Source organism: Marinobacter sp. NP-4(2019), assembly GCF_003994855.1.
Taxonomy (GTDB): domain Bacteria; phylum Pseudomonadota; class Gammaproteobacteria; order Pseudomonadales; family Oleiphilaceae; genus Marinobacter.
The window spans coordinates 403,701-865,073 of record NZ_CP034142.1 but is presented as its reverse complement, the minus strand read 5'-3'; the positions used below and the strand labels follow the sequence as shown (position 1 = coordinate 865,073).

Below are 461,373 nucleotides of genomic sequence, written 5' to 3'. Positions count from 1 at the left end.
CCATCGCTTCCGATCTCCCCCGGAGCGGGCCGGGGGATCGCGGCCACCTCGACAACAAAGTTACCGGCACCGTCCACATCAAAGAACACAGGCTGCAACTCGTTGCCGATAGCCAGCTCAAGGGCGAAGTCCTTTAGCAATACCCGGGAACCGCATGACTCGCCGCTCTGGTCACAGGCATGGATGGACAGCTCCGGAGAGTAGAAGTTAAGCCTGAATTGCCCCACCATCTGGCGGCGGTCGTTGTCCCCCCACAGGCGGAGGTAGCTTCCGTCAATCACCGCACTCACGGCGTGGATATTGATATTCGCGGAACGGTCATCTCCGACCGCCACATTCATCTGCAGGCCAAGATCCGGACGCTCACCAATGTAATCGGCGGTGGCAGGACGACTGGAGCAGGGTCCTGAGCCCAGCACAGCCGACACGCTGGTGCAGTCGAATCCCTGGCTTTGATCAACCATGACAGGGGCGGCAAACTCCAATACCGCCTTATCGGTCACACCAATCGTATTTCCGTCGACCACATCAATACGGTAAGGGTTAATCAAACGCCCGAGATTAACCGGACCAAGATTCCTGCCATAGTTGCTGCCACTGCCGGATATATAAAGATGATTGACGGTAATATCCACATCCCGGCCATCTGTACTGGTTATGCCGCCAATCTTGAATATACGGGCCTGCCCCCCGTCTGCTTCGGGAACATCGGTGCCGTGGGAGAATTTGAACGCTTCCAGTACAACGCCCAGACCAGCCCCATCCACCTCGGAAAGTTCGGTATCATTCATGCGTTCAAGTTCGGACCAACCCTGGCTGGAATACACCGTCATCCAGGCGCCGGCCACCAGGGCGATCACCCAACGAGGCATCACCGCGCGGCTTGGCGTTTTTGCTCGACAAACCATCAGAACAGCCCCTGCCCACGGTCAATGTACTCCACACGCTGGCGCTCAATTCCGCCTAACGCCTCATTGAGGTTGAACTCGACTGAGCCATTGGGAATATTGAAAAAGCCACCCCTGGTCGCGCGAATGAAGTCCTCTGGCGTGAGCTCTGTCTTGGAAACATCGTCCAGCCAGTCCAGATCCTGTGTCTGAAACGAAAGGAACAACCCGGATTCGGGCCCTATAATCGCTCGTTCACCGTTTATTTCACCAAGCTCACCGACCGGAAGACTTTTGAAGTCTGTTAACGAAAAGCAGGCTTGAATACCCAGCACCTGGCAGTCCTGGGCAATAATATGGACATCACTCCCATGAACTTCTATCTGGGAGCTACTAAAGGCACCCGCTCCCTGGATTAACAGGCGAGTAAAAAAAGGGACGTCTTCAACAACAAACGTTTCGCCGTTGGGAACACCAGCGTATTGAGCCCTGATTGGGTCGAGTTCTCCCAGCCTGGGGTCCCCCTCTGCACCATAAACCAGCTCGGCCCGGCTGGTGATCGCATTGTTGCCAACAAGGTAAGGCGCCAGCGCCACAATGATCGCGTCAAAAAGATTGCCGTCAGTGTTGGCTTCGCTAAGACCCTCCCCCTGATCGACAATATCGATATTGACGTTACCCGTCAGGGATTGAAAATCCCCCGACAACACCCCCATGGCCTCACCGAATCCAAGCCGCACACCGACAACCTCCTCCGTCGCTTCATCGAAAGCAAACTCGAAGAACGGATTTCTCAGGGTAAAGGGAACGATCTCTCCCTCGGCGTAGGCAGAACCATCAGGTTTGTATTGTCTGGCGAATTTCGGGTTGCGATCAAAGTAAGGCTGGTTGTTGATGTAACCCAGGGAAAAGTTGTCGATGAGCACATCTGAGGAACCGGCGTCTTCTCCATCCCGCTCATACCGACCGATTTCAAGAGTATCAATATTGGTTTGAATATCGACATCCATCCCAAGATTTACCCTGGTGTAGGAGGTATTGTCCGTCTCGTCAGGATGGTATTGGCGATCCACAGACACGAAGGCCTGACCGGTGACCTCCGATAACCGATCGTCGGATATTGGGCGCAACTCTGCACCGACACTGGTGGCCGTGGTTGCCAGCAGCAGGAGAAATCCGGCCTGTTTACTCATAGTCACATCTCACTGTAAGCCGCTGTTGTTTTTCTGGCGCGGCAATTAAGCACTACGGATGTTAAATGAGCGTCTCTGAAGCTGGCTCTTTTTATTTTTTGGCCAGTTGGTATACAGAAGCTTACCTTTCTCTACAGAGTGTCACTGTGCGCGACGTCATAGAATGGGGAGATCGTGAACTTTCTTTCGGACAATAAAAAACCCCAACATCGAGGATGCTGGGGTTTTTGGTATTAGGAGCCTGACGATGACCTACTCTCACATGGGCAACGCCACACTACCATCGGCGCAGGTCTGTTTCACTTCTGAGTTCGGGATGGGATCAGGTGGTTCCAGACCGCTATGGTCGTCAGGCAAAACGGTTGATCACTGGGGGACGAGAGAGAACATGTGATGTTGATTTCGTTGTTGCGTTATCCGCAATTGTCTTGGGTGTTATATAGTCAAGCCGCACGAGCAATTAGTATCGGTTAGCTCAACGCCTCGCAGCGCTTACACACCCGACCTATCAACGTCCTGGTCTTGAACGGCTCTTCAGGGACCTCGAGGGTCCAGGGAGATCTCATCTTGGAAGGGGCTTCCCGCTTAGATGCTTTCAGCGGTTATCCTGTCCGAACATAGCTACCGGGCAATGCGTCTGGCGACACAACCCGAACACCAGCGGTTCGTCCACTCCGGTCCTCTCGTACTAGGAGCAGCTTTCCTCAAATCTCCAACGTCCACGGCAGATAGGGACCGAACTGTCTCACGACGTTCTAAACCCAGCTCGCGTACCACTTTAAATGGCGAACAGCCATACCCTTGGGACCGGCTTCAGCCCCAGGATGTGATGAGCCGACATCGAGGTGCCAAACACCGCCGTCGATGTGAACTCTTGGGCGGTATCAGCCTGTTATCCCCGGAGTACCTTTTATCCGTTGAGCGATGGCCCTTCCATACAGAACCACCGGATCACTATGACCTGCTTTCGCACCTGCTCGACGTGTCTGTCTCGCAGTCAAGCGGGCTTGTGCCATTACACTAACCGCACGATGTCCGACCGTGCTTAGCCCACCTTTGTGCTCCTCCGTTACGCTTTGGGAGGAGACCGCCCCAGTCAAACTACCCACCACACAGTGTCCTCATCCCCGATCAGGGGACCAAGTTAGAACCTCAAACATGTCAGGCTGGTATTTCAAGGTTGGCTCCACGACGACTGGCGTCGCCGCTTCAAAGCCTCCCAGCTATCCTACACAAACATGCTCAAAGTTCACTGTGAAGCTATAGTAAAGGTTCACGGGGTCTTTCCGTCTAGCCGCGGATACACCGCATCTTCACGGCGATTTCAATTTCACTGAGTCTCGGGTAGAGACAGCGCCCCCATCGTTACGCCATTCGTGCAGGTCGGAACTTACCCGACAAGGAATTTCGCTACCTTAGGACCGTTATAGTTACGGCCGCCGTTTACCGGGGCTTCGATCAAGAGCTTCGCACGAATGCTAACCCCATCAATTAACCTTCCGGCACCGGGCAGGCGTCACACCGTATACGTCCACTTTCGTGTTAGCACAGTGCTGTGTTTTTAATAAACAGTCGCAGGGGCCTGGTATCTTCGACCGGCTTCCGCTCCACCCGCAGGGGCTTCACGTACACACCGGCGTGCCTTCTCCCGAAGTTACGGCACCATTTTGCCTAGTTCCTTTACCCGAGTTCTCTCAAGCGCCTTGGTATTCTCTACCTGACCACCTGTGTCGGTTTGGGGTACGGTCTCGAATCACCTGAAGCTTAGAAGATTTTCCTGGAAGCAGGGCATCAATGACTTCCCGCCCAATGGGCAGTCGTCGTCGCGTCTCAGGATTGAGGACCCGGATTTGCCTAAGTCCTCTCCCTACTCGCTTAAACCGGGACAACCGTCGCCCGGCTCACCTAGCCTTCTCCGTCTCTCCATCGCAGTGATCCATGGTACGGGAATATTAACCCGTTTCCCATCGACTACACCTTTCGGTCTCGCCTTAGGGGCCGACTCACCCTGCGCCGATTAGCGTTGCGCAGGAACCCTTGGTCTTCCGGCGTGGGGGTTTTTCACCCCCATTGTCGTTACTCATGTCAGCATTCGCACTTCTGATACCTCCAGCATGCTTCTCAACACACCTTCGCAGGCTTACAGAACGCTCCCCTACCCCGCATACAAAGTATGCAGCCGCAGCTTCGGTGACCAGTTTGAGCCCCGTTACATCTTCCGCGCAGGCCGACTCGACTAGTGAGCTATTACGCTTTCTTTAAAGGATGGCTGCTTCTAAGCCAACCTCCTAGCTGTCTGAGCCTTCCCACATCGTTTCCCACTTAACTGGTACTTGGGGACCTTAGCTGGCGGTCTGGGTTGTTTCCCTCTTCACGACGGACGTTAGCACCCGCCGTGTGTCTCCCGGATAGTACTCACAGGTATTCGGAGTTTGCATCGGGTTGGTAAGTCGGGATGACCCCCTAGCCGAAACAGTGCTCTACCCCCTGTGGTATTCGTCCGAGGCGCTACCTAAATAGCTTTCGGGGAGAACCAGCTATCTCCGGGCTTGATTAGCCTTTCACTCCGATCCACAAGTCATCCCCTGGCTTTTCAACGACAGTGGGTTCGGTCCTCCAGTTGATGTTACTCAACCTTCAACCTGCTCATGGATAGATCGCCCGGTTTCGGGTCTATGCCCAGCGACTAAATCGCCCTATTCAGACTCGGTTTCCCTACGGCTCCCCTATACGGTTAACCTCGCCACTGAACATAAGTCGCTGACCCATTATACAAAAGGTACGCCGTCACGGAACAAGTCCGCTCCGACTGCTTGTACGCATACGGTTTCAGGATCTATTTCACTCCCCTCACAGGGGTTCTTTTCGCCTTTCCCTCACGGTACTGGTTCACTATCGGTCAGTCAGGAGTATTTAGCCTTGGAGGATGGTCCCCCCATGTTCAGACAGGATATCACGTGTCCCGTCCTACTCGATTTCACTGGACTCAGGTTTCGGATACGGGGCTATCACCCACTATGGCGGCACTTTCCAGAGCCTTCTCCTACCAGTTGTCCAGCTTAAGGGCTGGTCCCCGTTCGCTCGCCGCTACTGAGGGAATCTCGGTTGATTTCTTTTCCTTCGGGTACTTAGATGTTTCAGTTCCCCGAGTTCGCCCCTTACACCTATGGATTCAGTGCAAGGTACCGACCCGAAAGTCGGTGGGTTTCCCCATTCAGAGATGTCCGGATCACAGCTCGTTTGCCAGCTCCCCGAACCTTATCGCAGGCTTCCACGTCTTTCATCGCCTCTGACTGCCAAGGCATCCACCGTATGCGCTTAGTTGCTTGACTATATAACCCCAAGACAACTGATCACGAATCCACACCCTTCACCAGGTAACCCTGATGCGGACGCTTATTCGAGACAGCCGACTGAAGTCATACAACAACCACTTCAACGACAACACCGGATAACGCTTGAAATCGCTATCACATTGAACATTGTTCCTCGGAGATAATGAGAAACAATATTCGTGTTCTATCTCGTCCAATTTGTTAAAGAGCAAATCTGACCCAGTGATCAGAAAGAAGAACTTCGCTTAACAACCTCTGTCATTAAAACGAAACGCTTGTTTCTGCACACTGCTAACCGGAGTTAGTCAGTTATGTAAGCATCGATCGTTCAGGCTTTTGGTGGAGCCAGGCGGGATCGAACCGCCGACCTCCTGCGTGCAAGGCAGGCGCTCTCCCAGCTGAGCTATGGCCCCTCGATCTTCCACACAAGCCAGGCCAATTTAACCTTAGCCATAGAATTGTGTGGATCTAGGCGTGTTCGGGCGCCGCATAGCCTGCTATGCAAGTCCGGACACAACGACGAGCCACGCAATTCTGGTGGGTCTGGGTGGACTTGAACCACCGACCTCACCCTTATCAGGGGTGCGCTCTAACCACCTGAGCTACAGACCCGGTTTCGCTTGTCTTCGAATCGCCTGGACTGCGTTGCAGCTTTCGCTCAATTGGTCACGTACGTGTGTACGCTCCCGCTTTCACTCAACCTGCGCCTTGCCAGCCGATCCGAATCCGGCGCCAAACCCTAGGGTCTGGTCAAACCGACATCGGGCCTGCATAGACCCTTTTGCTCTCTTTATTAGCCAACCAAGTAATTCGTGTGGACTCTGACCGAAGCGTTCGGCTTCGTTTAAGGAGGTGATCCAGCCGCAGGTTCCCCTACGGCTACCTTGTTACGACTTCACCCCAGTCATGAACCACACCGTGGTGATCGTCCTCCCGAAGGTTAGACTAACCACTTCTGGTGCAATCCACTCCCATGGTGTGACGGGCGGTGTGTACAAGGCCCGGGAACGTATTCACCGTGACATTCTGATTCACGATTACTAGCGATTCCGACTTCACGGAGTCGAGTTGCAGACTCCGATCCGGACTACGACGCGTTTTGTGAGATTGGCTCCCCCTCGCAGGTTTGCAGCCCTCTGTGCGCGCCATTGTAGCACGTGTGTAGCCCTGGCCGTAAGGGCCATGATGACCTGACGTCATCCCCACCTTCCTCCGGTTTGTCACCGGCAGTCTCCCTAGAGTTCTCAGCCGAACTGCTAGCAACTAGGGATAGGGGTTGCGCTCGTTACGGGACTTAACCCAACATCTCACGACACGAGCTGACGACGGCCATGCAGCACCTGTGTCAGAGTTCCCGAAGGCACCAATCCATCTCTGGAAAGTTCTCTGCATGTCAAGGCCAGGTAAGGTTCTTCGCGTTGCGTCGAATTAAACCACATGCTCCACCGCTTGTGCGGGCCCCCGTCAATTCATTTGAGTTTTAACCTTGCGGCCGTACTCCCCAGGCGGTCAACTTAGTGCGTTAGCTGCGCCACTAAGACTTCAAGAGTCCCAACGGCTAGTTGACATCGTTTACGGCGTGGACTACCAGGGTATCTAATCCTGTTTGCTCCCCACGCTTTCGCACCTCAGTGTCAGTGTTGGTCCAGGTAGCCGCCTTCGCCACTGGTGTTCCTTCCTATATCTACGCATTTCACCGCTACACAGGAAATTCCACTACCCTCTACCACACTCTAGCCTGACAGTTCGAAATGCCGTTCCCAGGTTAAGCCCGGGGCTTTCACATCTCGCTTATCAAACCACCTACGCGCGCTTTACGCCCAGTAATTCCGATTAACGCTTGCACCCTCCGTATTACCGCGGCTGCTGGCACGGAGTTAGCCGGTGCTTCTTCTGTGAGTAACGTCAATCTGCAAGGGTATTAACCTTACAGCCTTCCTCCTCACTGAAAGTGCTTTACAACCCGAAAGCCTTCTTCACACACGCGGCATGGCTGGATCAGGGTTGCCCCCATTGTCCAATATTCCCCACTGCTGCCTCCCGTAGGAGTTCGGGCCGTGTCTCAGTCCCGATGTGGCTGATCATCCTCTCAGACCAGCTACGGATCGTCGCCTTGGTAGGCCTTTACCCCACCAACTAGCTAATCCGACTTAGGCACATCCAATAGCGCAAGGTCCGAAGAGCCCCTGCTTTCCCCCGAAGGGCGTACGCGGTATTAATCCGGGTTTCCCCGGGCTATCCCCCACTACTGGGCAGTTTCCTAAGCATTACTCACCCGTCCGCCGCTCGTCAGCGGGGAGCAAGCTCCCCCTGTTACCGCTCGACTTGCATGTGTTAAGCCTGCCGCCAGCGTTCAATCTGAGCCATGATCAAACTCTTCAGTTTAAATCATACAAGAATCCGAAGATTCTCTATTCTTGCTCAAGACAAAACTCAATTTCGACGAGTCACTGTCCTGATATTTCGTATCCGAAATACCTCGGCCAGCGCCCACACGAATTACTTGGTTAACTTTTTAAAGAGCGTTGAGCGTCTGCTCAATCAAGGTGGCGTATTCTACATCGCTTCGCCGCCTTGTCAACCGTTTATTTTTCGCTGCTTCCCGTCTCCGGAAACCGCCGAAAAACTCACCGGCTTACTGCTTGTTTCGAGGGGCGCATTCTACAGTGAACCGCCACCTTGTCAACCGCTTTCTGAAGAAATTTGAAACTCATTTTCTTCAACACTTTCAAACAGTTGCCTTTCGATTCCGGAGCCGCCTCAGTGGCCTGCCCCTTGAAAGAGATGCGCATTCTACAGAGCTCAGGCGAAGTGTCAACGGCGATTCTGAAAAAACTTTAAAATCGACCGAAATCGGTTACGCAACAACCAGAACCCGGGCAATCTTCTTCTTACCCGCCTGGATGACACAATCGTCACCCTCCACAAACGCACGATCACCCTCAAACTGCTGGCCGTCAACAAAGACCGCGCCCCGCCCGAGAACATCCCTCGCCGCCGCGCCATTTTTTACCAGGCCAGCCAGACGCAGAACAGCGGCCATCGGCATTTCCGCTTTCCCCTCAAGGGAGACCTCGACCGTCGGCACATTTTCCGGAATCTCACCGAGGGCGACCCGGTTACCAGCCGACTTGTGAGCGGTCTTCGCCGCCTCCTCGTCATGGAAGCGGGCAATGATCTCTTCCGCCAGCAGCTTCTTATAGTCCTGCGGATTGGCCCCTGCCTCCACTTCCTTGCGGAATCCCTCGACCTCCGCAAGCGGACGAAAACTCAGCAGTTCGAAGTAACGCCACAACAAATCGTCCGGCATGGACAGCAATTTGGTGTACATCTCGCCCGGCGCATCATTAACCCCAACATAATTCCCCAGGGATTTGGACATCTTCTGGACGCCATCCAGACCTTCCAGAATGGGCATGGTGAGGATAACCTGGGGTTCCTGGCCGTAGCGACTCTGAATCGTGCGCCCCATCCCCAGGTTAAAACGCTGATCAGTACCGCCAAGCTCGACATCTGCCTTCAGAGCGACCGAGTCGTAACCCTGCACCAGCGGGTAGAGGAATTCGTGAATCGCAATTGGCTGATTCGACTCATAGCGCTTTGAAAAGTCGTCGCGCTCAAGCATTCGGGCAACCGTACTCTGGCCAGCCAATCGGATCATATCCGCCGCAGTCATCTTTCCCATCCAGTCGGAGTTGAAAACCACTCGGGTTTTTTCCGGGTCCAGAATCTTGAATACCTGCTCTTTATAGGTAACGGCATTGTCCGCCACCTGCTGATCGGTCAACGGGGGGCGCGTTGCACTCTTGCCAGTCGGATCACCAATCTTGCCGGTGAAGTCACCAATCAGGAAGATGACTTCGTGACCCAGATCCTGAAACTGTCGCAGCTTGTTAATAAGGACAGTATGCCCAAGATGGAGATCGGGCGCGGTGGGGTCAAAACCCGCTTTGATGCGCAGAGGCCGACCTTCCTTTAACTTGGCAACCAGATCGTCTTCCGGAACCAGTTCGTCAATGCCACGCTTTATTATGGCTAACGCTTCATCGATAGATGCCATGAACTACACGTCCCCAGTTTTATCTAGAAAGATTCTGTCAGTTACAGACCTCTACAAAAGAAATCTGTGAGTTACCCGATCCCCTGATACATTAGAATGCTCAGTTTTTAAGCAGATCCGAATGGTCAGGGCGGAGCATTATAGCAATGACGCCACCAGAAATCTGGCGGGTAGAGTAGTAACTGTAATGTTACACGCTGTCCCACATGCATTTTATACGGTAATCTGTTGGACTATACTTGAACAACAGCTTTAATTAGGTAGTTCAACCTACCGGAATACCGATTAAAACGGGTGTCGCACGTGCTGAAAACGTTTCCCAAAACACATATTACCATTGCTGCTGCAGCCACTGTGGTAGTGACGGCCGCCATTCTGATGAGCCCCAGCTCCGACGTTGAGGCCAAGAGAATGTCCTACTCCCTGGATCTGAATGGCAATCCTGTCACCAATTCTGCACCCCCAAAAGAAGGCACGCCGGTTTCAAGTGGCAACACTTCAGGCTCGGGTGACAAACCAGCTCCCGCGAACGTTGAGCTTGAGCTGGCAAACACGTCTCCGACAGCAGACCAGGCGCCCAAGCTGGACTGGCAGGAACACAAAATCAAATCCGGGGACACCTTGTCTTCCCTGTTTCGTGATGCCGGATTCAACGATGGCATTATGCTGAAGGTCATCCATGGCGAGGGCGACGCAGGCAAGCTGCAGCGCCTGTATGCGGGTGAAACCATCGCCTTCGCAACCGATGCCAATGGGGATCTGGCCGCCATTGACCTGAAACGCAGCTTGCTGGAAACACTTCACATATCCCGGGTTGAAGATGGCTTCAAGGGTGAGACCATTGTCCGTGAACCCGAGGCCCGTCCGGCCTTCGTTTCCGGTGTTATTGATGGCTCCCTTTATGTTGCAGCCCGGGAAGCCGGCATGAGCGACCGGCTTGCCATGGAGATGGCCGGCATCTTCGGCTGGGATATCGACTTCGTATACGATGTTCGCAAGGGTGACCGGTTTGAGGTGGTTTACGAAGAACTCTACCTGGATGGCGAAAAGTTTGACACCGGCCGAATCCTTTCTGCCCGCTTCGTTAACAGAGGCGAAGAGAACATAGCGCTGTTGTATACCGATAGCAAGGGTGACAGCGATTATTATGCCCCCGATGGCTCCAGCATGCGCAAGGCGTTCCTGAGGACTCCGATCAATGCACGGGTATCCTCGCCGTTTAATATGCAGCGCCGTCACCCGGTTCTCGATGTCGTCCGCCCTCACGAAGGTACTGACTACGCTGCTCCTCCAGGGACCCCCATTAAAGCCGCCGGAAATGGTCGGGTGCATTTCGCTGGCTGGAAAGGCGGTTATGGTCGCACCGTGATTCTCTCCCATGGCGACAACATAACCACCCTGTATGCTCACATGAGCCGCCTGGGCAAAGGCATCAGGAATGGCGCCCGAGTGAAACAGGGGGAAACCATCGGCTATGTGGGCTCCTCCGGGATGGTCACCGGTCCACATCTGCACTACGAGTTCCGCATGAATGGTGCGCCACGAAATTCCCGTACGGTGGATCTGCCGGATGCCAAACCGGTACCCAAATCTGAAATGGCGCGCTTCAGCAAGTTTGCGGAACAGCAGGTTGCCCAGCTGGATGTATACCGTGACGGCCACCAGCAGCTCGCGCTGGCCCGAGACGAGTAAGCTCATGAGCAAGTGGCTGGGACTGATGTCCGGCACCAGCATGGACGGTATCGACGCCGTGCTGGTGTCATTCCCCGGTGATCGGGTCCAGATTCATGCCACTCACAGCATTTCCTACCCCGAAGATATTCGCCACCGCCTGACTCAGCTTAGCCAGAATCAGGGAACACCCGACGAACTCGGAGAACTCGATCACATCGTGGGCAGCCTGTTTGCCGAGGCGGCAACACTGACCATCGACAAGGCCGGCATAACCAGCAGTGAAGTTTCTGCCATCGGTAGCCACGGCCAGACCCTTCGCCATCAGCCCCGAGGCAATACGCCCTTCTCCCTTCAGATTGGCGACCCCAACCTGATCGCGGAGAGAACGGGTATTACCACTGTTGCCGACTTCCGCCGGCGGGATATGTCAGCAGGCGGACAAGGCGCACCGCTCGTTCCTGCGTTCCATAAAACCTTCTTTGGCTCTGCGACTGAAGACCGCTGCATCCTCAATCTTGGCGGCATCGCCAATATCAGCTGGCTGCCAGCCGGCAGGCATCGGCCGGTTACCGGTTTTGACACTGGCCCCGCTAACGCCCTGATGGACGCTTGGTGCCAATATCAGACTGGACGCCCTTACGATAAAGACGGGAGGTGGGCCGCTGAAGGCATGGTCCATCAGGAATTACTCGAAGATATGCTTTCAGACGCTTACTTTATGAGGCCGCCCCCGAAAAGCACCGGGAAAGAGAAGTTCAACCTGGAATGGGTAAAAACCCTTTCGCGCAGGCACCCGGCCGTATCCGACGTTGATATGCAGCGGACACTGTTGGAACTCACCGTCGCCTCCGTTGCACGCCAACTGCCACCCTCTCCGGATATGACTATTTTTACCTGTGGAGGCGGGACGCGGAATACGCTTCTGATGCAGGAGCTGAAGAGGGCCTGTAGCCCACTGACGATAACTTCCACAGCAGATCTGGGACTGGACCCTCAGTGGGTAGAACCAGTTGCTTTCGGCTGGCTCGCCAAACAGACTATGGAGAAACACCCCGGGAACCTGCCTGAGGTCACCGGAGCATCCGGGGAAAGAATTCTCGGGGCGGTCTATTTCGCCTGATCAGATGGAAAAGGAACTGCCACACCCACAGGTGGAGCTGGCGTTCGGGTTACTCACTACGAACTGCGATCCCTGTAGGCCTTCCGTGTACTCTACCGTCGCTCCCACCAGGTACTGATAGCTCATCGGATCCACCAGCAGCGTTACCCCATCTTTTTCAATCGCCGTGTCTTCCTCGTCCTGATTGTCATCAAACGAGAAACCGTATTGAAATCCGGAACAACCACCACCCGTCACAAAAACCCGCAATTTGAGTTGAGGGTTCCCTTCCTCCTCTACTAATTCGCGTACTTTTGCTACGGCACTGTCACTGAGAAACAGCGGTGTGGCCATTTGTTGCTGAACTACACTCAAGTCCGCCTCCGGATTACTGTACGTTTGGTCAACACGATTATCATATTCCTGACTAAAACAATCAACTATTCGGCTTCCGCCCGATTTTCCAACTCTTCCGACTGCTCGAGAGTTTCTTTGGCTGGCTGCGTAGGGCTGTCACTGTTCAGCAGCCCGACCGGCTCACGCTGATGGACCAGATTACCATTCACCGCAGCGCCCATGGCCATCTCGATCAGATTGTAATAGACGTTACCATTAATGGAGGCTCTCTCAGCCAGTTCAAGGTGGGCAGACGCATACACATCACCATGAACCTGCCCATTGATAATTACGTGAGGTGCCACAATATCACCGGTGATTTCTCCAACCTCGGATACTCTGAGCACCGCGTCACTACCCTCTTCCGCGACAACCTTGCCGCGAACCCGGCCATCAACATGCAGCCCACCTGAAAAATGCACATCGCCTTCCACGGTGGTGCGGGATGACACCAGCGTGTCAAAATGCCCAGTCGGACGACGGGGTTTCTGTTTTTTCTTGCCGAGCATGTATCAGTTCTCCGTTAGTTCAACCCAATCAAATGTACGTTCGGCCTGCGCAGATTTTTTACCCTCGGATTGGGCCACCACCTGCACCTCCACCGGCTCAAAGTCCGATGGCAGCGTCAGCAACCCTTCAATATCCTGGAAATAGCGGAAGCGGAACTTTACGCCAAGATCGTCAATATCGGCAGAAAGATCGCGAAGTGCGATCACTTCTTTCTCATCATTGCGCACGCCAATCACATTGACGGCCACAACGCCGGATATATAGCTCTTGTTGTTGCCAACCTGTGTAAGCACCAGTTTGAAGCTGTAATCATCCTGCTGCCGCCCCTGTTGCAAGGTCAACCGGTCCACCTGGAGCCCTTTGCTGGTTTCCGAGGGTGCCATGATATTCTGATAGAAAGTCAGGTCCGCTTTCAGTGAAGCAATCTGCGTTTCCAGATCGACAATGGTCTTGCGAGCCTGGTTCAGCGCCTGCTGATCAATCGTGCGCCCTCGCTCCAGATTCACCAATTGCTGGGATGCATCACGGTACTTTTCCTGAAGCTCCTCAGCTACCTGCTCCAGGCGATCGCGGGAATCCTCAACCGAGGAGAACCGGAAGCCACCCTGGGCAAGCCCGGCAGTGTATCCGACAATGGCGGCAACCACGGAAAATATCAGCAGTATCAGTGTGCGACGCAGCCGGTATCCCGGTCGGTGACGGATGACAACATACTCTTCCGCCAGCTTTCTGGGTTCACTCACCGGCACGTCCTACGGCAGCAGGGCGGGCGCTTCGAGCCCTAGAGTTTCTTTCAGGCCAAACATGATATTCATGTTCTGCACTGCCTGGCCCGCTGCCCCTTTCACCAGATTATCGATGACCGAGGACACGATGACCACATTACTGTTTTCCTGGCGATGCAGCGCAATCCGGCAGTGGTTGGCCCCTCGCACACTCCGGGTTTCCGGGTGGCTGCCGAACGGCATGACGTCCACAAACGGTTCATCGCGGAAGCGGTTCTCATAGAGTGACTGCAACTGGTCGAAATCCCCAGGATTCGTCAATTCGGCGTACAGAGTCGCTTCGATACCGCGAACCATGGGAATCAGGTGAGGCACGAAGGTAATCCCGACGTCCCTCCCCGCAGCATGGCTGAGCCCCTGCCGGATCTCCGGCAAATGTCGATGCCCGGACGCCCCGTAGGCCTTGAAGCTTTCACCAACTTCACCATGAAGCATACCGATCTTACCCTGGCGACCTGCGCCGCTGGCGCCGGACTTGGCATCGGCAATCAGCCGGGACGGATCGACAAGGTTATTTTCCAGAAGGGGCAGAAAGCCCAACTGAACAGCTGTCGGGTAACAGCCAGGGTTAGCCACCAGTTGCGCACTGCGTACTTCCTCCCGCACCACTTCCGGGAGACCGTAAACGGCCTTTGCAGCCCACTCCGGACTCTCATGAGCCATACCATACCAAGTGGCCCAGACATCCAGGTCACGCAGGCGAAAGTCTGCCGACAGGTCCACGACCCGGGTCCCGGCAGCCATCAGCTCAGGCATCATGCGCATGGCAACTCCGTGAGGTGTGGCAAAGAACACCAGATCGCAAGCGGCAAGGGTATCCAGATCCGGCTCGGAAAAGGCCAGATCATAGTGGCCACGAAGGTTTGGATACATATCCGCGACTGGCATACCGGCCTCCGAGCGGGAGGTAATACAGCTCACCGTTGCTTCCGGATGCACCGCCAGAATTCTCAGAAGCTCGACACCGGTATAACCGGTTCCGCCTACAATGCCTACGTTTATCACCTGTTACTCCAGCTCCAGTCAGTTTCGTAAAATGCGAGTCATGTTTTTTCCACTAGTCTAACATGATAAGCCAACGACTTATTGCAGCCCGACAGGCGACCGTTACAATAACCTCACAATTCACCTACAACCGGAACTCCGGCGTTCATGCGAAAGATCTGGCACCAGATTACCGAGAACCTGATTCCGGGCTTCCGTCGCAGGCTCTCCGGCGTGGATGCCCTACCGCAGCTTGCGGTACTTGGCCTGCTTTCCGGATTGATCACCGGTGGTGTCATCCTGGTGTTCCGCCTTGCCATTGAATGGCCCCTCGAATATTTCCTGCCCGGTGACGGATCGGAATCCTTTGAGGAACTGGACCTCCTGACCCGGGGGCTCCTGCCACTGGCCGGCGCCCTGGCCCTTGGCCTGTTTCTTCATCGCCTGGCCACACATGACCGCAAGGTCGGCATCGTCCACATCATGGAGCGCCTCAACTACCACCAGGGCTATATTTCGGGTCGTAGCGCCGCTGTCCAGTTTATCACCGGGGTCACCACGGTGGTCACCGGACAGTCCGCCGGTCGGGAGGGGCCCGCCGTACATCTTGGCGCTGCATTCTCCAGCCTGATGGGACAGTGGATGAGGCTCCCCAACAACAGCATCCGAACCCTAGTGGCCTGCGGTTGCGCAGCCGCAATCTCTGCTTCCTTCAACACCCCGATTTCCGGCGTCATTTTCGCCATGGAAGTGGTGATGATGGAGTACACCATTGCTGGCTTTACTCCCATCATTCTCGCTGCAGTCAGTGCGGCCATTGTGACCCAGGCCATCTATGGTTCGGAACCGGCATTCAGCGTTCCCGCGCTGACCATGAATTCGCTTATAGAGATTCCCTGGATTCTGGCCATCGCCGTGATTATCGGAGTGGCCGCCGCGCTCTTCATCCACCTTGTCGACACCATGGGCCGCTACCACCACCGACCGGTACTGCTCCGCGTCACGGTTTGCGGACTGCTGATGGTACCGTTTGCACTGCTGATACCGGAAGTGATGGGCATTGGCTATGACACCGTGGACCTGGCCATCCACGGCCACCTGGCATTCTGGTTGCTGCTCGGGGCCGGCATCGCCAAACTGGTCATTACGTCGCTGACCATCGGGCTGGGCATGCCCAGCGGAGTCATCGGCCCCACCATCTTCATGGGCGCAACCCTGGGTGGCGCCATGGGGCTGATTGGCGCACAAATCGCGCCGGACATAGCATCGTCCGTCGGCTTCTACGCCATGCTGGGCATGGGTGCAATGATGGGCGCGGTTCTTCAGGCGCCGCTGGCAGCACTGATGGCATTGATGGAGCTGACCCGGAACCCACACATCATGCTGCCAGGAATGCTGATCATCACGACCGCCAGCCTGGTCACCAGCGAACTCTTTGGCAAAAAGTCGCTGTTTCTCACCATTCTGAAAAGCCAGGGATTGAGTTACCAGAATTCCCCCGTCATTCAGGCCCTGCGTCGGGTCTCGGTGGGTGCCATCATGGACCGCAACATTTTGCGCACAGAAAGGCACCTGACGGCTGAAGCTGCCCGCAAGATACTCAAGTCAGAGCCCAAGTGGCTGGTGGTGGAGGGCAGCAACGGTCCCACGGCACTGCTACCGGCCGTGGACCTTGCCCGCTACCTTGAAGACGCGGAAGAACTGGCCGCGGAAAAAGGAACCGAGCCCACAGACACCGTGGACCTGATGGAAATCCCGGCCAACCGCCGGGACGTTGCTCCGGTGCAGTACCAGGCCACTCTCGAGGAGGCTTTGGAAGTCTTTGACGACACCAGCGTGGAAGCCCTGTATGTTCAACGCCACGTGGCTCCGATGATCCAGCGGGTGTACGGCATCGTGCTGAAATCCGACATAGAAAGTTACTACCAATACCGACGGAGTTAAACGATGCTCTGGGTTAAAGCCCTCCATATCATATCCATGGTCTGCTGGTTCGCCGGCATTTTTTACCTGCCGAGACTGTTTGTGTATCACGCCGCCTGCGAGGACCAACCCGGGCGTGAACGCTTCAAGATCATGGAGCGCAAGCTATACCGGGGCATAACGACCCCGTCGATGGTTGCCACCCTCATTTTTGGTATCTGGCTGATCAGTTACAATGTTTCCGGTTATTTCAGCCAGGGCTGGATGCATGCCAAACTGGCACTGGTGGCGCTTTTAATTGCCTACCATTTTTACTGCGGCCACCTGGTGAAAGTTTTCCGGGATGACCGGAACACTCGTGGCCACGTGTTCTACCGCTGGCTCAACGAGTTACCAGTGCTGGTACTGGTGGCTGTCGTGATCCTGGCCGTTGTCAAACCATTCTGAGGAGCTGAGCCATAATACGTCACACCCGCCCCCAAGTATTGATCCTGTCCGGCCTTGACCCCTCCGGTGGTGCCGGAATACAAGCCGATATCCAGGCCGTCACGGCGCTGGGCTGCCATCCCCTGCCCGTCCTGAGCTGCCTGACAGTCCAGGATACGCGCAACGTCTATGACGCCAGCGCGGTGGATGCGGAATTGATTCGCAGACAACTGGACTGCGTCGCAGCCGACGCCCCCATTCATGCCATTAAAACCGGCGCCCTGGGCAATGCCGAGGTGGTGGAGGTTCTGGTGGAATTCCTCGGTAAACACCCGGATATTCCCGTGATCACCGACCCGGTTATCAAGGCCGCCGGCGGCGGCGACCTGGCCGACGAAGCCCTGATCCGGGCGATGAAGGAACACCTCTTCAGCCGCGCCGAAATGATCACCCCCAACGGGGTCGAACTGGCCCTGCTCGGCGACAGCGATGAGCCCGCCGAGGCCGCGCAGCTGCTGATGGCAGCGGGCTGTCAGTCGGTGCTGGCCACCGGCGGTCATGGAGAGGGGCCGCAGATCATTAATACACTTTACACACAGGAAGCGGAGCCCCTTTACTGGCATATCGAGCGGGTCGGCGGGGAATATCACGGCACCGGCTGCACACTGGCGGCCGCCATCGCAGCCGGGCGCGCCCAGGGGCTGTCACCACGGGCCGCGATTTCCCAGGCTCAGAACTTTGTTAACCACGCCATTCTCCATGCCCTGGAGGTTGGTCACGGCCAACCGGTACCGGATCGCGGCATTCCGTGGGAACGGTGACCTCATGACTGCAACACCTTTTCCCAAAGGCCTGGCACCAGGCCTTTACGCTATCACCGACAGCAAGCTGCTGCCTGACGACAAACTGCTGCCGGCGGTGGAGGCAGCGCTAAGAGGGGGCGCGGTGCTGGTCCAGTACCGTGACAAATCCAGTTCAGCTTCTACACGGCTGAGTCAGGCCCGCAACCTTGTCGCTGCCTGCCGTAACGCGGGCGTTCCCCTTATCATCAATGACGATCCCGAACTGGCCCAGCGTGTGGGCGCAAATGGCGTTCACCTGGGCCAGGGCGATAGCTCACTTGTCGAGGCCAGGCAACGGCTGGGTGACGGCGCAATCATTGGCGCGACTTGCCATGGCAATCTGGCATTGGCCGCAATAGCAACCGGGGAAGGGGCGGACTATCTCGCCTTCGGGCGCTTTTTCGGGTCCACCACCAAACCCGATGCACCGCCCGCGGAACTGTCTGTCCTGGCGAAAGCCCGCCAGTATCAGCGGCCATTAACCGCCATTGGCGGTATTACAACCCGAAACGGTGGCACTCTTATCCAGGCAGGGGCGGATATGCTGGCCGTGGTCGGCGATCTGTTCGGCGGCAATCCAGAGTATACCGAACGACAAGCGCGAGAGTTTGCGCGACTGTTTGCCGCTCATCACCCGCTGTTCCAGCCCCGGAAGAACATTCACGATACGCTTTCAAGTAATCAGGAGCCTTGAACATGACTCACTCCGAAACCCTCTTTGCCGAGGCCCAGAAGTATATTCCCGGCGGCGTTAATTCCCCTGTCCGGGCGTTCAGGGGCGTAGGCGGCACGCCCATCTTTTTCAAGCATGCCGAAGGTGCCTACCTGTTCGATGAGGATGACCGCCGCTACATCGACTATATCGGCTCCTGGGGACCGATGATCCTTGGCCACTCCAGCCAGTTGATCAAGGATGCGTTGCACGCTCAGGTGGACCTTGGTGTCGGTTACGGTGCTCCAACCGCCATCGAAACCGAAATGGCAAAGAAAGTGTGCGAACTGGTCCCCTCCATAGATCTGGTCCGCATGGTGAACTCGGGCACCGAGGCAACCATGAGCGCCATCCGGCTTGCTCGCGGTTACACCGGCCGGGACAAGATCGTCAAATTCGAGGGCTGCTACCACGGCCACGTGGATTCCCTGCTGGTCAAGGCCGGCTCAGGAGCCCTGACCCTTGGCGTACCCAATTCACCGGGCATCCCCGCCAGCCTGGCCGAACACACCCTGACGCTGACCTACAACGACATCGACAATGTGCGGGACACCTTTGCCCGGATGGGCGATGACATAGCCGCCATCATCGTGGAACCGGTTGCCGGTAACATGAACTGCATCCCTCCGGTTCCAGGATTCCTGGAAGCACTGCGGGAGGTTTGCGACGAGCACGGTACCGTACTGATTTTTGATGAAGTGATGACCGGCTTCCGTGTCTCTCTCGGGGGCGCCCAGGGCTACTACGGTGTCAAGCCGGACCTGACGGCCCTCGGCAAAGTTATTGGTGGCGGCCTGCCGGTTGGCGCCTTTGGCGGCAAACGGGAAATCATGGAACATATTTCCCCACTCGGACCGGTCTACCAGGCAGGCACCCTGAGCGGGAACCCACTGGCCATGTGCGCGGGATTGACTACTCTGAATGCCATTTCCGAGCCGGGCTTCCACGACCGGCTCACAGAAAAAACCGTCGCGGTGCGGGACGGCCTGAAGGAAGCAGCGGATGAAGCCGGCATTCCTCTTGCGGTTCAGAGCGCGGGGGCCATGTTTGGATTCTTCTTCACTGACGCCCCCGCCGTCACCCGCTTTGACGAAGTCATGGCGTGTGATGTCGAGCGCTTCAAGGCCTTTTTCCAGGGCATGCTACAGGAAGGCGTCTATCTGGCCCCGTCCGCATTTGAAGCCGGGTTTACCAGCGCCGCCCTGTCCCAGGACGATATTGAACACACCATCGCGGCAGCCAGACGCGTCATGAAGACACTGTAACCCCACCTCCTGGATGGCAAGCCCTGCCGCTTGTCATCCAGGGCCACACCCGTGACCTCCTTCACAAATCCAGCCCTTTCCCGCCACAACACCAGCCCCAACATTGACTTGACACCTACATGATCAAATTATGTGCAGATCTCATACGAGATGCTCAATCAAACAACAACAAATGTAGGTACAACAATGAAACAATGGCTCAAAGCAGTAACCATGCTGTGCATTCTGGCATGGTCCGCTCCCACCCTGGCGTGGTGGAACTCCACCCCATCCGACTATACCGATACACGCTACCCCGTTGTTCTGGTACACGGTATGTTTGGCTTCGACTCCGTAGCCGGCGTTGACTACTGGTACGGCGTGGCGGAAGACTTGCGCCGATACGGTGCTGACGTCTACACCACCCAGGTGCCGGCCCTGGACAGCACTATCGCCCGGGGCGAGGCGCTACTGCCCCAGGTTGAGGCGATTGCAGCAGTCCATGGCAAGGTCAATCTGATTGGCCACAGCCACGGCGGTCCGACAGCCCGCTACGTAGCCCGAGTACGACCGGACCTGGTGGCTTCCGTCACCTCCGTGGGCTCTCCCCACAAAGGGTCTCCGGTTGCAGACCTGATTCATGGTTCTCCGGGCGAGGGACTGGCGGCAACGCTGGGCAACGCGCTGGGTGGATTGATTGATTTGCTGTCAGGCGGAGGCTACGACCAGGATATGAGCGCCAGCCTGTATTCACTGACAACCCAGGGAAGTGCCGAGTTCAACAACTTTGCACCAGCCGGCATTCCCTCAACCGCTTGTGGTGAGGGCGCGTATTCCGCCAATGGGGTGCGTTTCTATTCCTGGGGGGGTACGGGCGTCCTGACCAATGCCCTGGACCTGTCCGATGCTCTGCTTGGCACCACCAGCCTCGCGTTCGGGTTCAGTGCCAATGATGGCCTGGTGGGCCGCTGCAGCAACCACTTCGGCAAAGTCATCCGGGACAACTACTTCATGAACCATCTGGATGAGGTGAACCAGACACTGGGACTGCACAGCCTGTTCGAGACAGACCCGAAGGCCGTATTTCAACAACACGCCAACCGGTTGAAGAACGCCGGTCTCTGACTGATTCCGCTAACAGCTCCTGGTGGCCCAATTGCCACCGGGAGCTCAGAATACCCCCTCGATCCCGACCAAAGCCGTCTGGCGACGGTAATCATAGCGGGCAAGGTTGCTCTGATTATCCCTGAACATCCACTCACCACGCACAGACCAGCGCGCACTCAAAGCGTATTCCGTCAACAGGGTGCCCTGCGAACGCTTGTCGACCCTGCGCTCGCTCTCCAGAACGCCTTGTGAGGTGAACAGACGATGGGGATCTCTGTATCGGCTGTACCGATAGCTACCCTCCACGCCGACGTTCCAGCGCTGCGAAACCTTATAACGGACCGTCAATTCAAACAGGTTGCGTTCTGGCGACACACTGACAAACTGCTCACCAACCTCCATATCATCCCGTGCGTTCAGGTCCCAACGGTACTGGGCATCGACACGCCAGCGGGTATAGTCCTTGCGCCCCTTCAGACGAGCCTGATACCACTGCCCATCATAGGCCTCGAAACCATCGCCGCCTTCGACGACTCCGGTGGACACTGACGCCCGACAGCGCGAGCCTGAACCACCCACTGGACACTCTTCAAGCCGGTAAGAAAGATCCACGCGATAGGTACGCTCTAGCGCTTCGGAATTAAACCAGGACTGGCTAACGCCGAGCATGACACCTGCCCGACCCGGTCCCAGGCTCTCCAACCAACTGGTGCCCACCTGAAGAAAGTCAGTATCGAAATCGGATTCCGAGGGGTACTGACGAGAATAAGCGGCGCCTTCCAGCCGGACAGTGGAACCTTTGGTCCGGTAAACGTCCGCCGATCCCGCGGCCAACAACTCACCGAAGCCACCTTCCCGCCCTGAACTGCCGGACCCGGGAACACTCGCGATGTTGTTATCATAACCACCGGCCAGCGACACATAGGCCATCCAGGGGCGCGGCGAAGGTTCCGGGGAGGGTTGCTTTCCTTCCTGAAGCTGAAGAGCAGCCAGGGCCCGTATTTTTTCGGGAGCAGAGTCAGCCGCGGCACGATTAAACCAGAATGCGGCCTTATCCAGGTCACCGGCAGCCTTGGCGACCAGGCCCAGATTGTACTCTGCCAGCGCCTGGCTGGAGGTACCGAGCAAAGCAGAGAAAGCGTTGGTGGCAAGCTCGTATTCACCGAGCCGGTAATAGACAACCCCCAGGTTGTACATCAGCGAGTTACTCTCCAGCCCCGCCGCCCGAGCAGCCTCAAAAGCCCTTCTGGCGGACTCAAGTTCACCGCTCTGGAAATGTTCTATGCCTGCAGCCATCTGCGATCGGGGATCATCAGACGCAACCGCCGGAAGGGAGGCGGTTGCTATCAGCAACAAACAAGACGTGGTGAATAGCCGAACTGCAGCCTGCAAACAGATCTCTCCGGAGCCTGAGGAAAAAACGTTCACCGGCAGGGTGACTACAACGTCAGTATCGCCAGCGTTACTCAGGAGAGTATAACAAGGAGAGGCGGGAGAAAAGTCCACCCACACGAAGTACGCACTGTACCGCGCCCGCCAGGATAAGATCTTCTCAGATCAGGAGTTACAACTGGGTGCTGTCACCGTCAAGCTGATCAGTGGTGTTGTCCAGCAATTCGTCGGCATCGTCGAGCAGATCATCCGTGCCCGGCAAATCCGTTACATCATCTTCGCCGGGCAAAGAATCCAGAATGTCATCACTGCCGGGACGCTCCGAATCAATCACCTCCCTTGCCTCTCTCGCACGCTCAGAAGCCGACTCACCGATTTCCTGCCCTCGCTCCATGGCCTCGAGTGCGGTCTCAATATCCGGACGCTCTGGGCGACCGGGTGTTTCAGGGATCATGGGCTCAGGCAGTTCGATTTCCCGAACCACCGAGTTGGTCAATTCTTCGTCATCCACGACCATTCTCATGGTCACATCAAGGTCGTCCCTGGCCTGAGCCATTACTGGCCACGCCAGTAGCGCCACCAAGCACATCAGTGCCGGCTTTAACCACTGCCTGTCGTGCATTGTCATGATGCTGGCTCCGTATTGTCTGCCTTAGTCTGACCGGGAATAGCTGCCCTGAAGGTTTTCTGGCGCTGGCCGTCATCAATATGTGCCACCAGATCACCCGCGCCTGGGAACAACACTCTGAGCGGCAACGCCAACACGTTTTCACCTTGTTCCAGATCGACTTTCCAGCTCAGTTGCTGTCGCCCCGGGAACGTTGCCAGTTCAACATTGGCCGGTAGTTCAAGTGTTAAAGTGACGTCTTCAAGAGGTTGGCCAGAGCTGAAAGCCAGGCGCACGGTCTGGATCACCGGTTCATTCACCGCCGGCGACGAGCTCACCAGGGCGTCGTCAGTCTCCGCCGGATTCGTCGCAATTGCAGGTTGCGACTGCTCTGAACCGGTTTTCAATCCCACACCCAAGGCAATACCAAGCGCCATTGCCGCCGCAATCGCACCACCAACCATCGGCGTACTCCAGCCACGATGACCGGATTTGCCTGAAGCGCTTGAGCGCGCGGCAGCCAGTACCCGAGTTTCGAAGTCCGGTGACGGATCCGGAATGGCATAACGATCAGTAAAGGTCGACTGCAGCACCTTTTCATTGGTCAGCCTTGTCGCACAGTGAGCACAGTCCGCCACATGCTGCTCTACAAAGGCAGCCTGTTCCGCAGACAACTCATTCAACAAGTAGGGAACCATAAGTTCCCGGCATTCACGACAAGACATATCCATCACCTCATTCTTTCACACGTCCAGTGTCTGAAAAAGGTTCCAGTTCCCTTTGCAGTTTTTCCCGCAGTGCCGCCCGGCATCGGTGTAACCGGGATTTTACTGTTCCCAGGGGAATATCCAGAACCTCCGCGATATCTTCCTGCCGCCAGCCATCTACGTCATGGAGCATGATCAGGGCACGCTGATCCGGGGCCAGGGTCGCCATAACCTGATCCAGAGCCGGCCCGATGCGACTGATATCCACCTGGTCCTCCGGCCCCACATCTTCCGAAGCGAAGCTATCGAGGTAGGCAGACTGGCTCTCGGAGTCCACCACTTCACTCAGGGGGCGATCGGACTGGCGCCCCTTGCGACGCACCTGGTCAATAAAGTGTCGATACAGCACACGATTCAGCCACGGCCGCAACTGGTCTACCGATTCCAGTTCGTCCAGGCGGGGGTACAGTTTGACGATCACATCCTGCACCAGGTCCTCCGCATCCTGTTGTTGTCCTGCCAGACGAAAGGCAAACCGATACATCGCCTGCAGATGCGGCTGAACCAGCGTCTCGAATCGTTTAGACCGGGAAGGTCGGAAAGGAAGTAATGCCAAAACCGGTGCTCGCCCTTGCTGTGAATCGTTATCTGGCTCAAACAGGCCACCAAGTCTATACCAGATCAAGGATACGTTATACTTGGCCAGCGCTTGCTCCCCGAAATCTTTATTAACAAAAAATGAGAATACGTTCACAAAAGCGCAGGAACCCGGCAACCACTCCTATCGTTTAATAAATGACAAGTGCGCAATTCCTGCGTCCTGCACTTTCAAAACAATAGACCACGGAGGTTTATATGAATCGCTCTCTGAAATTCTTTACGGTTGCTGCCCTGGCTGCCGGGGTTGCCGCCTGTGGTAGCGGAAGTTCCGATTCCGATGACACTGGCACCGTATCCTTCGGCCTCACGGATGCGCCGGCGACCGAGTTCAGCAATGTCACCGTTGCGTTTACAGAGATCCAGCTAAAGCCTGCCGATGGTGATTGGATTACTTTCCCGCTGGACGGCTTTGAAACCGTCAACATGCTGGACCTGCAAGGCGGCGTCACCGAACCCCTGATTACCGATGAGGAGGTGCCGGCAGGCAACTACACACAACTGCGCCTGATCGTTGATACTGATAATTCTTTCGTGACCCTTGTCGACAATCCTGACGCGCCACTTACGCTGGCCGTACCCTCTGGTGAACAGAGCGGTCTCAAGCTACAAGGCGAGTTTATTGTGGCAGCCGACACCAGCACTGACTTCACCATCGACTTTGATGTCCAGAAAGCCATCGTCAACCCTGCAGGACAAGCGCTGGCCGACTATATGCTGAGACCCGCCCTGCGTTTGGTGAACAACCTGGAGGTTGGTTCAATTGCGGGCACGGTGGACGCATCTACGATCATCCAGACCGCATGTGCGGATGCAGCAACATACTCTGGCATGGTCTATGTGTACGAAGGATCCGGTGCCACCCCGGATGACCTGGGCAGTGAAAACGAACCTCTCGTCGCGGTTCCTGTCTCTGACGATGACAACGATGGCACCTACACCTACAAGGCAGCGTTCCTGACCGAGGGCAACTATACCGTCAGTTATTCCTGCTCAGCCGACGATAACGAGATTGATGAAGATCTGGCGTTCGCTGGCACACAGGATGTAACGGTTGAAGTGGACACCGAAAAGACCGTCAATTTCGAATAAGACAATTTGCTAGCCACAAAAAACCCCGCAAGTGCGGGGTTTTTTGTGGACGACTGGCCTTCTAAAGTCTATAGAGCTCCAGCCCTCTCCTCGGCCTGATTCGCCCCGGCCACGTTCCCCCTGGCCCGACGAATATCCGCCAGCAACAGCCAGCCGGTCCGCTGCAACCTGACATCATTACCAGCCAGGGACAGCCCCTTAAGAGTGAACTGTTCCGCCGAGCCCAGTTGGCCTTTCGTCACATAAGCTTCGGAGAGCTTGAAATAGACCTCTGCCGACCGTGGCGCAATTCGTTGCGCGCGCTCCAACTGGGCAACCGCCGCGCCCGCATCCCCTTGGGCCAGATAGGCGTCCGCCTGGCGGATCAGGCTTTTTGCCGCTGGAGACAACTGGTCACCGGAGTCCTGGTAACTCGTTGAACCGGAGCGACGGTCCGGCTCCGGTTCAGGCTCCGGTGGCTGCTCACTCTTGCGTTCGGTACGGGATTCTTCCTCCCGAGGGTAGGTTCTTGGTGGTTCGGGAGCCCTTTCTCTCTCCACATCGCGAGAGGAACCGCCCACCGGCACATAAATAGAGCCGCCCGGCGAGGCGCAGCCCACAACGGTCAGCGTCAATGCCAGCAAACCGGCATACTTGAGTGTTGTCACTTTCATTGGAAAAGCCCCTCGAACCAGCCTCGAATCCGTCGTTCCAGCCTGCCCGAGCAGGACACCCGCTGCTCGGGCTCGCTACCGGCCATAAACGGAACCAGGCGTGCATTGTCACAGTACTCATCGGTAAGAGCCTGCCGTTGTGCATTGACCCAGTGGTAATCCACTCCATCAGGCACCACCGGGGAAAATCCGTGCTGGGGCACCTGCGCCATGAACCGCGCCCATACTGGCAAGGCGCCGGTTGCCCCGGTCAGGCTGGTCGGGCCGTTGTCGTCTCGCCCGACCCAGGTCACCGCCAGCAGGTCACCGCTGAAGCCGGCGAACCAGGAATCACGACCATCGTCGGTGGTGCCCGTTTTTCCGGCCAGGGTCAGCTGCTGTGGCACAAACCGATAAGCGGAACGGCCCGTCCCCTCCTGCATGGTTTCTTGCATCGCATACTGCACGAGATGGACAGCTGCAGGGTCCGCCACCTGATCCACTTCCAGACTGTAACGCGACAGGGCTTCACCATCAGGCCCTGTCACCTGACGAATGGTCCTCAGCGGCGTGTTAAAGCCGGAGGTTGCCAGCCCCTGATACATTTGCGCCACGGTAACCGGCGTCATCGACACGGAACCCAGCAGCATCGAAGGATACCGCGATATCGGGCTGGTCACACCAAACGCCTGCAGCGTCTCGGCAACCGCGTCCACGCCAACGTCCAGGCCGACTCTGACTGTCGGCAGGTTATAGGACCGCGACAGCGCCTCATGCAAAGGCACCTCGCCACGCTCCTTGCGGTCATAGTTCTCCGGCTCCCAGCGACGATCATCCTCGAATACCAGAGAGAAGCGTTTATCCTCAACTGGCGTGATCAGGGTGTAACGCTCCGGATTCTGCATCGCCGTCAGATAGATGAACGGCTTTATCAGTGAGCCAATCGGTCGCTGCGCATCCACGGCGCGATTAAAACCGGCAAACCGGGGATCCCGGCCACCGACCATAGCCAATACTTCTCCGCTATCGCGGGAGGTGACGACCATGGCGGACTCCAGGGAGGTATCGTCCGACCCTGAATCCATACGGGAAAGCATGTCTTTCACGGCAAACTCGGCGGCATTCTGGATACCGGGATTCAGGGTGGTAAAGATCCTCAACCCTTCACTTTGCAAATCCTCTTCCTTGTAATCCCGCGCCAGGTGACGACGGACCAGATCAATGTATGCCGGATAGCGGTTTTCGGAATAGGACGGCCGTTCACTGACCCCCAACGGCAATGCTTTTGCCTGGCTCGCCTCGGACTGACTGACAATACCCGCCTCTGCCATCACGTCAATGACCAGGTTTCGTCGACCCGTCGCACGCTCAGGATGGCGGCGGGGATTGTAATAGCTTGGCCCCTTGACCATGGCCACCAGCAATGCCACCTGGTGCAACCGAAGGTCCCGCATCGACTCTCCGAAATAGAACTGACTGGCCAGGCCGAACCCGTGGATACTGCGGGTACCAGCCTGCCCCAGGTAAACCTCGTTGAGGTAGGTCTCAAGGATATCGTCCTTCTCGTAGTGCAATTCCAGAAGTATCGACATCAGCGCTTCATTTCCCTTGCGGACCAGGGTCTGCTCGCGGGTCAGGAAAAAATTCTTGACCAGTTGCTGGGTCAGCGTGCTTCCTCCCTGAACCACCTCTCCGGCCTGGATATTCACCAGCATGGCCCGGGCAATGGACAACGGCGCAACCCCGAAGTGATCATAAAACCCGCGGTCCTCAATCGTCAGTAGCGCCTCTTTCAACAGCTCGGGAACCTGGTCCAGCTGCACCAGCACCCGGTCTTCCTTGTGGGCGGGGTAAATTCCGCCAATCTGAGCGGGTTCGAGACGCACGATGGGGGAATTGTCGCCGGACAGCACCCGAAAATCCTGGACCTGATCGCCATAGATCGTCAGAGCCAGGCGACGCCGAGGCTCAGGACCATCGGCAAACAGGAATCCACGGGAGCTGATGACAAAATGTCCACCGTTACGGCTGTAGGTTCCCGGTTTGGTACCGTCGCCCTGGCGGAAACCGGACAGTTCCAGTTCACGCTGAAGGTCACCAGAGCTGAGGCTGGCGCCGTTGTATAGCTCCAGAGGACGGGCATATACCCGTGAGGGCACCTCGAATCGCCGCCCCTCGAAACGGGAAGTGACTACGGCGTCCAGGTACACCATCCAGCCGGCAAGCAAGACCAGGCCAATCAGTGACACGCGCCAGAACAGGCGCCAGAACCAGGGCCGCTTTGCAGAACCGCCTTTACCGGGTTTTTTCTTCGCAGACTTTTTTGGGGGTGATGTTTTTTTCATGGCGCGATTATAACGAAAGCATCCGCCCGGAAGGCAGGTCATCTATGTGTTATTTCTGTAATCTGCCCGTTATGATAGGCCCCAGAAAATCAACAAGTTCAGGGAATGCGAGGAGAGAGCCGTGAGCGACACCACCAATGATTTGATTCTGGCTTTACAGAATCCGGCGCTATACGACCACCCGGTCAAGGATTTTCAGGTTTTTGAGACTCATATCTCCCAGGTCATCCTGACGGGCGACTACGCCTACAAGATCAAGAAACCGATGGATTTTGGCTTTCTCGATTTCTCCACCCTGGAGCGCCGCAAACATTTTTGCGAAGAAGAACTGCGACTGAACTCCCGTCTCGCAAAGAGCCTCTACCTGGATGTGCTGCCGATCACCGGCACTCCCCAGGAACCGCAACTGGGTGGTGAAGGTGAAGCATTCGAGTATGCCATTCGCATGCACCAGTTCAATCAGGCAGATCTGTTTGATGTTCGCCAGGAGAACGGCACCCTGACGCCAGAGCTACTCACCAGTGTCGCCCGACAGGCAGCCGAGTTCCATGACCGCTTGCCACCGGTCCCGGAGGATAAGCCCCTGGGCACACCAGAAGCGGTCTATGCCGCCATGCAGGAAAACTTTGACCAGATCCGTCCCCTGCTGGAGGACAAGTCACTGTTGCTACAGCTGGACAACCTGGAAGAGTGGACACGCACCACGTTTGAGCGCCAGCGGGATCTGATTGCCAGTCGGCGGGAGAACGGATTTGTCCGTGAATGTCACGGCGATCTCCACCTCGCCAACATCACCGTGTTCAAAGGCGAAGTCACCGTCTTCGACTGTATTGAATTCAATGAGCCATTCCGCTGGATCGACGTCATCAACGACCTGGCATTCCTGCTGATGGACCTTGAGTCCCGTCGCGAGCATAAGCTGGCGAACCTGGTATTGAACACCTATCTCGAGTATCGGGACGACTTTGAGGCCCTGCCACTGCTGCCGCTGTACAAGGCTTACCGCGCCCTGGTACGGGCCAAGATTGCGCTGTTTACCATGGGCAACCCGGCGCTATCAGAAGCAGAAAAAACCGGGCTAATGCAGCGCTACCAGGACTATGCCCTACTTGCTGAGAGCTATAGCACCATTCCCAACCCCTATTTGCTGGCCACCACCGGCCTGTCCGCCAGCGGCAAAACCTGTGTCAGTGCCGCCATGGCCGAGGAGCTGGGCCTGATCCGGCTGCGCTCCGATGTGGAGCGCAAGCGCTTGTTTGGTATGGGGCCACTGGCGCAAAGTCATTCTCCCACCGGCGGCAACATCTACACCCCGGAAGCCACCGCGCGGACCTACCAGCGCCTGGCCACCACCGCCAGCGAGCTCCTCAGCGCCGGCCTGCCGGTCATTGTCGATGCGGCTTCCCTGAAGCAGGGAGAACGCACACTGATGGCGGACGTGGCAGAAGCCCAGGGAGTCCCTTTCGCACTGATCCATTGCGAAGCGCCGGAAGAGTTGCGCAGAGCGTGGATTCGCAAACGCACCGGAGACGCGTCGGAGGCGACGGAAGAACTTCTGGACGCCCAGATGACCTGGTTTGAGCCACTGACAGCCGAGGAAAAGACTCACACCATTCACCTGCATACCGACCAGGAGCATGTCGCCGAGGCAGTTGCTGACCGGATACGTCAGCACTTCGGATTGCAGGAATAATAAACGTCTACAATACCAGGTACCTGCCCCGCAAAGGCAGGTACCTATACCAGACGCAGGGGCCAGAACGATGGATACGGACGCAGTACGCCATATCGACGATCCACTCTATGAAAAACTCAGAAGTGAGAACATGGAGGCATTCAACGCCGCCAAGGCAAAGCAAAGCCCGTTGCCAAGTTTTGCACACGGCGATTTCCGGGGGCTGGACCTCCGTGGCATGGACGCACAGGGACTGGACCTGAGCCACGCCTATTTCCGGGGCGCAGACCTGCGTGGCATTGATTTCAGCGATACTCGGATGGAAGGCGCCAGCATTGCCGGCGCCAAGATTTCGGGCTGCTTCTTCCCCCGCCAGTTGCACGCGGATGAGATCGTCATGTCACTCAATCACGGCACCCGAATGCGGTACGACACCCACAAATGAACAGACACTCCCCATGGCTAAAGGTGTGCTCCCCAGACGACCTGACGAACGGGAGCTTCACCGAGTTCACGCTGACCAAAGGCAAACCCGAAGATCAGACAACGGATCAACGGGGCTTTGTCTTTCGCCGCAGCGGCAAAGTCTACGGTTACCTTAACCGCTGCCCACACCTGGGCATCGAACTGAACTGGATGCCAGGGCGGTTCATGGACAGTGATAACTGTTTTATCCAGTGCTCCACCCATGGCGCCCTGTTCCTGCCGGACAGCGGCGAGTGCATCGTCGGCCCCTGCCAGGGAGAGGCGCTAACGCCCCTGGAGGTGAGCGAGTCCCGGGATTCCATCGAGATCAGGCTTCCAGAATGACCGGCACCGTGCTGGTCAGCGCCAGATTGCCGGAGGGTCCTTCCCCACCCCCCAGATCCGCACGGTAAGCAAGTACTTCCACACCTGCGCTGACTGCGTCCCTGAGCAATGCACCGTAAGTGGCATCGATATGGTCCGCCGGTCGCACCGAGGTGATCCCGGTATGATTGACCACAAACATCAACACCGCCCGATCCCCCTTGGCGACCTGGGCCATCAATTCCCGCAGGTGCTTCTGCCCCCGAGTGGTGACCGCGTCCGGAAAAAAGCCGCGGCCATCCTCACAGAGGGTGACGTTCTTGACTTCCACCCAGGCATCGGCAAGCGTCGCGTGTCCCGACAGATGGAGATCAATACGACTTTTCTCCTCTCCGTAGCGAACCTCCGATCGACACTCTCCATAGCCGGTCAGTTCCTTCACCCGCCCCGCCTCGACAGCCTCCCTCGCCTGCGCATTGGGTCGGGCGGTATTAATGCACGCCAGCTCACCAGGCGAAGTCTCCACCAGCTCCCAGGTATAGCGAAGTTTACGCTTGGGGTTATCACTTTCACTCAGCCACACCCTAGCGTTGTCCGGCTGACAACCGAGCATGGAGCCAGTATTGGGGCAATGGGCCACCACTTCCGAGCCGTCTTCCAGCAACACGTCGGCCAGAAAACGCTTGTAACGTCGAACCAGTTTGCCTTTAATCAAAGGTTGGGAGAAGTTCATGGTGGTCTCCGTATGAAAGTCTGAACACAAGGCTGGCACCCCTGCAACTTATCTGCTATTTTCCGCAAATTCCCGTTTCAGGACGAATGCTTCATCCAGGGTCAATCCGCGTAGTCAAGGCTGGCGCGGCGGAAAGCAAAGCGTTCTTGTGAAGTACAAACAAGAGGCCGGGTTCAATGGCAAACACTGCAGAACAACCACGCGAACGTTTTACCAACTTCACCCCTTATGAAATGAAGAAGGGTGAAGAGTACATGAGTGCTGACATGCTGGAGCACTTCAAGAATCTGCTGCTGCAATGGAAGCAGGAGCTGATGGAAGAAGTGGACCGCACCATGCACCACATGCAGGAAGACGCAGCAAATTACGCGGATCCGAGCGACCGCGCAACCCAGGAAGAGGAGTTCAGCCTGGAATTGCGCACCCGTGACCGCGAAAGAAAACTGATCAAGAAAATCGACCAGACCATCGATCGCATCGACAAGGACGACTATGGCTTTTGCGATCAATGTGGCGTGGAAATCGGCATTCGTCGCCTGGAAGCCCGCCCGACGGCCACCCTGTGCATCGACTGCAAAACCCTGGCGGAAATCCGCGAGCGCCAGACCGGCATCTGAGCCGGACCATCGTCAGGCCAACCGGCCCCCGACAGGGCCGGTCAGCTGATTGCTATGGCTGATACTCTTTACCGAGGCCGCTTCGCCCCTTCCCCTACAGGCCCATTGCATTTCGGCTCCCTGGTGACGGCGCTGGCCAGTTACCTCGAAGCCAGGATCCACCAGGGCCAGTGGCTGGTTCGTATCGAAGACCTTGACCCCCTGCGGGAAAGCCCGGAAGCCACCGACAGCATTCTCCACAGCCTGACCTGCCACGGACTTATTCCGGACGCTCCCGTTCGCTTCCAGTCCGCACGCCACGACGCCTACAAGACAGCCATAGAACAATTACTGTCAGACGGACTCGCCTATCGCTGCGCCTGTTCCAGAAAACAGCTACAGCAGCAACAGGGCAAGCACCCGGAACACTGCCGTGAGGGCCACACCGAGCCTGGCAACCGTCCTTTCGCCATCCGCTTCGCCCTTCGGGATGAAACCAGCCACTGGCCGGATGATCTCCTCGGGCCGCAGACCCAACGGGTCACCGCCGAAGTGGATGACCCCGTCATTCTTCGCAAGGAGGGTTTCTACGCCTATCAGCTGGCCGTCGTGGTCGACGATATCGATCAGGGTATTACGGACGTGGTGAGAGGATCAGACCTGCTGGATATGACCGCCCAGCAACAACAGATTTATCGTGCACTGGGTGCCACGCCTCCCAACTGGCTCCACATCCCGGTGATCCTCAACGAAGAAGGACAGAAACTCAGCAAACAGAACCGCGCCCCTGCACTGGACGACCGGCAACCGGCCGCCAACCTGATCGCAGCACTGGAAGCACTGGGCCAGCGCCCACCGGCTGACCTGAACCAACAACCCGTGGTCAATATCCTCACCTGGGCGACCAGACACTGGCAACGGGAAGCAATCCCCCTGACATCCCGGTGAGCTACGTGGTATAAGGAGCCTCTGAATAACTCCTGAATCGCCTCTGGCTTTCGGGAGTTATTCAGAGGCTCCAAGCCCTTCACAAACTTCAGTGCGGATACCAAGCCTGATGTACATCTATCGTCTGGTCTTCCTGTTGGTTCTGGCCATCTATATTTTTTCACCGAACATTCTCGACTGGTGGACCTCTCCGGGTAACGCCTGGTACACCCCCTACATTATCTGGGCCGGGCTAATCGCCATCGGTTTCTGGCTTGAGTGGCGGCGGGACCCCAATGAGTTTTAGCGCACCGGGCCTGTTACTGGCCAGCCTGCTGTATCTGATGATCCTATTCGGCGTTGCCTGGGTGACCGAGCGTGGCGTCATACCACAACACTGGGTCCGACATCCCCTGGTCTACACCCTGAGTCTGGGGGTCTACGCCGGCATTTGGGCCGTCTATGCCGCCGTGGGTGTGGCCGCGGAATCCGGCTTTGGCTTCCTGGCTTACTATCTGGGCATCAGTGGCGCCTTCCTCCTGGCCCCGGTGTTGCTGAACCCGGTCATGCGTATCGGACGGGCCTATCAGCTGACATCACTGGCCGATCTCTTTGCCTACCGCTACCGCAGCCAATGGGCCGGCACACTGGTCACCCTCTGCTCCGGCGCGGCCATACTGTCGTTGCTCAGCATGCAGATACAGGCCGTTTCCACTTCCGCCAGCCTGCTGGCTCCGGAGACCTCCCGCAACCTGATCAGCGTTATGTTCAGCATTACCGTGGTGCTGTTCGCGATGCTGTTTGGCACTCGCCGAAATCAGGGCACCGAAACCCATCAGGGACTGGTACTGGCCATTGCCTTCGACTCCGTGGTCAAGCTGACCGCATTGCTGACTCTGGGCGGGGTTATCCTGTTCAGTGTTTTCGGCGGCATGGGCGGCCTTGAAGCCTGGCTGGAGAGCCAGAGCTCACCGGCCAGCACCATGGCCATGAGCATAGACGACGGCAGCTGGCGAGCATTAATGCTGATGTCCTTTGCCGGCGCCCTGGTACTGCCCCACATGTACCACATGACCTTCAGTGAAAATCCGTCGCCCAAGGCACTGGCAAAGGCCAGTTGGGGGCTACCCCTGTACCTGTTGTTACTGGGGTTGCCAGTACCCTTGATTCTCTGGGGCGGTCAGGAATTGGCGGCAACCACCGGGCCCAACTTTTACGCTATCGGCACCGCCCAGGCCCTGGGCAGTCCGGCGCTGACCCTGTTGATGTACATCGCCGGCCTGTCGGCGGCCAGCGGCCTGATGATCGTCAGCACCCTGGCGCTGGCCGGCATGGTACTGAACCACATTGTCCTGCCCCTGCGCACGCCGAGGGACCACGGCGACATCTACCACTGGCTGAAGTGGATCAAGCGCCTGCTGATTGCTGTTATCATTTTCGCAGCCTTGCTGTTCCATGAAACCATCGGCACCAACCTGGATCTGTCTATTCTGGGCGCCATCTCCCTATCCGGCATGTTGCAGCTACTGCCAGGAGCCCTCGGCGTCATTTACTGGCCGGAGGGCAACAGACGAGGGTTGATCGCCGGACTGGTGTCGGGGATGGCGATCTGGATTGTCACCCTGGTGCTTCCGTTCTCCCATACGGCCAACCTGCTGGAATGGCTGGGCGCTCCGCTGGTGCCGGATTACAGCAACTGGCACATATTTACCTTTATCAGTCTAACCGTGAACGTTACCGTATTTTCGCTGATCTCCATCCTCAGCGGCAGCTCCTCCGAGGAAACCAGCGCTGCCCAGGCCTGCTCCCTTGGAGCCCTGTCACGTCCCCATCGCCGGGAATTGGTGGCCACATCATCTTCGGACTTCGTCCACCAGCTGGCCGACCCTCTTGGCTACGGCGTCGCCAAACGCGAGGTCGAGCGAGCCCTGGGGCAACTTAAATTACCCAACATTGAATATCGTCCCTATCAACTGAGGCGCCTTCGCGACCAGGTGGAAATTAACCTCTCGGGACTTCTGGGCCCCGCCGTGGCGAGGGACCTGGTCAAGCGGCACTTGGGCTACAAGCCCATGGCCAGCAGTGGCACCGCGCAGGATATCCGCTATGTGGAGCGAGCCCTGGGGGATTACCAGAACCAACTGACAGGCCTGGCCGGGGAGCTGGACAACCTGCGCCGACATTACCGGCAGACCCTCCAGAATCTACCGATTCCGGCCTGTTCGGTGGGTGAAGATGGCGAGATACTGATGTGGAATCACACCATGGAGCAGTTGACCGGCATTACAGCTGACGATGTTGTCGGTGCCCGCCTGATGGCTCTGCCGGAACACTGGCACCTGCTGCTGGATGATTTCAACTGCGGTGAAGAACTGCACCGCTACAAACACCGGATGGATCTGAATGGCAAACCCCACTGGCTGAACCTGCACAAGGCGGCCCTGAGCGGTCCCGATCACCCGGAAGGTGGCAGCATCATCCTGGTGGAAGACCAGACCGAAACCCGGTTACTCGAGGACGAGTTGATGCACAGTGAACGCCTCGCCTCTGTTGGTCGCCTGGCAGCGGGTGTGGCCCACGAAATCGGCAACCCGGTCACCGGCATTTCCTCACTCGCGCAAAATCTGAAGCTGGAAACAGACGACCCGGAAATCCTCTCGACCGCCGAACAGATTCAACAACAAACCCGGCGCATCTCCGCCATCCTGCAATCGCTGATGAATTTTGCCCGTACCGGCAACCATTCCCAGGCCAACCGCTACGAGCCGGTCGTCATTCAACGCTGTGTGGACGAATCCATCAACCTGCTATCCCTCAGTGGTCGTGGCCTCGGTATCACATACATCAACGATTGCCCGGACCAGCTGATGATACTGGGTGACGAACAACGACTGGTCCAAGTCTTCGTGAACCTGCTGGCCAATGCCCGGGACGCCTCTCCCGAGGGCGGGACTATACGGGTCAGTGGAAACCGCGACGGCTACTCCGCTATTATCGAAGTCACCGATGAAGGATCGGGCATTCCCCGAGACCAGCTCGACCACATATTCGAACCCTTTTACACCACCAAGGCGCCTAACAAGGGCACCGGCCTTGGTTTATCGCTGGTGTACAGCATTGTTGAAGAACACTACGGCAACATACACGTGGACAGCCCGGCAGACCCGGCAACCGGCCGGGGTACCTGTGTACAGTTGAAGCTGCCAGCTTACGAGCCGGAACCCGAGAATGCTGCCACCAGCCAGAACGAAAGGTTGTAAACCCCTATGCCTCGCATTCTGATCGTAGAAGACGAAGAGATTATCCGCTCCGCAGTAAGGAAGTTACTGCAGCATGCCGGTTACGACGTCACCGATGCAGGCTCCGTTGAGGAAGCGGAACAGAGCCAGGATCCCGACGAATTTGATCTGATCATTTCCGACCTGCGGCTGCCCGGCGCCCCAGGCACCGAACTGATCAACCGCGCCCCCAATACGCCGGTGCTGATTATGACCAGCTACGCCAGCCTTCGGTCTGCCGTGGATTCCATGAAAATGGGGGCCGTTGAGTACATCGCCAAGCCGTTCGATCATGATGAAATGCTGGCGGCCGTCGACAACATCCTGACCCGCAAACAGCGCGCATCGACGGATGCACCGGCACCCGACACCGCCACGCCCGGCGACGAAGCCACAAGTGGAGACCCGGCCAGCATCATGTACGGCAAGTGCGAGGCGATGCAAAAAGTCTTCACTCTGATCCGCAAGGTGGCACCGACAGAAACCACGGTGTTGATTCAGGGCGAGTCCGGCACAGGTAAGGAGCTGGCCGCACGGGCATTGCACCTGCTCAGCCCACGGGCAACCAAACCGCTCATTTCCGTGAACTGTGCAGCGATACCGGAAAGCCTGATTGAATCGGAACTGTTCGGCCATGAGAAAGGTTCATTCACCGGCGCTGTCTCCGCCCGAACCGGCTTGATAGAGGCCGCCGATGGCGGCAGCCTGTTCCTGGACGAGATCGGTGAACTGCCACCGGAAGCCCAGGCACGACTGTTGCGCGTGCTGCAGGAGGGCGAGATCCGCAAAGTCGGGTCGACTCAGAGCCGCAAGGTCAGTGTGCGCATGATTGCCGCGACACATCGCAACCTGAAGGCGATGACCCGAACCGGCGAATTCCGCGAAGATCTCTACTACCGCCTCAACGTCATGCAGGTACGCATTCCGCCACTGCGAGAGCGACAGGGAGACGTTCTGGGTCTTGCCCAGCGGTTCCTGCGGCGGCAGGGCGAGAAGATGGGCAAGCCCAACCTGAATCTCAGCCCCGAAGCCATGCGTTCCATGGAGCGACACCGCTGGCCAGGTAACGTGCGGGAGCTGGAAAACGCCATCGAGCGAGCCACTATCCTGTGCGACACCGACCTGATCACCCCGTCCCTGCTGGACCTGGAATATGACGGTAGCGACGAATACATTCCGGAAACCCTGGTGGAAGGCAACAACGAACAGGTACGTAATCGTGAGCCGGAATCCTCCAACGATCTGTCCCTGGAAGATTACTTCCAGCATTTCGTGCTGGAGAACCAGGACAAAATGAGCGAAACCGAGTTGGCACAAAAACTGGGAATCAGCCGCAAGTCCCTGTGGGAGCGTCGTCAGCGCCTGGGCATCCCACGCAAGAAAAGCTCGGGCAACTGAGACAGCAGCGGGTAGTTGGCCTCTGTTGCATACATAGCTACCTACAAAATGTGAACTCTAGCTCATTTGTTACCCCATGTTCCGTACGGTAACACTCACGGAAATAATAACGAGGCATCAGTAACACTTAGGTCTCATACGGGGTAACACTTACGAACCGATTTTTATTAAGTGATTGTTAACTAAGAATTTATAAAAACTGGCACACGCCCTGCACTCTAATAAGCGCACAACAACAAAAACAAGAGTGACAACGCAGCGCCAAAACAAAAACAAAAAGCTGCAGGAAGACGTTCGGTAACAAAAACAAATACAGAACGTGAGCGAACTGAGTGTTTTGGGTACTGTGCTTTTTAGTGGTCCCTTGGCACGTGCGAGTTGTAGATGTAGAGAAGAATCGTCTTCCAGGCGGCACTGCATTTACCCCTGACTCGCCCGATGCTTCTGACCGCTCTGTGTATTCAAAGCCTTCCGTTTGCACTACTGAGATCCCTGGATTTGGGGATGAACAGTGGGGTAAAAAAACGAAGAAAAATCCCGGCAACAACAAAAACAATGCAGATCGTCAACGCTTTCAGGGCGGATTCGTGAGAACGGATCCGCCTTTTGATTATCTGGCTGATGGGAAACCCGCATTTCACTCGGGAATGAACATTTATTGCCCGCTTTTCCCGGCCATTCGGCCGCAAACGTGTGCAAATCCTGTCCAAACCGTTAAACTCTCGTTTTTTGCTCACGCAATAACGGAATTCAATGCCTAACTCAAATACCTCGCCCTTCGAGAAGTTTGTCGAAAAAATCCAGTCCTTTATGCCCGGCAGCGGAAGGAAGAAGCACCGCACCTATCAGCGGCAGGAAATCCCGAGGGAGCAACACAACGTCTCTCGCTCCGCGATCAGCGAACCGGCCAAAAAAGTGCTTCACCGGCTGAACAAGTCCGGCTATGAGGCCTACCTCGTAGGTGGCGGTGTCCGCGATATTCTCCTGGGCGGCCAACCCAAGGACTTTGATATCGCAACCAATGCCACGCCAGAAGAAGTCCATGACCTGTTCCGGAACTCCCGACTGATCGGCCGCCGCTTCCGGATTGTGCACGTTGTGTTTGGCCGCGAAATCATTGAGGTCACCACCTTCCGCGGCAATGCCGTAGAAGCGGACGACGATGCCGACGACGATGACCGTCGTACCAGTGAGCACGGCCTGTTGTTGCGGGATAACGTCTATGGCTCCCAGGAAGAAGATGCCCTGCGCCGGGACTTTACCGTCAACGCCCTTTACTACTGTATCCGCGACTTCACCGTTATCGACTTCGCCGGCGGCGTGGAAGACCTGAAGAATCGCCAGTTGCGACTAATAGGCGATCCCGAAACCCGGTACCGCGAAGATCCGGTGCGGATGCTCCGGGCAATACGATTCGCCGCCAAGCTGGGCTTCGATATCGAGCCGGGCACCGAAGAGCCGATTCGTGAGCTCGCTCCGCTGCTGACCCACATTCCGCCAGCACGCTTGTTCGACGAGGTCCTCAAACTTTTCTCCGCAGGCTATGGCGAAGCCACCTACGACATGCTGAGAGACTACAATTTGCTGGCCCCACTGTTTCCAGAAACCGTCAGGGCTCTGGATAACGGTGAACCTGACGAACTGATTCGTCAGGCCCTGCGTAACACCGACGCCCGCATTGCCGAGGGCAAATCCGTCACGCCCTACTTCCTGTTTGCGGCGATGCTCTGGCCCGCACTTCAGGCAGAGTGGCGCCACCGTCAGGACAACGGCGATCCGGTTCAGCCGGCCCTTCATGGGGCGATTGCCAAGGTTATCGGCCGCCAGGTTCAGGCCACCTCAATCCCGAAGCGATTTTCTGGCCCGATGAAGGAAATCTGGGAAATGCAGATGCGTCTGCCACGCCGCCAGGGCAAACGGGCTTTTATGGCCATGTCGCACCCCCGCTTCCGCGCCGCCTATGACTTCCTGCTGGTGCGCGAATCCGCAGGTGAGATCGAGCCTGGACTGGGACAGTGGTGGACGGACTTCCAGGCAACGGACGAACGAGGCCAGGAACGCATGCTCAGCGAACTGACCGCGGACGCGCCCAAAAAGCGCCGGCGCAAGCGCAAACCGGCCAATCGGACCTGATCATGCCGATGACGGACGCCTTTATCGGACTGGGCAGCAACCTCGCGGATCCAACCGCCCAACTTGCCCGGGCCGTGACAGAACTGGCGACCTTGCCGGATACCACACTGGTGGCTCAGTCGGCATTTTACAGCAGCCACCCCGTTGGCCCCCAGGATCAGCCTGATTTCGTCAACGGTGCGGTATGGTTGCGGACCCGACTCCGCCCCTTGCAGTTGCTTGACCACCTACAAGCGATCGAGCGGCACCATGGCCGGGAAAGGAAGCAGCACTGGGGACCAAGAACACTGGACCTGGACCTGTTGATATTCGGCGATCACACCATTAATGACGAGCGCCTGACGGTTCCCCATCCGGAACTCCCCAATCGCGACTTTGTGCTGCAACCCCTGCTTGACCTGAACGCGGATCTGACATTGCCCGACGGACGGACCATTGCCCGCCTGAGACAGCAGTGCCCCGACAACAACCTGCGGCCACTGCCTCCGCTCCCCCGGGAACCGTTTCCCCCCGGTTGATTGTGGAGTTCGTGGTACTATTGCCTCAGCCACACCCCCGGATTACCCTTAACACCTGAATGCCGGTTGACCCCGGCGCAGTCTTGGCCCATCCACCCACAAGGCAAGGATTTTATGGCTGTTACCATTAATACCCTGCGGGAATACAAACAAAAGGGCGAAGCCTTCTCCGCCCTCACCTCCTACGATGCCACCTTCGCACAGGTCGTCAGTGAAGCCGGTGTGGATGTGATCCTGATTGGCGATTCGCTCGGTATGGTTCTTCAGGGCCACGACAGTACTCTCCCCGTCACCATGGATCAGATGATCTATCACGTCAGCTCGGTCGCCAAAGGCAACCGTGGCTCACTGATCATGGCGGACATGCCCTTCATGACTTACGGCACCATGGAAGCGGCCCTCGAAAACGCGGCTGAGTTGATGCGCGCCGGTGCCCACATGGTCAAACTGGAGGGCACCGATTGGATGACCGATACCATTGCCGCCCTCAGCGAACGCGGCGTTCCCGTATGCGCCCACCTTGGCCTGACGCCCCAGTTCGTCAACAAGTTCGGCGGCTACAAGGTACAAGGCCGCGACGAACACGCAGCAGAAATGATGATTGAGCACGCCTGCGAACTGGAAGCCGCCGGGGCTGACGTTCTCCTCCTGGAATGCGTACCGGCTCCCCTGGCCGCGCGCATCACTCAGGCCGTCAAGGCACCGGTTATTGGCATCGGCGCGGGTGCAGACACCGATGGCCAGGTACTGGTCGTGCATGACATGCTGGGCATCACCACCGGCCGCAAGCCCCGTTTTGTCAAAGATTTTCTGGCCGACACCGGTTCCGTACAGAAGGCCGTTGAGGCCTATGTCAAAGCAGTACGTGACCGCTCATTCCCCGCCGAGGAGCACACGTTCAAGGCATGAGAACCATCAACTCCCTGAAAGAATTACGCACCATCCTTCGCGGCTATCGCCGGGAAGGCAAAACCATTGGACTTGTTCCTACCATGGGCAACCTTCACGAGGGGCACATTTCACTGGTTCGCAAGGCCAGTGAGGCAGCCGACGTGGTGGTGACCAGCATCTTCGTCAACCCGATGCAGTTCGGCGCCAGCGAAGACCTGGACACCTACCCCCGCACCCTCGAAGAGGACCAGAGGCAGCTTGAGGCGGCCGGTAACACCCTGGTCTTTGCCCCCGGCGTTGAGGAAATCTATCCCCAAGGCCTGGTTCAGCAAACCAAGGTGATTGTTCCGGAAGTCAGCGATGGCCACTGCGGCGCCAGCCGCCCGGGACACTTCGAGGGGGTCGCAACGGTCGTGACCATGCTGTTTAACATGGTCCAGCCAGACATCGCGGTATTTGGCGAGAAAGACTTCCAGCAACTGGCCGTTATCCGCAAGCTGGTACGTGACCTGATGATTCCAGTGGAAGTGATCGGCGCCCCGACCATTCGTGAAGACGACGGACTGGCAAAGAGTTCCCGCAACGGTTACCTGACAGACACCGAACGAACCATCGCACCGGTGATCTACCAAACCCTGCAGGAGTGTGCCCGCAAGCTGAACGAAGGCCGTACCGATTTCGAAACTCTGGAGCAGGAAGCCAATAAAGCGCTGTCTGCCGCCGGATTGCGCCCGGACTATTTCAACATCGTTAACAGCCTGACCCTGAAGCCGGCGACACCGGAAGACAATGAACTGACTGTGTTGGTCGCCGCCTTCCTTGGCACCACGCGACTGATCGACAACCTGTCGGTCACCCGATCATAACTGAGACTCTGAACGCCAAAAGGAATCCATCATGCCCCAGGCTCCCGTGCCACTCACGTCTCGTCCCGAATGGCGGGCCCTTGCCAGCCTCCAGCAAGCCCTGAAGAACACGCCCATGCGGGCGCTGTTTGAACAGGACCCGGACCGTGCGCGACGTTATTTCACGGAAGCGGCCGGGCTGTCCCTGGACTACTCCAAAAACCGCATGACCGACGACGTCCTTGCCGGCCTGATGGCCCTGGCACGGCAATGCGGCGTGCCGGAACGGACGGAAGCCATGTTCCGCGGTGACCGTATCAACGTCACTGAGGGTCGCCCGGCGCTGCACACCGCCCTGCGAAATCCAGGCGGGGATGCAATCATGGTCGATGGCATCGATATCATCCCCGAAGTGGAGCAGACACTGGCCCGTATGGCGTCGTTTACTGACGACATTCTTTCAGGCCAGCGCACGGGCTTTACCGGGAAAGCCTTTACGGACGTTGTGAGCATTGGCATTGGCGGTTCCTTCCTGGGACCGAAGCTGATCAGCGAAGCGCTTCAGCCATACCAGAACGGTCAGCTCAGCGGGTACTTCGTAGCCAACATCGACGGCTCCGACATTTCAGAAGTGCTGCGTCAGGTCAATCCGGAAACCACCCTGTTCCTCGTTCAGTCCAAGTCCTTCCGCACCCAGGAAACCCTGGAGAACAGCCAGATCGCCAGGGACTGGTTTCTGGAAAACGGCGGCTCGGAGGCGACAATTGCCAAGCATTTTGTTGCTGTTACCGCCAACCCCAAAGTGGCCGAAACCTTTGGCATAGCTGGCGAGAACATTTTCCCGATGTGGGACTGGGTAGGCGGGCGCTATTCCCTCTGGTCAGCCATCGGATTGCCGATCGCGCTGCTGGTAGGCATGACCAACTTCCGCGCCTTGCTGACCGGTGCCCACGCCATGGATCAGCACTTTCGCCATACCCCACTGGAGAAAAACCTACCGGTGATCATGGCCATGCTGGGCATCTGGTACAGCAACTTCTGGGGTGCCGAGACCCACGCCATCCTGCCCTATGACCATTACCTGGAAAGCCTGCCCGCACACTTGCAGCAACTGGACATGGAAAGCAATGGCAAATGCGTCACTCAGGACGGCCAGCCGGTATCCTACCCCACCGGCCCCATCATCTGGGGTGGTGTCGGTGCCAATGGCCAGCACGCCTACCATCAGTTGCTGCATCAGGGTACGCGATTGATTCCCGCAGATTTCATTATTCCGCTACAGAGTCACAACCCGGTGGGTGAGCATCACGCCATACTGTTTGCCAACTGCCTCAGTCAGTCACGGGCCCTGATGGCCGGTAAAACCGAGGAAGAAGCCCGCCAGGAGCTGGCCCGGGACGGGCTGTCACAGAACGACATCGCAACCCTGGCACCGCACAAGGTGATCCCCGGCAACAAACCGAGCAATACCCTGCTGATGGACAAGCTCACCCCGGAAACGCTCGGAGCACTGATTGCCCTTTATGAGCATCGAACTTTCGTTCAGGGCGTGATCTGGGACGTGGATTCATTCGATCAGTGGGGGGTGGAACTGGGCAAGCAGATGGGCAAAGGCATTCTGGATCAGATTATGGGTGACGCGGCACCGAAAGCCACCAGCGACAGCTCGACTGAGCAACTGATCCGGTTGTTCCGGTCAAAGCGCCCGTGAAATCCGCTTGCCCTGCCAGGTGAAGTCTATGGGCCAGAGCTTCTGGTCACCGGAGTACGACCGCCACAACTCCCGATAAGTCTTGCCGCAGACCGGGTGGCGGTCGTCCGGCGCAATATCGGACAGGGGCCAGAGTACGAACGCGTTCCTGAGGATTTCACCACGTGGCAGTTCCACACCATCGGTTTCACCCACGACACCGTTATAGGTGAGAATATCCAGGTCCAGTGTCTGCGCCCTGAACCTGGGCTCATCCCGGCGGCGACCATTGTCAGCTTCCAGTTGCTTGAAACGACGCGAAAGCTCACCAACGCTCCAGTCGGTATCCACACCGACCACCAGGTTGTAGAAAGGTGAGCCATCAAACCCGACGGCCTCACTTTCGTAGACGGGTGATATCGTCAGCACACCGAACCATTCCGACAGGGCATCCAGCGCCACCGTGACATAATGCGACCGGTTGGTATTGCTGCCGATGCTGATATAAACCCGCGCCCTGGCGGACATCACTCCTGCCCCCGCTCGATACGGACACCAACCGCTCTGGCAGTCGGCACCGCACCCGGTTTACGCAACGTCAGTTTCAGCCATGGTACTCCAAAATCCGCCTGTATCATGGCTGCCAGCCCCTCGGCCGCCGTTTCCAGAAGCTGCGGCCTGGCCTGCTGCAACCAGCGGGCCACCCGCTCGCTGACCGTGGCGTAATCCAGCGCATCCATCACATCATCGGACGCTCCGGGAATGCGGTTATCCCAGCCCATTTCCAGGTCCACCACCAGCCGCTGGGTGACTTCCCGCTCCCAGTCGTACACGCCAATCACCGCCTCAACGGCCAGGCCCTCAATCAGAACACTGTCTGCCACCGGATTATTACACTCTTTGCTGATTGAATAACGTACAGGCTACGGATACTGTGTAAATCTCGGCCTGCGGCGTTTGTGGGGCCGGCATTTTCGCATAAATCCACCGGACGCGTCTTTGCTCCGGAACAATTGCCCGTGAATTCAATGAGCGACCCGTTACTGATAGTCCTGCTGTGCACCCTGGCCTACGTGGCCGGCTCCATACTGTTTGCCCTTGAGATCTGCAAACTATGGAAGCTGCCGGACCCCCGCGCCCTGGGTTCCGGTAACCCCGGAGCAACCAACGTCTATCGCAACGGTGGCTGGGCGCCGGCGGTCCTGACCCTGGTACTGGATGCCGCCAAGGGCTTTGTGCCGGTGTGGCTGGCCCACGCCGCAGGCCTGTCGATCCTGGCACAGGCCATGGTTGCGCTGTGCGCCGTCACCGGCCACATGGTGCCACTCTTCTACCGTTTCAAAGGGGGCAAGGGTGTGGCAACCGCACTGGGCTCTGGTCTGGCGCTGGCACCACTGACCACCCTGCTGATGGCCGGGATCTGGCTGCTGGTCATTTGGCGCTGGCGCATTTCGGCGCTGGCATCGATCATAGCTATCGTTAGCGGCCCGCTGATCAGCGCACTCATCGAACCCAAAACCCTGCCCCTGTTTGGCCTGCTCGCCATCCTGATCGTCGTGCGTCACCGCAACAACCTGATTCGCCTGGCCCAGGGGCGGGAAACCAGGTTCTAATCCACCAGCCCGGTAGAGCGGGGCTGAGACACTGGTGGCAAGGTGTTCATCGGCCACCGCGGAACCGCCACAATGCGGTCACCATCCCGCTGCCCCGCTTGCAGACGCTGGCAACCAGCGTAAGCGATCATGGCACCGTTATCCGTACAGAATTCGGGGCGGGCATAGAACACACCGGCCCTGAGTTTTTCCGTCATCTTCTCCAACCCTGCCCTCAGGCGCTTGTTGGCGCTTACCCCGCCAGCAATCACCAGCCGTTTGCAGCCTGTCTGTTCCAGCGCCCGCCGACACTTGATGGTTAATGTATCCACCACTGCCGCTTCAAATGCCAGAGCAATATCCGCCCGGGTCTGGTCATCCAGAGCACCGGCCTCTTCCGCCGCCGTGACGGTATTGAGCGTAAACGTTTTCAGGCCGCTGAAGCTGAAGTCCAGCCCCGGGCGATCCGTCATCGGTCGCGGGAACCGATAGCGGCCAGGGGTGCCCTTCTCGGCCAGCGCCGCCACCCTCGGACCGCCAGGATAGTCCAGCCCAAGCATCTTCGCGGTCTTGTCGAAGGCCTCCCCGGCGGCATCGTCAACGGACTCGCCCAGCATTTCGTATTCGCCGATGCCATCCACACGAACCAGCTGTGTGTGACCACCGGACACCAACAGCGCCACAAACGGAAATGCCGGAGGCTGCGGTTCCAGCATCGGCGCCAGCAGGTGACCTTCCATGTGATGCACACCCAGCACCGGGATACTCAGGGCAAAACCCAGGGCGTGGGCGACGGAGCCACCCACCATCAAAGCGCCAACCAGACCCGGGCCGGCAGTGTAGGCGATCCCGTCAAGGTCTTTGCGGCTGCACCCCGCTTCCGCCAGCACCTGATCGCACAGGGGCAGTAACTTACGGACATGATCACGCGATGCCAGTTCAGGCACCACACCACCATAGTCCGCGTGCATATCGATCTGACTGAACAGGGCATGGGCCAACAGGCCCCGCTCACTGTGGTATAGGGCGACACCGGTCTCGTCGCAGGAGGTTTCAATTCCGAGAATCAGCATAGATAATGGATCACAACGGGTGGCATGAATGGTCAGGAGCGGTATTTTAGCAGAAAGCCGAAACCCACTGGCAGTTTCATCGAACAAACATTGACCTTACCCCGGAGCAGGGGCTATCATTGCCGCCCTTAAATACGCACTGGTCGAGTTTTAGCCAATCTGACCAGGTATCGAGTCGATTCGACGCACGAGTCGATCAGACAAAACAGAAACCGAATACATCAGGTAGGTGATTTTCGAATGCCAGCTGTTAAAGTGAAAGAGAATGAACCGTTTGACGTAGCCCTGCGTCGCTTCAAGCGTTCCTGCGAAAAAGCAGGTGTACTGTCGGAAGTACGTCGTCGTGAGCACTACGAGAAGCCGACAGCCGTTCGCAAGCGTAAGGCAGCCGCTGCCGTTAAGCGTCATCTCAAGAAGCTTCAGCGGGAACAGCGCAAGTTCGAGCGTCTGTACTAAGTTTCAGCTGACGCCGCTTGACTGCATACCAATGATCGCCTGTTAAGCCGCAGGCTGCACAGAGCGATTCCTAAATGCCGCCGAGGCCTGGCTTCGGCGGCATTTTTGGCTATTGGCGGCACTCAGCCGGCACCCTCTGCGCAACCGGAGTCATCATGAGCGGACTGATCCCTCAACGCTTTGTTGAAGATCTACTGGATCGGGTAGACCTCGCGGAGCTTATCGGATCACGCATTACGCTGAAAAAGGCCGGCGCCAACTACAAAGCCTGCTGCCCGTTTCATGATGAGAAGACACCGTCCTTCAACGTACGTCCGGACAAGGGTTTTTACCACTGTTTCGGCTGTGGCGCCCACGGCGACGCCATCAGCTTTGTACGGGAGTTTGAAGGACTGGGCTTTACCGAAGCGGTCGAGGAGCTGGCAAAACGTGCCGGCCTGGAAGTGCCCTACGACCAGAGCGCGCGACAGGAAATCCAGCAGGCCCGCACACTGACGGACGCGCTGGATTACGCCAGCCGCTTCTACCAGTCTGCGTTACGCAGTCCACAGGGCGAGTTTGCCAGGGACTACCTCAGACAACGGGGACTGGATGACAACATCATCCAGCTTTACCAACTGGGTTATGCGCCAGGCACAGGCACCGCTCTGTTCGATGCATGCGACAAAGACTTGCAGAGGCCACTGATTGAAACCGGCACCGTGTCCGACAAATACGGTCGGCCGAGGGACCTGTTCCGCAATCGGGTAATGTTCCCGATCCGCAACAGCCGGGGCAAGACCATCGCCTTCGGGGGGCGCACCCTCGGCGACGATAAGGCCAAGTACATCAACTCTCCGGAGTCCGATGTCTTTCACAAGAGCCGCGAGATTTACGGCCTGTACGAAGCCAAACAGGCCATCCGGCAGCTGGACAAGCTGCTGGTCGTGGAAGGTTATATGGATGTTATTGCTCTGGCGCAGCACGACATCCATTTTGCCGTCGCCACTCTCGGCACAGCGACAAACCAGGACAGCCTGACCGCCCTGTTGCGGCAGGCAAGACACATCGTGTTCTGCTTTGATGGCGACCAGGCCGGTTTCCGCGCCGCGGATCGGGCCCTGGAGAACGCGCTGGAACTGATGGCGGACGGTCTTCACCTGCAGTTTCTGATGCTGCCGGACGGCGAAGATCCGGACACGCTGGTCCGCAAGGAAGGCCCGGACGCCTTCAAAAAACGAATAGAAGGCGCCACGCCTCTGTCCCGGTACCTGTTTGACCGCCAGAGCGAGGGGCTGGACCTGCAGCTGCCGGAGCACCGGGGAGAACTCCGGGCCCGGGCGGAACCACTGCTGAGCAAGATGCCCAGAAGCACCCTGCGGGATGCCATGTGGCATGAAATGCTGCGCCTGTGCGGTGGCCGCAACGACTGGCAAAACCGCCGCCCACAAAACGGGCAGAAACGGTTCGGTGAACGCCGTGACAGAATCCAGGAAGAACGGATTGACGTCAGGCTCAGCAAGGACAGCACACTGTGCCTGGCCCTGCTGGAAGCCCCGGACATGGCCAGTGATGTCGTCGAACTGGCCCGCCAGTCGCGACAGTTTGGCCAGGCAAGGAGCTTCGCAGACTGGATACTGGAACGCCAGATCCGCGACCGTCACAACCTGGTGCGCACACTGGCCACGGACAAGCAGGCGAGGGAACGGTTTTATCGCCTGTTCGACGGCATTGAACATATACCGTCAAGGGAAAGCACCCTGGCCGGCGCCAGGGAACTGCTGACCCCGAATCAGGAAGCCGCCCGTAAGCAGCGCCTGATGTCATTACTGTCTGCCAAGCGAAGCCTTGCAGACCTTACGCCGGAAGAACGCCAGGAACTGAAAGCCCTGAGCGAGCGAGCCGAAGATTGAGCGGTCAGCCATGGCCGTCTTGGCAAAACAGGAAAATACAGGGTCAAACCTGTATTGCACTTGAAACTTGAAGCGTTGATCACCATCTAACCATCCGGTGGCAGAGCAACCGAGCGACAGCTATAATGGCTGTTTAACTTTTTTTCCTTTTACCAGCGAGTTCACAGGGTGTCTATGTCAGGCAATTCGCAGAAATCACGTTTGAAAGACCTCATTGCACGAGGCAAGGAACAAGGTTACCTGACTTACGCCGAGGTAAACGACCACCTCCCGGAAGACATTGCCGACCCGGATCAGGTCGAAGATATCATTCGCATGATCAATGACATGGGCATTCAGGTGTGCGAGGAAACCCCCGACGCCGACACCCTGCTCATGACTGAAGGTGACTCCACCGCCGACGAAGCCGCCGCCGCTGAAGCCGCTGCCGCCCTTGCCGCGGTGGAGACCGACGCCGGTCGCACCACCGACCCGGTTCGCATGTACATGCGGGAAATGGGCACGGTTGAGCTGCTGACCCGCGAAGGCGAAATCGTCATTGCCAAGCGCATTGAGGAAGGCATCCGCGATGTGATGGCCGCCGTGGCCCACTTCCCGGGCACCGCCGGCACCGTACTGCAGGCATATGAACGTATCATCGAGAACGAGGGCCGCATTAATGACATCGTTACCGGTTTTCTGGATCCGGATGATGCCGAACCGTTCATGGGTGAGGAAACCCCGGCGGAGAGCGCTAGCGACAGCGACTCTTCCGACGACGATGACGATTCCGAAGAAGAAACCGAAAGCGGCCCGGATCCCGAAGAGACCCGCCTGCGTTTCGAGTTGCTGAAAGAAAAACTCGATGCCGCTCACGAAGCGCTGGAAAAGCACGGTCGAGGCGACAAGAAAACCCAGGAAGCCCTGAACGAGCTGGGCCAGGTGTTTGCCCCCTTCAAGCTCGCCAACAAGGCCTTTGAAGAGCTGGTTAACGTTGTTCGCTCCACCAACGATCTGGTGCGTGAAAACGAGCGCGCGATCATGCAGATCTGCGTCCGTGAATGCAAAATGCCCCGCAAGGATTTCATCAAGTCTTTCCCGGGCAACGAAGTCAGCCTGGACTGGGCGGAGAAGATTAGCAAGAGCAAGAAACCCTATGCTTCTGCCGTCGGCGAGCGCATTGACGAAATCGTGCGGCTGCAAAAGCGCATCCACAACATCCAGACCGAAGTGGACCTGGACGTTTCTGACATCAAGGAAATCAACCGTCGCGTTTCAATCGGCGAAGCCAAGGCCCGCCGCGCCAAGAAGGAAATGGTTGAAGCCAACCTGCGTCTGGTTATTTCCATCGCCAAGAAATACACCAACCGCGGCCTGCAGTTCCTGGACCTGATCCAGGAAGGCAATATCGGCCTGATGAAGGCTGTCGACAAGTTCGAATACCGTCGTGGCTACAAGTTCTCCACCTACGCCACCTGGTGGATTCGTCAAGCCATCACCCGCTCCATCGCGGACCAGGCCCGCACCATCCGTATTCCGGTGCACATGATCGAAACCATCAACAAGCTCAACCGCATCTCCCGCCAGATGCTGCAGGAAATGGGTCGCGAGCCCACGCCGGAAGAGCTTGGCGAACGCATGGAAATGCCCGAGGACAAGATCCGCAAGGTACTGAAGATTGCCAAGGAACCGATCTCCATGGAGACCCCGATCGGTGATGACGAAGACAGTCATCTGGGGGATTTCATCGAGGACATCCAGGCACTCTCGCCGGTGGATTCGGCAACCGCCGAAGGCCTGCGGGAAGCCACACGCTCAGTACTGGCCGGCCTTACTGCCCGCGAATCCAAGGTACTGCGCATGCGTTTCGGGATCGAGATGAACACCGATCACACCCTGGAAGAAGTCGGCAAACAGTTCGACGTCACCCGGGAACGTATCCGTCAGATCGAAGCCAAGGCCCTGCGCAAACTGCGCCACCCTTCCCGTTCCGATCACCTGCGCGGCTTCATTGACGATCAGGGCAACGGATAACGCGGCAACAACAGTAGCGGGCGCCACCCCTCCCCGGTATAATGGCGCCCGCTTTGTTTCCCCTCCGGGGCAACTTCGTAAAGCAAACCTTAAAACAGCATTCGCTGCATAAGGGCCTATAGCTCAGTTGGTTAGAGCAGAGGACTCATAATCCTTTGGTCCCTGGTTCGAGTCCAGGTGGGCCCACCATTTTCCCGTCCCCATAAAAAACGCCCCTCATGGAGGAGCGTTTAAAACCGACCTAGTCAGCGTGTCACAAAGGCAAGCCGCTGTTTTATGACCGCTTTCCGGTCCAGCGACCCTTCAGCCCCATGGCAAATAAGCCGAGGCCCAGTAACGCCAGGGTTCCTGGTTCTGGCACAGTGACGGTGTCGCCAATCGGAGCGACGTGGCTGATGAGAAACTCCTCCCCGTCCGGCAAGTTGAATCCGGCACTCAACAAAGCAGTATCGATGACAGCCCAATCCAAGTTGACATTGTTTTCGAACAGTCCCCACCAGGTGGCATTCTTGATCAGAAAATACCCCGTCGGACTACCCAACTCGAAGCCGATCAAGGAGCTACTGCCATCCACGAACTGGTAGGAGACATCCTCTTCCTTCACACCATAGGTGGTGTCAGTTCCCAGGACACTATTGATCCAGCACGACTCTGCCGACGGACTACTACCCGGACCACATGAGCCCAGGTCATTGGTTTCTTCTACCAAGGGGTCGACTTCCCCAACTTCAACGCCCCCGATCATGAGCCCCCAAGCGGTACTGGCAAATGACACGGAAGCCAGCAACACCAGGGATTTTGAGAACGTTCCCATAGTATTTCTCCGTTAAACATTGTCTGTTAATGTTCACCGTTCAAACAGACATCTCCCTTATTTGGACGCGTTATGCCTAATAGTCAGGGTCCACAACTGGATAGTCCTCCGTAATCCGGATCTGACCTCATCCGAATCAGAAGCACAAGCCGCGCCAATGAATGAATCCTTCACCAGTACAATCACTTGGATCAGGCATAAGAAACCCTTTCCTGCCAGGCATCCTCACAACTGTAAATTTCATCGACATTTATGGAGAGAAAACCAAAACCCAGACCGATGGAACCAGGCCTCACGCCCCCAGACATCGGGCCGAAACTTCTCGGCGTCAGCTTTATTTACAAACGCAGAGCACACCAATTGCTAACCAGATCACAAAAACGCAACAAAACCCAATTTCCGGCGTCCATCAAAACCCACCGCAAATGCCATAACCGTGCCGGTTATACTCAGGATTGACCTGCCCCCAACACCACGGACGTCGCCAAAGCCAAACCTTTAGCCGGATCAATAGGCCTACTATCCCTCTCAATGATAAAGCGGTCACAAGAACCGCGAACGACTCACAATAACAACGGAGTACTCGAATGAATGGCTCTCCCATCTACAACAGGGGACTGCGGCCTGCCGCAGTTCCGGCTATGACGTTCCCCAGGAAAGCCCTCCTCGCCATGATGGCCGCCAGCATTGGCCTGGCGGGTTGTGGCGGAGAAGAACAAGCCATCCAGGACATAGATAACAGTCCTGGCGAACTTTATTTCAGCTACCCGGCCGCTGACCAGGCGGCGGTTCCGGTGACTACCCCGGTGTTCATGCGCTTTACCCGGGCATTATCTCTGGAGGAAAACGAGCTCTCCCCGGACATGCTGCATCTCGAAAGCGGCCAGGGTGAGGCGGTCGCGCTGACCGATCTGACCATGACGAGCGGCCAGCAAGGCATTGCCGCCCGGCCACAGCAACCCCTACAGCCGGGCACCCGCTATACGCTGGTCAACAATGGTCTGGCCACCAGCATGGGCGAGATCACACTGCCCGGTGGCGGTATTTCCTTTACCACAGCGCCCGCAACCCGGGGGCCGCTGCTCGGCCGCACCGAGGGCAATGGCTTTCGTGTTGCCCGCCTGATCCCAAAAGGGGACGACGCCTACCCGGCCACCGACATCTCGGTACTCCGTATCCAGTTTACCGAGCCAGTGAATGAACAGTCCCTGCGTTACGGTGAAACCATCAGCCTGCTGGATGCCAGCAACAACCCGGTACCTGCTGAAATGTACGTTCAGGGCCACCGGGTCACCGTGGACCCGGAAGGCGACCTGGACCCGTCCCAGACTTACACCATCAGCCTGACCGAGGGAATCCGCAGCACCATTGCCGATACGCCCCTTTCATTGCCAGCAGAAGCGCCGTGGACGTTCACACCACTGGATTCAGCCTCACCGAAGGGTGTCCGCGAACGCATGGCCCAGACGGCCACAACCGATACCGGAAAGCTGGCGCTGTCCGGCAAAGACTATAACTCGGTAAAGCTAAGCTCCCTGCTGCTGGGCGACAGCAACACCACCACGGCGACCGGCACTGTATTCGCCGAACTGGGCTTTATTCCGAAGTTCGAAAACGCCGGGCAGAGCGTGCCGCTCCGGATTGAGCGTGGCGCGCTGATGACGGGCTCTGACGTGGCCGTAAATGTGGCTGGAGCGCTGCCCGCCGGATTCTCGTCAGAAGCCGTGGAGGTTCGCTTCCTGTCCGATGCCAATGGCTTCCTGATGAAGAACCCGTACACAGATAACGAGAATGCTCCCCGGCTCGTCGAGCTCTATATCGACATGGCACTGAATACCGGTAATACCGTCGCCAATGCGGCCCTTGGCCAGGAACTGCTTCATGTACACCTGGTCGGCACCGCCATGGTCGAAGACGGTGCCCTGAACATTGAAGCAGTGGGTGTCATAGAACCCGACGTCATGGGAGTGGATGTCGCCTCGGGACTGATCTCCTTCCGCTTGGAAAGCTACCGCAATCCGGATGATGCCCCTGCCGAGTCAAGCTTCGCAGACAATGAAGCACCAACCATCAAAAGCTGGGTGCCGGGCGACGACAATCAAGACAAGTTTCGGCCGGGTGATCCTGTCATCGTCTATTTTTCTGAGCCGGTGCTGCCGGGGTCTGTTAGCCGCGAAAGCATTTCCCTGATTAAGGATGGCGTTGAACAACCAATCACCCACTCACTCAATGGTTCGGTGCTCTCCGTTCGGCCAGCATCGCCGCTGGAACACGGAGCGCACTACAGCCTGCTGTTGAACGGCATTCAGGACCTCGCCGGACATAGCCTGGCAGCGCCCCAGCTTGATTTCGAGCTGCCTCCCACTCTGGATGGCACTCCTGCCGACCAGTCTCCCATTGCCCTGACGACATTGCCGGGATTCCCCTGCGCCAAGGGTTCGGTCGATACCACCCACGGTCACCAGGGACAATGTTCCGGAGGCAAGGTATCGGATGATTTACTGCCGATTCCCTCACATCCGGGAAACCAGCCTATTACCGTGCGCTTTTCCCAGGACATTGACCCTACAACAATCGTCACGGGTGACTCGCTGACCATTGAATCCCTTGAGGATGGCGAATGGGCACCGGTAGCAACCACCGAATACATTCTCCAGACCGGACCACGACATATGGTGGTTACCCCGATGGTGGGGTGGGATGAAGGCACGCTGTATCGCTACACTCTTAACGCCAACAGTCCGATACGCTCAGTAGCCAACCTGCCACTGCAAACGGAAATCCTGACCCAAAGCACACGGGATCAGGACAACCGGACGTTTGGTGGTCAGCCATTGGTGAATTACTTTACCGCCACCAAACCGCTGAACGATCGTGTCGCCCTGCCACTGAGGAACCTGCCAGCGGCAGACGCCAATGCAGATCTCGCCTATCAGCCCGACCTTGAGGCAGGCTCCGTTTCCGGAGAAAGCATTCCCAACGCCGCTGGCATGAGAGCGACGGGGGTCAGCGCCATCAACGAAGAAACCCTGGTGCAAGGTGCCAACATTGGCTGTGCGGTTGCGCTCAACTGCGAGGAAGACCAGTACATCTACCTGAGCGCCATGCTGGACACCATCGTGGCAGGTGATACCGATGATAATGGTGACATCCCCGTTGATATATTGCCCTCGATACTCGCGACCACCTCAAGCAGCGTGTGGGCCTTTATCGATACCAGCTTTGTTGACGCCTTCCCTGATTTCGTACTGAGCGTGGATCTCAGTGAGAACGAGGAAATACCCACCGGGCCAATGCTCATGCGCATCCGGTATGACGAGAACGACGAGGGCCATCCGGTTCCGCCAAAAGGCAGGATCTATTCCGATGAAAACGGTGACCTCACGTTTGAAACGACCCTGAACGTCTACCTTGATGCACCCTACCTGAACCCCAGCATCGGACCTGCCGATCTCGGGCACAACCTGCGCAGTTACCCGATTGATCAGTTGGTTCTGAGGGGCCCCATCACATTCCTGGAGGACGGTAGAATGCAGATTGCGCTCGAAAACGTGGAAGCGCTCCCGATCGACGTTGAGGTCAGGGGGCAGATCGACATCACTGCCGAAAACACCGACGGTATCTGCGGGAACATCCTGTTTCAGTGGCTGTGTGAAGGCATTGCGAACGAAGCGATTGATGCCAACACCCGCATCCACCTGGAAATTCCGGCAGGAAAGCTACGCCTCAATTACATATCCCCCTACACCCAGTACTAGGCGATCCCCCACCCGAAAACACAGAGAGGCCGGCACTCGCTGGCCTCTTCTGCATTGATCGGAAACAAAATCTCGCAGTCACTCACACATTCCCAACAAAATCGGTTGGTTATAAGCTCGCTTTACTTCCTTTAGTCGTCAATGATGAGAAAAACGCAGAAGTGTTCTTTTCGACGAAGATTCATGTCATTGAAGCCAACGTCCCAAAAAGACAAGGTCGTTACACTCTGAAACAGTTATACCAGTATCCATCAATGTGACCAGGCTCATCACCTCAGTCACATGAACATGACAGACAAAAATAACAGGAGTCACATTCATGTCCGGTTCCCACCGTTTTGCAGTACGGGCACTTACGCTTGCCGTTACCACTACCACAGCAGGCTTTGCGGGCATCGCATCCGCCAGCATGGGCAACCTCGGCACATCCTATGGCGTTATGCCCGTGGACGTCGCCACCGCCCAGTCCCTGTCCATGTTTAACGACCAGGTCTCCGCTACCTACTACAACCCGTCATACCTGACCACTGACGAGCGTGGCGAACTGACCGGCGGCATTCTCCACGCCGAGCAGGAACTTCGCTCCGCCCGCTCAGACGCGGACGGAGACATTATTTCCGACTCCCCCAGTCAACATGTGTTGATTGGCATGAAAACCAACCTGGGCTCGCTCACCCGCTTCGACCACCCGATTTACCTGGGGTTTATTGCCGGCGTTGAAAAATACGGTAAGGAAATGCTCGCATTTTCTTCCGAAACCTCCGAAACCGGCCAATACCTCCAGTACGGCAAAGAGCCCCTGTTCCTGAACATCGGCGGCGCCACCCCACTCTGGCGCGGCATTTCCGGTGGCTTCTCGGTTCGCGTGACTCTTGAATCCACCGCCGAGCTGGACGCAGTATCCACCCTGGGTGGTGAAACCAGCCGTGAACGGCTGGCAGTAAATGCCGAGCCGTCCATGAAATCCATCCTCGGCACAACCATCAAGTGGGGCGACACGCTTTGTCCGGACAGCGACTGCTTCCTGGATGGCTGGGAGAGCGCGTTCACCTATCGCACCAAATCATCTGCCTCAACGTCCGTAAACTCCAATATCATCGTTACCCAGACCATCCCGGACCCGGGCCTGAGCCTGGCAGTGGCAACCATCGATTCCTTCCAGCCGGAAACACTCGGCTTTGGCACCCAGTACAAGGGTGATGGCTGGCGTATTGGCGGCAGCGTCGAGCAACAGAACTGGTCAGAACTGGAAGACGAGTTTGCCGGCGACACCATCCGCGATCAGGAGAATGTCAGTTCCGGGGACCGCATCCGCTTTGACGACATCCTGGTTCCCCGTATTGGTGCGGAATACGAGCTTGGCCAGCACTTTGCCATTCGCGGCGGCCTGGCTTATGAGGAGTCACCCCTGAAGACCACTCGTAATCCGGAACTGAATTACCTGGATACCGACAAAATCGTAGCCGGCCTTGGCATCAGCGCGACCTACAACCGTACCCGCCTGCTCGCCTACCCTGTACGTCTGGACATCGGTTACCAATACCAGCAATTACAGGAAAGGGATTTCACCATCGTCGATTTTGACGGCAACGAGCAGGAGGCCACTGCCGATGGTGATATCCATGTAATCAGCGGCTCCATCACCCTGAAGTTCTGATAAGAGGTCTGCCATGAACTACAAAAATACACTGGCATTGTTACCCGCTGCCATCCTCGCCGCCTGTGGCGGTGGGGATGGACAATCAATCAACGAACCGCGGACATCGGGCTCAGTCGTTTACTCCTACCCATCCGACGGTCAGGGTGAAGTCAGTCCGAAATCCGATCTGGTATTGCGCTTTTCCCATGCCCTCTCCGACGACAATGTTGCCAGCAAAATCCGCATTACCGGGGGTGGCAGCGAAGTCGCATTTTCAACCGAAGGAGTGGACGGCAACCGCAGCCTGAAAATCTCGCCGCAGGGAGAACTGGAACCCGGTACCGAGTACACCATTGAGTTCGCCGAAGGCCTGCTGGCAGAGGGTCACCGCATCATCCATACGCCGAACGCCGTTGGCGCGGCCGGCGTGCAATTCTCTACCCGCGGTGGATTAACCGGCATTGCGGGACTGGATAATACCGATGCCAGCTTCAAGGTAGCGGAAATGATTCCGGCTCCTGGCACAGTGTTCAGGCCCATGGACATTTCCACATTCCGTCTTCGCCTTACCCAGCCGGTTCATCCCGAGTGGAAAGAGATGGGCGGCGTGATTGAGATGACAGACAGTAACGGTGACAAGGTGCCCACTACCGTTCTGGTCAAGGGCCGCCTGGTCACCATCGATCCCTGCGTACCTGACACACCAGAGCTGTGCGGTCGCGATGATGACTTCCTGACGCCAGGTGAAACCTACACCGTATCCATCAAAAATCTGCCTGGTATCAATGGCGACGTGCTGGCGAATTTCAGTGAAGAGATTACGCCACGTGATACTGGCCCGAGAGTCGTTCTGTTCCAGGAGGTCATCGATTCAGGCCTGAATGCGGGCAGCACAGAAATCGACGCCCGCCGCTCGAAACTGAACGGTCAAATCATCAACGGCGTCACCCTGAACTCCGTTCTACAGGGTACCGCCGGCCCTTCACAGGAGACCGGAGGCCTGTTTGCCGAACTGGCATTTGCCCCTGCCTTTGAGGCTGACGAGCCCTTGCCCCTGCGCGTGCCCAAAGGCAGCCTGTTGAACAGCAGCAGTCTCGACGTGAGAATTAATGGCACGGTACCGATCATTGACCCGGACACCGGCGACATTCAGCAGACCGGCAACATCAAGGTCACCATGCTGTCTGATGCCACCGGCTACCTGATGCCCAACCCCTACACCGACGACCTGAGCGCGCCCCGCCACGTCAAACTGTTCATGGACGTATCCATGAACACAGAGGAAGCACAACCCAATGCCTCCCTGTCTCAGGACCTGCTGGGGGTTGAGCTGACCGGTATCGCACTTGTCGAGGACGGCGTACTGACGATTGACGCGATCGGTATGGTCGAGCCCAACCTGCTTGGCCAGGAATTTACCGACTCCACCATCGCGTTCAGAATCGAAGCAGCCACCGACTCCACATCGCAACTGGATGCTGCAGATCAACGTGACGAAGAACTGGAAGACCTGACCGGACCACAACTGGTCAGCTGGATGCCCGGCCCCGTGGATGCGGTTCCTGCTACCCGACAGGATATGCAGCGTCCGGGTGACCCGGTGGTGCTGAACTTTGACGAGCCACTGGACCACGACTCGGTTCCGGGGAATGTCACGCTCTCCAGTAGCGAAGGCGATGTCGCCAACCTGAAAACCAAAGTTGACGGCACTGTGCTGGTGATCAACCCGGAAGGTGGCCTCAAGCATGGGGTGGAGTACACCGTGAGTGTTAACGGTGTGACCGACATCTCAGGCAACCCTGCTAATGTTCCGGCGCTTAACTTTAGCTTGCCGAAAATTAGCGACGGCACCGAAGCCGCTCCTGTTTCTCCCTTGGCCTTAACAACCTATCCCGGCTATCCATGTGTGACAGAGAACCTCGATGTTGCAAATGGCAGCCACGGTACCTGCGTCGACTCTCCAGACGCACCCGCCGATATTGAGCGGGATCAGCTACCAGTCACCACCTTGCCAAAGGACCGCCCGATTGTCGTGAAGTTCTCCCAGTCGATGGATTTGGAAACGATCAATGACACTTCATTCGTGGTAGAGAAAGTCGCGGACCCTTCCGCTCCAGCAGCAGTTGGCGATGAGGAAGTTGTATCGGGGCGACTGGAGAAAAACCATCAGCAGATTCGCTTCTATCCGGATGAGGCTTGGGAAGTCAACGCCACCTACCGCTATACGATGAAGTCTGCAGTGGATGGCAACTGCGGCAGCGGTGAGATCGTCTGCTCCTCTGAGCAGATGCCGCTACAGACAGACTTGCTGGTAGACCCGTCAGACACAGGGGGACCAAACCTCACGATCTATTTCACTGGTGCTGAGTCCATATCCAGCGTATTTACTCCCCTGCGCAATCTTCCGATTCGGGACACCAATTCAAACTACGTGATTGACTGCGACTCTCCAGAAGGCACTGACTGCCTCGAGCCTTTTGCGCATGTAGAGGACGGCAACGGAGGATTCCTTCCTTCTGCTAATGCCAGCAAACTTCTTGTAATTGATGAAGATGGCGACGGCGTGGGTGATAGCAGTGCTGGCAACGCGCGGGTCGGCTGCTCCCCGGATGGTGGACCAGAAACAGATTGCCCAGAAAACAAGTTCATATACCAGACCTATGCGCTGGATACCGAGGTCGTCGGTCCAGAACTAGACGAGAACGGCAACCAGATAGGTGTTCGCATACTGCTCTACCCGACTCAGTTAGCCACAACTTCGGCTACGGTATTCGTCAGCGCGAACCTGCTGCTGGGATCAGACATTGAATCCAGCACAGGCACTCAGATCCTCCGAATGACTTATGGTGAACCAAGCGAAGATAACCCGCTCGGCTTGGTGGAAGGAGTAATATCGGAAGGTCCAGACGGCAGACCCACATTCAGTACGACGGCAGACCTTACCCTGGATGCACCCAACCTGAGCGGTGTTGACAGTCACGATGTCTACAGCAAACCTGTTCAGTTGAAGCTTTCAGGTCCCATCACATTCTTCGATGATGGTCGCATGCAGATAGAGCAAAGGACTATTGAAGCAGAGGACATTACTGTCAATGCAGTATCCTTTGGCCTCGTAGCTGTAGAAATTCCCCTGCAAATCCCGGAAAACGGGGTTTATCTGAACTTCCTCTCCAACCCAATCAAGGAGATCCCGGAAGAGTATTAACCGGCAAGGCTCACCCGCACTCCAGGCCAGCCTTCGGGCTGGCCTTTTTAATGGCCGTTTCTGCCAAATCAGGCTTTTCCCCTTACCTGCATTTCCTGCTAATCTGGTTGCCTGTTGAAACCAACTCCATTGTTCCTATCGGCAGGCGGGCAGGGTGTTCCGGAACCGTGCGGAGCCATGGATGGCGGAGCCCGAGCGTTACAGGGATGTATTCAAAGCGTGTTCCGGAACACCCTGCCCGCCTGCCGATGCACCCAATTCAATAATAAGACCACGAACAGAGAGAGAGAACCCATGGAAAACGGCACCCACTACCGTACCTGCCACCTGTGTGAAGCCATGTGTGGCGTCGCCATAGAGGTCAAGGATGGACACATTACCTCCATCAAAGGTGATCAGGACGACCCGTTAAGCCATGGCCACATCTGCCCCAAGGCCGTCGCCCTGCAGGATCTTCACGAAGACCCCGAGCGCCTGAAAAAGCCGATCCGTAAAACAGCCAATGGCTGGCAGGAAATGGATTGGGATGAAGCCTTCGATCTGGTGGCCGACCGCCTGCACCGGGTGCGCAAGGAACAGGGCCGCAACAGCATCGGGGTGTACCTGGGAAACCCGAACGTCCATAACCACGGGTCACTGGTCGCCACCATGCCTTTTTTGCGGGCCATAGGCAGCCAGAATAGATTCTCCGCCACCTCCAACGATCAACTGCCCCACATGCTGGCCAGCCTGGAAATGTTCGGGCACCAGATCCTGTTTCCGATTCCCGATATCGACCGTACTGACTTGTTCATCTGCATCGGCGCCAACCCCATGGCCTCCAATGGCAGCCTGATGACAGTTCCGGACGTCCGCGGGCGACTGAAAGCCCTGAAAAACCGCGGCGGCAAGATGATCGTGGTGGATCCCCGGCGCACGGAAACCGGCAAACTGGCCGACGAATTCCATTTCATTCGTCCCGGCACCGACGCACTGTTGCTGATGGCGATGGTACACACCCTGTTCGATGAAAGTCTGGTCAACCTTGGCCATGCGGAGAGCTGGACAAAGGATGTCGACCTGCTGCGCCTGGCGTCTCTGGGTTTTACCCCGGAGGCTGTCGCCCCACACACCGGACTTGATGCCGAAGCCATTCGCCAACTGGCACGGCAACTGGCCTCGACGCAGAAAGCCGCACTGTATACCCGTATGGGCACCAGCACCCAGGCCTTTGGAGGCGTAGCAACCTGGCTGGCCTACTGTCTGAACATTTTGACTGGCAAGCTCGACGCCACCGGTGGAGTCATGTTCACCCAGCCCGCTATTGACCTGATCGCTTTGGGCGGTATGTCCGGCCAACAGGGACATTTCGGCAACCGTTTCAGTCGGGTGAAAAAACTGCCCGAGTTCGCAGGAGAATACCCCGCCAGCACCATGGCGGATGAAATGCTGACGCCGGGGGAAGGCCAGATCAGGGCATTTGTCACCGTTGCCGGCAACCCGGTGCTGTCCAACCCCAATGGCGGCCGACTGGAGAAGGCTCTGGAAGGGCTCGACTTCATGGTATCAGTGGATTACTACCTGAATGAGACCACCCGCCACGCGGACATCATCCTGCCCCCCACAGCGGCCCTTGAACGCAGCCATTATGACCTGATTTTCAGCATGTTTGCGGTGCGCAACTACGCCAAATACAGTGAGGCCCTGTTCGAGGCCGGTGAGGATTCCCGCCACGACTGGCAGATCCTGCTGGAGTTGGCACACCGCCTGGAAAAAAAACGCAAGGGTGGCCGCCTGCCCCTGCGCGCAGAACTGGGCTGGCGTGCTTTCAAACAGGTCGGACCAGATCCCATCCTGGACCTGCTGCTGCGCTCCGGGCCCTACGGCGCTGACATCGGACCTGCACGAGGGCTGGTCCAGCCGGCTATTGATCTGGTCATGGACATCCTGCCCAGCCGCCATCCACTTCAGGGCATCGCCAGGCTCAGCCCCCTCAACCGTCATTGGCAGGATCTTCCCAAAGGGCTGTCCCTGACGACCTTGCGAGACAACCCTAACGGCGTCGACCTGGGCCCTCTCAGACCCTGTATGCCGGAGCGATTGTTCACCCGCGACGGTAAGGTGAACCTCGCACCCAGACGCTACCTGCAGGATCTGGCCCGGCTTCACGACCTGTTGGCGAGCCCTGTCACGGATGGTCTTCTGATGATTGGTCGCCGCCATGTTCGCAGCAACAATTCCTGGATGCATAACAGCGAAAGACTGGTCAAGGGCAAGGATCGCTGCACCCTGATCATCAACCCCAGGGATGCAGCGCGTTGCGGACTTCAGCCAGGCGATTCAGCGGAAATCACCTCGGACTCAGGCGATGTATCCGGTAACATCGTGCTACCCGTTGAGATTACCGAAGATATTATGCCCGGTGTCGTGTCCGTTCCCCATGGCTGGGGCCACCATCGTCCCGGCACCAGTCAGTCGGTGGCATCGGCCCACGCCGGGGCCAGCATCAACGACGTGCTGAGTGACCAGCAGGTAGACCCTTTGGTGGGTACATCGGTCCTCAACGGCCAGAAGGTCAAAGTGAAGGTCTGGCGAGCGGAACGCCAGCGTAAACGCGCGTAATAAAACGAGGATGAATTTATGCCCCTGTGGCTCCAGTGGACACTGATTATTGCTGGACTGATCGCCATTGCCGTGCTGTCAGCGTTTATTGTGCGCCAGGCCAGGTTACTGAAGACAAACCGCAAACGGGCAGACAAGAACCGGGCGTTCCAGTCGGAGCGCCGGCAATCCATGGTGGAAAGCATTCAGGTGATTGCCCTGGCGGTTGAAGAAGACCAGGTCGAATACTCGGAGGCCTGTCTGCGGCTGAAAGGGCTGCTGGATCATGTAGCACCAGAACTGCTTGAACAGTCGCCATTTCGGGTCTTCCAGGAAGTCTACGACCAGATCCAGCATATGCCGACACACAGGGCACGTCAGGCTACCGACACCCGCTTCATCGAAAAGATGGACAAAGAACGTCTTGCCATAGAAGAAAAACACGCGGATGCTATCCGCCGTGCGGCAACCGCCCTGCGGCATCACACTTTCTGACACCCGCCCCAACCATCGCCGCACTTAATTTGTAACATTTTGTAACTGAGGCGTCAGAAAACCCAAGCTATTTAACTTTGGAAATCAACACATTCCAATGTTTCAAAAACGTAACAGTCAGCTTTCTCACAATTTGATACCAAGGTTGACTTTTAATTTCAACCTCATCGTCTAAATTGAAAGACAAGGTAGTCCTAACCAATCTCTGCGGACACCTTACGTTGTTTTCTCCTGATAAGTTTGGACGACTCTGCAACAAGCGGGTGAGCTTGCCGGCCTTTAGGCCGGCTTTTTTATAGTAAAATCAAGCTGTCATCATGCCTGCCATGGCCATGACACTGGCTTTGTTACCAACCAGCTTGTCGAACTGTTCTTCCACAGCGGTCTGCTCAAGTCCCAGTGATTGGTAAAAGGACCGTGGCACTTCCTCACTTCCCCCCAGCACCACACCACGCTTTGTGAGCAACTGACGCCCCAGCCAAAGCAATCTGGCGTATACACTATGAGCCCCTTCGTAGTCCGGCTTTTTCTGGTAACGAATCGCCCGGACTACCTCATCAGGCATTCCCCAGTTCTGCATTAACTCGGCAGCTATCTGCTCTCGGGTTATCCCCAGCAAATAATGTTCGGTCACCGCCGGGTCCATGGTGGCATTCACCTCCAGTGAGCGGCACACCAGTTTGAAGTGGGGTGGAAAAACCTGGGCCAGGACCAGATAACCAAAATTGTGTAGCAGCCCGGCCAGATACGCCAGACCGGATACGGGGCGCTCCCCACGGGGCATCATGGCACTCAGCAGACTCGCGGCCTGAGCCTGCCAGATGGCCTGCTGCCAGTAATCCACGAAACCTTCCGGATGATCCTTGGGCTTGCCAAGAGCCCGGCCAAGGGCCAGCCCCATTGACAGATTCATCACCAGATCGAATCCCAGCACGCGCGAGACGGCGTCATGCACCGATCGGACCTGCCCTGCCGCGGCGTAGAATGAGGACGAAGCCCAGCTCACGATTTGTGCCGCCAGACTGGGATCGCTTTCGACAATATCGACCAGATCCCCCATCTCCGCATTGGGGTTCACACGCAGGCGAATAATACGTTGGGCGGTTTCGGGAAGTGGCGGCAATTCGAGCGTGTCTTCCAGGCGCTGCTGGATTCTCAGTCCGGTGAATTTCTTGATAGCAGAATGAAGCTGATCCCGGTCCTTCTCCGGGTGATCCAGGTTGACCCGGATACTTTCCGGAGCCACAGCAAAATCCGCCCTGTCAGCTTGGGCGGTTATCGCACGAAAATCCTCATTCGGCATCACCATGGCCAGGTCTTGCGACCCAAAAACAATGGCGATGGACTCGAGGCTGTCCACTCGATTGTCCACGACGGTTGGCCACCCGGTCAGCGACGGCAACGCTGGCAACTCGGCCAACCCCGCACGCTCTCTGACCCTCAGCTGCTCACGACGTTTCATCACCCGCAAATCCCGCCCAAGTTGCCGGTTGAGCGAGTTGATATCCAGAAGGTCCTCATGCCGGCAAATGGCCTGCACATTCCCCTGATCGTCACTGAGCAACACCATTCTCAGCAACTGGTCACTGTCTGCCTGAGCGATCGCCCGCAGGGCCACTCCCCCTGCGTTGTCCCCCAGGGCTTCCCGGACCGAAACCGGTAATTCCATGGTTATTCCCCAATTTCTGGCGTGCCACCTTGTGGCACCATGACTTTAGACGTCGCCGTAACGAATTCTCTCACCCAGCCAACGACGAATCAGGCCACCGACTACTTCGGGCTGCTTCATCAACCCCGGGGCCATTTCCCGGATTGGCTCAATCCAGCCCTTGTCGCGCTCGAAATCAGCCAATCGAAACTGCATCATGCCGGTTTGACGCGTCCCCAGCACTTCACCCGGCCCACGAATTTCCAGATCCTTCTCTGCGATCACAAAACCGTCCTGGCTGTCCCTCAATGCGTGCAACCTGGCTTTCCCATTCAGGGACAGGGGCGGGTGATACATCAATACGCAGAAACTGGCCTGCTCGCCCCGCCCCACCCGACCACGAAGCTGATGTAGCTGTGCAAGCCCCAGCCGTTCCGGGTTTTCAATGATAATCAGCGAGGCGTTGGGCACATCCACCCCGACCTCGATGACGGTCGTTGCCACCAACAGGTCCAGCTCGCCATGCTTGAACCGGGTCATGACATCGGCCTTTTCTGTCGCTTTCAGGCGCCCGTGGACCAGCCCGACATGCAGATCCGGCAGGCGCTCCGACAGTTCCCGGGCGGTCACTTCCGCGGCCTGACACTGGAGCGCCTCGGACTCTTCAACCAGTGTACAGACCCAATAGGCCTGGCGCCCTTCCCGGCAGGCCTTGCGTACCCGCTCTATCACATCATCCCGGCGGCTATCCGGAATGGCGATGGTTTCAATGGGTTTTCTCCCGGGCGGTAGTTCATCGATCATCGAGGTATCCAGGTCGGCATAGGCGCTCATCGCCAGGGTTCTGGGAATTGGCGTCGCCGTCATGATCAGTTGATGGGGGGCCAGGGAGCCACCCACCCCTTTCTCCCGCAACGCCAGGCGCTGATGGACACCAAAGCGGTGTTGCTCATCGACGATCACCAGAGCCAGACGGTTGAACACCACATCGTCCTGGAACAGCGCGTGGGTACCAATGGCCACCGTTGCCTCACCGCTGCTGACCTGCTCCAGCGCCTCCCGGCGGGCCTTGCCCTTGACCTTGCCGGACAGCCACGCCAGACGGATACCTAAAGGCTCCAGCCATTCGCGGAAGTTGTGATAGTGCTGTTCCGCGAGAATTTCGGTAGGTGCCATTAACGCGACCTGGGCCCCCGCGCCAATGGTTTGCAGCGCCGCCAATGCGGCCACCACGGTTTTGCCCGAGCCAACATCCCCCTGGACCAGGCGCAACATCGGCAACGGCTGGCTGAGATCCTGACGTATCTCACTTACAACGTACTGCTGGGCGACGGTCAGACGAAAGGGCAAGGCATCCAGAAAGCGCTCCACCAGGTCGCCGGTGGGTAACAGCGGCAAGGCTTCCCGCGCCTGGATCTGCTCCCTGACCTGCAACAGGCTGAGCTGGTGGGCCAGCAACTCTTCCATCACCAGCCGTTGTTGGGCCGGGTGCTTGCCTTCCATCAACAGGTTAACCGGTGCGCTGGCGGGCGGTGAATGCACCAGCTCCACGGCTTCAGTGATACCTGGCAGCTGATAATCCGACAGCAGGGCTGTGGGTAGCCAGTCACGAATCGGATAGCGCTTCAGGTAGGACAAGGCCTGCTGACACAGGGAACGAACCCGCGGCTGCTGGATACCTTCGGTGAGGGGGTAGACGGGGGTCAGGGTGGCCTCACCTTCCGCAGGCATCGGGGGCGGATTGATCTGATACTCGGGGTGGTAAAACTCGTAGCCGGCCCGGCCAGGGCGAACCTCGCCAAAGCAGCGTACCCGGGTGCCCTCAGTCAGCTGGTTTTTCTGGGCCGCATTGAAATGAAAAAATCGCATGACCAGAAAGCCGCTATGGTCTTTCAGGGTGACCTGCAGGCTGCGGCGCCGGCCCATGACCAGATCGGTTTTCATCACCTCGCCTTCCACCACACCGACATCGCCAATACGCAGACTCCCCATGGGGATCACCCGTGTCCGGTCTTCATACCTGTGGGGCAGATGAAACAGCAGGTCCTGCAGGGAATGTATACCCAGTTTGGCCAGCCGATCTGCCAGCGCGCTTCCTACGCCCTTGAGTGTGGTAACCGGAATATCATCCAGTGCGGTCATGGCCGGCCTCAGGCGCTGGCAGCAATGGCCGGGGTGTCGGATTTGGCCTTTTCAATGACGCGACACTGGCTCGCCGCCAGCGACAACACATCAATGGCTTTCGGGCGCGGGAACGTCACCCTCCACGCCAGTGCCACCGTACGGAACGGCACCGGGGGGGCGAACGGTCGAACCGCCAGGATATCCTCGTGATACTGCATCGCGGTCGCCGCGGAAAGCGGCAGCACGGTAATACCGAGCCCGGAAGCCACCATGTGGCGAATGGTCTCAAGGGAACTGCCTTCCGTGACCAATGCCGGGGATGTCGCACCGGCATGTCGGGTAACCGCCTCCACCAATGGCGGGCAGGACTCCAGCACCTGGTCCCGGAAACAATGGCCCGGGCCAAGCAACAGCAGCTGTTCCTTTGCCAGCTCTTCCGCCGTCAGGCTTTCTTTCTCCGCCAGCGGGTGACCTGCCGGCAGCAGAACCACAAAAGGCTCGTCATAAAGTGGCAGGGTGACGACTTCCGGCTCTTCAAACGGCAGCGCAATAATGATGGCGTCCAGCTCGGAGTGCCGGAGTTTCTGGCGCAGGCTGGCAGTGTAGTTCTCTTCGATGAACAACGGCATATCCGGCGCGGCACGCCGCAATTCAGGCAAAAGGTGGGGAAACAGGTAGGGGCCAATGGTATAAATGGCGCCGACTTTCAGCGGAGAGTTCAGCTGGTTCTTGCCATCCTGGGCCATGTCCTTGATGACACCGACCTGATCCAGAACCCGTTGGGCCTGTTCGATAATGCGCAGGCCGGTTTCGGTCACACGGATGCTGCTCTTGCTGCGTTCAAACAGGGGAATGCCGAGCTCGTCTTCCAGCTTTTTCACCGCCACGCTGAGGGTGGGCTGGCTGACATGGCAACGCTCAGCGGCGCGGCCAAAATGTCTTTCCCGTGCCAGGGTAACAACGTATCGTAACTCGGTGAGAGTCATGGTGAGCTCCGGTCAGAGTTCTGTATGTTTGAATGTCCCTTGGTTGATACGCCAAAGCATAAGGATTGAAATTGTCTATGGCAATCACTGAAAGCAATAAACTGCCACGAATTCTTGTCGCCGGCTGCGGCAAACTGGGCGGCAACATCGCCTCGTTACTGGCCGACCAGGCCGAGGTGTTCGGACTCAGGCGCACCCCGGAGCGGATACCCGCCGGCATACATCCGCTGGGCGCCGATCTGATGCAGACGGACCAGCTTCATGCCGTTATACCCGACCGGCTTGATGCCGTGATCTATTGCCTGACGCCCTCCAGCTATGATGAGCAGGGCTATCAGGATGCCTATGTGAACGGCCTGAACAACCTTCTGGGTTCACTGGCAGGGCAGACACTCCAGCGCCTGATCTTTATCAGCAGCACCAGTGTCTACGCTCAGGATGATGATAGCTGGGTTAATGAATCGAGCCCGACAGAACCGTCGCGCTTTAGCGGTCAGGCCATTCTGGCGGGTGAACAGACGGCCTTGAACAGCGGTTTGCCCACCACCATCGTTCGTTTCAGCGGGATCTACGGCCCCTCGCGCCGACGCTTCCTGGACGCCGTGGTTGCCGGCAACATGGATCCGGTCAGTCCCGGCCCGTTCAGTAACCGCATTCACGAAGCCGACGCCGCATCGGTCGTCGCACACCTGCTCCGCAAGTCACTCGCTGGAGAAACCATCGATGACTGCTATATCGCCAGTGATTGTGAACCGGTCAGGCTGGATGAGGTGGTCTATTGGGTGCAGGCGCAACTGCCGTGCGCCACTCCGAAAGCCGATGCCCGAACAGGCGGCCGGGCCGGCAGCAAGCGATGCAGTAACCAGCGGTTGCTGGACAGCGGTTACCACTTTCTCTACCCGGATTTCCGGGCAGGCTATCGGGAAATGATTGTCGAGCGCCCATAAAAAAAGCGGCCAGGAAGTGGCCGCCTTCTTAACGCCGATGGCTGCAGGCCATCAGCTCAGAACCATCACCGCTTCCATCTCGATGGGCACGCCCTTTGGAAGCGCCGCAACACCGACAGCAGCACGAGCCGGGTATGGCTCCTGAAAGTATGTCGCCATGATTTCGTTGACCGTGGCGAAGTTGGCCAGGTCCGTCATGTAAATGTTGAGTTTGACGATGTCTTTCAGCTCACCGCCACTGGCTTCGCAGACCGCTTTCAGGTTCTCGAACACCTGACGGGTCTTGGCGGCGAAATCACCGGCAACCACTTCCATGGTTTCCGGAACCAGAGGAATCTGGCCCGACAGGTACACAGTATCGCCGGCCTTTACCGCCTGGGAATAGGTACCGATTGCCTGGGGTGCATTCTCGGTCTGGATAACTGATTTATTGGTCATGACCTTGGGGTTCCTCTCTTCCAAAACGCCAATCGTCGCCCTTCGAAGCGCACCCTGTCAACCAGCCGTTGGTCGGCATTCCGGGTCAGTGACGGACCCGATTGATATGGGTCACGGCGCGAATATTACGAATCCGCCGCATGACTCTCGCCAGGTGGCGACGCCCGTTGACATGCACCACCAGACTGACAACGCCCAGTCGTGCATTCTGTTCTTCCACGTTGATTCGCTCGATGTTGCCGTCAGCCATGGCGACAGCATTGGCCACCTCGGCAATCACACCACGCTGGCGCTCCAGCTCCACCCGCAACTCAACGGAAAACTCGTCAGTAATATCCTTGGCCCATTTCAGATGGGTCAGTTGCGCCCGGCCCTCGTCGTCCTCGGGCAAACGGGAGCAGGTGTCAGAATGAATCATCATGCCCTTGCCCGAGTCCATAATCCCGACCACCGGATCTCCGGGAATCGGCTTGCAGCAGCTGGCAAAACGAACCAGCAGGCCCTCGGTACCGCGAATCGTCACCGGGCTACCCCGGGACTGGGTTTCAGCTCCGGTATCGGCGGTCTCCGCCTCGCCACTGACCAGCTGCCGGGCCACCAGGTAGGCCATACGATTGCCCAGGCCAATTTCACTAACCAGGTCATCCATGCTATTGACCTGATTATGCTTGACCACCGCGTCGATCTGACTGTCACTGATTTTGGACAGACTGGTACCAAAACCCTTGAGGGATTTCTTCAACAGTGCCTTGCCAAGCTCCAGGGACTCCGCCCGTTTCTGGTGCTTCAGCACGTGGCGGATGCTGCTGCGGGCCTTACCAGTGACCACAAAACTCAACCATGCCGGGTTCGGGCGTGCCCCGGGGGCAGTAATGATTTCCACGGTCTGACCACTCTGCAACGGCTGGCTCAGTGAGCCCAGGTTGCGGTTTATACGACAAGCGACCGTGGCGTTACCAATATCAGTGTGGATGGCGTATGCGAAATCCACCGGTGTCGCGCCGCTGGGCAACTCCATGATCTTGCCCTTGGGCGTGAACACATAGATTTCATCCGGGAACAGATCAACCTTGACGTGCTCAATGAATTCCAGGGAGTCGTCCGCCCGCTCCCGCATTTCCATCAGGCCCTGCACCCAGCGATCAACCCTGGACTGATTCACACTGGTCACGCTGGTGGGTTCGTTCTTGTACATCCAATGGGCGGCGATGCCATTGTTGGCAATGTGCTCCATTTCCTCGGTACGGATCTGGATCTCGATATTCACATGCATGCCGAACAGCGTGGTATGCAGGGACTGGTAGCCATTGGCCTTGGGCATCGCGATGTAATCCTTGAAGCGTCCCGGCAGTGGCTTGTACAGGCTGTGAACGGCACCGAGAATGCGGTAGCAGTCGTCCTCAGTATCCGTAATGATGCGGAAGGCGTATACGTCCATGATCTCGTGGAACGACTTCTGCTTGAACTTCATCTTGTTGTAGATGCTGTTCAGGTGTTTCTCACGCCCCAGGATGCGGCCCGGCAACCCTCGCTCTTCCAGCTTTTCCTGCAGTTTGCCACGAATTTCGTCAATGATTTCCCGGTGGCTGCCCCTGAGTTTTTCCACCGCCTTGGAAATGTACCGCGAACGCATCGGATACAAGGATGAGAACCCCAGGTCCTCCAACTCGGTGCAGATTGAGTGCATACCCAGGCGATTGGCAATAGGGGCATAGATATCGAGGGTTTCGGTGGCAATGCGCAGGCGCTTTTCATAAGGCATGGGACCGAGGGTGCGCATGTTGTGCAGGCGGTCCGCCAGCTTCACCAGAATGACGCGGATATCCCGGGCCATGGCCAGCGTCATCTTCTGGAAGTTTTCGGCCTGAGCCTCGGCACGGGAACGGAATTCGATCTGGGTCAGTTTGCTAACCCCGTCCACCAGCTCAGCCACATCCTCGCCAAACTGGTCCGACAGGGCGTCCTTGGGGATACCGGTGTCTTCTATGACGTCGTGAAGCATGGCCGCCATCAGGCTCTGATGATCCAGCTTCAGGTCGGCAAGAATATGGGCAACCGCAAGAGGATGAGTGATGTAACGGTCGCCACTGCGGCGCATCTGGCCTTCGTGGGCTTGTTCGGCATAATAGTAGGCCCGTCGCACCTGATTGATGCGATTAGTATCCAGATAGGAGCTGAGCTCTTTCGCCAGCCCTTCAACCGTTGCCTCTGCCGACACCGCGCCTCCACTTACAGATCAAAAATCAGGGACAAAAAAACCCGAATGCAAGCATCCGGGTCCTTCCACTGTCCTGCCAGTCATGCCTTATAGATACACTATAAAACTGCAGGGACAGATTTCAATGCTTAAGGCGGGTTGCCAGGAATTTCTCCCGGCCCCGAGACTTACTCGGGATCTTCTTCCGTCAGAAGACTGCGAGTCACCTTGCCTTCGGCAATTTCGCGCAGGGCAATGACGGTAGGCTTGTCATTCTCTTCCGCTACCATCGGCTCAAAGCCCTTGGTGGCAATCTGGCGGGCGCGCTTGGTAGCCAGCATAACCAGCTGAAAACGGTTATCAACGTTTTCCAGACAATCTTCAACGGTAACTCGTGCCATAACTTCCCCGACAAAGTAAAAAAATTAGCATTTCAGCAGACCGCATAGTTTACTGCGGCCGGCTCAATTTGTATACAGTGGAAACGTGCCGTCAGTCCCTGGCCGACAACCGCGCCAGCAGGTCCCGATGGCGAACCTGCTGGGCCGCCATCCGCAGGCGCTGGCCACGGACAATCGCCAGCAGATCCTGAAGGGCAACGTCAAAATCGTCGTTCACCACCAGGTAATCGAATTCGACGGCGTGGCTGCATTCTTCAGCGGCCTCCTGCAACCTGCGCTCAACCACCTCCGGCGCGTCCGTACCGCGCCCGGTCAATCGTTCGCGCAGTACATCCGGGGATGGCGGCACAATGAAAATGCCAACGCACTCCGGAATAAGCCTCCGCACCTGTTCGGCGCCCTGCCAGTCGATTTCCAGAATCACGTCCCGGCCCTGCGCCAGCGTTTCACGCACCCAGACCTGGGAAGTGCCGTAATAGTTACCGAACACATCGGCATGTTCGAGAAAATCGCCACGACCAATCATCGCTTCAAACTCGTCACGGCTGACGAAATGGTAGTTCACTCCGTTCTGCTCACCCTCACGCATCGGGCGGGTGGTGTGGGAAATCGAAACCCCAAGTTTTTCATCATTGCGCAGCATTTCCGCCACAAGGCTGGTTTTCCCGGCTCCGGAAGGGGCCGAAATCACATAAAGGGTACCTTGCTCAACTACCTGACTCATGGTGCACAACACTCCGGATCCTGACTGAATTCCGCGACATCCCAGCAGCCACAACCTGCCGCTGTGATTAACAAGGGGCGAAATTATACACGATGCGGGAATTCCTTACTCCAGGTTCTGCACCTGTTCCCGCATTTGCTCGATCAGCACCTTGAGATCCACCGCCACGCGGGTCACCCGTGCGTCGATGCTTTTGCTGCTCAGGGTATTGGCTTCGCGATTCAGTTCCTGCATCAGAAAATCCAGGCGACGACCGATGGCATCATCCGACTGCAGGGTTTCCGACACCTCAGTGACATGCGCCTCCAGGCGGTCCAACTCCTCTGCCACATCGCTTTTCTGGGCCAGCATCACCATTTCCTGGGCGATGCGCTCCGGATCCAGCTCCACCCTCGCCTTCTCGAAACGCTCCTTCAGATTTCTCTCCTGCGACTTCAGCAGCTCCGGCATCAGGCTTCGCACCTCGCTGACGAATTCGCCCATGGTCTTCAGACGATCCTCGAACAACGGCCGCAAACGCTCACCTTCACGTTCACGAACCGTCACCAGCTCTGCAACCGTTCGCTCAAACAACTCGCCGGCGGCTTCCCTCGCCGGACCATAGTCCAGCTCTTTGACCGACAACACCCCCGGCCAACGCAGGATATCCAGCGCATTAATGTGCGCAGGGTTATCCAGCATCCGATTGATGTGATTGGCAGCCTCATTCACCGCATGAGCCATCTCCTCACAGACCTCAAACCCCTGGCCCGCGCTCTCCGCCGTTTGCAGGCGCATGGACACATCCACCTTTCCACGCTTGAGCTGCTGGCGTAATTGTTCACGGAACGCGTTCTCCAGCTCGCGGAGCGCCTCAGGCAACCGAAAGGAAGGCTCCAGGTATCGATGGTTCACTGTACGAATCTCACACGTCAGTGTTCCCCACTCTCCCTGGGCATCCTGTCGGGCAAAGGCAGTCATACTTCTTATCATGGCGGCTCCGCTTGTCATCAAATGCAATCGTCCAAGTTTAGCAGGCCACCGCGCAAAACGGCGAACCCGGCCGAAACCGTGACCTTCCACAGCAGAGACCGGGAATTCCCCGTGTTATACTCCGCAGTCTTCCATATCCCTAACAACCGGGCATCACGCCCGGACATCCACTACCAATATCAGGAAACACTATGCGACCAAGCGGAAGAACTCCGGAACAACCGAGAGACATCCGAATCACCCGCAACTACACCCGTCACGCCGAAGGCTCCGTACTGATCGAGTTCGGCGACACCAAGGTGATCTGCACCGCGTCTGTCGAAAACAAGGTGCCGCCGTTCCTGCGCGGCGAAGGCAAGGGCTGGATCACCGCCGAATACGGCATGCTGCCCCGCTCCACCGGCAGCCGCATGGGCCGCGAAGCCGCCCGCGGCAAACAGGGCGGTCGCACCGTCGAAATCCAGCGCCTGATCGGCCGCTCCCTGCGCGCGGCAGTCGACCTCAGCGCCCTGGGCGAGCACACCATCACCGTTGACTGCGACGTCATCCAGGCCGACGGCGGCACCCGCACCGCTGCCATCACCGGCGGCTGTGTGGCCCTGGTCGATGCACTGAACTACCTGGTTGCCGAGAAGCGTCTGAAGGAATCACCGCTGAAGCAGATGGTAGCGGCCCTCTCCGTTGGCGTTTACAAAGGCACACCGGTGGTCGACCTCGACTACCCGGAAGATTCCGAAGCCGAAACCGACATGAACGTCATCATGACCGATCAGGGTGGCTTTATCGAGATTCAGGGAACCGCGGAAGGTGCGCCGTTTGTTCAGGAAGAGCTGGACAGCATGCTGGTGCTGGCGAAGCAGGGCATCGATCAGCTGTTCGAGATTCAGAAGGCGGCTCTGGAGGGGTAATTTCCGGGACTCGTGGGTGTCGGATTACGGTTTTCGCCTAATCCGACCTACGCCCCCCAAGGTCTGGGCGTCGGCGTTGGGCCTTCTGCCCAGACTGTTGGAGGCCATGGATGGCCGGAAACAAGCGTACAGGGATGTACTTGCAGCGTGTCTGGGCAGAAGGCCCAACGCCGACGCTTCCCCCCAGACTCAAAAACCGATTTCGATATCGTAGTCCATGATCACCGGTGCGTGATCGGAAAAGCGGGTGCCGGTGTCTATCCAGCCATCCTGAATGGTCTTGCGAATACCCGGCGTCATCAACTGGTAGTCCACCCGGATACCCGCATTTTTGCGCGAGCCTTCGATCTGCTCCGGCCACCAGGTGTACTGATTGCTCTGCTTGTTGATCTCGCGGAACGCATCGATACAGCCCATCTCATCAAACAGGCGGTCCAGCCACGCCCGCTCGTGGGGCATGAAACCGGACACATCCAGCTTGTGATAAAGAGGGCTCGCGTCCGTCACGTGGTGGGCCGTCTGCAGGTTGGCGCAGAAAATGAACTGGCGACGCTTACGCAACGTCTTCTGCATATGCAGACCAAAGGCGTCCATGAAGTCGTCCTTGTGGTCCAGCACGGTCAGGTCATCGTCACCAATCAGCTCATCTTCCCGGCCCAGAGCACAGGGAGCAAGGACACAGGCCACCGACACCTTGTCGAAATCGGCCTGAATAAAGCGCCCTTCACGGTCTGCCTGTTCATTGGCGAATCCGTACATGATGGCCTTCGGGAAATGACGGGTGTAGATGCCAACGCCGCCATCCTCGTTGTTCTCGCCATCAATGAAGTAGGCCTCATAACCTTCCGGTATCAGGTTGAAGTCCTCGACCTCATAGGCCCGCATGCGGTGATCCTGAACGCACACCACGTCAGCGTCCTGCTCGGCCAGCCACTCGAAGAAACCTTTTTCAACAGCCTGGGCCAGGCCATTGACGCTGATTGATACTACCCGCATACGTGTTCCCTGATTCGGTTTGTGTGTATGATACCGGTTTTACGCTTTAATTAAAGATCCACACCCGCCAGAAGCCTTGTCATGCACGACTATCAGCAACATTTCATTGAATTTGCCATTCGCCGTAACGTTCTGCGTTTTGGCGAGTTTCAGCTCAAGTCCGGCCGTACCAGCCCGTACTTCTTCAATGCCGGCCTGTTTAACACCGGTGAGGACCTGCTCGAACTAAGCAAGGCCTATGCCGCAGCCCTGCAGCGCAGCGGCCTGGATTATGACATCATTTTCGGTCCTGCCTATAAGGGCATACCGTTGGCCACTGTAACGGCCATGGCACTGGCCTCTGAAGGCCAGAACAAACCGTTCGCCTTCAACCGCAAGGAAAAGAAGGATCACGGAGAGGGCGGCAACATCGTCGGCGCCCCACTTGAGGGCAAGGTGCTGATTGTCGATGACGTCATTACCGCCGGCACCGCCATCCGCGAATCCATTGACCTGATCCGTGCGGCTGGCGCCGAGCCCGCCGGCGTGCTGATTGCCCTCGACCGGCAGGAACGCGGCACCGGCGAGCTGTCCGCCATTCAGGAGGTGGAACAGGATTATGGCTTGCCAGTAGCCAGCATCATTCAACTGGACCAGATTCTCGATTACCTGAGCACCCGGCCCGACTTTGCCGAACACGCCAGTAACGTTGCACAATATCGGAGTCGTTACGGAGTCTGAATACCCATGAAGCATCTGACCAGGTTTTCGCTCATCGTTTTCGCCCTGCTTCTTACGGTGGCTGTAGCAGAAGCGAGAATGTACCGTTATACGGATGAAAACGGTCAAATGGTCATTAGCAATACCATCCCTCAGGAAGCTTCCAGACGTGGGTACGACATTCTCAACTCCAAGGGCCGCGTTATCGACACCGTCGATCCCGCTCCCACCCCCGAGGAAATTGCCGCCCGGGAGGCCGAAGAGCGACGCCAGGAAGCCGAGCGGTTACAACTGGAGCATGACCAGGCACTGCTAAAACGCTACAGCCACCCCGACGAGGCGGTCAGGGCCATGCACCGGAAGATCCGTGAGCTGGAGAGTCTCAACCAGCTGAAACGGGGCAATATTTCGGTGATCGTCAACCAGCTCGACAGCGAAGAAAACCGCGCCGCCAACATGGAACGCGCCGGGCGTGAGGTACCTGAGTCTACACTGGAAAAGATTCGGCGCCTGGAAGCACAGATCCGTGACATTGAACAGGAAATTGCCACCCAGCATTCCGAGATCGAGTCCCTTCGCGACGAATTCGAAGCTGACATCCGGCGCCTGGAAGAAATTACGGATGAGGAGCGGACACTGCCCCTTGAGCTCCCGGAAGACCCTCGATAATGCGGGACCAGGCCGGTTGCCCCGGACATAAAAAAGGCCACCCCATTGGGGCAGCCCCTTTGTACTCCTGACCGCTAAACCGATCAGGCAGAAGCAGTGCTCTTCTTGGCAGTGCTCTTGCGTGCGGTGGTTTTACGCGCCGCAGGCTTCTTGGCTTCAACAGACTTCTTGGCAGTCTCGGCTGCTTCAGAAACTTCCTCTGCAGCGTCGGACACAGCTTCCGCACCTTCGGCAGCTTCTTTTTCCAGCTTGGCAACCAGGTCAGCGGCAAAGCTGTTGAAGCGGCTGTTGAGGCTACGCAGCTGCTCGAACAGGCTTTCGCTGTAGCCGTCGTAACGGGTACGCAGAGTCTTCACGCTGTATTCACGAACTTCAGACTCCAGTTTCTCAGCATAGTCGAACGGCTTGGACGCGAGCTTCTTCTGCTGCTCTTCCGCGGCGTTGATACCCTTCTCTACGATGTCCTGAAGCTGTTCCTGATATGACTTGAGTTTACCCATAATATTCTCTCCTGAGATTGTCGAGGTTGCGGATTCGTTACGGATCCTTATGACACTCGCTCAGGCTACGGCTAAAAATTAGAATGTTCATACTAAAAGCCGCCGAGAAACCAATCCGGGTATAATCGGCTCTTACCAGCGAAAAATGACCCAGCTGGGCACCAGCATGTCGGTTTCATCTTCGCGAATCCAGCCACCACCATCGGCCGGCACAAGGTAATATTCCGGCCCCACTTCCGGAACCACCTTGATCTCCACCAACTGACCATTCACCCGGTATTCGTAAAACACTTCCTCCTCGCCGGGCCGAATCACAATCTGCGGTCCCTCGGAGGACGGCTGGTAATCCGACACCACAACTGGCTCTTTCGGGGTCTCAACAACCTCCTCATCAAGCCCACCGCTTTGCTGCGCAACAACCGGTGCGCACAGCATTGCGAATACAGCACCCAGGCAGGTGATTCGCTTCATTTTCGTGATACCCTTTCGTCCATTCATGGCTACAGAGTTGCACAACGCAACCCCTGCTTCAATCAGAATTCGGACCTGCTTGATATGACACAGCAACAGACCCCACCGGTCGTTCTTGTAGACGGCTCATCCTATCTGTTCCGGGCATACCACGCCCTGCCGCCCCTGGCGACCAGCAAGAACCAGCCCACCGGCGCCATCAAGGGCGTTATCAGCATGCTGCGCCGGCTGGAGCAGGACTTTCCAGGCTCGAAGATGGTGGTGGTCTTTGATGCCAAGGGCAAAACCTTTCGTCATGACATGTACGAAGACTATAAGGCCAATCGTCCCCCCATGCCGGACGACCTCGCCACTCAGATTGAACCGATTCACCAGATTGTGAAGGCCATGGGCCTGCCCCTTCTGATTGTGCCGGAAGTGGAAGCGGACGATGTGATCGGCACCCTCGCCCATGAAGCCACCAGCAAGGGCATCGACGTGGTCATTTCCACCGGCGACAAGGACATGGCGCAACTGGTCAGCGACCACGTCACCCTGATCAACACCATGACCGAAACCCGCATGGACCGGGACGGCGTGGTGGAGAAGTTTGGCGTCAAACCGGAACAGATCATCGATTATCTTGCCCTGGTGGGCGACAAGGTGGACAACATCCCCGGAGTCAATAAATGCGGCCCTAAAACCGCCGTGAAATGGCTACAGGAACATCAGAATCTGGACCAGATCATCGCCAATGCGGACAAGGTCAAGGGCAAAATTGGCGAGTACCTGCGAGAGGCTGTGGACACGCTGCCACTGAGCCGGGAACTGGCCACTATTCGCACCGATGTGGATCTGGACTTCGGGCTGGAAGACCTGCAACTGCGCGACCAGGACGACAGCACTCTGCTCGAGCTGTTCAAGGAGTATGAGTTCCGCGCATGGATTGCCGAACTGGAAAATGCCGAAGACGCTCAGACCCAACCCACCAGCGAAGACAGCAAAACGCTGGAGAAACGCTACAGCGTCATCACCGAACAGGCGGAACTGGACACCTGGATTGACCGCCTGAAGAAGGCTCCTCTGTTCGCCTTCGACACTGAAACCACCAGCCTGCGTTACATGGACGCGGAGATAGTCGGGGTGTCGTTTGCTATAGAACCCAGAGAAGCCGCCTATGTGCCCGTGGCCCACGATTACATGGGCGCGCCGGAACAACTGGACCGTGAAAAGGTGCTGTCGCAACTGAAACCCCTGCTGGAAGACCCGGACGCCAAAAAACTGGGGCAGAACCTGAAATACGACAAGAACGTGCTGGCGAACCATGGCATTACCCTGGAAGGCATTGCCGAAGACACCATGCTGGAATCTTATGTCCTCAACTCGGTGGCTTCACGGCACGACATGGACACCCTGGCCAGGCAGTACCTGGATGAACAGACCATCACCTTTGAATCCATTGCCGGCAAAGGTGCCAAGCAACTGACGTTTAACCAGATCGACCTGGAAAAAGCAGGCCCCTACGCCGCCGAAGACGCTGACATCACCCTCAGACTGCATCAGGTGCTGCGCCCGAAACTGGCCGAAACCGGCAAACTGCAGTCCGTGTACGAGGATATTGACCTGCCCCTGGTGCCGGTACTTTCCCGCATGGAACAGCGCGGCGCCATGGTCAGCGCCAGCACCCTCCGACAGCACAGCCAGGAACTGGCGGAGCGGATGGCGGAGCTGGAAAAAGAGGCTCACGAAGAAGCGGGGGAACGCTTCAACCTGGGCTCCACCAAGCAGCTACAGGCTATCTTCTACGACAAAATGGGGCTGCCGGTGATCAAGAAAACACCGAAAGGCGCCCCGTCCACGGCCGAACCGGTGCTGCAGGAACTGGCCCACGAGCACGCCCTGCCCCGGCTAATCCTGGAACACCGCAGCCTGAGCAAGCTCAAGTCGACCTACACTGACACCCTACCGGAGCTGATAAATCACCGTACCGGTCGCATCCATACCTCCTATCACCAAGCCGTAGCCGCCACCGGACGGCTGTCGTCGTCTGAACCCAACCTGCAGAACATCCCCATCCGCACCGAGCAGGGCCGCCGCATACGTCAGGCTTTTGTCGCGCCCAGGGGTTACAAGCTGGTAGCAGCGGATTATTCCCAGATTGAACTGCGGATCATGGCCCACCTGTCCGGTGACAAGGGGCTTCTGAACGCATTCGAACACGGCGAAGACATCCATAAGGCCACCGCCGCCGAAGTCTTTGGTGTCTCACTGGGTGATGTCACCGGCGATCAGCGCCGCAGCGCCAAAGCCATCAACTTTGGATTGATCTACGGTATGTCCGCCTTTGGCCTGGGCCGGCAACTGGACGTCGGCCGAAACGTCGCCCAGGAATACATTGATCGCTATTTCGAGCGCTACCCGGGTGTTCTGAAGTACATGGACAGCATCCGCAAACAGGCCCACGACGACGGTTACGTGGAAACCCTGTTCGGCCGCCGCCTGTACCTGCCTGAAATCAACGCTCGCAACAAGCAGATGCAGCAGGCCGCTGAACGTACCGCCATCAACGCTCCGATGCAGGGAACCGCCGCCGACATTATCAAGCGAGCGATGATCGACGTGGAAAACTGGCTACTCAATAACCACGCAGACGACGCGCGAATGATCATGCAGGTACACGATGAGCTGATACTGGAGGTCAAAGAGGACATGGTGGACAAGATCTGTAAAGGCCTTGAAGAGCGGATGTCCGCTGCCGCCAGCCTGAACGTTCCCCTACTGGTAGAAGCCGGCGTTGGCAACAACTGGGACGAGGCACACTGATAACAGGCAGGCCGGACACCCCTCCGGCCTGCCCCATCGACACCGGTACCATTTTGGGGCGCGATTCCATCAAAACGCCCCGTTTCGGCACACACCTTTTTTCCCTCTCCAGTAACTGCGGGCCTTCACGGTACGGCACGAAATTCGCAAGCTATTTTCCTGTCGGCTCCGATATCTACAAAGGAGCCAGGTTGTGACAACTCTTTTCCGAGGCCGTTACCATGACATCTCTGGCATCTGAACGAAGCTGGCTACTGAACCCGGGCCTGCTGAAACTCGTCCACCAGTGTCGCCGACTGATCCACACCGAATTCGGGGTAAAACTGCACCTCACGGAGGAGCATCTGGAACAGCAACTGGCCGACTACGCCCGCAAAACCCGATCCAGCCAGTTGATACGCACCTGGGAAACCCTGAAAGAACAGGTGCCGCAGCTAGACCTTCCCGAACCGGGGGATGACAGTGCCGAGGGGGCAAAGCGAACCTACCGCGGGCAGGTTATTCCGGAAGACACAAGCAGTGACGGGGAGAGTCGCCAGGAGGAGGAACCCCGGCCACGACGCACCAAGGTGATCTATCGTGGCCAGGTGGTTGGTTGACCGGATCCGGTCAACCCTTTAGCAGAATCCGCTTAGAAAGACTTGCTGACCTGAACACCCGCACTCCAAGCGTCAAGTTCGTATTCGCCCCGGTAGTTACTCGGATCTTCCGTGCCCGTGGGCAGTTGGGCGACCTGCGACGGGTTCTCATGCTGGTAGTTTCGCTCGTCTACCCGACCATTACCGTCAAAGATCAGGGTGCCGGCCGCTACATCAACGGTCCAGCCACTGCTCGGGTCCGCCCACTGAGCGCCAAGGGTCAGCCAGTGGCGGTCATTGGAGGGAATCCTCGCTGTCACGAACTCTTCATCAACCGGTGACTCATCAAAGGCATAACCTGCCTTGAGGGCCCACTCCGGCGACACCTGCCAGATACCGCCGAGGTTGAACTGCCAGGTGTTCTGCCACTTTTCCGTCACATGGCTCAGAACCGCACCTTCCTGAGGCGCCTGAGTTATCTCGCCTCCGGTTTCACGACTGACGATATCCAGTTCCTCAAAACGGCTCCACTTGGCATAAGTCGCGCCTGCCAGGACCGTCACGGTATCCGTCAGTTGATGGCGTGCGCCTACCATAATGCTCTCAGGAATCGCCAGCGGCACTTTCACCTTCTCGGAAACACTGGTCGGAGAGACCACGCCCGCAGCCGGATTCACATAGCCAGTCAGATCCGCATCGCCCTCAAGGTTCAGTTCGGTGCCTGTCTGGGCAGACAAGCCAAACTGGGTTCTCTCAGACAATTCATACAGGAAACCCATACGGAAAGTGACTCCGACATCATCTCCTTCAATATCTGCATGGCCCTGACCATAAAATCCGGGATCAGGAGTGCCACTCGGAGCCGTCACCGCAACACTGGCCAACGAGTTATCCAGAAACCGCGTCAACTTGCCTTCGGCATAAATAATATTGATACCAGCGCCCATGGACAGGCCGTTGCCGTTGTTGACGGCAATGGAGGGACTGAAAGAAATCGCGGTCAATTCCGTTTCATCGGCGAAGTAGCGCCCGGCGAAATCGTCATCATAATCGGCGGCAAGACCAAACGGCGCATGGATACCAAAGCCAACATCGATGGCATCACTGACCTCATGGGTCATGTACAGGTTGGGCAGTACCGCCGGATCCGCAATATCTCCACCGCGCGAGCCCTGTACCGGGAGCCCCAACTGGTTGGTTGCTTCCACGCCCTCTTTCGCTTCCGCATCAATATCCAGTACCGCCGCACCAAAGGACAGATTGGTACCAGACAGTTGGCTCATGCCCGCCGGGTTGAACAGTACGGTGGTCGCATTCTCCGGGTTGGCGGCAGTGCCGGCATTGGCAACACCCATGGCGCTGGCGCTTTGCTCGTTCAGGGCAAAACCACCGGCCATGACACTGGTAGGGGCCGCAGCGGCGGCCACGGTGACCAAGCGGATGGCAGAACGAAGAGTGGATTTGTTACGGCGCATACTTCCTCCTTTAATTTTGCGGCGGAGTATACGCAGCGCGGGCCAATGGCCTCAAATGCCATCCCTACTGGTTCGAAACGCTAATAATTTCAGACTAAAGTCTAACTAGATAACCGCTGATCAATCGTCCTGAATCGACAGCTTGTCCACGGACGAGGACAACTGGTCGGCGCCCTGGGCATCGGTACCCAGCTTGATCATCAGGCGCAGGTCGTTGGCGGAATCCGCGTGGGCCAGCGCATCCTCGTAGGTAATCGAGCCTTCCGCATAAAGCTTGTATAGTGCCTGATCAAAGGTTTGCATACCTGATTCATTGGACTTGGCCATCAGTTCCTTGAGCTTGTGCACTTCAGCTTTACGAATCAGGTCCGCCACCAGCGGAGTATTGATCAGCACCTCGATGACCGCCTTACGGCCCTGGCCATCCGGCGTGGGAACCAATTGCTGGGCCACAATGGCCTTGAGATTAAGCGAGAGATCCATCCAGATCTGGTTATGCTGTTCCGGCGGGAAGAACTGGATGATGCGATCCAGTGCCTGGTTGGCGTTGTTGGCGTGCAGCGTGGCCAGGCACAGGTGGCCGGTTTCCGCAAACTGCACCGAGTACTCCATGGTCTGACGGGTTCGCACCTCACCAATGAGGATAACGTCCGGCGCCTGACGCAACGTGTTCTTCAGGGCCACTTCAAAGCTTTCGGTATCAATCCCCACTTCCCGCTGGGTCACGATGCAGCCCTGGTGCTGGTGGACGAATTCGATGGGATCCTCTATCGAGATGATGTGACCACGGCTGTTGCGGTTGCGGTGCCCCAGCATGGCCGCCAGCGAGGTGGACTTACCGGTACCGGTGGCGCCTACGAACATGATCAGGCCGCGCTTGGTCATCGCCAGGTCCTTGACCACTTCCGGCAGTGACAGGTCATCGATCTGTGGGATCTTCACTTCGATACGCCGCAGCACCATGCCACACAGGTTACGCTGGAAGAACGCACTCACCCGGAAACGGCCAATACCGCGGGCGCTGATGGCAAAGTTACACTCGTGGCTTTCCTCGAACTCGGCCCGCTGCTTGTCATTCATGGAGCCGTAGACAAACTCCCGGGTCTGTTCCGGCGTCAGGGCGTTCTTGGTGACCGGGAGAACCTTGCCGTTCACTTTCATGCTTGGTGGCACGCCAGCGGTAATAAACAGGTCCGAACCGCCCTTTTCCACCATCAGCCGTAACAGTTTTTCGAATTCCATGATTTCTCACCCACTCTTTCAACGTTTGGTGCCGGGGCAGGCCGGATAAAACTGTCCGGAACACGCTGTGAATACGTCCATGTACGCTTGACAAAAACATCCCTGTTTTTGACAGTCCCGGACAGTTTTATCCGGCCCGCCCGCAAACATCAGTCGTGCCTGCCAGATCAGAAATTGTCCGGCATTTTTGCTTTGGCCCGGGCCGCTTCGCGGGAAATAAGGCCTTTCTGCAACAGGCGCTCCAGGCACTGATCCAGGGTCTGCATACCGATGGAGCCACCGGTCTGGATCGCCGAGTACATCTGGGCGATCTTGTCTTCCCGGATCAGGTTACGGATCGCCGCCGTGCCGATCATGATTTCGTGGGCTGCAATCCGGCCGCCGCCCATTTTCTTCATCAGGGTCTGGGAAATAACCGCCTGCAGGGATTCCGACAGCATGGAACGGACCATGGACTTTTCTTCCGCCGGGAACACGTCAACAACCCGGTCAATAGTCTTGGCCGCGGAGGTGGTGTGCAGGGTGCCGAATACCAGGTGACCGGTTTCCGCCGCGGTCAGCGCCAGGCGAATGGTTTCCAGGTCCCGCAATTCGCCCACCAGGATGATGTCAGGATCTTCCCGCAAGGCCGAGCGCAGCGCTTCGTTAAAACCCAGGGTATCCCGATGCACTTCCCGCTGGTTGACCAGGCACTTCTTGGATTCGTGCACAAATTCGATGGGGTCTTCGATAGTGAGCACGTGCTCGTAGCGGCTATCATTGATGTAGTCGATCATTGCTGCCAGGGTCGTGGACTTACCGGAACCCGTCGGGCCCGTCACCAGCACCAGTCCCCTCGGAACCGAGGACACATCCTTGAAGACCTGCCCCATACCCAGATCTTCCATGGTCAGGACCTTGGACGGAATCGTCCGGAATACCGCACCGGCACCCCGGTTCTGGTTGAAGGCGTTGACACGGAAACGGGCGACACCGGGAACTTCAAAGGAAAAGTCGGTTTCGAAAAATTCTTCGTAGTCCTTGCGCTGCTTGTCGTTCATGATGTCGTAGATCAGCCCGTGCACCTCTTTGTGCTCCATGGGCGGAAGGTTGATCCGGCGCACATCGCCGTCAACACGAATCATCGGGGGCAATCCGGCGGACAGATGCAAGTCGGACGCACCCTGTTTAGCCGAGAAGGCAAGCAGTTCAGTAATATCCATAGATTTCCTCGGAAGGCGTTTTTCTTTTATCCCGGTCTGGAGCCGGCTCCGGTGAGATCCCCGCATTCAGTATCACTTGGCATTTCAGTAACCTGCGGGTAACGTGTCAGCAGGACAGTGGCAGACCGGACTCGACGGATTCACACTATGAGCAGCATAGCAGACAACATCGGGAGCGTAACCCGACGCATACAAAAAGCAACATTGAAGGCCGGCCGGTCTCCCGGTTCTGTGCACCTGTTGGCAGTCAGCAAGACCCGTTCAGCGGAGGACCTCCAGGAAGCCATCGCCGCGGGCCAGATGGCCTTTGGCGAAAACTATCTGCAGGAGGCTCTGGACAAGATGAAAGCGCTGGAGGATGAGCCTGGCATCGACTGGCACTTCATCGGTCCCATCCAGTCCAACAAGACCCGTCAGATTGCCAATGCCTTTTCCTGGGTACACAGTGTCGACCGCCTGAAAATTGCCCGCCGCTTGAGTGAGCAACGGGATGCCAGTCTGCCGCCCTTGAATATTTGCCTGCAGGTCAATATCAATGAAGAAGAGAGCAAATCCGGCTGTTCACTTGAAGAACTGGACGAGCTGGCCAGTGCCATGGGTGAGCTCTCCAACCTCCGTCTCCGCGGATTGATGGCCATCCCCGATCCCGATCAGCCGGAGGCGCAGCTACGGACCAGCTTCCGCAAGCTGGCCAATGCACTGAAAACCCTGCGCCAGAATCAACCCGAAGCCGGCCCCCTGGACACGCTTTCGATGGGCATGTCCGGGGATATGGAAACAGCCATCGAGGAAGGGGCTACCTGGGTTCGTGTTGGTACCGCCCTCTTTGGCTCACGGCCACCAAAGAGCTGAATCGGCCAGTTCCTGTTATCATCGGGGCCGGATCAACGACAGATCAACTTGTGGAGTGAACATTGAGCACATCACCAACCATTTCGTTTATCGGGGCAGGCAACATGGCCAGCGCCATCATTGGCGGCATGCTGGACAGCGGCTTCAAAGGAGCCGATATCTGGGTCAGCGCTCCCGACGACAGTCACCTGCAATCCATTCGCAAGCGTTTCGGTGTCAGTGTGACCACGGATAACCGCTACTGCGCCCAGCAGGCCGACATGGTGATTCTGGCGGTGAAACCCCAGGTTATGGCAGATGTCTGTCGCGACATCGCTCCGGTTGTACAAAACACCCGCCCGCTGATGGTCTCCATTGCCGCTGGCCTGGAGGCCGGCACACTGGATCAGTGGCTCGGCGGTGGCCTGCCGCTGGTCCGGGTTATGCCCAACACGCCCTCCCTGGTTGGCAAGGGCGCCGCCGGACTGTTTGCCAACGACCAGGTCAGCGACAAACAGAAGCAGATGGTCGAAACCGTCTTTAATAGCATTGGTTCCGCACTCTGGGTAGACGAGGAACCCCTGCTACACGCCGTCACCGCCCTGTCGGGTAGCGGCCCCGCCTACTTTTTCCTGATACTCGAAGCGCTGGAAGAGGCCGCCACCGAGGCTGGCATTGCCCCCGAGACCGCCCGTCAGCTGGCAATCCAGACCATGGCCGGCGCTGCCGAAATGGCCGGTCGCAGCGAGCATGACCCCGCTCAACTGAAACGTAACGTCATGTCCCCCGGGGGCACCACCGAGCGCGCGATCCAAACATTTGAAGATGGCGGCCTGCGGGATCTGGTCAAGAAAGCCTATTCCGCCGCTTTCTCCCGCTCTGAAGAAATGGCCAAAGAACTGGCTGGCAAACCGTAAAACAGTAACCGATAACGGAGACAAGGCTTCATGCTGGCTGACATTCTGATCACGATCCTGCTCATCGCGTCGACGTTCTATATGACCATTGTCCTGCTGCGTTTTTTGCTGCAGTTGGCGAGAGCGGATTTCTACAATCCCATTTCCCAGTTCGTGGTAAAAGCCACCAACCCCCCGCTACGACCACTGCGGCGGATCATTCCGGGTTGGGGAGGTATCGATGGCGCCGCACTGGTGCTGGCGATTGTCATTCAGGCCATCGCATTCCTGCTGATCCTGGTCGCTATGAACGGCGGCATGCCGAGCATCAACCCGCTCACTCTGTTGGTGTGGGCGGCCCTGAACGTGCTCGACCTTGTGGTCAAGATCTACTTCTGGTCCGTGATTGCCGTGGTCGTTATCAGCTGGATTGCTCCTGGCAGCCACCATCCGGCCATTCAACTGGTGGCTCAGATTACCGAACCGGTCATGCGTCCGGTGCGCAATATCATACCCTCCATGGGTGGCCTGGACCTGTCGCCCATTATTGTGTTCCTGATCCTGAACGTGATATCGGTGGTCATTAACCACCTGAAGATCGGTGCCGGTATGGGCGCCCTGGCCGGAATGTAGATCAGATCGCGAAAATACAATCCGTTACAGTAATCAACGCAAAGCATTATATCGCGGCCGCCATATCATCCCTTTGATTTGGCGGCTTTTTTTGACCAACACCTGCCGCCCTGCTATACACACCCTGCCCCAGTGCCAAAGAAAACGACGAAAATTGGGATACTATTACCTTTAATTAATCCAATAACACCGTTACCCGGAAGTCGCGCAGAAGGAAATTCCGATGAACCAACAAGGAACTCTGTCGCAGCAGGTAGAGGCCTACCACAACTGGAAAAAGGAACTGATCCGCCAGATAGGTCGATATCGATTGTGGTTGCAGGACAACAACCTGTTCTCAGAGGACGTGAGCCGCCGCATCCGGCACGGCCTGGAATTATTGATCGAAGACGAACTGACCATTGCCTTTGTCGGAGAGTACTCCCGTGGCAAAACAGAACTGATCAATGCCCTGTTTTTCTCCGAGTATGGCCAACGCATGCTGCCGTCCCAGGCTGGACGCACCACCATGTGCCCCACGGAGCTGTTCTTTGATCGCACTGAAAACGCCAATTACCTGCTACTCCTTCCCATCGAGACCCGCACCGGGGAGCTGTCCCTGCACCAGCTTCGAAAGCAGCCCGAACGCTGGGTCAAACATGACCTGGACGAGCGCAACCCCGACATCATGCGGGAAGTACTGGCCGAAGTCGCGCGGGTCAAAAGCGTTACTCCCGCTGAGGCCCGGGACCTGGGCTTTGACGAAAACATGCTGGAACACGACCGCAACAACCCGGGCAACGTACTGGTACCGGCCTGGCGCAACGCCCAGATCAGCATCCGCCATCCCCTGTTCGAGCGCGGCCTGCGCATTCTCGATACACCGGGTCTGAACGCCCTGGGATCGGAACCGGAACTGACCATCAGCATGCTGCCACGGGCTCATGCCATCATTTTCCTGCTCAGTGCCGACACCGGCGTCACCGCCAGTGACATGGCCATCTGGAAGGACCACATCGATACCGAGCATGCCGACCACCGCGCCGGACGGTTCGCCGTACTCAACAAGATTGACGTACTCTGGGATGATCTTCAGGGCGAGCAACACACCCGCAGCGCCATAGACCGGGTGTGTGGTTACACGGCAGATCACCTGGGCATCCGCAACGGTGACGTCATCCCGCTGTCCGCCAAGCAGGGCCTCATGGCCCGCATCAAACAGAACCATGATCTGTTTGATCGCTCCAACCTGGGCCAGCTGGAACAGTTGATCATCAAGCGCATCCTGATGCACAAGGAAGAGCTGATCACCCAGAGCCTGATCAATGATCTGCTGGGCATGCTCCAGAACAGTCAGGCCGCCATGCAAACCCGCCTGGATGCCCTGGAAGAGGAACTGCAGGCCTGCTCCGGCACCACCATGGACAAGGAGGCTCTGCGCCGCCTGGCGGACCGGGCCCAGAAGGACTACGAGTTCTACTACAAGAAACTGATCACCCTGCGTTCCAGCCGCCGCCTGATGGAGTCCCAGGGCGAGATGCTGAAAAAGCTGGTCAACGAGCAGCGCTTCCAGGACCATGCCGATAAAGTCCGCACCACCATGGCCAAAAGCTGGACAACGGCCGGCATGAACCGTGGCATGGAACACTTTTTCGAGCTGCTGGAAAGCGACCTCAACAACCTGATGAGCGAAGGTCTGTTGGCGGAAAAAATGGTCGGCGCCATCTACCGTCGCTATAACGAAGACACCCGCGCCCGCCACCTGGAGCCCATTCCCCTGCGCTCTGGCCGTCACATCATTGCGGTGAGAGAACTGCGTAAGAAAGCCAGGCGTTTCCGGGCCAACCCGAAAAACCTGCTGACCGAACAATCCATGCTGATCAAGCGCTTCTTCAACGTCATGGTCAACGAAGCCCACACCCTGCACCAACGAGTCCGGAACGATGTGGAACGCTGGCCGTCGGAAGCCTTGCTGCCGATCATGCAGTACTCGATGGAACAGAAGCAGCTTCTGGAACACCAGATCCGACGCCTGAAAGACATGGTGCGCAGCGACCGAGACAGTCGTGCCGAGCGTGAACGCCTGCAGAACACCATCACCGACCTGCGTCGACAACTGGAGCTGGCGGACGCCATGCACCGGCAGATTCGCAAGCCCGCCCCCACCCAGATTCAACAGAAAGTCGTCAATATATCCGGCGCCGTCTGAGGCGCCCGGTCATCCTGCGGTTGCAGGCACGGAGAGCGGCCTTTAAACTGCTGGGCTGGCAACCGCTCTCCCTGCGTTGTTCCAGACTTTCACAGACTGAACCAGGAACCTGTCGCGCCGATGCCCGATTCCCTGCCAACGGATTCTGTCGGGATTGTCACCCCGCAGACGCTACATTTTGACGCGCCCATCACCCTGGCGTGTGGGCAAACGCTGGATAGTTACGATCTGGTGATCGAGACCTACGGCACACTGAATGCCGATGCCAGCAATGCCGTGCTGATCTGCCACGCCCTCAGCGGCCATCACCACGCCGCCGGCTACCACTCCATGGAAGAACGCAAGCCGGGATGGTGGGACAGCTGCATTGGCCCGGGCAAACCGATCGATACCAACCGCTTCTTTGTGGTCAGCTTGAACAACCTCGGCGGCTGCCATGGCAGTACCGGGCCAAACTGCATCAACCCGAAGACAAACCAGCCCTACGGACCGGACTTCCCGGTGATTACCGTCAGCGACTGGGTGCAGAGCCAGGCTCTGCTGGCGGACCGGCTCGGTATTGAGTGCTGGGCCGCCGTGGTCGGTGGCTCGCTGGGCGGCATGCAGGCACTGCAGTGGAGTCTGGATTACCCGGATCGCCTGCGCCATTCGGTGATCATTGCCTCCACCCCACGCCTGACAGCCCAGAACATTGCCTTCAACGAAGTGGCACGGCAGGCCATCACCTCGGACCGGGAGTTTCACGAGGGCCGCTACCAGGATTTCGATACCGTCCCTCGCCGTGGCCTGATGCTGGCTCGAATGGTAGGGCACATCACCTACCTGTCCGATGCCTCCATGGGCGAAAAATTTGGCCGCGAATTACGGGACCAGGCCTACAAATTCGGGTATGACGCCGAGTTCCAGGTCGAGAGTTACCTGCGCTATCAGGGCGAGCGTTTCTCCGAGATGTTCGATGCCAATACCTATCTGCTGATGACCAAGGCCCTTGATTACTTCGACCCCGCGTATGACTACGGTGGCGACCTGTCCCGGGCCCTGGCGCCATCCCGGTGCGAGTACCTGGTGTTGTCATTCAGCACCGACTGGCGTTTTACACCCGCCCGCTCCGAAGAAATGGTCAATGCCATGATTGCGGCAAGGAAGCGGGTCAGTTACGCGGAAATCGACGCGCCCTGGGGGCACGATGCTTTCCTGATTCCCACCCCCAGGTATACCGATATCTTTACCGCCTATATGGATCGTGTCGCACGGGAGGTGGGTGCATGAGACCGGACCTGGAAATCATTCAGCAATGGGTCAAACCCGGCAACCGGGTACTCGACCTGGGCTGTGGTGACGGCACGCTGCTGGACTTCCTGCAGCGTGAGCGCGGCGCGACCGGCTTTGGTCTGGAGATCAATCCTGACCACATCACCACCTGTATGGGTCGTGGCGTTTCGGTGATTGAACAGAACCTGGATACCCAGGGGCTGGGCAACTTCGACGACCGGACCTTCGATACCGTACTGATGACCCAGGCCCTGCAAGCCGTGAGGCGACCGGACATGGTGCTGGATGAAATGCTCCGGGTAGGCCGTGAAGGCATTGTGACCTTCCCCAACTTTGCCCACTGGCGCCTGCGATGGGGGCTGACCCTGAAAGGACGCATGCCGGAGTCCGAAGCACTGCCGTACAAGTGGTACAACACACCCAACATCCGATTGTGCACGTTCAAGGATTTCGAAGCCCTGTGCCGCCAGAAAAACATCCGCATCAAGAGTCGTCGGGTGGTGGACGGACAACACCAGAATAGCTGGCTTGCCCGGCTATGGCCTAATATGCTGGGAGAGATCGCCATATACCGTATTACACGGGAGGAAACGTAATGCAGAATGCCCGACAATGGCTGACAGCCGCCCTGCTCTGCCTGGCCTTCGCCAGCATCCAGACCCATGCCGCCGATTCGAAGGATTTTGGCGAGTATCAGGTACACTACAGCGTCTTTCCAAGCACCTTCCTCGATCCTGACGTGGCCAAGGCCAACAACCTTACTCGCAGCCGGAGTATCGGCATCGTCAACATCGCGATTATGCGTGAAGGAGAAGACGGCGGCCTGACCACCGTGTCCGGGCAGGTGGAAGGCAAGGCCCTGAACGATATCCAGCAACCCAGCTTCCTGGCGTTCCGTCGCATTCAGGAAGGTGAGGCCGTGTACTTCATCGCAGAGTACCAGTACCGCGATGCTGAACTGATGACCTTCCAGATCACCGCCCGCCCCAACGGTGCTGGCCGGGACCTGCCCATCCGATTCGCCCATAAGCTGTTCAACGACTGATGACCGAAACTCGTACCAGGCTGGTTATTGCCAGCAACAACAAAGGCAAGATCGCGGAACTGACCGACTTGTTGAGCCCGCTCGGCATTCAGCCGTTGGCACAGGGCGAGCTTGGTGTCAGCGAAGCAGAGGAACCGGCGGTGACCTTTGTCGAGAACGCCATTCTCAAGGCCCGCCATGCCGCCCGCGAAACCGGTCTGCCAGCACTGGCGGACGATTCCGGGCTCGCGGTTGATGCCCTCGGCGGTGCACCCGGCGTCCGCTCCGCCCGTTACGCAGGCGAAAGCGCGAGCGATGACGACAACGTCCAGGCATTACTCGACGCCATGGCGTCCGTTGCCGACGGAGAACGAGGCGCCCAGTTCCACTGCGTACTGGTGTACCTGCGCCACGCCGACGACCCAACGCCTGTTATCTGCCATGGCCGCTGGCCCGGACGCATTCTGCGAAACCGCCGTGGTGAGGGGGGCTTTGGCTACGACCCCGTGTTCCTGGTTCCGGAAACAGACTGCAGCGCCGCCGAATTGAGCCGGGAGCAGAAAGGCCGGATCAGCCATCGTGGTCGCGCACTGGCGCAACTGCTGGACCAACTGAAGGCCAGGACGGAAACGCCGTGACCTCCCCCCCCACCGGGACGAATGCAACACTGCCGCCCCTGAGCCTTTATATCCATGTGCCCTGGTGCGTTCGCAAGTGTCCCTATTGCGACTTCAATTCCCACGCCCTCAATGGCGATATTCCGGAAGACGCCTATCTGCGGGCACTGCTGGAGGATCTGGATCAGGACCTTGCCCTGACCGGAGGCCGCTGCATCCAGACCGTCTTTATTGGCGGTGGCACACCATCGCTGATGTCTCCCGGATTCTACCAGCAACTTTTCCGGGCCCTGAGACAGCGCCTGGAATTCAGCCGCGACGTCGAGATCACTCTGGAGGCCAACCCCGGAGCCGTGGAACAGGCAAGGTTTGAGGGGTTTCGTGAGGCCGGCATCAACCGCCTCTCCCTGGGCATCCAGAGCTTCAATCCGCAGCACCTGGAAGTCCTCGGTCGCATCCACGATGACAAGGCGGCCCATCAGGCGATCCAGGCTGCCAGAAAGGCCGGCTTTGACAATTTCAACCTGGACCTGATGCACGGTCTGCCGGGGCAGACACCGGACAACGCCATCGCCGACCTTGAAGCGGCACTGGCATGGCAACCACCTCACCTCTCCTGGTACCAGCTGACCCTGGAGCCCAACACCGAGTTCTACAGCCGGCCTCCAGTATTGCCGGACGACGATCGCCTGTGGGAAATCCACGAGCTGGGGGGCGACTTCCTGAGACGACATGGCTACAGCGATTACGAGGTGTCCGCCTGGTCCCGCCCCGGGATGGCTTCCCGGCATAACCTGAATTACTGGACCTTCGGTGACTACCTGGCACTCGGTGCCGGCGCCCATGGCAAGATTACCGGAGCCGGGAACGTATCGAGATACTGGAAAACCCGGCAACCCTCAGCTTACCTGAATCGTATCGGCAGTCGCACCGCCGGCAGCGAGATCATCGAGCCAGACGACCTGCCCCTGGAATTCCTGATGAACGCGCTACGCCTGTCCGAGGGGGTGGACGAGCAATTATTCAGTACACGAACAGGTTTACCCCTGAGCACGGTTGCGGTAAAACTTGAACAGCTAAGAAAGGAAAATCTATTGGCCCCGGACCGGCTCAAAGCCACCGAACTTGGCCACAGATATCTGAACAGTCTGCTGGAGCGTTTTCTGTAATGGACATGCCGAGCATCATCCGATCACTGCCCAAACGCGTGACGCTGGGCGTGATCCTGAGCGCCATCCTGCTGGTGGCTTTGCTGGCCATCAACCAGCCCCTGCAAACCGGCTCGGCTCCCCAGGGCATCATCAGTTACCAGTTGGCCGCCACGGCAGATCAATCCATGGCCATTCTGCGCAGCTGGCGCGGCGACGTCATGATCTGGGCGCACATCTCCCTATGGCTGGATTTCCTGTTTATTCCCGTCTACGCCGTTACCCTGCTGATGGTGACCAACCTGCTTATGCGGGATCGCCCGGGAGTGCGAGAGCGCAATGTGGCGCGCTGGGTCAAAGCGTTGTTTGTGTGTGCTGGCGCCAGTGACGTGCTGGAGAACATCCTGCTGCTGAACAACCTCAACCCGCCAACCGACACCCTCAGCCTGTCCGCCACGATTTGCGCACTGGTCAAATACACCGGACTGATGCTGGGGCTGGCAGGGCTGGTTATTATTCGGGCGGCGAGGCGTCACCCGCTCGCTCACGGGTAACGCCACCAAAGACGTCAGTTGGTACGGTGGAACAGCAGATCCCAGACACCGTGGCCAAGTTGCTCACCGCGCTTCTCGAACTTGGTCATCGGACGATCGTCAGGGCGGGGCGAAAACTGGCCCGGCTCGGAAGCGTTGGCAAAGCCTTCTGCCTCATTCATCACTTCCATCATGTGCTCAGCGTAGTTTTCCCAGTCCGTTGCCAGGTGCAGAATGCCGCCTACCCGGAGCTTGTGGCGAATTCGCTGAACAAAGTCATGCTGGATCAGGCGGCGCTTATGATGCCGCTTCTTGTGCCAGGGGTCCGGGAAGAAAACCATGACGCGATCAAGACAGGCATCAGGCAGACACAGGTCGATGACATCATTGGCATCGATGGCGTAGACCCGCACATTCTCAAGCCCACGATCCTCAACTTCCTTCAACAATGCCCCCACCCCGGGCAGGTGCACCTCGACGCCGATAAAATCCTGTTCCGGGGCCGCTTCGGCCATATCCGCAAGGGATTTGCCCATACCAAAGCCGATTTCCAGGTTGAGCATGGCATCACGCCCGAACACCTGGCGTGGATCAATCATGCCCTGTTCACGGGTTAACCCATAGATCGGCCAGCTACGCTCGTACGCCTTCTTCTGGCCCTCGGTCATGCGCCCCTGGCGCAGAACAAAACTGCGAATGCCACGGCGCGTGGTTACCGGGGAATCGTTGGACAGATCTTTTTCGTCGGTCATCTGGGTTCCTCAACCGCAGTGAAGCGGAGTCTGGTTCTGGAGAAATTACCGCACAGTTTACCAGAGTGGACCGATTCAGGCCGACACAACCGAATTAGCCGATTGCTGCCGGTCCAGCTTGCGATAGCCCAACGCCTCCACCAGGTGGTCATTGCCGATGCCATCGGATTCATCAAGGTCCGCCAGGGTTCTCGCTACACGGAGGATGCGGTGCAGGGCGCGGGCGGAGAGTCCAAGCTTCTCCATCGCACCGGATAACAACGCCTCTCCCTGACGGTCCAGCCGACAGTAACGGTGCAGCTCACTGCCACCCAGGCCGGCATTGATGGTTCCCCGCTGCAACTGGCGATTGCGGGCCCGGGCCACCCTGGCCCTGACCACATCACTCGATTCACCGTCCGCCTGTTTCTGCATCAACACGTCCCCGCCCTGCACCGGCACCTCCACGTGCAGGTCAAAGCGGTCCAGCAACGGCCCGGACACCTTGCCCCGGTAGCGCATGACCTGCTGCGGCGTACACTGGCACTCGATTGTCGGGTGGCCATTGTATCCGCACGGACACGGATTCATCGCGCCCACCACTTGGAACATGGCAGGAAACGTTACCTGTCGGGCGGCACGACTGATGGATATCTCCCCGCTCTCCATGGGTTCGCGGAGCACTTCGAGCACCCGTCGTTCAAACTCTGGCAACTCATCGAGAAACAATACGCCACGATGGGCGAGGGAGATTTCTCCCGGTCGGGGGCTGCTACCACCGCCCACCATGGCCACGGCAGACGCGGTGTGATGGGGAGAACGAAACGGCGGTTGTCGCCAGTAGCCCTCGCGCACTGGCAACCCGGCCACCGAATGGACACTGGCCACTTCCAGGGCCGCGTTAGTGGTGAGCGACGGCAGGATACCGGGCAGCCGGCTGGCCAGCATGCTTTTCCCGGTCCCCGGCGGGCCATAAAACAGCAGGTTGTGGGCTCCGGCAGCCGCCACCTCCAGCGCCCGCCTTGGTACACTCTGGCCGCGGACATCCGCCAGGTCCGGTCCGGCAACCGCCCCTTCATCCAGCGAGGCTGGTGGAAGGGGCACCAGCGTTGCCCGACCGCACAGATGCTCACACACGGTCAGCAGATGGGCGGCGGAGAGCACATCGTCCTGGCTCGCCAGGGCAGCCTCTGACGCATTCGCCTGGGGCACCAGCAACCTCCGGCCTTCCCCACGCGCCGCCAGTACTGCCGGCAATATGCCTTTGAGGGGACGCAACGCCCCATCCAGGGACAGTTCCCCGACGAACTCACAGGCTGCCAGGCTTTCCGGGGGTATCTGGCCAGAGGCCGCGAGGATGCCCAGGGCAATGGGCAGGTCAAACCGCCCGCCTTCTTTTGGTAGGTCGGCGGGGGCCAGATTGATGGTTATACGACGGGCAGGAAATTCAAAACCGGCATTCAGCAGGGCACTACGGACCCGCTCTTTGCTTTCCCGGACCCCGGTCTCCGGAAGCCCGACAATGGAAAGGGCCGGCAACCCACCGGACAGGTGCACCTCAACCGTTACAGCCGGTGCGGACACGCCAATACTGGCGCGGGAATGGACAATGGCTAACATACGCGACCTTCCATGGTCAGATTTTTTCAGTGTTCAACTTATGGGCACGCCGGCCCAACTCGGTGCAGGCTCAGTTATCCTGCAGCTTGCTTTCCAGTGCGGCAACGCGCTTCTCCAGCGCCTCCACCTTTTCACGGGTCTTCATCAACACCGCCTGCTGGGCGTCAAACTCTTCACGGGTTACCAGCTCAAGTCGGGACAGCACTGACATCACCGTTGCCCGTGCCTGGGTTTCGAAATCTTCCCGGGCCGCACGGGCCATATCGGGCACAAACTGGCCGAACTGGCCCTGGAGCTGGGCCAAAAAATCCTGCGGACCTTTCACAACATCACCTCTCTGGCATCGACGGGTTCCGGCGCCAACCAACGATCAGACGCCCGGAATGGACTTGCGGGAGTGTAACACATCGCTGGCCCTGCCATACTGTGCCCTGTCCGCAGTATAATAACGCCGCAGGACGGTTTGCACGGTGCGCCAATTTGGCTCGTCGCGTAAATCAGAGCCCCATTTTGGTGCGCCACAATGTTCCAAACTGGAGCGGTATATTTTTAACCATATGAAATAACGAAACTTTTTTGCGTTGGCACACCCGATGCTACAGGCCTCGTACGCAATCCGCACAATTGGTGTGCGAGGTGGCAGCATCCCGACCTCAACACAAACGGCCAATGGGCCCTCACTGTTGGGACGGCTTTACCAAGGAGAAAGCAATGAAACTTGTGACAGCGATCATCAAGCCTTTCAAATTGGATGATGTCCGTGAGGCACTATCCGAGATTGGCGTGCAAGGCGTAACCGTCACCGAAGTGAAAGGCTTCGGGCGGCAAAAGGGCCACACAGAACTCTATCGTGGCGCGGAATACGTGGTGGATTTCCTGCCCAAGGTCAAGGTTGAAGTCGCCATCGGTGACAACCTGCTGGATCAGGTGATCGAGTCCATCACCAAGGCGGCCAACACCGGCAAAATCGGTGACGGCAAGATCTTCGTGACTGAGCTCGAACAGGCGATCCGTATCCGGACCGGGGAAACCGGCGAGGAAGCGGTCTGATAACCGCCTGAATTCCCGATAGCCAACGCAAAAAACTTATAACCTGAAAAGCCTCGTGCGGAGGGCTTCATATGGAAAGCAATATCTTTCACCTGCAGTATGCTATAGATACTTTTTATTTCCTGGTGTGCGGTGCATTAGTCATGTGGATGGCCGCTGGCTTTGCCATGCTGGAAGCTGGCCTGGTGCGCGCCAAGAACACTACGGAAATCCTGACCAAGAACGTGGCCCTGTTTGCAGTGGCCTGCACCATGTACCTGGTTTGCGGTTACGCGATCATGTACGGCGGCAATATCTTCCTCACTGGCATGGGCAACGTGGACGTAGCCGGTGTCCTTGGTGACTATGCTGGCCGTGAAGACGGCTTCGAAGGCGGCTCCATCTACTCTGGCGCGTCTGACTTCTTCTTCCAGGTTGTGTTCGTTGCAACCGCCATGTCCATCGTATCCGGCGCCGTGGCCGAGCGTATGAAGCTCTGGGCCTTCCTGTTCTTCGCCGTTGTAATGACCGGCTTCATCTACCCGATGGAAGGCGCCTGGACCTGGGGCGGGGCTTCCGTACTCGGCATGTACAGCCTCAGCGATCTGGGCTTCAGTGACTTCGCCGGTTCCGGCATCGTTCACATGGCTGGTGCAGCCGCCGCTCTGGCAGGTGTTCTGCTGCTGGGTGCCCGTAAAGGCAAGTACGGCCGCAATGGCGAGATCCATGCCATTCCGGGTGCCAACATGCCGCTGGCAACCCTCGGTACCTTCATCCTGTGGATGGGCTGGTTCGGCTTTAACGGTGGCTCGGTCCTGAAGCTGGGCGATATCTCCAGCGCCCACGCCGTTGCCATGGTGTTCCTGAACACCAACGCTGCCGCCGCCGGCGGCGCCATCGCCGCGCTGATCACCGCACGACTGATGTTCGGCAAGGCCGACCTGACCATGCTGCTGAACGGCGCCCTGGCCGGCCTGGTGGTTATCACTGCCGAGCCTTCCACACCCAGCGCCCTGACCGCAGCCATCTTTGGCGGCCTCGGCGGCGTGCTGGTGGTACTGAGCATCGTCACCATGGACAAGTTGCGGATTGACGATCCCGTCGGTGCCATCTCGGTACACGGTGTGTGTGGCCTGCTCGGCCTGCTGCTGGTACCGATTACCAATGACGGCTCCAGCTTCATCGGCCAGATCGTCGGTGCCCTCACCATCTTCGTCTGGGTGTTCGTCACCAGCCTGATCGTCTGGGGCATCATCAAGGCAGTGGTTGGCCTGCGGGTCAGCGAGGAAGACGAGTACGAAGGCGTCGACCTGTCCGAGTGTGGTATGGAAGCCTATCCGGAGTTTGTCAGCAGCAAATAAGGACTGCCGACAGTGCAACGCAAAAGGGGCGCTCCGTGGAGCGCCCCTTTTGTTTCTCGACCAATCAGACGTTAGATCGCATTACGGAAGATGTCGCCTTCCGAGTGGCGTAAAAAAAGCAACAGTTCCATCTGCGCCTCATTCACACTGTCGAAAGGCCCTTCAAATGTTCCCTCCCGAGTCTGGAAGAACCACTGGCCATTGATTGTGGTAAACCGATCACTGCGGAACCAGTTCCGTTCCTGCTCACCTTTTCTAACATCCATATCCTACTCTCCAGCTACAACCGAACGGTTATCGTCGATCAATTAATGATCACCCTTGCAGTTTAGCCAAGATTCTCAGGAATGCGAAAACCGTCAGCCTTCGCCGGGAATCACCCGGTCCTCCAGCGCATCCACCATAAACTGCGGCATTTCCAGAGCCCCCCGATGCGTGCCGGCGTTGTAATAGCGGGTCACAAATGGCCTCTGCTCGGCGTCTTCCTCACGGAAATATTGCACCGGCTTTTCCTTTCCGGCCATGGTGCAACTCCACCAACCTGTCGGATAAACCGGCTGCGGAAACGGCAGCGTCTGGATATGATCAAAACCGGCCTTGCGCATGTCTTCGTGCATGGTTTTGATGATGGTATCGGTATGCAGCAACGGCGATTCACTTTGCTGGACCAGAATGCCACCGTCCCGCAGCGCCAGCATGGCGTCCCGGTAAAAGTCGAGGGCAAACAGGCCCTCCGCCGGCCCCACGGGATCGGTACTGTCGATAATGATCACGTCGATGCTGTTGGGCTCCACATCCCGCATCCACTGGACACCGTCACCAAAGAAGAAGTTGGCGCGCGGGTCGTCATTGGAATCACAGAGTTCCGGGAAGTACTTTTCCGACAATCGGGTTACCCGCTCATCGATCTCTACCTGCCAGGCCTCTTCAATATCCGGATGCTTGAGAACTTCCTTCAATGTACCGCAGTCTCCCCCACCGACAATCACCACCTTCCTGGGATCCCGGTGGGTAAACAGCGCCGGATGCGTCATCATTTCGTGATACAGGAAATTGTCCCGGCTGGTCAGCATTACGCAGCCATCGAGCACCATGAGGTTACCGAACGTTTCGGTCTCGTAGATTTCCAGTTTCTGGAATTCGCTCTGCTCTTCGTGCAGCTTGTTCCTGACCTGCAGGGAAAACGCGGTTCCGTGATTCTGGAATACCTCTGTAAACCAGTTTTCGTTCAATGCCGTCATGATGTGTTCCTCGTGTTGCTCAGCGAGCCAGTGTCATATAGCAGGTATTGTAGGTCTGACAGCTCCTCAGCTAAAGCACTATAGGCTATGGCCATCCACGTATTTTCCGTAAGCGGTTCTTTTAGCGGGACGGAGTAATCCATACAATGACCGCCAGACGCCGGCATTCGTCCGGCACAGATTCAGTACAGGAAGACCACAATGACCCAGGCCTCCGTAAACACCGCCCACAAGGTGTACAACATCGCCCACTGGAGCGATGGCTATATCGACGTGAATGAACGTGGCGAGGTGCTCATACGGCCAGATCGAGGCCGTGGTGATGCCACCGGAGATGGCATCAACCTGCCGGAACTGACCCGCACGCTGACCGCCCGGGGCATCCAGCTCCCGGTGCTGATCCGTTTTACCGACATCCTTCACGACCGGGTCAACAAACTGTGTGGTGCTTTCAACAAGGTGGCTCTGGAGCAGGGCTACCAGGGACAATACACTGCGGTTTATCCAATCAAGGTCAACCAGCAACGTCGCGTGGTCGAGGAGTTACTGCGGGCGGAGCCAGCCGCAAGCAACAACCAGATCGGCCTGGAAGCAGGCAGCAAACCGGAATTGATGGCGGTATTGGCAATGTCCGGCCAACCGGGATCGGTGATTGTCTGCAACGGCTACAAGGACCGCGAATACGTCCGCCTTGCGCTGATCGGACAGAAACTGGGACACCGGGTGTTCATAGTGGTGGAGAAACAGTCCGAGCTGCCACTGATTCTGGAAGAGTCCCGCAACCTCGGCGTTTCGCCGTTGCTTGGCGTACGGGCGCGGCTGGCCACCATTGGCAAGGGCAACTGGCAGAATACCGGGGGCGAAAAGTCCAAGTTCGGTCTCTCCGCCAGCCAGGTCCTGGACGTCGTGGCAACGCTCCGCGACGCGGAGGCACTGGACACTCTCCAATTACTGCACTTTCACCTGGGATCCCAGATAGCCAACATCCGCGATATCCAGACCGGGCTGAAGGAATGCGCACGATTCTACAGCGAGCTGCGCAAGATGGGCGCCCCCGTTGGCACCGTGGACATAGGCGGTGGTCTGGGCGTGGATTACGAAGGCACGCGTTCTCGCAGCAGTTGCTCGATGAATTACAGCGTCCATGAATACGCCTACAACGTTGTCCATGTCCTGCAGGCCGAATGTGATCGTGCCGGCATCCCCCACCCTGACCTGATCAGTGAATCCGGCCGCGCACTGACGGCCCATCACTCAGTACTGGTTACCAACGTCATTGACCAGGAAACGCCCGATGTCCGTGCGGCCATTCAACCCGCTTCAGACGCTGCAGCCCCCTTGCAGGATCTGTGGCGTGACTTGCAAAGTCTGAAAGACGACGACACCCCCCGCTCACTGGCGGAAATCTACCATGACGTACTCCACGCCATGGCCGATGTTCACGCCCAGTTTGCTCACGGCCTGCTGTCCCTCAGCGAGCGGGCGGATGCGGAAACGCTGTACACCAGCTGTTGCCGGTTGCTGAGAACCCAGTTGGACAGTGCCAATCGGGCACACCGGGAGATTATCGATGAGCTCAACGAAAAGCTCGCCGAGAAGCTGTTTGTGAATTTCTCCCTGTTCCAGTCCCTCCCGGATGTCTGGGGCATCGACCAGATCTTCCCGGTCATGCCCATCAACGGGCTCGACCGCCCCTTGTCCCGCCGCGCAGTGATCCAGGACATCACCTGCGACTCCGACGGCCGGATTGACCGGTATGTGGATGGCCAGGGGGTGGAAACCACCTTGCCCCTGCCGGAAGGAAAGCCTGGCAAGCCATTGCTAATGGGATTCTTCATGACCGGCGCCTACCAGGAAATCCTCGGCGACATGCACAACCTGTTCGGTGACACCCACTCCGTTGATGTGCATGGTAATGGCGCCGGAGGATACACCGTCAGTGACGCGACCACCGGCGATACCGTTGCGAAAGTGCTGCGCTATGTCAATTTCGAACCGGCGGCACTGCTGGAGTCCTACCAGAGCCAGTTCGAGGCAAGCCACCTGTCCCCAGAGGAGCAGCACGAATTACTCAACGAGCTCAGGAGCGGGCTCGAAGGGTACACCTACCTGGAAGAATAGCGTCCCTGGTCACATTCGAAAGCACCCAAGGTTTGTGCGACCGGAACTGATCTACGATCACAGTCCCGTCGTATATCAACTAACTGACAAACCCTCGACGAGTGCATAGAATAATGATCAGGACCTGTTCAAACCATGCAACAGTCAAGGAGCGTCCGGTGACGACACTGGATCAAAAGCCCACTCGCCCCGAGGGCCGCAAGGACCCGTGGAGCCAGTTGCTGGAAAAAGTGGGCAAAAACCAGGATCGCCAGGCGTATCACGCGCTGTTTGAGCATTTTGGCCCACAGATAAAGTATTACGCGATGGCGAATGGCATGGCCAGCCACGCGGAAGAGCTGGTTCAGGAAGTATTTGTCTCCATCTGGCGGCGATCCAGCCTTTATGACTGGCGCAAGGCCGCAGCTTCGACCTGGATCTTCACCATCGCCCGTAACCAGCGCATCGACATGCTGCGCAAGATGAAACGTCTCAGCGTGGAAATGCCGGTGGAAACGGAAGACCTGTGGCAGATTCCGGGCGAAAATGAGGACGAACCGGTGACGTCCCTGCACCGTCTTATGTCCGAGCGACGGATACGGGAATCCCTGAGCCATTTGCCGGAAGAACAGATCACCGTTATTGCCAAGGTGTATATGGAGAACAAATCCCACCAGATGGTGGCAGATGAACTGAACATTCCCCTTGGCACGGTGAAAAGCAGGGTGCGTCTGGCGTTGAACAAATTGAAAGTGATTTTGCAGGACCAGAACGTATGACACGGCACCATCCCGACAGCCTGACGCTGATGGAATACAGCGCCGGCAACCTGACCGAGCCCCATGCCCTGTGCATACGGCTGCATCTGGATCAGTGCCCGCACTGCCAAAGCCGGGTCGACACCCTGGACAGCCTGGGCGCTGTCATGATGGAGCACCACCCCCGGGCCGATGTGAGCGACAGCATGTTCGACAGTATCCTGGCTCGCATCGACAGTGACAGCGATGAAAACGAAGTCATGACCCGGGTCAGTGTCAGGACAAATCCGCTACAGAAACTGCTGGGAGACGATCTCAACAACCTGCCCTGGAAACGTCAACTGGGTGACGTCAGTGTACTGGACATCTCTGAACGCTTCCCGGGCCAGCACGAGCAGGTCGTCCTGCAGAAACTGGCGGCGGGAGGCAAAGCACCCGCTCACACCCACAGGGGTGAAGAAACCACCATCGTCCTGCAGGGTGCGTTCGCCGACCAGAAAGGGGTCTTCAACCAGTGGGATTTTGTGGTCCTCAATGAACAGGACGAACACAAGCCGGTGGCCGTCGGCTGCGAGGACTGCATTACCCTGTCGATTCTGAGCGCTCCGGTAAAACTGACCGGTACCTTCACACGACTGCTAAACCCCTTCATTCGATAGCCCCCCGGCATCGATAAACCACGAAACCGACCCGACCAGCCTGCAATGGCCGGAAATGACCGACAGTTGTCAGCATGTGACCTTCAGAAAAACTGCCCCAGGATGGATACTAAGCGGGTTGATTAGTGTCTCTGAACTAGTCCGATTCAACTCCCCGTTGAGTTGAATACTTGCTTGTAAGCCACGCCCCGCGTGGCTTTTTTTTATGCCTCCCGCTGCTTGCGTTACAATCTCCGTCCCTGATATCACCGGAGACTTCTTCCCATGACCCCTGACGACTACGGTTTCCGCTTTGGCGGGATTGAACGCCTGTATGGCCGTCGCGCCCTGGAAGCGTTTCGCCAATCGCATATCGCCATCGTCGGTCTGGGCGGCGTGGGCTCATGGGCGGCGGAAGCCCTGGCTCGTTCAGGCGTCGGCGCCATTACCCTGATCGACATGGACGATATCTGCGTGTCCAACACCAATCGACAGCTTCATGCCCTGGAGGGCCAATACGGCTACACCAAGACCGATGCCATGGCCGCAAGGCTGAGAGCGATCAACCCCCAGGCAGACATTCGCGTACATTTCGGTTTCCTGACCCTCAAGAATGTCGGTGATCTGATCACCCCGGAGATTACCGGCGTGGTGGATGCCATCGACAGCGTCAAGGCCAAGGCGGCACTGATTGCTTTCTGTCAGCGGCGCAAGGTTCCTGTGGTCTGTGCCGGTGGTGCCGGCGGCCAGATGGACCCGACCCAGATCCGGGTTGCCGACCTCAGCAAGACCACCCAGGATCCATTGCTGGCCAAGGTTCGTAACATGTTGCGCCGGGAATACGGTTTTTCCCGCAACCCCAAGCGCCGCTTCGGCATCGAAGCCGTGTACTCACTGGAGCAGCTGACGTATCCTGCCGGTGATGGTGAGGTTTGCCTGCAGAAGCCCGCGAACGAGGGACCGGTCCGACTGGACTGTGCTTCGGGCTTCGGGGCAGCCAGCCCGGTCACTGCCAGCTTTGGCTTTTTTGCGGCCTCGCGGCTGCTGAACCGGATCGCACGACGCGCCAACCCATAACTCAACGGACCTGAAGTCATTATGCCCGTAAGCACTGTTCTGCTTCTCGCAAGTATCGGCGTTCTTTCCCTGTTTTGTCAGTGGCTCGCCTGGCGCGTCCGAATGCCCGCCATTCTGTTCCTGTTGGCCGGCGGTATTGCTGCTGGTCCAGGGCTGGGATTCCTGGCACCGGAAGTGGTGTTTGGCGACCTGCTGTTCCCACTCATTTCCCTGTCGGTTGCCATTATTCTCTTCGAGGGCAGCCTGACCCTGCGTTACGAAGAAATCCGCGGCCACGGCAAAATGGTGCGCAACCTGATTCCGGTGGGCTCCATTGTCACCTGTATCATTGGCACCCTGTCAGCACGCTGGCTACTGGAGGTGTCCTGGGAGGTCGCCCTGCTCTTCGGTGCCATCTCCATCGTCACCGGCCCCACGGTGATCGCCCCACTCCTGAGATCCGTGCGACCGGATGCCAAGCTGGCCAACATCCTGCGCTGGGAAGGCATCATTATTGACCCGGTGGGCGCACTGCTAGCGGTTCTGGTGTTCGAGGGCATTGTGTCCTGGGGCCAGGGCAATGTGTTCGGGCACTCTCTGTACATCTTTGGCAAGACCCTGGCGGTGGGCTTCCTGATTGGCGCGGTCGCGGGCTACCTGAACGGTCTGGCGCTGAGAAAGCACCTGATCCCCCAGTACCTGCATAACGCCGGCACGCTGACCTTCATGCTTGGCGTGTACGCCCTTTCCAACGAGATGGCCCATGAGTCAGGGCTACTGACGGTCACCATCATGGGTATCTGGATGGCGAACATGAAGCAGGTGCCTATCGACAGCATCCTCGAGTTCAAGGAATCCCTCAGTGTGCTGCTGATCTCGGCCCTGTTTATCATCCTGGCGGCGCGGGTGGAATTCTCCGCCATTGCCGAACTGGGCTGGGGGCTGGTCGCAGTGTTGGCGGTGCTGATGCTGGTGGCACGACCGGTGAGCATCTTTCTGTCAGCGATTGGTACCAGCCTCAACTGGCGGGACAAGTTGTTCCTGAGCTGGATTGCCCCCCGGGGCATTGTCGCGGCGGCGGTTTCCGCGCTGTTTGCTTTCCAGTTGCAGAAACTCGGTTACGAGAGTGCCGGCACCCTGGTACCGTTGATCTTCATGCTGATCATCGCCACCGTTACACTCCAGAGCCTGACTGCCCGGCCGCTGGCAAAACTGCTGAAGGTCGCCGAGCCGGCCGAGTTCGGCTTCCTGATTCTGGGGGCCAACCCGGTTGCCCGGATGATCGCAGTTGCCCTGAAGAAGTACGAAGTACCGGTGACACTGGCCGACACCAACTGGGAAAACATCCGGCAGGCGCGCATGGATAACCTCCCGGTGTATTTCGGCAATCCGGTCTCCGAGCATGCCGCCACCCACCTGGATCTGACCGGCATTGGCAACCTGCTGGTCATTTCTCCCTACAAGCACATGAACTCATTGGCCACCTACCATTTCCTGGACTGGTTCGGAAAAGACTCCGTGTTCACCCTGGCAGAAGGCGATCCCGAGCAGAAAGCCCGGCACCAGACCGCCGAAAAGATCCAGATGACCCGGGGCCTGTTTGATGGCGTCAGCTACGCCAAGCTCGCGAGCCTGGCCAGTCAGGGTTACACCGTCAAAACCACCCAGCTCAGTGATGAGTTCAGCTACGAGGACTTCCGGGAGAAGTATCATCACCAGGCGCTGGTGCTGTTCACTTTTGACAGCAGGGGCCGCGTGTCGCCAGTACTGGATATGGAGCTTCTCAAGCCGGAAAATGACTGGATTCTGGTCAGCCTGGTGCCGCCCCAGGCTCCGAAAGAGCGCAAGGAAAGGGAAGAACGGGCAGAGCAAGCTGAGGGTGAGCTACCGGACGGAGTCACCGCCCGGGATTAAACATCAGCGGCAATCAAGCACCAGCTTGCCACGCACGTGGCCGCCCTCGAGCAGTTCGTGGGCGTCGGCCACCTGCGCCAGCGGAAAAGCCTGATCGATATGGACCTTGACGTCACCGTCCTCGATCAGTTCCGCAATTTCATCCAGGTGAAACACATCCGGGCGCACGGTCATGCCATGGGCTTTCAGCCCCAGCTCTTCAGCAGCGCTGATGATCTCGTCCGCGGTGACCGTGGGAATGGTCACCAGCACGCCGTGCTCACCCAGGGTGTGCAGGGAACGCTTGCCGGCCTCACCGCCGACCAGGTCCAGCACCACATCCAGGCCGTAACATTCCTCGGCAACATCCGTGGTGCGATAATCAATCACCTCGTGCACACCCAGTTCCGCCAGGAAATCACGGTTTCCGGCCGAGGCGGTGGCCACCACATGGGCACCCCGTTCCAGGGCAAACTGGACGGCGAAATGTCCGACACCCCCGGCACCGGCATGAATCAGGATCTTCTGGCCGGATTCCAGCTTGGCCACTTCGAACAAGGCCTGCCATGCTGTCAGTGCTGCCAACGGCAAAGCACCGGCGGTCACCAGGTCAAGCTCTTCCGGGACAATGGCCAACTCGTCTGCCGCGGCCAGGGCATATTCCGCATAACCGCCCCCTGTTGCCGGGAAACCGATCATGCCCATAACCCGGTCCCCCGGTGCCAGGGTCGTCACGTCGTCCGCCACAGCAACCACTTCACCGGCTACGTCGTAGCCCGGCGTCCAGGGCAACGAATCTTCAATCTGGCGGGCAGCGAACCCCAGGCCCTTGCGGGTTTTCCAGTCAATAGGATTAAGGCCGGCGCCATGGACACGGATCAGCACCTGCCCCCGGTCGGGGGCGGGAACCTTTGAGGTGACCACCTGCAACACATCACGCTCACCAAAGCGATCGTAGATCACATGGCACATGGAGGATTCAGCATTCTGATCAACGGCGTTTTCCATGAGGCTCTCCGAACAACAGTGGTAACGGTAAACGGGCTTTCGTTCAGACTAGCAGAAGTTGGCGCGCAAGGTGACTCAATCCAGCATCAGACCCTTGCCGCCAGCCACCACGGCACTGCCAAGTATCTCGGCAAACTCTTTCGGAGCCCGGGAGGGACGCTGGGATTTCATGTCTACGCAGGCATGGGTGGACATCGCCCGCACCAGAGTCTTGCCGTCGGCAACACGCACCAACTGGAACTGGCGAGAGGACCGAAAACGGCCATCGTATCCCGTCAGCCAGGTTCCCAGAACCAGGCGATCCCCGGCATTGGCCGACGCCAGGTAATCGATCTCGGTACGGGTAATGGCCATGGCTTTTCCGGTGGCCTCATGCAGCTCCCAGGTCATGCCCAGACTTTCAATGTGCGCCCAACTGACGTCTTCCAGCCAGCGGATATAAACCACGTTATTAGCATGACCGAGGCGATCGGTGTCTTCATCCTTTACCAGGATGTCCATGGTGAAGGGGGACGGCAGATCCCACTCAATCAGTTGGTCATTGTCGGTCATTGCTCCCGTTCTCCCAAACCTGGAATGGCCCGCAACGGTAGTCGGCCAATGCGGTCGTTGTGAAGTGAACCAAAGTATAGGTTGCCGCCGTGAGGGTTAACCGAAGTGATTTCCTGCAGATGGGTTCCCCGTGTATCGTGCAGACTGACAATCACCTCACCGTCGGCGTCGAAGGCCAGCGCCAGCCCATACTCCTGAGGTTTGGGGTGGAAGCTTTCCGGCAGTTTGGCCACCAGGTCTTTCAGCCAGGGCTGACGATGCATGGAATCCACCTGGGGATTGCGGAGTGTCGGAAATGCCACCCAGTATCGCCCGGCGTGATCCACGGCAAGATTGTCGGGGAAGCCCGGCAGGTTATCTGCAAAAACCTCGGCCTGACCTACCTTGGGACCACTGATCCAGTATTTCAGGATACGGTATTTCCAGGTTTCGTTGACCAGCACATAATCCCCTTTGGGGGACACCGCCACGCCGTTAGCGAAGTACAGGTTTCCCAACAGGGTTTCCGTTTTCCCGGTATGAGGGTCATAACGAAGCAGACGACCATGGGGACGCATCTCCAGCAAATCCAGTACATAGTCCGGTTGCTCGAAACGGGAACTGGCGTCGGTGAAATAGATGCGGCCATCCGGAGCGATATCCACATCATCGGTAAACCGGAACGGTAGCCCCTCCGATTCCCGTGACAGCAGGGTGATAGACTTGTCAGGGGCGATCGACAACAGGCCTTCCCAGGCATCCGCCACGATCAGGTTTCCTTTGTCATCGAACACCAGTCCGAGGGGGCGACCACCAGTTTCCAGCCACGCCTCGACCCGACCATCCGGCCAGACCCGGACAATCTTGCCGTCCTGGGTACCGGTGTACAACACACCGTTGGCGTCCACAGTGGTATCTTCCGGTCCGTATACCTGGCCTCGGGCGAGCAGATCGGACAGTCGCAACAGCTCATTGGGAGCGAGCTTGCCAGTCATGGCCGGTGGTGCGGGCGCTTTCCAGGCCTTGCTGTCAACGGGAGACGGCGACAGCAAAAAGCCCCCCAGCAACACAAACACGACCAGCAACAGCCCCAATAGCCACTTCATAACAGACATCCGTCCCATTCAGAAACAATGACGTAACCTTAGCAGAGACGCGGGCACGGCTACACCGCTGCCCGGGCCGGACTCACTGTTTCAGGAAGCGGCGACACATAGCCTCGAATGCGTCCGTTTTCTCCGCATGCAACCAGTGCCCGGCGCCTTCGATGATTTGAAGTTCCGCGGCAGGAAACAAACGACGGATCTCGTCCCAGTGCTTGTCCTGGATATAGGCAGAATCCTCTCCCTTGAGGAACAGAACCGGTCCGTTAAAGGGGCCGTCGCCTTCAGGAGCCAGCGCCAGATTCGGATAACAGGCTTCAATAACCGTCAGGTTCAGGCGCCAGCGATACAGGCCACCTCCCGCTTCCGGCTCCCCTTCGGGCACCCGCACCAGATTCTTCAGCAGGAACTGCCGTACCTGGGGCATCTCAACATACTCCGCCAGCTGACTGTCTGCATCCTGGCGGGTTTTGACGGCGGTCAGGTCAAGGGAGGTAAGTCCCTCCAGAATGGCATCGTGGCGGGGCTTATAGGCCACAGGAGCGATGTCCGCCACGATCACCCTGTCCACCCGCTCCGGCGCCGACAGCGCCACCTGCATGGCGGTTTTGCCACCCATGGAGTGGCCAAGGATGGCGGCCTTCTCCAACCCCTGGGCGTCCATATAGGCAATCACGTCCTCCGCCATTGCCGGGTAATCCATGGTGTCGGTATGAGGGGAGTTGCCATGGTTACGCTGATCCAGGGCATGTACCTGCCACTCGTCCTGCAGGCGCCGGGCAATACCGCCCAGATTATCCATGGACCCGAACAGCCCATGCAAAATGATCAGGGGGGCGCCTTCGCCGGTAATACGATGGTTCAGCTCAACACTCATGAACGTTGCTCTCCGGATCGGTTCGTTTCTGAAGTCAGCGGGATACATTACCACCACCGGGAAATGGAGCAAGGCCGGTGACCCTGCCCAGGTTTCTGCAGGCATAAAAAAACCGGGGAATTCCCCGGCTAAAAGGTCAATAGCGTACGGTGTGCCTGTTCAGCAATAGAAGATGCTGTTCAGGTATTCAGCGAGCGCCTCGCAGTTCTGGCGTTCACGTTCGGTATGGGGCACGAAGATTTCGCGTTCCATAGTACACTCCTCCTCAGTAATGGCTGTTCCATTGCTCCAACCTGATGACTTAATGCTATCGTTGTTGGTATGACAAATCGTTGACAGGCTGTCCCATCCGCTTGACATTTTGTATCAGCGGACATGAAAAGCTGTTAAGGAATGAACTACAGTGAACGCAGTTCCGGCTGAAACAACAGCGACACCGCTGGTCGCCGCCTCCAGCACCCTGGCCCTGGTACACTACCTCGATTGTCGGGGGGTATTGGACCGGGCGCGGATTGAAGCGATCACGGGCATGACCCTGGAGGCTCTGCAGGACCCGGACCTGAGAGTACCCGCCGATAACCACTATCAGCTCTGGGAGTATGCCGAACAGGTGACCGGAGACCCGGCCGTCGGCCTCCATGCCGGGCAGGTGGTCGATCCGGAGCGCATGGGTCTGGTCGGCCACGTCTTTTTCAACTGTGACACCCTGGGGGAGGCCGTTACCCAGTATGTGCGACTGCACCGGTTGATCAACGAGTCCGTCACCCTCAGTTTCGAGCAGACCGATGAACTGGCGATTCTCACCTGGCAGCCAGACAGTCCCGACCATTACTGCCGGCAGGATATGGATCGCACCCTGGCTGCCGCACTCTGCCGTACCCGCCATTTCATCCATCCCGACATTACGGCGGAATGGGCGGAGATTGCTCACCCCAGCCCCAGTTATGCCAGCGAATACGAGCAGTTGCTGGGTGGCCCCGTCGCCTTTGGTTTCGCCACCACACGGCTGGCCTTCAGCAGCCGCCATCTGAGCCATCCAATCCCCCACCGCAACCCCTATGTGTATTCAGCGGTGTTGCAGCAGGTCAACTCCCTGCTGGCACGACTACAGACCCGTCGCACGTTCAGTCGCAAGGTACGGCGCCTGATTTCACGCCAGATGTCGACCGAGAAGATCGACGCCGACACCCTCGCCAGGCAATGTCACATGAGCCGGCAAACCCTCTACCGCCGACTCAAAAAAGAAGGCCTGAGCTTTCATGACCTGGTAGAACAGGTCCGCAAGGACAAAGCCTTGCGGTACGTGGCTGCAGATCAATACGCCCTGGGGGAAATTGCCTTCCTGCTGGGCTTTTCTGAACTCAGTGCCTTCAGCCGTGCGTTCAAACGCTGGACGGGTATGGCTCCGGCGCAATACCGGGCCCGTCACCTTGCCGGTGAGTCCGGCCAGATACAGGAATAACGATGCCCGAAACGTCCCTGATTGCCTTTGCTGTCGGCCTGCTCTATCTGGCCGCGCTGTCCTGCGTCTATCGGATACTGCTAACCTACCGCACGACCCAGGGCGCCATTGCCTGGATCATTTCACTCATCGGTCTGCCTTACGTAGCCGTCCCCCTGTTCCTGCTGTTCGGTCGCAACCGTTTTGGGGGCTATGTCCGGGCCCGCCGCATGGGAGATGCGGCGCTGACCGACTTACTCAACCGCTTCGAACAACAAACCACCTCCCTGTCACATCCGGCCAGCGAACATTTCGGCGATGAACTGCAGGTACTGTGCAAACTGGGCCGGCAACCGTTCACCAGCAATAACCACTGCACCCTGCTGAAAGACGGCGAGGCCACCTTCGAAGCGCTCTTCGACGCCATGGAAAACGCCCGCCATTACATCCTGCTGGAGTTTTACATCATCCGTTCCGACAAAGTCGGTCAGCGGATCAAGTCCATCCTGAAACGCAAGCTGGCGGAAGGCGTGCAGGTGTGGTTCCTGTACGACGATATCGGCAGCGTCTGGCTGCCCCGAACCTACCTGAAAGAGCTGGAGAGCGCCGGTGCCCGCGTCGCGTCCTTTGGCAAAGGCAACATCCGGCGGCGGCGTTTTCAGATCAACTTCCGCAATCACCGCAAGTTGCTGGTCTGTGACGGCCACACCGGTTTCGTTGGCGGCATCAACCTCGGCGACGAATACCTCGGCACCGCGATGGATCAGGAGCCATGGCGGGATACCCACTGCCGCATTACCGGGCCGGCGGTCACCGGCCTGCAACTGGCCTGGCTGGAAGACTGGAACTGGGCCAGTAGCGATTTCCCCGAACTCAACTGGCAACCCACCCTGGCACCAGCCGGCGATCACGAGGTGTTGGTCCTGCCCACCGGACCCGCGGACACCTACGAGACCTGCGCGCTGCTGTTTCTCAACTGCATCAACAACGCTCGGACCCGCATCTGGATTGCATCGCCGTATTTTGTGCCCGACTTCCAGATTATGAACGCCCTGCAGCTGGCGGCCCTGCGAGGGGTGGATGTGCGCATTATCATTCCGGAGAAATCCGACAACCGGTTAATCCGGATCGCGGCCTACTCCTACCTTGTCCAGGCCTGCCAGGCGGGAGTCGGCATATATCGTTACCAGCCGGGATTCATGCACCAGAAAGTCATTCTGGTGGACGATCGCTATGCCGCAGTGGGCACAGCCAATCTGGACAATCGCTCCATGCGCCTGAACTTTGAAATTACCGCCATCACCACCTCCCGGACGTTCGTGTCCGAAGTAACCAGCATGCTGGAAGACGACCTGGCACACTGCCGGTTGATGACCAGAAGCGACTATCAGGACCGCTCCGTTGCTTTTCGTCTGGGCTGTCGAGCCGTACGATTACTTGCGCCCTTGCTCTGAACCCGGCGGGAACGGGCATTTTCCCCGGCACGAAGAATGTGAGAGTATTCCGGATATCCCGTGCCCGGCATGCAGTAACGAAGCAGGATCATGACAACATTCAAGCCCCGAGAAACCCTCACCGAACAGGTGGCCCGCCACATTGAGAACCTGATTGCCTTTGGCCAGCTACGCTCCGGCGAACGGATCTACGAGAGTGCGATGGCCAAACAGATGGATGTCAGCCATGGCTCTATCCGGGAAGGGTTGTTGCTGCTGGAAAAGCGCCACCTGGTCCGCAACGTTCCCCGCAAGGGCGCATTTGTTACGGAGCTGGACGAATACTTTGTTCGCAGCCTGTACGAGATCCTGGAGCTGTACCTGACCCATACCGGTCGCAAGCTGGTACGCCAGTGGCAACCGGCGGACATGGACAAACTGGAATCGCTGTACACACAAATGAAGGCGAGCTTCGAGCGCAACGATCTGATGCGCTTCCTGGAACTGGGCATCGAATACACCCAGGCCTCCCTCGCCTACGCAGACAACTACTTTATTGTCTCCGCCATTGACGATCTCTGGCCTTCCGCCAAACGCTGCGCCTTCGTGGCCTTCCAGAGCGGTGGCAACAAGGTGCTGGAGGATAACCTGACCCACATGGAAGCCTCCATCCGCGCCATCAAGGACCGGGACGAAGACCGGCTGGCCACGATCCTCAGACACTTTGCCGAACAGCAATGTCACCAGGTCCTGGAGGCCCTGACCAGCCACCAGGCGCGTCGCGGAGCCTGACTGGAGCAAAGATTCAGTAAAACAACTGGGTAAATGAAAAGCCGATATTCAGGTACGCGGTCCAGTCATCTTCGTTATTGTAAGCGGTCGCAAACTGAACCGGCCCCAGAAAGGTATCGACACCGGCGAACACACTCCAGGACCTGACCGTGTTGTTCCAACTGGCGTCATCGAACGACTCCCAGGCATTCCCTGTCTCGAAGCCCATGCCGGCAAACCAGGGCAGCAGGGGCCCACCAAACTCCTGGCTGGCATACAACGACACCATCGCTGCATTTTCACCGGTAATTTCACCCGGGGCATAGGCGGACAGCCGCCGGAAACCGCCGAGGCGAACCGTATTCTCGATTCCGGGCTCGCCCCGGGTGACAGCATGGGTGTACAGCAGTCCAGTCATAGTAAAGCCCCGCCAACTGCCGGTACCCAATCCCAACCCGGTCAGCGAATCAAAATGCCGGTCCGATCCCAGGTCTTCCCGCTCCAGTCGACCACGGATACCGGCAAAACCACCGGACTGGGGATAGAAAATATCGTTCAGGGAGTCATGGACCAGCTGAAGACTGAGGCCACCCTGATGGATGGACCCGGAAGGCGCCACCGGTTCGCCAATCTGCTCATCCACAGTGGCATAGCCCCGCGAATAACCAAGCCGGACGTCGCCATTACCTCCCAGCTCCATGCCCAATGCCAGGTCGAGCTGACGAAAGGTGACGTCCACTTCTGCGATACGATCACCGTCATCACCAAACACACTGAAACTGTTCCGGGCGTATTGCGCACCGCTGATCAGGTATCGCTCGTAACCGTAATCCAGGGGCTGGAACCATTCCGTGCGCACATAAGGCTCGGTCCCCAACTGCAGACCCGTTCGCCACTCGCCACCGAGGGCATTCAGTTCTGTCATGCGCAGGGCAGACCCGACATTAAAGCGGGTGTCACCGTCGAAGTTGTCCTCGTAGTTCAGGCCGAAAGCCAGGTAATTGGGTCCCCAGGATTTTTCCTGCACCCGAATGGTCAGCACTGTTCCCTCGTCGGAAGGGGACAGGGAATAGGAAACCGTTTCGTAATAGCCCAGGCCATAGATCCGCTTGAGATCGTTCTCAAGGGCATCAACATCCAGGGGGCGACCGGGTTTCTGCCGAATCCTGGAACGCAGGAACTCTCCTGCCAGCCGGGAATCGTGATCGACTTCAATGCGGGCAATGTTCCCCGGCGACCACCCACTCTCGTTCATCCGCGTCCTGAAACGGGTCCAGCGCTCCCGGGGCACACTCAGGTGTCGCAACTCGGTGGCATGTGAACGGGCGCTGGTCGCCCCCAGTTCAAACAGGATCGGTGCATCATAGAAATCAGCGGACGTCCGACCTTCCAGGTCCGGGCGAATCAGCACATCCTGCTCTCTCAGTTGTGCCAATTGATTGTCGGTATTCATTCGCGTCATCATCGTGGTCAACTGCCCGACCACCGAGAAGGCTTCCTGCAGATCCTCGGCTTTCAGCAAAGGGTCGGTAATATCCACCGCAATCACAATGTCCGCCCCCATCTCTCGGGCGACCGTAACCGGCAGGTTGTTGGCAATACCGCCATCCACCAGCAACCGGCCATCCAGCTTAACCGGCGCGTATACCCCGGGGATGCTCATACTGGCACGGATCGCCTCGGACAGATTGCCACTGCCAATCACCACCTGTTCGCCGGTTTCGAGGTCCGTGGCCACCGCACGAAAGGGAATTGCCAACTGATCAAAGTCTTCCACCAACGCGGCGTTACGGGTCAGTTCGTTGAGAATAAAACCCAGGTTCTGGCCGGCAATGATGCCGCCCCCCAGGTGAAGACCATCCAGCCGCACACCAATCCCCGGGACAACGGGAAAACGCCAGTCTTCCTGCTTGCGGCGTACGGGCTTGTAGGCGCGGCCCGGATCATCCCGGAAACTGGATACCCAGTCGAGATCGATAAAGCGTTGCTCGATTTCGTCCACCGGCATACCGGAAGCATAGAGTGCTCCTACTGCGGACCCCGCACTGGTGCCCACCACCAGGTCCACCGGAATCCTCATTTCCTCCAGAACCCTCAGCACACCAACATGGGCCATGCCCTTGGCCCCACCGCCACTGAGCACCAACCCCACCCTGGGTTGGTCCCCGGCCGGATTCGCTGTCACGGTGGGCGCAAAAGAAGCGACGCAGGCTGCGAGCAGCAGGATAACGATCCGTGGCAAGGGAGGGGTCCTGTTATTTATTTATTGGTTGTTGGTGGTTTCATCATCGGCCAGCGACAGGTGTGACACATCGGGCACCACCGGTGGTGGCAGGTCACGCTCAACGCCCAGGTCCGTGCCGGCGGGCGCCAGCGTCCACTCTTCCAGGTGCTGAAACATGGGTGCTTCCACCTCCTGATGCTCCGCCAGGGTGACGCCCACCGGGTCCAGGGAGAGCCCCGATCCCGCCAGGATGGCATCCACTTTGTCCCCGGCAACCGATAGCCGATCACCGGGCTCAACAGCCGGAGTCTCACCACCGGTCCTGGCCGGCTGGTTCTGTGGGGTGGGTTCAGCAGGCGCAGGTTTTGGTGCCGGCCCGGGAGAAGGTGATTCACTTCGCGCCGGCTCGGCTCCCGGCATGGCTTGCACATAGGCAACCATGCCATGCTTCGCCAGTACGGCGCGGTATTTCTCCGCCTGTTCCGCTTCCAGCTTATTGCGGATTACCACCGGCTGACCACTGAACATGCGCTCAATCTGTTCAGCACTGGCCTTGAACAGTGTCCGTGCGTTATTGCGAGCGGTAGCAACTTCGATACCCGGCGCGCATTCACCCTTGAAGACGAGCTGAAACATCCATCTGCCTCTTGCTAAGCCTGTTTACCAACATAATAGTTGATCGGTGATCCCCGGGGAAACCTGAAGCTACGCGAACAGTGATTGATCAAACCGCAAACAATTGAAAAATATACATGGCACAGTACGCAAACGCTTCCAGACTCTGCGATAATCCCGTTACCAAATCTTACAATCGGTAACAGAACATCCAGACTGGCACCAATATGAACAGAGCCTTCACTCTTTTCACTTTTTTACTGCTATCTATCCTCTCTATCCGCCCCGCCCTGGCGGAGAATCTGGACGTGCTGATGAGCAATGTCTTTATCAATGGACAGCCCGCCTATATCGGTTACGAGAGCGTCGAGCGGGAAGATATTCCGGTCTCGGCCGCTGTCGATCGCAAATACCTGATCGTGGATTTTCGTTTTCACTCCGCCCCCGCCGACGAACAACTCCAGGCCAGTGTCCATAAAGTGTGCATGACACTACTGAAGAACCGGGAGCTGATCCGGACATTGTCTGACTCCGGCTACGACATGGTTGCCGTTGCCTTTGACCGCCGCTCGCAGTTTGACTGCCTGTAAATCGGGGCTACTCCCGCCCCAAGAGCCGAGGGAATGCCTCCAGAGCGCCGTTTACGGCGTCAAGATTGAAAGCTTCGACATCGGCCAGTAATTTTTCACCGTAACGGGTTACCGACGGCGAACGGAATCGCTCGCCCCAGGCCAGTACACGTTTTGCGAAGTCCCGCATCTGCTCCGGATCGCCACTTTCCCTGACGGTTTCCCATTCATCACCAAAATCACGGGCCAACTGCTCCCGCAGCCAGCCGCGCTCCTGCATACTCAGGGTCTGGGCGAGCAACCGCTCGGATTCTTCCGGCGCGCCTTCTTCTTCCGCCTGCTCAACCGTCGCTTCAACACGGGGCAATGTCACGGTGAATGTGGAACCCTTTTCCGGCTCGCTTTTCACGGCGAGTTCCCCACCCATCATCCGAGCCAGTTTTCGGCTGATGGCCAGCCCGAGGCCAGTACCGCCGTAGCGGCGACTGTTCTGCCCCTCCTGCTGTTCGAATGCATCAAAAATCCGTTCCAACTGGTCCGCCGGAATACCGATCCCGGTGTCCCGGACTGTGACCTCCAGCCGGTACATTTTCCTGCCATCATCACCCGCTGCTGACTTTTGCCTGGCAGCGGAGATCGGGATCGCTGTGGCGCGCACAGTCACTCCGCCTTCGTGAGTAAATTTGATGGCATTGCCCACCAGGTTAAACAACACCTGGCGCAGACGGGTTTCGTCCAGCATCATGGCGGCGGGCATCTTGGAATCCACACTGACTTCCAGGGTAATGCCCTGTTCCCGCGCCCGGAGATCGAAGATGTGACGGACATCGCCCAATAGCCGGCGCACGGATACCGCGGAATAATCCAGCCGCATTTTCCCGGCCTCGATTCTCGACAGATCCAGAATGTCATTGATCAGCATCAGCAGGCTTCTGCTGCCCGCACGGATGGCGTCCAGATAATTCCGTTGCTGCGGGTCTGTCACGCTGTCACTCAGAAGATCGCTGTATCCGATCACCGCATTCATTGGGGTGCGAATCTCATGGGACATATTCGCCAGAAACTCACTCTTGGCCAGACTGGCAGTCTCGGCTTCCCGCGCCAGCCGCTCCGCCTCAAGCTTGGCCGCTCGTAGTTCATCCTCACTGCGGCGCAACGCATTCTCGGAACGGATACGCTCATCCACCTCCCGCGAGAGTTTTCGGTTCCAGTAGAGGAAAATCAACACGACGACCAGGGCGATACCAACCACCCGGCGTACCACGGTGTAATCGGTTTCCTGTTCAATATCCAGATGGATCCAGCGGTTGTAGATGGCTTCGGTTTCTGCCGCGTCCAGGCTGCCCAAGGCCTTGTTCAGAATGCGCTGGAGTTCCGGGCGGTCCTTGCTGACCGCCAGACTCAGTTCATATTGGTAAGGTGTGATGCTGGTAATCCGCAGGTTCGACAATCCCAGCCGCGCCACGGTATAGCTCACAGCCGGAATATGGGTCACCATGACATCCAGATCGCCGTTGGACAACGACAGCAGCCCTTCTTCCACGTTATCCACCGGATACAGATCCAGATCGGGATGGTTGATCAGCAGGTAGTCGTGGGCAGCGTGGCGGTTCACCACCCCCACCCTCTCGGAACGGAGTTCCCGAAGATCACCGATAAATCGGCCATCGTCACGAATGACCAGGGCAACCGGTACAGTAAGATAAGTACGGGTAAACAGGAAGTCGTTACTACGGCGAGGGGTCCTGTTAAAAGCCGGCAGTATGTCAACCTCGCCTTCCTGAAGTCGTGTTTCCGCCTCGACAATATCCGACGTTTCCTCGCGCTGAAAACGGACATTCAACTGGCTCTCCAGTCGTGAGACCAGATCCGGCACCAGGCCTGAAGAGCGACCATCCTGGGTAAATTCGAACGGTGGCCAATCGTCCCGGAATGCGACCCGCAAGTTGGGATTGCGTTTCAGCCAGTCTTTCTCATTACTGGAGAGCGCAATACCGTTTTCGATTGCGGTGGGCGGATCTGTCTGCAGCCATGACTGCCGTATGGTGCGGTGCTCATTGTGACTGATTGCCTCCACAGCCTGATCGAGAACCCGCAGCAGCTGTTCGTTGTCGGAGTGAACCTCCAGTACGACATCAACCGGTTGCTGATCCAGCAACAGGGCCAGTCCGATGCCGTTAATCATTGCCGACTGCAGATAGTCGGAAACTACGGGAAGCGGGCCGAGAAAGGCGTCGGCCTGGCCAGACAGCACCATACTGACCGCCTCACCGATACTCGCCACGGGAACCGGCGTGAAGCTGTCCACCGGGTCCAACAACAGGTACTGGTTACTGTCTTCCGCGATCAGGGCTATCCGGTTGCCCTCCAGATCCGACAGTTTCCGGATGCCGGCGTCCCCGGCGCTGACGAACAAGCCGTAGGTCAGGCTCATCAGCGGTTCGGTCACTGACCGCCCCTCGGGGTCAGGCTGCCGCGGACTCCGGGCCACCAGCCGGGCATCCAGTTCACCGGCATCAAACTGCGCCGCTATCGCTGTCGTACTGCCGGAAACCGGTACTATCTCCACCCCGACCTTGTCAGACAGACGTTCCAGATAATCAATATAGATACCGGCCAACACCCCATCTCCGGTATCAAATACCAGAGGAATCTGGCTGCCGGACAGCCCCACCTGAAACTCGTCCTGTGTCGATAGCCAATCCAGGTCCTTTGCCCCGAGAACGGGAGCCGGTGACAACTGCGGAGGGTCCGCCAATAATGGCGTCGCCACCCATACACACACTAAAAACAACAAACCCTGCAAGGCGGCCTTCACTGGATATCCTCAACGGTTCCGCTAAAGTTTAAGGAGCTTCTGAACAATACCTGCAAATCTCCCGGATTTCATTCAGGCGAAAGCAATACAAGGAGACGAAAACGATGGACACCAGCAAGCACACATTCAGCACACTGTTTCAGCAGCTTGGACTGGCCTCCGACAGCGCCAGCATCGAGGACTTCATCTCCAGGCACTCTCCCCTGCCAAACGAAGTTGCACTGCAGGATGCACCGTTCTGGTCAGAGAGCCAGGCCCAGTTTCTGGAGGAAGGGCTGGAAGACGATTCGGACTGGGCCGAAATCATTGACGAGCTGGATGCGCGGATGCGGCATTGAGTTTCTCACTGCCGTCCGAAAGGCGGACCTGGTTTCTGCCTGCGTCCTTGGCTGCATACAGCGCTTTGTCCGCACGATCGAATAACGTATCTTCAGTATCACCGTCCTCAAGCGTGGCAAGACCAGCCGAGAAGGTAATGGTTACCGGTTCGCCCTGGAAATGAAATGGCAGAGCCGCAATGTTTTCCCGCAAGGCATCGAGCACCCCCCTGGCATCTTCCGCTGACGTTTCAGGTAGCAACAAAACAAACTCTTCACCTCCAAAGCGGGAAATAAAATCCGTGGTTCTGAGCCGCGCCCGGAACTCCCGCGCCACCATCTGAAGGACTCGATCACCGGCCTTATGGCCGTATGAATCGTTGACCCGCTTGAACAGATCGATATCCAGCACCGCAATCGTCACCGGGTGACGGTATCGCTGCCAGCGGCTGTATTCGAAAGCCAGGCGCTCTTGCCAGGCTTCGCGATTGGGCAACTGTGTCAACAGATCGGTGAGTGCCTTGGTGCGTTCCTCCCGAATCCGTTTCTTCATCTGCTCCGAGTTGGCCTCCACGGCTGCCAGCTTCTCCTGCATCGTTTCCAGTTGCCAGGAATACTTCCTATCCCGCTCCGACTCCTGCTCGCGGAAACGCTGCACAGCCCCCCCGATCGTCTCCAGATGCATGGTCACGGAGCGCTTGAGCTCCATCAGTCCACCGCCTGCCTCAATCTGACGGCCAAACGTTTCCAGCTCCTTCCGGATTTCGCGGTCCAGCGCCCTGGACGCGTCCAGACGGCCGGCCTGGGTCGAGGACTGAGCCTGCAAATGCTGACGAAGGGAGGCCAGTCGCTCGTCCAGTTCCTTGAGGAACGATTCAAACTCCTTCTGGCTGCGGGTAATGGCGGCAATGACCAGATCTGCAACACTGTTCAGCCCCTTCTTCAACACCTCCCAGTTGTCACTTTCCAGGAGGGATTTCTGTAGCTGACGGGCCCGGGTTTCCGCCGCCGGCTCCAGGGTCACCTGGGATAACATCTGGCCCAATAACTGCCCGACCCGGCGGGCAATCCGCAGTCGTTGGGAGTGATTGTCTGCCAGATCATTCTCGTCACCCACAGTGGCATTCGGGGAAGAGCCGGTTTGGGGAAGTGCCTCGACCGACGTCCCGGACTGGGAGGATCGGCCATTTCCAGCCCTGGTGTTCGGTGAGCGGTCATCCAGAAGAGCCACCTGACGGTCTATCTGGTCCTGGAGGACCCGCCATTTTTCGATATTAACCGTGCCTTTGCGAAGGTCCTTGCGGACCCGTATCAGCAAGCGGTCCAGTTCCGAGGTCTGACCTTCCGAGGCGAGACAGGTACGCACCAGCATCCGCTCGAGGGAGTTCCTCTCGGCTTTCCACTGCTGCTCCCGCTGTTCTGACGATTCAAGCTCCTGCAGATACTTGTCCTTCCAGGACCGTTCCGATGCCATTGGGCTCTCCTGATAGTGAGCTTCAGAACCTTTCAAGGGTCTTCGTGAATTGTCTGGGTATCATCCCTGCCTCGCCCGTCGCGACGACGGGCCCGAGGGTGACTCCGGTCATACACGCTGGCCAGATGCTGGAAGTCAAGATGAGTATAGACCTGAGTGGTGGATATGTCCGCATGCCCCAGCAACTCCTGAACCGCCCGCAGGTCGCCACTGGATTCCAGCAGATGACTGGCAAACGAATGGCGCAACATGTGTGGATTCAGCCGCTGCTCCGCGCCCTTGACCAGACCCCAGCGACTCAGGCGGGACTGAATACTGCGGTTGCTGAGGCGCCCGCCCCGCTGACTGACAAACAGCGCCTGCTCCGACTCCGCCGCCAGCCCGGGACGGACTGCCAGCCATGCCCCCAGGGCCTTCAGGGCCTTGCGTCCCACCGGCAGCACGCGCTCCTTGCTGCCTTTCCCCAATACGCGGATTTCCCCACCCCGGTGATCCACGGAGTCCAGGTTCAGTCCGGCCAACTCCGACAGCCGCAGGCCCGAGGAATACATCAACTCGAACATGCTCAGATCACGGACTTCCAGTGGGTCGTCGGGGGCAGCGTCCAGCAGATGGTTCAGTTGGTCCACATCGGCCACCTTGGGCAGCCGACGGCCGGATTTTGGCGCACGGATAGCCACGGCGGGATTATCCCGTACCTTCTTTTCCCGCAATAGATACTGATAGCAGCGACGGATGGCGGACAGATGCCTGGCAATACTGCGACCACTCAGTCCCCCACGACCAAGCCATGCCACATAGCGGCGAATATCGTGGCTGGTAACCTCGCCCCAGTCATCGATCTGCCGTGTCATTAACCAGGCACCAAACCGGGTCAGGTCCTGCTGGTAGCTGTCACAGGTGCGGGGAGAGTGTCGCTTTTCCGAGGAAAGATGGCGCAGGAAATCCGCAAGCGGGGCGGACAGGGTATCCGCTAGCTCCGTCAGCTCCCCGGCAACGCTCACCGTCAGCGTGACTCCGCAATCACACCGGCCACCGGGGCCGCACTGGTATGACGCTGCACGATTGGCGGTAACAGGCGACTCAGGGTATCGCTGATGTATGTCAGAAACAACGACCCCATGCTTTGATCAAAGTAACCCTGTTCACAACTGCCGACCGCAAAGACACCCAGCAGTTCATCGTGGCGCAGCGGTACCAGGGCCACCGACGCAATCGGCTCTTCCCGGTCCGGGAACAGGAAATTCCGCTCGGATTCGCGGAACTGACCACAAACCGCCCGCTCACCGTCCAGCAGACTGCCCAGACGCTCCTTGGCCTGCGCCGGCGGGACCACGTGCAGGGCACCCTGGGAAGCAAGCGGTAATTCAGCATCGGTAAACAGGATCACCGACGCCGCATCAAGCCCGAAGTCACCCCGAATGCTGTCATCGATGGCGGACGCCATGTCATTGAGGTTGCGGGCCTCAATCACCTGCATCAGCAGACGTTTGCTCTTCTCAAACAGACGGTCATTGTGGCGGGCGATGGAAACCAGCTCCACCAGTTCCCGCCGCAGTGTATCCCGCTGCTCACGGAACAGGTGTACCTGGCGCTCCACCAGTGAAATGGCGCGACCACTGTCATGGGGCAGGGTCAGACTGCGCAGGAGCTCATCCTGTTCAACAAAAAAATCGGGATGGGCTCGCAGGTACTCCGCGACCTGTTCCCCGGTGAGCTCCTCGGCCTTCTGCTGGGCCGTTGATTCTGTCATGCTGATCTCCTGATCGTCAGGACCTTGGTTTTGCCGGTCGACTACCTTTGCGACGCCGCCCCGGGCTGTCTCCGGGCAGGCGAATCTGGCCTTCAAACACACTGGCCGCAGGGCCTTCCATCATAACAGGGGTCCCCTCCCCCTGCCATTCGATGATCAGCTTGCCGCCACGCAGTTCCACTTCAACCCGGGAATCCAGCAACCCCCGCAGGCAGCCTGCCACCACCGCGGCACAAGCGCCGCTACCGCACGCCAGGGTTTCACCGGAACCACGTTCAAATACCCGCAAGCGGGCGTGGCTGCGATCAACAATCTGCAAAAAGCCGATATTGGCCCGGGCCGGGAAGCGGGGATGATTCTCAAGTTTCGGCCCCAGGTGTTCCACCGGTGCGCTGTCGACATCGTCCACCACCAGCACACCGTGGGGATTGCCCATGGATACTGCGCTGAGTTCGACGACCTGGTCATCCACCTCAACCGTGTAGACGTCCTTGCGGCGATCCGCGGCGAACGGAATAGCCGGCGGGTTCAACTCGGGCACTCCCATGTTGACCATCACCAGACCGTCACGCCCCACCCTCAGCTCAATCACCCCCTTGGCAGTCTGCACCCGGATCACCCGCTTGTTGGTGAGGCGCTGGTCGCGAACAAAGCGGGCAAAACAGCGGGCGCCGTTGCCACACTGCTCGACTTCCGAGCCATCGCTATTGAAGATCCGGTAGCGAAAATCCACGTCCGGCAACCCCGGCGGTTCGACCACCAGCAACTGATCAAAACCAATGCCGAAATTGCGGTCCGCCAGCTCGCGGATCATCTCCGGGCGCAGACGGAACGGCTGGCTGATGGCGTCCACCACCATAAAGTCGTTGCCCAGACCGTGCATCTTGGTAAACCGCATCGCCGGTCCCCGGCGCGAATGGTTCATATCGTCACGCTTGCCCATCGCCGCGTTCATCCTGGCAAACAGCTTTCTGGACCGAGCTGGTCTTCCAGGGTTTCGCGGCGACGAACCACGTGCACCTGGTCCCCATCCACCATGATTTCCGGTGGCCGGTTGCGACTGTTGTAGTTGGAGCTCATCACAAAGCCGTAGGCGCCCGCGGACCGCACCGCCAGCAAATCACCCGCCTGCAGGCGCAGTTTGCGGTCCTTGCCCAGGAAATCACCAGTCTCACAGACCGGGCCAACCAGGTCCCAGGCTTTTTCTTCACCATCTTGGCGAGGTACCGCCGGGATGATGGCCTGCCAGGCGCTGTACAGGGCCGGACGAATCAGATCGTTCATCGCCGCATCGATAATGGCGAAATTACGATGTTCGGTACATTTCAGGAATTCCACCCGGGTCAGCATGATGCCGGCGTTGGCAGCAATCGAGCGCCCCGGTTCCAGCACCAGTTCGAGTTCCCGGTCGCCCAGGCGCTCGGCCAGCGCCTTGACGTAATCCGACGGCTGCGGTGGCTGCTCGCGGTCGTAGGTCACGCCCAGACCGCCCCCCATATCGAGATGGCGAATGGTGATGCCCTGCTCCGCCAGCGCATCGATCAGTGACAGCACCCGGTCCAGCGCATCCAGAAACGGTGACACCGTCGTCAGCTGCGAACCAATGTGGCAATCCACGCCAATCACCTGCAGGTTGGGCATGGCCGCAGCGCGGGCATAAACCTCGGGCGCCTCGGTAATATCAATACCGAACTTGTTTTCCTTCAGGCCGGTGGAAATGTACGGATGCGTACCGGCGTCAACGTCCGGGTTTACCCGCAGGGACACCGGTGCCTGCTGGCCCAGCTCACCCGCGACCTTGTTGAGGCGGTCCAGCTCGGTATCCGACTCGACATTGAAACAGCGCACGCCGGCTTCCAGCGCCCGTTTCATTTCCCATTCCTGCTTACCAACGCCGGAAAATACCACATTGGCAGGGTCGCCACCGGCGCGAATCACCCGCTCCAGCTCGCCAGCCGAGACTATGTCAAAACCGGCACCGAGCCGGGCCAGTACATTCAGCACAGCGAGGTTGCTGTTGGCCTTTACCGCATAGCACACCAGATGCGGGCGCCCCTTGAGAGCATCGTCGTAGGCCCGGTAATGGCGCTCAAGGGTCGCGCGGGAATACACATACGCCGGGGTCCCGAAACGCTCTGCAATCTCGCTCACCGGTACGTCTTCGGCGTATAACTCGCCATTGCGATAGTTAAAATGGTCCATGAAAGTCCTGATTCTGTTGACGGGGCAATGGATCAGCGGGCCGACGGATCTTCATCCCGACGGCGTTCCGGGTCACTCGTCCGGTCTTCACTGACGGCTTCAGCCGCCACTTTACCCGGCACTTCCCGGTACAACGGTCCCTTCTGGCCGCAACCGGCCATCACGCTGACCAGCAACAGCCCGACACTCACTGTTTTCCATGCCTGCATGGAATCTGCCCCTGTTTGAGATATGCGCGCAGTATACCTGACTCAGCCACCGGCGGGCGAGACTGGCCAATGAGTCTCAGTCAAGCCCTACGCCATTAAATGGCGATTGAGCGAGGCTTCCAGTGTCGACCGGTAATACAGGTACTGCGTGGTCTGAATATCCTGCTGGTACACCTGGGGGTCCAGATCGTGGGGCAGGTGCACATCCGTCAGGTACACCGGGTAGGTTTCGCCGGTCTGGCGCAACGAGCGGATATAGTGAGCAACAGCGGGAATCAGCTGGTCACCGTATTCCTGCACCGTGAACTCCTGATCGCCACAGAAGATATCAAACCGCAGGTGACGGTCGCCCTCCTGCACCCCAACCGCCTGTACCTCCAGTCCCGGCAAGGTCATACTGGTGTCTTCGTCGAATCGACGTTCCACTTTCCAGCCCCCGTCCCGACGCACCACCTCATAACACTGGATGCCGGCGATATCCACCGGGCTGTCCAGTTGGCGCAACTGACGCCGCTCGACAAGATTGTCCAGAAACCGCAACAAGGGCACCAGCAGGTAGCGCCGACTGCTATGGTCCTGCTCCCAGGCGAAAACCGAACCCAGCTCGTCCACCACCCAGAGCTTGGCACGGCTGCCACTGACCCGGAAAAAAACCTGGATGTTAGCCGGCTCACTGGCCTGACACACCGCACGCAGGGGCTGGTCATCCAGCATTGCACTGCGGTCAAACACCACCGGCAGGTATCGCTCCTGTGGCCGGGCAAGCTGCTCCATCAATGACTCCGGGCTGTCCAGCGCCACAAATCCGGGTTCGGTACCGTTGAACTGCAACAGGAAATAGCGCCGATCCATCTCAATGACGTATCGCAAGGGGTGTGGCCCAATACCTCCCGCAAAGAAATGGCGCAGAACGTCGCTGAAGAGCTCCTGAACCCGGCGGGCAATCGCCGCTCCGTGCCCGCGGTTATGACTGTGCACCTGGATCTCTGGCAAGTGCGCCGGCGCGGATGCCACCGACGCCAGTACGTTCTTGAGACACTGGATCAGGGTGTCACCAGCGGCATAGTGCTGCAGGCTGACTTCGTGCCAGCTGTTCAGGGTGACCTGGTCGATGGTCACCACAAGGTTGTCACGACCGCCACTGAACCCAAGGGAATCGTGACGGGCACTGAGTTTGTGCAACCCCCGGTCGGTCAAGTGGGCCTGGGGATCCACGCCCACGTTGACAAACAGCAGGTTCCGCAGGGGTTTGACACGACTGGACAACGCCTCACGACCAGCCGGGGCAAGAGGAAACGCAACGAAGGCTGACAGCGCATCCAGCATCTCCCGCAATTCCGCCACCGAAGCGGTGCTTGAGCCTGAGCGGACATTCAGACGGGTCGTCCGCGTCAACAGGCCATTGCAGTAACACCACACCATCAGCTCAGTGAGATTGCCGCTGCGACGAATTACCGGTTGCCAGAAGGCATCGGAGGGATCCTCCAGATCCCGGTAGAGAAGCCAGCCTTCCTGCCCTGGCGCACCACCCTGCTCGGACTGGTGGTGAAACGCCAGATTTTCCTCAGCCAGCGATGGTGCCAACCCCGGGTTGATCTGTTCGATCTTGCCGGCCTTGCGCTGGAACGCGGCGTAGAGTTTGCGGCCAAGCAGGTTCATGTCATTGCTGCTTATCGACGCCCGCGCCCCATGATCCCGGGCCAGTCGCGACAGCAAGCGGTAACTGTGGGTCAGTTCCGCCACAATGGTGCGCCGCAACCTCATGACCTCCTCGGCACGCCAGCGCTGGCGGTTATCCAGGTCTTTCAGTATGGCCGGAGACCAGCCCCAGTCATCCACCAGTTGCTGAAGCAGCTTTACCCGCCAGTTATCGACACCCAACTCGGTACGTGACAGCGGCAGACCGGCTTTCAGATAAAGACTACGGCGCACCAGATCCAGTCGCTCGGACGCTTCCCTGGATAACAGCCAGGATTCCAGCCGCTGATACAGCATGACGTAGGGGTCCAGACGATCGGCACGGGTTTCACCGTTATACACAGCGGCTTTGAACACCTGAGACAACAGGGGTTGCTCACTGTCCCGGGCATAGCACTCGGTCAGCAACAGCTTCAGTATCGACTTCCAGGGTGCATCCATCCCCTTGTACAACTGCCAGACCCCGGCGCCCAGAAACTCTTCCTGGGGAACCGATGGCACTGACCCGAAATCGATGTACTCACTCCCCTTGATAAAGCGGCAGTCAACCAGTTGTCGGGCACAGGCCTCGTAGTTTTCCTCTTCGCTGGCCGGAATCAGCCACCACAACGGGTAGCAACCACCAAGGTGGATGCTGGTGCGATAAAACTCATCCAGCAACAGATAATGCTGCGCGCTGCCGCAGTTTTCGCCTGTGACTTCCGCGCGCTGTCGCCCGGCCCGCCAGTCCTCCGCCGAGAACACGAATACGTGCAGCTCCACACCGAGGGTAGCGGCCCAGGCGGCCAGCTTGTCCGCCTTGCGCTCCAGGCACCGGACCTCGCCTTCGGACAGCTCACGGCGATGACACAACCAGACATCAAGATCACTGGCCACCGAATGCCCGAGGGTTCCCGGGCTACCCATGAGAAACAGGGCCTCCAGGTCCGCCTGTCTTTTTCCCTCGTCTTTCAGGGAAAAGGAGCGGGCCAGGCGGCGAGCAGCGTTCAGGGTCGGCGCAGAGGGCTTATAATGGCTGAGGCCGTATGGGCAGCCCTTGTCCACGTATCCGGGCAGGGACGGATGATTAAGGTGAAACACCAGCGGCAGGACGTCCAGCACCGCCTGTTGTCGATAGGTCAGCGCTGAGTGCGCACGCTCCCAGCGCTGCTGATTGAGTGCAATAAATCGATCCCGCAGCCGACGCAGAGTTTTTCGGTCGATACCCTCGTCAAAATCGAGGGCGATAGGCGTGTTGTGGATGGTCAAGGCGGCTCCGCGAGAGAGGTTCTTTCCGGTGTCATTATCAGTATGATGGACGCATCGTGGCAAAACCGGCAAAAAAATAAAAGCGGGACATTCTGTACACTCCCGCGGCGAAACAGGCTGAGGCTCACCCGTCGTGAAAGAATTCTTTATCCGTCGTTATCGCTCAGACAACCCTCTGGCAGCGGATCGCCGCACCCTGGTCCGCATAGACGATGAGGGCGTGGTGACGTCCGCGGATCACCACGCCGAAGCAGTACTCGGTTACGACGCCAGCGAACTTGAAGGCCAGCCGGTGCATCGTATTCTCGCGGCACGACAGGACGACCCCTTCGCCCCGGCCAACCGACATCGCATGGAAAGCGGTGAAACGGTGCTGATCACCTTCCGTCACAAGGACGGTTTCTTCTTCACTGCCAGCCTCAGCCTCCGGGTCGATGTAAAGGACTCCGACCAGGCCGCCAGCGCTTACATAGCCCTGCGCGACACTTCCCCCATGGACCATCAGCTGGTGCGCATGGCTGAGTCCGCTGCCGGTTTTGGCATCTGGGAACTGAACATCCGCAACAACAAACTGACCTGGACCGACGGCCTCTACACCCTGCTGGAGCTCCGACCTGGCACAGACATTACCCCGGAGCAGGCCCTGTTCTACTGTCAGACCGGCCAGAACCGAATACGTGCGCTGTTCCGGCGCTGCGTACGCGACGGGCAGCCGTTTTCCATCCGCTTCGACCTGCAGACCGCGAAACAGCAGCACCGCAGGGTGGAGATCACCGGCAAGGCCATTACGAGGGAAAGCGGGCGCATCCACAAGATCGGTGGAACACTGATTGATCACACCCGTGAAATGCACCAAGAGCAGGCGCATCGACAGTCACAGCAACTGTTGACGGCCACCGCCAATGCCACCAACGATCTGGTCGCCAGTGTCGACCAACAGCTCAACCTCGTTTATTTCAACCAGACCTTCAGCCGCCAGTTTGCACACACCTTCGGCCAACTGCCTCGCCCCGGCGGAAACCTGACCGACATGTTGCAGGACTTCCCCAACGAACGTCGGTTGATAGAACGGCTGTGGAAGCGGGCCCTGGAGCGGGACAGCTTTGTAGTGGAAATGCCCCTGGCCCAGCAGAATCGCGACCTTCCGGTTTACGAATTTCATTATCAGAGAGTGGTCAACGAACACGGCGAAGTCACCGGTGCGGTGCACGTGGGCAAGGACATCAGCGCAAGGCTCAACAATGCGTCCAGCAGGGAATACCGCATTCACCACGACCCGGTCACGGGCCTGATGAATCGAAAGGCCTTTGCTGATCGGCTCGGGCGCCTTATCAGGCCACCCCGACGCAAGAATACCACCGATGGACTGTTGTACCTCGACCTGGACGACTTCGATCATATCAACGACGTCTCGGGCAGCGGCACCTGTGACCGCTACCTGCGAGAGCTCGCCAGCAACCTTGGGGTGAGAGTGCGCCAACGTGATGCACTGGCACGTCTGTCCGGCGACACCTTTGCGCTGCTGATCGAGAACTGCCCCGAAGTCCAGACCCGAAAGATTGCCGACAGTATTCTCGAACTGATCGGCGGCTTCGTCTTCGAATGGCAGGGTCAACAATTGCAAACCACCGCCAGCGGCGGACTGCTGATCCTGGACGAAGACTCACCCGATGATCCGGACAAGCTGCTGAGCCAGGCTGCCGACCTGTGTCACACAGCCAAGGCTTCTGGTCGCAATCGTATACACGTGGCCCAGGCCGTCGCCTCTGGCCAGGATGAAGGGGTTGCCGGCAAACTCGTGGAGCAGATCCGTAACGCCCTGGACAACAATCACCTGCTTCTTGAGTACCAGGCCCTGCGACCGGTGGCCAGCGTGACCTGGGGTGACCATATCGAAATCCTGTCGCGGATTCCGGGGGAAACAGCGGAACAGCCCTCGCTGCAACCGGCGGAGTTCCTGCCCGTTGCCGAACGCTTTGATCTCGCCAAGCGACTGGACCGCCAGGTGATTCGTCAGACCATGCAATGGCTTGCCGGCCAGCGGCTGCTGGAGCCGAGGCTGAAATACTGTGGCTTCAACCTGTCCCTGGCCAGCGTGCTGGACGACACGTTCGCCGATTTCATGGCATCGCTCCTGACCGACTCCCCCTTCTCCGCCGAGTGTTTCTGCCTGGAGATCCGCGAATCCCATGCCACCCAATACCCGGACGATGTGGCGGTGTTGTGCGACGCCCTGCATCGGATCGGCTGCCGAGTGGCACTGGATGGCGCTGGCGCTTCGGTAGAAAGTTATAGCCTGGCCGCCAGGCTGCCGGTGGATATCATCAAGCTGGACCGGCGAATGATGCAGCACCTTCACGATGATCCGGTGCAGCAGGTGATGGTCGAGGCACTGCACAAGATTGCCGAGGCTTCTGGCAAAACAACGGTGGCCACCTTTATCGAAAACGATGACACCCTGAGGAAGGTCAGGACGCTGGGCATCCATTATGGGCAGGGCTACCGGCTGTACCGGCCCCGCCCGCTAAAAGAGCTGAAACCGGCCGCCGTGGATCTGACTACCGGGCGAATCGGCGGCTAACCCACCGATTCATCCCGATGTCGGGCTAAAGTTGCTTGCGAGCCCTCGCAACGGCCGCACGGACCTGATCCGGCGCAGTACCACCCAGATGATCCCGGGCCTGAACCGAGCCTTCCAGGGTCAGCACATCGAATACATCCTCGCCGATCACGTCGGAGAAACGGGCCAGCTCGTCCAGGGTCATATCCGACAGGTCGCGATTTTCGGCGACACCAAAGGCGACCGCCTTGCCAACGATTTCATGGGCATCGCGGAACGCCACGCCTTTCTTGACCAGATAATCCGCCAGATCGGTGGCCGTGGAGAAACCGCGCTTGGCCGCCACCCGCATGTTGTCGGCCTTGGCGCGAATGGCCGGGATCATGTCGGCGTAGGCCTTGAGACAGCCCTTGATGGTATCGACGGTGTCGAACAGCGGTTCCTTGTCTTCCTGATTGTCCTTGTTGTAGGCCAGCGGCTGGCTCTTCATCAGGGTCAGCAGGCTGATCAGGTGACCATTGACCCGACCGGTCTTGCCACGGACCAGTTCCGGCACATCCGGATTCTTCTTCTGCGGCATGATGGAAGAGCCGGTGCAGAAACGGTCCGGCAGGTCGATGAAGTCGAACTGGGCGGAGGTCCACAGCACCAGCTCCTCGCTGAAACGGGACAGGTGGGTCATCAGCAGCGCCGCGAAGCTGCAGAACTCGATGGCGAAATCCCGGTCACTGACCGAATCCAGGGAATTCTCGGTAGGGCGGTCAAAGCCGAGCAAACGCGCGGTCATGGCACGGTCGATGGGATAGGTGGTGCCGGCCAGCGCGGCGGCGCCCAGCGGCATGACATTGACCCGTTTGCGGCAGTCCTGCAAACGCTCGCCATCCCGCACCAGCATTTCGTACCAGGCCAGCAGGTGGTGGCCGAAGGTGACTGGCTGAGCGGTTTGCAGGTGGGTGAAACCGGGCATGATGGTGTCCGCCTCACGCTCGGCCAGATCCAGCAGACCGGTTTTCAGCCGCGTCAGTTCCTCGGCGATCACGTCGATCTCGTCGCGCAGGTAGAGGCGGATATCGGTGGCCACCTGGTCGTTACGGCTGCGGCCGGTGTGAAGCTTCTTGCCAGTAATACCAATCCGGTCGGTCAGGCGCGCCTCGATGTTCATGTGCACGTCTTCCAGGCTGACGGACCATTCGAAGGCGCCGGCCTCGATGTCGGCCTTGACGCCCTTCAGCCCCTCGATGATGCTGTCTCGCTCGTCGACGGTCAGCACGCCGACTTCCGCCAGCATGGTCGCGTGGGCAATGGAACCGGTGATGTCGTGATGGTAAAGGCGCTGGTCAAAGCCAACGGACGCGGTGAAGCGTTCCACAAAGGCATCGGTCGGTTCACTGAAGCGACCGCCCCAGGGTTTTTCGGAGCTTGTGCTCTGGTCAGAGTTTTTCTGATCCGTCATGGTCTATCTTTCCTGCTGACAGCCCGGCATTATTTGCGGGGTGAATTAAGGGGTGAATAAGATGATCGCGGGATTATAACATTCCGGCGCGCTCTATTGCGCTCCCTGTTCAGGAAAGAGGTTGGATGACGGCACCACGCAAAAGCAGCGAATTCTATGTACCGGACCTGTGTCGCGTGCGGGCGGTATTCATGCTGCTCATTACCAGCGAACTGATCGTGCTGGTGCTTTCCATCGTTCAGGCCAAAGCAGACTGGATTGACTGGAACTACTTCGGCCTGTTGTCCCTGTTTGTGCAGTGGACAGTACTGACCAGCGCCGCCCTCATTTGCCTGATGCGCAGCTGGCTGGCACAACTGACCGTCACCCGCGCCACCCTCGCGATGGTCACCATCGTACTGCTGGACGTGCTTGCGTTCGGACTGTTCGCCGACAGTGTCCTCTACCCGCAACCAGGCGTCAGCGGCTGGCAGGGAATCGCCAAGAAGCTGTTGCTGGCGCTGTTGATTACGCTGATGGTACTGCGTTATTTCTATCTTCAGCATCAGTGGCAGCAGCAGCGGGAGGCTGAAATGCAGGCTCGCCTGGCCGCCCTGCAGGCGCGAATTCATCCCCACTTCCTGTTCAACAGCATGAACACCATAGCCAGTCTTATCGCCATCAATCCGGAGCGGGCCGAGGATGCGGTGCTGGACCTGTCGGAACTGTTTCGCGCCAGCCTGCGGGCCGAAGACCGCCTGATTCCACTGAAAGATGAGCTGGAGCTGTGCCGGCGCTACCTGGATATCGAGGCCCTGCGACTTGGCGACCGGCTGACCCTGCAATGGGATATTGCAGCGGACCTGGAAAAACAGGCGATCCCGCCTCTGACCTTGCAACCGTTGCTGGAAAACGCCATCTACCATGGCATCCAGCCACGTCCGGAGGGCGGCACCGTCAAGCTGGAAGCCTCCCGGCGCGGGAATTTTGTCTATATCATGGTGCAGAATCCGCGACCGGATTCCACCATCAGCAAACACGATGGCAATCGCATGGCCCTTGCCAATATTCAGTCAAGATTGCAGGCTCTGTTTGGTGACGAGGCCGTTCTCAAGCACAGCCATCAGAACGACGTATACACGGTTACCCTGAGGTTACCCCGCAGGACCGCCAACCACTCTGCCGGACCAGACATCGAAGGATCACGAAACGGAGAATGACAGCCACAGCCCCCACCATCCGCAAGGTACTCATCGCCGATGACGAACCCCTGGCCCGGGACCGGCTACGGCGCCTGATCCGGGACATACCCGGCTACAGCGTATGTGGCGAGGCTGCAGACGGCGACAGCGCCCTGCGCCAGGTCGCGGAACTGGATCCGGATATCCTGTTACTGGATATCCGTATGCCGGGTACCGATGGCATGGATGCAGCCACCGCCATCAACCAGTTGGACCACCCGCCCGCGATCATTTTCTGCACCGCTTACGACCACTACGCGATCCAGGCATTTGATGTCAGTGCTGCGGCGTACCTGCTCAAACCCGTACGCCGCGAAGCTCTGAGCGAGGCGCTCGCCCGCTCCGGCCAGGTCAATCGCGTCCAGCAGCAAACCCTGGCTGCCCGTGAGACCCAGGGCGCCGGTCAGCTCGCGATCAAGACCCATCGCGGGACCGAGTTGATCGACATCGGGGCAATCCTCTACTGCGAGGCTGACCAGAAATACGTCACCATTCATCATACCCGGGGCGAAACCGTCTCCGATTACACTTTGAAAGAACTGGAGCAAAGCCACCCGAGATCATTGCTGCGCATTCATCGTCATACTCTTGTCGGGGTGGGCTTCATCCAGGCCCTCACGCGTGACGGTCAGGGCCACAGCTCGGTTGTTTTACGGGACGAGCTGGGCGAATTGCCAGTCAGCCGCCGCCATACCAGCGCGGTCCGGCAATGGCTGCAGGAGCATCAGCCGGGTTGATGCTCGCCATGAACACAGGGCAGGGTTACACGGTGCAGTGGCGGGACTTTTTCGCCACTTCGAGGTAACCTTGACGGACAATTTTCCAAACCGGCAACGTTCACCATGTCAAAACGAACTCTGCGTATCGCGACCCGCAGCAGTGCCCTGGCGCTGTGGCAGGCCGAATTCATCAAATCCGAACTGGAGCGGCTCCACGACAACATCACCGTGGAGCTGGTCAAGATCAAGACCCAGGGCGACAAGATTCTCGACGTCCCGCTTGCCAAGATTGGCGGCAAGGGTCTGTTCGTGAAGGAACTGGAAGAGGCCATGCTCGATGGCCGTGCAGACCTGGCGGTGCATTCCATGAAGGATGTTCCCATGGAGTTTCCCGAAGGCCTGGATCTGGTCGCCATCTGCGAACGGGAAGACCCCACCGACGCCTTTGTCAGCAACCATCACGACACCGTCGACGCCCTGCCTCAGGGTGCCGTGGTGGGTACCGCCAGCCTGCGCCGGGAAGCCCAGTTACGAGCCTACCGACCAGACCTGCAAATCCGCGTATTGCGGGGCAACGTCAATACCCGCTTGGCGAAACTGGACGCCGGCGAGTACGACGCCATTGTGCTGGCCAGCTCGGGCCTGAAGCGCCTGGGCTTCCACGACCGCATTCGCTACTGCCTGCCGGATTCCATCTCCCTGCCTGCCGTCGGACAAGGCGCCCTGGGCATCGAATGCCGGGTGAATGATTCCGAACTGCTGGCCATGCTGGCGCCACTGAACCACCAGGACACCTCAGACCGCGTCAGGGCGGAACGTGCCCTGAACCGCCGTCTGCAAGGCGGCTGCCAGGTGCCCATTGCCGCCTACGCCCTGCTCGAAGACAAGGACACGATCTGGCTCAGAGGATTGGTCGGTGCGGTCGACGGCACGCAGATTTTCCGCGTGGAAGGCCGCGCACCCAGGGCGGAGGGTGAGCGCCTTGGCCGCGAGCTGGCCGAAGATCTCCTGGCCATGGGCGCCGACAAGGTACTGGCTGAAATCTATGGCCACACCCCAACCTGATCCCCATTCCCTGGCCGGCCGGCGAATCCTTATCTGCCGGCCGGAACCGGAAGCCTCCCGGCTGGCCCGCTGCTTTCGCGAAGCTGGTGCCGACGCCCGGGTACTGCCGTTAATCGAGCGCGAACCGTTACCGGAGACACCGGAAACCCGTACCCTGATCCAGGATCTCGATCACTACTCCCACGTCATCGCCGTGAGCCCCTACGCCGCCTCCCTGTTTATGGTCCTGGCCGACAACTGGTGGCCCCAGCTGCCAACGGGGATCCGCTGGTACGGTGTCGGCCGGGGCACCGCAGCGGTACTGGCCCGCCACGGCCTCAGCCCGCGCGTGCCAACCAACGGCTGGACCAGCGAGGCCCTGCTGGCGCTGCCGTCCCTGCAACGGTTCAGCGGCGAGAAGGTCCTGCTGGTAAGGGGCGAGGACGGGCGTGAGCTGATCCACCAGACACTCAGTGATCGCGGGGCCAGGGTCAGCGTATTACCACTGTACCGGCGGTATCAGCCACACCATGATGCCGCCACGCTGGACAAAGCCCTGCTATGCTTCCTACCGGAGGCCGTGATCACACTGTCGGGGGAAACATTGAACAATCTCATCGCACTGAGTGAGAATACCGGCCATAATCTCGAAAAAACATTGCTGGTGGTGCCTGCCAGCCGGGTCGCTGATCAGGCCCGTCAGGCGGGGCTGGATAGAATTTGTATACCGGAAAGCCTTGCCGACAACGACATCGTGGCGACCGTCGCACAAGAACTGGACGGCTGATGGTTGCCCCGTAAATACCAAGTAAGGATGCCTGTGACTGAATCAAACACACAACTGCCCGCCGCCATCCCCCAGGATAAGCCCGCTCAGAAGAAGCTCTGGCCCCTGTGGCTGATCTCACTACTTGCTCTCGCCCTGATCATCGCTCTCGCCCTCTGGAGCTGGCAACAATGGAATGACCGCCAGGCGTTGCAGCAGGCCCTGGACAATATCCGTGGTGACGTATCCAGACTGGACAGCCAATACGGCACACGGGGCAGCGAGCAGGGCGAAAGGATCCGCGCACTGGAAGACAAACTGGCGGACCAGCGGGAACTGATTGCCACCCAGCAACGCCAGATCGACCATAACGCCCGGGAACTGCTGGAAGCCGGCAATCGCACCCGTACCGACTGGCTGCTGGCCGAAGCCGAATACCTGCTGCGGGTCGCCAATCAGCGCCTGCTGATCGAGAAGGACATCGGCGGTGCCCTGGCGGCGCTGCAAGCCGGCGACGAAGTGCTGGCCGAATCCGACGACATTGGCGTATACCCGGTACGACAGCAACTGGCCAAAGAAATCCTTTCCCTCAAGGGCATTGCCGATGTCGATCGCACCGGCCTCTATCTCACCCTGGAAGCCGCCATCGACAGCGTTAACCGACTGACAGACGATGCACTGGTCAATGAGCGGGCGCCTGGATTTGTCGCCACTGCGGACGCAGCCCTGGGCGACAACCCCGAAGGCGAACCCGGACTGTTCAGCCAGGGCTGGACCAAGGTCAAGAACACGCTGGCAAACGTGGTGGTGGTTCGCCGCCTGGACGAACCGGTCAAACCCCTGCTTTCTCCCGATCAGAGCGCGTACGCCCGCCTTAACCTGCAACTGATGCTGGAAGAAGCGGAAATGGCCGTCCTTCGCGGTCACCAGGAGCTCTATGACCGCGCACTGACCAAGGCCGGCAACGCCATTGCCGACTGGTATGACAACACCAACCCACAGGTCGCTGCACTCACCCAGACCCTGGACGAGCTCCGGGGCAGAAACATCGACCCGCAACTGCCGGACATCAGCCGCTCCCTGGAACTGTTGAAAGCCCGACTGGAAGGCCGCCGGGGCACGACCACCAACAGCGATAATGGGGAAGAGGAGAGCGAATCATGATTCGCCTCCTGCTGATCATTCTCGTTGCCCTGCTGATTGGTACCGGGCTGTCCATGGGGCTCGAATACGACCTCGGCTATATCCGCATCAGCCTGGGTCATTATTTGATCGAGACTAACTTCTGGGTCGGACTGGCACTGTTGGTGGCGGTGGTGGTGCTGTCGATACTCACCATCAACCTGATACGCCGTTTTCGTCACGGCACTGGCCTGATGGCTGGCTGGCTCGCCCGCAGCAACCAACGACGCGCCCGCCGCCGCACAACCCAGGGACTGTTGGCCCTGGCCGAAGGCAACTGGCCCCGCGCCCGCAAGCTGCTGACATCCTCCGCCAATCATGCCGACACCCCGCTGATCAATTACCTGGCGGCGGCACAGGCCGCATTCGAGTCGGGCGACCATGATTCGGTCGATGAACTGCTGCGGGCAGCGTTCGAAAGCACTCCGGGATCAGACATGGCCGTCGGCATCACCCAGGCCCAACTGCAACTGGCAGGCAACCGCCTGGAACAGGCCTTGGCCACCCTGATCCGTCTGCGCAAACAGGCACCCAACCACCCTTTCGTACTGAAGTTGCTGAAGAATACCTACCTGCGACTGGAAGACTGGCGCGAACTGTCCAAACTGTTGCCGGAAATGCGCAAGCGCAACCTCCTCGCCCCGGACGAAGTGGAAACCCTGGAACGCACCGTCTGGCAAAACCTGCTGCAACAGGCCGCGGAAGACTGCCGCCGCCAGACCGGGACGGATTCGGCGTCACTTGAACCGCTGACGCGCCTGTGGGACGAGTTGCCCGGCGTACTTCGCCGGGACGAGCATACCATTCGCGAATACGCCCGCCTGCTCGCCGCCCTGGGTGACGAAGCGCAATCGGAAACCCTGTTGAGGAAGGTGCTGCGCAACCACTGGAGCGACGAGCTGATCAATCTCTATGGCCGGATCAAAGGCCACAAACCGGATGAACAACTGCTCGTCGCCGAACAATGGCTGAAGGACCGCCCCAATAACGCCGAGCTGTTGCTGGCTCTGGGACGCCTGAGCCTGAGAAACGAACTGTGGGGCAAGGCCAGAGAATATTTCGAGACCAGTCTGCATTTGCGCCGCAGCCGCGAGACCCTGGCGGAACTGAGCCGGCTGAATGCCCATATGGGCGAAGAGGACACCAGCGTGAAGTTGCTGATGCAGGGGCTGCTGAAGGACAGCGAACTGCCCGATCTGCCGATGCCTAAGGCCTAACTATCGTTCGATCTCTGTAGCCCGCTTTTACGCAGGTTGGCCCCGAGGTGGGGTGCCGTTTCTTATGGGAAAAGAACTCGCTGCGCTCAGACACCTTTGTCCCGCCAGAAAAGGCACCCCACCCCGAGACCAGTTTGACATTAGTGATATCGCCTTTGTCGGATTACGCTTTGCTAATCCGACAAACCAAAGATCAGCCCCTCGGCGCGTACTCCAGAACGTCGGAGAAAAACGCCGCCTCCGGCAAGCCTGCCTCAATCAGGGCATCCATCAGCGTATACACCATGGTCGGCGATCCGCTGGCATGCACTTCCACGTTCTTCCAGTCCATGCCTGACGCCAGCACCGCCCGCACCAACTGGTCGTGGTGGCCAGCCCAGTCGTTGTCCTCGTCATCACCAACCACGGGCAGGAACGTAAACGGCGGCCAGTCCTGCTCCCATTGCTGGGCCAGGGAGCGCAGGTACATGTCTTCATGGCGGCGCACGCCCCAGTAGAGTTTGACCGGCTGCTGGTAGCTGGTCGTCCTCAGGTAATCCACCAGGCTTTTCATCTGGGCAAAGCCGGTGCCGGCCGCCACCAGCAGCAGCGGTCTTTCCGGTGCTGCGGCCAGACAGGCCTTGCCGTGGGGAAGCTCAACGGTGACATCATTCCCCGAGGTCAGCGCTTCGATCACCTTCTGCGCCGAGATCCAGTCCGGCGAGGCCTGGATATGCAGCTCAATGTTCGCCTCGGATGGACTGCTGGCGATGGAGAAGTAGCAGGGATCGGCATCCGGCAGATTGACCGACAGATACTGACCGGCATGAAACGACAGATCACGCCGACGGGGCAGTTGAAGCTCGACCCGGTATACGTCGTGGCTGATGGAGCGGACGTCCACCACTTTTGCCTGATACTTGCGAGGCTGATTGGTTCCTGCTGCCATAACGGCGGTTATCTCCAGTTCCAGGTCCCCGAGCGCGAGGGTTCGGCACATCATCAAAGGCTCGTTGACCATGATCGTCTGTTGGTTGCGGGTGTTCAATGCGTTGCCGGCCAGTAGTCGCGCTTCGCAGATTTCGCACACCCCATTGCGGCAGGCGGCGGGCACGGCTATGCCCGCATCGGCTGCGGCATCGAGCAAGTCGGTTTCCGGGTCGACGGTGCAAGTCAATCCGGACGGTTTCAGGACAACCCGATACACGTTGCTGTTCCTATCACTCGGGGCGATCCGGCGAAGTTTCAATCCCCAGGCTATCCCAGAGCTCATCCACCCGCTGTTTGACCTCGTCGGTCATAGTGATCGGAGTACCCCACTCCCGATCGGTCTCACCGGGCCATTTGTTGGTGGCGTCCATCCCCATCTTCGAGCCAAGACCAGATACCGGCGAGGCAAAGTCCAGATAATCAATCGGCGTACTCTCTACCATCGTGGTGTCACGGGCCGGGTCCATCCGGGTGGTCATCGCCCAGATCACGTCTTTCCAGTCCCGGGCGTTCACATCGTCATCCGTGACAATCACGAACTTGGTGTACATGAACTGCCGCAAAAAAGACCATACCCCCATCATCACCCGTTTGGCATGGCCTGGGTACTGTTTCTTCATGGTCACCACTGCAAGGCGGTAGGAGCAACCTTCCGGGGGCAGATAGAAGTCCACAATCTCCGGAAACTGCTTCTGCAGAATCGGGATAAAGACTTCGTTCAGCGCCACTCCGAGAATCGCCGGCTCATCGGGCGGACGGCCGGTGTAGGTGCTGTGATAAATCGGGTCCTTGCGATGGGTAATCCGCTCCACGGTGAACACCGGGAACCGGTCCACTTCGTTGTAGTAACCGGTGTGGTCCCCAAACGGCCCTTCCGGGGCGATGTCGTCCGGATAGATAAACCCTTCCAGCACAATCTCCGCACTCGCCGGCACCTGCAGGTCGCTGAGACCACACTGGACCAGTTCCGTACGCCCGCCCCGCAACAGACCTGCAAAGGCGTACTCGGACAGGGTATCCGGCACCGGAGTCACAGCACCCAGGATAGTGGCCGGATCGGCGCCCAGGGCAACCGCCACCGGATAGGGTTTGCCCGGGTTGGCTTTCTGGAACTCCTGAAAATCCAGCGCACCGCCGCGATGACTGAGCCAACGCATAATCAGCCGATTACGACCAATCACCTGCTGACGGTAGATCCCCAGATTCTGGCGTTCCTTATGGGGGCCACGGGTGATCACCAGCGGCCAGGTCACCAGCGGACCGGCATCGCCGGGCCAGCAGTGCTGAACCGGAATCTGGTACAGGTCCACCTGATCTTTTTCAATCACCACGTCCTGACAAGGCGCGGAACGCAACACCTTCGGACTCATACGCATGACCTGCCGGAACAGCGGCAGTTTTTCGATGGCGTCCTTGAAGCCCTTGGGGGGATCCGGCTCCTTCAGAAAGGCCAGCAGCTTGCCAATCTCCCGAAGCGCAGTGACGTTGTCCTGCCCCATACCCAACGCCACCCGTTTCGGCGTACCAAACAGGTTGGCCAGCACTGGCATGTCGTAACCTTTCGGATTTTCGAACAACAACGCAGGACCACCCGCCCGCAGGGTGCGGTCGCAGATTTCGGTCATTTCCAGATGGGGGTCAACTTCGACGGAAATACGCTTGAGCTCGCCCAGCTTTTCCAGCTGACCGATAAAATCTCGCAGGTCGTTATATTTCATTGGGTGCTCCGTTTGCTGTCCGGGTTACTACGGAGGTTGACCGTTTGTGGACCTTTGGCTGTTGGGGCATGTGGTTGGTGTCTGTTGGTTTTGGGGGTGGAACGGTGTATGGGGCAATGCTCCAAAACGGGAACCGTGGCTTCCCTGACTGTTTTGGAGCATTGCCCCATACCCCGTTCTTCAAACCTAAGAGTTAACTGCACTGGACCTTGGAGCGCGCAGGGCGCCTGGTCGGTGTTGTCGGGGGCTTCCTCCGGAGACCGTGTCTTGCCAGGGATGGCAAGACCGAGCCCCCAGGGATGGGTTTACGGCGTGTCTCCGGAGGAAGCCCCCGACAACGCCCGCCCCCCACGATCCGGTGCGCTTTATGACTCCGATCAACGACGTTTCATGGACTGGAAGAATTCGTCGTTGGTCTTGGTGTCTTTCAGCTTGTCCAGCAGGAACTCGATGGCGGCGGTGTCGTCATCCATGGAGTGCAGCAGCTTGCGCAGGATCCAGACGCGCTGGATATCGGCCTCGGACATCAGCAGATCCTCACGACGGGTGCCGGAGCTGCGGATGTTGATCGCCGGATAGGTACGCTTCTCGGCAATTTTGCGGTCCAGGTGCACCTCCATGTTACCGGTGCCCTTGAACTCCTCGTAGATGACCTCGTCCATCTTGGAACCGGTGTTCACCAGCGCCGTGGCAAGGATGGTCAGACTGCCGCCTTCTTCCACGTTACGGGCCGCACCGAAGAAACGCTTGGGCTTCTCAAGGGCATGGGCGTCCACACCACCGGTCAGCACCTTGCCCGAGGAGGGAATCACGGTGTTGTAGGCGCGGGCCAGACGGGTGATGGAATCCAGCAGGATCACCACGTCTTTCTTGTGCTCGACCAGGCGCTTGGCCTTTTCGATCACCATTTCCGCCACCTGGACGTGACGAGCTGGCGGCTCGTCAAAGGTGGAGGCGATGACCTCACCACGAACGGTGCGCTGCATCTCCGTCACTTCTTCCGGGCGCTCGTCGATGAGCAGCACCATGACATGGCACTCCGGGTTGTTGCGGGTGATGGACTGGGCAATGCTCTGCATCAACAGCGTTTTACCAGCCTTGGGCGGGGAGACGATCAGGCCACGCTGCCCCTTGCCGATGGGCGCCACCAGATCCAGAACCCGGGAGGAGAGATCCTCGGTGCTGCCGTTGCCGGCTTCGAGCATAAGACGCTCGTCCGGAAACAGCGGCGTGAGGTTCTCGAACAGAATCTTGTTTCGGGCATTGTCCGGCTTGTCGAAGTTAATCTCGTTAACTTTCAGCAGGGCAAAGTAACGCTCGCCGTCTTTCGGCGGGCGTATCTTGCCGGCCACGGTGTCACCGGTTCGCAGGTTGAAACGGCGAATCTGGCTTGGCGATACGTAGATATCGTCGGGTCCGGCAAGGTATGAGGCATCGGCGGAACGGAGGAAGCCGAAACCATCCTGCAGAATTTCCAGTACGCCATCACCATAGATGTCTTCGCCGCTTTTGGCATGCTTCTTCAGGATCGTGAAGATGACATCCTGTTTGCGCGAACGAGCCAGGTTATCAAGGCCCATCTCTTGCGCAATATCGAGCAATTCGGGCACGGACTTCTGCTTGAGTTCAGTAAGGTTCATAGGTTGTTAGATTTTCGGAATGGAAGTAAACGAATATTGGAATGACAGGAATGCCCCTGAACGAGTTGGTCGGGTGCTAGTTGAACTTGGTGCTGGCCAGATGGAGCAACCGGTAAAGATGAAAGCCGGAAAAGTACTGAAGCCAGAGACAGGAAGAACAACCGTTCGCCGGGCAACACGGATAATCGGCCACCTGACCCGTGAATGTCAAGTGATGCTGCGCAAATTTACACCAATTGCCATGCGCAGAGTGGAAAATACCACCTCAATCGCCCTCCTCCCTCTGATGGAATACTCCTCTTCCATTCATCCTCCGCTATGGGGATACTGACCCCAATCAGTGATTTAATCTGCGGAGTGACACCATGAGCAGCGAGAAAAGCAGCGAACTCAAGCCCCTGAACATCGCCATCCTGACGGTATCCGACACCCGTGGAGCCGATGAGGACACATCCGGCCAGTTCCTTGAGGACAACGTTGTTGAGGCTGGTCACCACCTGATCGCACGCCGCATTCTCCCGGACGACGTGTATCTGGTTCGTGCGTTGATGTCGGGGTGGATCGCCGATCCGGACATTCACGCGATTATCATTACCGGCGGAACAGGGTTCCATGAGCGCGACAGCACTCCGGAAGCCGTCGCTCCACTACTGGATAAAACCATTGACGGCTTTGGCGAGGAATTCCGCCGACTGTCCGCAGCGGAAATTGGCACTTCCACGATTCAGTCCCGTGCGTTCGGTGGCCTCGCCAACCATACGGTCATTTTCTGCCTGCCCGGATCGACCGGCGCGTGCCGTACCGGTTGGAATGGCATTCTCAGTACGCAGTTGGACAGTCGCTATGGCCCCTGTAACTTTTCGGCACTGGCCCTGCGTAAACCGGATCGCCCCCATCATCGCCTGCATGAAAAGATTGGTAACCGGGGGCAACGGTAGCCATGGCGGGTCAACACTTAACACCCGTCGAAGATGCGGTCTCGCACATACTGGCGCAGGCGACGGCACTGGCCGGGTCGGAGACCGTACCGCTGGCTGACAGTCTTGGCAGGGTGCTGGCAGAGGATCTCCTCGTACCGGCGGATGTGCCGCCGGCGGACAACAGCGCGGTGGATGGTTACGCCCTGAGAACAGAGGATTTCGTTGCCAATCAGCCTTTGCCAGTGTCAGCCCGGGTACCGGCAGGGCAGGCCCCGGCAGCGATTAAGCCCGGAACAGCCGTACGCATCTTTACCGGTTCGGAGATTCCAGAGGGCGCAAACGCAGTGGTCATGCAGGAACGGGCGGACGTGTCGGATGCCGGCGTTGTTATCCGTGCCGATGTCAGCGATGGACAGAACATCCGCCGCCGCGGACAGGATCTGACCCGGGGCGACCTGGCGCTGGCCCGGGGCACCCGCATACGTCCCCAGGAAATGGGGCTGCTGGCCTCCATGGGCACAGCCCGGGTGCCAGTGCGCCCCCGCCTGAAAGTGGCTGTCCTGAGCACGGGCGATGAACTGGTTGAGCCAGGGGTGGCCCTGAAGCCCGGACAGATCTATAACACCAACCGGTTTACGTTGCTCGGCCTGCTGGCCGAAACCGGCTGTGACGTGGTGCTGTGTGAAACGCTCCGGGACAACCGCGAAGCGACCCAGGCAACCCTCAAGCGTGCTGCCAGTGAGGCGGATCTGGTGATCACCAGCGGCGGCGTTTCCGTGGGCGAAGAGGATCACGTACGGGCGGTGCTGGAATCCTCTGGTGAACTGTCACTGTGGCGCATGGCAATCAAGCCGGGCAAACCGCTGGCCTTTGGCTCCTTCGAAGGCACGCCGGTTCTGGGCTTGCCGGGCAATCCGGCGGCGGTATTGGTCACCTTCCTGGTGGTGGGAATCCCATACATCCGCAAGCGTCAGGGCGTCACTGATTACCGTGTTTACGGTGAACAGTTGCCCGCAGCTTTCAGTGTCGATTCAGCCTCTGTTCGCAAGGAGTTTGTCCGGGCGCGGAAGGAGATCCATGATCAGCAAGTCATGGTGGCAGCTTACCCGAACCAGAGTTCCGGGATGTTGAGTTCCGCCTGCTGGGCCGACGGTTTGGCGGTGGTACCGGAACACACAGCCATCATCCCCGGTGATATAATTACATATTATTCCTTTGCGGAACTTCTGGGGTAACCATGGGTAACGAAAACACCGTGATCGTTCGCTTCTTTGCCCGCCTGCGGGAAGAGCTGGAGACCGACAGCCTCACACTGCCGGCACGGCCTGACACCACCGCCGGCCAGGTGCTGTCCGAGCTGGCAGCGAAAGGCGGTCCGTGGGCGCAGCTGGATGGCGATCAGCCGGTGATGATTGCGGTCAACCAGGCCATGGCCAGGCCGGAAACACGGCTCAAGGCGGGGGATGAGGTGGCGTTTTTCCCGCCGGTGACGGGAGGCTGACATGGACTATTCCGTTTCTGTGCAGCAAGAAGATTTCGATGTCGCTGCAGAGTACCAGACACTGAGGGGCAGTGGCGCCGGCACCGGCGCGATTGCGACGTTTACCGGCCTGGTGCGGGACAGCGGCGATCTGCAGGGCGTGACAGGGTTGTTTCTGGAACATTATCCGGGGATGACGGAGCAGGTCATCGAAGATCTGATTGAGCAGGCGGCCGAGCGCTGGGATGTGCGCAAGGCGCGGGTGGTTCACCGGGTGGGTGAGCTGGCGCTTTCTGACCAGATCGTGTTTGTGGGGGTGTGCAGTGCCCACCGTGGCGATGCCTTTGCGGCCTGCGCGTTCATTATGGACGCTCTGAAGACGTCGGCGCCGTTCTGGAAGAAGGAGATTACGGAATCCGGGGAGCACTGGGTAGAGCAGAAAGATGCTGATTTGGCTCGTAGTCAGGGATGGGAGTTGTAGGCTTTCTGCTGGCCTTTTACTGTGAGCATGGCGACCAGTCAGCAGGCAGGATGCTTGCCGGAGTATGGCGGTCGGCCATCAAGTCGGAACGGCTTCCCGAAAAACGCTTTGAATACGTCCGTGTACGCTTGGGCTCCGCCATCCATGGCTCCGCACATTTTCGGGAAGCCGTTCCGACTTGATGGCCTAGTTTTCAGTTGTCTACGACATTCCCTCAGATATCCGTTAAGTCTTCCGGGCGGTTCCTGTTATTGAACGCCTGAGCTGCATCTTCGCAATTTACTTTTATCGCTCCAGCCGCCTCCGCGAAAACCATCACCCGGCGATTGCCTTCCTGTAACTGCCTTCCCAGAAACGGTGCCAACGACACCGGAAAGACACCGTGTAGCGGATGCGCCCTGCCCCCGCACTCGGCGATGACGGGGTTTTCCGGGATTTCCCGCCAAGCATCCACCAGATGAGACAGTACCTCAGGCGTTATTTCCGGGGTGTCGCAGGGGCAGACCAGTACCGCATCGGCGCCGAGGGCTTCGGCTTGTTTCAGGCCGGTTAGCAGGCCTACCAGGGGGCCTTGTCCACGGAGGGTGTCGGGGTCTTCGAAGACCTGCCCTGGTGCCAGCTGTCGGTAGTCTTCCAGGGAACGGTTGGCGCTGATCAGGACGGGGGTGGTGACGGATTTGAGGGCGTCGTACACCCAGGCGGCCATGGGGCGGCCGTTCCAGGGGACCATGCCTTTGTCGCGGCCTCCGAGGCGGCGGCCTTCGCCTCCGGCCAGCAGCAGGCCGGCGATGTGTTTGCGATCACTGTGTTTTGTCATGGCCATAAAAAACCGCCCGTGAACGTGGGTTCAGGGGCGGCTTCGGGCGTCCGGTCAGCAATCAGAGGTTGCTGTCCAGGAAGGCCGCCAGTTGGGACTTGGACAGTGCACCCACTTTGGTGGCGTCCACGTTGCCGTTCTTGAACAGCATCAGGGTGGGAATGCCGCGGATGTTGAACTTGGGCGGAGTCTGTTCGTTTTCGTCGATGTTCAGCTTGCAGATTTTCAGCTTGCCGTCGTATTCATCGGCGATCTCTTCCAGTACCGGGGCGATCATCTTGCAGGGGCCGCACCACTCTGCCCAGTAGTCCACCAGTACGGGTACGTCAGACTGCAGGACGTCCTGCTCAAAAGATGCGTCAGTTACGTTTACGATATTTCCGCTCATTACCATTTCCTGATTCAGGCACTTCTCACTCTCGATACCAGATGGCTACCACCTGGTATTCTACGGCCCATGCCGCGGCGATCGGTGCTGTTGAACGTTGCTGAAGGCTGCGTTCTGTTCAAAAAGCAGCCGTTCACCCTCATCTCAATACGCCATACTTTACGCGATTGATCAGCTGTCTGTGAAGCGGTTCCGCCCGTCTCTCGGTTTCCCGCTATACTGACGATGACAAAAATCCGATGGCGTCCCTTACTGACAGGTCCGCCGGAATTCGCTTATAGTACCGGCACCGGTAACGCCTAGAGGAATTCTTCACACGTGACGGCCACTCCCTCTGCCGAATCCAACACCACGTCGCCCGAGTTGCTCGCGGCGATCGACATGGGCTCCAACAGTTTCCACATGGTGGTCGCCCGGCTGGTCCACGGGGAAATACGTACCCTGGAAAAAATGGGCGAGAAGGTTCAGCTCGGCGCCGGCCTCGATGACCAGAACCGCTTGACCGAGGAAGCCCAGCAACGCGCCCTGGCCTGCCTGGGCCGGTTTGCCCAGCGTCTTCGGGGGATGCCGCCCGAGGCGGTGCAGATTGTCGGCACCAATGCCCTCCGGGTTGCCCGTAATGCCCATCAATTCATGACCCGCGCGGAAGAGGTTCTGGGCTACCCGGTGGAAATCATTGCCGGACGTGAAGAGGCGCGTCTGATTTATCTTGGCGTGTCCCACACCCTGTCTGACGACGAGGGCCGGCGGCTGGTGATCGATATTGGCGGCGGCAGCACCGAGTTTATTATTGGCGAGCGGTTTGAACCCCAGGAACTGGAAAGCCTGCACATGGGGTGCGTCTCGTTCCGCAATCGTTACTTCGCAGACGGCAAGATTACCCGGCGCCAGATGGACAAGGCCATCACCCATGCGGAGCAGGAACTGCTGAACATTCGCCAGCATTTTCGCAATGTGGGCTGGCAGAGTTCCGTTGGCTCCTCCGGTTCGATCAAGGCCATTGCCAGCGTGCTGGCAACCCTGAAGATCACCAATGGCACCATTACCCTGGAAGCCATGAACGAACTGCGTCAACGCCTGGTCGGCATGGGGAAGGTCGAGAAGCTGGCGGACCTGGGTGTGCGCAGCGACCGGCAGAGTATCTTCCCGGCCGGCTTTGCGATTCTGATGGGGGCATTCCAGTCGCTGAAGATCGAGGAAATGACCTTTGCCGAAGGCGCCCTCCGGGAGGGGCTGCTCTACGACATTGTCGGGCGCATCCAACATGAAGATGTCCGCGAGCGAACCATTGCCGCATTGCAGGAACGCTACCACGTGGACCAGGCCCATGGCCGTGCCGTGGAGGACACCACCATCGCGGCCTGGGACCAGGTGGCGGATACCTGGGCGCTCCGCAGCGCCCCGGACGAGGAAGTACTGCGATGGGCCTGTCGCCTGCATGAGATCGGCCTGACCATATCCCACAGCCAGTACCACAAGCACGGTGCCTACCTGTTGCGCTACTCCGATCTGCCCGGGTTCAGCCAGCAATTCCAGCGGGAACTGGCCACACTGGTCAGGGGCCATCGCCGTAAGTTCTCCGCCACCATTTTCGAGGGACTCGACCCCGAGGACATTCCGCGACTGCGTTATCTGTGTGTGCTTGTACGCCTTGGGGTGTTACTCCAGCATCCGAGGAATATGGAAGCCCCTCCGGCTTTTCAGCTCCAGGCTGGTGAGAATCGGTTAACGATCGAGTTTCCGGATGACTGGTTCAATGAACGCCCACTCACGCTGGCCGATCTGGAGAACGAGCGGGACTACCTGTCCAGGCAGGGGTTCAAGCTGGAACTGGTATCCTCTCCTTAGGCCACCAATTCCGCTTCCAGGTTCTCCACGGCTTCACTGATTTCCAGCCATTGGGCTTCCACATCTTCCAGGCGCCCCTTGAGCTGTGCCTGCTGCCCCAGCAACTCCTTCAGCTTCTGCTTGCCCCCATCCTGATACAGGTCCGGGACTGACAGCTCCTCCTCCAGGGTTGTGAGATTCTGCTGAAGTTGCTCCATTTCCTGTTCCAGCCTGGATTGCTGCTTGCGGTACGGGCTCAGTTTCTGCCGTATCGCGGCCTCGGCTCGCTTCCGCGCCTTGCGGTCCTCGGCACTCTCACCGGCCACTCCGGCCACGCTCTCACCAACTGACCCCACCCCGGACAATTGTGCCGGGGCCCCGCTCTCTTGCTGTTCCCGTCGGGGTGGCTCGGATTCGTCCTTGCGACGGTCCGCCAGCCAGCGCTCGTAGTCTTCCAGATCGCCATCGTATTCCGTCACCCGGCCATCATTAACCAGCCAGAATTCATCCACGGTGTTTCGCAGCAGGTGACGATCGTGGGAGACCACCACAATGGCACCAGCAAAATTCTGTAGCGCCATGGTCAGGGCCTGGCGCATTTCCAGATCCAGGTGGTTGGTGGGCTCATCCAACAGCAATAGGTTCGGCTTCTGCCACGCAATGACCGCCAGGGCAACACGGGCCTTTTCGCCCCCGGAGAAGGAGCGAATGGCACTCAGTGCTTCGTCCCCATGGAAATCAAAACCGCCGAGAAAGTTGCGAATACTCTGCTCGGAGGCTTTCGGTGACAACCGCTGCAGATGCAGGAATGGGCTGGCGTCCAGATCAAGGGATTCCAGCTGATGCTGGGCGAAATACCCGACAGACAGGTTCTCACCACTGGTACGCTCACCCGCCAAGAGAGTGGCCTGTCCCCGCAGTGCATCCATCAGGGTTGATTTGCCGGCGCCGTTGGGGCCAAGCAGACCGATCCGGCTCCCGGATAACAGTGACAGGTTAATACCCTTGAGAATCACCGTATCGCCATACCCGGCAGCACCGTGACGAATCGACAGCAACGGATTGGACACCTTGTCCGCCACCGGAAACTCGAAACTGAACGGTGAATCTATGTGCGCCGGCGCAATTTTCTCCATGCGCTCCAGGGCCTTGACCCGACTCTGGGCCTGACGGGCCTTGGTGGCCTTGGCCTTGAAGCGGTCGATAAAACGCTGAATCTCGGCAATCCGTGCCTGTTGACGTTCAAAGCCGGCCTGCTGCTGAGCAAGCCGCTCACTTCGCTGACCTTCAAACGCTGAGTAATTACCCGTATACAGGTCCAGTTTACGGCGGTCAAAATGAACCACATGAGTGGCCACCCGGTCCATGAAATCCCGGTCGTGAGAGATAAACAGCAAGGTTCCGCTGTACCGGCGCAGCCAGTTCTCAAGCCATAGACAGGCATCCAGGTCCAGGTGGTTGGTGGGCTCGTCCAGCAGCAACAGGTCGGATGGCCTCATAAGCGCCTGCGCCAGGTTCAGACGGATTCGCCAGCCACCGGAAAACGCCGATACGGGCCGTTCGGTATCGGCATCGGAAAACCCCAGCCCCCGCAGCAGGGCCTCGGCGCGGCGCGGTGCGGACCAGGCTTCATGCACGTCAAGCTCGCCGTGGATGCGGGCCTGGGCATGGTCATCTCCACGTTGTTCCGCCTCGGCGAGCTCCCGCTCCATCCGGCGCAGGTCGTGGTCACCATCCAGCACAAAATCACGGGCGCTTCGCCTGGATGCCTCAACTTCCTGGGCCATATGGGCAATGCGACACCCACCAGGGAGTGACACACTACCCTGCTCGGGGGAGAGCTGCCCCAGCAACAGCTGGAACAGACTGGACTTGCCGGCGCCATTGGCGCCTACGATGGCAACCCGTTGACCCGGCTGAATAGTGAGGCTGACGGTGTCTAGCAACCAGACACCGCCCCGTTGTAAACTGAGATCGGTTATCGTTAGCATGGTGTCATTTTATCAGGGTACGCTTTACAAGGAAGATGCAGGGCCAAAATGCAGGACAACCGGAAGCAGCTTCCTCCACCAGAAATGGAACCGGATACCCCGCTCTGGCGTTTTGCCTTGGTATTCTGGAAATATCCGGGCATTGAATCGACCTGCCTGGCCTTACAAGGCAAAGGTTGGAACGTGACACAGATTCTGGGCGCCTGCTGGCTTACCATTACGGGCCAGAAATACAGTGGCCATGAGAGCGATACGGTAACAGAGTGGCGCACCCATGTAACCGAGCCGTTGCGCTCGGCGCGGCAATTTTTGCCCCGGCATAACCCGGTGACAGATCGCTTACGCGCCAGCATCGCCGCAAACGAGCTGGAAGCAGAACGGATTGAGCTCGCTTTGACTTATCAAAGCCTTGCCAACACCCAACAAGAGAGCGCCGGCATGTACGGATTTGAACAACTGGCCCGCATCAACCTTCAAGCGGCAGCACCGGAGACGGTTATGGACGCGAAAACCGGACAATTGCTGGACGCCCTGACCCACGGCTTGATGGCGTTCTCCGCTGGAGCACAAGGAGAATGATGATGAAGTGGCTGATCCGTCTCGCATTTCCGGCACTCGGCGTGCTGCTCGTACTCATGTTTTTCGGGCTCAATGAGCCCAGCCCGGAGGCAGTCGAGGGCACCCCCGAAGAAGAGAGCCGCACGGAAATTCCTGCTTTTGAGGGACTGGTACCGTCTCCGATACCTGTTGAAGGCCCGGATATTGTCTTTAAGTGGCAGGACAGTGATGGCAACTGGCACTATGCCGATCAGCCCCCCGAGGACGGTCCGTGGAATGCCCTGGCGATTGAACGTCAAAATAGCGGTGGCGCACCCCACTCGACCGCGCCAGATCCGGAAACTGACTGGCAATCCCCCTACAGTGCCCCCTTCTCCCTGGCACCGTCTTCTCCAACCAATAGCGGCAGTTGAGTTCCTGACCACTTTCTTAACACATGTTCAGTGGCATCTGGCGACAGAACCCGTTACCTTTTCCCAGTCTCAGATAAACACAATACGGGGTCCCGGGACCCCGCCCACAACATAGGACTCTGCAATGAAGAAAATGCTGCTCGCACTGGCAGTATCCGGCATCGTCGCCGGCTGCTCCACGCAAACCGAATCAGAGAAAGACCCAAGCCTGGATTCCACCGACCAGAAAGTCAGTTACGGCATGGGCCTGGTCCTCGGTGAGCGCATGAAGAATGACCTGCCGGACCTGCAAATGGAACAATTCCTCCAGGGGATTGAGCACGGCCATAAAGGTGACGAAGAAGTAAGTCGGATGAGCCGTGAGGAAATCCAGGAAGCGCTGATGGCTTACCAACAGCAACTCCAGGAGCGGCAAAACGAGCAGCAGGAAGAACTGGCTCAGAAGAACAGTGAAGCCGGCGAAGCGTTTCTTGCTGAGAACGCCGAACGGGAAGGTGTAGAGACCACGGACTCCGGCCTACAGTACGAAATCCTGGAAGAGGGTGATGGCGATAAGCCCGGTGAAAACGACAAGGTTAAAGTCCACTACACCGGAGAACTGCTGTCTGGTGAGGTCTTTGACAGCTCCCGCGAACGTGGCGAGCCGGTCACCTTTGGTCTCAACCAGGTGATCCCGGGCTGGACCGAGGGCCTCCAGCTCATGAACGAAGGCAGCCGCGCGAAGCTGTACATTCCTTCCGAGCTTGCCTACGGACCAGGCGGCAATCACAGCATCGGGCCGAACGAAACCCTGGTGTTTGATGTGGAGCTGATTGAGGTGAACCCGGAGTAATCCGGCCTCTCTATAAGATACAGACTGCAGCCTCCACTCACCCTTCCGGAGGCTGCACCTCTCACGCTTTCCTGACAGCCTCAGGCAGAGGACATGACCTTGTCCGCGTGAACGTTATGCAGGTGTTCGATCAGGTAGTCTTCCATCTCGAACCGGCTTTCCAGGATTTCTCCCAGCTCAGACAGTTGATCGAACAACGCCCGGACATCACTCTCACTGAGCGTATTGCCATCCAGGCGGTCATTGAAGTTCAACGCCGTCTCGGTGGTCTCTGCAATCCGCGGGTATAATTTGGCAGCCAGCTCCAGCCCGCCGTCATTGAATTCCCTGGCTTCCTGAATAAGCTGCTCATAGATTTCAAAATGACCGGCGGATACATAATCCACCAACACCTCGCAGAGCCGGACAAACTTTTCCCGCAGGGCTTCTGTCTGAGAAAAATCGCTTTCTCCGGACAACTCACAGTAGTGCACCAATAACTCCTGGCGCTCCTTCAGCCAGCGATCAATCAGCTCGCTGACGCCACCCCAACGCTCCCTGGCATTACGGCAATTTTCCAACATGACGCCTTTCTCCAGTTACCTGACATATACCCGGTGTCGGTTTCAATTTTTGTTGTGTCGTGACTCAAGGTACCCCATGCCCATAGCTGGCCGCAACCGTTTCAGCCCTTACTCCACTCAGACCTTTTGCCAGTGCGGAACAGCATCACGAGTCCGGTAATGACCAACAGCGAGAAAAACACAGCGGTCCATCCCGGAATACTCAAACCGAGGAATCGCCAGACCACTTCCGCACAGTCACCCGTGCCCCGGAAAGCGGTGGTCAGCACCTCGGTCAGGGGCAGAACCTCCAGCATGTAATCCACGGACGGTCCACACGCCGGCACCTGGTCCTCGGGCAGACTCTGCAGCCACAACTGCCGCCCGGCCACGGCCAGTCCGGCACCGGCAGTGACGGCCAACAGCAACCCGTAGAGGCGCACACCAACGCCTTTCGGGTTATGCAATGCCGCCAACAGACTCACCACACCTGCCCCGATAAACCCGAACCGCTGAAGCCAGCACAAGGGACAGGGCTCCAGCCCCATGACATGCTCCATGTAAAAAGCCACGCCCAGCAGCGCGACACACACCACAAAAATTACTGAAAACACCAGTCTGGAAGTCAAATGCACACCTCGGGAATGACATTCAGGCCTCTTACCCGCAACCGCAATGGGTCCGGGTATCAGCGATTGCTGCAAGAGGCCACCGGGCCTGTTATTCTGCGAAAACCAGGCAGTTATCGCCGTTGCTTCGTCACTAAACCCTAAACCATCGTGAACTTCAAGCCTATGACACTCCAGCTAAAACGTTTTTTCCTGATCCTGCTGTGCCTGTTACCAGCGATTCCTACCGCCACCACCGCGCAAGAGGACGAAGATGAAACGGAGGCGGCTCAGGAGGAAGCCACAATCACCGACTACATCGAAATGGACCCGTCGTTTGTCACCCATGTGGGGGAACCTGGCGACAAGCTCACCTACCTGAAAGCCTCGGTGACTATCCGTGCGTCGAAGGAAACCACCCGCCCGGCCGTGGAGGCTCATATGCCCAGGCTAAGGCACAAACTGGTGATGTTATTCGGGGAACAGACCGACGCGGACAGACTGGCAACCAGTGAGGGACAGGCCGCGCTCAGGGATGAGGCCAAACAACGGATAAACGCGGTGCTGGCCGAACAGCAGACCGGCGAAACCATCACCGGCGTTCTGTTTACGGAATTTGTCGTACAGAGATAGGTGGACGGCCAGAGCAAACGGCTCAGGCAATCCAGGAAAACAGGTCGTCACTGGCGGGCAACTGCTCACGGGCGTCCTCCGTTGCATCTTCCCAACCTGCCTCCCAGGCAGCGACAACCACCTCACTCCGGTAGGGGCAACGGCCAAGCTCCATGCCCATTGACGCCGCCATATACCCATGGCGGTAGGCCTTGTTCAGCGACTGAACATCCCAACCCAGTTTGGTCTCTCTGGTCATGCCGGCTCTCCCTGATGCCTGACAGCCACACCTTCAACACACTCATAATCAGTGGTGACGCTGCCACATAAACTTAACAGCGGTCGCCAGAACCCGACAACTATTTGTGCAGATTCTGTGCGACAGGTCCGGCTCCGGCGTGACCCGGGTCCCCGGTGCCGTTAATCAGGAACGCAGGTATTCTTCCAGGAACTCGGCAAATGGCAGGGTATCAGCTGCCTCCATCCTCGCCTGCTCGCCCAGGGATTCCGCGCTCATGCGCTCGAAGCCCGCCCGTGTGTCCTCGCCAATCGATTCTTCACGGAGTGTCTGCTGATGCTGACGGGATATTTCCTGAACCCATTCCCGGTGGCCGAGACCGGATTGCGACATGGCCTCCATCACCCTGGCGGATGGAACCTGACCGGGTGATGACAGCTTACTGCGCTGAGCCTGGAGCGCGCGTCGATATGCGTCACCACCGGTCCAGCTGTCGAGCCGTTCCGCCAGCGGCTCCAGCTCCGACAGCAGACTGTCAGCCGCTTCACCCACCGGGGTTCTACGCCCCTTACGGCACAACGTGAGCTCAACGTTCCGACCATGGGCCACCACGTCCTTGTAATTGTCATCGAGCCGCTCACATTCGCTGTCGTCAATGCGGGGACTGTCCGCCAGCAGGCAGTCGAGCAGGAACAGATCAAGGAAATCGATCTGGCTTTCCGTGACCCCTACCGGGGAGAACGGGTCCAGGTCGAGGCAGCGAACCTCGATGTACTCCACCCCCCGGGCTTCGAGAGCCTGGATCGGCTTTTCCTCGCGTTCGGTGGTGCGCTTGGGGCGCACCGCGCTGTAGTACTCATTCTCAATCTGCAACACGCTGGTGTTGATCTGGATAAACTCGTCACCTCGGCGAGTACCAATGGCTTCGTATTCCGGCCATGGCGTGTGGATCGCCCGGTCCAGCGTGCGGGTGTAGGTACTGAGTTCGTTAAAGCAGATATTCAGGGAGGACTGGGCATTATTATGGTAGCCCAGGTCGCCCATCCGCAAAGACGTAGCGTCCGGACCATGCCAGGTATTGTCATTGAAACGGACCAGATCGTGTTTCACTCCGGCCACGAAGCTGGCATCCAGAGCCGGGGATGCCCCGAACAACAGCATCAGCAACCAGCTGCGGCGGCGGAAGTTGCGGATCAGCCAGAAATACTGGTCCGATTTAAAGTCCTTCAGGCTCTGCTGGTTACCCAGGGCTTGCTGCCACAGTGACCAGAACCGGTCCGGCAGTGACAGGTTGTAGTGGGCACCGGCGATGCTCTGCATCATCCGGCCATAACGCACGGCGAGTCCCTGGCGGTAGACGTGCTTGAGGCGACCAATATTGGACGTGCCGTATTCCGCAATGGGGATGCTGGCGTCGCCATCCAGTTCGCAGGGCATGCTCGCCGCCCAGAACACTTCATCTTCCAGGTTCTGCTGCACAAACCGGTGCACATCCCGCAACGACGACAGCAGGCTCCCGGTGCTGTCGCATACCGGCGTGATCAACTCCAGCAAGGCTTCAGAATAGTCCGTGGTGATCCGTGGGTGGGTCAGCGCAGACCCCAGGGCCCTGGGGTGCGGGGTCTGGGCGATAAAGCCGTTGCGGTCAACCCGCAGACCTTCCTTTTCCACCCCTTTCAGGAAACCGCTCCAATCGCCGGCCGCAAATTGATGGAAGATGTGATGGCGGGATTCAGCCATGAATGACTCCTGCTGAAGCGGGTACCGGCCTCGTGAGCGGTACCCGCCTGTGGAATGGGTATCGGCGCCGCCGGTTAACGACCGCCTTTCCGGGCCGAGGCCAGCGCCTGCGCCAATGCGCCGGCCATGGCGCCCTGCTGCGGTTGCTGCCCACCCTGGGCACGGCCACTGCGACCACCAGAGCGGTTCTCACCCCGGCCCCGGCTCGCCGAGCCAGCCGACTTGCTGTCCGTTTTCTCACCCGGCTGGTCGTCCATGCGCATGGACAGGGCAATCCGCTTACGGGGAATGTCCACATCCATCACTTTGACCTTGACGATGTCCCCGGCTTTCACCACCTCACGCGGGTCCTTCACAAAGGTGTTGGACAGCGCAGAGATGTGAACCAGACCATCCTGGTGCACCCCGATATCGACAAACGCCCCGAAATTGGTGACGTTGGTGACCGAACCTTCCAGCACCATGCCCGGCTTGAGATCACTCAGGGTTTCCACCCCCTCCTCAAAACTGGCAAAACGGAATTCCGGGCGAGGATCGCGACCGGGCTTTTCCAGTTCGGAAATAATATCCTTAATCGTCGGCAGACCAAACTGCTCGGTAACATAGTCCTGGGGATTCAGTGACCGCAGGAACGTTGCATCACCAATGATGTTCTCGACCTTGCGGTTGTTTTTAGCCGCGATAGCTTCCACCACACCGTAGGCTTCCGGGTGTACCGAGGACCGGTCCAACGGATTCTCACCGCTGGCAATTCTCAGGAAACCCGCGGCCTGCTCGAAGGTACGCTCGCCAAGGCGGGAGACTTTCAGCAACTGCTTGCGGTTGCGGAACACACCGTTCTGATTGCGGAAGTCGACGATGTTCTGGGCAATGCTCTGGTTAAGCCCGGATACCCTCGCCAACAGGGGTACCGACGCCGTGTTCAGATCGACGCCAACCCCGTTTACACAGTCTTCCACCACCGCATCCAGGCTACGTGCCAATTGCACCTGGGAGACATCGTGCTGGTACTGCCCCACCCCAATGGACTTGGGCTCGATCTTCACCAACTCAGCCAGCGGGTCCTGCAGGCGACGGGCGATAGACACCGCGCCCCGGACCGTCACATCCAGATCCGGCAACTCCTTCGATGCAAACTCGGATGCTGAGTATATGGACGCACCGGATTCGCTCACCACAATCCTGGCCAGCTTCAGCTCGGGGTATTTCTTGCACAGATCCGCCACCAGCTTCTCGGTTTCCCGGGAGGCAGTGCCATTGCCGATCGCAATCAGCTCGATCTTGTACTCACGGCACCAGGCTGCCAGCTGTTCGATGGAACGCTCCCACTGGTTCTTGGGCGCATGAGGGAAAATAGCACCGTGACCAACCACCTGACTGGTACCATCGATGACCGCCACCTTGACGCCGGTACGCAGCCCCGGATCCAGACCCAGCGTCGGACGTGGCCCGGCGGGCGCCAGCAGCAACAGGTCCTTGAGGTTGTTGGCAAACACATTGATGGCTTCGGTCTCAGCCGCTTCCCGCACCTGGGCCATCAGGTCCGTCTCAATTTGGGTGGACAATTTCACCCGCCAGGTCCAGCGGACCACGTCCGACAACCACTTGTCAGCGGCACGGCCGTTATCACGGATGTTCCAGCGTGCGGCAATACGCTGTTCCGCTGGATGAGGGTGCCGGCGGTCATCGTCAGCGTCCCCCACCACAATGGAATACCCCAGGATTCCCTCGTTACGACCGCGCAGAATCGCCAGCGCCCGGTGAGACGGCACTTTTTTCAGGGGCTCGATATGATCAAAATAATCACGGAACTTGGCGCCCTCGCTTTCCTTGCCCTCAATCACCGTGACCTTGAGCTGACCGTCCTGCCAGATGAAATCCCGCAGGTCGCCCAGCAGTTCGGCATCCTCGGCAAAGCGCTCCATCAGAATGTAGCGGGCGCCATCCAGGGCAGCCTTGGTATCCGCCACACCGGCTTCGGCACTGACGTAGCTGCCCGCGGTGGTTTCCGGGTCCAGGGTCGGGTCGTCGTAGAGGGCGTCCGCCAGAGGTTCAAGGCCCGCTTCTTTCGCGATCTGGGCCTTGGTGCGGCGCTTGGGCTTGTAGGGAAGGTACAGATCTTCCAGGCGGTTTTTAGTGTCCGCCTCGTTGATGCTGGTGCGCAACTCGTCGGTCAGCTTGCCCTGCTCTTCGATGCTGTTGAGAATCGTGGACCGGCGATCTTCCAGTTCCCGCAGATAACGCAGGCGCTCTTCCAGATTACGCAACTGACTGTCATCCAGCGAGCCGGTGACTTCTTTCCGGTAGCGGGCAATGAATGGAACCGTGGCACCCTCATCCAACAGGGCGACAGTGGCATTAACCTGTTGCTCGCGTACACCGAGCTCTTCGGCGATGCGCCTGGAGATACTGTTCATGCGACCTCTGTGATGCTTTCTGGATCAAAGCGCAAAGGTACAGCGGCTTACCGCTGCAGGCAAGCGGCCTGGCCACGGTTGTTCAGGAATTGCACAAGATCCTGCCAGGGCATGGGGCGCGCGTAGTAATAACCCTGAATCTCATCGCAATGTTGTTGGCGTAAAAATTCCAGCTGTCCCTCGGTCTCCACCCCCTCGGCCACCACGCTGATCTGAAGACTGTGGGAAAGACTGATGATGGCACGGATGATGTGTTCTGCATCGGCGGAATGCCCCAGTTCCTGCACAAAGGACTTGTCGATCTTGACCAGGGAAATGGGCAGATGCTGGAGGTTGCTGAGGGAGGAAAAGCCGGTACCAAAGTCGTCGAGGGCGAAGCTGATGCCCAACTGATTGAGTTCTCGCAGGCAGCGCTGGGCGTATTCGGGATCGTGCATCATCGCGCTTTCTGTCAGCTCCAGCTCCAGCAGGCTGGTATCCACGTTGGCGTTGAAAATAATACGGAAGATAGTCTCCGTCATTTTGCGATCATGAAACTGTCGGAACGACAGATTGACTGCAAACACCAGCCCCGGGAAACCCAGATCCGACGATTCCTGCAGGCGCTTGCAGGCCTGCTCGATCACCCAGTAGCCGATGGGTACAATCAGTCCACTGCGCTCCGCCACCGGAATAAATTCATCCGGAGACACCAATCCGCGTTCGGGATGGTTCCAGCGCAGGAGACATTCCACGCCCCGGACCTCCTCGGTCGCCAGATCGATACGCGGCTGGTAATACAGTTCCAGTTCCTTGCCCCTCAGTGCGTTGCGCAAATCCGCTTCCAGACGCAGTTGGTAACCGGCAGTGATATGCAAATGCTGGTCATAGAAGCGGTAACTGGTGCCCGGATCACGCTTGGCCTCAAACATCGCGCGGTTGGCCCGGCGCATCAGATTTTCCGGGCTATCCCCTGCTTCCGGGTACGTCGCCACTCCCAGGCTGGCACTGACAACCATGTTCTGCCCATCCACCGTGATCGGGTCATTCAGGGCATTCACCACCTTCCGAATGATCTGGGTAATATCGAGGGAGTCTTCCACCTTTTCCACGATGACTGCCAGCTCATCGCCACCAATCCGCATTAGCGAATCCACACGGCGGAGACTGTGACGCAACCGCTCCGCCAGCTTTAGCACCAGCAGGTCGCTTTTCTGGTACCCGAACGATTCGTTGAAGCTGCGGAAGTCATCCAGATTGAGATGCAGCAGGGCCAGCCGGTGGCCACCGCGCTCAGCCCGCAACAAGGCCTGCTGGAGCCGGTCAAAAAACAGGTCCCGGTTGATCACGCCGCTGGCCACCTCGCGACCAAGGTGACCGTGTGCGGATGCTGACAGCTGCTCCCGGTACCACAGGCATTTCACGGCCCTCGCCAGACTCCAGGCATCCAGAGTCTGGCGGCACAGGTAGTCAGCCGCGCCATTGGCAATTAACTCGGCAGCGCACTCGGCACTGGGGTCAGCACTGAGAGCCAGTACGGATTTGTCGTTGCTGGCCGCGCTAAGGTATTGCAGGAATGAGACTTCGGAATCCCCATGGAACACACAATCCCAGAGAATGACATCGAAATGCGTGTTGCGGATCAGGTCATCACAGTCGATCAGGTCAGGACACCACACCATGTCCGGCACCAGCTCCCGGTCACGGCAAAGCAGTGACTCCAGCCACAGAAAATCCGTGTATTCCGGCGTCAATACCAGCAAGCGTACCTGGCCGGAACTCATTGTTTCCACTGGCAGTGTCATTAAGGGCGCCCGATTTCCATGATGAACCACATCCTTCCTCCCTAGAATAGCCGATAGATCGTCAAGGTACAGCAACTCTCGCTGGTGTAGAATGCGCGGATGAACAAACTCAACCCCAGACAGAATGAAGCAGTGCGCTACGCCGACGGCCCCCTGCTGGTTCTGGCCGGTGCCGGCAGCGGCAAGACCAGCGTCATTACCCGCAAAATTGCCTACCTGATTGAACAGCTGGGCATTCCGGGGCGCCACATCGCCGCTGTGACCTTCACCAACAAGGCCGCCCGCGAAATGAAAGAGCGGGTGGGTCGCATTGTGGACCGCAAACAGACCCGCGGGCTGATCGTGTCCACCTTTCATAATCTCGGTCTGAACATGATCCGCGAGGAGCACCCGCACCTGGGCTACCACCCCGGCTTCTCCATCTTTGACGCCGAGGATGCCAAAGCTTTGTTACAGGATTTGATGATGCGGGAGGACAGCGCCGACGCCGGTGATGAACTCTCCGATATCCAGATGACCATCTCTTCCTGGAAAAACGCCATGCGTGGACCGGAGGAAGCCTGGAGCAAGGCGGCGGACGAGCGGGAGCAGCGCATTGCCCTGATCTACAAACGCTACAACGAATACCTCAAGGCCTACAACGCCGTCGATTTCGACGACCTGATCCTGCTGCCGGTGCAACTGTTCCGCAGCCACCCGGACGTGCTGGCCAAATGGCGCCGCAAGATCCGCTATATGCTGGTGGACGAGTACCAGGACACCAACGTGTGCCAGTACGAGCTGGTCAAACTGCTGGTGGCAGAACGGGCCGCCTTCACGGTGGTGGGCGACGACGATCAGTCCATCTACGCCTGGCGTGGCGCCCGCCCGGAAAACCTGGCGCAGCTCAAGGAAGACTTCCCCAGCCTGAAAATCGTCAAACTGGAGCAGAACTACCGCTCCACCGGGCGGATTCTGCGCAGCGCCAATACGGTGATCGCCAACAACCCCCACGTGTTCGAGAAGGCCCTGTGGAGCGACCATACCATTGGTGAAGAGATCCGCATTGTCCGTTGTCGCAGCGAAGACACTGAGGCCGACCGCGTGGCCACCGAAATCCTTGACCAAAAACTGAAAAAGGGTCTGGCCTTCAAGGACTTCGCCGTACTTTACCGGGGCAATCACCAGGCACGGCTGCTGGAGATGAAACTGCAGGCCTACCAGATCCCCTATCGTATCTCTGGCGGGCAGTCGTTCTTCTCGAAAAACGAGATCAAGGATGCCATGTCCTACCTGCGACTGCTGATCAATCCGGACGACGATGCGGCGTTCCTGCGTGTCGTCAACGTACCTCGCCGGGAAATCGGTCCACGCACGCTGGAGCAACTGAGCCACTATGCCCGCGCCCGCAATGTCAGCCTGTTCAAAGCGCTGGGCGATATGGGCGCGGAGACCCATGTCACCGAGAAAGGCCTGGACCGGCTACGACGCTTTGCCCACTGGGTCGACTACATCTGCGAACGCCTGCACCGGGAGGATCCGGTACCGGTGATCAAACAGCTGTTTACCGACATTGAGTACGAGGAATGGCTGCACCAGCACTCCGGCACCCCCAAACAGGCGGAACGCCGAATGCAGAACATCTGGTACCTGGTGGAATCGATCCAGCGCATGCTCGATGACGGCAAGGGCACTGCCGATGAACTGGGCATCGAGGATGCCATCAGCAAGCTGATCCTGCGGGACATGATGGAACAGCGGGAAGAAGAGGACGACAGCGACAAGGTTCAGCTCCTCACCCTGCACGCGTCGAAAGGGCTGGAATTCCCCCACGTATTCATCATGGGACTAGAGGAGGAGATCTTACCCCACCGCGCCAGCATCGAGGAGGGCAATATAGAGGAAGAGCGGCGGCTGATGTACGTGGGCATCACCCGCGCCCGCGAAACCCTGACCCTCACCTACGCCGCCCAGCGCAAGCAGTACGGCGAGAAAATCGAAACCATTCCCAGCCGGTTCCTTGATGAACTGCCGGAGGAGGACCTGAAATGGGAAGGTCTGGGGGATCTGGATGTCGAGGCCAACCAGAAAAAAGGCAAAGCCACCCTGAGCGCGTTACTGGGGGATCTGGGCGCTTAGCCCACAACTCTGTCCTACAATACTTCAAAAAACTGACAGACAGTTGAAACTTTTCTTGCTTCTCGAACGTAAGGTTTAAGGGGCGGCAGCAAAGGCCGCCCCCCCTTACCGATAAAAACAACATCGAGGAGCACAGGATGAACTGGAACAAGCATCTACTTTACCGTCACATGGCTCTCGCCATTGGTACCCTGGCCCTGTCCGCCTGCGGCGGCGGTTCCTCCGAGGATGACAGCGCATCGTCGGAACCCGCCCAGAATCAACAGGAACCGGCGGTTGCCGGGGACCAGGCCACGGCGTCAGCCAAGCCCACCTTCAAGGATAATTATTCCCCCCTGGGCGCCTTCAGTGACCCGTTCGCGGAGCCAACCATTGTTGTTGACGGCAACACCGTAGAAACCGATGAAAAATGCGTGACCAATGCCGAGGGCCTGCAGGAATGCAAGCCGGCAGCTGGCACCATGGCGCTGCTGGAAGACGGCCGGATCCTTTACCTGAACGCCCTGGAAGGGACCGAGAACGTTGAATTGTCCATAGTCGCCGAATTCGGCGAGGCCTCCATCAATGACCAGAGCCGGGTCCTGTCGCTGGGCAACAACGATCAACCCACCTGGCTGAAACCAACCCCGTTACGAGCCGGCGCCAACCCTGACGGCAATGACAGTGAAACAATTTTCAATGACTCTCCGCTGGACGGAGCCCTGGATACCGCCGACAACACCAGCAAAAACGACGGCGCGCTGTTCTGCTCCGATGTCATCGGCCTGGCCGACGGCAGTGTTATGGCCGTCGGTGGTACCGACTACTATTCCGAGCCGGGTGTTGATGGCCTGCCCCTGGGCGTAGCGGAACTGGAGGGCATCAAGAACTCTCGTATCTTTGACGCGGAAACCAACACCTGGACCCAAAGCGGCGATATGAATTACGGTCGCTGGTATCCCTCCCTGGTCACCCTGCCGGACAGCAAGATCTTTGTCGCCAGCGGCGTCACCAAGCTGTTGAAACCGGTGTATCCGGAAGATCCGCTGAATTCCGGTCGCAACGTCGTGCAAACCGAAACCTACGATCCCTGTACTGGCACCTGGACCCAGAACCCGTCCACAGCTGACCGCTCCCTGCCGCTGTATCCACGACTGCACCTGCTGCCAAACGGGCATGTGCTCTACAATGCCGGCGGCCAGGCCTTCAACCCATTTGGCCAGGGTTATGACCAGGCCCTGTGGAACATCGTGGCCACCTTCGATCCGGATAACCAGAGCTGGACCGACATCGGCTACGCTGGCTTGCCATTAAGACTGGATGACATCGGTCTGGGAGAACTGAGTAGCACTCTGAACATCACCAATCTGTCCGGGGAGCAAAGCTCTTCACTGCTGGGAGCTGTTCTGAACTCGGCCGAAGACCTGCTGACCACCGCCAGCGAACTGAATGTGGATGAAGAAACCCTGAAGACCGCCATTGCCGGCGGTATGCGAGGTTCAACCTCTTCCACCATGCTGCCGTTGAAGCCCAATGAAGATGGCGAGTACACAGACGTCGAACTGCTGACCGCAGGCGGTGTGCCGAGCTATGCGTTGCTCACCAACCCCGGTGGCTACCTGCCGACTGACCAGAGCCGCATCGACACCGTGCGCACTCATGGCGATGATATCGAATACGAGTCCCGCCTCACCGGCCCACTGAATCAGCCACGCTGGTATGGCACCAATGTGGTCCTGCCGGATGGCACGGTAATGGTATTCAGCGGCGGCACCCGAGATGGCGTGGTAGCGCCGGGGCTGGAAGGTCCGATCATGACCGCCGAGAGGTTTGATCCGGACACCGGCACCTGGACCGAGATGGCTATGGGCAAACGCCCACGGACCTACCACAACACCGCGGTATTGCTGCCGGATGGCCGGGTTCTGATTGGTGGCCACGCCCCGATCAACACCGCCTATCTCTCCCACATCAATCTGGAGGATTTTGGTCTGTCACCCAACGATGGCCGCGACCCCAGTTTCGAGATCTATACGCCACCTTACGCCATGCGCAATGATCGCCCGGAGATCCTCAGTGCACCGGAAAACCTCAGTCCAGGCGATGAGTTCACCATCCAGGTGGATCAGGCCGGCGCCATAGACAAGGTGCTGCTGATCCGCCGCACCGTGATGACCCACCTGATTGATGGTGACCAACGGGCCGTCGAGCTGCCGGTGCAATCCCGTAATGGCCGTAACCTTCGACTGACCATGCCGGCGACCAGTAGCGTGGTACCTGCCGGTAAATACATGCTGTTTGCCAGCAAAAATACCGATGAAGGTCGCGTGCCATCCGTTGCCGCGCCCGTCACGGTGGTTACCAATGCACTGGAGTGCAGCGGTGACACTCAAATGGCCGACGGCACCGACGATGACGGCAACCTGATCGACAGTGTCGTTGGGCAACTCTAGGAGGGGAACGATGAAGCGTATGAACGTTCGCCAGGCCCGCTCTGCCATTAAGGCTATGCTGATGACGAGCGCGATGTTAACAACCATGGTGGCCGGGCAAAGCAGCGCACATCAACCACCGGGGGCCGAAGGTGCCCCGGAAGGCTTTGTACGGGCCAATGTCCTCCACGGAGGGGATACTGAAGCCATCCGGGCGGTGATACTCGACGCGCCCAGGCCGGCCATTATGGTCAACTATCAGGGAGAGGAAATGCTGACGGTGTTCGACAGCGATAACCAGCCTTTCCTTCGTTTCCATCATGATCGGGTTGAGGCCAACCCCCAAAGCCGCTACTGGACGTCTTTGCCACAAAGCAAGGGTTCTGCCCCCGATGCCGGTCAGGCCTGGGTTCGGGTATCCGGCTCCGGTAGCTTTGGCTGGGTCGACCCCAGACTGTCTGAGGAACGGATCAAGACTCCGGACTCGACGGTCGAATGGCGAATCCCGGTCAGGCAAGAGCAGAAGCCGATGGCCGCCATTACGGGCCAGCTTTCCTGGCGACCTCTGCCAACCACCGCCGATTCAACTCACCCCTAAATAGAAAAGCCCCGCTTGTGCGGGGCTTTTCAACGATCCTGTCGTGCCAATGAAATTACTGGCTTTCCGACACCATGAATTCTACCGCTGCCTGAATTTCCTCATCAGAACAGTTGCTGCAGGCGCCTCTGGCGGGCATGGCATTAAAGCCGTTAATGGCATGATCGACCAGGGTTTCCAGCCCCTTGTCGATACGGGGACTCCAGGCGGCGGCATCGCCTTTTTTCGGCGCACCGGCAGCACCAGTACCATGACAGGCGACACAGGCGGCGTTGTAGACCTCATCACCAGAGCGAGGCCCTGAGCTGGCTTCTTCAGCAGGCGCTGCCGCGGATCCGCAATCGTCGCCCTGCACACAAACCTCGCCCACCGGGGCGATGCGTGCACGGATTTCGTCTTCAACACTTGCCATTACGGCACCCGCTGTCAGGCCAAAGCCAAGCAATACAGCAGCCAGGACTCTCTTCATCTTCACAATGCACCTCGCATTTGAGCGTTATAATAATCAGTCGCCGCATTATAGCGACTGCGGCCAGGCAAAAAAACCAAAGTGCAAAATCGGCGGTTGATTTCAAGCATTTTAATTGCCGTTTCGTAAGCTTCTGCGCCAGGGAAACTCATTCCGGGTACCATAGGCAACAACCACCCATCGCGGAACACTGAATTATGCGACCAACAGACAAAGCCCCCCACCCGCTCCGCAAGCCTCTGCTGATACTGGAGTTTGCCGCGCTTGCACTCTTGCTGATTTCCATGGCCTGGTTTTCGGGACGCGCGGAGGAAGGTGCGCCCCTTAGCCCCGGATGGCTGCTGATCCCGGCACTTGCCAGCCTGGCGGTTTTCTGCAGCTTCATCGGACTGATGTACCTGCGCTGGGTTGCCGCAGCCCAAGCCGATCAAAAAACCCGTCACAAGATTGTTTTTTCGCTGCTTGCCGTCACGCTAATCGGTGTCTGGTTATACGGCATTATTAATACCTGGATCAGCCTTAACGCCTAATGAGGAATAGCGGATATGGATACAGCCCGTGGCGTTTTGTCCCGATTTACCTCTACGCTCATCCCGCTGGTTGCAGCCTGCCTGCTCCCTGCCCAAGGGCATGGTCAGCCTGGTGAAGAGGTCACGACGGATGAGCCGACCCTGGAAGACTGCACCCTGATCGACGACGGCACTCAGCGTCTGGCTTGCTACGACAGCCTCAACGCTCCCGGGAAAGCACAGGAAGCCGAGACTCTCGAGCATAACGAGTCAGCCGACGCCGCAGAGGGTGAGGCGGCTGCCCAAGCTGTATCCGCCGACAACGGTGACGAAGACAGCGGCGTTATGGCCGAGTTGGTGAGGCGCTACACTGCGACAGAAAAGGCAATTTTTTCCTTCTCTGGCAGCTTTGTGGGCCACCGCCCGACCTATATCCTGCCCTTCACCTGGGTGGACACACCGAACAAGGTTCCCGTCAGTCCGCGACTGGGAGAAAGCCACTACGATCATTCCATCAACAATCAGGAAGCCAAGTACCAGATCAGTTTCAAGGTTCCCTTGTTAACAGGCATCCTGGATGATCGTACGACGCTCTGGTTTGGCTACACTCAGAAATCCTTCTGGCAGGTGTACAACACCGATGATTCCGCGCCTTTCCGGGAAACCAATTATGAGCCGGAGGTCTTTCTGCGCTACCAGGCAGACTACGATATCGGCCCTGGAACTTTCAGTGGCGTTACTCTGGGCATTAACCATCAGTCCAACGGGCAATCGGAGCCCCGTTCCCGCAGTTGGAATCGCATCATGACGTCCATCGGTTACAGTTACGACCGGTGGTTGTTTCTGGTGCAGCCCTGGTACCGGCTGCCGGAGGATGAGAGCGAGGACGACAACCCGGACATTGAACGCTTTACGGGGCACGCGGATTACCTGGCGGTCTATAAGCTGACTGAGGATCGGACGTTGTCCCTGAAATTTCGTAACAATCTGCGTTCCCATGACAACAAGACGTCGGTGGAGTTTGGCTACAGTTTTCCCATGGGTGACACCCTCAGGGGTTCTTCCAGTACTACAACGGGTATGGGGAGAGTCTGATAGATTACAACGAGAGGATTCAGCGGATCGGCATTGGCATTATGCTGAATGACTGGCTTTGAGCTTTGGGGGAAGGCCAGTCAGGCGGGTATGGATTTCAGAAACACGCTCAAGCACATCCATGTGGCGCATGGGCATTGGTGCAAGGCCAGTCAGGCAGGAACCCCTTTCAGAAACACGCTGTAAATACATCCGTGTACGCTTGAGCTCTGCCATCCATGGCTCCGCACAGTTTCTGAAAGGGGTTCCTGCCTGACTGCCCCCAAGCTTTTGCGATAGGCCTTACTGGTTCAACCGTTCCATTTCCGCGAGAAGCTCATCGGTTTTCGCTTTCATCAACGCAATATCACCGCGAGATTCCACGTTCAGGCGAACGACCGGCTCGGTGTTGGACATCCGCAGGTTGAAGCGCCAGTCGTCGAACTCCACGCTCACGCCGTCCACGTGGCTGACGTTTTTGGCGTCAGCGCCGTAGGCGGCTTCGATGGCGGAGATGACTTTGGGGGGATTGGCGATGGTGCGGTTGATTTCGCCGCTGGCCGGGTAGGCTTCGATTCTGGCATCGATCAGTGATGATAATGGCTGGCCGGACTGGCACAGGCGTTCTGCTACCAGTAACCAGGGGATCATACCGCTGTCGCAGTAGGCGAAGTCCCGGAAGTAGTGATGGGCGCTCATTTCGCCGCCGTATACCGCATCTTCATCGCGCATGCGCTGCTTGATGAAGGCGTGGCCGGTTTTGCTTTCAATGGCTTCGCCGCCGGCGGCCTCGACCAGGTCGAGGGTATTCCAGGTCAGGCGTGGGTCGTGGATGACTTTGCCGCCGCCGGTCTTGCGGAGGAACTGGTCCGCCAGCAGGCCAACGATGTAATAACCCTCGATGAAACGGCCGTTCTCGTCAAAGAAGAAGCAGCGGTCGTAGTCGCCATCCCAGGCGATGCCCATGGCCGCTCCGTTGGCCTTGACCACCTCTGCCGTGGCCGCGCGGTTTTCTTCCAGGATGGGATTGGGCACGCCATTCGGGAAGTGGCCGTCAGGCTGGTGGTGTACCTTGATGAACTCGAATGGCAGGTGCTGTTCGAGCTGGTCAATCACCAGACCAGCTCCGCCGTTACCAGCGTTGACCACGATTTTCAGTGGCCTTAACACAGCGGCATCGATGTAGCCGAGAAGGTGGTCGATGTAGGCCCCCATGACTTCCAAAGGCTCGTAGCGGCCCTGGACCGGCGCATCACCAAACGGCTCGGGGACGCGGTCACGGATGTCATTGAGGCCGTTATCGGAGCTGATGGGCCGGGATTCCGGACCCACCATTTTCATACCGTTGTGGTCTCTCGGGTTGTGGCTGGCGGTCACCATGATGCCGCCATCCATCTTGTAATGGCTGGTGGCAAAATAGACCTGCTCCGTTCCGCACAAACCGATGCCAAACACATCAGCACCGGCAGCCATCAGGCCGGAACTGAGCGCTTCCGCTATTTCCGGGCTCGACAGGCGGATGTCATAACCGACAATCACTTTCTTGGCGCCCGTCACTTCCACATAAGCCCTGCCAATTCGCTCGGCCAGTGTCGGGTTGAGTTGATCCGGCACTCGGCCGCGCAGGTCATAAGCTTTAAAACAGGACAAATCCATTGTCTGGAGTTACTCCGCAGCAGACGATTGCAATTGAATGTAATTCTGAATTCCCATCTGGCCAACCATTTCCAGCTGAGTTTCCAGCCAGTCGATGTGCTCCTCTTCGCTGTCCAGAATACTGCGGAATAGCTCTCGACTGGTGTAGTCCTTGATATCCTCACAGTAGAGGATGGCTTCCTTCAGATCCGCATGAGCTGCGAGTTCCAGTTTGAGATCGCAGGACAGCATCTCTTCGACATTCTCACCGACCAACAGCTTGTTCAGGTCCTGCAGGTTGGGAAGGCCTTCCAAGAACAGGATACGCTCAATCAGCACATCGGCGTGCTTCATTTCATCAATGGATTCTTCGTATTCCTTGGCAGCCAGCTTGGTGATACCCCAATCTTTATACATCTTGGCATGCAGGTAATACTGATTGATGGCCGTCAGTTCGTTGGTGAGTACTTTATTCAGGAACTGGATGACTTTCTTGTCGCCTTTCATGACGTTTCTCCTTACTTGGATGGGCAATCCTTACAGGATAGCCCTTCCTTCAGGGAGAAAAAATCACAAATGGGAAAGGGTCGCAGTAACAACCTGATCAAGCAGGCTGGGCCAGCATGTTTGCCATGGCCAGATAATCCGGAGTACGGCTTTCGCGCAGAATTTCCCGTGCGGTACAGGCACAGCGGCCACACTGGGTTCCAACGCCCAGTTCCTTGCCAAGCTGGCGCATGGAGCTGACGCCGTTATCGGCCGCTTTCCGAATTTCGCGGTCTGTTACACCATGACAGAGGCATACGTACATATTGGTCACTCAAAGTCCCGATGAAAGGTACTGATAATTATTGTCATTTGCATGCGGCTTTGCAACCCCCTCGAGTGATTTTTGTGCAAACAGGCACACCCAAGCCTCTCAGAGAGGACTCATTTGCTTTACACTGGCCCTAAATCACAAGCAAACCAACGCAGGAAGCCCCATGGCGCTCAAGGCAACCATCTTCAAGGCCACACTCAACATCGCCGACATGGACCGACACTACTATGGTGACCACCACCTCACTATTGCCCGGCACCCGTCGGAAACCGATGAGCGCATGATGATTCGCCTGTTGGCATTCGTCCTGAACGCAAGCGACCGCCTGGAGTTCACCAAGGGCATCAGCACCGACGACGAACCGGACCTGTGGCAAAAAAGTCTGAGCGATGAAATCGAACTGTGGATAGAACTCGGCCTGCCCGACGAAAGCCGCCTGCGCAAAGCCTGTAACCGGGCCGATCAGGTTATCCTATACACTTACGGCGGCCGCGCCGTGCCGCTGTGGTGGGAAAAGCATCACGGCAAGCTGACCCGCTTCAACAACCTGACCATCATTGACCTGCCGCAGGACGACACCGAAGCACTCGCCAGCCTCGCCGAACGCGGAATGCATCTGCAGTGCACCATCCAGGACGGCGAAGTGAGCATCGGTAACGAGGAAACCCTGGTCAGCATCACACCCACCCCTCTCTACCCGAAATAATCATCGACCTGCCAAGCGGAGAGCCACCGCAGGCACATGCAAAGATCAAAATCTGCACACCAGGTCTACCCGAAAGATGCAGTTTACGTTAAGGTAAACACTGTGTAGCGCTGACAGGGTCACACCAGATCCCGCCAGATTGGCTACAATGACATCATCGGCACCCCCACAAGGGGTGCTTTGTTCCTCAGGCCACCACCCCAGGAAGAGGATTATGACAACAACAAAGTCCAAAGTTGTGTATTCCCCGGTCTTTACCGACGGTGCGGAATTCCGTATTCCCACCTTCAAGTTACTGAAGCAGGACGGCTCGCTCTACAAGGGCGCCAAAGCGCCGAAGCTCGATAAAGAGAAAGCCCTGCGCATCTACCGGTCGATGGTCATCACCCGGATTCTCGATGAACGCATGCTCGCTGCCCAGCGCCAGGGGCGTCTGAGTTTCTACATGCAGTGTACCGGCGAGGAAGCCGCCGTGATCGGCAGCACTGCCGCCTTGGACGACGGCGACATGATCATGGCGCAGTACCGGGAACAGGGTTCCCTGGTCTATCGCGGCTTCACCATCGATGAGTTCATGAACCAGCTGTTCGGCAACGAACTGGACTATGGCAAGGGGCGCCAGATGCCCGTGCACTATGGCTCCAAGAAGCTGAACTACATGACCATCTCCTCACCGCTGGCCACCCAGATTCCCCAGGCGACCGGGTACGCCTACGGCCAAAAAATGGCGGGCGACGGCCACTGCACCATTACCTACTTCGGCGAAGGCGCCGCTTCCGAGGGCGACTTCCACGCCGCCCTGAACATGGCCGCCGTCCATCGTGTGCCGGTGATTTTCCTGTGCCGCAACAATGGCTACGCCATTTCCACCCCGGCCGCCGAGCAGTTTGCCGCCGATGGCGTTGCGCCCCGGGCCTACGGCTACAAGATGGATGTCATCCGGGTGGATGGTAACGACATCCTGGCCATGCACGAGGCCACCCGGGCCGCACGCAGCCTGGCGGTGGAACACAATCGCCCGGTGCTGATCGAGGCCATGAGCTATCGCCTGGCCGCCCATTCCTCTTCCGATGACCCCTCCGGCTATCGCAGCAAGGACGAGGAAGCCGTGTGGCGCGAGAAAGACCCGATCCTGCGGATGCGCCTGTGGCTCGAAGGCAAGAAGTGGTGGAGCGAGGACGACGAGAAACAATTGCAGGAGACCATGCGTCGCGAGGTGCTCGAAACCATGAAGAGGGCGCAGAAGCGGCCACCACCTCCGCTTGATTCGCTGGTCAGCGATGTCTACGACGAGGTGCCGCCTGCCCTCGCCCAACAGCTCGACAAGCTCAAGGCACATATCCGCCGACATCCGGATGCCTATCCCAAGAGCGCAGAACACGCCAAAGGAGGGGCCTGAGATGACACAGATGAATATGCTCCAGGCCATCAACAACGCCCTCGATACCGCCATGGCCGCCGACGAGCGGGTGCTGTGTTTTGGTGAGGACGTGGGCGTCTTCGGCGGCGTTTTCCGGGCTACCAGTCACCTGCAGGAAAAGTACGGCAAGGCCCGCTGCTTCAACACACCGCTGGTGGAACAAGGCATCATCGGCTTTGCCAATGGCCTCGCGGCCCAGGGCTCCGTACCCGTGGCCGAGATCCAGTTTGCCGACTACATCTTTCCGGCCTTCGACCAGATCGTCAACGAATCGGCCAAGTTCCGTTACCGTTCGGGCAACCTGTTCAATGTAGGCGGGCTGACCATACGTGCCCCCTACGGTGGCGGTATCGCCGGCGGGCTTTACCACTCGCAATCGCCGGAAGCCTATTTCGCCCACACACCGGGGCTGAAAATTGTGGTGCCGCGCAACCCTCACCAGGCCAAGGGCCTGTTGTTGGGCGCCATCCACGACCCCAACCCGACCCTGTTCTTTGAACCCAAACGGCTCTACCGCGCCTCCGTGGGCGAAGTGCCGGATGAAGACTACCGGCTACCACTGGGCGAAGCCGAAGTGCTCAAGGAAGGCACGGACGTAACCGTGCTGGGCTGGGGCGCGCAGATGGAAGTGATCGAACACGCCGTCGAAATGGCGGAGAAAGAAGGCATTTCCTGTGAAGTCATCGACCTGAGAACCATCCTGCCGTGGGATGTGGAAACCGTGGCCAATTCGGTCCTGAGGACCGGGCGCCTGGTGGTGACCCATGAAGCCCCGCTGACCGGCGGTTTCGCCGGCGAGATTGCGGCGACGATTCAGGAACGTTGCTTCCTGTACCTGGAGTCCCCGATCGCTCGGGTCACCGGGATGGACACCCCCTTCCCGCTGGTGCTGGAAAAAGAGCACCTGCCCAATCACCTGAAGGTCTACGAGGCCATCAGGTCGAGCGTGGAATTCTAGGTTGATATCAGGACAGGAGAGCAATCATGAGTGATTTTATACTGCCCGATATCGGCGAAGGTATCGTGGAGTGCGAACTGGTCAAATGGCTGGTGAGCGAAGGGGACATTATCGAAGAAGACCAGCCGGTGGCCGAGGTAATGACCGACAAGGCGCTGGTGGAAATTCCGGCGCCGTACAAGGGCAAGGTGACACGCCTGTATCATAAGGAAGGCGACATCGCGAAGGTCCACGCACCGCTGTTCGAGCTGGTGGAAGAAGGTGGCGACAGCGAACAGGCCTCCCCTCAAAGCCAGCCCTCTGAAACCGTCAGTGAGACGCCGGCATCACCGGAACCCTCGGGTGCCAACAGCGCAGAGACTGATGACATCACCGAAGACTTTATCCTGCCGGACATCGGCGAGGGCATCGTCGAGTGCGAAGTGGTGGAATGGCGCGTGGCTGAAGGTGACGAGATCGAGGAAGACCAGCCGGTGGTGGATGTCATGACCGACAAGGCCATGGTCGAGATCACCGCGCCCAAGGCCGGACGTGTGACCAAACTCTACCACCAGCAGCAGGAGATGGCCCGGGTGCATTCGCCGCTGTTCGCGTTTGTTCCCCGAGATCGTGACGAGCCCGCCGAGACCAAAGTCGAATCAAAACCGGCACCGGCGCCGACGCCTTCACCGGCAACCGGGAAACCCGCCGCAACCGGCAACCGGCAACGGATACCCGCCAGTCCCGCCGTGCGCCGCCTGGTACGGGAACACAATCTGGCCCTGGCGGACATCGCCGGTTCCGGTAAGGATGGCCGGGTGCTGAAGGCCGATGTGCTGGCCCATCTCGACAAGCCCACAGCGCCCGCGCAAGACCAGGCACTCGCCGGCGAATCACAGCCAGCGATTGGCGGCAGCGCACGCATACAACCCGAAGGTGAACAGGAAGTACGGGTCGAGCCAATCCGGGGCATCAAGGCCGCGATGGCCCGCAGCATGGTGGCGTCGGCGACCACCATTCCGCATTTTATCTACAGTGAGGAAATCGATGTCACCGACCTGTTGAGCCTGCGGGAACAGCTCAAACCGGAGGCGGAGGCCAGAGGTTCCAGGCTCACGCTGATGCCCTTCTTCATGAAGGCCATGGCCCTGGCGGTTCAGGAATTCCCGGTCCTTAACAGCCGACTTAACGACGACGTCACGGAGATTCACTACCTGTCCCGGTGCAATATCGGTATGGCAGTGGACAGCAAGGCGGGCCTGATCGTTCCCAACGTCAAGGGCGTTGAGAGCCGGACCCTGCTGGGCGTGGCCGATGAAGTCGCACGGCTGACCGAAGCAGCCCGCTCGGGCCGTGTCAGCCAGGAAGACCTGAAAGGCGGCACCATCACCATCTCCAACATCGGCGCACTGGGCGGCACCTATGCCTCACCTATAATCAACGCGCCGGAAGTGGCGATTGTCGCCCTCGGCCGGACCCAGAAACTGCCACGCTTCGACGCCAACGGCCAGGTGGTGGAACGATCTATCCTGACGGTGAGCTGGGCGGGCGACCATCGCATCATCGATGGCGGCACCATTGCGCGCTTCTGCAATCGCTGGAAAGGCTACCTGGAATCGCCGCAAACGATGCTATTGCATCTGGGCTGACGGAACATCATGGTGCAGAAGACGCAACTGCAACAGTTCTACATTCCCGAAGAGCAGTCGATCTATCTGCTCAGCCATGACGATGCCAAGAAGCTCAAGGACTGGGTGGCGCTCTGCACCACCCAGCTCCGCCAACTGGGTTACCGGGACATTGAGCTGATCGGCAAGGGCGCCTACGGCTTTGTGTTTGCAGGTCGCCTGCCAAGCCAGGACGGCGCCGGCCCTGAACACGTCTTCAAGTTCACCCGCATCAACCTGCCACAACATCTGCAGGACCGCCTCGAGGACGAAGCCTTCATTCTCGAGCAAGTCCGGCATCCACGGGTGCCCCGACTGATCGCCTATCAGCGGGCTCGCAACCAGCCGATCCTGGTGATGGAACGGGCAGCCGGCCTCAACCTGGAAGAAGTGTCGCTGCGCGAGGGCCGCCTGAAACCGAGGCTGATTATACGAATCGCCGACCAACTTGCGGACATCCTGCGCAACCTGCGCCGGGAGAACGGCCCCGCCGGACGCCCCATCGTGCACGGTGACATCAAACCGTCGAACCTGGTCTTTGACGCCAGTACCGAAAACATCGCCCTGATCGACTGGGGCTCGTCGGTGTTTGCGCAACTCGATGCCAACCAGCAGTTCATCACCAGCAATGTCATGGAGCTGATGTCCGACAACCTGCAACAGACCAACGCCCGGTTGGGGGATGTTTACTTCATCGGCGAGGAGCAGTTGAACGGCGGCCTGTCGTCGCCCCGCTTCGACGAACAGGGCGCTGCCGGGACCCTCTATGCGCTGGCCTCCGGCCAGTCGTGCCGGTTCGGGCATCAGGCCATTCCCGCCAGTTCCCTCGGCCTGCCCATGGAATTCGCACGCATGCTCGACGGCATGCTGTCTCCAGACCCGGAGACACAGCGACGCGCTGGCGACTACTACCTGAAAGAAATGCCAAGAATGGCGCACACGGTGATGATCGATCTTCCGGAACCACCCGTTGCCCCTCTGGTACCGGTCTGGACACGACCCTCAGACCACGAGATCGACACCGTGGTGTACAGTTCCCGCAAGTCCTTCCTGCGACAGGAGGGTGCCCCGGAAACCCTCAACGATGTCAACGACGTTCAGTTGGACCGTTACTACAAGAACTTCATGCAGGGCATGGGCGAAACGGAAAAGGCCTTCCTGGCCGCCGTCAGCCGACTGGGACGATACCCCGTCGAAGGCGGCCTGGCTGTGCGTTGGGAGACCGATGGCGTCTACATCGACACCTCGCTGAACCTGCACGACCCCAGCCTGAAGGCCGCCTTCGTCCGGGCGGTCAACAACATGGTCTACCTGGCCCAGGCTATCTACCGCCAGGGCATCTTCAAGAGCTGCCTGTTCAACGCTCGCAACACCCTGCACATCGACCGCGACGAACCGGACCAGCCCTTCCTGATCGAGCCGGGCATGCAATTGAAATACGAGGTCAGTGCGGCACCGGAAGTGGAAGACGAATCCCGGGTACATTCCTACTTCGAGGACGGTCCCGACCCGGAAGAATTTCTGGTTCTGCCGCAGACCATCATCACCGCCCTGGAGTCCCTGAACGACATCCACCACACCGGCATGATCATCTTCGAAGCTCTGCCTCACCACCTCAAGATCCATAGCCACTACCGGCTGCTGGACCCGGAGCGGGAAGGCGAGTTCAGCCAGCTTCTGGACGAGATCCTGTCGGCCGTGGACCAGATCACCGGCCTCGGCGTCTCCGGCTTCATGAAAATGCCTTACAAGGACACCCGCTTCTTCCCCCACATCGAACGGCTGCCCGAACGTTACTACCCCAGAAATCCCAGGGCCGAAGCCGACTCAGCGTGAATCCACACTATCATGGCAAAGATGCCAGGAGGGCTGGACAGAACACCTCTTCACACGTAAGATTGCGCACTCGAAATTAACGCACCAAGCGATTGATTTCTTCCGCCCGTAGCTCAGCTGGATAGAGCGTTGCCCTCCGGAGGCAAGGGTCATAGAAAAAATCCGGAACCGAAGGCAACGGTCAAACATGCCAAACTTGTTGAAATCCGCCCGTAGCTCAGCTGGATAGAGCGTCGCCCTCCGGAGGCGAAGGTCTCAGGTTCGAATCCTGACGGGCGGGCCATTAACATTGCAAATCAATGAGTTATCACCAAGGCAACACCCTCACCTGTATCGCTCGCGCTTGAGCAGTCCGAACACCTCCGATTCGATCAGTGACCTTTGCACGGTAAGATTAAAAGCAGGAATTTTTCTCGATTATTGCGCCTGTGCCCAAATGGTGCCCTGGCAGTGCCCAGTTAATTTAGGTGAATGCATCGCAACCTACCGACGTGACCTTTGCACTGTTTTCACCTGACTCTCTTCATGGCACAGCCGCGCTGCGCCATCCAAGCAGACATTTTCATTTGGCACCCTCAGCTTTGGTCGCATAGCGGACATTCGAGTGAAGCAGTCAATGCAAACGGAAAGGCCTTCGTTTGAGGCTATGGGAGATAGGGTGTTGCGCGATAAGTCCAACCAGCGCTTTCGGGATTTGACGAAGCATACCAACCACTCAGAGGGACCTGAGTTTGTAGCATACCTTCAGAATGACAAGTAGAGTGGCTCCGGCAGATTCACAGGTTTGGAAGGGTTATGTCATGGGTGACCAACACTGGTTGATGTATCTCGTAAGCGGAGTCATGGTCTACTTTGTTCTGCGAGATAACTTGAAGCTCAGCTATCAGAAACGCGGCGCCAAAGGCCCGATCATTTGCATAGCATTGATCCTCATCGGTTTTCTGAGCGCTGCAAAATCATTTCATTGGGGCGCCATCATGATATTGCCCGTCGTGGTGATTATCACCAGCGTTTGGTGGCTTCCGGGTGTTCTGGACAAGCTGTTTCCCAATGACGTGATAAAAGAGAAAAAATTAAGGGCCGAAAATCCCGACTGGGGCAGGTGAATATGTAACCATTCCTAAAATCGGTGCATGCTCAGTTAGAGTTCTCCGGCCTACAATGAGACAGTCTACACACGTGGCTTTACCCCATCCCGCAGAACCTGGCGTGCCTCCTTGGTGGCCTCCATCATTTCTTGGAGAATTTCGAGGGCAGGCCGGAGGAAGTCAACATCTGCAAGCACCGTCTCAACAGGGACGTCTAGTTCTTTTTCAAGCACGTTAGAGACTGGAATCTTTGCTTTCCTCCGTTGCGTCCAAGTCATAGGCTGCACTCTCCAGCCTACATCTCGGTAGTTATTGCCAAAACTACAGTCGACGATACCCGAAGGAAAATCTGGCACCTGTTTCTGAATCATAGCACTCGTGATCTTGGTGAAGTTGCCGGTAGGTATCAGCAGCTTGTGTTTGTCCATCACATCTAAGTCATGAATTAAACAAAGGTTCCGATTGCCACCATCTCGGTATGGCTGAAGCTCTTCAAGTGCTAAAGCAAATGACTCTGAGACCCTCGAAGGCAGCCCTGGTATCACGGATTCTTTGAGAGCTCTTTCAGTTGAAGTAATCGGGAACTGGATATTTCTCTTTTCACCGTCAGATTTGGCGAATTGCTCTGTACAGTCCCAGTAGGTGTGGTCTAGAGAGGAGCGAAGGTTGTGTACTAGATCACCGATTATGATCGCGGCATGATTAGCAACCTCTTCATCCTTTTTCGCGAACGTTGCTTTTTCGCCAGTCTTGAAATTGGTTTCCACGAAATATCTAAAAGGCCGATGTTTGCGGAGAAGAGCTGATAGCTCAGCGTAATGCTTCTCTGCACGTTGTATTTTTAGGTTTGCGCTATCCATCGCTTCCCTCTAACACTATGCATGCGACGACCTTGGAGTGGCGGCAAAGCAGCCATGAAAAGGGCGTCCGGCGGCCATCAGCCGGGTGCTGCTGCGACTTGTTATTTGGACGTATTTTCGTAAACCAAGCATCTGAGTTCTTGGTCAATCTGACTTACAAAGTCAGCTGAGCTGCGGGCTAAATCCATGATCTGCGTTTTCGTGATTTCGTGTCGGTTGCCATCTTTATCTAGACCATTTCGGTGAACGCAGTCATGTCTTATCAGAACTGCCTGAAATAGCCAGGGAATATCCGGGAACTCGATGCCTAACACATCTTTAAACATTGGCTTAATTTTACGCAAATCATGAAAAATCAAAGCCCTCAGGTATTTGCCTACCGTTATTCGGAGGCCTTCCCATTGCGTGAAAATCTCTTTCAGTGAGAATTTCTGCTTGGCCAACTCTGGATCAGACTCAACTAGCCTTTGAATCAACTCTTCAGAGTTGAGAACGGCATGAATGAAAGCGCTGGATAAATATGCTTCGGCAGCAGTTACTGTTTGAATATAAAGCATATTTCTCAATGTCCGATCCGCGTGCGCTGGCACAGAAGTTTCCGCCAACGCCACGATCCCCTGAATGACCTCAGTAAACTCTTCAAATTGCTGGGTAGATTGAATGATCCACGAGACATCATCCTCTTCAGGCAGGTCTCGCACATCAAACGAAAGATCAACAGCCCCGGCGACACTCACATCGACGGCGAAATAGGTATTCGAGACTTCTACATCAAAGTCCTTGCCACACCCATCGCAGATTGCCGAATCAAAATACTCTGTTCTGCTATCGCTGTGTTGCTCCGCCATCAGGTCTGGAGGCGGTACGGGTAGCGTTTCTTCGATGACTGCGCCGCAGGGACAGTAGAAATGGATATCAACTTCCATGATTACTCACCACGAGTGAAAAATGACGCCGCATTCAGCGGCTTGTCCGCTTCAATGTTTTGTTAGCCAGCCCGTTATTTATTTGACGGAATATCATAAAGTTGCGTGGTAACGATTATTTCCTTTCCTGGCTCCGAGTCTTTTACGAGAATGTAACGGGAATCGCCTTCTGCTTCATGGAAGACCGTTTTTCGATGCGCCGGCAAAGATTCCATGGTCTCATGCATCTTGCTCCTGACGGCGTTAGAGTCTTTAGTCCTGTTGAAAATCATAAGTGCACATTTAGAGTCTCGCCAGGTAAGGTAAGAGAGAAGCTGGCCAATAGCCTCAACGAAAACCTTGTTCCCCCTCCAGAACTTGCACTCAGCAATGAATACGTTCTTGTTGCCTTCTCTAATTAAGATATCTGTTTTGCCTGCCGCGTTGAATGTTTCGCCAGTAGCCCCACCTTCATAGTGTCCGTTCAGTTGCAGCAGGAAATGATCACGGATTGACTCTTCATCAAGCGATGCGAACGATGAGGGGTTACGCTCTATAACCAGCGACATACTACGCATGATTTCCAGAATGTGCTGATATTCCTTTTCATCCAAAACCGGCTCAGGTTGATACGCGCCAGTTTCGACCGAAGGTCTATTCGTTGGCTTAGTACGTCGTCTTGCAGGAATCGTGAATGTTGGTGACGAATCCACTCTTTTAACGGGGATACCCAAAGCCGCAACAGCTCCAGTGGTCGCTTGAGCCAGCTCTCTTTTCCTCTTTAAAGCCTGTTTTACTGCATTGGGGACAGAATTATTGTGATTGGTAACGTCGTTCTTAAGATATCCAATAGCATCTTCTAATGAGCCGATGCTCCGGTTTATATCTGACTTGAGCTGGTCCGGATTGACCGAATCATCTGGAAAGCTGACGCTCAAGATTATTTCATCGTTCTTAATGTCAATCTCTGGATACCCGCCTGAACTCCATGTGGAAGCACGGATTCTCCACAACATTGGATCCCCGTCAAACGGAATGGCAATGTCTATTCTTGTACCAGTAACAACTGCACGCTCTCCAGGAAAGACCGCTCTACGGAAATCATTGCTAACATCAATCTGCGTACCCGATTGGTTCTTAATGTATTGTTGATCTGAGTGCAGAACCAGAGGATCGATTAGCGCCTTTTCAGTATAAAACTCTTCTAGCTCCGCCTCTGACGCCTTCAGTACATAACCGTTTTCCAATGACTTAATTTCATTCACTACTGAGTCGAGAATATTTCGAAAAGTAGAAAAAGTATCTCCTTCCCTAAACGGATACATCGCTATCCTCTTGAATGGCTGTCAGAAATTAGGCGGCGCGTTTTACCATTTTCAGTTAGTTAACTGAGTTATTATTACTGACTTTGGACCATAAATCGCACTGCGCATGCATTGACAAAACAATACCTTAGCCGAGAACTGGCATCTCTGCCATTTGATCATTCAGCATCTGCAATTTGCTCCGCCAATCACACTGGATATCATGGCTGTGATCAGCGCGGAGCCTCTGGAAGGAAGCCCTGACTCGAATGTTCGCTTAGGTTTAGGAGTTCGAAGAGTTGGACCCGGTCGCAAAGCGACCGTTCACATCTAAGCCAAGTTTGGGGAAATGTAAGTGCCCATGCGCCGGGTTTAAGGGATGCTTATGTTAGATTCAGCCTGCCGAGTGCCCTTACCTCGCTGGTAGAGTCACGGTCCTGAGAAACTACACGCCCAGAGTATAGGATTTTCATGAAATATTTCATACGGACAAATTTCGGAGAAACAGGATTCGATGGCATCTCTGAAAACCATTATGAGGCGCTTAAGAGAAGCTTTGGCTGCCTTCTCAACGCGTACCAACTGGAGGTTAAATACGACCTCATCGTCTCGAACTTCATAGAGCTTGAGCTTGAATTTAACTCTGTTTTGGTCAATCACTTAGTAGGAAGATATCCTGGCTGGATCAATCATCTTGAGGTACAACTTGGCATTAATAGACGACTTGCCAACTTTTTGAGCAGTTGCAGGACCTATGTTGATCAGCGAGATAGTCATCTCGTTCTCTGCTTCGCGGGAGATAAATGTGCCGCAAACAAAGTCAAGGAATTCGCAAGCGCAGTCTACGACGAAAGCAGTGATTTTCGTTTGATGGAAGCGCTCAGAAATCATGTCCAACATCATTCGCTCGCTGTCCATGAATCTAAGATTGGAGGAAGCCGTCAAACTAATGAGCTGGGTTCAGATTTCGAGTACAAGGCGGCCTTTTACTTGCACAAGGAGGAAATAATCAAAAATAGGAAATTCAAAGCGCGGATTAGAGATGAAATGCCGGAAAAAGTTGAGATAATTTCAGCTGCGAGGTCCTATATGAGGGGGCTCAATAAGATCCATATCAAATTGAGGAAAGAACTGCACCCTGCAACAGAGAGTGCATATATCACTTTACTCGACGGCATTGGTTCGGACGATCCTGAGAAAGATCAGCTCGTCAAATATGCAGTTTGTATAGGGGAAGACGAGAAGGAAATCGAGCGAATTCCACTTCTTTTAACCCATCATAAAGAAATCGAAAAACTTAAAAAGAAGAACCCAGAACTATACAAAATAGAGCGAGGACACTTTTCTACGGATACGTACGACTGAGGGCCAAACCACCAATCGTCAACGGCGTCTGATGTTGAAACTGTATTGAGGCCGTTTTCGAACCTATTTCAGCGTGATTTAATCGCTCAATATATTCGAGAGAAGTTGTTCGAGGCTGTATCCAGGACGCACCTCAATCAATCGAACGCCGTGCTTGCTGCACTTGCGCTTCTTCTCCGCGTCGCGCTTTTGAGTTTGCTCAAAGGCCTCTTGCCCACCGAAAAACGCTACCGGCTGATCGTGCTGCAAACCCTGATATTCAAATGCGACGGCGTGGGCTGGAATAAAGACATCGAGGTGCTGACGACCCAACCACTTTGGACGGGCGTGCTGAACCACGTCGGTATCCGGAAGTGCACCGCGTAAGGCGTAAAACAATTCGGTTTCTCCAATCCAACCCTCTCCGACACGAGGAATGTTCATTTCTTCACGCACGCTGTTCTCCGCTTCCCGAGTTTGGGCACGCACGAATTCAGCGACATCAGAACGAAGACTGATCGAAAAAAGGGGAATTCCTACTTCCAGCAGCGAGGACGTACCAACAAATGCATGGTATGGAGATTGATGGCATTCATGTGCCCATTCGTTCAAGAGGTTGCGCCCTTCATTCTGTTCGAGAGCTGCCAGCTGTATATCAAGAAATTGAGCGACTTGGTCAATGTGGTCCTTACCCCATTTCGTTACCTTGGGGCCGGTTAAGGCAAGAATATCTCGGCCGGAGACGCGATCTCCCGTCTGGAGTTTGAGGCTAAGGAGGCGATCTGACTGTGCCGTGGAACGGGCGTCAACTTCGATAGTCGGGAAAGCGGCCAGCGCCGAGGTAAAATCTCCAAGCAGAGCATAGCAGTCTGACTGCCAGCGTTTAATGATTTCCAAAAACTGCGGCTCATCAGGATAAGCGCGGATCAGCTTACCAAGTTCGGCAGCGACGGCCCTCGGGTCGCCGTTCAATCGCTCCCTGACATAGCAGAACAGGTAACTGACCTGTCCGCGAACAGGCACCGCATTGCCCTTCCTCCACTGCTCACACCAGCTGTCGTAGAAGTTAAGTTGGTTGCGATCGAGATCGTTTCTGGTGGCGAAATAGGATTTGAACGGTGGTGGATCTAAGTCTTGGTCTTTCATCCTTTCGACAGTAAAGACATCAGCAATGACCAGCAACCGGTTACTAATGTCGAGCTTCACCAGATCGGCCGAATTCCATGCCCTCAATGTTCGCTTTTGTTTAAAAGCAAAAAATTCATGAGGCCTTGAGCCAAAGAAACCATCACTAAATTTTTCGGCTGGGGAGATGCGAGGCGATAAATGGAGCTCGCACCACCTATGGAAAATGGAGGACAGGAAGCCACGAGGCCTCCGCACAATGCTAAGGGGTTAATTCTCTCCCTCAGGATCCTCAACAAACTGCGCCACTTTTTGCAGTTCCACATCGAAGTACATGCAAAGCTTGTCCAAAATTTCGGTCGTTGTGTTGTAGCCTCGCTGGTTCGCTATCTTGGATAGTGTCGTTCTGTGGATCCCCGTCTCCCTGGAAACCTCGTCCAGCGTAACCCTGCGATTTTCTTGAAATCCTTTCTCTGCGATTAGCTCTTTCAGGCGAAATCTGATCATTGGGCATGTCCTTTGTCGATGAGCAGATTCTACTCAAATTGCCTCCTCTTTTCATCTAACGATGCCTACACGCTACAAAAGATGTTTGACTGCGTCGCCGATAGTCGTAAAATGTAGGTTATACGCTACATTTGACGAATAGGAGGTGCGTATGAATGGTACTGAATACCTAACCACTGAAGAACTGTCCAAGCGAATTCACTATGACGTGCGAACGATTCGTGAACGTCTGAAAGACTCTGTTCTTATCGAAGGGACCCACTACATACGGCCGTTCGGAGGGCGGAAAATCCTTTACCTCTGGGAGGCTATCGAAAGGGATATGACTCTGCACTCAAGTAACCACAGCGTTGCAATTCCAATGGCCAATGGAGGACGCATGCATGGGTAGTGTGAGAGTGCGTGAAAGCACGCAAAAACTGTTTATCGACTTCCAATACTGCGGACAACGCTGTCGTGAACAAACTGCTTTAGATAACACTTCGGCTAATCGCAAAAAGCTCGAAAGCATACTCAAGAAAATCGAAGCCGAGATCACGCTGGGTACCTTCGAGTATCACCGCTATTTCCCGAATAGTTCCAAGGCCCAGGAGTTCACGAAGCAAGCGGAAGTGCAGCGCGCCAGGGAGACTCACGACACGCCCCTCTTCGAGACCTTCTCAAAGGATTGGCTGGATGAAATGAGAATCCAATGGCGTCGGTCTTACATCAGCACAATGGAGGGTACATTGAAGAACTACCTCAACCCCCAGTTCGGGGAAAAAGAGGTTGGCCACATCACCAAAAAAGACATTCTCGAATTCCGGGCCTCACTCGCCAAAGTTACAACCCGGAGCGGAAAGCGTCTTTCAGCCAGTCGTATCAACCGAATCATGACGCCTTTGCGCATGATCCTTAGTGAAGCAGCCAACCGCTATGAGTTTAGCTCACCCTATCACGGGATTAAATCACTGAAGGTTCCGAGGACGGACGTGGAACCGTTCGGCATTGATGAAGTGAAGCAAATCATCGATACGGTCCGGCCCGACTTCAGGAACTACTACATCGTTCGCTTTTTCACCGGCATGCGCACCGGTGAGATCGACGGTCTGCAATGGGATCACGTGGATTTCCAGCGCAGGCAGATTCTTGTGCGACAAGCGCTGGTCAACGGGCAGTTGGAATACACCAAGAACGATGGTTCCTTCCGCACCATCGAGATGTCGCAAATGGTCATTGACGCACTGAACGATCAGAAACGAGCGACTGGCAACATGGACTTCGTTTTCTGTAGCCGGAACGGTGGCCCTCTCAGCCACAACAACGTCACCAAGCGTGTCTGGTACCCGTTACTGCGGCACCTGGGGCTGCGAGAGCGGCGCCCTTACCAGACCCGCCACACAGCCGCGACGCTTTGGCTGGCATCGGGAGAAAGCCCGGAGTGGATTGCACGGCAGATGGGGCACACAACCACGGAGATGCTTTTCCGGGTGTACTCCCGTTTCGTGCCAAACCTCACTCGCCAGGATGGATCGGCCTTCGAACGTTTGATTCGACAGAACTTCGACAGCCCTTCAATCCCAGAGACAAAAGTATCCAATAAAGACCAGGAGACCGTTGATGAGCAGTAACGTTATCCCGATTAGGCCTAATCATGATGCTGAAAACGATGTCGCGTACAGCATGCCTGCAGTTCAGGACGTTCGAAGGTTGGCTCGTGCGCTTTTCATCTCTCTGAACATAGCGCCCGGTGATTCTCTGGTATGCCTTTTAGGCAGCGGGGCCGAAGCGTCCAACTTTGAAGCAGTCGTTTCCTGGGTAAAAGACACCTTGATTCGCGAGCAACTCCCTCCTGGCCGGCTTGCCCTCCAGGTATTGCTCCCTGCGCTGGAAGCACGCCTGCATACCATCACGGAAACCGTACCTCGCTTCTAAGAAAACCGCCCCTCTCCAAAAAACGCCGACACCGTAAGAGAGGGGCGCCCCTTAAAGGAATTCAATAATGACTCTTGATCCGATCGTCCTTGTTCTTCTGTTCATTGGCGCCATTGCCATCGGCTCTCTGCTTATCTACGTGAAGATCATCTTCGATCACCGCGTGCCCACATCTACTTCCTCAACAAAGACTGCCGGGCCTCGAGACCATCAGCCAGTCCTGATTAGCAAAGGTCTCAAGGTATACCGCGTGGAAGCCAAAGTCGCTGGAGCGCCGGCTGAATATTACCTGGATATTGATGACCGAATCATCGTCGGGATCCATCAACCCTCCAAGCATCAATATGCCGGCATCCGATGTGTGGTTTCCGAAGAGGTACTCAACGACCTCGCAGGCTCTTTGGAGTCAGTTGCAGCGGCACAGACTGGTGGAACGGAATAAGTGCAATCTGCCGCTAAGAAACGATTAGGCCTAATCAGCCACTAAGGAGACCATATGATTCACCCAATGGCACTCGTATTCGCAATCATTGTGATCATGGCGGGTCTATTTGCCCTTCTGTATCTCGCTATCCATATATACACACGGTCGGAGGAGCGGCGTCTGCAGCTCGAGCACAACCAATATGACGCCTCAGTTGAAGTGAAAGCGGGTACTGACTATTCGGTTCGGTTTCGGCCGGGCGTGAATAGTGCCACGCCCGGCAGCGCCTACCTCTCTGCCTGCAACCCGCTCTCTCATAGCGTTCAAGTTGCCACCATGAACTCACCGGCCAGAGTGATATTGGAATTGGATGCCCAGGCTTTTGATGACATAGCGATTGCCTGGATCAAATACCGCGATCTGGCCGGTGCGGTGGGCGGGCCTGTTGGTAATGAACTAGGCAGCCGGGATAACCCCTGGCTCTGAGGGTTTATCAGAGGATGCCCACATCGGCTGCTCGTGGGCATCATCAATAGCCTGCTCAGACCGCAACACGGGCGCGGCCATTGCCAGCATCACCATACAATAACGAAACCCGAACGAACGGCTTTGATCACGTTCACTGTCATTTCCAAATTCCAGACCAATAAACAACCATCGGGCTTCCACTTTCCTGTGTTTGTTTGCGGGAGCTCTGGTTTCGATCGTATCTCGGTAAGTAAGTCCCAGCTGCTTTTTCCAGAGCGCACGGTAGGGCGACCGATCCCGAACATCACGATTGGTGAAGCTCAGACTGCGCCGGGGAAAACCAAGAGCCTCAAGAAACTGAAGAAATTTTCTTGCCATCTCTGGTTTCTGAGGGTCCCGAAATATAAGTGAGGTTGCCGTCTTCCACTGATTGTGGATGTAGTACTCGACGACTTCCCAAACCAGGTCGGAATTGTCATGAAGCAACTCTTCGACACGATCCAGTAAGCTCTCAAACAGCGCCTTGCTACTCCGGGTCCTTGGCTCAGTATGCAAACGGATTGAATCATCTCTCGCCTCTTCCTCGTTGACGCTGGGAAACCGATGCCTTGAGCTTTGTGTTCGCAGCGTATTGCTTCTAAGACCTGCAAGGTATGCTGAGCGCTCTTCCAATAATTGACATGCTTCAACGCTTAGGCCTAATCGTTCCGCCAGAACCTCCTGCTCAATCGAAGTCCGTTGGCGAAACTTCAGGTATTTCTCGATCGACATCAGCCGATCCCGTAACGTCTGTTGCTCGGGCTTAACTTTCGCAGATGGTTTTTCCGTCGGCCACAGCACATTCGCCCGGTCTGGGTATGAATTCCTGAACCTACCCAACAGGCCCTGAACACCGGCCTTATTCAATAGCCGATAGACTGATGAGATTGAAACGCCGGAAGTCGCAGCCAGTGTTTTTTCGCTAAACATATCCCTGCGCTCATCCAGGGCAAGCGCGGCCAGGTCCATCGTGTGAATGTAGTGTTCAAGGCTCATGTCCGGACCGGAGTGTCCAAGCAGCCGAGCGACCGCATACAAGTCCGGGCGATGCCGTGTCTTCAGCAACTGCTCGGCAAATTCGGACGATTGATCCAGCCATCGCTCTGTCATTGGCTGATCAGGAAAGAGCGTCGTCCTCTTCCCGTGATGCGCAAGAATCAGTCTAAGAAACGTCCAGCTGGCAAAACTGTGGCGTAGGTGGTGGTATCGGAGGGACTGATCACCTGTCACCTCACGCATCAGCTGGTGCAGAATCGGCATGACCTTTTCCTGTCTGACCGGTATCCATCCCCTGCTCGGAACGGCAAATAATGCAGCAGTAGAAGGTCGTTCTTGCTCCTCGCTGCGACGATATTCCACCCATGCCTTGAGGAGACTAAGCTCACCGTCATCCAGAAGCGCATGGATGGGTATCTGCCGCTTGGCATTTGCGGTCTTCAATCGATGCCCGGCGTATCGACGAACGATAATGGCGGATCGCCCCATCAGGTGGATGTCTTCAAGTCGCAGCATCAATGTTTCCATCCGCCGCAACCCACACCGGAAGCCCAACACAAAGATCAGTTCCACAATCGTTGGAAGGTCGGGCGCGACTAGCTCCAGTTCGGCATCCCTTATACGCCGTCGGATCTCGTGATAGTCATCCAGAGTGATCAGGTTTGCATCGACCGGATGTAAGATCGAGCCTCCTCCCAGGTTCATCACTTCTGAAAGCTTTGGAACACCATAGTCGTGTGCCAAAAAGTGATGAAATTCGCGCAACCCAACGCACAGCTGATTTCGAAATCCTGCGCTCTGGGCGTCCGCAAGCACTTCCGTATAAAGCTCTTCGAATTCTGCGATGTCGTAGTTCGAGATATCACCATCACCCGCCAGAGCGGCCAGGCGGGTTCCCGTCTGCCTCACGTACTGTCGAATAGTCGAAAGCGCAAGCCGTTTTCCTGATGCCGCGGGCCGTGTGCACAAATGAAGGGCCCAGGCCGCTAGCATGCGCTCACTTCGGCTAACAACATGCTGGCTGTCGTCGAGCTGATTTCTGAGCTTCTGCGCAACGAGCTCCCGGTCACTGCCTTTCAAGATTTCCCAGAGAGCCTGCGCCCATTCAAAGGTTTCCACCTCCTCCTGGGAGGCACCTGTCTCCGGCAAGGTCTGCTCATCGCACGGGTCCTCTACAGAGTCGACAGTTAGCGAGGCTGTCGAGTAAACACCGTGCAGGCGCTGCCAAACCTCTGGTCGCAGCGAGTGACTAACGTGCTCCCGCGCCATATAGGCGCCGATGTTCACCGGTAGCTCGTGATAGGTCAGTGCTTTACTGGCCGTCATGAAGTCTGAGAAGTTTTTAGGCGGGCTCTCTACACCCTTGCAGCGCTCGAACCATCGGCGTAGAAACGGCCACAACGCTTTCGCCGGCGTTTGATGCCGAAGCGGTTCATTTTCCTCCGGTTTAAGCCGAAGAAAAATCATCTCCGACATAGGGTCGGGAAACCACCGCCGCCGCTCCAGACTCTCTGAGCCGCGCCAAGGCAATTCAAGATCCAGATAGGCTCGCCCCGCGAGAACGGTCAGTTTCTCGGGGATGCTCTGCAGAAGCTTATGCAACGCTCCTGAATCAACCAGACCGCTGTTGAGGGCAGCACTGACGATGAGCGCTCCGATGCCCAGACGTGGTTCTAGCTTGCTGACGGAAACGGTTTCAATCCAGTCGATCAAAGACAAACGCCATCGCTCTGCACGCTCGGCTTCAACGGGACGAAAAGTCTGAAACACGCTGCGATGAGGCTCGAGCCGGATCGGCACAGCTGGCAACGGAAAGTCACGTCCGCCAACGCGGTTGGCGAATTCAACGAAGGCGCGAAGAAGCTTGCCAAAACGCACATCGGAGCTCTTACCCAAGGTTTCGTGAATACTCTTCTCCAATGGCCACATGAATCCGGCCTCGAAGGCTTTTTCAGATCGTCCGGACAAGATTTCAGCCCCGGCCAACTCACTACCAGAGAGGAATGCCCTGAGCTCTTCAGCAACCTGCCGCGTACCCGGTTTCAGCTCTAGAGCCAAAAATTCATTCCAGATAGATTCCATCGGTGTCATCGTGAAACACCTCCCGCGAGACGGCTGGCAACGGGCGTGAACCCCAGTTCCTCCATGATCGGCTCCAGGTACCGAGTCATCATGTCGCGATATTGTCTGGAAGATAGAGACGAGTAACGACTCCAGGGCTCTTCGCCAAAACTGGCGTGCCCCATAAAGGCGTTGACGTAATCGGGCGGACAATCCGCCTCTCTCAATTCAGTGCGCATAAACCGACGGTGGGCATTAGCCGGCAATCCCAGGAATTCATCCAGGTGACGCAACATGGTCTTGGGACTAACCACGAGTTTTCCGTCGCGGCCATCGGCTGACCGCAAGAAAAAGCAGGTTTCCTTTTCGGTTTCGGCTTGAGACTTGAGCCGGAAATCGTTACTTGCTTCGAGCACCTTGAGATGCAGCTCGTAATGCTCGAGTTGCCGCAACACCATGTCCGGCAAATAGCTGAGGCGAGTTTTTCGCTTTTGCTCATTGTCTTTATCCGACAGAGCCGTAAGCCGGAGCTGGCCATTGATTTCTTCAAGAGAGAATAACGGTGTTTTCACTGCACGGTAACCTGTCGCAAACGCCAACATCTGAACCGTGTAGAAGGTGAAGACGTTGTGGTATTCCGCGAAATCGGACCACTGGTCATAGGTGCGTGCAGCTCCTAACCGCGCCTTTAAATTCGAAACCGCGTTCATGACCGCAAGCTTGGAGGCGCAGGCTCGGCTGCCGACATGGCCTTTACGATATTCCGCTCCGATGAAGTGACTCCCTCCATCAACTTCCAACGGAAGTTCCGCCTGTTTTGCCAATTGAGTGGCCACTGTGACGTAACGATCGGTCAGATCGCCTGCGTTTGGGCTGTAGTAAAAGCACTTGGTTTGCGCGAGGGCATGAGGTTCACCGGTGATCGCGACTGCATCAACGACGTCGCCGGTTTCAGCTGTAATCGCATCGAACATCACCTTTTCCCACCGCCCCCAAGTGACCCGTTCCGACTCTCCAGCATCGTGGACAAGTTTTTTGAACGCCTTTCTGTAAAGCTTTGCGGAGTGGGTGAACACCTTCGCTTTTGGGGACGGCTTCTTACCACGCAGTTTCAACAGATCTAAAACCCGATCAGTCAGCCCATAGAGATCCGGTAACAGGACATAATCGAATATTGGCCTTGTGGTTTCGACAGGAACTTTGAGTTGGGTTTTGTATTCCGGGTAAGTTGACTCTATGCACCAGAGATTTCTTCCTGGCGACATCGATAATCGAAGATATTGTTCTTCGAGGTCTTCAGATTCCTCGCATCGTTTGCGCCGTTTGAAGCGTCCTCTCTGAATACGCAGCCTGATTGCTTTCCCCCACGAAACGCCTGTCCATAAGACGATTAAAGTCAACAAAGCCAGCTCATAGAATGCTTTTTCTTGTTTGGACCCGCTGATAAGCGCCGGACGATTAAGGTAACTCGAAGCGGCCATAGCGATGTTGTGGATCTCCTGATCGGTCAGAGACTCATACCGCCAAGGAAGATATTGGTTCGCCATCGCGATATGGCGAGCTTGATTCCTTGCACGCAGAAAGCTGGCTGTAGGATTAGAAGCCTTGGCACCATCCGATGTTCCGGATTCCTCCTCGTCCGAGAAAAAGTAGGAGCCCTCGCCATCGTCGAACGGTGATTCGTCGACCTTTAGCCGGCCAGCTATGGAACCTTTCGGAGGAAGCGCCGGCACGAACCTATCGGAAACGCCCGTTCCCAAATTTACTTCCAAGCCACTTGCCATGGTTTGAAAGTCGACATGGCCGGGCTCCGCAATTCCACCTCCACTGCCTTCTTTAAGCCCATAGCTTTCTCGGAAAGCCCAAGACTTGTTGCCATGAGCCCGCTCAACGAAGTAAACCAGATCTCGTAACCCGTTTTGTCGCTTCTCCTTCGCCTTATCAACTTGGAGAATCTCCGCGGATTCCCCCGCAAAGTCCATGGACCAAAGGCAAGCTCGGACTTCACTCCCAAAGGTTTTGGGGGAGACAAAAGGCTGGAGCACTAGCAATTCATCTTCGGCAACCGCGTAGCTCAATGCCCTGACGGTATACCCCATAGCCGAAGCGCTTCTCGGTGAGTCGAGCAATGGATTATCGCCGTCATAACTCTCGTAAGCCTCGGCGGTATGCGCTTCCTGAATCGCCAAAGCGTGCGCATAAAGGGCTTGTGCCTGGACTGCTGCGTAATGAGATCTCAGCTCAGGATTCTCTTGGACATTCCACAATGCCGAATAGAGTGGGTGCCTTGTCACCCCTTTTCGCAACAATGGATTATGTCGGTGACGCTTTGGCCGCTCATCAAATGATGGGCCAATAGCGTCTGTCAGAGACTGGGCGTTTTCAGTCGCCCACTGGCAAAGTGACTGCCAAGCCCTGAAATCTATGCCAGCCTCGTTGTCCTGCCATTCATCACAAGGTAATTGCAGGATATCGATTAGATTGCGGCTAATCTGAACAAATGAGATTAGCTCTGGATGGGCGTTAATCTGATAGAAAAAGTCCCGGACTACCGTTGCCGAGAATCCGGCTTCGACGGCTTTAACGATGAATATTTGATGGGCTTTACTGTCTTTGGGAGGGACCCACGTAAGTGCACTCTTAGCCACGAGCCATCCTCCCTTTGCCAATTCGCATAGCACGACCGTAGGCCGCTTTTGACGGGAAGATCGGGTGCAACTCCATATCACTGGCCCATTCCTTTGAAAGATGATAGAGGCTGGCACCGTCATCAGCGTTGAGGCCGAACAGTACGTTGGCGTAGTAGGTTTCCAGCAAATAATTGCGTGCCCAAAAATCGGCTTTGAATCGGCCGGACACCAGATTCACCGGCACCATTTGGTCGGGATCAAGCCATGCTCGACAAAGCTCCCAGAAGCGTACATTGCCGACACAGCGGAGTTTATTGCGGGAGCGGTGAGCAAAAATCGGGAAGACTTCCATCAAAGTTCGAACGTGAGCCAGATGAATGTCGGCCTGGTTCGGCTGTGCTAAAGGCGGCAGCTGATACTTTTTCCTGGCGTTCTGAAGTGTCTCGTGAAGCTCTGAGATTTCTCCCAACGGGAGGAGTTGTGTTTGGGAGTGAAACTGGGGTGTTGTAGAAGCCATTGGCCCTCCTTCTGTGAAAAGTGCAAAAGTCGTTTTTCACAGAACTTACGGCGAGCCTATTTTTTGCAGGAAATTTTAGATTCCTGTTTTAATTGAATTATTTTTACACTTACAAAATGTTACGTTGTTTTCTTCGATCATTGCACCTTATTTTTGACCTCTGCCCTCCAGGCATTGAGGGATAATTCAGGCCATCTCGCCTGATACCGAGAGGCTGGATTTCCGTCCGAATTTATTCACCCTTTGATTGATCGCGGTCTTTCAGAAAGTCGTCCGTGTCTAACTCCGAAGAATCGAAATCGTCATCCCAGACCGAATCAAACGGTCGATCATACCGCTTAACTGAGCCTTTCAAACGCTGCAGCGGTTCAAGCTCTTCAGGGGTCACATTGGCCAACTCATCTGCGTGGGCGTTGTCAGTGTCGACGCCCTTGAGTAGGTCTTTTTCTTGAATTCGTTTGATAGTCATCCAAACCTCCGGAACTCGATTCCCATTGCCCATATTTTAAGTAGCTTGGGAATTTCGCACAAACGGCTGGAACTGAGCAGCAGATCACCCAAGCTGCTCTTCTATTGCTCCTGATTCCCAGTACGAGCTGGCCGGAGGTCACGTTGTCCAAGAACATCCTCTTGGCGTTCCTCGAATTCTTATCGAAGTCTTAAGTTTCAATGGAGCTCTCACTCCTTCTGAACTCAGAAGAGAAGAAACGTCAATTTCTGAGTATTCGATACCTCGTTTATAGTGGCGAAATTGCCATCAATATTGCTCTCCAGAATCGTTGCGCCAATAAACGTGAATATCTCTGATATCTTGCCCATCCGGACATCGATTGATTCTCTATTATCGTGACCGGTTTAACAGGGGCAACTATATCCACCAGGTAGAGTTCAATCCCGGAGAGACTTGAGAATCTCCTCTGCGACATCCATACGAACCGTACCCAAAGACACTAGCTCCTTGGCAACCTTATCTACCTCTTCCCCCGTGGCACCAACCATTACTGCAATATTTTTCGCATGCAGGGCCATGTGTCCTTTTTGGATTCCTGTGGTCGCAAGTGCCTTGAGTGCGGCAAAGTTCTGAGCCAAGCCAACCGCGGCAATAATTCGGGCCAAACGGTCAGCGGTCTCAACACCCATAATGTCGAGAGCAATGCGCGCTGTCGGGTGGGAGCGGGTAGCCCCACCAATGAGTCCCACCGCCATCGGCATTTCGATAGTGCCTGTCAGGTTTCCATCAGCATCAACCTCCCATCGGGTCAAAGAACCATACTGTCCCGAACGGGCCGCATAGGCGTGAGCGCCGGCTTCAACAGCTCGCGTGTCATTACCAGTAGCCAAGACCACAGCGCTGACACCGTTCATAACCCCCTTATTATGGGTCGCGGCACGATAAGGATCGATATCGGCGAAATCGTAAGCTGACAGGATGCCATCACGCACCTCAGCTCCGCCAATAGCCTCAAGTGACCAGGTAGCCCGTGCCCGGGCCAATCGTCGGTCAGCCAAGTTAGACAGAATACGAAGGTACGTTCGGCCGCCGGTCCAGTCTGCAATCTTCGGCGCAACCGCCTCCGCCATAGAGTTAACGGCATTCGCACCCATAGCATCCCTAGTGTCTACGACCAAATGAGTCACAACCATAGGTCCGGTTCGACCCTCAAGGATACGGACTTCAATATCTCTGAAGCCGCCGCCATGCTTGAGTAGCACTGGATCCGTTTCGTCGCAGATAACTTTTATATCCGCCTTGTGCTCCAGAATCTGCAGACGGGCGTACTCCGGATTACTAATACCCACCAGCTGCACTTGAGCAATCATCAGCGAACCAGACGTAGCCGTAGTAAATCCCCCGGTATCCCGGCATTGGCGAGCTGCATTACAAACTGCCGCGACAACGGAAGACTCTTCTGTTGCCATGGGTACCAAGATCTCTTCTCCGTCAATGACCAAGTTGGTCGCGATTCCTAGCGGAATGTTCAGTGTGCCAATGACATTCTCTATCATCGAATCCGCAGTAGCGGCATCCAGATTGCCGGTATTACCCAAGTGGGTGAGAACTTTTTGATTCAGTCCGGCGGTTTCCACAACCTTTTTAAGGCGTTCTTTGGGAGCCAGATTGTGAAGTCCAGGAATTCGTGATGTTTTGGTTTTCATGGTCAGTGATCTCCTGTGCTCAAGAATGTGATGGCTGGGCTATCCGTTCTGGCAGCCAGGTCACAATCTCAGGGAATAACATAAACAGCGTCAGGGCGATGAGCTGCAGAATCAGGAAGGGCACAATAGCTCGGTAAACCGTCTCCATACCGATACCATCCGGCAACACACCTTTGATATAGAAGAGCGTGTAACCAAAGGGGGGCGTAATGTAGGCCATCTGTGCGGTAATCAAGAACAGCACACCGAACCACAATGGGTCGAAACCGAAGGTATCAATGATCGGCAGGAATACCGGAACACACAGCAAAATTATGCCAATCTCATCGAGGAATAAGCCCAGGAAGATCAGCACCAACATCATGGTCAGCAGGACTAGCCAACGATTCACTTCCAGGTCCTGAATGAATTGCAGCAGGGAATCGGCGCCACCCGTCCCGGTAAAGATTGAGACAAAAATCTTCGCGCCAATGGTGATCCACATGATCATGGTGGTCACCCTCAGCGTATCCATTGCGGCAGCCTTTAAGTTGGCGAAATGCAGCTCTCGCTGAAACGCAGATGATATTAATGCGCCCACAACGCCAACTGCGGCAGCCTCGGTCGGAGTAGCGATACCCGCATAAATGCTACCCAGCACAGCGAACACGATCAGCGTCGGCAAGATCAACGATTTCAGGGAAGCAAACATTTCTCGCAGGTTGAATTCACCCTCGGTTTGTCGCGGCGCCTTTTCTGGGTCGAGGACTGCCCGAAGGACAATGTAGGCAATATAAAGACCTGCGAGCACCAGGCCCGGAATAATTCCGGCGGCAAACATCTTACCCACGGAGATTTGTGCGGTAGCGGCGTATACGATTGTGATAATCGAAGGCGGAATCAGAATGCCTAGCGTGCCGCCAGCACAAATGGTGCCCAGCGCTAAGCGTTGGTCGTAACCGCGCTGAAGCATCGACGGCAATGCCAGAATGCCCATTGCGGCTACTGCCGCGCCAACTATCCCAGTCATGGCGGCCATCACTGTGCAAATAGCAATGGTGCCCACTGCCAGCCCGCCGGGTAGACGACGAAACCAGAGCTCCATGGCCCGATACAGCGACTCGATGATTCCGGAACGTTGCAAAACACTGGCCATCAGCACATACAGCGGTATTGCCAGCAGAATATCAGAGGTCATGGCGTCAAAAGTCTGGAGCACGGTCAGCACCAGGGCATCCACACCCCAAAGCACAATCGTGAAAAGTACCGCGAGCGACGCCAGGACAAATGCTAGCGGCATACCGCTGAGCAACAACACCAGCAGGCCAATAAACATCACGGACAGAACCAGTGTTGAACTCATGCCGAGACCTCCCTGGAAAACCCGCGACAAGCCGCCTGGATCGCCTCAGCCAAAGCCTGGAGAAGGAGCAGGGAAAACGCCACTGGAATCAAGGCCTTCACAGGCCAGATAGCAGGATTCCAAGCTGTGAAAGAGGTTTCGCCACTGTCATAGGCATTCATTGCGACTGGCAAGCTGTAGTAGATGAAGACTCCAGCCACTACGGCAATGAGCGTGTGGGTGAAGCAATCCAGGATATCTGCAACCCTCCCGGGGAGTCGGCTGTAAAGAATATCAACATTCACATGTCCAGCTGTGTGGAGGAGGTAGGGCCCTGCCAATAAGAAGTAAGGACCAAACAGAAGAGTCGATAACTCCATCGCCCATACCGTTGGCGCATCGAAAAAGTAGCGAGCGACAACTTCATAAGTGATGACAGCCACCATCACAAAGACAAGTAAGGACACTGCAACGGCTATCCAGCGGTTAACCGCGGTGATAGACCGGCAATAGGCGAACAAGACAGCCATAGATAAACCTCGGTGGGAGTCGCAGCCCGCCCAAAGGGGCGAACTGCGGTCTTACGATAAGTCGATGGATGTCAGTCCATTAATCCGAGTTCTTTCATGAAGGCGATTTGGCTTTCGAGGATCTGGTTGGCCAGCTCGTCCTCGCCAGCCGCCTTTTCCCAGGCCTTCATGGCGACAGGACGGCCTTCCGCGATAATGCTGGCATCCAAATGAATTACCTCCACGCCCTGCTCTTTGAACTTTTGTAGCGCAACAGCATCCTGAGCCAGGATATGCTGTCGCAGGGAGGAGGATACTTCCCGGGCGGCTACTTCGAGAGCTGCCTTATAGGACTCTGGTAATTTGTCGTAGGCACCTTGGTTTGCTACGTAACTCGTAGCCGTGGTGGGCTGATGGAACCCGGGGACAATCACGTAGCCCGCAACCTCGCCCAGACCAGCTTCCAGGTTTGCAGTCAAGTCACCGCGATCCGCGAGATCGATCACCCCCTTTTCAAGAGCCTGGTATACCTCGGCGGTCGGCAGCCCGGTCGTGGCTACACCGAACTCGCCCATGACGGTACTTGCAAGGCCCACAAAGCGCCCCTTTTTGCCCTTGAGGTCATCGAGAGATTTCAACGGGAATTTCGCATGGATGGGTTCTTGGCCGTAAACGGTTGGCGCAATGTAGAAGAGACCAGCCTTGGCATAGGCTTCCCGAGCAAACTCAAGCCCACCTTTTTCATAGAACCAGGCCTCGTATTGATCCGATTCGGGGAAACCAAACGGGATGGTACTGGTGAAGGCAAACGCGGGGATGGAACCAGCTTCATACCCGTCAAAGGTTTTCATCATCTGGAAGGCGCCGCCCCGGACAGCTTCGAATGCCTGAGCCGACGGTGCAAGCTGGCCGCCGGCAAACAGCCGGATTTGGAATTTGCCATCGGTAAGCTCGGCAACTCGTTCAACGAACTTCTTCTCGTACTCATAAGGTGTGGTTCCTGCATCCCACAATGCCTGCATACGCCAGCTTACTTCAGGCATTTCCTCAGCAGTGGCAAAGGAAGGAGTGGCAACAGCTGCGGTCACCATAACGGCAGCAGCAATTGATTTTAGAAAACCACGACGATTATTGTTGGTCTTTGCTTTCATAACGCTCTCCATTGTGAGTGACCACAAGCTTCGATATTAAAAGCCAATGCGCCACAGTTTGTTATTAGACGTCATTCCTGCTCTGGAAAACCCGGCACCATGAGGCACAGTAGCTGCTATCGGACTTCCCTTTAAGAATTTGAGGCATCTGGACTTTTGTTCAGAGCCTAGGCCAAACTTAGGGCAGTGTTATGAATTGGACAAGGTACAATTCTTGTAATTGACCCACATACTGTGCCCATAAAAATACAAGTACAATTCGGGGAGAGCCATGACTCAAGAGCCAGCTAAGGCCCAACAGATCGCCGACAAGTTAGTCAGCCAGATCGAGCAGGGAGACCTGGCGGCAGGCTCTCGATTGCCTTCCATTCGCAGTGCGGCAGATACCTTTAGAGTTTCGAAGAACACCATCATCGATGCTTACGACCGCTTGGTAGCTACTGGCTATGTCCGGCCACGGCGGGGCTCTGGCTTCTATGTTGAAATTGCCCGACCAGCTCATCCTGACATCAAACCCGAGCACTTCACCGAAGCGGTTGATCTGATATCCCTCCTCAGGGAGCAGTTGAACCAGCATTACGAAGTAAGAGCCGGGGATGGGCGCCTTCCAGCCAGCTGGATGGAAAATGCGGATATCCGTCGTCAGTTCAAGCGAATGGGGGTGGGAAACGATGGCGATGCATTTGAGTATGGAAACCCTCAAGGCTTAATGGAGCTTCGAGAAGATATATCACGCGTACTGCTGGACCGTGCGATCAGCGCGCATCCCGATCAGGTTCTCATGACATTTGGCGCCAACCATGCCTTTGATCTGATTATTCGACATTATGTTGAAGCACATGACCCCGTCCTTGTAGAAACGCCTGGCTATTACCCGATGTTCGGGAAACTGAGACTCCAGCGTGCCCGCACCATTGGCGTTCCCCGAGGTCCAGACGGACTTGATATTGAAAAGCTGGAGCAGGCCATCCAGACATACCGGCCGCGGCTATTATTCGTGCAACCCATGGCACATAATCCGACAGGCACCTCGATGTCTCTGCAGAACATGCATGCCGTTTTGCGCATTGCTGAACAACACGATTTGACCATTATTGAAGACGACCCATTCGGAGACATCCTGCCCCGTTCCACACCCCATCTAGCGTCACTGGACGCTCTGAACCGCGTAATATATGTCGGCACCTTTTCGAAGACCCTATCGGCCAGCCTACGTTGCGGTTATATAGCCGCCAGCAGAAAACTGATCCACTCTCTGACGGACATTAAAATGTTGACGGTGGTGAATGGTTCAACTGCGATCGAGGGCATGATTCACGAGATGATCATAAAGGGCCGTTACCGGCGCCACATGAGTCGCCTCCGGGACAGGGTTGCGAAGGCGGGAGCCGAGGCAGTGACGGCTTTGGGTAGTATTGGATTGAATCAGATCCATCCTCCCACCGGAGGATACTATGTTTGGTGTCCGCTACCCGATAAGGTCAACATTATGGACCTTAATCACAAGGCTTCCAGTCAAGGCATTTTCCTGGCTCCCGGTCACCTGTTCACTTTAACGGATGGTGACGCCAGCCACGCTCTGCGCATTAACATTGCCCACGCCCGTGACACCCGCCTCCTCGAATTCCTTCGGAAGGAGGTGGTAACTTCAAAAAGCTGAAAGCAATAGCCCAAAGCTCCCACCATCCACACAATACGCGGGTCAGCCCGTGATGGTTATGCACCAAAATGTGAGTTAAGAAGTGCTGAGTAGTAGTTAGAATCTGCGCTAAACTCCACCCACCTGGCGCATAACATCCAACGCTGTTTGCTTCAGCTCCGCAAGTAACGTTTCCATCACTCCTTCGGCATTCATTACCGGATCCGGTCCAGAAATGTTGATGGCAGCAATCACCTGCCCAGTAAAGTTCCGGATGGGCACCGCCAGCGCGGTTGAATGATCAGAATAATGCCGAGTCCAGCCCTGTCCGCGTTCTTTCTCACAAAGCGCAGTTAGCTCCGGCATTGTCTGGGGGGCTGGCTTTGGGTAACCATCCAACCGTTGGCCCTGAAATAGGCTTTGCAACTCCGTAGGATCCATCCCCATCAAGAGCGCCCTTCCCATCGCGGTCGTATGCAGGGGGAAACGGGTACCCACAGGTACGTTCACTGAGACCCGCTGCAAAGCCAGTGCTCGAAACACATAAAGCACTTCAGTGCCATCTCGAACTCCAACATGGCTAGACAACGAAGTACTGTCCCGAAGCCGGGTAATAAATGGAGCAGCCACCTCGACAATCTCACGACTGGCGAGATAACTAAAACCGCGGGAAACCACTTGAGTGCCGAGCGCATAGGTGTTGGTCCCGATTTTATTCAGGTACCCCATGGAGGTCAGGGTCTGCACGATCCGGTAAATCGAGTTTGTGCTAACCCCCAGGCGTTCAGCCATTTCCACCTGGCTCAATGCTCGACAATTACTGTCAAACATCTCCAAGATGCGCAGCCCCTTGTATAAGGCTGGAACGGTGTAGTCCTTCTCACTCAAGTGGTTTACTCCCTAACCCGTCTGAGTCGACAGTTGATAGTTTCCGATTCTATAGTTTCTGGCAAGAATGGCGAAAACCAAGCCACCAGAGATTACTAGTAGCCATGGGCTATGTGCCACCAACGACAACCCGGCAAGGCTCAGCACGATCTTCTCAAGTTTCGATAGCGGCGCGCTGAAGAATCCGATGTAGGCAGCTGACAGCGCCACAATACAAAGGATGCCACTGATCATGGCAATCGAGAATTCATACCAGGTGAAGTCGAGGAACAGCAGGCTCGGCGCGTAGATGAACATTAGTGGCACCAGTGCCTTGCCCATGGATAGCCTAAACGCTGTAACACCTGTCCGCATTGGATCAGAACCGGAAATGCCCGCCCCAGCATACGCAGCCAACGCGACCGGTGGCGTCACATCCGCCAACACACCGTAATAGAAGATAAAGAAGTGGGAAGCCAACAATGCGATCCCAAACTCATCCAGCGCTGGCGCCACAATAGAAGCCAAGATGATATAAGTCGGTGTAGTCGGGATCCCCGCGCCCATCAAGATACAAGCGAGAGCCACCAATAACAGTGCGATGAACAAGGTCAGGCTATTTTCGGTGACGAGATCGAAAGGCACGAACGCCGCCAGCGTGCTGCCAAAGTCATGAGCCAGGCCAACAATGGCACCGGAGAACTTGAAGCCCAGCCCGGTCAGCGTGGTGACACCCAACAGGAAACCAACACAGGCGCAGGCGGCGGTAATGGCGATGGACTGCTTAGCACCCTCTTCGAGACCATCGATCAACCTACGCGGCGTAAGTACACTCTCATGATCCAGCTTCCTGAAACCTAAAGGCCGCAGCACCAAAGGAATGTAGGAACAGGCAATGGTCAGAATAATGCCCCAGAACGCAGCGAGAAACGGAGTGAACTGCATTAACAACAGAGTCACCATAACAACGAGCGGAATTACTTGGTGCCAATGTTTGGCGAGTACGGCTCCTAGACGGGGAATCTGGTCAGCAGGCATGCCCTTAAGGTTCAGCCGACGGGACTCGAAATGAACCATGCAAAGCGTAGCCAGGTAGTGGAAAGCGGCTGGGATGATGGCGATGAGTATTAGTTCATTATAGGGCACGCCAAGCATTTCAGACATGACAAACGCAGAGGCGCCCATAATCGGCGGGGTGACTTGTCCACCACAAGAGGATGCGGCCTCCGTGGCAGCGGCAAAACGGCCACTGAACCCGTACCTTTTCATCATCGGGATCGTGAATGCCCCGGTAGTGACGGTATTAGCGACTGGGGACCCCGAGATCATACCGAAAAAGCCCGACGAAACGACAGACACCTTTGCCGGACCTCCCGAGTAGCGACCAGCAACCAGAGTTGCCAGCTCAATGAACAATTGGCCAAGACCGGAGGCCTGAGCCAGTACGCCAAATAAGACGAAGTGGTAAACATAGGTCGCAACCACACCAATGGCGATGCCATAGATACCTTCGGTGCCCAAATACAAGTGCTCTACCAGACGGATAATGTCGTACCCACGATGAGCCATTACACCCGGCAGATAGGGCCCAAACATGGCGTACAACAATGCCAGAACACCAATGATGGACAGGGATTCACCCATGGTCCGACGGGCACCCTCAACCACCAGCATCACGGCGATGCCGCCCATTATGTAATCGAACGCTTTTGGGAAACCAACGTTGATGATGAAGATCTCTTCGAAGAAGACGATCAGATAAGCGGAGAACCCTGCCCCCGCCAACATCAACGGCCAGTCGATCCAACTGGGCTTGTTGCGGCCGCCCAGGGCAGCTACGGGCAGTGCAGACAGCGCCATCAGTCCAGCAAAGCCGTAGATTCCCCAGCCCCACCAAGCTGGAATGTCTCCCGCCAGCGCCTGGACAAGCTGGTTGGCAATCAACAGGTAAAACGCGCCGTATAGAAGGCTCAACCCCATGTTGATCTTGAAATGCTTTGGCGGCCGCCTGGGAAATACGATAAACAGCAGGCCCATTATAAAGGCCATATGCACGTTGCGATGGGTCACCTCATTAAGAAGACCAAAACCTGCTGTGTAAATATGGAAGATACTGAGAACAACGCAGGTGACCGTCACCAGCGTTTTGAGAACTCCTTTCAGATCACGAAAATTCGATTCGTTATCGAACTTTTTTATCAAGTTATCCAGATCAGCCTGATGCATCTCAGGTCCGCTGGATGACGAACGGTTGGCAGTCTGGCTGTTCGAATTGCTCATACCCGTTGACTCTGCGTTATTGTTGGCAGTTGGAGACCGGCGCAATCAGCAGCCCGCTGTCCGGCCATTGGTTCAAATTGATAGTGCTGTTGCCTGTATGCAGCCTGTTTTTAAACCGCTCGTCGGTGCGCACAATCAGGCGACCGATCTTACGATCCATTTCCAGGATGAACTGACCATTCCTTCGCTCAAATGACGTGGCATCTGGCTCATTCACCAGTGAGGGCAAACCCTGCCCGTGAGCAACAAAAATTTCTGCCGTCTGCTTGATCGCGAGATCGCCACCTGGGGATTTGATCAGGCGATAGTAGTCAGTCACTGGTGTCAGCGACACCGAGTGGATGAACGAGAGTTCAAACTCCCCATCAATCACGGGAACGCAAGTGAGCAACCTGCCCTCCCGATAATGACTGACCTCAAGGCCATCAGCCGAAAGATTACCGGCCGAGGTAAGGACCCCAGCCAGCAGCAGACGCAGAGCAGTCTTATTCAATGATGCCCTTTTCACGGAAATACTTTTTCGCACCGGGGTGAAGCGGAATGGAAACTGACTGAAGCGCAGTCTCGACCGAAATTTCCTTGCCCTTCACGTGGACCTTGCCAAGGGTGTCAGTGTTTTCATAAAGCGCTTTGGTCACAGCGTAGGCGATGTCTTCTGGAAGATCCGCGTGAGTTGCCCAAATCGCGCGGACAGCGATCGTTTCGATATCCTTATCGACGCCTTTGTATGTTCCGCCTGGCAATACCGTGGATGTGTAGTATGGCTGGGTTTCCTGCAACTTCTTGATGGGATCGCCGGTCAGCGGAATGATACTAATGTCGTGACCGTTGGCCAGTTCCACGATAGAAGCAGTAGGAGCTCCAGCGGTAATCAAAGACGCATCTAGGTTACCGTCCTTGATCTTCTCTGCAGACTGGGAGAAGGACGAGTAGTCCTCGTTCACGTCGTCGCGGCTCATACCATGAGCCTCTAGCAGGTCGCCAAGCAGCTGCCATTGACCGGAGCCGGGGGAACCCGAGCTGATGGATTTGTCTTCCAGATCACTAAACGAATCCAGACCGGGCTGAGCCACTAACTGAACCGCTTCTGGATAAAGGGCGCCCAACGCGCGCAGATTCTTCTGGGCCTTACCTTCAAACTGGTTCTTTCCTTTATAAGCGGAATCGAGGATGTCGGCGGCAACGAAGGCAGATTCGATATCGCCACGTCCGAGCAGACCCGCATTGGCTACCGACGCGTTGCCGGTTTCAGCGGTTGCCGACAGCTTCTTCCCATCGAGATCAGCATTGTTGGAAATAACTTGCGCCAGCATGCCACCGAGCGGGTAGTAAGTACCGCCAGTTCCACCGGTCGCAATGCCGAAAAACACTCGCTCCTGCGCCTGAGCAGCACCAGCGGCGAGGCCGACTCCCAAGGCAGCAGACACAAGAATCGTCTTCAGTTTTCTCATTGTTGTACCTTCCTTTTCTGTTTGAGCTTAGGGGTGCCGCCTCACGGACGGCGGTTAGGACACAAAAGTGTGTCCGCCAGCAGAGCCGCTGTTTTAGCGGTCACGCCAGATTCGTCGAATTCAGGATTCAATTCGGATATTTCTACCAGAGGCATACCTCTAGGGAGCGACGCGGCAAGATGCTCCACCTCATCAATCACAGCCTCAACCACTTCCAGGGCAACACCTCGTGCAGCTGGGGCACTGACGCCCGGCGCCTGATAATGGGGAAGCACATCAAGATCAATGGTGAGATAGAGCATGTCCATGCCCAGGCAAAACGCACGGACTTGTTCCAGCACCTCGGGAATATCGGAGACACGCATATCCCGATCCTCCCGGTAACTGACGCCCAGTTCATCAGCACGCTTGAAAAGAGAGTGAGTGTTACTGGTCCTTGCCAAGCCAAGACAACAATAATGAAATGCCTCTCGACCAAATTGCTTAGCGATTTGCGCAAATGGGGTGCCGGAAGATGGTCCCTGCTCGCCCGTCATACGAAGGTCGAAATGGGCATCGAGGTTAATAATACCGATTCGAGTAGTAGCCGGGTTGAACACACGGGCGAGGCCGGAAAAGCTACCCCACGCAGTTTCATGCCCTCCACCCATCACCAACAGACGACGAACCGCAGGTAGTGCCTTGGCAATCCTTGACGCCAGCTCCTCCTGCCCTTGCTCTAGGGCATCGCCATCGACCTCTACAGTGCCAAAGTCCTTCACCGAAAGGTTTTCGTCACTATGCCACGCCAAGTTTGCCAACTGACGGCGTAAAGCAAAGGGGCCGGCGGCGGCGCCTAGCCGCCCCTTATTTCTCCGGACTCCGGCATCAGAGGCAAACCCAAGCAAGCCAACGGTCGAACCGGAACTGGCCATCTCCGAAGGCGACACCTTCTGGTACCAACGGATTGCATCCGGACCTTCCTCTGTATCTTTCCGGCCTTCCCATTTTGGTGCTGGTTTGAACGTCACGATATGCTCTCATAAAAATTCAATATATGATCATATAAGCATACAAAAATGGCGCATGGAACACTTTACTGGCACAACTTATTCTCTAGTAAATTTTGATTTTATATATAAATATTTTTCGCTTAAAGCGAAGCAACTTCTCACTTCGCGATAAGCCAAGACTCACAGCAATGGGTACAGTGAAAAGCACACAACGAAACGAGCCGAAGGGAATGCAAAGAAGCGGAATTCAGACCCTGGATAGAAGCTACTCACTGCTTCAGCAGGTAGTTAAGTCAGGCTACCGAGGTCGGTCGATATCTGAACTCGGAGACGCTTCAGGACTGAGCACTCCGACTGTGTATCGACTGGTCCGGGCCTTGAAGGACTTAGGGCTTCTTAGACAACCACTGAGCCGCGGCCCGGTCTATCCCGGTCCGGAACTCTTGAGCTGGGGTGAACTCATCCGTGAAGCCCTTGATAACATCGCGCATATGCACCTTCTGGACATGGCAGAAACACTGAAAGACAGCTTTTTCTTGATGGTGCCAGACGGTTTTCAAGTGCTGTGCCTAGATATAGTCGATGGTCAAAATCCGGCACGGAGCTATACACGTCGAAAGGGCGACCGTATTCCCTTCGGAATAGGTCAAGCCTCCATTGCGATACTGAGCTTCATGAGCGAGCACGAACAAGCGCACATCCTCGACCACAATGAACCAGCCTTCTTGCGAGCTCGGGGAATTACGCGCCGTCGTGTAAGAGAAGCCATTGCTAACTGCCAGCACTTAGAGATTACCTGCGGTGTCGAAGAGTCAGATCCGCCGGAATTCACCGGCTTAGCTGTCCCGGTCTTTGGAAAAGAGCGAAAACCAGTTGCCGCGTTGAGCTGTTGCCTCAGGCGCTCCCGTTTATCTGATGATCACTACGACAAGCTGACAAAAGCTCTCCTGACAAGTGCCAGAGCGATCAGCCATAACCTTTTCGACTCGGTGGAACCCACCCGATAAAAGAGTGAAAGCACGATGAGTACAAGCGGTTCTCCTTACCCTGTTTATCAACGTTCCTGTGGTTGGACAGAGGCCCCAAAGCCATGCCGAACGTATCCAGGACTCACAGACACCCAATCGTGTGATGCGGTCATTATCGGCGCCGGCTACACGGGAATCGCCATAGCAAAACAGCTGGCAACGCAAAACCCGGACATGGACATCAGGATTCTTGAGGCAGAGACGGTAGGCTCAGGCTCTCCAGGGCGCAACTCAGGCTTCGTGCTTGAACACGCCTTTAGCGCTGTCAACACAACGGCCGCGGGTGAACTTTATAAACAATACCAAGCCACGCAAAATGAGATGCGCGCAACCGCGTACCAAGGCGCCCACACGCCAAAGACCCAAATTTTCAAAGGTGCTGCGACACAAAGGGGTGAGAAGAAGCTGGCAGTCCTAGCCAAGTTCCTGGAGAAAAGTAGCCAGGCCTTCGAGTGGCTGAGCTCCGACCATATGAAGTCGATCACAGGGAGCAACTACTATCGGGCTGGACTGAATCTACCAGGCAACAGCCTCGTTAACCCATACACCCTGATCTCAAACCTGGCCCACAGCCTGCCTCCTTCAATAACGCTCTACGAAGAAAGCCCAGCTATCCGTCTGTCACCGGACTCTTCGGGCGACTGGGTGATAACAACCCCGGAAGGCTCGCTCAAGACACCGATGGTCTTTCTGGCCAACAACGCGTTTGCTACCTCTTTAGGCTTTGCTAATGCTTACAGCGTAAAAATCTTTACCTATGCCGGCGTCACTCCTTCACTTCCGCCAGATCTGTTTGCATCCCTCGCACCCGAGGGCCATTGGGGTCTGCTGCCAGCTCATCGACTTGGCTCCACCCTCAGGACTACCGATGACCGTCGACTCCTGATACGCGGCTTCTATGGCTACGAACACGAGGGCAATGATTCAACCCGCGGCTACCTGGAACAAAGCCTCTTCAGCCGTTTTCCGGAATTACGCGATTACGGCCTGGAGAAATGGTGGGGCGGTACCACCTCATTGACAGCAAATGGCGCTCCCTTCTGGGGCCAACTCAAGAAAGGCTTGTTCGCCTCCATAGGCTGCAACGGTGTCGGCATCCTAAAGGGGACCCTTCTCGGTCAACAGTTAGCCAACCTGGCGACAGGGCACCCCTCCATGGACGTTCAGGGTCTCATGGGTAAGCCGGGTTGGATGCCACCAGAGCCGCTCCGGCACATCGGATTCAATATGGTCAGCGCCGTAGAAAGGCGACTGGCAGGTGCTGAACGTTAACCACATACCATCAAAGGAAACTTGACGATATGATCAAAACGGTAAAAACCGATCTCTACCAATCGCCTTCTCCGCTTGAGTGGGCAACCGTTGGCAACGGAATACTTTTCACCGCCCAGATTCCAATCGATGACGGCGGTAAGGTGATTCCAGGTGGCATCGAAGCCCAGACGCACCAAACTATGAAGAATCTTTGCCATACACTCAAATGTGCCAATGCCAACCTATCGGATGTCACTCAGGTTATTATTTACGTTACTGACAGGGCGTACCTGCCAGCCGTTAACAAAATTTACGCGGAGTATTTCAAAGAACCTTATCCCAATCGAGCCGCTCTGGTAGTGGCTGGCCTCGCGCGAGAGGAGATGCTTGTGGAGCTGGTTGTTTATGCGGCTGTGACAGACTGAGAATACACCTCAAGGCTGGACTTACCCCAATACACATTACACGCCCAAGCCTCAAGCGGAGGCCAAAATGTCTAATGGACTGGGGTAAGTCCATATGCAGCTGTCAGGCGTCTAGGACATCGAGGACTTGCCAGTTGGACGTACGAACTCCATTTTTAGAGCTGCCGTAACGTATCTTTTTAGTTGACTGTTTTCTCCAAGACTTATGCCTTTTAATCGAATGCTGCGGCAGATGCCGCCCCGTGACAATCGAAAAGGGACGCAATGAGTCCTCCATAAGCATGCTCAGGCACGCCCCCAGTTTTCTCCGGCGTGGGCACTTCCACAGGAGGTAAGCCGAGAGCTGCTGCAGCTGAGAGGCTCATGGCTGGCATTGACAAACGGAGGGAGCGGGGAGATCATTTCAGTCAAGGCGTCGGTAGCCCCCCTGCTGCGATGGGAAATACCTTACTCAACAGTGAACATTTAACGTTTATATAGCGAAGCAAGCAGCATGCTGTCGAGAGCGTCCTCTCGTGCTATAGGAGCAAAAATGTTTACTTTTGAAGAGCTAACCGAAAGCATCAAAGACCTCGCCAAAAACTCTGACCTCCCTAGCTTTACACATTGCCAAAAACTATGTGCTCTGAGCCGAGAACTAGGTTTCGATCACTACAATCACTTGACGAGTACCCTGGCAGGATTGCCAACTGACCGCTTCAAAGTAATGTCCCAAGAGCTTGTTAGGCAGTGCTGCTTGAGGACCAAGCCTGATAGTGAAGGACCCTATAACCAGCTCAGTGTAGATAAAGATTGGCTGGAAACAGGAATCAGCTTTCAAGGAGACTGGATTGGTTTTGACTCGGAGGGCAATGATATTCGCATACCCAGATCATTTAATGGCCAGCGACGCTTTGATCTGTTAGAGAAATTTTTCGACTCGCCCTTCTATGTTTTGAAGACGGAAAAACACTTCATGTGCTGGCTTCATATCTGGAGCGGAACCGCCTTAATTCCACGAGACCTTGTGCGAGCCAATTTTCCCGAATTCTTCGACCGCAGCTTCCTGCTTTCGCAGGTGTAGTATCTAAGCTTTCTGGAAATAAAAGATGAAGAAGTAGTTTCCCGCAGGGGGCTAAGCAAACAGCCCTCGCCGAACCTGCTCGAACCAGGTGTTAAACTTGACCTTGACCCCGTATTAGGTCCCCGGCCAGAGCTTCATCAGGACAAATGGGGTCGATCTTTACGTTGTTTTAGAGGAACAACTATTCTCCGAATCAGGTTCGGTCGCCTCATCCTTAAATTGGCCAACCCTGTGCATCCAGCCCCTGGCCATTAGCGAATTTCAAATACCTGGTATTTAACACCCTTTATCTGGATGATCTTCGTACTACTCGACTACGACGTTTGTTGTTTGAGTTGAATCGCCAACATTTCGGCCTTCGCGCAGACATCTCCACCCACAGAGATTTCCATATCGACCCAAACTTTCCGACCATCAATACTTCGACATTTCCCCCGGATCATAATTTCCTCGCCCATGGGGGTTGGACGTAAGAACTCCACTTTTAGAGATGCCGTGACGTATCTTTTTAGTTGGCTGTTTTCTCCAAGACTTCCTGTTGTTGCCTCGTAATCGAATGCTGCGGCAGATGCCGCTCCGTGACAATCGAAAAGGGAAGCAATGAGCCCTCCATAGGCATGCTCAGGCACGCCCCCAGTTTGCTCGGGCTTAGGCAGAAACCTTGCTAAGGTTTCGCCATTACCTACATAGCTCTTTAACTGATTGCCTTCAGGATTACTCTTCCCGCAACCATAGCAATGGCTGAACTTTTCATCGTACAAATCTTGGATTGCCACCATACGCAGGTACACCGCTCTTTGTTTTTTCGGGTATTTCGACGTGTCCGGACTCTGTGACTTACAAATGCGCGACGGGATCGAAGAACAAAGCTAAGGCTGTCTCGAAAAATCGACTCAATACAACGTCAAGATACAGGACTTATTTGGAAAGGGGAGGAGACAACTAATAAACGCGGAATGCAGCTAAACATCGGATTCACCCAGTCGTGCTCCGGCCTTCCCATTACTGGTCAATACTGCGGACAAGCCCCAAACCGATAGCCACCTGTACCAGCTCGGCAAAGGAATCCACCTTCATTTTGGCCATCATATGAGCGCGGTGGCCCTCGACCGTTTTCCGGTTGATTGCCAATTCATCCGCAGCTTCCTGATTCGAGAAACCCTTTACGATAAGTTCCAGAACCTGTCGCTCTCTTCGCGTCAGACTGTCGTAGTGCTCGCGAATACGAGCCTGAGAATTACGCTTAGAGAATCTCAGACGATCCTTCTCAAGCGCATTGTGGACATGGTCAATCAACACTTGATCGTCAAAGGGCTTCTCTATAAAGGTCATCGCACCTTGGGTTAGAGCCCTCACTGCCATATCCACATTGCCGTGAGCAGAGATCATAATCACAGGTAGCTCAACATTGTACTCAGGGAGCTTTTTCTGCGCGTTGATTCCGCTTAAGCCAGGCATTCGAACATCCATCACGATGCAACCACTCTCGTTTTCATCGAAAGCCTCGAAAAAGTCCAGGGCGTTCTCAAACGTCTGCACCTTGAGTCCAACGGACTCAAGCAGCCACTTCAGAGAATCGCGAACATCAGCATCATCATCGATAACGAAAACGGTTTGTTCTTCGCGTGTGGAGTTCATGTGTGATTAATCAGCAATATTCAGGGTAAATGAAAAACGGGCGCCGCCACTCGGGAGGTTCTCGGCCCAAAGCTCGCCACCGAGATTCTCCACCAATGAGCGACTGATGGCCAGCCCCATTCCCAGACCACTCTGCTTCGTCGAAAAGAAACGGTCGAAAAGGCGAGGCATGTCACTTTCTTTGATACCGGCTCCCTCATCGTCAATCGTTACACGTAACTGTCGGCTTTCATATTGCGTCACACCAATATGCACTTTGGCCGAAGTCTCAGCAGCCGTTTGGCTTGCCTCGATCGCATTGACGAGAAGATTCATAAGCACCTGCTCCAATTGGATACGATCACCCGTCACGTGAGGCAAGTCAGATTCGGCTTCTAAAGTTAACTGGACGCCGCTGCGGTCAGCCATCGCGTCGCACAAGTCCATCACATCGCGAATTAGCTCTGGCAAATTGAGTGAAGCGACTTCTGGTTCCTGTTTCCGCGTAAAATCCATCATCCGGTGGACAATCTCTCCAGCTCTCAACGCGGTTCGAATACTTCGACTGATGGGAACCTCGACATCAGCCCACGAAATGCTTTTTGCTCCTGAAAAACGTCGCTCTATTCCTCTCAGGTAGTTCACTATCGCCGAAAGTGGTTGATTGAGCTCGTGCGCAAGACTAGATGCCAGCTCCCCCATCGTGACCAGCCGACTGGCATGGTCTATGTCGGCTTGATACTCTTTTAATTGCTTCTCTGCGGCTTTCTTTTCAGTCAAATCATGCGCAACGAGTGAAAAATACTCGATATCTCCATGAAGAGAACGGTGCACCAACAATTCCAGCATGACCGGAATACGTTTCCTTCTGACACCCGACATGATCAGCTCTCCGCGCCAGTGACCTGTCGCTTTTGCCAGCGGAATCCCTTCGTCAACCAGTTTCCGCATACCTTTGTCGTTCACAAATTGCGACAAAGCCAAGGCTGTATAATCAGTTTCCTCAAGCTGCAACGCCTTTCTGGCAGCGTCATTAAGGTGGGAAACCGTCAGGTCCAGATTTACAAAAATCACGAGATCCTGGGTGCTTTCTAAAACTCTCGCGAGCCGCCGATTTGCCTTGTCTGCCTTTATTCTGTGTGTTGCGTCCCTCGAAACCACCAAAATTTCTTGTATTTCATTAGTGGCTGGATCACGAATCGTCCGGCTCGTGCTTTCAAGCCATGTATAGTGGCCATCCTTACAACGAAACCTATAGGTGTGGGTGTAAAGTCCGCGATCGTAATTCACCGTGGGTGCGCGCAACCGAAAATCTTCCACGTCATCGGGATGGTAAAGATCATAAGCCGACATCCCGACAATCTCTTCTACGCTGTAGCCCAGCAGATGAGTGACGGCGGGAGATGCGTAGATGAAGAGCCAATCCTCGGGAGTATGCCTCGAAATCATGTCCGTGGACTGCTCTGCCATCTCTGCCAAAAGACGATTCCGCTCTGCATCGTCTGTCAACGCGGATAATCCCTCTTCTGGAGTACGGCTCTTCATATATTCATTTACATCCAAATCTAGAGTTTGTCTAAGCCAAACCAGTTATAAAATGTGGCCCCCGACCAAAAACGGCTGAGGGCCGATCCTCATTATTGCAGGAATTCCTTGCTGAAAGCCTTGAATTGGGATGCGTCGGAACGGCGCAGCCATTCGAAACCAACCATTTCTCGCGTCACCAGTCTGATCCCGGCCTGTTCCATACGGCGCAACGAAATCTCAGTATCGAAAGGATCTCGAGCAGAAATGGCATCTGCAACAACGAACACCTCCAAACCTTCCTCGTGCATTCTCATGGCAGATTGCATTACGCAGGCTTGGGATTCCATGCCGCAGACCACCACTTGTTCGCGATCGTAAGCCTTGAGAGATTGATAGAATCCAGGGTCATCTATACTCGAAAAACAGGTCTTGCCATGAATATTGGCTTCGCCCACAAGCTCACGCAGCCCCTCTTCTGTATGCCCAAGACCATCAGGATATTGTTCAGAACCAATTGCAGGCACATCCATAAGATGCGCTAGACGTACCAGCCAATTACAGTTTTTGACCAGTCGTTCGTGCTCATGAACTCCGGGCAAAAGCCGAGCCTGAACATCAATGAGCGCCAAAAAGGACTTTTCTTTTTCCAGTAGCATAACTAACTCTCCGCATTAGGCTGGGCGGCGGTCGACCATGTTTGTTGCGACCCCCTCGGCGACAACCGTATCGCCAACCTTACAAGTGGTCTCCAGCTTCACCCGTCGGCGCTCTTGATTGATTTCAACAATTTTTGCCTTTGCAACGACCGTGTCTCCTATGTGCACAGGAGCTTTGAAGCTGATCTGTTGATCAATGTAGATAGCTCCAGGTCCAGGTAGTCGGGTGCCGAGTACGGCAGAAATTAGCGCTGCGCTGAACATGCCGTGGACGATCCTCTCCTTGAAGACAGTCGTTTTGGCATATTCATCGTTGATATGGACTGGATTGTCGTCGCCGCTGATTCCAGCAAACAAGGTCACGTCCGCGTCCGTGATCGTTTTGGCGTAGAACGCCTCCATGCCAACTTCCAGATCCTCCAGATAGTACCCATGTAGTTCTTGCATATCTATACTCCTAAACTTGATCCATGAGTTTTATACACTAATGGTTTCCATCCTCTAAACCAAGTATTTTTACTTGGTTTTTCGAGATTGCTCTGATAGCCTTCCTTCAAACAACAAAGACGAAACCGCCTAAATCAAGGGGAAACGCGGCATGCAAACTCAACCAATCAATATCTTTGAGAGGGCTTTTAAGAAACTTGTGCCTGGAGGCATGGATGCTGTCGGTCGGCGCGGGGCGGACATCATGAACATTGCCGAAGATATGCCCGACGCCGACTTGGCGACAGTGAAAGAGTGGATTGATAACTGCCTGGCCGAAAACGGCGGCCAAGTAGAGGCTCGTCATCGCGCAGCGCTTCTCGGCCGCGCCTACTTAAAACTTTCTCAGACCGGCAAAGTCAGATTTCTCGGGCTGTTAGCAGAGCAATACGGTGTAAACGAGAGCGATGTTGAAGAAGGCATCAAACAATGGCAGGTGGCCAATCCTAACGAAAAAACTCGCGCAGCCCAGCGACTGAGAAAATCTCTTGAGCCAAGTCGCACGACACTTCTAAAGCAATTTAACGGCGTGCCTTCGGGCGTAAAATTTCTCGTCGACATGCGAAGCGAACTACTCACATTCTGCAAAGACTATCCCGCACTCAAACCGCTCGAAACGGATTTGAAAGAGCTCCTCGGAGCTTGGTTCGATGTTGGCTTACTGCAACTGGAAGAAATCAATTGGAACTCCAGCGCTGCCATTTTGGAAAAGCTGATCGCCTACGAGGCGGTTCATGCGATTCAAAGCTGGAGCGACTTGAAAAATCGACTGGATTCGGACAGGCGCTGCTTCGCATTCATCCACCCGAATATGCCGGAAGAGCCTCTGATATTTGTGGAAGTTGCACTGGTTAACGGCCTTGCCGGCAATGTCCAGAAGCTGCTGGATGAGGATGCTCCGACGCAGGATATTGAGACCGCTGACACAGCCATTTTTTACTCAATCTCTAACGCCCAAAAAGGTCTCTCAGGCATCAGCTTTGGCAACTTTCTCATTAAGGAGGTTGTTAAAAGACTCAGTGAAGAATTCTCCCAGCTAAAACAGTTCGCAACGCTATCCCCTATCCCCGGGTTCGTAAAGTGGCTGGAAAACTGCACTCCCGCCGAGCTGTGTGATCTCCCCGGCGGAGAACAGTGGCTGAGTCTTGCTCCTCCACGTGTGCCTTCCATCATTGAAGCAAATGAATCTCTTCAAACAAAACAGGACGCACTGCAAAAACTGGCCGCATCCTATCTCTGCCTTTGCAGGAAGGATAAAGAGCGCGCAATGGATCCTGTCGCACATTTTCACCTGAGCAACGGCGCTCAGGTTGCTCGGCTGAACTGGATGGCTGACACCTCTCAAAAAGGCCTCGAGCAATCTGGTGGCTTGATGGTGAACTACCTGTACGAGCTTCCAAAAATCGAATACCGCAGCCAGCAATACACCTCAGAGGGCGTAATTTCCAAATCGCCGGCTGTGAAGAAATTACTTAAGTAACCAAAAGACAGAAAAAGGAGAAACCTATGAGTACTCGTGTAGCTGTTGTAACTGGCGCTATTGGCGGACTTGGAAGCAGCATGTGTAAAGCCCTGATCAGCCAGGGGCGTGCTGTCATCGCATCTCACCTGCCAGACACACGCTCGACCGAAGAGGGGCAAAAATGGCAAGCAACCATGCTGGAAGAAGGCTATGAGACAGCCATTTACCCGTTGGATGTCACAAGTTTCGAAAGCTGCGAGTCTTTCATAACAAAAGTCACAGAAAATCACGGCCCCGTCGACATTCTCGTCAACAACGCCGGCATCACTAACGATGCCCCACTCAAAAAGATGCAACCTGAACAATGGAACCAGGTTGTAAACGTCAATCTGACTTCGATGTTCAACATGTGTCATCAGGTATTCGAGGGAATGTGCCAACGAGGGTTCGGCCGAATCGTAAACATTTCCTCGCTGAACGGTGAGAAAGGCCAGTTTGGACAGTCGAACTATGCCGCGACAAAAGCAGGTATTTATGGATTCACTAAATCAATAGCTCTTGAAGGCGCGCGGAAGGGCGTAACTGCGAATGCAGTATCTCCCGGATATATCGACACTCCCATGGTCCGCAAAGTCCCGGAAAAGGTTCTCGACAGTATTGTCGAAGGTATTCCCGTCGGCCGGCTTGGGCAACCAGAAGATATTGCCAGAGCTGTTGCATTCTTGACTGCCGATGAAGCAGGTTTCGTGACCGGCACCAACCTGTCTGTAAACGGCGGACAGTACATGAGCTAAGGGGACAGATCATGACAGATTACAGAGCACCTACCCGTGAAATGGCCTTTACACTCAAACATGTCGCCGGATTCTCCGAGATGACAAAGGCCTGTGGCTATGAAGACGCGTCAGATGATCTTGTGTCGGCGATTCTTGAAGAGGCAGCCAAGTTCTCCTCTTCAGCCATTGCTCCCACGAATGCTATTGGGGACCGAACCGGCGTTCGCCTCGACGGTGACTATAACGTTGCCACACCTAGCGGGTTTCGTGAGGCCTATCAGCAATACGCAGAGGGTGGCTGGGCAAGCCTTCAGTTTGAAACGGAATTTGGTGGTCAAGGCCTGCCTTTTTCCCTGGCTATTCCTGTTCAGGAAATGTGGCATGCCGCGAACATGGCGTGGGGGCTCTGTCCTTTGTTATCACAAGGAGCCGTTGAAGCACTGTCGGAGAACGCGTCCGATACCCTCAAGGAGCTGCTGTTACCCAAAATGATCTCAGGGCAGTGGACTGGGACCATGAATCTTACCGAGCCTCAATCGGGTTCTGACTTATCCGGCATACGGACTCAGGCTCGGCCAGAAGGCGATGCTTACAGGATAAAAGGGCAAAAGATTTACATCACGTGGGGTGAGCACGACATGGCGGAGAATATCATCCATCTTGTGCTAGCCCGACTACCGGATGCGCCACCGGGCGTAAAAGGAATATCCCTCTTTGCGGTTCCCAAATACCTAATAACTTCTTCGGGTGATATCGGCTCCAGAAACGACTGCCGTGCTGTGTCTCTTGAGCACAAGCTAGGTATTCATGCGAGTCCGACTTGTGTCATGAGTTTCGGAGATGAGGAAGGCGCTATTGGATACCTGGTAGGAGAGGAAAACCGCGGACTGGCGTGCATGTTCACCATGATGAATAACGCTCGCCTCACGGTTGGCCTGCAAGGTGTCTCGATATCTGAGCGAACCTATCAACAAACCCGCGACTATGTTTTTGAGCGTACCCAAGGTACAGCTCCTGGTGAAAGCGGCCCCTCCAAGCTCATCAGACACCCGGATGTGCGCAGGATGCTCATGACTATGAGGACGCTTACGGAAGCAGCTCGAGCATTGGCCTATACAGGCTGTGTCGCCGTAGACTTCGCCTCAGCCAAGGATTTGCCAGAGGAGATTCGAGCCCGCTACCAGCGACGTGCAGACCTGTTTACTCCACTAGTAAAAGGCTGGTGTACTGAGATCGCCCAGGAAGTAACGTCTCTGGGTATTCAATGCCATGGCGGAATGGGTTTCATTGAAGAAACCGGTGTCGCGCAACACTATCGAGACGCTCGAATTCTGCCGATTTACGAGGGCACCAACGGCATACAGGCCCTTGATCTTATCGGCCGAAAAACCGTTCGCAGTAAGGGCCAAGCTATGGCGGAGCTAATTGAAGATATGCACATGCTCACGACGTCGGCTAACGCTCATTCTGTGTTGAGTGCTGAACGCCAAGCACGCTTTGATCAAGCTGTAGCTTGTTTGGAGGAAGCGACACAAGTTGTCCTCGAGCGTGGCGAGGAAGATCAATTCGTCGGCGCAGTTGCATTCGATTATCTTATGTTGAGCTCGATCGTTACGGCAGGTTGGTTGATGGTTAAATCAGCAATCGCCGCCGAAGAGCATTGCGGCGAGCAGGATTCGTTCGCTGAAAATAAACGGGCTATTACCAACTTCTTTATGGATCACATTTTACCTCGCTGCTCCGGCCACCTCATCGCATTACGTTCTGGCGAAGAGGCTGTGATGGCTCTACCGGAAAGTGAATTCTAATAAAGACCGAAGGTAAACCCTCATGTATATCGATGGAAAATGGAAGGCAGGAAATTCCGACTTCGCTGTAACAAACCCTGCGACGGGCGAAGTTATAGGAAGAGTTCCAGACGCCAATGAACATGATATCGAAGCGGCCGTTGCGGCCGCTGACATCGCTTTTGCCGACTGGAAAAAAACGACCGCGTACCAACGATCTGAGCTACTTTATCGAGCTTGGGAGTTAATGGTTCGTCAAAAAAGCCAGCTAGCTGAGCTGATGACTCGAGAACAAGGAAAGCCTCTTAAGGCCTCTCTCAATGAAGTGCAATACGGGGCTGATTTTCTACTTTGGTTCGCTGAGGAGGCGAAGCGAATGTATGGCCAGATCATCCCATCTGCCCGAGAAAATCAGCGCTTTTTGGTACACAAGTCTCCCGTGGGAGTCGTTGGAGCTATTACCCCCTGGAATTATCCAATTTCGATGATCACGCGCAAGCTTGCTCCGGCCTTGGCGGCAGGCTGCACGGTCATTCTTAAGCCCGCCGAAAGCACACCTCTTTGCGCTAGGGCTATGATGGAGATCTTCGACGAAGCGGGGTTCCCCCCGGGAGTAATTAACCTGCTCACCGTGCAAAACCCATCTCGTGTGGGTGAAGTTTTTTGCACTGACCCAAGAGTACGCAAACTGACCTTTACCGGCTCCACGCAGGTTGGTAAAGAGTTGAATGGGCTAGCGGCAACGAACATGAAGCGGGTTTCCATGGAGCTAGGTGGCCACGCTCCGGCTATCGTATTTCCAGATGCCGACCCGGTTCATGCGGCAAAAGGCTTATCTCTCGTAAAGTTCTTAAATACTGGCCAGGCATGCATAAGCCCCAACCGGATTTTTGTGCATGAGGATCATGCCGAGCCCTTTATCCAAGAGCTAACCAGCCGTGCCAGCCGGCTCAAGGCCGGCAATGGATTGGAAAACGGCATAGGAATCGGACCTTTAATCAACGAACTGGCGGTTGGGAAGGTCGATGGCCAAGTAAAAGACGCCATTTCTCGCGGTGCGAAAGTTCATACTGGCGGCCAGCGCCTGACTGAAAAAGGGCTATCGGGCGGCTATTTCTACGCGCCGACGGTCCTTTCTGGCGTCACAGAGCCTATGAGAATTTACAGGGAGGAGACTTTTGGCCCAATCGCTCCCGTCATCACCTACCGCTCCGAGAAAGATGTCATTGCTATGGCTAATGACACTGAGTACGGATTGGCGGCCTATATTTACAGTAACGATATAGGAACCGCAATGCGGGCTTTTGAGGCATTGGATTTCGGCATCATTGGCATCAATGACATTAACCCGACTAGCGCAGCCGCACCTTTCGGTGGGTTGAAAAACAGCGGCTTGGGTCGTGAAGGTGCACAAGAAGGAATTGAAGAGTATCTCGAAACAAAACTCGGAGGTTTCGCTATTTGATCTATACCCTCCCCTTTTTGCCTGGCAAATGCCGGGCTTTTTTATACCCATAACACGGGAGCCGCTTCCTCATAAGGAATCGAATAGCCCTTCTGACATCGCACAACATCAATCCCTCTAAGCAAAAAAGCGGGCATAAAAAACCCCGACATAAGCCGGGGAAACTGTCACAAGTCAGATCGCATTTAGTCTATGCTGTCAGCTGTCCTCTCAGAATGTGCTTTTGCAGCTTGCCCGTCGAGGTCTTCGGTAGTTCATCTGCAAAAATTACCCTTTTCGGTACCTTGAAGCCGGCGAGATTGGCTCTGCAATGAGTCACGATGTCATCTTCAGTCAAACCGTTGCTGTCGGCTTTGAGGGTGATAAAAGCACATGGTATTTCTCCCCAATGGTCGTCAGGCGCAGCCACAACCGCCGCCTCCAGTACCGCCGGGTGATCATATAGAGTGCTCTCTACCTCAAGCGTTGAAATGTTTTCACCGCCGGAAATAATAATATCCTTCGAACGATCCTTGATTTCTGCGTAACCGTCCGAATGCCACACACCCAAATCGCCCGTGTGGAACCATCCGCCTTTAAGAGCCTTCGAGGTCTCCTCCGGATTATTGAGGTAACCTTTCATCACCGAATTGCCTCTGATGAAGAGCTCGCCAATCGATACCCCGTCACGCGGGACCGGCTCCATCGTATTGGGGTCTGCCACCATCATATCGGCCATGGAAAGAGAGAGAATGCCCTGCCTTGCCATTTTGACCGCTTTTTCCTTGCTATTAAGAGAGGCCCATTCATCCTGGAATTCGCAGATCAGACTGGGACCGTAGGTCTCCGTGAGCCCATACAAGTGAACGACATTGATTCCGAGAGCTTCCATCGCTTCAATAGTGGCAGCAGGAGGCGCTGCGCCGCCTGTCGCCGCAGTTACTTTTTGGCTGAACGGTTTTCTGCAGTCTTCAGGCGCATTAATCAACATATTGAGCACTACTGGCGCAGCACAAAAGTGCGTCACTCCATGCGCTGCAATAGCATCGAAAACAGGTTCAGGTTGCGGGGAGCGCAAACAAACATGAGTTCCCGCAGCAGCCGTCACGGCCCAGGGATAACACCAGCCATTGCAATGGAACATCGGCAACGTCCAAAGATAGGTTGCTCCCGACGTTAGGCCAAAACCAATCACATTACTCAGTGCGTTCAGGTGTGCACCGCGATGATGGTATACAACACCTTTAGGGTTACCCGTGGTTCCCGAGGTATAATTTAAAGCGATCGCTTGCCATTCATCGTCAGGCATCTCCCAGGCAAAATCATCATCGCCTGAGGCGAGCAGCTCTTCATAAGTTAACCTGCCTATCAGTTCCCCACCCTCGAAGTTAGGATCATCAACGTCGACAACGATGGGCTTTGCGTCGCAGCCAGCAAGAGCTTCACTGGAGCGATCACTATATTCCTTGTCCGTGAAAAACACCTTCGCCCGGCCATGATTAAGCATGAATGTCATAGTCTTTGAGTCAAGACGAGTATTCTGGGCGTTAAGCACGGCGCCGATCATCGGCACCGCAAAGTGAAGTTCGAGCATTTCAGGAATATTTGGCAAAAGCGCTGCCACTGTATCTCCTTTCCTAACCCCCAGTTTCCTTAGCGCAGAAGCCATTTTGAGACAGCGCAGGTATGTTTCTGACCAGGATCTCCGAATATCGCCGTGAATCACGGCGGTTCTCATAGGATGCGCCAACGCTGTTCTTTCGATGAACGTTATTGGTGTCAGCGGAGTATGATTCGCCTCTACTTTGTCGAGCCCAAGCTCAAACATATTATCCATTCTTGTTAACCTCTTTTTGTTCTCTGTGATTTGCCGACTTAACTTCGTTCAGCCACGGCATCATCGGAAGAATTATCTTCATCGTGATGTGTCGCCTCATAGGCTTCAGCAAACCAGTTCTTTTCCAGGAAGAACCACAAGACAAGGCCAACACCTAGCCCCCAGGCTGCGCCCTTGACTGCCAAAACAGACCCGACGATAACGGCAACGCCCCGCTCGAGATTCGTCTGGCGATCCAACATTTCAATCGCCAGGTAACCGCACAGGTAGCCCTGGATCAGGAGAGTAAGTGCCATGCCAATATTGAGTCCGGGCTTAAACAGCGTGACCACAGGCACAAACACAATCGCGATCGTCATGCCCCAGTACAGACTGGTGGCGCCGCCCCAATAACTGTCCATCGCGGAGCGAGGATTGTTCATGTAACGGTTGATAACCAGAGCCTGACCGCCAGTCCAGGCAGGGCCGGAGAGGCTGATAAAGGGCGCAAAGATAGCGTGCAAAAAGTTGCGTATTCCCACGATAATGCTGTTGCGTCTTGGGCTGAATACGAGCTTTTCGTCCTTTCGCACGCCGTCTGCGTTTTTGAACAGAGAATCCACTACGAGGATATCTCCGAAGGCAATAATGTAAGCAGCCAGCGCCAACGGGATGGCGTCAATGAAGTACTGCAGCGGAGGCATGCCAAGACCAAAAATGCTGTAGTCCTGAAGAATGGTACCGAATGGAATAGTAGTGAAGCCCCACTCGATGACAGGCGCGTCAACCTCGCCGATGATGATGCCAAACACATAGGAAATCAGGAATGGAACGGCGATTCCGTACTGCGCGACAAACCTGAAGACACCATAACGGGCCCGCAGGGGGCTTGCAGTTTCAGAAAACAACATAAAGAAGCCAAGAACTGCGCCAGTCAAGATGGTGATAGGCATAGTCCAGACGCGTCCATCGGCAGCAAACTCGCCCATCACGGCAGAAATGCCAGCGCCAATCAAAATGCCGGCTTTGAGTGACATGGGCATCTTTCGCACCAACGCATCGGCACCTTTGAAGACCCCCAATCCGAGGAAAATGACGGCCACAGTTAACTGCAATGCAATTAACGCCAATATTCTGGCTTCCCCCTCTGGATAGGCACTCAAAAAGGCGATGTATAGAGGTATGCCCGCAGTAATCCAACCTGCCACTGACGGGTCACCAAAATGCGAATGGACCAAATAAAGCATGTTATTGAGCAGTACAAAGGCAACCGCAATCTCGAACGGAATACCAAGAACTGAAGTCATCAACGCAGTGATACTCAAAGGTACAACGCATAAAATCGCACCTTGCAGAATATCCGGTATCTCCACTTTGTAGTGCACGAAGGGTATGCGGAGCTTCAAGGCACCAAGCGTGGACGGTTGCTCACCGCCCGTTGGCCTTTTATGTAAGGACATTGTTTTTGTTCTCCATCCGACTGAATTTAGAAAACGAGTTGAGGTAAAACCTCCGAAACTGATACTAAGCACAAGCACTCATAGGATCAATGGTTTTTACTTGGTTTTTAGAGCATTTTTACTTGCATTTCTAAGGATTTCGCAAAGGCAATTAAAATAACCTATGAATTTCAACAAGATAGAGGTCACCGTTTTTCTTGAGTTTTTTACGGCATGAGTTCCAGAAACCAGAAATTGGCGTAGCTATATTTTGTCGGCTGGTGGCGGTGGAAGGTTCGCTCGTATGACACTTCGTTAAGCGCACTTAAAGCTCAACTGACAATGCTTATTCTTCGGTCAGATTATGAGGCGGTAGACTTGGTAGGCAGCAGGATCAAGGATTGGGTGTAGATCAGACCTTTTTGACCGAAGTCTCAAAGATGCCTCCAAGGGAATGGGGAAAGTCTGATATGGACTGCCGCGTTGGTAGGTGCACCTAGGAGTTCTCCCCGCTCCATGTAAGTCCCACACCTTCTGAGAGTGTCCTGCAGCTCGCCCATGGCAGGATGTCTCAAACCAGAGGGGTAGTTAGGTACACGTAGAAATTCCCAAGCCTTGTCGAAGCCCGGAGATCCAGGGATTGCCAACTAGTTGCCAAATACTGGGTTGCTCTGTTAGGCCAAAATGAGAAGTTGCTGCTACAGACAACTACTATTAAAGAACTGAGCTAGGTCGGTATTCCATGCTGAAGCCTACCTATCAATGTTCTCAGCTTCGAAATGCCTTCCTCACTCTGCAAGGCTTCTTTCGGGGTCATGTAGTTCAGGCCACGGACCCTTTCTAAAAGCCACTTATCGACTTCGTTGGCATCATATGAAAACAACTCCAGTACCTCCGCATATGCTTGGGCCTGGAGCTTTTCAAAGTCCTCTGTGTTCATTTCCGCTCCTCGCAGGGCACTGGGCAAATTGTGGATTCTGGGCTGTAAGGTGCGAGGCATCTTACGACTCGTGGGTTTTCTCTGCGGGCCCCTTCAGTAATGTTTGGGCCCAACTCAGTCTTCCTGAGAAGCGACTCAAAAGATGCTCCTGCCCGCATAATGACAAGGTACCGAATGCTCTTCTGAAAGCGGTAGCCTGCCGCTCTGCATCCTTTCGCCCCGCGTAAACAAAGGCGCCCCATAAACCGGCAACCATACGTCTTTCTGCTTCCGGCAAGCTGGTTAGGCCAATGCATGCTGAAGCGAAAGCTGTGCTGTATTCGAACTCGATGTTTATTTTTCCCAGCTTAATGGCCCGAATTGGCCTGGTCGACAGAAACCGATACTTCATCGGCACTTGGGTTGATGCTCCAATTTCATTCAGGATTTTCGCCCCACAAGGAACAATGAAAACATCTCGGTTCCTCTCTATCGCTGCAACAACTTTCTCCGGAGAGGCCGACACGGGACCAAATCTAGTGAGCTTTGGCCGTTGCCATAAGCCATGACTGATGTAATGTACTTCCCCTTTTTTCGCCAAACGCTGAAGGGCTCGAGACACTCGATTCTCGTCCACCCCAAGATGATGGGCGATATCATTTCGTGTGAACACGCTGGCATCTGGGATAGCGTGCAGGTAGTTCTCTATGGAGTTGGAGATCGTCATACCTTCTAGTCAGCAAATCAGCGAGTCTAATGGTATTAGAGTATGGCATTTCTCAAGCGGCTGAACTCGCATGACCACCGACAAATCCGACATTCTATTGGACCAGCATTTCAAGGTGAGATTAATGGTATTATTTGGGGCCGGCCGACCACTGTGCTCCCCATCTATTGGGGCTAACCAATGGTCATTTTCAAGGAATCTGAAATTCTCACTTTGTGCCCAAACTTTTTGGCATTATGTGGGCTTATTCGTTCTAAGCCGCATTGCGCCACCCAAAACACTTCCCTATAAATCAACGAGTTAAACCGATTTAGACCGTGGCCGGCCAGTTGGTGCCGTTTAACTACCTGCCCTCCGGAGGGGTCTCAGGTTCGAATCCTGACGGGCGGGCCATCTTTCACAAAGGAGCCCCGACATGTGCGGGGCTTTTTTGTGAAAGACGGTTTGACCGTTAGCTTTGATGAGAACCTGGGTTCGACAAACGGCGCCAGCCGTTTGGGCGTCGGAGCATAGCGACGACGGGGCGAAGCCCCGAAGATCGCCCACAAGGCGATCTGAGTCTATCCTGACGGGCGGGCCATATTTTATAAAAAGCCCACTTCATGTGGGCTTTTTGCTTTCCGAACAGGGGACAATCAACCAACCCTATGTTCACATATAGGACTGCCGCAATAGCGCATCCACTGTCGCAGTATACGGCGCCTCGCCCCCCAGAAGCTCACAACGCCGCAGCACCGCACCGGAAATACTATCCAGCTCAAGCGGGCGGTCCTTCTCCTTATCCACCAACATCGACGTCTTGATGGCGTTAAAGTTGCTGATCAACTCGAACATCCCGGTACCTCATCAGGGCCCGGATGCGACGGTCCGAAAACCTATGTGGGAGGTGGACAGAAACACCGGCTGAGGCTGCCGTGCCGACGGCCGGTAGCGGAAACAGAAATCCTCCGAACACAGGTGAGAGCCGCCCTTGATGACGGTAACAGGAACACCGGGATCCCTTGGGTCGTAGCCTTGGTCCGGTCCGTCAGGATTGTCGACTGAAGTGTCGTCGTGGCCCGGCCGATAAGGCGTACTGGTAAGCTCCCATACGTTCCCCCCCATATCAAACAAGTCAAAGCCGTTTGCTGGAAAACAACCCACCGGCGAAGTGCCGTAGAACCCGTCCAAGGCCAGGTTCATTACCGGAAACTTTCCCTGCCAGACATTCGCCATGTTCTCCGGCTTGCCGTCCTCCAGATTACCCCACGCAAAGGTGGCGCCAAGGCGGCCTCCTCGGGCCGCGTACTCCCATTGCGCCTCCGAGGGTAAAGAGCGCCCTGCCCACTCTGCGTAGGCCTTACTATCGGCGAGGGTGACGTGCACTACCGGGTGGTGCATGCGATCCCGGATGTCTGAGCCGGGTCCTTCCGGAGCGCGCCAACTGGCCCCTTCTACAAAACGCCAGCCTGGGTCGTCCGGGGAGTGACTGAACACGAGTGACCCGGGCTTGACGAGGGCTGCTGGAAAGTCCCCCAGTTCCACTTCGGTCAACCCCCTCTCGGCTTGGGTTCGATAGCCAGTTGCATCAACAAATCTGGCGAACTGAGCATTAGTTACCGGATGACGGTCCATCCAGAAAGCATCTACCTGAGCCAGATAAGCGGGCGCTTCTTCGGGATAGCCCTGATCGGACCCAAAGGTAAACTCACCACCGTCGAGCCGGACCATGCCATGGCCTGACAATCCGCTGATCGATGTCGGCAACCCGGCGTAGCCTTCACACAGGGTGGACGGCAGCGGCACCTCACGGTCGCTGGCGACGGTGAAGTACAAGGCTGCCGACACTGCCAACGTCGCTACCAGGGCAACGGGAACTACGATCCTCATTGCCCTGTCCCGGCCTTGGATGTGGTTTCAATCAACGGCAAGGCCGGTGTGAGATCGTCATTGAGGGCGATGTTGTTCACCTGGGCGTAATGCTGCCATTCCGTCAGCAGGCGACTCAGTTCCGCAGGGCGTTCCTCCGCCAGATTGTTGCGCTCACCCGGATCCTGCGCCAGGTCGTATAGCTGCCACCCCGTATCGGCTTCCTTCACCGTGTAAACCAGTTTGAGGGGCCCCTTGCGCAGCGCCGCACTACCATCGACTTCCCAACCCAGCACTCCTGCCTCCTGATCCTGGACAGATGCATCATGCAGGGCAGACCAGCGCGAACGCCCCTGAACCGGGTACACGGAGCGACCCTGGTACTCGATGCCCGGAGGATTGACGGAAGCCAGTTCCAATAGGGTGGGCATGACATCCCGGACACTCATGAACACTTCATTCGGACCTCCCGGCGCCAGCTTGGCCGGATAATGGATGATCGCTGGTACCCGAATACCACCTTCCTGAATGGTCTGTTTGTAACCACGGAAGGGCTGCGCACTGACTTGGGCCCAGGCCTTTGGGTAAGTGACGAACGAGTTCTTCCGCCCAAGATTGTCGAGGCTGTTATCAAAGTTTTCGGCGATCCAGTCACCCACCCGCCGATCATAATCCTTTGACTCAGGACCATTGTCGGACATGAACATGATGAAGGTATCTTCGTACTGACCGGTACGCTTCAGATGCTCCACGAGACGCCCTATCTCGGTATCCAGCTGGGTCACCATCGCGGCATAGACTTCCATCTCGCGGGCGGAGCGCTGTTGCTCCGCCGCACTCAGGGTTTCCCAGGCCGGTGACTCGTCGAGAACCGCCCGTTCCGGAAAATCCTCCGGCAACAGCCCTAGCTCCCTCATCCGGCCAATCCGAGCATCGGCTATAGCCTGGTAGCCCTCGTCGTACTTGCCACGATACATTTCCAGGTAGCGGTCAGGCGCCTGCAGCGGCCAATGTGGGGCTGTATAGGCCGCCAGGGCAAAGAACGGACGCCCCTCATTGCGGGCCTCTTCCGTCGAGGCGATCAGCTTGTCCGTATAATATTCTGTGGCGTTGAAGTCCTCCGGCAATTCCAGCGGTTCTCCATTGTGCAGGAAGGTTGCCGGGTAATTGGGGAAAAGCCCCATTTCATCCTGTTTAAAGTTCGCAGAGCCACCTTCCTGCACGGTCCAGGATTGCTCAAATCCCTGGTTCTGGGGTTGCAGGTCTTCACTCTTGCCCAAATGCCATTTTCCCGAGAGTATGGTCTTGTAGCCTGCGTCATTGAGTAGCTGGGCCAGGGTAACAACCTGATGTCGAAGCACCCCCTCATAGCCCGGCAGAACAGGAACGTTACCCGGAAAACGTCGTTTACGGACCTCCGCCATCAAACCGAGGCCGGCCAAGTGCTGGTCGTTTCCAGTCAGCAGCATTGCCCGGGTCGGCGAGCAGCTTGGCGCACTGTAGAAGTCCGTGATCATGCGCCCCTGCGACACCAGGGAATCAATATGAGGAGTCGCGATTTCGCTTCCGAAGGCGCCGATGTCGGAATAGCCCAAATCGTCCGCAACCAGCAGCAGAATATTAGGAGAAGCATTGGCACCGCTTGCGGGTATCGAAAGTGCGGAAAATACCACCAAAGCGGCGGTGGACAATAACTGTCGAAAAGTAGTTTTCATTGTTTTAATCCTCTTACCATCGTTGTGAAGGTACAGGGGTTCAGAAGCTGAACTTCGCCATGCCCTGCAAGCGGATTGCATCACCATTAGCACCACTCCAGAGCTCTCGCTCGTGGTATGCAGCCTCTACACCAAAGGTGATGTTCTTCATCGAAGACCAGATGTAGTTCAGGTGGGTAGAGCGAAACTCTTCATTGGCATTTTCAGCGCCCGTCAGGCCATCCTTTACAGCTTCGTCCCAGTCCGCTTTGGCAATAGCCGTACCCAAAGTGATTGCGCCGGGACCGACTTTCAGAGTGGCCCCCAGGGTGCCGCCCGTGGCTTCGATTGTCTCGACGTCACCGCCCACGACATAGGCTGGCGCGCCCGGGTTGCGGTTCAGGTATCCACCCAAACCATCACCATGCACAACACTCGCCCGGACAGTCAGCGTGTCGGTCAAAGCCTGAGCAATACCGAAAGACGCCCCCCATCCAAACGCCGAGTCATCATCAGTTCCGGTGTCTACTGCGAGCTGACGCAACACAACAGACGCATGATAGCTGGTCGGTCCTCGGGACCCGTAGCGAATCGTAACGTCCGGAAGAGAGTCTTTGGCACTGGCAGCGGTCGTCGGCGTGCCATTAGCAACATTAACTTCGCTGGCGACACTGCCGCCAAGGTTACCCCCATCTTCCAGAGCCATTGAGAGATTGCCGGTGGTATAGCGTAGCTGCGCCTGGCGAGCGGTGGACGAACCGACCGGTACGCGGAAATCAACAGTGGGGTAGATACCGGTAAAACCCGGGAAATTGGTGAAGGTCTGACCGGCCAGAATGCCGTTCCATTCACCGTAGGCTTTACGCAACCGCAAATTACCTGTACCAAAGAAGTCGCCTTCAACCACGACTTTCAGATCACCCCCGTGTTCCATCGGGGTCACAGTAGACAGCCCAATGCGGGATTCACTGGCATCTGCCTGGAAATGCCCTTCGGCCACCGCCTGAGTGTCCAGACCTACGTTTTGCGGAACCAGCAACGGCCCAAGGTTGGCATCCACATCGTAGATCATGTTGAGCTCGGCATAACCGTAAAGGCTTGCCTTGGTGCCAGCTGCCTCAAAATCCAGTGCAGTGGAATTCATACTAACGGCCATCAGAGACAAACTAATGGCGCCACGGAACATAGCTTTGGACTGAAAATACTGTTTCATAGGATTTCATCCATTTTATTTATCATGACTGAGTGTTTGATTTGTTTTTATAATCAAGAGTGGTAAAGGCTACCCTGGAGCAATCCCTCCTCTTTTTAAGTGCATCATGTGAGTTGGTATGACGGGCAGACAGCCGGCTAGCGGAGGCCCGGAAGGTTAGCCACTGAGGATCATCACGAACTCCGGCGCAAGTACCATCAGCGCAACAATAAACAGGTCCGCCACCAGAAACAGGGTGACACCCCGGAAGATATCGACCAGTGACGCATATTTCGCAGCAACGCCACGAATCACGAAAATGTTCATACCCACCGGTGGAGTGATCATGCCGATTTCCAGAAGCTTGACCACCAGGACGCCAAACCAGATCAGCGATACCTGAAAGCTGTCCAGAATTGGCAGAAAGATAGGCAGGGTAATAAGCATGGCGCCGAACGGTTCCATGAAAAGCCCCAATACCAGGTAGACCACGACAATCATCAGCATCAGCTGCAGGAAACTCAGCTCCCAGTCGGCCAGCAAATCCCCAACGGCGCCTGACACGCCGCTGAGACTGAGGAACACGGTAAACATGCTGGCACCGATACCGATGATCAGCAGCGACGATGTGGTGGCCAGCGTCTCCAGCAGCGCTGTTTTGAAGATACCCAGGTCCAGCCGGCGCAACAGCAGGGAAATGATGATGGCGCCGCCCGCGCCGATGGCCCCGGCTTCGGTTGCGGTGAAGACACCGGAGAACATTCCGCCAAAGATAATCGCGCCAAGCACAAGCACCGGCCAGATTTCACGGATAGCCTGGGCAGCCGTGTAGTCCAGTGCACCTTTTTCATGCCGGGGCACGATATCCGGTCGGAAAAAACTCACCAGCAGAATAACCAGGCTGTAAGCCACGGCGGTGACCAGCCCGATCACAATACCACCCAGGAAGACATTGGTAATCGAGGTCTGGGTGAAGGTACCGTAGATAATCATCAGAATGCTGGGAGGAATCAGCGCACCGATGGTGCCGCCGGCCGCGATAGTGCCGCAGGCAAAACTGGGCTTATAGCCGGAACGCACCATTTCAGGAATGGCGATCTTGCCCATGGCCGCAGCACACGCCACGCTAGAACCGGAAACCGCGGCGAAACCGGAACTGGCGAAAACACTGGATATAGCCAGACCGCCCGGCAGCCAACGGAACACCACTTTGGCGGCGTTAAACAGTCCCGCTGTCAGCCCGGTGTGATAACTGATGAAGCCCATCAGCAGGAACATGGGCACCGCGCTGAGCGTCCACTTGGACAGGAAGTCATAAGGTTTGGACGCCAGCATACTGACCGCCACGTCCACCCCCATCATGGCTCCGATACCACCAAGCGATACACCAATAAGGGCAATCGCCACCGGAACCCGTAAAATCAGCAGGGCCAGCAGAATGCCAAGACCGATCAGACCTGTTTCGAGAGACATAGCGAAATACCTACGCGGCGTCAGGAGCCGATTGCGGGAACAACAGAAGCGGTATACGTGCCAGGCAGACCAGCGCAGCCAACCCGAATCCGAAAGGCAAAGCGAAATAACCCGGCCAAACAATGATCTGGGTATCCAGCGCTACGATGTAGGCACCCACATCGAACTGCTCCATGGCCTTGTCCCAGGTGCTAACCGCCAGCACCGAGTAAACACCAATGCAGGCAATAGCCACCAGCACATCCACCACGCGCAAACCAAGCTTGCCGAACACGCTGGAAAATGCCTCAACAACAATCATCAAACGCTTACTTTCGACCCACGCCAGCGGTAACAGAACCAGCATGAGCATGTAATAGCGGGTGACCATCTCCAGGGTGGCCGGCACCGATACTTCGAACACCGTGCGGGCAATCACGTCGGCACAGATATGGACCATCATGGCCAGAATGCCGATCATGCCGAAGTACGACAGGAACCCTGTGAGCTTTTCCACTAATCGGAATAGAGTGTTCATAACGCTCTTAACCTCACTTTGGAATCAAGGCCACCGCGATGATGGCCGCCCGGGAGTGGTTTACAGGCCGTATGTTGTCGGGTCGACCTTGGAGAGGATTTCCGATTCGTACAGCGCCACAATGGCCTCTTCACTGCCTTCGGACTCCGCGATCAGCCGTTCCCACTTATTAAGCAGAGCGTCGAAACGGGCAATCTTTTCTTCCGCTCCGACAATATCGAAACGCTCTTCCGAGCTGGCGGCCGCAGTCACGAGATCCTGCGTCTTGAACTCATCGGTACTGGCAATCAGCGTTTCGGAAGGCTCAATAATTTTCAGGCCATTCTCACGGGCAACAGACTTACCTTCTTCAACCATTTCCACCCAGCGAGCAGTGGTCCTCACGTTGGCTACGATTGACGCTTTCATCAAAGCCTCGCGATCATCCACTGACAGACCTTGCCAGACGTTGTTCTTGACGGAATGATTGGCCAGAGAATGGAAAGTACCCATGTCCAACAGGGTGATGTGCGAGATGACTTCGCCCAGATTGAAGGAAATCACATCAGAGATAGACGTCACCGTGCCGTCAATGACACGCTGGGACAACGCCTCGAACGCCTCACCGGTGGTCATGGTGACCGCTTTGCCACCCATGGCCTCGACCCAACGCGCATGTTGCGGTGTTGCGGTACGCAGGCGCAGTCCTTCCAGGTCTTCCGGCTTGGTCACGGGAGCTGTCGTCAGGAGGCTGTAGGGGTTGGCGTGGGAGTTGGTGTAGACCACACCCAGTTTCTTGAATTCGCTTTGGCAATCATCACAGGTAACAACGTATTCCGTCATCGCGGCCGCGGTCACCTGGGGATTGCGGTGTCCCATCATGGACAAATCACCCACCAGATTGAAATTCGGCAGGTCTGCCGGGAAATAAGATGGCAAGAAAAGACCGACTTCCACCATACCGCTAAGAATTGCAGCCCGCATATTGCCCAGAGTGGTAATTTCTGTGCCGAACAGACGACCACTCAGGTTGCCGTTCGAGTACTCCGGCAACAGCTCCTGGAAATCGGTATACAGAGGATCATGGGCAGGATGAAGGGGCGGCAAACCGGAAGCTAAACGAAGCTCCCTGGCTGATACGCCTGAAACGAGGGTTGCTGCAAGTACGACTCCGCACAGTATGTTGGCGGCGGTTTTTATGGAAGGTAATGTTATTGTCATAATGTTCACCGAGTATAGAAATTCAGTATTGATTGTCTTTTCAGGCCAGCATGGCGCTCCCAATTTGACCTTCATCAAGGCAACGGAAATTCTTTTTCCGTAACCTGCTAAATACGTGTATATCCCTATCCTTTGCTGTCTGCAGTATAGGAACTGACAAAAGTCAGGCTCAATAAAAATCACTTGCTATGTGCACCTGATGCACAACCTTTCCTGTGGACAAAAAAAGGGCCAGTTGGACATGTCCAACTGGCCAAACGAGGAGTCACAACAACGCCTCTTACCTACTTCTCGATCTGCTTCAGCAGGTCCAACGCAACATCCACAATCATGTCTTCCTGGCCACCCACCATGCGGCGTCGGCCAAGCTCCACCAGAATATCCACGGTTTTCAGGCCGTATTTCTGTGCGGCCACCTCGGAGTGGCGCAGGAAGCTGGAGTAAACACCGGCGTAGCCCAAGGCCAGGGTTTCACGATCCACACGCACCGGGCGATCCTGCAGCGGTCGTACGATGTCATCAGCAGCATCCATCAGCTTGTACAGGTCAGTGCCGTGCTCCCAGCCCAGCTTGTCAAAGGCCGCAACGCACACCTCCAACGGAGCGTTACCGGCGCCAGCGCCCTGGCCTGCCAGGGACGCGTCAACACGGTCACACCCTTCTTCTACCGCGACGATGGAATTGGCCACACCCAACGCCAGGTTGTGGTGGGCATGGATACCGGTTTCGGTTCTAGGATCCAGCACGTCTTTCACCGCCCGGAAACGATCACGGATATCATTCATGTTCATCGCGCCACCGGAGTCCACCACGTAGATACAGGTGGCGCCATAGCTTTCCATCAGCTTCGCCTGCTCAGCCAGACCTTGCGGAGTCTGCATGTGGCTCATCATCAGGAAGCCCACGGTGTCCATGCCCAGTTTGCGGGCGTGTTCAATGTGCTGTCTGGAGACGTCCGCTTCGGTGCAGTGGGTTGCCACGCGCACGATGCGTGCACCGGCGTTGTAGGCGTTGTCCAAGTCCTGGACAGTGCCGATACCGGGCAGCAGCAAGGTTGCGATCCGCGCGTGCTCGATGACTTCCGCGACCGCCTCGATCCACTCCAGGTCGGTGTGGGCACCAAAACCGTAGTTGAAGCTGGAGCCCTGCAGGCCATCGCCATGGGCCACTTCGATGCTGTCGACTTTGGCCTGATCCAGCGCCCGCGCGATGTCCTGCACGTTCTTGATGGAGTACTGATGGCGAACGGCATGGCTGCCGTCTCGCAAAGTCACATCGGAGATGGTGAGTTTCTTGCCAGGGTTAAAGGTCATTTGTCAGACTCCTCAGTTGATCAGTGACTCGGCGATGCGCTCGGCAGTACCAAGAGCTGCGGAGGTCATGATGTCGAGGTTGCCGGCATAGGCCGGAAGGTAATGGGCTGCGCCTTCCACTTCCAGGAACACGGAGGTTTTCAGTCCGCTGAAATGACCAAGCCCCGGTACGTTGATGGGCCGATCTTCCGGGATCTCGTCAAACTGCACCTTCTGCTTCAGGCGGTAACCCGGAACGTAACTCTGTACAGCAGCGGCCATCTCCTCTACAGACTTTTCAACTTCGGCCTTGTCGGCAGCGTCGGACAGCACGTAGACGGTGTCCCGCATCAGCAGTGGCGGCTCAGCCGGGTTGAGAATGATGATAGCCTTGCCCTTGCGGGCACCACCGACCACCTCGATGGCTTTGGAGGTGGTTTCGGTGAACTCGTCGATGTTGGCACGGGTACCCGGGCCAGCGGATTTGCTGGAAATCGAGGCGACGATTTCGGCGTAATGTACCTTCGCGATTCGTGACACCGCTGCCACCATTGGAATGGTGGCCTGGCCACCGCAGGTGACCATGTTCACGTTGCCTTCCTGCAGGTTCTGCTCCAGGTTGACCACCGGCACACAATACGGGCCAATCGCAGCAGGCGTCAGATCAACGATCTTGATGCTTTCCTTGTGGCCCCGCAGGAACACTTCGTTGTGCCTGTGAGCGCCAGCGGAGGTGGCGTCAAACACAACATCAATGTCGGCAAACTCCGGCATCTTCACCAGGCCATCCACACCCTCGTGGGTGGTGGCCACGCCCATGCGTCTGGCACGGGCCAGGCCGTCGGATTCCGGGTCGATACCTACCATGGCGCCCATCTCAATGTTCTGGCCATTGCGCAGGATCTTGATCATCAGGTCGGTACCGATGTTGCCAGAGCCGATGATCGCGGCTTTGATTTTCTTGCTCATAACTCGTTTCCTCAGAATATCCAGTGGGCTTTATTCAACACTGAACGACACGCCCACCTGGCCAATGCCTTCAATCACGGCCTCAAACCGGTCACCGGCAGCCACGGGCGACATAGGCCCCAGCGCGCCGGTCAAAATGATGTCGCCTTTACGCAATGGCTCGCCCAGGGTGGCCATTTTGCGCGCCAGCCAGACGGCAGCGTTGAGCGGGTTGCCCAGACACTCAGAACCGTCGCCGGCAGACACTTCGTCGCCATTACGGGTCATGCTCATGGCTGCCTTACGCAAATCCACGCCGTCAATACGGCGCGCCGGGCCACCCAATACAAAGCAACCACTGGAGGCGTTATCCGCCACGGTGTCCACAAAACGGATGTTCCAGTTCTCTACCCGACTGCCGACAATTTCCAGGGCGGGCATGACCCAGTCCACCGCAGCTACCAGGTCAGCCAGCCCGGTGTCTTCCCGGGGGAGATCATCAGCTAGCACCAGGGCGATCTCCGCCTCCACTTTCGGCTGCAGCACCCGGTCAATCGGGACTTCTTCGTTATCGCCGTAGGCCATATCGGCATACAGGGTGCCAAAATCCGGCTGATTCACACCCAACTGAGCCTGAACTTTAGGATTGGTCAGGCCGATCTTGCGCCCAACCACGCGTGCCCCGTTGGCGCAGGCGTGGGCCACGTTTAGCCGCTGGATCTGATAGGCTGCTTCGGCGTTGTCTTCGCCAATGCGCTCACGCATTGGGGCGATCGGCTCGCCGGTCTGCTCGGCCATTCGAAGAGACTCGGCCATTACCTCCAGACCTTTGCTATCAATAGTCATAGTGTTCCCCGGTGGACAATACCTTCAGTGAATGGAATTCCGGCACCTCAGATACCGTGCTTGAGGAAATCCAGAACCATACGATTGAACTTGTCGGCGTATTCCCACTGCACCCAGTGGCCGCATCGGTTGAAGATGTGGAGTTCGGCACGCTGAAGTCCGTTGACCAGACGAATTCCGGTGTCCATGGGTACGAAGCGATCATCGCGGCCCCAGACGATCAGGGTCTCATTGGCGATCTCGCCCAGTCGGTGTCCCACATCCGGGAATTGCTTGGGGTTGGCCTGAGAGCTCTTCACAAAGTTCTCCAGGTGATCCCTGCGGGCCAGGATGTTGTCCAGGCGCGCCTGGAACAGCTCTTCGGTCAGATTGCTGGTATCGAACACGAAGATGTCCATCATCTCCTTGAGGTTTTCCATGGTCGGATCACGGTACAGCTTGCCGATACGCTTGATGCCCTCTGCCGGCATGGGCGTGAACAGACTGCCACCACCGGTACCGCCCCCCATTAGGATCAGCTTGTCCACGTGCTCCGGGTACTCCAGTGCAAACGCCACCGCACTGTGACCACCCATGGAGTTACCGATGATGTGAATCCTGTTCAGATCCAGAGCATCTACCAGCCCCTTCAGAACGCGGGCATTGAGATGTGAACGGGAGCCGTCGTTGACGATGGTGTCACTCTTGCTCCAGCCCGGGCTGTCCATCAGGATCACCCGATAGCCGGCCTCGGTCAGTGGCTGGATATTGCGGTTGAAGTTGGCCCAACCACTGGCGCCCGGCCCGGAGCCGTGCAGCATCACCACAACTTCTTCACCTGATTCGGTGTCGTTGTAGTGGATGTTCAGGTCGGCATCGCCTTCCCTGATGGATACAAATTTACTGGTGCCTTCTTCGGTCCATTGCTGAGTCATGTTTACTCACCTCGTATCTGGTATGTGTCGCCGCTTGACCGTGCCTTACACCGTCGTGGCGCTAAGCGCTCCGAATCCTGCAATCCACTCGGGAATCGGGCGGTAGTAACGTGCGCTTTCACGGTAAGGACCAATAGCGGCCATGGCGGCGGCTGCCGCTACCCAGGCCTTGACCTCGTGGGTGGACTTGCCGGCCTTCTCGGAAACCTCCTGATTGCTCACCGAATCCAGTTCGGACGTGCGATTCGCCCCCAGAAGGTTGAGGAACCACTGATCCCACTCCGGATTCAGCGGATGAAGTGTGTTCTGATCTTCAGTAAAACGACGGGCAGCCTCGATGACCCGTTTGGTACGGGCTTCCCGCTCATCCGCCGGAAGATCCCGGCCACTGCCCAGCAGGCGGTCTTTCATGTGGTCATTGGCCGTTGCCAACTCCGGTACTGGCGGCTGGTGGGACAGACCACCGGAACCAATGATCAGCACCCGTTTGTTCAATGACGCTGCGTAGCGACCCAGGGCATCACCCAGCAGGCGTGCGCGCTCGAACGGCGGCAACGGCACGGCCACCGAGTTGATAAACACCGGAATCACCGGAACCCTGTCCAGGCCGCCCAGAAGAAACTCAAGAGGCTGCGCAAACCCATGGTCCACCTGCATCTTGTGAGACAGGGCCACATCCACCCCGGCATCCATCACAAACTGTATAGCAGCCTCTGCCAGATCACCCGGCACCGACAGTTCTCCCGCGGCAGAGCCGAAGTCACCGATGGCGTAGGCACGGGTGCCAATACAGAACGGCGGCATGATGTCGTAGAAGAATCCGTTGTAATGATCCGGAGCGAACAGAATCACCAGTTCAGGATCGAATTCTGCAATCTGTTCCCGCGCCGTTGCCACCACACCGCTGACCTCGTCGAGTACGGACTGTTCCGGATCAACAAAGCCCACCAGGGGAGTGTGAGACAAGCACTGCAAAAGTGCCGACATATCAGGCCACCTCGCTATTGGGAGCCTGATCGGTGCTTTTCGCATGTTGCGGCAATGCCTTGAGCACACTCAGGTATTCGTCGGTCACATCGCCCAGTGTCTGGGGGATCGCTACCGCGCCTACGAAACGATCCGGCCGCAATACGGCCACCGAAGCGGGGAACCGGCCAAACCATTCCTTGAGTCGACCCTGGGTGTCACCGATACGAATCACCTCGTCAGAGACATCACTGGGGCAACGCAGCTGAACATCGGGCACTACCTGGATAAAGCGGGTTCCCAGGGCCTTCCAGGCTTCCACCTGCTCCCGGGTCAGCCCCCAGGTAGGGTCAGCACCCCAGGCAATAACCGCAAAACCATCGCCGATAACATCATCCAACAAGCCTTCCTCGCCGGACTCACGCAAAACCCGGGGCTGGATAAACATCTTGCCCACCGGGGAATCCTTGACACCCTTCTTAACTTCCACCTGGGCGCCGTTCTCATACTTGGGCATCGGCTTGAATCGCATTTCAAGGAAATATCGCTTTACCGGAGGGATATACCCCATCATCCAGGACAACCCGTCACGCAGTGCCCCCTGCCAACGCTTCGGAGGAGCCAGCACATGACCCGCCATGACTGACAGATCAATCATCGCCTTGGCATGATCCCTACGCTCGATCTCATACGTGTCGAGCAGCTCGGGGCCGGCCTTGCCCTGGACCACCAGCGACAGCTTCCACGCCAGGTTGAAGGCATCCCGCATACCACTGTTGTAACCCTGGCCCTGCCAGACCGGCATGATATGGGCCGCATCACCTGCCAGCAGAATTCTGTCCTTACGGAACTGCCCGGCAAGGCGAGCGTTATGGGTGTATACGCGGCTTCTGATCAGCTCAACGTTGTCGGGGTTCGGGATGACCTTGCGCAACAGTTCACGCATGTTTTCCGGTTTACTGAGCTGCTCTTCCGTTTCACCCGGCATCACCATAAATTCAAAGCGACGGGTAGCGTGGGGCAACGCTGCAGATACATAGGGCCGCTCCGGATCGGCGCACAGATAAACGTTTGGCGTTGACAGGGGATCGTTTGCGATATCCACCACGATCCACTGGTTCGGAGCGGTTTTGCCGTCGAAACTGATGCCCAGGGTGCGGCGCACATAACTATTACCGCCATCACAGGCAATCAGGTAATCGGCTCGAATCGATTCTTTCTTGCCTTCGGGACCGTCAGCGACAAGCGTTACGCCGTCGGCATCCTGCTCAAACTCCTGGACATCCCGCGAGAACAGGACCTGCACATTTTCAAACCGACTCAGGCCGCGATGCAGTACCGCATCCACCTGCGGCTGGATAAACGCATTCCTTCGGGACCAACCGAACTCGTCGGTCATCGGCTGAATATCCGCGAAACAGCGCCCCTTCGGCGTCAGGAACCTCATGGCATGGTAAGGTGTGGTATGAGGCAGCACGTCATCAATCAGCCCGATGGACTGAATAGTGCGCAGTGACTCATCGTCGATACCAATGGCCCGGGGGTAATCGATCAGCTCGTCGAGCTTTTCAATCACCACGACCTCCACCCCGGCCTGGCCGAGATAGTTGGCGATGGTCAGACCAACGGGACCGGCACCCAGAATGGCCACTTTGCCGGTATAATCGGGAGAAACCTTGCTTGTTTTTTGGAAACTATTCATAAGAACACCTTGCTAAGCAGAAGCCCGAGAGCTCTGGATTTGGCGACCCAGCCCGAGGTCCGGGTTTGCTCGCTGAGTTAGGCTAAAATTGTCATTTGTCATTGTCGCAAGCAGTATAAAAATCAGTCTGAACTGCCCTCAACGAAAACCAGAGGCTTAGTGCACATAGTGCACCGGCCCATCAGGTCAAATTCGAATGGAACCGAGATCAACTGCCAGCTACAAAACGGTCCGCGGTCTAACCCGGGGACTGGCCTTGCTCAACGCCCTGAACCGAGAACCGGTGGGTGCTACACCGGCGCGACTGTCAGAAATGACAGGCATACACCGGACAACCGTGCGGCGACTGCTGGAGACATTACAAAGCGAGGGTTATGTTCGCCGTAGCCCGTCCGATGACACCTATCGACTGACCATGCGGGTGCGGGAACTGAGCGAGGGCTTCAGGGATGAACACTGGATATCCGCCGTTGCGGCTCCGTTACTGGGGAAACTGCTCAATGAAGTGCTGTGGCCTACCGATCTTGGCACATTGGATGTGGATGCGATGATCATCCGGGAAACCACACACCGGTTCAGCCGGCTTTCATTTCACCGTTCAATGGTTGGTCGACGACTTCCCATTCTGGAGACAGCCCTGGGGCTGGCTTATATCGCCTTCTGTCCAGAGAAGGAACAAAAGGAACTCATCGCCTTGTTAGCCAGCCGTGATGACCGGGAAGGAGAGATCGCAAGAGATCCCCAGACCGTGGATAACCTGATCCGTCGCACCCGACGCAAGGGCTTCGGTGAAAACTTTATGAACTGGACCGAGGAGGAAAGAATTGCCTCCATAGCCATCCCTATCCGATCTGGAGAAGAGGTGCTGGCCTGCCTGAACCTTGTTTACATTGCAGAGGCGATGTCTATTGACGAGGCCGCCAAAAAATACCTTCCTGCGATGGAGAAAATCAGGGACCAGATTGAAAGCCAGTTATCCAGCCAGGCTGAGTAAGATCACTGACGCTGCCGTCACCTGGCTGAAACACCAACTATAACCGTAGACTTTGTTCCTATATCTGGTGAGCAGTAGGCCAAACTGTCCGATTTAAGTCACCCTAAACCAAACAAAATTTCGTGTGTTGCCTGTCAAGGATTGGTCACATAGGGTACATGAATATGGGCACAGGGCAGCGGTAAAATTGGTAGATTCCGGACAACGTTTACCAGACAACCCTGTGCCCACAATAGGCGTAAATAGTGCAACTGATGGTTTAAAAAGGTTCTTCTTGAAGGGCTAACAAATGACCTAACTGCCTGAACCATCCCAGCCCTGGTGAGAACCTGCGTTCGACCCGGAGCCTGCAACTCAGGCGGAGGGAACGTCGGAACGTAGTGACGACGGCCCCATAGGGGTGAGGTTGCTAAGCGACCGAATACAAATCGCGAAAGCGATTTGGGCGCCGCAGCAAAGCGAAGGCGGGGCGAAGCCCCGAAGATCGCTCACAAGGCGATCTGAGTCCAGGCCCGGTTTTCCAGGCCAAATGGAAGAACAGGCGCTGAGACTGAATAAAAAATTCCCTGCTAACCCTGACATGGTGTCTTCTCAAGTCAGGGCGACTCCGGTGTTTCCGAAGTCGCCTATGAGGTCATTTTCCGCGCAATAGGTCTTGCCTTAGCTTGGCAGGTACTCCTTACCCCAGCCGGTGCCTGCTATCTCTCGCTCGATCAAGCCGTCTATTTCATTGTCGCTGTAACCTACACTCGCCAATACCTCCCGCGTTGAATGGCCAAACCGCTCGGCAGGCCGGAAGGCCCGGATCATCGCTTCGGAGGGTCGGATCGAATAATGATCTACTTGCGTAATGCAGTGGCCACTCGGATGATCCCGGAAGATCGAGAAAGCATAGCTGCCGAGAGTTGTGCCCGGTGTGCCATCAGCCTCGCGACTGTATTGTGCTCGCAGGCTCTCGATAGACATGGGAACCGCAGCTGCAATATCCGCAGCCTGAAGCTGATCTGCCCAGTAACTGGCCGGTGCCTTGGCAAAGGCAGCCGTCAGAAATGCTGGAATGTCCACTGCCTGTGAAATGCCACAGAGTCCCTCAACCTCCTCCAGTTTCGACAACTCCTCCCGGCTCGAATCCAGGAAGATCCAGCCTTCGCGCGTTGGGTAGAAGTGCGACAGCTCATGGTTGCCCAACACCTGACGGCCGGAGGGTTCGTTAAACGGTGCCCGTCCCTCGTAGTCGAACGCAAAGGGTGCTTGCGCGAAGTTAGTAACAGCGGACAGGGAAGTCCGTGCCCTGGAGACCTCGCCGGTTTTGTGTTTGCGATACAACGCCACTGACATGGCCAGCCCGGCTGCAAAACCACAGTTCACGTCGAGCGTGCCAAGGTGCGCATGCTCCTCCGGCGTGGCTGGTCCGCCAAAGCGGCTCATGATGCCACTGTTGGCCTGGACGATGTCATCGTATCCGATGTAATCGGTTTTGGGACCACGAACGGGGCCTCCCAGGCAGTCCAAGCGGCAGAATAGAACGCCGGGATTAACGCTTTGAAGGGTTTCATGATCCAGGCCCAGTGTTTTGATCTGACGTTCTGGCGCGTTGATCACAACCATATCCACGGTTCGGACCAGACGATTGAAAGCCTCCCGGCCTTCTTCACTCATGATGTCGATCAACGCACTTTGTTTGTTGACACCGGTCTGGAAAGTGAAAAGGGTTCCGATAAGCGGATCATACAACGGCGTAATGGGATCGACCTTGATCACTTCGGCACCGAAGCGGCTGAGGAATGCTGTTGAATGAGGGCCGGCAATGACGTTGGTCAGGTCCAGAATTCGTACCCCTTCCAGCCAACCTTTGTTACTGACCGGCCCAATGTTTGTGCCCGTTGGACGGGTAACGTTTTCTGCCGCCGCAACAGTTTTCAGCTCAGCAAGGGCTTCATCGTAGCTAACGTTTCTTCGCGGACGCGGACTCAGCATATCGGCGCCGATATCCTCCAGCCAGGCGATCGGTCCGGGTTGCTTCATTCGACCGAACTCCGGATCCTCCACTTCGATAATCAGGCCTGCGGTGTTGGTATGTTCACTGTTCACCCATTCCTGGGTGGTACGGTGGGGCGCACCGGGGATCTGCCCCTCACCAAATAATTGACCCCACTCCTCGGAGGTGCGCGTCAGGAATGCTTTTTTCATCTTAGTTGAGATGATGTCAGCCCACTTCCTGGGCAACGGATAGACTCCGATGGAAGTCTCGCCATCCCACTCGGAGATGGGCATATGCAAGTCTTTTACATCGGGCAGGCCTTCGGCAAGCAGCTCATCGTATATCCCGAGCAGTTGCAGACAGCGCTTGGCATGATTCCGGTGGGATGGACACACACAGTAGAACATTCGGCCGTCGGAACATTCGTAGGTACGGAAAAACGGATCGAGATATTCCTGAAGGTCATCATAGCTCAGATCCATCGGAATGTTGTTGGCCTTGCGGTGCTCGATTTCGTGCTCCCGCATCGTTTTGTAACGTTCGGGAAGACCCTCAACGACGTAGGAGTTATAAGACAGTCCCTCCATAAGTGCAGCGGCCACAGGAACCTCAATGCTGTCTCCGCGGCCAGTCTTTTCACGCTCGAACAAAGCGAGTGCTATGGAACTTGCCGCCAGGGAAATGGCATAGGACGATCCCAGAGGCAGGGGCGAAAAGCTGGGATTGATGCCCATCAGGACCCGGTTGAACCCCATGTCGGTAAAGGCACCGCAGGAAGCTGCGACAACCGCCTCTGTGGCTTTCCATTCCCGGCGCAGTGAGTCGTTGCTGGCGAAGCCCGGCACAGACAGCGTGATCAGATCAGGACGCTCCTCCCGTAGCTGCTGGAAGTCGACGCCAAGCTTTTTCATGACACCCGGCCGGAAACTCTCTACAACGATGTCTGCCTCGGCAATCAGTGCCAATGCCTTTGACAGATCGTCCTGCTGTTTCAGGTCAAGCCGGATGCAGCTTTTATTACGGTTAAGAACAGCATTTGCGGGATTATCCCACTGCGGGCCTTCCAGCGGATCTACGTGAACGACGGTGGCGCCAAAATCGGCCAACACCATAGCGACGGCCGGGCCTGCGATCTGCTGGCCAAAATCGACGACGCGAACACCTTCAAGGGGTAATTGGGTCTCGTTATTCATTGCAGTCTTTCCCTCTGATTCTTGTTCCAACGTTTTGCTATCGAAGGCACCGCGTTGGGCGTGATCTTGTTGGTATAGGTAAACGTCACCGAAACCACTGACCAGCCAGCGTTGCGACCGGTTGTTTCGATTGCCCAGATATTAGAGACAAAGACTGACTGCGAACCAGCAATAAAAAATGGGCCTCAGACCCCATTTTTTTTATGGCTGTTCGCTCCCCGCCTACCCATAAAAAAACTTTGGTCTGAGGGGCGGTTTTTATTGATTCAAAACCTCAGGTGTTTCGGCTAACAATAGCCCCACTTCGAGTTGACGCCGCTCGATGGCGCGACTTCCTGTTGCCTTACAGATAACAACAAAACATCGAGGACGAAGCATGACAAACAAGTTCAAAACGATTCTGGTGCCGCTGGACCCAGCACTTGAGAGTACCTGGCGCTCGGCTCTGCCAGCGGCGATAGACCTAGCCAGCAACGATCAGGCGACCCTTTGCCTGATGACCGTGGTGCCGGAGGCTGAAATCCCCGCAATTGCGGTGCACTTGCCCGATGGTCTTGACGAGAAGCTGCGGGATAAAGGTTTGGATGCGCTGGAGACATTGCGAGCAAGGGAAGTGCCGGAGTCGATTCACTCCCGCTCACTTGTCGGTCAGGGGCGAATAGACAAGCAGATCCTGCGCATGGCAGCGAAGATCGATGCTGATCTGATTGTCATGGCGTCACACCGCCCGAAAGCAACCGATTATCTTATCAGCGCAATTGCCGCCTACGTCACACGGCATGCCAAGAGCTCTGTCATGGTCGTGCGTGAAAGAAATGAGGATCGTTAAGATGGATAACAAAAAATTGATGCTCCGTGGTTCTGGTTTACTGGCCCGAACCAACCCTGTAATGGCAATCGGCTCCGGGCTTCTGGTGTTGGCGTTCGTGTTGTTCACCGTGGTTGTTCCAGAGTATGCCAATTCGTTGTACGGCAATATCAAGGCTTTTATAGCGACCGACCTGGCCTGGTATTACGTCGCGTTCATGAGCCTGGCGCTGATGCTTTCGATCTGGTTGGTTTTCAGCCGGTACGGTGATATTCGTCTGGGCAAGGATGACGACAGGCCGGAGTTCAGTAACTTCTCCTGGTTCTCGATGTTGTTCGGAGCCGGGATTGGTATTGGCATCCTGTTCTGGAGCATTGCAGAACCGATTTACCATTTCCAGGGCACGCCTTTGATTGAGGCCGGCCAGGAAAAAACCGTGGCAGCGGCACAGGTGGCCATGCGTGTTGCCATCTTCCATTGGGGGCTGCACGGTTGGGCACTGTTCTCTCTGGCCGGTCTGACGTTAGCGTATTTCGCCTACCGTAAAGGGTTGCCGCTGTCGATTCGTTCGAGCCTGTATCCGATCTTTGGTGATCGGATTTATGGTCCGATCGGGCACGTCGCCGACCTGCTGGCCGTATTCGGCACCGTGTTCGGCATCGCTACCTCGCTTGGCCTGGGCGCTCAGCAAATTAACGCAGGGCTTAATTACCTGGTCGGCATTGAAGTGTCGGTCTCCACTCAGGTTCTTCTGATCGCAATTATTTCAGTGTTGTCAACGATTTCCGTTATGTCCGGTTTGCACAAAGGCATCCGGTTGCTGAGCGAGATCAACATGAAACTCACCATGGTGATTCTCGGTCTGTTTGTTGTGGTTGGGCCGACCGCCTATATTCTTGGCGCTCTGGTGACCAACCTTGGCGATTATCTGGTGCACACGGTTGAACTCGGCTTCTGGGTCGACCCGGATCCGAAGAGCGAGTGGCAGGGCTGGTGGACCGTGTTTTATTGGGGCTGGTGGATTGCCTGGGCTCCCTTCTGCGGCATCTTCATTGCTCGCATCTCCAAGGGCCGCACTATCCGTGAGTTTGTCCTGGGCGTACTGGTCGCACCGACCCTGCTGGCGGCAGTCTGGATTACCATCTTTGGCAACACGGCAATGTACCTGGAGCTGTTTGGCAACGGCGGCGTGGTGGAAGCCGTCAACAAGGATACTACGATGGCACTGTTCGCCACCATTGAGCTGATGACGGAGAGCCAGGCAATGGTGATCCTGATGGCGTGCATCTGCGCCATCCTGTTGGTGACCTACTTCGTGACTTCATCAGATTCTGCAACGCTGGTGATCTGCACCCTGATCTCCATGGGAGAGACCAACCCTCTGCCCCGCTATCGGGTGTTCTGGGGAGCGGCAATTGGCGCGGTAGCAGCGGTGCTGCTTCTGGCTGGAGGCCTCAAGGCGCTTCAGACTGCCTCGATCGTGGCAGCACTGCCTTTCTCATTCATCCTGATTATGGCGATATATGGCCTGCTCGCCTCCCTGAGGGCGGAGGTTCTACCGCAGCGGTCGGCATCCCGCTTCGCGCGATTCTCTGGCAGGAGCAGTGATCCCGAGCCTGAGGTGCCAGCGGTGACACCCGTCCCCGGAAACATCTGATCAAAAGCGGCTCTGCTTTTTTCCAAAGCAGAGCCTCCCTGAGCACTTGATTTTCAATCTGGGCAGCAGGGCCAGACGGCCCCGTGCACCCCAAAATTGGCCACACGAGTGTCTACCCGGACAGAATTGATGGCAAGAGGAGCCAGTATGTCAACACAAGTGATCCTTCCACGTGTAATGCAAATCGGTGCCGGTGCCTCTGAACAGGTTCCGGCTGTGCTTGAAAGCCTCGGTTGCAGCCGCCCGCTGATCATCACCGACAAGATGATGGTTGAGCTGGGATATGCCGGAATCATCCAGTCCAGACTGGCGGAGCATAACCTGAGCGCTGAGGTCCTTGACGATACCGTGCCGGAGCCGACAGTCGGTTCTATCCAGGCGGGTGTTGAGCGTGTTCGTAGCGGCAGTTACGACTGCATTATTGCACTGGGTGGAGGCAGTCCTATCGACAGCGCCAAGGCCATCGGCATTCTGGGCAAGTTTGGTGGCGAAATGCGGGATTACAAGTTCCCCCGGATCGTTAATCAGGCCGGACTGCCGATCATAGCGATTCCGACCACAGCAGGCACCGGTTCTGAAGTTACCCGATTCACCATCATCACGGATGAGACCAACGACGAGAAGATGCTCTGTGTCGGCATCGGCTTTATGCCGATTGCAGCCCTGGTGGACTTCAATCTGACACTGTCACTGCCGCCGCGAATCACTGCGGATACGGGTATCGATGCGCTGACTCATGCCATGGAGGCCTATGTCAGCCGCAAGGCAAGCCCCTACAGCGACAGCCAGGCGCTGTCCGCCATGCGTCTGATTGGTCCGAATCTCCGCCGGGCCTATAAGAACGGCGCAGATCAGGAGGCCCGAGAAGCCATGATGCTGGGATCCACTTTGGCCGGTGTGGCGTTCTCGAACGCGTCCGTTGCCCTGGTTCATGGTATGAGCCGGCCCATCGGCGCCGCTTTTCACGTTCCCCACGGTCTCTCTAATGCCATGCTGCTTCCGGCCGTGACGGAGTTCTCGATTCCGGCAGCGGAAGAGCGTTACGCCGATTGTGCTCGCGCAATGGGTGTCGCTCAACAATCCGATAGTACGGAGCGTGCGAACCAAAAGTTGCTGGATGAACTGCATGCACTCAACGATGAACTGCAGGTACCCACTCCGGAGATGTTTGGCATTGACCGAAACGAATTCTTTGATCTGATGCCAACGATGGCAGAGCAGGCGCTGCAATCAGGCTCGCCGGGAAATAATCCAAAGGTGCCGACGGCTGAAGAGATCGTCCAGCTTTACGAAAAACTCTGGTAACCCCCCCCCCCCAACATTTACGACCACACCGCGCTCATGGGCGCGAATGAACAGAGGACATTGCAATGAACACAGTCGGACACCTGATCAACGGTGAAATCAATAACGAGAGCGAGCGTCGCCAGCCTGTCTTCAACCCCTCGACTGGTGAGGTATCCCGCGAGGTGCTGCTGGCATCGCGCAACACCGTTGAAGAAGCCATCGCTGCCGCTCAGGCAGCTTTCCCGGAGTGGCGCGCGATTCCGCCGATCAAGCGTGCTCGCATTATGTTCCGGTTCAAGGAGCTGCTTGAGCGCAATGCTGACCGTATATGCAAAATGATCGGCGAAGAGCACGGCAAGATCAGTCATGATGCCATGGGAGAGTTGCAGCGTGGCATCGAGAACGTCGAATACGCCTGTGGCGCGCCTGAACTTCTGAAAGGCGAGCACAGCCGTAACGTTGGCCCGAATATCGACGCCTGGAGCGAATTCCAGCCCCTGGGCGTGGTGGCGGGTATTACACCGTTCAACTTCCCCGCCATGGTTCCGCTGTGGATGTACCCGATGGCATTGGTCTGTGGTAACTGCTTTATTCTCAAGCCATCCGAGCGTGACCCCAGCTCCACGCTGTTTATTGCACAGCTGTTGCAGGAGGCGGGACTTCCGAATGGCGTCATGAACGTGGTTAATGGCGACAAAGAAGCAGTCGACACGCTTCTGGAGGACAAACGAGTTCAGGCCATCAGCTTTGTCGGCTCCACCCCGATCGCGGAGTACATTTACAGTAAGGCAAGTGCCCACGGCAAGCGTTGCCAGGCCCTCGGTGGCGCCAAGAACCATGCCATCGTGATGCCCGATGCCGATATGGACAATGCTGTGAATCAGTTGGTCGGTGCGGCCTTTGGCTCATCCGGCGAACGTTGCATGGCATTGTCGGTTGCAGTGGCCGTGGGTGATGACGCTGCCGATACACTTGTGGCGAAAATGACAGAGGCCATGAAATCGCTGAAGGTAGGCGTCTACTCAGAAGCCAGTAACGATTTTGGTCCGTTGATTTCCCGCGAACACCAGCAGAAGGTGGTTGGCTATATCAACAGTGCTGAAGAACAGGGTGCCACTGTTGTTGTTGATGGTCGTAACCCACAAGTCGCTGGCTACGAAGAGGGTTTCTTTGTTGACGGCACGCTGATCGATAATGTGACGCCAGATATGGTCAGTTATCGCGAGGAGATTTTCGGGCCGGTCCTGCAGGTGATGCGGGTGCAGAGCATGGAAGCGGCCATGCAGTTGATCAACGATCATGAGTATGGCAACGGAACCTGTATCTTCACCCGCGACGGTGAAGCCGCCCGCTACTTCACGGATCACATCCAGGTCGGCATGGTGGGTATCAACGTACCGCTGCCAGTGCCGGTGGCCTATCACAGTTTTGGTGGCTGGAAACGGTCCCTGTTTGGTGACCTCCACGCCTATGGTCCCGATGGTGTGCGCTTCTACACCCGGCGGAAATCGATTACCCAGCGCTGGCCGTCTGCCGGTGTGCGTGAGGGTATCGAATTCTCTATGCCAACCATGAAATAAAGGCCCTCCTTCCCTTCGTTACTGAGGGGGGGGGGGGGCAGTGTCCCGACTTCCGGGACGCTGCCTTTTTTAAGCCTCAGATATTTGATTAATATCGAGTCTCATACACAATGAGGATACACTCGATAAAAAGATTCAGCCCGCCATGAAAAAGAAGCTACCCCCGCTCAATTGGCTAAGGTCATTCGAAGCGACGGCGCGCCACTTGAATATTACTCAGGCTGCTGCTGAATTGAATCAGACTCAGGCGGCCATCAGCCAGCAGATCAAGGGACTGGAGAGCCAGCTGGGTACGCCTTTGTTCAATCGGTTGCCCAGGGGGTTATCGATGACCGAGGCCGGAAAGGCATACCTTCCAGTCGTCCACGAGTGCATTCGTAGGCTCAGGACTGCCACGGATGAGATCTTTGGCCAGGACAAGACCCGTTTGTTGACTATCCGCTCCAACCTCGTCTTCTTTACCTTATGGCTTGCTCCACGCTTTGCCCGGTTCCGGGAACGTTATCCGCATGTCGGTCTCCGCTTCAGTAGCCATATCTGGGCCGACAATTTCAATCGCGAGTCAGATATGGAAATATGCTACGGTCAGGGTGCATGGCCCGGCATGGCAGCGGATCGTCTGACCTGGGACGAGTTGATCCCGGTATGCAGCCCGGCCATGTCGAACGGGCTCCAGGTGCCCCGGACTCCTCAGGATCTTGCCGAACACACCCTTCTCCATGTGATCGGGTACGAGGACGGCTGGGGGCACTGGCTGGATCACTCGGGATACCCGGACCTCCAATTTAGGAACCAGCTTCAGTTCGATACGCTGATTTCCGCGCTCCAAGTGGCTCGCTATGGAGACGGTATAGCGTTGGGCAGGAGCAGCCTCGTATCAGAAATGATTTCGAAAGGCGAACTCATTGCACCGTTCAACCAAGGGGTAAAAACGTCAGAAGCGTTTTATCTTGTGCGTCCTGCTAATCAATATATTCATCCACACGCCGAAATTTTCCGAACTTGGATAGTAGAGGAAGCAACCAAAGGTAATTAATCGCAGAGTTGCGACAATGGATTCTTCTAAAAAGAAGACGATTTACAACCGCCCATAGAAACGGGGCAGAATCCCACCTACTATTGTTCGATTTCCGGACAGCCAGATCCTGTCAGTGCTACGTCAAAAATCGGCTTTAACCAGTCACGATACTGATATATAAGTATTTTCATATCCCGACATTTTGAGACAAGTAATTGGTCGCGGGGATTTTTGATCGACTTGGACCGCTTACTATCGGGCGGGCCATGTTTAGAAAGGACTTGCGTGAGAGCGCAAGTCCTTTCTGTTTTCTGCCACCCCGGAAAGCCCATAACTCAATTGGCGCCGATTGCACTTGCCCCCACATCTCCCCAGACGGTAATTTCTCCAGACAGGGTCTCAGGTAAGCTCCAGCCTGAGGCGACGGTCTGACGCCCGAACAACAAGACAAAAACACCATGCTTGAAGCGACTTCTGAATCATCGGTCTCCCGCGAACATTTCCTGACGACGGTCAAGGGATTGAGGCACGTTGTTGAGCCGGCAAAGCTGGAAAAATCCCTGAGTACTGTGATTGGCAGGCACTCGCACCTGGCTTCCGCCCGCATCCCCCTGGAACGCCTGTTGGAACTTCAAGCAGCTGTCACCGGTGATCGCGAAGACCCGCTCCTGATGGCGAAGGCCTACAGCCACCTGAACTACGATCCCGGGTTTATGGGTAGGACATTCCTGGCGGGTGCCCTGAGTCTGGACGAAGCCATCTCACTGCTCTGTCGTTACATGAAAGTGAACTCCGATCTTTGCACTCTCAAACTGCAAACATACCCTGAGTCAGCCACTCTTCGGATAACGCCGGCAGCCGGCTACCCGGGGGCGTACGAACAGCTTGATGCAATGGTTTATAGCTTTTCCCGAATTCTGGTGGCCCTGGGCATCGAGTCCATTGATCTTATCAGGCTTAACCATGTGCCTCCCCCCGCCATTCAGGATCAGTACCATCGTCTGTTTTCCGTACCTGTACACTTTGGCAGTGACGAGCTGACGATTGAGTTTGCTCTGGAACAGCTTGATCGACAGCTGGACTGGGAAGCGTGCCCTGTGGAAAAACTGGCCAGACGCGAACGGCGGCTCAAACAATTACAGGGACAACCCAATTGGCAGGAATCTGTCGAAATTCTGATACCGCCCCTGTCCCGCCGGGGAGAAGCACACATCGACCGGTGCGCGAACCTGCTAGCTGTGAGCCCGCGCTCTTTGCAACGTCATATTCGCGCGGAAGGATCGACCTTCCGGGACATCCTGGACCAGAGTCGCCGCAAACTTGCCAGAAACTACCTTGCACGAGGTTACTCCAACGAAGTAACGGCCTCGCTTATTGGGTACCGACAGACGGCCCAATTCTATCGGGCATTCCGGGAATGGTTTGGCTGCTCACCCTCTGAGTACCAACACTCCCCTCCTCCCTAGTCCACGTCGACACATCTAAAGCATAAACAACAATCGCAAGGAGATAAGCATGCGTAAAGCACTGCTACGGGCAACGCTTGCCTGTACGACCGTCACGGCCCCAACCGTTATGGCAGACCAATCACTGACAGACCAAGTCATTCAGGGAGCCGAAGCCGTTCACCAGCAAGCCATCGAATGGCGCCATGACGTCCACCAACACCCCGAACTCGGCAATCAGGAACACCGAACCGCCAAACTGGTCGCCGACCATCTCCGCAAGCTGGGAATGGAGGTGCAAACCGAGGTTGGAACGACCGGTGTCGTCGGCATTCTCAAAGGAGGCCTTCCCGGGCCGGTGGTAGGTCTCAGGGCGGACATGGATGCGTTACCCGTCAAGGAGCGCACGGGGCTGCCCTATGCGTCTGAAGTTATCCAGAAATACCAGGGCGAGAACACTCACGTCATGCACGCCTGTGGGCACGACGCCCACGTGGCCATCCTGATGTCGGTTGCCCAGAACCTCGCCAACGTCCGCGATCAGCTCCCGGGTACCGTGAAGTTTATTTTCCAGCCGGCTGAAGAAGGGCCCAGCGACTATGTCTATCAGGGCGAACAACATTTTGGTGCTCGCCTGATGGTGGAGGAAGGGGTTCTCAAGAACCCGGGTGTGGACGCAATCTTCGGGCTTCATGTGACGTCAAAAGCCCCCACCGGCATCATCAGTTACCGTAGCGGCCCCACCATGGCCAGCAGCTCGGACCTCTATATCACCGTGAAAGGTGAGCAAACCCACGGCGCCCAACCCTGGGATGGCGTTGATCCCATCGTGACGAGTGCCCAGATCATCAACGGACTGCAAACAGTGGTCAGCCGCAAGACAAATATCATGCCCGCTCCGGCGGTTGTCACGATCGGCACCATTGACGGCGGCTCCCGCCACAACATCATCCCGGACTCCGTCAAAATGAGCGGGACCATCCGCACCTTTGACGATGACGTGCAGCGGCAGGTAAATGAACATGTGACCACGACGACAGAACATATTGCCCAGGCTTCCGGCGCCGAAGCAGCGGTTTCCATCGTTAACAATTACGCCACAACGGTGAACGATCCGGCGCTCACCCAACAGATGCTCCCCACCCTGAAGCGGGTAGCTCCCCAACGGGTGTTCGAAGCGCCACTGGTGACCGGTTCCGAGGACTTTTCCTATTATGCGAAGGAAGTGCCCGGGCTGTTCTTTTTCCTTGGTGTGACGCCCATGGAAGACATGAAAAGTGCGGCCCCCAATCATTCACCGAAGTTCTATGTGGATGACAAGGCGCTGGTCACCGGCATCAAGGCATTGTCTGCCTTGACGAGCGATTACCTGCAAAGCCACAGGAGCCAACGTCAATGACATTCCACCATACAAAAGGCGCTTCAAGCCCTCATAAGAGGCTGACTGATGTGTCAGGCTGGGGATAGAATTCACAGCACAACACGGGGCCGCCATTTCATCTGCGAAGTCGGCGGCACCATGCATACACCCCGATGCCGTGATCGAAAAACTGGCCCAGAATCACCTTCAGAATTATCTCCGCTTCCCACACTCTCCATACTTACAGTAGATCTGTACCCTCCCCTTCCAAAACAAGAATTTCAAAGGTGACCGGCAATGCAAACAGTGGATTACGTGATTGTGGGCGGCGGCTCCAGCGGCTGTGCACTGGCAGGTCGGCTGAGCGAGGACGCCAATACGACCGTTGCACTGATCGAGGCCGGATCACGCAAGGGCGCCAGCTGGCTGATTAAGACACCCGCAGCCGTGGTCGCGATGGTGCCGAAGAATATCAACAACTGGGCATTTGAGACGGTACCGCAGCCGGGCCTGAACGGCAGGTGTGGTTACCAGCCACGAGGCAAAGTATTGGGCGGTTCGTCAGCCATCAATGCCATGGCGTACATTCGTGGCCACGCCAGTGACTACGATGCCTGGGCGGCACAGGGCAATGACGGCTGGGCCTTCAAGGACGTACTGCCGTACTTCAGGAAGTCCGAAGGTAATCAAACGCTCAACGACGAGTGGCACGGTACCGAGGGGCCGTTGAAAGTCAGCAACTTACAAAGTGACAACCCTTTCCAGCAACATTATCTGAAGGCTGCCGAACAGGTGGGCTATCCCCTGACCAACGATTTCAACGGGCCTCAGCAGGAAGGCATTGGCCTGTATCAAGTGACCCAGCTCAACGGCGAACGCTGGAGCACCTATCGGGGCTATCTTCTGCCCCACCTCAACAGTCGCCCTAACCTGACGATCGAGACCGATGCGCTGACACAACGTGTTCTGTTCGAAGGCAAACGCGCGGTAGGTGTCGAGGTCCTGAAAAACGGCCAGTTACAACAGATTCGTGCACGGAAGGAAGTGGTGCTGAGCGCCGGCGCATTCCAGTCACCGCAACTGTTGATGCTGTCCGGAGTAGGGGACGCCGATGAGCTCCGAACAGTCGGCGTTCCTGTGGTGCATCACCTTCCTGGCGTGGGCAAGAACCTACAGGACCACCCGGATTTCATCTTTGGCTATAAATCCAAAGATGCCAACCTGCTGGGGTTGTCACTGAAAGGCGGTCTGCACGGAATCCGTCAGTTTATGCGTTATCGCAAAGAGCGTCGCGGCCTGCTGGCTTCCAACTTTGCAGAAGGCGGTGGCTTCCTCAAAACCGACGCTCAGCTGGACGCTCCCGATATCCAGCTGCACTTCGTAATTGCACTGGTGGATGATCACGCCAGAACCCTGCATGGCGGGCACGGTTTTTCCTGTCACGTCTGCCTGCTGCGCCCCAAGAGTCGCGGTACCGTTTCGCTGAAAGATCGTTCGGCGCAAACACCCCCGATAATCGACCCGAAATTCTTTGACCATCCGGATGATATCGAAACGATGGTCAAGGGCTATAAAATGACGGATCGACTGATGAAAGCGCCGGCACTCGCCCGCTTCATCACTAAAGACCCCTTTACCGCGAATGTCACCACGGACGATGACATCCGCGAAGTGCTCCGATCACGCACCGACACTGTCTATCACCCGGTGGGCACCTGCAAAATGGGGGGCGACAATATGGCTGTTGTCGATCCCCAACTACGGGTTCATGGGTTGGAAGGGCTACGGGTGGTGGATGCGTCCATTATGCCAAGCATCATCGGCGGCAATACCAATGCGCCGGCGGTGATGATCGCAGAGAAAGCGGCAGATCTTATGCGGGCCTCGTGAGAATACTGTCACAGGGGCGAATAAAAGGACCGGAGTGACGGCCACGACGATCCCGTTCTGCATCGTGATGATATGCTATACGATTATCAAAGCCCTCAACGGAGAGCTCCGCGGATACACGTGTGACAGTGACACGTTGCCACTCGGAGCTGCTATGCAGATGTCCCCAAGCGAAATGATCTTCAGGCTCTTTCCCTTCCTGAGGTGGGCCAGGCCCACGAAACAGCAGACCCGGGCGGATGCCATCGCGGGCATTACGGTTGGGTTGGTGCTGATTCCCCAGGCCCTGGCTTACGCCCAACTCGCGGGGATGCCTCCCGTCACCGGCCTTTATGCAGCCCTGTTGCCGGGCATCGTCGGGGCGTTGTTCGGCTCATCGTCATTGCTTGCGGTAGGTCCTGTTGCCTTGACCAGCCTGTTGACCTTTGCGGCGCTGCAACCCCTGGCCGAGGCAGGATCACCGGAATGGGTGGCGATGGCGATATGGCTTGCCTTCTATTCCGGTCTCATGCAGTTCTTTATGGGCGCGTTCCGCATGGGCATTCTCGCTAACCTCATCTCGAATGCCGTTGTTCAGGGGTTCGTGAATGCGGCTGCGGTCATCATAATAGTTTCGCAGTTACCCTCCCTGCTGGGCTTTGGTACGGGCACCGAAGGGAACTGGCTATCCACGATCTGGCATGAGTGGCAACACGCCCCCTTGCGGCTGATGGTCACCGCCGGATTCGGCCTCGGTGGCGTTGCGGTTTTGCTCTTGCTCGGGAAATTTACGGCGCGCCTGCCTGCGGTCATGGTCGTCACATTGATTGGCATTGCCTGCAGCTACCTGCTGGGATTCGCAGAACTCGGCGGTTCCGTCATCGGGCCTGTGGGTAGCGGACTCCCGCAGCCTTCGCTACCATTGACGCTTTCGGTCGATCAGCACTTGGCGCTGCTCTTGCCCGCTGCCATCATCGCCCTGATCAGCTTTACTGAGGCGATGTCGAGTTGTCGCACCATGTCGCGAATAACCGGAGAACCCTGGGACCGAAATCAGGAGTTAATCGGTCAGGGACTGGCCAAAGTGACCAGTGGCTTTAGCGGCGCCTTCCCCGTCAGCGGCTCCTTCTCCCGCACGGCGCTGAATGCCTACAGCGGGGCAAAAACCGCACGGGCTTCCCTGATCGCCTCGCTGGTGGTACTGATCTCCCTGTTCGGCTTTACCCAGGTTCTGTATTACCTGCCGACCGCGATTCTCGCCGCTATCATCATCGTGCCAGTCACCCGGCTGATTGATGTCCGCTCGCTCACCCGATTAAGTCGTGAAAATCCCAAGGATGGCGTTGTAGCCCTCGTCACCCTGGTTGTGACGCTGGTCACCGTGCCCAACCTTTACTGGGGAATACTGGCGGGAATGGCCGCCTCCCTGCTCGCTTTTCTTCATCACCATGCGATGCCGCGAATCATTGAACTGGGGGTCCATGAAACCGGTGGGTTTCGTGACAGAAATCTCTACCAACTGCCGCCCATTGCCGAGGGGGTCCTCGGTGTGCGCATGGACGCCTCCCTGACCTATCTGACCGCACCGATGCTGGAGCGCTATATTCGCAAGAGAGTGGATGCCGACCCAAGCCTGAAAGCGGTATTGATTTCCGCCTCTTCACTGAATCAGATCGACTCCACCGGCCTGGACACCCTGCAGGATATCTGGTCCTTTCTGGATACAAAGGGCATTACACTCTACCTGTCCGGCCCCAAGCTTCCGTTGCGAGAAGCTCTTTCAAGAACCGGACTGGCACAACTGATCAAAGAGGAAAACATTCTTGCGACCGACGCGAAGGCCATCGAGACACTGAAGTAGCTGCCGGACAGCGAATGAGGTTGCCGGAACACTATATTAAGCGTCAGCATTCAGCCACTCATGCCCCTGCGTTACGAATCATCTGCTTCGCGATCACCAACTGCTGGATCTGCGATGTTCCTTCGTAAAGACGGAACAGGCGAACATCGCGATAGAAGCGTTCGACGCAGTATTCACTGACATAGCCGGCGCCGCCGTGAACCTGCACGGCGCGATCCGCAACCCGGCCAACCATCTCGGTGCAATAGAGCTTGCAACTCGCCGCATTCATGGACGCCGGCTCCCCGGCATCGTAGGAGCGCGCGGTCTCTTCAACCATGCATTTGCCGGCATAATATTCCGTCTGGCTATCGGCAAGCATGGCCTGCACCAGCTGAAAGTTGGCGATCTCGGTTCCGAACTGCTTGCGCTGCGAGGCGTATGTCACGCTTTCATCGATCAGACGCTTGGCGGTTCCGACGCTCAGGGCGCTGATATGCAGACGGCCGCGATCCAGCACTTTCATCGCGGTCTTGAATCCCTGCCCTTCCACGCCGCCAATCAGCGCCTCGGCCGGCACCCGGACGTTCTCGAAAATCACGTCACAGGTGTGGGCCCCTTTCTGGCCCATCTTCTTGTCAGGCTTGCCAAGGGAGATACCCGGAAGGTTGGCGTCCACCAGAAATGCCGACACCCCGCGGCCGCCTTCTTCACGGGTGCCCGTGCGGGCCATCACCGTGAACACGCCGGCACGGGGCGCATTGGTGATATAGCGCTTGCTACCATTGATGATGTAATGATCACCATCACGACGAGCGGTGGTCGCCACCGAGCCGGCATCAGACCCGGCATCCGGTTCCGTCAGGGCAAATGACCCTATCAGTTCACCGCTGGCCATTAATGGCAGGTACTTCGCTTTTTGCTCCGGGGTGCCGTCAATCACAATGCCCTGGGAACCAATGCCGACATTGGTACCGAACATCGAGCGGAACGCCGGCGACGTGTAACCCATTTCCTGAATCACCGCGACTTCTTCGCTCATGGTCAGCCCGAGGCCGCCAAACTCCTCTGGAATAGACAGACCGAACAGGCCCATGTCCTTCATTTCGTCAATGACGTCGTCGGGAATGCGGTCTTCTTCTGCCACCTGCATTTCCAGGGGAATCAGGCGATCACGCACGTACCGCCGCACGGTGTCGACAAACTGATTGAGAGTATCGCGATCAAGTGCCATAGCGGCCTCCGTATAAATTAGTGTATGCGGTGTGGCCTGTTTTACCAGACCAGCTATCTATTCGACCCGGTACCAGCACACGCCCTGAGCATCAACGGAGCAGGCCAGTTCGCCGGACTCCCAGAGGTAGTTCAAACACGCCTGAGCTTCTCCCGTGGCCAGACTGAAGATCAACGGATCGTCTTCGGTTATCGGCCTGGAAAATAACAGTCCGAACAGATCCACCACCCGCTTGGGACTTTCCCTGAGTGACTCACGGAGCACTGTAAAGGAACGCTCCTGCTCGGCAATCAGGGCATCAATGCGTTCGTGTAACCCGACAAAACATTCCTGGTGAGCGGGCAACACCAGAACATCATTGGGAATTTCCTCTTTCAACCAACGAAGAGACTCCAGCCAATCGGCCATGGGGTTGGCAAGTGGTTCCATCGGCGTCACGGACACATTGGAAGAAATCCTGGGCAGTACCTGATCACCGGAAATCAGCAGCTTCAATTCCTCACAATAGAAGCAGGCGTGTTCCGGTGAGTGCCCGCTGCCTACCACAACCCGCCAATTGTGCCCGCCGATCTCATGGCTCTGCCCGTGTTCCAGGCGATGGTATGCCCGGGGCAGTGGAAAGACCCGTTTTCCGAAATTGCCGTAATGCCCCCTATAACTCCGGATCGCGGCAGCAGGCCACCCGGCGCTGCGATGAAAACTGATGAAGTCCTCCGGCACCTTGTCATCATGGGACTGCGCTTCCAGGATCCGGCAAGTCATGTATTCCATGCGGGTCATCCAGAATTGTGCACAGTGGAGCTCTGTCAGCCAGCCCGCCAGGCCAACATGATCAGGGTGCATGTGGGTGACAAATACCCTCTGGATCCTCCCGTACTCCTCAATCCGTCTGATCATCGACATCCAGGTATCTTCCGCGTCCGGGGTACGCATGCCGGTATCTATCACCGACACGCCGTCTTCATCGGCCAGCAACCAGACATTAATGTGATCCAGTTTTCCGGGCATGGGAATCCGGCTCCAGAAAACCCCGGGGGCGACTTCCGCCAGCTCGCCGGCATCGGGCACCCGGTCCAGTGGATGGGATATTCCGCCACCGCCAGCGACACACACGGACTCACCCTCATAAACCCCGGCCACCTCAGGACACCTCTTTCCGCGCCGCTTCCTGAAGCTGACGCCAGTTGATTTTCCCAGTTCCGGACTTGGGCAGTTCGTCGATAATCTCAACAGCTGTGGGCACCTTGTAAGCCGCCATATGCTGTTTGCACCAGGCAATAATGTCATCACCGGTCAGCGCGGTGCTGGCACTCGGCTTCAGGACCACCAGGGCCTTGGCGGTCTCTCCCCTCTTGGTGTCCAGCACGCCGATGACGCAGGCCTCATGGATATCGGGATGGCCATACATGATGCTTTCCACCTCGGCCGGCCAGACCTTGAAGCCGGAGGCGTTGATCATCCGCTTGAGGCGATCCACCATGAAGAAATAACCTTCCTCGTCCATGTAGCCCAGGTCGCCGGTACGCAGGAAGCGTTTGCCATCCCGCTCAAGGAAGGTTTTTTCCGTGGCTTCGGGGTTGCGCCAGTACTCCCGCATAACCTGGGGACCGTGCAGAACAATCTCTCCTGTCTCGCCCTGGGGTAGCTCTTCCAGCGTGCCCGGATTGACGATGCGGGCATCGACGCCAAAACTGGCGATGCCCAGACACTGCCGCTTGCCTCGCTCGATCGGGTTGCCGAGGATGAACGCGGCGGTTTCCGTCAGGCCATAAGCCTCGTTGTAACTGATGCCGAACTCGTCCTTCAGGCGCTTGGAAATGGCCTCAGGCATGGCCGCACCGCCGCCCATCAGCCGGAACAGACTGGAAATATCATGGTTGGCCAGGTCCGGGTTGGAGAAGAAATCCACAATCATGGAAGGCGGGGCACTCCACATATTCACCCGGTGACGCTCGATCAGTTTCAGTGCCGTATCACGGTCCCAACGCTGCATGATCACCGCCGTAGAGCCGTTATAGATGGGGCCATTCATACCCCCCTGCATACCGAGGAAGTGGAACAGCGGCGCGATTGCCAGGCACGAAAACGCCGGAGATCCGCCACGCCATACCGCCGACCCGGCCACCGCGGCCAGCACGGAACCATGGGTATGGACACAGCCCTTGGGCTTGCCGGTGGTGCCGGAGGTATACCCGATCACACACAGGTCGTCGTGCTTACCCGCAAAAGACGCCGGGTTTATCTCAGCAGCCAGGGCATCCCGCCAAAGGGTCATGCCCGGACCTGTCAGCTCCTGCCTCGGCGCTGTCACGGCGTCCGGAACAGACACATCGGTCGGCTCCGTCAGATAGTCCGAGTAGGCATGGATGATCAGGTGTTCAATGTCGCCCGAGCCCAACAGGGGGCGGGCCTGCTCACACAGTTCCTGGGCCGCCAGTACGACTTTCGCACCACTGTTGGTCACGCAATAGTGCAGCTCTTCCGCCAGGTTCATCGGGTTGACTGGCACCACCACCGCCTGCGCACGCAGAATCGCGTAATAGGCCACCACATACTGGGGGCAATTCTGTGAGTACAGGGCCACCCGGTCACCCGGTCCGACCCCACACTCACGCTGAAGATACCCGGCCAGATGTTCCACCTGCGTCAACAGCTCACCGTATGAAAGCGTCGAGTCATAAAATACGGTGGCCGGCTTTTCCGGGTAGCGCGTCGCCGCGACTTCCAGGTTGTAATAGAGGCTGGTTTTCGGTACATCCAGCAAGCGTGGCAGGCCCTTGGGCCAGTATCGATTCTGTTCCGGTGTCATGTGATTCCTCTCATACCTGCCGGTTATCGGATTAGTGCGACGGGCTGCCGATCTTTATTGCGCCCGGTCCAGGATGGTTTTCGCCATGGCGATCACAGGTGCATCCACCATCTGCCCGTCCACCTTGAACGCCCCGCTTCCGGATTGCGCCGCTTCCATGACCTTGTTTGCCCACTCCACCTGATGGGCATCCGGCGCAAAGCCGGCCTGAACTGCGGCGATCTGTCTGGGATGAATACACAGCATCCCGGCAAATCCCATGTTGCGAGCCCGGCGTGCCCGGGCTGTCACCGCCTGTTCATCGTCGAATACCGGGAATACCGTATCAATCGGGGGCAGCAGTCCAGCGGCCCGGGAGCACACCAGTATCTGATAACGGCACTGATCCAGGATTCTCTCCGCGCCCTCGGTGTTGCCTTCAATGCCCAGATCATCACTCAGGTCCAATCCGCCGTAGCTCAAACGCTCAACGGCCGGCGTGGCAGCAATGGCACTCAATGCCAACAGCCCTCTGGCGGATTCAATCAGCGGGATGACCGGCTTACCGGCGTGTGACACAGCCTCAATATCTTCCGGCGATTCCGCTTTCGGCAGCATGATGCCAGCGACCTGTTTATGGCGGGCACACAGGGCAACGTCACTATCAAATCCGTCGGTCCCCCTGCCATTGATTCGGACGTAAATCCCCGGGCCGTCGTGATGCATGAGGAAGTTCTCGAGAGACTCCCTTGCCACCGCCTTGGCATCGGGAGGAACGGCGTCCTCCAGATCCACAATCACCGCGCCGGCACCACTGACCAGCGCTTTATCAATCCGCTCAGGCCTGGTTGCCGGCACAAAAAGCATGGTTTTTAATTTACGGTCTGTCATTGTCAGATACCTGTTATCGTGTTCCCGCCAGCACTCAGATCACGCCACGCTGTTCCAGCTGACCAATCTGTTCCTCGCTGTATCCCAGTTCCGACAGAATGGAACGGCTGTGCTCACCTACCGCAGGCACCGCGGATACCGCACCTTCAAACCAGACACCCGGCGGTTTCAGCGCCGGCACGTCACCCACAGGGGTTGCCACACTGATCCAGCGATCCCGCGCCTGCAGTTGCGGATGTTTCCAGACCCGCTGCATATCATTCACCGACGCATTGGCGATGCCGGCGGTATCCAGACGCTTCACCACTTCCGCTAGTGACAGCTCTGAAAACACCTCCCGTATCAAGTCACCCAGCTCATCGCGATGGACAGACCTTTTGGGGTTAGTAGCGAACCGGGGGTGCTCCGCCAGCTCTGGCTTTTGCAGGACCTGGCGACAGAACTCCCGCCATTCCCGATCATTCTGTAACCCCAGCATCACGGTCTCACCATCACCGACCGGAAAGGGGCCATAGGGAAATATGGTGGAATGGGATGCGCCCGCCCGGGGTGGCGGCATTGCGTTATCAAAACTGTAGTACATGGGATATCCCATCCACTCCACCAGGCTTTCCAGCATCGACACATCAATGTGACTGCCTTTCCCGGTCCTGCCCCGCAACAACAGGGCAGACAGGATGTTGCTCTGGGCATACATGCCTGCGGCGATATCAGCCACCGAGCATCCGGCCTTTACCATGCCCTCCGGGTCCGGTGTGCCGGTGACCGACAGAAATCCACTCTCGCTCTGTATCAGCAGATCGTAGGCTTTCTTGTCCTGCAGGGGACCACCGTGACCGTAGCCGGAGATATCGCAGACGATCAGCCGGGGATACCGGTGGTGCAGCGCCTCGAAAGAGAGCCCCATTCTGGCCGCCGCCCCCGGCGCCAGGTTCTGCACCAGTACATCCGCATCCGCCAGCAACTGGAGCAGGACTTCCAGCCCCTCGGACGATTTCAGGTCCAGGCTCAGGCTCTCCTTGGAACGGTTGACCCACACAAAGTGCGACGACATCCCATTGACCCGGTCATCGTACTGGCGCGCGAAATCACCGGTTCCCGGGCGCTCCACCTTGATCACCCGTGCCCCCTGCTCGGCAAGGTGTCGGGTACACAAAGGCGCAGCGACTGCCTGCTCCAGAGATACGACGTTGATTCCTTCCAGGGGAAGAACACCACTGTTGTTTTGGTTCACGTACACTTCCCGATTTTCAGGTGTATCACTGTGGGGATCAGAACGATCGCGGCAGTCCCAACAGATGCTCGGCCACGTAGGAAAAAATCATGTTGGTGGATATCGGCGCGACCTGATACAGGCGCGTCTCGCGGAACTTGCGCTCTACATCGTATTCGTTGGCAAAGCCAAAGCCGCCATGGGTCTGCAGACAAACATTGGCCGCCTCCCAGGAGGCTTCCGCGGCCAGGTATTTGGCCATATTGGCGCTGGCGCCGGCGGGACGACCGCTGTCATATTCCTCACAGGCACGCCAGCGCATCAGGTCCGCTGCTTCCACATTGATATGGGCCTTGGCAATCGGGAACTGCACGCCCTGATTCTGCCCGATGGGACGGCCGAACACTTCGCGGTCACTGGCATATTGCCTGGCCTTTTCGATGAACCAGCGACCATCGCCGATACATTCCGCGGCGATCAGGGTGCGCTCGGCGTTGAGGCCATCCAGGATGTAACGGAAACCCTTGCCCTCTTCCCCAATCAGGTTCTCGGCGGGAATTTCCAGGTTGTCGAAAAAAAGCTCATTGGTTTCGTGATTCACCATATTGGCGATCGGCTGTACCGTTAGACCATTGCCGATGGCGTGATGCAGGTCCACGATAAAGATCGACATACCCTCGGATTTGCGACGAACCTGGTCCAGCGGCGTGGTGCGGGCCAGCAGGATCATCAGGTCGGAATGCTGAACCCGGGAGATCCATACCTTCTGACCGTTCACCACATACTTGTCCCCCTGACGAACAGCGGTTGTCTTGATCTTGGTGGTGTCGGTACCGGTTGTGGGCTCGGTCACCCCCATGGACTGCAGCCGCAACTCACCCGCGGCAATCTTCGGCAGGTATTTCTGTTTTTGCGCTTCGCTGCCATTACGCAACAGGGTGAACATGTTGTACATCTGGCCATGCACGGTACCTGAGTTGCCACCGGCCCGGTTCACCTCTTCCAGGATCACCGAGGCTTCCGCCAGGCCCAGGCCCGAACCGCCATATTCCTCGGGAATCATTGCCGCCAGCCAGCCGGCGTCGGTCATGGCATTCACGAATTCCTCGGGGAACGCTTTGCGCTCGTCGATGCCTCGCCAATAGGCCGCATCAAAGTTCCCGCACAGTCCGCGCACGCCTTCCCGGATATCTTCGTACGTCTGCAGGGCAGGGTTGATCATTGGTGTTTCTCCTTGAATTCAATTTCACCTTGATGGGCTGGTCCGTCCTCATTCGCGGCCCACAGTTGAGCCTTACCCTGACCGACAATCCGCCCTTCCACATTGAAAGATTTGTTCACGGTCAGAGGACGCAGGCCACGGTACGACAGCCGCACCGGTGTCAGACCGGGATTGGCGTCGGTAAACGCCTGCACCATCAGCGTGGCAATCAGCGGCCCCTGGACCACCAGGTCGGGATAGCCCTCTTCCTGCGTGGCATAGGGCTTGTCGTAATGGATCCGGTGGCCGTTAAAGGTCACCGCCGAATAGCGGAACAGCAATAAAGGAGAGGGATCCACCCGATTGCTCCATTGAGCATCGGGAACGGGCTGGTCCAGGGACAGTCTCGGGGTGGCCGGGGCCTTGTAGACGATGTCCTGCTCTTCGCTCAGACACAGCTCGCCGTTCTGGTGGTAGTCATGTCGAACCGTGACAAAAAGCAGCTTCCCTGAACGCCCTTCCTTCTCATTAACAGAGTGGATGGTCGACGAACGTTCAGCGGTTTGACCAATCATCAGGGGTTTGTGGAATTCAACACGACCACCGGCCCACATGCGGGTGTTGCCTGCGGATTTCGGCAGGAACCCACCCGGCGCTATGTGGCCATCATGGCCGGTCCCTGAGGGCGGAACGGGAATCTGGAAGAACGCCCAATGCCATAGCGGTGACAATTCATCTCCGCACCCCGGCGTGGGTCGGTCCAGCATCGCGGCTATACGCGCGGCCAGGGATGCATCCAGGGCATCCACACAGGTTTCCCGCTTGCCAATCCAGTCTTCCGGAGCGTCTGACATCACACTTCCTCTATCAATACGTCTTCTAGTTTTTGGATATTGGTAATAATGCCGATATATGACAGAGGAGAGAATTCGATTTTGCACAAGGGTGCGTTTGGTTTCCATGAACACCCCGGTGGTTTAGACTGACAATCCCTTTGTTAGCTTGCTGCCGAAATCTCATTATGCATTTTGATATTCCCGATTTACGTCTGTTTATCCACGTTGCAGAAGCCAACAGCCTGACCGGTGGGGCCAAGCGTGCCAGCCTGTCGACGGCAGCAGCCAGCATGCGTATCAAATCCCTTGAGGGGCAGTTGGGAAGCCGGCTGTTCTATCGCGACAGCCAGGGTGTGGAACTGACGCCTGCCGGCCATGACCTGCTGGTTCATGCACGAGCCATCATGCGGCAGGTTGACTATATAAAAGATGAGTTCTCCCAATACGCGGAAGGCGAGTCGGGGCATTTGCGGATTTTTGCCAACACCACGGCGGTGAGCGACTTCATGCCCGACGTCCTGGCGCGTTTTCTGGCGACCCGTCCGGGAGTGACCGTGGATCTCCAGGAGCGGCTGACCCACGATATCATTCGGGGGGTGATCGACGGCTCGACGGACATGGGGGTGGTTGCCGGTCCGGTGAAGTCAAACAAAAAGCTGGAGATCATCCCCTTCAGCGTCGACCGGCTGGTGGTGGTCACCCCAAAAGATCACGAACTGGCAGCACGCCGGACCATTTCGTTCCGGGAAACCCTCGACTATCCCCACATTGGTTTGCGTGAAGGCAGCACTCTGTTCAATTTCCTCAAAGAGCAGGCCAGCGAGGCCGGCTCGCCGCTTCAGATGCGCATCCAGGTCTTCGGCTTTGAGTCCGCCTGCAGGATGGTCAGCCGCGGCGTGGGCATTGGCATCCTGCCCCGCTCCATTGCCCATCGCTATGCCGATTTCCTCGAGATCTCCACCATTGATCTGGAAGATGATTGGGCCGAGCGGGAGCGCAGCCTGATTGTGCGCGAACTGGATGCGCTGCCAAGGTGCGGCAAGGAACTGGTGGAGGAAATACGTTCGCAGATCGACCTCACGACGACACCCTGACAATCGTCGCGGACTTTATCGCCTTTAACGTCCGGCTTTCTTCAGAATCAGCATGTCGGAAACGCCGTCCTGAACCACCTCGTCCTGCTCATTCACCAGTTGCAGCCGCCGATTCACCCGGCCGACGCGCTGACTGGTTCCTTCCTCAAAATCGAGGATGGTCAGCCGAAGTCTCAGCGTCATACCGACCGTGATCGGCTTGACGAACTTCCAGTCACTGATGGACATCATCGCCACCGCCGACTTCTCGAAGATCCCCAGGGTGTGCATCATGCCCGTCGCTATCGCGATGCCATAGGCGCCATGGACCAGGCGCTCGCCAAAACGGGTTTTACTGGCGAAGTGCTGATCACAATGTATCGGATTCCAGTCGCCGGAAAGCATCGAGAAGAACGTCATATCCGTTTCGGTGACTGTTCTGCCAGTACTTTCAAAGACTTCTCCCTGTTTGAGATCTTCAAAATAAAGACTGTGATCCATTCTCAGCTCCCTGAAGCCTGTCGTTCATTATGTTCCTGTGAAATCCTGAATTTTGCGATTTCCCTCAACTTTCCCCGCTGAATCTTGGTGCCGTTGGCGCTCTCGGTAACCGGAAACGCATCCAGAAACCAGACGCGTGCCGGCACCTTGAAAGCGGCGGTCATATCCTTGAGCCAGGCACGGACACCCTCAGCGTCAACGGTGGCATCGGGTTCGGCAATGACAAACGCCACGCAAGCAGGTTTACCATCCACATCGGCGCCAATGACCTGAGCTTCGGCAATCCCCGGGCAATCCCTCAGAACGTCCTCAATCTCTGACGGGTTTACCAGAAAGCCACTGAGGCGGATCGCATCTCCGGCTCGGGTCTGATAGATAAAAGCGCCGTCCCCTCGCAGGTATCCGATATCTCCGGTGGAGAAGAAGCCATCGCGATCAACGGCTTCGGAGGTTGCTTCGGGGTTGTTAAAGTAACCTGCAAAGTTACCCCCGGCACAGATTTCAAGAACACCGCTCTGCTCCGGCTCCAGTATCTCCCCCGACTCGGTATCGCGAACCCTGATCTTTGCTTCCGGGTCAGCAGGAATACCGCCACCCTGGCATCGCTCCTGCACTTTTCCCTGGCCGGGATGGATCGAAAAAAGTGCCTGCACTTCACTTGAACCGTAAACCCCTGCCAACGGTATACCCCGGGCGTCCGCCAACCGGACTAGATCCTCGGCGCCTGTCTGGAACGCCGCAAAGCCACACACCCTGAGACTATCCAGCCTCGTGTTATCGGGCATCGCATCAAGGATGCGCCGATACATTTCGTCACTGCCAAACAGATGGGTCAACCGGTGTTCCCTGATCAGTTCAACGGCAGGCTCCGCATCAAAGGTCTCCATGACCGCGATGGGTATGCCTGCAGCCAACGCGGTCATGACCGGCACCAGACCAAAGGTTCCGCAGAACGGCAGGGGAGCAAGCAGGCCGGCGCCAGGCTGATCGAAGCGGAATGCCCGGGCCACGCAGTCTGCGTGGCTGGCCAGTGAGTGCTGGGTGTGCATCACCAGTTTGGGCAGTTTCGTGGTGCCCGAGGTAGTGAAGAGCATGGCCAGGTCGTTCTCGCTGGATCGGTCAGCCACATCGGGCGCATCGGTGGTATCCAGATCCGGAAACGGCAGCGTTGAACACCCCGTCAACTGAGGCAAATCCGCTGCCGGATCGAGGACCGCAATGGTTTCCAGGTCCGGCACTGTGCTCGACTCAAGATCCCCCAGCAGGGCCTGGAAATCGATCTTCCGGAAGCGGGGCTGCATGATCAGCATGCGGGCTCCGGAAGCGGACAGGATATGCTGCAGTTCCGCCGTGCGGTAACGGGTGTTCACGGCCACCAGCACGGCACCGATACGGGATAACCCCAACATCAGCGCCAGCCACTCGGGGCGGTTGACCAGCCAGACTGCCACCCGGTCACCGTGTCCAATACCCTGATCGCGCAGCCAGGCGGCTGCTGAGCTCGCCATCTGATCCAGTTCAGCATAGCTGATGTGGCGATCACCTCCGATCAGAGCACAAGAGTCCGGTGCCTGTTCCAGATGCCTTGCCACCAACGAGGTCAGAGTCAACTGCTTTGACATCAATAGAGCTCCATCAATTTCTTATTGTCACTCAGCTCTGCTGGCTGGCCTTCCCACGTCATCTGCCCGGATTTCATCACCACGACCCGGTCGGAGATCTTCAGGGCTTCCCTGACGTTTTGTTCCACCAGCAGGATCGACATCCCGGTTTTTTGCTGCAGCTCGCGGATCGGGCCACAGAGATCCTGGAACAGCTTTGGCGCCAGCCCGATAGACGGCTCGTCCATTAGCAGGCAACGAGGGCGACTGAGCAGCGCCCGGCCAATGGAGACCATCTGCTGCTGACCACCCGACAGATTGCCGGCTCGGGTCCGATAGAACTTTTTCATTACCGGTAAAATCGACAGCACCCAATCGATTCTGTCTCCCCGCTCTTTTTCCGGAACCCCGGCTGCCCACATGCCCAGACTCATGATTTCCTCCACGGTCATGCCGGGGAACACACCACGGCCTTCCGGCACCAGAGACATCCCGGCCACGGTCATGGCCCGGGGCTCCGTGACTGCCGCCTTACCATTGAACAGAATGCGGCCGCCTTCATGGGGCACCAGACCAAAAATGGATTTGAGCAGGGTGGATTTTCCCGCACCGTTGTGACCGATCAGGCACAGCACTTCGTTGTCGTTGACGTGAACATTGATGTCCGTCAGCACGGGTCGGCCACCATAACCGACCACCAGGTTCTCAACCGTGAGTAATTTATCTGTCATGGTCATCTCTCCCCGAAGTAAATGGCAGCCAGAGCCGGGTCGTTCAGGATGGTTTCCGGCTCGTCATCAGCCAGCAATTTGCCCTGGTCGAGGAAAGCTATGCGGTCCGAAATGTTCACCACAATATCCAGATTGTGCTCAATAATGCAGACGGTTATTCCCTCTTTGACTTCTTCGCGGAGCAACCTCAGGAACAGGTTATAGGAGTTGGGATCAAGCCCGGACGCCGGCTCGTCCAGCAGCCACAGGCGGGAATCCGTCGCCATGATACGGGCAAGGCTCAGGAACTTGCGCTCCGCATAGGCCAGATCAAGCGCGCGGGTGTGGCGCTTGTCGGTCAGGCCGGTTCTTTCGAGAATCCGGCTCACTTTGTCGTATCGCTCGGCCTTGCGGGATTTTCCGCCCGGTTGCCAGAGCCAGGAACCAGGCTCCATCACGGTAAGGATGTTTTCTTCCACCGTCATGTGGGTAAACAATCGAAGATCCTGAAAGGTCCTGGCAATCCCTTGTCTGGCAATTTCCCAGGGCGCCTTGCCAATGACCGACTCACCCTGCCAGCGCACTTCGCCTTTGGTAGGCTGAATGTGCCCGGTAATCATGTTGAACAGGGTGGTTTTACCAGCTCCGTTCGGACCAACCAGGGTGGTGATGAGGCCCGCCCGCAGCAACAGGGAAACATCATCAATGGCTTGCAGTCCGCCAAAATTCTTGCTGAGGTTACTGATCTCGAGTAACACCTTCTGGTTTCCCCCAGGTTCTACAGCGTCGGAACCTGGAACAGGGCTTGCGGTCTCCAGAGCTATATTCTGCTGCTCGCTCATTTGCTACCTCCCGGTTGCGAACTCACAATCCCGCCAGGGCGGAAAATCATCAGCAACACCATGGCCAGTCCGTACACAATCTGCTGAATGGACCCGATTTCGGTCTGCGGCAGGAATGACAAGTAAGTCAGGGCACTGGGAATGAGCATCAGTAACGCCGCACCCAACAGCGGACCCCAGATAGTGGCGGTGCCTCCAATAATGACCATCGCCATCACCAACACCGAGGTATCCAGCATGAAGCTCTCGACATTGATAAAGCTCATGTAAAAGGCATAGAGCGCACCGGCAGCCGCTGCCAGCGACGAAGACAGCACAACGGAGAGGGTTTTGATCACCGTTATGTTCTTGCCCGACGCTAATGCCGCCGATTCGCTGTCCCGCAATGCTTTGAGGCTGCGGCCGAAGCTGGTGTGCACCAGGGTTCGGGTAATTGCGATAATCACAACCAGGCAAGTCAGGGACATCAGCAGGAACTGCCAGGGTTTGTATACCGGATAACCAAACAGCTCCACAGCGGGAATCCCGATGACACCACCAATTCCCCCGGTAAAACTCTTCCATTCAGAGAACAGGGTGACGGCCAGCACCTGCAGTCCCAGGGAGGCCGCCACAAAGTATTCACCCCGTACCCGCAGAGCAGGTAGCGCCAGCAGCAGGGACGTTACCGCAGCAGCAACCATGGCAATGGGTACTGCCACAAAAAACTCCGGAGTCACATTCATGGCCACCAATGCTGCGGTATAGCCACCAATTCCGAAGAACACCGCATGCGCCAGAGAGAAGATACCGGCGTAACCGATAATGAAATTCAGTGTGGTCGAGAGGATCGCGTAAACCGAGATCAGGACCAGCAGGTTCAATATATAAGCCGTCATGTCAGCGCCTCACGAAACCGCAGCCCGCCCAAAGAAACCGGACGGTTTGAAGATGATGAAAAAGAACAGGATCGCGAAGGTCATGGCCTCGCTCCATTGGGTGCCCAACTTCCACAACGCCAGGTTCTCCGCCACACCAATCAGCAGGCCGGCACAGGCAGCACCCCTCAAGCTGCCGATACCGCCGACGATGGTCGCGGCCAGACTGATCAACATGACGTGGTGGCCAACAGCCGGATTGATACCGGTACCTGCGGCCGTAAAGATGGCACCAGGCACCACCAGCAGGGAACCAAGGGCAAAGGCGTAAGTGGACAGCCGACGGGGGCTGAGCCCGAACATACGCACCAGTTCCGGATTCTCGCTCAGTGCTCGCAACCCCTTGCCCACAAAGGTACGGGTCAGGAAGAAGTGCAGCGCGACGAAGCAGACAATGGCACACACAATGGCCAGCCCGTTCAGCGGTGAAAGGTAAAGGCCCGGCATCACCTCCACGGAGTTGCTCAGGGGTGTGGCAACAGACATGAAGCCCCGCCCGAACACACTACCGAGCAGGTTCTGCACCACAATACCGATACCAAATGAGGCCACGAACACGGTGAAGAATGAGCCTTCGTGGCGCTGAATCGGTGCGTACATCAAGCGATCCAGCAGCACACCAAACAGCACCGCACTGATGGCTGCCACCGCGACCGCGAGGGTCCAGTGCAAACCCAGTCCGGCCAACGCAAAGTGGAACAGGTAGGCGGCAATCGCGAAGGTAGCACCGTGGGCAAAATGGAAGATCTTGGTGGAACCAAAGATCAGTGAAAAGCCGGCTGCCGTGAGGGCGTAGATCGCCCCCACCTGCAAACCATTGGCAAGGAGTTGCAGAAACAGCATATTGCCCCCTTACTCCGCAGTCTTGACAGAAACCACTCTGCCACTGCCGGAGCCGTCCACCTCGAGTACCTGGATGGGGGCCAACAGGGTGCCATTTTCCTGGAAGGAAACCTCACCACCGACCAGTTTAAAAGTGTCCGTTGACTTACGCTGGGCCAGCAGATTGGCGCCCGTAATCTCTTTGCCTTGCTCCTCCAGAGACTGAGCAAGAAGAGCAAATACCCTGACGGCGTTGTAGTAGTTGGCAATGTAGGAAGTCGGGTTCTTGTCATGCTCCGCCCGGTAATCGTCCACAAAGCGTTTGGTAACCGGGTCTTCAGAATCCCAGTCAATGCTCTGGGTCGTAAACAACGCCCCCTGGGCTTCTTTCTGCTCTTGCAGTTCTGGAACCGAGAACGCGGAGTAACTGGCAATCTGAGCCCTTACACCGTTATCCCGCAACTGTTTAACGATCTGCAGTTGCTGGGATCCGTAGGAAGCCACATAGACCACATCCGGATTGTTGCTGCGAACCCGTGCAGCCACCCCGCTAAATTGCTGCGCCGATGCAGCAATGGAATGAGACTCCACCAGCTCGGCCCCCAGCGTTGGCAACGTCTTCTCCAGCTCGTGGAGAATTGACTCCCCAAGCGGATCATCGACATACACCAGAGTGAACCGTTTATGACCCAGGTCATTCACGGCATACCGGGCCAACGCCCCCACCTCATTGTTCGCCAGGGGGATAACGTTCCAGAAATACTCGCCCAACTCCGCCAGATCAGGGCCAACACCACCGCCGTTTACCGCCACTGTCTGGCTGCGCTGAGCCAGCGTGGAAATAGCCTTTGAGACTCCGGTGAAGGCCGACAGTGCATAGGGAACGCCCTCAACATTGACCAACTTGTTCATCGCGACGACGCCCTGCTGGGGCAAGGCCTGGCTGTCCTCGTACAGAACATTCAGATTGCCTGCGAGCATTCCATCTTCGTTGACATGCCTGGCCGCCAGCTCTGCGCCAGACATGAAAATGTCACCGTAGGTCGCGTTAGGGCCACTGAGTGGAAATACCGCACCAATTTCGATGTCATCCGCCTGTACTGACACGGCGGAAGCAATCCCGATGGCGAAAGCGAAGGAAGAAAGTGTCTTACGTAACATAAACTGTCCTCAATATTGTTGTTGTCCTGATTCAACCTACCACCGATTCAGCAACGCACAATTCGCCATTTATTAAGACCCCGTTAAGGCAATACAAATATGGGACAGCCCCCCGTATCGGCACTTTCAGCTACTCTTTCCGGATCAGCTATAAAGGAGCCAAACCATGAACTACCATCGCCTTGGAACCACCGGCATGAAAGTCTCCGCACTGTGTCTCGGCACCATGACCTATGGCTCGCCGAAGTGGCGGGACTGGGTGCTGGACGAACAGGCCAGCCGGCCGTTCATCAAGCAGGCACTGGACGCCGGCATCAACTTTTTTGATACCGCAGACATGTACTCGCTGGGGGAATCGGAGCGTGTTGTCGGTAAAGCGTTACTGGATTACGCGCCGCGCGAGGATGTGGTTATCGCCACCAAAGTTTTCAATCCCATGGGGGAAGGTCCGAACAACCGGGGCCTGTCGAGAAAACACATCATGGCAGCCATTGATAATTCCCTGCAGCGGCTGGGGACCGACCATGTTGACCTTTATCAGATCCACCGCTGGGACTACCACACCCCCATCGAGGAAACCATGGAGGCGCTCCACGATATTGTGAAGGCTGGCAAGGCACGTTACATCGGCGCATCGTCCATGTTTGCCTGGCAATTTGCCAAGGCGCAGTTCACTGCCGAGCAGCATGGCTGGACCCGCTTTGTAACCATGCAGCCGATGTACAACCTAATCTATCGGGAAGAAGAGCGGGAAATGTTGCCGCAATGTGCCGACCAGGGCATCGGAGTGATTCCCTGGAGTCCGCTGGCCCGAGGTGTCCTGGCCGGAAAAACCGTCCAGGGCAAGGACGGTGAAACCGCACGGGCGCGCACGGATGAGAATACTCGCAAATGGCACCTTGGCAGTGATATTGACCAGCCTGTGATCGCCGCCCTCCGTGAAGTGGCCGACAACCGCGGCACGTCCATGGCGCAGGTTGCGTTGGCGTGGGTACTATCCAATCCCGTGGTCACTGCCCCCATCATCGGAGCCAGCAAGCCCGGCCATATTGAAGAGGCACTTGCCGCTCTGGAACTGAAACTGAGTGAGGAAGAAAAAGCCTCCCTGGAGGCCCATTATGTGCCCCACAAGGTGGCCGGGCACGTCTGAAATAACGGCAAAGACGGGGAAACCTGACTTGCCGTCGTCAGGCCATCACAACGGCAGCGTCAAAACCGCGCATACCAGACTGCTGGTCACCAGCGCCACCAGCGAGAACCTCAGGCTCCAGCCGTAGGACACAGTGTGAGCGTTGTATCCCGTACAACGCTCCAACAGCAGGGAGTTGGCAGAATACGGGGTGCCGGCAATGGTAATTCCCCAGCCGGTGACCATGCCCAGACCTAACCCCAACAACCCGTACACAGGCCAGATAGGACCGAGAATACTTCCTGACAGTGTTCCGGAAATAATAGGATTAACGCCGATCGCACCACCGATGAAAAACAGCCAGGGTACGGCCATGGCCACCAGTGGATAGGCCCAGACGGGCAGGCTGAAATCCACACCCAACCAGCTCAGGGCAAACGTACCGATGACCCCACCCAGAAAAGACGAGCCCCCCATAATCACCAGCTCGTTATTCATACCCGCAAGTGATGGCATTGACACCGCTCCATCGGCAACCCGGCGATAAAGCAGACCAATGATAACCGCTGCCAGACAACTCAGAGTGACTGACTGAGAGTAGACCAGCCCCACCTTCGCGCTGAGTACAAACGCGCCCACGCAGATCAGAGCAATGATGGCTACGAACCTGAGCCAGGGAAACAGAGCCGATGGCTCGGCCGCCGGGACTATCGTAACGTCCGCCCGGGGTGGCTCGTCTTCCCTTGCCAGAGCACCGCTCACCAGGAACAACAGGGCGAATGGCAACCCCGCAGCGATCAGCTTCCAGCTCGACAGGTCCGGTAAAAAGGTCACTGCCATAACAATGGATATCGACAGCGGCGAGGCCATAGGCGACGCACCGAAACCACGTACCACCCCACGAGCAGCATTGCGGGCCAGGGCACTGTCGCCCTGTTCCTTGACCTGAACGCCAATCATCGTCGCCACTACCCCAACCGCCCCGAAGTTAAGTGGAACCGACAATAATGCCGTACCGACGGTCATGCCCAGATAGCGAAACAACGATTGACCGGCGAACAGGCTGCGGGAAATAGCTTTCAGATCACTGGACTGCCCCAGAACGGCAGACAACAGCATCACCGTAATAATCAGGGCGCCGATTCGTGCCATGTTGCCAGTAGCCTTGGGCAAGGCATCTGGCTCATAGGCCAACGCCACCAGGGTAAAAAGAATGATCAGAGTGAAAAGCACCCGCCCTACCGACCTGAGATTGCCCCAACCCAGCGCAATGGCAAGGCAGGCAAAAATGGTTGCAGCAACCGTATTGCCGGGAACAAATGTGGCTATCCCGGAAAACAGGGCCAGGTAGGCTAAAATAGAACGGGACCGGGTATAACCGTCCGGACGATTTAGCACGGGGTTTCAGACCGGAGGCAACAAACGGGTACCGGTGAGAGCCTGCACATCCGCAAAGGAGTTGTCGCCAAACAGCTCAACCACCTGCAGTCCGTCCGTTGTCACATCGATAACCGCCAGGTCCGTGAAAATCCTGCGCACGACGCCTGCCCCGGTCAACGGGTAGGTACACTCCTCCAGTATCTTTGGCTGGTTGTCACGGGTGGTATGGCGCATCACGACAAACAGCTTTCTGGCCCCAACCGCGAGATCCATGGCACCACCAACCGCAGGCGGAAACTTGTCATTGTCCGTTGCCCAGTTAGCGATATCGCCACGCGAGGAGACCTGAAACGCACCCAATACGGCAATATCCAGGTGGCCGCCGCGCATCATGCCAAACGATTCCGCGTTATCGAAATAGCAGCCGCCGGGCAACAGCGTGACATATTGCTTGCCCGCGTTAATCAGGTTGGGATTCTCCTCACCCGGGACCGGCGCCGGTCCGACACCAAGAATACCGTTCTCGCTGTGATATATGACCTGCTTATCCGCAGAAACATAGTTTGCGACCTTTGTCGGCATCCCGATTCCGAGATTAACGTAGGCACCGTCCGGGATATCCTGAGCGACACGCTGGGCCATTTCGTCGGGATTAAGCCGCAACATCACATTCCTCCTCTGCCACTACCCGGTCCACGAAGATGCCGGGCGTCACTACATGTTCGGGGTCCAGGCTTCCAACGCTCACGATTTGCCCTACCTCGGCAATGGTTGTCTTCGCGGCTGCCGCCATCATCGGGTTAAAGTTCCTGCCCGCCGTGTTATAGGTCAGGTTCCCCCACGGATCCGCGCATTCCGCGCGCACCAGTGCAAAGTCGGCGTGCAACGGCATCTCAAGCACATAGCCCTTGCCATCAATCACCCGGGTTTCCTTTCCTTCCGCCAGCCTGGTGCCGTAACCGGTCGGTGTGAGGAAACCACCAATCCCGGCGCCCGCGATCCGGATTCGCTCGCTGAGAGTGCCCTGGGGCACTAATTCCAACTCCACTGAACCTTCCTCAAAACGTTTCTCGAACCAGATCGAACCGGCGGAGCGGGGGAACGAACAGACGATCTTCTTGACCAGCCCGTCCCGAAGCAGTGAAGCAATCCCCTCCTCCGCCACGCCGGCGTTGTTGGAGATCACGGTCAGTTCCCTTGCTCCGTGACGGCGCAGTGCCTCAATTAATTGCAGCGGGATCCCCGAACTGCCAAAACCACCGATCATTACCCTGGCACCGTCGGGGATATCAGCAACAGCGTCTTCAGCTGTCTTCACTTGCTTGTCAATCACAGTGCACCACCTTTCAACTCAGTTATTGACCACCACCATGGAGGACGGATTAAGAAACCGCTTGCCGGCATACATCAGAACGATCACTGCCAGTCCCACACCGTCGGACACCAGATCCGGATAGATCATCAGTCCACCGGCAATCAGGGCGAGTGCCCGTAATGGAATACCAATGACACCGATACGATACAGGTACCCTTCCATCGCCGAGGCCATCAGCCAGATAGCGGTAATGGCCGTCACTGCGGACAACAGGATGCCGGAAAGCTCGCCCTGAAGGATCAGGGACGGGTTCAACACAAACAGGAACGGCAAGATAAACAGGATGCCACCCAGTCGCATGGCGTAGACGCCGGTTTTTGTGGCATTGGAGCCGGCGACACCCGCAGCCGTTATAGCCGCCAGCGAAACCGGAGGCGTGATGTAGGACAACATCCCCCAGTAGAGAATAAACAGGTGACTGGCCAAGGGGTTCAGGCCGGCATTCACCAGAGCCGGAGCCAGCAGGATGGACAGGAAGATGTAGCAGGCACTGACCGTCATGCCCATGCCGAGGATAAAGCTGGTCACCGCACCGGCTGCCAGCATCAGCGGGATACTGCCATCGGCATAAAGCAACAACTCGCGGGAAAAGGCACCGGCCACACCGGTGTAGGACAACCCGCCGACCACCAGACCGATACCCGCCAGGATCGCCACCAGATTCGACACGTTGGTCGTCAGGTCCGCGATAAATGCCCGCGCCCGTCGCAGGTTCAGACGGTACTCGCGCTTGAACAATGCCACTACGAGCAATACGACCGACGCATAGTAAGGCGCATAGGCTTCCAGTCGCATGAACAGCAACATATAGATCAGCATGACCAGGGACAGCAGGTATGGCCAGCCCTCTTTCAGGGTTTCCTTGAGTGAGGGAATCTCAGAGTCTGGCAACCCTTTCAGGCCCCGGCGGGCGGCATAGTTATCAACCTGAAACAGCAGGGCCAGGTAGAACAACAGGGCCGGCAGGAAAGCGGCAATCATGATCTCTGCGTAGGGCACCCCCAGGAACGAAGCCATGATAAACGCCACGGCCCCCATCACCGGTGGCATCAGGGTGCCGCCGGTTGAGGCACAAGCCTCGACAGCACCGGCATAGTGCGCCGGATAGCCGGTCTTTTTCATGGTCGGGATCGTAATCGGACCAGTGGTCAGGATGTTGGAAATAACACTGCCCGAGAGGCTGCCCAGAATTCCGCTGGACATCACCGACACTTTGGCCGGACCACCCCGGCTGCGGCCCATCAGGGCTGTGGCAAACTTCATAAAGAAGTCACCACCGCCGGTGATCGTCAGGGCCGCACCAAACACCACAAAACCGATAACCAGTTGGGCTACCACCTGCATGGGGATACCAATGATACTCTCGACACCAATAACGTGGGCCCGGATCAACTCCGGCAGCTCGTATTGGTTACCCCAAAGAAACCCGGGCATGCTGTCCGCATAAAGCGGGTAGCTGCCAAAGAACAGCGAAACAAACAGCAGCGGCCAGCCACCACAACGACGCACGCCCTCCAGCACCAGAACCAGCAGAATTCCGGAGAAAACCGTGGCTTCGGTGGGCGCCTCGTACTCCCACCCCATATTGATCATGACCAGGCCGTAATACCCCAGATAGCCACAGGAAATCAGTGCCAGCGATGCCAGCACCCAGTCATACCAGGAAATCCGGTCCCTGGCGCCCGACCAGGCAGGAAAGCACAAAAAAGCAGCGGCCAGGAAAATACCGATAAGGTAATACAGGTACGAGTTCCCCAACGGTTCAAAGCCCAGGATTTTCAGGTTAAACGTCTGATTGATGGCCATCAGCAAGCCCAGCCCGCCAAGGGTCAGGGCGACCCAGTAACCCACTCCCGTGAGCCGGCCCTTACCGGATGCTGCTGTTTTTTCGGACGGAGTTTGGGCATCAGAGCCCTGATGGGAAGTCATGGTACGGAACTCTCCGGAGATAATCGTAAGGGCGACGGCCGGTCAACGACACGCCGCCCGCATCAACATTGGGAGTCAATGCAATCAGAGGGATTCAAGTGCCTGCTGGCGATGGCTTTCCCAGATCTCGGCAAACGCCTCATCGCCCTTGCCCTCACCTTCAGCCACGGCTTTCGGCCAGGCTTCCAGAAGCGCATTCAGGCGAGCAGTACGGGCCTCGTTCCAGGACTGATGCTCCTCCGTCCAGATGCCCTTCTCCTTCAGGTAACGAATCGCCCCCTCATGGAAAGGCACATCGATGGAAGGCACGCCCGACAGATCGATATCCCAGCGAGGCATTGCTGCTGTCGCGTCTTTGTACATCGGATAGGTCTCATCCACTGCCGTGAGCAGGTTGTAGACCTCGTCCGCACTGGCATCGGACCGCACTGCCAGTACCGGGTAGCGGTAGGCCACGATGTTCACCGGGTTCTCCTCGCTGATGCCCGCACCGATGGTCTCGGTATAGGAGGCCATAAAGGGTGCCACTTCGCTGATTTTTTCCCAGGCGTCCTTGTCGTTCGGGTCCATGTTCAGCCAGCGAATGCCCCGGGGCGACTCGGCCAGCTCATAGACATGGCTCGGCGTGGTGGTGGTGCAGGAGGCGTCGGCCTCGTTGCGCGCCAGGGAGCTCATGGCGCTGGCATAGGTGGGGAACATCACCGCGTCCACGTCCTCGCGGGTCAGCCCGGCAAATGACAGAATGGCATCGCACTTCACGTTGATGGAGGGGTTACCCGCTACATAGGCGAAGCGGTGGCCCTTCAGTTCTTCCAGGGAATGGATGTTGGCATCCGCTGCGGTAAAGATACCGATGGACGATGGCCGCCCGGCGATGGCTCGAAGATCCTGGGGTCCCCAGCGACGAGTCGAGAAATCGTGCACCCCTTCCGCCGCAAAGAACGTTTCAGTTGCAAGGAAGCCAACGTCCGCGCGACCACTGAGCAAGGGTTGCAGACGCCCTATCGCCGAACCGGAGGGCTGGATGCGAATACGGGTGCCGTACTTTTTGCCAAACGCATCCGCAATGGCAGAGGCTTCGGCGTAACCGGCGGACCCGACATCGTACGAGGACCAGGTCATGGTATCCGGAAGCTGGGGATCAGCCGCGTGAACAGAGGCGCTTGCCCCCAGGGTAAGGGCTGCGGAACACAGCGAAACCGTCAGTGGCCGCATAAGACTTGCTGAACGAAAAATCATAGTGTCTCCCGATGTTATTGTTGTTTCGACATTGCCCTGCCAACACAAAAAAGCATCGACAGATGAACTGCTATAAAAAAAGTACATGCAGTTCGCAACAACCTAAACCTTCATCCAGAACAGGTCAACGATTTACCTATTCGCTAGTAAACCATTATTTTATTGGTGGTATGTTTATTTTTTATATCGGCGAAACGCCAGTGATAGCAAGGCCTTCGGTGACTGCTGCACACCTTTTAAAATGGATCGTGCGAATACATCAGACACTCTCAAGTCGCGCCCACCCTCCATAAGGCATAAAATTCGAGCATAGATACAATAAAAAATATGCTTTTCCATATGAGGGACAAACTTGTTAACGTGAGCCATCTACCGATCAAACGTTTTCCGGAGAACACGATGGTCCCTCTCAAACCAACCATGCCGTTGCTCGACGCCGTAACCACGCGACGCTCTATCAGAGGCTTTCTTCCCGAACCAGTACCCCGGGAGGTGCTCGCACACGTATTCGAGATAGCCCAACAGGCCCCCTCGAACTGCAACACTCAACCCTGGAAGGCGTTTGTGGCTTCCGGCGAAACGAAAGAGAAACTTCGCCAGAAATTTCTTGAGCGCCAGAAAGACGCCGTTCCCGGCAACCCCGATTTTAATTACGTATCCCGTTTCGAAGGTGAGTACCGTACACGCCAGGTCGAATGCGCCGTGGCCCTGTACAACGAAATGGGCATCGCCAGGGACGACAAGGAGGGCCGGTTGCGTGCCGTCAGACGCAACTTCGAGTTCTTTGACGCGCCTCATATTGTCTTTCTCGGCATGGACCGACGGTTCGGATCGACCATTGCCCTCGATGTTGGCATCTACGCCCAGACCCTGATGCTGACCATGCAGGCATTCGGGATCAGTTCCTGCGCCATGGGCAGCATGCGTGCCTATCCTGACCTGGTGCGCGAAGCCTTTGAACTTGATGATCAGACGGGCATTCTGCTTGGCATCAGCTTCGGCTACGAAGACCCGGACATTGACGCCAACCGGACACGGACCACGCGGGAACCGGTGGAAAATACCGTCGCTTTTCGCGAATAATCCGGAAGGATAATGTGAGCACGATCGCACTGAGTCGACCCGGGACCATTGATACGGTCCTGATGAGCCGGAACCTGGCGACCATCAGCCTGCTTACCATTTCGGCGTGTGCGATCATCAGAGAGCTGTCTCCGGTTCCATGGTCCAGTCCGGTGGCGGGTGCCGCCCTGGTGTTGTTCGTGGTACTGCAATGGCCCCGTATCAACCTGACCTACCGGGTATTCGCCGTTCTCGCCCCGACGCTCGCCACCAGCCTCTGGCTTGCGGGGATGATTGATGGCACAACCGTAGCGGCAGGTCTGGATCGTGCCGCCTTTTTTACGTTCTTCCTGACCTCCCTGGCGGTGTTGCGGGAATCCGCCAAGTCGTCGTCTCTGGTTCGCCGTTGTGGCAAGGTGCTGGTCAACCAGCCCCCTGGACGCCGCTATTTTCTGATGGCATTCGGGTCCCACCTGTTCAGTGTGATGCTGAACATTGGCGCCCTGAATGTACTGGGCACCATGATCCGCCGGGCCATCCGTCCCTCATCCGACCCGGAAACCCAGCGTATCGGTGCCATCCGTAGCCGGCGGATGCTGACCGCCACTCTGCGAGGGTTCTGTGGTGTTCCCCTGTGGGCACCCACATCGGTGACCATGTTGCTGGTCTTGTCCGGCATCCCCGATCTGAGCTGGGAACAATATGCCCCGCTGGGGTTACTCTGGACCCTGTTGTTTATCCTCTGGGGAGCCGTTCTTGACCGTTTTTCTTACCCCAAACCCAGAACTCACAGGGTGAGTGGTGGGGGGCTGAGGCAATTGATCCCCCTGGTATTCCTGGTGGCGTTGGTTCCCGGACTGGCCTATGCGCTGGCACAAGTGACCGGCCTGCAACTCTTCTCGGCCCTGCTCATGTGCGCTCCGCTCATCGGTCTGATCTGGATATGGGTTCAGTATCGAGGGCTCAGGACAGGCGTGAAAGCCGGCTTACTCTTACGGCGAATGCGACGGTCTTTCCCTGAAACGTTTACCAACCAGCGCAATGAAGTCGTATTGTTTACCTCCTCCGGCTTTATCGGGGTCATTCTGATTCCGTTGATTGATCCGGAGGCGGCCAGCGCGTTCCTCGTTCAGGCAGACATTGGCAACGCCACGCTGATGGTCTGCATCTCCCTGATCATGCTTACGTTCTCGTTTATCGGCATCAACGCCATCATTACCGTGACCCTGATGCTGGGCGCCCTCCAACAGATACCCAACCTTGGCATCTCCCCGCTGGTCCAGGCTTCGGTTATCGCCATCACCTGGGCCGTTTTTGCGGGGGCGTCGCCCTTTACCGCGTCACTGCGCTTTATCTCCAATTTCTCCGGTGTCTCACCATTACGCTTTGGCATCGAGTGGAATGGATGGTTCAGCGGAAGCGTACTGGCCATAATGTATATCACGCTTTATGTGATGCTTTAATTCACTACAAACACAGATCAGGAGCAGTCTCCCATGAGCCTTCCAGCTAACATCAAAGATCAGTTGACACTCCCTGTCCTCTGCTCCCCGATGTTCATCATTTCCAATCCCAAAATGGTGATCGAACAGTGTAAAAGCGGCGTTATAGGATCTTTCCCGGCCTTGAACGCCCGCCCGGCGGAAAAACTGGACGAGTGGCTAACGCAGATCGATGAGGAACTGGCTGCGTACAAGGCCGCCAATCCCGATGCCAAGGTGGCCCCCTATGCGGTCAACCAGATTGCTCACCCCACCAATGATCGCCTGGAACACGACACTCAGGTCTGCGTGAAACACAAGGTACCCATCATTATCACCAGCCTGCAGGCCAACCCGATGGTAATCGAAGCCGTTCACAGCTATGGCGGCCAGGTTTTCCATGACGTCACCAACATCCGCCACGCGAAAAAGGCCCTGAGCCTGGGCGTTGATGGTCTGATCCTGGTCACTGCCGGTGCCGGCGGGCACGCCGGCACCCTCAGTCCGTTCGCACTGCTCTCGGAAATCCGCACCTTCTTCGACGGTCCGGTCATCCTTGGCGGCGCCATTACCAAAGGCAACCATGTCCTCAGTGCCGAGGTCATGGGAGCGGATATGGCCTATATGGGGACTCGTTTCATCGCCACCGAAGAAGCCAATGCCGAGCCCTCCTACAAGGACATGATCCTCGAGTCATCCGCTTCCGACATCGTCTACACCAATCTCTTCACCGGGGTTCATGGCAACTACCTTCGCGGCAGCATAAAAAAGGCGGGGCTGGACCCTGACAACCTGCCCTCCTCAGACAAAAGCAAGATGAGCTTCGGTTCGGGAGGCGGCAGCAAGAGCAAGGCCTGGAAGGATATCTGGGGCGCGGGTCAGGGTGTTGGCGGGATTACCCAGTTGCTGTCCGTGGCGGACACGGTGGCCAAACTGCGCGACGAGTATGAGTCCGCCAAGGCACGGGTGTCTGGAGAACAGTAAGTTGTTGGTTTGTCGGATTACGCCTGCGGCTAATCCGACACCTAAAACAAAAGGAGACCATCCGCAGCCCCCTTTTGCCATGACTCAGGACCGCGTGAAGTTGCCCTCGCGGCGCTCAGTAACCGCCGCCATCCCCTCTTTATGATCGTCGGTCTTGGCCAACCAGACCTGCTCGGCAAACTCGTGCTCCAGCCGGCTCTTGAGTTCCTCCTCCAGTCCCTGTCGCAGTGTTGCCCGGGTGGATTCCACCGCAAGGGGAGCACACTGTGCGATTTCCGTGGCCAGGGCGATGGCCTCCTCCCGCACCTGGTCCGCCGGTACCAGACTATCGGCCAGGCCGTACTCCAGCGCCTCGTCACCTTTGATCCGGCGACCGGTCAGCAGCATCAAATTGGCCCGTTGCTGGCCAATCAACCGGGGCAACACCAGGCTGATGCCAAAGCCCGGGTGAATACCGAGTTTGACGAAATTGGCCGCGAACCGTGTCTCCGGGCAGACCACACGAAAATCCGGCACCAGTGAAAGCCCCAAACCACCGCCGATCGCGGCACCATGGATGGCACCCACTACCGGCTTTTTACATGCGTACAGCCGCGCTGCAGCCTTATACAAAGTGATCGCACTGTTGTCCGAATCCGCCTTGAACAGATCGCTGCCGTTTGACGAAAAATCAGCGCCTGCGCAGAACGCTTTCCCCTGGGCCGCCAGCACGATCGCCCGGCATTGACTGTCCTGCTCCAGGGACTCGAAGCATTCCGCAATGTGCTCTATCAGGCGGACATCAAAGAAGTTCAACGGCGGCCGGCGAATTTCCACCACGGCGACGTGGTCGTGCCACTCAATCGCAACATCATCAAATGATTTCATCGGTTCTCCCTGTTGTTTCTAACGGGACACAATATCCCAGACCTGGCCACCTTCCGCACGGCCATGACAGATGTCGTTGGCCACACTCTTGCCAATGCGTTCGGACCAGTAGAACTCCGACCCGTATTCCTCCCGCCAGCTCCAGATGCGACGGCTGTATTGCTGCAGCGGGTATTCAAAGCTGAAGCCCATGGCACCGTGGGACTGATGCGCCAATCGGGATACCGTCGCAGCGCCCTCAGAGGTCACCACCTTGGCGGTCGCCACTGGCAGGAAAGCCACGTTATCACCACTGAACGGTTCGGGGTGTTCCGACAGCATCCGGATCGCCTGCTCAACGGCGGCATTGGCCAGCGCACTTTCACCGGCGATGTCCGCCACCTTGTGCTGAATCGCCTGGAACTTGCCCAGGGGGCGACCAAACTGTTGCCGCTCCTTGACATAACCCACCGTCAATTCGGTGATCTTTTCAAAAGCGCCGGCGATCTGACTGGCTCGCACCAGGGCACAGAATTGCCTGAGTCCGTCTTCGGTCATGTTATCAACGACCGGGGAAAGCTGTACCGGCACCGCATTTTCCAATATGACCCTGGCCCGGGATTCGCCTGCAAGGCTCTCACACTCTTCAATGGCCAGACTATCGAAAGCAAACGTGGCAACCCTGATCAGCCCCCGGTCGGAAACGGGAACCACCAGCAGTGACCCGCTGACCACTCCCGGCGCATTGTTGACCACACCGGTGACCGTTCCGTTATCAACAACCGGCAGTTGACCACCGTCAAACACCAGGGCAGCCCAACTGTCCGCCACCTCAAGGCCACTTTCGGCAAGCACGAGGTTGGCAACCATGGTTTCCACCAGTGGTACCGGCATAGCAAAGCTGGCAGCCTCGCGAATCAGGTTAAAGCCCAGGGCGAGAGAGCCGCCCACACCGCCCGCGTTCTCCGATACCCAGGCCAACGGAAGGCCGGCGGCCATCACCGCATCACACAAGGCTTCCGGGGGCTGACCAATCTCTGCCCGGTTGACCACCTCGGCCCCGGAGTGATCAGAAAACAGCCTGCGGGCCGTATCGAGAATTAACTGGTCTGTTTGTTCCATATCACATCCTCTGATGAGTCATCCGCCATTCGGGTTATTCAATGCAGGGTGACTTACCTCAACCCCAGTCCTCTGGCGACAATGCCCTTGAGTACCTCATTGGTTCCCCCGCGCAGGGTGAATGACGGTTGGCGCAACAGGCTATCGGAGAGGAGATAGTGCAGCTCGTCACCGAAGTTCTGTTTTAGCTGGATTGGCCAGAATTCGCGTAAGCGCTCGATAATATCCTGCTCCAGACGTGTCCCCAGGTCCTTCACCAGGGCCGCCTCCACATCGGGGGATTGCCCCTGCCCTAACAAGGCCGCGACGCCCAATGACATAGCCCGCAGCGCACGGATACGGGCCAGTATGCTGCCAATAACCCTGGCCTGATGCCCCTCCATCGACGCGGCACCCTGCTGAATCGCCTTTTCAAGGGCAATAAAGGTACTCAGGAACCGTTCAGGCCCCGACCGCTCCAGTGCCAGTTCACTGGTGATCTGCTTCCAGCCCTCACCCACCGCACCGAGTACCGCGTCGTCCGCCACGAACACCTTCTCGAAATGACTTTCATTGAAGTGCTCCACGCCACTCATGTCGCGGATGCCACGAACCGTTACCCCGGGGGAATCCAGCGGCACCAGGAATTGCGTCAGCCCCTCGTGACGCTTTTTTTCGTTCCGCTCGCCGGTGCGCGCCAATACCGTCATGTACTGGCAGCTCTGGGCACCGGAGGACCAGAGTTTGGTTCCGGTGATTTCCCAACCGCCTTCAACACGATGCGCGCGGGTTCTTACCGAGGCCAGATCCGAGCCGGATTCCGGCTCGCTGAGACCCAGGGCCACAAAACACTCACCGGCGGCAATACGAGGCAGTATGCTCTGTTTCATCTCCTCGCTACCCGTCGCCAGAATCAGCGGACCGCTCTGGCGATCCGCGATCCAGTGCGCATGGACCGGGGCGCCAGCAACCAGTAGCTCCTCGGTAATTACATAACGGTGCAGTGCACTGAGTTCACGGCCACCGTATTGCTTCGGCCATGTCACACCGATCCAGCCATGTTGTCCCAGCTTACGGCTGAACTCAGGATCAATACCGGCGCACCAACAATCCGTACCGGGGCGAAAACTGCCATTGCGACTCTCTTCCTGCAGAAAAGAGCGGACGTCTTTACGGAGGCGATCAACACTTTCATCGATGACCGGGGCGGGGAAATTGAAACGGATACTGTCCATAATCACCACACAGTTGAGGGGAAACATAACAACGATACAACCAAGGCATCACTCAGAATTGCCAGCAATCATTCTCTTGAGTTCCGATTTCAGAATCTTGTTCACCGTTGATACCGGTAGCGGTTGCTCCATAAAGGTAACGCCAGTGGGGCACTTGTAATGGGCAATGCGCTCGCGACAGTAGCCGATGATCTCGCTTTCGCTCGCGATGGCATCCTCTTTCAGCCTTACCACGGCATGAACAGATTCCCCCCACTTTTCATGGGGCACACCGATAACGGCACATTCCCGGACATCAGGATGACGGGACAAGACATTCTCGATTTCTATCGGATAGACATTTTCCCCACCGCTGACAATCATGTCCTTGATACGGCCCACAAGGAACAAATAGCCGTCCTCATCCAGGTAGCCACTGTCCCCGGTGTAGTACCAGCCATCCTGTAACACCACCGCCGTCAACTCCGGCGCTCGCCAGTACCCTTTCATGATATTGGCGCCTTTTACGGCTATTTCTCCGACTTCACCCACGCCGAGAGTCTGACGTTCCGCGTTTACGATCCGGACGTGGTTATGGAAAACAGAGCGCCCGACGGACTCCAGCCTTGGCAAGCGGGCGGCCTCCAGGGAATGGTCATCACCGTTGAGCACCGTGACCACCGGAGACGCTTCCGTCATGCCGTAGGACTGCGCAAACGACACCCCGGGCAACTGTTTGAGCGCGCGCTCCAGTAACGCTACCGGCATCGGCGCCGCACCGTAGGTAATCATTCGCAGGCTGGACAGATCGAACTCCCCAAATTGCGGGTGATCAACCATGAGTTGCAGGGTGGTGGGCACCAACTGCATGGTATTGATGCGGTATTGCTCCACCAACCCCATCATCCCCAGCACATCGAATCTGGAGAGGATGACGGTATGGGTCCCCATCATGGTTGCGGTATAAACCCGTGAGCCAGCGGCAGTATGGAACATGGGTCCCGCGAGCAGATGCGTCTCCCTTTCAACCGACTCATAAAGGGGAAGACCGCCAAGCGCATTGGTGAACAGATTAATATGCGTCAGCATGACCCCTTTGGAACGCCCGGTAGTGCCACCGGTATAGAAGAGAATCAGCGTATCGTCATTGCCGCTCGGCTGCAGATCCGTCTTTTCCGCACCTGTCAGCAGGTCTTCGCAGGACAGAAAACCATCCGGTGCATTGCCCTCTCCCGCATAGACAACGGCTTTCAACCAGGGACATTCCCGGCTGATGGTTCTGGCCTGCTCAATGTGGTCACGGTCTGCCAACAACACTGTTGGTTCCGCATCCCGGATACAGTCGACCATCTCACCCGGGGACAGGCGAAAATTCACCGGTACCGTAATCGCCCCCGCCATCGGAGAGGCGAAAAACAGCTCAAAACACCAGTGGGAGTTGAAACCAAGATAGGCCACCCGGTGCCCCACACCAACACCCAGGTTTGCCAATGCCCAGGCCAGACGCCGACAACGTTTGTCGGTTTGTTCCCAGGTAAAGGTCCGCCCTCCGTCGGTCACCGATGGGCTGTCGGGCCACCGCCCCGACGCCTTCTCCAGCAGGTTTACCACGGACACCGCGTGGGCACTCTCAGACATCATACTTTCAACTTCCATTCATTCGTTGAAGACGAACCCCGTCACCCCTCATTACCCCATGCTGTTGGGAATCAGCAGGGAAATGATGGGGAACGAAACAAGCAGTCCCAGCACAATGAGATCCGCCACCAGGAACTTCATCACGCCGAAGAAAATGGTGTGAACCTTGATCTCCCTCGTTACCACGCTATTGATCACGAAAACATTCATGCCCAAAGGCGGTGTCACCAGACCAATTTCCAGCAGCTTGACCACAACCACGCCAAACCAGATCAGGTCCATTCCCATGCCTTCCACCAGGGGAATCACAAAGGGCAGGGTCAGCAGCATGGTGCCAATGGAATCCAGGAACATACCCAACACCACATACAGCAGCACGATGAAAAAGAGCACCATCCAGTTTTCCAGCCCAAGGCTCGCAACAAAGCCCACAAAGGCCCCGGTCACACCGGTAAGGGAGACAAAGGAGACAAAGATTTTGGCGCCAATGGCGATGAAGAACAGTGACGCGGACTGGAACGCCGTTTCCTTCATTGAGTTCAGGAAATCAGACCAGGTCAGGCGACGTGACAGCACGCCAAACGTCAGAGCAAACACCAGGCAAACCGCGGCTGCCTCAGTAGCGGTGAAAAATCCGCCGTAGATACCACCGATGATAATGGTCATCAGCATCAGCGCCGGCCAGCCCTTGATCGCAGCTTTCAGCCGGTCACGACCGGTAAAGTTCAGGTCTTTCGGGGCCGGAGCATCACCCGGTTTCAGCATGGCCCAGATAACGACGACAACAATAAAGCCCGTAATCGTCAGGATGCCCGGCAAGACACCGGCCAGGAACAGCTTGTTTACCGACTGCTCCGTAAACATGCCATACAGAATAAACAGGACGCTCGGAGGAATCAGGGAACCCAATGTGCCGCCCATAGCAACAGTGGAGGTCGCCAGTTGCTTGTTGTACCCGAAGCGCAACATTTCAGGCACACAGATACGACCCATGGAGGATGCACAGGCCAGACTGGAACCGGTGATTGCGGAGAACCCCCCACAGCCAAACAGTGACGCTATCGCCAACCCTCCAGGCATTTTCGCCAGCCACACCCGGACCGCCTCATAGATATCGGTGGTAATTCGAGAGTGATAGGCAATGTGGCCGGCCGCAATAAAGAGCGGGATCATGCTCAGGGAATAGGAGTGGATGAAATCAAAGGCGTTGGACTCGATCAATGCCATGGCCGGGCGCAAACCGCGCTCCAGCATAAACTCACCACCGGGCCGCCAGGCATAGGCAATCAGCGAACACACGGAGGCCACACCCACCAGCACGTAGGCGATCGGCACCCGCATGATCATCAGACACAGTGCGGCGGCAAACCCCCAGCCACCGATTACGGATGCTTCCATCAGTCAGATACCTCATCAGTCGTTACGACACGCCGGCTTTTGATCACCCCCAGGGCCTCGAGGGAATCGTAGATCGCCAGGTCAATCAGCCGGATAAAAAACAGGAAGTACCCCAGGAAAAACATCGTGTGTCCCGGCCATTTAGGCAGCTCCATCAAGCCGAAGAAATAGGCCCCGGATTCGAAAGCATCCACCATCGACAGATAGCCGGCATAGGTGATCGGGGCGACGGCCACCAGGCCAACCACCGCGGTCAGAACATTCAGGAACTGCTGGAACTTGGGACCAAGCCTCTGGGTAAAAATCTCCACCGAGATGAATCCACGACTGGCGGCGACAAACGCCAATGGCAGGATCAGTGCGCCTATCATCATTTCACCGACGATCACCACCTCATCCGGGATACCGGAAGTGGAGAACGTGCGTAACAGGACACTCGTGGTGATGATTGCGCACAGACCAAGAATGCAGATCACGCCGAACAGCAGGAATGCGTTTTCCAGCCAGGCCAGCGAACCTCTCGCGTAGCCCAGTGCCTTCCAGGAAACAGAAGACGGGGCGTGAAGCGGCGTTCGTACAGTGCGCTCAGTGACGACCATGTACACCTCCGATAGGATTCCACCCGTATCCGGGACAAATCCGTCTGATCAATGGGTTATTGTTGTTATCAGTTAAAGTCAGGGGCAGGCACCTGCCGGCAGGCATGCTGACGGCAGGTTGCTCACGGCAAATGTTGTGACATCAGCCCTTTTGCCAGGGATAACCTTCCTCGTTGACTCTGGCTTGATATTTCTCCAGCAATCCCTGATATTCGTCCCAGATAGCCTGGCCATCAAAGCCGGCCTTGTTCATATCCTCAATCCAGGCCTGAATGTGCTTATCCGACTGTTCGAAGAGCTTCGCTCTCTCCTCATCAGACCACTCGATCACTTCCACCTTGTTTCCCAGTTCCCCGGTAGGCAGCTTTTCAATCACTTCCTGACTTTCATCAATCACCGCCTGGGCATAGAAGTCGATCATGTCCGACCCGACCTGCCGGATCATGCTCTGTTGGTCAGCAGAAAGGTCATCCCACGTCCATTTATTCATGACCATCGCAAAGCCAGAAATCTGCCCCCAGTTCATCAGGGCGACACTGCTGGTGACCTCGGGGGTCTTGAATGCCTTCATGGCGTACAGATATCCGCCAGAGCAACTCACCAACCCGGTATCCAGCGCCTGATAAACCTCCGAGTAGGTGAAATTCACCAGATTGGCGCCAACATCATCGAGAATCTTCGCGTAGATCGCCGAAGCACGAACTCTTTCTCCCTCGAAATCTTCCAGGGTCTCAAGGCGCACGTCTTCGGTACACTCGAACTGCATCGGCGTGGTCGTGTAGTTTGTGATATACACGACGTCATTGTCTGAGAACGCCTGTTGCAGCTGCTGGTTGGTGGTCATCAACTCGTACATGGCTCGCATGCCCACCCAGGGATCGGATTCGGGCACCGGGATGTCACCAACGCTCAACGCCCGCATTTTCTGTGGTGCATAGGCCGCAAGCACGGTCCCCATATCCGCCGTACCGGAGGACACGCCGCCAAGAATGGCACTGTATTTCAGAAGCGCCCCACCCCAGTGGATATCCAGTGACATATCACCACCGGATGTCTCTTTCAGCTGATCGGCAAAATATTGCAACGCCTCGGCACGGGAACCACGGTTAGGCGTTGCCTCCGCGTACCGCAATGACATCTCGGCCACTGCCTGGCCAGCGGTCGCCAGCGAGAGCAGAGACCCAAAAGCGAAAGACTTCAGCATCTTGTTTGCAAACATTATATGTATCCTCTTTGCCTGCACCGGGGTGACGGAAATACCCCGGTGCTATCTTCTGCAGCTGGGCACCGGAAGGTTTGACCAGATGCATCCCCATATCCGGATCCGGTCAGCCCTCCCAGGGATAACCGCCTGTTTTGAGTTCATCCTGGTACTGGCCCAGCAATTCAATATATCTGGACCAGATCCTCTCACCGGAAAGCCCCATTTCATTTGCCTCGGCAATCCAGCTGTCGCGATACTTGAGCGTTGCATCCAGAATCTTCTGTCGCTCTCCTTCAGCCATACGGGTCACCGGGACCGTTTTGCCAAAGCTACCGTCGTTCAGTTTTCCCGCGACGTCATCGGATTCGGCAATCATGAGACGGGCGAAGTGATTGATCATATTGGAGCCGGCCTGCAGCATGATGTCCTGCTGCTCCTCATTCAGGTCAGACCACATGTATTCGTTCATCACAATGGCAAAACCCAGCAGCTGCCCCCAGTCGACACGGGTGACCGTCTCAACCACTTCATAGGTCTTGTAGGCGCGCATGGTGTAGAAATAGCTGCCAAGACAATCCAGCAGACCGGTATCCAGCCCCTGGTAGACCTCGCCAAAGGTCATTCCCACCATGTTGCCCCCCAGGTCCGCCAGCACATTGCTGTAGGTACCAGTGGCCCGAAGACGCTTGCCCTCAATGTCGGCAACGGTACGGATCTGATTGCCCTCAGTGCATTCAAACTGAACGCCGGTGGTGCTGAAGTTGCTCAGATAGACCAGGGATTTATCGGCGAGGGATTGCTTGAGTTCCGGTTCGGTGGTCATCAGGTCGTACATGGCCCGCATGCCAACCCAGGGGTCGGAGTATTCGAGGGGAATATCACCGATACCGAGTGCCTTGAGTTCCTGTGGTTCATAGGAAGACAGCACGGTGCCCAGATCGGCGCTGCCGGCGGACACGCCATCCATCACGCCGCTCCATTTCAGCAGGGCGCCGCCCCAGTGGATATCCACCTTGATATCGCCATCGGACAGCCGGTCGACTTCGTCGGCAAAGAACTGAACCGCGGCCGCACGGGTGCCGCGATTCGGCCCTCCCTCGGCGTACCGGAGCGTGATATCCGCGGAGACTTGGGCGACACCAGCAAAGGTAAGGACTGAGGCCGCCAGAAGTGACTTGATTGTAGATCTCATTGCATTGCTTCCCTATCGGGTACTTGTTTTTGTTGAGTGCAGCAACATCGAGCTGACTACCACAGCTCCAAAACTAGCACCGGAAAGCAATATCAACAACGACCCATATTATATAGAACCTATATATCTACAGCATATCTTGTGGTTGTCACGCAGCGGGCACACCCTCTTCCTGTTCACCGCCCAGCACATAGCGAAGAGCGCCCTGACCGGTTGCCACCAGCCCCTCATCCGAGCTGATTCTGGCCTCGACAAAAAACATCTTCCGGCCGCGACTGACCAGGTTGGCCTCAACCCTCAGCCGGCCCTCTTTCACCGGGCTGATAAAGTGCGTGTTCATGGAAACCGTGATGCAGCGTCGGACGTTGCCGGGAACCGCACAGTAGGTCCCGCACAGTCCCGCAGCGCTGTCCATCAAGGACATGAAAACACCACCGTGGACAAAACCGTTACGGTTGAGGTGTTTCTCGTTCATATCCACGTAAAGCACAGCCTTACCGGGGGTCCATTCCGTCACGGTAAAGCCAAGCACCTCACGGAAGCCGTTTATGCTTTCTGCTTCAAGTTCCAGATTCTGGTTATTGTTCGTCATCAGCGCACCTGATCAGTCAAAGACACCTTTGGGCGGTATATTTCACCCTTTTATATACATTTGTTAATTTTGATAGTGACGGAGAATAGCGAACTAACCATCAGCCTACCGTGAACCATCAAACTAACACCACGCATCTTTTGTAGCCTTTACATTTTGTCGATAGGCCCCATGCCAATCCGATATAAGGCATTTATGCCGTCCATGGATATCCTGACAGTACCGCAGGCCAGCTTTCAGCCAGGGCTGCTTCTCTCAAGCCACCATTGTCAATAACGGGAATATCCATGCCGGATTTACTGAGCGAAATAACAAACCATGTGCTGATCATCACCCTGAACCGGCCAGACAGGCTGAACGCACTCAGCCCGGACATGCGTGAAGGCCTTATCGGATTACTTCAGGAACAGACGGACAATCCGTCCTGCCGGGCCGTTCTTATTCGCGGTAACGGTCGGGGCTTTTGCACCGGAGCCGACGTACAGCCGGAACAGATCCTCAAACGTCGCGAGCACATTGGTGCGGAGGTAGAAGCAGGGATTAACCGGATCATTCGTTTGATCACCCATCTTCCGGTACCGGTCATTGCGGCAGTGAACGGGCCAGCAGCGGGGGCCGGTGTCAGCCTTGCCCTGGCGGCAGACCTGATGCTGGTTAACCGGGACGCACGCTTTCATCTGTCGTTCGCCCGGATTGGCGCCGTCATGGACGGAGGCAGCTCCTGGTTTCTGACCCGCACCATCGGCGCCCGGCGAACAGCCTCCCTTGCCCTCACAGGAGGTAACTTCAATGCTGAACAGGCACTGGACTGGGGGCTGGCCCATCAGATGGTGGAGAATGACGAGCTATCCGATACCGCCACCACCCTGGCCGGGGAACTGGCGGCCGGCCCGACCACGGCACTTGGTCTGATCAAACGTGAAATCGCCCTGGCCCAGGCCCAGGATCTGGACACCACACTGACCTTTGAGGCGCGTTGTCAGCAGACCGCGTTCAACACGGATGACTTTGCCGAGGGCATTGACGCGCACCACGAGAAACGAAAGCCGGCATTCTCAGGACAATGACCTCGACAGCGGAACAGTCCGCATGGGGCTGTTCCGATGCTAGATCTTCCGGCCAGCCTGCTGCCAGTATTTATCACGCAGGCGGCGTTTGAATATCTTGCCGGAATCTTCCCTTGGCAGGTCGGAGCCGATCTCGATGGTTTTGGGCACCTTGAACCCCGCCAGATGCTCGCGGAGGTAGACCTTGACTTCGTCTACACAGATACCGTCAGCGCCTTCCGCTTCAACCACCGCCATCACCGATTCGCCAAATTCCTCATCGGGAATCCCGAAGACCGCACAATCCTTGATCCCCGGGTAGTTGTGCAGCACCGACTCGATTTCCGCCGGATAGATATTCACACCACCGGAGATCACCATATCCTTGACCCGGTCGGCGATATACAGGAAACCATCCTCATCCAGATAGCCCATGTCGCCCGAGGTGATGAAGCCATCCCGGTCGATTTCCGCCCGGGCTTCGGGTTTGCCGTGATAGGTGAAATCCAGCAACGGAAACCGGGAGTAGATTTCCCCGACGGTATTGGGAGGCAGGCAGTTGCCCTGTTCATCCAGTATGCGAATTTCCGCCTCCGGGACCGTCTTGCCCACGCTGCCCGGTTTCGCAAGCGCCTGCTCGGAATTGCAGGCAACCACCGCGCTGGATTCGGTAGAGCCATAGAACTCGTTGATCACCGGCCCGAACCACTCGATCATCCTGCGCTTCACATCCGCCGGACAGGGCGCCGCCGCGTGAATAATGAACTCCAGCGACGACAGGTCATACCGGTTGCGCACCGCTTCCGGCAGTTTCAACATGCGAATGAACATGATGGGAACCATGATACCCGCCGTCAGCTTGTACTCCTCTATCAACTGCAGCACACCCTCGGCATCGAAGCGGGGAACAATCACCAACAGGTCACTGATCTTTGAAGCCTGCATGCTGTAGCCGTTCGGGGCGCTGTGATAGAGCGGACCGGGCACCATGCAGCGAGCCCCGGGCGCACAGCCGTAGACCCTGGAACGAAAATCACGCATCTGTGCCGCGCCTTCCTGGTCGAGGGTAACGCGGCGCACGCCCTTGGGATGCCCGGTTGTGCCCGAGGTATACAGCATGGATGACGGTCCGGCCTGCGCCGGCTCCGCGATGGGCTCCTCGGCAGCCAGCCAGGTCTGCCAGTTGGTCTGTCCCTCCGGCACGGCGCACGCATCCGGATCCAGATCAAATGCGGCCCGGATGTCTTCCGGTGTTTCCACCACCAGGCACTGGACATCGCCGGGAATAGCCTGATGAATCCGGCGCCACAGGTCGGCATGGATCACCATCACCCTGGCACCGCAATCCTTGAGGATATATTCCAGCTCTTCCCCGGCCAGATGCCAGTTGATAGGAACGCCATAGGCCCCGACATAATTCGCAGCATGGTTGGCGGTCAGGAAAGGAATATCATTGCGCATGAAAATGCCGACACAATCGCCCGGCTGCACGCCCATACGCTTGAACCCGTTGGCGGCCTGACGGATGTTGTACTGGAATTCTTCATGGGTCAGGTGCCTGCTGCCGCAGACGATGCCTTTGAACGACGCCTTATCGATTGTTGTATTTGTCACTGCGTGTCTCCTGTGAACTTCCTCACCCCCCTTACCAGACTCAGCGGCCGGTAAACTTCGGGGGTCTCTTTTCGTTGAATGCCCTGACACCCTCGACCCAGTCCTCGGCCATGGCGCTGTCGCCGAAGGTTTCGGCCTCCGACTGCAGCTGTTCTTCCAGGGAATTGTCCGACGACTCCAGGATCAGCTTTTTGATGTTGCCATAGGCCTTGGTGGGACCCTTGGCCAGACGTTCCGCCAGGGTCCGGGTTTCGGAGTGCAACTCTTCAGTCGCAACCACCCGGTTGATCAATCCCATGCCCAGGGCCTGCCCGGCGCTAAACCGATCGCCAAGCAGTGCGATTTCCATAGCTCTCTTGGTGCCGACCAGACGTGGCAGGTAATAGGAGGCGCCACCGTCCGGGCTACTGGCGATGTGGGAATAAGCCAGGGTAAAAAACGCATCCTCGGCCGCTACCACCAGATCACAACACAGCGCCAGACTGACCCCCGCGCCGGCCGCCGCCCCGCGAACGCTGGCAATGATGGGTTTGCGCAACCGCCGCATGGTGACCATGATCGTGTTGAGACCGTGAATGCGATTGACAAAGGTCAGTCGACGCTGTTGCGGCGTGAGCTCGGTGAACTCCATGAACGACTTCACATCGCCACCGGCCAGGAAGTGTTCACCCGCTCCCCGGAGAACCACGCAGCGTACGCTGTCATCCGATTCCAGGGCCTGAAGCGTCTCAAGCAGTTTCTGCCGCATCTCGATCGAAAGCGCATTGCGGGCTTCCGGGCGATTCATGGTCAGATAGGCAACGTTGTTTTCTACTTCGTAGAGTAAATGGCTCATTCTGTTATCGTCCTCCTGAACAGGCCCTGCCGGCACGACCGGTCATCAACCGCACGCCGACTGTGCCCGCATCTTGTCGAGTTGTTCAGCGCTGTACCCTACCTCGGTCAGTACCGCATCGGTATCGGCGCCGTAAGGCCGGGCTTCATGCCGGACAGAAGGCTCCGTGCGACTGAACCGGGGCGCGGGTGCCGGCTGTTTGATCCCGCCCACATCCACGTAGGTCTGCCGCGCCAGGTTGTGGGGATGGTGCTGTGCTTCCTTCAGGTCGAGGACCGGCGCGAAGCAGATATCCGTCCCTTCCATCAGCTCACACCATTCATCCCGGGTTTTCCGCAGGAACACCTCCGCAATCGCCTGCTTGAGTTCGGGCCAGCGCGACTGGTCCATCTGTTGCCCGAACTGCTCGCGCGACAGGTTGGCCACCTCAAGCAACTGATTATAGAACTGGGGTTCGATGGAGCCGATGGAGATGTATTTACCGTCGCGAGTTTCATAGGTGTCGTAGAAGTGGGCGCCGCCATCAAGACGATTGGTGCCCCGCTCCAGGGAATGGCGCCCCATCTCATAGGCCGTGTTGAACATCGACATCAGCACGGCGGAACCGTCGGTCATGGCGGCGTCGATGACCTGGCCCTTGCCCGAGGTCCTGGCCTCGAGTATGCCAGAGACGATGCCCAGCGCGAGGAACATGCCGCCTCCACCAAAGTCGCCAACCAGGTTAAGTGGCGGTACCGGCTTCTCTCCCGGACGGCCTATGGCATGAAGCGCCCCGGTGAGAGAGATGTAGTTGATATCATGCCCGGCGGCCTGAGCCATCGGACCATACTGCCCCCACCCGGTCATGCGCCCGTAGATCAGCTTCGGATTACGCTCAAGGCACTGTTCGGGACCGATACCCAGTTTCTCGACCACCCCGGGGCGGAATCCCTCAAACAGGGCATCGGCACCTTCCACCAGTTTAAACAAGGCCTCGACACCGGCCTCGTTCTTGAGATTCAGGGAAATGGATCGTTTGCCCCTGCGACTGCAGTCCAGTGCGGGCTTCTCTGTCTGGACGCCGACACGTTCCACACTGATGACTTCTGCCCCCAGGTCCGCCAACACCATGCCGCAGAACGGACCGGGGCCGATACCGGCCAATTCGATAATACGGACGCCATGTAGCGGTCCCATACAACGTCTCCCATGCCATCCCACGGCAACTGTGCCGGCGGATGCTATTGTTATGTTTAGTCAGACCCCGCCACAACCTTCTGGTCAAACAGCCTGGCGATCTCCGGCGCAGACAGGCCCAGGGTGTCGGCGAGAATTTCCTCGGTATGCTCCCCCAGCTTCGGGGCCCGACGTACCGGCTCCCGCTCCAGCGAGGTGAAATTCAGCGGGTGATCCGGCATCAGGTACTCCCCGATGCCTGGCTGCTCCACCATCTGGAACAAGGGGTTGTCCGTCGAACAGTCACTATCCGATTCCACGGTTTCCTTGATGGTCTGGTACTTCCCCCAGCACACGCCCGCCTTGTCCAGTTCACTTGCCACCTGGCTGAACGGCCGTTGTGCGAACCAGGGCTGGAATATCTCGGTAATCTGTTCCCGGCCCTGATAGCGATCCCCTTCCTTGCCGAAATCCAGTCCCATCCGGGTTTGCAGTTCGTTGATTTCATTCGCGGTGCCGGTTACCTCGACCAGCGCCCGCCACTGATTCGGGCTCACCCCGACCACCATCACCCGTTCGCCATCCTGACAGGCAAAATCGTGACCATAGGTACCGTAGATATCGTTGCCGATCGCGTCACGCTCGGTGCCATTGATCATCGCCTCGGCGATGTAGCCAAGGTTACCGAGGGTGGCCAGGGCAACGTCCGCCAGGGCAATCTTCACCAGTTGGCCGTCACCGGTTTTCAGGCGATGACGCTCCGCAGCCAACAGACCGAGGGCAATCTGCTGGCCGGTGATCACGTCCCAGGCCGGCATGGGGTTGTTCAACGGTGGAATCGATTTGCTCTTGCCCACACCGGTGATGGACGGGAAACCCACCTTGCAGTTGACGGTATAATCGAGCGCGCTTCCGCCGTTGCGGTCACCGGTCAGGTTCAGGTAGATCAGGTCATCCCGATAGGCTTTCAGACGGTCATAGGACAGCCAGCCCTTGGCCGGGAAGTTGGTCAGGAACATGCCGGCATCTTCGCCGGGCGCGGCAATCAGCCGGGTCAGAAGCTCCTGACCTTCCGGGCGTCGAAAGTCCACGGCAATGGAACGTTTGCCCTTGTTCAGACTGTGCCAGTAAAGACTTTTCTGGTCTGCGGTCACCGGCCAGCGGTTGTAATCAATGCCGCCACCGATCGGGTCGAAGCGGATAACATCGGCCCCCAGTTGTGCCAACGTCATCCCGCCCGATGGGGCCGCAACAAACGCGCTGCCTTCAACAACGCGGAATCCTGAAAGTATGCTCTGCATCAGCTGACCTCGGCATAGCCGTTGTTGATCACCACCACATCACGCTCAACGACGCGACAGCGGAACGCCACCTCCTGACCGTTACGCCAGATTTCCGTGCGAATGGTTTCGCCGGGGTAGACCGGGGATGAAAACCGCAGGCGAATGCGGTGGAACCGGGCAGGATCGTAATCGCACAACGTCTTGAGGATCGCGTGGGTTGCCACACCGAAGGTACACAGACCATGCAGGATCGGCGCCTTGAAGCCGGCAGCCCTGGCCACCTCCGGTGACGCATGCAGCGGGTTATAGTCGCCGGACAAACGGTAGATCAGTGCGGCCTGGGCGAGCGTGGGCAGGTCACACACGTGATCCGGCTCCCGCTCGGGAATCGGGTCCGGCCTGGGAGAGGCAACCGCAGGGCCGCCAAAACCGCCATCGCCACGGGCGAGGGTCGTGCTCACCAGGGTGCAAAGGTCCTCTCCGGTGGCACTGTCGCGCACGGTACGCTCGGAAACAATCAGCGCTCCCTTGCCTTCACCCTTGTCGATAATGTCGGTGATTTTGGTGGTTGCCTCTACCTGCCCGGAGGCTGGCAGCGGCTTGTGCATGATCATTTCCTGACCAGCGTGAAGGATCTTGACCCAGTCAATGCCGGTATCCGGTTCTTTCGCCCAGAACCCCGGGTAGGCCAACACATTGGCCTGGCTGGGAAGTGCCTTGAGGCCATCTTCATAAACAAATTTCAGGCAGTCCTCATCCAGGGGATCAATACCCAGCCCCACACCCAGTGCATAGAGGATCGTGTCCTTCTCGGTGTACTGATGCTTGAGGCATTCAAACTCACGATTCATCAGCTTGTCGTAATCGATGGCCACCGTTGCTCTCCTTTCCTGTTGCTATCGTTCCGCCCCTGCTCCAATCCGCAGATCAGAACAGGGTCTCTGGCAAGTTCAGCCGGATCAGAACGGATCCCAGCTGAACACATCAGCGGAACGGCTCAATGGGTAGAAATCCGCCTCAAAGGCCGGCAGCACACGATTCAGAACGGTTTCCGGCGTCCAGCCCTCGGCGGTGTGGGCGGAACGGAACGGGCGCGGCTGACTGAACAGGAAGATCTCGTTGTTGCGCACACCGAAGATCTGGCCGGTAACGTTCTTCGCCTGGTCGCTGCACAGGGACACTGCCAGGGTGGCGATCTTGTCCGGGGTCATCTGCTGAATCTTGGCAACCCGCGCCTTCTGCTCTTCGCTGTCAGTCGGGATACTGCCGATCAGACGGCTCCAGGCGAAAGGTGCGATACAGTTGGAGGTCACACCAAAACGCTGCATGTCCAGCGCCATGGACTTGGACAGTCCCACAATGCCTATCTTGGCAGCGGCGTAGTTGGCCTGGCCGAAGTTACCAATCAGACCGGAAGTGGAGGTCATGTTGACGAAGGTACCGCTGCCCTGCTCACGGAAGATCGGCGCGGCGGCGCGGCTGACGTTGAAGGTGCCCTTCAGGTGCACGGCCAGGACTGCGTCGAAATCTTCCTCGGTCATCTTGTGGAAGATCACGTCGCGGAGGTTACCGGCGTTGTTGATCACACCGTCGATGCGGCCAAAGGTATCGAGTGCGGACTGGATGATTTTCTGACCACCTTCCCACTCGGTCACGCTGTCAAAGTTGGCGACGGCTTCGCCGCCAGCGGCCTTGATTTCGTCAACCACTTCCTGGGCCGGGGTGGCGTCGTTACCGGATCCATCGGCGCTGCCACCGATGTCGTTTACCACAACCTTCGCACCGCTTTGCGCCAGCATCAGCGACGTTGCGCGCCCGATACCGCGGCCCGCGCCGGTAACGACGATGACTTTTCCTTCCAGAAGTTTACTGTTGCTCATGACACCCTCCTACAGGTCTCTTGTTTGATTCATCACTGTTGTTAAGTTCAATGGCCGGCGATCAGGCGTTACCCACCAGGTTTCTGGCGATGACTTTCAGGGCCAGGGTTTCCTCCGCGCCCTCGAAAATCGACAGCACCCGGGCATCCACGAAATAGCGGCTAACGGCCGATTCTTCCGCGTACCCCATGCCGCCGTGAATCTGCATGGCTTCCCGGGTTACCCATTCCGCAGCACGGCAGGTGAACAGCTTCACCAGGCTGGCCTCCATCTGGCCCGCCCCTTCATCCATCATCCGTGCTACCGAATAACTGAACTGGCGGGAGGCGGTAAGCGTGGCCATCATTCGCCCCAGTTTTACGCGGGTCAGTTGGTAGTCCCCCACCGCACTGCCAAACACCTTACGCTCCCGGGAGTATCCCAGCGCCTTTTCGAATGCGGCTTGCATCACCCCCGTAGCCCGGGCGGCGGTCTGGATGCGACCGCCAGCGAAACCGGCCATGGTGAAATAGAAGCCCTTGCCCCGGCCCGCTTCCTCACCAATCAGGTGGTCCGCCGGCACGAAGTAGTCCTCGAAGAACACATCGTAGGAATGCATGCCGCGGTAGCCGAGCGTGGCAATGGCTTTGCCGGAAATGGTGCCGCCGCCGGGCTGGCGATGGTCAAAGCGGTGGCCGGGCGTTGCCGGCTTCTCCACCAGGAACAGGCTCAGCCCCTTGTGCCCCAGCGCCGGGTCCGGTTCTGTGCGGGCCATGGCGACCAGCAGGCTGGCTTTACCGGCGAAGGTGCACCAGGTCTTGCTGCCATTCAGTACCCAGCCGCCCTCGACCGGCGTTGCTTTCAGGCCCAGCGAGGCCACATCGGAGCCGTAGTTGGGCTCGGTAATGGCAATGGCACACAGTGTCTCGCCGGAGGCAATACGGGGCAGCCAGGTTTCCTGCTGGGCCTGGGTACCACCCTGCAGCAGGGCCTTGGCGGCAATTTCCGGGCGGGTAATGAGGGAACCGGCACCACCCAGAGAGGCCTTGGACAACTCTTCTGTCACCACGATCATGCCGAGGCTGTCATCCCGGTCGTCCGGCTGCAGGCCGCCAAAACGCTCCGGAATACTGATTCCGAAACATCCCAGTTCAGCCGCCTGCCGAAGGATTTCGTCAGGAATATCCAGGTCTTCCCGATGGATTTGCTCGGCCAGGGGTGCAACCACGTCCGCACCGAAGCGTGCGAACATGTCCCGCACCATTTCCTTGTCTTCATTGAGCAGGGTCGGCAAGCGGGTGCTGCCACGCTCGCTGACCATGGCGCCGACCGATGCCAGGAACTCACCACTGCCATACACAGAGCGCAGTTCACGGATGTCGCCGTCAGCGTAGAGCCCCGACAGCTCCGCGATGTCCAGCCCCATATCGCCGGCACGGGCGATCAACCGCTGGATCACCGAACTGACCGCTTCGGAGGAAAACGCCAGCGCCGTGCTGGCGGCAAGCTCGTCTTCAGTCACCGCGTCCGCTGCATAGCGGCACACGGCGTCGGAAGCGGCAAGCTCGGCGGTACAGAAAGCCAGCTCGTAGCAGCTAAACTGGTGCTTATCCAGCAGGTCGGAATCCAGCTTGCCGTTCACCGTGGAAAACGACTTGAGATTCTTCAGGCCCTGCTGAACATAGGCCCGGACCTGACTGACGCATCGGCCGGCCTGCTCCAGAGCTGCAACCTGTTCACTGACACTCATCACGACACCTTTCCGAATCTGGTTATTGAGGGACTGATCAACGGCGCTCACCGGTGTGACCGGATGCCCGGCCACACACCGGCACTCGCTTATTCGTAGCGACCTATAATCGAAATGCTGCAAATGTTCTGGTGGGGAAAACCACCCAGGTTATGGTTCAGGGCAATGCGGGGATCCTTGAGCTGACGCTCTCCGGCCCGGCCCTGGAACTGCAGGTAGTTCTCATAGATCATTCGCATGCCCGAGGCGCCGATGGGGTGACCGAAACATTTCAGGCCGCCGTCGATCTGGCAGGGAATGCGGCCGTCGGCATCGAAGTCGCCGTTAAGCACGTCCCGCACTGCCTGCCCCTCATCAGACAGTTGCAGGTCTTCCATGGTGACCAGTTCGGTGATCGAGAAGCAGTCATGCACTTCGGTCATGCTGATCTCTTCCCGGGGTTTGCGGATACCCGCCTCGTCATAGGCACGCTGGGCAGCAATGCGTGTGGTCTTGATGTACGAGCCATCCCAGGTCTTGAACCCGGCTTCCTCGCCATTGGATACCGCCAGTTGCAGGGCCTTGACCGACACCAGGTCTGCCTTGCCCAGGCTGCGGGCGATCTCCGGCGTGGTGACGATGGCGCAGGCGGCGCCGTCACTGACACCACAGCAGTCAAACAGACCGATGGGCTCGGCAATATACGGCGCATTAATGGCCTGTTCTTCGGTGATTTCGCGCTGCAGGTGGGCCTTGGGGTTCTTGGCGCCATTGGCATGACTTTTCACCGACACATGGGCCATGGCGCGTTTCAGATCGGCCTTGTCGACACCGTGCTTGGCACGGTAACCGCTGGCCAGTTGGGCGAATGCCCCGGGTGCCGACAGATTCGGCCAGTACATGTCGTTCTCAACACCGCGAGTCCGCTGCGGCAAGCCGCCGTAGCCCACGTCCTTGAGCTTCTCGACGCCCAGTGCCAACGCAATGTCACAGGCACCGGAAGCAACCGCATACACCGCGCCACGGAAGGCCTCGGTACCGGTGGCACACATATTCTCCACTTTGGTGGCCGGGATATTCGGCAACCGCAGCGCCATCGACAGCGGCATGGCACTGGAGCCGACGTTGAAGGCGTCAATACCGGCACCAAACCAGGCCATCTGGATCTGGTTCTTATCGATGCCCGCATCTGCCAGACCTTCCTCAAACGCCTCAACCATCAGATCCGCGGGGCTTGCGTCCCAGCGCTCGCCGAACTTGCTGCAGCCCATTCCGAGGATCGCTACTTTATCTTTGATTCCACTAGCCATTGTCATTCACCTGTCTTAGCTGCGTAAGTTATTGCTGGACCGGAGTGGCTTTCCAGAAGTACTTCCGGAAGCCGCGCTGGTTATCGAACTGACGGATGCGGAAATGCACCGACACCGGCACACCGGTCTCGATGGCACCCGGCTCCACCTCGGTGAAGTCCATCATCAGACGACCACCGCCTTCGAACTCGACCATTCCGAAGTACGCAGGCGGGTTCCAGTCAAAGGTCAGACGGTCAGCAGTCCAGGTCTTGACGCGGCCCTGTACGGCAGACATCGGGTAGTCGTCCTGGCTGTCCAGCTCGCCGCATTCGGGATTCACGCAGTAGTTTTCCCGGGGGATCTGAATGGTGCCGCAGCTACGACATTTGCCACCCACAAAGCCAGTCAGCAAATCCTTACGGCGGTACATGGCAGCCAGATAGCTCTGCTTGTCCATCTCACCACGCTTGCCAACTTCGCGTTCAACCAGGTTGTTGAAGCTCAGGAAGCGGTTGTAGTTGGCATCCTCACGACGACGCGCCAGGGCACCGGCAAAGCCGGCTTTTGGCTGCTTGTCCCTGATCTTGTCGGTGGCACGGAACAACACTGCGTCGGTGCCCTGACCAAACCCGGTCACCAAGATCAGATCACCGGCAGCCGCTCTCTCCAGCGCGGCGGTCAGTAACAGGATCGGGTGAGCCACGCCGGAGACACCCACGCTACCGATATGGTTGTCCACCAGCGCTTCGGCAGAGATCCCCATCTTTTTGGCAACAGCCGCCGGTGTTCTGGCCTGATCCGACGCCAGCACGAAGTGAGCGATATCGGCGGCTTTCACACCCGTTTTTTCCAGCAGGCGGGACACCGCCTGGGGTACGCTCTTCATGTAGCCTTCGTCACGGATCCAACGCTCTTCCCATTCATAATCGAGGGTCGAGTCCTCACCACGGTAGTGGTCGACAAAGTCGGTCACGTAGGTTTCACTGCCCAGGTATTCGGCGATCACCCCGTCAGTGCCGACACCGAGCGCAGCCGCGCTATCCCCCCAAAGCATTTCGGCACGCGAACCGCATTTGCTACGCCGATGCTCGGACGCCACCAACAGCGCATTGCCGCTGCCGCCAGCACCAGACTCCAGCATCGAGATCAACGCCGAGGTTCCCGCCCGCTGGGAGGCGGCGACGTCCATGGTGCGGAGGCTGTCGCCCAGGTTCAGGGCCTGGCTGACCACCACCGAGTTCTGACGATCCAGGAACGGCAGTGTGGTAGACGCCAGGTACAGTGAATTGACGGATCCGGCATCGAGAACCGACAGGCAGTCCTGACCGGCCTCGACAGCCATGGTGATGGTGTCTTCATCCCAGTTACAGACACTGCGCTCGCCCTTGGCTAGGCCGCGCAGGCTGGGGTCGAACCAGTCATTGGCATCGGCGATAGCCGCCTTGGACAAGCGGGTTCTGGGAATGTAGGCACCGTAGGCGGTTATACCAAACATGTGAATTCCTTCCTTTAGTTGTGCTATCTCAACAATCGGTGGTGGTCATTCAGAAACTCTGCCGGCTGTTACAACGAGCGCCCGATCACCAGCTTCATGATTTCGGAGGTGCCGCCGTAGATCCGACGCACGCGGGCATCCACATACATGCGGGAGATCGGGTATTCGCGCATGTAGCCGTAGCCCCCGAACAACTGCAGGCATTTATCGACGACTACCCCTTCGTTCTCGGTGGTCCACAGCTTCGCCATGGCGCCCTCTTCCGGGGTCAACACACCTTCATCACACTTCTTGATGCACTGATCGAGGTAGGCCCAACCCACTTCCAGGTTGGTTTTCATGTCGGCGAGCGTGAACTGGGTGTTCTGGAACTCGAAAATCGCCTTTCCGAACGCCTTGCGTTCCTTGACGTAATCCGTGGTGATGTCGAATGCACGCTGGGCTTCAGCCTGGGCACGACAGGCAATGGTGATGCGCTCACGGGGCAATTCCCGCATCATGATCCGGAAGCCTTCGCCTTCCTCGCCCACCAGGTTGCTGATGGGCACACGCACATCCTGGAAGAACATTTCAGAGGTATCGGCCGCCTTCTGACCGATCTTGTCGAGGTTGCGACCGCGGGAGAACCCGGCACGGTCCGTTTCGACAATGATCAGGCTGATGCCACGACCACCAACGCTGGGATCGGTAGTACAGGCTACCAGGACAAAATCGCAGTTCTGACCATTGGTGATAAAGGTCTTCTGGCCGTTGATGACGTATTCGTCGCCGTCCCTGACCGCCGTGGTACGGAGATTCTTCAGGTCGCTGCCGACGCCGGGCTCGGTCATACCAATGGCTGCGATTTTCTCCGCTGTTACCATCTTCGGCAGCCAGTATTTCTTCTGCTCCTCCGTACCGGCACTCAGCAGGTAGTAGGCAACAATGTCGGCCTGAACGGAGAAACCCACGCTGGCACCGCCAATGGCGTAACCGGTTTCCTCGGAGAGCACCATGTTGTAGAGGAAATCCGCCCCCGGACCGCCGTACTCCTCCGGCACGCCGCAACACAGAAAGCCATTCTCCGCAGCCTTCTCCCAAAGACTGCGCGGCACCACACTGTCCTCTTCCCATTGCTCGATCTTGGGTTCGAGCTCAGCACGGAAAAAGCGGCGCACATTCTCACGAAACAGCTCATGGTCACTGTTGTAGATTGACCGGTTCTGCATATTGTTATCCCCTTGAAGCGACAGAAAACCCTTGATGTGATTTACCGTATCAGCAAGGAAAAACTACAACAATTATATACTTTTTATATGTGCTATCTTTTTTTGGTATATTATTGGTTAAAGAACGGCCACCAAGACTAGTCCATAAATGTGGTATAGAGTACGAACAAAAGATACTTAATTGTTATAGAAGAGGGATGGCATGCCTTTCAATCTGAACATCGACCTGCGCCAGCTGAACACCTTTCTGACGGTCGCCGACACCGGCAGTTTCAGTCGCGCATCCGAAAAGTTGTTTGTGGCGCAACCCGCACTGAGCCGACAGATCCGAATGCTGGAGGAATCCCTGAACGTCGAGGTGTTTGTCCGACACGGCCGGGGGGTGGTGTTGACCGCAGCGGGCGAACTTCTTTATGAGCGAGCCCGCACGCTACTTCAGAGCCTGGAGCGCACCCAGGCCGATGTGACCGCCGTTGCCGGCGAGGTGACCGGCCAGGTGACACTGGGGCTTCTGCCTACTGTAGCCCATACATTCTCCGGAGCCACGATCGAGGAATATCGCAAACGCTTCCCTCAGGTCACCCTTGCGGTGAAATCCGCGATGAGCGGCACGCTGCAACAGATGGTATTGCAACACCGGCTGAACCTTGCCATTACCTACAGCCACCACGGCAGCCAGAAAAATCTGCGTTACCGGCCCTTGATCGAAGAGCGTTTTTACCTGATATCGCCCCCCGACACCAAGGTCTCCAAACTCTCCGAGATTACCCTGGATGAAGTAATGGATCTGCCGCTCGTGTTGCCGGAAGAAAAACATGGTTTGCGCGTGCGAATGGAAAAAGAAGCGGCGGAACGCAATAAATCCCTGAACCTGGCTCTGGAAGTCAGCGCCTGGCCGATGCTGACGGATATGGTCAGGCGGGGACTGGGCTACACCATCCTTTCTTCAGCTGCCGTACACGACATGACCACAAGATCCGAAGTCGTCGCTATCCCCATCACCTCCCCGGAGATCAGCAGAACCCTGGCCATTGTCACACCCATGGACCTCCCCTCTTCCGTGGCCACCCTCAAGCTGGCGGAGATCATCATGCAGCAGGTGGCCATACAGGTGCAGGCCGGAATCTGGAACGGAAAGCTGTTATTCGATCCAAAGGAGATTGCCGACACCCATAAAAGCCCGATATTGCATGAGGATGCATAGAAAAACTGGATAGATAGGCTCTACCAATATCGGAATCAGGAGGCCGGCATACAAAAAAGGCATAGGCAGTATCAAATATAGATAATTGTTGAAGTAGATATCTACTGTTACTTTTCAGGCGCTACCTGACATACAAGGATAATTTCTATAAGGCGTCAGTCAGGGTACGCCTATGTAAATTGTCGATATTCCAACAATAATCTTTGGAGATGAAGCCCCTATGCCCAATAATAAATTATTCACAGCCATCAAACTGACTACAGCCACAGTCGCACTGGGCGTGGCCGGACAGGCAGCTGCCATCGGATTTACCGCTGGCGATGCAACGGTCGATATTTATGGCTATGCTCGGCTCAACGCCTCCTACGATATTGATGAAGATATCAGCCGCTCCAGTGGCACCCGTTCAGGTGATTTCAGTAAAGTGAACACCGGTGCAGCAGAAGATAACGAAGTCTCCGGCCATTTCGGCGCCGATGCCGTTCAGTCGCGTCTCGGTGTTCGTACCACCCTCCCGAACGATTTGAAAATAACTGTCGAAGGTGATTTCCGGACCACCACCAGTACCGTTCGCCTGCGGCATGCGTTTGGCCAGTACAAGAACTGGCTGGCGGGTCAGACCTGGTCAAACCACACATCATTCACCGGTGCCACCTCCGTGCTGGAATTTGACGGCGTAGCGGGTAACGCCGGCCTTTACAGCCGCTCTACCCAGGTACGTTACACCACGGGTGGTTTGTCAGTGTCAGCTGAAGACTCCAAGGCCAGCATTACTGACGGTACCGCCGCAGTATCGACCAAACAAACCATCCCGACCTTTACCGCACGCTATACCGGCAAGTCCGGACCTTTGGCCTACACCACATCGGCACTGGTACAGCAGGTTGGTTATGACACGGGAACCGAAGACGATGCGGCATTGGGCTTTGCTGTCTTCGGTTCGGCCAAGTTCAACGTCACCGATACGGTCAGCATTCAGGGCAACGTCAACTACACCGACGGCGCCAACGGCTACCTGTGGCGCTCAGGCACCAACTACTATGGTGAAGATGCCTATGTGGACGCCAACGGCGACGTAGAGACCATTACCGGCTACAGCGCCAACCTGGGCACCAGCATCAAGGCCGGCCCGGGTGCGTTCAACGTTGTTTATGGTTTCACCACCATGGACTGGGACGACGCTGTCGATGATGGCCTGGCCGTGGGTGACAAACACGAAACCAACACCAACGCTTTCGTTAACTACCAGTGGAGTCCGGTGAAAAGCGTCAATCTTGGCGTTCAGTATGGCTACTTCGAGGTGGAGAAAGTAAACGGTGACGAAGGCGATGCAAGCCGCGTTATGTTTGCTGCGCAGTATAACTTCTGATCAGATCCGGTCTGACGAAAACCCCGGATAGCCCTGCTGTCCGGGTATGAGTTGTGCTCAGGGGTTTTCAGTCGTTGTTGTACCCCTATCTTGCCCCCTCCCGGGGGGCTTTTTTGTTCAGAATCTTCCCGCGAGCTGATTTATTGTATGGTGGGTCGTGTCACGGAGCGTTCTTCAGCTCATAAGCGTTGGTGGCCTGCATTTCGCTCATCAACCACTCCTTGAAGGCCTTCATACCTGAAGTTAACGGGCGGTGCTTCTGATAGACCAGATAAAAAGCCCTGTGGGTATCAAGCGGAATATTGAACGGCACCACCAGATCCCCCGAACTGATTTCCCTGGACGTCAGCGTGGGGTCCGCCAGAGCCACCCCCAAATTTTCCTGCGCGGCCGCGGTGGCTAGCTGACCACTGGACAACTGAAGGCTGTCCCTGGGAGTAATAAACTCTGCGCCTGCCAATTGTAACCAGTTCTCCCACTCCCACTTGCGTTTGCTGACATAAATCAACGTGTGATGGCGCAGGTCTTCCGGAACCTCCAAAGGAAACTTTCCATTTAAGAGCTTCGGACTACACACAGGCACCAGCATCACTTTCTGCAGAAAGTGAACCTCAATGTCATCCCATTCACCGTTCCCATAGTAGACCGCCATATCGGTGCTCGACCGGTTGAAATCGAGCAAGCCCATAGACGCGTTTATCTGGAGTTCGACATCCGGATACAGCTCCCGAAAGCGAGACATGCGCGGCATCAGCCACCGGGTCAGGAAATTGGGTGCCACGCTAATCTGAACGACATTGGTTTCCTGATTCGTTGCCAATCGGTGAGTCGCCATCTCAATCTCGTCCAGCGCGTGCTTGACGGACATCAGATACTGCTCCCCAGACGGCGTCAGCTCAACCTTCCGCTTGCTCCGGCTAAACAGCGCCACCCCTAAATATTCTTCAAGCGTTTTAATCTGATGACTGACGGCGGAAGCGGTCACGGATAACTCCTCTGCCGCCGCCGCAAAACTGCTTTTCCTGGCCGAGGCCTCAAACATTCTTAACGCATTGAGAGGAGGAAGACGACGCATAGGGGTTACCACTTATGATGAATTTTTCTCATCATTATGCTTAGAAAGGATCGCTTTTCCAATCGCCGTGACCTCCGTAGCATAACCAACATAGAAACTGATCGACGCCACCCGGAGGATCACACCATGGCTCAACAACATTTTACTGCGCCGAGCAGAACCGAAATTGATTACTATGTAAAACTGGCTAAAGCAGAGCGCAACCAATACATCGCTGACAAAGCCACTGCCCTGGCAGCAAAGGTCAAAGTTGCTCTTCGTTCTCTGTTTCAGGTTACGGTTTCCAAATTTCAGGTTACGGTTTCCAAACAGTCTCCGAGCCACTGATTGATCCGGTCTCCCGTGGCGCAAGGCTGGCACAGGTTCAACCTGGCCAGCCTTCCAGCTCCGCGGACTCGGACCAGGGTCAACAATCGGGCTGCAGCAGTGCGTAGATTGTCGCTGTATACGGCGCCTCAACGCCCAACGCCTCACAACGCCGCAACACAGCACCAGCAATGCTATCCAGCTCCAGGGGGCGCCCCTTCTCCTTATCCACCAACATCGACGTTTTGATAGCATTAAAGTTACTGATCAGCTCGAACATCTCGTCCAGATCCTTCTTTTCAAGGTTCACGCCGTCTGCCTTTGAGGCTTCCACGGTTTCCGCCATCATGCCATACACGATTTTGCTGAACTGCGGATGGTGGGTGAGGCTGCGGGTATCCAGACCGGTAAGGGCGGACAGCGGGTTCACACCGTTGTTGATGACCAGCTTACGCCAGAGTTCGTAACGAATGTTCTCGGAGAGCGTGGTGGGGATATCAGCATCATTAAAAGCGGCAGTCAGTGTATCGAGTAACGGCTTTCGGGTATCGGACGTACCGTTGGCTTTGGGCCACGCCCCCATCACAATTTGTGCGACGCCTTCGGCTTCGATAACACCCGGCCTGGCAATGTGGCCACCGATACGAACGGCCAGCCCACCGACAACCCTGTCAGCACCGATGGCTTCCGCCAGGAGTGGTTCATTATCGACGCCGTTTTGCAGGGAGAGGACAGGCACCCGCCCCTGCTTTAACCAAGCACCCAAATCCTCCACAACCGAAGCAGTCGCTGTAGCCTTGAGGGCGATGACGATAAGGTCAAAATTGTCAGGCTTATACTGATTAACCAGCTGCTGATGATCATACGCATCCGGTCGATGGAACAGTTCCCGGCCTTCGTAATGGACCTTCAGGCCGTTTTCCCTGAGGGCTTCGAGATGTTTACCACGAGCAGTCAGTACTACCTGGTGTCCTACGCTCAATAACCGTGCCGCGTAATACCCGCCTATACCACCAGTGCCGATCATCAATAATCTGAGCATTTACGGAACCCCTCTTTTTTTCCGTAGCTTAATGCATCCAGCCATAGCCAGCGAGGGACCGGCTGTTCTCATTCATTGAGAAGCCAAACAGGCGTTGGGGCGCCTTCATTCCGCCCAGGCTGAAGGCGGTATTGAGCACGCATAATGTTGGCTCGGCAACGGGGCTGTTGTCGCCGGAGGGTGAACGAGTACCGGTCAAACCCGACTTTGCCATTGCCTTCACCCACCGCTGCTCATCTTCCCACTGTCGGATCAGGCTACGTATGTAGGTGGCGTGTGGCTGGTGGTGGTTTGCACTACTGTCGTCTGTTTCCAGCCTGTCCAGGCAGATCAGCAGTACGCCCTGATCTCGCAACGATTCCAGACAATGGCCGATGTCACGATAATGCTCACAGGTCATGCCAGTATTGAGGCGTAGCTCAATCACTTCCTCAGGCACCAGTTGCACTACGCTCTCTGCCAGCAGTTTCAAACCGAGTCCCTGAGAGCCCTTGACGACCAAATCAAAGCCACGCGCCTGCATGTCGGATCGCAGACGTCTGGCCAGAACGCTCTCACCACATTGGTGAAAGATTTCCGGCTGGACACCGCCTTTCTCCGAAGTGATAAATACCACCCTGTCCACAACAAGATCCTGCCGTATCAGACGGCATACGCTGGCCTGGCCTTTGGGGCCAGCCAGCGCTTCCGTTTCACAGGACAGGTACAGCACTGGCAGTTTGGTCACGCCTCTACCGTCCCAGTTTTTTAGCCGATTGACCACCGATGCCGAAATGTTGCTTCGGCATTTCAGTGATCATCACCCGAATACGATCCATGGGTGCATCCAGTGAACGAGCCATAGCCTCGCTCACTTCCTGGATCAGGGTTTCTTTTTGGTCGTCCGTTCTGCCTTCAATGATGTAGAGCTGAGCGATGGGCATAGTGCCTCCTTATCAAATGAATCGTCCGGAAACGGTTCCCAGACCCTGATAACGAACGGTGATGTTGTCCCCGGGCTCCACCGTAATGGCCGCGGTAATACCACCGGTCATAATGAAGGTACCTGCCGGAATGTGTTCGCCCCGCTCGGCCAGCAGGTTGGCCAGCATGGCGACACTGGAGGCCGGATGGCCAAGCACGGCTGCGCCAGCCCCCACATCCACCACTTCACCGTTCTTCTCAACCACAACCCCCAGGGTTTTGAGGTCAACGTCCGCCACATCGGCCATCTGGCCACCGGTGATAAAGCGGGTGGACGAGGCGTTATCGGCGACCACGCTCACCAGATCAAACTTGAAGTTCTCGTAGCGGGAATCGATGATCTCCACGGCGGGAATGACAAAGTCCGTCGCAGCCAGCACCTGGCCGATATGGCAGCCCGGTCCTTTTAACGGTGCCTTGGTAACGAAGGCAATCTCTGCTTCGATTTTCGGGTGGATCAGCTCCTTGGTGTTGACCACACCACCATCCGGCACGCTGAAATAGTCCGCCAGGAAGCCATAGATGGGCGTTTCCACGCCCATCTGGGCCATCTTGGCCCAGGACGTCAGGCCCATTTTCATACCGACGATCTTGTTGCCCCGCTCTTCCTTGCGACGGCGAATTTCCCACTGCACGTCGTAGGCATCCTCAAAGGTCATGTCCGGGTAGTCGTTGGTGACCTTGGTGATATCGTGAGCCTGCAGTTCCGCGTTTTCCACGTGCTCGGCCAGCGCCAGCACCTGCTCTTGGCTGAATGTCTTGCTCATGCGTTTTGCTCCTTTTGTGCCGCCAGCAGATCCAGCGCCACATCCACAATCATGTCTTCCTGGCCACCCACCATGCGGCGTTTGCCCAGCTCCACCAGAATGTCCACGGTCTTCAGACCGTACTTCTGCGCCGCCACTTCGGAATGGCGCAGGAAACTTGAGTAAACACCTGCATAGCCCAACGCCAGGGTTTCACGGTCCACCCGCACCGGCCGGTCCTGCAGCGGACGGACAATGTCGTCGGCCGCATCCATCAGGGCATACACATCCGTGCCGTGCTCCCAGCCCATCTTGTCGAAGGCGGCAATGCACACTTCCAGCGGCGCATTGCCAGCGCCTGCGCCCATGCCGGCCAGGGAGGCATCCACACGGTCACAGCCCTCTTCCACCGCAACGATGGAGTTGGCCACACCGAGGGCCAGGTTGTGATGGGCGTGGATACCGGTTTCGGTTTCAGGCTTGAGCACGTCTTTGAGGGCCCGGAAGCGGTCGCGGATGTCGTTCATGTTCATCGCGCCGCCGGAGTCGACGACGTACAGACAGGTGGCGCCGTAGTCTTCCATCAGCTTGGCCTGCTCGGCCAGGCCTTGCGGGGTCTGCATGTGGCTCATCATCAGGAAGCCGACGGTGTCCATACCCAGCTTGCGGGCATGCTCGATGTGTTGCTTCGAGACATCCGCCTCGGTGCAGTGGGTGGCTACTCGTACGATTCGTGCGCCGGCGCTGTAGGCGTTGTCCAGATCGTGGACGGTGCCGATGCCGGGCAGCAGCAGGGTGGCGATTTTCGAGTGGGTGACCACTTCCGCCACCGCTTCGATCCACTCCAGGTCGGTGTGGGCACCGAAGCCGTAGTTGAAGCTGGAGCCCTGCAGGCCGTCGCCGTGGGCCACTTCGATGGAGTCCACCTTGGCCTTGTCCAGGGCACGGGCGATGTCCTGCACGTTCTTGATGGAGTACTGGTGACGAATGGCGTGGCTGCCGTCGCGCAGGGTCACGTCGGAGATATAGAGTTTCTTGCCGGGATTGAAGGTCATAATGGGTTCCTCCTCAGTTGACCAGCGATTCGGCGATGCGCTCGGCAGTACCCAGCGCGGCGGAGGTCATGATGTCCAGGTTGCCGGCGTAGGCCGGCAGGTAATGGGCCGCACCTTCCACTTCCAGGAAGATGGAGGTCTTCAGGCCGCTGAAGCGGCCCAGGCCCGGGACGTTCATGGGCTGGTCTTCCGGTATCACGTCAAACTGCACTTTCTGCTTGAGGCGATAGCCGGGCACGTAGCTGTTGACGGCCTTGACCATTTCTTCCACCGAGGCTTCCACTTCCGCCTGGTCGGCGGCATCGGACAGCACGTAGACGGTGTCCCGCATCAGCAGCGGTGGCTCGGCCGGATTGAGGATGATGATGGCCTTGCCCTTCTGGGCGCCGCCCACCACTTCGATGGCCTTGGAGGTGGTCTCGGTGAACTCGTCGATGTTGGCGCGAGTGCCCGGGCCAGCGGATTTGCTGGAAATCGACGCGACGATTTCGGCGTAGTGGGCCTTGGCCACACGGGACACCGCCGCGACCATCGGGATCGTCGCCTGGCCACCGCAGGTGACCATGTTGACGTTGCCTTCCTGAAGATTCTGCTCCAGGTTGACCACCGGCACGCAGTAGGGACCGATGGCCGCCGGGGTCAGATCGACGATCTTGATACTTTCCTTATGGCCACGCAGGAATACTTCGTTGTGAAGGTGGGCTTTGGCAGAGGTCGCATCGAAGACAATATCGATGTCGGCGAATTCCGACATTTTCACCAGGCCGTCGACACCTTCATGGGTGGTGGCCACGCCCATGCGTCTGGCACGGGCCAGGCCGTCGGATTCCGGGTCGATACCTACCATGGCGCCCATCTCAATGTTCTGACCATTGCGCAGGATCTTGATCATCAGGTCGGTACCGATGTTGCCAGAGCCGATGATCGCGGCTTTGATTTTCTTGCTCATAACGTTGTCCTCTTTGATCCGGGTCAGGCGAAGCGCACGGAGGCGCTGCCGATGCCACCGATATCAACGCGCATGTAATCACCGGCCTTGACCGGCTCCAGTGGCACCAAAGAGCCGGACAGGATGACTTCGCCGGCCTTAAGGGTGATTCCGAACTCGCCCAAAGTGTTGGCCAGCCATGTCACGCAGTTCACCGGCGAACCCAGTGCCGCAGCACCAGCGCCGGCGCTGATCACACTGCCGTTCTTTTCCACCACCATGCCGCAGGTCACCAGGTCCACCTTGCGTGGAGACACGGCCTGATCGCCCAGTACAAACAGGCCACAGGAGGCGTTGTCGGCCACGGTGTCCTGAATGGCGATCTTCCAGTCACGAATGCGGGAATCGACGATCTCGAAGCACGGCATCACACATTCGGTGGCGGCCAGCACATCCGCATTGGTGATGCCCGGACCGGCCAGGTCTTTTTTCAGGATGAAGGCAATCTCGCCCTCGGCACGGGGAGCGATCAGCCGGTCGCTGATGGGCATGACTTCGCCACTGTTGAACACCATGTCGTCGGTCAAATACCCGAAGTCTGGCTGGTGCACATTGAGCATGTTCTGCACGGCCTTGCTGGTAACACCGATCTTCTTGCCGATGATGGAGGCACCATCCGCCAGGCGGCGTTCCAGCATGCGCAGGGAAATGTGGTAGGCGTCGTCGATGGTGATGTCTTCACCACGGCTGGTCAGCGGGGCGACTGCTTCCCGGCTGAGCATGGCCTGGTAGAGCTCATCACCCAGTGTCTGAATGCGTGTCTGTTCCATTATTGTGCTCCTGCAGCCGCTTGATCGGCCTCGGTCAGAAAATCATTCACCAGCCGTGCAAACCGGCTGGCATGTTCGATCTGGGTCCAGTGGCCGCAACGGCCAAAGACGTGAAGCTGAGCCCGGTCAATCCAGTCCGCCAGGGTCAGCGACGTTTGCAGGGGAATCACTTCGTCTTCCCGGCCATGGATCACCAGGGTCTCGTGAGTCAGTGCCCGGATGTCCTCTTCGCGGCTGGCAAGGTTGTCTACCCAGCGCTGACGCGGAGCCGGGAACATGGCCGCAAAGGATTCCTGGAAACCGGGGCGAATACTGGCCTGGTAACGCATCTCTGCCAGTTCGTCGGTGAGCAGGCCCTTGTTGAAGGCGAACACGTCCATCAGGCGGCGCATGTTTTCAAGGGAAGGCTGATATCCCCAGACCTCATCCAGCCCTTCGGTGATCGGAAAGCTGACACCCACCGAGCCCATCAGCACCAGGCGGCGAACCCGTTCCGGGTACTCGATCGCCAGGGCCAGAGCCAGGCCGCCACCGAAGGAGTTGCCCACCAGATCCACCTGTCGCAGATCCAGCGCATCCATAACGCCGATGGCATGGGTCACCCAGCGCTCGCGGTTGTAGGTGTTGTCTTCCGGGCGTTCGGTGTACCCGAAGCCGAGCATGTCCGGAGCCACCACACGGCGGTTTTTCGCCAGCTCCGGAATCACCAGGCGCCAGTTGGCCCAGGCGGTCACGCCGGGGCCGGAACCGTGGATCATCATCACCGGTACATCGCCCTCACCATGATCATGCACGTTGGTGCGGTAGCCGGCGGCGGTTATCTCACGCCCGATTTCCGGGCTGTTCTCAGGTGCAGTCATGATCGGCTCACAATTTCACGCAGATGTTTTTCATCTCGGTGTAGAACTCCAGGGAGTGCACACCGCCCTCGCGGCCAATACCGGACTGCTTGCTGCCACCGAACGGCGTGCGCAAATCCCGCAAGAACCAGCTGTTGACCCAGATAATGCCTGCTTCGATCTGGCCCGCTACCCGATGGGCGCGGGAGATGTTCTCGCTCCAGATCGCCGACGCCAGCCCGTACGGGAGACTATTGGCCAGCTCGACAGCTTCTTCCTCACTGTCGAACGGGCACAGATGGACACAGGGGCCAAAGATCTCATCGGTAATCACCGCAGAATCTTCCGGCAAACCGGTCCAGATGGTGGGCTGAACCCAGGCACCGCCGGCCAGTTCTTCCGGCATTTCCGGAACCCCACCACCGGTAACCACAGTGGCACCGTCATCAACAGCTTTCTGATAGTAGGAAAGAACTTTCTCGCGATGCTTGAGACTGACAAGCGGCCCCAGGTTAGCTTCGGCATCGTCCGGCGGACCGATCTTCAAACCTTCTGCCGCTTCTTTCAGCCGGCCCACAAACTCGTCGAAGATGGGGCGCTCCACATACACCCGCTCGGTGCCCAGGCATACCTGTCCACAGTTGGCGAAGGCAGAGCGCATGGTGCCCTCGATGGCCTTGTCCATGTCGCAGTCGGCAAACACCAGGCCGGCGTTCTTGCCGCCCAGTTCCAGGGAGATGTCCCGGATGCCTTTGGCGGCCGCCTTCATGATGACTTCGCCGGTACCGGTTTCGCCGGTGAAAGTAAAACCGTCCACCAGCGGATGCTCGGTGAGGAACGCACCTGCTGAATTACCGCCAAAGCCATGAATGACATTGAACACCCCATCCGGCACGCCGGCGTCTTTCATCACCTCGCCCAGCAGGGCGGTGGTAGTGGGGGTTTCCTCGGAAGGCTTGACCACCACAGTGTTCCCACAAGCCAAAGCGGGGCCAACCTTCCAGGTCATCAGGAGCAGGGGCAGGTTCCAGGGACTGATAACGCCAATCACACCTTTGGGCCGACGCACGGCATAGTTCAGTGCACCGGTACCGTCCGGTGTGGGCATTTCAAAGGATTCCGTGGGCACGTTCTTGATCATGTCCGCGAACACCTTGAAGTTAGCCGCGCCCCGGGGAATGTCGATATGGCTGGCCATGGATTTCGGCTTGCCGGTATCGAGACATTCCGCCTCCAGGAACTCGTCAAATCGGGCGTTGATGCCATCCGCTACTTTGTGCAGGATGCTGGTGCGTTCTTCCAGCGTCATCTTGCCCCAGGGGCCACGCAGTGCAGCTTTCGCTGCCCTGACAGCGGCATCCACCTCTTCCCGACCGGCCTCGTGAACCTTGCTGATCACTTTGCCGTCTGCCGGGTTAACGTTGTCGAACAGCTTTCCGCTGGCGGAACCAACATACTGCCCGTTGATGTAGTGTTTGATATCTTTCATTGCTGCTTAATCCTGTTCTGGATGGTCCTGTCGAACGGTAGTAAAGTCAGGTCAAAACCGTCAGGAACCGTTCATTCAGTACCCGGTCGTGGTAGAAGATGGCCTTACCCAACTGCTCGGCCTGCCAGGTCACCGGCTTGTGATCCGGGTAGGTGTAGTCACCACCACAGAACACCTCGTTGCGGTTGCCGGACGGGTCGAAGAAGTAAATGGTTTTGCCGTGGGTCAGGCCATGACGGGTCGGGCCGATATCGATGGAGGTATCGGTCATGGAGATCAGGTCCGCGGCACGCAGTACGTCTTCCCAGGTTTCCAGGAAAAATGACGCGTGGTGGAACTTGCCCGGCTCTTCATGGTGGATGAAGGCAATGTCGTGCTCTTTCATCGACACAGTCAGGAACTGGGCAATGCGCGTACCGTCGCCGTCAAGAACCTGTTCGGCCAGATGGAAGCCCAATACATTGACAAAAATGTCGTAGGTGGCCGCAAGTTCAGGGCCATAAAACAGGCAGTGGTCAAACCGAACCGCTTTCATGCCATCCAGGCCGCGGGGCCAGGCTTCCGGGTTAACCTCCGTGACACCCCATTTTCCGGTGTACAGCTTGTCGGCGAATAGCTCAAAGGTATGGCCGGAGGGCACGGTGAAACGGACCCGGCGGCCACAGTCCTTCAACTCGCCTTCCGGGACCTGTTCGACATCCACGCCGAACTCCATCAGGTCCTTCTCCAGTTGCACCAGAGCTGCTTCATCGACGACTTTGAAGCCCATGAAGTCACAACCTGGCTCGTCCGCCTCGCGCAGAACCACGGAGAACTTGTCCACCTCGGTCCAGGCCTTCAGGTACACACGGCCCTGTTCATCACGGTCGGTTTCGATCAGACCTAGCAGGTCCGAATAGTGTTTAACGGCTTCATCCATATCGAGAACACGGATCTGTACGTGGCCGGGACGCATTACACCTTTTTTCATGACAATTACCTCAACGCTGTTGTTTTTGTTTGCCTGTTTGGAAGACCGGCCACCGTTGGCGGCAGGCACTCAATGATCAGATCAGTCAGGGGGTAGATCCGGCAGGCCAGTACCTCCCCCTGTTCAATGGCTTCAGGCGGAACATGGGCCTTGCTCATCTTTCCGCACTCGAATTCACCGTCCACTACCCGGATTTTGCAGTAACCACATCCACCGCCCCTGCAACCAACGGGTACACACTTGAGGCCTCGCTGTTCCATGGCTTTGAGTACGCTTTGCCCCTCACAGCAGGTAAAGCTCTGCCCGGTTGTCCGATTGGTAATCTGGAAGCCATTAGCCACAGCACACCTCCGTTCAGATCTTCTTGAACAGTGCCGAGCGCTGGGTTTCTTCCGCACCGTCAGCCGCTGTCAGGAATTTCTCCATGAAGATGTCCCGCTCAAACAACCGGCCCCGCATCAATGTCGTAATGGCGGCATCAATCATCGGCGGCGGTCCGCACAGATAGGCCTTGTGCTCGGAGAAACGGCCATCGAAATGTTCCTTTGCAGCGTCGTGTACGTAGCCCCGGAAGCCCTGCCAGTCACTATCTTCATCTGCCTGGCTCAACGCCGGCACATAGCTGAAGTTATCGTTGTCACGGGCCAGGCCCTCGAACAGCTCATGGTTATAGAGCTCGTCCAGATTACGGGCCCCCTGGAAAAGGGTGATCTGGCGATCATCGTTCTGCTCCAGAAGATCAAGAATCATGGATTGGGGGCTTGAGAGTCCCGACCCCCCGGCGATGAAAATCAGGTTTCCCGGCTGCGAGCTGCGCACGAAAAACTGGCCATATGGGCCTGACAGATGCAGCTTCTCACCTACTTTCAGGTCCTGATGGATGTAGGTGGTCGCGGCCCCGCCGTCTACCAGACGCACATGAAGTTCCACTTCATCAGCCTTGCTGGGCGGATTGGCCAGGGAGAAGGCTCTTGGGCCATCAACACCCGGCAGCTCAATGTTGATGTACTGGCCGGCCTGGAAAGTCATCGGGCGGTCGAGTTTCAGGTGGACACCCTTGATGGTCGGGGACAGCTCAACGATATCGGTGACCGTTGCCGCATAGTCTTCAACCGGGTAACCCTCAAAGTCCTCGTCCACATCAATGTCTGCTTCGATGGTGACATCGCTTTCTACGGTGGCGCAGCAGGCCAGCACCTTACCCTCGTCCCGCTCGACATCCATCAGGGCAAAGGGGGAGGCATCGCCAATTTCGACATCGCCTTCGACAACCTGAACCTTGCAGGTGGCACAAGTGCCATGACCGCAAGCAAAAGGAAGCCAGACACCCTGTCGCAGGGCGGCCTGGAGGATAGTCTGGCCATCCTCCACTTCAATCTGTTCGCCGATTGGCTCTACGGTGACTGTATAACTCATGACGTTTACCTCAGGATCCGGAACCGCTGATGCCATCCAGGCCAGGTGTGGTCACTGTCAGCATGCTCTTGTGGTCAATCCCGCTGTCCTTCATGGTGGCGGACATAACGGGCGTGAACGGTTCGTCGTTCAGCTTCCATTCGGCTTTCACAAAGTCCGCTTTGGCACTGTCGGGATGGCTGGCAAACGCAGGCTTTAGCACCTGCTCCAGGAAGTCGCCGAATGTCATGTCCGGTGAAACCATCACGGCAACCGGTGAACAGAACATCAAATGGTGCGGCCAGTAGATGTAGAGCACCTGCATACCATGGAAGTTTTCTACTTTGTCCCTGGATTCAAATTTGTAGTCATATAAGGCATTTACACTCATGATCATCACCTTGTTGTTTTATAGGTAGAACGCCCGGCACTGCCTGATCCCGGGCGCATCCCGGATCAGGCAGCGTCCTGATCGGCACTCTCTCCCTTCGCATCCTTGGCATCGGATGATTTGCCCTTGATAGACAGCCAGCGCTTGTGGTCCGGGGACCCGATGTACTCGAAATTGTCCTCGCCGATGTTGATGTGGTAGTACTTCGACACCACCGTCTCGACATCACTACCCTCGCAGTTGCCCTGGTAAATCTGATGCACCGGCAACCAGGCCTGCACGTACTTCTCCGGCTCGTTCTTGAAGATGTCGCAGCAGCCATCCGAGCAGAAGTGGAAACGTTCACCCTCATGCACAATCTGCCGGTGGCTGAGCATCGTTGGGTCATCTTTCTCGGTGAAAATGGTCGGAATCTGGCACACCTGGCACAGCTGCGGCAGGGTGTTGTTGTAGAAGCGACGGCCCTCCGCATGCTCTTTCGCCCAATGCTCGAAACGCGGGCGGTAGTACCTGTCGAAGGTGTCCGGATACTTCTGAGACAACCAATCCATCTCTTCCTTCTCCGGCATCCAGGTGTGGAAGTTGGTGGCGTGGCTGTACTGGTAGAAGGTGCTCCAGGCCTGATGACTTACATGGTGCTTGGCATCATTGGCAATGTCCTGATACTTGGGCGGGCGAATGCCATAACGCTCAAGGTCCTTGAACAGCGCACCACCGTTCTGCTCGTAATACACCTCCCAGGCTTCGGCCCAGGACATGACCTTGTTCGGCAGCATGTAGTCCATCATCATTCCCACCAGGCTCAGCAGGCGGAAACCACGCCAGAACCACTTGTCGATCCAGCGCTGGACGATAGGTACGTTGTCTTCATGCTGCTCAAGGATGAACTTGATCACCTCAAGGCCCAGAGTCATATGCCGTGCCTCGTCGGACTGGGCCGAGAAACCGAAAGTGACGGTGGCCATATCGCCGTTGTAGGCGGCGCCGGACATGAACGGCACGAACAGCAGGTTGGTCAGCACATACTCGAATGAGAACGAGATCGCTGTCAGGAACTCGAATGGTCCTGCCGAACGGGCGTCGTCAAAGAATGACTTGGGCACCGACAGGAACCACACCCGGTCGTGCATGTGCGCGGCATCATGCAGACCATTGAAGTGTTTGTTGTAGTGGCTCATGGCGTGCTGCTGGGTCTGGGAATGACGCAGCTCGTCGATGGCCTGCATCTGGCAGGCAACCCGCGCCCCGGCACCACTGAACTGGCGGCCAACTCGGGCGTACCCTTGGAATGCCGCGTGTTCAAGCGGAGACACACCGGTCAGGAACAGCTTCAATGCGTTGACGTAACGAGCATCAGAAATGTTCTGGTGACCGTTGTTCTGGGCAAAGGCATCGAAAATGGCGTACAGCTTTTTCTCTTTCTCCGCCTGGTACTTCCAGTAGGCGTCCATGGTCAGACGGAACGGGTCTTCCCACTGAGACCAGTCAGTAATCTTGATGCCTTCAAAGTCCTCATCCGGAAAAATATCTTTCTTTTTCTGGTAAGTCGGTTCCCAGGCCATATCCCGGGTCAGGTACTGGTATTTGTCTTTCAGATTGAGCTTTTTATTTTTAATAGCCATGGTGTTTCTCCTGATCAGGTCCACTGAAGAATGAAGTGGTCGTCGTCTTCGTCGACATTGCCGCCGATACTAATCACGTCGATCAGCATCTCCTGCACGTCCCAGTCACGACCAAGCTTTTCTTCCATGGTTTCGCGGTTGATTACCAGGCGCTTTTCCGCCTGGATCCGGATCATTGCCGGCTGGTGCTGAACCTCTGCTTCCGGGTTGTCTTCAGCAATGGCTTCCACCAGATAGCGGGCGTTGTCGTTGTCCTGGAAGGCGATAAATACGAGCTGGCTCATGCGGATACTCCCTGGCTATGCAGTCCGAACTTTTTGAGGCGTGTGGCAAGTTGTGCCCGGATTTCATCCAGGGCTTCAATTCCGGCAGTGGCTTCCGCCAGCGGCTTGAGTGCGTTGTATACCTGTGGCTCCCATTGGTCGATCCAGACCTGAAGCTGGTCGCGGTTAGCGTCACTTTCACCGACCACCGCCTTGATCATGGCGTTGGTCCAGCGCAGCGATTCCTTGAACCAGTCACGCATGAATTCAGTCAGCATGGAGACGTCTTCCGCACCCTGTTCGCCGAGCCACTCATCCATTTTTTCGTAAATCAGTGGGTACAGCTGGCCGTCGATCAGCAGGTTCTGAACCAGTGTCAGTTCAAACCAGTCGTCCACCACCAGGGTGTCTTCCACCAGCTTGCGCATGGGCTGCCATAGCTCGTCATCCATCCAGTAACCCTTGGACTCATCCAGGCCGGCACCTGTACTGCCATCAAGCATCAGCGCGATGCGGGACAGATACTGACCGATGCCCAGGCGATCCATAGCCTGGTAGATGTGGATCTGAGAGACAGTCGTGGCGTTGACATCGCCGGCGATCTTGCTGTTGTTCATGTTGGCGCCGAGCTCTACGTGGCGCAGAGGTACCAGCAACCTGAGCAACTGCTTCTGGGTAGCTTCCGGCAGGCGGGTCAGCAGATTCCGCTTTTCACAGAACCCAAAACTGGTCTCCGCTGCTTCCTGCATCTTGGCGCGGTTGCCGACGTAGGCTCCGTAGTAAAACTGACGGGGGTCAGTGATCGCGTACCAGTCTTCCATGCGGATCGCCGTGCGGGTCGGGTCATTCAGCGTGTACCTGGAATCCCACAATGGGCGATAGTGAAAATTGGTCTTGGCTTCGAGATCATAGCTGGCCTCCTGATAGCGGGACGCCGGCTTGTCACCGAAACGACGAGCGATATGCCCGAATGTCTGGCGGATGGGTTCCACCGAGTTGGTTTTGATTTCAATGCTCATATCAACTTACCGTCTTGTTGTTGTGAGTGAAAAATCGATTGAAGGTTGGTTAACGGTGGCCTTTCTCTCCGAAACGCCACTTGATCATGTCGGCATCGATCTCGCGGATCATGTCGGAATCCATGTGGATCACCTTGTTATGCCGGCAGAAAATCTCGAAGGCATTCCGTGGAAGCACGAGCTCAACAAACAGTTCGGGGTAGCCGATGGCAAAGTCGAACTCCACGAACCTGTCTTCCGGCCCACTGCGCACCCGGATATACCGGGGCATGTCGTCGAAGCTTTTCGCTTGGTTGGTCATTGTTGGCACCGTTGTGTTTGTTATCGGTTACCAGGACCAGAGCAACGGGTGTGCCAAGCAACTGGCGAGAAGCCGAAATCTACCATCATGACATTGTTTTATATGGACTTTTACTTGATGGCAGGCAACAATACGGGCAGGGATTTATTGAACGAGAGGGACGAAATACCTGGAAGGAATTTTACTATTTGATCAAAACAGAACCCCGAACTGAGCAAATGCTCAGCTCATACGACGCACATGACTTTTGACTGAAATTTCATCATTTGATTGATTTTCGACAAGGATAGGGTGTTAGATAAAAGAGAGTAGCGATCCGCTGCTTTCGCACTGGAAAACCTCTCCCGGATGCGACCCCAAACAATTACAAACGGGGCTCCCGAGTATGGCTATTACCTACAAACCACAACTGCAGTATGTGGACTTTCAGGATCTTACGGAACAGATCCGATTCCAGAGCACGGAGGGAAAAATCTGGTTTGGCGAGCAGCGCATGCTGCTCATGCAGGTCAGCGCCATGGCGGCCTTTCGCCGTGAAATGGTGAATACCATGGGCATTGAGCGAGCCAAGGGGTTGTTCCTGCGCCTGGGATACCAGTCGGGGCTGAAAGATGCCGAACTCGCCCGCAAACTTCGGCCCCATTGCAGTGAACTGGATATTTTTCTCGCCGGGCCACAACTGCACTCTCTTAAGGGCATGGTCAAGGCCGTTCCCATTGAGATCGATATCAATCAGGAAACCGGTGGCTTCTATTGCGAACTGGAATGGATCGACTCCTTTGAAGTTGATATTTGCCAGACGGAACTGGGCCAGATGGACGAACCGGCCTGCTGGTCCCTGCTCGGATACGCCTGCGCCTATACCTCCTCCTTCATGGGCAGGGAAATCATATTCCGTGAAGTCAGCTGCCGTGGCTGTGGCGATGACAAATGCATGATTGTCGGCAAACCAGCAGAGGAATGGGAAGACACCGAAGAATTCACCAAATACTTCAAAGCAGACCCCATTATTGAGGAGCTGTACGATCTTCAGAGTCAGGTCAGCTCATTACGCAGTAGCCTGGAGAAACAGCAAGGGCAGTATTATGGCATTGGTCAGTCAGCCTCCTACAACAAGGTCTGCAAGATGATCGACAAGGCCGCCCAGGGTAAAGTGTCGGTGCTTTTGCTGGGTGAAACGGGCGTGGGCAAGGAAGTTATTGCCCGCAGCGTTCACCTTCGCAGCGAACGCGCTGAACAGCCGTTTATCGCAGTGAACTGCGCAGCTATCCCTCCAGACCTTATCGAAGCCGAGCTTTTCGGTGTTGAAAAGGGGGCTTATACCGGCGCAAATCAGTCAAGGCCGGGTCGTTTTGAGCGGGCAAACAGCGGCACCATATTTCTCGACGAAGTGGTGGAACTCACCCCCCGAGCCCAAGCCACATTGTTGCGAGTGTTGCAGGAAGGAGAACTGGAGCGCGTCGGTGACAATCGAACACGGGCTGTGGATGTAAGGGTTATTGCAGCAACGAATGAAAGCCTGGAAAAAGCCGTGGAAGAAGGCCGCTTCCGCTCCGACTTGTTTTACCGCCTCAATGTGTTTCCGGTAAAAATTCCCCCGCTACGGGAACGACTGGAAGACCTGCCATTGCTGGCTGAACACTTCCTGAATAAATTTCATTCAGAATACAACAAACGCACGCTTGGCCTTTCAGACAAGGCCCTTGAACTCTGCCTGCATTATCACTGGCCCGGTAACATCCGGGAACTGGAAAATGTGATGGAGCGTGGCGTGATCCTGACCGATAACAACGAGTCCATCAGTCGGGAATCGCTTTTTGCAGGCGTTCCGGAACCGCAATCAAGTCAGCCTCAGGGCGTGGTCGACAGCCGCGGCCAGCTCGTCGAAGAATCGTGTAAAGCGTCCGGAGGTGATTGGGCCAGTCAGATACTGGAAAATGGCATCGGCCTGGACGATGTCGAAGAAACGCTGATGCGCCGCGCCATGGAAGAAGCAAACCAGAATGTTTCAGGGGCTGCCCGCATACTGGGCCTGACCCGTCCCGCACTCGCCTACAGACTCAAAAAATCGGGTGTTCTGGCGGAACACTAATTACTGAAAGACTCTCACCGACAAGGACGTCATCCCCCTTCGACTCTCACTTCACGAAATCGGAAAGTGCCTTTTTCACTTGATCATTTGATAAAAATCAACCATCCAGACTTTCCGTATAATCCGCATCAAGCACGCACAAAACTCTTTATTTTCTAAATTCTATCAATACCTTAACGCAATTTTTCCGCGCATGGCATAAGCGTTGCTATCTCACCCTCAGTCGCTTTATCCACAAAAACAAAGACGGTGACATAAAATGCGAAATGCCCAATTGCGCACATGGCGCACCGCCGGCAAGGCCGTATCGCTGGCCGGACTATCCGCACTGCTGCTTACGGGCTGCGAAGCTCCCCTGAACCTGGAGGCTGTTCGCGAGCAGTCGCAACAGGCGGTCAAGCGGACAGACTTCTATCAGGCCATGGCCCGCAACAATGACGTTATTGTTCTCTCCGGCAACAACGGTGTTGTACTGGTCAGCTCCGACAATGGCGAGACCTGGAGCCGGCAGACCCCCACCTCCGACAGCTTTCTTGCCCTGGATGTCTGCCCGGACCAGAGCTTTATTGCACTGACCTTCGACAACAAAATCTGGCACGGCGATGCCAGCGCTGAAAACTGGACAGCGCACGCCCTGCCCAGCCAGGAACAGATGATGACTGCGGCTTGTGCCCCCGACGGAGGCTGGTGGGCAGCAGGTAGCTTCACCACTATCCAGGGCAGCGCCGATCAGGGTGAGACCTGGACCGAAACCTCCCTCAACGAGGACGCCATCCTCAACAACCTGCAGTTCGTCGATTCCAGCAAGGCCTTCGCCACGGGCGAATACGGCCTGGTGCTCACCACCGGCGACGGTGGCGACAACTGGGATTATGCCGGCTACCTGCCAGAGGAGTTTTATGCCCACGCCAGCTATTTCCGCTCAGCGGAGGAGGGTTGGGTCGGTGGCCTGAACGGTTTTATTTACCACACCACTGACGGTGGCGAGAGCTGGGAAAAATCCCCCACCGGAATCAATGCGCCCGTCTTCGGTTTCGTTTCCGGAGCCTCCGGGCTGTATGCCCTGGCGGATAACGCCACAGTGCTGAAGTACGTGGGCCAGTCCTGGCAGAAGATTTCCACCTCTGACCAGCCCCTGTATCTGCGCAGCGGCCTTCTACTTCCCAACCACCAACTGCTCGCTGCCGGTGGTCGTGGCCTTCTGCTGAATCTTGATATTCCCGTGGCCTACTCGGCCAGCACTGACTGAGGAACTCCACCATGGCTGGATTGCATCGTTTTACCCATCTCCTGCATCTACTGGAGTTATGGATTTTCAACAACCCGCGCAAGGTGTTGAGCGTTATAGCCATTCTCACACTGGCATTCGCACTGCGCATTCCCGGACTGAAAATCTATACCGATTTCGCCGACCTTCTGCCGCAGCAGCACCCGTACATCGAGCTGCATAACAGCATCAAGGACAGCTTCGGCGGCGCCAATGTTCTCACGGTCGGTATCGAGTTCGAGGGAGGCGACATCTTCACCAATGAGAACCTCGCCAGGATCGACCGGATCACCCAGGCGGTAGACAACCTGCCGGGGGTTAACCACAACCTGGTTTCCAGCGTGACTCACCGCAACTCCCGCAAGATCTGGCTGACGGAAGTTGGCAGCATCAATTCCGAGCCCTATTACGACTCTACATCCGGGGAATACTCCGAGGCGGCCCTCAAAGCCATGAAGGCGGATGTGTCCGCCAACCCAAGGGTTTACGGCCCGCTGGTGTCACCGGATATGAAAATGGCCCTGGTCAAGGCACAGCTCATTGAAGGCAAGCTGGACTACGAAAAAACCTTTGCCCAACTCCAGCAGTTGCGGGCCGAGGAAGAGCAGGCCGGCGTCAGGATCTATGCCACGGGACAGCCGGTACTTGTTGGCTGGGCGTACACCTACATGGAACAGATTCTCCAGATCTTCATCTTCACCGTGGTGACCATGCTGGCGCTGCTTATCTTCCACTTCCGCAAGGCCTACGGTGTTCTGATTCCCCTGGGCGGTGTGCTTGTCTCCACGATCTGGGGCCTTGGGATTATCAGCCTGCTTGGCTACAACCTGGACCCACTTGGGCTGGTTATCCCCTTTTTGATTGCAGCAAGGGCCATGAGCCACGGCGTACAGCTGGTGGAACGCTATTACGCCGAAACCCTGGAGCGTGGAAATGGGCCTGAGGCGGCGAAAGCCACCTTTGACAGCCTGTTCCGCCCCGGATCCCTCGGGGTGGTTTCCGATGCCATCGGTCTGTCACTGATTGCCATTGGCTCCATACCCCTGAATACACATCTGGGTATCTATGCCTCTCTGTGGGCGATCACCGTGGTATTCACCGTGCTGATTGGCGTGCCCCTGTTGTTGTCCATTCTGCCAACGCCCAAAAATCCGGAAATTCGTGAGACTGCCCTGCGCCACATTGGCGCCAGCTGTTCCCGCATTGTTACCCGCCCCGGTGCGGCAAAGCTCATTCTGGGCACAGCGGCCCTCGCGATGATAGCCGGACTGCTGGCGTCGTCCAATGTACAGATCGGTGATTCCGAACCAGGCTCGCCCATCCTTTACCCGGATCACGACTACAACATCTCGTCACGTGTGGTGAATGACCGCTTCCCCGGTTCCGAAGAGCTTTACATCGTTGCTGAAGCCGAGGAGAACGGCGGGCTGAAACGGCCGGAAGTGCTGGCAGCCCTGTCAGATCTGCAATCCCACATGCTGCAGGATCCGGAAGTGGGCGGCAGCAAGGGCCTTCCCGATCTGGTCAAGCAGGTCAATCGCCTGATGCACAATGATGACCCCCGCTGGTACCAGATTCCTCACGATGCCGGCTATGTCGGCGGCCTGATGTTCACCTACATGGCGTCCAGCCCGATTCCCGGGGCACTGGACGAATTCAACGATACCGACGACCGCGTCGCCAACCTGGTGTTCTATTACAAGGACCGTCAGGGCGAGACCATTCGCCGTGCCATCCACATGGCCAAGCAGTGGATCGCGGAAAACGGCGACAGCGTTGAGGGCCTGACCATTCGCCTTGCCGGCGGCACCCTCGGCGTTGCCGCTGCAATGAACGAATCAGCCTTTGAAACCAATGTGATCGTGCTTCCGCTGGTCTTCCTGCTGATTTTCATCTTCGTGATGCTGTTCTACACCTCCTGGCATGCCGGACTGATGATGCTGCTGGCGATGCTGTTTGCCACCACACTCACCTACGCCTACATGGGACTCAACGGACTGAGCATCGATATCAATACCGTGCCGGTGATAGCCGTGGGCATTGGCGTTGGCATCGATTATTCCATCTACATGATGGACCGCATCCGGGAGGAAATGGCCCGGTTCGGTAACCTGCGGGACGCCGTCAGACGCGCTATTTCCACCACCGGTATGGCCATCAGCTTCACGGCTCTGACGCTAATGGCCGGGATCATCATGTGGGTCATCTTCTCGGACCTGCGATTCCAGTCCGACGCCGCATTGCTGCTGTGCGTCATGATCGTGATCAATGGCCTGGCTGCAATGCTGCTGGTGCCCTCCTGGGTACTGGTGTTCAAGCCACGCTTTGTCACCGATGTTTACGCCGACGAAGACGGCATTCTGCATGCCGACCGTCACACACCTACACCATCTCCATCGTCTGGCCCCTCGCGGGAACAGGAAGATGGGTTTGTGCCGGGAGAGCCATACCGGGCCTGAGCCCGGTAGGACGCTCCAATAAAACCTGTAACGAGGACATGCCATGCAAACAACAATAAGAGGCCTGAGGTTCTGGTGCTGCACCCTTGCGGGTAGTGCCACCCTGGCGCTGTTTCCACTCAGTTCGGCCGTGGCCCAGGAGGATACCCGGGTTAACGGATTCTACGAGAATGCCACCTACGGCCGAGATGGCGTGGGGCTTTCGAAATTCCGCAACACCCTGCAACTGGAAGCGGAGAAAAGAGCAGGCGACGTTGGCATCTTCAGCAACGTTTCCTTCAACGCCACCCTGCGAGGCAGTTACGACGGTGTCTACGATCTCAATGACGATGAATACGGCCGACATGCCGGTGGTCCGGTGCAACTGGAGAATCGGGTAGCCGGTCCCGACGCCACGGTTCCCCACGGGGGCGGCCTGAAACTGCCCAACTCCTTCGACGAATCCAACAACCCCAATGAAGGCATGATCGTGCTGGGTGAAAACCTTCACAGCACGGACGGCGGTGTCAGCTTCGGCGTACCAGTTCGCCCCTGTGACAAGGACGAGCGGGGCTGTATCGATGGCTATCTGGACAAGGATTCCAACGATATGCGGTTTCAGGAATTTAACGACCGCGCTGACTTCATTCGGGAACTCTATGCCGACTTTGATGTGAGATTTTCCAACGGGGACATCCTGAGCACCCGCCTGGGCAAGCAACAGGTTATCTGGGGCCGCACTGACCTCTTCCGCGTACTGGACGTCATCAACCCCGTGGACTTTTCCCGCAACAACATCTACGACGAACTGGAAGACATCCGCATTCCCATGTGGATCCTCCGTACCGATTACCGTATGGGGCCCACCGAGGTTTTCGACGGCTTTGCCTTTGACGATCTCAACTTCCAGTTGGTGTGGAACTTCGACAAGTTCCGCCCCCATGACATCGGCCAGTGTGGTCAGCCCAACGTTATCCTTGATGCCGGCTGCTTCTTCCGGGGCATGAACAGCCTGTGGGAAAACGGCGGCACCGTTTCCAATTTTGCCAATGGCGAGGTGGCCACTGACTTCGGCCCCAGGCAAATCGGTATCCGCAAGGCCCATATGCCCAGCTGGAGCCTGTCCAATACCCAGCTGGGTCTTAAGATGGAAGGTGTCTATGGCGACCTCGGTTTCTCGCTGAACGCCCTGACCTACCGTTCCCAGTTACCGTCACTCCGTGGGGGTATCCTGGCACAGAACGCGTTCACCGGCGAGACTGCCGTGTGGCCAAGCCTGATCGCCTTCGACATCCACTTTCCCCGGGTCAATCTGATCGGCGGTTCGCTGGATTATTACTCTCAGGGAATTGATACCGTGTTCCGCCTGGAGACCGCTTATACCTCCGGCGAGGAGTTCGCCAACACCCTGCGCGAAGACCTCTACTCTGAATCCGATGTGGTTCGTTACGTTGTCGGTGCCGACAAAAACATCTTCATTCCCTTCCTCAACGAACGCCAGGCTTTCCTCTTCTCTGGCCAGATTTTCGGACAGCATATTCTCGACCATGAGCGCGAGCAGCGGCTGCTGGGAGAGGCCGGCATGCCGGACTGGGAAGAGAACTGGATTGGTACGCTACTGATCAAGGGCTTCTATATGAACGGCCGTCTTAGCCCGCAACTCATTACCGCCCATGATTTCCGTGCCGGTGCCACCGCGATTGCTCCATCTATCGAATGGTTGGTCACCGACAACTTCCGCGTGACGGCTGGTGCAAACGTCAAGGTTGGCACTGGTGCCCGCAAGTTCGACGACTGCCGCACCTGCAATCCGTGGGATCCATTCACCGCTGCCTATCCGGGGCATCCTGAAGGCGAATCCGCCGGTCTCGGCGGCTACGAGCCACTGGGCCGCTTCCAGTCTGGCCCTATCGGGATGGCGCAGGAAGAAGACGAACTCCAGCTGACCATGCGTTACAGCTTCTGATAAAGAGGACACAACATGAAAACAAGATTCCAAAAATCCGTGTTCAGCGGCCTAGCTATCGGCCTTGCCGCAGGGCTATTTTCTGCCGGCGTTTACGCCAGCGAAGCCGTGATCAACGAGTCCTTCCATCCTTATAACGATGAGACGCCAAGCCATGATGGCCTGAGCGCCGGCATGACCATTGACCAGTCCAACGTGGGACAGTTCAAGGACATCATCGACCCGGCCTTCTATAACTTCATCGAGAACGGTTGGACCTCGATTACCGTTGGAGAAACCACCTCGTTTGACCTTCATCCCGCCTATGTGGATGCAACCCGCAACTCCCTTGGCAACGTTTCCCTGGGCGACCAGGTCGGTGAAATCAACGGCTGGAAGGCTGGCCGACCGTTCCCGCAGGAACCGGATGCGAATGACCCGCGTGCCGGGGAAAAGCTGGCCTGGAACTACAAGTACGGCTACAACTGGGGCGACAGCGCCGCCATTTATCCATTCTACTGGAAATACCGGGATATGGATTCCGGCAAGGTGGAGCGAACCATCAAGTTCAACTTCCACTTCCTGAATTACAAGGGCCGGGTTATTCAGGAGCCAACGCCTGAAATCACACCCAATCCCTCTGACCTGTTCCGCGCCATCTATGTCCAGGTGCTAGACCCGGCCGACGTGCGTAATACCCAACTGCTGATCCACCGCGCCGCGGATGATCTCAAGCGGGACAACTCCTGGCTTTATCTGGGATTCCAGCGCCGGGTGCGCCGCCTGGCGACCGGGCAGGTCACCGATGCCTTCCTGGGCTCGGATCTGATGATCGAAGACTTCGAGGGCTACAACGGCCGCATCTCTGACATGGACTGGACCTACAAGGGTACCCGCTACATGTTGATGCCATTCTACAACCACAACGAGCTGGAGCTCGATCAGGAAACTCACAGTGACAGTGACGGATACCAGGTGGTGGCGTTCGGCGGCCAGGGCGGCTGCTTTCCGAATATTACCTGGCAGCTGCGCAAGGTTTATGAAGTTGAATCGGTGCCCGTCGACGAAAGTCATCCGCTTTCCAAGCGGGTTCACTACATGGATGCCCAAACCTTCACTATTCCCCGTACGGTGTCTTATGACCGCAAGGGCAGCCTGTGGAAGACTTTCACTATTGGCCAGGCCCATCCTGACCATCACTTGCCGAAGAACAAGGGAACTGGTGTATCCATCGACGACAGCTTCAGCATGATCGACGTGCAGGCGAGCCACTGCACCACCGGCCAGTTCAAGGGACAGGTGGATCCTGAGCTGTCACGTCCCAGTATGTTCAACGTTCAGCATCTCCGCGCAACCGGCAGCTAAGGCTGGAGCTACCCCTTGGGCCCGCTTTTGCGGGCCCCTTTTTGGTCTTGGAGGATAAGAATTATGTCCCGATACGAGCCCTTGCCAGATTCCCCACACGAATGTGACCAACTACTGGTGCTCACTGACAGCAAGGGTGCGATCACCTACGCCAGCAACGCCTTTTGCAGAACCTGTGGCTTCTCGGAACAAGAACTGAAAGCCATGTCTTTCAGCAAACTGCGGCACCCGGACATGCCGAAAGGACCGCTGAACGACCTGTGGGAAACCATTGTCCGTGGAGAATCCTGGATGGGCATGATCCGCAACCGTAAAGCGGACGGAACTGACTGGTGGCTGGATGCCTTCGTCAGCCCCATTACCGACACGGACGGAACGCTGCTGGAATACCAGGCGATTTACCGGTTACCCGATTCAGCTACCATTCGAAGAACCGAACAGGTTTACCGTGCCCGCAGCCAGGGCCGTCAGCCCCTTGCTCTCAGGGTTCCCCGGCTGCCTACTGCTACCCTGCAGTGGCTGGTAGCCAGCCTTTGTTTTGCCCCTGCCACCATAGCTGGAATGTTCGGCACACCAGCGCTGACGGCCCTCCTGTTCGCCGTTGGCAGCGCAGTCTCTCTCGGCTTCTTCTACCAACTCAACCGGCCGTTAGCCCGGCTTTTCATGCGTTGTCGTTCTCTTGTCAGCCACCCCATCAAGCAACTGGTCTACACCGGAAACGCCGGCGTGGCGGGCCAGATCGAGTTGGCCATGCGGCTGGTGGAAGTCCGGCTACAGGTCATGGTGGCGCGTATTCGAGATAGCGGGGAACACATCGAAGACAATGTCCTTCGGGCCAACTCGCTGCTACAAGGCGGTTCTGAGGCCTGCGGCCAGCAGCAATCAGCACTCTCCTCCGTGGCGACCTCCATCGAGGAATTCACCGCTACCATTCGCGAAGTTTCAGAAAATACCCAACAGGCCGCTAGTCTCAGTACGCGAAACCGGGAGTCCGGAGAAAACAGCGCCCGTTCAGCGGCCGCCGCCCGGGACAGCATTCTCGCTCTGGCCAGTGAGCTTGAGGAAACCAGCCAGACCGTGGAGGAACTCGATCACAACAGCCAGTCGATTGGCCGGATACTGGATGTAATCATTGCCATTGCCGAACAGACCAACCTGCTGGCCCTGAATGCCGCCATAGAGGCAGCCCGTGCCGGAGAAAGCGGGCGCGGTTTCGCCGTAGTTGCCGATGAAGTTCGTTCTCTGGCAAAACGTACCCAGGAATCCACCAATGAGATCCAGCAAATGATCACTGCTCTGCAGGAAGGCTCCCGCCGAGTGGTCGAATCCATTGCGAAGGGAAAGCAGCAGTCCGGGAAGAGCGTGGAGCAGGTATCCGCCAGCACCGAGTCAATCCGGAACATTGTGGAGGGTATTGCCGAAAGCGACGGTCTGAACCAGCAGATTGCCGCCGCCAGCGAGCAGCAGAGCCAGACGGTTTCCCAACTGAACGAGGAAGTTCACGATATCCATCAACTCGCCATCACGACAAGCGAACAGCTTCAGGATACTGTCGAGGCAGGCCAGGCAGTTGGCTACCATGTCGGGCGACAGCAACTGTTGGTCAAACACCTGATGCCGAACGAGTCAGGGCGAGGACGGCGGGTTCACATCACAGAGGCAGTATCATGACTGGCAGTTGGGAATCATATAAGGATGTAACCCCATCCCCCCTGACTGTGGTGGTTTCCAGACGCGTCAAAAAGGGCAATGAGACAGCCTTCGAACAGCTCAGTAGCCGAATGACGGAAAGGGCCGCCAACTTCCCCGGATACCTGGGCGCCACTCTGTTCCGCCCTTCCTCTCCGGACGATCCAGAATACCGGATCGTTTTCAAGTTCCGTGACAGGGAAACCCTGAACACCTGGGAGGCCTCTGAAGAACGGGCGGAATTACTGGAACAGATCGAGAGCCTGCTAGTACAACCCAGCGAGCGGGAAGTCACCTCCGGTATTGTGACCTGGTTTACCCTGCCCGGTCAGAATCCGGTGGCGCCACCACCAAAATGGAAGATGACCATAGTCAGCTGGCTGGCTCTCTACCCGGCGGTTACCCTGGTGTTTGTCCTGTTCGGAGACCTTCTGGCCAGTTTACCCCTGCTATTCAGAACATTGATCGTCACCGTTGTGGTCATGCTGTTGATGACCTACGTGCTGATGCCGCGAATGACCCGGTGGTTTTCGTTCTGGTTGTTTCCAGAGCGCAACAAACAGAGCCGCTGACCGGCCACGACAGTCACTCCCTACAAGTGATTCATCAGGGCCCGGATACGACGGTTGTCGGGAAAACGCTTGAGCAGTGATTCGGTCACTTCCCGAGCCTTTACCTTATGCCCCAGTTGATACAGAGCTACGGCGTAACGATATCCGAATAGCCATTGCCCGGGCTCAAGCATCGTGGCCTGTTCAAGGTTCGCGAGGGCGGCAGCATAGTCTTCCAGCTTCAGATTGATCAGCCCCCGCAGATGAATTAATGGGGCCTCATCAGGCGACTTCGCCAACGTCTCATCAATCACCCGGATGGCCTCGAGGTTACGGTTTCCCGATCGGAGTATATCTGTTAACTGAATGGCGGCCGGCACGTAGCCACGATCTTTCTCCAGCGCAATATTCAGTTCCTTTTCAGCCTTGTAGACTCTATCGTTTGCCATTAGGTACTGAGCCTTCAAGACACGCCCCGAAGGCAAGTCCGACTGGATATCGAGAAAGTGTTCGTACTCGCTACGGGTACTTTCCCAGGCGCCGGAATCGAGCTCTACTCCCAGCCTCACCAATGTCTCAAACGCAGCAATACGTACGGCCAGTTTCGGATCATCGAGACCGTTTTCTGCCAGCTTACGAACCGAATCCACAGCTCCGTACCGCAGCACCCGGTAGCCGCTTTCGCGAATCACGGCGTGCTCGCTTTGTAGCAGCTCTGCTATCAGCGACAGACTGTTTCTGGCCAGTGTATCGCCCCGCTGCTCCAGTAGTGTTGCGCGGCGGAGTGCCGGCTGGTCGCCGTCTATGAGGTAGTCCACCACCTCAGCCATACTCTGCTGCTGCACATGATGCCAGGTGTCTGATTCATAAAGCTCCGGAGCCCAGTCTTCCAGTGTGTCAATGGACCAGTCACGGGGCTCGTCCGTGTGGCAACCCAGACACACATCGGGGCTGCCACTGGCTGCAGAGACATCCGGCCGGGGCACCATAAAGCTGTGCTCGCGGCGACCGTCGATTCTCATGAAGGTGCTTTCCGGCATATGACAGTTGACGCACTCGGCCCCTTCACTGCCTTCGGGATGATGGTGGTGCTCCGGAGTATCAAAGTCTCCGGCGTTGTGGCACTGGGCGCACACGGCATTGCCTGTGGCTTTGAGTTTGCCACTATGTGGGTTGTGACAGTCGCTGCACACCACGCCAGCCTGGAACATCTTGCTCTGCTCGAATGAGCCGAGCACGAACACTTCCTCCCTCACGCGACCATCGGAATAGTACAGCGGTTGTTCAAGCCGGCTTAGGCTAAACTGGTCATGAACCTGGCCGCCGCCAGCGTCCACCAGGCTGGTGCGTAGTGAGTGACAGCGTCCGCAGGTCGGCACCTGGGCATCACTGGAAGGCTTACCCTGATGCTTCGGCGGGCTCTCCCCTTCGCTGACCAGCCATGCACCCATTGCCGCCAAGTCCAGGCCGGCACTGTGGGATTCATCCTGTCGTTTGGCTTTGGCATGGTCATGGGCCGTTTCATGACAGGCGGCACAGCTGACCGCAACGTGATCCCAACTGGTTTCGTAGGTATCGGTCTCAGCATTGTAATTGCGCTTCAGCCCCGTGGAGTGACAATCCGCGCACTGGTTGTTCCAGTTCTGGTAGATACCGGTCCAGTGGAAGGCATTGCCTGGATGAGCGTCTCCTGGCTCATCCAGGCGGAACCAGCGCTGGCCACCATGGGAGGCAGCCCTGGAATCCCACGCAACGTTGAAGGCCTGGAGCCTGCCGTCACCAATATCGATCAGATACTGCTGTAACGGGTATACCCCGAAGGTGTAGCGCACTTCCCACTGCTGTGTGTTTCCATCTTCGGTTGTGCGGATAACGTAAGCATCATCTTCCCGTCTGAACCGGACCTTTATTTCGTCATCGCTGTAGGTGGCACCGGAGAAGTCACCGGATACGGTGTCCGGGCTGGCAGGAGCCATGGCGGCCGCATGTTGCGACAGGCTCCATTCTTTCACTGCCTCCGCATGGCACCCGGCACAATCGGCGGGTTCAGCCACGGCATGCACGCTGGCCAATGCCAGAAAAACGAATACTGGCAAGCTCCGGACAGGACTGATCATATCGTTCAATCTCTCGCTACGAACGCTTAAATTTCACCAGAAGGTGAATCGATCACATCCTCCATCACCGCCTGGGATACCACATTTATTTCCATTGCCTTTATCTTGCAAGGCCCGGCCCAAACCCTGCGACGACTGGCCTGTCACTTGCTTGTAATACTCAACTAAGTGGATGAAAATTCCTGAACAGTACATACAAAAACAACGATATTGCCTTATGAAAAGAGACGACGTTCCTTTTTCCCACAACATCGGCGTTCAATCTTCCGATTTCGAGGAAGCCCGTTGCTTTATCAACTCCCGCATTGATGACCGGGAGGTGTCACCGCTTTCAGCCAGTGGAAATGCAGAAAACCTGTTGACCTGGCAGCCGCTTGGCGGCACTACTCTCTTTGGTGCGAAATGGTCCGAGAAAGTCCATATCCAGTCGGATGCGCAGTCAACCTTCCATGCGGTAATGGTGTTGTCCGGCAACATTCACTGCAACACCCTGAACCAGGAAGTTACCCCCAACAGCCTGCTGCTGATAGCGCCGGGCAAGCTGGCTGATCTGGTCTGGGAAAAATCCACCAAAGCAATAGTCATAAGCCTCTCCGGACAGACGTTGATTGACCACCTGGGCGTTCCAGGCCTGGAGTTCCTGCGTGACACCACAACCCTTGTGCCCGACAACCATCAGGACGCCCAGTTGCTGAAAAATGGCATCGAATGCCTCTCGCAGCAACATCAGATTTGCCGGGGAAACATTAACATTTCACTTCAAAAACAATGGGAAAGCCTTTTAGTTACGCAACTCTCGGACCAGCTCCACCGATCCGGGACGGAGAACACTACCATTCTGCCGGGTCGTATCCGGCTTGCCACCGAATGGATACTGACTCATATCAGAGAACCCATGTCAGTGTGTGACCTGCTTCGCATTACCGGTGCCAGCAGACGTTCGCTGGAATCCGGATTCCGCACCTACCTGAACACCACCCCAGCAAAGTTCATTCTTTGCCATAAACTCAAGGGCGTACGGGAATTGCTCCAGTCAGATCCGGACATCAGCATCGGCGATGCTGCCTTCTCCTACGGCTTTAATCATCTTAGCCATTTTACGCACCAGTATCAGGAAGCCTTCGGCGAGCTGCCGTCAGAAACCTTGCGGCAATGCCGCAATACGCATTTCGTGCGTCCCAAAAAGGCCCGGCTCCGGACGGTATAATTCCGCCGCCGGCCGGGCAAGACGCTTTCATATTCAGAAGGTCAGGTTAAAGCCCACCGCGTAGTTGCTTGGCAGGACGTCGTACTGGCCGGTTTCGGCCCAGACTTTCACCCGTGGGGTTATCCGCTGCTCCACCTTCAGGGTGTATACGTTCTCATCGGCAGCATCGAAATCGTGATCCTTCTCCTTGTACCCCAGTGCGATTCCCATGCCACTGTCTGCCACGTATGAAGCAGATACCCCGTACGCATCGAAATCAGCCTTGCCTTCGGGCGCAAAGGGGTACGGTGAATCGTCATTACGTTCCCAGACAGCACCCAGGCTGAGCCCTCCAATCCGATACTGGGCGCTGGCCACGGAAATCAGATAATCGTCCGTGGCAAATGGAGGCAATTGTTCCTGCATCAGCATGGTGGTGCCTATCCCCATTCCCAGTCGGCCATCGTCGTAAACAATCCGTACTGATCGGCCATCCGCATCCTGACCATTGTCGTTGTAGAGCGTGATGGCTGCAGCGACCAGTTTGGTGTTCATGAATTTTGGTGTGTGGTAGGCAAACGTCCCTGAGGTTCGGTCCGGCTGGGCGAATATGCCATCCGGATTGAGCTCTGCGTGAGGCTCGTTATATTCATAATGGTTAATTGGGCCGTACAATTCGACCCAGTGACCACTGGTTCCCCGTGGAGCGGCTACGAATATGCCGTATTTAGTGGGCAACCAGAACTTCGCCTCTTTCACGTGCAGTTCCGACTCACCGCCAGGGCTTCGGTGATCTGCATCATTGGCGGCAGGCGCAAGATCAACCTCAAGCGCGTAATGGAGATTCAGTCCATCCTCAATAACAGCCTTGCCTTGCAATCCAATCTCCAGCTCAAATGCCTGGGCTTCCGCATCGTTGCTCTCAATTTTCAGGGCACCGGCACTCAGGTAACCATATGCCTTCGGTTTGTCCAGCTCCACCGCGAGGGCGGGTGTCGCGACTGCTGCGGAAACCGCAGCCGCCAGAATGGTTTGACGTAACGTCATACTCTTTCTCCTGCCTGTGATTGTGAGGGCACGCTTATTCAACACACTTGCCGTACAGGCAGGTAGTGAAGCTGTAACCCACTTTCCTCATGTCCGCAGGATCGGCGGGAATCACGCCGTTGCGACGAATGTATTCATCCCACTCCACAAGCATTTCCTTGAGCTTTTCCGGCTTTTTGGCTGCCAGATCGGTGGTTTCAGTGGGGTCTTCGGCCAGGTTGAATAATTGCCACTCACCGGGACCGTAGGGCTCTTCCAGCAAACGGATTTTCCAGTCACCCTTGCGCACGGCGGCACGTCCCAACAACTCCCAACCAACAACGCGGTTTTTCTCGGCTTTCCCCTTCAGCCCCGGGAGCATGGACACGCCCTGGATATCGAAAATTTTACGTCCGTTGTAAGGGCTTGTCGGTTGATCAATACCCGCCAGCTCCAGGAAGGTGGGCATGACATCCATCACATGGAAGAATTCGTGGTTGATTTCACCACCGGACTCACCCGGCAGACTGAGAATGGCAGGAACCTGCAGGCCACCCTGTGACGGGTAAGCCTTCCACATGGGGTAAGGCGCAGCACTAACCTGGCCCCACTGGGCGCCATACCAGATATAGGAATCTTTACGACCAATGTTCTCATAGCTGTTGTCATATTCAGACGCGATCCATTCTTCATTCCTCGGCAGCACTTCTGGACTGTTGCCATCGGCACCGTTATCAGAGATGAACAGGACTACGGTGTTGTCCAGCTCGCCCATTTTCTCCAGATGGTTCATCACACGACCGATATTGTGGTCCATGTTGTCGACCATGGCCGCGTAGACTTCCATCTTGCGGGCTTCAATTTTGCGCTGCTCGTCCGTCAGTTCATCCCAGCTGGGCAGTTCATCAAACGGAACATTGGCCGCAAGCTCATGCCCTATGAGCCCCATTTCTTTCATTTTACCCACCCGCTGCTGGCGAATGGCCTCGTAGCCCTCGTCATACCGGCCTTCGTACTTGTTGATGTAGGAGTCTGGTGCCTGTAGCGGCCAGTGGGGTGCGGTAAAGGCAAGAAAGGAAAAGAACGGTTTGTCTTCAGCTGCGTCGATATATTCGATGACCTTGTCAGCATAGAAGTCCGAAGAGAAGAAGCCTTCGGGCACCTCAACCTGCTTGCCATCTTCCAGATAGATTGCTTTCGGATCGACACCGATAATAGCCCGGCCATCGTCAAAGTGGCTGGCACCGCCCTGTACCAGAACCCAGGAATGGTCAAACCCCCGGGTGGCGGGGCTCAGCTCTTCGGTCCGGCCAAGGTGCCATTTGCCCGCCATGGATGTGCTGTAACCGTTGTCACGGAGCACTTCCGGAAGCGTGGCAACAAGATCATTCAGGTATCCCTCGTAACCAGGCTTGCCTTTCTGCTCCGCAGTAAGCAGTTCCGCCATGTTGCCAATGCCCGCTTGATGGCTGTCAGCACCTGACAGCAGCATGGAGCGGGTTGGTGAACAGGTTGGTGCGGTGTGGAAATTGGTCATGCGGATGCCTTCATCCGCCAACGCATCCAGGCTAGGGGTTTCGATTTCCCCGCCGTAGGCGCCAATGTCCGAGTAGCCCAGATCATCGGCCACAATCAGAAGAAAGTTGGGTTTGTCGGCATTATCGGCGGAAGCCGCCATAGAGGCTGCCATCAGCCCCAGAGCCATACCCAACCGACGAAGCAGTGCATTGTTGTTGTACATACTATGCCCTCAGTCAGTTTGTTGTTGTGCCACGTTTGTGTGGTCAACATTATTGTGCTGAGGGTTCGTATGTAGGGGTTATCCCGTATGCGCAAGCAATATCATATTAGCGCAAAAAATTGATTACGGATTTCCTGAAAGCCATTGGTGAATTTCATGAAACACCCTTGTCCACGATTCGACAGGGCCAGCTTCAAAACCTAAAGAATCCATAATAAGCAATTGATTTATAATCACTAATTAAACATGGAAACGGACTGGCACAGCCGTTGCGGCTCTGTCGTTACAACAACAAACAAGAGGAAGTTCAGTAGCTCGATGGATGAGTTTCCAAGGATGATTAACTATCTTGCAAGCAATTCCCACTTCCAAGGTGAGAATACTAACAATCTGAGCAATGTCGAAACTGGTGTCAGCGGCATCCTGAATTGATTCGCTTAGAAGTGAGCATAATGAGTAACCCCCGCTATACCCTCAAGTCACCAAACGCCTCTTTCACGTGCCCGGCTAGCGCATCATTAACCGGGCTGATACCAGCGCGGACCAGCGCAATCTGGTAATCAGCCAGCGCCGGCAGGCCTTCTCTGTCCAGCTTCCGCAATGGCGGGCGAACAAGGCTAAGCGGGAAAGGCGCGACCGCCAGATCCGCAAACATGGCCGCTTCCTGCCCGGAACAATTGTCGCAGGTGTAGGCAATGCGATAGGCCATACCGGCTTCATCCAGCGCCCTCAGGGCTGTCCGGCGCCAGACACAGCCGTGGCTGGCCAGGGCCACCGGCAAGGGGGAACGGTTGGCGGCAATTCCCCCTTCACGGCCGGCCCACACCAGCGGTTCGGTATGAACCACCTCGCCCCGCATCTCCTGCCCCTGATTCCCCACAGTGATTAACGCCATGTCCAGTTCTCCCGCATCCAGGCGGTCCAGGTTCTGTTTGCTTGAACCCACCACCACATCCACCTGCACGGCAGGGTAGGATCGGGCAAACTGGGCGAGCACCCCGGGCAGAATACGGTTACCTATGTCGTCCGAGGTCCCCAGACTGACCCGGCCTTCCAGGGTCGGTGTCAGGAATTGCTGTATGGCCTCCTCGTTCAGCCGCAACAACCGGCGACCATAGCCCAGCAGGACCTCCCCCTCCGGGGTCAGCCGGACGTGGCGGGCCTCACGCACAAACAGAACGTGCCCAAGGATCTCCTCCAGACGCTTTATCTGCATACTCAACGCCGAAGGTGTGCGAAAGACCTGTTTCGCGGCCCGGGTAAAACTGCCGCACTCGGCAATCGCCACGAAGGTCCTCAGGACATCGGCATCCAGTAGTGGAACGGTATCACGGTTGATCACGGGGTTTGGCCTGTTCATCACCTTACCTTTCAATATTTCTTAACCCACATTTTAAATCTTTTCGTTTGCCTGATCAAAGAGGACATCGCATGCTTATACAACATCCCCTTGCGGGTCCGCAGGGGCTTGCTTGAAAGCATTTATTCATGACTGGCAAGGAGACATTGAAGATGGGTACTTATAAGGAGCTTCGCCGCACCACTCTCAGCCCTGACGAACCCAGGCAGCCGCCCGACCTGGACTTCTATATGCCGGCAACACCGCCACTGGCCCTGATTGCAAAGCTTGAGTTCTGGGTAGAGATCTATCGGCGCAGGCATCATTTCCGGCGCCTGTTTGAGCCTTTGCTGAAAGAAAACGATCAGATACTGTCCGACATCGGTTTTGAGCGGGCGGATATCAAATGGGCACTGAAGCTACCGCTGAAAATCGACGCACTGAAGGCCCTGTCTGATTGTCGCAGGGTAAAGGCACCAGCTTTACCGATCTGCAATTTCCCGGAGTGAGGGGGGTTACCCCTCACTCGTCAACCTCGCCACCACCGCCGCAAGATCCGTCATACCTTTCTCTACCTGCCCAATGCCACTGGCAACGCCGGAGATCTCACCGGAACTGCGGCGGGACAGTTCCGACACCCCGTCCATACTGGAACGCAAAGACTCTATCAAATGGCTGTTCTTGCCCACCACCGCGGAAATCTCTTCCAGCGACTGGGCGGTTTTGGCCGCCAGTTGGCGCACCTCGTCTGCCACCACCGCAAACCCCCGCCCCATTTCACCAGCCCGGGCCGCTTCAATGGCGGCATTTAACGCCAGCAGGTTGGTCTGTTCGGCTACCGTGCGAATGGTGCTGACGATGTTGCCGATCTGTTCGGCCTGGGCCTCCAGGTCACGGCTCACTGCAGCAGCACTGGACACTTCCGCCAGGGTGGACTCCGAAGTTTCCACCGCGACAGCAAGGGCACGGTTTGCCTCGGCGGCGATTTGCGACGTTTCTTCAGAGGTGGAAGCAGCGACTTCGGCGGCCTCCCGGGCATTGTTCACGCGGGCGGTAATATCGGCTGCAAACTTAATGACCTTGTAGACTTGTCCGTCTGCATCCAGCACCGGGCTGTAGGTGGCCTCAAGCCAGATGCTCCGACCACTTTTATCCCGGCGTTCAAACTGTCCCGAAAAACTTTCTCCCCGAGCCAGGCGGCTCCAGAATTCGGGATTGTCGCGATAGAAGTCATCAAAGCAGAACATCTTGTGATGCTGGTGAAGGATTTCATCCCTGGCGTAGCCGGTGGTGGTCAGGAAATTATCGTTGGCCTCCAGAATCTCACCCTCCGGTGTGAACTTGATCACCGCCATATAGCTGTCGATCGCCTCCAGCATCGCGCTGTCATCGGCGACTTTGTCCTGTGCGGCAGTAGCGTCGCGCGCAATTTTGACGACCTTGCAAACCTGCCCGTCGTCCCCTGTCACGGGAAAATAGGTGGCCTCGAGCCATACCCGGCTACCGTCTTTGGCATAGCGGGGGAAGGTTCCCTGCTGGGAAACACCGCGCCCCAATTCGTCCCAGAAGCGCTGGTACTCTGCTGACGAGGAATAGCTGGAATCGCACAACAGGCGATGGTGCTTGCCAATCAACTCCTGGCGCTGGTAACCCACCACAGACAGCAGAATATCGTTGGCCGACTCGACAATGCCGGAACGACTGAATTCGATGTAACCGATCTGAGAGCTGATGGCATCCAGAATCTGTTTCATTCTGGCGTAGTCGTTTCGGGAAACCTCTAGTTGTTCTGTCAATTCTGCAATGCGATAGCGGCCAAACATGACGTGCCCTCCGTGAATGTCGCAGTGAATCCATCGATTCAAATATAGCCATTCAGTAAGGGAAAATACGTATTTTAAAGTTTGAGTAGCGATACAAATTGTAAGCAAAAGCGACAGTCCGGGAGCCCAAGCGGATGCACGCATAATGTTCAGGCCACAATCCTATCGCTCCGCATCCACCCTGAAGAATCCCAGATCCTGCAACGGCAACTCCAGAACCGAGTCATCAAGGATGATCGGCACCGAGCGCTTTTCAGGCGTGACAATCGCCGAGAACCGGTTTTTGACCGGTGACTCGATATCCAGATTCAGGTTCAGCGATGTCGTCAACTCAGTATCCACCGACGGCCGGACCACCTGATCAATCGCCGCCAGCACCTCCCCGCTGTACTTCAAGCGCACCATGGTCTCAACGGGCACCAGAATATCCACGGGCAGATCAAACCGCACCGGCAACACACCTCTGACCGGCAGTTCCGGCAGCCAGGAATAGATCATCCCGGTGTTGGCCGAAACGTCCAGATCCGTTTCAACCGTCAAGGTGTCGCGGTAGCGGATTTCCATGCGCAGGGGCACCATGGTGTCCAGATCCAGTTGAGTACGGTATTGCCCTTTCAGGGGCAGCGGCAGCGCTTCGTGCCGGAAAGGTACCTTTACGTCCACCTGCCCCAGCAAGGTTAACTCGGCGTTCTCTTCGGTGTGGGCATCAACCCTCAGTTCCGCAGGCAGCCGTAACAACGCGAACTGATCAGTCAGGGAGACACCGATCACCACTCGGGTATACAGCATGAACCCACCGAGCAAACCAAGCGCCACGATCAGCACAAACAACCAGCCATAAAGGATCCAGCGTCCAAGCACACTCATTGCCCAGGCTGCTCCGAGGGCGTGTCGTCGTAGGGATTTGCTTCCGACTCCTCTTGCGGCGACCAGGACAGTCCGATTTCACGAATGGGAAGTTCCAGGTCCATCTCCGCCAGCAGGGCATCAGCCGGCTCAAGGATGGTGGCGTAGGCATTGATCCGTGACCGTACCGGCACGGACATTGCGGTTTTCAACGGGATATCGGTGGCAATATCCACTTTCAGGGGCACCTGCAGGGACTCCAGCAGCTCAACCTGCGCCGGGGCGGTGAACTTGAGATCCACCATCTGGTCAATCCTGATCTCTTCGTCCAGGGGAATGGTTGCCTTGACCGGCAGTTCGCCGCGCAATGGCAATTCAATCCATTTGCCGAGGGCTTTCACTTCAACGTTGCCATCAACCGCAATCGTCTGATCCAGCTCAATGTCCTGGCGCAACGGCACCACCATCTGTATTGGTACAGCGCTGTCAAAGGTGACTGACACGTTCAGGGTGTCGTGGATTGGCAGGGTCAGGGTCTGATCGATAGGCACCGTCGTGGACAGCACGGTATCGAGTTCAATATCCAGACTGTCCAGGATATCGATCCCCACAGCCATGGGTTCGGGAATGGACACCTTCGCCTGCTGATCACGCAGCAACAGCTCCGCCCCCAGGTTCTTCCACAGCCAATAGGCACCGGCAACCCCGAGGGCGATGGCCAGGATCAGCAACACCCCGGCAATGGCCAACCATGTCTTGCGAACCGTAATCTGTACTGCCATAGCGGATTCCCTGAGCCAGATTCGTTATCCGAACATGAAGGTGAGCTGAAATACCCCCACACACAAACCCAGTGCAGCACCGACGGCAATCAGTATCCACTCATCCTGTTCGAACGCCGGTCTCAACATACCCTCGAACTCGGTAGGCTTGAGGCTCTGCAGGCGGGTCGACAGGGTATGCTCCAGGTCCAGGGCCTCATCGGCATAATCTTCGATGTGTTTGAGGGTGGCCGGCAGCCGCTGAATCAGTCGCTTCACCGCACTGGCCTTCATGTTACGGTAGTTCTGGGTGCCCACGGCAAAGGTGACGAAGGGCTTGGCGAGGTTGGTCTGCTCATCGACCGCGCGCTGAACGTGGCGTCCGATCATGTCGAACACCTTGTCCGCGTAGGGTCCCTTCAGAATGCCCTCAATGATGTTGGCTGGCGTCAGAACGTATGAGGACACCAGGCGGCCATAGTCACTGGCCACTTCATTCTGACGTTTCATGAACAGGCCCTGTATATTGAACGGGCCAATCCGCATCAGCTCCTTGGGATTGAAGATCATCTGCAGGGCAATGGCGTTAGTCGCGTAACCCACCAGCAGACCGAACGCCGGCAGCAGCCAGCCCTGCTGGAAGAACAACCACACTCCCATCTGCACCAGCCCGAACAGAAAGCCGAAATACAGTCCTGAACGACCGATAAATCGGAACTCGGCGGCGCCCACTTCCTGGAAAATCTTGTTCAGCAGGGCCTTGTCACGGCTGAGGTTGGTCACCACCATATCTTCAAGGTCGTACATCTGGGAGATGTTGATCTTGAGCTGATTCATGATGTCATTGATCAGTTTCGGTGCGTCCCGTTTGACCCGCTTGTAGATCTGCCGCTTGACCATTTCCGGCAGGGATTCCCACAGCTTCGGCTCATACTCCAGCATCACCTGATCGACGATCTCCTCGATCATCCCGTTCAGCGCCGGCTCCAGCGCATTGGCTACCTTATCGGCATCCAGTCGGGAGAAAATTTCTTCCTGGGTGATGAGATGGGTGGTAATGGTTTCCACCGAGATCGCCGCCATTTTCGCCGCACGCCGGGGAATAATACCCTGCCAGCCCAGGAAGGGAGGCTTGCCCACGAATTCCAGCGGCTGGAACATCATCCTGATGGCAATGACATTGGTGACATACCCGACGGCGCCACTGATCACCGGCATCGACAGATACAGCCAGAGGTTTGACACGAAGTCATTCACTACCGCTTCCATACTCGTACTTCCAATCGTTTTTATTGTTTGTCTGTCGCGCCCGGTGACTCGTCGTTCTCACGGCAGTCGAGGGTTTTTGACCAAAGGGTTTTTCCGAGATCCGAGATCGAAAAGGAGAGTCGCTGGAAACGGACTTTCATCCCCGACTGACCTTCTACATCCGCAGTCAGGGCTCGGACCGCCAGGCCGTTCTCAATGCTTTCATAGTTCTGCAACAGCGTTTTGAACGAAGGTCCGGTTTCCACCAGCCCCAATTGGATCAGGTGATTCAGATAATATGGCGCCCATTGACCCAGCATCAGCCCGGACTCCTGGGATATCCGGCTCAAGTGGCCCCGCAACCGATAGGCCGGCTTCCCCAATCGACCCATCACATCCATATGACACATGGCATGGGGCTGTTCGTCTGAGACCAATGCCAATACCCGGAGTTCGTCAGGCACCAGTTGCTGCACGATGACCCGAATCAGGTCATCGGTAGCGGACTCCTTGGTCTGATAAATCGAACGATGATGCAGGTCCCGCAGAATGCTCGCGGTATCGGCGGTCACCAGGGTCGGCGTGATTTCCGGGGAATTTGCGTGGGGCGAGGCCACACCATCCAGTCTCTGCAACCGATTCCGGAGCGCCAGAAGCAGTTGATTCTCCACCTCCGACGCAACTGCCGCTGCACGCTGAACCGGCGGTAATTCCCCGAGCGCTGACCGAAGGCGCAGGAGGGTTCGATTGCCCGGCACGGAGGGCACCGGTAATCCTGACGTTAGCTTTCGCTTGTCCATCGCGCTCGCCTGACAATCTTATTGTTGTGAATGCTGACAATTTTCGTGACATATGTCACATTTTTAAAATAAGGTTGCAAGAACAAATTAACAAGAACAAACAAAAAAAGGCGCACAATGACACCCTCAGCACAACTTTCCAGGGTTCTGGACACGCTGCCCGATGAGCTCGCGGAAGCCATAGGGAACAATACCGAGAGCACGTTGGCCACACATCGCCAGGAAACAACCAGGGAGCTGGAGCAAGCTCGCCGCCGACTGTCTCTGCCAGCGCGACTGGTGTTCAACATGACGACTGGAAAAGATCATCAGGCAGGGGAGTAATGGCCGTGAAAACATCGTCTCTGCAGGTGGTGGCTGAACTGGACAAGTTACAGGCACTCATTGGCGAACTCCCCGCCGCGCAACGGAGTCTGGCCAGTCGTTGCCAGCCCGGTCAGATTCGTGAGGTCAGGGATGCCATTCTCGATAGCCTCCACAGTGAACAGGCATCGACCTTCCGACGCCTGAGCTGTCTGGTCAGGGCACTGTCCGCAAAACACGCCGCCAGACTCGCGACCGTTTGTGGCCCGCTGGTCGCTGCTCGCACCCTGCCGTTTGTTGAACCGCTGAAAGTGGGCAAGATTGCCCGCCGATTGCCCGGGGATTTCCTCACCGACATCACCTTGAAGGCAGATCCACGGGCATTACGAACGCTGATCCGGCACATACCCACGGAACAGATTGCGGCGGTGGCGGCAGCGCTCATTGAACAACGGCATTACGTTACCGCCGGCCAACTGGCGGATGCACTACCCTCCACCGCCATTCGTCAGGTACTGGCGCTGATCGACGACGACGTGGCTTTGCTACGCACGGTTTTCTATATGGACGAGCCGGAACAGCTCGGCGACATCATCCGCCTGGTCGACAATGAACGCCTTAACCGCATCATCCTGGCGGGCCTGGGCAACCGCGAGACCTGGCCTATCCTTATGTGGGTGATTGACCAGGTCGGACGGGACATTAAAAGCCGCATCACCAACCTGGTTGTGGAGCGTGATCCCGAAACCCTCAACGAACTGATTAATGTGGCGAACAGTCAGGCACTTTGGGGCCCCATCCTCCGTTCGCTGGATACCATCAAGGAACGCCACCAGCGGTCGCTGGTGCATTTGCAGGCCCTACGGGACGAGAAGGTTCTGGAAGGTCTGATGAAAGCCGCCTACGACGAGGGTCTGATGGCCAATACCATCCCCCTGATCGAGACGATGAACGGCGACTTGCAGGCCTTTGTCGCCAGGGTCGGCCTGCGCCAGGGCGCGGATATTCTGGAGGCCTTCATTCGCGACGCCGTCCGTCAGAATCATGCCGGCGTCATCCTCACCCTGCTGAGCAGAATGTCCGACGAAGAGATCAAGGAGCTGACCACTCTCGGTGTGTTCAACGACAACTTCATACTGCAGGCAATCGTATCGGCCGGTATTGCCACCGGTCAGATTCGTTCACTGATCCGTTTTGCCCGGCGCCTGCCCGGCAAAGGCCAGGAGCTGATGGCCAGCCTGATGGCGGCGGACCACGGCGCCCTGCTGGAGCGACTGCTTAATCGCTCGGAACTGCTGGGAGACAGTGACTGGAACGAGCTGGTCAGCCTCCTGTCAAGAATCCGGCTACCAGATCAGGCACGGGAGATTGCCGATGTCATCCACTACCAGTCCCGCCAGACGGCACAGGCACTGAAAACCCATGCCGAGCACATGGGCATGGATCTGTTCAAGGCTCTGCGGCTGTAACGACCTCAGGCATCCTCAAGGATGAGGACGATCAGTTCCTTCGGGCCATGGGCGCCATAGGCCAGCACCTGCTCGATGTCCGCCGTCTTCGACGGTCCGGACACCAGCAAAACGTTCGTTGGCAGCCCCCCAGCCCAGTCCTGGGCCGTCATCATGTCATACCAGTTATCGTGAATCCCGCTGGCCTTGAGCAACGCGATATGCACCGGCGGCACCAGGCTCATCAGCCTCGGTTCGTTCCGGTCCGGCCACAGCACCAGCGATCCCGTTGCGGCAATGCCGCCAATGGTACCTGTCACGCTCGCCTGCACATCATTGAACAGCTCCGCTTTCCACTCTTCAATGGGACGGTCATAGCCACGCAATTCCGGCCCATCCGCTCGTTCCTTCCAGGCGCTCGCTAACTGCTCGCCATGAACCGTCGCCGGCGCATACAACAGATTGGTGATCCCCCGTTTCGCCAGCAACTCGGCGACCAGTGCCGGCCAGTTATTCTCAGAGGTCTGATGCACTTCGGTGTGCACCGCTTCCATCAGTTCCCGTAACCGGGCAATGCGCTGGTCCGGAGGATAACGCCAGGGGCCGGTCACCAGGGATTCGTCGAACTCGTCCGGGCGGGGTGTTGTACCGGCCAGACTGGTTCTGAGCTTGTTGAGGATATTGGCACGAGCACTCATGATCCCGCTCTCCCGTTGGGTGGATTCTTCAGGTGATCCCTCGCGAGGTCGTGGAGGGACCGCGCCGCAGGCACCGGAGCGCTGTGATTCTCCGTCCACGGGCCAACTTTTTTTGGCGCAAGTGCCCGGAAACGGGTCGCGCCCCACAGAAAAAGCTTATATAAGGAGGGACGGGTGTTCAGCATGACCCAGGTCCGCCAGACCATCCTCTCCTTGCGGGAGTATTTGCTGCCGGCCCCCTTCACGGCGGCCGGTTGGTGATCCGGCGCCTGAACGTTCTCCTGCCGCAGCCGCTGCAACAGTTCCGGAATGGGAATTTTCACCGGACAGACTTCCCCGCAGGCGCCGCACAGGGAGGACGCACTGGGATGATCGGGCACCTTGTCCAGCCCCACCATATGGGGCGTGACAATCTTGCCGATCGGTCCCGGATAGACTTCACCGTAGGTATGACCACCCACTCGGGTGTATACCGGGCAATGGTTCATACAGGCACCGCAACGGATGCAATTCAGGGTCTGACGCATCTGGGCGTCGGCAAATGCGCCGGTACGGCCGTTATCCAGCAACACCAGATGCACTTCTTCCGGGCCGTCCAACTCGTCCGGCTTGCGCGGGCCGGAGATCATATTGATATAGGTGGTGATCGGCTGCCCGAGGGCCGAACGGGTCAGCAGGGATACCAACGGCACCACGTCCCGCAGGTTGGACACCACCTTCTCGATTCCGGTCACGGCAATGTGAACCGGGGGCGAGGTGGTGCTCATGCGGCCGTTGCCTTCGTTCTCCACCAGCAGCAGGGTCCCGGTTTCGGCGATGGCGAAGTTCACCCCGGATACCCCCACATCCGCTTCCAGAAACTTGCGTCGCAGGATGCGTCGCCCGGTCTGGATCAGCTCATCCACATCCTCCGAAACGTGTTCGCCAAGCTTTTCGTTGAACAGTGCCGACACCTGGCGGGCGTTCTTGTGAATCGCCGGCATGATAATGTGGGACGGTTTCTCACCATCCAGCTGGACGATGTACTCGCCCATATCCGATTCCAGGCATTCGATATCACGATCAGCGAGATAGTCGTTCATCTCCATCTCTTCGCTGACCATGGATTTGCCCTTCACCACCTGGCGTCCGTCATGGGCTTCAATGATGCCGTGAACAATCTCGTTGGCTTCCTCAACCGTCTCCGCCCAATGCACCTTGATGCCATTGGCGGTCAGTCTGGTTTCCAGTTCTTCCAGCAGGTCCGGCAGGTTGGAGAGCGAACGCGCGCGGATACGGTTGCCCAGCTCCCGCAGCCCCTCCCGCTCGTCGGCATCACTGAACGCGTCCGCCCGCTTGCGCATCAGCGAGTCCATGGCGGTGCGGAAGTTGGAACGCAACTGGGAATCGGCCAGCGCTTCCCGGGCGCGGCCTTTAAAATCGCTGGCCAGTTCAGTGACCGGAATGCGCTGGTTCATTGTTCACCTCCGGGTTGTCTTTCCCCACACCGCTCCCAGAGGAAACTGGCCAGGTGGCGCCCACGGAAGGCGTGCTGCTGCTTTTCCAGGGCGCCGTTGATGTTCATCAGACACCCACAATCGGCACTGATGGCTTCCGCCGCGCCGGATTGCCGCAGGGCGGTGGTCTTGTCCAGCACCATGGCGCCGGAGATATCAGGCATGCGGATGGAGAAGGTACCGCCGAAGCCGCAGCACTCGCTTTCGTGGTCGTGATCGACCCGCTCGACATTGTCGAGCTGAGCCAGCAGTTCCCGTGCATGCAGGTGGGTATTCATTTCCCGGCGGGCAGTGCAGGAGGTGTGCAGGGCAATCCTGTGTTTCGCACCCCGATCAACGAGTTGAACTTTACAGACTTTGAGCAGGAACTCTGTCAGCTCAAAAGTGCGCTCGGCCAGGTCTTCGGCCCGTCTGAGGTTGTCCGGCTCATCGGCGAACAGTTCCCGGTAATGGTGACGGAACATCCCGGCGCAGGAGCCTGAGGGCACCACCACCGGGCGACCGTCGTCCAGCAGATCAAGCTGCGCCAAAGCAACCGCCCGCGCCTCTTCCCGGTAGCCAGAGGTCCAGGCGGGCTGGCCACAACAACTTTGCTGCTGGGGGAAGTGCACCCGAATACCCTGTTGTTCCAGCAATCGGATCGCATCCAGTCCGGCTTCCGGGAAGAACAGGTCAACCACGCAGGTCCCGAACAGCGATACCTCCGAGGGTTTGTCAGGGTAATGACGCTCCGTTTCCCGGGCCGGTGCTACCCGGGTAGCGTTCGGGGCTGCGTCATAGAACAGCTCACTCATTGCTAAACGTCCTCCGGACGGGATGAGGCAAGAAAAATTGGTAATACCAATTTACCGGTACAGTCTGATACGATAGGTGAGTTGTTTACGGGCTGTCAAAATTAACTGCTAATCCTTTGGTCTGATAGGTATGGTAGAACGCCGTCCAGATTCGTCAAATGGCAGCCAACACAGAATTGGTCAGACCAATAATTGAAACGCGGGAATAGAATGGCTATCGGTCAGATTTCACCAAAGCGCCTTGCTGATACCATCGTCGAGCAGCTGGAAACCATGATCCTGGAAGGCACCCTGCAGCCCGGGGAACGGTTGCCGGCCGAGCGGGTGCTGGCAGAGCAGTTCGGGGTATCCCGCCCTTCTCTGCGGGAAGCCGTTCAGCGGCTCGCGGCCAAAGGCCTTCTGCTCAGTCGTCAGGGGGGTGGCCACTATGTCGCCGAATCGCTCGGCTCCAGCTTCAGCGACCCGCTGATCGGGTTGCTGGAAAACCGGCCGGACGCCCACCGCGACCTGCTGGAATTCCGCCGCACCCTGGAAGGCGACTGCGCCTATTATGCAGCGTTGCGTGCCACGGCTGTGGACCGGGCTCAGTTGACGGAAGCCTACGAGGCCCTGCAGGCCTGCTACAGCAATGGCAACAAGCAGGATGTCCATGCTGAGGGCGCCGCCGATGCCCGCTTCCACCTGGCCATTGCCGAGGCCAGCCACAACGTAATCCTGCTACACACCATCCGCGGGCTGTTCAACATGTTGAAGAACAGCGTTGTGACCAACATCGGCGGCATGTACGCCAAGACCACGGAAACCCGCAACGGACTCATGGATCAGCACCAACAGTTATTCGAAGCCATCATGGCGGGACGGGCCGAGGAGGCACGTGAGATAGCCGGGCAGCACATCCAGTATGTCCAGGGGGTGCTCTCAGAACAGTTCGAGAGCCATCGTAGACTGGAGCGTTCGCTGCGCAGGGACAAACTGAGTCGTAGCTAAGGCCCCTGCCTTAGAGCAGGACCTTGATTTCGCCCCAGAGCCTGCGATAGGCGTCGGCCGCCACCGAGTTGGGTGCCAGCAATTCCACCGGGGTGCCCTCTTCTCCCATCTTCTCCACAACACTGGCGTAGGGAATGATGGTTTTAAGGCCTGTCGGCAACCTTTCGTCCTGTGCATCGATCAGTTCACGATGCAGATTCTTGCGCCGGTCCGCCATGGTATAGAACGGATGTAAACGAGAAGGCTTGAGCTTTTTCTCACGCGCAAATTCACGCAATTGCTGCCAGCTATTCAGCGACAACCAAGTTGGAATCACCGGCACAAATACCTTGTCAGCCGCCCTCAGAACCTGCTCCGACAACCGTGACAGTGACGGTGGGCAATCCAGCACCACCAGACTGGTTTCCTCCGACAGCGGGGCCAGCCACTCCTTGATGAGATTGGCGCTGTCATTCTGATCAAGCTTGACGTCGAGATTGCGAAAGCTGGTGTGGGACGGAATAAAATCCAGATTCTCGTAGTCGCTTTCGTGTATGAAGTCGGCGATCGGTGTTTTGCCTTTCATCAATGCTGACAGTTTTCGACCCTTAACACTGTTGGCGCCGGCAAGGTACCAGCCTGACGCCCCCTGCGGATCCAGATCCCAAAGCAACGTGGAGTAGCCTGCCTGACTGGCAAGATACGCAATGTTGACCGCTGATGCGGATTTCCCGACACCACCTTTGAGACTGTAGAGCGCGATTGTCTTCATCTTACGATCCCATTTCCCAGCCATAAAAAAACCGGGGAAGTCCCCGGTTAAAGCATTGACACGATTAGCAACCACAATGCATGTCGTCCTGTCGAAACCCAGCATGACCGCCAGCTGTGACAGTTTGATGACAACCTCCGGCAAATGCAGGGGCCGCATGCTATTTTTACACGTTCAACCCAATGATATCGGCACGACAGGACACCCCATGACCGACCAACCTGTACTCACCACCGTGGACGACGGCATTCTGACCATCACCATCAACCGGCCTGAGAAACGCAATGCCGTCGATAAGCCGACCGCCAATGCCCTGCGCCGCGCGTTTACCGAATTCGAGCAGAATCATGAGCTGAAGGTTGCCGTGCTTTGTGGTGCCGGAGGCAACTTCAGCGCGGGCGCGGACCTGACCGCCCTGGACGACCCGGAGCGGCGCAACGACATCGATCCCCATGGCACCGGTCACGGCCCCATGGGTCCTACCAGGATGGCGCTGTCGAAACCGGTCATTGCAGCCGTCTCCGGCTATGCGGTCGCTGGCGGTCTGGAACTGGCCTTGATGTGTGATTTGCGGGTTGTGGAGGAGTCCGCCGTATTCGGCGTCTTCTGTCGACGCTGGGGCGTACCGCTGATTGATGGCGGCACCGTGCGCCTGCCCCGTATTGTCGGCCATGGCCGCGCCATGGATATGATCCTCACCGGTCGACCGGTTCACGCAGACGAAGCCCTGGCCATGGGCCTGGCCAGCCGCAAAGTGGCCGATGGCAGGGCGCTGGAAACGGCCCTGAAAATGGCCCGCGATATTGCCGGCTTTCCCCGGAAATGCCTGCTGGCGGACCGGGCTTCGGCTATCCACCAGTGGGATCTGGAGATGCATGAGGCCCTGGTATCAGAGGGTGCGGCCGGCTATCCCGTGGTGTTCGAGGAAGCCGTGGAAGGCGCGAAGAAATTCAGGGATGGCGCCGGGCGTCACGGCCAGTTCTGAGTAGCCCCGCCACCCAGTCCGAGACGTCGGGATAGAGTCCCATATCCAGCACGAATTCCTGGCCACGGGCAGCACAATCCAGATAACAATGCGGCGGTGCAAGCCGCCAACGGTCCGGGCGGGTATGGTAGCTTAATGCGGGTCGGTTGCCGTCCGGGAAGAAGGCGGCGGGCAATCGCCACTGAGTCGGCAGCCGTCCATCCGGGTCACTCAGTACCAGCGGTTCGGACAAATGAGTGAACACCCCGCTGCCCGGGAACCGGTGGCCGCCGGTCAACCCGAAACCTTCCGACGACACATACAGCGTATTGCCCGGATCGGGCTCTCCATGAAAATGCGGGTGGTACTCCGCCCAGGGCAGTGCGGCCGTTGGCAGCTCATCGATCCGCTGAACATCCCCGACGTGCAGCCAACCCCAGATGGCATGAAACGGTCGCGAGCCCGGCACAAAGCGCCATCGTCGCTGCCACAGCTCCGCCTTGCGGAACACACCGAAGAACAGAAACAGGTCCCCGGCGCTCACGCCCTGGTTGCGTAAATGGCCCTGGGCAGAGCCTGTCTGCCCCAACACCGGACGCCAGCCGTCAACCCGGGGGATGGCATCCGCGATCAGGTCCGGATCCAGGTGAGCGCCGTGATTGCCACGAACCCTGCCCCGACTCAGATCCCGGGCAATCTTCCCCAGCCGCCTTGCGCCATGGGTTACATCATCGTAGCGAATACGGGACCGGTCATCCGGAATCGGAAGCACGCACAGCGACCCATCCGGCAACACCGGGCTTGGACACCCTCCGGCGGAGGAATCAAATCCTTTTCGGCTCAGAATCAGGCGCATGGACTCACTGCAGAAATCATGGACGAAATAGCAGGGGGCAATGCTATCTTAGATTCCGGGCGATTGCCCACCGCAATGTCAAATCGTCAGCCGGATAGCGAACCATGAGACTTGTCTGCATTTCCGATACCCACAGCATGCACCGCCAGATACAGGTGCCCGATGGCGACATCCTGATCCACTCCGGTGATTGTCTCGGTGTGGGCACGCTGGACGAACTGGAAGACCTCGACAACTGGTTCGCCGAACAACCCCACCCGCACAAGATCCTGATTGCCGGTAATCATGACTGGTGTTTTCAGGACGCCCCCCAACAGGCCCGGGCTCTTGTCAGACACGCCCATTACCTGCAGGACAGCAGCCTCGAACTGGCAGGCCTTAAGTTCTGGGGCAGCCCATGGACCCCGGTGTTCTTTGACTGGGCCTTCAACCTGGAGCGCGGCACGGAGCTGGCGGAACGTTGGGCGCAGATCCCTAGTGACACCGACATCCTGATTACCCATGGTCCGCCAGCGGGCATCCTTGACGAAGTGCCAAGCGGAACCGACTCAGTGCATGTCGGCTGCGACGATCTTGCCAGCGTGGTTGAAACCCTCACCCCCAGGCTCCATATCTTCGGACACATCCATGAGGGTTATGGCCAACGACAGATTGGTCAGTGCCGGTATATCAACGCGAGTACCTGTACCGGCAATTACAAGCCCCTGAACCCACCCATCGTGATCGATCTTTAGTCCGAAGGTCCGATACATCCGGAGCAAAATATGCCACAACGCCCACCCTTTTCCCTGCTGGAACTGGCCTCCGTTCGCGAAGGCGACTCGGTCGGCGCTACGCTGGCCAATAGCGTGGCCTATGCCCGGCACGCCGAAAAGCTCGGTTTCAGGCGATTCTGGCTGGCAGAACACCACAACATGGAAGGCATCAGCAGCTCGGCCACCTCCGTGTTGATTGGCCATATTGCCGGCAAGACCGACTCCATCCGGGTCGGCTCCGGTGGCGTGATGCTGCCCAACCACCCGCCGCTGGTGATTGCCGAGCAATTCGGCACCCTCGCCTGCCTGTATCCGGACCGCATCGACCTGGGGCTCGGCCGCGCCCCCGGCACCGATCCCATTACCAGCCGTGCCCTGCGACGTGATGGTCTGGGCGCCGAACAGTTTCCGGAAGATGTGGCCCGCCTGCAGACACTGCTGGGACCGTTGCAACCCGGCCAACCGGTCAAGGCGATCCCGGGGGCCGGTACCAACGTGCCGATCTGGCTGCTGGGTTCGAGTCTCTACAGTGCGCAACTGGCCGCCATGCGCGGGCTGCCCTACGCCTTCGCCGGACATTTCGCGCCCCGGCTGTACCGTGAAGCGCTGAAAGTCTATCGCGACCATTTCCAGCCCTCGGAACAACTGCAAGCGCCCTACGCCATGCTGGCGGTACCGGCCGTTGCCGCGGACACGGACGACGAAGCCCGATGGCTGTCCACCACCAGTTACCAACGCATTCTCGCCCTGTTCCGCGGGCAGCCGCTGTGGATGAAACCGCCGGTGGAGACCATGGACGGACTGTGGAACGCCGGCGAAGAAGCCAGTGTGCGGGATTTTCTGGGACTGCAAATACTCGGCGGACCGGCGTCCGTAAGGGATCAATTAGACCGGCTACTGGACACCGTGGACGTGGACGAACTGATGTTCACCGTTGATATCTACGATCCGGAAAAACGCCGCCACGCCCTGGATATCCTCAAACAGGCCTGACGGCCGCAGCATCCCAAGACTGACATGGAGGCACCACAGGACATGACCACCGAATCCATTCACGTATTTCTGTCCCATGGTCTGGAAAGTGGCCCGGGCAGCACCAAGATCCAGGCCATGAAGGAGGCGGCGGAATCTTTCCCGGGCGTCACCGCCGTGGCGGTTGATCATCGCAGCAGCAAAGACCCCGCGACCCGCCTGACACAGATGCGTCAGGCCATGGAGGAGGCAAATGCGGTGCCGGAACGCACCATACTGGCTGGCTCCAGCATGGGTGGCTGGGTCTGTGCGCAAACAAGTTCGGAACAGCCCGTACTCGGTTGCTTCCTGCTGGCGCCGGCACTGGCGATGCCCCGCTACCCGCAATCGAGCCCGATCATTCAGGCCGCCCACACCCAGATCATTCATGGTTGGGACGATGACGTGGTTCCGGTCATGCCGGTCATTGCACTCGCGGAACAACAAAAACTTCCCATCCTGATGGTGCCGGACGGTCATCGCCTGGAGAACAGCCTGGAACGGGTGGTTTCCGAGTTCCGCCAGTTCCTCGTCAGGGCTGGCTTATAGCTTCGAATTCTGCAAGCTCCTTGCCATTGGCATCCAGGAGCCTCAGATACCGGTCGTCCATCTGGACACCGGCGGTATTTTCCAAGGCCCTGAAAAATGCGGGCTCCGGGATATCGACATCGTGGCAGGCACGGCGGGTACTGGCCATGCGACTGAACACCAGATTCCGGTTGTTGATGACCTCATACTCGCCACGGAAAGCATTGCAGCCGCTGAAGCCATTCACGACACCGTCGTCCCGGAGGATCAGGTGCGCTTCTCTGGCCGCACCGGCATCCGGCATCGGCGCTCCAGCGACTTCCTGAAGCTTCCAGTAGGTATTGGTCAACGGCACGTCACCGCCGCCCATCATGGGCTGTGACATACACCCCGCTATAAATAACAGGCAGCCGGCAACAACCGGCAACCGCCATACCATCCACGACTTTTCCACCGTGCTTCCTCCCTCGGACAAAAATCACTGCAACCATTTTCCATTTCACTTCAATACGATACCGCCCAGCAATCTAAATTGGCCATTTTCTTGCGAAAACCACGTTGTTTTGCCAGTCTTTAATAATGCAGCAAGAGTCTGGAGTAAAAAAACTAAATGGAGACAACACGATGAGCAGCTTAAGCAAGTTCAAGAAACTGGCCGGAATTTCAGCGATCGCATTTGCGGCCATGACCGCCGCCAACTCAGTAAACGCTGCCAACTGGCGCTATGCCCATGAAGAATACGAAGGCGACGTCCAGGACGTATTCGCCTACAAATTCAAGGAATACATTGAAGAGAACTCCGACCACACCCTTCAGATTTATCGCTTCGGCGAATTGGGTGAGTCCGACGACATCATGGAACAGACCCAGGCTGGTATCCTCAACTTTGTCAACCAGTCTCCCGGCTTTACCGGTTCCCTGATCCCGGAAGCGCAGATCTTCTTCATTCCATACCTGATGCCCACCGACATGGAAACTGTTATCAAGTTCTTCCGTGAAAGTGAAGCAATCAATGAGGATTTCCCCGAACTCTACGCGGAGAAAGGGCTTGAGCTTCTGCAGATGTACCCGGAAGGCGAAATGGTCGTCACCGTTGACGAGCCTGTCACCAGCCCGGAAGGTTTCAACAACAAGAAGATTCGGGTAATGACTAACCCACTCCTGTCTGAGACCTACGATGCTTTCGGCGCAACCCCGACCCCGCTGCCCTGGGGTGAAGTCTACGGCGCCCTGCAGACCAACATGATTCAGGGTCAGGAAAACCCGATCTTCTGGATTGAATCCGGCGGTCTGTATGAAGTATCTCCGAATCTGGTTTTCACTGGCCATGGCTGGTTCACCACCGCCATGATGGCCAACAAGAATTTCTATGACGGCCTGTCCGACGAAGACAAGCAGCTGGTTCAGGATGCTGCTGATTATGCCTTCGAGGAAATTCTTGTTCACATTGATGGCCTGGCCGACGAAGCACTCGCCAAAATTCAGGAAGCCAGCGATGAGGTCACCGTGACCCGCCTGACCGATGAACAGATCGAAGCCTTCAAAGCCCGTGCTCCTCAGGTAGAGGACAAGTTCATCGAGATGACCGGCGAACGTGGCAAAGAACTGCTGGAGCAGTTCAAGGAAGACCTGCAAGAAGTTCAGAGCGACTGAACCGCATACCAGGGAAGCATTCCCGTCGGCTACTGGCCGGCGGGAATCTGTATTAACCTTGCCCCGCCGGACAGTCCCTACCGGTTGGGAGCGAGATGCTCGGAGCAATCCCCATGTCAGAGAAACCCACCGAGGTAGAAGACGATACCGGCACCTATGAGTCCGGCCTGCCCGGGTTCCTGGGCACCATTGATGAAATCATTGCCAAAGTCGAGGCCGTGATGCTGGCTGCCGGCGTGATTCTCATGGCATTGAACACCTGCACCAACGTGATCGCGCGTTTTGTTTTTGGTCAGGGGCTATTTTTTTCCGGTGAGATCAACCGAATCCTGATTATCCTGATTACCTTCGCGGGTATCGGTTACGCCGCCCGACACGGGCGACACATCCGGATGTCCGCCATTTACGACGCCTTTCCAGCCAAAGGCCGAAAAGTGCTGATGATCTTCATTGCACTGTTCACTTCCGTCGTAATGTTTTTCCTGTGCTATCACTCATACGGCTATATAGAAACACTCTACGGCCGTGGCCGCATTCTTCCGGCATTGGGTTTTGAAATCTGGTGGATCTACATCTGGGCCCCGGTCGGTTTTGCCATTACCGGCATCCAGTATTTCCTCACCGCAATCAAGAACTTCACCAGCAAGGATGTCTATCTCTCCACCGGTGTGGTTGATGGCTACGCTGACAGCGAATCGGAAGTCTGATCCGGCAGCAGACCGGGCAAGTTAAGGAAGGGCGTAACTATGGCAACAATTCTCATGGTCATCATGATCGGGCTACTACTGCTCGGTTTTCCGATGATGATTCCGCTGACGACGGCGGCAGTCGTTGGCTTCGTAATGATGTTCGATGGCTTTGGCCAGATGGGAACTTTCATTCAGCAGATGATGGGGGGTATTCGGCCAGCCTCGCTGATTGCCGTTCCCATGTTTATCCTGGCCGCCGACATCATGACCAGGGGCCACTCGGCCGACCGGCTGATCGACATGGTCATGGCCTTCATCGGCCACGTCAAAGGCGGCCTGGCCATCAGCACCGCGACCTCCTGTACACTGTTTGGTGCGGTTTCGGGTTCCACCCAGGCCACCGTGGTTGCGGTTGGTTCGCCACTGCGCCCCAAGATGCTGAAAGCGGGTTACTCTGACCCCTTTACCCTCGCACTGATAATTAATGCCAGCGATATCGCCTTCCTGATCCCCCCGAGTATCGGCATGATTATCTATGGGGTTATTTCCGAAACCTCCATCGCCGAACTGTTCATTGCGGGTGTTGGTCCGGGCATCATGATTCTGTTTATGTTCTCGATCTACTGCCTGATCTACGCCTACAGGAATAACGTTCCCACGGAGGAGAAAGCCTCCTGGAAGCAACGTGCCGTATCTGTGAGAGATGCGTTATGGCCACTGATGTTCCCGGTCATTATCGTGGGCGGTATTTATGGCGGCATCTTCAGTCCGACCGAAGCCGCAGCGGTTTGTGTTCTGTATGCATTCTTTCTCGAATTCATTGTATTCCGCTCTCTCAAGCTGCATGAGATCTACAAGATTGCCAAATCCACCGGCCTGATCACCGCCGTGGTGTTCATTCTCGTGGCTGTTGGTAACGGGTTCTCCTGGATCATTTCCTTCGCCCAGATTCCGCAAACCATACTCGAAGCCGTTGGCGTCAATGAGGCCGGTCCCATCGGTGTGCTGATTGCCATCTGTGTTGCGTTCTTCATCGCCTGTATGTTCGTGGACCCCATTGTCGTCATTCTGGTACTGACACCAATTTTCGCACCGGCGATTCAGTCCACGGGTCTGGACCCGGTGCTCGTCGGCGTACTCATTACGCTACAGGTTGCCATTGGCTCAGCGACACCACCGTTTGGGTGCGACATTTTTACCGCCATTGCGATCTTCAAACGGCCGTACCTGGAAGTCATTCGAGGGACTCCGCCGTTCATCATTATCCTGATTGCGGCAGCCGGGCTCATCATCGCCTTCCCGCAAATCGCACTGTTCCTGCGTGACCTTGCCTTTGCAGACTGATGCAACCGACCCGATTCGCTAGGAGACAAGCATGTTCAAGAAGATCCTGGTAGCCGTAGACGGTTCCAAGACATCCCTTAAGGCACTGGATAAGGCCATTGAGTTCCAGAAACTCACGCCGGAAACAGAGATCTATATCCTCTGCGTGTACAAACACCACAGCCTCTTTGAAGCGTCGCTCTCTATTGGCCGCCCGGCAGACATGGATATTCCTGACAAGGTACTGTCTGAATACGCCAAGGAGGTAGTGAACCATGCCAAGGACATGGCCAAGGAACACGGCGCGACCAAGGTCCGCGGGTTTGTGAAAAGCGGCCGGCCATCCAGGGTAATCGTCAAGTTTGCCCAGGAAAAAGGCGCCGACCTTATCGTGGTGGGCACACGGGGCACGCACAGCGACAAGGACGGCATGCTACTCGGCAGCGTGTCCCATCGGGTTGCATCGAATGCCAAGTGCCCGGTCCTGGTCGTGTAAGTCTCTGAATCTCCATAACCCCGTCATTAAAACGTCATCTGTTTGCGTTAAAAAAGATCCGACATTTTTTTGGAGCTGTATCAATGTCGGATCAATCCTCCCTTCTTGTAGAAAAACTCTGGCAACTCAAGCGCCTGATCGATAAAGGCGAATGCCCGGACATCGCTTTCGTACACCTGAACAACCTGCTGCGGGAGCCTGGATACCGTAGTGATGTATTACGCCGTGTCGAATCGTCCGGCACGGAACGTCTGAAACGCCTTGCTGAAGATATCCGCGCAATGGATTCCGGGGCGCCACTGATGGCAACGTCCACGACTGAAACCTATAGAACCAGACAGCCGGAAACCGGACAGAAAAGCCAATCCTGGTTTCGACGGAATCTGGTCTGGATGATGCCATCGACCGTTGCCGCGGCCATCGCCGCTGTCGGCTTTACTGCATTTGAACCCCAAACCATCCGGGTACACGAAGATATCGTTGTCGACACTGTCTGGGAATCGGGCAAGACATACATCCTGGAGAAGTCGATTTTTGTCGAAGGCGCGAACCTGACCCTTCAAAATGGCGTCACGGTAAAGGGTGACAACGGATCAGCACTGATCGTTACCAGAGGCAGCAAACTGTTTTCCCGCGGTCGCCCTGATAGCCCGGTGATCTTCACCAGCAACCAGCCCGAAGGGCAACGCGCCCGTGGCGATTGGGGTGGTGTGGTGGTTCTCGGCAAGGCTCCGGTCAACCAACCCGACGCGGCTATCGAGGGCATCTCCAGCAACGATTCCAGGGGTAGCTTCGGCGGCAACGACGCCCGTTACAGCTGCGGGGTCATTGAATACACTCGCATTGAATTCGCCGGCTTCGAAGTCTACAAGGACAACGAACTCAATGGTCTCACCCTTGGCGGCTGCGGCAGCGATACCATTGTCCGGAATGTTCAGGTCCACCGAGCCCTGGATGATGGCATTGAAATGTTTGGCGGCTCCGTCGATCTCAAGAATATCGTTGTGACCGGCGCTGCAGATGACAGTATTGACTGGGACTGGGGCTGGACCGGACGTGTACAGTTCCTGATTGTCCAGCAACACGCGGATGTGGGTGACAATGCCTTTGAAGGCGACAACAATGGTAACGACCATCAGGCAAAGCCGCGGTCAGCCCCCTCCTTCTATAACGTCACCCTTGTCGGCACCGGACAAACCGCAAAGAAGCATCGGGGTATGGTCCTTCGTGAAGGCACCGGCGGGCACTTCCATAACATGATCATAGACAGCTACGGCATCGAAGCCGTCGACCTGAGGGACGAGGTCTTATCACTGATCAGCAAGGGGACGCTGACCTTCTCCAACAATCTGATTGCCAATACCGGCAAGCTCGGCAAAAGTACCGATGAGTCCGGTCCGGATAACGATGACTTTGGTTTCAGTGAAGGACAATGGCTAACAGCTGCGGATCAGGATAACCTGCGGCGCCTAGACAGCGCACTGCACGTAACCGCCAGGGACCCAGTGAACCCCGACTTCCAGACTCGGGTGCAAATGCGTCAGATGAAAACGACACAACCGCCGAAATCCGAGTTCTTCGACGAGTCGGCGAACTACGCCGGCGCCCTGAATCCACGTCTGCAATCCAGCTGGCTTGAGGGCTGGACGGCCTTTCCCGAGGGCTAACGGCCACCCGACCAAGCACCCGGCGGGTATCCGTGTCTACTTCGGATATCCGCAACTCTCCCCTGATTTCGCCGTGCTAGACTTCCGCGCCTACCCTAAATACAACTCGCAAAGTCACAAGGCGTCATCATGACCGCAATTGTCGATTTCCTGAATTCCATTCTATGGGGCTATGTCCTTGTCTACGGTCTTCTGGCCGTCGGTGTATTCTTTACCCTCCGTCTGGGCTTCCTCCAGTTCGTCAACTTCGGAGAAATGGTCCGGGCCATTCGCGGCTCCCGCGAGAGTGATGTCCACGGCATCTCGCCTTTCCAGGCCCTGTGTACCAGCCTGGCTTCCCGGGTTGGTACCGGCAACCTCGCCGGCGTTGCCGTGGCGCTGTACCTCGGTGGCGCCGGTGCGATTTTCTGGATGTGGATGGTTGCGCTGGTGGGCATGGCCACCGGCTACGCGGAAAGCACCCTGGCGCAGCTGTACAAGGTGCGTGATGGTAAGGGACAGTACCGGGGTGGTCCCGCGGTATACATTTCCAAGGGCCTGAAAGCACCCTGGGCCGCCGCCATTTTTGCGGTCTGCCTGATTCTTTCCTTCGGGCTGATCTTCAATGCGGTACAGGCCAACTCCATTGCCGATGCCATGCAGGGCGCATTCGGCGCCCCTAAGCTCGGTGTCGGAGTTGTCATTGCGGCACTGGCCGGGGTTGTGATCTTTGGTGGCCTGCGCAAGATTGTCCGTTTCGCCGAATTCGTCGTGCCGTTCATGGCCGGAGCTTATGTTCTGCTGGCACTGGTGATCATGGCCATGAATATCACCGAAGTACCAGGCGTACTGGCGATGATCGTGAAGAGCGCCTTCGGACTTGAGGAAGCTGCCGGCGGCGCTGCCGGTTCCATCACCGCCGCCATGCTGAACGGCATCAAACGCGGCCTGTTCTCCAACGAAGCAGGCATGGGCTCCGCGCCAAACATTGCGGCCACCGCCACGCCGGCACCCCACCACCCCTCTTCCCAGGGGCTGGTCCAGGCATTCGGGGTGTTTATCGACACTATCATCATCTGTACCGCCACAGCGGTGATGATCCTGCTGGCCGGTGTACTTGAACCCGGTTCGGGCGTCACCGGCACCCAACTGACCCAGCAGGCCATGGAGGCTCACCTTGGTGAGTTTGGTGGCTATTTCATTGCCATCGCCATTCTGTTCTTTGCCTTCACGTCTATTGTGGCGAACTATACCTACGCAGAAAATGCGCTGATTTACCTCAAGGGGGGCAACACCCTGGGACTGACCCTGTTGCGTCTGGCGGCCCTGGCGATGGTCATCTGGGGCGGGTACGAAGCGGTTATTACCGTCTTCAACGCAGCGGATGCGTCCATGGGACTGATGGCAACGATCAACCTGATCGCCATTGTGCTGTTGTCGGGCACGGTTGTTAAGCTGACCCGGGACTACCTGGCGCAACGTAAAATGGGCGAAGTACCTCATTTCAAATCAAAGGATTACCCGGAACTGCACGAGAAAATCGACAGCAATATCTGGCACTGATCCTTGCCACCTGCACACCGTCACAGCAGTGTGCAGGTGGGACACCCCTCTATTCTGTCCCTGCCACTTTCCTTTGCCTTGTACAGTGCCCGATCCGCCAGACCCAGCAGAGCGTCTGGATCATCGGTGCACTCCGGCCAACCGGCAACCCCCACCGACAACGTCATCCCGCCCAGATCCTGATCGCCATGATAGATATGAATGGCTCGAATCGCCCGACACAGATTTTCAGCCTTCTCCCTGGCAGCGGACAGATTTGCCCCCGGCATAATGACGACAAACTCCTCACCGCCATACCGGCACACCACATCGCTGTCCCGGAACTGTTGCAACAACACCCGGGCCACGGTTTTCAGGGCGCTGTCGCCTGCTTCGTGGCCATGAGTATCGTTAAACTGTTTGAAATGATCGATATCGACAATCAGCAGCGCCAAAGACACTTGGTTCCGTACCGCACCCGCACTCTCATGTTTCAGTAGCTGATTGAAGTAACGTCTGTTCTTCAAGCCCGTCAGCGCATCCTCGTAGGAGTATTTCTGCAACTCCTCGTGCAAGCGGATACTGGACAACGTAATACCAATCCGCTGCAACCCCTGCTCAAGAGCGTGGAACAGCCGGGCTGCGCCATAGCCATTGCCCCTTGCTGCAAAATTCTCAGGAATCTCAACCATCAACAACCCCATCACCAGGGCCCCTTCACTGGCCGACTGAACCGTAATCCAGAAACACGCCGTTGCTTCCTCCGCCTCGTCCTGTATAGCGACGTCGTCCTCGGCTGTTTCCCGATAACGGGAAGGAACCTGCGCTGGCGACGGCAATCCCTCCGAAGTATCGAGAATCAGTGCAAACGCCGGTATTTTCCCCGCGTAACCCCAGTGGTTGAGTCGCTCATACGTCATGCCTTCGTCACGACGCAGGTACAGTGCTCCGCTCAAGGGGCTGCAAAGATCCGGCATAACACGGGCAAGGTAGTTGAACGCCTGATTCAGTCCGAAGCAGTCCTGAAGCCCCGCGATGATGTCATTAAGCATCCGGTTTTTTTCATTCTCGAACGTCAGCAATCTCACTCTCGCCTGTTCCCGCCTGGCCAGGGTCTCGGCTTTCTCCGTACGCTCAGCCACCTGTTGCTCCAGAGACAGGTTCAGCTTGTAAAGCGCCTGCTGGGTGCGGGCGTAATGCCACAAAGAAATCATCACCACCGCCAGCGCAAACAGCAGCGCGCCCCAACTGACAGGCACCCGCCCCCAGGGCAACACCCCGTGCGCCACGGCCATATCCGCAACCAGGAACACACAAAAGATGGCATAGGCCAGCAGGATGATGCGTTGTTCCAGCAACAGGTGTTTGAAGCGATAAATGACCACCAGGGTGATGGTCACCAGGGATACCAGGAACAGGGCATCAAACGGCGGGAACGTCGAAGACAGATTGACGGCCCCGCTCAGCGATAACCCCAGTGCTACCACCACATAGACCAGATGAACTTTCCACACCAGGTTGATCATTCGCGGACGATGATCGGCCAGCCACTGTTCCAGCAGCATTGCCATGGCCACCGGCAACAGATAGTAGGAACCGGCAGCCAGGTAATCCCAGGCCAATGGGACATTCCACAGCAGTTGGCTGGCCTGACTCTCCGCCAACAACATGCCTCCCGAGGCAAACGCAAACAGCGCGAGGCTGCCAAAACTCTTTTTCTTCGCCTGCAACACCGCAAAAATCAGTGCCAGCAAGCCAATCAGCATTGAAAACGCCGCGACAACCAACGCTTCCAGAGAGTTTTCAAGGATGTACAGCACCAGGTCCGGTCGATTCATGATCGACACTTCGCCCCACAGCCCGATATCCGTGTAATCCGAGAACACCCGGAAGTACAGGTACTTGCCTTCAAATCCTTCAGGCAGGCTGATTTCATGCCAGGGCCAGCCCTCAAAACGGCCACGGCCCTGTTCATCAAAGGTGCCATACTGGTAGATTTTCTGGCCTTCGAAGTACACCTGAACGATCAGGTCGACACTGAAAATGTATAGAACGGGCTCCTGCCACTCCCCGTCAGGCAACATCACCCGAAACCAGACGTGCTCACGGCCATTCCGGTTGGGGGGATTCGATGGGAAACCAATGGAACGCCAGTTGTCTTGTCCGGGGGCATCCAGTGTCCAGACCGGGGTACCGTCACTGGTGAAGGGAGAATCACCCCAGCGATATTCCCAGCCATCGGAGAGAGGCTGGGATGCAGCCACTGCGACACTGCACGGCAAGAGAAGGCAAACCGTCAGAACAATCAGTCTGGCGAGGTGGAGTAATACAAAGCGCATCCCTGGCGTGTCCTGCTGGGTTGATCTGCCCTGAGTATAAGACACGCTGGAGCATCACACTGCATTCTTCTGAGGAATGACAATGTTTGACGATTTTGTTACACAGACGGACCGACAGGGACACGAAGGCGTGTTTATTAACACCCCCTGCGCCCTGTCCGGCACTTTCTGAACGGTCTCAGTCGGTGGAGATACTGTTCAGGTAGGCCTTGTCAGAGATATTGGTCCACTTGCGGATTTTCTTCATGTATTCACGCTGGGAAGTAATGATTTCCTTCGCCAACGGATCCTTCTCGGCCTCTTCGGCCAGCAGCTTTTCGGTTGCATCCCGGAGGGCTTCAATCACTTCCGGCGGGAAGGTCTTGTGGGTCACGTTGGGGTAGTCTTCCTTCATGCGGTCCCACGCTTCGCCGCTTTCATGCATGGTTTTTATATACATGTCATAGGCGGCGGTACGCATCGCCACCCTCAGGACCTCCTGAAGGTCTTCTGGCAGGCTGTCCCAGGTTTTCTGGTTGATCAGAAACTGAACCTCCGCACCCGGCTCCTGCCAGCCTGAGTAGTAGTAATCGGCGATCTGGTGAAAGCCCATGGGCAGATCCAGTGCCGGTCCCACCCACTCAAGGGCGTCAATGGTACCGCGCTCCAGAGCAGTATAGAGTTCACCCGGCGGGATATTGGTCACAGCCACGCCCAGCTCGGCCATAACCTCGCCGGCGAAACCCGGGGTGCGCATTTTCAGGCCTTTCAGGTCTTCCAGGGACTTAATCTCCTCACGGAACCATCCCCCCATCTGATTACCGGTATTGCCACCCGGAAACGACAGTAAATCGAAGGGCTTGTAGACCTTTTCCATCAGTTCCATACCGCCACCGTAATAGAACCAGGCATACTGCTCGGGGGCCAGCATGCCAAACGGTACCGTGGTGAAATACATGGCGTTGGGAATCGTGCCCTTGTAGTAATAAGAGGCGGTGTGCCCCATGTCGTACTGACCCTGGCGCACCAGATCGAAAATACCGAATGGCGCCTTGTGCTTGTTGGAAGAGTCAATACGGAACTGCAGGCGACCACCGGACATCTGCTCAGCCATCGCGGCCATATGTCGGGTCGTTTCCCCGAGGATCGGCGAGCCCGGCCCCCAGGTTTCCGCCAGTCGGATGGTGTGCGTTTTTTCGGCCATCAGCGAAGTGCTGAGAAGAGACAGCACTAACGTAAAAGCTGCGAGGAAGGGTTTGCGGAAAGTCATTGTTGGCATCGTATTACCTGTTATCGGTTGTTGTCTGATAATCCCGACAATAGTAGCGTGCCAAATACCGCTTAGCCAATGCAGCGGGCACCTGTTCCCGGTGCCCGTTGCATGGATGCGCTGCTCACTATCGCGCCAGTTCCACCAGGCGATATCGTACCAGCTCCGGATCACTTTCGATGTCTGCCTCCGTGTATGGGAAGCGGATCCATTGTTTACCGGAATAGGCCTCCGTCATATCCCTGAAGTAGGGCGATGCCGGGTCGGTTGACTGGGAATAGGTCACGAACCCTTCCGCAACCGGTTGCCCCTGGTCATCCCAGGTCACGGTCTGGATATAACTGTTGCCGTACTTAACGTCGTATCGACCATCGCTGATATCGTGTGGGCGCGAACTGGCGATGGTAAACGCTCCTTCGAATCCCTCACCGCCAAACACCGGGATCACCGTGTCGTGAATACCGGAAACCTGGAGGTCGCCCATGGCAGCGTCCATCGCCATCGGCGAGTCCTGTATGGCCTTCACCCCATCGGCAAAAGCCGCCTGCACCAGAGGACTCAGAACATTGAGAGTGGCCGGGGTGTTGACCGGGTCGGAGGGATCAAACGGCGTCAGCCACTTGTCCGGTGATTCCGCCGGCAACGGATCGATGTTGCGCCAGAACTCCCGCCAGATATGGCCGCCCACCGAACCCAGGTTGTGAGTGCCATCCCAGGCCTGAAGCACCGCGCAGGCTTCGGTTATATCCACCGGCTGACCATCACTGCCCAACAATGTACCGAGCGGGCAATAGGCGCTCAACACTGCGTCACGCGCCAGTTGCTCGGACATCAGCGAGCTGTCCAGAACAATGTCCTGCAGATTGGCCAGCTCGAAGCCGGTACTGCCCGGCCTACCATCGGAACCATCAAGGCGCTGGATAACCTGCTGCATACATTTACGGGTACGCAGGGTACGGGGAGTTTCCTCGTCACCGATGATGGCGGCGAATCCGGTCAGCGGCTCGGCGGGGTTAGTCACCCAGTAACTGTCATTGCAGTTGTGCACCCAGTCATCCCGCTGCAGGGACGGAAGATTCGAGCGCCCGAACACACCCTCGGCGGGGGCATCCGCGTCTGTGTCCCACTGACAGTCGGCGCGGGCACCATCCATCAGCGGCAGGCCCGGAGCCAGCAGATCAAATACCGGGGACAACGGCGTGGCGCAGGTCTGTGCCTTGGCATCCGGCACATTGGGCACTACGGTCAGGTCGCCGTAATAGGCCGGCTTGCCCGGTCCGGTTGCCACGGTATTAACCCAGGGCACGCCCAGCACGCTACCATGCAGTTCCACAAACTCCTCGAAACTGTCAGCCTGATTCCAGCGGAAAAATTGGTTCAGCAGGCGGTCATTCTCGGCATTGGCATCACGCAGGGTGTAGGCCTTGGCGTTTGACCAGTTCAGTATCGGCACACCTGCCGCTTCAAAGGTCAGCATGGGCCCGTAACGGGAACTGTAGAGTGTGCGGGTAACGTCGGTCACCTCGCCATTGTCACCCAGCGCCTGCACGGTGATGTCGGTGGCCTCCATATCCACAAACTCACCCTCGTACAGATACTGGGTAGGGTCGGCGGGGTTCAGGGTCAGCTCATAGAAACTGAAGCGATACGCGGTGGAAACCGTGTGGCTCCAGGCGAACTGATCATTAAAACCAATCAGCACCGCCGGCAGGCCATAGAGCGCAGCCCCCATGATCTCGGCCTGATCCCCGACTTTCAGGTGAGCGAGATAGAGGCGTTCGGTCTTCTCCCATGGAAAATGCGGATTGCCAAACAACATCGACTCACCGGTTCGACTGGCACCGGCAGACAAGCCGTACATGTTGCTGCCGATCGGTAATTCATCCGCAAATGGGAAGGGCAGGTCTTCGCTGTCATCAATCCCCGCCTCCGCAAGGGCATCCAGAATCTCGTCCGCGGACAGTTCCGGTACGTCCGTGGCCGGCGGCTGCGCCGTCGCCACACCATCAACAAAGACCGATGACGACGCCAGAACTGCAAGGCGGAGATACCGGCGGTACATATCATCCACTTCCATCGGCATCAGCCAGGGTTCACCGCGACAGGCCTCATGGCGCCCGGGATGCTGACCGTTCCTCAGCTCTTCAAGGTAACGGTTAAACCCGGCAACATAACCACGGGATGCCTCCCCCACTTCCGGATCACTGCCGGTCTTGAGGGGCCGGATGGCTTCGTCCGTGGCGGTTGCCCGCCAGAAAAAGTCAGCATTGAGGTTGGTGGTGGTCGCACCGTTGGACGGGATCTGATATGAGCCATCCGCCCCGAGGAAACGGGCACGCAAGCCGCGCACGGTCAGGGTATCCTCCGCTAGCAGGCAGAGATTGTCTTCCGCCTGCACGTACCCGTACGCGTATCCCATGCTGACGAAATCATCGGCTTCGATATGGGGAATACCGAAAGCGGTGCGTTTAACGGTTGCCTTGAAAAGTTGCTGTTCGCCGCCAACGACAGGCGCTGGGGCGTTTGAGTCATTATCGCTGCCGCCACTGCTGCTCAGGCAGCCGGAAAGCAGGATTGCCGTGAGGGCAACCCCGCCCAGTCTGGTTTTTTGTCTCATTGTCTCATCCGTCGTTGTTATTGTTGGTCACAAAGCTGACGCCCTGTCACCAATAAACGAACGACGAAGACAAAGGGTTCCGTTTACCCGTTCAATTTATACCTTGAACTGGCCAACCAGGGTCCGCAGGCTTTCGCCAAGACGCGCCAGCTCATGGCTTGCCTCATTAGTCTGGGTCACGCCGGTATCGCTGCGCTGGGCGGCATCGACAATGCGCACCACGTTCTGGTTGATCTCTTCTGCCACCTGGCTTTGCTGCTCGGCCGCGGTTGCGATCTGGGTGACCTGATCGTGGATCTGGCCAACCGATTTTTCGATGGTGCCCAGCGCACTGGTGGCGTGATTGATTCGCTCTACGGTTTCCGTGGAATGATCACGGGACGCATTCATACGCTCGACTGCCGCTCGTGACTCACTGACGAAGCCACCAATCATCTCGCGGATCTGGTCCGCGGACTCGGCGCTGCGCTTGGCCAACTGACGAACTTCATCGGCCACCACCGAGAAACCACGACCATGTTCACCGGCACGCGCCGCTTCAATAGCCGCATTCAGTGCCAGCAGATTGGTCTGCTCGGTAACGGCATGAATCACATCCAGCACCTGCTGAATGTCATCGGACTTCTCAGCCAGGGCATTGATGCTGCGGGCAGTCTCGTCAATTTCGCCGGACAGCCGGTTAACCGCAGCCTGCGCATTGGTGATGGTCTCACCGCCATCGCGGGCCATGCGATCGGCGTCTGAGGCGGCACTCTCAACCTCATTGGCGTTACCCGAAATCTGCTGGATGGTTGCCGCCATTTCGTTGATTGCGGAGGCAATCTGGTCGGTTTCCGATCCCTGCTCCTGGACCGACGTCCGGGTTTCGTTCGCCACCCGGCTCAACTCTTCAGCAGCCGAGGCCACTTGCTCCGTGGTGCTGCCCACTTCACGCATGGTGTTCTGGATCTTGATAACGAAGTTGTTGAAGCGCCGCCCCAGTTCCGCCAGCTCATCGGTACCTTCATCGGGCAGGCGCTGGCGCAGGTCGCCCTCACCGTCGGCGATTTCCTGCATCATGTCACTGACGGCTTTCAGCGGCCTGGTTACCGTGCGGCCAACAAACAGGCCAATGGCCAGCGCCGCCAGAACGACAATCACCGTCACCGCCAGGATAATGCCAAGAGTGGCCTGAATGTTCTTTTCGATATCCTCGCGAGCGGCATTGACCACGGCGTCAATATCCGTCACGTATACGCCGGCACCGACCATCCAGTCCCAGTCCGGAATAATCGTCGAGTAGGACACCTTGGGTTCTTCGTTGCCGGAAGCGGGGTTCACCCAATCGTACCCATAAAAACCACCGCTATCTGCAGCATCAAACAGGTTGCCAACCAGTTTCCTGAGTGTCGGATTATCCGTGGGGCCTTCCTTCGAAGGATCCGGGGCATAGGCCAGATTGTAGACGTCCCGGGTGTACGCAAAGACATAATTGGTTTTGTCGAAACGAATCGAACGCAAACGGGCTGCCGCCGCCTCCTTGGCTTCCCGCTCCGACAGGTCGGGGTCGTTCTTGGCTTCCAAGACCACGGCGCGGGCTGCATCCACCAGATTCTTCAGCCCGGTTTTACGGGCATCCAGCAGGCTGTCCTCCAGACGTTCGAGTTCTGCCTCTCCGTTAGCACTGATCTGACTTGCAGTAATCCAGGCAATGGTGGCAGCCGTCAGCAGGACGGGTAGCAATACAGCCAGTAGCAGTCGGGAACGGATTTTTAGTCGGGTCATCAGTGTCATCGGCGTGTATCCCATTATTATCGGTGCTTGATATGCAATTATGCACAGGCCCGCAACCACATCTGTTCCAGTTTGTTAAGGCGGTGTTACCCAAGTTCGTCACGGCAACGGGTTGCAACCACCAATCCGTTTAACGACAGTTGATTACGATGGGATACGTATCGGCCAGCCCGTTACGGACTTGAATCCGGTGTAGACTAAAGTACCAGACAACCGAGGCCACCCATGACCGACCTGTTCCTGATACGACATGGAAAATCGAGTTGGGCCGACGAGTCCCTCCGGGACCAGGAACGCCCGCTCAATGCCCGTGGTCAACAGCAGTTACGGGCACTGGCCCGGGCCGCACAGCACCTGGGCGCACTGGACGGCCTCGTTCTTTCAAGTCATGCCAGGCGTGCCACGCAGACATTGGCAGGAATCACGGCGGGAAAGGGCCCGCATACCAGGATCATTACCAAGGCAGAACTGTACACCTTTGACTACCGGGTTCTCCTGAAGCAGCTGGCGATCGCTGAGGATGAGCGCACCATAACCATCGTCGGCCATAACCCCGCCCTGCTGGACCTGGCGTCGTACCTCCTTGAAAGTCCACCGGACAGCTTTCCAACCGGCAGCCTGATGCACATTCGCTTGCCGGCACGGCCGTGGAGCCAACTCAAGAAGCGAAGCGGTACGTTGCAGGCCTTGTTAACACCAAAAGACATCAGCTACTCGCAGTTCATCCGCAAACGCAAAAAGACACCACGAACCTCAAACAAGCCGCTGGCAAACCACATTCCGGATGTGCTGGTTCATCAATACCAACTCATGCGGGACCTGGAAGCCGGCGTGATGCACGGATTTGATGATGAGTTTCTTCACCAGTACCGGATCGCGATCAGGCGCTCCCGCGCCATTGCAGAATCCGTGGTCGAGCTGACGGGTGACACCGGCCTGAAAAAAGCGTCCAGACACTTGAAGCGCCATGCCAGGGCAACCAGTGCCCTGCGAGATCTCCATGTGTTTATTGCAAATTTCGACAAAACACTGGGCGAAGCCGGGGCGCTGTCGTTCTTCCAGTCGGCAGCCAATACCCGACACCAGCAGCTAAAAGAGCACCTGCAAAAACCAACCTATCAGCGGGAAATGGACCACTGGTATCGACTGATCAGCTCTTCCGCCTTCCGAAAACTCCTCGGAAAGCTTACCCACCAGGATATCCGAAACGCCCTTTCACGGCGTATACGTCACTACAACGAACTCGCACTAACACTGGATGAACACTCCCCGGACGAAGACATCCACACCTTGCGCAAATTGCTCAAACGCATCCGTTACCTGATTGAACTGGACAAACCCACCCTGGGTGCGGGCATCAAGGACCTGAAACGGTGGCAACAATGTCTGGGTGATTTTCAGGACCTTCATGTCCAGCTTGAACTGCTAGAACAGTTCCAGAACACGGAAAGTTGCATCGACACCGGCAGCGGGACAATCAACACTCTCACAAACAGCCTGAAACGAAAAAAGGCCAAGCTGCGGAACAAGATTCTTACCCTCGGGAAAATTCGTGAAATCAGAGCATGACGCACATGCTGGTTGTGACCACAAGCCAACTGAGCAACCCAGTGGTTTTCTGCATCTTTGTGGTAGCCGGTAATGGGTTGCTTCATAGACTTCAAAGACAACAGGCCTTGTATTTTTTACCGCTACCACAGGGGCACGGCTCGTTGCGGCCGGGTTTCAACTGGCCTTCCGAAGTTTCGCCGGACACGTAGTACCAACGCCCCTCTTCCCTTATGAAGTTCGATACCTCTTCCAGATACCCCCAACCATCGCCGAGACGGTAGACCGCGCGGAAATGTACCGTTCCGGCATCACCCCGGACAGAAGATTCAAGAATGCGAAGGGACGACCAGTCCGGCGACTGTTCAAGATCCAGGAATGGGGGGCGGGTACTTTGGTGCCAGGTTTCCAGCAGATAGTCGGCAAGCCTGAACACGAAGGCGCAATAACGCGAGCGCATCAACGCTTCCGGCGTCGGTGCCGGGCCGCCTTGATGCAACGGCCGACAACAGGCATGGTAGGCTTCGCCCGAACCACAGGGGCAGCGTTGCTGTTCAATGGAGGATTGAGCTGTCATCCGGATACTCTCATTCCACTATACTGATAAAAAGGGGGCACAGTTTATCAGTTCCAGGCGTTTCCGGACTGTGCTATCAAAATCCCTTACCTTCAATCGGTGACTTGTTTTGGACGAAGTATCCCTGGTTCATATTCTGCTTGCCAACCTGACGTTACTTGCAGGTGCTTGCCTACAGGGAGTTGCGGGTTACGGTATAGGCACTTTTTCCGCGCCACTGTTGTTCCTGATCAGCCCATTATTTGTGCCCGCCCCGCTCGTTCTCAACGCCGTGCTTCTGACGGTATTCATGCTGTTCCGGTACCATGAATCGTTGCAGATCCGCGAAGTACGTTTCGCCATCGGAGGCGGTGCATTAGGCACCGTACTTGCCGGCCTGACACTGCTAATCCTGTCACCCAAGGGCTTCGAGCTGATCTTCGGGGTACTGATACTGACCGGAGTACTGCTGAGCATTGGCGGCTTACGCCCAAGACTGAACGCCCGCAACAGCGTGCTGGCGGGTGCTGCGTCCACCTACATGGGTACGATTACCGCGGTGGGCGGGCCGCCCATCGCGCTGATATACCAGAATGAAAAGGGGCCATTGGTGCGCGCGAACATGTCCGCCTTCTTTCTGGTTGCCAGCTTTTTCAGCGTCACTGCGCTGTTTGCCTCCGGCTATCTCGGCACCCGGGAACTCAACCTGTTCGCCCTCACGTTTCCCGGTGTTCTGGGCGGTTTCTGGCTCTCGGGGAAACTGGTCCACCGCCTGCCGGTAGACGGACTTCGACCTATTATTCTTGGAATCGCCACCGTAGCAGGTGCGGCGGCTCTGGCTCGTGGCTTACTGACACTCCAGATGTAATCCCCGCTTCAGTCCGCCCACAGCCGTGCCCGGAATCGGCTTCGCCGCCACAGCATAGCCAGCCAGAGCGCATGGAGATTGATCAGCAGGGCCAGCACCCATTCAAAGGCGTCGTCCTTCTGGTCATGAAATTCGGGCACCACGCCATCGAGAATGACCGATAGGATACCCACTGCGAGCGTGAACTGGCACAGTTTCAGAAGCCGTGAACCGGTACTACTCCAGGACGGATGATTACGGAGCGCGCCACTGACCAGGAGTTCGGCAATGAAGGTTAGCGAGAAATACAGAACCACTCCGGTGCGTCGAACCAGGTTGAAGCCGTCACCGGTGTGACCGAGCGCCAGGGTATACGCCATCAATGACAGGCAGGCGATCAACCCGAGCCAGGGAATCCATACAACTCCGGTTGAATTAATTCCCAACTGGCGCAACCAGTGGCCATTCAACCACCAGAACAGAATGCCCAATACGGCCGCTGGTAGCATCGCACCCTTGAAGATGAAATAGGCCATGCCATCCCGCCCGGTGCGACTGATGCTGGTGCAGCTGTCCCAGTACGGAATACAGGCCGAAACGTGGCCTTCCAGCACAGAGACCACAAAGGTGATGTGAATGGTCAGAAACGGAATAAGGCCAGCGGCAAGCGCCAGCCACCATAGCGGCACACTCCTGCGGTCGGCCATGCAAACCCTCCAAATGGCAGGCTACTACATATTGATACCATACGCCTGCCTCCGGATGTAACCACACAGCAAACTCATTGGCCGGCGGTATTACGGACGTTTAGTCACGGCCATGGTCAGGCGGGAAATACAGGTGGTCTTGCCCTGTTCATTCTCAAGGCGGATTTCCCACACCTGGGTGGCGCTGCCAATGTGCAGCGCCCTGGCCGTGCCATACACCCACCCCTCCGTCACCGGGCGAATGTGATTGGCGTTGATGTCCAGTCCCACGGCAACCGTGTTGGGGTCTTTCAGGCAGCAGTTCGCCGCCATGCTCCCCAGGGTTTCCGCCAGCACAACGGAGGCACCGCCGTGCAGGATGCCAAAAGGCTGAACGGTGCGCTCATCAACCGGCATGCGGCCTTTGACATAATCATCACCAACTTCCAGGTACTCGATGCCCATGTGATGCACCGCCGTGTTCCTGCTGGCTTCCATCATTTGTTCGAGGTTGGGGGTCTGGGTCCAGATTGCCATGGTGTTTCTACCTCCTGAGGCCATTAGATACAGATGAATCAGGACCGAGTTTATACAGGTAGGTAGCGAACGACCATAGGACTTTTACATACCTGCTCCCTCAATGAAGCACCCGGGCAGGGCGTGCGGCCCGAGGAGCAAAGGGCGTTGTGGGCCAGTTGAGATAGTCGGCAAAGAAGTCACAGTGCATGGAGGTGTCCAGCAATACCTCCATGCACTCCTCAACGCCACAACAGCCATCTGGATCGGACGCGCACAGGCCATCGGGCTGCAGCTGCTCCAGCGCCCTTGCCAGAACCCGGTCCGCGCCGTAATGATCACCCTGGTCCCACAATGCACGAAATACCAGTATCGCCGAAAGAGTCAGCTCAATGTGCATGCACTGATCATGATGACGGTGACACAGGCAGGCCAGATCGAACGCACTACCGGACATCGTGATGACATTGCGCCAGTCCCCCTTCTCATATCGGGCGAACGCGTTTTCCATCCAGACCAGCCACAACTCCTTTTGTTCATCCAACGGCAAGTCGGCAAATACACGGCGGTGATTGGGGCACAAAAATTCCATATCGGCTCCTCATGTTGATTTATTAGATGATAATACTTCTCATTATCTTTTATTTGCAAGCGCCGGACTTGTAATCGCTAATGAGAATTGTTTGCATCAGTTTTTTTAACTGCTAACCTTCCCATAAGTCGAGACCAACAGGAGAGGGTGAGATGAGCAGAACAGCAACCCAATTGGCCGGTAACGCCAGCAGCATCTTTCGGGCGTGGCTGGATTTAAAACGTCAGGCCAACCCGGGCACACAAAGCCACGGCGCCCGCGGGCAATCCATTCCCAAGGGCGCCCGGCGTAGAAGTGATACATCCCGTTGACGGCTCCAGGACGGGCTGATTTCAGCCTGGCTCCAGACGCTCAGGGCCAGTGTTCATCCCGCATTTCCCGCAGCCATCCGGGAGCCTGCTGGGCTTTTTCGAAGTTGAACAGGCCCGTGTCCAGACGAGCCACATCGGAAAGACTCGTGCCGTCTTCATCCGCGAAGGTAAACGTCTCCGCCACCCGGCAGCCCTCGCGATTATTCAGAATGTGGTTCAGGACCGTGGTCTTCCCGGCGCCAAGAAAACCGGACAGGACAGTAACGGGCAACCGGTTGTCTTTTATGGTTATTTTATAATCTCTCTCTACTCTGCGTGCTGAAAATGAATTCCTGAGGCTTCACATTAATTATGTTATAACATATCATTTATGCCGAAATCGACGACTTGCTCTCCTGTCATTTTCAACTCATAGCATCAGGACAAGGCCATGGCACATAAACCAGCAGCACTGGGAAAGCCGATTGCCGTTATCGGCGATCAGCCCGAATGCCTGACTGAAATCTTTCGGGACGAGATCAACCTGGCTGTCTGGAATCGTTCGTTGCAGCCCCGGGTTACGAGGTTTGCCGGATCAATCGGTGGGAGCCAGTAACGTGGGGCGCCTTGCGACCGGGTCCATTGGGCTGCTCAAGGGCGAAGCGTCGGACGGAAACGAGGGGCGCGGCCTTGTTCACAGGTCTCCGGCCCCTGGAGAGCACCCACGATTGGTCCTGGCGCTGGACTGGCTTTGACTTCAACTGTAAACGCAACGTTATAACATTTTTTGACGGATGACGATGAGCAAACAACCGTGTCCCTGACCATCCTCAGAAGCCAATTCACCAACCCATTTCCAATAATCAGAGGAATACCATGAAGCTGTTGAAAAACCATGCCAGTGCCGTTGCGCTGACCATCTTTCCGTTCACCGCGCTCCAGGCCAACGAACTGAACCCGGACGTCAGCGTTATCCTGGACGGCTATTACAAGCAGAACAACACTGCCCTGTCGCACCGCGAAGAGGGCTTCGGGCTCGGTCATACCGAGCTGTCCCTGTCCTCCCCCATCGACGATCTGTTTGAGGGTCGGCTGACAGCAGTTCTGGAAGAACACGAGAGTGAAACCGAGCTAGAGCTGGAGGAGGCTTTCCTGCAGACCACCGGCATGCCTTATAACCTGAGCATCCGCGGTGGCCGCTTCCTGTCCCAGGTTGGTTACCTGAACAGCCGCCACCTGCACGAGGACGATTTCGTCGAGCGCCCGGCCGCCTATCGTGCCCTGCTTGGCAGCCACTATTTCGACGATGGCCTGCGCCTGAACCTGCTACTGCCTACGCCTTTCTACTGGCAGATCGGGGCTGAAGCGTTTGATGGTGGCAGGATGTCCGAAGGTGACGAAGACATTGGCGTGTACACCGTCAATACCCGTTTCGGGGGCGATATTTCCCGTTCCCAGAGCTGGCAAGCAGGTCTTTCTTATCTCAATAACCGCCAGATTCACGGCGAACATGAAGAAGAGCACGGTCACGAAGACGAACATGAAGAAGAGCATGACCATGGCCACGGACCGGCCTATACCGGCGAAAACCTCTACATTGCGGACCTGGTCTGGAAATGGGCACCAGAAGGCAACAATCGCCAGCAGCAATTGACACTCAGTGGTGAGTACCTTTACGCCGATGATCTGAACGAAGACGCCACCTCGGACGATGTTCACAAAGGCTGGTATGCGTCAGCCGTTTACCAGTTTGCCCCCCAGTGGTCCGCCGGCGTTCGTTACGGCGAGGTGGATCTGAAAGAAGCCCATGGCGATCACTTCCACGATCAGGAACTGGAAGAAACGGACGTTATGCTGGCCTGGTCCCACTCGCACTTTTCAACGGTACGACTGCAATACACCCATCAGGAAGCACACGGGTTCGAGGACGCCGACAATACCGTGATGCTGCAATATGTGATGAGTTTTGGAGCGCATGGTGCCCATGGTTTCTAAGCGCTTATTCCTGACACTTCTGATTGGGCTGGCATCACTGCCGGCCCAGGCTTCGTTGAACGTTTTCGCCTGCGAACCGGAATGGGCCGATCTGGCCGGAATACTGGTGCCGGAAGCCCGAATGACCGTGGCAACCTCAGCGTATCAGGACCCGCATTACATTGAGGCACGCCCCAGCCTGATAGCCGCCATGCGTAACGCCGATATCGCGGTCTGTACCGGGGCATCACTGGAAGCCGGCTGGCTGCCATCACTGCTTCGCAAAGCGGCCAACCGCGATATTCAACCGGGGCGACCGGGGCTCTTCTTTGCCGCTGATCAGGTGCCTCTGCACCAGCCCCACGATCACGTGGATCGCAGCATGGGAGACGTGCACCCGGAGGGGAATCCCCACGTACATCTCGATCCGGATGCCCTGCCCCGGATCGCGGATGCACTGGCGGAGCGTCTGGCGTCCATTTCCCCGGAGCAGGCTACGGATATTCAAAGACGGCTTCTGCAATGGAAGGTCCGCTGGAACCTGAGCAAGGCCGAGTGGCGAGACAAGGCCGATGATCTGAAGGGCATGACCGTGGGTGTTCAGCACTCCGGTTTCCACTATCTGCTGCGCTGGCTCGACGTAGACGTTGCCTTTGATCTGGAGCCAAAACCGGGCCTGCCGCCCAGTGCGTCTCACCTCAATGCCGTACTGCAGGATCCGGATCTACCGGAGGCTTCTGCAATTATGGTCGCGCTGTATCAGGATGACCGTCCCGCACACTGGCTTTCTGAAAGAACCCATCTGCCTGTGTTGGTGTTACCCGGCACAGTAACCGGGAAAGAAGCGGCCACCAGCCTGGAAAGCCTGTTGTCCCACCTGGTGAATGAACTTCATCAACTTGCTCCCAAGCAAACGGTAGAAAGCGATGGCTGATTGGCTCTGGCTACTGTGGCCGATGGCAGCCGGCTTGCTGATGTCAGTTACCCTGGTGCCGCTGGGTCAACGGGTACTGGAAAGGAACGTGGTATTTGCGGATCTTGCCATCGCCCAATGGGCGGCACTGGGCGCGATCACCGGCGGGCAGCTATTGCCGGGCGACTGGTCTCGGTTCGCGCCCGCTTCCGCCCTCGGGTTTGCACTGGTGGCCGTCATCCTGGTGCACTGGGTGATCCGCCTCGCACCCGATCACCGGGAAGCCATGATCGGCCTGCTCTACGTACTGGGTGCCTGTGCCGCAACGCTGATGGTCAGCGATGATCCCCACGGCGCCCAGCGCCTCAGCGAGGCGTTCAATGGCGACCTGCTATGGGTCACCGGCGCGGGCCTGATTCCCCTGGCTATTATCGCGGGCCTGGCGCTTGTCTGGCATGTAATCCTCAGAGGACGGATTCAGGAAAAGCTGTTCCTTCCCCTGTTCGCACTGGCAGTCACCGTTTGCGTCGATCAGGCAGGCATCTATGTGGTCTTTGCTTCCCTGATTGCCACCCCACTGCTGATTGGCCATATGCGCGGCCAGTCCATCGTGAAAGCAATTACCGTATGTTCAGCCGGATATATCATTGGCCTGTTGCTATCCGCGGGTTGCGACCTGCCCGCCGGACCAACCGTTGTGGTTTCGATCATCGCCTGTGCCGTTCTGGCCGCCAGCCTGTTCAGAACACCGGCACCAACTCCTGCTTTTCCCAGCCAAGGCGACCGGTTTCCACCACCTGGCGACGGATGCCGGGAACCGGGCGGATCATGAACAGATCGCCGTTACGACCAACCAGGGATCTGGGTACGCCACAGGCTCTCGCGATACAGGCGTGAGCCTCCATATGTTCGGCCTCTCCGTGGACCGGGATGGCCACATCGGGCCGAACCCACTGGTACATGGCTTCGAGTTCCTCCCGGGCGGGATGTCCGGAGGCATGGATGGGGAGTGCTGCCTCTTCCGCCGTGATGACGGTAACACCCATGGTTCTGAGCCGGCCGATCAGGGCATCAATTGCCTCTTCGTTGCCGGGAATGGCCCGGGCGCTGAAAATGACCGTATCGCCGCTTTCCAGCTCGAAATCCGGATGGCTGCCATTGGCCAGGCGGCGCAGGGCCGTGCGGGGTTCACCCTGACTGCCCGTCGCTACTGCCAGCACCTCATGACGGGGCAGATACCCCAGATGGGAAGCGCTGATCAGCTGATCGGCAGACTCCCACAAGCCGGCCGCTTTCGCCGCACCGCTCATGTTGATCAGTGATCGCCCCAGCAAGCCCATATAGCGGCCGGTCTCCCGGGCAATCATCGCCAGGGTGTGCAGACGGGCGATGTTGCTGCCAAAACAGGTCACCACCACGCGACCTTCCGCCCCGTTAATGGCCGCAAGCAGGCCGTCATGAAGGGCGGCCTCGGAAACCGAGTGGCCCGCCACGGTGGCGTTGGTGGAGTCACACACCATGGCGGCCACGCCTTCCTCAGCCAGATCGGTGAAGGTTTTGCGGGAATAACCGTGACCAACCAGCGGCTGGTCGTCCAGCTTCCAGTCGCCGCTGTGAAAGATGTTGCCCAGCGGGGTGCGGATCATCAGGGCATTGGGATCGGGGATCGAATGGGTCAGCGCGAGCCACTGAACGTCGAACGGCCCTATCGGTCTGCGCTCCCCGGTCTCCACGACGATGATCGGTACCCGGTGCAGCAGATCAAACTCCGCCAGCTTGCGACGAAGTATCTCGGCGGTAAAACGGCTGGTGTAGAGGGGACACTGCAACAGTGGCCAAAGATAGGGCACCGCCCCCACGTGATCCTCATGGGCGTGGGTGATAATCAGCCCGGCGAGCTGATCACGGCGATCGGTAATAAACGCAGGGTCCGCCATTTGCACCGGCGGCTCACCGCGATGGTGAATGGTGCCGTCCGCGGCAATTCGGCCAGGCCGGGGAAAGGTAACGCCGCAGTCCACCATCAGCCACTGGCCGCCATGGCCATACAGGTTGAGGTTCATGCCAATCTCGCCGGTGCCACCAAGGGGTAAAAACCAGAGGTCGTTGTGATCAGGGGTCAAGGTTGCGCCTGTTCGAGATACTTCAACACCAGTTCCTCATGTATTCCTTCCATTTCAATCAATTTGAGCGCGGCACGGATATCGTCCACGTAAGCCATTATCGGCGAATTTCTGGACACCGCTATGTAAGAACGCTCACCGGGTACAAAGAATGGCGAAACCGCCACCGGCAGGTCAAGCTCGCGGATGGTATACAGGCCGACCAGTTCCGGGGCTATGACTACGTCAACCCGGCCCTTTTCCAGCATCAGCATCAGGTTTCTGTATCGTGGCGCGCTCTCCTTGATCAGTTGCTGATCCGAATCGAACTTCGGAAAGTATCGGCTGCCCGCCAGCACGCCAATGCGTTTACCGACCAGGTCACTGTATCGGTCTATGCGGTGTTTTTCTTCGATGTAGAAAAACAGACGGCGCTCGGGGGGGAACGCCGGGGCCACAAACTCCAGCAGTTTCTCCCGATCTTTGGTTCTGATCGGGCCAAGCATCACATCGACATCGCCCTGTTGCGCCATCAACAGAACCCGGGGAAACGGCGCTTCCCTGAAGGCCAGGGTCCACCCCAGCCGGTTGGCGATTTCCCGGAATATGTCCACGTAAAGGCCAGTCTTCTCCGGACCATCGACAATCCGATAGGGCGGAGCATGGTTAAGTCCCACGGTAACAACCAGCGGTTCCCTGGCCATGTTATCGGTCGCCCACACCGGCGGTATAGACAACGCAAACAACAATGTCGATACCAGTGCTGCCGTTACATGCACAGCCAGTCCTCGTTCCATGAATCTCGGGCTCTGTGTTGTCGATTATTCGGGAGACTAAGTATAGACCGTTCAGGATCTGACCGGCATTGCTTTCCGTATCAGCTGGTTGAATTTGCCACAACTGGCCACAAGGTTTTACACCAAGGCAGTCATCGAAAGTACCAAGTCCCATTCATCCATCACTCACAAGGACAGATTCCATGAACATTCTGATGGTTCTGACTTCCCACGACCAGATGGGCGATACCGGTCACAAAACCGGCTTCTGGCTCGAAGAATTCACCGCTCCGTACTACGTGTTCAAGGATGCTGGTGCGCAAATTACCATAGCCACACCCAAGGGCGGCCAGCCGCCTGTCGATCCCAACAGCGAAGCGGAAAACGCGCTGACAGAGAGCACCCGGCGATTCCAGCAGGACGCCCGCGCCAAAGAATCCCTTGCAAGCACCAAAAAACTGGCGGATGTGGACATGAACCAGTTCGATGCCATTTTCTACCCTGGCGGTCACGGCCCGCTGTGGGACCTGGTGAACGATGAAAACAGCATCGCCCTGATCAAAGCCGCTTACGAGCAGGACAAGGTCATTGGCGCGGTGTGCCACGCACCGGCGGTCTTTAAAAACGTGGAAGTGAAACCCGGGCAGAACATCGTCGGCGGCCGCGAGGTCACCGGTTTCAGCAACAGCGAAGAGGAAGCGGTTGGCCTGACCAGCGTTGTGCCTTTTCTGCTGGAGGACATGCTCAGGGAGAATACCGCCACCTACTCCAAAGGCGATGACTGGGCGCCACACATTGTGGTGGACGGCAAACTGATCACCGGCCAGAACCCTGCATCATCGGAAGGTGCCGCCAAGGCGGTGGTTCAGGCCCTGCAGGAAGGCTGAAAACCGCCCTCCTGCCCCACTATTCCCCGGCGTGACTGATCAGTACGCCGGGGGCACCCACCTCCAGTTGTTCCCGGATCTGCACCGGTATCGGCGTTTTCGCCATCTCCGATGGACGAATCAGCACGTAGGTAATATCGGCCTCAGCGACCAACTGCCCGTCACCGTAGCGGACAAATTCCAGATGCAGGGTAAACGAGGTATTCCCCAGACGCCCGGCCCTGATCCGCGCCTCCAGCACGTCATCAAACCGCGCCGGCGAGCGGTAATTGGTCGTCAGACTGACCACCTGAATATCGAGGTCCTGATCCAGCAGGTTCTGGTAGTCTCCAAACAGGGTGCGGATGTATTCGTTCATGGCAATGTCCACATAGTCCGCGTAGCGGGCATTGAACACCACACTCTGGGCGTCGCATTCGCCATAGCGGACCCGGAAACGGAAGCGGAACGGCTGATCAGTCGGTTCAGTCATTGGTACTCATCTGCAAAACATGGGTGAGCCCACAGACTACCCCATTGGCCGATTATTTTCCGCCCGTGCGACCGTTCAGGACCAGATAACAACCATAGCCGATCACCACGCCCCAGAACGCGGACGACAGCCCATACAACGACATGCCCGAGGCGGTCACCACAAACGTGATCAGTGACGCCTCCCGGTGACTGGCATCTTCCAGTGCTGAAAACAGGTTGCCGGCAATGGCCCCCAACAACGCCAGACCCGCCAGCACCGCCACAAACGCGGCAGGCAGCGACGTAAACAGGCTGACGATGGTGCCGGCAAACAAGCCGCCCACCAGATAGAACACCCCGTTGAACACTCCCGCCACATAACGGCGTGATGGATCTTCATGGGCGTCTTTGCCGGTGCAGATGGCCGCCGTGATGGCCGCCACTACGGTGGTAATACCGCCGAAAAACGCCATCGGCAACGACACCAGACTGGTGACACCAATGACTGGCTTCGCTTTGACCCGATAACCCGCGCCCTGGAGGATCGCCATGCCCGGCAGGAACTGCCCGGTGAGGCTGACCAGCACCAGCGGAATCGCCAGGCTCAGTGTGGAACCCAGGGTCCATTCCGGCGCAATGAACTGCGGCACCGCGATGCTCCAGCGCACCCCGGACAGCGACGCGCCCTCAAGGAACACCGCCAGCACCACACCGGCAATCAGCAGCAGCACCAGGGTGTATTTCGGGAACAGGCGGCGAAACACCACGTAGGACACCAGCATGCCAATGGCCAGCGCCGGCGTGGTCTCGATGGCAGTAAAGGCGCCCACGCCAAACTGGAACAGGATGCCCGCCATCATGCCGGCGGCAATGCCTTTGGGAATAGCGCGCACGATGGCGTCAAAGGTGCCGGACACACCAATGAAAAAGATGATGAGTGCTGCCGTAATATAGGCGCCGATGGCCTCATTCAGCGACAACTCCGGAAACAGGGCCACCAGCAGGGCCGTGCCGGGCGCCGACCAGGCAGTGACCACCGGTGCTTTCAACCAGATCGACAGGATAATGCCGGATATCGCGGCACCCATGGAAATCGCCCAGACCCAGGACGTCATCATCTCGGTGGAGATACCGGCGCTCGCCCCCGCCTGGAAAAAGATGGCCAGCGGCCCCGAGTAGGACACCAGAACGGCCAGAAAGCCGGCCACAATCGCCGGCAGGGAAAGGTCTTTCAGAAGTCTCGACATACGCGTGAATCCGTTATTGATTTTATGGTCCGGTTCAACGAAAAAGGGCCCCGGGCGCTTACGCGCCGGGGCCAAGGAGGGTCAGACTGACAGTCTACCCGTGGGTCGCATCAACGCTCCAATTCTTCAGTTTCCGCTGGTAACCATACCGGCGTTCTGCACCGCCGGTTCCTGTTCGAAGCCGAATCCACCGCGACCGACAAGCGCCACAGCGATGGTCGCGATGGCGCCGGGGATGGCCAGTGCCAGGAAATTCATCTGGTGCGGTAACGCCATGGCCAGCAGCGCGCCACCCAGCAGCGGTCCAACGATCGCGCCGTTACGGCCGATACCCGAGGCCCAACCCAGCCCCGTGGAACGGATACTGGTCGGGTAGTACTGGGCAACATAGGCATACAACAGTATCTGGGAGCCAATGGTCGTCGCGCCGGCAATGCCCACCAGGGTATAGAGGAACCACATCGGGCTTTCATAACCCAGCAACACCAACGACCCCGAACCAAGGATAAAGAAGGACACCAGCACCGAGCGCAGCGAAAACCGATCCGCCAGCCAGCCGCCACCGACCGCGCCAACGATTGCACCGATATTCAGTACCATCAGGAACATCAGGCTGGAACTCAGGGCGTAGCCGGCATTGGACATTAGCTTCGGCAACCAGGAACCCAGCGCGTAGACCATCAGCAGGCAGCAGAAGAATGCGATCCAGAACATGACGGTGCTCATGGCGCGACCGTCGCGGAACAGCTCCAGCACCGGTGCCTTGCTGTCAGTGGTCGGCGGTACCTGCAGTACGTCCTGTTCATTGATGTGCTTGAACGGCGCCACCTGGGTCAGGATATCGCGCGCCTCGCCCTCCCGTTTCTGGGCCATCAGGAACGCCACCGATTCCGGCAGGAATTTCACCATGAACGGCAACATCAACATCGGCACGACGGCCAGATAGAACATGATCTCCCAACCATAGTTGGGCACGATCCAGATCCCCAGGCCGGCGGACATCATGCCGCCTACGGCGTAACCACTGAACATCAGGGCCACCAGGGTGCTGCGCTTGCGCGCCGGTGAGTATTCACTCATCAGCGAGACCACGTTTGGCATGACACCGCCGATGCCGAGGCCGGCTATAAACCGCAGGATACCGAACTGCCAGGGCGTGGTGGCAAAGCCGTTGATCACCGTGGTGACACTGAACAACACCACACAGGCAATAATGACCTTTTTGCGGCCCAGCCGGTCCGACAGCATGCCGAAGCCCATGGCCCCGAACATCATCCCGAACAGGGCACTGCTACCCAGAAGCCCGGCCACGTATGGGTTCAGGTCCCACTGGTCCATCAGGATGGGCAGTACCACGCCGTAGATCACCAGATCGTAGCCATCGAAGATGATGATCAGGGTGCACCAGAAGAGTACCTTCCAGTGAAACTTGTTGAATGCGGCGTTATCAATAACGTCGTTTACGTCGATGTTTCTCATGATCTCTCACTTCCGCTTTTGTTCTTGTACGGAGTTGATGTGATTGACTAACCGAGATCGCCGCCTGCCACGGGCAGGACGGTGCCGGTCATGTAGGAAGACGCATCCGATGCCAGGAACAGGATCGGTTCGGCCTGTTCATCCAGGGTTCCATAACGATGCATGAAGCTGTTTTCCGTGGTCTGGTCGATCAGCGTCTGATACCAGGCCTTTTCCTGTTCGCTCTGCTCCTGCGCGTTGCGCGGCGTCAGCCGCGGCGGTGCCTCGGTACCACCGGGCGCGGCGGCATTTACGCGGATGTTGTGGGGCGCGTACTCGTACGCCATATTCACGGTCATGGCGTTGACGCCGCCCTTGGCCGCGCCATAGGGCACGCGCATCAGCCCCCGGGTGGCCACGGATGACACGTTCACGATCACCCCGCTCTTCTGCTCCAGCATGTAGGGCAGCACCGCGCGACAACACCACATTGTGGTGAACAGCGAACGCTGGATTTCCTTTTCGATCTGCTCCGGGGTGTAATGCTCGAACGGTTGCGCCCAGATCGTGCCGCCGACGTTGTTGATCAGGATGTCGATGCGGCCAAACTGCTCTTGCGCGTGAGCCATGATGGTTTCGGCGCCGGCCCAGGTTTCCAGGTTGGCCTGGACCGCAACAGCGTCGGCGCCCTGGTCACGCAGCTCGGCAGCCACACCCTGTACGTAATCCGCGATATCGACCAGCAGCAACCGGGCGCCCTCGGCAGCAGCCAGTTCGGCCACTCGTTTGCCAATGCCCTGGGCAGCGCCGGTAATCACCATGACCTTGTCGGTGAAGCGATCCTTCATGCGACCTTCTCCCTGGCCGCCGGTACGCTGGGCGTGAACTTCTCATAGTGGAACGAGTTCGGTTCGATGCCCCTCTCGCGGAAGAACCCGAGCACGGAGTCCACCATCGGCGGCGGCCCACACAGATAGACATCCACATCGCCTTCGTTCAGCGGCGCTTCATCCATATGCTGGGTGACATACCCCTTACGCGGATGATCGCTTTCCTCACCGGACACAACAGTGACATAGCTGAAGTTGTCCAGCTCCTCGGTGAAGCGGTCCAGGATATCCAGGCACACCAGGTCGTCGTCACTGCTGACGCCGTAGACCAGATACGTCGGCAGATCGCAGCCATTGGCCTTCATGTGTTCCAGCTTCGCCAGGAATGGCGCCAGGCCGGTGCCACCGGCCAGCATCAGTACCGGACGCTCGATCGAGCGCAGGTAGAAGCTGCCCATGGGGCCGGTCAGGGTCACCTTGTCACCGGTACGGGCCTTGCCCACCAGCCAGGAGCTCATCAGCCCGCCCGGCACATTGCGGATCAGGAAACTGAGATCGCGGCTTCCAGGCTTTGAGCTGAACGAGTAGGCACGGGTCTCCTCGGTGCCCGGTACCTGGATGTTCACGTACTGCCCCGGCAGGAAAGCAATGTCGTCATCCGCGGTGATCTTCAGTTCGATCGACGTGGGCGAGATCAGGTTCACCTCGGCCACGGTGCCGGTGACCTCGGCATTGCCGGTCTTGCACAGGGTGGAAGCGACGGGCACTTCCACCACGCAATCGCTGGAGGGCACCATCTGGCAAGTCAGTACCATGCCCTGCTCGGCTTCCTCGTCAGACAGCGCTTCGTCAATGTATTCCTCACCCATGTCGAAGTCGCCCTGACGGCAGGCGCCCTTGCAGGTGCCGCAGACGCCATCGGAGCAGTCCATGGGCAGATTGATCTGCGCACGGTAGGCGGCGTCGAGAACCGTTTCGCCTTCGTTGCAGGACACAAAACGGGTAACGCCGTCTTCAAAGTTAAGCGCAATGTTGTAACTCATGATGATGCTCTCCCCATCAATTACAGGTGGTAAACGTCCAGCACCTGATTGATGCAATCGTTGTTCAGAACCAGTCGCTTCTCGCGGATCAGCGGCTGCTCGCCGGTGATGTCCAGGGTGTAGAAGGAGGTTCCGAAGAATTCAGCCGTTTTCTTGTAGCGGTAGGCCTTGGTCAGCCAGTTGAACCGCAGCTTTATTTCACTGTCGTCCTGGGACAGGATCTCCAGGTTGCTGGTGAAGTGCGTGGTGCGCGGCTCCGGCATGGAACTGGCACCGGAACGCTCGGTCTTGATGCGGTAGATCCGGTCTTCCAGACCCTCCTTGTTGGGGTAATAGATGAGCGAGATCTCGCTTTGCGGATCTTCGGTCAGCTCATCGTCGTCATCCCACGCCGGCATCCAGTAGGTGACGTCCTCGTGATAGCAGGCCAGCCAGTTGTCCCACTCGCGGTCGTCCAGGAAACGGGCCTCGCGGATGATGAATTGCTCGATGTCGTGATAGCTCAGGCTCATGCCGACGCCTCCTCTGAAGTCACTGGAATGAAACGGGCACGCTCGGCTTCGATCGCGCGTGTCATCTCCACCTGCCAATGCCGGTGGTGGTTCACGTACAGGCCTTCGTCGTCCGGCCGCGCGCCGCTCATGGTGGGCTTCATATCAATCTGGTTGGCGTGCTCGTCCGGACCGTCGATCCAGTGCACCGCGCCACGGCTCATGTCGTTCCAGCGCATGTCGCGGGCTTCATAGCCGCTCTGGCAGGCGCGGAATTCCTCCAGGTCATCCGGAGTACCCATGCCGGTCACGTTGAAGAAATCCTCGTACTGGCGGATACGCTTGGTACGCAGCTCCGCCGGCTCGTTCTTCGGACCAAAGGCATAGATGGTCACTTCCGTCTTGTTGACGTCGATGGGCCGGGTCACACGGATCTGGGTGGAGAACTGGTCCATCAGGTAAACGTTGGGGTACAGGCACAGATTCTTGGTGGTACGGACGATGGAATCGGCACGGGCCTCCCCGTAGGTCTTTTCCAGGCGCTCCAGCTGGCTGAAGATCGGCCGTACCTCCGGGTTCAGCAGTCGGGTCCACAGCATCATGTGGCCGTTCTCGAAGGAGTAGAAACCGCCTTCGGCTGACCAGCTCTTGGCGTCCACCGCTTCGGTGCCGCCCTTGTCGTAGTTACGCTGACCCATGGTGGACAGGTAGTTCCAGTGCACGGTGCCCACGTGGTAGCCGTCCGCGCCGTTCTCGGCGGTCAGTTTCCAGTTGCCTTCGTAGGTGTAGGTCGAGCTGCCCCGCAGGATTTCCAGGCCGTCTTCCGACTGGTCCACGATGTTGTCGATGATCTTGGTGGTTTCACCCAGGTGCTCCTCAAGAGGCACCACATCGGCATTGAGGCTGCCAAACAGGAAGCCGCGGTAGTTGCCGAACTTCGGCATCTGCTTCAGGTCGTGGGAGCCGTCGGTGTTGAACTGCTCCGGGTATCCGCCCTTCTTCTGGTCCTTCGCCTTCAGCAGCTGACCGTCGTTGCGGAAGGTCCAGCCGTGGAACGGACAGGTAAAGGAAGTCTTGTTACCCCGCTTCTTGCGGCACAGGGTGGCGCCACGGTGGGAGCAGGTGTTGAGGATGGCTTTCAGTTCGCCATCCTTGGTACGGGTAATGATCACCGGCTGGCGACCCACGGTCACCGTGAAGTAATCGCCCGGCTCCGGGATCTGGCTCTCGTGGGCCAGGTAAACCCAGTTGCCCTCGAAGATGTACTTCATCTCCAGGTCAAACAGTTCCCGGTCGGTGAAGATGCCGCGGTCGCACTGGTAGCGACCGGTTTCCGGGTCGGCGATGACCGCGTTGCGGACCTTGTCTGCGAGCTTGTCGAGTTTGCTGGTCATGTCGTTCACTCCGTCTTGTTCTTGGCTGGCGCTTACGCAGCTTCGGTTTCCAGGGCGCGGCGACGTGCGTGGCGCTCCTGAAGTTTGGGCTTGTCGGTGGCAACCAGGGCCACGTTGAACTCAACCTCGGTAATCGGGCCGGTCACACCGTGCCTTGCACCGTCTTCGGACTGGTCCACACGTTTGGCTTCCACCACCAGTTCTTCGCGGGTTGCGAACGCAAAGTCGTCGTAGGTGTACTCGTCACCGGCGATGTTGATCTGGGTGGTCAGGTGCTTGTAGCCCAGCTTGGACACAAAATAGTGAATATGCGCCGGACGCTGGCCGTGACGGCCCAGGTGGTTCAGCAACTGCTGGGTGGAGCCTTCAGGCGGGCAGCCGTAACCGGAGGGCATGATGCTCTGGGCTGCATAGCGACCTTCGGCATCGGTCTTGATGCGACGGCGCAGGTTGTACTCGCTCTGTGACTGGTCGAAGTAGGAATAGGCGCCCTTGGTGTCGGCGTGCCAGATATCCACAACGGCGTTGGCCAGCGGCTCGCCGTTTTCGTCGGTGATCCGACCCTTGATGAGAATGACTTCCGCATCCTTGTCAGAGCCGTCATCCATGCGGGCAAAGCCTTCACTGATGGGCGCGCCGGCGACGTACAGCGGGCCTTCGATAGTGCGCGGCGTGCCGCCGGTCAGGCCGGCCTGCTCGTCCTCGGCGTCCTGACGAATATCCAGGTAACGGTCCATACCCAGGCCCGGGGCCAACAGGGCGGCCTCCCCGTTCGCGCCCAGTTCGCCGACGTAATAAACGGCGCTCCAGAACTCTTCCGGCGTGACGTCGAAATCCTCGACGATCTGGAAAATGTCGTGCATGACGCGATGAACGATTTTCTTCACGCGCTCATTGCCACCGTCCTTGTTGAAGCCGGCCACTTTCTCCAGCAGTTCCTTCACTTCAGCGGTTTGCATGGTCTTAACGGTCATTGTCGGTCTCCTCGGTCTTTTGTTGTTGTTGCTCAAGACATCCCATCAGTTGGCAACATCATCAGTGCAGCCCCTTCCACCACTGGCGGGGCCGGTATCGGGTTAACGATTCCTGCTTAGCGATCGTCCTCATGAATGGAGGACGGATGGCGGCACAGGGGTGCAACGGTGATGTCCATATACGGGAACAGCGGAAGGTTGCTGATCAGGTCCTGTAATTCGGCGTTGTCCTCAACGTCGAAAATGCTGACGTTTGCGTAGCTGCCCGCCACCCGCCACAGATGGCGCCACTTGCCCTGCTTCTGCAGATCCTGGGCGTAGGCCTTTTCCCGGGACTTGATGTCCGCGACGACTTCGGCGGGCATGTCGTGGGGGATATTCACCTTCATCTCGACTTTGAACAGCATGTGCGCTCCTTTCTTGATCTTTGTTTATCGATCTTTGCGGCGTATTTATTTCCGGCGACCTACGCTTTTCGGCGATAGAAGGCCAGCTTGTCTTCATCAATCTCAACGCCCAGGCCTGGACCTGCGGGCAGGTCAACGCCGTTGCTATGGAAGCTCAGTGGCTTGACCACGATGTCGTCCTTCATCAACAGCGGGCCGAACATTTCCGTGCCCCAGTGCAGGGTTTCCAGAGTGGACCAGGCGTGCAGGGACGCGGCGGTGCCGATGGTGCCTTCCAGCAGCGTGCCGCCGTACAGGCCGATACCCGCAGCCTGAGCCACGGTGGCCTGCTCCAGCGCGCGGGCCGGGCCACCGGCCTTGGCAATCTTCATCGCCACCGCGCCGGCAAACCCCGCAGCCGCCAGGGCAAACATGTCTTTTGCGTCCGCGACGGCTTCATCCGCCAGGATCGGAATGTGGAATTTCTCGGACAGCCGCACCAGGGCGGCGAAATCTTTCATCGGCGTGGGCTGTTCCACCAGATCGATTCCGGCCGCCTGCAGCTCGGCCATGCCTTTGGAGGCCGTGGTTTCGTCCCACGCCTGATTCACGTCCACACGCACACTGGCCTGGTCACCGACTGCGGCTTTAATAGCAGCCACGTGGCGCACATCATCCATAACCGGACGGGAGCCGATCTTCAGCTTGAAATCGCAGTGGCGCTTCTGCGCGATCAGGCTGTGGGCCTCGTCGATATCTTTGGCGGTATCGCCACTGGCCAGGGTCCAGAGCACCGGCAGGTGCTGATGCAATGCACCGCCGAGCAGATCCGAGACCGGACGGTTCAGGCGCTTGCCCTGCAGATCCAGCAGCGCGGTTTCAATGGCGGACTTGGCCAGGTTGTTTCCGCGGGTCGCACGGTTTAGCCTTACCCTGAGGGTATTGATTGCGTCAGCCGGCTGGTCGATCAGTTGTGGTCTGAAATAGGTGTCAATGGTAAGTTTCACGCTTTCGGGGCTTTCCGGGCCGTAGGCCAGACCACCGATGGTAGTGGCTTCACCCAGTCCCTCGAGGCCATCGGAATCCTTGATGCGCACAATCACCATGGTCTGAACCCCCATGGTTGTCATGGATAGCTTGTGCGGCCGGATGGTCGGAATGTCGACCAGGATGGCTTCAATGGACTGAATGGTTGCGGACATGGGCTCTCCGAATCGCAAGTTAAAATGCCTGTGATTCGAACAGTACGAAGTTTCACGGATATGAACCAATATTGATTAAGTACTAACCGATACCCTGGAGGTATGGATGGAGCTGAGACACTTGCGCTACTTCGTGGCGGTGGCCGAGGAGTTGAACCTCACCCGCGCGGCGGAAAAGCTGTTTATCGCCCAGCCGCCCCTCACCCGTGCCATCAAACAGCTGGAGGAAGAGATGGGCGTGGACCTGTTCATCCGTAAACCCCGGGGGCTGGAACTCACCACCGGCGGTGAATATTTTCTGGAACAGGCCCGGCAGGTTCTCGACAAGGTAGCGGCCACGGTGTACGACACCCGGCGAATCGCCCAGCATCGCAAGACGGTCTTCTCCATCGGGTTCGTGCCTTCGGTGTTCTACGGACAACTGCCGCTGATGGTCCGACGCCTGCGGCGCAACAAGAACCTGGAAATCATCCTGCACGAACTGAAAACACGGGAGCAGGTGGACGCCCTGAAAGCCGGCAAGATCGACATCGGCTTCGGCCGGGTACGCATTGAAGACCCGGATGTGGAACAGGAACTGCTGTTCGACGAGCCGATGATCGCCGCCATCCCCGCCGGCAACCCACTAACCCGGCACCCACCGTCGATGAAAGAACTGTCGGAATGGCCAATGATCGCCTTTCCGTCCAGCCCCGGCCCCAATTTCGCCGACCTGACCCAGGGCCTGTTTCACCGCCGGGGTTTACGGATTAACGTGATTCAGCACGTCAACGACCTGCAGACCGCGCTGTCGCTGGTAGCCTCGGATATGGGCTTTACCCTGGTGCCGGAACAGGTCCGGCGGCTGCACCGGGAAGGGGTAGACTACATGCCGCTGGAAGATGACAACATAACCGTGCCGGTGATTGCCTCGCGGCGACGGGGAGAGAATCCGAACGCGGTGATGCGGCTGGCTAATACGATTCTGGATGAATTGGTGGAGAACCGGTTGACGGGGCGGTATCCGTGAGAGGTTTGTCGGATTTACCGGTGAACGGCACAATGAGCGAAGCGTAATCCGACACCGGGGGCTCACTGCGTCGTCCGCCGAACCGCCTCGGCCGCTTGTTGCAATCGCGGCAAATACACCCCCATCAACGTCTCCATATCCACCCGCGCCGCATTGGTGCTGATATTGATCGCCCCCAGCAATTCACCATTGCCGGCAAACACCGGCACCGCAACAGAACGAAGTCCGGAATCCAGTTCCTGATCCACTATCGCATAACCCTGCTTCCGGACTTTGATAATCTCCTTCTTCAGCACCTCAGGATTGGTCACGGACGATGCCGTAAACGCCTCAAGCTTTAACCGGGCAAGAAACGCCGCCAGCTCAGCTTCCGGCAACTGCGCCAGCAGCACCCGCCCCATGGAGGTATAGGCCGCCGGCAGGCGGGTGCCCACCGACAGGGTGATGGCCATCAACCGGTGCCGGGCCGATGAGCGCACCACGTAAACCACGTCATCCCCATCCAGCACCGCCAGCGACGACGACTCCCCCAACTCGGCAGTAATGTCCTCCAGGTACTGCTGGATCACCGCCCGGTACTGGTTCGACGCCTGGTAGGCATACCCCAGCTGCAACACCCGGGGCGTCAGCTCGAACTGGCGGCCATTGCGCTTGACGAAACCCAAGGCGTGGAGGGTGAGCAGGAATCGCCGTGCCTTGGCCCGATCCATCTCGGTTCGCGCCGCCACTTCGCTCAGGGTCATGCGGGGATGCTCGGCATCAAACGCCTGCAGCACCTCCAGTCCTGAGGCCAGTGCACCCACATAGTCCCGGTCGCCGGGTTTGAGAATCTGATTGTCCATTCCTGCTCCTTCCTCGCCTGACTGCAGCATCCGCGAATGTTAACAGCTCGTTCGGTACCCGAACATCCGTGCATTTCGGGTAACTGGTGAAAATTTGTACTTGACGATGGTAAAACCTTCGGGTCATCATGTTCGCATATTAAACTTAGGTTCGCATATCGAACTTTCAACAATCACTGCAATGGAGACACTGTGATGGCTGAATTTCTCTCCCTTCAGGAGGCCGTGAGCCGCCACATCAGCAACGGCGACACCGTCTGCATGGAAGGCTTCACCCACCTGATTCCGTTCGCGGCGGGCCACGAAATTATCCGCCAGGAAAAGCGTGACCTGACCCTGATCCGCATGACCCCGGACCTGGTGTACGACCAGATGATCGGCGCCGGCTGCGCGAAGAAACTGATCTTCTCCTGGGGCGGCAACCCTGGCGTGGGTTCACTGCATCGCCTGCGGGATGCCGTGGAGAAGGGCTGGCCGAACAAGCTGGAAATCCTCGAGCACAGCCACGCCGCCATGGCCTGCGCCTACGAAGCTGGCGCAGCCGGCCTGCCGTTCGCGGTGCTGCGCGGCTATGTGGGCAGCGACCTGCCCAAGGTGAACGACCAGATCAAGTTCATCGAATGCCCATTCACCGGCGAGCGTCTGGCCGCCGTGCCTTCGGTTCGCCCGGACGTGGCGGTGATTCACGCCCAACGCGCCGATCGCAAGGGCAATGTACTGGTGGAAGGCATTGTCGGCATCCAGAAGGAAGTGGTGCTGGCCGCCAAACGCAGCATCGTGACCGTTGAGGAAATCGTCGACGACCTGAACGCCAGTGTAAACGCCTGCGTGCTGCCGTCCTGGGCCGTCACCGCCATTGCCGAGGCCCCGAAAGGCGCCAGCCCGTCCTACGCGTTGGGTTATTACGACCGCGACAACGCCTTCTACAAAGAATGGGACGGCATCGCCCGGGACCGGGAAACCTTCCAGACCTGGCTGAAAGAAAACGTGTTTGAAAAAGGAGCTGCGTGATGAGCCTTGAATTTACCTCCTCGGAAATGATGAGCGTCACTGCCGCCCGCGCACTGACCAGCGACATGACCTGTTTCGTCGGCATCGGCCTGCCCAGCGAGGCCGCCAACCTGGCGCGCCTGACCCATGCGCCGGACGTGACCCTGATTTACGAATCCGGCACCCTGCAGACCAAACCGGACGTGCTGCCCCTGTCCATCGGTGACGGCGAGCTGTGCGAGTCTGCCCTGACCACCGTGTCGGTACCGGAAATGTTCCGCTACTGGCTGCAGGGAGGCCACATCAGTGTCGGTTTCCTGGGCACCGCCCAGATCGATCGCTACGCCAACCTCAACACCACCCTGATCGGCGATTACCGCGAGCCCAAGGTTCGACTGCCCGGTGGCGGTGGGGCCCCGGAGATTGCCACCAACGCCAAAGAAGTGTTTATTACCGTGAAGCACTCCAAGCGTACCTTTGTGAAGGATGTGGATTTCGTGACCACCGTTGGCTTTGGCCGTGACGGCAAGGCCCGGGACAATGTGCCCAATATTGGCCGTGGCCCCACTGTGGTGATCACCGACCTGTGCATCCTCAAGCCGGACCCGGACACCAAGGAGCTGGTGGTCACCTCCCTGCACCCGAATGTGACCCGGGAAGAGGTGATCGAGGCCACCGGTTGGGAGATCCGTTTTGCCGAATCGCTGGAAACCACGCCGGAACCGACCGCCCATGAGCTGGACATCCTGCGTGACCTGAAAGCACGCACAAACGCCCACCATGCCGGCCAACAATGAGGACTATCATGACTGACGTATTTATCTGCCATCCCCGCCGATCGGCCATTGGCCGTTTCGGCGGCACCCTGGCCAGCGTTCGCCCCGACGACCTGGCGGCCCATATCTTCAAGGCCGTGCTGGAACAGGCGCCGGAACTGGACCCGGCCGCCATCGACGAAGTGATGATGGGCTCCGCCAACCAGGCCGGTGAAGACAACCGCAACATCGCACGAATGTCGGCACTGCTGGCCGGCTTGCCCACTTCGGTACCCGGCACCACCCTCAACCGCCTGTGCGGCTCCGGTATGGATGCCGTGGGCACCGCTTTCCGTGCCATTCGTGCGGGCGAGATGGACCTGGTGCTGGCCGGCGGCGTGGAGTCCATGTCCCGCGCGCCTTACGTGATGGGTAAGGCTGATTCCGCCTTTTCCCGGGGTCAGAAGATTGAAGACACCACCATCGGCTGGCGCTTCGTGAACCCGCTGATGAAGAAGCAGTATGGCGTCGATTCCATGCCGGAAACCGCGGAGAATGTGGCCGAGCAGTACAAGGTATCGCGGGAAGATCAGGACCTGTTTGCCTTCCGTTCCCAGGAGAAAACCGCCCGTGCGCAACAGGCAGGCATCTTCGCCGAGGAAATCGTGCCGGTGTCCATTCCGCGCCGCAAGCAGGACCCACTGGTATTCGACACCGACGAACATCCCCGTGAAAGCACCCTGGAGAAACTCGCCGCCCTGCCAACGCCCTTCCGCGAAAACGGCAGCGTGACCGCCGGCAACGCCTCCGGGGTTAACGACGGCGCCGCCGCCATGCTGGTTGCCAGTGAGAACGCGGTAAAAGCCCACGGACTGAAGCCCATGGCCCGCATCCTGGGCATGGCCACCGCCGGTGTGGAACCGCGTATCATGGGTATTGGCCCGGTTCCTGCCGTTCGCAAATTGCTGGAGAAGCAGGATATCAGCATTGATGACATCGACGTGATCGAGCTGAACGAAGCCTTCGCGGCCCAGGGCCTGGCGGTATTGCGTGAGCTGGGCGTCGCCGACGACGACCCACGGGTAAACCCCAATGGTGGCGCCATCGCCCTCGGCCACCCGCTGGGCATGTCCGGCGCCCGCCTGTTGCAGACCGCTGCCCACCAGCTACAGCGCAGCGGTGGCCGTTACGCCCTGTGCACCATGTGCGTGGGCGTCGGCCAGGGTATTGCTACACTCATCGAACGGGTCTGAGGTAAGGAGCAAACATGGCATTTCTGAAACACAACGGTCGCACCATTTGCTACCGGCTGCTCGGCGACAAAGACAAGCCACTGCTGGTGCTGGCACACCCGCTGGGCATGACCCAGGGCGTGTGGGACGACATGTTACCGGCATTGCTGGACAGGTTCCGGGTACTGACCTGGGATTTGCCAGGGCACGGCGCCAGTGCCGCCTGGCCGGAAGACAGCGACCGCATTACTCCGGAAGACCTGGCTCAGGAAGCACTGACGCTTGCAGCAACCGCCGGTGCAGAACGCCTCCACTTTGTCGGCACCTCCATTGGCGGCGTGATCGGTCAACAGCTTGTCAGCCAGCATGCAGACAGCCTGCTTTCGGCCACACTTACCAACACCGGTGCGGTGATCGGCACCGCCGACGCCTGGAACACCCGCTCGGCCAATGTGCTGGAACTCGGCCTGGCGGCCATGGCCGTGGACATCGTGCCACGCTGGTTCGGTCCCGCCGCCTGCAAACAGCAGCCAGCGCTGGTCGAGGGCTGGCGCGTGATCATGGGTCGCGGTGACGACCGAAGTTATGCGTTGCTGTGTGAATTGCTGGGGCGGGCAGACTTCCGCGAGCAGCTTGGCGAGCACCAGGTGCCGCTGCGCCTGATTGCCGGCGCGGATGACGTGGCCACGCCACCGGAAGCGCTCCAGGCACTGGCCGAATGCAGTGGCGCGCCGGAACCGCTCATTCTGGAGCAGATCGGCCACGTGCCTTCGGTGGAATGCCCTGGCAGGTTCAGCCAGATTCTGATTAATCATCTGGCCTGAGCATCGCCCCTGAAACCAGGCCGAAACGCCTCCCGGTCTGGTTTTTCTGTTTCCCGCCAGGCCCGTTTTTCAGAATGCGGATAAACGTCTGCACTGATCGGATAGGTTTGCCTCCCAAAATCCCTTAGCGTTTCCGCACAATGCGAACCCTTGCCCAGCGGAAACAGAACCATGGACAACACCCTCACCTTCGAACAACAAACCTCGGAGTCCGGATCTTCAAAAACGCCGGTCTACGGTGTACTGACTCTGGCAATCGCCTGTACTGCTATAATGATCGCCATGGCCGACAAGGCGGCTCTAGTCGCTCTCGCAGCCATGACCCTGGGACTGACGGCCACCGGGTTCATCCTCTGCGCCAGAATGCAGCCAGCCATCATTACGATCCGGGAACAGGCACCCGCACCGGAGCCCCTGCCTGAACCGGTACACGAACCGGAGGTTCAGATTCCGGCTCCGGAATCACCAGATCCCGTACTGCTCAGCCACCTGGACGACCTGCGCAGCAACGTCGATGTGATCCTCGAGGAAATGGCGGAAGCCGGCAAGCTGGCCAAGGCGTCCGGTGCCAAGGTAACCCTGAGTGCCAGCAGCATTTCCGAGTCAGAAGCGTCGATGCGGGAACTGGCCGAATTCATGGGCCGCATTGATGACGTTTTCACCGAGTTGGGCAAGCAATCCGCCGAGATCGGCAGCATCGTCGCCAATATTCAGGACATCGCCAAACAGACCAACCTGCTGGCGCTGAATGCCTCCATTGAAGCCGCCCGCGCCGGGGAACACGGCCGGGGATTTGCGGTGGTGGCTGATGAAGTGCGCAACCTGGCCGTGCGCGCCAATGAATCCAGCGAGGGCATTGGCGCCATCGCCGACAGTCTGAACGCCACTTCGGTCGACGCCGGTAACGGCATGGAACGTATCCGGGAATCCTGCAACCGGTGCCTGGATCAGTCCGGCGAGGCGCTGCAGGCCATGAAGGATATCCAGGCGGGTGCCGTCGCGCGTATGGAGGTGGTTCAGGGCATCACGAACCGGTTGCAGGTTCAGCGTGGACTCACTGATCAGCTTTACGCGGACCTGAGCGCGAACAATTGAGCGGCTTCTGCAACCACCGGACACCCCTGTGCAGAAAACGGATATTTCTGCAGCCCTATCACGCCTCTAATGACAGAACCCAAAACAACAATCTGAGGTGTTGAAATGAGCAGGATCAATACGCTTGCCAGCGCTGTACTGGCAACCACCCTTACCGCCGGGCTTTCAACCTCTGCCCTGGCGGCCGCCGGTGACCCGGTCAAAATCGGCATCATGCTGCCGTTCAGCGGTATTTACGCGCAACTCGGCGAAGCCGGGCGCGATGGTCTTAAGCTGGCGCTGAAGGAAAAGGCCTCCCAACTTCACGGCTCCCCCGTTGAGTTCATCGAACTGGACACCGAGGCCAAACCATCCCGGGCGCCGGAGCTGGCGTCGTCACTGCTCAACCAGCACAAGGCGGACTTCGTGGTTGGCCCGGTTCACTCCGGGGTTGCCATGGGCATGATCAAGATGCTGCGCGGCAAGGACACCATTATGATTATCCCCAACGCCGGTTCCGCCGCGGCCACCGGCCCGCTGTGTTCACCCAACGTCTTCCGTACCTCTTTCTCTTCCTGGCAGCCGTCCTACCCCATGGGCAAGGTCGCACTTGAGAAGGGCTACAAGAAAGTTTACGCCATCAGTTGGAACTACGGCATGGGCCGCGAAAGCCTGGATGCATTCGCCGAATCGTTCGAAGCCGGCGGCGGTGAGATTGTCGAGAAGGTGCTGCTGCCTTTCCCCTCTACCAACTTCCAGTCTCATGTCAGTGACATTGCCGATGAGAAGCCAGATGCCGTCTTCACCTTCTTTGCCGGCGGTGGCGCCATCAAGTTTGCCAAGGACTTTGATGCCATGGGCCTGCGCGGCAAGATCCCGCTGCTGGGGTCCGGATTCCTGACCGAGGGTACCCTGGAAGCTCAGGGCCCGGCCGCCGAGGGCATCATGACCGGCCTGCACTACGCCGAGCAGCTTGATGTTCCCAAGAATCAGGAATTCCGCGAGGCCTTTAACACCGAATACGGTCACTATCCGGACATCTACGCCGTTCAGGGCTACGACGCCGGCCAGGCCATCGCTGACACCATCGGCCAGCTCGGCGGTGACGTCTCGGACAAGCAAGCCGTAATCAGCACTATGGAGAAACTGACCATCGACAGCCCACGGGGGGAATTCACCTTTTCCAGGGCCCACAACCCGATCCAGAACATCTATCTGCGGGAAGTGAAAGATGGCGTGAACGTGGTGCAAAGCGTGGCTGCCGAAGCGCTGGAAGACCCTGCCCGTGGCTGCAAACTCTGATCCCGGGCTCTCGCTCCCCGGCCCGACGGCCGGGGACTTTCCCACAGCAGTCACCCGCACCTGAAAGTATTTCTCCGTAAAACCGTTGGGTATCACTATGTCTACCGAACTTTTCTTCGTGCAACTCATTAATGGCCTTCAGTATGGGTTGCTCCTGTTTCTGATCGCCTCCGGCCTGACCCTGGTCTTCGGCGTGATGGGTATCCTCAATCTGGCCCATGGTTCCATGTACATGGTGGGCGCCTATCTGGTGTGGTATTTCGTCGCCGTAACCGGAAGCTTTACCGCCTCCGCGATTCTCTCGGCGGTGATTGCACTGGGCCTCGGCATACTCATCGAGCGGGTTCTGATACAGCGGCTGTATAACCGCAACCACCTGGATCAGGTGCTGCTGACCATCGGCATGATTTTCGTATTCAACTCCCTGCAAAGCATTCTCTGGGGCAACGATCCTTACGGTGTTGCGGTTCCCGAGGCACTCAGCGGATCGGTGCCCTTCACCGACAACTCCAGTTACCCGGTTTATCGCATCTTCGCAGCGCTGATCTGTGTGGCCATCGCCGCTGCCCTGTATTTCGTGGTGAGCAAAACCCGCCTCGGCATGCTGATCCGCGCCGGCGAATCCAACCGGGAAATGGTCGAAGCCCTGGGCGTCAACATCAAAAGCCTCTACACCATCGTGTTCGCCATCGGCGTCATGTTGGCTGCGGTGTCAGGCATTATCGCCGCGCCCATGCGTTCCATTGTTCCGGGTATGGGTGAAAGCGTGCTGATCACCTGTTTTGTGGTGGTGGTAATCGGCGGCATGGGCTCCATCAAGGGTGCCTTCGTGGGAGCCCTGCTGGTGGGCGTTATCAGCACGTTTGCAGCGGTGCTGATGCCCACCCTATCCAACATGATTATCTACATCTTTATGATCCTGGTGCTGCTGGTGAAGCCCCAGGGCCTGTTCGCCAAGTAAGCGGGAGCCGAACATGATTTTCGAGAAACGCACCGAACGCATCTTTCTGGCGATCTTCTTTGTCATCGCCCTCTGTATTCCCCTGTTCCTGGAGGCCAACTCGTTCTTCGTGGGGAAGGCCACCACCATCCTGATCCTGGCGGTATTTGTAATGTCGCTGGATTTCCTGGTGGGGCGGGTTGGCCTGGTCACCCTGGGCCATGCCCTGTTCTACGGGTTGGGGGGCTACCTGTTCGTGATCCTCACGCCTGAGTACGAGTCAGTCAATTTCTGGGTCTACGCCTTCTACATCCTGGGGCTCAACGCCCTGATCGCACTGGTGATCGGTGCCGTGGTGCTTCGCACCTCCGGTATCTACTTCATCATGATCACCCTGGCAATCTCTCAGATGGCTTATTACTACTTCTTCGACTCCCTGGATTTCGGCGGTAATGACGGGCTGTTCATTTTCATGAAACCGGAGACCAGCATCTTCGGCCTGAGCTTCCTGAACCTGGATAACCCGACGCACTTCTACTACCTGGCATTGCTGGCTGTGCTGATCACCCTGCTGGCCATCAAGATCATCCTGCGTTCGCGCTTTGGCCGCATTGTCGAGGCCAGCCGCCTGAACCCGGAGCGCACCGAAGCCCTGGGCTACAACATCTTCGCCTTCCGCCTGATCAGCTACGTCATCGGCAGCACCCTGGCCGCCTACGCCGGGTTGCTGTTTGCCCTGCAGTACGGTTACGTCAATCCGCAGTTCATGACCTGGGAAATGTCCGGCACCGCGCTGGTGATGTCCATCCTCGGCGGCATGGGCACCATCTACGGCGCCATTCTCGGCACCATCACCTATGAAGGCCTGCAGTATTTCTTCGAGCACATGAGCGAAGACTGGATGCTGTTTATGGGCGGCGCCATCATCCTGATGGTGTTGCTGCTGCGCAAAGGCCTGGCCGGTTACCTTGAAAAGCTGCTGGAGAAATAATCATGGCCAACGACATCATTCTGGAAACCGAATCCCTCAGCAAACACTGGGGTGGCATCAAGGCGCTCAATGATATTTCGCTGCAGTTCCACGATAAGCAGCTGCATGGCGTGGTCGGTCCCAACGGCGCGGGCAAGAGCACGCTGCTGAACATGCTGTGCGGCACCCTGCAGCCCACCAGCGGTTGCATCTTTCACAAGGGTGAACAGATCGAAGGCATGAAACCCTGGAAATTCGTGCGCCGGGGCATCGGCCGCAGCTTCCAGAAAACCAACATCTATGCCGACGCCACCTGCCTGGAAAACTGCGCGGTGGCCGCCCAGCGCCGCTTTGCCGGCAGCTTCAACCTGTTTGTGTCGCGTCATTCCAATACACTGGTCCGTGAAGCGGCGGAAAAGGCCCTGCATCAGGTAGGGCTGGAAAGCCGGATCAACACCATTGCGGCGGAAATTTCCTATGGCGAACAACGCCAGCTGGAACTGGCCATGGTACTGGCGACCGATCCGTGCATCCTGTTGCTGGACGAGCCCATGGCCGGCATGGGCCACGAGGAATCCCAGCGCATCATCGAGCTGCTGAACGAGCTCAAGCAAACCTACTGCATTGTGCTGGTGGAGCACGATATGGATGCCATTTTCGAGCTCTCCGACCAATTGACGGTACTGGATAACGGCACCCATCTGATCACCGGCACCGTGGACGAAGTACGCAACGAGCCCCTGGTAAAAGAGGCGTACCTCGGGAAAGAAGACGACGAGGAGGAGGAAGCGGCATGACCAACAGCCTGCTGGAGGTAAAGAACCTCAATACCCTGTACGGCCGCAGCCACATCCTGCACGACCTGTCGTTCAACCTGGCCAAGGGCCAGTCCATGAGCCTGATGGGCCGCAACGGCATGGGCAAGACCACCACCCTCAAGTCCATCCTCGGCATCGTGCCGCCACGCAGCGGCCACGTGTATTTCGACGGCGAGGACATCAGCAAGCTGCCCACCTGGAAGCGCATGCGCCGGGACATCGCCTATGTGCCCGAAGGCCGTGGCATGTTCCACAACCTCACAGTGAAGGAGCACCTGCAGATGGCGGCACGCCCCGGTAGCAACGGGGAATCCGGCTGGCACTACGATCGTGTTCTGGAGACCTTCCCACGCCTGCAGGAACGCCTGTCCAATCTCGGTACGGAGCTATCCGGTGGCGAGCAGCAGATGCTGGCGATCGGCCGGGCCCTGGTCACCAACCCTCGACTGATGATTCTGGACGAGGCCACCGAGGGCCTGGCGCCGCTGATCCGCGAGGACATCTGGAATGTGATTGCGACGATTCGTGAATCGGGCATTTCCACGCTGATCGTGGACAAGAACATCAAGGCACTGAAGAAGCTGTGCGACCGTCATGTGGTGATTGTGAAAGGGACGGTTCACTTTGATGGTAGCTCCGCGGAGCTTGATCAAAACCTGGAAAAGGTCGAAACCGCACTCAGCGTGTGAACGTGCCTGCAGCGATCAACGGCTCGTCGCGCCGAGTGACTCGACAAAGTAATCCAGCAGCATTCGCACCTTCGGCGACAGATGACGGTTATGGGGATACACCGCCCAGATACCGTCGTCATCTTCCTGATAGTGGGTCAGAAGGGGGATCAGGGTTCCGGCATCCAGTGCCGGCTGCACGTAGTAGTCCGGCAACTGGACGATACCGATGCCCTTGAGCGCTGCATCCAGCAAGGCTCGGCCGCTGTCACAACGGACATTACCGTTTATCCGGATGTTGCGGGGTTTGCCCGATTCCTGGAAGCGCCAGTAATCCAGGTTGCCCTGTAGACAGTTATGGCGGTCCAGCTCCGACAATGAATGCGGGGTGCCATGGGCCGAGAGATAGGCTGGCGACGCACACACATACAGGGTCCGGGACCCCAGGCGTCTGGCCATCAGGCTGGAGTCCTCAAGCTTACCCAACCGCACCGCCAGATCGTAACCTTCGGCCACCAGGTCCAGTGTCTGGTTGGTGAGGTTCATTTCCACATCGAGTTCCGGGTAACGCAGGACAAAGTCGTTGACCAGGGGTGCGATCGACTTCTCGCCATAGGTCACCGGCGCCGTCAGCCTCAACTTTCCCCGTGGTACCAGTTGCATATTGGTGATGGAGCGTTCCGCCTGTTCGAGGGCATCGAGCACCTGCCGGCACTGCTGGTAGTAGATCTGTCCGGCCTCGGTCGCGGAGACTCGTCGGGTCGTCCGATAGAAAAGGCGGGTGGATAATCGGGCTTCAAGCGCACTGACCTGCCGGCTGACCTGAGCAGTCGAAACCCCCAGTCTTTTCGCGGCGTGAGTGAAACTCTCCGTTTCCGCCACGGCGACGAATTCGTTCACGCCTTCCCAACGATACATTCCGCCTCCCTTCGCCGTTTATTTCCACCATTATTATTACACACCGGTAAAAGTGATTTAACTGAAACCTCCATTATCAACCAGTCTGAGGTAAATACAATGGCCTGACGAGTCGGGCGGCTTTCCGCCTGCCATGTATTAGCAACGGAGAGAGTTATGGCTGAGATGATCAAATCGAAAGCGGCGATTGCCTGGGGCCCGGGCCAACCACTGTCCATTGAAGAAGTGGATGTCATGCCCCCGCAAGCGGGCGAGGTTCTGGTGAAAGTCATCGCCACTGGTGTGTGTCACACCGATGCGTTCACCCTCTCCGGTGAGGATCCGGAAGGCAACTTCCCGGCCATCCTGGGCCACGAAGGCGGCGGCATCGTGGAAGCGGTCGGTGAAGGCGTCACCAGTGTTGTGGTGGGTGACCACGTCATTCCCCTGTATACGCCGGAGTGTGGCGAGTGCAAGTTCTGCCGGTCCGGCAAGACCAACCTGTGCGGCAAGATCCGTGAAACCCAGGGCAAGGGGCTGATGCCCGATGGCACCAGTCGTTTCTATAAGGATGGCCAGCCCATCCATCACTACATGGGCTGCTCCACGTTCTCCGAGTACACCGTGCTGCCGGAAATTTCCCTGGCCAAAGTGAATAAAGAAGCACCGCTGGAAGAAGTCTGTCTGCTGGGCTGTGGCGTGACCACCGGTATGGGTGCGGTCATGAACACCGCCAAGGTGGAGGAAGGCGCTACCGTGGCCATCTTCGGGCTCGGTGGCATCGGCCTGTCGGCTATTATCGGCGCCACCATGGCCAAGGCCGGCCGCATCATTGGCATCGACATCAACGACAGCAAGTTCGACCTGGCGCGCCAGCTGGGTGCGACCGATTGCATCAATCCCAGGGACTACGACAAACCCATTCAGGAAGTGATTGTCGAGCTGACCGATGGGGGTGTGGACTATTCCTTCGAATGCATCGGCAACGTCGACGTGATGCGCTCAGCCCTGGAGTGCTGCCACAAGGGCTGGGGCGAGTCCGTCATCATCGGTGTCGCCGGCGCCGGTCAGGAAATCTCCACCCGTCCGTTCCAGTTGGTGACCGGTAGGGTCTGGAAAGGCTCCGCCTTCGGCGGCGTCAAGGGCCGCTCCGAGTTACCGGGCATTGTCGAGCGCTACCTGCAGGGTGAATTCAAGCTCAACGATTTCATCACCCACACCATGGGGCTGGAAGACATCAACGAAGCGTTTGAGCTGATGCACGAAGGCAAGAGCATTCGTAGCGTGATCCATTTCGACAAGTGATCCTGATAGCCGCCTGCCCTCCCCGGCGGGCGGCCCGTCAACGGAGTTTCCAATGACGATTGAAAACCTGAGCAGCAACAAAAGCTTCGGTGGCTGGCACAAGCAATACAGTCACCCGTCTGACAGCCTTGGCTGTGCCATGCGCTTTGCGATTTACCTGCCGCCGCAGGTTGCCAGCGGGCAAAAGGTACCGGTGCTTTACTGGCTGTCCGGCCTGACCTGCACCGATGAGAACTTCATGCAGAAAGCCGGTGCCCACCGCGTGGCGGCGGAGTTGGGTCTGGCTATCGTGGCGCCGGACACCAGTCCGCGGGGCGACGGCGTTGCCGACGATGACAGTTACGACCTTGGCCAGGGTGCGGGCTTCTATGTCAATGCCACCGAAAGTCCCTGGAACCGGCACTACCGGATGTACGATTATGTACTGAACGAGTTGCCGGCCCTGGTAGAGTCCGTTTTCCCGGTCACTGACCAGCGCTCAATCGCAGGCCATTCCATGGGCGGTCACGGGGCTCTGGTGCTGGCACTGCGCAATCCCGAACGATACCAGTCTGTCTCGGCGTTCAGCCCGATCTGCAATCCAGTCAACTGCCCCTGGGGGAAAAAAGCCTTTACCGCCTATCTGGGAAAAGAGAGTGCTCGCTGGGCGAATTACGACGCCAGCCTGCTGATGCGGGAAGCCCGACAATTTGTACCGGCACTGGTCGACCAGGGGGAGGCGGATAACTTCCTGGCGGAACAGCTTCACCCGGAAGCCCTTGAGTCGGCCGCGGCCATAAGTGGTTATCCGCTGAAGCTGAACCGGCGCGAGGGCTACGACCACAGCTACTACTTCATTGCCAGCTTTATCGAGGAGCATCTGCGTTTCCATGGCCTGTACCTCGAGTAATTCACGGTGTTGCACGAACTGGATGTAAATAACTACAAAAAATGGATAGGAATGTTCATTAACCGGATATTTGCATCCGCCTGAATCGCCGATAGTTCCAGTGCCAAACAACAAGGAGAAGGCACATGAACTATCGCAACTCACTGCTGGCGCTGGCCATTGCTTCTGGCTTCGGCGCTGCTCCCGCAACCCACGCACTCGAACTCGGCACTTTCAACGCCACCAATTTCAGCATCGGTGGCTATTTCAAGGCCGAGGGTGTCTACGAAAAAGTGGACGGCGGCGATTCCCGCATCTTTGGCCGCTCCAACCAGAGCCGCGTAAACCTGAAGGCGATCAATAAGGAACACGGCCATACCATCGTTGGCTTCGTAGAGGGCGATTTTTACGGCGGCACCTTCCCGGGCGAGAATAACGACCTGCGGCTGCGCCACGCCTTCATCAAGATCGACCAGACTACCGTGGGCCAGACCTGGACCGGTCAGTTCTGGGCCGTTGCCTATCACGATTACCTGGATTTCCTGGGAGGGCCCCGGGGCACCCTGGGCGGTTTCAACTTCCGCACCAACCTGATCAGCCATGAAGTGGCCGGTTTCCGCTTCACCGCACAGGATCCGGTCAACAACGACGCCGACACACCGGATCTTGCTGTTAACTACAGCCTGAACCTGGACGGCGGTCACCGCCTCATCCTGACCGCCTCCGGTCGTGAAATTGAAAACGGCGACTTTGTCGGTGGCGGCGCTATTGGCTCGAAATTCATGATCGGCCCCCACAGCTTCAACCTGAACGCCCATTACGGCGAGGGTCTGGGCGCATTCACCGGGGTTGGCGTCAACAACAGCCTGGCATCGCCGGATGTAGAGGATGACGATGCCGTCAGCCAGGCCGGCGTGGATGTCGGTTTCCGCTATGTGATTAACAGTGAATGGCGCGCCAACGTGGCGTACACGGCAGTTGAAGTGGATGACAACGCCGATACCAACTATGAAGCCCACCGCGCGAACCTGATTCACGCCGTCACACCGGATCTGGATGTGGGCGTGGAATGGCGCAAGTACAACCTGGCCTTCGGCCCACTATTGCCGGAAGGCCAACAGGTTGAGGTGATGGCCAAGTACAAATTCTGATCCGGACCGTCAGAATTGGTATCCTTGCCAGCAAACCGGAACGCAGACGCCCTCCGTCTCCAGGGTGTCTGTTTTCCGCTGGCCCCTGCCAGCACCAGTCATTTCAGAATGGAAACGTCCATGGCAGAAGAAAGCCCCAAACGACAGGGAATCGGATCGCTGGAAATCGGTCTTCACATCCTCAATTACATTTCCTCGGCCCCAAGACCGCCGACCCTGAAGGAGCTTTCCGGCGCGCTGGAGCTGTCCCCGAGCCGGGCCCACAAATACCTGGTGAGCCTGCTGCGGGAAGGCTACATCAACCAGGTAAACCAGACCCAGTACACCCTGGGTAACTCCAGCCTCACCCTGGGGATCTCCGCGTTGCGGCGGATCAACCCGATTCAGCTGTCCTACGAGGCGGTGGACCGGCTCAACGAAGAGACCGACAAAACCGTGTCGGTCACCGTCTGGAACGGCAACGGTCCGCTGGTGATCAAATGGCTGGACTCCAGCCAGCCGATCTCGGTCAACGTCCGTCTGGGTGCCGAGCTGTCTCCGTTGAATTCCGCCGCCGGACGGATCTATCTGGCGCACCTGCCTGCCAGCCGTCGCAAACAGCTGGTGGATCAGTTCTACAAGACGTCCCGCACCCTGCCGAAAAGCAGGGGAAAGCCGGTAACCCGGGAGGAATTACAGCCGCACCTGGACCGAATCCGGCGTGATAAATACTGTGCGTTTTTCAGTGATTACCTGCCCGAAATCAACGTGCTGAGCATGCCGGTATTCGACATCAACGGCAGTATCGTCACCGTTATCACCCTGCTGGGACTGAATCGTGACACGGACATCAGCGAGGGCTCCTTCCTGTTCGGCAAGGTCCGCGAGTGCAGCGACCGCGTCACCCGACAGATCTGTGGCCTGCAGAAAGAGGACAACGGCCGGAGCTAACCAGCCATCTTCATGGTTTCGGACGGTAGCTCGCCAAAAGCCTTGCGGTAATCCGACGAGAACCGGCCCAGGTGACTGAAACCGTAATCCAGCGCAATTTCAGTGACGTTCCGGCACTTCCCCTGGAGCAGATCCTCCCGCAGCTTATGGAGCTTCAGCTGCTTGATATAGCACTTGGGCGTGGTGGAGAAGGCTTTCGAAAACGCGTTATAGATGGAGCGCACGCTCATATTGGACACCGAGGACAACTCCTCGATATCGATATTGTCGCGAATGTTCTGCTCGATATACCCCAGAACCCGACCCAGCGCCGGCGTGCATGCGGCCCCTGGCTCTTGCCCCGACCAGTTGCTGGGAAATATTTTCAGCAGTTTCTTGAGAATGATCTCCCGATAGGACGTACACACCAGGCTGATATCGTCGTCTTCCGCCTCTTCAAGTTCCGACAGCACCGCCTCCATGATATTGACCATTGCAGGGCATGTCCTGAGATCAACCGGCGTGCGCTCGAACCGGATACCGCCGTCGGGGAGACGGCCATTGGCCACGGCACGGGCGTTGTTCAGCACATGCTCGGGCATCTTGATGATCAGTTTCTCGCAGTCCTCGGAGTATTCCAGGTCGATTTTTTCATAGGGGTTCACCATCACCGCCTGGCCGCTGCGTACTTTCATGCGCTCCCCCGGCTGGCGCCACACGCACTCGCCCCGGGTCACAATCTGGAAATGGTAGATGGATTCCAGCTCGGGACTCCTGACCCGCACATGGTTACCGTAACTGAGCTGTGACAGACCGAACCCGGCAAATTCCCTGAAGCTGAGCCTGGACTGCCGTTTGTCCCCGCCCAGCATTTCCAGCTGATGCTGACCGATATGCTGGTTAACAAACGATGACACCTCTTCCGGATGCGCCCCCTGGAGAATCGTGGCGCCTGCCAGTGACTGACCAAACATCTCTCGCCTCATTTACTTATTGTTAATGCGTTTACTTTATATAAATAAAGGTGATCAATCAACGATCAGTTCGGCAAGCACCTCATCCTTCATCAGCCACCAACCTGTGCTATGTTCTTTGATACCTTCCCAAACAGGCAGGCGGTGCACATGAGCAACCCAAAACACACGTTGTTCTGGATGACACTTTTCCTTGCCGTTGTGGTGGCTGTGTGCGCGCTCATCCACGCGCCCCTGACCACAGCGTTTATGGCCAACTGGGTCTTCAACCTGCTGATCGTCTGTGTGTTGATCATCGGTATCGCGCTGACCTATCGGCAGGTCTTCATCCTGTTTCCCGAACTGCGCTGGATCGCCCAGTTCCGTACCGGCAACGCCGGACTGTCGGTACTGCAGGAGCCGCGCCTGCTCAAGCCGCTGGCAAAACAACTGGGGGAGGAGTACAAGCGGGATCGCTTTACCCTGTCGACGCTGTCCCTGCGTACGGTGCTGGATGGTATTCATTCACGTATGGACGAACAGCGGGAAATCACCCGCTACTTCATCAGCCTGCTGATTTTTCTCGGGTTGCTCGGCACCTTCTGGGGATTGCTGGGCACCATCAACGCGGTGGGCGAGGTGATCACCAACCTCAACATGGATCAGGACGACTTCGGCGTCGTGTTCGCCGATCTTCAGGCTGGCCTGCAGACGCCGCTACAAGGCATGGGTACCGCGTTCAGCTCGTCCCTGCTGGGGCTTGGGGGGTCACTGATCCTGGGGTTTATGGATATCCAGGCGGGTCACGCCCAGAACCGTTTCTATGACGGCCTGGAAGAATGGCTGACCAGCGTCACCAACCTCGTGGATACCGTGGAAGACCATGGACAACAGATCGGGTAATGATTCGTGATCGGTTCCAAGCGCCGCGCCCGCAGCACCATCAATGTCTGGCCGGGTTATGTGGATGCCCTGTCCGCATTGCTGATGCTCATCATTTTTATGCTGCTGGTGTACGTCGTCAGCCAGCTGTACCTGTCCCAGACCCTGTCCGACCGCAACATGGAGCTGGCCCGTCTCAACGACCGCCTGAATGACATTTCCCGCTTGCTGGGTCTGGAAAAAGACAGGAATACCGTGCTCCAGAGCCAGTTGGAGGCAAGCATTACCCGCAACGAAGAGTTGCAGATGCGTTTCGAGAGTGTGCGGAATCAACTGATGCAGCAGTCAGCCGACGCCCAGGCACAAGCCGAACGGCTGGACGCCCTGAGCCAGGCCGTGGAAGAGCGCGATCGCGCACTGGAAGAAAAAGACGAACTCTCCGCCAGCCAACAGGCGATGATCCTGCGGCTATCCAACCAGATCGCGGCGCTTGAGCATCAGTTAAAGCAAATCAGCGCTGCCCTGAAGCTACAGGAACAAGAGACGGCTGAAAAAGAGGCGGAGCTGGAGAATGTCAGCCGGCGGCTCAACACCCTGCTGGCCGAGCGCGTGAATGAACTTGAACAGTACCAGTCGGAGTTCTTTGCCCGGTTACGAAAGATTCTGGAGGAGAACGAAAATATCCGCGTAGTCGGCGACCGATTCCTGCTGCCATCGGAACTGCTGTTCGCCTCTGGCTCAGCGCAGCTTGGTGAGGCCGGACAGCGCGAACTGAATAAACTGGCAGAGGTGTTACTCGATGTGGTCGATCGCATCCCGGAGGACATTGACTGGATTCTGCGAATCGACGGTCATACCGACGTGATTCCCATCAACACGCCACAGTTCCCATCCAACTGGGAGCTGTCCACCGCCCGGGCGGTTGCGGTCGTTCGCTACCTCGCAGATCAGGGCGTCCCGGAAAGACGCATGGTTGCTGCCGGCTTTGGGGAGTTTTTCCCCGTTGCTGACGGCACATCGCCTGAGGCCCTGCAGAAGAATCGGCGGATTGAGATCAAGCTAACGGATCGCTGAACTCACGCTCGCCGTGCCACGCCAAAATGTAAATCAATGTAAAATCAATCGCTTGCCGCAACAAAAATTGGTCAATCTGACCGCATTTCCCGGCTAATGGGCCAATGCTGCATTGTGGGCCATTAACGTATTTTCCGAACTATTAACAAAAAGAAACATTCAGAAACATTTCTGGAATATACCCAAAGTATTGCACGTCAAGGACGCTTCGGGCGACAGACAATAACCAATAGCGTGAAAGGGATCACACTTCCATGACTCAACTACCTAAACTCCTTCTTGCGGGATGCGCAGCGCTCCCCATCAACTGGGCGCACGCTGACACGACGCATTTCCCCCTCTCATACAGTTTCATCGGCGCCGAGGTCAGCTACGTTGACTCTGGCAACTCCAAAAACAAATCCTCCAATATCGATAACCTCGCAAATTATCCGGAATACGGCCTCACTCTGGGCCATCAGTTCAACCCGAACTTCACCCTGATGGGAGCCTTTACTTACGGCGACGCGGAAACCCGTTCAACGGATATCGATACCGATATTTTGCGAGGCTCACTGGCCGGGCGCATCCATCCCGGCAAATTCCGACTCGGTGGCTGGCGTCCTTTTGCCGGCCTGGGCTACAGCTATACCGATATTGATGTAGACGGTGCGCCAAGCTCCAAAACGGAAGACGCACTGTACCTGGAAGGTGGTTTCCAGCGCATGATGAGTGACCGCTTCGTATTTGAAGCCGGCGCACGAGCGCGCACCGAACTGGAAGATGGCTATGTCGACGGCCAGGTATTTGCCGGCGTTCAGTTCCTCTTCAACCGTTCATACCCACAACCTCCCAAGAACCAGATGCCGGAACGCCCCGAGCCGGTGGCCCCGCCAGCCGACTCCGACGGTGATGGTGTACCCGATCCACGAGACCTGTGCCCGAATACCCCTCAGGGTGCCCTGGTGGACGCCGATGGCTGCGCCAAGGAACTCACCCGCGAGATCAAGGAAACCCTGTACGTCGAGTTCGACCTTGACGGCACGGACGTGAAGCCGGAGTACTTCGACGACATCGGCAAACTGGCGGACTTGATGACCCAGTATCCGACCAGCCGGATTCTACTTGAAGGTCACACCGACAGCACCGGCAGCGCCAGTTACAACCAGAACCTGTCCCAGAGCCGTGCTGACTCGGTCATGAAGGTACTGGTTCAGGAGTTCAACATCGGTTCTGAACGCATCTCTACGACGGGGATGGGTGAATCCCAGCCCATTGCCGACAACACAACCGATGAGGGCCGCGCCAAAAACCGGCGTGTGGAGGCCATCCTCACGGGCAAACACACCGAAATAATGAAAAAACAATAAGGGGCTCAACATGGCTAATCTCAAAACTCATCTGGGCATCGGCGTCACCGCCCTCTCCCTTCTGATCGCCGGCTGCGGCGGTGGCGGCAGTGGACCCAGCGATCCGCGGATACCGGCTGAAAATACGTCTTCCAACGATGGCGGCAATGACAGCAACGTTGGTGGTGACCAGGAAACGTTCTGCACCTCCGATAGCACCGTGTTTGAAGTGTCCGAATTCGTGCCTGCGGATGGCGAGCGGAACGTTGAGCTCAATCGCAGTATTCGGGTGACCTTCAACGCCGATGTTGATGCGGCAACGGTCAGTCAGAACTCCCTGCCATTGACCATTAATGGCAATGCGACTGTGGTACCCGCAAGCTATAACACTCTCGGCCGAGCAGTTGTCATCAACCCAGATGGTAGCCTGCTTGCCAATACCAACTATCAGATTACCGCTACAACGGACCTACGGGCTCTTTGTGATGGAGAAGGTGATCTGGTCAAGAATATGGTTGAGAATAACTCTTCCGCATTCACGACAGGCGAACAGTTGGATAGCCAGGGGCCATCCGCAGTTGCCTCCTCACCTGAGGACGGTGAAACCCTCGCACCGGTCGACTCCAACATCTATGTCGAATTCGATGAAGAGATCGACCCTCAGTCAGTTAACGCGAACAACTTTACCCTGACCGAGATCGACGAGAACGGCAATCCGGTTGCCACTGTCGACGGCGTGATTAATCCGGTTGGCAACTCGATTGAGTTCAATCCCGACAACAACCTGGATTTCCAGACTTACTACGAGATCACCGCCAAGATCTCAATCACGGACCTTGCCGGAAACACCCTTGAATCGGAAGCAACCTATACCTTCCGCACTGGCGGTCTGGTTGTCCTGCTGGACGATACTCTGTTGTCAGAGCCTCAGTCTGCCCAGTCCACAGACGGTTTTGACAGCACCGTTCTGGTTGAGGGTTTGCACACCCTTGGCGGAACCCTATTGTCCGCCCTCGAGTTCGGTGATTCCGAGGATGGCCTGAACAGTGTCGATAATGCGCTGATCCTGCAAATTCCGCTGGTGGAAGACCTGCTCACCGGCGCACTGTATAGCGGCGATATCACTACCCTGAATGACACAGACTTCACCGAATACTCGTCTGTTCTGGTCGCGGTTTGTGACCCGAAATCCGTCACCACGACGGATCCGTCGGCGGACTGCACGCTGGGTCTGGACCTGGGTCTGGATGTAACACAACTCCAGAGTCTGGCCGACGCCTTTACCGGTGGTAACCCGGAGCAGGTTCCCGCGCTGATTCAGGCCATGGCGGAAACCTTCGCCTCCGGTGACTTCAATAACCTGCCACAGGAACTGTCAGAGGCTCTGGGTGGCCAGCTATTCCCCACTGACGATGGACTTGGTGTCGAGTTCCGTTTGGTGGACGACAGCAGCATTCCGCTGCCTGCCCAGGCCGAAGATGCCCTGTTGATGGTACTGGAAGGATTCAACGCGATTCCGCTTGTAGGTGACCTGTTCACACTGGACGACGGTAAGTCACTCGTCGATCTGGGCCTGCTCGAAGGGTCCCTGCTGGGTGTCGACCTGGGCGGACTGGCTTCAGTGGATGTCCTGACCGGCACTCAAACCATCATCGGTGAAAAGGGCCTGCTCAACCTTGGCGGCTCCTTGTTTGACCTGCTGCTCGAACACTCAGGGCCCGGCGGTGATGTTCCGCTGTCACCGGAAGACCTGCCGCTGATTGGTGATCTGTTGAATCTGGAAGACATCTCGCTGGATCCTGCACGACTGCAAGAACTGGCTGACATGCTGCAGCTGCCAGAAGGATTTGAGTTTGATCCCGCAACCCTGCCCCTGGTCGGTGATATCCTTGCGGCATTGCCAGACGACTTCCCCAATGGCTTCCCTGAGGGTGGCGCTGATCAGCTTCCACTGCTTGGAGACCTGATCCTGCTGCTGGACCCATCCAATCTGGATGGTGAGCAATTGACTTCCATCCCGGTTCTTGGCGACCTGGTCCAGGAGCTGCTGGCATTGAACCCCGACCATAGCAATCTCGACTCACTGCCGCTGGTGGGTGAACTGATAACGCATCTGGATCCGGATAGCATACTGGGTGACGATAGCCCCCTCGGTCCACTTGCCGATCTGCTCAATCCGGATCAACTGGACGACACTTCGTTGCTGAATGACCTGCTAGGTCTGCTGCAGCTTTTGTAAATCTAACGTCAGTCATCCGGCCATAAAAAACCCGCCAGTTGGCGGGTTTTTTATGGCTGAACAAAAGGGGAACTCCAGGATATACAGAGTTACCGGCTCAGAAGTGAATCACCGACCGGATACTCTTGCCCTCATGCATCAACGTAAACGCCTCATTGATCTCTTCAAGTGGCAGGTTGTGGGTGATAAACACATCCAGCGGGATCTCACCTTTCTCGGCCTTTTCCACATAACCCGGCAGTTCCGTACGACCCTTGACGCCACCAAACGCGGAGCCCTTCCAGACCCGACCGGTGACCAACTGGAATGGGCGGGTACGGATTTCCTCACCGGCACCGGCCACACCGATAATGATGGATTCGCCCCAGCCCTTGTGGCAGCACTCCAGGGCAGAACGCATCACATCCACGTTGCCGATGCACTCGAAGGAGTAGTCCACGCCACCGTCGGTCATTTCAATGATGACTTCCTGGATCGGCCTGTCATAGTCCTTTGGGTTAACCACATCGGTGGCGCCCAGCTGTCTGGCGATATCGAACTTTCCGGGGTTGATGTCGATGGCAATAATGCGGCTCGCTTTCGCCATGGTTGCGCCAATGATGGCGGCCAGACCGATACCACCGAGGCCGAATATGGCGACCGTGGCGCCCTCTTCCACTTTCGCGGTATTCAACACGGCACCAATACCGGTGGTGACACCGCAACCCAGCAGGCAGACCTTGTCCAGCGGTGCTTCTTTGGGAATCTTCGCCAGGGAAACTTCCGGCAACACAGTGTATTCGGAGAACGTCGAGCAACCCATATAGTGGTAAATGGGCTCACCTTTGTAAGAGAAACGGGAGGTTCCGTCGGGCATCACTCCCTTACCCTGGGTCTCGCGTACGGCACCGCACAGGTTGGTCTTACCGGAGGTACAGAATTTACACTTGCCGCATTCGGCCGTGTACAGGGGAATGACATGGTCACCCACTTCCACCGAGGTCACACCTTCGCCGACGGCCTCGACAATGCCGCCGCCTTCGTGGCCCAGAATGGCCGGGAAGTTACCTTCAGAGTCGGCACCGGAAAGCGTGTAGGCATCGGTATGGCACACGCCGGTGGCAACAATCCGTACCAGCACTTCCCCTTTTTTGGGCGGGGCAACATCCACTTCTACAATTTCCAGCGGTTTATTAGGCGCAAACGCCACCGCAGCACGGGATTTAATCACTTTCAGACTCCTTTCGGATACGTTAACAGGTTCGGTACTACGCTATTCACTCAGTGTAGATGACCGTATCCGTTAAAAGGACTGTTTCACGCAATTCCGACCGGATTCCTTCGCGCTGTACAAGGCCGCGTCCGCACGCTGAATGATTTCATGGGGCGTATCTCCAGGGCGAAACGCTGCAACGCCAACGCTGATGGTGACCGGCTCCGGAATAGAGAAACGGTAACTTTCAATACTCCCCCGCAAGCGATCAGCAACCGGAACAGCACTGTCCAGGGGCGTCTCCGGCAGGATGATCAGGAACTCCTCGCCTCCCCAGCGACCCGCAATTTCGGACTCGCGAATACCGCCGTTGACCAGGGAAGACACGCTGGACAGCACAGCATCCCCCTCATTATGACCAAAGCGGTCATTGATGGACTTGAAGTGATCCAGATCAAAGATGATGACCGAGAAGGTGCTGCCATAACGGCTGCAACGTGCCACTTCCTGATCCATGAAGCTTTCGATCTTGTGGCGATTGTAGAGCCCGGTTAACTGATCGTGTACCGCCTGGTAGGTCAGTGAATGCATCAACTGGCTGCGATTCAGTGCACTGCCGAACAAATTCGCCATCAGTTCCGCTGTCTGGGACCGCTGGGGCGTCCAGGGATTCACAGCCGATGTCATCTGAATGCCCAGTATGCCCGCCATTCTGTCACCGCGATGCACCATGGCAAGCAAAACCGATTGCTGACCTTTCAGGGCCAGCAATTCCTGCAGAAACTCCAATTGCGGGGGAATCTCGTTGTCCGCCGAGAAGACCACACTTGGCTTACCCTCGAAGACCTTGTTCAGGCTGCCCGGAATAACCGGATACTTCCTGGTGGTCTCCGGGCACAGCGCACCAAAACCCACCCCTGCCCATTCGTGGCTGATCCAGACCTGCTGACTGGCGTCCTCGATCTGGCACAGAAACACCCGGTCCGCGCGGTAAAAATCCCCCAACGCCCGGCAGGTGCTGGTGATGCCTTCGTCGGTTTCTTCCGGATCGAGGGTCAGCAAATCGGTACTGATTTTCCGCACCATCTGCTCAGAGAGCACCATGTGTTCCAACTGGCCTTTGGCCTGGTGCCTTTCAATGGCGAGACTGGTGATTGCGATGGGGTCCGTGAGGGCGTCAATGTCGTCGTCCCCTGGTGTCCAGGGCTGTTCGTGATAGACATCAAACGTACCCAGTAACTCCCCACTACTACCGATAACCGGCTCTGACCAGCAGGCCCGTAGCCCCGCCGACTCGGCGGCGTCACGATGGCGGCCCCAACGATCATCAGTGCGTATATCCCGGGTCACCACACGCCCGCGGATAAACACCGCTGTACCACTGCTGGCGGCACCAAAAGCGACGGGCAGGCCATCCATTGCTTCACGGAAGGGGACAGGCACGGATCTCCCCCCCACCCATCGCAGGCGGGCACGCTCTCCATCATGAACCATCACGCCGCAACGCGCGCCGGGCATACGGGATTCCGCCATCGCAGCAAGATGGTCGAGCGTAATATGCAGGCTATTGTCATTAGCCATGGATGTCATGGCCTTATGGCGGAAGTAATCGGCTCTTTCTGCGTGTTTGCGGTCGGTGATATTCACGCCGGTGAACATCAATGCCTGTCCACTCTTGTAGGAAATCAGGGAAAGTGAACTGTCCAGCCAGACCGGGCGGCGGCCGGCGGGCTCAAAATACCATTCGAATTTCTGCAGGCCGGAACGGCCGGCCTTGAAAATAGTCTCTTCAAAATCCAGCAGGCTAAACGGGGCAGCGGGCCAAGCATCGGGTTTCTGCATCACGTCAGTTGTGAGCTGTTCTTCTGTCCGCACACCAAACGCTGTCATGGCGGTTTCGTTGGCGTAGAGGACCGATTTACTCGAACTGTCCAGCAGCATCACCGCAATGGCGGACTGGTCAAAGAGGGTACGAAGGTCCCGATCCGCATTACGCAGGGAGCGGTTAGCGGACCCCATCTCGGCACTGAGCCCCTGCACGTGGCGATCCAGTCGCCGGTACCTCAACAGAGAAACAACCAGCAACGCCGCCAACGCGGCCGTCACAACAGGAAAAGCAACTGCTGGCGCATTCTCTGAAAATAATGCCCAGTAATCCGATACTGTAGAATCCACGTGTTTTGCCATCCTTGCCTGGAACTGGATTTACTATTCCACTATAGACACATTTTCAATAAGTTGTGTTGTGTTTTGGTTAGCATTCACGACCGTCACCGACATGTTGCCGGGATTCACGCCGAGTGCTGCCAACAGGGGGGCCACCACACCTTCAACGATCTCATTCACCACACCAGTGATAGGGTCGAGAAGTGCGGTCATCAGTGTGTTCAGATCACTGCTGCTGTCACACGAAAGCTCGAATGACGTCACGGCCACATCGGAACTGAAGTTCTCCGCAGAACCATCGGAGGTCGTTTCCCGATTGGCGCAGTCATCATTCACGCATTGAAGGGGATAGTTTTCAATAACCGACGGGGCATCCTCCTCACTATACAGGTCGACATCCAATCCGATATTGGCACAAAGTTTAGCCACTGGAACCCCGAGCAAGTTGATATTCAAGATTTCCGCTCGGATAAGATCCGGGTCAACAGTACCGCTATCCGGATCAATCCAACCTGTCTCAATATCAACTGCCGTATCTATCAGATCAAAGCCGAGAGTGACATCATTTTCATTGCCCCCACTCGCACAATCGCCTGAGACAAAGCTGCCCCTACCACCACCAGCCTGAACCGCCAGCGGAATGACTATATCGTCCAGGAGCTCGAAATCGATCAGACCGAGAGATAATGTCGAAATCAGGCTGTTGACGCCACCTTCACTCAACCCGGCTGTCGCAACGGCTTCCAAACTGATATCCGCAGAACGGAATCGGGTCACCCACTCACCGCCTGTATCTTGACGAGCCGGGCCGTAGACGATTTTCGGCGGCTCCGCGACATGTAGTCCAAGCGTCACATCCAGATCAGCAATTTCACCGATTGAACTGGTCAGGGTCTGCAACAGTGTAGACTCCGACGTTTGCAGATTTAGAGTCAGGAGCGACCCGGAATCACTCAATACCCGGGCACTGTTCATAACGGTGCTGATCACCAGGTCATAGACCGGGAAACTGGCATTCGCCGGTACACCCGCCCCCTCAACCACCTCAAGTACATCACTTACATAAAGGCCACTGATACCGGCCGCAGCCGTCAGGTCATCCACCACCATGCCAACTGGCTGGGCGGACCCGCCGACAAGACTGGTCACTCCGGTCAGCAGGTCAATGAGAGGTTCGTCGACCAGATCCGCCACATCGGCAACTCCCATCTGCTCCAGCAGATCGCCGACATTCACCAGGGTATCTTCAAGGCTGTCCAGTTGGGTGGGGCTCAGGCTGTAGGACGGATCACCGAGAACCGCACCTACCAACTCCCCCAACAGTCCCTCCTCAACATCTGCTGCGGAGCCAGCGGCGCTGATGGTGGCGTTCACTTCCTTGCGCACGGCGGCGGAAGTCTCAAGAGTGATGTTGCCAATAAGGCCGCCGGGCATCAGCCTTGAAATCGGTTCCTCACGGGTCATGGATACCCGGACACCGTTGCTGCGATTGAGGGCTGTTTCCGGAACACTGCGGAAAACCAAATCGGTATTTTCTTCCGTCGACTCCAATACGCCGGGCAAGACTTCCAGCGCGCCCTCACCATCGTAACCAGCAGTCTGGGCTGCGGCCAGCGCTCTGTCAGTCATAGTCGACATGGTAATATCCGGGCCACCACAGGCCTGGGCACCGTCAGCAGCCGCACTGGCAGCGGCATTAACCTGATTCTGCATTTCCGACTGCAACACCAGCAAACGGGCACCATCGACGGCCAGCACCATCATCAGAACGATCACGGTCACAACCAGCGGGGTAATGAAAATAAGAACCCCACGTTGCTGACCCACGCTCTTAATCCTCATCACGGGATGACTCCGCTATCTTGTCGGGAATGGCACGCCGGAACGTTTCGGCGATTCGTTCCTGGCTGTCGGCATAGGACTGCACTGACAGCTCACTTGCCTCAGGCTCACCCCTGTTCACCTGCCGGTCGAGCCTTTGTCGGACCTCTGGCACTTTCTCCGGGGTAACAACCGAGTTGGACAGGCCGTGTTCAGGCCGATCCTGGCCAAGTACGGATATCGGCACAAGCAGCAGAAGTATGGGCAGCATCTTTCTCATCTGGACCTCCTGATCCGGGCAGCCAGTTTTTCAGCATGGGCGACTTCGTCCCTGGACAAATCGTACTTGTGCTTTAGCATCGCCAGCCCGGAACGGTCGTTGGTAATGAAATAGCCTGCCGCCAGGTTCTGACGCACTGCACCCTGTCCATCGGCCAGCTCGAAAGCCGTTCTCAGTTCGAAAACGGCATCGTAGTAGCCACCAGTCAGCAACAGCGCATAGCCATAGTCGTTGCGGATATCAGAGGACGACGGAGCCAGTTCCCGGGCTTTTCTCAATTCACGCGTGCCTTCCTTCAGTTTGCCCCGCTTCAGGTAAACCAGCCCCAAGCCATGATGCCCCATCGCCGAACCGCATTGTGTGGCCAGCGCCTGGAACACCTCTTGTGCTTCGGCAACCTGATTGGTCGAGGCCAGCAACTGCCCGCGCCTGACCCAATGCTGCTCGGTAGCGAGACCTTCACTCTCCAGCTTTGCCAGGGCTGCGTAGGGCTGTGAGCGGGACATCTGGGCATCAACGGCGTCCAGCTGCAGTTGATGTTCAGGTTGTAAGGTGGTGGTGCAACTGACCTGGAGCTGCGGCTCTTCCACGGTACTTGTGTTCATGGTCGAACAACCGGTCACTGCCAGTGAAATTGCCAGCAGTAGGCTTCCCCGCCCGCTAATACGCTTACACACTCCCATTAATGTCTCCTGACAGGTTGTTTTTTCGTCATTCACCATGGACGGATACCCTAGCGATTGATCGTTTCAAAAATAGACATCACTGCCGGACCGCCAATCAACAGAAACAATCCGGGCAGCAGGAATACCATCATCACAATCGTCATCTTGGCGCCAATCCGGTTGGTTTCCTCGCTCAGGTTGCTACGCTCTTTCTGCTGAGCTTCCTTGATGATTTGGTCCAGGCTTGATGTGACCCCGGCGCCAAGGGTGCCGCTCTGTTTCATCAGGTTCACGTAACTGCGCAACACCACAATGCGTCGGTTCCTGCCCAGTTCATCCAGTGCCGCCGTCCGGTCCGCCCCGCTTTCCATCACCCGGTTAAAACGGTCAAGGCGACTCGCCAGGTGGGGCATGACTGGGCGAGCCTGTACTGCGATTAGCCTCAGGGCTCGCTCGATGGAAAGACCTGCCTCCATCAGCATTCGTGTCATATGGCATAGCTCAATGGCTTCGAGGTTCTGCTGTTTTTCAGCAGTGGCACCCATGGTCCGGATTACACGGCGAGGCAACAGAAAGGCCACGGCGGCAATGATCATACCGACAATGGGACCGGCCAAAACAAAACCCAACGCAATTACAACCAGCGGCAGGAACCAACACAGAGCCATGTAGGTCGCCTGGCTTTGCTGACGATTGCGCCCCGTGGTTTCCAACGCGGCCTCCATGTCCTCATAATCGCCCTGAATCGACGACAGGCTGGTAAAGCTTTCCCCCAGTTCCGCGAGGAAGTTGGTCATTTCCTCATCGCCACTTACACCAGCGCCCCGATTCTTCAGGCGATCATGAATGCGGGCCTTGAGCGCCCAGCGTGGCGCCATGTAGCCGGCCATCCACAACGCAAAAAGAGCCGCCGCGGCAGATAACAGGAACCAGGTATCAACCACGCCCCACCCCCTGGATCATCCGCCAGATCACCACCATACCCAGCACCTGGAGAGTTCCCGCTGTGAGTAACAGTGAATGACCAGTAGGTGTGTTCAGTAACACATCTGAGTACTCTTCATTGACCAGCACCATAAACGCTGCCAGAGCGGGAGGCAGGACTGCGAACGTAATGGCGGTAAAACGGGTTTCCGCACTGGCCGCCAGGAATTCCCGTCGCATGGCCTGTTGCGACCTCAGGGACGTGGACACCTGCTCGAGCACAGGGCGGATTGACGAACCAAACCGTGATGTCGTCCGCAGGGCTATAGCAACCAGAACCATGGCGGGAACCTTGTACAGGTCTGCGAAATCCTCAAACAGGCGAGTGTATTCACGGCCCGCCTCCACGGCGTTGCGCAGCCGGAAAACCAGTGGACTGAACACCGGCGATGATTCATCAAACGCCGTGATAAGGGAATGCTCCAGGGAACGACCTGCGTCAATGTTTCTCAACACCGCATCCACAACACCCGGGAGTTCTTCATGGATGGTCTGGCGCTGTTTCTGGAACCGCATGCGCCACCAGACCCCGATTGCTGTCACGGTAAAAAATAAGACCACCAGCAATACCACCACACCCCGGGACAGGGCGATGAACGCCAGCGCCCCCAACAACAACAGGGACAACATCACCAGACGTCGCATGCTCCAGCGGATATCCGCCTGGACCAACAGCCTCTCAAGGGGACCAAGGTCCACCCTGGCGCCACCAGGCCCGGCCACCTCACGGGCTGAATTCAGCCGGGCCGTGATACTGCGGGTAATCCGTCGCTGGCTTTGCCACAGCCCCCATCCCAATTGCACCATGAGCAACAGCACTGCAAGCAGCCCGACCAGCAGCGCACCCGCAAACCAGACGTGGCTATTCACCCTGGAGACTCCCCGGTCAGTGGTTCCATGTCGCTATGGTCTTCCCGTTCCGCCCGATACAGTGTTTCCATCTTGTATGGATCGTCCGGTGTGGACTTCATCGCCACCACTTCACTGATAAACCGGCGACCATTGGGTAGTCTGGACAACTGGACAATGACGTCCAGTGATGAACCGATCAACCGGCCAATGGCCCGCTCGCCAGCATCATACCCATTCACCGCCAGCAGGGTTTCAATCCGGACCAGTGCATCCTTGGCACTGTTGGAGTGAATCGTGCTCATGGAACCTTCGTGGCCAGTGTTCATGGCTTGCAACAGTTCAATGATCTCCCCGGACCGCACTTCGCCGAGAATAATACGGTCAGGCCGCATTCGCAGTGCGTTGATCACCAGATCGCGGGCGGTGATCTTGCCAGTACCCTCGGTGTTGGCCGGTCGGGTTTCCAGGCGCACGATATGGGGATGATTCAGCTGTAGCTCGGCAGAGTCCTCAATGGTCACAACCCGTTCATCTCGGGGAATATACTGGCTGAGCAAGTTGAGAATAGTGGTTTTACCGGTTCCCGTACCGCCACTAATCAGGATATTACGGCGGGTTTCGACAAGATTCGTCAGGACATCCAAACACCGGGACGTCATGGATCCACTGTTCACCAGATCCTGGGCAGTCAGGTGCTTCTGGGTAAATTTCCGGATACTGATGGAAGGACCATCCAGGGCAACCGGCGGGATAATGGCGTTTACGCGGGAGCCATCCGGCAGCCGGGCATCCACCATCGGGCTGGACTCGTCCAGCCGACGCCCCAGCGGGGCCAGAATGCGGCGAATGACCCGGGTAACGTGATCGTCGTCGATAAATCGTGTCTGGGCCCGTTGCAACACACCTGAGACCTCAATAAACACATCCCTGGGTCCGTTGACCAGTATGTCATTGACGGTTTCGTCCGAGAGAAGTGGTTCCAGGGGGCCGAATCCTGCCACCTCGTCAAAGGTTTCACGGGTCAGCAGATTCAGATCCTGGGCGGACAACGGCATCCGATGCTGGGCAACAAAACTCTGCACGTTGTCCTGGATGAACCCATACAGGGTGTCACGACCAGACTTGCCGACTTCCACGCCCTCTTCGTCCAGACGCTCCACCAGAAAATAATGGACCCGCTTTTTCAGATCCTGGTATTCCTGGTCAATCCGGGTAGCCATTCCGCCCTCTCCTTATCCAGTCCGCAACAGTTTGCGGCGCACTGGACCCTGACCGTCTCTGTTTTCATCGGCTGCGTAACGTTTCAGGATCGCTTCCAGTTGTTTCTGATACTGGCTTCTCTGCGGCAGCTTATGCAGCGGCAAGCCCGCATTGATGGACATGAGCCGGCTGTTCCAGTCCAGAGGTAGACTCCCCATAAAATCCACACCCACTGCCCGCTCAAGTTCACCAAGGGCCGGGGCGCCTTTCTTTTCATAGCAGTCCAGCACCAACGATTTTCGACAATCACGGGCAAGGTGCTCCCGCCAGCTATCCAGTTGCCTACGAGCTTCATGGGCCTGTTCAACAATGGGCTGTATCACCATCACCAGATCCTTGGCATGCAGACCTACCGCGCTGAGCCAGAAATCCGCAACCACGGGGTCTACGTTGACAACGATATAGTCAAACATGCTTATTAGCTGGCTGACAGCAATAAACAGGTCCGCGTTACGGTCATCACTGAGGGCTTCAGGGGACAGTTTGCAGGCCAGCATGCGCAGGTTGGGCGCGTATTCTTCCAGTGCTGTCTCGATCATTGCCTGATCGAGCGATTCCGGATTCTGCAACAGGCTTTCCAGGGTCACCCGGTTATTGCTGTCCAGATAGAACACATGCCGGTCCGTCGCCGAGGTATCCAGTGCCAGAATACGGGCATCCGGAAAAAGCTTATTGGTCGTAAACGCCAGGTTCTGCGCAAAAAACCGGGTGTCTACCACCGGACTGGAACTCGTTACCAGGGTGATTTTCTTGCGCCCCTCTGAAGGGCGACTTCCGGTGGTCATACGCTCAGGGGCAACATGGAGAAACTGCTGTATTCGCGTACGAATCTCCTCGCCATCACTGCTGGCGATGAAACAATCCCGGGCACCGGCCCGCATGCTCCGCAGCAGGAAGTCCTGGCTCACCCTGCGGGTCAGGGACACCACCGCCAGGTCCTCACGGGATTTGGCCAGGGCACTGATGATTCTAAGGGCTTTTTCGGCATCGTTTTCATCGGCCGCCACCATCACAAAGCGACTGCCTGTGGCTTCTACGAGGCGACTGACACGGGAAAGGTCCGATGAGGCAACAAACTCCACCGGCCACAGTCCGTCCAGTATCCGCTCGAGCCAGGTCCGGATGCCGATGTCATCCGCCACACAAACAAGAATCTCGTCTCTGTTCATAGCATCACCAGCTCAGTCCGTGTTTGATGGGGCGCTCACCAGGGCTTGAATCGGTCGCCATGTCCAGCCAGCCGGTACTGCTGTGGTGATAGTCCCGGGCGATGGTTTCCAGTCTGCCGTTGCCCTGTTTGCCGGGGCTGACCAGGTGCGGCGTGACCACCATGATCAGTTCGCGATCTTCCCGCGACACACGGTCGGAACGGAACAGCGCACCCAACAACGGCAGATTGCCGAGTCCCGGAATCCGGTCACTGTTGTTAAAGGTATTGCGGCTGACCAACCCACTGATAATGAACGTTTCACCGGGCGCCATGGCAACGGTGGTTTCCGTACGCCGCACCCTCAATCCGGGAATGGTAATACCACCGGAGGCTATCCCCGCAGCATCATCCAGATCGCTGACCTCCGGCGCGACCTTTAAAATAATCTGGTCTTCACCCACCACCGTTGGTGTCAGGCTCAGGCTGACACCAAATTGTTTGAACTCAACCTCTATACCGTCATCACCTCTGCTTACCGGAATCGGGAACTCACCTCCGGAAAGGAAAGTAGCACTTTGCCCACTCAATGTGACCAGTGAAGGCTCTGCCAATGTGTAGGCAAAACCACCAGATTCCAGGGCATTGAGAATGCTCAGGGAGCTGTTTCCGAACCGGAAGAAGTTGAAGCCGTTGGTCGCAATACCCGTAGCACCACCGAAGCCGGGCACCGTGGATTCCGGTGCGGCAAAGGATGCCCCCAGGCGTCCACCATCAAACAGCTTGGAGTAATACACCCCCAATTCATTCAGCTCGTTGCGATTAACCTCAACAATTCGAATATCGGTCTGTACCTGAGTACCGAAGGGCAGTTTGGCACCGAGGGTCGACGCAACAACAACCGGGGAACGCAACGGCTCGGAGCGCCCCTTGAGCCATACCGATAAAATGGCCGCCCCCTGGGATTTAGCTGTTACCAGCAGTTCCCTGTCATCAGACACCGACACAGCCACCACTTCCGGATCAGACGTTGCTACCTTGGCCAGGGTATCCGGAAAGCTCAGCACCTTCTGTTCCCCGTCGCCCAATTTGACCGGTGCACCATCCACCATCTCAGTATCACCCTGAGCCGCCGGCAGGGTAACTGCCAGACTTCCCAGCAACACTGCCGTTAGCCATAAGGTGATCGGTTTACCGTACATACACACTCCTTGATTCGGATCCTTCGAATACCTGCACGCGGGTGGAAGGTGGGGGCGTAGCCCGCGGGGCCGGTTCAGGCTTGGGAGGCTTGGGGAAAAGATCCTCCAGGTAGACCGGCTTCACTTCGGGCTCTTCGTCCTCTGATGCAACCTCCTGTTTCGGGGGAACGGCGACAAGCTGGAGCTTACCTTCACTGGAAGCCAACAACAGGCGTGAGACTTTGTCCTCGGGGACTGACAGCACAACAGTGTTGTTACGTCGGGAATCGCTTTCTTCGCCAGCTTCACCGTTAAAGGGCACACCCTTGACTGCCAGGACCAACACGTTACCCAGTAATTTCAGCGCGGCGGGCTTGTCCTTGTCCGAGCGCCGAAAGGAAGCCGTCACATCGACCCGGTCACCCGGTCGCAGCAGCCCACCGACACCAGAAACATCGTCAACGGCGATAGCCATGGCCTGATGCCCATGTGGAACCAGTGTTTCCAGAACGCTATCAATTCGCATGTTGGCAGTGGTCAGCATCTGGCCCGCAGCCAGAGATGTTTTGATAGGCTGACCATAGGGGGCATCGTCAGCAGGAATGGCATCAGGCAGGGGATCAGAAGAGGCAACCGACATAAAACCCTCTTCTGTCATGACATCGCCGGGAGACAGTGCCTGACGGGCGACCAGATATTGGTACTCCGGAGCCGGCAGTGTTTGCTCAGGCTGGGATACCTTGGCTTGCCCGGCGTTGGCAGGCTGGTCTTGTGTCGACAACAAACCAACGATGGCAAGGCCCAGTGCAACCAGCGCCAGTACCGTCGCCGGCAACGCATAAATCAGTCTTTTGTTCATTGTTATTGTGCCTTAGTCATCCAAACTAGAAGGCCATGGTTGCTTCCGCACTCATTGTGTCAGGCATGGGCGGAAACTTCCCCAGAAACCCGAACGTCAATTGAGGAACCATGGGCTCGGCCTTGTTATCGCGGGAGAGGGTACAAGTCAGGAAGCTGCCCGAACCATCCACCTGACATTCATCACCAGTGATTTCCGCTCCGGCCCTCAGGCGTTGGGATTTCAACGCCCAGCCTTTCGCCAGAGCCGCATTGGCGGTGGTCACAACCTGGCCCGAGAGTTCATCGGCTGAATACCAGGTACGATCCACCCGCAAGGCAGATGAGACGGCCTGGTCCACGACACTCTGCATCTCGTATTTCCCGAAGAATAGGATACCGTAGGCCGCCGCCCCATAAAGCATGGCGACGACCATAGGAAACAGGAGCAGAAATTCCAGAGCGACTGCCCCGCGACTAGCTCGCATGACTCACGCCTCTCACCGGAAAAGTTAGAGTTGCCTCAATCACCAGCAGTCGTGGCATCAGTGAACAGGTTGGAAAAGAATGTTTGCACCTGAGTTCGAATTGTATCGTCTGCCAGAGCGAAAGTGAGAAGCCCCACCAGCACTGCTGCAAGAACAATATATTCAAGCGCGGAGGCACCTTTCTGTTTTGACTTAAGCGGCAACTTCCTGGTCTGCAGGTTGGCGACAATACGTGTAGACAAGTTGTTGATCCTTTGGATGCTCATGGCAAACTCCTTCGCATGGCTTGTTGTATGGTTTAAACGTAGAGCATATGCCGCTTATAACGCGACAGGTTTTGTTATGCTTTTTGTTACTAACAGTCAGGTTTCTTTGCAACCGTCAATGGACCCAGTTCAAGAAAACACCTATAAAGGCCAGGTCAAATGTCGATTGCATCACAGGACCTTAACACCACTTCTCCCGTTTAAATATTGCCTTTAATGACAAGAAAATTAGCCTTATCGGCCAATAGAAACGAGGCCGGATAGCCGGCCAATCGCGGCCCACACTTACTCCCCCGGCCTGTTGCCTGGCGCCTTTTGCAAATGGGATACTGGTTCACACATCCGTATCCTGGGCCTCTTATGACAACACCCCATCAAGCCGTTGCAAGAATTATTGATACCACCCAACCACAAACGCTGCTGGTTTGCGGGGTGCTGGCGGAAGAAGCGGGCAGGCACTGGCAGTTACACAACAAACACAGTCATTTAACGACACTGACAGAAACTTCGCTCAAAGACGCATTTCCACTGCCCGAGATCCAGGACCTGGCACTGGTGACCGACGTTCTGGAGCATCTTCCCCGGGCTCAGGGGGAGATCCTTCTGGGTCAACTGAGAAACTACGGCACCCATCAGATTGCCGTGGTGGTCAAACCGGATCACGGCTGGAGTTTCACTGACTTTATTGCCCTGGGCTTCCGCCGACAGGCGGAACTGGAGAGCGATGGTGAACCGTCAACGCTCTACACCTACAATATCGACACTTACAACCACAAACGGGCCTGGAACAACCCGGACAACTGGGCCAACCCGGAGATGTGGGGCAAGGCCTGGTGGTAACTTGGCCACACTCAATCTGACAGGATCAGACACATGCCGGTCTTTACCGAGAAGAATGCAGAGACACAGTTGAACGCAGAAGCTGACAAGGTCCACCGTGATGACCTTGAAGACCTGCTGGCCCGGCAACGCGCCATAGAAGAGAAAGTGAAAGGAAGCGGTAAGCTCAAACGCTTCAGCGCAGACATCAGGCTGATGTTTGGCATGATCCGCGACTACTGGAACGGCAGTTATCGCGATGTGCCCTGGAAAAGCATCGCCGCCATTGCCGGCGCTCTTATTTATGTTCTGAACCCGCTGGATGTTATCCCGGATCTGCTGATCGGCATCGGCTTTCTGGATGATGCCGGCGTGGTGGCCCTGTGCCTGAAGCTGGTGGAATCAGACCTCCACCGCTATGCCGCCTGGAAAGAGCACCAGGAAGACCAAATTGGTGCAAATCAATGAATTTTGCACCCATATAGTGCGAAAACCCCGAAAATTGTCATTCGCCTCTGGCAAACACCCCCTCCAACCCCCTTCTCTCCATTGGTTTGCATTGTTTTGGAACATCTCTTGCTAACAACGCACTCCATCAATGCACGCACTGCCCGGTAAGAGGCAGCAACCTTACCTATCAGGAGAGAAAACCCGTGGACATCACGAGTGCAGTACATACCCTGACCGAAAGCGCCAACACGCTGTTCATACTCATCGGCGCCATTATGGTGCTGGCCATGCACGCCGGCTTTGCCTTCCTGGAAGTGGGCACCGTCAGGCACAAGAACCAGGTCAACGCCCTGGTGAAGATCATGACCGACTTCGGTGTCTCTGCCGTCGCCTATTTCTTCATCGGCTACTACATTGCCTACGGCAGCCACTTCATGGCCGGCGCCTCGGAACTGACCGCCGCCAATGGCTACGATCTGGTCAAGTTTTTCTTCCTGATGACCTTTGCCGCCGCGATTCCCGCCATCGTCTCCGGCGGCATTGCCGAGCGGGCGAAGTTCTACCCCATGTTGATTGCCTCCGGCCTGATCGTGGCCTTCGTTTATCCATTCTTCGAAGGTCTGATCTGGAACGGTAATTACGGCTTCCAGGCCTGGCTGGAGACCCAGTTTGGTGCAGGCTTCCATGACTTCGCCGGCTCCGTTGTGGTGCACGCCGTGGGTGGCTGGATCGCCCTGGCCGCGGTCCTGCTGCTCGGCGCCCGTAACGGACGCTACCGCAATGGGCGCGTAGTCGCCTTTGCACCGTCCAACATCCCGTTCCTGGCCCTCGGCGCCTGGATTCTGACCGTAGGCTGGTTCGGCTTTAACGTGATGTCCGCACAAACCCTGGACGGCATCAGCGGCCTGGTGGCGGTCAACAGTCTGATGGCCATGGTCGGCGGCGTACTGGTCGCCATGCTGGTCGGTAAAAAGGACCCGGGCTTTATCCATAACGGCCCACTGGCCGGCCTGGTGGCAGTGTGTGCCGGTTCGGACCTGATGCACCCGGTCGGTGCACTGGTGACCGGCGGTGTTGCCGGAGCCGTGTTCGTGTACCTGTTCGAATGGGCCCAGGCCAAAATCGAACGTCTCGACGATGTGCTGGGTGTGTGGCCGCTGCACGGCGTGTGTGGCGTCTGGGGTGCCATTGCTGCCGGTATCTTCGGCCAGGAAGCCCTGGGTGGACTGGGGGGCGTCAGCCTCATGTCCCAGATTGTCGGCTCCATCGCCGGCGTTCTGGTGGCCTTCATTGGCGGGCTGATTGTATATGGCGTGATTAACGCAATCTCCGGCCTTCGCCTGACCCAGGAAGAAGAATTCAACGGCGCCGACGTAAGCATCCATAAAATCGGCGCCACCTCAATGGACTGAGGCCTTAATACTAATACCCGGTCAGCTCCATGTAGCCCTCGCCCCGATGGCTACCGCTGACGCTGACCGGGCTTTCCCAGTAGGGAAACAAGCCGTCGTTCCAGTATTCGCCTGGCGGCGCTGCCACGGTCAATTCGGCCTGTCGACCGGGAATGTGTATTTGCCACTGGACCGGTACGTTGCCGGCAGCGGTGTCGCGCTGCTCGACCATCTCCAGCGTCATCGCATCCGCCCCTAACGGAATGACTTCCCGCTCCGGCGTCACCCACGTCCCAGAGAGGAAATCCCCGCCTGCTTCGCGCAAGCGGAACATCATCAGCTTGTCCCCGGACTCCAGGTGCAACGCAAACCAGTCCCAGCCCTGTTGGCCGGCTTTCAGAAACTGGCTGCTCCATTCCCGGTCGAACCAGCCGTGCCCCGAGACTCCAAACGTTTCACCGTCGAGCATTACCTCTCCTTCAATGGCCAGATCCACCAGGCTGAAGTACATGGAACCCTCGCCACTGGCGGATTTGGGGCTGAAGCCATGATCGCCATGGGCGACCGGCTCTCCAGTAACCGCCACTTGCAGATCATAGGACCAGCCCTCACCGCTGACCTGCAGCCGCCAGTGGCCATCATCCGCCACCTGCAAATGCCAGTCGTCGTGCCAGACCTCAAAGGGATCAGCCATCGCACCCGCCTGCCCGATATCACCCCGGGCCAGTTTTTCGGCAAACCGGTGTTGCCCCCTGAAGGACACTGCCGCATGGGCCATCCAGGCCGCCTCCAAAGGCCAACTATCCGCTTCGGGCGCGGGTCCATCGGGATCGCGGGCGACCATGGCCTGGCGGAACTGGGTCCATTGCAGACCCAGCGGGTCGCCCTGATCGGTGGTGAGATTGGCGGTCAGGTACCACCACTCAATGCGGTGTCGCGGGTGGGGCCCGAAATCCTCAGGAAACCGCAACCGATCTCCCGGCGCCGGCTGGGCAAAGGTTTTCTCATCCACTTGTTCAGCCAGGCCGGCAAACCCGGTGGATTCCGGCGTTTCCGAGCAGGCCGTCAGGGTAAGGGTAAACGCAAGCGCCGCCCATCGAAGCGATTGAGAACTTTGCGTCATCGCTCACCTCCACCAGTGACGTTGGCCATGGCTGGAGCAGGAACCCCGGCCCCGAGTTGTCTGCGCATCAATAGCGCGATCGCCAGGCCAATCATCAGGCACAGCACCAACATTTCCAGCCAGAATCCCGGATACACGGTCATGGGCAGGGACCAGCCAAACGCCAGTGGATTGATGCGGCTGACCAACACCCACGTCAGCCATAGGCCCAATGGCAGGGCCGCCACAGCAACCGCGCCGGTCAGCGACAGGGCCAGCCACCGGAGCTGGCCAGCCACTTCTCTACTGGAGAGCCCCCAAATAAACAACAAGCGGTAGTACCAGGCCCGGGTGGTGAAGAACACCCATCCCATGATCAGCAACGACGTTCCCGCCAGCACCAACGTCAGCACGGTAATGGCACGGGTAATCAGGAAGGTCTGGTCAAATACCCCAGAGGCCAGGGACCGGATACTGGCGTTATCCCGGACCGTGAGATGATCGTTGTTCCAGACGGCCGCCAGGCCCTGCTCGATCTCCGCCATGGTCAGCCTGCCCGGGTTCAGGGAAAGACTTTGAAAGCGGGCGGTGAATGTCTCCGGCAGGATCTGACCGGCAACCAGGATCTCCCCCTCAGGTCTACCATAATCCGCATACACACCAACCACCGGGAGTTCCAGGGTTTGCTCGCCGAGGGTGAATCTGATTGGATCAGCGGGCCCATACCCCTGACGTCGCGCCAGCTGTTCATTCACCATTACTCCCTGACCGGCTGCCAGCTTTTCCCAGGCATCCGGCGCCGCATCGAGCAAGGTCCAGCCCATAACCAACGGTCCAATCGGAGAAATAGAGAACACGTCCGCTGGCACTGACGAGAGGCCGCGGTCACCCGTCGTTTCCCGCACCACCTCTGTGGTACCACGCCGAACGAGATGCCAGTCCCCCACCCCTGACAGGCTTTCAAGGTAGCGAACCCCATCCTCCGCCGCAGCTTGCGTGGGCACCTCCACATAGAACCCCGCTTGCAGACGCTGGGCCAGCCAACGCTCGAAGGTGTCCTCGAAAGTCGTCACCAGTGCCTGAATCGCCAGCACCATGGCAACCGCAAATTGCAGCGCCACCACCGGCAGAGCCAGACGGCGGAACAACACCGCCAGTTCCCGTCGCTGCCATCGTCCTATGGCGTCCGCACCCTCGACCCCCCATTGCGCGACACCTGAGAGAAGTCGTGGCGTCAGCAGCCCCACGGCCACGAACACCAGGGCAACACCCACAAACAGCCAGGCAAGATTAAACGGCCAGGCTACCACGGCCAGGCCCAGCCCAAGAACAGGCACACCGAACCACGAGACCGCTACGCTTCCCGTCACCCCGGGCAGCCGTTTCAACACTCGCTTATCGGTAAAGCAGGCCAACAAGACTACGGCCCCCATCACCAGCGCGGGCATCGTAAAGCCACCATCATCCACCGCGTACAGGGGCGCATCGAACAGGTTTTCCAGGACCTGACCAAAACCACCACCCAACAACCCCGCCAGCCACCGCCCCAGCCAGATTCCAGGGAGCACACAGATAAACGCCAGCCCGATCATCTCGGCCAGCAACAGGGCCTGAACCCGGGTGGCGGGCACACCAAAACGACGCAACAACGCGAAACTCTCGCGGCGTTGCACCACCCCCAACTGATACACACTACGCACCAGAAGCACAGTAATCAGCAGCACCAGCACCCCCAGGGCATCCAGATTCAACAGGAAGCTCTCCCCGAGTTCACCCGTGGTCGGTCCGAGGGAAAACTCGTTCACACTGTAGCCAGGAGGAAGATCTCCGGCAGCGACGTTGACCGGCACCAGAAGCGACAGTTCGCCCGGGCTTCCCCGCTCAACCATGTCCGCCGCCTCAGCAATATCCAGGAAAGGCTCCCCGTTCAGCGCATCCTCCCGGGCCTGGCCGGGCGCATCGTTCCCGAAGCAGGCGCTGGCGAACGGGTCCACACCAATTACACGACCTTCCGGCGGTGGCCGCTGAACCTCCAGCCAGGGCATCACACAGAGCCCCTGACGCCGCAGATAGGCAAAATCCTGTACGGATACCTCCCGCCCATCCTTCCGCACCAGCTGTTGCTGGCCGGCTATGGCCTGCTCACTCTGGACGAAACTGGCTCGTGCGCGCTCGGTAAGATGAGTGACACCGGTCCACAAGGTGGTGGCCAGCACAATCATCAACGCCAGCGCCAGCAGCTGCAGCGGGTGTCGGCGATAATGGCTGAACAGGGCGGTGGCAACAGTCATGGCGGGCTCAGGCTTCGGGCTGGTGCCCGAGGTCCAGGTGGTGATTGCATCGGGTGGCCAGTTCGATGTCGTGGGTGGCCAGGATCAGACCGCAGCCATAACGGGCCTGAAGATCAAAGAGCTGCCCGGTGACGTCTTCAGCAGTGTGACGATCGAGACTACCGGTCGGCTCATCCGCGAGGATCAGCGCAGGCTTCATGGCAAACACCATGGCCAGAGCGGCGCGCTGGCGTTGGCCGCCGGACACCTGATCCGGATAGCGGGCGGCAAGTTCACCGATACCCAGGCGCTCGAGCCAGTCCCTGCAGCCATCCTCATCCTGCCCCGCCAGCCGGACCCGCAGGCGGACGTTGTCCAGCAGCGACAGGGCGGGCATCAGGTTCGCTTCCTGGAAGACCACGCCGATCTGCTGCCGGCGCAGGCTCGCCCAGCGGGCTTCGGTCTGACGGCCAGCGTCACCATCAAAGGCTTCACCCAACACCGTCAACCGGCCTGAATCCGGTTGTTCCAGGCCGCACAGAATGCTGATCAGCGTGCTTTTGCCGGAACCGGAACGGCCCGTCAGCGCCAGTGATTCACCCTGTTCCAGAGACAGGGAAAGGTTGCTGAGCACCGACACCGGTTGATTGCCGCTGTGGAACTGTTTGTTCAGGCCTCGGGCCGAAAGCAAAGATGCCACCATGTGTTTCCTGTCAGGGTCAGTCAGGAGCGCTCAGGGGCTCGGCAACGGAACCCTGGCGCCGGGCCTGCCACTCACGAAACTGTTCGAGCCAGGACAGCAGTGCCGGAATAACCACCAGTACCAGCAATGTCGACAGCCCCAACCCGAAGGCAATGGAGGTGGCCATGGGAATCAGGAACTGTGCCTGCAGGGACGTCTCGAACATCAGAGGCAACAGCCCACCAATGGTGGTCAGCGAGGTCAGTATCACCGCCCGCATCCGCTGAACAACAGCTTCATTGAGCGCGTCGGTGATTCCCAGCCCTTTCTGTCGCTGCTGGTTATAGAACGCTACGAGAATAATCGCGTTATTGACCACAATGCCGGACAGACCGAACAGACCAAACAGTGACAGTATGGTCAGTTGCAGCCCCATCAGCCAGTGCCCCAGCAAAGCCCCCACCAGCGCGAACGGGATAATGGCCATCACGATCAGTGGCAGGCTCCAGGAGGCAAACACCCACGCCAGCACCACGTACATCAGCCCCAGACCAATCACCAGGCCGGTCTTCATGTCGGCCATGGTTTCCCGCTGGTCCGCCGACCGTCCTTCAAAGCTGTAGCGCACGTTGTAGCGGCTGGCAATGTCCGGTAGCGCCTCGGACTGTAGGCTTTCCAGTATCTGATCCGTGGTGCTGACCCGGGTATTCAGGCCCGATGTCACCTCAATCGACAGTTTCCCATCGGCGTGGCGCAGGGCCTGGAACCCCTGGCGGTGATCGAGGTTCATCACCTGGGTCAACGGCACAAAGCGCCCGTCCGGAACCCGCACAGTCATCCGCGAAAGGGTCGACAGACGCTCGCGCTGATCCCGGGGTAACTGCACACGGACTTCCACTTCATCCCGGCCGTCCTGATAGATCTGTGCAATCCGGCCATCGAACGCAGCCCTGAGTTGCCGGCCAAGATCCGCGGTGGTCAGCCCCAGGGCTTCGCCATAGGCGCTGACCTGATAGATCAGCTGCTCACGCCCCCAGGGCATATCGTCCTCAACATCCAGTACCCCTGGCAGCGTCGAAAGCGCCTGGATCAGTTCATCGGCGGCCCGTTTCAGGTTTTCCGCGTTTTCACCGGTCAGGCGAACGTTCACATCCCGGCCCGGCGGTCCTGCCTGACGCTCGGAAATGGTCAGATTGTCGAGTCCGGCCGGTGTCTCCAGCCGGCGGCGCCACTCGGTAATGAATTCGGGGTTGCGCACCGAACGACGGTCCGATGGCACCAGTTCCACCATCATGGATCCCAGCTCGTCGCCGCTGCGGGAGCTGCCTTCTGCGCCCTGAGTCGCGCCCTGGGTGGTGATCGCGTGAAGAATGAGATCCCCACCCAGGACCTCTTCGGTCTCATTAAGAGACCTCTGCATCTGGCTGAGAAAGTCGTCCACCGTTCCCCGGTCGGTGCCGGCAACAAAACTGGCATTGGCAAAGAAAACCGAAGGCTCCGGTGTCGGAAAGAAGTTAAACCCCAGCCGGCCACCAGCCAGCAGCCCGACGGTGACAATGGCCAGGGCAACCGCGCCGGCAACGGTGACGCCCCGGTGTTCCAGGCTGTGGCGGGAGAATCGACGAAACCGGCCTTCCCGGAACTGTTCAAAGCGCCGCTCAAAGCCTCGTCTGAAGCGCTCAATCGGGCCGGGCTGTTGCGGCCCGGATGCCTCCTTTTCCACTTTTTTCTTCCGGCGGGGAACGAACGCGTGTCGCAAATGGGCTGGCAGGACAACAAAACATTCCATCAGCGAGGCGACCAGCACACAGATCATCACCAACGGAATGTCACCAAGGATATTGCCGATCACCCCCCAACCACCAGCAGGGGCATGAAAGCCGCGACAGTGGTCAGGGACGACGCCAGTACCGGCCAGACCATACGTTTCGCCGCCCCTTCGGAGGCGTATATGGGTTCCTCTCCCATGCGGGCATGGGCATCGGCGTCTTCGCCAACCACAATGGCGTCATCAACGATGACCCCCAACGCCATGATCAGGGCGAACAGGGAAATCATGTTAATCGAGCCACCAATCAGCCAGAGCACCGCCATGGCCGCGAGGAACGCCGTCGGAATGCCAACAGCAACCCACAGGGCCACACGGCCCGGCAGGAACAGGTACAGCAGACAGATCACCAGCACCAGACCGCCCAGGCCGTTGGTCACCAGCAGGGAGATACGATCGTTCAGCAGTTGCCAGGTTTCATCGTAAACCTCCAGTTCGATGGTTGGCGGCAACAACGGCCGAGTATCCGCCAGCCAGTTCTCCAGAACCTTGGCCGCCGCCAGCGAGTTGCCGTTTTCCGCCCGCTGCAACTGAAGTTCCACCGCCGGTTTGCCATCCTGTTCCAGGGTCACCTGATTTTCCCGGGCTTCCTGCCGGATGATGGCAATATCGCCCAGATTCAGCTGAATGCGCTCACCGCTGAGCACGGGCAGGTTCTCGAACGCCTGGGGATTTCGGCGCTGCTCCACTGCCCGCAACTCGCGGGTGGCGTCCTGTTGCGCCATCATGCCCGCGGGCAAATCCCTTGATATGGCATCAACGCGCTCAGCAATCTGGTCCAGTGACAGCCCCAGCGCTTCCAGCCGTTCAACGGGCACATCAATACTGATCTGTTGCTCTGGCAGCCCGCGAATGGCTATCCGGTCAATGCCCCTTTGCAGCAGCTCATCTTCAAAACGGTAGGCCAGTTGCCGTAATTCACTGCGATCCATATCACCAGAGACCAGCAATCGCGCTACCGGCTCATAACGTTCCACCCGGGTAACCTGGGGCTCCTCCGCCTCAGCAGGCAGGTTGGTGAATTCGTCCACCTGCTGGCGAACGTCGTCCAGGGCCTGGATAGGGTTGGTATTTTCCTCGAATTCCAGAGTAATGGAGGACACCCCCTGGGCGGATGTTGACGTCATCTTTTTCAGACCATCAACACTGCGCAGGCGTTGCTCCAGAGGGTTGGTAATACCCTGCTCCACATCTTCAGCGGAAGCGCCACTCCAGACCACGCGAACGCTGACGATATCCAGGGCAAATGTAGGGAAAAACTGGATATTCATACGGGTCAGCGCCAGCACCCCACCCAGCAACATCACCAGCATCACCAGGTTGGCAGCAACCCGGTGATGAACAAAAAAGCCGATCACGCCTTTTCTGCGCCTCATTGCTCGATTGCTCCGGCATCCGCCACATCCACCTTGAGGCCAGTAACCGCATTAGGCAGGTGTGTGGTGATCAGGTAAGCGCCGGAAACAAGCGCTTCACCGGACACCAGCAACTGGCGCTCACCATTGCGGCCCCGGGCTTCACCAATCCGATCGACCTTCACTCGTTGCATCCGGCTGTCAGGCGTCATCAGGTAGACGCTATCAGCGCCGTAAAGCGCGCTGAATGGAATCGCAACGGACGTGTCCCGGGCAGCCCGCTCCAGGGTCACCTGCAGCAGCCCACCCGGCCGGAGCCCCCCCGGTTCTCCCTCAAGTTCCAGAATGACTTCGGTGCCGGACGGATCGCTGGTACCGGCAAAACGGGTCAGCCGGAACCGATGCTTGCCGTCGGTACTGGCAGCCCTCAAGGTCTCGCCACGGTCCAGAGCATCCAGCAGTTCGGCCCGAAATACCTCCGGCACCCGCGCCCTGAGTTCAAGGCCATCAACGGGATACAGCGACAACAGGGGTTCGTTCCGGCTGACCTGATCACCACGGGCCACCTGAATGCCGGTCACGATGCCGTCGAAGGGGGCAACCATCCGGGCACGCCCGGCATCCCGTCGGGTGCTGTCGAGGTTAGCAGAGGCCTGGGCCAGCTTTGCCTCAAGGCTCTGCAAGCGGGCCGGATGCTCCTCGATCGCCCGTTGCCGGGTGTTCACCGTCAGCTCCGCCCGGGCAGCGGCATCGGTGGCGGTTTCCAGCGCCTCGCGGGACGCAAGGTTGCGGTTGACCAGTGACCGTGTTCGCTCCAACTGCCGGCGGGCATTATCAAGAATGGCCCGCTCACTTCCCAGTGCTACCTGATCGTTCCGGTAGCGTACCTGCTCCGAACGAATCTGCGCCTCCAGATCCACCACCTGAGCCTCGGCCTGGGCCAGCACCGTGCGAATATCAGCGTCATCGAGAGCCACCAGAAGATCGCCCTCATTCACCCGCTGCCCTTCGGTCACCGGCCGCTCTCCGATTCGGCCGGCCAGCGTCGCAGTAACCGTCAGCTGCTCCGGCGCCACAACTTCGCCATACAGGGGCAACACCGGTGTATGGGTGCCGGGTTCAATCCGCTGTACCTGAACACGCCAGCTACGTTCCGTGGCGCTGACCTCCGCAGGCTCCGGGCGGGTCAGCTTAAGCAACAGGAAGCCGGCGATACCGACAGCAATAATCAATACAGGAATGAGTCGTTTGGACATTACGTGCTGGCCAGCTAATGTGATTAAAGCCTTTGGGCTGATGACATCAAACTACTATACAATCAGACCAACCCCACGATTCCGCGGAGAACGGCACCCTTGGAAGCAACTGAGAACATCGATCTCCTCAATGCGACCCTTATCAACGTATTCATTGTTGTCGTGGTGGTTGTCATTCACAACGAGGTTCTGATCCGTCTCAGCAGCCTGCTCTCGAGGATGCGCCAAAGCTATCACTTCCGCCTGATTGCCGGCGTGCTGGGTATTCTCGCTGCCCACACGTTTCAGGTCTGGATTTTCGCGACGGCCTTCTATTTCATGCACCATGCCGATACCTGGGGTGAGCTGGCTGGCAATTTCAGTGGCAGCCTGCTGGATTGTGTCTACTTCTCATTCACAACCTTCACCACGCTTGGCTATGGCGACATCGAGGCCCTGGGTATCCTACGCTTCCTGACGGGAATCGAGTCACTGACTGGTCTCGTACTGATCACCTGGAGCGCCTCCTTCCTGTTTGTCGAAATGCAGCGCTACTGGCCCGCCCGCTAGACCCACCTGCAACGTGCCAGAGTGTAGTACAGCAAAGGCACGACCAGAACGGTCAGCAAAGTGGACATGGCCAGACCAAAAATCAGCGATATCGCCAGGCCGTTGAAAATCGGATCGTTCAGGATAAAGTAAGCGCCTACCATCGCCGAGATGGCCGTCAGGGCAATGGGCTTGATACGTACCGCTCCGGCCAGAACCACCGCCTCGTCCAATTCCACCCCCTCATCAATCAATTGCCGGATAAACACCACCAGGAGGATCGAATTGCGCACGATGATGCCGGCCAGGGCAATCATGCCAATCATGCTGGTTGCGGTGAATTCACGCCCAAGTAGGGCATGGCCCGGCATGATTCCGGTAAGCGTCAGAGGAATGGGCGCCATGATCACCAGGGGCAGAATGTAAGACCGGAACTGGGCCACCAGCAACACGAAAATCATGAATACGCCGACACTGTAGGCGGCGCCCATGTCCCGGAACGTCTCGTAGGTAATCTGCCATTCGCCATCCCATTTCAGGGTGCCCTTTTCCGGCAACGGGGGCTGATCGATAAAGTACTGCTCCGGCGCGCCTTCCTGCCGGTTCAGGCGCTCCACCATGGCAAACATGCCGTACAGCGGTGAATCAATCTCGCCCGCCATGTCCGCTGTCACGTAGGTCACCGGGAGAAGATCCTTATGGTAAATAGCCCCCATCCAATCCGCCTCCACGACCTCGGCAATGCTTGCCAACGGGACCAGATATCCGTCGCGGCTGCGCACATTCAGTGATAACAGTACCGATGGCTGGGCCTTGTCGCCTTCGCCCAGAATCACCCGGATGGGAACCGGATACTTGGCGTGATCATCGTGCAGAAAACTGACGTTGGTTGCGCCAAGAACCGTCTGCAAGGACCCGACGACCTGGGCCTGGGAGACCCCAAGCCGTGCCGCGCGGTCCCGGTCCACCACCACTTCCCACTGCCGAGTGGGCGCTTCCAGGGTGGTGTCGATATCCACCAGACCGTCTACTTCGGTCATGCCCTCCGCCACTTGTCGGGCCAGCCCCGCCCGGCGCGATTCATCCACGGCGTAGATCTCGGCCACCAGCGGCGACAACACCGGAGGGCCGGGAGGTACTTCCACGATCTTCACGCTGGCACCATACCTGGCACCAATGGCCGTCAGCGGCTCCCGCAGGGACTGGGCAATATCATGGGACTGTCGCTCCCGGTTTTCCTCGTGAGTGAGGTTAATCTGAATATCTCCATGATAGGGATCTCCACGCAGGTAATACTGCCGCACCAGGCCGTTAAAGTTGATCGGCGAGGCGGTGCCGGCATAGGTCTGCCAGTTAGCCACTTCCTCTTGCGTTTCAAGGTAGCTACCCATTTCCATCAACACCCGTTGGGTCTGCTCCATCGGCGTGCGCTCAGGCATATCCACCACCACCTGCAACTCGGATTTGTTGTCGAACGGCAGCATTTTCAGAATCACCGCCTTAAACACCGGCAACGATGTAGCCGCGATCGTCAGACCAACCACCGCGAGTGCAAGCAAACGACGGCGCCAGGAATGCTCGCCGAGAAACGGCCCAAGCACCGTCCGGAAAATTCGCAGGGAGTGGGGACTGACACCTTCGGCTGAATTGGAAGCCTCATCGGCTTCCGCAGCCAGCTCACCTTTTTTGTGTCTGAGCAGACGGAAGGCCAGCCAGGGTGCTACCACAAAAGCAACAATCTGGGACAGCACCATACCTGCCGAAGCATTGATTGGAATGGGACTCATGTAAGGGCCCATAAGACCACTGACAAAGGCCATCGGGATCAGCGCCGCCATGATCGTGAGGCTGGCCATAATGGTGGGTGTGCCCACCTCATCCACCGCCACCGGGATGATGTCCTTCACCGCGTGACGGGAATTCTGGATCCGGCGGTTAATGTTTTCGGTGATCACGATGCCATCGTCCACCAGTATGCCGATGGAGAAAATCAGCGCGAACAGCGAGACCCGGTTGAGGGTAAAACCCCAGGCCCAGGAAAACACCAGGGTCAGCAACAGGGTGATCAGAACGGCCAGGCCCACAATCAGGGCCTGGCGCCACCCCATGGCTGCCAATACCAGCAGCACCACACACAGTGTGGCGGAAATCAGGTCCGTGATCAGTTTGCGAGCTTTCTGGGAGGCGGTTACACCATAGTCCCGGGTGACCAACACTTCCACCGACTCAGGCAGTGCCCGATTTCGCAACTGATCCAGGCGCTCCTCAATGGCCATGGTGATATTGATGGCGTTTTCGCCCGGCTTCTTGGCGATGGCCAGGGTAACGGCCGGATAAACCTCCCCAGGCTGGCCAGCCATGCCACTCTCATGTGCAGGCCCGAATCCAGTCATCACACTCCGATCCGCTACAGTGCCACCCCGGCTGACTTCCGCCACATCCTCCAGGTAAACCGCAGAGCCATTGTGCATGCCCACCACCAGGCGCCGGACATCACCTACCGTTTCCAGAAGCGTTCCGGCCTGAACCGGAATCGACACGTTGTCGCGGGTAATACGGGCCTCCTGGCTACTGGCGTTGGCCGCAGCCAGGGCATTACGGATGTCGTCAATGGTCAGGTTAAAACCAGCCAGCAACGCAGGATCAAAACGGATGTCGACACGATCAGGAATGCCACCGGTGGTGTAGACATCCCGGGTACCCGGAACCCGCTTCAGGGCCACTTCCAGCATATGCGCCAGGCGGGTCAGTTCCTCGCCCGTGTGGCCGTTCACCGGATCGTAAAGGGGCAGCGTCATCACCGGAACATCATCAATCCCCTTGGGCTTGATCACCGGTTGGCTGGCACCCAGATTGGCTGGCAACCAGTCCTGATTCGAATACACCTGGTTATAGAGCCGGACCAGTGCTTCCTGACGAGGTACGCCCACCTCAAACTGCACCGTGATCACCGCCCGGCCCTGACGAGACACCGAGTAGACGTGCTCCACACCCTGGATCTCGCTCATCACCTGTTCAGCAGGCGTGGCTATGGCGCTTTCCACCTCGCGGGTGCTGGCACCGGGAAATGCCACCATAATATCGGCCATGGTGACGTCAATCTGGGGCTCTTCCTCTTTCGGGGTGACCACCACGGCCAGCACGCCCAGAATGATCGCCAGAATGGCAAGCAATGGCGTGAGGTGATTGTCCTGGAAAACCCGGGCAATGGCTCCGGACGGGCCAACGGGCGGCAAATCACGGCTCACGGGTTCGACTCCTGACCCGCTTCTTCAATCAGATTCAGTCGATCACTGCCTACCAGTTCGGAAGGATTGGTGACCACCCGTTCACCTTCACTGAGGCCGGCGAGGATCTCAAGCTGGCCATTGTCCCTGACGCCGGTGCGCACCTGACGAAGCCGCGGCCGGTCCTGATCATCAAGCACAAACACCGCCCTAAGCTCACTGCGCTGAATTAGACTGCTGGCCGGAATCCACAGCGCCTCGCGCCAGGCAACGGGCACACCGACTTTGACCAGCATGCCAGGAAACAGCGAGCCATTGGGTTCGCTGAGGCGCATCCGCAGGCGGAAGGTGTGGGTTTGCGGATCGGCATAGGGATAGAAGGTCATCTCACCCGTTTCCAGCACCCTGCCATCGGCAAGAGTGACCGTTGCCTGGCGCTCGGTGCGCGCCAGTTCCGCGTATTTCTGTGGCAGGTCAACCACGACCCGAAGCTGCTCCAGGGAAAGCCCGCTGAGCAGGGGCTGGCCGGGATTCACGGACTCCCCCACCTCCACATGGCGCTCAGTGAGGATGCCTCCGTAGGGCGCCACCACGCGAGTATAGGACAGCTGCTCCTGTGCCTCGGAAACCGCACCTTTGGCTCGATCCACCCTTGCGCGGGCAGCGGCGAGGTTGTTACGGGCCTGATCGAACTCCTGACGGGAAACCAGCCCCCGCTCGTGAACCGCTTCAATGCGTTCAAACCGTTGACTTGCATCCGACAAAGCCGCCTCAGCCTCTTCCAGCCCGGCCTGGGCCTGGCGCAATCGGGAGCGTTGCTCACTGTCCTCCAACTGGACAATCAGGTCGCCGGCGGCAACGGAGTCGTCAACGTCGAATGGCAGTCTTTGCACTGTGCCGCTGGTCTGGGCAGAAACTGTGCTCTGCTGAACGGCTTCGATAACACCATCGAGATAAAGGGTTTCATGGAACGAACGTTGCTCGACCCTTTCAAACGCAGGTTGTGTGACTGCCGGCGCAGGCACTATGAGTAACAGAGCGACAAAAAGGCGACCAGGATAGCGCATGCCGGCCTCACAGAAGGTTATATGGTTATTCACTTCTGGCCTGAGCTTAACAGGCAGTTGCAGTCATGACATTGAGTATGGACAAAAAAAACCGGATGGAGGAGCTGACTCCACAGAGAATTCAATGAACCCCGTCGGCTACCCTGTGAGCGTTGAACCGGCCAGTCCTGCAACAAGGCAAATAAAGCCCTCTACAAAAATCGTATTGACTTTTTTTGGAACCTTTCCTTTCAAACAGTCGTTTAGTCTGACAAGGGTCGACAGACCCTAATGACAATAACAATCGGAAAGGTACAGACATGGTCAATATTAAAAAAACATCGCTCCTGGCGGTTGTTGCAGGAAGTACCGCGCTTGCGGGATGCCTCGACAGTGGCGGCCAGACCAGCAAAAATGCCGACCCGATCTATGAGATCGACAACCCCAATCATCCCAGTGACGGCACAAAACCCATTTTCCGGCCTCTGGACACCGCGTTCCCGCTGCCCAGTGATCCGCTGTTTTTCCTGAACCCGGAAAACGACGGTACCATGCTGAACGGTACCGATCCTGCTAACCCGGTCACTACTGGCCTCGGCTTTGTTGATGGTAACTCCATCCTGGCGCCGTTTGACGTCAAAATCAGTGGCAGCCTGGATCCGAATCAGACACTGGACGCCCGCGCCTTTGTTGAAATCGATGGCGAAGTGGTTCCCAACCCGGATCAGAACGTTTTTTTACTGGAAATCGAGTACCCCACTGGCGATAGCATCTTCCAGCAACAACGGGAAGTGGGCGGCGTCGTCGATGCCGAGAAATATCGCCACGCCAAGCGCCTCGAAGAACAGGGCGATACTGCGGCCGCCGATGCCCTCTACCAGGAACTGCTGGAACAGCGCGTACGCATCGAGATTATTACCGTTGACGCTAACGGCCCTGCTGGTGCCGCCGGCGGTTCAGCCAACAACGCTATTCGCATCCTGCCGGTCAAGCCACTGAAGCCGAAAACCAAGTACGCTGTGGTACTGAGCAACGACATCGTGGACAAGGATGGCGAACCACTGGTCCAGGAGCTGCGCTTCGAAACCGCCTCCAATCCCGAGTTTGTTCTCAGCAACCCGGCGCTACAGCCATTCCGGGATTCGATGCTGCCGGCGCGAGCCTTTGGCTCCGACTTCTTTGATTTCAAACGCGAGACACTCAGCGAGCTGGGCCGTAGCGCCGCAGGCATTCCCACATTCGACGATGTCACGTTCGCCATCAGCTTCACCACCACCGCAGTGGAAGACGTGCTCCTGGCCAACGCCGCACCAGCCGCCTGGTTCCGCAACCACTTGCTCACCGATCGTAAGCAATCGGTCCTGAATGCGCTGATCGACGGAGATTTCAATCTCTCCGACCAGCCACTCAGCGGCGCCTCCGCCGAAGATCAGCAGATCAACTCTCGCATTTTCGAGCTGCTTACTGACGACAGCTATCGTCTGTTCGACGCCGAGCTCGCGAACATCCTGACCGAAGCCAATGAAGGCGGCATGGCCGTACTCTATGGCGATCTGGTCGCCTCCGAGGACGATGACCGTCGGCTGGCGTTTATCCTGCAAGACACAGCGACCCAGGCCGTGGAAGATGTGGTCGATGTCTCCGCTCAGGCAGATCAACTGGCCGCCAATGCCTCGGATATCCTGGACACTCCGAAGCCCAGGGACACCCGTTTCTTCAGTCAAAAGGAAGGCGGGGAGGTCAATCCGGCACTGGAGCAGACAGCAGCAGATCTGGGGATCACAGAGGTCAACGTCAACATCCAGGTCTACGAGGGGGAAATCACCCTTCCTTATTTCCAGTCCACACCAGAGGGCACTGACGGCACCCCGCTACAGACCGACAGTTGGCAAGTAGCCGATTTAAGCGATGGTGATAGCCTGCCTACCGCAGCGTCCGACCGCATCACTTATCGCTTCCCGTTCGCGGGAAAGAATGCGGATACCAAAGTTCCAATTGTAGTTACCGCGCCCGATGCCGACTTCAGTGGCACCGGCCCTTTCCCTGTCATTATCTATCAGCACGCAGCCACGACGGACCGCTCCGCGATCCTGCCCATGGGCACGGCAGCGGGTTTGCTGTGTATTGCTGACGGCAGTTACGACTGCTTCGTCACCATCGGCATTGACCAGCCCCTGCACGGCATATTCGATGAAGGCATTGTCAGTGCCCGGGACGAGGAAAACGGCGTACCCGGTATGATTCCGATTACCGAACAGGCCGGCGCGTCCGCAGACGCCACTGAGCGCCACTTCGGATTTGCCCTCAACGCTAGCCGGCAGGCCGTTACGGCCGACCAGGTGGAAGCACCAGCCTCAGGTGACCTATTCCTAAACTTCACCAACTACGCCAACACGCGGGACAACATGCGCCAAGGCACCCTGGACCTGTTGAACCTGAATGCGTCACTTCAGGCCATTGAAGATGCCATCAATGCCTGCAATACAGCTGGCGACTGTGCCAATGGCATCGATTTTGACACCAGTCGGGTGTACTTCCTGAGCCACTCACTCAGCGGTATGGGCGGCGTTCCCTTCCCGGTCGTCAACAATCTGGCGTCAGCATCCAATACCAACCTGACGCCAATCACTGCTTCCAACATTTTCAACTCTGGCGGTCAATTCACACGTCTGGTGGAGAACTCCCAAAATGTGGCGCCACAACTGTTGCCAGTTCTGGATGCTGCATCCGGCGGATTGCTCGCCCAGGGACGTACGGAACTGAATATTTATTTCAACGTATTCCAGGCCCTGCTCGATTCGGCGGACCCAACGGCCTTTGCTCCTATGCTTGAGGGTACCAGCACGTTGCTGACTTCCATTGTTGGCGTTCCGGGAGATCCCGACCGACCTACGGACAACACCATCCCGAACGCAGCAGATGATGAGCTCTACGCCCTGGGGCCTCTGGAAACGGTCATTCCTGAGACTGGCTTTGAGATCAACAGCGAACCGGCGCCGCTGGCCGGGACCGATCCTGTAGCAGCGGCAATGGGAGCAGTCTCGACACCATTGGCCGGCGGCGGTTCCCCAGCCATCACCCGCTATCTGGAAGGCGCACACGGCAACCCGATTTCCGCCGGTCAGAAAGATGCCGAGGCGTTCAGCTCCAGCGCGGTATTCGACGAAATGGCCAATCAGATGCTGCGGCTGTTTACCGACGGCACCACCGAGGTCTTCAACCCCTGTGTCGTCCAGGATGCGGATACCACGGGTGTGGACTGTGAAGCGCAAAGCGACGCCGGCTCCGGTGATGACGGCTCCGGCGGTGGTGATGATGGTGGTGATGACGGTGACGATGGCGGACTCATCGGAGACCTGCTGTAACCAACGAAGCCGAAACACCGACCTCCGGGACCCGCAGCGCATCTGCCGCGGGTTCCCAAGAACAAAAGAATTGGAGCAGTAGTAATGACAACAACAAATACTTCTAGATTTAACCGAACACGGCTATCGCTGGCGACAGCTGCACTGTCGGTCATGGCATCTGCACCGGCGCTTGCCATCAACTTCGATGTTTATGGGATCGATGCCTCTTTCAGCACAACACTGACCGCCGGCGTCGGTATCCGGCTGGAGGACCAGGATCCAGATCTGATCTCCCAGGGCAACCTGGGACCGGAATTCGCCTACAGCGATACCGGCGCCTCGTCCAACAACTTTGACGACGGCAACCTGAACTTCGAAAAAGGCGACCCGTACTCACAGATCCTGCGTGGCCGCTCCGAGCTGTTCCTCGACTACAGCCCCGACAGTGACTATCTCACCCGTATCGGCGCCCTGGTGCGTGGCAGCTACTACTACGATTTCGAGCTCAAGGACAATGAGCGTGCCGTAGACCCGGTAGGACAACAGCGCAAACTCAATCCGGAAGCAAAAGACAATGCCGCCGGCGCGGACCTGCTGGATGCCTACATCTTTTCCGACTGGTACGCTGGCAACACGCCGGTGTCAGTGCGTTACGGCCGACAGGTGGTGAGCTGGGGTGAGAGCACGTTTATCCTTGGCGGCATCAATGCCACCAACCCCATCGACGTGCCAGCGTTTCGTGCCCCCGGCGCGGAGCTGAAAGACGTACTGCTACCGGTCGAAATGCTGTATACCTCAGTCGGCCTCACGCCCGAGATCAACCTCGAAGCCTACGTCCAGACCGAGTGGGAACCGTTCAAGATTGACGACTGCGGCACTTTCTTCTCCTCTGCCGACGTAGCAGCCGACGGCTGTGGACCAGTACTGCTCGCAGGCCAGGTACCCGATGCCCAAGCGTTCGAGGAAGGCTTCATTGCACCTCGCCGCGGAGACAAAGAGCCCGGCGACAAGGACCAGTTTGGCGCTGCCGTCCGCTGGTTCGTGCCGGCCCTCGATTCCGAACTGGGTTTCTACTACATCCGCTACCATAGCCGTCTGCCTTACATCAGCGGCGTGGTCAACAACCCGGAAAGTCCGACAGCAACCCAGATCAATGATCCCAACGAACCGTTTACCCGGTTCCCGAGCTATTTCATTGATTACCCCAAGGGCATCGACCTGTACGGCATCAGCATCAATACCACCCTGCCGACCGGCACCTCCCTGGGCGCCGAGTACAGCTTCCGTCCGGATATGCCAATCCAGTGGAATACCTTTGAACTGATATACGGCGGCCTGCAACAGCGCGGCCCGGACGGTCAGGTCATCAGCAAGCTGGAGCAGCGTGTCCAGGACGACAACCCCGACTTCAATTACGCCGGCAAGGCAATTGATGGTTATGACAACTACGACGTGTCCCAGGTCCAGGCCACGCTGATTCACTTCATCGACCGGGTACTCGGTGCAGGACGATTCATCATCGTAGCCGAGCTTGGCGCCACCTACGTACATGATCTGCCAGACAAGAGCGAAGCCCGCTATGGCCGGTCCGGCATTTACGGGGTAGGTCCGGTACCGTTGGATGGCGAATCCTTTTCCGGCGACTTCTGTAGTGAAGGCCCGGGTGACGAGACAACCAGGCTGAACATCAACCCCACCAACTGTAGATCGGACGGTTTCACCACCTCTTTCTCCTGGGGCTATCGCGCACTGTTCGCGCTGGATTATTCCAACGCCTTTGCCGGCATCAACCTGTTGCCAAAGCTGTTCGTCACCCACGACGTCAAGGGCTTTGCCCCGGACCCGGGCGGTAACTTCAATGAAGGCAACAAGTCGGTCAGTCTCGGCCTGGACGCCAACTACCAGAACAAATACTCCGGCTCGATCAGTTACACGAACTATTTCGATGGTGACTACAACGTCATTTCAGACCGGGATTTCATCTCAGCCAGTATTTCCTACTCATTCTGATTCATAGACCACAATCACAAAGGAGACACTTGTGAATACCTACAAAAAACACCTCATCGGTAGCGCCATCGCCGTCTCACTGTTCTCCTCGGGAGCAGCCCTCGCGGCTGTTTCCGCGGAGGAGGCAGCAAAGCTTGGCAATGAACTCACCCCCATCGGCGCCGAAAAGGCCGGTAACGGAGATGAAATTCCCGCATGGACTGGTGGACTGACATCACCGCCGGTGGAGCAGCCGCAGCAAGGTATTTACCCGGATCCGTTCCCGGAAGACGAGCGCCTGTTCGTCATCGACCAAAGCAACGTGGAAGAGTACAAGGATCGCCTATCCCCGGGTCAGGTGGCGACGATCAAGGCCTACGACGACTACTTCATTCCGGTCTACCAGACCCGGCGTACCGCTGCCTATCCGGATTTCATGATGGAAAAGGCAATAGAGAACGCCACCACGGTGTCCCTGACACCGGATGGTAATGGTCTGCAAGACTATGAAACCGGTGTTCCCTTCCCGATTCCCAAGAGTGGGGTTGAGGTGATCTTCAACCACATCACCCGTTATCGCGGTGGTTCCATTATCCGTAACGTTGCCCAGGTAACCCCCCAGGCAAACGGTGACTTCAGCCCGGTCAAATTCACCGAGCATCTGACCGACCGTGTCGCACTGGCAGATTATGAGCCGGGCCAGGATGACAACGTGATGTTCTACTTCAAGCAGATCATCACCGCGCCGTCGCGTCTGGCCGGCAACGTGCTGCTGGTTCACGAGACACTGAACCAGGTCAAGGAAGCACGTCGCGCCTGGCTGTACAACTCAGGCCAGCGTCGTGTTCGCCGCGCCCCCCAGGTGGCCTACGACGGGCCAGGTACCGCAGCCGATGGTCAACGTACTTCCGACAACCTCGACCTGTATAACGGCGCGCCGGATCGCTATAACTGGGAAATGATCGGCAAAAAGGAAATGTACATTCCGTACAACTCCTACAGACTGGGCGATCAGGATCTGAACTACGATGACATCATTCAGCCCGGCCACATCAACCCGGAACTGACCCGCTACGAACTGCACCGCGTCTGGCATGTGCGCGCCACCCTGAAGGATGGCGAGCGCCACATCTATGCCCAACGTGATTTCTACGTGGATGAGGATTCCTGGCAGATCGCCGTGGTTGACCACTACGACGGCAGGGGCCAACTCTGGCGCGTAGCCGAGGCGCACATGGTTCAGGGATACGATATTGGCGTACCCAGCTACGCCGCTGAAACCCTGTACGACCTGCTCTCCGGCCGCTACCTGGTGATGGGCCTGACCAACGAGGAAGATGACCCATACACCTTTGGCGTGAAAGCCCGCTCCAACGAATTCACCCCTGCCGCTCTGCGACGGGCGGGTGTTCGTTAACAAACACGCTTTCGGGATTCCCCCGACCGCAATAGGTAAAAAACCCGCTTCGAAGTCGAAGCGGGTTTTCTGTATTCTGGACACTGTCTGAGACCAGCTGCCAAGTGCCTTCATATGCCTGACTCGTCCAACCGTGACCATAATATCATCGACACCCGCGATCCCAGGCTGGCCCTGCTGGCTAGCCACACCCCCAATATGGTGATAATTACCGATGAAGCGGGGCGTTTTGACTGGGTCAATCCAAGTTTTGAGAAGCACACTGGTTATGCGCTCAACGAGCTCAGGGGGAAGCGAGTCGATGAGGTGCTTTTCGGGGAGGATACTGACCCGGAAACCGTCAAGCGTATCCGGCGCAAGTTGTACGAGAACTCAGAGTTTGAAGAGGATCTGCTTCAATATAGCCGTTCCGGATCCCCCTACTGGGTACACATCCATTGCTTCCCGATCGGACGTGACCAGGGGGTCAAACCTGGTTTCATCGCCATCCAGAACAATATCTCAGACCGCAAAAACAGCGAGCGGGGCCTGCGCATCGCCGCGAGCGTGTTTGATCGCAGCCATGAAGCCGTTCTGATTACAGATCACAACAATCGTATTCTGGACGTTAATCCTGCGTTCTCCCGCATTACCGGTTACAGCCGGAACGAGGTTCTGGGATTGAATCCGTCCATTCTCAGCTCTGGCCGCCACACCCCCGAGTACTATCGATCCATGTGGCACACGATAGAGCGGACAGACCATTGGCGTGGTGAAATCTGGAACCGTCGCAAAAACGGTGAGGAATATGCGGAGCTGCTCTCCATCAGCCGGGTGCACCTGGATCACCCCGGGCAGTTCTACCATGTCGCCGCGTTCTCGGATATTACGGCCCTCAAGAACCACGCGAAGGAACTGAATCGCGCGGCCAATTACGATGTCCTCACCGGCCTGCCCAACCGGCAGTTGCTCGAGGAACGATTAAGGACGGCACGATCACACGCAGACCGACTCCGTCGGGGGCTGTCAGTTTGTTATCTGGACCTGGACGGCTTCCATACCATCAATGAACGCTTTGGCCACGCCGCCGGGGATGAAGCCCTGAAGAGCCTGGCCGAACGTCTCACCCGAACGCTGAGAAGCGGCGATATCATTGCACGTATCGGTGGCGACGAATTTGTCATGCTGCTCCATAGTGACGCCACTGACCAGGTCTTTCAGCGCATTCTGGCCACCGTTGGCGACACCCTGACACTGAGAGGCGAATCTGTCACCCTGACCGGCAGCCTTGGTGTCACCCGTTATCCGGACGACAACAGCGATGCCGAGGGGTTGATTCGTCACGCAGACCAGGCCATGTACTCGGCCAAAGAGAAAGGCCGCAATCAGATCCATTTCTTTGATCCGCGTCTGGACGAGCATCGCCGCAAACGCAGAAGCCAGCTGATGGACATCACCCGGGCGCTTGAAAATGAAGAGTTTGAACTTTACTTCCAACCTCAGGTTCACTTGCCTGACGGTGCCATTACCGGTTTTGAAGCGCTGATCCGCTGGAATCACCCGGAACTGGGTTTGCTTGCCCCCGGATCGTTCCTGCCCGCCGTAGAAAACAGTCATCTCGAGGTACCGTTGGGGCAGTGGGTCGTCAAAGAGGCAATCCATCAGCTTAATCGTTGGAGACAAGCCGGTACAACTCTGTCCGTCAGTATCAATATCAGCGCCCAGCACCTGATGGATCGGAGTTTCGCAGATTTCATTGAAACCTATCTGCGACTCCACCCCGATCTCGACCCGGGCCTGATCACACTCGAGGTTCTGGAATCGACTGCCCTGGAGGACACTCAACGGGCCAGCAACGTTCTCAGCCGATGCCGGTGTCTTGGCCTGCGAGTCGCACTGGACGACTTCGGAACCGGATTTTCATCGCTGACGTACCTGCGAACGCTCCCGGTAGACATGATCAAGATTGACCAGAGCTTCGTCTTCAACATGCTGGAAGATGCCAGTGACCGGGCCATTGTGGAGAGCGTTATTTTCCTTGCCCAACGCTTTGCCCATCCGGTATTGGCAGAAGGCGTTGAAACCATGGACCACGCCCATGCGCTGCAGCATATGGGATGTAACTTTGTTCAGGGTTACGGTATCGCCCGACCCATGCCAGCCGGCGACGTTCTGGATTGGGCCCGGCAATGGCAGCAGGTCCGGGACGAAGAAGGTGCTGACTCCCAACGTAATCCAGCCTCAAGCTTTGTTCAGCGGTAGCGCCTCTGCTCAAGGGTGGTTAGCCGGTCTGGGTGAAAGACCATCAGGCCGGTGACAATCGCACCATTTACAAAGCCTTCCGGCAACGCAAACAACGGCAGATAGCGGATGTACTCGTGAACCAGCTCGCGGAACTCATAGACTCCGGCGGTCCACAGCATCAGACACATCACCAGGCCGGCACTGGCCACAGCGATACCTGCACCGAAAAACCCGCAGAAAAAAATGTAGGCAAAAAAGTTGCGGAAATTCATCCGGCGTTCCCACAACATGATGCCGTGACTGACCAGGGCGGGCACCATAACCGCCACCAGCCCATTGGCGGCAAACATGATCAGCGGCTCACGCCCGGTAATCACCGTAATGATCAGGGCCAGCAGTCCGGCCAGCACGGCCAGCCCCCAACCCAGCATCAGGGTAACGACGGTCATGCCAAAAATATGGATGGACAATCCCGGCGAGATACCTGCGCGCATTTGCCAGACAAAGCCCAGGACAACCGCCGCCCCAAAAAACGAATGCTGCAGGGAATTATCCTTGCGGAAACCCGGCCAATCCACCTGACGGATGGCCAGTCCCAGAACAACAAGGAACAGTAGAGCAGTAATCATCCATTGGGTAGCCGACAGCAGATTGTCCGTCATGCCCATCGCAGGCTTGCCTCTTAACGATAAGTCCCTGATGCATCAACAAAGCAATCCCTGCCCGCCTGTTTCGCCAGATACAGATAGCGATCGGCCTTGCCAATCACCGGATCCGGACTCGAGGGTATTCGGGGCAGCTCGGTGACCGCAGCAATTCCGGCACTGACGGTGACCTCGATGGGAGTCCCCTCGAACTCGAAGTCGTGATCCCGAACCGCCTGCAGGATCCTGGCCACCATACGGCCGACGTCGTCGGATTGCTCCAGCGAATACGCCACCACGAACTCTTCACCACCAAATCGGGCAACCACATCCATGCCACGGGTTTGTTGCTCGAGGATACCGGCAATCTCGGTCAGTACATAATCGCCCGCGAGGTGTCCCAGCGTATCGTTTATCTGCTTGAAGTGATCGATATCAAACATGGCTATCGCAAATGTTTCCTGGCTCCGGGAGGCCCGCCCGAGCATCTCATACAGCCGGGGCATCAGATAACGGCGGTTATGCAGTCCGGTCAGTGGATCACGAATGGATTGGCTCAGCAGCTTCTGCTCCAGGTTGTGGCGCTCCAGGGCGCCGGACAGCAATCCGGAAACAATGATCAGGAGATCCCCCTGATCCTCCCGCCAGCGTCGTTGCCGCAGCGAGTCCACCCCGAAAAAACCGGTCACCCGCCCACGGACCTTCACCGGCACAGCAAACATGGAGCAAACGCCCCGTCGTTCCAGCAATTCCCTCTCCCCGGCGGCAATATCAGGTAATTCAGATGCGTCGGGTATAAAGACAACCTTATTGTGACTCACCATTCCGCCAATCTGCTGCTGCCACCACTGATAACACCCGATGTAGACACTTTGCTGCCTGTCAAGCAGGGCGGAGACGCCAGGACTCACCCACTCATGGGTATTGGCCATAAACTGGTAGTTGTCCGAGAAGGTAAACAGATAGGCACGATCAACTCCAAAGAACTGACCAATTTTTTTCAGCAGCTCGTTGATACACTCATCGATGGTTCCGAAATGCAGGTTGATGAATTCCTTGGACAGGTTGGCAATCAGCTTCTGGAAACCGGCCTGATAGGAATGCTCCGCTTCACTCTCACGCAGTGTCTGTTCCAGTTCCTTGTATTGCTGGATATTGTGAAACTGACCGTACCACAGGGTGCTGCCATCACTCTGACGTTCCGGTATGGAGTGGCCTTCAAACCACTGGTATTCTCCGGACGTGAGCCTTAGCCTGGCACCGTGCTTCCACGTCGTCAGATTACGGGCGGAGGCCTGGATACTTTCCCCCACGCCGGCCAGGTCATCCGGATGAATGATGCCAAAAACCGCATCGGCACTTTTCTGCAGTGCCTTGGGTTCCAGTCCGAACCAATCCGTCACCCGCCGGCTAATATAGGGATAACGATGTTCACTGCCATCAGCACTCAACCAGTAGGTGTAGATAATGCCGGGCAGGCTGGCGGTCAACTTATTGTAAAAATCTGGCGAATTCTGCTCTGCACCATCGCCATCCTGTTGAATATGCATAAAACTGCGTGACTCCTCTCAAGGGAGCCGTTTCCGGCGACCTACAAAAAAAGTGTAGAGTATGGCAACAAATCCCGCGAGCATGCACCGGAGCAGCATTTGAGCACCCCTACAAAGCCAATGTCCCGTGAATGGCAGGCCTTCTGGCTGGCGATCGGTTTCCTGACCCGGGTACCGATGCTGATCCAGATCGATTATTCACAACGCCTGATGAACCAGAGCAGCCTCTATTTCCCGATAGTCGGCCTGTTCCTCGGTGTATGCTATGCCGGCACCTACACCTTGTTGACCCTTGCCTTCAGCCCCCTTACCTCGGCCTTGTTAGTGGTCATCCTCCACCTGTGGCTGACAGGGGCCTTTCACGAAGACGGCCTGGCGGACAGCGTGGACGCACTGGGTGGCGGGCATACCATCGAAAAGCGCCTTGAGATCATGAAGGACAGCCGGATCGGTACCTACGGCACCGTGGCACTGGTGATGGCGCTGGCTCTGAAAGTCGCCCTGCTGACGGAGGTAAACCCCACCTGGCTGGCGCTCTTGGCTGCGCCTATGGTGGCTCGCCTGACACCACTGCTGATCATGGGGTATCTGCCCTACGTGACCGACCCGGACAAGAGCAAAAGCAAACCGGTCGCCGACGGCTTTTCACGAGCCCGGTTGACGATTGCTGCAACCTTCACGGTTTTTGCGTCCCTGGTTCTGACTGTGTTTGAACCCTGGCTATTGTTGTGGGGGCTGTGTGCGACGCTTGGCGTTGCCCTGGTTTGGGGAGGCTACCTGCGCAGCCAATTGGGCGGCTACACCGGCGATAGTCTGGGTGCCAGCGTAGTGTTTTCAGAACTGGTCCTGCTACTGGGCCTGGCCATCTGACTGTGGAATCATAAGTTCCGGATTCGGCGAGTTTCCCCGGCCAGCACTGGTACACTGTCAGTCATGGACACACTGACCGATGACCTCTGCTATCAGGCGCTGAAAACCCGGGATGCCCGTTTCGACGGTCGCTTCTACACCGCCGTACTGACCACCGGTATCTTCTGCCGCCCCATCTGCCCCGCGGTGACACCCAAGCGGGGTAATGTGCGCTTTTACCCGTCGGCGGAAGCCGCCATGGCTAACGGTTTCCGCCCCTGTCTGCGCTGCCGCCCGGAAGCGGCCCCTGGCAGTCCGGCGGCGGCCGGGGTACACACCACATTGGCCAGAGCCGTGCGGCTGGTGGAGGAAGGCGCCCTGGACACCGGCTCGGTACCGGATCTGGCGGAACGCCTGGGTATCACCGATCGTTACCTGCGCCAGCTCTACAAGCGCCACACCGGTGTAACACCCCAGCAGCATGCCCAGGCCAGACGCCTTTTGCGGGCGCGGCAGCTGATTGTGGACAGCAACCTGAGTATGACCGAAATCGCCGATATTGCGGGTTTTGGCAGCCTGCGCCGCTTCAACCACACGCTGAAACAGGCCTATGGCGATGCCCCGACCGCCTATCGCCGCGGCCTCAGACAGCCGGCGGGGAACACCACCCGCCACCGGCCTGATGCCCCCTTCAAGCCGGCCCGCGATGATCTCGTCCTGTTCCTGCAGGCACGCCCGCCCTTTGACAGCGATGCACTGCTGGCTTTCTTCCGTGCCCGTGCCGTTCCCGGACTGGAAGCGGTTGGAGAGGATTATTACGCGCGCGCACTGCACATCCGCGGACAATCGGGACTGATGATCTGCCGCCCGCGCACCGACCAACCGGGGCTACAGGTCATCCTCCGGGGCCCGGCACGACAGGCCATCCTGGAGGTCAGCGCACGGGTGCGCCGGCTGTTCGACCTGGACGCCGACCTGCCGACCATCGCCGACCATCTGGCCCGTGATCCAATGCTGCATCCCGTAGTCACACGACATCCCGGCCTGCGGGTACCCGGTTGCTGGGATCGGTTCGAGTTCGCCATGCGGGCTATTCTGGGCCAGCAGATATCCGTGGCCGCCGCCCGTACCCTCGCCGGCCGGATGGTCGCCGGCTATGGCGTCGCTCTTCCCGAAGAACTGGTGGAAGGTACCGGAATTACCCACCGATTCCCGGAGCCGGAAGATCTCGCGGGCCAGCCCCTGAGCACGCTGGGACTGCCCCGAAGCCGGGCGGAAACCCTGGCCCGGGTCATCACCCGGTTTGCCGAACCCGGCTTCGCCGAGCTGGACGGTAACACGCTGCTGGAACAACTCGCGACCTTACGCGGTATTGGCCCCTGGACCCTCAACTATCTGGCCCTGCGGGGCCTGGGCGATCCGGATGCCTTTCCGGCCAGCGATCTGGGCATCCTCAAGGCGACAGCCCAGCTTGGCGGTCCAGCGGACCCCAAAAGCCTGATCCACCATGCCGAACGCTGGCGGCCCTGGCGGGCCTATGCTGCACAGTACCTCTGGGCCGAGCTGGCCACTCATTCACTCCGGCAGGAGACAACAGTATGACAACACAGATCAATGTCAGCCGCTTTCCCAGCCCCGTTGGCCCTCTGAGCCTGGCCACGGTGGAGGACAAACTGGTGCACCTGGATTTCGACGGTAACGAAGAGCGCATGCACACCCTGCAGGCCCGGCGGTTCCGCCATCCGCAGTGGCGGGAACGGCCACAGTCCGCCCCCAGGGCGATTACCGAATGGCTGGAGGCCTACTTCGCCGGGGAGCTCCGGCCCCTGCCGTGGGAACAGATCCGACTCACCGGTACCGACTTTCAGCAATGCGTCTGGCAGGGACTGACCGGGATTCCGGCGGGCGAACATCGGTCCTACAGCGCCCTGGCCGAAACCCTCGGCAACCCCAGAGCAGTTCGCGCCGTGGCCCGGGCCAATGCCCTCAACCCGGTGGCGATCCTGATTCCCTGCCACCGGGTGATCGGCGCCAACGGCACCCTCACCGGGTACGCCGGCGGCCT

At 57.2% G+C, this 461,373-nt stretch carries 408 protein-coding genes, 4 tRNA genes, 3 rRNA genes and 4 pseudogenes (2 of these 419 running past the window's edge); 186 read left to right on the top strand and 233 right to left on the bottom strand.

The genetic code is table 11. From position 1 onward, the window contains the following. The 8 genes from EHN06_RS03860 to tyrS form a co-directional block, all read right to left on the bottom strand. On the bottom strand, positions 1-908 hold the 5' portion of the coding sequence (locus tag EHN06_RS03860; protein ID WP_228257404.1) for a hypothetical protein. 184 nt of this gene lie to the left of the window's left edge; the window shows 908 of its 1,092 coding nt (coding positions 1-908); the start codon lies at positions 906-908; its stop codon lies off the left edge, out of view. Further along, the gene (locus tag EHN06_RS03855; protein WP_127330368.1) at positions 908-2,080 is read right to left on the bottom strand and encodes a hypothetical protein; all 1,173 of its coding nucleotides are present in this window, start codon (positions 2,078-2,080) and stop codon (positions 908-910) included. The genes EHN06_RS03860 and EHN06_RS03855 overlap by 1 nt, the downstream gene beginning before the upstream one ends. A gap of 239 nt (positions 2,081-2,319) precedes the next feature. Next, positions 2,320-2,434, bottom strand: a 5S ribosomal RNA gene (gene rrf, locus EHN06_RS03850). An 85-nt stretch (positions 2,435-2,519) separates the two neighbouring features. Then, positions 2,520-5,412: ribosomal RNA gene (locus tag EHN06_RS03845) — 23S ribosomal RNA — on the bottom strand. A gap of 340 nt (positions 5,413-5,752) precedes the next feature. Then, positions 5,753-5,828, bottom strand: a tRNA-Ala gene (locus EHN06_RS03840). 122 nt (positions 5,829-5,950) lie between these two features. Further along, positions 5,951-6,027, bottom strand: a tRNA-Ile gene (locus EHN06_RS03835). A 233-nt stretch (positions 6,028-6,260) separates the two neighbouring features. Then, positions 6,261-7,800 (bottom strand): 16S ribosomal RNA (locus tag EHN06_RS03830). Together the 16S, 23S and 5S rRNA genes with 2 tRNA genes alongside form the textbook arrangement of a ribosomal RNA operon. A gap of 472 nt (positions 7,801-8,272) precedes the next feature. Next, the gene (tyrS, locus tag EHN06_RS03825) at positions 8,273-9,475 is read right to left on the bottom strand and encodes a tyrosine--tRNA ligase (protein ID WP_127330366.1); all 1,203 of its coding nucleotides are present in this window, start codon (positions 9,473-9,475) and stop codon (positions 8,273-8,275) included. Between the two features lie 303 nt (positions 9,476-9,778). Between tyrS and EHN06_RS03820 the strand changes: the two genes are divergently transcribed. Further along, a complete protein-coding gene (locus EHN06_RS03820; protein ID WP_127330364.1) occupies positions 9,779-11,167 on the top strand; it encodes an OapA family protein in 1,389 nt (462 codons plus the stop codon). Positions 11,168-11,171: 4 nt separating this feature from the next. Further along, complete coding sequence (locus EHN06_RS03815; RefSeq protein WP_127330362.1) at positions 11,172-12,269, top strand: anhydro-N-acetylmuramic acid kinase; 1,098 nt, start codon at positions 11,172-11,174, stop codon at positions 12,267-12,269. Here EHN06_RS03815 and erpA read toward each other — a convergent pair whose 3' ends face one another. The 4 genes from erpA to argC all read right to left on the bottom strand — a co-directional run bounded on the left by erpA (position 12,270) and on the right by argC (position 14,944). Next, positions 12,270-12,602 (bottom strand): iron-sulfur cluster insertion protein ErpA, encoded by a 333-nt coding sequence (erpA, locus tag EHN06_RS03810; protein WP_228257461.1) that lies wholly within the window; start codon positions 12,600-12,602, stop codon positions 12,270-12,272. Positions 12,603-12,688: 86 nt separating this feature from the next. Then, positions 12,689-13,153: a bactofilin family protein gene (locus tag EHN06_RS03805; RefSeq protein WP_127330358.1), complete on the bottom strand. Its 465-nt coding sequence runs from the start codon at positions 13,151-13,153 to the stop codon at positions 12,689-12,691. Positions 13,154-13,156: 3 nt separating this feature from the next. Further along, complete coding sequence (locus EHN06_RS03800; protein WP_127330356.1) at positions 13,157-13,897, bottom strand: DUF6776 family protein; 741 nt, start codon at positions 13,895-13,897, stop codon at positions 13,157-13,159. 9 nt (positions 13,898-13,906) lie between these two features. Continuing rightward, on the bottom strand, positions 13,907-14,944 hold the full coding sequence (gene argC / locus EHN06_RS03795; protein ID WP_127330354.1) for an N-acetyl-gamma-glutamyl-phosphate reductase: 1,038 nt from the start codon (positions 14,942-14,944) through the stop codon (positions 13,907-13,909). A 147-nt stretch (positions 14,945-15,091) separates the two neighbouring features. On the opposite strand from argC, the gene EHN06_RS03790 reads away from it, so the two are divergent. The 6 genes from EHN06_RS03790 to EHN06_RS03765 all read left to right on the top strand — a co-directional run bounded on the left by EHN06_RS03790 (position 15,092) and on the right by EHN06_RS03765 (position 21,195). Further along, complete coding sequence (locus tag EHN06_RS03790; protein WP_127330352.1) at positions 15,092-16,867, top strand: chloride channel protein; 1,776 nt, start codon at positions 15,092-15,094, stop codon at positions 16,865-16,867. A gap of 3 nt (positions 16,868-16,870) precedes the next feature. Next, positions 16,871-17,293, top strand: a complete 423-nt coding sequence (gene hemJ, locus EHN06_RS03785; RefSeq protein ID WP_127330350.1) for a protoporphyrinogen oxidase HemJ — start codon at positions 16,871-16,873, stop codon at positions 17,291-17,293. A gap of 38 nt (positions 17,294-17,331) precedes the next feature. Beyond that, positions 17,332-18,093, top strand: a complete 762-nt coding sequence (gene thiD, locus EHN06_RS03780; RefSeq protein WP_228257403.1) for a bifunctional hydroxymethylpyrimidine kinase/phosphomethylpyrimidine kinase — start codon at positions 17,332-17,334, stop codon at positions 18,091-18,093. A gap of 4 nt (positions 18,094-18,097) precedes the next feature. Next, positions 18,098-18,808: a thiamine phosphate synthase gene (thiE, locus tag EHN06_RS03775; protein WP_127330348.1), complete on the top strand. Its 711-nt coding sequence runs from the start codon at positions 18,098-18,100 to the stop codon at positions 18,806-18,808. 2 nt (positions 18,809-18,810) lie between these two features. After that, positions 18,811-20,091 carry a glutamate-1-semialdehyde 2,1-aminomutase gene (hemL, locus tag EHN06_RS03770; RefSeq protein ID WP_127330346.1) on the top strand — a complete coding sequence of 427 codons (1,281 nt, stop codon included), beginning with the start codon at positions 18,811-18,813 and terminating at the stop codon, positions 20,089-20,091. Between the two features lie 186 nt (positions 20,092-20,277). Then, entirely contained in the window at positions 20,278-21,195 is a 918-nt protein-coding gene (locus EHN06_RS03765; protein WP_127330344.1) for a lipase family alpha/beta hydrolase, read from the top strand. Positions 21,196-21,240: 45 nt separating this feature from the next. Here EHN06_RS03765 and EHN06_RS03760 read toward each other — a convergent pair whose 3' ends face one another. The 4 genes from EHN06_RS03760 to EHN06_RS03745 form a co-directional block, all read right to left on the bottom strand. Then, on the bottom strand, positions 21,241-22,473 hold the full coding sequence (locus EHN06_RS03760) for a tetratricopeptide repeat protein (protein WP_127330342.1): 1,233 nt from the start codon (positions 22,471-22,473) through the stop codon (positions 21,241-21,243). 268 nt (positions 22,474-22,741) lie between these two features. Continuing rightward, positions 22,742-23,197 carry a hypothetical protein gene (locus tag EHN06_RS03755; protein ID WP_127330340.1) on the bottom strand — a complete coding sequence of 152 codons (456 nt, stop codon included), beginning with the start codon at positions 23,195-23,197 and terminating at the stop codon, positions 22,742-22,744. Beyond that, the gene (locus tag EHN06_RS03750; RefSeq protein WP_127330338.1) at positions 23,194-23,901 is read right to left on the bottom strand and encodes an anti-sigma factor family protein; all 708 of its coding nucleotides are present in this window, start codon (positions 23,899-23,901) and stop codon (positions 23,194-23,196) included. Before EHN06_RS03750 ends, EHN06_RS03755 begins: the two co-directional genes overlap by 4 nt. A 10-nt stretch (positions 23,902-23,911) precedes the next feature. Beyond that, positions 23,912-24,499 (bottom strand): RNA polymerase sigma factor, encoded by a 588-nt coding sequence (locus EHN06_RS03745; RefSeq protein ID WP_127330336.1) that lies wholly within the window; start codon positions 24,497-24,499, stop codon positions 23,912-23,914. Positions 24,500-24,738: 239 nt separating this feature from the next. On the opposite strand from EHN06_RS03745, the gene EHN06_RS03740 reads away from it, so the two are divergent. Further along, entirely contained in the window at positions 24,739-25,632 is an 894-nt protein-coding gene (locus tag EHN06_RS03740; RefSeq protein WP_127330334.1) for a DUF4382 domain-containing protein, read from the top strand. A gap of 68 nt (positions 25,633-25,700) precedes the next feature. Here the strand turns inward: EHN06_RS03740 and EHN06_RS03735 are convergent, their stop codons facing one another. Together EHN06_RS03735 and mrcB are read right to left on the bottom strand one after the other, a co-directional pair. After that, on the bottom strand, positions 25,701-26,285 hold the full coding sequence (locus EHN06_RS03735) for a tetratricopeptide repeat protein (RefSeq protein WP_127330332.1): 585 nt from the start codon (positions 26,283-26,285) through the stop codon (positions 25,701-25,703). Then, complete coding sequence (gene mrcB / locus EHN06_RS03730; RefSeq protein WP_127330330.1) at positions 26,282-28,609, bottom strand: penicillin-binding protein 1B; 2,328 nt, start codon at positions 28,607-28,609, stop codon at positions 26,282-26,284. Before mrcB ends, EHN06_RS03735 begins: the two co-directional genes overlap by 4 nt. 121 nt (positions 28,610-28,730) lie before the next feature. Between mrcB and EHN06_RS03725 the strand changes: the two genes are divergently transcribed. The 3 genes from EHN06_RS03725 to EHN06_RS03715 all read left to right on the top strand — a co-directional run bounded on the left by EHN06_RS03725 (position 28,731) and on the right by EHN06_RS03715 (position 31,094). After that, complete coding sequence (locus tag EHN06_RS03725; RefSeq protein ID WP_127330328.1) at positions 28,731-30,302, top strand: AAA family ATPase; 1,572 nt, start codon at positions 28,731-28,733, stop codon at positions 30,300-30,302. 70 nt (positions 30,303-30,372) lie between these two features. Next, a complete protein-coding gene (locus EHN06_RS03720) occupies positions 30,373-30,729 on the top strand; it encodes a pentapeptide repeat-containing protein (RefSeq protein WP_127330326.1) in 357 nt (118 codons plus the stop codon). Continuing rightward, positions 30,726-31,094, top strand: a complete 369-nt coding sequence (locus tag EHN06_RS03715; RefSeq protein ID WP_127330324.1) for a Rieske (2Fe-2S) protein — start codon at positions 30,726-30,728, stop codon at positions 31,092-31,094. The genes EHN06_RS03720 and EHN06_RS03715 overlap by 4 nt, the downstream gene beginning before the upstream one ends. Here EHN06_RS03715 and sfsA read toward each other — a convergent pair. Then, the gene (gene sfsA / locus EHN06_RS03710) at positions 31,078-31,806 is read right to left on the bottom strand and encodes a DNA/RNA nuclease SfsA (RefSeq protein WP_127330322.1); all 729 of its coding nucleotides are present in this window, start codon (positions 31,804-31,806) and stop codon (positions 31,078-31,080) included. The two genes, EHN06_RS03715 and sfsA, sit on opposite strands and share 17 nt — an antisense overlap. Before the next feature lie 176 nt (positions 31,807-31,982). On the opposite strand from sfsA, the gene dksA reads away from it, so the two are divergent. The 11 genes from dksA to pgi all read left to right on the top strand — a co-directional run bounded on the left by dksA (position 31,983) and on the right by pgi (position 44,103). After that, complete coding sequence (gene dksA / locus EHN06_RS03705) at positions 31,983-32,423, top strand: RNA polymerase-binding protein DksA (protein ID WP_127330320.1); 441 nt, start codon at positions 31,983-31,985, stop codon at positions 32,421-32,423. A gap of 54 nt (positions 32,424-32,477) precedes the next feature. Continuing rightward, positions 32,478-33,350, top strand: a complete 873-nt coding sequence (gene gluQRS / locus EHN06_RS03700; RefSeq protein ID WP_127330318.1) for a tRNA glutamyl-Q(34) synthetase GluQRS — start codon at positions 32,478-32,480, stop codon at positions 33,348-33,350. Between the two features lie 109 nt (positions 33,351-33,459). Then, the gene (locus EHN06_RS21130; RefSeq protein WP_012139305.1) at positions 33,460-33,636 is read left to right on the top strand and encodes a hypothetical protein; all 177 of its coding nucleotides are present in this window, start codon (positions 33,460-33,462) and stop codon (positions 33,634-33,636) included. After that, positions 33,626-36,589 (top strand): ATP-binding protein, encoded by a 2,964-nt coding sequence (locus tag EHN06_RS03695; RefSeq protein ID WP_127330316.1) that lies wholly within the window; start codon positions 33,626-33,628, stop codon positions 36,587-36,589. Before EHN06_RS21130 ends, EHN06_RS03695 begins: the two co-directional genes overlap by 11 nt. Positions 36,590-36,595: 6 nt before the next feature. After that, positions 36,596-38,005 (top strand): sigma-54-dependent transcriptional regulator, encoded by a 1,410-nt coding sequence (locus EHN06_RS03690; RefSeq protein WP_127330314.1) that lies wholly within the window; start codon positions 36,596-36,598, stop codon positions 38,003-38,005. 332 nt (positions 38,006-38,337) lie between these two features. Then, the gene (locus tag EHN06_RS03685; RefSeq protein WP_127330312.1) at positions 38,338-38,766 is read left to right on the top strand and encodes a hypothetical protein; all 429 of its coding nucleotides are present in this window, start codon (positions 38,338-38,340) and stop codon (positions 38,764-38,766) included. A 49-nt stretch (positions 38,767-38,815) separates the two neighbouring features. After that, entirely contained in the window at positions 38,816-40,138 is a 1,323-nt protein-coding gene (pcnB, locus tag EHN06_RS03680) for a polynucleotide adenylyltransferase PcnB (protein ID WP_206075754.1), read from the top strand. A gap of 8 nt (positions 40,139-40,146) precedes the next feature. Continuing rightward, positions 40,147-40,656 carry a 2-amino-4-hydroxy-6-hydroxymethyldihydropteridine diphosphokinase gene (gene folK / locus EHN06_RS03675; protein ID WP_127334337.1) on the top strand — a complete coding sequence of 170 codons (510 nt, stop codon included), beginning with the start codon at positions 40,147-40,149 and terminating at the stop codon, positions 40,654-40,656. 114 nt (positions 40,657-40,770) lie between these two features. Further along, positions 40,771-41,565, top strand: a complete 795-nt coding sequence (gene panB, locus EHN06_RS03670) for a 3-methyl-2-oxobutanoate hydroxymethyltransferase (protein ID WP_127330308.1) — start codon at positions 40,771-40,773, stop codon at positions 41,563-41,565. Then, positions 41,562-42,413 carry a pantoate--beta-alanine ligase gene (panC, locus tag EHN06_RS03665; RefSeq protein ID WP_127330306.1) on the top strand — a complete coding sequence of 284 codons (852 nt, stop codon included), beginning with the start codon at positions 41,562-41,564 and terminating at the stop codon, positions 42,411-42,413. Before panB ends, panC begins: the two co-directional genes overlap by 4 nt. Before the next feature lie 31 nt (positions 42,414-42,444). Continuing rightward, positions 42,445-44,103 (top strand): glucose-6-phosphate isomerase, encoded by a 1,659-nt coding sequence (gene pgi, locus EHN06_RS03660; protein WP_127330304.1) that lies wholly within the window; start codon positions 42,445-42,447, stop codon positions 44,101-44,103. Here pgi and folK (EHN06_RS03655) read toward each other — a convergent pair. Together folK (EHN06_RS03655) and folB are read right to left on the bottom strand one after the other, a co-directional pair. Continuing rightward, positions 44,089-44,610, bottom strand: a complete 522-nt coding sequence (folK, locus tag EHN06_RS03655; RefSeq protein ID WP_127330302.1) for a 2-amino-4-hydroxy-6-hydroxymethyldihydropteridine diphosphokinase — start codon at positions 44,608-44,610, stop codon at positions 44,089-44,091. The genes pgi and folK (EHN06_RS03655) overlap by 15 nt on opposite strands. Then, entirely contained in the window at positions 44,610-44,966 is a 357-nt protein-coding gene (gene folB / locus EHN06_RS03650) for a dihydroneopterin aldolase (protein ID WP_127330300.1), read from the bottom strand. The genes folK (EHN06_RS03655) and folB overlap by 1 nt, the downstream gene beginning before the upstream one ends. A gap of 159 nt (positions 44,967-45,125) precedes the next feature. On the opposite strand from folB, the gene plsY reads away from it, so the two are divergent. Further along, on the top strand, positions 45,126-45,695 hold the full coding sequence (gene plsY / locus EHN06_RS03645) for a glycerol-3-phosphate 1-O-acyltransferase PlsY (protein WP_228257459.1): 570 nt from the start codon (positions 45,126-45,128) through the stop codon (positions 45,693-45,695). Here plsY and tsaD read toward each other — a convergent pair. Next, on the bottom strand, positions 45,692-46,747 hold the full coding sequence (tsaD, locus tag EHN06_RS03640) for a tRNA (adenosine(37)-N6)-threonylcarbamoyltransferase complex transferase subunit TsaD (RefSeq protein WP_127330296.1): 1,056 nt from the start codon (positions 46,745-46,747) through the stop codon (positions 45,692-45,694). The two genes, plsY and tsaD, sit on opposite strands and share 4 nt — an antisense overlap. Positions 46,748-46,987: 240 nt before the next feature. Between tsaD and rpsU the strand changes: the two genes are divergently transcribed. The 4 genes from rpsU (at position 46,988) to EHN06_RS03620 (ending at position 51,297) form a co-directional block, all read left to right on the top strand. Continuing rightward, on the top strand, positions 46,988-47,203 hold the full coding sequence (rpsU, locus tag EHN06_RS03635) for a 30S ribosomal protein S21 (RefSeq protein WP_007153483.1): 216 nt from the start codon (positions 46,988-46,990) through the stop codon (positions 47,201-47,203). Between the two features lie 155 nt (positions 47,204-47,358). Then, positions 47,359-49,095 carry a DNA primase gene (dnaG, locus tag EHN06_RS03630; RefSeq protein WP_127330294.1) on the top strand — a complete coding sequence of 579 codons (1,737 nt, stop codon included), beginning with the start codon at positions 47,359-47,361 and terminating at the stop codon, positions 49,093-49,095. A 174-nt stretch (positions 49,096-49,269) separates the two neighbouring features. Next, positions 49,270-51,108, top strand: a complete 1,839-nt coding sequence (gene rpoD, locus EHN06_RS03625) for an RNA polymerase sigma factor RpoD (RefSeq protein ID WP_127330292.1) — start codon at positions 49,270-49,272, stop codon at positions 51,106-51,108. Between the two features lie 112 nt (positions 51,109-51,220). Continuing rightward, a tRNA-Ile gene (locus tag EHN06_RS03620) sits at positions 51,221-51,297 on the top strand. 85 nt (positions 51,298-51,382) lie between these two features. On the opposite strand, the gene EHN06_RS03615 is transcribed toward EHN06_RS03620, so the two are convergent. Beyond that, positions 51,383-51,922: a PEP-CTERM sorting domain-containing protein gene (locus EHN06_RS03615; protein WP_127330290.1), complete on the bottom strand. Its 540-nt coding sequence runs from the start codon at positions 51,920-51,922 to the stop codon at positions 51,383-51,385. Positions 51,923-52,509: 587 nt separating this feature from the next. Here EHN06_RS03615 and EHN06_RS03610 point away from each other — a divergent pair. The 5 genes from EHN06_RS03610 (at position 52,510) to EHN06_RS03590 (ending at position 63,599) form a co-directional block, all read left to right on the top strand. Next, complete coding sequence (locus EHN06_RS03610) at positions 52,510-55,680, top strand: Ig-like domain-containing protein (protein WP_228257402.1); 3,171 nt, start codon at positions 52,510-52,512, stop codon at positions 55,678-55,680. Positions 55,681-55,999: 319 nt separating this feature from the next. Continuing rightward, the gene (gene aupA / locus EHN06_RS03605; protein ID WP_127330288.1) at positions 56,000-57,337 is read left to right on the top strand and encodes an alkane uptake protein AupA; all 1,338 of its coding nucleotides are present in this window, start codon (positions 56,000-56,002) and stop codon (positions 57,335-57,337) included. A 13-nt stretch (positions 57,338-57,350) separates the two neighbouring features. Beyond that, positions 57,351-60,524 carry an Ig-like domain-containing protein gene (locus tag EHN06_RS03600; RefSeq protein WP_127330286.1) on the top strand — a complete coding sequence of 1,058 codons (3,174 nt, stop codon included), beginning with the start codon at positions 57,351-57,353 and terminating at the stop codon, positions 60,522-60,524. A 294-nt stretch (positions 60,525-60,818) separates the two neighbouring features. Then, positions 60,819-63,125 (top strand): molybdopterin-dependent oxidoreductase, encoded by a 2,307-nt coding sequence (locus EHN06_RS03595; RefSeq protein ID WP_127330284.1) that lies wholly within the window; start codon positions 60,819-60,821, stop codon positions 63,123-63,125. Positions 63,126-63,143: 18 nt separating this feature from the next. After that, positions 63,144-63,599 carry a DUF2489 domain-containing protein gene (locus tag EHN06_RS03590; RefSeq protein WP_127330282.1) on the top strand — a complete coding sequence of 152 codons (456 nt, stop codon included), beginning with the start codon at positions 63,144-63,146 and terminating at the stop codon, positions 63,597-63,599. A gap of 304 nt (positions 63,600-63,903) precedes the next feature. On the opposite strand, the gene EHN06_RS03585 is transcribed toward EHN06_RS03590, so the two are convergent. Genes EHN06_RS03585 through EHN06_RS03575 form a run of 3 tightly spaced genes read right to left on the bottom strand, consistent with a single transcriptional unit; the run spans position 63,904 to position 68,357 of the window. After that, positions 63,904-65,268, bottom strand: coding sequence for an HDOD domain-containing protein (locus tag EHN06_RS03585; protein WP_127330280.1), 1,365 nt, complete (start codon positions 65,266-65,268; stop codon positions 63,904-63,906). A 45-nt stretch (positions 65,269-65,313) separates the two neighbouring features. Then, entirely contained in the window at positions 65,314-67,389 is a 2,076-nt protein-coding gene (recG, locus tag EHN06_RS03580; protein ID WP_127330278.1) for an ATP-dependent DNA helicase RecG, read from the bottom strand. Between the two features lie 8 nt (positions 67,390-67,397). Then, positions 67,398-68,357: a hydrogen peroxide-inducible genes activator gene (locus EHN06_RS03575; protein WP_127330276.1), complete on the bottom strand. Its 960-nt coding sequence runs from the start codon at positions 68,355-68,357 to the stop codon at positions 67,398-67,400. A gap of 77 nt (positions 68,358-68,434) precedes the next feature. Here EHN06_RS03575 and EHN06_RS03570 point away from each other — a divergent pair, with 77 nt between their 5' ends. After that, on the top strand, positions 68,435-69,304 hold the full coding sequence (locus EHN06_RS03570; RefSeq protein WP_127330274.1) for an NAD-dependent epimerase/dehydratase family protein: 870 nt from the start codon (positions 68,435-68,437) through the stop codon (positions 69,302-69,304). A gap of 51 nt (positions 69,305-69,355) precedes the next feature. Here the strand turns inward: EHN06_RS03570 and EHN06_RS03565 are convergent, their stop codons facing one another. The 5 genes from EHN06_RS03565 to EHN06_RS03545 all read right to left on the bottom strand — a co-directional run bounded on the left by EHN06_RS03565 (position 69,356) and on the right by EHN06_RS03545 (position 74,036). After that, positions 69,356-69,742, bottom strand: coding sequence for a RidA family protein (locus EHN06_RS03565; RefSeq protein WP_127330272.1), 387 nt, complete (start codon positions 69,740-69,742; stop codon positions 69,356-69,358). A gap of 85 nt (positions 69,743-69,827) precedes the next feature. Continuing rightward, positions 69,828-71,960, bottom strand: coding sequence for a RelA/SpoT family protein (locus tag EHN06_RS03560; protein ID WP_127330270.1), 2,133 nt, complete (start codon positions 71,958-71,960; stop codon positions 69,828-69,830). Positions 71,961-72,127: 167 nt separating this feature from the next. Then, entirely contained in the window at positions 72,128-72,340 is a 213-nt protein-coding gene (rpoZ, locus tag EHN06_RS03555) for a DNA-directed RNA polymerase subunit omega (protein ID WP_127330268.1), read from the bottom strand. A gap of 91 nt (positions 72,341-72,431) precedes the next feature. Then, positions 72,432-73,064, bottom strand: a complete 633-nt coding sequence (gene gmk / locus EHN06_RS03550; RefSeq protein ID WP_127330266.1) for a guanylate kinase — start codon at positions 73,062-73,064, stop codon at positions 72,432-72,434. Positions 73,065-73,169: 105 nt separating this feature from the next. Then, positions 73,170-74,036 carry a YicC/YloC family endoribonuclease gene (locus EHN06_RS03545; RefSeq protein WP_127330264.1) on the bottom strand — a complete coding sequence of 289 codons (867 nt, stop codon included), beginning with the start codon at positions 74,034-74,036 and terminating at the stop codon, positions 73,170-73,172. Positions 74,037-74,227: 191 nt separating this feature from the next. On the opposite strand from EHN06_RS03545, the gene rph reads away from it, so the two are divergent. Beyond that, positions 74,228-74,944: a ribonuclease PH gene (gene rph / locus EHN06_RS03540; RefSeq protein WP_127330262.1), complete on the top strand. Its 717-nt coding sequence runs from the start codon at positions 74,228-74,230 to the stop codon at positions 74,942-74,944. A gap of 189 nt (positions 74,945-75,133) precedes the next feature. Here rph and EHN06_RS03535 read toward each other — a convergent pair whose 3' ends face one another. After that, entirely contained in the window at positions 75,134-75,940 is an 807-nt protein-coding gene (locus tag EHN06_RS03535; RefSeq protein WP_127330260.1) for an exodeoxyribonuclease III, read from the bottom strand. A gap of 81 nt (positions 75,941-76,021) precedes the next feature. On the opposite strand from EHN06_RS03535, the gene pyrE reads away from it, so the two are divergent. After that, positions 76,022-76,660: an orotate phosphoribosyltransferase gene (pyrE, locus tag EHN06_RS03530; protein ID WP_127330258.1), complete on the top strand. Its 639-nt coding sequence runs from the start codon at positions 76,022-76,024 to the stop codon at positions 76,658-76,660. A 6-nt stretch (positions 76,661-76,666) separates the two neighbouring features. Beyond that, entirely contained in the window at positions 76,667-77,308 is a 642-nt protein-coding gene (locus EHN06_RS03525) for a DUF4124 domain-containing protein (protein WP_127330256.1), read from the top strand. 83 nt (positions 77,309-77,391) lie between these two features. Here EHN06_RS03525 and EHN06_RS03520 read toward each other — a convergent pair whose 3' ends face one another. Continuing rightward, positions 77,392-77,808 carry a hypothetical protein gene (locus EHN06_RS03520; RefSeq protein ID WP_127330254.1) on the bottom strand — a complete coding sequence of 139 codons (417 nt, stop codon included), beginning with the start codon at positions 77,806-77,808 and terminating at the stop codon, positions 77,392-77,394. A 132-nt stretch (positions 77,809-77,940) separates the two neighbouring features. Further along, positions 77,941-78,279, bottom strand: a complete 339-nt coding sequence (locus tag EHN06_RS03515; protein WP_127330252.1) for a DUF2782 domain-containing protein — start codon at positions 78,277-78,279, stop codon at positions 77,941-77,943. Between the two features lie 84 nt (positions 78,280-78,363). On the opposite strand from EHN06_RS03515, the gene polA reads away from it, so the two are divergent. After that, positions 78,364-81,081 (top strand): DNA polymerase I, encoded by a 2,718-nt coding sequence (polA, locus tag EHN06_RS03510; RefSeq protein WP_127330250.1) that lies wholly within the window; start codon positions 78,364-78,366, stop codon positions 81,079-81,081. Between the two features lie 221 nt (positions 81,082-81,302). Next, positions 81,303-81,680, top strand: a complete 378-nt coding sequence (locus EHN06_RS03505; protein WP_127330248.1) for a hypothetical protein — start codon at positions 81,303-81,305, stop codon at positions 81,678-81,680. A gap of 32 nt (positions 81,681-81,712) precedes the next feature. On the opposite strand, the gene EHN06_RS03500 is transcribed toward EHN06_RS03505, so the two are convergent. The 3 genes from EHN06_RS03500 to EHN06_RS03490 form a co-directional block, all read right to left on the bottom strand. Next, positions 81,713-83,134 carry an OmpP1/FadL family transporter gene (locus tag EHN06_RS03500; RefSeq protein ID WP_127330246.1) on the bottom strand — a complete coding sequence of 474 codons (1,422 nt, stop codon included), beginning with the start codon at positions 83,132-83,134 and terminating at the stop codon, positions 81,713-81,715. 120 nt (positions 83,135-83,254) lie between these two features. Continuing rightward, positions 83,255-84,376, bottom strand: coding sequence for a PilT/PilU family type 4a pilus ATPase (locus tag EHN06_RS03495; RefSeq protein WP_127330244.1), 1,122 nt, complete (start codon positions 84,374-84,376; stop codon positions 83,255-83,257). Between the two features lie 167 nt (positions 84,377-84,543). Further along, on the bottom strand, positions 84,544-85,578 hold the full coding sequence (locus EHN06_RS03490; RefSeq protein ID WP_127330242.1) for a type IV pilus twitching motility protein PilT: 1,035 nt from the start codon (positions 85,576-85,578) through the stop codon (positions 84,544-84,546). Positions 85,579-85,725: 147 nt separating this feature from the next. Here EHN06_RS03490 and EHN06_RS03485 point away from each other — a divergent pair, with 147 nt between their 5' ends. The 10 genes from EHN06_RS03485 to EHN06_RS03440 all read left to right on the top strand — a co-directional run bounded on the left by EHN06_RS03485 (position 85,726) and on the right by EHN06_RS03440 (position 94,741). Continuing rightward, the gene (locus EHN06_RS03485) at positions 85,726-86,430 is read left to right on the top strand and encodes a YggS family pyridoxal phosphate-dependent enzyme (RefSeq protein ID WP_127330240.1); all 705 of its coding nucleotides are present in this window, start codon (positions 85,726-85,728) and stop codon (positions 86,428-86,430) included. A 62-nt stretch (positions 86,431-86,492) separates the two neighbouring features. After that, a complete protein-coding gene (proC, locus tag EHN06_RS03480; RefSeq protein WP_127330238.1) occupies positions 86,493-87,326 on the top strand; it encodes a pyrroline-5-carboxylate reductase in 834 nt (277 codons plus the stop codon). 30 nt (positions 87,327-87,356) lie between these two features. Beyond that, entirely contained in the window at positions 87,357-87,938 is a 582-nt protein-coding gene (locus EHN06_RS03475) for a YggT family protein (protein ID WP_127330236.1), read from the top strand. A gap of 223 nt (positions 87,939-88,161) precedes the next feature. Next, entirely contained in the window at positions 88,162-90,126 is a 1,965-nt protein-coding gene (locus EHN06_RS03470; RefSeq protein WP_127330234.1) for a dynamin family protein, read from the top strand. 120 nt (positions 90,127-90,246) lie between these two features. After that, complete coding sequence (gene metX / locus EHN06_RS03465) at positions 90,247-91,395, top strand: homoserine O-succinyltransferase MetX (RefSeq protein WP_127330232.1); 1,149 nt, start codon at positions 90,247-90,249, stop codon at positions 91,393-91,395. Beyond that, on the top strand, positions 91,392-91,994 hold the full coding sequence (gene metW / locus EHN06_RS03460; protein ID WP_127330230.1) for a methionine biosynthesis protein MetW: 603 nt from the start codon (positions 91,392-91,394) through the stop codon (positions 91,992-91,994). Before metX ends, metW begins: the two co-directional genes overlap by 4 nt. After that, positions 91,994-92,443, top strand: a complete 450-nt coding sequence (locus EHN06_RS03455) for a DUF4426 domain-containing protein (protein ID WP_127330228.1) — start codon at positions 91,994-91,996, stop codon at positions 92,441-92,443. Before metW ends, EHN06_RS03455 begins: the two co-directional genes overlap by 1 nt. Continuing rightward, entirely contained in the window at positions 92,443-93,060 is a 618-nt protein-coding gene (gene rdgB, locus EHN06_RS03450; protein WP_127330226.1) for an RdgB/HAM1 family non-canonical purine NTP pyrophosphatase, read from the top strand. The genes EHN06_RS03455 and rdgB overlap by 1 nt, the downstream gene beginning before the upstream one ends. After that, positions 93,057-94,208 (top strand): radical SAM family heme chaperone HemW, encoded by a 1,152-nt coding sequence (gene hemW, locus EHN06_RS03445; RefSeq protein WP_228257401.1) that lies wholly within the window; start codon positions 93,057-93,059, stop codon positions 94,206-94,208. Before rdgB ends, hemW begins: the two co-directional genes overlap by 4 nt. 5 nt (positions 94,209-94,213) lie before the next feature. Then, complete coding sequence (locus EHN06_RS03440) at positions 94,214-94,741, top strand: hypothetical protein (RefSeq protein WP_416332548.1); 528 nt, start codon at positions 94,214-94,216, stop codon at positions 94,739-94,741. A gap of 14 nt (positions 94,742-94,755) precedes the next feature. On the opposite strand, the gene trmB is transcribed toward EHN06_RS03440, so the two are convergent. The 3 genes from trmB to EHN06_RS03425 all read right to left on the bottom strand — a co-directional run bounded on the left by trmB (position 94,756) and on the right by EHN06_RS03425 (position 97,396). Further along, complete coding sequence (trmB, locus tag EHN06_RS03435; protein WP_127330222.1) at positions 94,756-95,472, bottom strand: tRNA (guanosine(46)-N7)-methyltransferase TrmB; 717 nt, start codon at positions 95,470-95,472, stop codon at positions 94,756-94,758. Between the two features lie 75 nt (positions 95,473-95,547). Further along, positions 95,548-97,071, bottom strand: a complete 1,524-nt coding sequence (locus EHN06_RS03430) for a YifB family Mg chelatase-like AAA ATPase (RefSeq protein ID WP_127330220.1) — start codon at positions 97,069-97,071, stop codon at positions 95,548-95,550. A 70-nt stretch (positions 97,072-97,141) separates the two neighbouring features. Next, positions 97,142-97,396: an accessory factor UbiK family protein gene (locus tag EHN06_RS03425; protein WP_127330218.1), complete on the bottom strand. Its 255-nt coding sequence runs from the start codon at positions 97,394-97,396 to the stop codon at positions 97,142-97,144. Between the two features lie 386 nt (positions 97,397-97,782). Here EHN06_RS03425 and glnK point away from each other — a divergent pair, with 386 nt between their 5' ends. Together glnK and EHN06_RS03415 are read left to right on the top strand one after the other, a co-directional pair. Further along, positions 97,783-98,121, top strand: a complete 339-nt coding sequence (gene glnK / locus EHN06_RS03420; protein ID WP_004578958.1) for a P-II family nitrogen regulator — start codon at positions 97,783-97,785, stop codon at positions 98,119-98,121. 71 nt (positions 98,122-98,192) lie between these two features. Next, positions 98,193-99,461, top strand: a complete 1,269-nt coding sequence (locus tag EHN06_RS03415) for an ammonium transporter (protein WP_127330216.1) — start codon at positions 98,193-98,195, stop codon at positions 99,459-99,461. Positions 99,462-99,532: 71 nt separating this feature from the next. On the opposite strand, the gene EHN06_RS03410 is transcribed toward EHN06_RS03415, so the two are convergent. Together EHN06_RS03410 and speE are read right to left on the bottom strand one after the other, a co-directional pair. Continuing rightward, positions 99,533-99,727, bottom strand: coding sequence for a DUF6316 family protein (locus EHN06_RS03410; protein ID WP_127330214.1), 195 nt, complete (start codon positions 99,725-99,727; stop codon positions 99,533-99,535). 93 nt (positions 99,728-99,820) lie between these two features. After that, complete coding sequence (gene speE, locus EHN06_RS03405; protein ID WP_127330212.1) at positions 99,821-100,702, bottom strand: polyamine aminopropyltransferase; 882 nt, start codon at positions 100,700-100,702, stop codon at positions 99,821-99,823. Positions 100,703-100,903: 201 nt separating this feature from the next. Here speE and speA point away from each other — a divergent pair, with 201 nt between their 5' ends. From speA to EHN06_RS03380, 5 genes are all read left to right on the top strand, one after another. Next, a complete protein-coding gene (gene speA / locus EHN06_RS03400) occupies positions 100,904-102,823 on the top strand; it encodes a biosynthetic arginine decarboxylase (RefSeq protein ID WP_127330210.1) in 1,920 nt (639 codons plus the stop codon). 158 nt (positions 102,824-102,981) lie between these two features. Continuing rightward, positions 102,982-103,581: a sigma-70 family RNA polymerase sigma factor gene (locus EHN06_RS03395; RefSeq protein ID WP_127330208.1), complete on the top strand. Its 600-nt coding sequence runs from the start codon at positions 102,982-102,984 to the stop codon at positions 103,579-103,581. Further along, entirely contained in the window at positions 103,578-104,219 is a 642-nt protein-coding gene (locus EHN06_RS03390) for a ChrR family anti-sigma-E factor (RefSeq protein WP_127330206.1), read from the top strand. The genes EHN06_RS03395 and EHN06_RS03390 overlap by 4 nt, the downstream gene beginning before the upstream one ends. A gap of 264 nt (positions 104,220-104,483) precedes the next feature. Further along, entirely contained in the window at positions 104,484-105,275 is a 792-nt protein-coding gene (tcdA, locus tag EHN06_RS03385) for a tRNA cyclic N6-threonylcarbamoyladenosine(37) synthase TcdA (protein WP_127330204.1), read from the top strand. A gap of 21 nt (positions 105,276-105,296) precedes the next feature. Further along, on the top strand, positions 105,297-107,168 hold the full coding sequence (locus tag EHN06_RS03380) for a cation:proton antiporter (protein ID WP_127330202.1): 1,872 nt from the start codon (positions 105,297-105,299) through the stop codon (positions 107,166-107,168). Positions 107,169-107,171: 3 nt separating this feature from the next. Here EHN06_RS03380 and EHN06_RS03375 read toward each other — a convergent pair whose 3' ends face one another. The 4 genes from EHN06_RS03375 to EHN06_RS03360 form a co-directional block, all read right to left on the bottom strand. Next, positions 107,172-108,155: an NADP-dependent oxidoreductase gene (locus EHN06_RS03375; RefSeq protein WP_127330200.1), complete on the bottom strand. Its 984-nt coding sequence runs from the start codon at positions 108,153-108,155 to the stop codon at positions 107,172-107,174. A 75-nt stretch (positions 108,156-108,230) separates the two neighbouring features. Beyond that, positions 108,231-108,707: an acyl-CoA thioesterase gene (locus EHN06_RS03370; protein WP_127330198.1), complete on the bottom strand. Its 477-nt coding sequence runs from the start codon at positions 108,705-108,707 to the stop codon at positions 108,231-108,233. Continuing rightward, entirely contained in the window at positions 108,704-109,792 is a 1,089-nt protein-coding gene (locus EHN06_RS03365; RefSeq protein ID WP_127330196.1) for an SMP-30/gluconolactonase/LRE family protein, read from the bottom strand. The genes EHN06_RS03370 and EHN06_RS03365 overlap by 4 nt, the downstream gene beginning before the upstream one ends. A gap of 82 nt (positions 109,793-109,874) precedes the next feature. Then, positions 109,875-110,666, bottom strand: coding sequence for an alpha/beta fold hydrolase (locus EHN06_RS03360; protein WP_127330194.1), 792 nt, complete (start codon positions 110,664-110,666; stop codon positions 109,875-109,877). A gap of 403 nt (positions 110,667-111,069) precedes the next feature. Here EHN06_RS03360 and EHN06_RS03355 point away from each other — a divergent pair, with 403 nt between their 5' ends. The 3 genes from EHN06_RS03355 to EHN06_RS03345 all read left to right on the top strand — a co-directional run bounded on the left by EHN06_RS03355 (position 111,070) and on the right by EHN06_RS03345 (position 114,332). Then, complete coding sequence (locus EHN06_RS03355) at positions 111,070-112,128, top strand: AraC family transcriptional regulator (protein ID WP_127330192.1); 1,059 nt, start codon at positions 111,070-111,072, stop codon at positions 112,126-112,128. A 2-nt stretch (positions 112,129-112,130) separates the two neighbouring features. After that, positions 112,131-113,561 carry a cardiolipin synthase gene (cls, locus tag EHN06_RS03350; protein ID WP_127330190.1) on the top strand — a complete coding sequence of 477 codons (1,431 nt, stop codon included), beginning with the start codon at positions 112,131-112,133 and terminating at the stop codon, positions 113,559-113,561. A gap of 90 nt (positions 113,562-113,651) precedes the next feature. Beyond that, the gene (locus EHN06_RS03345; protein ID WP_127330188.1) at positions 113,652-114,332 is read left to right on the top strand and encodes a GntR family transcriptional regulator; all 681 of its coding nucleotides are present in this window, start codon (positions 113,652-113,654) and stop codon (positions 114,330-114,332) included. 13 nt (positions 114,333-114,345) lie between these two features. On the opposite strand, the gene EHN06_RS03340 is transcribed toward EHN06_RS03345, so the two are convergent. Both EHN06_RS03340 and EHN06_RS03335 read right to left on the bottom strand, forming a co-directional pair. Continuing rightward, positions 114,346-116,427, bottom strand: a complete 2,082-nt coding sequence (locus EHN06_RS03340; RefSeq protein ID WP_265936923.1) for a patatin-like phospholipase family protein — start codon at positions 116,425-116,427, stop codon at positions 114,346-114,348. A 147-nt stretch (positions 116,428-116,574) separates the two neighbouring features. Beyond that, positions 116,575-117,171 carry a hypothetical protein gene (locus tag EHN06_RS03335; RefSeq protein ID WP_127330184.1) on the bottom strand — a complete coding sequence of 199 codons (597 nt, stop codon included), beginning with the start codon at positions 117,169-117,171 and terminating at the stop codon, positions 116,575-116,577. A 293-nt stretch (positions 117,172-117,464) separates the two neighbouring features. Here EHN06_RS03335 and EHN06_RS03330 point away from each other — a divergent pair, with 293 nt between their 5' ends. Beyond that, positions 117,465-117,740 (top strand): hypothetical protein, encoded by a 276-nt coding sequence (locus tag EHN06_RS03330; RefSeq protein ID WP_228257458.1) that lies wholly within the window; start codon positions 117,465-117,467, stop codon positions 117,738-117,740. A gap of 7 nt (positions 117,741-117,747) precedes the next feature. Here EHN06_RS03330 and EHN06_RS03325 read toward each other — a convergent pair whose 3' ends face one another. Beyond that, on the bottom strand, positions 117,748-120,537 hold the full coding sequence (locus EHN06_RS03325; protein ID WP_127330180.1) for an ATP-binding protein: 2,790 nt from the start codon (positions 120,535-120,537) through the stop codon (positions 117,748-117,750). Positions 120,538-120,641: 104 nt separating this feature from the next. On the opposite strand from EHN06_RS03325, the gene EHN06_RS03320 reads away from it, so the two are divergent. Next, entirely contained in the window at positions 120,642-120,875 is a 234-nt protein-coding gene (locus tag EHN06_RS03320; RefSeq protein WP_127330178.1) for a DUF2789 domain-containing protein, read from the top strand. On the opposite strand, the gene EHN06_RS03315 is transcribed toward EHN06_RS03320, so the two are convergent. The 7 genes from EHN06_RS03315 to EHN06_RS03285 form a co-directional block, all read right to left on the bottom strand. Continuing rightward, a complete protein-coding gene (locus tag EHN06_RS03315; protein WP_127330176.1) occupies positions 120,841-122,328 on the bottom strand; it encodes a GGDEF domain-containing protein in 1,488 nt (495 codons plus the stop codon). The genes EHN06_RS03320 and EHN06_RS03315 overlap by 35 nt on opposite strands. Before the next feature lie 32 nt (positions 122,329-122,360). Beyond that, positions 122,361-123,332 (bottom strand): tyrosine recombinase XerC, encoded by a 972-nt coding sequence (gene xerC / locus EHN06_RS03310; RefSeq protein ID WP_323053018.1) that lies wholly within the window; start codon positions 123,330-123,332, stop codon positions 122,361-122,363. A 2-nt stretch (positions 123,333-123,334) separates the two neighbouring features. Beyond that, positions 123,335-124,081 carry a DUF484 family protein gene (locus EHN06_RS03305; protein ID WP_127330174.1) on the bottom strand — a complete coding sequence of 249 codons (747 nt, stop codon included), beginning with the start codon at positions 124,079-124,081 and terminating at the stop codon, positions 123,335-123,337. A 16-nt stretch (positions 124,082-124,097) separates the two neighbouring features. Then, positions 124,098-125,024: a diaminopimelate epimerase gene (gene dapF, locus EHN06_RS03300; RefSeq protein WP_416332539.1), complete on the bottom strand. Its 927-nt coding sequence runs from the start codon at positions 125,022-125,024 to the stop codon at positions 124,098-124,100. An 8-nt stretch (positions 125,025-125,032) separates the two neighbouring features. Next, the gene (gene lysA / locus EHN06_RS03295; protein WP_127330172.1) at positions 125,033-126,283 is read right to left on the bottom strand and encodes a diaminopimelate decarboxylase; all 1,251 of its coding nucleotides are present in this window, start codon (positions 126,281-126,283) and stop codon (positions 125,033-125,035) included. 32 nt (positions 126,284-126,315) lie between these two features. Then, positions 126,316-126,492 (bottom strand): LPS translocon maturation chaperone LptM, encoded by a 177-nt coding sequence (gene lptM, locus EHN06_RS03290; RefSeq protein WP_127330170.1) that lies wholly within the window; start codon positions 126,490-126,492, stop codon positions 126,316-126,318. Between the two features lie 87 nt (positions 126,493-126,579). Continuing rightward, positions 126,580-129,438 (bottom strand): class I adenylate cyclase, encoded by a 2,859-nt coding sequence (locus EHN06_RS03285; RefSeq protein ID WP_127330168.1) that lies wholly within the window; start codon positions 129,436-129,438, stop codon positions 126,580-126,582. Between the two features lie 133 nt (positions 129,439-129,571). On the opposite strand from EHN06_RS03285, the gene EHN06_RS03280 reads away from it, so the two are divergent. Further along, entirely contained in the window at positions 129,572-132,019 is a 2,448-nt protein-coding gene (locus tag EHN06_RS03280) for an EAL domain-containing protein (RefSeq protein WP_127330166.1), read from the top strand. Between the two features lie 25 nt (positions 132,020-132,044). Here EHN06_RS03280 and argH read toward each other — a convergent pair whose 3' ends face one another. After that, entirely contained in the window at positions 132,045-133,451 is a 1,407-nt protein-coding gene (gene argH, locus EHN06_RS03275) for an argininosuccinate lyase (protein WP_127330164.1), read from the bottom strand. A gap of 125 nt (positions 133,452-133,576) precedes the next feature. Here argH and EHN06_RS03270 point away from each other — a divergent pair, with 125 nt between their 5' ends. From EHN06_RS03270 to EHN06_RS03245, 6 genes are all read left to right on the top strand, one after another. After that, positions 133,577-134,650: a sensor histidine kinase gene (locus EHN06_RS03270; RefSeq protein WP_127330162.1), complete on the top strand. Its 1,074-nt coding sequence runs from the start codon at positions 133,577-133,579 to the stop codon at positions 134,648-134,650. Continuing rightward, complete coding sequence (locus EHN06_RS03265) at positions 134,647-135,408, top strand: LytR/AlgR family response regulator transcription factor (RefSeq protein WP_127330160.1); 762 nt, start codon at positions 134,647-134,649, stop codon at positions 135,406-135,408. Before EHN06_RS03270 ends, EHN06_RS03265 begins: the two co-directional genes overlap by 4 nt. A gap of 105 nt (positions 135,409-135,513) precedes the next feature. Further along, the gene (gene hemC / locus EHN06_RS03260) at positions 135,514-136,455 is read left to right on the top strand and encodes a hydroxymethylbilane synthase (protein WP_127330158.1); all 942 of its coding nucleotides are present in this window, start codon (positions 135,514-135,516) and stop codon (positions 136,453-136,455) included. Then, positions 136,436-137,221, top strand: a complete 786-nt coding sequence (locus tag EHN06_RS03255) for a uroporphyrinogen-III synthase (protein WP_127330156.1) — start codon at positions 136,436-136,438, stop codon at positions 137,219-137,221. Before hemC ends, EHN06_RS03255 begins: the two co-directional genes overlap by 20 nt. Positions 137,222-137,248: 27 nt before the next feature. Next, on the top strand, positions 137,249-138,364 hold the full coding sequence (locus EHN06_RS03250; protein ID WP_127330154.1) for a uroporphyrinogen-III C-methyltransferase: 1,116 nt from the start codon (positions 137,249-137,251) through the stop codon (positions 138,362-138,364). Next, positions 138,361-139,599: a heme biosynthesis HemY N-terminal domain-containing protein gene (locus EHN06_RS03245; protein WP_127330152.1), complete on the top strand. Its 1,239-nt coding sequence runs from the start codon at positions 138,361-138,363 to the stop codon at positions 139,597-139,599. The genes EHN06_RS03250 and EHN06_RS03245 overlap by 4 nt, the downstream gene beginning before the upstream one ends. A gap of 193 nt (positions 139,600-139,792) precedes the next feature. Here EHN06_RS03245 and EHN06_RS03240 read toward each other — a convergent pair whose 3' ends face one another. From EHN06_RS03240 to rho, 3 genes are all read right to left on the bottom strand, one after another. Then, the gene (locus EHN06_RS03240; protein ID WP_416332538.1) at positions 139,793-140,827 is read right to left on the bottom strand and encodes a 2Fe-2S iron-sulfur cluster-binding protein; all 1,035 of its coding nucleotides are present in this window, start codon (positions 140,825-140,827) and stop codon (positions 139,793-139,795) included. Beyond that, on the bottom strand, positions 140,799-142,286 hold the full coding sequence (gene ubiD, locus EHN06_RS03235) for a 4-hydroxy-3-polyprenylbenzoate decarboxylase (RefSeq protein ID WP_127330148.1): 1,488 nt from the start codon (positions 142,284-142,286) through the stop codon (positions 140,799-140,801). Before ubiD ends, EHN06_RS03240 begins: the two co-directional genes overlap by 29 nt. Positions 142,287-142,663: 377 nt before the next feature. After that, a complete protein-coding gene (gene rho / locus EHN06_RS03230; RefSeq protein WP_127330146.1) occupies positions 142,664-143,926 on the bottom strand; it encodes a transcription termination factor Rho in 1,263 nt (420 codons plus the stop codon). 19 nt (positions 143,927-143,945) lie between these two features. Between rho and EHN06_RS03225 the strand changes: the two genes are divergently transcribed. From EHN06_RS03225 to EHN06_RS03205, 5 genes are read left to right on the top strand one after another with little or no spacing between them, the layout of a single operon-like run. Continuing rightward, entirely contained in the window at positions 143,946-144,257 is a 312-nt protein-coding gene (locus EHN06_RS03225; protein ID WP_127330144.1) for a hypothetical protein, read from the top strand. 34 nt (positions 144,258-144,291) lie between these two features. Beyond that, the gene (gene moaB / locus EHN06_RS03220; protein ID WP_127330142.1) at positions 144,292-144,864 is read left to right on the top strand and encodes a molybdenum cofactor biosynthesis protein B; all 573 of its coding nucleotides are present in this window, start codon (positions 144,292-144,294) and stop codon (positions 144,862-144,864) included. A gap of 2 nt (positions 144,865-144,866) precedes the next feature. Next, on the top strand, positions 144,867-146,081 hold the full coding sequence (gene glp, locus EHN06_RS03215) for a gephyrin-like molybdotransferase Glp (protein WP_127330140.1): 1,215 nt from the start codon (positions 144,867-144,869) through the stop codon (positions 146,079-146,081). A gap of 2 nt (positions 146,082-146,083) precedes the next feature. Beyond that, on the top strand, positions 146,084-146,347 hold the full coding sequence (gene moaD / locus EHN06_RS03210) for a molybdopterin converting factor subunit 1 (RefSeq protein ID WP_127330138.1): 264 nt from the start codon (positions 146,084-146,086) through the stop codon (positions 146,345-146,347). A gap of 1 nt (position 146,348) precedes the next feature. Further along, positions 146,349-146,807: a molybdenum cofactor biosynthesis protein MoaE gene (locus EHN06_RS03205; protein WP_127330136.1), complete on the top strand. Its 459-nt coding sequence runs from the start codon at positions 146,349-146,351 to the stop codon at positions 146,805-146,807. 214 nt (positions 146,808-147,021) lie between these two features. Here EHN06_RS03205 and mobA read toward each other — a convergent pair whose 3' ends face one another. Beyond that, complete coding sequence (mobA, locus tag EHN06_RS03200; protein ID WP_323053017.1) at positions 147,022-147,630, bottom strand: molybdenum cofactor guanylyltransferase MobA; 609 nt, start codon at positions 147,628-147,630, stop codon at positions 147,022-147,024. Between the two features lie 55 nt (positions 147,631-147,685). Then, a complete protein-coding gene (gene trxA, locus EHN06_RS03195) occupies positions 147,686-148,012 on the bottom strand; it encodes a thioredoxin TrxA (RefSeq protein WP_012139190.1) in 327 nt (108 codons plus the stop codon). Positions 148,013-148,330: 318 nt separating this feature from the next. On the opposite strand from trxA, the gene ppx reads away from it, so the two are divergent. Continuing rightward, complete coding sequence (gene ppx / locus EHN06_RS03190) at positions 148,331-149,860, top strand: exopolyphosphatase (RefSeq protein WP_127330134.1); 1,530 nt, start codon at positions 148,331-148,333, stop codon at positions 149,858-149,860. Here the strand turns inward: ppx and EHN06_RS03185 are convergent. Further along, entirely contained in the window at positions 149,857-151,830 is a 1,974-nt protein-coding gene (locus tag EHN06_RS03185; protein ID WP_127330132.1) for an ATP-binding cassette domain-containing protein, read from the bottom strand. The genes ppx and EHN06_RS03185 overlap by 4 nt on opposite strands. A gap of 48 nt (positions 151,831-151,878) precedes the next feature. Here EHN06_RS03185 and EHN06_RS03180 point away from each other — a divergent pair, with 48 nt between their 5' ends. The 3 genes from EHN06_RS03180 (at position 151,879) to EHN06_RS03170 (ending at position 153,633) form a co-directional block, all read left to right on the top strand. Beyond that, on the top strand, positions 151,879-152,409 hold the full coding sequence (locus tag EHN06_RS03180) for a DUF2390 domain-containing protein (protein ID WP_127330130.1): 531 nt from the start codon (positions 151,879-151,881) through the stop codon (positions 152,407-152,409). Further along, positions 152,406-152,801: a DUF4124 domain-containing protein gene (locus tag EHN06_RS03175; RefSeq protein WP_127330128.1), complete on the top strand. Its 396-nt coding sequence runs from the start codon at positions 152,406-152,408 to the stop codon at positions 152,799-152,801. The genes EHN06_RS03180 and EHN06_RS03175 overlap by 4 nt, the downstream gene beginning before the upstream one ends. A gap of 124 nt (positions 152,802-152,925) precedes the next feature. After that, the gene (locus EHN06_RS03170) at positions 152,926-153,633 is read left to right on the top strand and encodes an FKBP-type peptidyl-prolyl cis-trans isomerase (protein ID WP_127330126.1); all 708 of its coding nucleotides are present in this window, start codon (positions 152,926-152,928) and stop codon (positions 153,631-153,633) included. Positions 153,634-153,713: 80 nt separating this feature from the next. Here EHN06_RS03170 and rsd read toward each other — a convergent pair whose 3' ends face one another. Both rsd and EHN06_RS03160 read right to left on the bottom strand, forming a co-directional pair. Further along, positions 153,714-154,196 carry a sigma D regulator gene (rsd, locus tag EHN06_RS03165; protein ID WP_127330124.1) on the bottom strand — a complete coding sequence of 161 codons (483 nt, stop codon included), beginning with the start codon at positions 154,194-154,196 and terminating at the stop codon, positions 153,714-153,716. Between the two features lie 101 nt (positions 154,197-154,297). Further along, a complete protein-coding gene (locus EHN06_RS03160; protein WP_127330122.1) occupies positions 154,298-154,804 on the bottom strand; it encodes a disulfide bond formation protein B in 507 nt (168 codons plus the stop codon). Positions 154,805-154,969: 165 nt separating this feature from the next. On the opposite strand from EHN06_RS03160, the gene EHN06_RS03155 reads away from it, so the two are divergent. Next, positions 154,970-155,416, top strand: a complete 447-nt coding sequence (locus EHN06_RS03155) for a flagellar basal body-associated FliL family protein (RefSeq protein ID WP_127330120.1) — start codon at positions 154,970-154,972, stop codon at positions 155,414-155,416. A gap of 22 nt (positions 155,417-155,438) precedes the next feature. Here EHN06_RS03155 and rmf read toward each other — a convergent pair whose 3' ends face one another. The 4 genes from rmf to EHN06_RS03135 all read right to left on the bottom strand — a co-directional run bounded on the left by rmf (position 155,439) and on the right by EHN06_RS03135 (position 161,574). After that, positions 155,439-155,654 (bottom strand): ribosome modulation factor, encoded by a 216-nt coding sequence (gene rmf, locus EHN06_RS03150; RefSeq protein WP_127330118.1) that lies wholly within the window; start codon positions 155,652-155,654, stop codon positions 155,439-155,441. Between the two features lie 165 nt (positions 155,655-155,819). Beyond that, positions 155,820-157,373 (bottom strand): glutamate--cysteine ligase, encoded by a 1,554-nt coding sequence (gshA, locus tag EHN06_RS03145; protein WP_127330116.1) that lies wholly within the window; start codon positions 157,371-157,373, stop codon positions 155,820-155,822. A 74-nt stretch (positions 157,374-157,447) separates the two neighbouring features. After that, positions 157,448-159,790: a Tex family protein gene (locus EHN06_RS03140; protein WP_127330114.1), complete on the bottom strand. Its 2,343-nt coding sequence runs from the start codon at positions 159,788-159,790 to the stop codon at positions 157,448-157,450. Between the two features lie 47 nt (positions 159,791-159,837). Continuing rightward, positions 159,838-161,574, bottom strand: a complete 1,737-nt coding sequence (locus EHN06_RS03135; RefSeq protein WP_127330112.1) for a putative bifunctional diguanylate cyclase/phosphodiesterase — start codon at positions 161,572-161,574, stop codon at positions 159,838-159,840. Between the two features lie 99 nt (positions 161,575-161,673). Between EHN06_RS03135 and rep the strand changes: the two genes are divergently transcribed. The 3 genes from rep (at position 161,674) to EHN06_RS03120 (ending at position 166,701) form a co-directional block, all read left to right on the top strand. After that, positions 161,674-163,692, top strand: coding sequence for a DNA helicase Rep (gene rep / locus EHN06_RS03130; RefSeq protein WP_127330110.1), 2,019 nt, complete (start codon positions 161,674-161,676; stop codon positions 163,690-163,692). A gap of 137 nt (positions 163,693-163,829) precedes the next feature. After that, a complete protein-coding gene (locus EHN06_RS03125) occupies positions 163,830-166,124 on the top strand; it encodes a galactose oxidase-like domain-containing protein (protein WP_127330108.1) in 2,295 nt (764 codons plus the stop codon). Between the two features lie 10 nt (positions 166,125-166,134). Beyond that, positions 166,135-166,701, top strand: a complete 567-nt coding sequence (locus EHN06_RS03120; protein WP_127330106.1) for a hypothetical protein — start codon at positions 166,135-166,137, stop codon at positions 166,699-166,701. A 55-nt stretch (positions 166,702-166,756) separates the two neighbouring features. Here EHN06_RS03120 and EHN06_RS03115 read toward each other — a convergent pair whose 3' ends face one another. Further along, the gene (locus tag EHN06_RS03115; RefSeq protein ID WP_127330104.1) at positions 166,757-167,170 is read right to left on the bottom strand and encodes a c-type cytochrome; all 414 of its coding nucleotides are present in this window, start codon (positions 167,168-167,170) and stop codon (positions 166,757-166,759) included. A gap of 197 nt (positions 167,171-167,367) precedes the next feature. On the opposite strand from EHN06_RS03115, the gene EHN06_RS03110 reads away from it, so the two are divergent. Then, positions 167,368-167,700, top strand: a complete 333-nt coding sequence (locus EHN06_RS03110; protein ID WP_127330102.1) for a hypothetical protein — start codon at positions 167,368-167,370, stop codon at positions 167,698-167,700. 15 nt (positions 167,701-167,715) lie between these two features. Next, positions 167,716-168,774 carry a phospholipase A gene (locus EHN06_RS03105; protein ID WP_416332537.1) on the top strand — a complete coding sequence of 353 codons (1,059 nt, stop codon included), beginning with the start codon at positions 167,716-167,718 and terminating at the stop codon, positions 168,772-168,774. 39 nt (positions 168,775-168,813) lie between these two features. Here EHN06_RS03105 and EHN06_RS21125 read toward each other — a convergent pair whose 3' ends face one another. From EHN06_RS21125 to EHN06_RS03090, 4 genes are all read right to left on the bottom strand, one after another. After that, positions 168,814-168,990 (bottom strand): hypothetical protein, encoded by a 177-nt coding sequence (locus EHN06_RS21125; protein WP_164735570.1) that lies wholly within the window; start codon positions 168,988-168,990, stop codon positions 168,814-168,816. A gap of 66 nt (positions 168,991-169,056) precedes the next feature. Next, positions 169,057-170,409 carry a phosphomannomutase gene (locus EHN06_RS03100; RefSeq protein WP_127330100.1) on the bottom strand — a complete coding sequence of 451 codons (1,353 nt, stop codon included), beginning with the start codon at positions 170,407-170,409 and terminating at the stop codon, positions 169,057-169,059. A 9-nt stretch (positions 170,410-170,418) separates the two neighbouring features. After that, complete coding sequence (gene bfr / locus EHN06_RS03095; protein ID WP_127330098.1) at positions 170,419-170,895, bottom strand: bacterioferritin; 477 nt, start codon at positions 170,893-170,895, stop codon at positions 170,419-170,421. 97 nt (positions 170,896-170,992) lie between these two features. Then, positions 170,993-171,199 carry a bacterioferritin-associated ferredoxin gene (locus tag EHN06_RS03090; RefSeq protein ID WP_127334331.1) on the bottom strand — a complete coding sequence of 69 codons (207 nt, stop codon included), beginning with the start codon at positions 171,197-171,199 and terminating at the stop codon, positions 170,993-170,995. A 172-nt stretch (positions 171,200-171,371) separates the two neighbouring features. On the opposite strand from EHN06_RS03090, the gene EHN06_RS03085 reads away from it, so the two are divergent. The 7 genes from EHN06_RS03085 (at position 171,372) to EHN06_RS03055 (ending at position 178,880) form a co-directional block, all read left to right on the top strand. Next, the gene (locus tag EHN06_RS03085) at positions 171,372-171,914 is read left to right on the top strand and encodes a YaeQ family protein (protein ID WP_127330096.1); all 543 of its coding nucleotides are present in this window, start codon (positions 171,372-171,374) and stop codon (positions 171,912-171,914) included. Positions 171,915-172,128: 214 nt separating this feature from the next. Beyond that, entirely contained in the window at positions 172,129-173,313 is a 1,185-nt protein-coding gene (locus EHN06_RS03080) for a thiamine pyrophosphate-dependent dehydrogenase E1 component subunit alpha (RefSeq protein ID WP_127330094.1), read from the top strand. 1 nt (position 173,314) lies between these two features. Further along, positions 173,315-174,292 (top strand): alpha-ketoacid dehydrogenase subunit beta, encoded by a 978-nt coding sequence (locus tag EHN06_RS03075; protein ID WP_127330092.1) that lies wholly within the window; start codon positions 173,315-173,317, stop codon positions 174,290-174,292. Between the two features lie 26 nt (positions 174,293-174,318). Beyond that, a complete protein-coding gene (locus EHN06_RS03070; RefSeq protein WP_127330090.1) occupies positions 174,319-175,920 on the top strand; it encodes a dihydrolipoyllysine-residue acetyltransferase in 1,602 nt (533 codons plus the stop codon). A 9-nt stretch (positions 175,921-175,929) separates the two neighbouring features. Then, positions 175,930-177,774 (top strand): protein kinase domain-containing protein, encoded by a 1,845-nt coding sequence (locus EHN06_RS03065; RefSeq protein WP_127330088.1) that lies wholly within the window; start codon positions 175,930-175,932, stop codon positions 177,772-177,774. Between the two features lie 206 nt (positions 177,775-177,980). Further along, a tRNA-Arg gene (locus EHN06_RS03060) sits at positions 177,981-178,057 on the top strand. A gap of 517 nt (positions 178,058-178,574) precedes the next feature. Continuing rightward, positions 178,575-178,880, top strand: coding sequence for a hypothetical protein (locus EHN06_RS03055; protein WP_127330086.1), 306 nt, complete (start codon positions 178,575-178,577; stop codon positions 178,878-178,880). A 65-nt stretch (positions 178,881-178,945) separates the two neighbouring features. Here EHN06_RS03055 and EHN06_RS03050 read toward each other — a convergent pair whose 3' ends face one another. From EHN06_RS03050 to EHN06_RS03040, 3 genes are all read right to left on the bottom strand, one after another. After that, positions 178,946-179,722 carry a hypothetical protein gene (locus EHN06_RS03050; protein ID WP_127330084.1) on the bottom strand — a complete coding sequence of 259 codons (777 nt, stop codon included), beginning with the start codon at positions 179,720-179,722 and terminating at the stop codon, positions 178,946-178,948. 101 nt (positions 179,723-179,823) lie between these two features. Continuing rightward, positions 179,824-180,648, bottom strand: coding sequence for a hypothetical protein (locus EHN06_RS03045; protein WP_127330082.1), 825 nt, complete (start codon positions 180,646-180,648; stop codon positions 179,824-179,826). Positions 180,649-180,722: 74 nt separating this feature from the next. Further along, the gene (locus tag EHN06_RS03040; protein ID WP_206075721.1) at positions 180,723-181,892 is read right to left on the bottom strand and encodes a hypothetical protein; all 1,170 of its coding nucleotides are present in this window, start codon (positions 181,890-181,892) and stop codon (positions 180,723-180,725) included. Between the two features lie 510 nt (positions 181,893-182,402). On the opposite strand from EHN06_RS03040, the gene EHN06_RS03035 reads away from it, so the two are divergent. After that, positions 182,403-183,296: a hypothetical protein gene (locus EHN06_RS03035; protein ID WP_127330078.1), complete on the top strand. Its 894-nt coding sequence runs from the start codon at positions 182,403-182,405 to the stop codon at positions 183,294-183,296. Between the two features lie 78 nt (positions 183,297-183,374). Here EHN06_RS03035 and EHN06_RS03030 read toward each other — a convergent pair whose 3' ends face one another. Both EHN06_RS03030 and EHN06_RS03025 read right to left on the bottom strand, forming a co-directional pair. Continuing rightward, entirely contained in the window at positions 183,375-184,481 is a 1,107-nt protein-coding gene (locus EHN06_RS03030) for a TerB N-terminal domain-containing protein (RefSeq protein ID WP_127330076.1), read from the bottom strand. 189 nt (positions 184,482-184,670) lie between these two features. Beyond that, positions 184,671-184,907 (bottom strand): helix-turn-helix domain-containing protein, encoded by a 237-nt coding sequence (locus tag EHN06_RS03025; protein WP_127330074.1) that lies wholly within the window; start codon positions 184,905-184,907, stop codon positions 184,671-184,673. A gap of 151 nt (positions 184,908-185,058) precedes the next feature. Between EHN06_RS03025 and EHN06_RS21675 the strand changes: the two genes are divergently transcribed. From EHN06_RS21675 to EHN06_RS03000, 5 genes are all read left to right on the top strand, one after another. Then, entirely contained in the window at positions 185,059-185,298 is a 240-nt protein-coding gene (locus EHN06_RS21675) for a hypothetical protein (RefSeq protein ID WP_127330072.1), read from the top strand. Next, a complete protein-coding gene (locus tag EHN06_RS03015; RefSeq protein ID WP_127330070.1) occupies positions 185,291-186,517 on the top strand; it encodes an Arm DNA-binding domain-containing protein in 1,227 nt (408 codons plus the stop codon). The genes EHN06_RS21675 and EHN06_RS03015 overlap by 8 nt, the downstream gene beginning before the upstream one ends. Then, the gene (locus EHN06_RS03010) at positions 186,507-186,821 is read left to right on the top strand and encodes a hypothetical protein (protein WP_127330068.1); all 315 of its coding nucleotides are present in this window, start codon (positions 186,507-186,509) and stop codon (positions 186,819-186,821) included. The genes EHN06_RS03015 and EHN06_RS03010 overlap by 11 nt, the downstream gene beginning before the upstream one ends. A gap of 67 nt (positions 186,822-186,888) precedes the next feature. Beyond that, positions 186,889-187,263 (top strand): hypothetical protein, encoded by a 375-nt coding sequence (locus tag EHN06_RS03005; RefSeq protein ID WP_127330066.1) that lies wholly within the window; start codon positions 186,889-186,891, stop codon positions 187,261-187,263. A 54-nt stretch (positions 187,264-187,317) separates the two neighbouring features. Next, positions 187,318-187,731 carry a hypothetical protein gene (locus tag EHN06_RS03000; protein ID WP_127330064.1) on the top strand — a complete coding sequence of 138 codons (414 nt, stop codon included), beginning with the start codon at positions 187,318-187,320 and terminating at the stop codon, positions 187,729-187,731. On the opposite strand, the gene EHN06_RS02995 is transcribed toward EHN06_RS03000, so the two are convergent. From EHN06_RS02995 to dctP (EHN06_RS02960), 8 genes are all read right to left on the bottom strand, one after another. Beyond that, on the bottom strand, positions 187,702-190,839 hold the full coding sequence (locus tag EHN06_RS02995) for a tyrosine-type recombinase/integrase (protein WP_127330062.1): 3,138 nt from the start codon (positions 190,837-190,839) through the stop codon (positions 187,702-187,704). The genes EHN06_RS03000 and EHN06_RS02995 overlap by 30 nt on opposite strands. After that, a complete protein-coding gene (locus tag EHN06_RS02990) occupies positions 190,836-193,457 on the bottom strand; it encodes a hypothetical protein (protein WP_127330060.1) in 2,622 nt (873 codons plus the stop codon). Before EHN06_RS02990 ends, EHN06_RS02995 begins: the two co-directional genes overlap by 4 nt. Then, positions 193,450-193,956: a hypothetical protein gene (locus EHN06_RS02985; protein ID WP_127330058.1), complete on the bottom strand. Its 507-nt coding sequence runs from the start codon at positions 193,954-193,956 to the stop codon at positions 193,450-193,452. Before EHN06_RS02985 ends, EHN06_RS02990 begins: the two co-directional genes overlap by 8 nt. A gap of 232 nt (positions 193,957-194,188) precedes the next feature. Continuing rightward, a complete protein-coding gene (locus EHN06_RS02980) occupies positions 194,189-194,425 on the bottom strand; it encodes a hypothetical protein (protein WP_127330056.1) in 237 nt (78 codons plus the stop codon). Positions 194,426-194,844: 419 nt separating this feature from the next. Next, a complete protein-coding gene (locus EHN06_RS02975; RefSeq protein WP_127330054.1) occupies positions 194,845-196,113 on the bottom strand; it encodes a hydroxymethylglutaryl-CoA reductase, degradative in 1,269 nt (422 codons plus the stop codon). A gap of 19 nt (positions 196,114-196,132) precedes the next feature. Then, positions 196,133-197,455, bottom strand: coding sequence for a TRAP transporter large permease (locus EHN06_RS02970; RefSeq protein WP_127330052.1), 1,323 nt, complete (start codon positions 197,453-197,455; stop codon positions 196,133-196,135). After that, entirely contained in the window at positions 197,452-197,964 is a 513-nt protein-coding gene (locus EHN06_RS02965; RefSeq protein WP_127330050.1) for a TRAP transporter small permease subunit, read from the bottom strand. The genes EHN06_RS02970 and EHN06_RS02965 overlap by 4 nt, the downstream gene beginning before the upstream one ends. A gap of 71 nt (positions 197,965-198,035) precedes the next feature. Continuing rightward, entirely contained in the window at positions 198,036-199,094 is a 1,059-nt protein-coding gene (gene dctP, locus EHN06_RS02960; protein WP_206075720.1) for a TRAP transporter substrate-binding protein DctP, read from the bottom strand. Between the two features lie 271 nt (positions 199,095-199,365). Between dctP (EHN06_RS02960) and EHN06_RS02955 the strand changes: the two genes are divergently transcribed. After that, the gene (locus tag EHN06_RS02955) at positions 199,366-200,754 is read left to right on the top strand and encodes a PLP-dependent aminotransferase family protein (RefSeq protein WP_127330046.1); all 1,389 of its coding nucleotides are present in this window, start codon (positions 199,366-199,368) and stop codon (positions 200,752-200,754) included. Positions 200,755-200,862: 108 nt separating this feature from the next. Here the strand turns inward: EHN06_RS02955 and EHN06_RS02950 are convergent, their stop codons facing one another. Genes EHN06_RS02950 through hutG form a run of 5 tightly spaced genes read right to left on the bottom strand, consistent with a single transcriptional unit; the run spans position 200,863 to position 206,341 of the window. Then, entirely contained in the window at positions 200,863-201,621 is a 759-nt protein-coding gene (locus EHN06_RS02950; protein ID WP_127330044.1) for an IclR family transcriptional regulator, read from the bottom strand. Positions 201,622-201,633: 12 nt separating this feature from the next. Beyond that, positions 201,634-203,880 carry a TRAP transporter permease gene (locus EHN06_RS02945; RefSeq protein WP_127330042.1) on the bottom strand — a complete coding sequence of 749 codons (2,247 nt, stop codon included), beginning with the start codon at positions 203,878-203,880 and terminating at the stop codon, positions 201,634-201,636. A 16-nt stretch (positions 203,881-203,896) separates the two neighbouring features. Continuing rightward, the gene (locus EHN06_RS02940; protein WP_164735581.1) at positions 203,897-204,388 is read right to left on the bottom strand and encodes a DUF1850 domain-containing protein; all 492 of its coding nucleotides are present in this window, start codon (positions 204,386-204,388) and stop codon (positions 203,897-203,899) included. Then, complete coding sequence (locus tag EHN06_RS02935) at positions 204,366-205,331, bottom strand: TAXI family TRAP transporter solute-binding subunit (protein WP_127330038.1); 966 nt, start codon at positions 205,329-205,331, stop codon at positions 204,366-204,368. Before EHN06_RS02935 ends, EHN06_RS02940 begins: the two co-directional genes overlap by 23 nt. A gap of 41 nt (positions 205,332-205,372) precedes the next feature. Continuing rightward, the gene (hutG, locus tag EHN06_RS02930; RefSeq protein ID WP_206075719.1) at positions 205,373-206,341 is read right to left on the bottom strand and encodes a formimidoylglutamase; all 969 of its coding nucleotides are present in this window, start codon (positions 206,339-206,341) and stop codon (positions 205,373-205,375) included. A gap of 170 nt (positions 206,342-206,511) precedes the next feature. On the opposite strand from hutG, the pseudogene EHN06_RS21745 reads away from it, so the two are divergent. The 5 genes and pseudogenes from EHN06_RS21745 to EHN06_RS02905 all read left to right on the top strand — a co-directional run. After that, a pseudogene (locus EHN06_RS21745) lies at positions 206,512-206,679 on the top strand (hypothetical protein); the annotation flags it as partial. Next, a complete protein-coding gene (locus EHN06_RS02925) occupies positions 206,680-207,330 on the top strand; it encodes an IclR family transcriptional regulator (RefSeq protein WP_265936911.1) in 651 nt (216 codons plus the stop codon). 15 nt (positions 207,331-207,345) lie between these two features. Beyond that, positions 207,346-208,623: an NAD(P)/FAD-dependent oxidoreductase gene (locus EHN06_RS02920; protein WP_127330032.1), complete on the top strand. Its 1,278-nt coding sequence runs from the start codon at positions 207,346-207,348 to the stop codon at positions 208,621-208,623. A gap of 29 nt (positions 208,624-208,652) precedes the next feature. Continuing rightward, positions 208,653-209,030, top strand: a complete 378-nt coding sequence (locus EHN06_RS02915) for a RidA family protein (RefSeq protein WP_127330030.1) — start codon at positions 208,653-208,655, stop codon at positions 209,028-209,030. Between the two features lie 532 nt (positions 209,031-209,562). Beyond that, positions 209,563-210,093 (top strand): hypothetical protein, encoded by a 531-nt coding sequence (locus EHN06_RS02905; RefSeq protein ID WP_127330028.1) that lies wholly within the window; start codon positions 209,563-209,565, stop codon positions 210,091-210,093. A 314-nt stretch (positions 210,094-210,407) separates the two neighbouring features. Here the strand turns inward: EHN06_RS02905 and EHN06_RS02900 are convergent, their stop codons facing one another. The 5 genes from EHN06_RS02900 to EHN06_RS02880 form a co-directional block, all read right to left on the bottom strand. Further along, positions 210,408-210,872, bottom strand: a complete 465-nt coding sequence (locus tag EHN06_RS02900) for a PaaI family thioesterase (RefSeq protein WP_127330026.1) — start codon at positions 210,870-210,872, stop codon at positions 210,408-210,410. Positions 210,873-211,095: 223 nt separating this feature from the next. Next, entirely contained in the window at positions 211,096-211,731 is a 636-nt protein-coding gene (locus EHN06_RS02895) for a response regulator transcription factor (RefSeq protein WP_127330024.1), read from the bottom strand. A gap of 6 nt (positions 211,732-211,737) precedes the next feature. Further along, positions 211,738-213,273, bottom strand: coding sequence for a PAS domain-containing sensor histidine kinase (locus tag EHN06_RS02890; protein WP_206075718.1), 1,536 nt, complete (start codon positions 213,271-213,273; stop codon positions 211,738-211,740). A gap of 74 nt (positions 213,274-213,347) precedes the next feature. Further along, positions 213,348-213,893, bottom strand: coding sequence for a hydrolase (locus EHN06_RS02885; protein WP_127330022.1), 546 nt, complete (start codon positions 213,891-213,893; stop codon positions 213,348-213,350). Between the two features lie 15 nt (positions 213,894-213,908). Next, positions 213,909-214,340, bottom strand: a complete 432-nt coding sequence (locus tag EHN06_RS02880) for a MaoC family dehydratase (RefSeq protein ID WP_127330020.1) — start codon at positions 214,338-214,340, stop codon at positions 213,909-213,911. A gap of 151 nt (positions 214,341-214,491) precedes the next feature. Between EHN06_RS02880 and EHN06_RS02875 the strand changes: the two genes are divergently transcribed. The 4 genes from EHN06_RS02875 to EHN06_RS02860 are packed head-to-tail and all read left to right on the top strand — an operon-like array spanning position 214,492 to position 219,869. Next, positions 214,492-215,859, top strand: coding sequence for a malonyl-CoA decarboxylase (locus tag EHN06_RS02875; RefSeq protein WP_127330018.1), 1,368 nt, complete (start codon positions 214,492-214,494; stop codon positions 215,857-215,859). A 26-nt stretch (positions 215,860-215,885) separates the two neighbouring features. Continuing rightward, complete coding sequence (gene phbB, locus EHN06_RS02870) at positions 215,886-216,635, top strand: acetoacetyl-CoA reductase (protein WP_127330016.1); 750 nt, start codon at positions 215,886-215,888, stop codon at positions 216,633-216,635. Between the two features lie 11 nt (positions 216,636-216,646). Then, a complete protein-coding gene (locus tag EHN06_RS02865) occupies positions 216,647-218,425 on the top strand; it encodes an acyl-CoA dehydrogenase (protein ID WP_127330014.1) in 1,779 nt (592 codons plus the stop codon). 22 nt (positions 218,426-218,447) lie between these two features. Next, on the top strand, positions 218,448-219,869 hold the full coding sequence (locus tag EHN06_RS02860) for an NAD-dependent succinate-semialdehyde dehydrogenase (protein WP_127330012.1): 1,422 nt from the start codon (positions 218,448-218,450) through the stop codon (positions 219,867-219,869). 190 nt (positions 219,870-220,059) lie between these two features. Here the strand turns inward: EHN06_RS02860 and EHN06_RS02855 are convergent, their stop codons facing one another. The 17 genes from EHN06_RS02855 to EHN06_RS02775 all read right to left on the bottom strand — a co-directional run bounded on the left by EHN06_RS02855 (position 220,060) and on the right by EHN06_RS02775 (position 239,341). Then, complete coding sequence (locus EHN06_RS02855; protein ID WP_127330010.1) at positions 220,060-221,685, bottom strand: AMP-binding protein; 1,626 nt, start codon at positions 221,683-221,685, stop codon at positions 220,060-220,062. 38 nt (positions 221,686-221,723) lie between these two features. After that, positions 221,724-223,124, bottom strand: a complete 1,401-nt coding sequence (locus tag EHN06_RS02850) for a hypothetical protein (RefSeq protein ID WP_206075717.1) — start codon at positions 223,122-223,124, stop codon at positions 221,724-221,726. Positions 223,125-223,830: 706 nt separating this feature from the next. Then, entirely contained in the window at positions 223,831-224,043 is a 213-nt protein-coding gene (locus tag EHN06_RS02845) for an antitoxin Xre/MbcA/ParS toxin-binding domain-containing protein (protein WP_164735580.1), read from the bottom strand. 61 nt (positions 224,044-224,104) lie between these two features. Further along, complete coding sequence (locus EHN06_RS02840; RefSeq protein WP_127330006.1) at positions 224,105-224,749, bottom strand: DUF6088 family protein; 645 nt, start codon at positions 224,747-224,749, stop codon at positions 224,105-224,107. 651 nt (positions 224,750-225,400) lie between these two features. Beyond that, on the bottom strand, positions 225,401-225,583 hold the full coding sequence (locus EHN06_RS02835; RefSeq protein ID WP_228257400.1) for a ketopantoate reductase family protein: 183 nt from the start codon (positions 225,581-225,583) through the stop codon (positions 225,401-225,403). Positions 225,584-225,595: 12 nt separating this feature from the next. Then, positions 225,596-226,618 carry a formylglycine-generating enzyme family protein gene (locus tag EHN06_RS02830; RefSeq protein ID WP_127330004.1) on the bottom strand — a complete coding sequence of 341 codons (1,023 nt, stop codon included), beginning with the start codon at positions 226,616-226,618 and terminating at the stop codon, positions 225,596-225,598. Beyond that, positions 226,615-228,312, bottom strand: a complete 1,698-nt coding sequence (locus tag EHN06_RS02825; protein ID WP_127330002.1) for an arylsulfatase — start codon at positions 228,310-228,312, stop codon at positions 226,615-226,617. Before EHN06_RS02825 ends, EHN06_RS02830 begins: the two co-directional genes overlap by 4 nt. Before the next feature lie 40 nt (positions 228,313-228,352). Beyond that, positions 228,353-229,435, bottom strand: coding sequence for a DcaP family trimeric outer membrane transporter (locus tag EHN06_RS02820; RefSeq protein WP_127330000.1), 1,083 nt, complete (start codon positions 229,433-229,435; stop codon positions 228,353-228,355). 225 nt (positions 229,436-229,660) lie between these two features. Further along, positions 229,661-230,956 (bottom strand): TRAP transporter large permease, encoded by a 1,296-nt coding sequence (locus EHN06_RS02815; protein ID WP_127329998.1) that lies wholly within the window; start codon positions 230,954-230,956, stop codon positions 229,661-229,663. Between the two features lie 10 nt (positions 230,957-230,966). Next, entirely contained in the window at positions 230,967-231,473 is a 507-nt protein-coding gene (locus EHN06_RS02810; protein WP_127329996.1) for a TRAP transporter small permease, read from the bottom strand. Between the two features lie 60 nt (positions 231,474-231,533). After that, entirely contained in the window at positions 231,534-232,673 is a 1,140-nt protein-coding gene (locus EHN06_RS02805) for a C4-dicarboxylate TRAP transporter substrate-binding protein (protein WP_164735579.1), read from the bottom strand. A gap of 284 nt (positions 232,674-232,957) precedes the next feature. Beyond that, positions 232,958-233,986, bottom strand: coding sequence for a 4-hydroxy-2-oxovalerate aldolase (gene dmpG, locus EHN06_RS02800; protein WP_127329992.1), 1,029 nt, complete (start codon positions 233,984-233,986; stop codon positions 232,958-232,960). A gap of 12 nt (positions 233,987-233,998) precedes the next feature. Next, positions 233,999-234,934, bottom strand: coding sequence for an acetaldehyde dehydrogenase (acetylating) (locus tag EHN06_RS02795; protein ID WP_127329990.1), 936 nt, complete (start codon positions 234,932-234,934; stop codon positions 233,999-234,001). Positions 234,935-234,964: 30 nt separating this feature from the next. Next, on the bottom strand, positions 234,965-235,759 hold the full coding sequence (gene mhpD, locus EHN06_RS02790; protein ID WP_127329988.1) for a 2-keto-4-pentenoate hydratase: 795 nt from the start codon (positions 235,757-235,759) through the stop codon (positions 234,965-234,967). Between the two features lie 47 nt (positions 235,760-235,806). Continuing rightward, positions 235,807-236,673, bottom strand: coding sequence for an alpha/beta fold hydrolase (locus EHN06_RS02785; RefSeq protein WP_127329986.1), 867 nt, complete (start codon positions 236,671-236,673; stop codon positions 235,807-235,809). Positions 236,674-236,718: 45 nt separating this feature from the next. Next, positions 236,719-237,660, bottom strand: a complete 942-nt coding sequence (gene mhpB / locus EHN06_RS02780; protein WP_127329984.1) for a 3-carboxyethylcatechol 2,3-dioxygenase — start codon at positions 237,658-237,660, stop codon at positions 236,719-236,721. A gap of 1 nt (position 237,661) precedes the next feature. Beyond that, on the bottom strand, positions 237,662-239,341 hold the full coding sequence (locus tag EHN06_RS02775) for a bifunctional 3-(3-hydroxy-phenyl)propionate/3-hydroxycinnamic acid hydroxylase (protein WP_127329982.1): 1,680 nt from the start codon (positions 239,339-239,341) through the stop codon (positions 237,662-237,664). A 196-nt stretch (positions 239,342-239,537) separates the two neighbouring features. On the opposite strand from EHN06_RS02775, the gene EHN06_RS02770 reads away from it, so the two are divergent. Further along, entirely contained in the window at positions 239,538-240,335 is a 798-nt protein-coding gene (locus EHN06_RS02770; protein WP_127329980.1) for a DNA-binding transcriptional regulator, read from the top strand. A 660-nt stretch (positions 240,336-240,995) separates the two neighbouring features. Here the strand turns inward: EHN06_RS02770 and EHN06_RS02765 are convergent. Further along, positions 240,996-243,509: a CoA transferase gene (locus EHN06_RS02765; protein WP_127329978.1), complete on the bottom strand. Its 2,514-nt coding sequence runs from the start codon at positions 243,507-243,509 to the stop codon at positions 240,996-240,998. 376 nt (positions 243,510-243,885) lie between these two features. Here EHN06_RS02765 and EHN06_RS02760 point away from each other — a divergent pair, with 376 nt between their 5' ends. The 9 genes from EHN06_RS02760 to EHN06_RS02720 all read left to right on the top strand — a co-directional run bounded on the left by EHN06_RS02760 (position 243,886) and on the right by EHN06_RS02720 (position 256,394). After that, complete coding sequence (locus EHN06_RS02760) at positions 243,886-244,338, top strand: universal stress protein (protein WP_164735578.1); 453 nt, start codon at positions 243,886-243,888, stop codon at positions 244,336-244,338. A 1-nt stretch (position 244,339) separates the two neighbouring features. Continuing rightward, complete coding sequence (locus tag EHN06_RS02755; RefSeq protein ID WP_206075716.1) at positions 244,340-245,974, top strand: BCCT family transporter; 1,635 nt, start codon at positions 244,340-244,342, stop codon at positions 245,972-245,974. A 147-nt stretch (positions 245,975-246,121) separates the two neighbouring features. Next, positions 246,122-247,279: an iron-containing alcohol dehydrogenase gene (locus EHN06_RS02750; RefSeq protein ID WP_127329974.1), complete on the top strand. Its 1,158-nt coding sequence runs from the start codon at positions 246,122-246,124 to the stop codon at positions 247,277-247,279. A gap of 65 nt (positions 247,280-247,344) precedes the next feature. Continuing rightward, entirely contained in the window at positions 247,345-248,841 is a 1,497-nt protein-coding gene (locus EHN06_RS02745; RefSeq protein ID WP_127329972.1) for a CoA-acylating methylmalonate-semialdehyde dehydrogenase, read from the top strand. 145 nt (positions 248,842-248,986) lie between these two features. Then, entirely contained in the window at positions 248,987-249,877 is an 891-nt protein-coding gene (locus EHN06_RS02740; protein WP_127329970.1) for a LysR substrate-binding domain-containing protein, read from the top strand. Positions 249,878-250,317: 440 nt separating this feature from the next. Then, positions 250,318-251,325 carry an AraC family transcriptional regulator gene (locus EHN06_RS02735; RefSeq protein WP_127329968.1) on the top strand — a complete coding sequence of 336 codons (1,008 nt, stop codon included), beginning with the start codon at positions 250,318-250,320 and terminating at the stop codon, positions 251,323-251,325. 49 nt (positions 251,326-251,374) lie between these two features. Beyond that, positions 251,375-252,703 carry an amidohydrolase gene (locus tag EHN06_RS02730; protein ID WP_127329966.1) on the top strand — a complete coding sequence of 443 codons (1,329 nt, stop codon included), beginning with the start codon at positions 251,375-251,377 and terminating at the stop codon, positions 252,701-252,703. Between the two features lie 258 nt (positions 252,704-252,961). Further along, entirely contained in the window at positions 252,962-254,554 is a 1,593-nt protein-coding gene (locus tag EHN06_RS02725) for a GMC family oxidoreductase (RefSeq protein WP_127329964.1), read from the top strand. Between the two features lie 154 nt (positions 254,555-254,708). Further along, positions 254,709-256,394: a SulP family inorganic anion transporter gene (locus tag EHN06_RS02720; RefSeq protein ID WP_228257399.1), complete on the top strand. Its 1,686-nt coding sequence runs from the start codon at positions 254,709-254,711 to the stop codon at positions 256,392-256,394. Between the two features lie 58 nt (positions 256,395-256,452). Here EHN06_RS02720 and EHN06_RS02715 read toward each other — a convergent pair whose 3' ends face one another. From EHN06_RS02715 to EHN06_RS02685, 7 genes are read right to left on the bottom strand one after another with little or no spacing between them, the layout of a single operon-like run. Further along, positions 256,453-257,607 (bottom strand): acyl-CoA dehydrogenase family protein, encoded by a 1,155-nt coding sequence (locus tag EHN06_RS02715; RefSeq protein WP_127329962.1) that lies wholly within the window; start codon positions 257,605-257,607, stop codon positions 256,453-256,455. 57 nt (positions 257,608-257,664) lie between these two features. Continuing rightward, complete coding sequence (locus EHN06_RS02710; RefSeq protein ID WP_206075715.1) at positions 257,665-258,747, bottom strand: MBL fold metallo-hydrolase; 1,083 nt, start codon at positions 258,745-258,747, stop codon at positions 257,665-257,667. 1 nt (position 258,748) lies between these two features. Beyond that, on the bottom strand, positions 258,749-260,416 hold the full coding sequence (locus tag EHN06_RS02705; RefSeq protein ID WP_127329960.1) for a long-chain fatty acid--CoA ligase: 1,668 nt from the start codon (positions 260,414-260,416) through the stop codon (positions 258,749-258,751). A gap of 54 nt (positions 260,417-260,470) precedes the next feature. Beyond that, entirely contained in the window at positions 260,471-261,286 is an 816-nt protein-coding gene (locus EHN06_RS02700) for an HpcH/HpaI aldolase/citrate lyase family protein (protein WP_127329958.1), read from the bottom strand. 34 nt (positions 261,287-261,320) lie between these two features. Further along, positions 261,321-262,520, bottom strand: a complete 1,200-nt coding sequence (locus EHN06_RS02695) for a CaiB/BaiF CoA transferase family protein (protein ID WP_127329956.1) — start codon at positions 262,518-262,520, stop codon at positions 261,321-261,323. 37 nt (positions 262,521-262,557) lie between these two features. Beyond that, on the bottom strand, positions 262,558-263,721 hold the full coding sequence (locus EHN06_RS02690) for an acyl-CoA dehydrogenase family protein (RefSeq protein ID WP_127329954.1): 1,164 nt from the start codon (positions 263,719-263,721) through the stop codon (positions 262,558-262,560). After that, positions 263,718-264,557, bottom strand: coding sequence for an FAS1-like dehydratase domain-containing protein (locus EHN06_RS02685; RefSeq protein ID WP_416332536.1), 840 nt, complete (start codon positions 264,555-264,557; stop codon positions 263,718-263,720). Before EHN06_RS02685 ends, EHN06_RS02690 begins: the two co-directional genes overlap by 4 nt. Positions 264,558-264,721: 164 nt before the next feature. On the opposite strand from EHN06_RS02685, the gene EHN06_RS02680 reads away from it, so the two are divergent. Beyond that, positions 264,722-265,630, top strand: coding sequence for a LysR family transcriptional regulator (locus EHN06_RS02680; RefSeq protein WP_127329950.1), 909 nt, complete (start codon positions 264,722-264,724; stop codon positions 265,628-265,630). 24 nt (positions 265,631-265,654) lie between these two features. Here the strand turns inward: EHN06_RS02680 and EHN06_RS02675 are convergent, their stop codons facing one another. The 7 genes from EHN06_RS02675 to EHN06_RS02645 are packed head-to-tail and all read right to left on the bottom strand — an operon-like array spanning position 265,655 to position 272,163. Further along, a complete protein-coding gene (locus tag EHN06_RS02675; protein ID WP_127329948.1) occupies positions 265,655-266,110 on the bottom strand; it encodes a MaoC/PaaZ C-terminal domain-containing protein in 456 nt (151 codons plus the stop codon). Positions 266,111-266,112: 2 nt separating this feature from the next. Continuing rightward, positions 266,113-267,732 (bottom strand): AMP-binding protein, encoded by a 1,620-nt coding sequence (locus tag EHN06_RS02670; protein WP_127329946.1) that lies wholly within the window; start codon positions 267,730-267,732, stop codon positions 266,113-266,115. After that, entirely contained in the window at positions 267,732-268,442 is a 711-nt protein-coding gene (locus tag EHN06_RS02665) for an ABC transporter ATP-binding protein (RefSeq protein WP_206075714.1), read from the bottom strand. The genes EHN06_RS02670 and EHN06_RS02665 overlap by 1 nt, the downstream gene beginning before the upstream one ends. Positions 268,443-268,444: 2 nt before the next feature. Next, complete coding sequence (locus EHN06_RS02660; protein ID WP_127329942.1) at positions 268,445-269,263, bottom strand: ABC transporter ATP-binding protein; 819 nt, start codon at positions 269,261-269,263, stop codon at positions 268,445-268,447. Next, entirely contained in the window at positions 269,260-270,141 is an 882-nt protein-coding gene (locus EHN06_RS02655; RefSeq protein ID WP_127329940.1) for a branched-chain amino acid ABC transporter permease, read from the bottom strand. Before EHN06_RS02655 ends, EHN06_RS02660 begins: the two co-directional genes overlap by 4 nt. A 9-nt stretch (positions 270,142-270,150) precedes the next feature. Beyond that, a complete protein-coding gene (locus tag EHN06_RS02650) occupies positions 270,151-271,023 on the bottom strand; it encodes a branched-chain amino acid ABC transporter permease (RefSeq protein ID WP_127329938.1) in 873 nt (290 codons plus the stop codon). A 9-nt stretch (positions 271,024-271,032) separates the two neighbouring features. After that, the gene (locus EHN06_RS02645; protein WP_127329936.1) at positions 271,033-272,163 is read right to left on the bottom strand and encodes an ABC transporter substrate-binding protein; all 1,131 of its coding nucleotides are present in this window, start codon (positions 272,161-272,163) and stop codon (positions 271,033-271,035) included. 166 nt (positions 272,164-272,329) lie between these two features. Between EHN06_RS02645 and EHN06_RS02640 the strand changes: the two genes are divergently transcribed. Then, positions 272,330-273,313, top strand: a complete 984-nt coding sequence (locus EHN06_RS02640; RefSeq protein ID WP_127329934.1) for an aldo/keto reductase — start codon at positions 272,330-272,332, stop codon at positions 273,311-273,313. 45 nt (positions 273,314-273,358) lie between these two features. Here EHN06_RS02640 and EHN06_RS02635 read toward each other — a convergent pair whose 3' ends face one another. The 5 genes from EHN06_RS02635 to EHN06_RS02615 all read right to left on the bottom strand — a co-directional run bounded on the left by EHN06_RS02635 (position 273,359) and on the right by EHN06_RS02615 (position 279,215). After that, complete coding sequence (locus EHN06_RS02635; RefSeq protein WP_127329932.1) at positions 273,359-274,690, bottom strand: hypothetical protein; 1,332 nt, start codon at positions 274,688-274,690, stop codon at positions 273,359-273,361. Positions 274,691-274,696: 6 nt separating this feature from the next. Beyond that, the gene (locus tag EHN06_RS02630) at positions 274,697-275,338 is read right to left on the bottom strand and encodes a 3-oxoacid CoA-transferase subunit B (protein WP_127329930.1); all 642 of its coding nucleotides are present in this window, start codon (positions 275,336-275,338) and stop codon (positions 274,697-274,699) included. Continuing rightward, the gene (locus tag EHN06_RS02625) at positions 275,325-276,005 is read right to left on the bottom strand and encodes a 3-oxoacid CoA-transferase subunit A (RefSeq protein ID WP_127329928.1); all 681 of its coding nucleotides are present in this window, start codon (positions 276,003-276,005) and stop codon (positions 275,325-275,327) included. Before EHN06_RS02625 ends, EHN06_RS02630 begins: the two co-directional genes overlap by 14 nt. Positions 276,006-276,023: 18 nt before the next feature. After that, a complete protein-coding gene (locus EHN06_RS02620; protein WP_164735577.1) occupies positions 276,024-277,976 on the bottom strand; it encodes a TRAP transporter permease in 1,953 nt (650 codons plus the stop codon). A gap of 84 nt (positions 277,977-278,060) precedes the next feature. Next, the gene (locus tag EHN06_RS02615; protein WP_127329926.1) at positions 278,061-279,215 is read right to left on the bottom strand and encodes a TAXI family TRAP transporter solute-binding subunit; all 1,155 of its coding nucleotides are present in this window, start codon (positions 279,213-279,215) and stop codon (positions 278,061-278,063) included. A gap of 399 nt (positions 279,216-279,614) precedes the next feature. On the opposite strand from EHN06_RS02615, the gene EHN06_RS02610 reads away from it, so the two are divergent. From EHN06_RS02610 to EHN06_RS02600, 3 genes are read left to right on the top strand one after another with little or no spacing between them, the layout of a single operon-like run. Further along, positions 279,615-280,298 (top strand): nitroreductase, encoded by a 684-nt coding sequence (locus tag EHN06_RS02610; RefSeq protein ID WP_228257398.1) that lies wholly within the window; start codon positions 279,615-279,617, stop codon positions 280,296-280,298. Between the two features lie 14 nt (positions 280,299-280,312). Further along, positions 280,313-281,740 (top strand): hypothetical protein, encoded by a 1,428-nt coding sequence (locus EHN06_RS02605; protein WP_127329924.1) that lies wholly within the window; start codon positions 280,313-280,315, stop codon positions 281,738-281,740. Between the two features lie 33 nt (positions 281,741-281,773). Continuing rightward, positions 281,774-282,742 carry an NAD(P)H-dependent flavin oxidoreductase gene (locus tag EHN06_RS02600; protein ID WP_127329922.1) on the top strand — a complete coding sequence of 323 codons (969 nt, stop codon included), beginning with the start codon at positions 281,774-281,776 and terminating at the stop codon, positions 282,740-282,742. Positions 282,743-282,826: 84 nt separating this feature from the next. Here the strand turns inward: EHN06_RS02600 and EHN06_RS02595 are convergent, their stop codons facing one another. The 9 genes from EHN06_RS02595 to EHN06_RS02555 form a co-directional block, all read right to left on the bottom strand. Continuing rightward, a complete protein-coding gene (locus tag EHN06_RS02595) occupies positions 282,827-283,609 on the bottom strand; it encodes an enoyl-CoA hydratase/isomerase family protein (protein ID WP_127329920.1) in 783 nt (260 codons plus the stop codon). 18 nt (positions 283,610-283,627) lie between these two features. Then, a complete protein-coding gene (locus EHN06_RS02590) occupies positions 283,628-284,710 on the bottom strand; it encodes an acyl-CoA dehydrogenase family protein (RefSeq protein ID WP_127329918.1) in 1,083 nt (360 codons plus the stop codon). Positions 284,711-284,763: 53 nt separating this feature from the next. After that, the gene (locus tag EHN06_RS02585) at positions 284,764-285,924 is read right to left on the bottom strand and encodes an acyl-CoA dehydrogenase family protein (protein WP_127329916.1); all 1,161 of its coding nucleotides are present in this window, start codon (positions 285,922-285,924) and stop codon (positions 284,764-284,766) included. A 48-nt stretch (positions 285,925-285,972) separates the two neighbouring features. Next, positions 285,973-287,544: a long-chain-fatty-acid--CoA ligase gene (locus tag EHN06_RS02580; RefSeq protein WP_164735576.1), complete on the bottom strand. Its 1,572-nt coding sequence runs from the start codon at positions 287,542-287,544 to the stop codon at positions 285,973-285,975. Positions 287,545-287,592: 48 nt separating this feature from the next. Continuing rightward, positions 287,593-288,939: a TRAP transporter large permease gene (locus tag EHN06_RS02575; protein WP_127329912.1), complete on the bottom strand. Its 1,347-nt coding sequence runs from the start codon at positions 288,937-288,939 to the stop codon at positions 287,593-287,595. Further along, on the bottom strand, positions 288,939-289,538 hold the full coding sequence (locus tag EHN06_RS02570; protein ID WP_127329910.1) for a TRAP transporter small permease: 600 nt from the start codon (positions 289,536-289,538) through the stop codon (positions 288,939-288,941). Before EHN06_RS02570 ends, EHN06_RS02575 begins: the two co-directional genes overlap by 1 nt. Before the next feature lie 142 nt (positions 289,539-289,680). Then, on the bottom strand, positions 289,681-290,757 hold the full coding sequence (locus EHN06_RS02565) for a C4-dicarboxylate TRAP transporter substrate-binding protein (RefSeq protein ID WP_127329908.1): 1,077 nt from the start codon (positions 290,755-290,757) through the stop codon (positions 289,681-289,683). Between the two features lie 109 nt (positions 290,758-290,866). Then, positions 290,867-291,934, bottom strand: coding sequence for a C4-dicarboxylate TRAP transporter substrate-binding protein (locus EHN06_RS02560; RefSeq protein WP_127329906.1), 1,068 nt, complete (start codon positions 291,932-291,934; stop codon positions 290,867-290,869). A 148-nt stretch (positions 291,935-292,082) separates the two neighbouring features. Next, positions 292,083-292,526 (bottom strand): PaaI family thioesterase, encoded by a 444-nt coding sequence (locus EHN06_RS02555; protein WP_127329904.1) that lies wholly within the window; start codon positions 292,524-292,526, stop codon positions 292,083-292,085. A 287-nt stretch (positions 292,527-292,813) separates the two neighbouring features. Here EHN06_RS02555 and EHN06_RS02550 point away from each other — a divergent pair, with 287 nt between their 5' ends. Next, the gene (locus tag EHN06_RS02550; protein WP_127329902.1) at positions 292,814-293,593 is read left to right on the top strand and encodes an enoyl-CoA hydratase-related protein; all 780 of its coding nucleotides are present in this window, start codon (positions 292,814-292,816) and stop codon (positions 293,591-293,593) included. 39 nt (positions 293,594-293,632) lie between these two features. On the opposite strand, the gene EHN06_RS02545 is transcribed toward EHN06_RS02550, so the two are convergent. The 10 genes from EHN06_RS02545 to EHN06_RS02500 all read right to left on the bottom strand — a co-directional run bounded on the left by EHN06_RS02545 (position 293,633) and on the right by EHN06_RS02500 (position 306,042). Next, positions 293,633-295,186: an acyl-CoA synthetase gene (locus EHN06_RS02545; RefSeq protein WP_206075713.1), complete on the bottom strand. Its 1,554-nt coding sequence runs from the start codon at positions 295,184-295,186 to the stop codon at positions 293,633-293,635. A gap of 40 nt (positions 295,187-295,226) precedes the next feature. Further along, entirely contained in the window at positions 295,227-296,021 is a 795-nt protein-coding gene (locus EHN06_RS02540; protein WP_127329900.1) for an enoyl-CoA hydratase/isomerase family protein, read from the bottom strand. Positions 296,022-296,066: 45 nt separating this feature from the next. Next, a complete protein-coding gene (locus tag EHN06_RS02535; RefSeq protein WP_127329898.1) occupies positions 296,067-297,197 on the bottom strand; it encodes a CaiB/BaiF CoA transferase family protein in 1,131 nt (376 codons plus the stop codon). A gap of 56 nt (positions 297,198-297,253) precedes the next feature. Beyond that, complete coding sequence (locus EHN06_RS02530) at positions 297,254-298,477, bottom strand: CoA transferase (RefSeq protein WP_127329896.1); 1,224 nt, start codon at positions 298,475-298,477, stop codon at positions 297,254-297,256. Further along, positions 298,477-299,334, bottom strand: coding sequence for a MaoC family dehydratase (locus tag EHN06_RS02525; protein WP_127329894.1), 858 nt, complete (start codon positions 299,332-299,334; stop codon positions 298,477-298,479). The genes EHN06_RS02530 and EHN06_RS02525 overlap by 1 nt, the downstream gene beginning before the upstream one ends. A gap of 84 nt (positions 299,335-299,418) precedes the next feature. Further along, entirely contained in the window at positions 299,419-300,339 is a 921-nt protein-coding gene (locus EHN06_RS02520; RefSeq protein ID WP_127329892.1) for an SDR family NAD(P)-dependent oxidoreductase, read from the bottom strand. Between the two features lie 61 nt (positions 300,340-300,400). After that, positions 300,401-302,119, bottom strand: coding sequence for an acyl-CoA dehydrogenase family protein (locus tag EHN06_RS02515; RefSeq protein ID WP_206075712.1), 1,719 nt, complete (start codon positions 302,117-302,119; stop codon positions 300,401-300,403). A 38-nt stretch (positions 302,120-302,157) separates the two neighbouring features. Next, positions 302,158-303,357, bottom strand: a complete 1,200-nt coding sequence (locus tag EHN06_RS02510; RefSeq protein WP_127329890.1) for an acetyl-CoA acetyltransferase — start codon at positions 303,355-303,357, stop codon at positions 302,158-302,160. A gap of 28 nt (positions 303,358-303,385) precedes the next feature. Continuing rightward, positions 303,386-304,834 (bottom strand): 3-oxoacyl-[acyl-carrier-protein] synthase III C-terminal domain-containing protein, encoded by a 1,449-nt coding sequence (locus tag EHN06_RS02505; RefSeq protein ID WP_127329888.1) that lies wholly within the window; start codon positions 304,832-304,834, stop codon positions 303,386-303,388. Positions 304,835-304,902: 68 nt separating this feature from the next. Beyond that, a complete protein-coding gene (locus EHN06_RS02500) occupies positions 304,903-306,042 on the bottom strand; it encodes an acyl-CoA dehydrogenase family protein (protein ID WP_127329886.1) in 1,140 nt (379 codons plus the stop codon). 202 nt (positions 306,043-306,244) lie between these two features. Here EHN06_RS02500 and EHN06_RS02495 point away from each other — a divergent pair, with 202 nt between their 5' ends. Next, entirely contained in the window at positions 306,245-307,246 is a 1,002-nt protein-coding gene (locus tag EHN06_RS02495) for a LysR family transcriptional regulator (protein WP_127329884.1), read from the top strand. Positions 307,247-307,466: 220 nt separating this feature from the next. After that, positions 307,467-308,615 (top strand): DcaP family trimeric outer membrane transporter, encoded by a 1,149-nt coding sequence (locus tag EHN06_RS02490; protein WP_127329882.1) that lies wholly within the window; start codon positions 307,467-307,469, stop codon positions 308,613-308,615. 160 nt (positions 308,616-308,775) lie between these two features. Here the strand turns inward: EHN06_RS02490 and gcvA are convergent, their stop codons facing one another. Further along, positions 308,776-309,657, bottom strand: a complete 882-nt coding sequence (gene gcvA / locus EHN06_RS02485; protein WP_265936922.1) for a transcriptional regulator GcvA — start codon at positions 309,655-309,657, stop codon at positions 308,776-308,778. A 159-nt stretch (positions 309,658-309,816) separates the two neighbouring features. Between gcvA and EHN06_RS02480 the strand changes: the two genes are divergently transcribed. Then, positions 309,817-310,017 carry an RSP_7527 family protein gene (locus EHN06_RS02480; protein WP_127329878.1) on the top strand — a complete coding sequence of 67 codons (201 nt, stop codon included), beginning with the start codon at positions 309,817-309,819 and terminating at the stop codon, positions 310,015-310,017. 79 nt (positions 310,018-310,096) lie between these two features. Here EHN06_RS02480 and EHN06_RS02475 read toward each other — a convergent pair whose 3' ends face one another. From EHN06_RS02475 to EHN06_RS02395, 17 genes are all read right to left on the bottom strand, one after another. Continuing rightward, positions 310,097-311,038: a ketopantoate reductase family protein gene (locus EHN06_RS02475; protein ID WP_127329876.1), complete on the bottom strand. Its 942-nt coding sequence runs from the start codon at positions 311,036-311,038 to the stop codon at positions 310,097-310,099. 28 nt (positions 311,039-311,066) lie between these two features. After that, a complete protein-coding gene (locus EHN06_RS02470; RefSeq protein ID WP_127329874.1) occupies positions 311,067-311,765 on the bottom strand; it encodes a hypothetical protein in 699 nt (232 codons plus the stop codon). Between the two features lie 4 nt (positions 311,766-311,769). Continuing rightward, positions 311,770-311,961 (bottom strand): 2-hydroxymuconate tautomerase, encoded by a 192-nt coding sequence (locus EHN06_RS02465; RefSeq protein ID WP_127329872.1) that lies wholly within the window; start codon positions 311,959-311,961, stop codon positions 311,770-311,772. Positions 311,962-311,973: 12 nt separating this feature from the next. Then, positions 311,974-312,768: a 2-oxo-3-hexenedioate decarboxylase gene (dmpH, locus tag EHN06_RS02460; protein WP_127329870.1), complete on the bottom strand. Its 795-nt coding sequence runs from the start codon at positions 312,766-312,768 to the stop codon at positions 311,974-311,976. Further along, a complete protein-coding gene (dmpG, locus tag EHN06_RS02455) occupies positions 312,765-313,802 on the bottom strand; it encodes a 4-hydroxy-2-oxovalerate aldolase (protein WP_127329868.1) in 1,038 nt (345 codons plus the stop codon). The genes dmpH and dmpG (EHN06_RS02455) overlap by 4 nt, the downstream gene beginning before the upstream one ends. A gap of 13 nt (positions 313,803-313,815) precedes the next feature. Then, the gene (locus EHN06_RS02450; protein WP_127329866.1) at positions 313,816-314,751 is read right to left on the bottom strand and encodes an acetaldehyde dehydrogenase (acetylating); all 936 of its coding nucleotides are present in this window, start codon (positions 314,749-314,751) and stop codon (positions 313,816-313,818) included. 23 nt (positions 314,752-314,774) lie between these two features. Then, on the bottom strand, positions 314,775-315,560 hold the full coding sequence (dmpE, locus tag EHN06_RS02445; RefSeq protein WP_127329864.1) for a 2-oxopent-4-enoate hydratase: 786 nt from the start codon (positions 315,558-315,560) through the stop codon (positions 314,775-314,777). Beyond that, the gene (locus EHN06_RS02440; protein WP_127329862.1) at positions 315,560-316,420 is read right to left on the bottom strand and encodes an alpha/beta fold hydrolase; all 861 of its coding nucleotides are present in this window, start codon (positions 316,418-316,420) and stop codon (positions 315,560-315,562) included. The genes dmpE and EHN06_RS02440 overlap by 1 nt, the downstream gene beginning before the upstream one ends. Positions 316,421-316,427: 7 nt before the next feature. Next, the gene (locus tag EHN06_RS02435) at positions 316,428-317,888 is read right to left on the bottom strand and encodes a 2-hydroxymuconic semialdehyde dehydrogenase (protein ID WP_127329860.1); all 1,461 of its coding nucleotides are present in this window, start codon (positions 317,886-317,888) and stop codon (positions 316,428-316,430) included. Positions 317,889-317,934: 46 nt separating this feature from the next. Then, complete coding sequence (locus EHN06_RS02430; RefSeq protein WP_127329858.1) at positions 317,935-318,858, bottom strand: catechol 2,3-dioxygenase; 924 nt, start codon at positions 318,856-318,858, stop codon at positions 317,935-317,937. Between the two features lie 5 nt (positions 318,859-318,863). Next, positions 318,864-319,199, bottom strand: coding sequence for a 2Fe-2S iron-sulfur cluster-binding protein (locus tag EHN06_RS02425; RefSeq protein WP_127329856.1), 336 nt, complete (start codon positions 319,197-319,199; stop codon positions 318,864-318,866). Positions 319,200-319,212: 13 nt separating this feature from the next. Further along, the gene (locus tag EHN06_RS02420) at positions 319,213-320,274 is read right to left on the bottom strand and encodes an NADH:ubiquinone reductase (Na(+)-transporting) subunit F (protein WP_127329854.1); all 1,062 of its coding nucleotides are present in this window, start codon (positions 320,272-320,274) and stop codon (positions 319,213-319,215) included. Between the two features lie 10 nt (positions 320,275-320,284). Continuing rightward, positions 320,285-320,644, bottom strand: a complete 360-nt coding sequence (locus EHN06_RS02415; protein WP_127329852.1) for a phenol hydroxylase subunit P4 — start codon at positions 320,642-320,644, stop codon at positions 320,285-320,287. Positions 320,645-320,709: 65 nt separating this feature from the next. Beyond that, entirely contained in the window at positions 320,710-322,266 is a 1,557-nt protein-coding gene (locus tag EHN06_RS02410) for an aromatic/alkene/methane monooxygenase hydroxylase/oxygenase subunit alpha (RefSeq protein ID WP_127329850.1), read from the bottom strand. Between the two features lie 14 nt (positions 322,267-322,280). Beyond that, positions 322,281-322,550: an MmoB/DmpM family protein gene (locus tag EHN06_RS02405; RefSeq protein ID WP_127329848.1), complete on the bottom strand. Its 270-nt coding sequence runs from the start codon at positions 322,548-322,550 to the stop codon at positions 322,281-322,283. Further along, positions 322,547-323,548, bottom strand: coding sequence for an aromatic/alkene monooxygenase hydroxylase subunit beta (locus EHN06_RS02400; RefSeq protein WP_127329846.1), 1,002 nt, complete (start codon positions 323,546-323,548; stop codon positions 322,547-322,549). The genes EHN06_RS02405 and EHN06_RS02400 overlap by 4 nt, the downstream gene beginning before the upstream one ends. A 49-nt stretch (positions 323,549-323,597) precedes the next feature. Next, a complete protein-coding gene (locus tag EHN06_RS02395) occupies positions 323,598-323,849 on the bottom strand; it encodes a phenol hydroxylase subunit (protein WP_127329844.1) in 252 nt (83 codons plus the stop codon). Positions 323,850-324,234: 385 nt separating this feature from the next. Here EHN06_RS02395 and EHN06_RS02390 point away from each other — a divergent pair, with 385 nt between their 5' ends. From EHN06_RS02390 to EHN06_RS02360, 7 genes are all read left to right on the top strand, one after another. After that, entirely contained in the window at positions 324,235-325,941 is a 1,707-nt protein-coding gene (locus EHN06_RS02390) for a sigma-54-dependent Fis family transcriptional regulator (RefSeq protein WP_127329842.1), read from the top strand. 259 nt (positions 325,942-326,200) lie between these two features. Beyond that, a complete protein-coding gene (locus EHN06_RS02385) occupies positions 326,201-327,190 on the top strand; it encodes a WD40/YVTN/BNR-like repeat-containing protein (protein ID WP_127329840.1) in 990 nt (329 codons plus the stop codon). Positions 327,191-327,201: 11 nt separating this feature from the next. Then, a complete protein-coding gene (locus EHN06_RS02380) occupies positions 327,202-329,667 on the top strand; it encodes an efflux RND transporter permease subunit (RefSeq protein WP_127329838.1) in 2,466 nt (821 codons plus the stop codon). Between the two features lie 43 nt (positions 329,668-329,710). Next, positions 329,711-331,612 carry a DUF1302 family protein gene (locus EHN06_RS02375; protein ID WP_127329837.1) on the top strand — a complete coding sequence of 634 codons (1,902 nt, stop codon included), beginning with the start codon at positions 329,711-329,713 and terminating at the stop codon, positions 331,610-331,612. A 15-nt stretch (positions 331,613-331,627) separates the two neighbouring features. Beyond that, a complete protein-coding gene (locus EHN06_RS02370) occupies positions 331,628-332,956 on the top strand; it encodes a DUF1329 domain-containing protein (RefSeq protein WP_127329835.1) in 1,329 nt (442 codons plus the stop codon). 63 nt (positions 332,957-333,019) lie between these two features. Next, positions 333,020-334,627, top strand: a complete 1,608-nt coding sequence (locus EHN06_RS02365; protein ID WP_127329833.1) for a methyl-accepting chemotaxis protein — start codon at positions 333,020-333,022, stop codon at positions 334,625-334,627. After that, positions 334,624-335,217, top strand: a complete 594-nt coding sequence (locus EHN06_RS02360; protein WP_127329831.1) for an antibiotic biosynthesis monooxygenase — start codon at positions 334,624-334,626, stop codon at positions 335,215-335,217. The genes EHN06_RS02365 and EHN06_RS02360 overlap by 4 nt, the downstream gene beginning before the upstream one ends. 20 nt (positions 335,218-335,237) lie before the next feature. Here EHN06_RS02360 and EHN06_RS02355 read toward each other — a convergent pair whose 3' ends face one another. Next, positions 335,238-337,313: a tetratricopeptide repeat protein gene (locus tag EHN06_RS02355; protein WP_127329829.1), complete on the bottom strand. Its 2,076-nt coding sequence runs from the start codon at positions 337,311-337,313 to the stop codon at positions 335,238-335,240. Between the two features lie 217 nt (positions 337,314-337,530). On the opposite strand from EHN06_RS02355, the gene EHN06_RS02350 reads away from it, so the two are divergent. Continuing rightward, positions 337,531-338,520 carry a helix-turn-helix domain-containing protein gene (locus tag EHN06_RS02350; protein WP_164735575.1) on the top strand — a complete coding sequence of 330 codons (990 nt, stop codon included), beginning with the start codon at positions 337,531-337,533 and terminating at the stop codon, positions 338,518-338,520. A 33-nt stretch (positions 338,521-338,553) separates the two neighbouring features. Here the strand turns inward: EHN06_RS02350 and EHN06_RS02345 are convergent, their stop codons facing one another. The 3 genes from EHN06_RS02345 to EHN06_RS02335 form a co-directional block, all read right to left on the bottom strand. Further along, the gene (locus EHN06_RS02345; protein WP_127329825.1) at positions 338,554-339,546 is read right to left on the bottom strand and encodes a porin; all 993 of its coding nucleotides are present in this window, start codon (positions 339,544-339,546) and stop codon (positions 338,554-338,556) included. Positions 339,547-339,580: 34 nt separating this feature from the next. Further along, a complete protein-coding gene (locus EHN06_RS02340) occupies positions 339,581-341,266 on the bottom strand; it encodes an arylsulfatase (RefSeq protein WP_127329823.1) in 1,686 nt (561 codons plus the stop codon). Between the two features lie 466 nt (positions 341,267-341,732). Next, on the bottom strand, positions 341,733-342,626 hold the full coding sequence (locus EHN06_RS02335; RefSeq protein ID WP_127329821.1) for a LysR substrate-binding domain-containing protein: 894 nt from the start codon (positions 342,624-342,626) through the stop codon (positions 341,733-341,735). Positions 342,627-342,778: 152 nt separating this feature from the next. On the opposite strand from EHN06_RS02335, the gene EHN06_RS02330 reads away from it, so the two are divergent. Next, positions 342,779-343,114 carry a hypothetical protein gene (locus tag EHN06_RS02330; protein ID WP_127329819.1) on the top strand — a complete coding sequence of 112 codons (336 nt, stop codon included), beginning with the start codon at positions 342,779-342,781 and terminating at the stop codon, positions 343,112-343,114. A 6-nt stretch (positions 343,115-343,120) separates the two neighbouring features. On the opposite strand, the gene EHN06_RS21670 is transcribed toward EHN06_RS02330, so the two are convergent. From EHN06_RS21670 to EHN06_RS02305, 5 genes are all read right to left on the bottom strand, one after another. After that, entirely contained in the window at positions 343,121-344,428 is a 1,308-nt protein-coding gene (locus EHN06_RS21670) for a methyl-accepting chemotaxis protein (protein WP_127329817.1), read from the bottom strand. Between the two features lie 162 nt (positions 344,429-344,590). After that, positions 344,591-345,295, bottom strand: a complete 705-nt coding sequence (locus EHN06_RS02320; RefSeq protein ID WP_127329815.1) for a hypothetical protein — start codon at positions 345,293-345,295, stop codon at positions 344,591-344,593. After that, positions 345,292-346,056: a hypothetical protein gene (locus EHN06_RS02315; RefSeq protein ID WP_127329813.1), complete on the bottom strand. Its 765-nt coding sequence runs from the start codon at positions 346,054-346,056 to the stop codon at positions 345,292-345,294. The genes EHN06_RS02320 and EHN06_RS02315 overlap by 4 nt, the downstream gene beginning before the upstream one ends. Positions 346,057-346,080: 24 nt before the next feature. After that, positions 346,081-347,304 (bottom strand): DUF445 family protein, encoded by a 1,224-nt coding sequence (locus EHN06_RS02310; RefSeq protein WP_127329811.1) that lies wholly within the window; start codon positions 347,302-347,304, stop codon positions 346,081-346,083. A 20-nt stretch (positions 347,305-347,324) separates the two neighbouring features. After that, complete coding sequence (locus EHN06_RS02305) at positions 347,325-348,083, bottom strand: Abi-alpha family protein (RefSeq protein ID WP_127329809.1); 759 nt, start codon at positions 348,081-348,083, stop codon at positions 347,325-347,327. A gap of 117 nt (positions 348,084-348,200) precedes the next feature. Between EHN06_RS02305 and EHN06_RS02300 the strand changes: the two genes are divergently transcribed. Together EHN06_RS02300 and EHN06_RS02295 are read left to right on the top strand one after the other, a co-directional pair. Next, a complete protein-coding gene (locus EHN06_RS02300; RefSeq protein WP_127329807.1) occupies positions 348,201-348,407 on the top strand; it encodes a hypothetical protein in 207 nt (68 codons plus the stop codon). 5 nt (positions 348,408-348,412) lie between these two features. Beyond that, positions 348,413-349,855 carry a hypothetical protein gene (locus EHN06_RS02295; protein ID WP_127329805.1) on the top strand — a complete coding sequence of 481 codons (1,443 nt, stop codon included), beginning with the start codon at positions 348,413-348,415 and terminating at the stop codon, positions 349,853-349,855. Between the two features lie 5 nt (positions 349,856-349,860). Here the strand turns inward: EHN06_RS02295 and EHN06_RS02290 are convergent, their stop codons facing one another. The 3 genes from EHN06_RS02290 to EHN06_RS02280 are packed head-to-tail and all read right to left on the bottom strand — an operon-like array spanning position 349,861 to position 352,822. Next, entirely contained in the window at positions 349,861-350,532 is a 672-nt protein-coding gene (locus EHN06_RS02290; protein ID WP_127329803.1) for a LutC/YkgG family protein, read from the bottom strand. Next, the gene (locus tag EHN06_RS02285; protein ID WP_127329801.1) at positions 350,529-351,989 is read right to left on the bottom strand and encodes a LutB/LldF family L-lactate oxidation iron-sulfur protein; all 1,461 of its coding nucleotides are present in this window, start codon (positions 351,987-351,989) and stop codon (positions 350,529-350,531) included. Before EHN06_RS02285 ends, EHN06_RS02290 begins: the two co-directional genes overlap by 4 nt. After that, entirely contained in the window at positions 351,986-352,822 is an 837-nt protein-coding gene (locus tag EHN06_RS02280) for a (Fe-S)-binding protein (protein WP_127329799.1), read from the bottom strand. The genes EHN06_RS02285 and EHN06_RS02280 overlap by 4 nt, the downstream gene beginning before the upstream one ends. Before the next feature lie 210 nt (positions 352,823-353,032). Here EHN06_RS02280 and EHN06_RS02275 point away from each other — a divergent pair, with 210 nt between their 5' ends. Continuing rightward, positions 353,033-353,809, top strand: coding sequence for an FCD domain-containing protein (locus EHN06_RS02275; RefSeq protein ID WP_127329797.1), 777 nt, complete (start codon positions 353,033-353,035; stop codon positions 353,807-353,809). Positions 353,810-353,819: 10 nt separating this feature from the next. On the opposite strand, the gene EHN06_RS02270 is transcribed toward EHN06_RS02275, so the two are convergent. Next, a complete protein-coding gene (locus EHN06_RS02270; protein ID WP_127329795.1) occupies positions 353,820-354,560 on the bottom strand; it encodes a ParA family protein in 741 nt (246 codons plus the stop codon). Positions 354,561-354,768: 208 nt separating this feature from the next. On the opposite strand from EHN06_RS02270, the gene EHN06_RS02265 reads away from it, so the two are divergent. Continuing rightward, positions 354,769-355,545: a crotonase/enoyl-CoA hydratase family protein gene (locus EHN06_RS02265; RefSeq protein WP_127329793.1), complete on the top strand. Its 777-nt coding sequence runs from the start codon at positions 354,769-354,771 to the stop codon at positions 355,543-355,545. Here the strand turns inward: EHN06_RS02265 and EHN06_RS02260 are convergent. Continuing rightward, positions 355,511-356,380 carry a hypothetical protein gene (locus tag EHN06_RS02260; protein ID WP_127329792.1) on the bottom strand — a complete coding sequence of 290 codons (870 nt, stop codon included), beginning with the start codon at positions 356,378-356,380 and terminating at the stop codon, positions 355,511-355,513. The genes EHN06_RS02265 and EHN06_RS02260 overlap by 35 nt on opposite strands. A 104-nt stretch (positions 356,381-356,484) precedes the next feature. Between EHN06_RS02260 and EHN06_RS02255 the strand changes: the two genes are divergently transcribed. Genes EHN06_RS02255 through EHN06_RS02245 form a run of 3 tightly spaced genes read left to right on the top strand, consistent with a single transcriptional unit; the run spans position 356,485 to position 358,695 of the window. Continuing rightward, positions 356,485-357,114, top strand: a complete 630-nt coding sequence (locus EHN06_RS02255; RefSeq protein WP_127329790.1) for a metallophosphatase domain-containing protein — start codon at positions 356,485-356,487, stop codon at positions 357,112-357,114. Positions 357,115-357,144: 30 nt separating this feature from the next. Continuing rightward, on the top strand, positions 357,145-358,128 hold the full coding sequence (locus EHN06_RS02250; RefSeq protein WP_127329788.1) for an LLM class flavin-dependent oxidoreductase: 984 nt from the start codon (positions 357,145-357,147) through the stop codon (positions 358,126-358,128). A 42-nt stretch (positions 358,129-358,170) separates the two neighbouring features. Beyond that, on the top strand, positions 358,171-358,695 hold the full coding sequence (locus EHN06_RS02245; protein WP_127334322.1) for a YqiA/YcfP family alpha/beta fold hydrolase: 525 nt from the start codon (positions 358,171-358,173) through the stop codon (positions 358,693-358,695). On the opposite strand, the gene EHN06_RS02240 is transcribed toward EHN06_RS02245, so the two are convergent. After that, the gene (locus EHN06_RS02240; protein WP_127329786.1) at positions 358,679-359,128 is read right to left on the bottom strand and encodes an META domain-containing protein; all 450 of its coding nucleotides are present in this window, start codon (positions 359,126-359,128) and stop codon (positions 358,679-358,681) included. The genes EHN06_RS02245 and EHN06_RS02240 overlap by 17 nt on opposite strands. A gap of 170 nt (positions 359,129-359,298) precedes the next feature. Between EHN06_RS02240 and dctP (EHN06_RS02235) the strand changes: the two genes are divergently transcribed. From dctP (EHN06_RS02235) to EHN06_RS02210, 6 genes are all read left to right on the top strand, one after another. Then, the gene (gene dctP / locus EHN06_RS02235) at positions 359,299-360,327 is read left to right on the top strand and encodes a TRAP transporter substrate-binding protein DctP (RefSeq protein ID WP_127329784.1); all 1,029 of its coding nucleotides are present in this window, start codon (positions 359,299-359,301) and stop codon (positions 360,325-360,327) included. 113 nt (positions 360,328-360,440) lie between these two features. Next, entirely contained in the window at positions 360,441-361,034 is a 594-nt protein-coding gene (locus tag EHN06_RS02230; protein WP_127329782.1) for a TRAP transporter small permease, read from the top strand. Between the two features lie 39 nt (positions 361,035-361,073). Further along, positions 361,074-362,360, top strand: a complete 1,287-nt coding sequence (locus EHN06_RS02225; protein WP_127329780.1) for a TRAP transporter large permease — start codon at positions 361,074-361,076, stop codon at positions 362,358-362,360. Positions 362,361-362,391: 31 nt separating this feature from the next. Further along, positions 362,392-362,835, top strand: coding sequence for a universal stress protein (locus EHN06_RS02220; RefSeq protein WP_127329778.1), 444 nt, complete (start codon positions 362,392-362,394; stop codon positions 362,833-362,835). Between the two features lie 83 nt (positions 362,836-362,918). After that, positions 362,919-364,502, top strand: a complete 1,584-nt coding sequence (locus tag EHN06_RS02215; RefSeq protein WP_127329776.1) for a hypothetical protein — start codon at positions 362,919-362,921, stop codon at positions 364,500-364,502. Positions 364,503-364,631: 129 nt separating this feature from the next. After that, on the top strand, positions 364,632-366,044 hold the full coding sequence (locus EHN06_RS02210) for an alanine/glycine:cation symporter family protein (RefSeq protein ID WP_127329774.1): 1,413 nt from the start codon (positions 364,632-364,634) through the stop codon (positions 366,042-366,044). A gap of 20 nt (positions 366,045-366,064) precedes the next feature. Here EHN06_RS02210 and EHN06_RS02205 read toward each other — a convergent pair whose 3' ends face one another. The 4 genes from EHN06_RS02205 to EHN06_RS02190 form a co-directional block, all read right to left on the bottom strand. After that, positions 366,065-368,362 carry a diguanylate cyclase gene (locus EHN06_RS02205; RefSeq protein ID WP_127329772.1) on the bottom strand — a complete coding sequence of 766 codons (2,298 nt, stop codon included), beginning with the start codon at positions 368,360-368,362 and terminating at the stop codon, positions 366,065-366,067. Positions 368,363-368,540: 178 nt separating this feature from the next. Further along, positions 368,541-369,611, bottom strand: coding sequence for a TRAP transporter substrate-binding protein (locus tag EHN06_RS02200; RefSeq protein WP_127334321.1), 1,071 nt, complete (start codon positions 369,609-369,611; stop codon positions 368,541-368,543). A 127-nt stretch (positions 369,612-369,738) separates the two neighbouring features. Then, positions 369,739-372,228 carry a penicillin acylase family protein gene (locus tag EHN06_RS02195; protein ID WP_127329770.1) on the bottom strand — a complete coding sequence of 830 codons (2,490 nt, stop codon included), beginning with the start codon at positions 372,226-372,228 and terminating at the stop codon, positions 369,739-369,741. A gap of 96 nt (positions 372,229-372,324) precedes the next feature. Continuing rightward, entirely contained in the window at positions 372,325-374,001 is a 1,677-nt protein-coding gene (locus EHN06_RS02190; protein ID WP_127329768.1) for a methyl-accepting chemotaxis protein, read from the bottom strand. A gap of 225 nt (positions 374,002-374,226) precedes the next feature. Between EHN06_RS02190 and EHN06_RS02185 the strand changes: the two genes are divergently transcribed. After that, the gene (locus EHN06_RS02185) at positions 374,227-375,570 is read left to right on the top strand and encodes a CHAD domain-containing protein (RefSeq protein WP_127329766.1); all 1,344 of its coding nucleotides are present in this window, start codon (positions 374,227-374,229) and stop codon (positions 375,568-375,570) included. A gap of 26 nt (positions 375,571-375,596) precedes the next feature. Here the strand turns inward: EHN06_RS02185 and EHN06_RS21595 are convergent. Then, positions 375,597-375,656 (bottom strand): annotated as a pseudogene (locus EHN06_RS21595) (DUF3565 domain-containing protein); the annotation flags it as partial. A gap of 5 nt (positions 375,657-375,661) precedes the next feature. Next, a complete protein-coding gene (locus tag EHN06_RS02175) occupies positions 375,662-376,126 on the bottom strand; it encodes a YchJ family protein (protein ID WP_127329764.1) in 465 nt (154 codons plus the stop codon). Between the two features lie 109 nt (positions 376,127-376,235). Here EHN06_RS02175 and EHN06_RS02170 point away from each other — a divergent pair, with 109 nt between their 5' ends. After that, positions 376,236-376,973 (top strand): sulfite exporter TauE/SafE family protein, encoded by a 738-nt coding sequence (locus EHN06_RS02170; protein WP_127329762.1) that lies wholly within the window; start codon positions 376,236-376,238, stop codon positions 376,971-376,973. Positions 376,974-376,981: 8 nt separating this feature from the next. Here the strand turns inward: EHN06_RS02170 and EHN06_RS02165 are convergent, their stop codons facing one another. The 3 genes from EHN06_RS02165 to EHN06_RS02155 form a co-directional block, all read right to left on the bottom strand. Beyond that, positions 376,982-377,659, bottom strand: coding sequence for a hypothetical protein (locus EHN06_RS02165; protein WP_127329760.1), 678 nt, complete (start codon positions 377,657-377,659; stop codon positions 376,982-376,984). Positions 377,660-377,749: 90 nt separating this feature from the next. After that, complete coding sequence (locus EHN06_RS02160) at positions 377,750-378,175, bottom strand: hotdog fold thioesterase (protein ID WP_127329758.1); 426 nt, start codon at positions 378,173-378,175, stop codon at positions 377,750-377,752. Positions 378,176-378,275: 100 nt separating this feature from the next. Then, on the bottom strand, positions 378,276-378,746 hold the full coding sequence (locus EHN06_RS02155; protein ID WP_127329756.1) for a hypothetical protein: 471 nt from the start codon (positions 378,744-378,746) through the stop codon (positions 378,276-378,278). A 152-nt stretch (positions 378,747-378,898) separates the two neighbouring features. Between EHN06_RS02155 and EHN06_RS21120 the strand changes: the two genes are divergently transcribed. Then, positions 378,899-379,057 (top strand): hypothetical protein, encoded by a 159-nt coding sequence (locus EHN06_RS21120; protein ID WP_164735574.1) that lies wholly within the window; start codon positions 378,899-378,901, stop codon positions 379,055-379,057. Between the two features lie 178 nt (positions 379,058-379,235). Here the strand turns inward: EHN06_RS21120 and EHN06_RS21740 are convergent. Beyond that, positions 379,236-379,343 (bottom strand): annotated as a pseudogene (locus EHN06_RS21740) (GTP-binding protein); the annotation flags it as partial. Between the two features lie 144 nt (positions 379,344-379,487). On the opposite strand from EHN06_RS21740, the gene EHN06_RS21375 reads away from it, so the two are divergent. The 5 genes from EHN06_RS21375 (at position 379,488) to EHN06_RS02130 (ending at position 382,755) form a co-directional block, all read left to right on the top strand. Continuing rightward, positions 379,488-379,652 (top strand): DUF1826 domain-containing protein, encoded by a 165-nt coding sequence (locus EHN06_RS21375; protein WP_228257396.1) that lies wholly within the window; start codon positions 379,488-379,490, stop codon positions 379,650-379,652. After that, positions 379,639-379,791 (top strand): DUF1826 domain-containing protein, encoded by a 153-nt coding sequence (locus EHN06_RS21370; RefSeq protein ID WP_416332535.1) that lies wholly within the window; start codon positions 379,639-379,641, stop codon positions 379,789-379,791. The genes EHN06_RS21375 and EHN06_RS21370 overlap by 14 nt, the downstream gene beginning before the upstream one ends. Before the next feature lie 121 nt (positions 379,792-379,912). Beyond that, the gene (locus EHN06_RS02140) at positions 379,913-381,031 is read left to right on the top strand and encodes a hypothetical protein (RefSeq protein WP_127329754.1); all 1,119 of its coding nucleotides are present in this window, start codon (positions 379,913-379,915) and stop codon (positions 381,029-381,031) included. Continuing rightward, positions 381,021-381,944, top strand: coding sequence for a metal ABC transporter substrate-binding protein (locus EHN06_RS02135; protein WP_127329752.1), 924 nt, complete (start codon positions 381,021-381,023; stop codon positions 381,942-381,944). Before EHN06_RS02140 ends, EHN06_RS02135 begins: the two co-directional genes overlap by 11 nt. Next, entirely contained in the window at positions 381,937-382,755 is an 819-nt protein-coding gene (locus EHN06_RS02130; protein ID WP_127329750.1) for a metal ABC transporter permease, read from the top strand. The genes EHN06_RS02135 and EHN06_RS02130 overlap by 8 nt, the downstream gene beginning before the upstream one ends. Here the strand turns inward: EHN06_RS02130 and EHN06_RS02125 are convergent. After that, positions 382,664-384,046: a ribonuclease J gene (locus tag EHN06_RS02125; protein WP_127329748.1), complete on the bottom strand. Its 1,383-nt coding sequence runs from the start codon at positions 384,044-384,046 to the stop codon at positions 382,664-382,666. The genes EHN06_RS02130 and EHN06_RS02125 overlap by 92 nt on opposite strands. Further along, entirely contained in the window at positions 384,043-384,822 is a 780-nt protein-coding gene (locus tag EHN06_RS02120) for a substrate-binding periplasmic protein (protein WP_127329746.1), read from the bottom strand. The genes EHN06_RS02125 and EHN06_RS02120 overlap by 4 nt, the downstream gene beginning before the upstream one ends. A 182-nt stretch (positions 384,823-385,004) precedes the next feature. Between EHN06_RS02120 and EHN06_RS02115 the strand changes: the two genes are divergently transcribed. Next, complete coding sequence (locus EHN06_RS02115) at positions 385,005-385,688, top strand: type 1 glutamine amidotransferase domain-containing protein (RefSeq protein WP_127329744.1); 684 nt, start codon at positions 385,005-385,007, stop codon at positions 385,686-385,688. Between the two features lie 19 nt (positions 385,689-385,707). On the opposite strand, the gene EHN06_RS02110 is transcribed toward EHN06_RS02115, so the two are convergent. The 10 genes from EHN06_RS02110 to EHN06_RS02065 form a co-directional block, all read right to left on the bottom strand. Continuing rightward, entirely contained in the window at positions 385,708-386,160 is a 453-nt protein-coding gene (locus EHN06_RS02110) for an acyl-CoA thioesterase (RefSeq protein WP_127329742.1), read from the bottom strand. A 52-nt stretch (positions 386,161-386,212) separates the two neighbouring features. After that, complete coding sequence (locus EHN06_RS02105; RefSeq protein ID WP_127329740.1) at positions 386,213-387,388, bottom strand: benzoate/H(+) symporter BenE family transporter; 1,176 nt, start codon at positions 387,386-387,388, stop codon at positions 386,213-386,215. Between the two features lie 126 nt (positions 387,389-387,514). Further along, positions 387,515-388,867, bottom strand: a complete 1,353-nt coding sequence (locus EHN06_RS02100; protein ID WP_127329738.1) for an MFS transporter — start codon at positions 388,865-388,867, stop codon at positions 387,515-387,517. A gap of 47 nt (positions 388,868-388,914) precedes the next feature. Then, complete coding sequence (gene benD, locus EHN06_RS02095; RefSeq protein WP_127329736.1) at positions 388,915-389,694, bottom strand: benzoate diol dehydrogenase BenD; 780 nt, start codon at positions 389,692-389,694, stop codon at positions 388,915-388,917. After that, entirely contained in the window at positions 389,691-390,719 is a 1,029-nt protein-coding gene (gene benC / locus EHN06_RS02090; RefSeq protein WP_127329734.1) for a benzoate 1,2-dioxygenase electron transfer component BenC, read from the bottom strand. The genes benD and benC overlap by 4 nt, the downstream gene beginning before the upstream one ends. A gap of 20 nt (positions 390,720-390,739) precedes the next feature. Beyond that, positions 390,740-391,231 carry a benzoate 1,2-dioxygenase small subunit gene (benB, locus tag EHN06_RS02085; protein WP_127329732.1) on the bottom strand — a complete coding sequence of 164 codons (492 nt, stop codon included), beginning with the start codon at positions 391,229-391,231 and terminating at the stop codon, positions 390,740-390,742. Next, entirely contained in the window at positions 391,228-392,604 is a 1,377-nt protein-coding gene (locus EHN06_RS02080; protein WP_127329730.1) for a Rieske 2Fe-2S domain-containing protein, read from the bottom strand. Before EHN06_RS02080 ends, benB begins: the two co-directional genes overlap by 4 nt. 32 nt (positions 392,605-392,636) lie before the next feature. Then, positions 392,637-393,578, bottom strand: coding sequence for a catechol 1,2-dioxygenase (gene catA, locus EHN06_RS02075; protein WP_127329728.1), 942 nt, complete (start codon positions 393,576-393,578; stop codon positions 392,637-392,639). Between the two features lie 116 nt (positions 393,579-393,694). Next, a complete protein-coding gene (gene catC, locus EHN06_RS02070; protein WP_127329726.1) occupies positions 393,695-393,985 on the bottom strand; it encodes a muconolactone Delta-isomerase in 291 nt (96 codons plus the stop codon). A 59-nt stretch (positions 393,986-394,044) separates the two neighbouring features. Further along, the gene (locus tag EHN06_RS02065) at positions 394,045-395,166 is read right to left on the bottom strand and encodes a muconate/chloromuconate family cycloisomerase (protein WP_127329724.1); all 1,122 of its coding nucleotides are present in this window, start codon (positions 395,164-395,166) and stop codon (positions 394,045-394,047) included. A gap of 106 nt (positions 395,167-395,272) precedes the next feature. Between EHN06_RS02065 and EHN06_RS02060 the strand changes: the two genes are divergently transcribed. Continuing rightward, positions 395,273-396,175: a LysR family transcriptional regulator gene (locus tag EHN06_RS02060; RefSeq protein ID WP_127329722.1), complete on the top strand. Its 903-nt coding sequence runs from the start codon at positions 395,273-395,275 to the stop codon at positions 396,173-396,175. A gap of 62 nt (positions 396,176-396,237) precedes the next feature. Here the strand turns inward: EHN06_RS02060 and EHN06_RS02055 are convergent, their stop codons facing one another. Beyond that, entirely contained in the window at positions 396,238-397,017 is a 780-nt protein-coding gene (locus EHN06_RS02055) for an IclR family transcriptional regulator domain-containing protein (RefSeq protein ID WP_127329720.1), read from the bottom strand. Positions 397,018-397,212: 195 nt separating this feature from the next. On the opposite strand from EHN06_RS02055, the gene EHN06_RS02050 reads away from it, so the two are divergent. The 10 genes from EHN06_RS02050 to EHN06_RS02005 all read left to right on the top strand — a co-directional run bounded on the left by EHN06_RS02050 (position 397,213) and on the right by EHN06_RS02005 (position 406,611). Further along, positions 397,213-398,028 carry a CoA transferase subunit A gene (locus tag EHN06_RS02050; protein ID WP_127329718.1) on the top strand — a complete coding sequence of 272 codons (816 nt, stop codon included), beginning with the start codon at positions 397,213-397,215 and terminating at the stop codon, positions 398,026-398,028. Further along, entirely contained in the window at positions 398,028-398,804 is a 777-nt protein-coding gene (locus EHN06_RS02045) for a CoA-transferase subunit beta (RefSeq protein WP_127329716.1), read from the top strand. Before EHN06_RS02050 ends, EHN06_RS02045 begins: the two co-directional genes overlap by 1 nt. A 5-nt stretch (positions 398,805-398,809) precedes the next feature. Next, entirely contained in the window at positions 398,810-400,015 is a 1,206-nt protein-coding gene (gene pcaF, locus EHN06_RS02040; RefSeq protein ID WP_323053027.1) for a 3-oxoadipyl-CoA thiolase, read from the top strand. Positions 400,016-400,029: 14 nt separating this feature from the next. Beyond that, positions 400,030-400,818, top strand: a complete 789-nt coding sequence (locus EHN06_RS02035; RefSeq protein WP_127329712.1) for an alpha/beta fold hydrolase — start codon at positions 400,030-400,032, stop codon at positions 400,816-400,818. A gap of 171 nt (positions 400,819-400,989) precedes the next feature. Then, positions 400,990-401,913 carry a methyl-accepting chemotaxis protein gene (locus EHN06_RS21665; RefSeq protein WP_127329710.1) on the top strand — a complete coding sequence of 308 codons (924 nt, stop codon included), beginning with the start codon at positions 400,990-400,992 and terminating at the stop codon, positions 401,911-401,913. Positions 401,914-402,018: 105 nt separating this feature from the next. Next, positions 402,019-403,194 (top strand): ABC transporter substrate-binding protein, encoded by a 1,176-nt coding sequence (locus EHN06_RS02025; RefSeq protein WP_127329708.1) that lies wholly within the window; start codon positions 402,019-402,021, stop codon positions 403,192-403,194. Positions 403,195-403,291: 97 nt separating this feature from the next. After that, positions 403,292-404,155: a branched-chain amino acid ABC transporter permease gene (locus tag EHN06_RS02020; RefSeq protein WP_127329706.1), complete on the top strand. Its 864-nt coding sequence runs from the start codon at positions 403,292-403,294 to the stop codon at positions 404,153-404,155. Between the two features lie 13 nt (positions 404,156-404,168). Further along, on the top strand, positions 404,169-405,125 hold the full coding sequence (locus EHN06_RS02015) for a branched-chain amino acid ABC transporter permease (protein WP_127329704.1): 957 nt from the start codon (positions 404,169-404,171) through the stop codon (positions 405,123-405,125). Positions 405,126-405,127: 2 nt separating this feature from the next. Then, on the top strand, positions 405,128-405,901 hold the full coding sequence (locus EHN06_RS02010; RefSeq protein WP_127329702.1) for an ABC transporter ATP-binding protein: 774 nt from the start codon (positions 405,128-405,130) through the stop codon (positions 405,899-405,901). Continuing rightward, entirely contained in the window at positions 405,898-406,611 is a 714-nt protein-coding gene (locus EHN06_RS02005; RefSeq protein ID WP_127329700.1) for an ABC transporter ATP-binding protein, read from the top strand. The genes EHN06_RS02010 and EHN06_RS02005 overlap by 4 nt, the downstream gene beginning before the upstream one ends. Positions 406,612-406,626: 15 nt before the next feature. Here EHN06_RS02005 and EHN06_RS02000 read toward each other — a convergent pair whose 3' ends face one another. Further along, positions 406,627-407,508 carry a LysR substrate-binding domain-containing protein gene (locus tag EHN06_RS02000; RefSeq protein WP_127329698.1) on the bottom strand — a complete coding sequence of 294 codons (882 nt, stop codon included), beginning with the start codon at positions 407,506-407,508 and terminating at the stop codon, positions 406,627-406,629. Between the two features lie 165 nt (positions 407,509-407,673). Here EHN06_RS02000 and EHN06_RS01995 point away from each other — a divergent pair, with 165 nt between their 5' ends. The 4 genes from EHN06_RS01995 (at position 407,674) to EHN06_RS01980 (ending at position 411,741) form a co-directional block, all read left to right on the top strand. Then, a complete protein-coding gene (locus tag EHN06_RS01995) occupies positions 407,674-408,792 on the top strand; it encodes an S-(hydroxymethyl)glutathione dehydrogenase/class III alcohol dehydrogenase (RefSeq protein ID WP_228257454.1) in 1,119 nt (372 codons plus the stop codon). 52 nt (positions 408,793-408,844) lie between these two features. Continuing rightward, positions 408,845-409,681, top strand: a complete 837-nt coding sequence (gene fghA / locus EHN06_RS01990) for an S-formylglutathione hydrolase (protein ID WP_127329694.1) — start codon at positions 408,845-408,847, stop codon at positions 409,679-409,681. A 125-nt stretch (positions 409,682-409,806) separates the two neighbouring features. Continuing rightward, positions 409,807-410,811: a porin gene (locus EHN06_RS01985; protein WP_127329692.1), complete on the top strand. Its 1,005-nt coding sequence runs from the start codon at positions 409,807-409,809 to the stop codon at positions 410,809-410,811. A gap of 120 nt (positions 410,812-410,931) precedes the next feature. Further along, positions 410,932-411,741, top strand: a complete 810-nt coding sequence (locus EHN06_RS01980; protein ID WP_127329690.1) for an IclR family transcriptional regulator — start codon at positions 410,932-410,934, stop codon at positions 411,739-411,741. Here the strand turns inward: EHN06_RS01980 and EHN06_RS01975 are convergent. Then, complete coding sequence (locus EHN06_RS01975) at positions 411,738-412,694, bottom strand: AraC family transcriptional regulator (RefSeq protein WP_127329688.1); 957 nt, start codon at positions 412,692-412,694, stop codon at positions 411,738-411,740. The genes EHN06_RS01980 and EHN06_RS01975 overlap by 4 nt on opposite strands. Positions 412,695-412,844: 150 nt before the next feature. Between EHN06_RS01975 and EHN06_RS01970 the strand changes: the two genes are divergently transcribed. From EHN06_RS01970 to EHN06_RS01955, 4 genes are all read left to right on the top strand, one after another. Continuing rightward, on the top strand, positions 412,845-413,576 hold the full coding sequence (locus tag EHN06_RS01970; RefSeq protein WP_127329686.1) for a flagellar motor protein MotA: 732 nt from the start codon (positions 412,845-412,847) through the stop codon (positions 413,574-413,576). A 6-nt stretch (positions 413,577-413,582) separates the two neighbouring features. Next, positions 413,583-414,629, top strand: coding sequence for a peptidoglycan -binding protein (locus EHN06_RS01965; RefSeq protein ID WP_127329684.1), 1,047 nt, complete (start codon positions 413,583-413,585; stop codon positions 414,627-414,629). Between the two features lie 254 nt (positions 414,630-414,883). Then, on the top strand, positions 414,884-415,978 hold the full coding sequence (locus tag EHN06_RS01960) for an OmpA family protein (RefSeq protein WP_127329682.1): 1,095 nt from the start codon (positions 414,884-414,886) through the stop codon (positions 415,976-415,978). A gap of 10 nt (positions 415,979-415,988) precedes the next feature. Continuing rightward, positions 415,989-418,196 carry an Ig-like domain-containing protein gene (locus EHN06_RS01955; protein WP_127329680.1) on the top strand — a complete coding sequence of 736 codons (2,208 nt, stop codon included), beginning with the start codon at positions 415,989-415,991 and terminating at the stop codon, positions 418,194-418,196. A 97-nt stretch (positions 418,197-418,293) separates the two neighbouring features. Here the strand turns inward: EHN06_RS01955 and EHN06_RS01950 are convergent, their stop codons facing one another. The 13 genes from EHN06_RS01950 to EHN06_RS01890 form a co-directional block, all read right to left on the bottom strand. Next, positions 418,294-419,406 carry an S-(hydroxymethyl)glutathione dehydrogenase/class III alcohol dehydrogenase gene (locus EHN06_RS01950; RefSeq protein WP_127329678.1) on the bottom strand — a complete coding sequence of 371 codons (1,113 nt, stop codon included), beginning with the start codon at positions 419,404-419,406 and terminating at the stop codon, positions 418,294-418,296. A gap of 72 nt (positions 419,407-419,478) precedes the next feature. After that, complete coding sequence (locus tag EHN06_RS01945) at positions 419,479-421,563, bottom strand: diguanylate cyclase (protein WP_164735573.1); 2,085 nt, start codon at positions 421,561-421,563, stop codon at positions 419,479-419,481. Between the two features lie 33 nt (positions 421,564-421,596). Continuing rightward, positions 421,597-423,399, bottom strand: a complete 1,803-nt coding sequence (locus EHN06_RS01940) for a hypothetical protein (RefSeq protein ID WP_127329674.1) — start codon at positions 423,397-423,399, stop codon at positions 421,597-421,599. Next, on the bottom strand, positions 423,386-423,655 hold the full coding sequence (locus EHN06_RS01935; RefSeq protein ID WP_127329672.1) for a hypothetical protein: 270 nt from the start codon (positions 423,653-423,655) through the stop codon (positions 423,386-423,388). Before EHN06_RS01935 ends, EHN06_RS01940 begins: the two co-directional genes overlap by 14 nt. Then, on the bottom strand, positions 423,652-424,260 hold the full coding sequence (locus EHN06_RS01930) for a hypothetical protein (protein ID WP_127329670.1): 609 nt from the start codon (positions 424,258-424,260) through the stop codon (positions 423,652-423,654). Before EHN06_RS01930 ends, EHN06_RS01935 begins: the two co-directional genes overlap by 4 nt. Positions 424,261-424,388: 128 nt before the next feature. Next, on the bottom strand, positions 424,389-425,264 hold the full coding sequence (locus tag EHN06_RS01925) for a type II secretion system F family protein (protein WP_206075711.1): 876 nt from the start codon (positions 425,262-425,264) through the stop codon (positions 424,389-424,391). Beyond that, positions 425,257-426,174: a type II secretion system F family protein gene (locus EHN06_RS01920; protein WP_206075710.1), complete on the bottom strand. Its 918-nt coding sequence runs from the start codon at positions 426,172-426,174 to the stop codon at positions 425,257-425,259. The genes EHN06_RS01925 and EHN06_RS01920 overlap by 8 nt, the downstream gene beginning before the upstream one ends. Continuing rightward, positions 426,171-427,376: a CpaF family protein gene (locus tag EHN06_RS01915; RefSeq protein ID WP_127329668.1), complete on the bottom strand. Its 1,206-nt coding sequence runs from the start codon at positions 427,374-427,376 to the stop codon at positions 426,171-426,173. The genes EHN06_RS01920 and EHN06_RS01915 overlap by 4 nt, the downstream gene beginning before the upstream one ends. A gap of 12 nt (positions 427,377-427,388) precedes the next feature. Further along, positions 427,389-428,585: an AAA family ATPase gene (locus EHN06_RS01910; RefSeq protein WP_127329666.1), complete on the bottom strand. Its 1,197-nt coding sequence runs from the start codon at positions 428,583-428,585 to the stop codon at positions 427,389-427,391. Positions 428,586-428,589: 4 nt separating this feature from the next. Continuing rightward, positions 428,590-429,765, bottom strand: a complete 1,176-nt coding sequence (locus tag EHN06_RS01905) for a type II and III secretion system protein family protein (RefSeq protein WP_127329664.1) — start codon at positions 429,763-429,765, stop codon at positions 428,590-428,592. Further along, entirely contained in the window at positions 429,755-430,603 is an 849-nt protein-coding gene (cpaB, locus tag EHN06_RS01900; protein WP_127329662.1) for a Flp pilus assembly protein CpaB, read from the bottom strand. Before cpaB ends, EHN06_RS01905 begins: the two co-directional genes overlap by 11 nt. 25 nt (positions 430,604-430,628) lie before the next feature. Then, positions 430,629-431,069 carry a TadE/TadG family type IV pilus assembly protein gene (locus EHN06_RS01895; RefSeq protein WP_127329660.1) on the bottom strand — a complete coding sequence of 147 codons (441 nt, stop codon included), beginning with the start codon at positions 431,067-431,069 and terminating at the stop codon, positions 430,629-430,631. A 35-nt stretch (positions 431,070-431,104) separates the two neighbouring features. Next, positions 431,105-431,335 (bottom strand): Flp family type IVb pilin, encoded by a 231-nt coding sequence (locus tag EHN06_RS01890; protein ID WP_228257395.1) that lies wholly within the window; start codon positions 431,333-431,335, stop codon positions 431,105-431,107. 360 nt (positions 431,336-431,695) lie between these two features. On the opposite strand from EHN06_RS01890, the gene EHN06_RS01885 reads away from it, so the two are divergent. The 3 genes from EHN06_RS01885 to EHN06_RS01875 all read left to right on the top strand — a co-directional run bounded on the left by EHN06_RS01885 (position 431,696) and on the right by EHN06_RS01875 (position 434,016). Then, positions 431,696-432,175 carry a DUF6231 family protein gene (locus EHN06_RS01885; RefSeq protein ID WP_127329658.1) on the top strand — a complete coding sequence of 160 codons (480 nt, stop codon included), beginning with the start codon at positions 431,696-431,698 and terminating at the stop codon, positions 432,173-432,175. 33 nt (positions 432,176-432,208) lie between these two features. Continuing rightward, positions 432,209-432,622: a YkvA family protein gene (locus tag EHN06_RS01880; RefSeq protein WP_127329656.1), complete on the top strand. Its 414-nt coding sequence runs from the start codon at positions 432,209-432,211 to the stop codon at positions 432,620-432,622. A 185-nt stretch (positions 432,623-432,807) separates the two neighbouring features. Further along, entirely contained in the window at positions 432,808-434,016 is a 1,209-nt protein-coding gene (locus EHN06_RS01875; protein ID WP_127329654.1) for an ammonium transporter, read from the top strand. Between the two features lie 10 nt (positions 434,017-434,026). On the opposite strand, the gene EHN06_RS01870 is transcribed toward EHN06_RS01875, so the two are convergent. From EHN06_RS01870 to EHN06_RS01850, 5 genes and pseudogenes are all read right to left on the bottom strand, one after another. Then, positions 434,027-435,118: a lipocalin-like domain-containing protein gene (locus EHN06_RS01870; protein WP_127329652.1), complete on the bottom strand. Its 1,092-nt coding sequence runs from the start codon at positions 435,116-435,118 to the stop codon at positions 434,027-434,029. Beyond that, entirely contained in the window at positions 435,115-437,388 is a 2,274-nt protein-coding gene (locus EHN06_RS01865) for an ABC transporter permease (protein WP_127329650.1), read from the bottom strand. Before EHN06_RS01865 ends, EHN06_RS01870 begins: the two co-directional genes overlap by 4 nt. 7 nt (positions 437,389-437,395) lie before the next feature. Next, positions 437,396-438,070, bottom strand: coding sequence for an ABC transporter ATP-binding protein (locus EHN06_RS01860; protein ID WP_127329648.1), 675 nt, complete (start codon positions 438,068-438,070; stop codon positions 437,396-437,398). A gap of 16 nt (positions 438,071-438,086) precedes the next feature. Further along, positions 438,087-441,253 (bottom strand): annotated as a pseudogene (locus EHN06_RS01855) (efflux RND transporter permease subunit). Beyond that, entirely contained in the window at positions 441,250-442,488 is a 1,239-nt protein-coding gene (locus EHN06_RS01850; protein WP_127329646.1) for an efflux RND transporter periplasmic adaptor subunit, read from the bottom strand. The pseudogene EHN06_RS01855 and the gene EHN06_RS01850 overlap by 4 nt, the downstream one beginning before the upstream one ends. A gap of 99 nt (positions 442,489-442,587) precedes the next feature. Here EHN06_RS01850 and EHN06_RS01845 point away from each other — a divergent pair, with 99 nt between their 5' ends. Beyond that, a complete protein-coding gene (locus tag EHN06_RS01845) occupies positions 442,588-443,037 on the top strand; it encodes a potassium channel family protein (RefSeq protein ID WP_127329644.1) in 450 nt (149 codons plus the stop codon). On the opposite strand, the gene EHN06_RS01840 is transcribed toward EHN06_RS01845, so the two are convergent. Continuing rightward, a complete protein-coding gene (locus tag EHN06_RS01840; protein ID WP_127329642.1) occupies positions 443,034-446,264 on the bottom strand; it encodes an efflux RND transporter permease subunit in 3,231 nt (1,076 codons plus the stop codon). The two genes, EHN06_RS01845 and EHN06_RS01840, sit on opposite strands and share 4 nt — an antisense overlap. Further along, a complete protein-coding gene (locus EHN06_RS01835) occupies positions 446,261-447,310 on the bottom strand; it encodes an efflux RND transporter periplasmic adaptor subunit (RefSeq protein WP_127329640.1) in 1,050 nt (349 codons plus the stop codon). The genes EHN06_RS01840 and EHN06_RS01835 overlap by 4 nt, the downstream gene beginning before the upstream one ends. 299 nt (positions 447,311-447,609) lie before the next feature. On the opposite strand from EHN06_RS01835, the gene EHN06_RS01830 reads away from it, so the two are divergent. The 4 genes from EHN06_RS01830 (at position 447,610) to EHN06_RS01815 (ending at position 456,283) form a co-directional block, all read left to right on the top strand. Then, entirely contained in the window at positions 447,610-450,654 is a 3,045-nt protein-coding gene (locus tag EHN06_RS01830; RefSeq protein WP_127329638.1) for a hypothetical protein, read from the top strand. Positions 450,655-450,738: 84 nt separating this feature from the next. After that, positions 450,739-452,646, top strand: a complete 1,908-nt coding sequence (locus EHN06_RS01825; RefSeq protein ID WP_127329636.1) for a DUF1302 domain-containing protein — start codon at positions 450,739-450,741, stop codon at positions 452,644-452,646. A 31-nt stretch (positions 452,647-452,677) separates the two neighbouring features. Further along, the gene (locus EHN06_RS01820; protein WP_127329634.1) at positions 452,678-454,042 is read left to right on the top strand and encodes a DUF1329 domain-containing protein; all 1,365 of its coding nucleotides are present in this window, start codon (positions 452,678-452,680) and stop codon (positions 454,040-454,042) included. Positions 454,043-454,156: 114 nt separating this feature from the next. Continuing rightward, complete coding sequence (locus tag EHN06_RS01815; protein ID WP_127329632.1) at positions 454,157-456,283, top strand: EAL domain-containing protein; 2,127 nt, start codon at positions 454,157-454,159, stop codon at positions 456,281-456,283. Here the strand turns inward: EHN06_RS01815 and EHN06_RS01810 are convergent. Both EHN06_RS01810 and EHN06_RS01805 read right to left on the bottom strand, forming a co-directional pair. Continuing rightward, positions 456,274-456,933: an energy-coupling factor ABC transporter permease gene (locus tag EHN06_RS01810; protein ID WP_127329630.1), complete on the bottom strand. Its 660-nt coding sequence runs from the start codon at positions 456,931-456,933 to the stop codon at positions 456,274-456,276. The genes EHN06_RS01815 and EHN06_RS01810 overlap by 10 nt on opposite strands. A 14-nt stretch (positions 456,934-456,947) precedes the next feature. Further along, complete coding sequence (locus EHN06_RS01805) at positions 456,948-458,459, bottom strand: diguanylate cyclase (protein ID WP_127329628.1); 1,512 nt, start codon at positions 458,457-458,459, stop codon at positions 456,948-456,950. 120 nt (positions 458,460-458,579) lie between these two features. Here EHN06_RS01805 and cobS point away from each other — a divergent pair, with 120 nt between their 5' ends. The 3 genes from cobS to EHN06_RS01790 form a co-directional block, all read left to right on the top strand. Further along, positions 458,580-459,329, top strand: a complete 750-nt coding sequence (gene cobS / locus EHN06_RS01800; RefSeq protein ID WP_127334316.1) for an adenosylcobinamide-GDP ribazoletransferase — start codon at positions 458,580-458,582, stop codon at positions 459,327-459,329. Between the two features lie 63 nt (positions 459,330-459,392). After that, on the top strand, positions 459,393-460,910 hold the full coding sequence (locus EHN06_RS01795) for a DNA-3-methyladenine glycosylase 2 family protein (RefSeq protein WP_127329626.1): 1,518 nt from the start codon (positions 459,393-459,395) through the stop codon (positions 460,908-460,910). Next, a protein-coding gene (locus EHN06_RS01790; RefSeq protein ID WP_127329624.1) for a methylated-DNA--[protein]-cysteine S-methyltransferase crosses the window boundary here: on the top strand, positions 460,907-461,373 show its 5' portion. The gene runs 55 nt beyond the window's last position; 467 of the gene's 522 nt are visible here — the first part of the coding sequence; its start codon is at positions 460,907-460,909; the stop codon falls past the right edge of the window. The genes EHN06_RS01795 and EHN06_RS01790 overlap by 4 nt, the downstream gene beginning before the upstream one ends.

What these genes read in the sequence shown, in the direction of transcription:
- EHN06_RS02320 (WP_127329815.1), bottom strand. Translation starts at nt 345,295, where the DNA reads ATGAGTGTGCTTGGACGCTGGATCCTTTATGGCTGGTTGTTTGTGCTG.
- EHN06_RS02895 (WP_127330024.1), bottom strand. Translation starts at nt 211,731, where the DNA reads ATGAACTCCACACGCGAAGAACAAACCGTTTTCGTTATCGATGATGAT.
- EHN06_RS01865 (WP_127329650.1), bottom strand. Translation starts at nt 437,388, where the DNA reads ATGACTGTTGCCACCGCCCTGTTCAGCCATTATCGCCGACACCCGCTG.
- EHN06_RS02620 (WP_164735577.1), bottom strand. Translation starts at nt 277,976, where the DNA reads ATGACTTCCCATCAGGGCTCTGATGCCCAAACTCCGTCCGAAAAAACA.
- EHN06_RS02885 (WP_127330022.1), bottom strand. Translation starts at nt 213,893, where the DNA reads ATGCTACTGGAAAAAGAAAAGTCCTTTTTGGCGCTCATTGATGTTCAG.
- EHN06_RS02755 (WP_206075716.1), top strand. Translation starts at nt 244,340, where the DNA reads ATGGATAACAAAAAATTGATGCTCCGTGGTTCTGGTTTACTGGCCCGA.
- metX (WP_127330232.1), top strand. Translation starts at nt 90,247, where the DNA reads ATGCCCGATTCCCTGCCAACGGATTCTGTCGGGATTGTCACCCCGCAG.
- EHN06_RS02550 (WP_127329902.1), top strand. Translation starts at nt 292,814, where the DNA reads ATGCCGGATTTACTGAGCGAAATAACAAACCATGTGCTGATCATCACC.
- EHN06_RS02955 (WP_127330046.1), top strand. Translation starts at nt 199,366, where the DNA reads ATGACTCAAGAGCCAGCTAAGGCCCAACAGATCGCCGACAAGTTAGTC.
- cls (WP_127330190.1), top strand. Translation starts at nt 112,131, where the DNA reads ATGCCCGAAACGTCCCTGATTGCCTTTGCTGTCGGCCTGCTCTATCTG.
- EHN06_RS01880 (WP_127329656.1), top strand. Translation starts at nt 432,209, where the DNA reads ATGCCGGTCTTTACCGAGAAGAATGCAGAGACACAGTTGAACGCAGAA.
- EHN06_RS02440 (WP_127329862.1), bottom strand. Translation starts at nt 316,420, where the DNA reads ATGACTGCACCTGAGAACAGCCCGGAAATCGGGCGTGAGATAACCGCC.
- EHN06_RS02920 (WP_127330032.1), top strand. Translation starts at nt 207,346, where the DNA reads ATGAGTACAAGCGGTTCTCCTTACCCTGTTTATCAACGTTCCTGTGGT.
- EHN06_RS02430 (WP_127329858.1), bottom strand. Translation starts at nt 318,858, where the DNA reads ATGAAAAAAGGTGTAATGCGTCCCGGCCACGTACAGATCCGTGTTCTC.
- EHN06_RS01885 (WP_127329658.1), top strand. Translation starts at nt 431,696, where the DNA reads ATGACAACACCCCATCAAGCCGTTGCAAGAATTATTGATACCACCCAA.
- EHN06_RS01905 (WP_127329664.1), bottom strand. Translation starts at nt 429,765, where the DNA reads ATGTACGGTAAACCGATCACCTTATGGCTAACGGCAGTGTTGCTGGGA.
- EHN06_RS02865 (WP_127330014.1), top strand. Translation starts at nt 216,647, where the DNA reads ATGACAGATTACAGAGCACCTACCCGTGAAATGGCCTTTACACTCAAA.
- EHN06_RS02785 (WP_127329986.1), bottom strand. Translation starts at nt 236,673, where the DNA reads ATGACTCAGCAATGGACCGAAGAAGGCACCAGTAAATTTGTATCCATC.
- EHN06_RS02060 (WP_127329722.1), top strand. Translation starts at nt 395,273, where the DNA reads ATGGAGCTGAGACACTTGCGCTACTTCGTGGCGGTGGCCGAGGAGTTG.
- dksA (WP_127330320.1), top strand. Translation starts at nt 31,983, where the DNA reads ATGGCAAACACTGCAGAACAACCACGCGAACGTTTTACCAACTTCACC.
- EHN06_RS03245 (WP_127330152.1), top strand. Translation starts at nt 138,361, where the DNA reads ATGATTCGCCTCCTGCTGATCATTCTCGTTGCCCTGCTGATTGGTACC.
- catA (WP_127329728.1), bottom strand. Translation starts at nt 393,578, where the DNA reads ATGACCGTTAAGACCATGCAAACCGCTGAAGTGAAGGAACTGCTGGAG.
- EHN06_RS03815 (WP_127330362.1), top strand. Translation starts at nt 11,172, where the DNA reads ATGAGCAAGTGGCTGGGACTGATGTCCGGCACCAGCATGGACGGTATC.
- EHN06_RS02570 (WP_127329910.1), bottom strand. Translation starts at nt 289,538, where the DNA reads ATGGTCGTCACTGAGCGCACTGTACGAACGCCGCTTCACGCCCCGTCT.
- EHN06_RS03205 (WP_127330136.1), top strand. Translation starts at nt 146,349, where the DNA reads ATGGACTATTCCGTTTCTGTGCAGCAAGAAGATTTCGATGTCGCTGCA.
- EHN06_RS01850 (WP_127329646.1), bottom strand. Translation starts at nt 442,488, where the DNA reads ATGTCCAAACGACTCATTCCTGTATTGATTATTGCTGTCGGTATCGCC.
- EHN06_RS03595 (WP_127330284.1), top strand. Translation starts at nt 60,819, where the DNA reads ATGGAAAACGGCACCCACTACCGTACCTGCCACCTGTGTGAAGCCATG.
- EHN06_RS02045 (WP_127329716.1), top strand. Translation starts at nt 398,028, where the DNA reads ATGAGCCTTGAATTTACCTCCTCGGAAATGATGAGCGTCACTGCCGCC.
- EHN06_RS02760 (WP_164735578.1), top strand. Translation starts at nt 243,886, where the DNA reads ATGACAAACAAGTTCAAAACGATTCTGGTGCCGCTGGACCCAGCACTT.
- EHN06_RS02705 (WP_127329960.1), bottom strand. Translation starts at nt 260,416, where the DNA reads ATGACACCGGAACAGAATCGATACTGGCCCAAGGGCCTGCCACGCTTG.
- EHN06_RS02690 (WP_127329954.1), bottom strand. Translation starts at nt 263,721, where the DNA reads ATGATCAACCCTGCCCTGCAGACGTACGAAGATATCCGGGAAGGCGTG.
- EHN06_RS02775 (WP_127329982.1), bottom strand. Translation starts at nt 239,341, where the DNA reads ATGAATAGTTTCCAAAAAACAAGCAAGGTTTCTCCCGATTATACCGGC.
- pcnB (WP_206075754.1), top strand. Translation starts at nt 38,816, where the DNA reads ATGCCCGGCAGCGGAAGGAAGAAGCACCGCACCTATCAGCGGCAGGAA.
- fghA (WP_127329694.1), top strand. Translation starts at nt 408,845, where the DNA reads ATGACGATTGAAAACCTGAGCAGCAACAAAAGCTTCGGTGGCTGGCAC.
- EHN06_RS02830 (WP_127330004.1), bottom strand. Translation starts at nt 226,618, where the DNA reads ATGAGGATCGTAGTTCCCGTTGCCCTGGTAGCGACGTTGGCAGTGTCG.
- EHN06_RS03570 (WP_127330274.1), top strand. Translation starts at nt 68,435, where the DNA reads ATGGCAATCACTGAAAGCAATAAACTGCCACGAATTCTTGTCGCCGGC.
- EHN06_RS03380 (WP_127330202.1), top strand. Translation starts at nt 105,297, where the DNA reads ATGCCCGTAAGCACTGTTCTGCTTCTCGCAAGTATCGGCGTTCTTTCC.
- EHN06_RS03045 (WP_127330082.1), bottom strand. Translation starts at nt 180,648, where the DNA reads ATGGAAGTTGATATCCATTTCTACTGTCCCTGCGGCGCAGTCATCGAA.
- EHN06_RS02595 (WP_127329920.1), bottom strand. Translation starts at nt 283,609, where the DNA reads ATGAAATCATTTGATGATGTTGCGATTGAGTGGCACGACCACGTCGCC.
- EHN06_RS02970 (WP_127330052.1), bottom strand. Translation starts at nt 197,455, where the DNA reads ATGAGTTCAACACTGGTTCTGTCCGTGATGTTTATTGGCCTGCTGGTG.
- bfr (WP_127330098.1), bottom strand. Translation starts at nt 170,895, where the DNA reads ATGAAAGGCGACAAGAAAGTCATCCAGTTCCTGAATAAAGTACTCACC.
- EHN06_RS03135 (WP_127330112.1), bottom strand. Translation starts at nt 161,574, where the DNA reads ATGACACTGCCAGTGGAAACAATGAGTTCCGGCCAGGTACGCTTGCTG.
- EHN06_RS03855 (WP_127330368.1), bottom strand. Translation starts at nt 2,080, where the DNA reads ATGAGTAAACAGGCCGGATTTCTCCTGCTGCTGGCAACCACGGCCACC.
- EHN06_RS02435 (WP_127329860.1), bottom strand. Translation starts at nt 317,888, where the DNA reads ATGAAAGATATCAAACACTACATCAACGGGCAGTATGTTGGTTCCGCC.
- EHN06_RS02400 (WP_127329846.1), bottom strand. Translation starts at nt 323,548, where the DNA reads ATGAGCATTGAAATCAAAACCAACTCGGTGGAACCCATCCGCCAGACA.
- EHN06_RS02975 (WP_127330054.1), bottom strand. Translation starts at nt 196,113, where the DNA reads ATGAAAACCAAAACATCACGAATTCCTGGACTTCACAATCTGGCTCCC.
- benD (WP_127329736.1), bottom strand. Translation starts at nt 389,694, where the DNA reads ATGAAGGATCGCTTCACCGACAAGGTCATGGTGATTACCGGCGCTGCC.
- EHN06_RS02220 (WP_127329778.1), top strand. Translation starts at nt 362,392, where the DNA reads ATGTTCAAGAAGATCCTGGTAGCCGTAGACGGTTCCAAGACATCCCTT.
- folK (WP_127334337.1), top strand. Translation starts at nt 40,147, where the DNA reads ATGACGGACGCCTTTATCGGACTGGGCAGCAACCTCGCGGATCCAACC.
- EHN06_RS02005 (WP_127329700.1), top strand. Translation starts at nt 405,898, where the DNA reads ATGACCAACAGCCTGCTGGAGGTAAAGAACCTCAATACCCTGTACGGC.
- EHN06_RS02720 (WP_228257399.1), top strand. Translation starts at nt 254,709, where the DNA reads ATGCAGATGTCCCCAAGCGAAATGATCTTCAGGCTCTTTCCCTTCCTG.
- EHN06_RS02210 (WP_127329774.1), top strand. Translation starts at nt 364,632, where the DNA reads ATGACCGCAATTGTCGATTTCCTGAATTCCATTCTATGGGGCTATGTC.
- EHN06_RS02615 (WP_127329926.1), bottom strand. Translation starts at nt 279,215, where the DNA reads ATGATTTTTCGTTCAGCAAGTCTTATGCGGCCACTGACGGTTTCGCTG.
- rsd (WP_127330124.1), bottom strand. Translation starts at nt 154,196, where the DNA reads ATGTTGGAAAATTGCCGTAATGCCAGGGAGCGTTGGGGTGGCGTCAGC.
- EHN06_RS03035 (WP_127330078.1), top strand. Translation starts at nt 182,403, where the DNA reads ATGAAATATTTCATACGGACAAATTTCGGAGAAACAGGATTCGATGGC.
- EHN06_RS02900 (WP_127330026.1), bottom strand. Translation starts at nt 210,872, where the DNA reads ATGGTGGCAATCCAAGATTTGTACGATGAAAAGTTCAGCCATTGCTAT.
- EHN06_RS02010 (WP_127329702.1), top strand. Translation starts at nt 405,128, where the DNA reads ATGGCCAACGACATCATTCTGGAAACCGAATCCCTCAGCAAACACTGG.
- EHN06_RS03430 (WP_127330220.1), bottom strand. Translation starts at nt 97,071, where the DNA reads ATGTTAGCCATTGTCCATTCCCGCGCCAGTATTGGCGTGTCCGCACCG.
- EHN06_RS01960 (WP_127329682.1), top strand. Translation starts at nt 414,884, where the DNA reads ATGACTCAACTACCTAAACTCCTTCTTGCGGGATGCGCAGCGCTCCCC.
- mhpD (WP_127329988.1), bottom strand. Translation starts at nt 235,759, where the DNA reads ATGACTATTGATAGCAAAGGTCTGGAGGTAATGGCCGAGTCTCTTCGA.
- EHN06_RS03010 (WP_127330068.1), top strand. Translation starts at nt 186,507, where the DNA reads ATGAGCAGTAACGTTATCCCGATTAGGCCTAATCATGATGCTGAAAAC.
- EHN06_RS02795 (WP_127329990.1), bottom strand. Translation starts at nt 234,934, where the DNA reads ATGAGCAAGAAAATCAAAGCCGCGATCATCGGCTCTGGCAACATCGGT.
- dmpH (WP_127329870.1), bottom strand. Translation starts at nt 312,768, where the DNA reads ATGAGCAAGACATTCAGCCAAGAGCAGGTGCTGGCGCTGGCCGAGCAC.
- EHN06_RS02330 (WP_127329819.1), top strand. Translation starts at nt 342,779, where the DNA reads ATGGGTACTTATAAGGAGCTTCGCCGCACCACTCTCAGCCCTGACGAA.
- erpA (WP_228257461.1), bottom strand. Translation starts at nt 12,602, where the DNA reads ATGGCCACACCGCTGTTTCTCAGTGACAGTGCCGTAGCAAAAGTACGC.
- EHN06_RS02140 (WP_127329754.1), top strand. Translation starts at nt 379,913, where the DNA reads ATGAAGCTGTTGAAAAACCATGCCAGTGCCGTTGCGCTGACCATCTTT.
- dnaG (WP_127330294.1), top strand. Translation starts at nt 47,359, where the DNA reads ATGAGCGGACTGATCCCTCAACGCTTTGTTGAAGATCTACTGGATCGG.
- EHN06_RS03125 (WP_127330108.1), top strand. Translation starts at nt 163,830, where the DNA reads ATGAACTGGAACAAGCATCTACTTTACCGTCACATGGCTCTCGCCATT.
- moaB (WP_127330142.1), top strand. Translation starts at nt 144,292, where the DNA reads ATGAGCAGCGAGAAAAGCAGCGAACTCAAGCCCCTGAACATCGCCATC.
- EHN06_RS03120 (WP_127330106.1), top strand. Translation starts at nt 166,135, where the DNA reads ATGAAGCGTATGAACGTTCGCCAGGCCCGCTCTGCCATTAAGGCTATG.
- EHN06_RS02810 (WP_127329996.1), bottom strand. Translation starts at nt 231,473, where the DNA reads ATGAACACTCTATTCCGATTAGTGGAAAAGCTCACAGGGTTCCTGTCG.
- EHN06_RS02405 (WP_127329848.1), bottom strand. Translation starts at nt 322,550, where the DNA reads ATGAGCCAGCTCGTATTTATCGCCTTCCAGGACAACGACAACGCCCGC.
- EHN06_RS03180 (WP_127330130.1), top strand. Translation starts at nt 151,879, where the DNA reads ATGCAGGACAACCGGAAGCAGCTTCCTCCACCAGAAATGGAACCGGAT.
- EHN06_RS21375 (WP_228257396.1), top strand. Translation starts at nt 379,488, where the DNA reads ATGGCACATAAACCAGCAGCACTGGGAAAGCCGATTGCCGTTATCGGC.
- EHN06_RS02510 (WP_127329890.1), bottom strand. Translation starts at nt 303,357, where the DNA reads ATGGCTAGTGGAATCAAAGATAAAGTAGCGATCCTCGGAATGGGCTGC.
- EHN06_RS03790 (WP_127330352.1), top strand. Translation starts at nt 15,092, where the DNA reads ATGCGAAAGATCTGGCACCAGATTACCGAGAACCTGATTCCGGGCTTC.
- EHN06_RS02915 (WP_127330030.1), top strand. Translation starts at nt 208,653, where the DNA reads ATGATCAAAACGGTAAAAACCGATCTCTACCAATCGCCTTCTCCGCTT.
- EHN06_RS03515 (WP_127330252.1), bottom strand. Translation starts at nt 78,279, where the DNA reads ATGAAGCGAATCACCTGCCTGGGTGCTGTATTCGCAATGCTGTGCGCA.
- ubiD (WP_127330148.1), bottom strand. Translation starts at nt 142,286, where the DNA reads ATGAAATATAACGACCTGCGAGATTTTATCGGTCAGCTGGAAAAGCTG.
- EHN06_RS02650 (WP_127329938.1), bottom strand. Translation starts at nt 271,023, where the DNA reads ATGCTGTTTCTGCAACTCCTTGCCAATGGTTTGCAGGTGGGGGCGATC.
- EHN06_RS03600 (WP_127330286.1), top strand. Translation starts at nt 57,351, where the DNA reads ATGAACTACAAAAATACACTGGCATTGTTACCCGCTGCCATCCTCGCC.
- cpaB (WP_127329662.1), bottom strand. Translation starts at nt 430,603, where the DNA reads ATGAACAAAAGACTGATTTATGCGTTGCCGGCGACGGTACTGGCGCTG.
- EHN06_RS02300 (WP_127329807.1), top strand. Translation starts at nt 348,201, where the DNA reads ATGACACCCTCAGCACAACTTTCCAGGGTTCTGGACACGCTGCCCGAT.
- EHN06_RS03390 (WP_127330206.1), top strand. Translation starts at nt 103,578, where the DNA reads ATGACACGGCACCATCCCGACAGCCTGACGCTGATGGAATACAGCGCC.
- EHN06_RS02740 (WP_127329970.1), top strand. Translation starts at nt 248,987, where the DNA reads ATGAAAAAGAAGCTACCCCCGCTCAATTGGCTAAGGTCATTCGAAGCG.
- EHN06_RS03520 (WP_127330254.1), bottom strand. Translation starts at nt 77,808, where the DNA reads ATGGGTAAACTCAAGTCATATCAGGAACAGCTTCAGGACATCGTAGAG.
- gmk (WP_127330266.1), bottom strand. Translation starts at nt 73,064, where the DNA reads ATGAGTCAGGTAGTTGAGCAAGGTACCCTTTATGTGATTTCGGCCCCT.
- EHN06_RS02205 (WP_127329772.1), bottom strand. Translation starts at nt 368,362, where the DNA reads ATGCGCTTTGTATTACTCCACCTCGCCAGACTGATTGTTCTGACGGTT.
- EHN06_RS02630 (WP_127329930.1), bottom strand. Translation starts at nt 275,338, where the DNA reads ATGTTGCGGCTTAATCCCGACGAAATGGCCCAGCGTGTCGCTCAGGAT.
- EHN06_RS02025 (WP_127329708.1), top strand. Translation starts at nt 402,019, where the DNA reads ATGAGCAGGATCAATACGCTTGCCAGCGCTGTACTGGCAACCACCCTT.
- EHN06_RS03365 (WP_127330196.1), bottom strand. Translation starts at nt 109,792, where the DNA reads ATGAAGTGGCTATTGGGGCTGTTGCTGGTCGTGTTTGTGTTGCTGGGG.
- EHN06_RS02415 (WP_127329852.1), bottom strand. Translation starts at nt 320,644, where the DNA reads ATGAGTGTAAATGCCTTATATGACTACAAATTTGAATCCAGGGACAAA.
- mobA (WP_323053017.1), bottom strand. Translation starts at nt 147,630, where the DNA reads ATGGCCATGACAAAACACAGTGATCGCAAACACATCGCCGGCCTGCTG.
- EHN06_RS02340 (WP_127329823.1), bottom strand. Translation starts at nt 341,266, where the DNA reads ATGTACAACAACAATGCACTGCTTCGTCGGTTGGGTATGGCTCTGGGG.
- hemL (WP_127330346.1), top strand. Translation starts at nt 18,811, where the DNA reads ATGACTCACTCCGAAACCCTCTTTGCCGAGGCCCAGAAGTATATTCCC.
- EHN06_RS02735 (WP_127329968.1), top strand. Translation starts at nt 250,318, where the DNA reads ATGCTTGAAGCGACTTCTGAATCATCGGTCTCCCGCGAACATTTCCTG.
- EHN06_RS02805 (WP_164735579.1), bottom strand. Translation starts at nt 232,673, where the DNA reads ATGACAATAACATTACCTTCCATAAAAACCGCCGCCAACATACTGTGC.
- EHN06_RS02590 (WP_127329918.1), bottom strand. Translation starts at nt 284,710, where the DNA reads ATGGAACAAACAGACCAGTTAATTCTCGATACGGCCCGCAGGCTGTTT.
- EHN06_RS01870 (WP_127329652.1), bottom strand. Translation starts at nt 435,118, where the DNA reads ATGACGCAAAGTTCTCAATCGCTTCGATGGGCGGCGCTTGCGTTTACC.
- EHN06_RS02115 (WP_127329744.1), top strand. Translation starts at nt 385,005, where the DNA reads ATGAACATTCTGATGGTTCTGACTTCCCACGACCAGATGGGCGATACC.
- EHN06_RS03015 (WP_127330070.1), top strand. Translation starts at nt 185,291, where the DNA reads ATGGGTAGTGTGAGAGTGCGTGAAAGCACGCAAAAACTGTTTATCGAC.
- EHN06_RS03485 (WP_127330240.1), top strand. Translation starts at nt 85,726, where the DNA reads ATGAGCAGCATAGCAGACAACATCGGGAGCGTAACCCGACGCATACAA.
- benC (WP_127329734.1), bottom strand. Translation starts at nt 390,719, where the DNA reads ATGAGTTACAACATTGCGCTTAACTTTGAAGACGGCGTTACCCGTTTT.
- EHN06_RS03320 (WP_127330178.1), top strand. Translation starts at nt 120,642, where the DNA reads ATGGACACCAGCAAGCACACATTCAGCACACTGTTTCAGCAGCTTGGA.
- EHN06_RS01895 (WP_127329660.1), bottom strand. Translation starts at nt 431,069, where the DNA reads ATGCGAGCTAGTCGCGGGGCAGTCGCTCTGGAATTTCTGCTCCTGTTT.
- glp (WP_127330140.1), top strand. Translation starts at nt 144,867, where the DNA reads ATGGCGGGTCAACACTTAACACCCGTCGAAGATGCGGTCTCGCACATA.
- EHN06_RS03185 (WP_127330132.1), bottom strand. Translation starts at nt 151,830, where the DNA reads ATGCTAACGATAACCGATCTCAGTTTACAACGGGGCGGTGTCTGGTTG.
- mrcB (WP_127330330.1), bottom strand. Translation starts at nt 28,609, where the DNA reads ATGAAAAAAACATCACCCCCAAAAAAGTCTGCGAAGAAAAAACCCGGT.
- rpoD (WP_127330292.1), top strand. Translation starts at nt 49,270, where the DNA reads ATGTCAGGCAATTCGCAGAAATCACGTTTGAAAGACCTCATTGCACGA.
- EHN06_RS02530 (WP_127329896.1), bottom strand. Translation starts at nt 298,477, where the DNA reads ATGCAGAGCATACTTTCAGGATTCCGCGTTGTTGAAGGCAGCGCGTTT.
- EHN06_RS01860 (WP_127329648.1), bottom strand. Translation starts at nt 438,070, where the DNA reads ATGGTGGCATCTTTGCTTTCGGCCCGAGGCCTGAACAAACAGTTCCAC.
- EHN06_RS21120 (WP_164735574.1), top strand. Translation starts at nt 378,899, where the DNA reads ATGAGCAGAACAGCAACCCAATTGGCCGGTAACGCCAGCAGCATCTTT.
- EHN06_RS03715 (WP_127330324.1), top strand. Translation starts at nt 30,726, where the DNA reads ATGAACAGACACTCCCCATGGCTAAAGGTGTGCTCCCCAGACGACCTG.
- EHN06_RS02820 (WP_127330000.1), bottom strand. Translation starts at nt 229,435, where the DNA reads ATGAATTCCACTGCACTGGATTTTGAGGCAGCTGGCACCAAGGCAAGC.
- EHN06_RS02255 (WP_127329790.1), top strand. Translation starts at nt 356,485, where the DNA reads ATGAGACTTGTCTGCATTTCCGATACCCACAGCATGCACCGCCAGATA.
- metW (WP_127330230.1), top strand. Translation starts at nt 91,392, where the DNA reads ATGAGACCGGACCTGGAAATCATTCAGCAATGGGTCAAACCCGGCAAC.
- EHN06_RS03375 (WP_127330200.1), bottom strand. Translation starts at nt 108,155, where the DNA reads ATGGAAAACGCCGTTGATCAGAATGCTGAATCCTCCATGTGCCATGTG.
- trxA (WP_012139190.1), bottom strand. Translation starts at nt 148,012, where the DNA reads ATGAGCGGAAATATCGTAAACGTAACTGACGCATCTTTTGAGCAGGAC.
- EHN06_RS02660 (WP_127329942.1), bottom strand. Translation starts at nt 269,263, where the DNA reads ATGAGCGAGCAGCAGAATATAGCTCTGGAGACCGCAAGCCCTGTTCCA.
- EHN06_RS02265 (WP_127329793.1), top strand. Translation starts at nt 354,769, where the DNA reads ATGACCGACCAACCTGTACTCACCACCGTGGACGACGGCATTCTGACC.
- EHN06_RS03470 (WP_127330234.1), top strand. Translation starts at nt 88,162, where the DNA reads ATGAACCAACAAGGAACTCTGTCGCAGCAGGTAGAGGCCTACCACAAC.
- EHN06_RS02480 (WP_127329878.1), top strand. Translation starts at nt 309,817, where the DNA reads ATGGCTCAACAACATTTTACTGCGCCGAGCAGAACCGAAATTGATTAC.
- EHN06_RS02185 (WP_127329766.1), top strand. Translation starts at nt 374,227, where the DNA reads ATGACCGACCTGTTCCTGATACGACATGGAAAATCGAGTTGGGCCGAC.
- EHN06_RS02700 (WP_127329958.1), bottom strand. Translation starts at nt 261,286, where the DNA reads ATGACAGACCGTAAATTAAAAACCATGCTTTTTGTGCCGGCAACCAGG.
- EHN06_RS02200 (WP_127334321.1), bottom strand. Translation starts at nt 369,611, where the DNA reads ATGACTTTCCGCAAACCCTTCCTCGCAGCTTTTACGTTAGTGCTGTCT.
- EHN06_RS02665 (WP_206075714.1), bottom strand. Translation starts at nt 268,442, where the DNA reads ATGACAGATAAATTACTCACGGTTGAGAACCTGGTGGTCGGTTATGGT.
- polA (WP_127330250.1), top strand. Translation starts at nt 78,364, where the DNA reads ATGACACAGCAACAGACCCCACCGGTCGTTCTTGTAGACGGCTCATCC.
- EHN06_RS02640 (WP_127329934.1), top strand. Translation starts at nt 272,330, where the DNA reads ATGAACTACCATCGCCTTGGAACCACCGGCATGAAAGTCTCCGCACTG.
- pgi (WP_127330304.1), top strand. Translation starts at nt 42,445, where the DNA reads ATGCCCCAGGCTCCCGTGCCACTCACGTCTCGTCCCGAATGGCGGGCC.
- EHN06_RS02120 (WP_127329746.1), bottom strand. Translation starts at nt 384,822, where the DNA reads ATGGAACGAGGACTGGCTGTGCATGTAACGGCAGCACTGGTATCGACA.
- EHN06_RS02585 (WP_127329916.1), bottom strand. Translation starts at nt 285,924, where the DNA reads ATGGACAGTATCCGTTTCAATTTCCCCGCCCCGGTCATCGATGAAAGT.
- EHN06_RS03575 (WP_127330276.1), bottom strand. Translation starts at nt 68,357, where the DNA reads ATGACTCTCACCGAGTTACGATACGTTGTTACCCTGGCACGGGAAAGA.
- EHN06_RS01915 (WP_127329668.1), bottom strand. Translation starts at nt 427,376, where the DNA reads ATGGCTACCCGGATTGACCAGGAATACCAGGATCTGAAAAAGCGGGTC.
- EHN06_RS03170 (WP_127330126.1), top strand. Translation starts at nt 152,926, where the DNA reads ATGAAGAAAATGCTGCTCGCACTGGCAGTATCCGGCATCGTCGCCGGC.
- tcdA (WP_127330204.1), top strand. Translation starts at nt 104,484, where the DNA reads ATGACCCCTGACGACTACGGTTTCCGCTTTGGCGGGATTGAACGCCTG.
- EHN06_RS02290 (WP_127329803.1), bottom strand. Translation starts at nt 350,532, where the DNA reads ATGAGTGCTCGTGCCAATATCCTCAACAAGCTCAGAACCAGTCTGGCC.
- EHN06_RS02495 (WP_127329884.1), top strand. Translation starts at nt 306,245, where the DNA reads ATGCCTTTCAATCTGAACATCGACCTGCGCCAGCTGAACACCTTTCTG.
- glnK (WP_004578958.1), top strand. Translation starts at nt 97,783, where the DNA reads ATGAAACTTGTGACAGCGATCATCAAGCCTTTCAAATTGGATGATGTC.
- cobS (WP_127334316.1), top strand. Translation starts at nt 458,580, where the DNA reads ATGTCCCGTGAATGGCAGGCCTTCTGGCTGGCGATCGGTTTCCTGACC.
- EHN06_RS02100 (WP_127329738.1), bottom strand. Translation starts at nt 388,867, where the DNA reads ATGAGAAACATCGACGTAAACGACGTTATTGATAACGCCGCATTCAAC.
- EHN06_RS02855 (WP_127330010.1), bottom strand. Translation starts at nt 221,685, where the DNA reads ATGGATAATATGTTTGAGCTTGGGCTCGACAAAGTAGAGGCGAATCAT.
- EHN06_RS02335 (WP_127329821.1), bottom strand. Translation starts at nt 342,626, where the DNA reads ATGAACAGGCCAAACCCCGTGATCAACCGTGATACCGTTCCACTACTG.
- EHN06_RS03440 (WP_416332548.1), top strand. Translation starts at nt 94,214, where the DNA reads ATGCCGAGCATCATCCGATCACTGCCCAAACGCGTGACGCTGGGCGTG.
- EHN06_RS03475 (WP_127330236.1), top strand. Translation starts at nt 87,357, where the DNA reads ATGCTGGCTGACATTCTGATCACGATCCTGCTCATCGCGTCGACGTTC.
- EHN06_RS02670 (WP_127329946.1), bottom strand. Translation starts at nt 267,732, where the DNA reads ATGTCAAAGCAGTTGACTCTGACCTCGTTGGTGGCAAGGCATCTGGAA.
- EHN06_RS21130 (WP_012139305.1), top strand. Translation starts at nt 33,460, where the DNA reads ATGTACATCTATCGTCTGGTCTTCCTGTTGGTTCTGGCCATCTATATT.
- phbB (WP_127330016.1), top strand. Translation starts at nt 215,886, where the DNA reads ATGAGTACTCGTGTAGCTGTTGTAACTGGCGCTATTGGCGGACTTGGA.
- EHN06_RS03090 (WP_127334331.1), bottom strand. Translation starts at nt 171,199, where the DNA reads ATGTACGTATGCCTCTGTCATGGTGTAACAGACCGCGAAATTCGGAAA.
- EHN06_RS02875 (WP_127330018.1), top strand. Translation starts at nt 214,492, where the DNA reads ATGCAAACTCAACCAATCAATATCTTTGAGAGGGCTTTTAAGAAACTT.
- EHN06_RS03085 (WP_127330096.1), top strand. Translation starts at nt 171,372, where the DNA reads ATGGCGCTCAAGGCAACCATCTTCAAGGCCACACTCAACATCGCCGAC.
- EHN06_RS02580 (WP_164735576.1), bottom strand. Translation starts at nt 287,544, where the DNA reads ATGATGTCTGAGAGTGCCCACGCGGTGTCCGTGGTAAACCTGCTGGAG.
- EHN06_RS02275 (WP_127329797.1), top strand. Translation starts at nt 353,033, where the DNA reads ATGGCTATCGGTCAGATTTCACCAAAGCGCCTTGCTGATACCATCGTC.
- EHN06_RS02105 (WP_127329740.1), bottom strand. Translation starts at nt 387,388, where the DNA reads ATGTCGAGACTTCTGAAAGACCTTTCCCTGCCGGCGATTGTGGCCGGC.
- EHN06_RS02560 (WP_127329906.1), bottom strand. Translation starts at nt 291,934, where the DNA reads ATGAGATCTACAATCAAGTCACTTCTGGCGGCCTCAGTCCTTACCTTT.
- EHN06_RS01995 (WP_228257454.1), top strand. Translation starts at nt 407,674, where the DNA reads ATGATCAAATCGAAAGCGGCGATTGCCTGGGGCCCGGGCCAACCACTG.
- EHN06_RS02345 (WP_127329825.1), bottom strand. Translation starts at nt 339,546, where the DNA reads ATGACGTTACGTCAAACCATTCTGGCGGCTGCGGTTTCCGCAGCAGTC.
- dctP (WP_127329784.1), top strand. Translation starts at nt 359,299, where the DNA reads ATGAGCAGCTTAAGCAAGTTCAAGAAACTGGCCGGAATTTCAGCGATC.
- EHN06_RS03140 (WP_127330114.1), bottom strand. Translation starts at nt 159,790, where the DNA reads ATGAACAGTATCTCCAGGCGCATCGCCGAAGAGCTCGGTGTACGCGAG.
- rpoZ (WP_127330268.1), bottom strand. Translation starts at nt 72,340, where the DNA reads ATGGCACGAGTTACCGTTGAAGATTGTCTGGAAAACGTTGATAACCGT.
- EHN06_RS02655 (WP_127329940.1), bottom strand. Translation starts at nt 270,141, where the DNA reads ATGACGGCTTATATATTGAACCTGCTGGTCCTGATCTCGGTTTACGCG.
- sfsA (WP_127330322.1), bottom strand. Translation starts at nt 31,806, where the DNA reads ATGAACTTCTCCCAACCTTTGATTAAAGGCAAACTGGTTCGACGTTAC.
- pyrE (WP_127330258.1), top strand. Translation starts at nt 76,022, where the DNA reads ATGCACGACTATCAGCAACATTTCATTGAATTTGCCATTCGCCGTAAC.
- EHN06_RS02410 (WP_127329850.1), bottom strand. Translation starts at nt 322,266, where the DNA reads ATGGCTATTAAAAATAAAAAGCTCAATCTGAAAGACAAATACCAGTAC.
- EHN06_RS02520 (WP_127329892.1), bottom strand. Translation starts at nt 300,339, where the DNA reads ATGAGCAACAGTAAACTTCTGGAAGGAAAAGTCATCGTCGTTACCGGC.
- speE (WP_127330212.1), bottom strand. Translation starts at nt 100,702, where the DNA reads ATGACGGCATTGAACGAAAACTGGTTTACAGAGGTATTCCAGAATCAC.
- EHN06_RS01985 (WP_127329692.1), top strand. Translation starts at nt 409,807, where the DNA reads ATGAACTATCGCAACTCACTGCTGGCGCTGGCCATTGCTTCTGGCTTC.
- EHN06_RS21675 (WP_127330072.1), top strand. Translation starts at nt 185,059, where the DNA reads ATGAATGGTACTGAATACCTAACCACTGAAGAACTGTCCAAGCGAATT.
- EHN06_RS03335 (WP_127330184.1), bottom strand. Translation starts at nt 117,171, where the DNA reads ATGTTTCAGCTCGTCTTCAAGGGTGAATGCGCGCCGGGTATCGAAGTT.
- EHN06_RS01810 (WP_127329630.1), bottom strand. Translation starts at nt 456,933, where the DNA reads ATGGGCATGACGGACAATCTGCTGTCGGCTACCCAATGGATGATTACT.
- EHN06_RS03505 (WP_127330248.1), top strand. Translation starts at nt 81,303, where the DNA reads ATGACATCTCTGGCATCTGAACGAAGCTGGCTACTGAACCCGGGCCTG.
- EHN06_RS02215 (WP_127329776.1), top strand. Translation starts at nt 362,919, where the DNA reads ATGTCGGATCAATCCTCCCTTCTTGTAGAAAAACTCTGGCAACTCAAG.
- dmpG (WP_127329992.1), bottom strand. Translation starts at nt 233,986, where the DNA reads ATGACCTTTAACCCTGGCAAGAAACTCACCATCTCCGATGTGACTTTG.
- EHN06_RS02905 (WP_127330028.1), top strand. Translation starts at nt 209,563, where the DNA reads ATGTTTACTTTTGAAGAGCTAACCGAAAGCATCAAAGACCTCGCCAAA.
- EHN06_RS02490 (WP_127329882.1), top strand. Translation starts at nt 307,467, where the DNA reads ATGCCCAATAATAAATTATTCACAGCCATCAAACTGACTACAGCCACA.
- EHN06_RS02715 (WP_127329962.1), bottom strand. Translation starts at nt 257,607, where the DNA reads ATGGCACTTGATCGCGATACTCTCAATCAGTTTGTCGACACCGTGCGG.
- EHN06_RS02745 (WP_127329972.1), top strand. Translation starts at nt 247,345, where the DNA reads ATGAACACAGTCGGACACCTGATCAACGGTGAAATCAATAACGAGAGC.
- EHN06_RS01825 (WP_127329636.1), top strand. Translation starts at nt 450,739, where the DNA reads ATGACAACAACAAATACTTCTAGATTTAACCGAACACGGCTATCGCTG.
- recG (WP_127330278.1), bottom strand. Translation starts at nt 67,389, where the DNA reads ATGACCGCACTGGATGATATTCCGGTTACCACACTCAAGGGCGTAGGA.
- EHN06_RS03585 (WP_127330280.1), bottom strand. Translation starts at nt 65,268, where the DNA reads ATGGAATTACCGGTTTCGGTCCGGGAAGCCCTGGGGGACAACGCAGGG.
- EHN06_RS03305 (WP_127330174.1), bottom strand. Translation starts at nt 124,081, where the DNA reads ATGACAGAATCAACGGCCCAGCAGAAGGCCGAGGAGCTCACCGGGGAA.
- EHN06_RS03535 (WP_127330260.1), bottom strand. Translation starts at nt 75,940, where the DNA reads ATGCGGGTAGTATCAATCAGCGTCAATGGCCTGGCCCAGGCTGTTGAA.
- EHN06_RS03070 (WP_127330090.1), top strand. Translation starts at nt 174,319, where the DNA reads ATGAGTGATTTTATACTGCCCGATATCGGCGAAGGTATCGTGGAGTGC.
- tyrS (WP_127330366.1), bottom strand. Translation starts at nt 9,475, where the DNA reads ATGGCATCTATCGATGAAGCGTTAGCCATAATAAAGCGTGGCATTGAC.
- EHN06_RS03155 (WP_127330120.1), top strand. Translation starts at nt 154,970, where the DNA reads ATGACACTCCAGCTAAAACGTTTTTTCCTGATCCTGCTGTGCCTGTTA.
- EHN06_RS02985 (WP_127330058.1), bottom strand. Translation starts at nt 193,956, where the DNA reads ATGGCTTCTACAACACCCCAGTTTCACTCCCAAACACAACTCCTCCCG.
- EHN06_RS02230 (WP_127329782.1), top strand. Translation starts at nt 360,441, where the DNA reads ATGTCAGAGAAACCCACCGAGGTAGAAGACGATACCGGCACCTATGAG.
- EHN06_RS02850 (WP_206075717.1), bottom strand. Translation starts at nt 223,124, where the DNA reads ATGTCCTTACATAAAAGGCCAACGGGCGGTGAGCAACCGTCCACGCTT.
- EHN06_RS03100 (WP_127330100.1), bottom strand. Translation starts at nt 170,409, where the DNA reads ATGGATTTGTCCTGTTTTAAAGCTTATGACCTGCGCGGCCGAGTGCCG.
- EHN06_RS03080 (WP_127330094.1), top strand. Translation starts at nt 172,129, where the DNA reads ATGACAACAACAAAGTCCAAAGTTGTGTATTCCCCGGTCTTTACCGAC.
- EHN06_RS03765 (WP_127330344.1), top strand. Translation starts at nt 20,278, where the DNA reads ATGAAACAATGGCTCAAAGCAGTAACCATGCTGTGCATTCTGGCATGG.
- EHN06_RS02380 (WP_127329838.1), top strand. Translation starts at nt 327,202, where the DNA reads ATGGCTGGATTGCATCGTTTTACCCATCTCCTGCATCTACTGGAGTTA.
- EHN06_RS02375 (WP_127329837.1), top strand. Translation starts at nt 329,711, where the DNA reads ATGCAAACAACAATAAGAGGCCTGAGGTTCTGGTGCTGCACCCTTGCG.
- EHN06_RS02245 (WP_127334322.1), top strand. Translation starts at nt 358,171, where the DNA reads ATGACCACCGAATCCATTCACGTATTTCTGTCCCATGGTCTGGAAAGT.
- aupA (WP_127330288.1), top strand. Translation starts at nt 56,000, where the DNA reads ATGTCCGGTTCCCACCGTTTTGCAGTACGGGCACTTACGCTTGCCGTT.
- EHN06_RS02360 (WP_127329831.1), top strand. Translation starts at nt 334,624, where the DNA reads ATGACTGGCAGTTGGGAATCATATAAGGATGTAACCCCATCCCCCCTG.
- EHN06_RS02395 (WP_127329844.1), bottom strand. Translation starts at nt 323,849, where the DNA reads ATGACCAACCAAGCGAAAAGCTTCGACGACATGCCCCGGTATATCCGG.
- EHN06_RS02565 (WP_127329908.1), bottom strand. Translation starts at nt 290,757, where the DNA reads ATGTTTGCAAACAAGATGCTGAAGTCTTTCGCTTTTGGGTCTCTGCTC.
- EHN06_RS03105 (WP_416332537.1), top strand. Translation starts at nt 167,716, where the DNA reads ATGGATACAGCCCGTGGCGTTTTGTCCCGATTTACCTCTACGCTCATC.
- EHN06_RS01890 (WP_228257395.1), bottom strand. Translation starts at nt 431,335, where the DNA reads ATGAGCATCCAAAGGATCAACAACTTGTCTACACGTATTGTCGCCAAC.
- EHN06_RS03590 (WP_127330282.1), top strand. Translation starts at nt 63,144, where the DNA reads ATGCCCCTGTGGCTCCAGTGGACACTGATTATTGCTGGACTGATCGCC.
- EHN06_RS03250 (WP_127330154.1), top strand. Translation starts at nt 137,249, where the DNA reads ATGCCTGTGACTGAATCAAACACACAACTGCCCGCCGCCATCCCCCAG.
- EHN06_RS03750 (WP_127330338.1), bottom strand. Translation starts at nt 23,901, where the DNA reads ATGTCTTGTCGTGAATGCCGGGAACTTATGGTTCCCTACTTGTTGAAT.
- EHN06_RS02880 (WP_127330020.1), bottom strand. Translation starts at nt 214,340, where the DNA reads ATGCAAGAACTACATGGGTACTATCTGGAGGATCTGGAAGTTGGCATG.
- EHN06_RS03000 (WP_127330064.1), top strand. Translation starts at nt 187,318, where the DNA reads ATGATTCACCCAATGGCACTCGTATTCGCAATCATTGTGATCATGGCG.
- EHN06_RS03055 (WP_127330086.1), top strand. Translation starts at nt 178,575, where the DNA reads ATGGGTGACCAACACTGGTTGATGTATCTCGTAAGCGGAGTCATGGTC.
- EHN06_RS03695 (WP_127330316.1), top strand. Translation starts at nt 33,626, where the DNA reads ATGAGTTTTAGCGCACCGGGCCTGTTACTGGCCAGCCTGCTGTATCTG.
- EHN06_RS02065 (WP_127329724.1), bottom strand. Translation starts at nt 395,166, where the DNA reads ATGTCCGCAACCATTCAGTCCATTGAAGCCATCCTGGTCGACATTCCG.
- EHN06_RS03075 (WP_127330092.1), top strand. Translation starts at nt 173,315, where the DNA reads ATGACACAGATGAATATGCTCCAGGCCATCAACAACGCCCTCGATACC.
- EHN06_RS03720 (WP_127330326.1), top strand. Translation starts at nt 30,373, where the DNA reads ATGGATACGGACGCAGTACGCCATATCGACGATCCACTCTATGAAAAA.
- EHN06_RS02980 (WP_127330056.1), bottom strand. Translation starts at nt 194,425, where the DNA reads ATGACTATCAAACGAATTCAAGAAAAAGACCTACTCAAGGGCGTCGAC.
- dapF (WP_416332539.1), bottom strand. Translation starts at nt 125,024, where the DNA reads ATGGGCAAGCGTGACGATATGAACCATTCGCGCCGGGGACCGGCGATG.
- EHN06_RS02840 (WP_127330006.1), bottom strand. Translation starts at nt 224,749, where the DNA reads ATGACGATCTCCAACTCCATAGAGAACTACCTGCACGCTATCCCAGAT.
- EHN06_RS02770 (WP_127329980.1), top strand. Translation starts at nt 239,538, where the DNA reads ATGGAACCGAGATCAACTGCCAGCTACAAAACGGTCCGCGGTCTAACC.
- folK (WP_127330302.1), bottom strand. Translation starts at nt 44,610, where the DNA reads ATGTCCGCCAGGGCGCGGGTTTATATCAGCATCGGCAGCAATACCAAC.
- EHN06_RS02260 (WP_127329792.1), bottom strand. Translation starts at nt 356,380, where the DNA reads ATGCGCCTGATTCTGAGCCGAAAAGGATTTGATTCCTCCGCCGGAGGG.
- EHN06_RS01815 (WP_127329632.1), top strand. Translation starts at nt 454,157, where the DNA reads ATGCCTGACTCGTCCAACCGTGACCATAATATCATCGACACCCGCGAT.
- EHN06_RS02505 (WP_127329888.1), bottom strand. Translation starts at nt 304,834, where the DNA reads ATGTTTGGTATAACCGCCTACGGTGCCTACATTCCCAGAACCCGCTTG.
- EHN06_RS02555 (WP_127329904.1), bottom strand. Translation starts at nt 292,526, where the DNA reads ATGACGAACAATAACCAGAATCTGGAACTTGAAGCAGAAAGCATAAAC.
- EHN06_RS03755 (WP_127330340.1), bottom strand. Translation starts at nt 23,197, where the DNA reads ATGACAATGCACGACAGGCAGTGGTTAAAGCCGGCACTGATGTGCTTG.
- EHN06_RS02860 (WP_127330012.1), top strand. Translation starts at nt 218,448, where the DNA reads ATGTATATCGATGGAAAATGGAAGGCAGGAAATTCCGACTTCGCTGTA.
- EHN06_RS02575 (WP_127329912.1), bottom strand. Translation starts at nt 288,939, where the DNA reads ATGGAAGCATCCGTAATCGGTGGCTGGGGGTTTGCCGCCGCACTGTGT.
- EHN06_RS03735 (WP_127330332.1), bottom strand. Translation starts at nt 26,285, where the DNA reads ATGAAAGTGACAACACTCAAGTATGCCGGTTTGCTGGCATTGACGCTG.
- EHN06_RS02680 (WP_127329950.1), top strand. Translation starts at nt 264,722, where the DNA reads ATGCATTTTGATATTCCCGATTTACGTCTGTTTATCCACGTTGCAGAA.
- EHN06_RS02385 (WP_127329840.1), top strand. Translation starts at nt 326,201, where the DNA reads ATGCGAAATGCCCAATTGCGCACATGGCGCACCGCCGGCAAGGCCGTA.
- EHN06_RS01830 (WP_127329638.1), top strand. Translation starts at nt 447,610, where the DNA reads ATGGTCAATATTAAAAAAACATCGCTCCTGGCGGTTGTTGCAGGAAGT.
- EHN06_RS01795 (WP_127329626.1), top strand. Translation starts at nt 459,393, where the DNA reads ATGGACACACTGACCGATGACCTCTGCTATCAGGCGCTGAAAACCCGG.
- EHN06_RS02175 (WP_127329764.1), bottom strand. Translation starts at nt 376,126, where the DNA reads ATGACAGCTCAATCCTCCATTGAACAGCAACGCTGCCCCTGTGGTTCG.
- EHN06_RS02160 (WP_127329758.1), bottom strand. Translation starts at nt 378,175, where the DNA reads ATGGCAATCTGGACCCAGACCCCCAACCTCGAACAAATGATGGAAGCC.
- EHN06_RS03175 (WP_127330128.1), top strand. Translation starts at nt 152,406, where the DNA reads ATGATGATGAAGTGGCTGATCCGTCTCGCATTTCCGGCACTCGGCGTG.
- EHN06_RS03115 (WP_127330104.1), bottom strand. Translation starts at nt 167,170, where the DNA reads ATGAAGAGAGTCCTGGCTGCTGTATTGCTTGGCTTTGGCCTGACAGCG.
- gcvA (WP_265936922.1), bottom strand. Translation starts at nt 309,657, where the DNA reads ATGTTTGAGGCCTCGGCCAGGAAAAGCAGTTTTGCGGCGGCGGCAGAG.
- EHN06_RS03760 (WP_127330342.1), bottom strand. Translation starts at nt 22,473, where the DNA reads ATGGCTGCAGGCATAGAACATTTCCAGAGCGGTGAACTTGAGTCCGCC.
- EHN06_RS03005 (WP_127330066.1), top strand. Translation starts at nt 186,889, where the DNA reads ATGACTCTTGATCCGATCGTCCTTGTTCTTCTGTTCATTGGCGCCATT.
- panC (WP_127330306.1), top strand. Translation starts at nt 41,562, where the DNA reads ATGAGAACCATCAACTCCCTGAAAGAATTACGCACCATCCTTCGCGGC.
- EHN06_RS03525 (WP_127330256.1), top strand. Translation starts at nt 76,667, where the DNA reads ATGAAGCATCTGACCAGGTTTTCGCTCATCGTTTTCGCCCTGCTTCTT.
- EHN06_RS03615 (WP_127330290.1), bottom strand. Translation starts at nt 51,922, where the DNA reads ATGGGAACGTTCTCAAAATCCCTGGTGTTGCTGGCTTCCGTGTCATTT.
- EHN06_RS02390 (WP_127329842.1), top strand. Translation starts at nt 324,235, where the DNA reads ATGGCTATTACCTACAAACCACAACTGCAGTATGTGGACTTTCAGGAT.
- dctP (WP_206075720.1), bottom strand. Translation starts at nt 199,094, where the DNA reads ATGAAAGCAAAGACCAACAATAATCGTCGTGGTTTTCTAAAATCAATT.
- rph (WP_127330262.1), top strand. Translation starts at nt 74,228, where the DNA reads ATGCGACCAAGCGGAAGAACTCCGGAACAACCGAGAGACATCCGAATC.
- EHN06_RS01935 (WP_127329672.1), bottom strand. Translation starts at nt 423,655, where the DNA reads ATGAGAAAGATGCTGCCCATACTTCTGCTGCTTGTGCCGATATCCGTA.
- thiE (WP_127330348.1), top strand. Translation starts at nt 18,098, where the DNA reads ATGACTGCAACACCTTTTCCCAAAGGCCTGGCACCAGGCCTTTACGCT.
- EHN06_RS01955 (WP_127329680.1), top strand. Translation starts at nt 415,989, where the DNA reads ATGGCTAATCTCAAAACTCATCTGGGCATCGGCGTCACCGCCCTCTCC.
- EHN06_RS02165 (WP_127329760.1), bottom strand. Translation starts at nt 377,659, where the DNA reads ATGGCCGACCGCAGGAGTGTGCCGCTATGGTGGCTGGCGCTTGCCGCT.
- rho (WP_127330146.1), bottom strand. Translation starts at nt 143,926, where the DNA reads ATGAACCTTACTGAACTCAAGCAGAAGTCCGTGCCCGAATTGCTCGAT.
- benB (WP_127329732.1), bottom strand. Translation starts at nt 391,231, where the DNA reads ATGAGCCTGAGCTATCACGACATCGAGCAATTCATCATCCGCGAGGCC.
- EHN06_RS02015 (WP_127329704.1), top strand. Translation starts at nt 404,169, where the DNA reads ATGATTTTCGAGAAACGCACCGAACGCATCTTTCTGGCGATCTTCTTT.
- rmf (WP_127330118.1), bottom strand. Translation starts at nt 155,654, where the DNA reads ATGACCAGAGAGACCAAACTGGGTTGGGATGTTCAGTCGCTGAACAAG.
- EHN06_RS21665 (WP_127329710.1), top strand. Translation starts at nt 400,990, where the DNA reads ATGGACAACACCCTCACCTTCGAACAACAAACCTCGGAGTCCGGATCT.
- EHN06_RS21670 (WP_127329817.1), bottom strand. Translation starts at nt 344,428, where the DNA reads ATGTTTGGCCGCTATCGCATTGCAGAATTGACAGAACAACTAGAGGTT.
- EHN06_RS02935 (WP_127330038.1), bottom strand. Translation starts at nt 205,331, where the DNA reads ATGAGAAAACTGAAGACGATTCTTGTGTCTGCTGCCTTGGGAGTCGGC.
- EHN06_RS02110 (WP_127329742.1), bottom strand. Translation starts at nt 386,160, where the DNA reads ATGACTGAACCGACTGATCAGCCGTTCCGCTTCCGTTTCCGGGTCCGC.
- hemJ (WP_127330350.1), top strand. Translation starts at nt 16,871, where the DNA reads ATGCTCTGGGTTAAAGCCCTCCATATCATATCCATGGTCTGCTGGTTC.
- EHN06_RS02465 (WP_127329872.1), bottom strand. Translation starts at nt 311,961, where the DNA reads ATGCCCATCGCTCAGCTCTACATCATTGAAGGCAGAACGGACGACCAA.
- tsaD (WP_127330296.1), bottom strand. Translation starts at nt 46,747, where the DNA reads ATGCTGATTCTCGGAATTGAAACCTCCTGCGACGAGACCGGTGTCGCC.
- EHN06_RS02315 (WP_127329813.1), bottom strand. Translation starts at nt 346,056, where the DNA reads ATGGCAGTACAGATTACGGTTCGCAAGACATGGTTGGCCATTGCCGGG.
- EHN06_RS02130 (WP_127329750.1), top strand. Translation starts at nt 381,937, where the DNA reads ATGGCTGATTGGCTCTGGCTACTGTGGCCGATGGCAGCCGGCTTGCTG.
- EHN06_RS03415 (WP_127330216.1), top strand. Translation starts at nt 98,193, where the DNA reads ATGGAAAGCAATATCTTTCACCTGCAGTATGCTATAGATACTTTTTAT.
- dmpG (WP_127329868.1), bottom strand. Translation starts at nt 313,802, where the DNA reads ATGACCTTCAATCCCGGCAAGAAACTCTATATCTCCGACGTGACCCTG.
- EHN06_RS02825 (WP_127330002.1), bottom strand. Translation starts at nt 228,312, where the DNA reads ATGAAAACTACTTTTCGACAGTTATTGTCCACCGCCGCTTTGGTGGTA.
- rpsU (WP_007153483.1), top strand. Translation starts at nt 46,988, where the DNA reads ATGCCAGCTGTTAAAGTGAAAGAGAATGAACCGTTTGACGTAGCCCTG.
- EHN06_RS01910 (WP_127329666.1), bottom strand. Translation starts at nt 428,585, where the DNA reads ATGAACAGAGACGAGATTCTTGTTTGTGTGGCGGATGACATCGGCATC.
- EHN06_RS01805 (WP_127329628.1), bottom strand. Translation starts at nt 458,459, where the DNA reads ATGCATATTCAACAGGATGGCGATGGTGCAGAGCAGAATTCGCCAGAT.
- EHN06_RS01980 (WP_127329690.1), top strand. Translation starts at nt 410,932, where the DNA reads ATGGCAGAAGAAAGCCCCAAACGACAGGGAATCGGATCGCTGGAAATC.
- EHN06_RS03345 (WP_127330188.1), top strand. Translation starts at nt 113,652, where the DNA reads ATGACAACATTCAAGCCCCGAGAAACCCTCACCGAACAGGTGGCCCGC.
- rdgB (WP_127330226.1), top strand. Translation starts at nt 92,443, where the DNA reads ATGACCGAAACTCGTACCAGGCTGGTTATTGCCAGCAACAACAAAGGC.
- gluQRS (WP_127330318.1), top strand. Translation starts at nt 32,478, where the DNA reads ATGGCTGATACTCTTTACCGAGGCCGCTTCGCCCCTTCCCCTACAGGC.
- moaD (WP_127330138.1), top strand. Translation starts at nt 146,084, where the DNA reads ATGGGTAACGAAAACACCGTGATCGTTCGCTTCTTTGCCCGCCTGCGG.
- gshA (WP_127330116.1), bottom strand. Translation starts at nt 157,373, where the DNA reads ATGGCTGAATCCCGCCATCACATCTTCCATCAATTTGCGGCCGGCGAT.
- EHN06_RS03410 (WP_127330214.1), bottom strand. Translation starts at nt 99,727, where the DNA reads ATGGATGTTAGAAAAGGTGAGCAGGAACGGAACTGGTTCCGCAGTGAT.
- EHN06_RS02600 (WP_127329922.1), top strand. Translation starts at nt 281,774, where the DNA reads ATGAGCCTTCCAGCTAACATCAAAGATCAGTTGACACTCCCTGTCCTC.
- EHN06_RS03455 (WP_127330228.1), top strand. Translation starts at nt 91,994, where the DNA reads ATGCAGAATGCCCGACAATGGCTGACAGCCGCCCTGCTCTGCCTGGCC.
- EHN06_RS02835 (WP_228257400.1), bottom strand. Translation starts at nt 225,583, where the DNA reads ATGTTCGAGTTGATCAGCAACTTTAACGCCATCAAGACGTCGATGTTG.
- EHN06_RS02310 (WP_127329811.1), bottom strand. Translation starts at nt 347,304, where the DNA reads ATGGAAGCGGTAGTGAATGACTTCGTGTCAAACCTCTGGCTGTATCTG.
- EHN06_RS02420 (WP_127329854.1), bottom strand. Translation starts at nt 320,274, where the DNA reads ATGAGTTATACAGTCACCGTAGAGCCAATCGGCGAACAGATTGAAGTG.
- catC (WP_127329726.1), bottom strand. Translation starts at nt 393,985, where the DNA reads ATGCTGTTCAAAGTCGAGATGAAGGTGAATATCCCCCACGACATGCCC.
- EHN06_RS02195 (WP_127329770.1), bottom strand. Translation starts at nt 372,228, where the DNA reads ATGAGACAAAAAACCAGACTGGGCGGGGTTGCCCTCACGGCAATCCTG.
- EHN06_RS02725 (WP_127329964.1), top strand. Translation starts at nt 252,962, where the DNA reads ATGCAAACAGTGGATTACGTGATTGTGGGCGGCGGCTCCAGCGGCTGT.
- EHN06_RS02190 (WP_127329768.1), bottom strand. Translation starts at nt 374,001, where the DNA reads ATGACACTGATGACCCGACTAAAAATCCGTTCCCGACTGCTACTGGCT.
- EHN06_RS02050 (WP_127329718.1), top strand. Translation starts at nt 397,213, where the DNA reads ATGGCTGAATTTCTCTCCCTTCAGGAGGCCGTGAGCCGCCACATCAGC.
- EHN06_RS02250 (WP_127329788.1), top strand. Translation starts at nt 357,145, where the DNA reads ATGCCACAACGCCCACCCTTTTCCCTGCTGGAACTGGCCTCCGTTCGC.
- EHN06_RS02765 (WP_127329978.1), bottom strand. Translation starts at nt 243,509, where the DNA reads ATGAATAACGAGACCCAATTACCCCTTGAAGGTGTTCGCGTCGTCGAT.
- EHN06_RS03495 (WP_127330244.1), bottom strand. Translation starts at nt 84,376, where the DNA reads ATGGAATTCGAAAAACTGTTACGGCTGATGGTGGAAAAGGGCGGTTCG.
- rep (WP_127330110.1), top strand. Translation starts at nt 161,674, where the DNA reads ATGAACAAACTCAACCCCAGACAGAATGAAGCAGTGCGCTACGCCGAC.
- EHN06_RS02055 (WP_127329720.1), bottom strand. Translation starts at nt 397,017, where the DNA reads ATGGACAATCAGATTCTCAAACCCGGCGACCGGGACTATGTGGGTGCA.
- EHN06_RS02815 (WP_127329998.1), bottom strand. Translation starts at nt 230,956, where the DNA reads ATGTCTCTCGAAACAGGTCTGATCGGTCTTGGCATTCTGCTGGCCCTG.
- EHN06_RS02285 (WP_127329801.1), bottom strand. Translation starts at nt 351,989, where the DNA reads ATGAACCAGCGCATTCCGGTCACTGAACTGGCCAGCGATTTTAAAGGC.
- EHN06_RS02020 (WP_127329706.1), top strand. Translation starts at nt 403,292, where the DNA reads ATGTCTACCGAACTTTTCTTCGTGCAACTCATTAATGGCCTTCAGTAT.
- EHN06_RS02270 (WP_127329795.1), bottom strand. Translation starts at nt 354,560, where the DNA reads ATGAAGACAATCGCGCTCTACAGTCTCAAAGGTGGTGTCGGGAAATCC.
- EHN06_RS02135 (WP_127329752.1), top strand. Translation starts at nt 381,021, where the DNA reads ATGGTTTCTAAGCGCTTATTCCTGACACTTCTGATTGGGCTGGCATCA.
- EHN06_RS03610 (WP_228257402.1), top strand. Translation starts at nt 52,510, where the DNA reads ATGAATGGCTCTCCCATCTACAACAGGGGACTGCGGCCTGCCGCAGTT.
- mhpB (WP_127329984.1), bottom strand. Translation starts at nt 237,660, where the DNA reads ATGTCGGCACTTTTGCAGTGCTTGTCTCACACTCCCCTGGTGGGCTTT.
- EHN06_RS02365 (WP_127329833.1), top strand. Translation starts at nt 333,020, where the DNA reads ATGTCCCGATACGAGCCCTTGCCAGATTCCCCACACGAATGTGACCAA.
- EHN06_RS03330 (WP_228257458.1), top strand. Translation starts at nt 117,465, where the DNA reads ATGAGCAATGTCTTTATCAATGGACAGCCCGCCTATATCGGTTACGAG.
- EHN06_RS03255 (WP_127330156.1), top strand. Translation starts at nt 136,436, where the DNA reads ATGGCCACACCCCAACCTGATCCCCATTCCCTGGCCGGCCGGCGAATC.
- EHN06_RS02535 (WP_127329898.1), bottom strand. Translation starts at nt 297,197, where the DNA reads ATGGGACCGCTACATGGCGTCCGTATTATCGAATTGGCCGGTATCGGC.
- EHN06_RS02610 (WP_228257398.1), top strand. Translation starts at nt 279,615, where the DNA reads ATGGTCCCTCTCAAACCAACCATGCCGTTGCTCGACGCCGTAACCACG.
- EHN06_RS03500 (WP_127330246.1), bottom strand. Translation starts at nt 83,134, where the DNA reads ATGCGCCGTAACAAATCCACTCTTCGTTCTGCCATCCGCTTGGTCACC.
- EHN06_RS03340 (WP_265936923.1), bottom strand. Translation starts at nt 116,427, where the DNA reads ATGGCCCATGTTGGTGTGCTGAGGGTTCTGGAGGAAATGAGGATTCCG.
- EHN06_RS03225 (WP_127330144.1), top strand. Translation starts at nt 143,946, where the DNA reads ATGGAAGTAAACGAATATTGGAATGACAGGAATGCCCCTGAACGAGTT.
- speA (WP_127330210.1), top strand. Translation starts at nt 100,904, where the DNA reads ATGACCCAGGCCTCCGTAAACACCGCCCACAAGGTGTACAACATCGCC.
- EHN06_RS03315 (WP_127330176.1), bottom strand. Translation starts at nt 122,328, where the DNA reads ATGGCATCGGAACGGTCCTGGAAGGACAAGTATCTGCAGGAGCTTGAA.
- EHN06_RS02350 (WP_164735575.1), top strand. Translation starts at nt 337,531, where the DNA reads ATGAAAAGAGACGACGTTCCTTTTTCCCACAACATCGGCGTTCAATCT.
- lptM (WP_127330170.1), bottom strand. Translation starts at nt 126,492, where the DNA reads ATGCAGGCATGGAAAACAGTGAGTGTCGGGCTGTTGCTGGTCAGCGTG.
- EHN06_RS02730 (WP_127329966.1), top strand. Translation starts at nt 251,375, where the DNA reads ATGCGTAAAGCACTGCTACGGGCAACGCTTGCCTGTACGACCGTCACG.
- EHN06_RS02995 (WP_127330062.1), bottom strand. Translation starts at nt 190,839, where the DNA reads ATGACACCGATGGAATCTATCTGGAATGAATTTTTGGCTCTAGAGCTG.
- EHN06_RS02475 (WP_127329876.1), bottom strand. Translation starts at nt 311,038, where the DNA reads ATGCTCAGATTATTGATGATCGGCACTGGTGGTATAGGCGGGTATTAC.
- EHN06_RS02080 (WP_127329730.1), bottom strand. Translation starts at nt 392,604, where the DNA reads ATGACCAGCAAACTCGACAAGCTCGCAGACAAGGTCCGCAACGCGGTC.
- EHN06_RS03050 (WP_127330084.1), bottom strand. Translation starts at nt 179,722, where the DNA reads ATGGATAGCGCAAACCTAAAAATACAACGTGCAGAGAAGCATTACGCT.
- EHN06_RS03110 (WP_127330102.1), top strand. Translation starts at nt 167,368, where the DNA reads ATGCGACCAACAGACAAAGCCCCCCACCCGCTCCGCAAGCCTCTGCTG.
- EHN06_RS02370 (WP_127329835.1), top strand. Translation starts at nt 331,628, where the DNA reads ATGAAAACAAGATTCCAAAAATCCGTGTTCAGCGGCCTAGCTATCGGC.
- EHN06_RS03690 (WP_127330314.1), top strand. Translation starts at nt 36,596, where the DNA reads ATGCCTCGCATTCTGATCGTAGAAGACGAAGAGATTATCCGCTCCGCA.
- EHN06_RS03360 (WP_127330194.1), bottom strand. Translation starts at nt 110,666, where the DNA reads ATGAGTGTTGAGCTGAACCATCGTATTACCGGCGAAGGCGCCCCCCTG.
- EHN06_RS02500 (WP_127329886.1), bottom strand. Translation starts at nt 306,042, where the DNA reads ATGCAGAACCGGTCAATCTACAACAGTGACCATGAGCTGTTTCGTGAG.
- EHN06_RS03805 (WP_127330358.1), bottom strand. Translation starts at nt 13,153, where the DNA reads ATGCTCGGCAAGAAAAAACAGAAACCCCGTCGTCCGACTGGGCATTTT.
- EHN06_RS01835 (WP_127329640.1), bottom strand. Translation starts at nt 447,310, where the DNA reads ATGCGCTATCCTGGTCGCCTTTTTGTCGCTCTGTTACTCATAGTGCCT.
- hemC (WP_127330158.1), top strand. Translation starts at nt 135,514, where the DNA reads ATGTCAAAACGAACTCTGCGTATCGCGACCCGCAGCAGTGCCCTGGCG.
- dmpE (WP_127329864.1), bottom strand. Translation starts at nt 315,560, where the DNA reads ATGGAACAGACACGCATTCAGACACTGGGTGATGAGCTCTACCAGGCC.
- EHN06_RS21125 (WP_164735570.1), bottom strand. Translation starts at nt 168,990, where the DNA reads ATGGCAGAGCTCAAGCGTACACGGATGTATTTACAGCGTGTTTCTGAA.
- EHN06_RS03490 (WP_127330242.1), bottom strand. Translation starts at nt 85,578, where the DNA reads ATGGATATTACTGAACTGCTTGCCTTCTCGGCTAAACAGGGTGCGTCC.
- EHN06_RS02540 (WP_127329900.1), bottom strand. Translation starts at nt 296,021, where the DNA reads ATGAGCCATTTACTCTACGAAGTAGAAAACAACGTTGCCTATCTGACC.
- EHN06_RS03740 (WP_127330334.1), top strand. Translation starts at nt 24,739, where the DNA reads ATGAATCGCTCTCTGAAATTCTTTACGGTTGCTGCCCTGGCTGCCGGG.
- EHN06_RS02675 (WP_127329948.1), bottom strand. Translation starts at nt 266,110, where the DNA reads ATGGATCACAGTCTTTATTTTGAAGATCTCAAACAGGGAGAAGTCTTT.
- EHN06_RS03265 (WP_127330160.1), top strand. Translation starts at nt 134,647, where the DNA reads ATGACAGCCACAGCCCCCACCATCCGCAAGGTACTCATCGCCGATGAC.
- EHN06_RS03270 (WP_127330162.1), top strand. Translation starts at nt 133,577, where the DNA reads ATGACGGCACCACGCAAAAGCAGCGAATTCTATGTACCGGACCTGTGT.
- EHN06_RS02355 (WP_127329829.1), bottom strand. Translation starts at nt 337,313, where the DNA reads ATGATCAGTCCTGTCCGGAGCTTGCCAGTATTCGTTTTTCTGGCATTG.
- EHN06_RS03565 (WP_127330272.1), bottom strand. Translation starts at nt 69,742, where the DNA reads ATGACCAATAAATCAGTTATCCAGACCGAGAATGCACCCCAGGCAATC.
- EHN06_RS01930 (WP_127329670.1), bottom strand. Translation starts at nt 424,260, where the DNA reads ATGAACACAAGTACCGTGGAAGAGCCGCAGCTCCAGGTCAGTTGCACC.
- EHN06_RS02225 (WP_127329780.1), top strand. Translation starts at nt 361,074, where the DNA reads ATGGCAACAATTCTCATGGTCATCATGATCGGGCTACTACTGCTCGGT.
- EHN06_RS02155 (WP_127329756.1), bottom strand. Translation starts at nt 378,746, where the DNA reads ATGGAATTTTTGTGCCCCAATCACCGCCGTGTATTTGCCGACTTGCCG.
- EHN06_RS02035 (WP_127329712.1), top strand. Translation starts at nt 400,030, where the DNA reads ATGGCATTTCTGAAACACAACGGTCGCACCATTTGCTACCGGCTGCTC.
- EHN06_RS02965 (WP_127330050.1), bottom strand. Translation starts at nt 197,964, where the DNA reads ATGGCTGTCTTGTTCGCCTATTGCCGGTCTATCACCGCGGTTAACCGC.
- EHN06_RS01970 (WP_127329686.1), top strand. Translation starts at nt 412,845, where the DNA reads ATGAGCAACCCAAAACACACGTTGTTCTGGATGACACTTTTCCTTGCC.
- EHN06_RS02750 (WP_127329974.1), top strand. Translation starts at nt 246,122, where the DNA reads ATGTCAACACAAGTGATCCTTCCACGTGTAATGCAAATCGGTGCCGGT.
- trmB (WP_127330222.1), bottom strand. Translation starts at nt 95,472, where the DNA reads ATGACCGACGAAAAAGATCTGTCCAACGATTCCCCGGTAACCACGCGC.
- EHN06_RS02000 (WP_127329698.1), bottom strand. Translation starts at nt 407,508, where the DNA reads ATGTATCGTTGGGAAGGCGTGAACGAATTCGTCGCCGTGGCGGAAACG.
- EHN06_RS03025 (WP_127330074.1), bottom strand. Translation starts at nt 184,907, where the DNA reads ATGATCAGATTTCGCCTGAAAGAGCTAATCGCAGAGAAAGGATTTCAA.
- EHN06_RS02450 (WP_127329866.1), bottom strand. Translation starts at nt 314,751, where the DNA reads ATGAGCAAGAAAATCAAAGCCGCGATCATCGGCTCTGGCAACATCGGT.
- EHN06_RS02280 (WP_127329799.1), bottom strand. Translation starts at nt 352,822, where the DNA reads ATGAGTGAGCTGTTCTATGACGCAGCCCCGAACGCTACCCGGGTAGCA.
- EHN06_RS03065 (WP_127330088.1), top strand. Translation starts at nt 175,930, where the DNA reads ATGGTGCAGAAGACGCAACTGCAACAGTTCTACATTCCCGAAGAGCAG.
- EHN06_RS03370 (WP_127330198.1), bottom strand. Translation starts at nt 108,707, where the DNA reads ATGACCGACAATGACCAACTGATTGAGTGGGATCTGCCGTCCCCCTTC.
- panB (WP_127330308.1), top strand. Translation starts at nt 40,771, where the DNA reads ATGGCTGTTACCATTAATACCCTGCGGGAATACAAACAAAAGGGCGAA.
- EHN06_RS02305 (WP_127329809.1), bottom strand. Translation starts at nt 348,083, where the DNA reads ATGGACAAGCGAAAGCTAACGTCAGGATTACCGGTGCCCTCCGTGCCG.
- EHN06_RS02845 (WP_164735580.1), bottom strand. Translation starts at nt 224,043, where the DNA reads ATGAACACAGAGGACTTTGAAAAGCTCCAGGCCCAAGCATATGCGGAG.
- EHN06_RS03545 (WP_127330264.1), bottom strand. Translation starts at nt 74,036, where the DNA reads ATGATAAGAAGTATGACTGCCTTTGCCCGACAGGATGCCCAGGGAGAG.
- argH (WP_127330164.1), bottom strand. Translation starts at nt 133,451, where the DNA reads ATGACGGATCAGAAAAACTCTGACCAGAGCACAAGCTCCGAAAAACCC.
- EHN06_RS02945 (WP_127330042.1), bottom strand. Translation starts at nt 203,880, where the DNA reads ATGAGCAATTCGAACAGCCAGACTGCCAACCGTTCGTCATCCAGCGGA.
- EHN06_RS01975 (WP_127329688.1), bottom strand. Translation starts at nt 412,694, where the DNA reads ATGTTTGGTCAGTCACTGGCAGGCGCCACGATTCTCCAGGGGGCGCAT.
- lysA (WP_127330172.1), bottom strand. Translation starts at nt 126,283, where the DNA reads ATGGACCATTTTAACTATCGCAATGGCGAGTTATACGCCGAAGACGTA.
- EHN06_RS02645 (WP_127329936.1), bottom strand. Translation starts at nt 272,163, where the DNA reads ATGTTACGTAAGACACTTTCTTCCTTCGCTTTCGCCATCGGGATTGCT.